A 450,462-nucleotide genomic window follows, 5' to 3' on the forward strand; every position below is an offset into this window, starting at 1 on the left:
AAGGGCCACCCGAGTGGGTGGCCCTTAACAGTGTGAATGTCCGGCGACGTCCTACTCTCCCACGACCTACCGGTCGCAGTACCATCGGCGCTGTCAGGCTTAACTTCCAGGTTCGGAATGGAGACTGGGTGTTTCCCTGACGCTATGGTCACCGTAACTCTATAGAAATATCAACCAACCACACACTCAGCCACTCCACCCCCGTGTGGGGTGGGTGTTGCTGGGGGTTGACCGTATTTCGGGAACCGTATAGCGGACGCGTACATCTTCGCAGCAGATTGTCTGTCGCCAACCGATGGTTGGTGTTGAGACAAGCCCTCGGCCTATTAGTACCAGTCAGCTCCACACCTTACGGTGCTTCCACTTCTGGCCTATCAACCCAGTGGTCTACTGGGGGCCTTACCCGATTAACTCGGTGGGAGACCTCATCTTGAAGCGTGCTTCCCGCTTAGATGCTTTCAGCGGTTATCACTCCCGAACGTAGCCAACCAGCCGTGCTCCTGGCGGAACAACTGGCACACCAGAGGTTCGTCCACCCCGGTCCTCTCGTACTAGGGGCAGCCCTTCTCAAGTCTCCTGCGCGCGCAGCGGATAGGGACCGAACTGTCTCACGACGTTCTAAACCCAGCTCGCGTGCCGCTTTAATGGGCGAACAGCCCAACCCTTGGGACCTACTCCAGCCCCAGGATGCGACGAGCCGACATCGAGGTGCCAAACCATCCCGTCGATATGGACTCTTGGGGAAGATCAGCCTGTTATCCCCGGGGTACCTTTTATCCGTTGAGCGACGGTGCTCCCACATGCCACCGCCGGATCACTAGTTCCGACTTTCGTCCCTGCTCGACATGTCTGTCTCACAGTCAAGCTCCCTTGTGCACTTACACTCGACACCTGATTGCCAACCAGGCTGAGGGAACCTTTGAGCGCCTCCGTTACCTTTTAGGAGGCGACCGCCCCAGTCAAACTACCCACCAGGCACTGTCCCTGATCCAGATAATGGACCTAAGTTAGACAGCCAGAACAACCAGAGTGGTATTTCAACGATGACTCCACCCGAACTGGCGTCCGAGTTTCACAGTCTCCCACCTATCCTACACAAGTTGTACCGACCACCAATACCAAGTTGTAGTAAAGGTCCCGGGGTCTTTCCGTCCTGCTGCGCGTAACGAGCATCTTTACTCGTAATGCAATTTCGCCGAGTCCATGGTTGAGACAGCGCCCAAGTCGTTACGCCATTCGTGCAGGTCGGAACTTACCCGACAAGGAATTTCGCTACCTTAGGATGGTTATAGTTACCACCGCCGTTTACTGGCGCTTAAGTTCAAAGCTTCGCCGGCCTAAACCAGCTAACCTGTCCCCTTAACGTTCCAGCACCGGGCAGGCGTCAGTCCGTATACATCGAATTACTTCTTCGCACGGACCTGTGTTTTTAGTAAACAGTCGCTTGGGCCTGGTCTCTGCGGCCATCAACGCTTCCACGGGCAAGCCGTGTAACGTATCCGGCCCCCCTTCTCCCGAAGTTACGGGGGCATTTTGCCGAGTTCCTTAACCATGGTTCACTCGATCGCCTTGGTATTCTCTACCTGATCACCTGTGTCGGTTTGGGGTACGGGCGGCTCTAACACTCACTACGAAGTTTTTCTCGGCAGCATGGGATCATCCACTTCCCCTGAACGGGTCCGCCTCGGTTCTCAGGCTATGAGAGACACGGATTTGCCTATGCCTCGCCCTACCACCTTGCCCGCGGATCAGCTTGCGCCTACCATCGCCGCGGATGGACTGCCCTCCTGCGTCACTCCTTAGTGCACCTAATACCAGTTCGGGTCAACAGCTCCGCCACTCCGTCCGAAGACATCATGGTTTCGCGGTTTTAGCATCACTAGGTTCGGTCGGGTCGTGTTAATGCCGGTACGGGAATATCAACCCGTTGTCCATCGACTACGCCTGTCGGCCTCGCCTTAGGTCCCGACTTACCCAGGGCAGATTAGCTTGACCCTGGAACCCTTGATCATTCGGCGGACGGGTTTCTCACCCGTCATTCGCTACTCATGCCTGCATTCTCACTCGTGCAGCATCCACAACTAGATCACTCTGCTGCTTCACACGCTGCACGACGCTCCCCTACCCATCCACACACCTGGACGCCCGAAGGCGCCGGGTACAAGTGTGAATGCCACAGCTTCGGCGGATTGCTTGAGCCCCGCTACATTGTCGGCGCGGAATCACTTGACCAGTGAGCTATTACGCACTCTTTCAAGGGTGGCTGCTTCTAAGCCAACCTCCTGGTTGTCTGGGCAACTCCACATCCTTTTCCACTTAGCAATCGCTTAGGGGCCTTAGCTGGTGATCTGGGCTGTTTCCCTCTCGACGACGGAGCTTATCCCCCGCCGTCTCACTGCCGCGCTCTCACTTACCGGCATTCGGAGTTTGGCTGATTTCGGTAAGCCGGTAAGCCCCCTAGACCATCCAGTGCTCTACCTCCGGTAAGAAACACGCGACGCTGCACCTATATGCATTTCGGGGAGAACCAGCTATCACGGAGTTTGATTGGCCTTTCACCCCTATCCACAGGTCATCCCCCAGGTTTTCAACCCTGGTGGGTTCGGTCCTCCACGCGGTCTTACCCGCGCTTCAACCTGCCCATGGATAGATCACTCCGCTTCGGGTCTAGAGCATGCGACTAAAGCGCCCTATTCAGACTCGCTTTCGCTACGGCTACCCCACACGGGTTAACCTCGCCACATACCACTAACTCGCAGGCTCATTCTTCAAAAGGCACGCCGTCACACCCACACAAGGTGAGCGCTCCGACGGATTGTAGGCAACCGGTTTCAGGTACTATTTCACTCCCCTCCCGGGGTACTTTTCATCTTTCCCTCACGGTACTAGTCCGCTATCGGTCACCAAGAAGTATTTAGGCTTAGCGGGTGGTCCCGCCAGATTCACACGGGATTTCAAGAGTCCCGTGCTACTTGGGAAAACACTCGGAAGTCACTGTCTTACGCCTACGGGGCTCTTACCCACTACGGCTCAACTTTCCAGAAAATTCGACTTCAACAGTGATTTATAACTCCCTGACCCCACGGCATTAAGGTCTGAATGCTCCCACAACCCCATATACGCAACGCACGCCGGCTATCACACGCACATGGTTTAGCCTCATCCGCTTTCGCTCGCCACTACTCACGGAATCACTATTGTTTTCTCTTCCTGCGGGTACTGAGATGTTTCACTTCCCCGCGTTCCCTCCAGAACCCTATGTGTTCAGGCACTGGTAACTGGCTTTAGAATGCCAGCTGGGTTTCCCCATTCGGACACCCCCGGATCACAGCTTGGTTGCCAACTCCCCGGGGCTTATCGCAGGCTCCTACGTCCTTCATCGGCTCTTGGTGCCTAGACATCCACCGATTGCCCTTAGTAGCTTGTCACAAAAACGACAAAAAATTACTACTGAAGATGCTCGCGTCCACTATACAGTTCTCAAAATACGGGCAGGAAAACCGCCTCTGAACACCACTTACATCGAATGACACTCAACCAGGGGATAAACACCCGATCGAATACCATCACCCGTAGTTTGGTGAGAGCCGGCCCCAGCCACACGACCACACCGATCAAGATCCGCAAAGATCCAACCGGTGTAGCAAGTGACCCAGAAAAACCGATCCAACCTGTTACCAGGATGGCCCGATTCCTCAGGACCCAACAGCGCGCCTCGACCTTTCACCCAACATCTTCTGTTTTCCACGCCCTCACGGGCAGTACTAACAGAGAACCGATGGGATCCCGGCCTAATGGTCAATGTTCCACATTCCGAAGCATCATCGCCCTAGAACGGACGTCTAGGAAACGACGAGTAGACAACCAGTCACTTACGTGGCCTGGCTGTCAATGCTCCTTAGAAAGGAGGTGATCCAGCCGCACCTTCCGGTACGGCTACCTTGTTACGACTTCGTCCTAATCGCCAGCCCCACCTTCGACGGCTCCCTCCACAAGGGTTAGGCCACCGGCTTCGGGTGTTGCCGACTTTCATGACGTGACGGGCGGTGTGTACAAGGCCCGGGAACGTATTCACCGCAGCGTTGCTGATCTGCGATTACTAGCGACTCCGACTTCATGGGGTCGAGTTGCAGACCCCAATCCGAACTGAGACCGGCTTTTTGGGATTCGCTCCACTTTGCAGTTTCGCAGCCCTTTGTACCGGCCATTGTAGCATGCGTGAAGCCCTGGACATAAGGGGCATGATGACTTGACGTCATCCCCACCTTCCTCCGAGTTGACCCCGGCAGTCTCCTATGAGTCCCCACCATAACGTGCTGGCAACATAGGACGAGGGTTGCGCTCGTTGCGGGACTTAACCCAACATCTCACGACACGAGCTGACGACAGCCATGCACCACCTGTATAGGACCCTTACGGACCCCCCATCTCTGGAGGATTTCCCTATATGTCAAACCCAGGTAAGGTTCTTCGCGTTGCATCGAATTAATCCGCATGCTCCGCCGCTTGTGCGGGCCCCCGTCAATTCCTTTGAGTTTTAGCCTTGCGGCCGTACTCCCCAGGCGGGGCGCTTAATGCGTTAGCTGCGGCACGGAGGACGTGGAATGTCCCCCACACCTAGCGCCCAACGTTTACGGCGTGGACTACCAGGGTATCTAATCCTGTTCGCTACCCACGCTTTCGCTCCTCAGCGTCAGGTAAGGCCCAGAGAGCCGCCTTCGCCACCGGTGTTCTTCCTGATATCTGCGCATTCCACCGCTACACCAGGAGTTCCGCTCTCCCCTGCCTACCTCTAGTCTGCCCGTATCGGAAGCAGGCTCGGAGTTGAGCTCCGAGTTTTCACTCCCGACGTGACGAACCGCCTACGAGCCCTTTACGCCCAATAATTCCGGACAACGCTCGGACCCTACGTATTACCGCGGCTGCTGGCACGTAGTTGGCCGGTCCTTCTTCTGCAGGTACCGTCACTCTCGCTTCGTCCCTGCTGAAAGAGGTTTACAACCCGAAGGCCGTCATCCCTCACGCGGCGTTGCTGCGTCAGACTTTCGTCCATTGCGCAATATTCCCCACTGCTGCCTCCCGTAGGAGTCTGGGCCGTGTCTCAGTCCCAGTGTGGCCGGTCGCCCTCTCAGGCCGGCTACCCGTCGACGCCTTGGTAGGCCATTACCCCACCAACAAGCTGATAGGCCGCGAGCCCATCCCCCACCGCCAGAACTTTCAACCCACCACCATGAAGTAGTGAGTGATATCCGGTATTAGACCCCGTTTCCGAGGCTTATCCCGAAGTGAAGGGTAGGTTGCTCACGTGTTACTCACCCGTTCGCCGCTCGTGTACCCCCGAAAGGGCCTTACCGCTCGACTTGCATGTGTTAAGCACGCCGCCAGCGTTCGTCCTGAGCCAGGATCAAACTCTCCGTTGAAATCTATATGTTGACTGACCGAAGTCAGTGAACAGACAAAACGAAAAACGATCCATTGCAATCAGAAACAAATCAAACTGACTTGAATCCAGAAAAATTACAAAGGAATCCAACACGAATCAACGATGAACCAGACCGGCCAACCTCGAAGAGGCAAGCAAGCCTACTTACACCGAGACCCGTGAAGGGGGTTAATGCTAAATTTCGGCATTGACTTTCGGCACGCTGTTGAGTTCTCAAGAATCGGGCGCACACCGCGTCCGCGACCTTTCAGCCAGGACTCCGGGGCAACCTGCGTTACTCTACCGGATCAGATCCACCGAGTCAACACCCAGTTTTTTCCGATCCGCACCCCGCATCTGAGCTACCGACCCGGATCAAAGACACGGTGCGGCTCAGCTAGCCTTGGGGGGTTCGGAGCGACCGGCCGCTTGCGCGTCCCGCACTCGCTCCAACAAGAAGAACAGTACGTGGCTGGCAGGTGGCCGGTCAAATCGGTTACCGGAGGCTTGAATCACACAGCTGTAATTTGCCTCCGGCACCGACCTCGTGCAAGGCGTCAGTCCGCGGCCGGCGAGGCCAGAACCCCTGCGAACGAACGCTTCCCGCGGCGCAGGACCAGCGCTCCCCCGGGCAGCAGATCCTCGCCGCTCGGGACGTACTCCGGGTCGCTGACCTTCTCGTTGTTCAGGTACGCGCCACCTTCGGCGATCGTCCGGCGCGCGGCGGACTTGCTGGCGACCAGCTCAGAGAGCACCAGCAGGTCGGTGATCGTCGGCATCTGTTCGTCCGGTTTGAGCTCGTAGTGCGGCGCCTCCCGCAACGCGGCGACCAGAGTCGACCCCTGCAGTGCCTGCAGCTCCGACTGGCCGAACAGCGCCTTGGCCGCGAGCTTCACCTGCTCGGTCTCCTCAGCACCGTGCACCAGGGTCGTGACGTCCTCCGCCAGCAACCGCTGCGCCTCACGCGCATGTGGGCGCTCAGTAGTCGCCAACTCGAGCGCAGCGATCTCCTCAGCCGTGCGGAACGTGTAGAACCGCACCAACTGCATCACGTCGCGGTCATCGGTGTTGAACCAGAACTGGTAGAACGCGTACGGCGACGTCAACTCCCGGTCCAGCCACACGGTCCCCGACTCGGTCTTGCCGAACTTGGTGCCGTCCGCCTTGGTCACCAGCGGAGTGGCCAGCGCATGCGCCTTCCCCGAGTCCGACCGCCGGATCAACTCGACCCCTGCGGTCAGGTTCCCCCACTGGTCGCTTCCACCGGTCTGCAGGGTGCACCCGTGGCGCCGGTACAGCTCCAGGTAGTCCAGCGACTGCAGCAGTACGTAGCTGAACTCCGTGTAGCTGATCCCCTGCTCCAGCCGGGCCTTCACCACTTCCCGGCCGAGCATCCGGTTCACCGGGAAGTGCTTGCCGATGTCCCGGAGGAAGTCGAGGGTGTTGAGGTCCTTGGTCCAGTCGTAGTTGTTGACCATTCGCGCCGGGTTCGGCAGCGACTCGTCGAAGTCGACGAACCGCTCCACCTGGCTGCGGACCTTCTCCACCCACTGCTGCACCAGGTCCTTGGGGTTCAGCACCCGCTCGGACGACTCCTTGGGGTCACCGATCAGACCGGTGGCCCCGCCGACCAGCCCGATCGGGTTGTGGCCGGCCAGTTGCAGCCGCCGCAGCGTCAGGAGCTGCAGCAGGTTGCCCATGTGCAGGCTCGGCGCGGTCGGGTCGAACCCGACGTACGAGGTGATCGGTCCGGCGGCCATCGACGCACGGAGCGCGTCCGGGTCGGTGGAGTGCGCGATCAGGCCACGGCTCTCCAGGTCGTCGAGCACCTGGGTGCGGCGTGCGGTCTCGCTGTCGGTCACTTGGTCTCTCCTCGAGTCACGTCAGATCACCACAAGTGTCCTGTACCTGCTCCAGCGGGCAGGCGTCGGGTCAGCTCGCCTCGGGGCGCGACAGTACTGCGCGCAGCTGCGCGACCAGCGCATGTCCATCGGGCCCGTGCACGGTTGCGGCCGTCGGGCGATGCGGGTCGTGAGCGCCAGGGTCAGGGTTCGGCACCGGGAGACCGTGGGACAGCACCTGCTCGGCAGGGGTCAACTGACGGATACCGATCGCCCGTACGTGATCTGGATGCGTCTGGGCGAAGTCGCCGTACAACTGCGGGTCGTGCTGGCCGTCATCCCCCACCAGCACCCACTTCACATTGGGGAACTCGACAGCCAGCCGACGCAGCGCAGTCCGCTTGTGCTCCTGCCCGCTGCGGAACCAGCCGGTGTTGGTCGGCCCCCAGTCGGTCATCAGCAGCGGTCCGGCGGGATAGCCGTGCCGGGCCAGGAACCGGGTCAGCGTGGGAGCCGTGTTCCAGGCACCCGTCGACAGGTAGAACATCGGCGCACCTGGGTGGTCTGCCAGCAGTTCGGCGTACATCTCCGCCATGCCCGGTACCACGCGCCGGGCCTGCTCCTCGCGGACGAAGGTGTTCCAGGCCGCGATCAGTGGTCGCGGCAGCATCGTCAGCATCACCGTGTCGTCGATGTCGCTGACCAGGCCGAAGGTGGAGTCCGGGTCGGGCACGTACACCTTCCCGCGCGCCTGCCGCTCGCCGTGCACGCCCAGGCCGATCTCATGCCAGCCGGGAGGCAGTGCGACGGGCACTGTCAGGTCGATGAAGCCGCCGCGGTCAGTGGTCGCCTCGAAGGTCTGGCCGGACACAGTGACGGAGACCTGTACTCCGGTGGCCGGCGCGGTGACGAATACCCGCCAACCGCGCACCACCTGGTCCTCGTCGTACCGGGGCTGGTTGCGCGGATCCCGGCTGAGCACGACGCGAGCCAGCACCCGGGTGAACTCCTGGGTGCCGTAGCCGACGTGCGGGATGATCCGCTCCCGCCAGCCGCGGCGGCGCAGGAGGACCCCGACGCCGACGTTGAACCAGTCCTCCAGACGGGAGGAGTAGTGCGGACGGGCCATGTCCGAAACCTACCCGCAGACAGGGCCCGCGCGCGCACCAGGCGGACTGTCCCCGGCGACCTTTACAGTCTCGATATGACCCAGACCTCCGCTGCTCTCGGAATGTGCTTCCCCCGGACCTTCCCAGCCGCCCTGGTGACCGACGTCGCCCGCCGTCTCGACGCCGGTGGCGCGGACGAGCTCTGGCTGATCGAGGACTGCTTCTACACCGCCGGGCCGTCCCTGGTCGCGGCCGCGCTGACGGCGACCGAGCGGCTCACCTGTGGGCTCGGCATCGTGCCGGCAGTGGCCCGTACTGCCGCCATGACCGCGATGGAGTTCGCCACGCTGGACGCTCTGGCGCCGGGGCGGTTCCTGCCTGGCATCGGGCACGGGGTGCAGGAGTGGATGGCGCAGATGGGCGTCCGGCCCAAGTCGCCGCTTACTGCGCTCGACGAGGTGACCACTGCGGTGACCCGGCTGCTGGCTGGGGAGAAGGTGACGATGGAGGGCCAGTACGTCGTACTGAAGGATGTGCAGCTGGATGCGCCGCCCACCACGCCGCCGCCGATTCTGCTCGGGGTGCGTGGGCCCAAGTCGATGGCGCTGGCTGGACGCGTCGCGGGCGGGGTAGTGCTCGCTGAGCCTGCTACGCCGTCGTATGTGCGGGCCGCTGTCGAGCAGGCCGGTTCACCTGAGGGCTTCGTGGTTGCTGTCTTCAGCGCGTTGTGTGTGCGGCCGGATCGCAAGGCGGCGTACGAGTGGACGGCGCCTTGGCTGGAGTGGCAGCTCAAGGACAAGAATCCGGCGCTCGCGACGATGCCGTTCTACGACGACCTGGTCAAGCTGCATGCCGAGAAGGGGGTCGAGGGGTTCGTCTCGATGCCGCAGGACTGGTGGGCCGAGATCGGACCGATCGGGACGCTGGACGACGCCGCCGCGCACATCGAGGCGCTGGAGGCGGCCGGCGTCCACCACATCGGGCTGTTCCCGGACCCCGAGGTCGAGCACGGGCTGCCCCAACTCGACTACGTCTTGGAGCTCGCTAACCGCTAACTGCGTTTTTTGGGAACGTGCGGCTTGTACGGCGAGACGGTGCGGTCGCCCGGGATCCAGAAGCGCCACGGCCAGTCGGCCGCCTCGCGGAGGCCGACCCGAGGACCGGTTGCGATCTCACCGTCGTAGCCGGAGCCGGGGAGCAGTTGAACGGCCGAGCCGCGGGCCAGCAGATCCACCCCGTTCTCGGCGCGGTCGATGCCGAGCGCAACGCAGAGGCGGGCCGGACCGCGAGCGAGATCGCGATCCGGGAGCACCTTGGTGGTGCCCGCCGATCGGCGGGCGCGGGCGAGGTCGATGCCTTCGATGACCTCACCCGCCCGGAACAACACCGCCGACGGCTGGCCGGGTGGGCCGACGGCAATGTTCATGCAGTAGTGCATGCCGTAGGTGAAGTAGACGTAGAGGTGGCCGGGTGGGCCGAACATCACCGCGTTGCGTGGGGTCTGGCCGCGGTAGGAGTGGGAGCCGGGGTCGTTCGGGCCGTCGTAGGCCTCTACCTCGGTCACCCGGACTGCGACAACGCCCTCGTCAGTCGTCCGGCGCAGCACCGTGCCGAGCAGCGTCGGTGCTACGTCCAGGACGGAGCGGGCCAGAGCAGTACGGCGTACAGGAGGCATCTAGGCGAGGCGGTCCGCGTGCTCGGCTACCCTGCCCCGCAGCTCGGCCAGTTGTTCGGTGACCCGCTCGCCTGCGGTACCGCCGCGGCCGTTGCGAGAAGCAACCGAGCCCTCGACGCTCAGCACCGTCCGGACCTCAGGAGTCAACGCAGGCGAGATCGCCGCGAGGTCTTCGTCGGAGAGGTCCCACAGCTCGATGCCGCGCTTCTCGCACTCCTGGACGCACGCGCCGGCCAGTTCGTGTGCGACCCGGAACGGCACCTTCTGCTTCACCAGCCACTCGGCGATGTCGGTCGCCAGCGAGAAGCCTTGCGGCGCCAGCTCCTCCAGCCGCTCGGTGTTGAAGCGCAGCGTCCGGATCATTCCGGTGAATGCGGGCAGCAGCACCTCGAGCGTGTCCACGGAGTCGAAGACCGGCTCCTTGTCCTCCTGCAGGTCGCGGTTGTACGCGAGCGGCTGAGCCTTCAGCGTCGCCAGCAACCCGGTCAGGTTGCCGATCAGCCGGCCGGACTTGCCCCGCGCGAGCTCGGCGATGTCCGGGTTCTTCTTCTGCGGCATGATGCTTGACCCGGTCGAGTACGCGTCGTCCAGCTGGACGAACCCGAACTCTTTCGTCGCCCAGATGATCACCTCTTCGGCCTGCCGGGACAGGTCGATGCCGATCTGCGCGCACACGAAGGCGAACTCCGCGACGAAGTCCCGCGCGGCCGTCCCGTCGATCGAGTTGGCCGACGAGTTCGTGAAACCCAACTCGGTAGCCACGAACTGCGGGTCCAGCCCGAGCGTGCTGCCGGCCAGCGCACCAGACCCGTACGGCGAATCGGCGGCGACCCGGCGATCCCAGTCGGCCAGCCGGTCGAGGTCGCGGATCAGCGGCCAGGCATGCGCCAGCAGGTGATGGGACAGCAGTACCGGCTGTGCGTGCTGGAAGTGGGTCCGGCCCGGCATCGCTACACCGAGGTGCTTCTCGGCCTGCTCGGCCAGAGTGTTCACCTGGTCGAGTACAAGCCCGCTGATGATCCGGCCGTGGTCGCGCAGGAAGCTCTTGAACAGCGTGGCGACCTGGTCGTTCCGCGACCGCCCTGCCCGCAGCCGGCCACCCAGCTCGGCGCCAAGCCGGTCCACCAGCCCGCGCTCGAGCGCAGTGTGCACGTCCTCGTCAGCCTCGGCCGCGACGAAAGCACCGGACAGTACGTCCGCCAGCAGCTCGTCGAGCCCGGCGAGCATCTTGGTGAGGTCCTCGTCGGTCAGCAGCCCCGCGCGGTGCAGCACCTTCGCGTGCGCCTTCGAGCCGGCGATGTCGTACGGCGCGAGCACCCAGTCGAACTGCGTCGACTTGCTCAGCGCCGCCAGCGCATCAGCCGGCCCACCCGCGAACCGGCCGCCCCACAGGGCCGCACTCTCACCAGAACTCACAACAACATCCTCTCAAGAAGACTATTTGGACTCGCTGCGGGCGGCGAGAGTCAGGAATCTTGCGGCCAGGGCCTCTCCCCCGGACGGATGGCGCGAGACGACCATCACGGTGTCGTCGCCGGCGATGGTGCCGAGTACGTCGTCCAGCCCCACGTGGTCGATCGCCGACGCGAAGTACTGGGCCGCACCCGGCGGGGTTCGCAGGATGACCAGGTTGGCGCTGCCCTCCGCGGAGACGAGCAACTCGGAGGCTACCCGGCCGAGCCGCTGCTCGAAGGCTGCGGCCTCCCCGGCTCGCGGCGTACGGTCGCCGCCTTCACCCGGTACGGCGTACACGAGCTGGCCGGCCGAGTCGCGAACCTTGACCGCGCCGATCTCCACCAGGTCGCGCGACAAGGTGGCCTGGCCGACGACGAGTCCGGCGTCGGCGAGCAGGTCGGCCAACTCGGTCTGGGACCTGACCGGCTGCCGGCCGAGCAGGTCGACGATCCGCTGCTGACGCGCGGTCTTGGTGGTCGGTACGGCGAGATTCATGAGCTGAAGTTCCTTGCCAGCAGCCACGACAGCAGCGCCTTCTGCGCGTGCAGCCGGTTCTCTGCCTCATCCCAGACGACAGATTGTGGCCCATCGAGCACCGCGGCCTCGATCTCCTTGCCCCGGTACGCCGGCAGGCAATGCAACACGATCGCGTTGTCGTCAGCCTTCGCGACCAGCTGCTCGGTCACCGAATACGGCACGAAAGGTGCCTCCCGCAACGCCGCCTCCGCCTCCTGACCCATCGACACCCAGGTGTCGGTGGCCAGGACATCGGCGCCGGCGACCGCCTCAGCCGGATCAGCAGTCCAAGACGCCGAACCACCAGTGACAGTCCCGATCTCCACCGCCTTGGCGAGGACCGCTGCATCAGGCTGGTACTCCGCCGGCGAGGCGATGACAACGTGCATCCCGGCGGTCACGCCACCGAGCAGGTAGGAGTTCGCCATGTTGTTCGCGCCGTCGCCGAGGTAGACGAGCTTCAGTCCTGCCGTACCGCCCTTGTGCTGCCGGACGGTCAACAGGTCGGCAAGAACCTGGCACGGGTGGAACTCGTCGGTCAGCGCGTTGATCACCGGCACCCGCGAGGCACCGGCCATCTCCTCGATCCGGACCTGTCCGGAGGTCCGCCAGACGATCGCGCCGACCTGCCGGTCGAGGATCCGCGCGGTGTCGGCGATCGGCTCGCCCCGCCCCATCTGCGAGGCCTGCGCGTCGATGATCAGCGGTACGCCGCCGAGCTCGGCGATCCCGACCGCGAACGAGATCCGGGTGCGGGTCGAGGACTTGTCGAAGATCACCGCGACGGTCTGCGGCCCGGTCAGCGGCTGGTGCCCGAACCGGTCCGTGGTGAGTTGCTGGGCCAGCGTCAGGACCTCGTCCTGCTCGGCCGGGCTGAGGTCGTCATCCCGCAGGAAGTGCCTTGTCATGGGGCCTCCACCTGGTCGAGGAGCGTGGACAGGGCTGCGACGAAGCTGTCGGCGTCAGCCTTGCTCAGGATGTACGGCGGCGCCAACCGCAACGCGTCGGGAATCGGGTTGTTGATGATGAACCCGGCCTCCAGCGCGAGCGCCGTGACCTGATCCGACACCGGCTTGGTCAGCTCGATCGCGAGCAGCAGCCCGCGGCCGCGCACCCCGGCGATCAGCGGATGCCCGAGCGCCTCGACCGACGACGCGAGATGGTTGCCGATGGCACTGACATTGGCGAGCAGCCCATCCCGCTCGATCACGGTCAGGACGGCCAGGCCGGCGATTGCGGCGACCGGATTGCCACCAAAAGTTGTGCCGTGATTGCCCGGCTGCAGCAAGTCGGCGGCGGCTCCGAAGCCGAGGCAGGCGCCGATCGGGATGCCCGCGCCGAGCCCCTTCGCGACGGTGACGATGTCGGGCGAGATTCCCTCGGCCTGGAACGCGAACCAGTCTCCCGTCCGGCCGACACCGGTCTGGATCTCGTCGATCCAGAGCAGGGCGCCGTGCTCCGAGGTGATCCGGCGCGCCTCGGCGAGGTACCCGGGGGGCGGTACGACGACGCCGTTCTCGCCCTGGATCGGTTCGAGCACCACGGCGGCGGTCTCGTCGTCTACAGCCGCGGCGAGCGCGGCCGCGTCGCCGTACGGGACGAAGGTGACGTCACCCGGCAGCGGTGCGAACTGCTCCCGGTACGCCGGTTTCCAGGTGATCGCGAGCGCGCCCATCGTCCGCCCGTGGAAGGCTCCGATGGTCGACACGATCTTGGTCCGGCCGGTCTTGCGGGTGATCTTGAAGGCCGCCTCGTTCGCTTCGGTGCCCGAGTTGGTGAAGAACACCTTGCCCTCAGCATCGAACAGCGACAGCAGCTTCTCGGCCAGCGCGACCTGTGGTGCGGACGCGAAGAAGTTGGAGACGTGACCGAGGGTCGCGAGCTGGCTGGTGACGGCCGAGACCACGAAGGGGTGCGCATGGCCGAGGCAGTTGACCGCGAGCCCGCCGAGCAGGTCGAGGTACTTCCTGCCGTCGGCGTCCCACAGATACGCGCCTTCGCCGCGGACGAGGACCCGCTTGGGGGCGCCGAAGGTGTTCATCATGGACTGCGAGTAGCGCTCGGCGAGGGCGCTCTGCGTGCCGTCCACTGCGAGTAGCTCGGTCATGGGGCCTCCCGGTCTGGACTGAGGAGCGAAGCGACGAGGGAAGACCGGGAGTTCAGCCCCATGACCCGCCGAGCCGAAGGCGAGGCCAAAAGCACGGTCATGAGGGGATCACCTGGGTTCCGCTTCCGGCGTCGGTGAAGATCTCGAGCAACAGCGAGTGCGGTACGCGGCCGTCGATCACGGTCGCCCGGGAGACGCCGGACTGCACCGCGCGCAGGCAGGCCTCCATCTTCGGCACCATCCCGGAGGCGAGCGACGGCAGCAGCTCGGCCAGCTCGGCGGCGTCGATCTGGGTGATGATCTCCTCGCTCTCCGGCCAGTTCCGGTAGAGACCGGCGACATCGGTCAGTACGACGAGCTTGGACGCGCCCAGGGCGACCGCCAGGGCCGAGGCGGCGGTGTCGGCGTTCACGTTGTGCGCCTGACCGTCCTCGTCCGGGGCGATCGTGGAGACGACCGGGATCCGGCCGGCGTCGATCAGGTCGACGACCGCCTCGGGCCGGACGCCGACGACATCGCCGACCAGGCCGATGTCGACCGATTCACCGTCGATGATCGCGCCCCGCCGTTCCGCGGTGAACAGCCCCGCGTCCTCGCCGGACATCCCGACCGCGAACGGTCCGTGCGCATTCAGCAGCCCGACCAGCTCGCGACCGACCTTGCCCACCAGGACCATGCCGACCACGTCCATCGCCTCGGGCGTCGTCACCCGCAGCCCGCCGCGGAACTCGCTGTCGATGCCGAGCCGCTGCAGCATGTCGCTGATCTGCGGGCCGCCGCCGTGCACGACGACCACCCGTACGCCGCAATGCCGAAGGAACACGATGTCGGAAGCGAACGCCTGCTTCAACTCGTCGTCGACCATGGCGTTGCCGCCGTACTTGACCACGATCGTCTTGCCGTGGAACTCCTTCAGCCAGGGCAGCGCTTCGGTGAGCACGGCGGCCTTCTCGACCGCGTTGGCCTGGCTGGTCTCGATCAAACGTGTCGTCATGGTCATGAGGAGTACGCCGAGTTCTCTTCTACGTACGCGTGCGACAAATCCGTCGTCAGCACCGTCGCCGAAGCCGACCCGGCATGCAGGTCGATCACCACGTCGATCTCCAGTCCGCTGATATCGGCCTCGGACCGGTCGACGCCCTTGCCGCCGGCGACGCAGATCGCCGCGCCGTTCAGGGTGATGTCGAGCAGTGCCGGGTCGAAGGCGGTCGGCGCGTTGCCGACGGCCATCGCGATCCGGCCCCAGTTCGGGTCGGAGGCGAAGAAGGCGGTCTTGCAGAGGTTGTCCTCGGCAACGATCTTGGCGGCCGCGACCGCCTCGGCCTCGGTGGCCGCGTTCAGGACCGTGATGCTGACGTGCTTGGTGACGCCCTCGGCATCGGCCTGCAACTGCTTGACCAGGTCGGCGGCGAGCGCAGTGAGGGCCGCCTCGAACTCATCGGCCGGCACCTTGACGCCGGAGGCGCCCGAGCTGAGGAGCAGGACGGTGTCGTTGGTGGACGTGCCGCCGTCGACGTCCAGCCGGTTGAAGGTCTTGCCGACCGCGTTCCGTAGTACGTGGTCGAGGTGTGGCTGGTCGACGATCGCGTCGGTGGTGATGACGGAGAGCATGGTCGCCATGTTCGGCGCGCACATGCCGGCGCCCTTGGCGAAGCCGCCGATGCTCCAGCCGTCGGCGTGCTTGAGGACGGCCTGCTTCGGGACGTTGTCGGTGGTCATCACCGCGGTCGCGGCGGAGAGGCTGTGCTCCGGGGTGTTGCCCAAGGCGTCGACCACGGTCTTGAGGCCGGGCAGCAGTTTGTCCATCGGCAGCCGCTCGCCGATCAGGCCGGTCGAGCAGACGCCGATCTCCCCGGCGCCGACTTCGAGGATCGCAGCCAGCTCCTCGGCGGTCTTGTGGGTGTCGTGGAAGCCTTCGGGGCCGGTGCACGCGTTGGCGCCGCCCGAGTTGAGGACGACGGCCTTCAGCTTGCCCGCGGTCAGCACCTGCTGGGACCAGAGGACCGGCGCGGCTTTCACTTTGTTCGTGGTGAAAACGCCCGCGGCAGCGTCGTACGGGCCGTCGTTGACGACGACGGTGAGGTCCGGTTTGCCGGCGGGCTTGATCCCCGCGATCACCCCGGCCGCGCGGAAGCCGGCCGGCGCGGTGACTCCGGCGCTCCGATCGACTTGGTGCTGCACGGTTGCGGTCACGGGGCTACTCCTACGAGGGGAAGGGCCAGCGTCTCGTCGAGACCGGCGGCCAGGTTCATGCACTGCACGGCGGCGCCGGCGGTGCCTTTGGTGAGGTTGTCCATCGCGGCCACGATCACCGCGCGGCCGGTCCGCTGGTCCAGCGTGACCTGCAGCTGCACGGTGTTCGCGCCGAGCGTCGCCTGCGTCTGCGGCCACTGGCCTTCCGGCATCAGGTAGATGAACGGCTCGTCCTTGTACGCCGCTTCGTAGGCTGCGCGCAGTTGCGCGGCCGTCGTGCCCGGGGTGACCGGCGCGCTGCAGGTGGCGAGGATTCCGCGAGCCATCGGCGCTAGTACCGGTGTGAAGGAAACGGAGACGACTGCGTCGGTGACGGCGCCGAGGTTCTGCTCGATCTCAGGTGTGTGCCGGTGGACGCCGCCGACGCCGTACGCCGCGGCCGAACCCATCACCTCCGCGCTATGCAGGTTGGGCTTCGGCGCCTTGCCCGCTCCCGACGTCCCGCTCACCGCGACCACCACCAGTTGGCCTGGGTCGACGAGACCGCCCTGTACTGCGGGGAGCAGGGCAAGGGTCGACACGGTGGGGTAACACCCCGGTACTGCGACCCGGTTCGTCCCGCGGAGCTTGTCCCGTTGACCGGGCAGCTCGGGCAGGCCGTAGGGCCAGTGACCGGCGTGCTTGCCACCGTAGAACTCCACCCACGCCTCCGCCTCGACCAGCCGGAAGTCCGCGCCGCAGTCGATCACGGTGACGTCCTCGCCGAGTTGCTCGGCGATTTCGGCGGACTGCCCGTGCGGAAGGGCCAGGAACACCACGTCGTGACCCGCGAGGGTTTCCGCGGAGGTCTCGACCAGGATGCGCCCGGCCAGGGGCAGGAGGTGTGGGTGGTGGACGCCCAGCGCAGTACCGGCGCTGCCGCCCGCGGTGAGTGCGCCGATCTCGACTTCTGGATGTACCGAGAGCAGCCTGAGCAGCTCTCCCCCGGCGTACCCACTGGCTCCAGCCACCGCGACCGTCAAACTCATGTGAATGAGTATGTCAGATGACGCATGATTATCCAACCCTGAAGATCGGTAGTTCCACTCAAGCGCACCGGGCAGCGGATGGCCAGGATCATCTGTATGAACGGTTATCGAGTGTTCCTCGGCTGGATCGGGGTCGAGCTGGCCGGCTATGCACTGCTGGTGTTGTTCGCCTCGGACGAACCCAACTCGGGCTGCGTCGGTCTCTGCTTCAGCGACCAGGGCATGCTCGTGCTGCTCGGGATGATGGTCGGCATCTTCGTCCTGATCGGGCAGGTGATCGTCGGCCTCCTCCTGGTCAAGGCCTACAACCGCCGCCGGATGACCCCGCTCGCCACCGGGAGCGCCGCCTTCTTCACCACTTTCGCGGTCGTCGTGCTCATCTTCGGAGCACTGGCGGTGGCGAACCTGTCCCACATGTGATCGGGGCCATGTCACGAACCATCCGCCGCCCCGTGTCCGGAGGGATGACACGGGAACGAGGAAGGATGGTCCGCGTGAATGCTGATGAGCAGCTGGCGGCGGAGTTCGACGAGCATCGGGGGGTGCTGGTCGGGGCGGCGTACCGGGTGGTGGGGAGCGTTGTCGACGCGGAGGATGTCGTCCAGGAGACGTGGTTGCGGTGGGCGGCCGCGGATCGGGAGGACGTGCGGGATGTTCGGGCGTACCTGATCCGGATCACGACTCGGCTGGCGCTCAACCGGTTGCGGCAGCAGAAGGCTCGACGGGAGCAGTACGTGGGGCCGTGGTTGCCTGAGCCGATCGTGTCGACGCGGGATGCGGATGATCCGGCGGTCGCGGCGGAGGTCGCCGACTCGGTGTCGATGGCGATGCTCGTCGTACTGGAGACGCTGTCGCCGTTGGAGCGGGCGGCGTTCGTACTGCGGGAAGTGTTCGACCTGCCGTTCGGGGAGATCGCGGGGACTCTTGGGCGGTCGGAGGCAGCGGTGCGGCAGCTCGCGCATCGGGCTCGGGAGCATGTGCACGCGCGGCAGCCTCGGCATCAGGTCGACAAGGCGCGGCATGTCGAGGTGACCAACCAGTTCCTCTCGGCGGCGTGGTCAGGTGATCTCGACGGGATGGTCTCGATGCTCGCGCCGGACGTCGAGCTGATCACCGACGGCGGTGGCAAGAAGAAGGCCGCGACCCGGCCGATGCACGGCCCGGACAAGATCTGCCGCTGGGCGATCGCGCTACTCGGCCCCGGTCAGGACGCCCGCAACTTCGAGGTCCGGCTGACGGAGCTGAACGGCGAGGACGCCTTCGTCTTCTACGACGGCGACGAGGTCGACAGCGCCGGCTTCTTCGAACTCGACGCCGAGGGCCGGATCAGCCAGATCTACGTTGTCCGCAACCCCGACAAACTCACCAACGTCCCCCGCCTCAGCGAACTCGGCTGATCTCCGGGGTTGACTTTCTGACTACGCAGACACATTCTGACTACGCAGTCAGAGAGGCTGCTCGGCGTAAGGTGAGGGCCCTATGAGCGAGGCGAAGCCGGCACCGGAAGGCAGTCGTTCGCGCCGTCCGGGCAGCACGGATGTCGCCCGGCTCGCAGGTGTCTCGCAGAAGACCGTCTCGCGGGTGCTCAACGACGAGCCGTACGTCAAAGAAGAAGTCCGGCTCCGGGTCCAGGCAGCCATGCGCGAGCTCGGGTACCGCCGCAATGACGCAGCCCGCGCGCTCAACTCCGGAAAGACCCGGCGGATCGGCGTGGTCAGCCTCGGTACGGCGTTGTTCGGCCCGTCGACCCAACTGGTGGCCGTCGAACGTGCACTGCGCAGTACCGGCTACTCGCTGAGCATGGTCAACACCTTCGAAGGCGACGCCGGGGGTGTCGCCGGCGCGATCGACGTGCTGCTCGCGCAGGGCGTGGACGGCATCATCCTCGCCGAGCCGATCGACGAGGGCGACGACCAGCGGATCGAGCTCGAAATGCCAGTACTCACCTTCGGGCGCTTCCCCGGACTCAGCGCCCGGCCGCTGATCTCCACGGGCGGCGATGGAGTTCGCGCGAGCCGGGACGCGACCGAGCATCTGCTCGGCCTCGGGCACCGGACCGTCTGGCACGTCGCCGGCCCGGAACGCTGGTGGGCCTCGCAGGACCGGCTCGAGGGTTGGCGGCAGGCGCTGGCCGCTGCCGGCGCCCCCGAACCACCTGTGCTGCGAGGCGACTGGCTACCTGCCTCCGGCTACGCGGCCGGCCGGGAACTGGCCGCCAATGACGAGGTGACCGCGATCTTCGTCGCCAACGACGACATGGCCATCGGCGTGCTGCGCGCGCTCACTGAGGCCGGCCGCGCGGTGCCTGACGACGTCAGCATCGTCGGCTTCGACGACATCCCCACCGCGGCGTTCCTGACGCCGCCGCTCACCACCATCCCGCAGGACTTCGACGTGCACGTCGCCCGCGGGATCACGAATCTCATCACGGAGATCGAGTCGCCCACCGGTGACCGCTCCCCCGCCCTGGAGCCACCATCGCTCCGGCTGGTCACCCGTCACTCCACCGGCCCCGCTCGTACGGCGTCCTGACCGTCCTGCACTGACCGCACCGCAGCAGACCACCACCCGCTGAGCCTTCGAAGCGCTGGGCCGATGCCCCGCGCCCAGGCACCGCCTTGCCATCTTCCGAGGAGTTGTTCGCAGTGATCCAGATTCCGAAAGTTCGGCGGCGCGCCGGCCTCGCCGTCACCCTCGCCGCCACCCTCGCCCTCGCCGCCTGTGGCGGTAGCGGTGGTTCGCCGGCCGGTAGTTCGAGCCAGGCGCAGGCCGTCAGCCAGGCCGATATCGACAAGGCGATGTCCACGCCCACCGAGCTCACCTTCTGGACCTGGGTGCCGGACATCAAGAAGGAGGTGGCGCTGTTCGAGCAGAAGTACCCCGCGATCAAGGTGAACGTCGTCAACGCGGGTCAGGGCGAGCCGCAGTACACGAAACTCCGGACCGCGCTGAAGGCCGGCACCGGCGCCCCCGACGCGGCCCAGATCGAGTTCCAGTACGTCCCCACCTTCTCGATCACGAAGAGCCTGGTGGATCTTCGTCCGTACGGCGGGGACGCGCTGAAGGACAAGTTCGTCGACTGGACCTGGAACCAGGTGACCGGTTCCGGCGGCGAGGTCTGGGCGATCCCGCAGGACACCGGACCGATGGGGATGCTGTACCGCAAGGACATCTTCGACAAGTACGGCATCACCCCGCCGAAGACCTGGGACGAGTTCGCGGCCGCGGCCCGCAAGCTGCACGCCGCCGATCCCAAGGTCAGCATGACGAACCTCGCCTCGAACCAGAACGGCGTCTGGATGGGTCTGCTCTGGCAGGCGGGCGTCAAGCCGTTCGAGGTCACCGGCCAGGACACGGTCAAGGTGAATCTGAACGACGACCAGTCCAAGAAGCTCGGCAGCTACTGGAGCGAGCTGATCAAGGACGGTTCGGTGTCCACCGACCCCGACTTCACCGACCAGTGGTACCAGGCCCTCAACCGTGGCCAGTACGCCACCTGGCTGACGGCCGCCTGGGGTCCGGTGTTCCTGTCCGGCTCGGCCAAGTCCACCAGTGGCAAGTGGCGGGCCGCGCCGCTGCCGCAATGGGAGGCCGGCCAGCAGAAGTCCGGCAACTGGGGTGGCTCGACCACCGCGGTCGTAGCCGGCACGAAGAACCCGATCGCGGCCGCCAAGCTGGCCGAGTTCATCAATACCGATCCCGCGTCGACGAAGCTGTTCGCCACCCAGCAGTTCCTGTTCCCGGCCACCAAGGCGCTGCTCGCGGACCCGGCGTTCGTGCAGCAGAAGCCGGACTTCTACGGCGGGCAGACGGTCAACCAGGTGTTCTCCGAGATCAGCGGCACGGTCGACGACAAGTTCCAGTGGCCGCCGTTCCTGGACCAGACGGTGAACGACTGGGACGAGACGGTCGGCAAGTCGTTCGCGGACAAGTCCGACACCGGCGCGGCCCTCGACCAGTGGCAGTCGCGGACCACGACGTACGCCAAGAACCAGGGCTTCAAGGTCAACCCATGAAGCGGCTCCGTCCCGGCACCGACACCGTGGGGCGTCCGCGGCGGAGTATCAACCCCGCCGGCAGCGGTTACCTGTTCGTCGCGCCGTTCATGCTGGTGTTCGTCGCCATGCTGGTACTGCCGTTGGCCTACGCGGCGTACCTGAGCCTGTTCCAGGACCGGCTCATCGGTGGCACCGTCTTCGCCGGCCTGGACAACTACGTCACCGCCCTGCATGACGACCGGCTACTGCGCGGCGTCGTGCGGGTGGCCGAGTTCTTCGCCTTCCAGGTACCGATCATGCTGGCCATCTCGCTGCTCGCGGCGCTGGCCATCGACAGCGGCCTGTTGCGGTTCGCGAAGGCCTTCCGGCTCGGCATCTTCCTGCCGTACGCCGTCCCAAGTGTGGTGGCCACGTTGATGTGGGGCTACCTGTACGGACCCGACTTCGGCCCGGTCGCCCAACTCGCGGACAAGGTCGGCCTGGCCGCACCCAAGTTCCTTACCGACGGCTGGATGCTCGGGTCGATGGCGAACATCGTCACCTGGGAGTTCACCGGCTACAACATGATCATCCTGTACGCCGCGCTGCGCGCCGTACCGCACGAGCTCTACGAAGCAGCGGCCGTCGACGGCGCCGGTCCGTGGCGGACCGCCTGGAGCATCAAGATCCCCGCGATCCGTCCCGCGCTGCTGCTCTGCGTGATCTTCTCCGTGATCGGCAGCTTCCAGCTGTTCGCCGAGCCGAACCTGTTGCAGCGGCTGGCGCCGAGCGTGATCGACAGCGCGTACACGCCGAACCTGTACGCCTACACGCTCGCGTTCACGGGCCAGCAGGTGAACTACGCCGCCGCGGTCTCGTTCCTGCTCGGTCTGGTGATCGTGGTCGCCTCCTACACCGTGCTGTTCCTGACCAGCCGAAGGAGCAGGCGATGAGTGAGCGACGCAGCAAACTGCTGATGATCGGCATGGTCGCGCTGTTCGTGTACTTCCTGCTGCCGCTGTTCTGGTTGTTCGTCGCGTCCACGAAGACCACCGGCGATCTGTTCTCCAGCTTCGGACTGTGGTTCAGCCATGACTTCTCGCTGTTCAGGAACATCCGCGAGACCGTCACCTACGACGGTGGCGTGTACGCCCGCTGGATGCTCAACACCGTCTTCTACTCGGTCGTCAGCGCGGGTGGCGCGGCCTTCCTCTGCGCGCTCGGTGGCTACGGGTTCGCGAAGTACCGGTTCCGCGGCAACGGCGCGATGTTCGCGCTCGTGCTCGGATCCATCATGGTGCCGACGACCGCGCTCGCGATCCCGACGTACCTGCTGTTCAGCAAGGTCGGCCTGGTGAACAGTCCGTGGGCGATCATCCTGCCGTCGCTGGTCAGCCCGTTCGGCCTGTACCTGATGCGGATCTACGCCCAGGACGCGATCCCGGACGGCATCATCGAGGCGGCCCGGATCGACGGTGCGAGCGAGTTCCGGATCTTCTTCCAGGTGGCACTGCGGATGCTCGCGCCCGGCCTGGTCACGGTGCTGCTGTTCACGCTGGTGGCCACCTGGAACAACTACTTCCTGCCGCTGATCATGCTCAACAACCCCAAGCTCTACCCGGTCACGGTCGGCTTGGCCGCGTGGTCGTCCCAGTCCGTCGGCGGTGGCGGCTCGACCGGGGCGCTGCTGTCCTCGGTCGTCACGGGCTCACTGCTGTCCGTCATTCCGTTGATCGCCGCGTTCTTGCTGCTGCAGCGGTACTGGCAGTCCGGCCTGTCGGCCGGCGGCGTCAAGGGCTGACTCCCTTCTACCATTGGAGAAACACTGTGCAGCAACGTGTGCTCTTCGGAGCTGCGTACTACCACGAGTACCAGCCGCACGACCGGCTCGAGCAGGATCTCGACCTGATGGCCGCGGCCCGGTTCTCGGTGATCCGGGTCGGTGAGTCGGTGTGGTCGACCTGGGAGCCGGAGAACGGGCGGTTCGACCTCGACTGGCTGCAGCCCGTCCTCGACGGGGCGCACGCTCGTGGCATCGGAGTGCTGCTGGGCACTCCGACGTACGCCGTACCGCCCTGGCTGGTGCGGCTCTACCCGGAGATCACGGGTGAGCGGAAGACGGGGCAGCGGATCGGCTGGGGTGCCCGGCAGGAGGTCGACTTCACCCACCCGGCCTTCCGATTCCACGCGGAGCGGGTGATCCGCCAGATCATCGGCCGGTACGCCGGCCATCCGGCGGTGCTCGGGTTCCAGGTCGACAACGAGCCAGGGAACGAGTTGCTCCACAACCACGGGGTGTTCCAGCGGTTCGTGGATTGGCTGCGGCACAAGTACGGCGACGTCCAGACCCTCAACGACGAGTGGGGGCTCGTCTACTGGTCACACCGGCTGTCGGACTGGGCCGACCTGTGGACACCGGACGGCAATATCCAGCCGCAGTACGACGTCGCGTGGCGGCAGTTCCAGGCGGACCAGACGACGGAGTTCATCGGCTGGCAGGCCGACATCGTCCGCGAGTACGCTCGCCCGGACCAGTTCGTCACCACCTGCATCTCCTATGACCGTCCTGCCGTGGCCGACGACGACCTGGTCCGCCGGCTCGACGTGACAGCGGGCAACCCGTACTACGCGATGCAGGACGGGCTCCTCCAACCCCCGGCGCCCTCGGCCCACCAGAGCTGGACCACCACCGGGACCTGGGCGCTCTACCTCAGCGCGGACCGGATGTACTCGTCACAGCAACGCCCGTTCCTCGTCACCGAGACGAACGCGAACTCCATCGGCGCCCCCTGGGACAACCGGCCGGCGTACGACGGTCAATGGAGGCAGGCGGCGTGGGCACTCATCTCACGCGGGGCGAAGATGATCGAGTACTGGCACTGGCACACCTTGCACTTCGGCGCAGAGACGTACTGGGGTGGTGTGCTCCCCCACAGCGGTGTGCCCGGCCGCACGTACCAGGAGGTCGCCCAACTGGGCGCCGAGCTCGAGGCGGCCGGCTCGCTGGTGGTCGACCTGACGCCTGACAGCGATGTGACGATGCTGTACTCGCTGCCGAGCAAGTGGCTCATGCAGAAGTACCCGCCGCTGTCGAAGGAGGACGGCAGCCCGGATGACCGCTCGTACCACGGTCTCTTCGATCCCTTCTATCGTGGAGCGTTCGAGGCGGGTCTGCAGGTGCGTGTGCTGCATGCCAGCCAGTTCACCGGCGCCGATTCGGTCGCACAGCACGCGGTGCTCGTCGTACCGGGGCTATATCTGGCCGACGACGCCTTGCTGGAGCAGTTGGTCGCGTACGCCGAAGCCGGGGGCCACCTGGTCGTCGGGCCGCGCACGGGTTACGCGGACGAGGAGGCACGGGCCCGGACCGCCACCATGCCCGCCGGACTCGCACAAGCGGCAGGAGTCGCGTACGACGAGTACAGCAACCTCAGTGCTGACGTGCCGGTCAACGGCGTAGGTCTGGACCTTGGCGATGACGCAGCGGCCACTCGGTGGGCGGACGGGCTACGTGTCGATGGCGCCGAGGTACTGGCGGGCTATGACCATCCCCACTTCGGACGGTGGCCGACGATCACCACTCGCGTGCATGGCTCCGGCCGGATCACGTATGTGGGCACGGTTCCCAATCCCGCACTGGCCGCTGCCCTGTTCCGGTGGATCCAGCCCGCGGCATGGACTGGGCTGCCGAGCAGTGTGAGCGTCACTTCCGCTACCGGTGCCGACGGGCAACGCCTCCGGTTCGTCCACAACTGGTCCTGGGACACCGTCACCATCGACCTGCCGCACGCCGTTCACGACGTACTGGCGGATGCCGCGACAGACGACAAACTGACTCTCGGTCCGTGGGACGTCCGGGTGCTGCTCGATCCACCCCAGTAACACCAACCGTCGGCACTGGCGCGGCTCAGAGCACCCGGGCTGCGATCGTCCGGGCGCAGTCGATCGACTCCGTCGTGCCAGTGTCGACCTCTACGTCGTAGACCACACCCTCATGCACGACCGAGGCCTGCAACTCAGCCATGCCGCCGGTACGGTCGCCGCGGGCAATCTCGCGGCCGGCCGCGATCTCCGGGGCGCAGCGGACGCCTACCCACAGCACTTCGAGGCCGTCCAACTGCGTGCGCACTCTGGCTTGTGAGGCGGCACCGCTCAGGAAAACGTCGTCGAAGATGATTCGGGCGCCGGCGCGGGCCATGGCGGCGACGCCGGCCATCCAGGCTGCTTCGATCTCGCGGAAGCCGGCGCCTACCTCGACCTCGCCACCCGAGCCGAACGCGATGCCGGACCCCGAATCCAGCAGGCCGGGCGGCAGCGCGTCGACCAGATCATCGACGCCGAGGCTGATCCACGGCTGCGGCAGCACCGCCTTCAAGCAGCGCGCGATGCCTGTCTTGCCGGAGCTCGATCCGCCGTTCAAGACGATCACTTGGGTAGCCACCGAGCCGATTCTGCCAGCTAAGCTATCTGCAAGTCAGTCGCATTTAGGGAGGCAGCGGTGGAGTACAGGGTGATCGACCCGGAGGCGGTTTCGGACCCGGAGTTGCGGGCGGATCTGCTGGACACCTGGATCGCTGCGACCGATGCGGGCGGCAGTGTCGGGTTCACCGCGCCGGCCCCGGTGAACCTGGTTGCCGAGACGCTCGATGCAGCGCTCGAGCGGGTTGCTGCGGGCAAGGATCTGCTCGGCGTCCTGCACAACGGCGACCGGTACGTCGGTATGGGGCTGCTGGTCAGCAGGGGCAGCGCGCTCAACCTTCACTGGCGGACAGTGCTCCGCGTCATGGTGCATCCGAAGTACCAGGGTGCGGGCGCCGGTGCTGTGTTGATGAACGGACTCAGGCAGTCCGCGGTAGAACTCGGGCTGGAGCAGCTGCAGCTGACCATCCGCGACGGGAACAGCCTGGAGGCGTTCTACGGCAAGCTCGGCTACCGGGTCGTCGGCAGCCACCCCCGCGCAGTACGGGTCGCACCGGACGACTACCGCGACGAACTGATGCTGGTCACGGACCTCTAGCGCGGCGCCGGGTCCCGCTTCCCAGTAGCAGGACCCGGCGGTTCCCCACTATTTTTGGCGGCCCCGGCGGGCTATGCCCAGCAAGGTGACGCCCAGACCGACCAGCAACAACGCCAGCGTGAGGAGCAGTACCGACGGGCCACCGGTGTCCGGTAGTGCGGTCCTGTCCAGGCTGGCCTGCGCGGCCGGCTGAGCCCCGATGGTCACCTTCACCTGCGAGTCCACTGTCACGCCATCCGTGTCAGTGACCCGGTACGACTGCTTCGCCGCACCGATGAAGCCCCGCTCCGGAACGAGCCTGATCGTCCCGTCGGTACCGACCGTCCAGACTCCGACGTCCGGTACATCCACCCGCTTCCCACAGGTGGCCGGCCCGGTGGCCAGGCAGACACTGCCCGGGTCCCAGGCCGCGCCCTGAGTCGCGGCGTCGTTCAGGAGGGGGTTGACGACCACCGGGTTGCCAGAGCTGCCGGTACCGCTGTCCGGGATGGCCTTCGACGCGCTGGGAGCACCGACGGTGATCTCCAGGCGTGCCGTGTCCGACGTCCCGTTCGCATCGGTCACCCGATAGGTGAGCGATCTGGTGGTACCGGCAAAGCCCTTCACCGGGGTGTATCCGACGGTGCTGTCCGGGCGGGCGGTGAAGCTGCCCTCGTCCTTGATCGTCACCGAAGTCTTGTCCTTGCCGTCGGCCGGGTCGCGCAACACGACCGAGGTGGGAACCAGGGGCGCCGACGGATCGCCGGCCTTGTCGTTGCCGAGCACCGGCACGCTGACAGCCTGCCCGTACTGCGTAGTCGCACTGTCGTCCGCGGCGACAGGCCGGACGGGAAGCACTGTCACCGATACCGTCGAGCGGGCCGCGTTGCGGTTGCTGTCCTTCACCTCGTACGCCGCCGGCCGCGCGCTGCCCACGAACGCCTTGACCGGGTTGAAGGTCAACTTGCCATCAGCAACCGTATAGGTGCCTTGGTCAAGGACCGTCACCTTGTCGACCAGGTTGCCCGAGGCATCGACCAGGAGGAGCGTGGCGGGGTCGAGGGTCGCGCCGGCTCCTGGCTTGTCGTTGGCCAGCGGGTCGACGGTGACCACGACGTGTTGCTTGGTCTTCGCGACATCGGGCAACGCGACCGGCTTCGCACTGACGGTCACCACGAGGGTCGCAGTACCGGCGCTGCCGTTCTTGTCGCTGACTTGGTAGGTCACGGGCGTCGTCGGGCCGACCCAGCCACCCCAGGGCAGCAGGCGGATCCCGCCGTCGGGCTGGACGGTGTAGGTGCCTTGGCCCTCGACGCGGAGGCTCGTCACCGGGTCGCCGGTCGCGAAGTCGATCAGCCGGACGCTGGCGGGGTCGAGCGGTGCGGTGGCGTCACCGGGCTTGTCGTTCGTCAGTACCGGCACGGTGATCGGGGTGTCGAAGGCGGTCGTGGCCGTGTCGTTGGTCGGGTCGGGGACGATCGGGGTGACCGTCACGGTGACTGTCGACATCGCCTTGTTCTTGGCCGTGTCCGCTACCTGATAGGCGATCGAGCTCGGCCCGCTGAAGGTCGGTACCGGGTCGAAGGTGATCTTGCCCGTCAGGGCGTCGACCTTGTAGGTGCCCTGGCCGGTGATCGTCGCGGTCTTGGCCCAGGCCTTGCCGTCGTACAACTGGACCGTGGTCTTGTCGAGTTCGGCCTCGGTGCCCGGCTCGTCGTTGGCGAGCGGATCGACTTGGGTGTTGAGGTTCTGCTTCGTCGTACCGGTGTCAGGCTTGGCCTCCGGGCCCTTGCCGACGGTGACGAAGAGCAGGCCGTCGGCCGGTGTGCCGTTGGTGTCGCTGACCCGGTACGTCGCCGGCGTGGTCATGCCCTGGAAGTCCTTGACCGGGGCGAAGGTGATCGAGCCGTCCGGCTTGGTGGTGTAGGTGCCCTCGCCGGGTTGCGTGATCGTCTGCTGGTACTTCGTCGCGTCGGCCGGGTCCTGCAGCAGCAGGCTCTTGGGAACCAGCGGGGCGCTCGGGTCGCCGGGCTTGTCGTTGGTCAGCACGTTCAGCGTGATCGGCTGGTTGAACGCTGTGATCGCCGAGTCGTCGACGGTGAACGGCTGGATCGCGGTGACCTCGACCCCGAGTGTCGACGACGCAGTGTTGTGCTGCGAGTCGGTCACCTTGTACTGGATCAGGCTGCCGTCTCCGTGGAAGGCCGGGAGCGGGTCGAACTGGATCGCGCCGCTCGTCTGCACTTCGTAGGTGCCCTGGCCGGGAACCGTCAGCTTCTTGGTGAAGACGGCCGGGGCCGCGGGCAGTTCGGGTGAGGCGATGACCACCGACGAGGGGTCGAGCTTGGCGCCGGTACCGGGTTCGTCGTTCTTCAGGACGTCAACGGTGGTGGTGATGTTCTGCAGGGTGGACGCGTTGTCGGGTTGCGCGGACGGCGGCAGTCCGACGGTGATCCAGACCGTGGCGGTCGCTGTCGTTCCGTTGTCATCGGCAACTTGGTACGTCAGCGCGGTACCGGGTCCGCTGAATCCCGCTGTTGGCTCGAAGGCGATGACGCCGGCTCGTGCGGTGTAGATGCCTTCTTCGGGGATCGTCACGACGGACTTGAACAGCCCGTCGGCGGGATCCTTCAGTTGGAGGCTGCCGATGACGAGCGGCGCGCTCAGGTCGCCGGGCTTGTCGTTGGCGAGCACCTTGACCGTCGCGGTCACGCCGTACGGCGAGGTGGCGGTGTCGTCCTCGGCCGTCGGAACGATCGGGGCCACCGCGATCGTGATGGTCGAGCGCGTCGCCTGGTCGAACCAGTCGGAGACCCGGTACTTCAGCGTCGTCGCCGTACCGGTGAAGGCCGGCAGCGGGTCGAAGCCGACGGTGCCGTCGGGGTTCACGTGGTAGGTGCCCTGGTCCGCGACCGTGACGACCTTCTTCAGCGAACCGTCGGCCGGATCGATCAGTACGACGCTCACTGGGTCGAGGCCGGTGCCTTCGCCGGGCTCGTCGTTGGCCAGCGGGTCGATGGTGACCGGGTTGTCCTGCTTGGTGGTCGCGGTGTCCGGCTTCGCGGTCGGTGGTGGCGGCTTCGCGACGGTGATCGTCAGCGTCGCCGTCGCTCGCGTGCCGTTGACGTCCGAGACTGTGTAGGTCAGCGGCGTCGCGACCCCGGTGTACGTCGGCAGCGGGTCGAACTGCACGTCGCCGTCGGCCACCACCTTGAAGGTCGCTTCACCGTCGACGACGACGGTCGACTTGGGCTGATGCGTCATCGGGTCGATCAGCTTGACGCTGCTCGGCACCAACGGGACGGCCGGATCACCTGCGGTGTCGTTCGAGAGCACGTGCACGGTCACGTTCTGGTCGTACGGCGTACTGGCGGTGTCGTCCGTCGCGTCCGGCTGCACCTTGGTGACCTCGAGGGTCAGCGTCGCCTTGCCGATCGCACCGTTGCCGTCGGCCACTTGATAGGTGATCGGCGTCGCGTGGCCGCTGAACGTGGGGACGGACTCGAACAGCACCCGGCCGTCCGGTTTCACCGTGTACTTGCCCTGGCCGGCGACGACGATGCTGGTGGCCGGGTCGCCGGCCGCTGTTGCTGCGGGCATCGGCAACGGGGTCGACGGCGTGGGTGACTTGGTGGCGGCTGTGATCGTCGCCGGGGTCGGCGGGATCAGCCGGAGGGTGCCCGGTACGAGCGCCGAGCCGGTCGGTCCGGGCTTGTCGTTGTCTAGTACCGGGACGAAGATCGAGCCGCCCTGCAGCAGGGTCGTCTTGTCCGGGTTGGCAACGGGCGGGCCGGGCTCGTCGACCGAGACGGTGAGCTGGGCGCGGGCGGCGGTGCCGTTCTTGTCGAGGACCTGATAGGTCAACGGAGTCGTGACGCCTTGGAAACCCTGGACCGGCTCGAAGGTCACCTTGCCGTCAGCAACCACATAGTCGCCCTGGCGCGCGACCGTCACCTGGTCGACGAGCTTGCCGTCCGCAGGGTCGACCAGCTTGAGAGTGGCCGGGTTCAGCGGCGCCTCGGGTGAGCCGGGCAGGTCGTTGTCGAGGACTGAGATGACGACGTTGGTGTCGAACGGGGTACTGACCGAGTCGCCGAGTGCCTTCGGCGTGATCGGGGTGACGGTGACCGCGATGGTCGACTCGGCGACCTGGCGGGTGCTATCGGTGACCCGGTAGCCGAGGGTCGTCGCGACGCCGGTGAACTGCGGCAGCGGCAGGAAGTCGACGGTGCCGTCGGGCTTCACGACGTAGGTGCCTTCGCCGGGGACGATCACCTTTTTCTTGAAGGTGTCGGCGGCTGCGGTGGTGAAGGCCTTGTCGGCCGGGTCGCGTAGTACGACGGAGGTGGGGTCGAGGGTGACGCCGGGGGCCGGGCGGTCGTTGGCTAGCGGGGTCAGGGCGATGCTGACGTTCTGTTGGGTGGATGCCTTGTCGGGGACGGCCACCGGCTTCGCGGGGAGCGCGACTGTGATGGTCAGCTTCGCGGTGGCGGTCGTGCCGTTGGTGTCGGCGATTCGGTAGGTGACGGGTTTGCCTGGGCCGACGAAACCGGGGACCGGCTCGAAGGTGATCTGGCCGTCGGGCTTGGCGACGTACTTGCCCTCGGCCACGACGTTGACCATGACGCCGCACTTGTTGGCGTCGACGAGGCAGAGGGAGCCGGGCTTCAGCGGGCTGGCCGGGTCGCCGGGGCGGTCGTTGCCCAGGACATCGGTCGTCAGGTCTTCGTTGTACGGCGTGGTCGCGGTGTCGTCGAGGGCGATCGGCGGGGGTGGGGGCGCGATGACGAGTGGATAGTCCTCGACCTCGCCGCTGTCCGTGGCGCCCGTTGGCTTCTCTACCTGGGTTGTCGCGGAGCCGGTGCGGACCCGGGCGTACGTAGTACCGGCGGTTAGTTTGGGGAGGGCTGACCAGGTGAGGGTGGCGGCGGCTTGGCCGGCGGTGAAGGTGGCGCAGGCTCGCTCTGCTGGGTCGAACTTGCCGTTCTGGTTCAGGTCGAGCCAGCCGCAGACTCGGCCGGGCTTACTTGCTCCGGTAAGGGCGACTGTGGCTGTGTAGTCCTTGGCCACGGTCGCGAGTGGCTTGAGGGTGACGCCGTCGTCGGCCTGGTCCTGGGTCGTGGGGCCGGCGGTGCCGTTGCCGATGGTTGCGTTGTCCTCGGTCGCGTCGTCGCCCAGGCGCAGGTCGCCGAGGACCGACCAGGCGGCGCCGTACGAGTTCGGCGCGTCGCCGAAGTCCTCGCCGATGGAGGCTACGAGGGAGAACGCGTCGGCGGAGGAGGGGGTGTTGAACGCGGGAAGTTTTGCGTTCTTGGTGAAGACGGCGGTGAGGTCGAAGGTGATCGACTTGGCGACACCGTTGACCTTGACCGAGCCGCAGGCCGCGGTGGCCGCCGAGTCGGGGCCTTCGCCGGTATCGGTGTTGATGCAGTTCGGGCCGGCGTCGGGGTTGAGGGCGGTGATCGTGTCGCTGCTGACGGCCAGGTTGTTGCCTTGGCCTACCTTCGTCAGGCTGAGCCCGGCGGTCGTGAGTTTGAGGACCGAGTGGAGCTCGGACTGGCCGCTGGTCCGGCCGTTGGTGGTTTCGGTGGCTGCGCCGCCGAGCCCGGCCAAGTGCAGGATCGGGTTGCGGACGGGCTGCGAGAAGGTGATCGTCAGCGAGCCACGGCTGCCGCAGGTGCCGATCGCGGCGCAGGTGCCGGTGTTGACGAGCAGGTCCTGGGCCGGCGTGGTGCGCGCGATGGCTGGGTCGTAGGTCTTCGCCGTACTGCCGCGGACGCCGGCGGTGGTTGCGTCGAGCAACTCGGTCTGGCCGGTGACGGTGATCGACTGAGTGAGGCCGGATCCCGGCATCGTCGCGGTCGCTGTGTTGCCCTGGGCAAAGGGGGCCGACGGCACCTGGTACGCCGAAGCCGTGCCGGAAGCCAGCACGGTGAGACTGAGAACAGTGACGACGGCGGGCAGCCGATGGCCGGACCTCGTCATTCCCACGCCCTCCCGAGCACTCACGTTTCCGCATGCGTCGGCCTCGGGGCGAGCGGGCCAGCGTAGAGCTAACGCGCTACGCCGGTCCGATGTTACGCGGGATCAGCCGGTGAGTTCGTAGATCCGGACGTGCTGCCAGCTGTGTCGGAGTACGGCGAGCTTGTCGAGGTCCGACGAGACGGGTCCACCGAACAGATCGGCGTACACCCAGCGGACGTGGTACTGGTCGCGCAGCTTGGCCAGTACCTCGGCAGTCGGCTCGTAGATTGCTTGATTCGTCAGCTCTACGCGGTCAGGCCAAGGCGACGGCTGCTGGTTGTAGCGCAGGCCGCCGACGCCGTGGTTGGCCATCGCCTGCGAGGTGTAACCCCAGCCTTCGAGGAAGGTCCGGCGGCCGGCGATGCCACTGACGATGTAGCCGCGAGCATCACAGCCCGGCCCTTGCTTACCGGCCGGCCGGCACCAGGTGTTGCTCACGACAACGTCTGTGTCTTTGGAGTTCTTCGCCAGCCAGAGCGCGGCGGCTTCCTCGTCCGGGTAGACCCACCAGGTTGCCGAGGTGAACGTCTGCGCCTGCTTGCCGCCGTTGAGATGCAGGTTCTGTTCGAAGGTCCTTGCCGACGGCACCGCCAATAACGTCAACAGCACCAGCAACCCACCGAGTCCCGCCACCCGAGGCACTCGCTTCACCAGCAACAACCACACGAACATCAGCGCCGCGGTAACTGCCACGACAACAAGCAACGGCCGGGCAACCAGCGCGATCCGGCGTAGGTGCGAGCCGCTGGGCAGGGCATCGGTAGTCAGAAGAATGAAGGCGAAGAGCGCGCCGAGGACGACCGCCGCAACGGCAAGCCACAAGAGCACCCCGCGCCGCCCTGCGGTCGGCGCGTAGGTTCTGGTGATTGTTGCGGCTAGCCAGCCGGCGGCGGCGAGGCTGAAGGGGACTGCGCTGTGGACGAAGTAGGCCTCGCTGATGGAGGGGTGATCTACCAGGAGGAAGCCGGCCCAGCCTGCGATCAATGCGCCGAGCAGGAACCAGGCGATGGGGTCGCGGCGGAGTCCGCGCTTCGCGAGTACGCCATAGCCGACGACTGCTAGCAGCTGACCCGTCAGCATCAGCAGTGCGATGACGAGCACGCCGGCGATGGACAGGAGGTGGCCGGAGGTCAGGGCGGGGAGGATCAGGCCGCCTTCGCCTGCCTGGGTGGTGTCGCGGGTGGCGGCTGCGTAGCCGCCTTGGGTTTTCAGGACGGCTAGGAACTGGAGGCCTGAGCCGCTCGTGCTGCCTGCAACGGTGACCATCGTGCCGACTGCCGCGGCGACCAGCAATGAGCCCGCGGCTAGGAATCGGGTCGGTAGGCGGCGGTCGCGGATGAGAAGGAAGAGCGCGGGCAGGCCCACTGCGCCCACCAGGATTGGGAGGGTGGTCGGCTTGGAGCCGCCGCCGACGACCGCGACGGTAAATGCCAGTAACCACAGGCCTTTGGTGGACTCGCCTTTGAACAGCAGGTGGATCAAGAAGACGGCTGCCGCAGTACCGGCCACCATGCCGAAGGTTTGCGACGGACTGAGCAGGCTCAACGGTGGCGACAGGTTCACCGCGGTGTCGATGAACAGGAACAACTGCGGCCCCGCCAACGCCAGAGCAGCCAGTACGCCGGTCCACCACGCGCGGCTGACCGTCCTGGCGAGAGTGGCGCACACCAGCAAGGCGACGAGCAGCTGCGGCAGCAACCACAGCCGGTAGAGCACGATGATCGGTGAGAGCTTGGTGATGTCCACGGCCGCCGCCATGTCGGCATTCGCGAACCAGTGGTACTCCAGCGACTCCCCCGACACCTGCGGCAGTTGCGGCGGTACGGAGCGCGTGAGCTCGTTCAGCATCGACAGGTGGTACAGCAGGTCTTGGTAGTACGACGTGCCGTCCGGTGGCGCCGGGTGGTACTTCATCGCCCCGAGCACTGCCCCACCGAGCAGCACAGTCGAGGCGATCACCATCCCCCACGTCCACAGCAGCGGCAGCGGCTTGGGGTCGTGGATCCGCCAGTACTTCCGGAGTCGCGGCACGGCGGCGAAGGCGACGAGCGCCAGCGCCGGCCAGATCACCAGCACCCGCTGCCAGCCGAGCGCGGTGAAGATCGCCCACCCCGCCAGCTGGTACGTCGCCCCGACGGCTGACCCGAGTCCGAAGTCCTCGGCCCAGTTGCCCGTACTCCGCCAGAGCGCGCGCAGGATCAGGATCCCCGGCAACGCGACCGCCAGAGCGAAGTACAGGGTGTACTTCGCGATCGGGCCGACCGGGACGTCGAGGGAGATCAGCGCGAGCACCGCAACGACGTACGGAAGCAACCACGGCAAGAGCCGCGGCAGGAAACGCGTCATCTAGCGGAGACCTCATCAAGGGTCTGATGTCCGGCGTCTTCGAGGCTGTCGTAGCCGACGAGGAACTGCGGGCGACGCTGGCTCGACTGGAACAAGCGGGCGACGTACTCCCCCAGCAACCCAAGGCACAGCAACTGGATCGCGCCGATGATGCTGACGGCCAGCACGGTCGAGGTCCAGCCGGGAACGCTGTTGCCGGACAGCTTGATCACCAGCGCGCCGACCGCGAACAGCCCGGACAGCAACCCACCGAGCAACCCGAACCACGTGGCCAGCCGCAGCGGCGCCGCCGAGAACGCGGTCACACTGTCGAACGCGAGCCGGAACATCTTCGACCAGTTGTACTTCGTGACGCCGGCTGCTCGCTCCGCCCGGACATAGGCAACCTCGGCGCTCGGGAACCCGAGCCACGGGATCACCAACCGGAAGACCCGGCCGTCCTCGGGCAGCGAGTTCACCGCATCGATGACCCGCCGCGAGACGAGCCGGAAGTCTGCCGCGTCGAACGGAATGTCCTTGCCGACCAGGCGACACATCAGCCGGTAATACATCCGAGCCGTCGTCCGCTTCGGCCAGGAGTCGCTCGAGCGATCGGAGCGCACGCCGTACACGACGTCGACATCCTTCTCCCGGGCAGTGGCGAGCAACTCGGCGATCACCTCAGGCGGATCCTGCAGATCGGCATCGATGGTGACCAGGTACTTCCCTCTGGCACGCCGGAATCCCGCCGACTGCGCGGCCTGGTGACCCGAGTTGCGGAGCAGGCGCACGACCCGGAGCTGATGCCAGTCGACGGCGGCTTCGAGCAGCATCGAGGCGGTCGCGTCGCGGCTGCCGTCGTCGACGACAAGCACCTCGTAGCTGATGCCGAGGCCGTCCAGCAGGGGGCGCATCCGCTCGAAGAAGATCGGCAGCACCTCTTCCTCGTCGTACATCGGCACGACGACGGAGAGTTCGGGATCCGGCATATCCGGTGGTCCTCCACGACTGATCTGGCTAAGCCCCGTTCAGGCGGATCGGGCGGCCGGGTGGAAAGTACAGGTGGCGAAACTAGCAGGCTCTGCGCCGACTCCCCACTTCGGACCGTGCCCGGTCAGCTGGGTGGGGAGACGGCGGTGGCGCCGGTGCGGCGAGGGTCGCCGACGGCCAGGAGGCCTTCGGTGGGGTCCCAGAAGGCTGCTGCCACGCCGCCGAAGTACATGGAATGGGGTGGCATCGGGCGGGTCGGGAGGTTGGTGGCGAAGCCCGAGACGGCGAGGTCGTCCTCGTAGTCGACGACCACGTCTTCGCGGACGCGGACGTGCAGGCGGGGGTACTCGACTGCTTCTTCGAGCGACAGGCCGCCGTGCGTGTAGAGCGCGTAGACCTGCGCGATCGCGGTCGGGATCCGGTCGGAACCGGGCGAGCTGATCGCCAGTACGGCGCCATCGCTGTCCCTGCGGGCGACGCTCGGCGCCATGTTGGAGGTGAGCCGGGTGCCAGGCGCGAGGCTGTGCGGGCCGCCGTGGACGAGCTCTTGTTCGCCGAGTGCGTTGTTGAGCCAGATGCCGGTACCGGGCGTCATCACGCCGGACCCGTAGCCGGACGAGACGGTGATCGCACAGGCGTCGCCTTCGTCGTCGACCACGGAGACTGTCGCCGTACTGGGTGAGCTCAGCGCGCGCAGATCGCCGGCGTTCGCCAGGTCGAGCAGCTTCTGACCTTCGAGCTGGCGGACATCCTCCTCATCCAGCTCGGCGAGTCGACGACCGAGCACAGCATGCTGTACTTCGATCAGCCGCTCCAGCTCGGATGGATTCCACGCTCCCTGGCCCGGTACTCCGTCGAGCAGCGCGAGGATCGCGGCCGCCGCGACCCCGCCGACGGCCGGTGGCGGGTTGGTCGCGAGGCGCCAGCCGTTCTGCCGGACGATGAGGGCTGGGCGAACGATCGCCTCGTACTGCGCGAGGTCCTGCGCGGTCAGGATGCCGTCGTTGTCGGCCATGTCACGGACGAGCATCTCCGCGAGCTCGCCGGTGTAGAGGGTCTCGGCGCCTTCGCTGGCGATCAGCTCGAGCGCCTCGGCCAGCTCGGGGATCACCACGGTGCTGCCGGCCTTGATCACCACGCCGTCGCCGTCATGCACCACGCCATGGCTCGGCTGATGCCAGCCGAAGATGATCTCGTGGGTGTAGCCGAGGTAGTACCCGGACGTACGGCTGAGCGGGAACCCGTTCCGCGCGACCTCGATCGCCGGACGGAACACCTCACTCCACGGCGCCTTGCCGGAGCGTTCATGGGCAAGCGCGAGCGCCTTCATCCCACCCGGCGTCGCGACCGACCCATGCCCGATGGTCGTCGTCGTGCCACCGCCGTACTCCGTACTGATGTCCCAAACGCCCTGCCCGAACTTGTGCTCCGGCAGCCCACGCCCAGGCATCTCCACCCAGCCGTCGATGGTGACCGCCTCGCCACCCTTCACCTGCAAGGTGACAAACCCACCCGAGGCCGGCGACACGACCCCGATCTCGTTCACCATCGTCACCAAGGTCGCAGCGATAGCAGCATCAACCGCATTGCCACCCTCACTGGCCAACCGCACACCCGCATCAGCCGCAGCCTTGTTAGGCGCCGCAACCGCAACCCGAGGACTACCCATGGTGCGGCCGCTCCACTCTCGTGTTGGGTGCGGCGACCGCGACCCTGGGGTTCGTCATCTGCGGACCTGACTCAGCCGACGCGCTGGACTGCGCCGAAGCGGTCAACGGTGACCTGGACGGCTGCCTGGCGGGCGGCGCTGACCTCGGTTTCGGTGAGGGTGCGGTCGTGGGCGCGGAAGCGGAGCGCGAAGGCGAGCGACTTCTTGCCCTCGCCGATCTGCTCGCCGGTGTAGAGGTCGAACAGCCGGATCGACTCCAGCAACTCCCCCGCACCTTCGACCAGCGCCGCCTCGACATCAGCCGCGGCCACCTCAGCTCCGACGATCAGCGCGACGTCTTCCTTCGCGACCGGGTACGACGAGAACGGGTGCGCCGTCACCGACGCCGGAGCCGCCGCCATCAACGCGTCGAGGTCCAGCTCGACTGCCCCCGACCGGGCCGGCAGCCCGAACGCCTGACACACCTTCGGATGCAGCTCACCGGCATGGCCGATGACCTTGCCACCGACGGACACTTCGGCACAGCGGCCCGGGTGCCATGGCGCCAGCTCGACGTTCCGTAGTACCGGCTTGACGCCGACGACAGCGGCAACAGATCGAGCAACCTGTACTGCGTCCGCCCAGCTCGTGGGCTGACCCTTGCCCCACCAGCCGGTCGGCGTGCGCGAACCGGTCAGCACGACCCCGAGGTGAAGGGGTTGGTCCGGGAGCGCGTCGTACAGCGCCTGGATCTCGGCGTCGCTCGGACGCTGCGCGACGGACGGCAGCGGCGCGGGCTTCGAGTCCGGGCGAGGCAGGAACACCAGCCCGGTCTGGAAGATCGCGAGATCGGTGGCACCACGACCGGCGTTGCGCTCGGCCGTCCGGAGCAAGGTCGGCAGCAGCGTCGTCTGCATCGACGGCTCCTCATCCGACAACGGGTTGGCCAGCTTCACCGTCGTACGCCGGAAGTCGTCCGCCGGCAGCCCCATCGCATCGAAGTCGGCGTCGCCCACGAACGGGTACGACACAACCTCGGTCAGCCCCGCCCCAACCAGCGCGGTCGCAATCCGCCGACGGCGCCGCTGCGAGCTGGTCAGCCCTTGCCCACCCGGCGCCTTCGGCAAGATCGAAGGCACGTTGTCGAACCCGAATAGCCGGATCGCTTCCTCGGCGAAGTCGTTGGGATCCCGCAGGTCGGGCCGCCACGACGGCGGCGTGACGGTCAGCAGGTCGGCTGCGGCAGCCGTGCTACCGCCGACCGCGAACGGCGCCGCCACGGCGGAACCGTTGCTTTGGGCAACCGTGCAGCCGACTGCATGCAGGTGCCTGGTCGACTCCTCGACCGAGATCGGCGCACCGGCCACCCGCGCCGCGTGATCGGCCCGGAAGGTGACCGGCGCCGGCGCCGGGTGCGTGTCGATGACGGTTTCGTCGGTTTGGATGGTGCCGCCGGCCAGTTCGGCCAGCAGGTCGGCGACGCGCTGGGCGGCGTACCGGGGAAGCTGCGGGTCGACCTCGCGCTCGAATCGGCGGGATGCCTCGGACGACAGCTTGTGACGGCGCGACGAACGCGCGATCACGATCGGGTGGAAGTGGGCCGCCTCGATCACCACCTCGGTGGTCGACGCGGAGATCTCGGTGGACGCGCCACCCATCACGCCGGCGATACCGATCGGGCCGGAGTCGTCGGTGATCAGCAGGTCCTCGGTGTCGAGCTCCCGGGTCTGGTCGTCCAGCGTCATCAGCTTCTCGCCGGCCGTTGCCCGGCGTACGACGATCTCGCCGCTCAACCGGGCCTTGTCGTACCCGTGGATCGGCTGCCCCAGCTCGAGCATCACGTAGTTGGTGATGTCGACGCCGATCGAGATCGGCCGCATCCCCGACATGACCAGCCTCTGCTGCAACCACCGCGGCGACGGCGCCGCCGGGTCTATCCCGGTGACCGTCCGCGTCACGAAGACGCTGCAAGCCTCGGCGTCATCGACCCGCACCGGGTAGCCACCCGTCTGCGTGCCGGTGACAGTCAACGCCGCCGGGTCCTTCAGCTCCACCCCGTACGCCGTGGCCGCCTCGCGCGCGACTCCACGGATCGACAGGCAGTACCCCCGGTCCGGGGTCACCGCGATGTCGAGCACGTCGTCGCGCAGCCCGAGCAGCTCGATCGCGTCGGTACCGACCTCGGCCTCGCCTGGCTCCAGTACGACGATGCCGTGCGTACCGTCATCGCCCAGACCGAGCTCCGAGGACGAGCAGATCATCCCGCTCGAGACGTGGCCGTAGGTCTTGCGCGCGGAGATCGCGAACCCGCCGGGCAGCACAGCGCCCGGGAGGACGACGACGACCAGGTCGCCGACCTCGAAGTTGCTCGCGCCGCAGACGACCCATTGCGGTTCGTCGTTGCCGATGTCGAGCGAGCACCAGCGGATGGTCTTGCCGTTCTTCTGCGGCTCCGGCTCGTAGCTGAGCACCTTGCCGACGACGAGCGGACCGGTCAGGCCGCCGCCCGCCTCGTCGACGGTCTCCACCTCGAGGCCGGCGCGGACCAGCTTCTCGCCGACCTCGCGACCGGTCACACCGGCCGGCAGCTCGACGTACTCACGAAGCCATGACAGTGGGACCCGCATCAGATCTCCATCCCGAACTGGCGGCTGAACCGCACATCACCCTCGACCATGTCCCGCATGTCCTCGACGCCGTTGCGGAACATCAACGTCCGCTCCAGCCCCATTCCGAACGCGAACCCGGAGTACCGGTCGGTGTCGATCCCGCAGGCCTGCAGCACGCGCGGGTTGACGACACCGCAGCCGCCCCACTCGATCCAGCCCTCGCTGCCACACGTCCGGCACGGGCGGTCGGGGTTGCCGACCGACTCGCCACGGCAGACGAAGCACTTGAGGTCGACCTCGGCCGACGGCTCGGTGAACGGGAAGAAGTTCGGCCGCAGGCGCGCTTCCAGACCCTCGCCGAACATCGAGACGACGAAGTGGTCGAGGGTGCCCTTGAGGTGCGCGAGCGTGATGCCCTCGTCCACGACCAGGCCCTCGACCTGGTAGAAGACCGGCGTGTGCGTCGCGTCCAGCTCGTCGGTGCGGAACACCCGGCCGGGGCAGATCACGTAGATCGGCGGCTTCCGGGTGAGCATCGATCGCGCTTGGACGGGCGACGTGTGCGTACGCAGTACGGTGCCGGAACCGGGCGGGTCGATGAAGAACGTGTCCTGCATCTGCCGCGCCGGGTGGTCGGGCTGGAAGTTCAGCGCGTCGAAGTTCAGCCACTCGGCCTCGACCTCGGGTCCCTCGGCGACGTCCCAGCCGAGCGCGGTGAACACGTCCGCGACCTGCTCCGAGATGAGGCTCAGCGGGTGCCGGGCGCCGAGCTCCGGGCTGTGCCACGGCAGCGTCACGTCGACGCGCTCGGTGGCGAGCATCCGCTCCTCGTGCTCGGCCTCCAGTACGGCGAGCCTGGCGGCGAACGCGTCGTTGATCGCCTTCCGCGCCGACCCGATCCGCTGCCCGGCCTCCTTGCGCCCCTGCGGCGGCAGCGCCCCGATCTCCCGGTTGGCCAGCGCGATCGGCGACCGCTCTCCCAGATGCGCGACCTTCGCCTCCTGCAACGCGCTCAGATCGCTCGCCTTGGCGAAGGCGTCCAGAGCCTCATCACGCGTCCGTTCGACCTCGTCGGCATGCAAAGGTGTGACCTCGACGGGGTCATAATTCTTGTTCGGACCGGACATGGCTCTCTTCCCGGGGTAGCTGATACCTGAAACTGCTCAAAGCAGTCTAGGAACCCCAGGCCCCAGACCGTGAATCGGTCGTCCACAACCCGTCCCCCACGCAGCCCCGCCACGCCCGCTCGTACCCCGCGTGCTGGTTCGACCGCTCCCGCCCAACCGGCGGTGAACGCTCCTCCGTTGCGCGAACGCGACCACAGTCCACCACCCAGGTCGGCAAGGTACTGGCGTTTCCCACCCGGGGCGCGGTCAATGGCGGTCAGGCGCGATCTGTTGCGCCGGGCGAGCGGCGAAACCGTCAGAGCTGCCTCAGCGAGCCGTTGCCGAAGTCAGTCTTGATCTTGGAGCGGCAGGACTCGATCCAGCCATCGACCCGGGTGCAGCCGGCCGTCCGGTTGTTCAAGGCCTGCCGCAGGATCGAGAAGGCCGCCCGAACTTCGCCCCGGATGCCCATGATCACCGCTCGACTTCCGGCGGTGAATGGTGGCCGACTCTGAGCGGTGGTCAGCTCTGAGCGCCAGCGCTCGGCGACCGCCATGCTCGTGCGGCGACGTCGGCACCACCTCGAGTCCGCTACCGACGAGGAGCCGGGCGTTGTGAGGTTGTCGCGCGTGGGAGCCGCGGCCAAGCAGCAGCGGCTCACCTCGGTCAATTCCGCTGGCGTCTGCTGGGCGGGCGTTGCTGGGTTGTGGTTCGCCCGGTCGGTGTTGCTGGGCCGGTGTTTGCCGGCCTGGCGTCGACGGGATGTACCAACCGGTGCCAGGTGCCCGGGCTGCGGGGCCGGGCGGGCTGTGGGTGCTGGTGGGCTGTGGGTGCTGGCGGGCTGTGAGTGCTGGCGAGGCGCGGGTAGGCGGTCGGGACGTGGGTCGGAGCGTCCAGCCGTTGGGCTGGGCGCTTGGTGTTGGGGGCGGCGGGGGCGCCGTGGCGGAGCTCGCTGCGTTCTACCCGAGCGTCGGGGCGGGCTACGGGCCCGCGGAGGGGGTGCCGGTTTCGCCCCAGGGGTTGAGATTGGCGGCGTATTCGGGGGTTAGCCAGGACAGGCCAGCTGCTGCTGGGGACATCGCCGAGGAGGCGGCTGGGGAGAAGGTCGTAGCGGCGTAGGGCGAGCGTGGGTGGTCGGGGTGGGGCGTAGTGCTGCCGGCGGGCCAGGCTGGTGCAGATCCTGTCGAGGCGGCCGTGGTCGCCCACGATGCGGTAGCAGTCGAGGGGGCGGCGTCGTTGAGGTTGGTCATGTTCAGCGGGAGTTGGGTTAGCCAGGGGTTGGGGTTGGTCGGGGTGGGGATGGTCCAGTCGGGCCGGGTGATGTGGACGACGCCTGCGGTGATGGTGACCGACCAGTGGCCGGCGTGGACGGCGCGGTGGTGGGCGCCACACAGCAAGACCAGGTTGGTGATCGAGGTGGGGCCGCCGTCGACCCAATGCACAACATGATGAGCGTGGCAATGCGACGGTGGGGCTTTACAGATGACGCAGCCTTTATCGCGGCGGTTCAAGGCCCGGCGGATGTAGCGGGTGACGAACCGGTACTCCATCCCCACATCCAACGGCTGAGAATCCGTACCCAGAACGATCGGCAACACCGCCGCGTCGCAAGCGAGGAGCCGCACGGCGGAGGCGGAAATGTTGTCACCGAAAACGAGTTCGCCCACAGCTGCCGAGGTGAGTGCCTTCAGGTCGGTGAAGTCGATAGTGACGGTCAGATGCGGGACGCCAGGGATACCAGTCGTTGGGTCGGCGCCGGTGGCGATGTCCAGAATCGTGGTTAACGCGTCGGCCTGACGCTTCTCGTGGGAGCGCGGGTCGAGTTCACCGTCCACTGTGCGGTGGGGTTTGGCCAGGTCATGGATCGCGGTCTTGAACAGTTCCGCGTTCGCGCCGGCCAGGTAGCCACCGAACTTCACGCCATGGTCGGCAGGACGGATCCACAGCTTCTCGTTCTGATACGCCTCTTCCTCAGCCGGTTCTGGGCCGTCGGTGTCGAGGCGGTCCAGGACCTGACGGCCGAAATCACGCAAACCACTCGGCGTGACGTGGCGCGCGGCCTCGATCATCTGTTCCTCGGCGACCCGCAGCGCCTCCAACGGCACGGTCGAGGGCGCCTTCTCCAACGTGTTCACGATGACTCTCGCGTGATCCGAGGTCAGACCGGTCGGATCGTCGCCGGCCACGGCGAGGGCTGCGGTGACGGCTTCGTAGTTGGGGAGGTTCTTGAGGAATTTGAGGTCGCTACGAATGTCGGCGGGGTCGCGGCGGTGGCGTAGTTCGAGGAGTTCGATGGTGTTGCGGGCGTCGAGTTCCTTGGCCAGGCCGCGGGACTCGACCTCGCCGAGGAGCTCGAGGCGGTAGGAGCCAAGAGTGTTCAGGGCAGCTTCGACCGTGTCCAGAGTGACGATCACTTCGCTGTCGCTCTGGAGGTACGCGGGTCGTAGCTGCGAGATCTCCATGGACACAACCCTAGACACCGCCACCGACAGTTTCCGAAGCCGGGAACCCCTTGTTTGTAAGGGATTCGTGAATGGCCGGATTCGGTCAGGTTGTCCACAGGGGAGGGAGATCTGTGGATGAAGGGAGGGGCGTAGGGATCTGCCCCGAGGTGCAACTGAGCTGCCCGGGAAATGGCCTGCTCTGGAGGGCCGGTCCTCTGCAGGGCGGTGGGCATGACGGGAGGAAGGCGGCGACCTAACCGACTGAGCGATCCCACTCGGTCAGTTCGCCGAAGCTGGTCGTGCGCAGCCTCGTCAAGCAGCGCGGCGGAAGGACGCACCCTCGGGTGGGTGGGGTATTACGTGGGCGGCCGAACCAGGGGCCCCTCTCTGCAGGGCAAGGCCTCTGGGGCGAAAGTCTTGTCCTAGCCGGCCGTTACGGGCGACGGGCGGGTATGCGCTGCCCCTCGGCCGGGACAAGGGGCCGAGGGGCGAGCTCATTGGTTGATCGCGCTAGAGGTGGTCGGGCGCAATGTTGTCGGGCAGCGCAACGGAGGGGTGTGGGGGTTATTCGAGCAGGCCGAACCAAGGGCCTTTGGCCATTTCGGTTTCGATTACTTGTCTGTCGCCGGGGTTGGCTACCAGGGCTGTCAGTTCGATGGCGCGGGTCCGCTCGAGGCGGGCGGCGGGTAGGGAGCCTGTGGCGGCTAGGGCTCGGGATAGGGCTTCTCGGGCGAAAGGCTCGTCCCAGTCGGACATCTGGTCGGGGTGGGTGAGGACCAGGTCCAGGCAGCGTTGGGCGTGGTGGAGGCCGAGAGGGCCGCGGCCGATTCGGAGGGCTGCTCGGGCTATCAACTGTTCGCCGCGGGCGTGGTTTGCCTCGTTGCCGGCTTCTAGCCAGTGGAGGCAAGCCGCGTAGGCGCCGTAGAGGAGTCGTTCCTGGTCGGCCAGCGGGCTGGTTTCGTCGATCTGGTCCATCAGGTCCCAGGTCTCGTTGTTGAGTTCGACGCCGAAGTAGCGGTGGAGTTCGCGGCCTTCTACGAGCTCGGTGGCGACCTTCTCCATCAGTTCGGGCCAGCTGGGCAGGCCGTGTTCGCGGGCGATCGTGAGTTGGGCGTCGCGCAGGGTGAAAGCAAGAGGGTCGACCGCGTTTCCCCGGTACTCCGGGTGGTGTGCCCGGACTCGCTCGATCGCGTCCGGGCGGGCCTTGGCGACGGCCTTGCGGAGGTCCTTGGCACGGGTGCGGAGCTGGCTGAGGCTCGCCTTGGCGGGTAGTTCGGTGGTCATCGACTGATCCTTCCGGGCAGCCCGCTCCGCTGAACCAGGCCGTCCCGAAGGGTTCGTCGGCCATCGCTCACAAATCGAAGAACCCAGGTGCACTCGGTGCTTGCCGCGGAGAAGAGGCGCCCTGGCGCGCGCTGCGCCTACGCTGACACGGCCCGCTCACTCTCGTCAATCTCGGCTTCAGCAGAAGGCCGGCGCGGCAGCACCAGGAATGCCACCACAGCACCACCAAGTGCACCGGCCAGACCGACTGTCATCGCGATCGACATCGCATCGGTGAAGGCGGCCCGTGCGACCTCGGAGAACTGCGGGCCGAGGGCAAGCGTCGAAGCGATCGAGTCGCGCCCAGCCAGAGGTACGGAGTCCGGCAGCGCAGCCGTATAGGCAGCGGCAAGCACACTCCCCAGTACGGCGACCGACAGCGCCGCGCCCGTCTGCTGCACGGTGTCGTTCATCGCCGACCCGACCCCGCGATGCTCAGCCGGTACCGCCTGCATGAGCAACGTGTACGCCGCTGGCCCGGCCAGCCCGCCGCCGACTCCCATCACCAGCAGGCCGGCGATCAACAGCCCGTACCCCGATGACGCGGACACCTGCGACAGGATCCCGAAGCTCACCGCGATGACGGTCAGCCCGACCACGATCAGCGTCCGATCGGCCAGCTTCTTGCCCAGCGTGGCGCCGAGACCGTTGAAGACCGTCGCGGCCACGGCGTACGGGATCAGCGCCAGGCCGGCCTTCAGGGGGCTGTACCCGAGTACGAACTGCAAGTACTGCGTCAACGCCAGCAGCAACCCACCCGCCGTGAACGACAGCAGCACGATCGACAAGCTCGTCCCACTGAAATTGCGATCCCGGAAGAGCCCCAGCGGCACCATCGGATGCGCGCTCCTCTTCTCCCACAAGGCAAAACCGGCCAGCGCCAAGACCCCGACCCCAAGTCCACCAAGCACCCGAGCCGACCCCAACCCGTCCGCAGGGATCGAGATGATCGCCCAGACGACAGCGCCCATGCCGATGATCGAGAGCACGGCGCCGACCGGATCGACAGCCCGCGCCGGACCGCGCGACTCGGGGATGAACGCGAGCGTCCCCACGAGAGCGACCATGGCGATCGGCACGTTCAGCCAGAAGATCGAACCCCACCAGAAGTGGTTCAGCAGCACCCCGCCGACCGTCGGCCCGACCACGACGCCGAGCATCGCGACCGCCGACCAACCGGCCATTGCCTTGCGCTGCTCTTCCGGCGGGAACACGGTGAACAGCAGCGACAGCGTGCTCGGCATCAGCAACGACCCACCGACGCCCATCAGCCCGCGGCAGGCGATCAGCTGCCAAGGGCTGGCGGCCAGAGTCGCGAGCAGCGACGCCGCGCCGAAGAGCACCAGCCCGAGCAGCAGCATCTTCCGCCGGCCGAACCGGTCAGACAGGCTGCCCGCCGTCAGCAGCAGCCCGGCGAAAGCCAGGATGTAGGCGTCGATCACCCATTGGATGTCCGCCGGAGTCGCGCCCAGATCGCGCATCAGCGACGGGATCGCCAGGTTGAGCACGGTGTTGTCGACCACCAGAACCAGCAGGCTCAGGCAGAGAATCAGCAGGATCCACCAGCGACGCGGGTGTCCTGTAGCGGTTGACTCGAACGCTGTACTAGTCACTCGCACACTGTACGACAGACTCGTACACCGTACCAGCGAAGGCTAGGATCAACCCATGGACTCGATCTGGACCCGCGAACGGCCGGCACCGGCGCGCGAGACGCTCAGCCGGACGCAGATCGTCCAAGCGGCGATCGAGCTCCTGGACACCGAAGGCCTGACCGGCCTGAGCATGCGCAAGCTCGCGGCCAGACTCGACTCCGGCGCGACCAGCCTCTACTGGCACGTCCAGACCAAGGACGACCTGATCGAACTGGTCATCGACGAGGTCTACGGCGAGGTCGACATGCCGGAGCCCGAGCTGGCCGGCTGGCGGCCCGGCGCGATCCTGTTCGCCCACAGTCTCCGGGCGGCGATCATGCGGCACACGTGGTTGCCGGAGGTCATCTACACCCGGCCGAGCCTCGGGCCGAAGGCGATGTCACTCGGCTCGCGCGGACGCGTGCTGTTCGGCGCCGCCGGGTTCGCCGACCGTGAGGTCGACTATGCGATGGGCGCGGTGATGTCGTATGTGATCGGCGCGGCCCGCCGGGCCGGCGACATGATGCAGAACGAAGCCTTCGCCTTCGGCCTCGACAGCCTGCTCGACGGCCTCAACGCCCGCCTCGGCAAGTGATTCAGTCCGTACGCCGCTGAGCCCGCGCCGACGCATAGAGGCAGACCGCCGCCGCTGTCGCCAGATTGAGTGACTCGGCGCGACCGTAGATCGGGACCTTCACCGAGCGGTCGACGATTGCGTCGAAGCCGTCAGGCAGCCCATGCGCCTCGTTGCCGAACAGCCAGACCGACGGCTTGGCGAGCGTGCCGTCGTCGATGCAGTCGTCGAGGTCGGAGGAGCCGTAACCGTCAGCGGCAAGGACCTGCAGACCCTGTTCCCGCCAGGACTTGGCGGCGGTGACGATATCGGCCTCGACCGTGATCGGCAGGTGGAAGAGGCTGCCGACGCTGGCGCGGACGGCCTTGGGGTTGTGTGGGTCGACCGACTCGGCCGACAGTACGACGGCATCCGCGCCGGCCGCGTCCGCAGTACGGATCAGGGTGCCGACGTTGCCGGGGTCGCGGACCTGGACGCCGACGGCAACGAGCCGAGCTGTCGGCAGTACGGCATCAGCCAGCGGTACGTCGACCAGCTGGCAGACCGCGACGACGCCTTGCGACGTGACCGTCTCGCTCAAGGCCTCGATCGCGGCGCGGTTCACGTCGTACCAGGGCACCTCGGCGATGTGCGCGAGATCGCGCAGGTCGCGGTGCCGGGTGGCGACGTCGGGCTCGGCGTAGACCTCGACCACCAGCTCGCGGTGTTCGAGGGCCTCGCGGACGGCCTGTGGTCCCTCGGCCAGGAAGCGCCCGGACTTGCGCCGGAACGCACGAGTGGCGAGCCTGCGGGCCTGCTTGATCCGCACGGATTGCGCGGTCAGCAGACCTGGGCTCGCCACTCGGGGTGCTATCGGAGAGATGCTGCGGCTCAGGCCGCGGCGTCGCTCTTGGCGTTGACATCGGCCGGCAGGGCCGCCTTCGCCAGCGCGACCAGCGCCGAGAACGCCGGAGCGTCGTTGACGGCCAGGTCGGCGAGGATCTTGCGGTCGACCTCGATCTCGGCCAGGCGAAGACCCTGGATGAGACGGTTGTAGGTCAGGCCTTCGGCGCGGGCCGCGGCGTTGATCCGCTGGATCCACAGCTTGCGGAAGTCGCCCTTGCGCGCCTTGCGGTCCCGGTAGGCGTAGACGAGCGAGTGGGTGACCTGCTCCTTGGCCTTGCGGTACAGCCGCGAGCGCTGGCCGCGGTAACCGCTGGCCTGCTCGAGGACGACGCGGCGCTTCTTGTGGGCGTTGACTGCCCGCTTCACGCGTGCCATGAGGTGTTACTCCTTGTATCTGCGCCGAGAAGGTGGTCCACCCGGCGGGGGTGTTCGGGGTGGGAAGGACTTCAGATGCCGAGAAGCTTCTTGGCCTTCTTGACGTGCGAGGAAGCGACCTCAACGGTGCCCGACAGGCGACGCTTGCGCTTGGTCGACTTCGCCTCGGCGAGGTGACGCTTGCCGGTCTGCTCGCGACGCAGCTTGCCCGAACCGGTCACCCGGACGCGCTTCTTCATCCCCGAGTGGGTCTTCATCTTCGGCATGGCTATGTACTCCTGGTTTTCTTCGTTGACTCGATCGGGTGATGGCTCCGGCCTCGCGACCGGAGCGTCACGTCACTCCGGGTCGAGGTTGTCTGCCGGACCCTTCGGCTTCTTGGTGGCGCCGGCGGCCTGCTCGGCCTCGTACTGCTTCAGCTGCGCAGCACGCTCCTGGCGCTCCGCCTCTTGCTCGGCCTCGTGCTCGGCGAGCTTCTTGGCCTTCTCGGCCTCGACGTCGACGCGCGCCTCGGACTTCTTCTTGTGCGGTCCGAGCACCATGATCATGTTCCGGCCGTCCTGACGCGGCGAGGACTCGACGAAGCCGAGCTCGCTGACATCTTCGGCCAGCCGCTGCAGCAGCCGGAACCCCAGCTCGGGGCGGGACTGCTCACGACCGCGGAACATGATGGTGATCTTGACCTTGTCACCGGCACGGAGGAAGCGGACGACGTGACCCTTCTTGGTCTCGTAGTCGTGCGGGTCGATCTTCGGCCGCAGCTTCATCTCTTTGATGACGGTGTTGGTCTGGTTCCGGCGAGACTCCCGCGCCTTCTGCGCGGTCTCGTACTTGTACTTGCCGAAATCCATCAGCTTGCAGACCGGCGGGCGTGCCGTGGCCGCAACCTCGACCAGGTCGAGATCGGCTTCCTGTGCCAACCGAAGTGCGTCCTCGATCCGGACGATGCCTACCTGCTCACCGTTCGGTCCGACCAGGCGCACCTCAGGAACGCGGATGCGCTCGTTGACGCGCAGTTCAATGGTGATGGGTCCTCCTGGGTTGTTCGTTTACTGGGTACCACCTTGAGTCCGCACCGGGGCCGGTCGGTCGTCGTAGAACGACAAAAGGCCCTCGTGCGTCCACACGAAGGCCCAATTCCCAGATCGACGGCTCCGCAACCCCGTTGCCGGGAACACGAGCCGTACAATTCGCCGAGCTTCGTCCGGCCGGAGCCTTGGAACCTCGACGTGACCGGGACCCGCCGACTCTTCGTCGACTGGGTGGGAGGTGGCCCTCCGCTTAGACCTGAACCTCTGGCGTCCTCTGAGTATTCCGCTCAGGGGTCACCGTCGGACCGGGTCGGTCGCCATGTAAGAGTAACAGCATGAGCGACCAAGTCTCCACTCCGCCTGACGCCACCCCTGTACCGCCCGCTGAAGAGCACTCTTCGGTGGACCCGTTGTCGACGGTATCGCGGGACATCGCCGAGGTACCGAGCGTGGAGATCATCTCGACCGCAGCGCTGCACCTGATGAGTGCGGCCGCGGTCCACCTCGGCCTGGCCGAGGACCTGCCCGAGCACCGCGACCTCGACGAGGCCCGCTCGCTGATCGACTCGCTGGCCGGCCTCCTCGACGCCGCCGCGCCGTCGCTGGGCCACCACCACGCCGCTCCCCTGCGCGACGGTCTCCGCTCGCTGCAACTGGCCTTCCAGGAAGCCTCGACCATCCCCGACGAGCCCGGCGCAGGCCCCGGCGAGAAGTACACCGGCGCGGTCCACCCAGCCGCCGCCTCCCGCCCGCAGTACACGCGCCCGCTCCCAGTCGCCGAATAGCCAGTACTACGCCCCCGCACCCTGGGCGGAATCGCGCGAAAGCGTCCGCAGTACCGCCTACTGCGGGCCCATCTGGGCGAAGAAGTCCAGCATGCCCTGAGGGCTGTCCGGTGCGAAGGAGATCACGAGGTTGTTGGCGGAGTCCTGGGCCGCCGACTCGCTCCGCGGGAACAGATCGGCCTCGTACTCCCCCAGCGCCGTCTCGCGATCGGCGTTGCGCGCGATCGCCTCGGCCAGCTCCGCACCGTCGAGCATCGCCAGGTTGGCGCCCTCACCGGCGAACGGCGACATCAGGTGAGCCGCGTCGCCGAGCAGGGTGACTCCCGGGACGCGCTCCCAGCGATGACCGACCGGCAAGGCGTGGATGGGCCTGCCGACCATCGGGGTGTCCGCCTCGGTGAACAGAGCGCGCAGGTCGTCGCTCCAGCCTTCGAACGCCTCCAGCAGCGTGGTCGTCACCTTCTCGGTGTCCGCGAAGTCGATCGAGGTCGACCAGTCGGCGGGCACCATCAAGGCGGTGTAGAAGTGCAGGGAACCGTCCGTCTCGCGGTGAGCGAGGAAGCCGCGGCTGTCGCCGAGCGCCATCATCATGCCCGCGCCGACCAGCCCGGCGGCCACCGGATGACGGGCGTCGGCCTCCTCGAGGCTGAACTCGACGAAGGACAGCCCGGTGTACTCCGGCTTGGCATCCGACACCAGCGGCCGCACTCGCGACCAAGCGCCGTCAGCGCCGATCAGCAGGTCCGCGGTGAAGCTGTTGCCATCGGCAAGCGTCACCTCGTGCCGTCCATCGCCGAGCGACCGCGCACCCGTCACCTTCGCGCCCCAATGCACGGTGTCAGCAGGAAGGGAGTAGAGCAGCAGGTCGCGCAGGTCGTGCCGGTTGATCTCAGGACGATCGCCCTCGTCGCCCTCGTCTGCGTCATCGTCTTCGGCGTGCCGCACGGTGCCGTGGCTGTCGAGGATGCGCATCGCCTGCCCGCCCTGGTGGACGAGTTTGCGGAACTCGTCGTACAGGCCGGCCGCGCGCAGTGCCGCCTGGCCGGACTCGGCGTGCATGTCGAGCATGCCGCCCTGGCCGCGGGCATCGGCTGAGGCGTCGAGATCGAAGACAGCGGACTCGATGCCGTTGACGTGCAGGACCCTGGCGAGCGTCAGGCCGCCGAGTCCCGCACCGATGATCGCAATCGGGTAATGAGTGTTCATGAGAGTTCTCCTTCGGGTCGCGGGGTACTCAGCACCCCGTTGATCAGTACGCGGAATCCCCAGCGCAGCCGCGCCTCACCCGGCCCGCTCAACAAGTCATCTCCATGGGCCGCCAACTGCGGCCTGTTCTCGGACGCCTGCAGCGCCCGCACCAGTGGCCCGGCGTCGGCCTCAGGGGTGGCCTGACGCGGATCGGTCGGTGCATGCTCGGCAGCCGACGAGGTCGCGAAGTGCAGCAGGATGTCCACACCCCAGGACGCCTGCTTCGCGGGTACACCGCCCTCTGCGAGCAGTGCGAGTACCCCCTCGAGCAGATCGAGGTAGTACTCACCTGCTGGCCGCGCCACCAACGCTGCCTGCGCCAGCCCCGGGTACTCGAAGAGCACGCCTGCGTACGACTTCAGCACCTGCTCCAACCGCTCCCGCCAGTCCCCCGCGGCCGTCACCGGCCCCAGATCGACAGCACCGAGCAGTTCATCCAGTACTGCGGCATGCAACGCCGCCGTATTGCGTACGTACACGTAAAGCGACGCAGCCCCCGTGTCGAGCTCCTGCGCCAACCGCCGCATCGTCACCCGCCCGAGCCCCTCGGCCCGGACCAGCTCCACAGCCGTGGCCACGATCCCGTCCCGCGTCAACGCCGGCTTGGCGGGTCGCTCGCGCCGGCTCCTCGTCTCGTCGCTCATGTCTCCGACCATACACGAACATGTTCGTTACGAACATGTTCGCCCCATCACAAGAGCAAAGCCCGCGCCGAGGAAAGGAGGCTCGGCGCGGGCTTGCTGGTCCCTAGCTCAGGCGAAGACCTTCACTTCGTAGATGCGGGCGGCGGGGTCGGTGCCCTGAGTGGGAGTGGTGATGTTGAGGCGGACATAGCGGGCGCTCACCCCGGCGACGGAGTGCGTGGTGACCGCCGCCGTGTTGTTGGTGACGGTGGCTCGCGTGGTCCAGGTGGTGCCGTTGGTGGAGGTCTGCACGGTGAAGGCGCGAGTGTTGTACGACGCGGACTCGCCCCCGGCCGACGCATGCGAGATCTCGACGGAGCCGAGCGCTTGGGAAGTACCGAGATCGACCTGCAGGTACTTGGTGGCGGCCAGCGAGCAGAACTTGTCCGAGTTGCCGCCGGAAACGCTGCCGTTGAAGGCCTTGGCCGGGCCTTCGGTGGAGGCGCAGGAAGCCGACCCGGTGGCCGGTTTGTTGAGCGCCAGGTTCGCCGGACCGCCGGTACCGCCCGACATCGCCGAGGTCATCTCGCGCGCCCACTGCCACGGCGCCGCGGTACCGCCCGGGTCAGAGTTGAAGTACTCCCACCCGTCGACGCCGCCGAAGGTCGGGTACTTCACGACGAGCGCCGCAAGGGTGCTCTTCAGCGTCGGCAACGCGACGTACCCGCCGCAGTTGGCCGAGTTCGTCACCACGCCCGCGACCACCTTCGACGCCGGGATCAGCCCGCGGTTGATGATGTTGTCGTAGCCGGTGGTGTTCGCCATCGAGCCCCAGCCGCAGTAGAACTGGGCGTTGTACCAGTCGATCTTGGTGCCACGATCGCGTTCCAGCGTCTCGTAGTTGAAGCCGGACAGGTTGCCGCCGCCGGTCAGCGCGGGAGCGACCGGCGCGAGCGTGATGATGAAGCCGGTGCCGAAGTCCGTGGTCAGCTGGTCGATCAGCCGGTTGATGCCGGCCTGCGACATGCTCTCCTCGACGTCCAGGTCGAGCCCGTCCAGCCCGTACGTCGTGACCAGGTTCTTCAGTCGCGGGTAGTACGTGGTGAAGTCGGTGTCGAGCCGCTGGAAGCTGCCCTGCGCCGCGCCGCCGACGAAGGCCGACACCTTGACGCCGGCCGCCTGCATCGCGTGCAGGTCGGCCCACATCTGGGTGAACTTCGCGGCGTCCGGCAGATCGTCGTTGAGGTGCACGACATCCGGGTCGAGGTGGATCGCGCCGACCAGTACGTTCGTGACGCCGGTGTTGTTGTCGGTCAGCGCCTTCGGCGAGACGTAGGCGCCGTTGACGTACTGGGTCTGGTAGTACACGACGACCCGCTTGCTGTCGGCCGTCGTACTGGCTCGAGCCGTGCCGACCGGTAGCAGCGCGGCGCCGAGTACGGCGGCGGCTGCGAAGGTCATTGCCTTGCGCAACATTTTGAGCTCCTTGCAATGGGCGGATTGCAAACAGTGGAACTAACCCTTCACGGCGCCCTCCTCGACGCCCTTGAAGAAGAAGCGCTGCAGGGTCGCGAACACGATCACGATCGGGATGAACGCGATCATCGTGCCCGCGGCGATCAGCCGGGGGTTGTTGCTGAAGGTGCCGGACAGGTACTGCAGCCCGACGGTCAGCGTGTACTTGTCCGGATCGGTCAGCACGATCAGCGGCCAGAGGAAGTCGTCCCAGGCGCCGATGAAGGAGAAGATCGCCACCACACTGAGGGTTCCGCGGACACTCGGCAGCGCGATGTAGACGAACCGCTGCCAGACGTTCGCGCCGTCCACCACCGCTGCCTGGTCGACCTCGAGCGGCAACGACCGGAAGGCGTTGTACATCAGCAGCACGTTGAGCGCGCCGATCATGCCCGGCAGCGCCACCCCGAACAGGGTGTTCGCCAGTCCGAGCTCCCGCACGGTGACGTACTGCGAAATGATCGTCACCTCGCCGGGCAGTACCAGCGTCGCCAGGAACAGGCCGAGCACGATCTTGCGGAACCGGAACTCCAGCCGGGACAACGCGAAGCCGGCCAGCGACGACCCGACGATGTTGCCGCCGATCACCAGGACCGCGACCTCGATCGAGTTCCGCATGTAGTTCCACACCGGGATGGTGTCGGCGACCTCGCCGTAGTGCGACAGGGTCGGCTGGGACGGCAGCAGCCGCGGGATCCGGGTGTAGATGTCCTCCCCCGACCCCTTCAGCGAGGTCGACAACTGCCACAGGAACGGACCGATCGTGATGATCAGCACGAACACCAGCAGCAGGTACCGAACGACCTTCTCGGTCGGCGACAACGAGTTGAAGCTGAAGGTCCCCCGCTTCCACTTCCGCGGCGGAGTACCGGAAGCATCCGGCAGTGCGACCGGCCGTACCGGGTCTGTCACCGTGCTCATGCGTCCGCCGCCTTCCTGTTCATCCGGGCCAACACCAGCATCGGTACGACGGTGACGAAGAACAGCACGATCGACAGCGCCGACGCATAGCCGAGGTTGCCTTCGAAGCCCTGGCTGTACTGCTGGATCAGCATCACCACCGAGTTGTCCCGGCCACCGGGACCACCCTTGCCGCCACTCAGGATGAACAGCTCGGAGAAGACCCGCAGGGCCGACACCGAGATCAGGATCGAGATCAGCACCATCGTTCCCCTGACTCCGGGGATCGTCACGTTGAGGAAGCGGCGGAAGGCCGACGCACCGTCGACCGCGGCGGCTTCGTGCAGCTCACGGCCGACGTTCCCGAGGGCGGCCAGGTAGATGATCATGTAGTACCCGAGCCCCTTCCAGATCGTCAGACTGATTGCGCTGAGCAACAAAAGCCATTGGTCGCTGAGGAACGGCAGCGGCCCGGAGATCACGCCGAGCTTCTCGGCCAGGCCGTTCACCAGGCCGCGATCGTCCAGGATCCACTGCCAGATCAGCGCCACCACCACCGCGGAGGCGACCACCGGGGTGTAGAAGGCGGTCCGGAAGAAGGTGATCCCGGGCAGCTTCTTCTCCACCAGCACGGCGAGCAGCAGCGGCAGGATGGTCAGGAACGGCAGGCAGACCACCATGTAGATGACGCTGTTCAGCAGCGCCCAGCGCAACTGCTCGTCGTGCAGCAGGGCCTCGAAGTTCTTCAGCCCGACGAAGGTGCCGCCGCCGATCGGCTTGGCGTTGGTGAACGACAAGATGACGGTGTTGATCGACGGCCAGAGGTTGAACACCAGCAACCAGGCGAGTGCCGGGATCACCAGCACCCACGGCGTGAACCAGCGGTGGTAGCGCATCGATCAGGAGGCGAGCAGCTGGTTGGCCTTGGCCACCGCAGCGTCGAGGGCCTGCTGGGACGTCACCTTGCCGGAGATCGCCAGCGAGATCTGCTGGTTGATGAAGTCGTTGGTCGCCCCGCTGATCACGGCCGGCTGCAGCGCCTTGGCCTTGGCCAGCGACTCGAACGCGAGCACCTTGGCGTCCGATTCCGGCGTACCGTCCGACTTGGAGAAGTACGGGTCGTTGGCCGAGGCCTTGGTGGACGGGAAGATGTTGACGATCTTCGCGAACGCGGCCTGGTTCTCGGCGTTGGTGACGAACCGGGCCAGCGCGATCGCGGCCGCCTGGTTCTTGGTCTTGGCCGAGACGGACAGGCCCTGGACGTACAGCGGCGGGGTGTCCAGCGCCGGCGACGCGACGATCTTGCCCTTCAGCGACGGGTTGTCCTTCTGCATGTCGACGATCGCGTTGCCGCCGCCGGTGGTCCAGGCGACCTTGTTCTGGGTGAAGAGCTTGGAGTTGCCCAGGTACTCCTGGGTCAGGATGTCGCGCGGCAGGTAGCCGGCCTTGTAGGCGGCGGCGTACTTGTCCAGCAGCGCGACGGCCTCCGGGGTGTTGAAGGTGAACTTCTTGCCGTCGTCCGACAGCACCTTGACGCCGGCGTTGGTGAAGTCGCCGATGCCGGGCAGCCGGCTCATCATGTACTCCTTGCCGCCCGACTTGTCGTGCATCACCTTGGCCGCGGCGAGCAGTTCGTCGAAGGTCTTCGGCGGGTTCTTCGCGTCCAGCCCGACGGCCGCGAACTTGGTCGCGTTCCAGTAGTCGATGTCGGTGTTCAGGTACCACGGGTAGCCGAAGGTGCCGGTCTGGCCCTGGTACTGGTACGCCTGCACGCCGCCCTCGACGTACTCCTCGTTGATCTTCGGGTCCGCCGCACCGACGTCGAGCAGCATGTTCTGCTTGGCCAGCGGCAGCGCGAAGTCCGGCGGCAGGTTGACGACGTCCGGCAGATCGCCGGCCGAGGCCTGGCTGAGCACCTTCTTGTCGTAGCCGTCACCCGGCTGGTCCAGCCAGGTCACCTTGGTGCCCGGGTACTTCGCCTCGAAGGCCTTGATCACGCCCTCGACGTACGAGGTGAACTTCGGCTTGAGGGCCCAGGTCTGGAAGCTGACGGCACCCGTCACCTGGGCGTTCGCGTCAACGGTCGGCTTGCTGCCGGACGACGTGTCGTCGGAGGAACCGAGGCCACAACCAGCAAGAGTGAGTGCCGCGGCGGCAAGAGCTGCCACTCCGGTCAGACGACGACTACGCATGGAATTCTCCTGAGGTGATAAACCGGTATAGCTCCTGCACTATCCACATCGTAGAATCCGATGTCAAGGCCTGTATCGATTGACACAGCTACACGTGAGGGAGGGCCTCCGATGGCACGACCGACCATTGCGGACATCGCTGACAAGGCGGGGGTCTCCAAGGGCGCGGTGTCCTTCGCGCTGAACGGGCGGCCCGGGGTGAGCGACGCGACCCGGGCGAGGATCCTGCAGATCGCCGAGCAGATGAGCTGGCGGCCGCACAGCGCCGCTCGCGCACTGGGCGCCTCGCGGGTGGACTCCGTCGGGCTGGTGATCGCCCGGCCGGCGCGCACGCTCGGCGTCGAACCGTTCTTCGCGCACCTGCTCTCCGGCCTGCAATCCGGGCTGTCCACGCACTCGATCTCGCTGCAGCTGCTGATCGTCGAGAACACCGAGGCGGAGATCGAGGTCTACAAGCGCTGGACCTCCGAACACCGCGTCGACGGCGTGATCCTGGTCGACCTCACCGTCCGTGACCCGCGGATCGACGCTCTCCGCGCGCTCGAACTGCCTGCAGTGGTGATCGGCGGCCGCGGCGGTAAAGGCGCGCTCGCCTCCGTCTGGGCCGACGACCGCGACGCGATGCTCTCGATCGTCGACTACCTCGCCGCACTCGGCCACCGCCGGATCGCCCACGTCGCCGGTACGCCGAACTTCCAGCACACCCAGCGCCGGATCCGTGCCGTCCGTGACGCCGCACCACGCCTCGGCCTGATCGATGCGCCGTCGCTGACCACCGACTTCAGCGACGCCGAAGGCGCTGCCACCACCCGCAAACTGCTCTCCCAGGCGGACCGCCCGACCGCGATCGTCTACGACAGCGACGTGATGGCCGTGGCCGGCCTGGGCGTCGCGATGGAGATGGGCGTCTCGGTCCCCGGCGACCTCTCGATCGTCGCCTTCGACGACTCGATCCTCACCCAGTTGATGCATCCCGCCCTCACGGCCCTGTCCCGCGACACCTTCGAGTTCGGCCGCCAGGCTGCCGAGGTGTTACTCGAAGTGATCGCCCATCCCGAGAACGTGATCAACCTGCGCACCGCCGATCCGGTCCTCACCGTCCGCGAGTCGACTGCCCCGCCCAGCTCCTGAGCAGGCGGCTGGCGGTTTTTGCTAAACCGATTTAGCATCCTTCTCATGCTCTCGGATCCCGCCACGCCCCGGTTCGGCGCGAACTACGTCCCGTCGTCGGGGTGGTTCTACAGCTGGCTCGACTACGACCCGGCGGCGGTCCGCCGGGACTTCGCCGATCTGGCCGGGCTCGGCCTGGACCACGTGCGCGTGTTCCCCATCTGGCCGTGGATCCAGCCGAACCGGGCGATCATCCGCGAGCGCGCGATCGACGACCTGCTCGACCTGATCGACGCGGCCGCCGAGCACGACCTGACCGTCGCGGTCGACCTGATCCAGGGTCACCTGTCGAGCTTCGACTTCCTGCCGTCGTGGGTGCTCACCTGGCACAAGAGCAGCCTCTTCGAGAGCGAGACGGTCCGCGACGGACTCACCGCGTATGTCGATGCGGTGGCGCGTGCGGTGGCCACCAAGCCCAACGTCTTCGCGATCACCCTGGGCAACGAGGTCAACAACCTCTGGCCGGACAGCTCGACCACCCCCGAGGCCTCCACCCGCTGGGCCCACGAGCTGCTGTTGACGCTGAAGAAGGCCGCGCCCGATGTGCTCGCGCTGCACTCGGTCTTCGACGACGCCTGGTACAAGTCCGACCACCCGTTCCTCCCGGCCGACGTGGTCGACCTGGGTGATCTGAGCACCGTCCACTCGTGGGTATTCAACGGGGTCTCACGGGTGGACGGCCCGCTCGGTCCGGCGACGCTGACGCATGCTGATTACCTGGTCGAGCTCGCGGCCGCCACCTCGCTGGACAGCTCGCGACCTGTCTGGCTGCAGGAGATCGGCGTACCGGGCCCTGACATCCCCGTCGACCTGCAGGCCGAGTTCACCCGTCGTACCGTCGAACTGGTCGTCCACAACCCCGCCCTCTGGGGCATCACCTGGTGGTCCTCCCACGACATCGACCGCCGGCTGCTCGACTTCCCCGACCGCGAGTACGACCTAGGCCTCTTCACCGTCGACCACCACCGCAAACCGGCTGCCCAAGCCCTGGCCGACATCATCACGGAGATCCGCACCAACGGCGTCCACCCCCAACCGGCCACCACCCTCCAATGCCCGGCCAACCCACGCACCCAGCCCGCCCACCGCGCAGAACTAGCCCCCGGCAGCGACTTCCACCGCACCTGGGTCGAAGCCCGCACGACCGGCCCAGTCCGCATCGTCTTCCCCACCTGACCCCGGTCAAGCCCACCACTGGTGGGCTTGAACACCAAGCGGTGACCTTGAACAAGTTATTTCATGTCCAAGGTCACCGCTTGGTGTTCAAGGACGCCGGTCGATGAGGGTCTGGATGCCGTCGAGGATGCGGTCGAGGCCGAAGTCGAGGTCGTCGCCGAGGGTGTCTTCGTATTCGTGGTTGGTGTACATGGCGAGGAGTTGGTCGTAGCCGGCTGACTGGAGGCGTGGGACCAGGAAGGCGCCTACTGCAGCTGACTCGACTGGGGCTGAGTCGCTGGCGGCTAGTTGGCGGGCCAGGCTCGCGTAGCTGCGGACGTAGCCGTCGAAGAGGACGGCGCAGCCGAGGGCGTCGTGCTGGCTCAGGCCGGTGTCGGCCATCACGCGCAGCAAGGTCTCGACCCAGTGCAGGAGGTTTGGCGTGACGGGGGCGCCGCGGATCGGTACGTCGAGCAACCAGGGGCGTTCGGCGTACCGGTCGACCTGTGCTTTGACCCAGGCGCGGGCTCCTTCACGCCAGCCGGGTGCTTGCAGGATGTACTCCGGTGGGCGGCCCCAGGCCTTCTCGGCGACGAGCACGATCAGCTCGTCCTTGGAGCTGATGTACCGGTAGAGCGCGTTGGTGCTGACGCCCAGGTGGGCCGCGATCTTCTGCAGCGAGATCGCCTCGAAGCCCTGGCTGTCGCCGAACTCGGTGCCGGTGGCCACGATCTGGTCGACCGTGAAGGCGGGCTTCGGGCCGCGGCGCTGGACCGGGTACACGCCCCAGGACAGGGCGAGGCCGGGCGGTAGCTGCGCCGGCTCGTCGGTCATCCCCCCATCCTTCCGCACGCGACCGCGTAGCGCAGGAAGGCCTGGCCCCCGGCGCGCAGGGGAGTTAGATCTACCCCTGAAACGGGTTCCAGGACCATCCAAGATGAAACTGTTCAACCCATACGCTATTTGCCATGAACACACTCAGCGCAACCCTCGGCCCGCTCGTCTCGCCCGACGAGCTGGAGCTCAGCTACACCGACAAGCAGGCGGCGCACGCCAAGATCGAGAGCGCCGCCCGGCAAGGAGTTCTGTCCGCCCAGCAGGCTGCCGATCGGCACCGGCTGCTCAACGAGTCCCACCGACGTGGCCAGCTGCGCGAAGTACTGGCTGGTCTGCACGACGCGGTACCGCCGACCGGGCTGACGCTCGCCTTGCGGATCGCGGCGGTCGGCTGGCTCGCGGTCTGCGTCATCCAGTTCGTGATCTGGGTCGTGCTGGCCGCCTTCGGTCACCTCGACTGGCCGTGGTGGCTGTGGTCCGACCTCGGGCTCGGGCTCGCGGTCGGCGTGCTCTGGTGGGCGAACGAGTCGTACCACCGCAAGTCGCAGCTCGACCCTCGGGTTGCGCGATGAATGCTCCGGTTGAGCTGAGCGAAGTACAGAAGGTGTACGGATCCGGGCCCAGCGCGGTCACCGCGCTGGGCGGGGTGAGCTACTCCTTTGCCCAAGGCACCTTCACGGCGGTGATGGGGCCGTCCGGTTCCGGCAAGAGCACGTTGCTGCATTGTGCCGCCGGGCTGGATGAGCCCAGCTCGGGTGAGGTCCACCTGGCCGGTACGCCGTTGCGTGGCCTTGACGAGACCGCGTTGACGGAACTCCGGCGTGAGCATGTCGCCTTCGTCTTCCAGGCGTTCAACCTGATGCCTGCGTTGACCGTCCGGCAGAACATCGTCCTGCCGCAGACGTTGGCCGGGCGGACGCCGGATGAGGCTTGGGTGACCGAGGTCATCCGGAGGGTCGGGCTGAGTGAGCGGACCAGGCACCGGCCGAGTGAGTTGTCGGGCGGTCAGCAGCAGCGGGTCGCGATCGCTCGCGCGCTGGCCGGGTCGGCGGCGATCACCTTCGCGGATGAGCCGACCGGAGCGCTGGACACGCAGACGGCGCTCGAGGTACTGACGCTGTTGCGGGACCAGGCCCGCGCCTCCGGCCAGACGATCGTGATGGTCACGCATGACCCGGTCGCGGCCTCGTACGCCGACAAGGTCGTCTTCCTCGTCGACGGCCAGATCGTGTCGGAGTCCCCCGCGCCGACTGCGGAAAGCGTCGCCGCGGAGCTCGCCAAACTCTCCCGTTTGACTTCCTCCAGAGCAGGTGTGACGAGATGATCCGGCTCGCGTTGTCCAGCTTGCGGTTCCGTACCGCGGCGTTCCTGGCGATCTTCGTCGCCGTGCTGCTTGGTAGCTCGCTGATGTCGGCCGCTGGCGGCTTGCTCGAGACGGGGCTGCGGTTGAATGCCGCACCGCAACGGCTCGCGGCTGCGCCGATCATCGTGATCGGGCGGCCCGCGTACCATCCGCCGAACGGCTCGGGGTCCGTCGCGTACCCCGAGCGCCACGGTGTCGACCCGGCGCTGGTCGCCAAGCTCGCTGGCGTCGGGGGCGTCGCGCAGGCGATCCCGGACGTCTCGTTCCCCGCAGCCCTCGCCTCCGGCGTCGCTCCCGGCGAGGAGGGCGTTGCTTCCGGCAAGGACAGCGATGGGTCCGGGAAGGACAGTGCTGGGTCCGGCAACGCGGTGCTGGCCGGCCATGCGTGGGCATCGGCTGCGCTTACGCCGTACAAGCTGATCTCCGGTACTGCGCCCGCGGCCGGTCAGGTCGTCCTCGATGGCCGGCTGGCGGGTAATGCCAAGCCGGGCGACAAGGTGACGGTCATCGTGAGTGGCACGGCTCGGGAGTTCGTGCTGGCTGGGGTGGCCTCGGCCCAGCGCGGGGTCGATGTGCCGTCGATCTTCTTCGCGGCGGCTGATACGCCTGCTCGCGTCGACGCGATCGGTGTTTTTCCAGCAGCTGGTGTTATTGCCGCCGACCTCGCCAAGCGACTCCAACTCCCCGAGGGTGTGACTGCGCTGACCGGGGACGATCGGGGCGCGGCTGAGTTTGCCGGGATCGCGACGAGTCTTCCGCTCATCATCCTGTCGGGCGTGTTCGGTGGCATGGTCGCTGTGGTGATGGCACTGGTCGTGTCCGCGACCATCGGGTTGTCCGTTCGGCAGCGGCGTCGGGAGCTCGCGTTGCTGCGGGCGAGCGGTGCGACGCCCGGTCAGGTCCGCAAGATGGTCGTCGCCGAAACGATGCTGGTGGCAATCATCGCGCTGGCTGCGGGGCTGCTGCTGGGTCGGACGATGGGTCACTGGATCTTCGGGATGCTGAGCGGCAATGGCGTAGTACCGGCTGCTCTGCGGTTCGATCAGGGGCCGCTGCCGTTTGCGGGGGCTGCTGTGCTGACGCTGGTGATTCTGCGGCTGACGGTCGGGTTCGCCGCTGGGCGTGCAGCGAAGATCAGGCCGATCCAGGCGTTGACGGAGGCTGCGGTACCGCCGGTTGTGATCGGTCGGGTGCGGCTGATCATCGGCGCGGTCTTCGCTGCGGCGACGGTCGGGGTGGGGGTGTCGACGATCTTCATGAGCCCGACGAATGCAGCTGCGATCGGTGGGCCGGCTGTGCTCACGGGGTCGATCGCGGTTGCCGTGCTCGGGCCGCTGGTGATTCGCGCGATGCTCACCAGCCGGGTCACGGGATTTCTGGAGCGGCGCGCGGGGACGAACGGCGTACTGGCTGTGATCAACCTGCGAGTCCGGGCTGTGCAGTTCGCGGCGATTCTGGTGCCGATCATGCTGGCCACGGCGATTGCGCTGGGCAACATCTACTCGCAGACGACGCAGCAGAAGGCGGCCGTCGAGGCGTACACGGACAATCTGATCGCCAATACCGTCATCACGAGCGAGACGGGTGGTATTCCGGCGGGGTTGTTCGATGAGGTTCGGAGTGCGCCGGGGGTAACGGCGGCTTCGGAGCTGGTTCGGAGCAAGGGCTGGATCGAGGAGCCGTACGACACCACGCACACGAGCGATCCGTGGCCGTTGCTCGGGCTGAATGGGCCTGTTTACAAGGGGAAAGTCCGCGCTGGGTCGCTGGATCAGCTCACCGGAGAGACCGTTGCGCTGCCGCCGGGTGCGGCCAAGCATCTGAAGGTCGGCGTCGGGGATCAGATCGGTGTCCGGCTGGGTGATGACGCACTGATCAAGGTGAAGATCGTGGCGCTGGTCGACGGCACTTCGGGGTACGAGTCGATCTTGTTGCCTTCGGCATTGTTGGCGGCGCATACGACGGCCGGGTTGCCTTCGCAGATCTTGTTGAAGACGTCCAAGCCGGTGGACCTGCAGAAGTGGCCGGGGACGACGGTTGGTGGGCGGTCGTTGCTCTCCGCGGAGTACGACGCGGGGCTCGGGATCGATGCTTGGATCGCGTACCTGCTGGCGGCGATCGCGATCGCCTATACCGCGATCGCCTCGATCAACACGATCGCTGTGGCGGTACTCGATCGGCGGCGCGAGTTCGGTTTGCAGCGGCTGACCGGGTCGACGCGCAAGCAGGTCTCGAAGATGCTCTACCTGGAGAATCTGGTGATCGCGGCCCTCGGGCTCGTACTCGGCCTGGTCGCCGCTTGTTTCAGCGTCTTCCCGATCGCGATCGCCACCCGGGGCTGGCCCCTGCCGTCCGGACCGATCTGGGTCCTGCTCGGCTGGATCGTGCTCGTCCTGCTGCTGGTCCTGCCGGTCACGGGCATCGCGGGCCGCCTGGCGATGCGCGCCAAGCCCATGGACGCCGTCAACTCTCCAGCTGGCTGAGTCACTCGCCGGTGGAGATCCAGCCGTAGCCGCCGTCTTCCAGTCTGACCACCTGGAGGCCGGCGGCTACCCGGCGTACGTCGTCGGTCTCGATCACCGCCGGAGCGGGGCCGGCCACGTCGAGGACGATCGCGGCGGCACCCTCCTGGATCGCGGCGGTCGCGACCAGCTGCGCCTGAGCGGGCATCGGCCGCGCCTCCGGGCTCCAGAGCTTCAGGCTCTCGGTGCTCGTGAACGCCAGCAGCGCGTTGCGCCCGTCCTGGCCCTTGAGCAGCGCCACAGCCATGTCCGACGTCTTGTCATGCGCCAGCCCGCGTTCGTCGTACTCGACCTCGCCAAGCATCGCCACCACCGGCACCAGCAGCCGCGCCTTGGTCAACGCCGCCAGAATCGCCCCGTGGTCCCGCTGAACCAACGCCGCGCCGAGGGCGGCATCAGCCGACCCGTCGTCGTCATCGAACCCGGTGAAGGCAAGCTTGCGTTCTGGTTGCACGGGTCTCATTGTCCGCTCAGCCTCCCCGGAGCCGGGTTTCAGGGTGGTGTCAGGGCTGTTCCCCCCTTGGATCGTGGCGTTCCTGTGCGAGCCTGGGTATGTGCCTGACTTCAACGATCTGACGCTGCTGCCGTTCTGTGTCGGCCTCACCCTGCTCGGCCTGATCGGTTCGTGGGCCGCCTGGCGGCGTCGCGGACTCGCTTCGGGCGTCCGCGGCGTGGCTTGGTCGCTGCTCCCGGTCTCCCTGTACCTGACCGGGCTGCTCGAGCTGATCTGGGACGTGGCGAAGTCCGTCAGCAGCTGGGTCGCGCACCTGATCTTCTCCCCCACCGTGTGGGCCGGCGTGGCGCTGTTCGGCGTCTCGGTCGTGCTCTACGTCGTCTCCGGTGTGGCCAAGGGCCGGGGTGGGAACCGGGAGAAGGCACCCAAGACCCAGTCGGCCACCCGGCCGGCCTCTGACGCGATCGGTGAACTGACCGCCGGCGGCCCCGCCCCCGCGAACGCCGGCCGGCCCGCCAAGACCCCGCAACCCGCCAAGGCCCCCAAGGCGGCGAAGGGTCAGGAATCGTCGGAGTTCGACGAGATCGAGGACATCCTGAAACGCCATGGAATCAACTAATCGCCTGACCAGCGACCCCCTGAACCCCCACCCAAAGCCCGGCAGCTCTCAGGCCGACCGGCCCTCTGACGGATGGCCGGTGACCATCGACAGCCTGCTCGACCACGTCCAGGCGGCTCCCGCCCGGCTCGGCAAGACCCGGCTGATCAGCATCGACGGCCCGGCCGGATCCGGCAAGAGCACCCTGGCCGACCGCTTCGCCGCGCGTGCGGAGGCGCGCGGCGTGCACACCCGGGTACTACACATGGACGACCTGTACGACGGTTGGGACGGCGCAGTACGGGGTTTCGCGCTCCTGCGTGACCACGTGCTGACCCGCCTGGCCGACGGCCGCGAGGGACGGTACCGGCGGTACGACTGGGCGGCCGGCGCGTACGCCGAGCTCCACCTGGTACCGGCGACCGTCGAGCTGCTGATCGTCGAGGGCGTCACCTCCTGCGACCGCGACGCCGACACCTGGCAGTCGCTGAAGATCTGGATCGAGACGACCAACGAGATCCGCCTCGACCGCGGCATCGAACGCGACGGCGAGGCGCTCCGCGACCACTGGCTCGAGTGGATGCGCTGGGAGCGCGACCACTTCGCCTCCGAGAACACCCGAACCCGAGCCAACCTGACAGTCGACGGCAACCCCACCCTCCCGCACGACCCGGCCCTGGAGCTCATCACCAAGTCCGTCAACCTCCCCCACGACTCCGCGGCCAGCTAACCCCCGCCGCCTCGGAGCGACCTCGGCGCACCTGCCTCCTCGCTGCCTCAGGCTCACTCGCTTGTAGTTCTGCCGAATGCCAACGCACGCACAACCGGCAAAACCCGGCCCACCTCACGCTCGTCGGACACCCCACAGCACGAGTTGTGCGTGCACAGCCGACCGCCTTTCACCCGGCCGGCGCCTTCGCCCGACTGCCATCGCCCCACGCTTCCATCGCCCCGCCTTTGCCTTTCTCTCGCCTCGCCACTACCGCCGCATGCCCGTGGCCGTGCGGGATGTGTCCCGCTCGACAGGTAGTACACCCCGAGACGTTGTACGCGAAAGCGCCGGCTGCGCTCAAGGTGCACTAGGTGGCGTGAACTACCTCCTGTCGAGCGGGACGTATCCCCTCGCGAACCTGGCGGGCAGCGTGGTGGCGGTCTGCGGGTGCGCGAGGATGGGGGCATGAGCGTCTTGCCGTCGGGTGACCAGTGGACTATTCGCGCCGGGGAGTACTCCGGAACCGTGGTGAGCGTGGGAGGTGGGTTGCGCGGGCTCTCGTACGCCGGACGCGAAGTCCTCCTCGGCTACCCCGAGGACCAACCCGCGCGCGCCGGGATCGGTCAGCACTTGTTTCCGTGGCCGAACCGGATCACGGATGGCAAGTACACGTTCCAAGGCGTCGACCAGCAGCTGTACCTGACTGAGCCGGCGCGGAACAACGCGATCCACGGGCTGACCCGCTGGGCCAACTGGGAGCGCCTCGACGACGGGAGCGACGAGTCATTCGTCGAGGTCGGCTATCGGTTGCACGGGCAGCCGGGGTATCCGCATCAGCTGGACCTGACCCTCACGTATCAGCTCGACGCGACCAACGGCCTCACCGTCGCTGCCCGCGCGGTCAACGTCGGGGCCGGCGACGCGCCATACGGGTATGGGACGCACCCGTACCTCACCGTCGGCCGCCAGATCGACGAGTGCGAGCTCGAGTTCACGGCCGCCGACTGGCTGGAGGTCACCCCGGACCGGCTGAGCCCTATCGGACTCGCACCGGTGGCCGGCTCGCAGTACGACTTCGGTCAGGCTCGCAAACTCCAGGATCTGGACATCGACAACGCCTTCACCAACTTGCCCGACGCCTGGGAGGTCCGCCTGACCGACCCCGCGACCGGCAACTCGGCGAGGCTCACCAGCGACACCAAGTGGATGCAGCTCTACACGGCCAACGCTCTCGGCCGGGTGGGACTGGCGGTCGAGCCCATGACCTGTCCGCCGGACGCGTTCATCAGCGGCGACGATCTCGTCGTACTGAAGCCCGGCGACGCACACACCACGAGCTTCAGGGTCAGTATCTAACCGGCGCCGTGCGAGCGGGCGACGGCTGCCAGCTCCTTGGCGGCTCGGCCCGCTCGCGCACCCTCCGAGGCTTGGACCGCGAGGATGCCGAGGCGGTTGCCTTCGGTATCGAAGAGCTGGAGCCAGGGATCGCCGGCGCGGAAACGCAACGCCTTCACGTCGTTCCACTGATAGCGGTAGGTACGGAAGACGTTGCGGACGCGCAGGCTGTCCTCGTACGCCGTGACGCGGACGGTCGCCATCCGGTACAGCAGGTACAGGACCGTGCCGAAGAACGCCAGCAGTGTCAGCCGCTGGAACAGGGTGAAGGTGTCGCGCGCGTCGGCCGACAGCCGGATCCAGATCACCCCGAAGACGGCGACGATCGACAGTCCCATCACGCCGGCCATCACCGCGATCGCCCACGGGTGGAACGTCCACAACGCCTTCGGGGTCATCGCAAGCAGCTCAGATCCGGCAGGCGTGGATGTCGGTGGTCAGGATCGCGCGCGCCCCGACCTCCCAGAGCTGGTCCATGATCCGCTGTGCGTCGGCTCGGAGCACCATCACCCGGACGGCGACCCAGCCTTCCCGATGAAGCGGCGAGACCGTCGGCGACTCGAGCCCGGGCGCGACCGCGTTGGCGGCCTCGACGGCTTCGGCGCGGATGTCGTAGTCCATCATCACGTAGTTGCGCGCGACCAGGACGCCTTCCAGCCGGCGTACCAGCTGCTCCAGCCCGGTCGGCTTGTCGACGCCGTGCCGGGTGATCAGCACGGCCTCGGACTTGAGGATCACGTCGCCGAACACCTCGAGGCCGGCCTGGCGGAGCGTAGTACCGGTCTCGACGACGTCGGCGATCACGTCGGCGACACCGAGCTGGACCGCGGACTCGACCGCGCCGTCCAGCCGGACCACGGACGCCTCGACGCCGTTCTCGGCCAGGTGGTCGCCGAGGATGCCGGCGAACGAGGTGGCGATCCGCTTGCCCTGCAGGTCCTTGACCGACTGCGCCACGCCCGGGCGGCCGGCGAACCGGAAGGTCGAGCCGCCGAAGCCGAGTTCGAGGATGGTGTCGGCGTCGGCGTGCGAGTCGAGCACCAGGTCGCGGCCGGAGATACCGACGTCGAGGGTTCCCTCACCGACGTACACGGCGATGTCGCGCGGGCGCAGGTAGTAGAACTCGACGCCGTTGTCCGGGTCGGTCAGCGACAGGTCCTTGGTGGTCCGGCGCTGCCGGTAGCCCGCCTCGGACAGGATGGAGGTGGCGGCTTCGCTCAGCGAGCCTTTGTTGGGTACTGCGACGCGCAGCATGACTTGGGCCAATCTGTGGGAGGTGAACCGGATCTGTGGGTGCTCCTACAGATGTCGGTACACGTCGTCGAGGCTCAGGCCGAGCGCGTGCATCATCACCTGCGCGTGGTAGAGCAGCTGGCTCAGCTCCTCCGCGGCCCGTTCCTTGCCCTCGTGCTCGGCGGCCATCCAGGACTCGGCGGCCTCCTCGACCAGCTTCTTGCCGATCGTGTGCACGCCGGCATCCAGCGCGGCCACGGTCCCGGAGCCCTCCGGTCGGGTCAGCGCCTTCTCGCCCAGCTCGGCGAAGAGTTCATCAAAGGTCTTCATCGCGCCCCCAGCCTAGAGGTCCCCACTCGTGAGGTTGCGATCAGGTCTCGTCCTCCGGACTTTCCTGTACTGCGCGACGCCGGTCTGCCCGACGATGGCGGGATGAGAATCCGCGCCCTGGGCGTCGTCCCCGGCACCCTGCCAACCGGCCGCTTGAACGCGATCACCGACGTGCCCGGGGTACTGGTCGGCCACACCACCCTCGCCACCGGTCCGATCAACACCGGGGTCACCGCGATCGTTCCGCCGGGGTATGCCGATGGGGCGGCCGGGTACGCCGGTGGGCTGCCGGCGGCGATTGCCGTCGGCAACGGGTACGGGAAGTTGGTCGGGTCGACGCAGGTGGATGAGCTTGGCGTGCTGGAGACGCCGGTGCTGCTGACCGGGACGCTGTCGGTGTTTCGGGTGGCTGACGCGCTGGTCAGCTGGTTGCTTGCCCGGGATCCGGATGCCATCAGTCTGAATCCCGTCGTCGGCGAGACCAACGACGGCTATCTGTCGGACATCCGGTCCCGTCCGATCACCCAGGAACACGTCTTCGCAGCACTCGACTCCGCCTCCGCGGAGCTGCCGGCGGAGGGCAATGTGGGGGCAGGCACCGGCACGGTGGCGCTCGGCTTCAAGGCCGGCATCGGCACAGCCTCCCGCGTGGTGGCATCAGCCGTCGCCCCCGACAAGAACACCCGCGCCATCGCCTCCGGCGACGGCGCGGGTGGGGTGGAGAGCGTCCGAGCCACCGAGGCGGACGGTGCGGGTGCGGGTGGCGCGGGTGCGGGTGGTGCGGTTGGGGTGCTGGTGCAGGCGAACTTCTCGGGGACTCTGACTGTGCTGGGGGCTCCGGTTCCGCCGCCGGTGGAGGTGCCTGTGCCGGAGGGGAATTCTTGTGTGATCGTCGTCGCCACCGACCTGCCGCTCGACGCTCGGCAGCTGGGTCGGGTTGCGCGCAGGGCTGTGTTTGCGATGGGGCGGGTTGGGTCGGACTTCTCGCCGGGGAGTGGGGATTATGCGATCGCGTTCAGTACCAGCAAGGCGGCGGCGATGCGGGAGTACGAGTTGAAGGAGGTGTTCCAGGCGACGATGGAGGCGGTGGAGGAGGCTCTACTCAACTCGCTCACGATGGCGACCACCGTGACCGGCTACAACGGCAACACGCAGTACGCCGTACCGCATGAGCTGATCAGTAGAGAGCCGCGACCGACTCCGCCAACTGCTTGAGTTCGGCGCGCAACTCGGGCGGCTCCAGGACCTCCAGAAGGTTGCCGTAGCGGATCAAACCCGTTGCCGCGTTGGGGATGGACTCGATCGGGACCGAGACGGTGATGCTGCCGTCGGAGGCCGGCTCCGCACCGGTATCGGCGATCGCCTTTAACAACAGTGTCGCCGACAGATCGGCAAGGCTCGCGACCAGGCGAGCGGAGATCCGTACCAGCGCCGAGCCGGTGAAGCGTTCGGTCTCGAAGCGGTCCAGGTGCTCCTGCCACCGCTTCGCCAGGTCGAAGCCAGCAGGCCGGGTGAAGACCTCGTCAGTCGGAGCGAGCTGCAGGATGTTGGAGACGCGGTAAGTCCGCACCCCACCGGGCGCCGCCGCGACGACGTACCAAGTGCCGTTCTTCAGCACCAGCCCGTACGGCTCGAGCGTCCGCGAGACCTCGCGCGGCGCCTCCCACCGCCGATACAGCACCTTGATCCGCCGATCCTCCATCACCGCCGACGCCACGGCGGACAGATACGGCGACTCCTCCGCATCCCGGTACCAAGCAGGCATGTCGAGGTGGAAGCGGTTCTTCAGCCGCCCAGCCCGATCCCGCTGATCCGGCGCCAGCGCTGCGAGCAACTTCAACTCCGCCGAGCTCGTCTGCTCGGTCAACCCAAGCGCTGCCGCCGGCCCAGGCATCCCCACCAGGAACAGCGCAGCCGCCTCCCCCTCGTTGAGCCCGGTGAGCTTGGTGCGATACCCGTCGACCAGCCGATACCCGCCCGCACGCCCCTGATCGGCATAAACCGGTACGCCGGCCGCCGCGAGCGCCTCCACATCCCGGTAGATCGTCCGCAGCGACACCTCCAGCTCCTCGGCCAGCTCGCGCGCAGTCAACTGCCGCCGCGTCTGCAGCAGCAGAAGGATCTGGAGAAGCCGGCTCGAGCGCATATCCGCAGGTTAGCTCTAATCACTGACACTCACTGGCAGGTATCAGCGAGAGGCTCTACCCCATGAGCACAATCACCAAGGTCACCGGCGACTTCGACTTCCTCAACGGCCACTTCGACGTCGCGCATCGCGTCCTCACGCCGACCGGCGCATGGGACGAGTACGCCGGCACCCACACCGGCCGGACCCATCACGCCGGCGCAGTGAGCGTCGACGAGGCACGGTTCCCCGGCAAAGCGGCGTACGGGATGTCACTTCGCCTGTACGACCCGGTCGAGCAGAACTGGACGGTCTACTGGGTCAGCAGCACGACCGGCAAGCTCCAGCCGCCGGTCCGCGGCGGCTGGTCGGACGGCGTTTGCACCCTGTACGGCGAGGACGACCTCGGCGACCGGATGATCCCCGTCCGGCTGCGCTGGTCCGACGTCACCGAGACGACCGCGCACTGGGAACAGGCGTACTCCGAGGACGGCGGCGAGACCTGGCAGACCAACTGGACGATGGACCTGACCCGGCGATCGACCGAACCGCCGGCCATCGACGCCCCGAAGGTCACCGGCGACTTCGACTTCTTCGTCGGCTCCTGGAACGTGCAACACCGCCAGCTGCTCGCCCCGCTGACCGGCAGCGACGAGTGGCGCGAGTACCCGGGCACGGCCGAGGCCTACACGCTCTTCGACGGCGCGGTCTCCATCGACGAGACCTTCTTCCCGACCGAGGACTTCGACGGGATGACGGTTCGCCTGTACGACGTGGAGGCGGGCGCGTGGGCGATCTACTGGATCAACAGCAAGCGCGGTGTACTGGAGCCACCCGTGTACGGCGGTTTCGGCGCGGACGAGGTCGGCATCCTGGAGGGCCCGGACACGCATGACGGGCAGCCCGTGGATGTCCGGTTCCGGTGGACGAAGGGCGAAGTACCGGTCTGGGAGCAGTTCTTCTCGGCCGACGGCGGCGCGACCTGGGAGAGCAACTGGTCGATGACCTTCACCCGGATGTTCCCCAAGGTGACCAGCGACTTCGACTTCCTCAACGGGTACTTCGATGTGCGGCACCGGACCCTGAACAAGGTGTTCGTCGGCAGCGACGACTGGCAGAGCTACGACGGCACGTGCACCGCTCGGACCCACTTCGACGGGGCGATCAGCATCGACGAGATGCAGTTCCCGGGCAAAGCGTCGTACGGGATGTCGGTGCGGCTCTTCGACCCGGTGTCGCGGGACTGGACCATCTACTGGATCAACAGCAAGTCGATGGAGCTCTATCCGCCGGTGAAGGGGCGCTGGGCCGAGGACGGGAAGTCTTGCTGGCTGACCGGCGAAGAGGAGCTCGACGGCAAGCCGATCCTGGTCAGCTACGCCTGGTCGGACGTCACCGAGACGACGGCGCACTGGGAGCAGTCGTTCTCCGAGGACGGCGGCGCGACCTGGGAGGTGAACTGGACGATGGACTTCACCCGGCGTTCGACCGAGCCACCGCGGGTCGACATCCCCAAGCCCAGCAGCGATTTCGACTTCCTGGTCGGTGAGTGGGACATGCACAACGAACGCCGCCGGCCGGCGTTGGGCGAGCCGTCGGAGTGGTACGAGCTGGCCTCGAAGATGAAGGTCTACTCGTACTTCGACGGCGCGATCAGCTTCGACGAGGGCTGGTACCCGACCGAGGGATTCCGTGGCGCGACACTACGGCTCTACAACCCGGCGGCCGAGACCTGGTCCATTCACTGGATCAACAGCCTGCGCGGCACCCTGGAGACCCCGGTGATCGGTGCCTTCGGCAACGATGGCGTGGGCGTCTTCGAGGGCCCGGACGAGTGGAACGGCCAACCGATCGACGTCCGCTTCGTCTGGACCCCCGGCACCACCCACGCCGCCTGGGAACAACTCTTCTCCACCGACAACGGCCAGACCTGGCTGAGCAACTGGAAAATGCGCCACACCCGCACGGCCTGACCCGCCAACTCTGGCGACCTTGAACATCAAGCGGCGACCTTGAACACGTTATTACTTGTTCAGGGTCGCCGCTTGGTGTTCAAGGTCGCGCCTCCGGGCTACAGGGCGCGGGTGGCGACGAGGGTCGCGAGGGCTGCTTGAGCCGACTCGTAGCCCTTGTCTTCGCGGCTGTCCGGCAGGCCCGCGCGATCGAGTGCCTGCGGGTCGTTGTCGCAGGTCAGCAGACCGAACCCGACCGGTACGCCGGTCTCGACAGCGACCCGCATGAGCCCATCGGTCGCCGCCTGGCAGACGTACTCGAAGTGTGGCGTGTCACCACGAATCACCACGCCGAGCGCGACAACAGCGTCGTACCCGGCCTTCGCCGCGTGCAGCGCCGCGACCGGCAACTCGAACGACCCGGGAACCCGGATCACCTTGAAATCGGTCACTCCCGAGTCGGCGAGCGCTCGCTCCGCGCCCGCGACCAGTGAGTCGGTGACCTTCGGGTGCCACTGTGCCGCGATGACCGCGACCCGGACTCCCTCAGCCTGCGGGATCTCGATGGTGGGTGCTCCACTGCCCGACATCAAACGGCTCCGTTCTCGTCAGTACCGGTGGGCAAGTGGTGGCCCATCCGGTCGCGCTTGGTCGTCAGGTACCGCAGGTTGTGCTCGGTCGGGTCGATCGTGATGCCGCGGCGCTCGACAACGTCGATGCCGTAGCCCTGCACACCGGACAGCTTGGCCGGGTTGTTCGTCAGCAGCTTGACGGAGGTGATCCCCAGATCGGCCAGAATCTGCGCGCCGGTGCCGTAGTCGCGAGCGTCCGCGGGCAACCCGAGATCCAGGTTGGCGTCAACCGTGTCGCGACCGGCGTCCTGCAACTCGTACGCCTGCAGCTTGTGCAGCAGCCCGATCCCCCGCCCTTCATGCCCGCGCAGGTACACGACCACGCCGCCCTCGGCCGCGACCTGGCGCATCGCCTCGTCGAGCTGCGGACCACAGTCACACCGCTGCGAACCGAACACGTCACCCGTCAGGCACTCCGAGTGCAGCCGCACCAGCACCGGTCCGTCACCGAGCTCGCCACGGACCAGCGCCAGTTGCTCGGTACCGTCGATCGTGTTCCGGTAGCCGTGGGCAACGAAATCGCCGTACTGCGTCGGCAGCGTCGTGGTCGCCACCCGCTGGATCTGGCTCTCGGTCCGTCGCCGGTACCGGATCAGGTCCTCGATCGAGACGAGCACCAGCCCGTGCTCGTCGGCGAAGGTCCGCAGGTCTCCCCCGCGCTTCATCGTCCCGTCGTCGTTGACCAGCTCGGCGATCACCGCTGCCGGCCGCAGCCCGGCCAGCCTGGTGAGGTCCAGCGACGCCTCGGTGTGCCCGGGACGTACCAGTACGCCGCCCTCGCGCGCCCGCAACGGGAAGATGTGGCCGGGCTGTACCAGGTCGTACGACTCGGACGCCGAATCCGCGAGCACCCGGATCGTCCGCGCCCGGTCCGCCGCCGAGATGCCGGTGGTGACGTTGTCGCGGGCATCCACCGAGATCGTGTACGCCGTGCGCAGCCGCTCACGGTTGTGCGGCGTCATCAACGGGATGCCTAGCCGGTCGAGCTCGGCCGCCTCCATCGGGACGCAGACCACGCCGGAGCTGTACCGGATCAGGAACGCCAGCAGCTCCGGGGTCGCCTTGGAGGCCGCGAAGATCAGGTCGCCCTCGTTCTCGCGGTCCTCGTCGTCGACCACGATCACCGGCCGTCCGGCCCGGATCTCGTCGATCGCATGCTCGATCGTGTCCAGCTTGAGTACTTCGCCCATCGGTCAGCCCACCGTCACTGGCTCAGGAGTGGCCGCGGCCGACTCACGGTTCTGGATCCGCCACCACGAGACGAATCCGATGACACAGAAGAGCCCGTAGACGACATACATCGTCGCGGACGGGTAGAACTTCGCCTGCACGAGCAGCGGTACGCCGACCACGTCGACCGCGATCCAGATCAGCCAGAACTCGACGAATCCGCGCGCCATCCCGTACGTCGCCAGGATCGACCCGGTCAGGATCCACGCATCCCACTGCGGTCCCCAGGACCCCAGCGCCTTCAGTACCGGGTAGGCGATCGCGTAAAGCACGACGGCCACGCCCAGCAGCTCGATCCGCTGACGGGTCGTCGCCCACTTCGGCTGCACACCCTTCGCGGCGCCTGCGTGGCGGGTTTGGTACCACCGGTACCAGCCGTAGAGGCTCACGAGTGCGAAGAACACCTGCCGCCCGGCCTGGCCCCAGAGGTCCTTGTCCTGCGGGGTATCGAACAGCCCGCCGACGAAAACCGTGAACAGCAAGACGTTGCCGACGATGCCCACCGGCCAGGCCGACACCAGTCGGCGCATGCCGAACAGCGCGCTGGCCAGCCCGAAGACGTTGCCGACGATCTCCCGGACCAGGACCGGCGAGCCGCCGATCGTCACCTGCGAGTGCAGCAACCAGTCGAAGAAGTTCATTCCTTGCCTCCAGCAAGCTCAGCCGCCGACTGCGGTGCCGTGGCGCGGCCGGTGGTGCCTGCGGTGAGCAGGCGCTCGACATACTTGGCGATCACGTCGACCTCGAGGTTGACGGTGTCGCCGATCTTGTTCGTCCCGAGCACGGTCAGCTCGAGGGTGGTGGGGATCAGGCTGATCCCGAACGTTCCGGTGCTGTCGTCCACATCGGTGACGGTGAGGGAGACACCGTCGACGGCGATCGAGCCCTTCTCCGCGACGTACCGGAGAATCTCTGGCCCAGCCGAGATCCGGACGACCTCCCAGTGCTCCGCGGGCTCGCGGCCGGCGATCGTACCGGTGCCGTCGACGTGGCCCTGGACGATGTGCCCGCCGAGCCTGGCGTGGGCGGTGACCGCGCGTTCGAGGTTGACCCGGGAGCCCTTCTCGGCGCCGCCGAGGCTGGTGCGCTGCAGGGTCTCGCGCATCACGTCGGCCGTGAAGGTGCCGTCGCCGTGCTCGATCACCGTGAGGCAACAGCCGTTCACCGAGATCGAGTCGCCGTGGCCGGCGTCCTCGGTCACCTTGGGCCCACGGATGGTCAGCCGGGCGGCGTCGCCGTCCAGCAGGTCGAGGGCTTCGACCGTACCGAGCTCTTCGATGATGCCGGTGAACATGGTTATTTCCCTCCCAGGGGAGTCAGGGTGAGCCGCACGTCGTCGCCGAGGCGAGTGACGTCCGCAAGGTTGAAGCGTTTTAGCTGGTCGATCGATTCCGCGCCCAGGTCGCCGATGGCTGAGAAGCCGGAGCCGAGCACCGCGGGCGCGACGTACGCGACGATCTGGTCGACCAGGCCGGCCCGCAGGAACGCGGCCGCCAGCGTCGGGCCGCCTTCGAGCCAGAGGTGCCTGATCTGGTGGTCGTCGAGCTGACGCAGTACTTCGGCGGGGTCGTGGGTGGGGAGCAGGAGGGTCTCGGCGCGGTCGTTGCGCACCTTGGCCGTCGCTGGGATCTCGCGGTCGCCGACGACGACGCGGAGCGGCTGCCGGGCGGCGGGCTTGTCGTGCTCGTCGCGGACGGTCAGTTCGGGGTCGTCGGTCAGTACCGTCTGGGTGCCGACCGCGATCGCGTCGCACTCGGCGCGCTTCTTGTGCACGTCGGCGCGGGCCAGCGGGCCGGTGATCCACTTGCTCGAACGGTCCTTGGCGGCTGATCGCCCATCGAGGGTTGTGGCGAACTTCCAGGTGACGAACGGGCGGCCCTGGCGGACGCTGTGCAGCCAGACGTGGTTCACGGCCTCGGCCTCGTCCTGGAGGACGCCTTGTACGACGCTGATGTTCTTCGACTGGAGCTTCTCGGCGCCGCCGGCGGCCTGCTTGTTCGGGTCCGGTACGGCGTACACGACTTTGGCGACGCCGGCCGCGATGAGTGCATCCGCGCACGGACCGGTGCGGCCGGTGTGGTTGCACGGCTCCAGCGTCACGTACGCGGTACCGCCGCGAGCGCGGTCGCCGGCCATCCGCAGCGCCTCGACCTCGGCATGCGGGCCACCCGGGTAGGCGTGGAAACCCTCGCCGACCGGATGTCCGTCCCGGCCGGTGATGACACAACCGACGACCGGGTTCGGATGCGTGCTGCCGACGCCGCGCGCGGCGAGCTCGACGGCACGGCGCATCCAAGCGATGTCGATCGGCGAAGCGTTCTTCACTGACGGGTCCCTCGTTGTCACGGACGCACACCGGGGCCATGACAACCGGCGCACGCGCGGACCCGTCGCTCGGGAGCAGCTGGACTTCAGCCGCGACCGGACGTCGGAGCGCACCCGCCGACCGCGTGCGCCTCCCATCCGGACTTTCACCGTCGGTCCTGGAATTCCACCAGGTCAACCGGCCGAGATAAAGCTTCGACCGGGTCGCGGACTATAACCGCCGGCTCGGAATTACACCGACCCCGGAGCACGCGAGTGGGTTCACTCGTACTACGAGTGTGCCACGCCCCCCAACCACCACCAGGATCTGGGTCACATCCTGATACCCGACATCGCACCAACCCCGACTCGTCATGCGGGCTGACGAATGGTGCCCGCCCGAACCACATGCGTGGCACCCTCACGGCGTACCGGACCCACCATCCACCCGCCACACCGCGCATGCCTCCACCCCGACTCGTCACCCGGGCCAGCGTCTTGTGCGCACCCGAACCACATGTGTGGCGGCTCTCAAGGCGTAGCGGACCCACGATCCACCCGCCCAACCGGGACATGCGCCCACCCCGACTCGCGCCCCGGGCTAGCGAATGGTGCCAACCCGAACCACAGGTGGGGCAGCCCCGATGTGTGCCCGCACGACGTTGCGGGTCGTCGGACTGGCGCTCGGTCACTCGGACCCGCGTCCCGGAGCCGACGCCCGGCCCCAGCCGCAACCCCCGAGCTGGAGGGTTGAGCCCCAAGCGGAGGGCGTCACGGCGGGCGGATCCACCACGCATTCGTTAGAGGCTCGCCTGATCCCACCCAAACCACAGGCGAGGCAGCTCGATGGGTGCCCGAGCCGGGTGCTATCCGTTGAACCGGCGCTCCGCGACCCACCCTCAAGTCCCGGAGTTCTACGCCTGGCCCTCATCCACAACCCCGGATGGAGTGGGTTGGTCCCCGGGCGGAGCCGCGGCGCCGGTCGCAACGAGCGCAAGCGACCGCGCCTGGGCGTGACGGCCGGCCGTGACCCGCAGGTCTGTCGTCGCCGCGACAACTCCCCGACTGCCCGGGGTTAGGCGCCGGGCAGTCCGGCTAGGCGGAAACTAGTTGCCGCTCGGTGCAAGTTAGTTACCACTCAGGCTCCAACGACTCCGCCGTACCGGCTGCGCCCGCGTGGATGGCTGATTTGCCCGCTCGCGCCGGGATCCAGGCGGCTTCTGTCGGTGGTTCGCCGGGGCAGTCTTGGTGGTCCTCGCTTGGCTGGCGCAATCGCCCGCGGTCAGAGGAAGACGCGGGCTATCTCTAGCCACTTGTTGGCGTCTTCGCCGATGGCGGTGAGGGTGGTTTCGGGGCGGGATCTGCGGTGGGTGGCTCGGAGGCAGAAGTCGAGGGCTGTGCGTTGGATGCGTTGGGCCGCGGATTCTGGGCCCCAGGTCCAGGTTTGGCCGTCGGGGGCGGTTAGTTCTACGCGGAATGGGTCTGGCGGGAGAGGTAGCTGGGCAGCGTAGAACGACAACTCCCGTCCGATTACTCCCAGAGAGTCGACGTGCTTGAGGCGGGTCGTCGGAGGGTGGACTGCGTCGAGGGTGTCGTAGATGTCCTGGCCGTGGGCCCAGGTTTCCATCAGGCGGAGGGGGGCCATCAAGGCTGGGGTCAGCTGTGCCCCGTACCAGGGGAACTCATGGTCCGGCGGTACTTCGCGGAGGGCTGCCCCCAGGTCGGCTCGGCCGGTGCGCCATTGGTGGAGGAGGGCTGATCGCGGTTGGGCGGCTCCGGCGGCGGCTTCGAGGTCGGCGTGTTGGGGGCCTGCAGCTTCTGTTTGCTTTAGGACGGCGTCGAATGCGTCTGGGGTTTGCAGGGCGATGAGTGCGTTTGCGTCGGCTGCGGCTAGGTGGGCGATCTGGTGGGCGATGGTCCAGCCGGGCGCCGGTGTGGGCTTGGTCCAGTCGGGTTGGGCTGATACGAGGGCGTCTAGGTCGTCGCCTTCGGCGATCAGGTCGGGCAGTACGAGGTCGGGCTCGGACCAGGACACGTCCAGGCCGTAGTTCAGCAATTTGGCCACCTCCATCATCCACCGACGCCTGGTACTGGGCAGAAGTTCGGATGGCCTTGGCACGTGGGCATGGGGGTGAGCGTCCGGGCCGATGGGCGGTGGACGCTGTGGGGTGCGGACGCCGGGGTTCGGGGGCGGCCGTGGTGCGGGGCGGGCTACGGGCCGGCGGAGGGGGTGCCGGATTCGCCCCAGGGGTTGAGGCTGGCGGCGTATTCGGGGGTTAGCCAGGACAGGCCCGCGGCTGCCGGGGACATCACCGAAGCGGCGGCTGGGGAGAAGGCCGTCGCGGTGTGGGGCGAGCGTGGGCGGTCGGGGTGAGGCGTAGTGCTGCCGGCAGACCGGGCTGGTGCTGATCCTGTGGACGAGGCGGTGGCCATCCATGCCTTGGCACTGGCGGAGGGGGCGTGGGCGGCGCGGGGATCGGTGGTGTTGAGGTTCGTGGTGTTCAGGGGGAGCTGGGTTAGCCACGGGTTGGGGTTGGCGGGGGTCGGGATGGTCCAGTCGGGGCGGGTGATGCGGACGACGCCTGCGGTGACGGTGACCGACCAGTGGCCGGCGTGGACGGCGCGGTGGTGGGCGCCGCACAGCAACACCAGGTTCTGGATCGAGGTCGGGCCGCCGTCGATCCAATGCACAACATGATGGGCGTGGCAATGCGACGGGGGCGCTTTGCAGATGACGCAGCCTTTGTCGCGGCGATTCAAGGCACGGCGGATGTAGCGGGTGACGAACCGGTACTCCATCCCCACATCCAACGGCTGAGAATCAGTACCGAGAACGATCGGCAACACCGCTGCGTCGCAGGCGAGCAGCCGCACGGCGGAGGCGGAAATGTTGTCACCGAAGACGAGTTCACCGACGGCGGCCGAGGTCAGTGCCTTCAGGTCGGTGAAGTCGATGGTGACGGTCAGATGCGGCACGCCGGGGACGCCAGTGGTGGGGTCGGCGCCGGTGGCGATGTCCAGGATTGTGGTTAACGCGTCGGCCTGACGCTTTTCGTGGGAGCGCGGGTCGAGTTCGCCGTCGACGGTGCGGTGGGGTTTGGCCAGGTCGTGGATCGCGGTCTTGAACAGTTCGGCGTTGGCGCCGGCCAGGTAGCCACCGAACTTCACGCCGTGGTCGACGGGACGGATCCACAGCTTCTCGTTGCGGTACGCCTCTTCCTCAGCCGGTTCCGGGCCGTCGGTGTCCAGGCGGTCCAGGACCTGACGGCCGAAATCCCGCAAACCACTGGGCGTGATGTGGCGGGCGGCTTCGATCATCTGTTCTTCGGCGACCCGCAGTGTCTCGGCGGGCACGGTCGAGGGTGCTTTCTCCAGGGTGGTGACGATGACTTTCGCGTGGTCCGGAGTGAGGCCGGTCGGGTCTTCGCCGGCCACGACCACAGCGAGGGCTGCGGTGACGGCCTGGTAGTTGGGGAGGTTCTTGAGGAATTTGAGGTCACTGCGGGTGTTGGCGGGGTCGCGGCGGTGGCGTAGTTCGAGGAGTTCGATGGTGTTGCGGGCGTCGAGTTCCTTGGCCAGGCCGCGGGACTCGACCTCGCCGAGGAGTTCGAGACGGTAGGAGCCAAGAGTGTTCAGGGCAGCCTCGACCGTGTCCAGAGTGACCAGTACTTCACTGTCGCTCTGGAGGTACGCGGGTCGTAGCTGCGAGATCTCCATGGACACAACACTAGACACCGCCACCGACAGTTTCGAAGCCGGGAAGCCTTTATCTATAAGGGATTCCTGAATGGCCGGATTCGGTCAGGTTGTCCACAGCGCGGGCCGGCCTGTGGACGGCGGCGCACGTGTTACCGGTTTGACTGGTAACATCCAAAATATGACGATCAAGGTGGCTGTGCTGGGTGCGGGTGGCGTAGGTGGGTACTTCGGCGGGCGGTTGGCGCAAGCCGGGCATGATGTGCGATTTGTTGCGCGTGGCGAGCACCTCGCGGCTCTGCGAAAGAGCGGCCTCACGGTTGAGAGTGTTGCGGGGGACTTCGCGCTGGAGACGGTGGTGGCGACGGACGATCCGGCGGAGATCGGGGAGGTCGACTATGTGTTGCTGGGGGTGAAGACCTGGCAGCTCCCGGCGGCGATCGCGCAGTTGGGGCCGCTGGTGGGGCCGAACACGGCCGTGGTCACCACGCAGAACGGGGTTGAGGCGCCTCAGCAGGTTGCGGATGTAACCGGGCGGGAGGCGGTGCTTCCGGGTGCGGTCGAGGTGGTCGCGTTTCTCGATGGGCCGGGGCGCGTGCGGCATATCGGTGGGCTGGGCAAGCTCACGTTCGGGGAGTGGGACAACCACGCGAGCGAGCGAGTCGATCGGCTGCGCGATGCGCTGCAGGAATCGGGGCTGACCGCGGTTGTGCCGGACGACGTCTGGGTTGCGCTCTGGAGCAAGTTTCTCGCGCTCGGGTCGTTCGGCGCCGTCGCGACGCTCGCCGATGCTCCGTACGGCGTACTGCGTAGCCGTCCGGGCATCCGCCAACTCATCGTCGACAGCATGAACGAGATCAAGCAGCTCGCGAAGGCAACCGGCGTCGAACTGCCGGCCGATACCGTCGACAACACCATCGCATTCCTCGACAGCTTGCCCGACGCGGGCACGACCTCATTGCAGCGCGACATCAACTCCGGCAAGCCGTCCGAGCTGGAGGCGTGGACCGGCGCGGTGGTCAGGCTCGGGCGGGCGTCGGGGACGCCGACGCCGATCAACAGCATCCTGTACGAATTGACGAGCGCGCGCACCCGGGCGAGCTGATGACCGCCGCGTTCCCCTTCGTCGGCGGGCGGGTCACGCTCAACTTCGTGAGCACCCTCGGCAAGCGGAGTACGGAGAAGCTCGAACGCCTCCGTACTCCGGAAGACCTCGCGCACTGGGTGGAGCTGGCCGGCCTGGGCTCGATCTCCACGGACGAGGCGGACCTGAAAGCAGCCCGGGTACTACGGGAAGCCCTGTACACGTTGACGATGGCGACCCTCAACCGAGGGCCCCTCCGTCGAGCGGACGTCAATCTAGTCAACGAATGGGCAGCCCGCGAAACCCCCGCTCCAGCCCTCGCGATCGGGCGCACTCAGGTCCGTGCCACTCCCCTGCGTCGGCGCGACCCCCAGCCGACCGCTTCCGAAGTACTGGCTGCTCTCGCTCGCGACGGGATCGAACTGCTGTCCGGTCCTGATGCAGGATCGATTCGTGAATGCGAGGACCCGGGCTGCACCCTGCTGTTCGTCGACACCAGTCGCAGTCACCGTCGCCGCTGGTGCTCGATGAACAGCTGCGGTGCTCGCGCCAAGATGCGCACCCTCCGCTCCACCCAGTGAGCCGCACGCCCGGTGTGATCTTGAGCACGGCAACAGCTACTAGTTGCCCACCGCAAGGGAATCGCAGCGGCCACATATACCATGACTCAGCTAGACATTCCGGACCCGTCTCATCCGGTGTCAGGGCGGAATTCGCCGGTCGCCAGCGGCGTTAGCGTCCTTCTGTGGGCCAACCCCACCGTTCCCGACCGTTCTAAGGAGACACCCGTGCGCGCCATCAGCGCCTTCCGCCGCCTCGCCGCCGTCGGTACAGCCATCACTTTGGCCGTTGCGCTCGCTGCCTGTGGCAGTGACGACAAGTCCGATGCCTCGGGCCCCGATCTGGGGCTGCTCCAGAAGGGCACGCTGCGGATCGGGACGCTCACCGACGCGCCGCCGAACGTGTACGTCAAGGACGGCAAGTTCACCGGCTTCGACAACGACCTGATCAGCGCGGTCGCGGAGAAGCTGAACCTGAAGCCCGAGTTCGTCGGGACCGACTTCTCCGCGCTGCTCTCGCAGGTCAACGGCGGCCAGTTCGACCTCGGCAGCTCGTCCATCACGATCACCGAGGCGCGCAAGAAGACGGTTGCCTTCAGCAATGGCTACGACTTCGGGTACCTCGGCCTGAACACCACCAAGGACTCCGGCATCACGAAGTTCGACCAGCTCGAGGGCAAGCGCGTGGTCGTCGTCCAGGGCACCGTCCAGGACGACTACGCGACCCAGAAGAACCTGAACCCGGTCCGCGTGCCGAACTACAACGCGGCCGTCGGCCAACTCAAGGCCGGTACTGCGGACGCGTGGATCTCCCCCGCCGAGATCGGCGAGAAGATGGCCAAGGAGCAGGGCGGCGGCGTGGTCATCCTGGCCGCCAAGGAGCTCAGCTCGGCGCCGACCGCGTTCGCCGTGGCCAAGAGCAACGACAAGCTGCGCGAGGCCGTCAACAAGGCCCTCGACGAGGTCATCGCCGACGGCACCTGGACCAAGCTCGTCGAGCAGTACTACCCCGGCCGCGCCGTACCGGCGACCTTCAAGCCTGGCAGCGGGACCGTGAAGTTCACCGCCCCCAAGGCAACCGCTCCCGCAGCTAGCTGATGGACATCTGGTCCACCCTGAACGACACCTTCCTCGACTGGGAGTCGATGAAGGCAGTCCTGCCCGAGATGCTCAAGGTAGGCCTGGTCAACACCCTCATCTTCGCGGCCGCCTCGGTCGTGCTGGGCACTGTGCTCGGCATGGTCGTGGCGGTCATGGGGCTGTCCCGCAGGTGGTGGCTGCGGTGGCCTGCGAAGGTCTACACGGACATCTTCCGCGGCCTGCCGGCGATCCTCACCATCCTGCTGATCGGCCAAGGGTTGTCGCCCATCACCAGGCACTGGTGGGGCCCGAACCCGTACCCGCTGGGCATTCTCGCGCTGTCGCTGATCGCGGCGGCGTACATCGGCGAGATCTTCCGCTCCGGGATCCAGAGCGTGGAGAAGGGCCAACTCGAGGCCGCACGGGCGCTCGGTTTCACGCACAGCTCCGGTATGTGGCTGGTCGTCATCCCGCAGGGCGTCCGCCGGGTGCTGCCCGCCCTGGTCAACCAGTTCATTGCCTTGATCAAGGAATCGAGCCTGGTGTACTTCCTGGGCCTGCTCGCCAGCCAGCGCGAGCTGTTCCGGATCGGCCAGGATGCCGCCGCGACCAACGGCAACCTGTCGCCGTTGCTGCTCGCGGGCATCTTCTACCTGATCATCACCGTGCCCCTGACCCACCTGGTCAACTACTTCGACAAGCGGCTGCGCGAAGGCCGTCCCGCCGATCTCGAGGTCGAGGAGCTCGCCCATGCCGACATTCGTTGAGGACGCGGCGAGCCTGGAGCTCACCGGTATCGAGCTTGCCTTCGGCAAGAACAAGGTACTGCGCGGCGTCGACCTCGCCGTACCGGCCGGCAAGACCGCTTGCGTGATCGGACCGTCCGGCTCCGGCAAGTCAACGTTGCTGCGAGCAACCAACCGACTGCTCGAACCGGCCGCCGGCGACATCAAGCTGGGCGGCGAGTCGGTACTGCGGAGCAACCCGGACGAGTTGCGGCGGCGGATCGGGATGGTGTTCCAGCACTTCAACCTGTTCCCGCACAAGACGGTACTGGAAAACATCACTCTCCCATTGCGCAAGATCAAGAAGCTGACCACCGAAGGCGCCGTCGCAGCGGCCCGGGAGCAGCTCGAACTGGTCGGACTGAAGGAGAAGGAGTCAGCGCGACCCGGCAACCTTTCCGGTGGCCAGCAGCAACGAGTCGCGATCGCCCGGGCGCTGGCGATGAAGCCCGAGGTGATGCTGTTCGACGAGGCCACGTCGGCACTCGACCCCGAATTGGTCAAGGGCGTGCTCGCGCTGATGGCCGACCTCGCCGGCGCCGGGATGACGATGATCGTGGTGACCCACGAGATGGGGTTCGCGCGCCAGGTGGCCGACCAGGTGGCGTTCATGGATCGCGGGGTCGTGGTGGAGTCCGGAGTACCGGAGAAGCTGTTCACCGCGGCTGAGTCGCCCCGGCTTCAGCAGTTCCTGTCGCAGGTGCTCTAGCCAAATCGGGCCGGGCGGCCGATGGTGGAGGTACACAACGCCTGGGGGTTCGGATGGCTGCCTGGCACGGTCGGATGACCAGATTGCTGCTGACGATCGCCCTGATCGCCCTGCCGGGGATCTCGACGGCCTGCCGGCCACAGGTCGCCAGCCAAACGACCGCGGCCGCTCCCGGGGGCGCGGTGGCGGCGAAGTACGTGTTCATCACCTTCGACGACGGGCCGGGGCCGACGTACACGGCCCAGATCCTCGCCATCCTGCGACGGTACGGGGTGAAGGCGACGTTCTTCGAGCTCGGGATGAACGTCCGGAAGTACCCGGCCGTCACCCGCAAGGTGCACCAGCAGGGCCACAGCGTCCAGAACCACACGTACTCGCATCCGGATCTGCGAAAGGTGTCGGCGGCAACCTTCCGGTCCCAGGTGCAGAGTGCGGACCGCTATATCCGGGCCCAGACCAAGTCGCAGCCGCGCTGCCTCAGGCCGCCGTACGGTGGAGTGAACACCACGGTCAGACGACGTGCGGCCGCCCTCGGCAAGACGATCCGGCTGTGGACCGTGGACCCGCGCGACTGGTCCCGGCCGGGCACCAAGGTGATCACTCAGCGCGTACTGGGGTCGGTCCGCAACGGCTCGACCATCCTGCTGCACGACGGCGGCGGCAACCGCAGTCAGACGGTCGCCGCGCTCCCGACGATCCTGCGGACCCTCAAGGCGCGCGGCTACGCGTTCCGGTTGGTGCCCTGCTCAGGACATTGAGGCGATCAGCGGTACGACGTCAGCGATCGACTCGACGATCCGGGTCGGGCGGTAGGGGAACCGCTCGACCTCGTGCTCGCCGGTCGAACCGGACAGCACCAGGATGCTGCGCAGCCCGGCTTCCAGCCCGCTGATGATGTCGGTGTCCATCCGGTCGCCGATCATCACCGAGGTCTCGGAGTGCGCCTCGATCCGGTTGAGCGCGCTGCGCATCATCAGCGGGTTCGGCTTGCCGACGAAGTACGGCGCGACGCCGGTCGCCCGCGTGATCAGCGCAGCCACGGACCCGGTGGCCGGCAGCGGGCCCTCGGTCGACGGGCCGGTCGGGTCGGGGTTGGTGGCGAGGAAGCGCGCACCATCGGCGATCAGCCGGATCGCCCGGGTGATGGCCTCGAACGAGTACGTCCGCGTCTCCCCCAGTACGACGTAGTCCGGCGCCCGCTCGGTCAGCACGTACCCGACCTCGTGCAGCGCCGTCGTCAACCCGGCTTCACCGATCACGTACGCCGTACCGCCCGGCCGCTGGTCATCCAGGAACTGGGCCGTGGCGAGCGCCGACGTCCAGATCGCCTGCTCCGGCACATCGATGCCCCCGGCAAGCAATCGCGCCCGCAGGTCCCGCGGCGTGAAGATCGAGTTGTTGGTCAGTACCAGGAACTTCTTGCCCGACTCCTGCAACGACCCGATGAACTCACTGGCCCCCGGGATCGCCCGCTCCTCATGAACCAGGACCCCGTCCATGTCGGTCAACCAGCTCTCAACCGGCTTGTGCTCAGTCATCGCTGCACTCCTTCGTCGAGCTTGCTCGCGTCGGCGGCCAGAGAGCGGAGCTGGTCGACCATCAGGTTGGGGTTGTCGGCGCTGTAGACGGCTGAGCCGGCCACGAAGACGTCGGCGCCGGCTTCGGCGCATTGTTCGATGGTGTCGGCGGAGATGCCGCCATCGATCTCGATCCACAGGTCGAGGCCGTGCTTGGCGATCAGGTCGCGGGTGCGGCGGATCTTCGGGACGCAGACGTCGAGGAACTTCTGGCCGCCGAAACCGGGCTCGACGGTCATGATCAGGATCATGTCGAACTCGGACAGGATGTCCTCGTACGGCTCGATCGGGGTGGCCGGCCTGAGCGCCATCGCCGCCCGGCCGCCCTTGGCGCGGATCTCGCGGGCGGTCCGGATCGGGGCACGGCAGGCCTCGATGTGGAACGTGACGCTCGACGCGCCCGCCTCGACGTACCCGGGAGCCCAGCGGTCCGGGTCCTCGATCATCAGGTGGCAGTCGATCGGCTGAGCCGCGGCCTTGGCGAGCGACTCGACGACGGGCATGCCCAGGGTCAGGTTCGGGACGAAATGGTTGTCCATCACGTCGACATGCAGCCAGTCGGCGTTCGACACCGCCGCTGCCTCATCGGCGAGCCTGGCGAAGTCAGCGGCCAGGATGCTGGGTGCGATCTGGATTCCCATGAAACGACAATCTACCGGCGGTACTCCGTCCGGCTGATCACCCGGTTGGCCAACCCACCGGCCGACCCCGGTTACCTGGCGAGCCAGGCCTGTACTTCGGCTGCCGTCTCCACCGTCGCGACACCTGCGGGGAGGGGCGGGCGCTCGATCAGTACGACCGGAATGCCCAGCTCGCGAGCCGCCGTCAGCTTGGCGGCAGTCATCTCGCCACCACTGTTCTTGGTGACCAGTACGTCGATCCGCCGCGCCCGCAGCAGCTCAAGCTCAGCACCCAGCTCATACGGCCCTCGATCCAGCAGTAGCTCGCACCAGGTGGGCACAGGCTCTGGCGGGTCAACACAGCGCGCCAGCGTCCACAGCCCGGTCCCGGCGAAGTCACCCAGGCCCTGCCTGCCAGTGGTGAGGAACACCCGCTCCCCGAGCCCAGGCAGCAAGCCAGCGGCCTCCACGGCGTCAGCAACCCAATGCCACCTGTCCCCTGGCTGCTCCTGCCAGCCCGCGCGACGTAGTACGAGCAGGGGAAGGCCCAGAGCGCTAGTGGCCGCCACTGCGTGCGCGGTCATGGTGGCGGCGAAGGGGTGAGTGGCATCGACGACTGCTTCGATCCCCTGCTCATCAAGCCACGCAGTGAGCCCGGCAACCCCACCGAACCCGCCCTGCCGCACCTCCCCCACCGGCAGCCGCGCCTCCCCCGTCCGCCCAGCCAACGACGACACCACGTCATGCTCCCCGGCCAGTACCTCCGCCAACCGCCGCGCCTCCCCGGTACCACCGAGCAGCAAGACCCTCACGCGGCCGTCAGCTCCCCAGCCCTCGGACCGCCACCACACACCAACCTCGCTCGCTCGCGCACCGCAGCGCCGACCCACCGCTCAATCGGCCAAGCTGGCGGGCGATTGACGCACGTTGGTGTGTGGTGGCGATCCGGGCCGTCGGCATCAGGACGGAAACTTCTCGTCGCTGGGTGCAGGTTTGTTACCGCCTTGAGCGCCCGGAGGTGGTCAGGCACGGTCTCGGGTGGTCGAGTACAGGTGGCTGTCGCGGAAGGCTGTTGCTGAGAGCACCTTTCCGACCAGGATGACGGCGGTGCGGCGGATGCCGGCGGTGTGGACCTGGGGGGCGATGTCGGCGAGGGTGCCACGGAGGATGAGTTCGTCGTCGCGGGAGGCGCGGGCTACTACGGCTACCGGGCAGTCGGGGCCGTAGTTGGGGGTCAGCTCCTCTACTACGCGATCGATCTGCTGGACGGCTAGGTGGAGGACGAGGGTGGCTTGACTGGCGCCGAGGGTGGCCAGGTCTTCGCCGGGAGGCATGGCGGTGGCTCGGCCGCCGATGCGGGTGAGGATGACGGTCTGGCCCAGCTCGGGGACGGTGAGTTCGCGGGCCAGGGAGGCGGCGGCTGCCGCGTACGCCGGTACGCCGGGCGTCACGTCGTACGGGATCTCCAGGGCGTCGAGCCGGCGCATCTGCTCGGCCATCGCGCTGAAGACGGAGGGGTCGCCGGAGTGGAGACGGGCGACGTCGGCGCCGGACTCGTGGGCGGTGGCGAGCTCGGCGATGATCTGGTCGAGGTTCAACTCGGCGGTGTCGACCTTGCGGGCTCCGACCGGGCAGTGGTCGAGGAGTTCGAGTGGGACGAGCGCACCGGCGTACAGGCAGACGGGTGAGGCGGCGATCAGGTCGCGGCCGCGCACGGTGATCAGGTCGGCGGCGCCCGGACCCGCGCCGATGAAATGCACGGTCATCCGATCACGCTCCAGAGGTGCACGGTCATTAGGTGATCGTCCAGCAGGTGCACGGTCATTTGGTGATGCTCCAGATGGTGACGGGCATGGCGGGGCGCCAGCCGGTCATTGTGCCTACGGCGGATGCTCGTTGGACGGCCAGGCGGACGAGGTCGCCGCCGAGTTCGGCGTACCAGCGGGCGATCAGCGCCTCGGTCTCCAGGGTCACGCCGTTGACGACGAGCCGGCCGCCCGGTCGCAACGCCTCCCAGCAGGTCTCGATCACGCCGGGGACGGTCGCGCCGCCGCCGACGAATACGGCGTCCGGCGACTCCAAGCCTTCCAACGCGACGGGCGCGGCGCCGACGACGGTACGGACGGCGACTCCGAGCGTCGCGGCGTTGCGGTCGAGGCGTTTGGCGCGGTCGGGGTCCTGCTCGATCGCGACCGCGCGGCAACTCGGGTGATGCCGCAGCCACTCGATCGCGATGCTGCCCGCGCCGCCGCCGACATCCCAGAGCAACTGCCCCGGTACCGGCGCCAGCCGCGACAACGTCACCGCGCGCACCTCGCGCTTGGTCAACTGCCCGTCACTCTCGTACGCCGAATCCGGCAACCCCGGCGCCGTCGACAACAAGGTCGCGCCGTCGTCCGCTCTGCAGTCGACCCCGATGACGTTGAGCGCGTCGACCTCGCCGCTCCATTCATCAGCCCTGGTACTACGTACGCGCTCATCCTCCGACCCCAACTGCTCGAGCACGGTGAACGCGCTTCCGGCGTACCCGCGCCCGACCAGCAACTCCGCGACCTCTGCCGGCGTCTGCGCACCCCAACTCAGGATGACGAGCCGCCGCCCCGGCTGCACGTGCGGCTGGACGAGCTCCAGCGGATGCCCCACCAGGCTGACCACCTGCACCTGATCCTGCGGCCACCCCAGCCGAGCACAAGCCAGCGAAACACTCGACGGATGCGGGATCACCCGCACCGCCTCCGCCCCCAGCATCCGCGTCAACGTCGTCCCGATCCCATGAAACGTCGGATCCCCACTGGCCAGCACACAGATCCGCCGCCCCCGATGAGTAGCCAGCAACCCAGTCAATGACTCCGACAACGGCGAACTCCAAGCAACCCGCACCTGCCCACCGCTCACATCGCCTTCGGCGCTGTTCGCGGGAAGAGCGGACGAGCCGGCGGGACCGGCGTGGTCGGCGGAGGCCGAGCCGACGTGGGCGGCGGAGGGCTCGCCCGGGTGTGTGGCGGAAGGCTTGCCCGGGTGGGCGGGTGGGGATGGCTCGGGTGGCGGGGTGGTGGGGATGAGGGCTAGTTGGCGGGTGCTGCCGAGGAGGACTTCGGCGGTGGTGATTGCTTGTTGGGCGGTGGGTGACAGGCCGGGCCAGCCGTCGGCGCCGAGGCCTATGACGGTGAGGGGGTCAGGCATTGCCGAGGATCCTGGTGACGGTGATTTCGATGGCTACGCGCAGGGGGTTTTCGCGGGGTTGTTTGTAGCGCTCGGTGTAGCGGCGTACGGCGTCGGCGACGGCTTCGGGGTCGTCGTTCACGACCGCCCGGCCTTCCAGGGTCGACCAGCGTCGACCATCGACCTGGGTGACTGCGACCGCGGCACCGGTGACACCGATCAGCCGCGCCTTCTGTGAGGTTCCGGAGCAGATCACTCGGGCGATCCCCGTCTTGAGGTCCAGCGTCACCCCAACTGGCGTCGCGTGCACCGTCCCGTTTCCGCGCACCGTGCTGAGGACACACAGATGCCGTTCGGTCCAGAAGTCCACGAACGACTCGGGCCGTTCACTCAGCGCCAGTTTCACCCCGTGATCGTAGACGCGCGAAGAAGGCCCGCCCCGGGGAGGACCCCAGGGCGGGCCGCTGGCGCTGAACCCCTCAGACCAGCGCCAAGCTTCTACCCGACCTCAGCCGATGTCTCGGCGGCGGAAGGTGGTGGCGCCGGTCAGCAGGAGTGCGGCGGCGATCGCGGCGACAACGATGACGGGAGTGGCCGAGAAGTCCCCGCCGGGAAGGCGAGGCGTGTGGGCGTACGGCGAGATGTCCATCAGGCCTTGGGGCAGGTCGAAGAGCGGACCGAACTGGCCGAGGAGGACGAACGCGCCGAAGAGGGCCCACGCTCCGGTGACCAGCCTGGGGGCCAGCCCGAAGAGCAGCACGACCAAGGCAGTGACGAGCCAGATCGCGGGGAGTTGCACGGCCGCCGCAGCAAGCATGCGCGGCACCTGGCGGCCCATGTTGTTCAGGGAGGCGCCGCTGGAGATGCCGGAGCCAAGGCCGCCGACGAGGATCAGTACGCCGGTACCAAGCACAGCCATCAGTACGTGGCTGGCCAACCACTGGTAGCGGCTGACCCCCGTTGCCAGCAAAGGCTCAGCACGCAAGGCCGTCTCCTCCGACCGGAGCCGCAGAGCCGCCTGTACTCCGAACGCCGAGGCAAGCAGCCCGAGAATCCCCATCTCGGTCGAGAGGAACGCGTCGGTGATCCCGTTCACCCCACCAAGCTTCTCCACCATGTCGCGAGCACTGTCGCTGGTGACAAAACCTTCGACGTTCGAGGCGATGTTGCCGACCACGAACCCAAGCAGCAGGAAGCCGAATCCCCACGCATACAGCGACCCGCGATGCAGCCGCCAAGCCAACGCGAGCGGCGAGCGCAACGACCGAGCACCAGTCGCAGGCCCCGGCCGCGGCCGCACCAGCCCGGCCCCGATGTCGCGACTACGCAGCAACGCGAAGGCGGCGGCGATCAGCAGCCCCAGCAAGGCCAGCGGAAGCAGCGCGACCAGCCACCGGTCACCGGCGTACGGGCGGATCTGTTGAGCCCACCCGATCGGCGACAACCAGGAGATCCAGCGCGTACCACCGTCAGCGGCCGAATCGCCCGCCGCGCGCAGGATGTAGCTGACGCCCAGCACAACAGCGGTGACGCCATTGGCCGTCCGGGCGCCCTCGGTCAGCTGAGCCGACAACGCCCCGACTCCCGCGAAGGCGAGCCCGGCAACGATCCAGGTGAGGCCGAAGGCGAAGGAGCCGGCGGTAGGCAGACCGGTACCGATCAGGCTCAGCGCGGTCAGCAGGCCGAGCACGATCACGGTGCCCGCCGAGATGATCAGCGCCGAGGTCAACGCGGCGTACCGGCCGAGCACTCCGGCGCTGAGCAGCTCGAGCCGGCCGCTCTCCTCCTCGGCGCGCGTGTGGCGGACCACCAGCATCGCCGCGAGCAGGCCGACCAGCAGCGCACCGAAGGCGGTCAGCTTGAACAGCGACACCTCTCCCAGCGAGGTGGGGTCGAAAATCCTTCCGTACAAGGAGACCAGGGCCGGTGACGAGTTGGTCGTGTTGGCCGCGGAGACGCGCGAGGCGACGTCCGGGTAGAGGTCGATCGACGCCTTGGCGGAGCCCGCGGCCATCGAGACGAAGACCAGGATCCACACCGGCAGCAGCACCCGGTCCCGCCGCAGGGCGAGTCGCACCAGGGTCGAAGTACCAGCGAAGTCGTTCATCGCGAGGCCGCCACTGGCTCGGGCGCCGCGTCGTCTTCGTAGTGCCGCAGGAACAGCTCCTCCAGCGTGGGCGGCTGGGCGACGAGGCTCTTGATCCCACTCGCCGCGAGTTGCTTCATCAGACCGTCGAGCTGCGCGGTATCGACCTCACAGCGCACCCGGTTTCCTTCGACATCCAAGCTGTGTACTCCGGGAAGCTGCGCCAGCCCATTGGGCGAACCGGCCAGCTCGGCCTGGATCGACGTACGAGTGAGGTGCCGCAGGTCGCCCAGCGTGCCGGTCTCGACCACCTTGCCGCGCCGGATGATGCTGATCCGGTCGCAGAGCGCCTCGACCTCCGACAGGATGTGGCTCGACAGCAGCACGGTGCGATCGCGGTGCCGCTCCTCCTCGATGCACTGCCGGAACACCTCCTCCATCAGCGGGTCGAGGCCGGAGGTGGGCTCGTCCAGGATCAGCAGCTCGACGTCCGAGGCGAGCGCCGCGACCAGCGCGACCTTCTGCCGGTTGCCCTTGGAGTAGGTCCGGCCCTTCTTGGTCGGGTCCAGATCGAACCGGCGCAGCAGGTCGTCGCGCTTCTTCGGGTCCAGCCCGCCGCGGAGCCGGCCGAGCAGGTCGATCACCTCGCCGCCGGTCAGGTTCGGCCACAGGTTCACATCACCGGGGACGTACGCGAGCCGCCGGTGCAGCTTCGCCGCGTCGTGCCACGGGTCGCCGCCGAGCAGCGAGACGTCGCCCTCGTCACCCTTCAGCAGGCCGAGCAGGACCCTGATGGTGGTGGACTTCCCGGCGCCGTTCGGGCCGAGGAAGCCATGCACCTCACCGGTCGCGACATCGAGGTCGAGACCGTCGAGGGCGTGCGTGCTGCCGTACGACTTGTGCAGTCCGGAGACCACTATGGCTGATGTCATGTTTCATAACGTACACTTCATTCAGAAGTTTGTGAATCTTACTAACGGATTTCTCACGCGCCAGGTTTTTCGGTGCCGGGAGGAGATGATGGGGCGGTGAGTGCAGCGATGGAACGAGATGACGAGGCCGTCCAGCGGTACGCCGAGCAGTTCGGCAATGTACTGGCCGAGATGGGCTGGCCGCGGATGTCTGCCCGGGCCTTCGCCGCCGTCCTGGTCAGCGAGGACGGTCGCCTGACCGCCGCCGAACTCTCCGAACTGCTCAAGGCGAGCCCGGCCGCCATCTCCGGGGCCGTGAACTACCTGCTGCAGCTGCGGCTGGTGACCCGGGAGCGCGAGCCCGGCAGCCGGCGCGACGTCTATGTGGTCCAGGACGACTTCTGGTTCCAGTCGATGGTGAGCCAGGATCGCGGCCTGGGTCGCTGGGAGGACATTCTCCGGCAGATGCTGCCGGTGACCGGTACCGCCACCGAGGCGAACCGGCGGATCCGCGCGTCCATCGGCTTCATCGAGTTCATCCAGGAAGAGGTCGAAGCCCTCACCGCGCGCTGGGTGATACGCAAGGCCGAGATCGACGCCAAGATCGCAGCCGACGACGGTCGGTGAACTGCCGGGCAACCCGTACTACGAGTTGCCCGGCAGTCAGTACTTCGTACTTATCGCAGCGTGTTGGCTGCGACCGTGTCCATCACCTGCTGGAGTAGCGGGTTCGCCTTCGGAGCGGCTGCCTTCGACTTCGGCAAGTGCACCGACTTGCCGTCGACCGGGCCCTTGACCGGGTAGACCGACAGGTCGCCCGGCAGCGGCGTAGTACCGCAGAACTGGTCCTTGGCCGGCAGCTCGCCGGTGAAGATGTACCGGTCGCCGATCTGCTCGGCACACGCCGAGCGCTGGCCGAGGATGTACTGCCCGTGCTGCCCCTCGTCATCGATCGCCACGAACCGCGTCGCGTTCTTGGTGTCGTTGTGCGTCCGCAGCGACCCCTCGTAAGCAGTCGCCGGATCCATCTCGCTCTGCACGATCAGGATCCGCGGCGAACCCGTCAGGTCGAGCTTGCGATCCTGCGGCGCGTACTTCCAGAACGCGCACATCGGGACGCCGTTGAGGTAGCCGAAGAAGTCGTACTTCTTCGCCATCTTGTCGGCTTCCTTGAGGTAGAAGTTCGTGTCCTTGCTCCACGCCGTGTCGTTGCAGCGAACCGTGGTGCTGATCGCTCCGACGTCGACCAGCTCGTCACCCGACTTGGCCTGCGCGGCCTCGACCTTGGCGTCCGCGATGATCGAGCGCAGCGAATCCACCTGCGTCGAGGCGACAGCACTCGCCGTGGGAGGCGCCGGCGTCACGCCGTACCGGGTCCGTAGCGCGGCCAGGGTGTCGAACTTCTGCAGCTCCGGCGAGAGCCGGGCCCACGCCGCGTCGACCTGCGCGAGCTCGATCTTGCCCGAGTCGGTCGGCGCCTTGGTGTACTCGTCGTGCACGAGGATGTCGAGCGTCGCCCGGATGAAGCGCGTGTCGTTGTAGATCGCGCTGTAGATCAGCCCGTCGAGGTCGTCGCCACGGACCGAGCTCTCCCCCGACTTCACCAGCGTGGTGAGCGCGGCGCGGATCCCGTTGTACTTCGCGGTGACCTGGGCCGGCGTCTTGCCCAGCCCACTGATCTGGTCGGCGTGCCGGGCGATCCACGGGAAGAACTGGGTGTCGCGGCGGCGCTGGCCCGAGAACGGGTCGAAGTTCACGTTGTCCCACTGGGTGTGGGTCCAGTCCATGTTCGAGTCGAGCACGAACCGGCCGACCTTCGCCGGGTAGGTGTCGGCGTACCAGCCGCCGAGCCAGGTGCCGTAGCTGTAGCCGATGAAGTTCAGCTGCCGGGCCTTGAACAGGGCCCGGAGGAAGTCCATGTCGTAGACGGTCTGCTGGCTGCTGACGAACTGGCCGAACTCGGTCGCGGAGCAGGCGTCGGCGTAGAACTTCGCCTCGGCGACCTCGACCTTGTGGGTCTGCTTGGTGCGCTCCTTGTAGTCAGGAGTCACCGGCAGGGCCGCGATGTCCTCGGCCGAGGCCAGGCACTGCAGCGGAGTGCTCGCACCGAAACCACGGGGGTCGAAGCCGAACAGGTCGAAGTCGCTGAACAGTTGCGGCTTCGAGACGCCCAGGCTGGCCGTCAGGTTGAGGCCGGCGCCACCAGGGCCGCCCGGGTTGCTGGTCAGCAGGCCTTTCGAAGTACCGGTGGCCTTGCTGTACGAGATGGCGACCTGGACGTCGGGGTGCGCGTCCGGGTGCGCCCAGTCCATCGGAACATTGACCTTGGCGCAGTTGGTGGTCGGCGCCTGCGGGTAGCCGCGCTTGATGGTGGCGTCGAACGCGCAGACCGACCAGTTGATCGGCTGGTCGAGATAGCGCTGCGGAATCGCTGGTACGGCGGGGTCTTTCGGCCCGGAGGCGGCGGTCGCGGAGGTCGTGGCCGTCAGCAACGGAACCAGTACTGCGACAGCGACGACGGCGGCGAATTTGCGAGGGCTTGGCACGCTCAGGTCTCCCTACGTCAGGCGGACGGGATGCCTCAACGTATTCGGCCGGCCGCCTCCGGCGACACCCATCGGCCCAACCTCAAGGGCAAACACTCACTTACCAGCACGAGAACGAGGTCGTGAGGTGGGAAGTTACAACTCATAGACAGTGAAGATCGTGCAGTAGACCGGCGGGGACTCCAGGCCCGGGTAGTAGAGTCGGCCGGCTTCGTCGGTGACCTTGAAATAAGCCGTGGACGCGCCGATCTGCGAGGGCGCCTGCAGTGTCATCCTGACCGTCACGACCTCACCCGGTAGCGCGTCGGGCAGTCGGGCGCGTGACGGCGAGCGGAGCCATCCCGGCGTACCGGCTGCTCCTTGTCTGGTGAGCCAGCGGTCGTGCCAACTGCTCTCGCCGCTGTTGAGGATCTCCCAGGTCTTCTCGAACTCCTCGTCGCGGATCACCCGGGTCCCGTCGGGCACGGTCTCGCCGACGAGCTCCGCCCGGTCCTCGGGGTGATGGTCGGCGGGCACCGAGCCGCCCAGCAGCGTCGGGTGCGGAAGCGAGTCGCGGCGGCGCATGTCCCGCATCGACATGTCCTTGCCGGCCCGTACGGCGGCGTCGAGCTCCATCAGCTGGTTCACCAGCGCACGACCGGCGCCGAAGGAATCGTCGTACCACTCGATCAGTTCCCGGCTGGGTTTGGTGTGCCCGCGCTCGACCCGGGACAGGTGGCCCTTGTCCCAGCCTGACAACGCCGCCGCGCGGGTGAGCGGCACCCCGGCAGCCTCTCGCAGCTCCCGCATCCGGCTGCCGATCACGTACCGCGCCTGCGCTGGCCTCACGGCGAACTCCCCAGTGTGACTTGTTCACGGAGACTACCTGTTTCCGGTTACTCGCTTTCGTTGCCTACTGCGACAACTCCGTGACGCTCTGATTCTGTGGGGTGTAGTGCCAGATCGCCAAGGATCCGCCCACTCCGAGCGACAGTTCACCCCCAGAAAGGCCACGACCATGCGGACCGCCCTCACCCGTACCTTCGCCAGGCTCACTGTTACCACCCTTCTCGGCGGTGTCGCCGTCCTCGGCGGCGCGGCGCTGCCGGCCAGCGCCGCCACCGGCACCGTCGTCACCGATTCCGGGGCCGGGGTGACGATCCGCTCCGGCAACGCGACCAACTTCGGCTCGGTCGGCACCCAGCCGAACGGCGCGGTCGAGATCGACTGCCAGATCTACGGCGAGCCGGTGACCGGCAAGTTCGGCCGCAGCCTCGTCTGGGACCACGTCCCCGGCAAGGGCTTCATCTCCGACTCCTACGTCAACACCGGCAGCGGCGGCCTGGTCGCCCCGCTGTGCGCGAGCAACCCGCGCGCCAACAACGCGATCAACTGGTACTCCGCCCGCAACGGCTCGACCGCCTTCCAGGGGTACTGCGAGATGGCCGCCGAGAACTCCTACGGCAAGACCGGCATCTGGGCCTCCGCCAAGGCCGACTGGAACGACGCCGTCGCCCGCGGCGTCGCCCACAAGGGTGACCTCAACCCACCCAAGGGCGCCCTGGTCTTCTGGGACCTGGCCGCTCCCTACGGCCACGTCGGCGTAGCCCGCGGCGACGGCTACTTCTGGGCCACCAGCGTCAACAGCAAGATCGGTCTGGCCAAACTCCCCTACTTCAACTCCTACCTCGGCTGGGCCTGGCCCAACTTCTGATCTCCCATCAGCCCTAGGCACGGGGGCTGAAGGGATACAAGCACCCAGGCGCGTCCGCCCCTCAAGCGCCTGGGTGCTTCGCCATGCGGCTCAGCCAGTCCCCCACCAGCGCTTGGTACAGGCCGTGATCATCGACAGGCAGATCATGGTCAGCCCGATCCAGTACTACGTACGTCGCGCGCGGGTAGTCGTCGAGCAGCCCCCAAGCATCGGCGTACCCGGTCATCACGTCCTGCCGCCCGGTGACGATCAACGTCGGCGCATCCAGCCTCGCGCGCGGGTCGACGCTCAGGCTGTACTTGGCGACGTCGCTCTGGATGCTGCCGAGGAACTCCAGGTCGGCCACGGCTTCCGCCACGTCGTAATAGAGGTGCTGCTTCCGTTGGCTGGCAGCTCTGTAGTCGTCGTCCCAGACGGACGGGTCGTCGATCGGGAGTGTGCGCTTGCTGCGGTCCACGATTACGCCTGGCACCCTCAGCAGGAGGCCGAGGATGCGGGCGGGGTCGCGGCGGACGATGCCCCGCGCATGCAGGCCGCCTGCTGACGTACCGGCCAGAGCGAAGGGCTCGGAGCCGACCACGTCGTCGATCACCCAAGCCAGGACATCCAGCATGTCGTCCTGATTCTTGATCCAGGGGCGGGATGGCGTCTGCCCGGTACCGGGTGGGTCGATGTAGACGCGGCGCCAGCCGGGATGGCTGGTGAAGGCGGGCTCGTGGACGTCGCGGCCTTCGCCATTGGCGTTGCCCCAGCCGGGGAGGAACACGATCGGGCGTCCCTCGCCGAAGGACTCGTAGTACACGGGCAGGTCGTCGACCAGGCTGATCACCTGATCGACGCTACCTACTGTCCGCCGCTGCGTCCCACCTATTTGCCGCTGGCAGAACGTTCGCCGGAGCCGCGCTGGATCAACTCGCACGGCAGGACGATGCGCTGGGGTGGGCGGGTGTCGGTCTTCGAGGCGCGGTCGAGGAGGAGGCGGGCGGCGATCCGGCCGAGTTCGGCGATGTCGGAGGCAACGACGGTGACCGGGGTCGGGAGCATGTCGGCCAGGCGGAAGTCGTCGAAGCCCACGACCGCGGGCTCGGCGTCGACCTCGCGCAGCGCCCGGAGTACGCCTTCGGTGAGGAAGTTGGTGGAGGCAAACAATGCGGTGGGCGGGTCGGGGCGATGCATCAGCTCCCGCGTCGCCTTCTCGGCGGCTTCGGCCGTACCTTCCGGGAGCTGGATGACGAGGCTCTCGTCGACCTCGACTCCGGCCGCTCGACAAGCCCGCCGATAGCCGCGTAGACGTCGGCCGGTCGTGTAGTACGACGGCGCTAGCAGGATCGCGATCCGCTCATGACCTTGCCCCAGAAGGTGATCCGTGGCGAGCTTGCCGCCGCCCTCGTTGTCGACCATCACGATGTCGGCCTCGATCCCGTGCGCCGGCCGGTCCACGAACACCACCGGTACGCCGGCCGTCGACAGGAACGAATGGTCGCCCTGGTCCGGCACGATCATCAACCCGGCGACCTGCCGGCCGACCAGCTCCTGGATCGCCCGCCGCTCCCCCTCCGGGTCCTCGTCCACCGACCCGAGTACGACCGCGAACCCGTCCTGCCCGGCGACCTCGAGCGACGCCTTGGCGATCGTCGCGTAGAACGGGTTGGTCAGGTCACCGAGTACCAACGCCAGGCTGGACGACTTCTTGCCCGGCCGCAGCGCCCGGGCGACCTCGTTGCGCTGGAAGCCCAGTTCGTCGATCGCGGCCCGGACCCGGCTCGCGGTCTCATCGCGCACACCGGCCCCGCCGTTGACCACCCGGGACACCGTGCCCAACCCGACACCGGCCCGCTTCGCCACGTCGATCATCGTCGGCCGGGCCGACTCGGTCTGTCTTGGAAACGTTTCGGACACAGGGTTGACTTCCCTCTCAGGGCACGGCATCGTCACCTCACAGTAAACTTTGGAAACGTTACCGTCCAGGAGGCAGGATGAATCGTGACGGACGGAGTCGCGGCGGGCGCGGTGGATTCAGCCGCAACGCCGGCTCGGACGTCAAAGCCGCCTACTTGTTCATCGCACCGGCGATCATCGGTTTCACCGTCTTCGTCGTCTATCCGCTGGTCCGCTCGTTCTATCTGTCGCTGACCAAGTACAACGGCCTGACCGACCCGGTCTTCGTGGGCCTGGGCAACTTCCGCCGGCTGTTCACGGTCGATCCGGCGTTCTGGCCGTCGCTGCGCGCAACGGGGTACCTGGTGGTCCTCTATGTGCCGTTGTCGCTGGCCCTCGGTCTGGCCCTCGCGATGTTCTGCAACCAGCGCTTCGCGGGCGTCCGGATCGTCCGGACCCTGGCGTACCTGCCGGTGGTACTGCCCGCGGTCGCGACCATCACGCTGTGGAAGTTCATCCTCAATCCCCAAGTGGGCTTGGCGAACACGATCCTCGACAAGCTGCACCTGCCGACCAGCCTCTGGTTGCAGAGCCCGTCGATGTCGATGCCGTCGATCGTGATCGTGATGCTGTGGGGCGTCGGCGGGACGATGATCATCTTCCTCGCCGCGCTCCAAGCGGTGCCGACCGAACTGTACGAGGCGGCCCGGGTCGACGGCGCCGGACCGTACGCGGTGTTCTTCCGGATCACGTTGCCGATGATCAGCCCGATCATGCTGCTGCAGGTGATCCTGCAGACCACGGCGGCGCTCCAGACGTTCAACCAGCCCAAGATCCTCACGGGCGGTGGGCCTGGCTTCAGTACCAACGTGCTGATGCTGTCGATCTACAACAACGGCTTCTCCAACCTGGGCAGGATTCCGCAGCTCGGCTACGCCTCGGCGCAGGTGTGGGTGCTGTTCATCGTCATCATCGCCGTGATCGCCCTGACCGCGAAGTTCTCCTCGCTCTGGACATACAGTGACAACACTCCCGACTGACCCCGCCGAGACCGTCGCCCCCGCGCTCACGCGCACCGTCGACCGGCCACGGCGTAGTACCGGCAAACGGCCGTTGCGCGTTACAACGTGGTACGCGACCGCGCTCTTCATCTGCGCGGTGATGATCGTCCCGCTGCTGTGGATGATCACGATCGGCCTGAAGAGCCGCAACGCCGTCTTCGAGGTGCCGCCCCGGTTGCTCCCACATGAGTTCCACTGGCAGAACTTCCTCGACGGGCCGAAGGCGATCCACTTCCCGCGGTTGTTGCTCAACTCAACGATCATCACGGTGCTGAGCGTGCTCGGCGGGGTGATGACCGCGATGATGGCCGGCTATGCGCTGGCCCGGTTGCGGTTCCCGGGTCGCAAGGTCTGGTTCTACCTGTTCGTCGGCAGCATGCTGCTGCCCGGCGTGGTCGGCCTGATCCCGCTGTTCCAGATGTACAAGAGCATCGGCTGGTACGACACCTGGCTGCCGCTGATCGTGCCGGCCTTCTTCGGCGGCAACCCACTCTTCATCTTCCTGGCCCGGCAGTACTTCCTGGCCATCCCGTACTCGATCGACGAGGCGGCCAAGATCGACGGCGCCGGGCACCTGCGGATCTTCGTCAGCGTGATGCTGCCGTTGACCCGGCCGGCCTGGATCACGATGGCGATCCTCGCCTTCCAGGCGTCCTGGAACGACTTCCTCAATCCACTGGTCTACCTGTACTCCGCCGGCAAGTGGCCGCTGTCGGTCGGCATGGCGCAGTTCGTCTCGCCGTTCGCCGGGCAGACGCCGAACTGGAGCTACTACATGGCCACCAACCTGCTCTACATGCTGCCGCCGCTGATCCTCTTCTTCGCCGCGCAGCGCTACTTCATCCAGGGCCTCGGCTCGCTGGGCAGCACGACGCAGAAGTGACTCACCCCCTGAGGAGCACAACAGTGAACAGGATCATCGGCACCACCCTCGCCTGCGCCGGGTTGCTGACGGCAACGGCTGCCTGCAGCGGCTCGGACTCGGGCGGCAAGTCCGACGGACCGGTCACCGTGACCGTGATGACGTGGGAGTCGCCCGAGACGAACACCGCCATCAAGAAGGCACTCGAAGGATTCAAGGACGACAACGTCAAGGTGCAGCTCGTCGACACCCCGAGCGGCGGGTACGGCGACAAGCTCGCGTCGCTGACCCAGGCGAAGAAGCTGCCCGATCTGTTCTGGTGCGGCAACGACACCGAGCAGCAGTACACCTCCCAGGGCCTGCTGGTCGACTGGTCGAAGCGGGTCGACAGCGGTGACGGCGGCCTCAAGGCGGACGACTTCGTCGGCTCGGCGATGAAGAACTGGAAGACGAGTGAGGGCCAGATGGGCGGCCTGCCGTCGCTGATGAACACGTACGGCGTCTGGTACAACGCCGATGCGTTCAAGGCGGCCGGCATCGCGGAGCCCAAGTCCGGCTGGACCTGGGACGACATGTACTCCGCGGCCGGCAAGCTCGCGGGGAAGAACGGAGCGAAGTACGGGCTGGTCGCGGATCAGCTCACCTCGGCGGACGCGCCGTTCACGATGTCGATGTACTCGGTGTCAGCTGGTGGCGCACCGTTCACCGACGACGTGAACCACCCGACCAAGGCGGAGATCGACGGCAAGTACACCGAGGGCGTGGAGAAGCTCGCCGCGGCGATCAAGTCCGGCGCGGTGGCGCCACCCGGGTACGACGCGTCGAACGTGCCGGCGCTGTTCTCCGGCGGCAAGGTGCCGATGATGTTCGGCGGGCAGTGGCTGGCGGCCGGGTTCCAGACGGACAAGCCGAAGATCAAGTACGGGTTCGCGCCGTTCCCGCAGGTGACGACGCCGGCGACGCTGTACGACTCGGTGGGGATCTGCACGCCGCAGTACACGGCCAACGAGGACGCGACGTACAAGGTGCTCGCGTACCTCAACACCAAGGTGTGGGACGCCGTACTTCCGGCCTCGCCGGTGGCGCCTCCGGCCTACACGCCGGCGCAGGAGAGCTACTTCAACGCGTTGACCAAGGCCGGCCAGGCCACGGTCGTGGACACGGTGAAGGCGGATCTCTCGGCTGAGAAGACGGTCGGCGTACGGTTCACAACCCAGTGGGCGTCGCAGGTCGGCGATCTGACGACGGCGATGTACCAGCCGATCCTCAGCGGGAAGAAGCCCGTCTCTGATCTGCAGGCCTATGCGGGCAAGATCAACGACTTGATCAAGTCGCAGGGCTAGACAGTCACCAGCGGAGGGGGCCCGGTGAGGAGGTGCAACTTCTCCCGGGTCTCCTCGTCAACGGGGGTGTAGGTGACCAGCCGCGGACGGTTGGTGCCGGGCTCGGTCCAGAGGCTGGTCGCCGACAGGCGCAGTACGCCGGCCAGCGGGTGGTGGTAGACCTTCAACTGGTTGCCGGGACGCAGTACCTCGTGGTCGTCCCAGTACTCGCTGAACTCCGGTGACTCGGTCTGGAGTCGCTTGAGCAACGCCTTCCAACTGGGGTCGCCGATGCTCTCCACCATCGACGCGCGGAACTTGGCGACCATCGCGCGTTGTGTCTCCGCCAGGTTGGGCAGGGTCGCCTTCCACTGCTCGTTCATGAAGCCGAGCCAGATCACGTTGCGATCCTCGGGCGGGACCGCGTCGAGGTCGCACATCAGCCGGCTGAACGGGCGGTTGTAGGCGAGCAGGTCGTACCGGCCGTTCTGCACGCAGGCGGGCAGCGGCTCGAGTTGGTCCAGCAGGTCCCGCAGAGCGTCGGTGACGGGCGTGAAGGCGCTGGCTGGGGTCGGGTCGATCGCTCCGGCGAGCGCGAACAGATGCTCCCGCTCACTCTGATCCAGTCGTAGCGTCCGGGCGATCGCGTCCAGCACCTCGGCGGAGACCTGGATATCCCGCCCTTGCTCGAGCCAGGTGTACCAAGTCGTGCCGATCGCCGCGAGCTGAGAGACCTCCTCCCGCCGCAACCCCGGAGTCCGTCGCCGTCGCCCGCGAGGCAGCCCGACGTCCTCCGGCGCGATCCGCTCCCGCCGGTTCCGCAGGAAGGTCGCCAACTCCTCCCGCCGCTGATCCGTCATGACTACCACGATGCCGCATCTGAAATCCTGGTACAAGGTAGTTCTTGTACCAGGATAAAGACGCTCTGGTACCACCCTGAGAACCCGGCGATCGTCATCTCATGACCGAAGTCGCCGAACGCCCAACCTCTACAACTCTCTCTGGTACTGGGCTGCTCGCCCTCCTGCTCTGTGCCGCTCTACCGATCCTCGACTTCTTCATCGTCAACGTCGCCCTGCCGTCGATGGGTCGGGAGCTTCGGGCTGGGCCGGCTCTGCTCGAACTGGTCGTCGCGGGGTACGGCGTGGCGTTCGCCGTCTTGCTGGTGCTCGGTGGACGGCTCGGCGACACCTTCGGGCGGCGGCGGTTGCTATTGATCGCGATGACCGCGTTTACGGTGAGCTCCATCGCCTGCGGACTAGCCCCGAACGCACCAGTGCTCGTCGCGGCCCGCATCCTGCAAGGAGCCTCAGCCGCCCTCCTCAATCCACAGGTCCTCGCAACCCTCCACGCCACCACCTCCGGCGACCGCCGCAACCGCGCCCTCAGCCTGTACGGCGCAATGGCCGGCCTCGCGATGGTCGCCGGTCAGATCCTCGGCGGCCTACTCGTCGCCGCCGACCTCGGTGGATCGGGCTGGCGAGCCGTCTTCCTCGTCAACGGCCCCGTCGGCCTGATCGCGTTCGTACTCGCCTGGCGCACAGTCCCCGCCACCCGCTCCGACCGCCCAGCCCCCGTCGACCTCGCCGGTACCGTCCTCCTCGCCGTCACCCTGACCGCTCTCCTCGTACCACTCAGCGAAGGTCGCGCAGCTGGCTGGCCCCTCTGGTCCTGGCTCTGTCTGGCCGTCTGCCCGATCGCCGCCATCACTCTGCTGCGAGTCGAGCGCCGACAGGAACGCGCCGGCCGGCTCCCGCTACTCCCACCGAGTCTGTTCAGCTTCAGCGGAGTACGGCTCGGCCTCGGACTGCTTGTGCCGTTCTCGATCAACTTCGGCGGCTTCATGTTCGTGATGGCGATCGCCTTGCAGCAGGCTTTGCGCTTCGGCCCGATCCAGGCCGGTCTCACCCTGGCGCCGCTCGCGGTCACCCACCTGCTCGCCTCGCTCATCAGCCCGCGTCTGATCGGCCGCTTCGGCAGCCGAGTCATCCAGGTCGCCTCGTCCATCCACCTGATCGCGTTGGTGGTGCTCGGCATCACCGTCCTGCGCGGCTGGCCGAACCTCACCGCTCTCGACTTCGCGCCGGCTCTCGCTTTGTGGGGTGTCGCCTCGGGTTCGCAGATCCCGGTGTTCTTCCGGATCGTGCTGGCCGACCTCCCTGGTGACCGGGCCGGCGTCGGCAGCGGCGTACTGGTCACCTTCCAGCAAGCCTCGTTGGCTCTCGGCGCGGCCGTGATCGGCACCCTGTTCCTGTCCCTCGAGACAGCACAGGGCGACCAGGGCAAAGCGCTGGCCGAAACCATCGCCGCCCTGGTCGCCCTGGTCATCCTGACCTTGACGATCAGCACCCGCCTGCCGAGGCGGTTGTGATCAGACCGCTTGCCACAACGAGAGGGCGAAGCGTTCCTCCGAGTCGGTCCACCAGGCGCCGTTGGTGAAGGCGGCCTTGTCGAGCTCCGCCTCGACGCCGTCGCGGTGGAACTTGGCGGAGACCTCGGTACTGAGCTCCTCGCCTTCGGCGAAGTCGACCTCGAGGCCGATCTCCGGGATCAGCACCCGCATCGCGCGGTCGGCGCGCAGGTGCATCTCGATCCACTCGTTCTCCGGGTCCCAGATCGCGCGGTGGCTGAACGCCTCCACGTCGAAGTCCGCGCCGAGCTGGCGGTTCAGCACTCGCAGTACGTTCCGGTTGAACTCGGCCGTCACGCCCGCGCTGTCGTCGTACGCCGCGACGAGGGTGGCCGGGTCTTTCACCAGATCCGTACCGAGCAGCAGCCACTCCCCTGGCTCGAGAACATCGCGGATGGACTGGTAGAAGTCGGCCCGCTCGTCGGGCAGCAGGTTGCCGATCGTCCCGCCGAGGAACGCGACCACCCGCGGCGCCTCACCGGGCAGCTTGTCGAGGTGCTCGGTGAAGTCGCCGACCACGCCGTGCACGGTGACGCTCGGGTAGTCGGTGTTGATCGCGGCGGCTGCCTCGCGCAGCGCTGACTCCGAGACGTCCAGCGGTACGAACGTCGTCAGCGTGCCGTGGTCGCGCAACCCGTCGAGCAGCAGCCGCGTCTTCTCCGACGATCCCGAACCGAGCTCGACCAGCGTGTGCGCGCCGGTCAGCTCGGCGATCTCACCGGACCGCGCGTCGAGGATCTCCCGCTCGGCGCGGGTCGGGTAGTACTCCGGCAGCCGGGTGATCTCCTCGAACAGCTCGCTGCCCCGCGCGTCATAGAACCATTTCGGCGCGAGCCACTTCGGCTCGGCCGTCAGACCGTCCCGGGCATCCTCGCGTAGTGCGCGGGCGGCGTAGTCCGGGGTCAGGTGGATATCGATTGAAGTCACTGTCGTCCTTCCAGCAATGGGGTGACGGCTAGCGTGTTTTTGGTTGCCAATAGCAAAGAACGGTCGGGGATCTCTTCCCAGCCTTCAGTCGTCCAGGGCTCGGAGCTAACGGCTACGGAGTCGGTGGTGCGGCGAACCCAGAGCGAATGCGTCCAGGTGGTGGCGACAATCTGCTCCCCATCGGTGAGCAGCAGGTTGAGCCTGCTGTCCTGCGCAACGGCGGCGACATCCCGTACTACCGAAGCCACCGCCTCAGGCGCACCCAGATGCAAGCGATCCTGAACCAGCGCCCACAGAAGCGCCGAGTCCATCGGCGCATCAAGAGTCAGAAGCTCAGATACCGGCAACGCCTCCGCCAGCTTGGACACCGACCCCGGCCAACCGCTGATCAGCCCGTTATGACTGAACAACCACTGGTCTTTGGTGTACGGCGCCACGGCGATCTCCGTGAGTGGCGCACCGACGGTCCCGTTCCGTACTGCCGCCAGCACCGCGGTCGAGTTGATGGACGCCGCCAGCGCAGGCAACGACTCGTCTGCCCAGATCGGCACACTCCGCCGATACCGGACCGCGGTGCCATCGGCGTACCAGCCCAGCCCAAAACCATCCGCGTTGACTGAGCCGCCGCCGCGCATGTCTGACGGGGCCCAACTCTGGCGGTACAGCGAGTGCGGTGGCTCCAGGACGAGTGAGGCGAGTGAAACGGCCGGGCCGAGGTAGGCCAGGTGGCGGCACATCAGCGGCCTCCCCGCCGGCTCCTCGGCACTACGCCAGCTCCTCGGCGCGGGGATCCCGGGCGCAGCGGAAGCCGGCGAAGATCTGGCGGCGGATCGGGTAATCCCAGTTGCGGAAGGTGCCGCGGGCCACGATCTCGTCGGTGCCGAACGAACCGCCGCGCAGCATCTTGTAGTCGTCTCCGAAGAAGACCAGCGAGTACTCGTCGTACGGGAACGCGCGGAACCCCGGGTACGGCGTGAAGCTACTGCTCGTCCACTCCCACACGTCGCCGATCAACTGCTCGACCCCGAGCGGCGACGCGCCAGCCGGGTACGCCCCGATCGGCGCCGGCCGCAGGTGCCGTTGACCGAGATTCGCATGTTGCGGGCCCGGGCTCTCGTCGCCCCAAGGGAAGCGCCGCGTCCGCCCGGTCGCCGGGTCGAAGCGGGCCGCGAACTCCCACTCCTCCTCGGTCGGCAGTCGCTTGCCCGCCCACTTCGCATAGGCCTCGGCCTCGTAGAAACTGACGTGCATCACCGGCTCGTCGAGCGGCAGCAACTCCCGATGCCCGAACCGCGTCCGCACCCAGTTGCCGTCCTCACGCTCCCAGAATCGCGGCGCCACGAGCGAGGCCTTCTGCACCTGCGCCCAACCGGCGTCAGACCACCACTGCGGATCCTGGTAGCCCCCACCGGTGACGAACTTGAGGTAGTCGCCGTTGCTCACCGGCGCGGTGTCGATCACGTACGGAGCGACGCGCACCGGATGGGCCGGCCGCTCGTTGTCGAGCGCCCACGGCTCGATCGAAGTACCCATCTCGAAGACACCACCCGGTACGAGCACCTCGGACTTGGCGAGCCGTCGACCGGGCGGCGGCGCCGGCGCGTCGAGGACCGGGGCGCCGGTGCGGAGCTGGTGCGTGGCGAGCATCGTCTCGTCGTGCTGCTGCTCGTGCTGCACGATCATGCCGAACGCGAATCCGTTGTCGATCAGCTCGCGATCGCCGCCGAACTTCACGTGGTCGAGCACGTCGAGGACCTTGTCGCGCACCTCGACGACGTACTGCCGGGTCTCGGCCGGGCCGAGCAGCGGCAGCGACGGGCGGTCGGCCCGGGCGTGCATGAACGCGTCGTACAGCTCGTCGATGTCCTGCCGGACCGGGTCGCGGCCGCCGACGTCGCGGACCAGCCAGAGCTCTTCCTGGTTGCCGATGTGCGCGTAGTCCCAGACCAGTGGCGACATCAGCTTCGAGTGCTGCCGGACCAGGTCGTCGGTGTCGACCGCGTCGGTCAGCTGGACGGTCCGGCCGCGCGAGCGCTCGAGCTGCTCGGCGACGAACGACCGCAGTCCCTCGGCGGTCAGATCTGACAACTGGTGGTTCATGAAGCTCGCCTTCTCTGGGTGTCGTCGACGATGTAGTGCAGTCGCTCGCCGGCCTCGGTGATCAGGTCTTGATCGACTCCGGTCCGGTAGAGGTTGGTGGTGGCCAGCTCGACCAGCTCGCGCGCGGCCTGCAGGACAGGCTTGTCGTCCAGCCCCTCCCGCGCCGCCGGGAACCATCGCCCAGCCGCCGGCGCCGAAGCCGCCAGTGCCTGGTCGGTAACGGCCGGGTCAGACATCAGTGCGGAGAGCAACAAGGTCGGCGCGATCCAGCCATCGCCCTCCTGCGCATCGAGATACCGCACCTCCAGGTAGCCGCGGGGCCGTACCGGTGGGAACAACGTGGACAGGTGGTACTCCAGATCCCCGTACGTCGGCCTGTCGGCCAGCGGATCACCAGCGCCCGGACTGCTCCCGGATCGAGCACCGCCGGCCAGGCCGGTGCCATCCGGCGCTCGGCTCGCCAGGCCCGTGCCGTCCAGGGCTCCATCGGCCCAGGCGCCGAACGTGAGGCCGGCGGGTGCGTCCCAGCTGTCTCCCCGTCGGAGACAGAGCACCGGCGCCTCCATCGCAGTACGGGCCCAGGCCTCGGCTGGATCACCGCCGTCGAGCGGCGGCGGCTCGGTGAACGGTGCACAGGTACCGAAAGTCGCCTCCGTCCGGGCGGAGGCCCAGCCGGTGTCGTTGCCTTCGCGGTGTCGCGAGTTGGCGAAGAGCGCGACCAGGGCCGGGCCGAGGTCGTGCAGTGCTCGCCAGCGCAGCGCTGTCTGGTCAGCTTCGCCTGCGTCGAGGCAGACCTGCAGACCGGCGGTGCTGCACATCATCCGGGGGCCGTGCGGACCGAGCTGCGCGAAGGCGCGCTCCATCGCGGCGTACCGGGGAACGGTCAGCAGGCGGCGGGGCGGGCGGTAGGCGTCGAGGCCGTGCCGCCCTGGCTCGAGGCCTTGGGCGGCGAGCAGTTGCCTGAGCTCGGCGGCGTCGGCCGTCGTGTCGTCGATCAACTGAGGGATGGAGGCCGCGGCCTGACCCGAGATCTCCACCTGGCCACCCGGCTCGACGGTGACCAGAGAACCCCGGCCGAGTGGCAGCTGTGGGCTGTCCGGGACCAGGGTCGGGGGCGCGTGCACGCCCAGGGCGTTGCTGAGTTGAGCGGCATCGAGAGGCCGGTGCGGATCATCCGCGTGGTGCACCGTCCACTCCAGCTCGACGCCGTGCAGCTGGGGAGGACCATGCTTGAAACACACCATCGCGACATAACCCTCTGCCTCCACGCGGGAGCCGATCGGGGTGGTCGCCGGAAACTCGCCGGGCGCGGTCACGTCAGCGAACCTAACCGCGCCCCTGGGCGCGTTCAACCGATAGTGGGTTACCCCTCGATGACGTGACAGCGGGGGTGTGAGCCGTCCAACACTGTGTCGAATTCATGATCGACATCGTGCCTGCGGCCACCGACAATATTGCTCCGTCACCCTCGGCCCCCTTTTGTAGCGCTTCGGTCGGTCCCGCCTGGACCGCGCGGTCAGTCGCCGGTGCCCGTTCCGCTTTGAGCGAAACGGCGATCGTGGTGCGCGGTATCCGGACGGGTAGGAAGGATGCATGCAGAGCTACGACGTGGTCGTGATCGGCGCCGGCGCGATGGGATCGGCTGCGGCCCGGGCCCTGGCGGTCGCCGGCCGTGAGGTGCTGGTGCTGGAGCAGTACGAGCTCGGGCACGACCGGGGCGGATCGCATGGCGGCACCAGGCTGTTCCGGCTGGCCATCGACGACGAGGGCGAACTGTTGCGTGCGGCACGTTCTCGAGAGCTCTGGCATGAGCTGGAGAGCGAGACGGGCGTGCAGATGCTCGACCTGGTCGGCGGGGTGGACCATGGCATGCCGGAGCGGCAGGTTTCGGAGTCTGCCGGGCTGCTTGGGCAACACGGGATTGAGCACGAGGTGTTGGCGCCGGAGGCTGCTGCTGAGCGCTGTCCGGGGATGCGGTTCGACGGGCAGGTGCTGTACCAACCTGGGTCGGGGCGGGCGTTGGCGTCGCAGGCGTTGGCGGCGATCCGGGAGTCGGCTGTCGCGTTGGGGGTTGAGTTCCGGACTGGGTGCGCGGCTACCGGCGTACGGGTTGTCGGGGATGGGGTTGAGGTGGAGACGGCGGCCGGCGTAGTGCGGGCTGGGCAGTTGGTGGTGACTGCTGGGCCTTGGACTGCGGACGTACTGGCTTGGGTTGTCGAGGTGCCGGCAATCTCGGCGTCGCAGGAGCAGCCGCGGTTCTTCGCGCCGCTGGATGAGTCTGCGCAGTGGCCGGTCTTCGTGCATCGGCGGGCGGCGACACCGGCGTACGGGGTGTTCGAAGAGGGACACGGGGTGAAGGTCGGTCTGCATGCGACCGGTCCGGTGATCTCGCTCGACCAGCGGGACTTCGCGATCGAGCCGACGCGGGATGCGGCGCTGATCGAGTACGTGCGGGAGTGGTTCCCCGGCGTGGACGTTTCGCGATCCGAGGCGATCAGCTGCCTCTACGACAACACCACCCGCGGCGACTTCGTGATCGACCGCCGCGGCCCGATCAGCCTGGCCACCGGCTTCCACGGCGAGGGCTTCAAGTTCGTCCCGCTAGTAGCCCACTACCTGACCAGCCTGGTGACCGGCGGCGACCCGGTCCCCGACGTCTTCAGAATTTGACCCGCGGACACCCGCCACATGCCTTCACGTTGGGCAGCGCGTAGACGAAGCAGCACGAAGTACGAAACTTCTGGTCCAGGTCGATGTGGAACGCCTCAGCCGCCGTGGCAGCCTGCACTGCTTCCTCCGGCAGTCGCAGAGCAGCCCGGAGCTCGTCATCCACCGCACCGCGCTTCTGACGAGACCCCATCTTCACGCCAGGCCGGTAGCTGTCAGTGAACGCCTCCGTATGCTCCCTGACCTGCCGCGCCGCCTCCTCGAGCGAGACCACCCGCTCCGACAGCAGCGCAACCTCCATCGGGTAATGCGCAGTCGGATGCTTCCTGAACGCCAGCCCCTCCGGCGAAACATCCGGCGATACCCCAGTCAACGCAGTAGCCAGCCCCGCAACAATCGACGGCACCGACACGTACCACATCAACACGAACATCGCCGCGACCTGCACCGGCGGCTCGATCGCATACTCCCGCCCGTAGTCATCCAGCAACGCCTCACGCCACCCGTACGTCGGATCGCCGCCAGCCTGCTGCTCCTTCAGCAACTCAGCGCAGGAAATCCACTCAGGCCCAGGCAATCCAGCCGCAGCACGAACGGACAGCCAGGAAACCTCCCCATCCAGCACGCCCGCGAGCCGCCCCACGGAATAAGTCACCCGCCCACCCTACGTTCCCACCCCCAGGTCCGGTGCGGCCTACTCGGGCCCTCGATCGCAGGACTCGCAGGAGGTAATGCGGACCGCCAGCACTCACCAACCAGCAGGACGGGTGACCTCGCGTGATCGGCTGAGCGTGGGATACGCGGCGCCGGTTCGGGTGGGAGGCGTTGGTGAGTGCTGGCGGTCCGGGCGCCCGGCTCGCGTGGGTAGGGTCGGGGGTATGGCGTTGGAGCGATGGCATGTGGGGCCTTGGACGGCTCGGGGGACGGGTATCGGGGAGGCGTTTGAGCCGGGGGTGAAGCGGACGCCGGATGAGTTGAACTTTGATGTTGTGGGGTTGTCGCGGATTCTTGGGCGGCGGCAGACGACTGCTGAAGAGATGTTGATGCGGCGGTGTCAGGGGGAACTGCGGCCGACCGATCCGCGGCTGGTTGGGGTGCAGACGATTCCTGATGCCGACGTCGCTCGGCAGCTGAGCGAGTTGGCAGAGGTGGCGTTCGCGTGGATTGCTGGGCAGGCGCCGGTTGGGTATGAGTTTGTTCGGGGAGACGCCGTTGAGTTGCGGCCATTGATGGATCTCGGCGCCGAGGTGGTGACGGTGGACGCTGTCGTTGAGGTGGCGGCTGGGCGCGGGGATGCGTTGGCGGCGGATCGGTTGGCGGCTTCGCAGGTACGGCGTTCTAGTACCGGCGACTGGTACGCCGGTGACGCCATCTGCAACTGGTCGGGCCCCTACCCGACCGCCGAGCAGGCCGCCGATGCCGTAAGGGCAGCTCGTGTCGAACTTGTCAGCCAGCTCGCCGAAGCGGGTCACGATGACCTTGCAGCCACCGCGACCCGCTGGCCAGACGTGGTCACGCAACAGCCCGAAGCGGTTACGCCACCGACCTGAAGCCGTGTTTGAGGCCGAGCCTCTTCAGCGAGTCCATCCCGGGGATGCCATCAGCGTCCTTGCCGGAAAAGCCGAGCCGGCGCTGGAACTGCGCATACGCCTTGATCGTGACCGTGCCGAACGACCCGTCCTTGGCGAAAGCCGGCGACAGCAAACCCTCAGCCACCAGCGCCGCCTCCACGACCCGCACCTCCGCCGGGAACGACGTCGCGCCATCAGCCCCCGGCGCGTCCTTCTTCGCAGCAGCGACAACCCTCGCCAGCGACACCGTCGGAACGCCCGGCCTGAGCGCGCTCCCACGACCAACCGCCTTGTAATCCGGACGCCCGAAACCCCGGATCATCGTCGCCCCACCGGTCCACCGCCGGCTGTGCCGGAACACTCCGACGCCGGTCCTGCTGCCGTCCAGATTCGTGTTGCCCTCGATCGTTTTGACGAAGTCGCCCTCGACCCGCTCGACGAAGAAGACATGCGCGATCCGGCCGAGCTTCTGGTCGAACAGGAAGCCGACGTCACCCGCCCGCGGGCTGTTGAACAGCCGGCCGGCGTTCTTGAAGCCGGTCTGCATCGACGGGGTGAACGCGGTGTCCGTCCCCGCCACCAGCGGCACCTTGTTGAGCTTCCAGCCCGCGACCAGGAACGTAGCGCACCAGGCCTGGCCGTTCGCGTGACCTGCCTTGGCCGCGTACGGGTTCTTGTTGGAGCCGAGCGGATTCTCCATCGTCCGCACCTGCGCCGCCGCCCAGGTGAGCAGGTCCCGCACCGTGCCGCTCATGAGTCGGACTCCAGCGTCGCACCGTCCACCAGGTCCTCGTCGTACTGCGGCAGCCGGGTCTGTACGACCTGGTCCTGCGCGCCGTCCTCCGGTAGCGGGTAGTTGCCCGTCTCAACCGGATTCTCCTTGTCAGACATCCTGTTCTCCCCCTTGGATCTGCAGGCGGGTCCGGTTCGGACCGGCCCTTATCCAACAGATTCCACCGGAGGCTTCAGAAACCCTTAAAGTGCCCAGCTCGCGACGAAGTAGCCGACGCCGTACGGCGCCGCGTGGTACCCGAGTTGCCCGTGTAGACCCGCCGTGGCAGTGGCCCCGGCTAGTACCTGGCATGGGGCCCGGCCGGCGGCGTGGAGTTCGGTGGCGAGGTCGGGATCGAGCGCGGCGAGTGTGTCGGTGTCGGCCAGTTCAAGGGCGGCGGCGACCGTACTGTCGAAGAGCTCGGCGCGTGGGTGGAGATGTACCGGGGCGTGGTCGCTGCGTCGCGCTGAGCCATCGCCCATCACCAGCAGGGCGATCCGTTCGTTGCCATGGGCAATCTCTTGTCCCAGGGCGAGACAAGCGGCCGGGGTTTCCGAGGCGGACACGGTGATGGAGGTACGCGGCAGGTCGGCTGCTTTGCTCTGCTCGACGAGCCAGGCGCCGACGGCGAGCGACAGCGGCAGTACCGGAGGACCGGGATCGCCGACGGTCACCTCCGGAGCGCCGTACGGGCCGAAACTGCCGGCGGCGGACGCGTCATACCGAGTGCCCGTGGCCGGGCCAGAACCAACGATCACCAAGGCGTCCGCATCGGCCAGTCGGTCGATTGCGGTGAAGCAAGCAGCGCGGAGAGGATCGAGTTCGAAGGCGGCGCCTGAGGCGAGTTCGGGGATCAGGAGGGGCGGATGCGGGCAGACCGCGGCGGCGACGACAGGCACCCTCAGTTCCTTCCGTACCGCAGGAAGAGGTAGCCGTCATCCCCGTTGAGCACATGCAACGGCGACAACCGGTGGACCTCCGTCGACGCGATCCCGTCCGTGATCCGCCGCGCCCCAGGCCCCGCCAGCAGCGGCGAGACCGTCAGGCACATCTCATCCACGAGATCCGCCGACGTCAGCGCCCCCAGCAAATGCGGCCCGCCCTCACACAGGATCTGCGGCAACCCACGCTCGACCAAACCCTCAACAGCCTTGCCCAGATCAACGACATCATCACCACAGACCAGTACGTCGGCAACCTCCGCCAACGCCTTCCGCTGATCCGCCGGCGCCGACTCGCAAGTGATCACGATCGGCCGCACCGGCGCCTCCGTGAACACCGAACTCTCAGCACTCAGATCCAACCGCGCCGAAACAACCGCGAGCACCGGATTCTCCGGCAACCCCTGCGCCGCACGCCACTCGCGACGCGCCTTGCCCAACCGCAACCCGTTGTACTGCTCGGCCCGGAGCGTCCCAGCACCAACCAGTACGACATCCGCGAGCTGCCGCAACAGCCCGAGCAGATTCTGGTCATCCTTCGACGACAGCCCACCGGACAACCCGTCCAGCGTCACCGCCCCGTCGATGCTCGTGACGAAGTTGGCCCTCAGCCGACGCGCCGACCGATCCGGTACGGCGTACGCGGCGATCAACTCCTCACCGGTCAACTCGTTGCCCTCAGCCGACCAGCGATGCATCACACCAGGCTCCTTCGCGAGTACGCGGGTTGTTTCGTCCGCTGCAGAACGGCGATCAGGTCGAGCGCCTGCCGGCTCCCGGCGACATCGTGTACCCGGAAGACCCGGGCGCCTAACCAGGCCATCACGCTGACCGCCGCCATCGTCGCCGGCCCCCGACGACCGGACGGCAGATCAAGGCTTTCGCCGAGGAAGTCCTTGTTGGACGGGGCGACGAGCACCGGCCAGCCGGTCGCGGCCAGCTCGTCGACCCGGCGGGTCACTTCTAGCGAGTGCCAGGTGTTCTTGCCGAAGTCGTGGGTCGGGTCGATCACGATCGCGTCCCGCCGGACGCCGGCCGCGACCGCGCGCTCGGCCAGGGCGGTCGTCGTGCGGATGACGTCTGCCACCACGTCGTCGTACGCCATCCGATGCGGATCGGTACGCGGCGCGAGTCCGCCGACATGACTGCAGACGAGTCCCGCGCCAACCTCCGCGGCCGCTCCGGCGAGCTCGGGGTCGGAGCCCGACCAGGTGTCGTTGATGAGGTTGGCACCGGCCTCGCCGACGCGTCGGGCGACTCCACTGCGATAGGTGTCCACGCTGATGATCAGTTCGGGGTGCCGCGAGCGGACATCGGCGACGAAGTCGGCGGTCCGGCGGAGCTCCTCGGTCTCGCTGACATGTTCGCCGTACCCGGCCTTGACTCCCCCGACGTCGACCACATCGGCGCCGTCCGCGACGGCCCGGTCGATCGCCTCGAGCGCCGCCTCGGTCGCGTAGGTCGCGCCGCCGTCGAAGAACGAGTCGGGCGTCCGGTTCACGATCGCCATCACGGCGAACTCCCCCGGCCCGAAACTCCGGCCACCGAGCCGCAGCACTCCATCGCCGGCTTCGCCCTCGGTCCTGCCGCCAGCCTCTTCGTCAGCCACGGGCCGACTCTATCCATTGCCCTTTCTTGAGCAGGTGAATTAAACGGGTCAACCAGTGCGCACTGACCCACATATCCTATAGGATCTACGGGACAGATCGGATCACTGCCAGAAACGGGTCTCTGCATGCCGCGCTTCTCCGAGGTCGAGACGTACGACGTCCGCTTCCCCACGTCGCTGGACCTGGACGGCTCCGACGCGATGAACGCCGACCCGGACTACTCCGCGGCGTACCTGATCGTCCGTACCGACGCCGGCGACGGGCTGGAGGGGCACGGCTTCGCCTTCACCATCGGCCGCGGCAACGACGTCCAGACCGGTGCGATCGAGGCGCTCCGCAACCACATCATCGGGCTCGACGTCGACGCGACGCTGAACGACCTCGGTGGGTTCTGGAAGTCGCTGGTCCACGACTCGCAGCTGCGCTGGCTCGGCCCCGAGAAGGGCGTCATGCACATGGCGATCGGCGCGGTCGTCAACGCTGTCTGGGACCTGGCCGCGAAGCGGGCCGGCGTACCGCTGTGGAAGCTGTTGTCGGACCTCTCCCCCGAGCAGATCGTCGACCTGGTCGACTTCCGGTACCTCACCGACGCGCTCACCCGCGACGAGGCGCTGGAGATCCTGTACGCCGCTCAGCCGGGCCGGGCCGAGCGCGAAACGCTGCTGCGCGAGCAGGGCTACCCGGCGTACACGACAACGCCCGGCTGGCTCGGGTACGACGACGCCAAGCTGGTCCGGCTCTGCCGCGAGGCCGTCGCCGAGGGGTTCACCCAGATCAAGCTCAAGGTCGGCGCGAACCTCGACGACGACATCCGCCGGATGCGGCTGGCTCGCGAGACGGTCGGCCCGGACATCCGGATCGCCATCGACGCGAACCAGCGCTGGGACGTCGGCGACGCGATCACCTGGATCGAGGCGCTGAAACCGTTCGACGTGTGGTGGGTCGAGGAGCCGACCAGCCCGGACGACATCCTCGGGCACGCTACGATCGCCCGCGCGGTCGCGCCGATCCGGGTCGCGACCGGCGAGCACGTGCAGAACCGGGTCGTGTTCAAGCAGTTGCTGCAGGCGCAGTCGCTGTCGTTCGTCCAGATCGACTCGGCCCGGGTGGCCGGCGTGAACGAGAACATCGCGATCCTGCTGCTGGCGGCTAAGTTCGGCGTACCGGTGTGTCCGCATGCGGGCGGGGTAGGTCTGTGTGAGCTGGTGCAGCACCTGTCGATGTTCGATCTGGTCGCGGTCAGCGGGAGTACGGAGAATCGGGTGATCGAGTTCGTCGACCACTTGCACGAGCACTTCCTGGAGCCTGTAGTGATCAAGGACGGGAACTACGTCGCGCCGCTGCGGCCGGGGTTCAGCGCCGAGATGGATGCCCGGACCTTGGCCGACTACCGGTACCCGAGTGGCAAGATCTGGACCGAGCTGACTAAGGAGAGCGATAAGTGACGGATTTCGCGGGCCTCAAGGCCGTCGTGACCGGAGGAGCATCGGGGATCGGACTGGCCGCGGCGACGCTGCTCGCGAGCCGTGGCGCCGAGGTGATCGTCTTCGACCTGAAGCCGGACGTGCCCGCGCCGCTGAGGGGGATCGCGGCGGACGTGAGCGATGACAGCTCTGTCCGGGACGCAGTGTCGGCCGCGGCGTTGCAGCTCGGTGGGATCGACATCCTGATCAACAACGCGGGCATTGGCGCGCAGGGGACGGTCGCGGGGAACGACGACGACGAGTGGCATCGGGTGTTTGATGTGAACGTTGTCGGAATCGCTCGGGTGACGCGCGCGACGCTGCCTTATCTGCGTCGGTCGTCGGCTGCGGCGATCGTCAACACCTGCTCGATCGCGGCGACGGCGGGGCTGCCGAATCGGGCGTTGTACAGCGCGAGCAAGGGCGCCGTACTGGCGTTGACGATGGCGATGGCCGCCGATCACGTGCGCGAGGGGATCCGCGTCAACTGCGTCAACCCTGGTACTGCGGACACGCCGTGGGTCGGGCGGCTGCTGGACGTGGCGACCGATCCCGCTGCGGAGCGGGCCGCGTTGGAGGCCCGGCAGCCGATGGGTCGACTGGTGACGGCCGATGAGGTCGCATTGGCGATTGCCTACCTCGCCAGCCCGTTGGCCGGCTCAACAACCGGTACCGCCCTGGCCGTCGACGGCGGCATGCAAAACCTCCGCCTCCCGGCGGCACCCCCGGCCGCCGCTTCGACATCGGCCCCGGAGGCTCGGTCGTGAGGCTATTCGCGGACGACAACCGGATCGGGCTTGGCGGAGCTCCCCTCGCTGGGCTCTTCTCCCCCGTGCCCGACGCCGAGGCTGTCGCCACCGTTCAGGCAGCGTGGGACGAGGGCTGGCGGTACTTCGACACCGCGCCGCACTACGGCCTCGGGCTGGCCGAGGAGCGGCTCGGCGCCGGACTCGCGGGCAAGCCGCGTTCGGAGTACGTGCTGTCCTCGAAGGTCGGCCGGATCATCTACGAGGCCGACACCCCTGCGCCTGATGACGAAGGCTTCGCCGTCGTCTCGAACCGTCGCCGGCGCTGGGACTTCAGCCGCGACGGCGTCCTGCAGAGCATCGAGGACTCCCTGCGCCGCCTCGACGTCGACCGCCTCGACGTCGTCTTCGTCCACGACCCGGACGACCACTACGAAGAAGCCGTCGCCACAGCGTTCCCCACGCTGATCGAACTCCGCGACCAGGGCGTGATCGGTGCCATCGGCTCAGGCATGAACCAGACCGCGATGCTCACCCGCTTCGTCGAGTCGGTCGACATCGACGTGATCATGCTGGCCGGCCGCTACACCCTGCTCGACCCCGACGGCCTCGACGACGTCCTCCCCGCCTGCGTCGCCAACAACGTCCAGGTAGTTGCCGTCGGCATCTTCAACTCCGGCCTCCTCTCCCAACCCCGCCCGGCACCCGACGCCACCTTCAACTACGCACCGGCCCCCGATGCCTTGATCGACAAGGCCAACAAGCTCGCAGACGTCTGCGAGTCCCACGGGGTCACGCTCCCCGCAGTCGCCCTCAAGTTCCCGCTGACCCACCCCGCCGTCGCCGGCATCGCAGTAGGCTGCCGCACCGCCGCCGAGGTCCACGCCAACGCAGCACTTGCGCGTACCGAAGTACCAGCCGCTGTCTGGTCGGACCTCAAATCAGCAGGCCTCCTCCGCAAGGACGCACCTACGCCGAGCTAGCCCCGTCGCGCTTCCGCGCCTCGACCCGGACGCCACCACACACCAACCACAAGCCCGCCACCGCCACACCCACCTGCCAACGCTCAGCAGGACATGTGGGCGACACCTTGATGTGTGGTGGCGGTCCGGCCCATTCGCAACCTTGGGCCAGCGGGGCGGGCGAACGCCCAGCCCATCAATGGCCGCGCAAAGCGCCGGTGCCCCGGCTGCGTTTGAGCGCGTGCTGGTCGCCCGATCCGGAGCATTGATGGGCTGGCGCTCCGGACCACCTAGCCCAGGACCGCGATCGCTTCGACCTCGACCAGGTGGTCCGGGACGTCCAGGGCGGCGACGCCGATGAGGGTGCCGGGAGGTACCGGGGTGGTGCCGGCCACGCCCTCCGCGCCACGGTCCACCAGATGTGTGACTGGACCCACCAGTACTTCACCCATATCGAAGCCTCCCGCCAAACCTTCGACGCGTGATCGCTAAGGTTTCGCCCTGAGATTCCAGTCCTGGGGAGGAAACACTGTGGGGTTCTTCGGCACTTACCTGTACGCCGGTAACCAGTGGACAGACCACGACCCGGACCAGCCGGTCGAGGCACCCGGGCCTTGGCTCCAGATCAACATCCACGACAGCGACTTCACCATCGTCAGCTACCACCCACCGTACGAGGGCACCGGCGTCGCCTACCTCGGCTACACCCCTCGCATGTACTTCGAATCCGAAACCGAACACCCCCGCACCAACACCACCCAAGAAGCCGCGGGCCTAGCCACCTGGTCCACCACCTACACCGCAACCACCCCCGCCGATCTCCTCCCCTACCTAGCCGAAGACCAAGACACCTTCGACCAAGAAGACGAGGACGAGGAAGACGACGAAGACCTCCCCGACTCCGAGATCTACGTCGAGGTCAAAACCGCCGACTTCCTAACCACGCTAGGACTTCCCCTCCCACCCGCCCTCGACCAACTCCTCGCGTGACGACCCGCCGGGCCTACGTCGCCGCCGCACTCCTCCTGCCACTCCTGCTGACCGGCTGCAAGAACACCTCGCCGACAGCGGTACCACCGCCACCGACTCCATCAAGCACGCCTTCGCCCACGCCTCCGAAGCTGCTCGACATCAAGCCGCCCAACACCCCGGAGCAGTTGCAGGCCGCGCTGCCAACGGCGTACGGGAAAGTGAAGTTCTCCTTGTCCTCCGCGCTGGTCAGCGACTGGACGCCGCGCGACGATCCGTTCGAGGGACACCGAGTCGAGCCCGAGTCCTGCCGTGCCGAGCTGTGGACCGGCGGCCGGACCCCGAAGACCTTCGCCAAGTTTCCCTACCTCCCGTACGCCGATGCGTTCCCGACGTCGAAGACGAACGGACTCCACGCCGGCCTCGTCTCAGTGCCGGCGCCGTTCGGGGACAAATACCTGGACGCGTACCCGCTGGCAGCTCCGCAGTGCGTGAAGATCCTGATCGACGGGCGCGACCAGGCCTCGATCGTCGAACGGCCCGTCCCCGGCCTCGGGACCCGTTCACGCTTCTACCTCCGCACCTACACCAAGGACGGGAAGGTACATCGCGAAGGCCAGATCTCCTTCATCACTCCCACGTACTACGCGACGGTCGCCAACTACGCCACCAGCTACGACGAAGCAACCCTCATCGCCTTCGCACATCACGTACAGGCGCTTGCCGACAGCAAACTCAAGAGGTGAGTTGAGCTCCCCCGGCTGGGTTAGAGCGGTTCTATTTCGGTTAGTTCGTTGTGGTCTAGGTGTAGCCAGCGGGTGATGCCGATTTCTCGGAGGAAGGGGACGTCGTGGCTGGCTATGACCAGGGCGCCGTTGTAGGAGGCTAGGGCGTCTTGGAGTTGGGTGACGCTGGCTAGGTCGAGGTTGTTGGTGGGTTCGTCGAGCATCAGGAGTTGGGGTGGGGGTTCCGCCAGGAGGAGGGCGGCGAGGGTTGCTCTGAAGCGTTCGCCGCCGGAGAGGGTGCTGACTGGTTGGTCTGCTGCTCGGCCTCGGAAGAGGAAGCGGGCTAGGCGGGAGCGGCGGTATTGGTTTTCCGTGCTGGGGGCTAGTAGGGCCAGGTTTTCTACTACAGACAAGGAATCCTGGAGCAGGTCTAGGCGCTGCGGTAGCAGGCGCCATGGGACCAATGGCTTGTCGTCGGAGGCGATGGCGTGGAGCAGGGTGCTCTTGCCGGCGCCGTTCGGGCCGGTCAGCGCGATCCGCTCGGGGCCGCGGATCTCCAGGTCGGCGTGCAGGCCGGTCCGGAGTACATAGTCTTCTAGCCGTACTACGATCCGCCCCGCCGGGACCGCAGTCTTCGGCAGGTCGACGCGGATCGTGTCGTCGTCGTGCACCTTCTCCTCAGCGTCGGCCAGGGCGCTGGCAGCAGTGTCGAGCCGGTCGCTGTGCATGCCGATGTGCTTGGCCGCCGACACCTGCGCGTTGCGTTTCAGGTTGCCGGCGACGATCTTCGGGATGCCGCCCTGCTCGAACGCGCGCTGGCCGGCCGCCCGCCGGCGGTCCATCTTCATCCGCGCCTCGGCCAGTTCGCGTTTCTGCTTCTTCAGGTCGGACTCGGCCGCCCGGACCATCCGTTCAGCCGCTTCCTGTTCGGCCGCGACGGCTTCCTCGTACGCCGTGAGGTTGCCCCCGTACCAGGTCAGCTCGCCCCTGCGCAGATCCCCGATCTGGTCGACCCGGTCGAGCAGCTCACGGTCATGGCTGACGATCAGCAACGCGCCGCGGAAGGCGTCGACCGCGTCGTACAGGTGTTTGCGGGCGCGCAGGTCGAGGTTGTTGGTGGGTTCGTCGAGCAGCAGTACGTCGGGACGCTTCAGCAACTCGGCAGCCAGCCCGAGCAGGATCGTCTCGCCACCGGACAGCTCGCCGACACTGCGGTCGAGCGTGATCGCCCCGAGGCCGAGCTTGCCGAGCATCGCGTCGGCGCGCTCCTCCACGTCCCAGCCGTCGCCGACGATGGCGAAGTTCTGCTCCGACGCGTCGCCGGCCTCGATCGCGGTGATCGCGGCCCGGATCCCGTCGATGCCGAGCGCCTGGTCGACCCGCAGCGCGGTGTCGAGGGTGAGGTCCTGCGGCAGGTACCCGAGCTCGCCGCTGACCCGGATCGTCCCGCGTTGCGGAGTGAGGCGTCCGGCGATCAGCCGCAGCAGGGTGGACTTGCCGGCACCGTTGCGGCCGACCAGCCCGGACCGCACGGGTCCCGCCACGAAGGTCAGCCCGTCGAACAGGACGTCGCCGTCCGGCCAGGCGAAAGAGAGGTCAGTACAGGTCAAAGAGTAAGACATGGGGTGCTCCGAGATCTCGAACGAGACCGTCCACCGATCGGTGGCGATCAACCGCTACTGAAGAGAGATCTCAGTTCGACAACCCGAACCCCTGACGCCGGCAATGTGACACCGACAAGAGTAGGCGCACCCCCGCCCGGCTTCAACTCCATTTACCGGATCAGTTGCTCCAAGCAACAGTTACTTGCGCCAGGGCATGTGCTGCAGCGTCCACGTGTTGCCGTCCGGGTCGGCGAACCACGCATAGAACACCCCACCCATGTCCTCGACCGGCGCAACGTCGACACCACGGTCGATCAGTTCGGCCCGGGCTGCCTCGATGTCGGCGACGACGAGGTGCAGGCCACGCAGAGATCCGATCGGCATGTCCATCTGCGCGATCCCGGTGCTCAGGGTGATCGAGCAGTACGACCCCGGCGGCGTGAGCTGCACGATCCGGACCCCCTCAGCCGGCGTCACGTCGACATCGACGGTGAACCCGAGCTGATCGGCGTAGAAGGCCTTGGACTTGTCGAGGTCACTGACCGGTACGAGCACAAGCTCCAGCAGGAATGATCCAGGGCGAACATCAGCGGTGGGGTTCTTCTCGGTCATCTGACTGTCCTTCTTCTCAGGGGTAGCTGCCTGTCACGCAGTACGTCGGAACCGATCTCGGATTCTCGACACGGTCACTCAGCGGGCCTTGCGGAGCCAGGTCTCTACGCCGGAGATGTGGGCCGTCATCCAGGCCCGGGCCGCGTCTGTGTCGCTGGCTTCGATGGCGTCGAGGATGGCGGTGTGTTCGGCGAGGGTGCGCTCGACCGCGCCGGCCTGGGTGACGCCCCGCCAGATCCGGGCCCGCTGGGTGGCGCCGGAGATGCCGTCGAGCAGCGAGCAGACGACGGCGTTGCCGCTGGCCTCGGCGATCCCCCGGTGGAAACGCAGATCATTGGCGACCAGCTCGTCGATCGGCGCGTCGGCGGTCAGGTCACTGGTCAGCAGCCGGAGCTCGGCCAGCTGTTCGCGGGTGATGCGGACGGCCGCCAACGCAGCGACGCCCGGCTCCAGCAACCGGCGTACCTCGAAGAACTGCAGCACCGAGTCGTCCTGGTGCAGGTCGACCATGAAGCTGAGCGCGTCGAGCAGGTGCGCGGAGTCGAGCGAGGTCACATACGTACCGTCGCCGTGCCGCACGTCGAGCACGTTGACCAGGGTGAGCGCCTTGACGGCCTCGCGCAGCGAGTTGCGCGACAGCCCGAGCCGGGCCGCGAGGTCCGCCTCCTTGGGCAGCCGGTCGCCCGGCCCCAACTCGCCCGAGGTGATCATGTCCTTGATCTTGACGATCGCCTCATCCGTCAACGCCATTCGGTCAGTATGCCGTCACAGCCGCCCGTCAGGGGCCAGAATCGGCGGTATGACACAGGGGTACTCCGGGAAGCCGCTTGCCGCGAAGCTCGGGATCAAGCCCGGGCACACGGTGGTGCTCGACAACGCCCCGCCCGGGTTCGCGATCGAGGGGCTGCCCGACGGCGCCAGGACGCTGAGCCGTCCCGGCAGGGCGGAGTACGACGTGATCCTTGCCTTCTGCCCCGATCGCGCCCGGCTGGCCGCCAGACTTCCCGTACTCCTGCCGAGAACCAGCACGGCCGGGATGATCTGGGTGGCCTGGCCGAAGCGCGCGTCCGGCGTACCGACCGACCTGGACGAGAACGGTGTCCGCGAGCTGGCCCTGCCGCTCGGGGTGGTGGACGTGAAGGTGTGTGCGATCGATGCCACCTGGTCCGGGCTCAAACTGGTCCGCCGACTGGCCAATCGGTGAGAACTGGACTGATCCGCTGAGTGACGTTGGCCACATCGGTATCCGCCGGCGTCCCTCACGACCAGCGATCGACCCGCTGCATACTGTGGCCAGCAACGCTCGCCGACCGGCCGCAGGTAGACCGGAATTACCGCTGGAACCCCACGCCTGCAACGTGTCCGGCAGCTAATCCGCCATCAGTCCAGTTCCCGGCGGCCAGGCCCGGCGACGCGCTCGCTGGAACACCTGCCACGGCAGTGTTTCAGCCCTCGATCGATCAACTGCGCGGATGCCAACCACTCGATCGACTGGTCCGGTGATCCCCGGCTGCGGAACTGTTGCGGCAGCTATTAGCCTTGGCTCGGGAAGTCCCTCATAACTTCCCTAGTCATAACTCTGACCCGATCGGAAGAGGCGAACTGCCCAGTGGCCACCGAGCCATCAGAACCTGACCCCTTTGCAGCCTTCGGTGCGAACGAATGGCTGGCCGACGAGATGTACGAGAGCTACCTCTCCGATCCGAAGTCGGTGGACCCGGCCTGGATCAAGTACTTCGAGTCCGACAGCTTCAAGGGGAACAGCCCGGGTGATGCGAAGCCGGTGACGTCCAGCCCGGCCGACGCTCCCCGTCCGGACGCCGTGTCAGACAACAAGACCCCCGAGGCGCCGAGCCGCGGCACGGCCGCAGCCGCCCCCGCCTCCAGCCAGCCGGCCGCCCAGGCCGCGGCACAGGCCCCCGCTCCAGCAGCGCCGGCTCCGGCTGCCGCCGGCCAGCAGCCCGCGGCGGCACAGCAGGCCAAGCAGCCCCAGACAGCAGCATCGACACAGAAGGCAGCGCCCGCCGGAGGCGGCGCCCCGACCGGAGGCACGGTGAACCAGCCGACCAGCGCGCAACCCAAGCCCGCGCCCGCGACCGCTGCGGACGCGGAGCGGCGGATCCTGCGCGGCGCGCCCGCACGGACCGCGCAGAACATGGAGACCAGCCTCACGGTCCCGACCGCGACCAGCGTTCGCGAGGTGCCGGTCAAGCTGCTGATCGACAACCGGATCGTCATCAACAACCACCTGCGCCGGGCGCGCGGTGGCAAGATCTCGTTCACCCACCTGGTCGGCTGGGCCCTGGTCCGGGCGCTCAAGACGCTGCCCGAGATGAACGCGTCGTACGACGTGACCGACGGCAAGCCGACGCTGGTCCAGCCCGAGCACATCAACCTCGGCCTGGCCATCGACATGCAGAAGCCCGACGGCACCCGGCAGCTGCTGGTGCCGTCGATCAAGGCCGCCGAGTCGATGACGTTCGCCCAGTTCTGGATGGCCTACGAGGACGTCGTCCGGCGGGCCCGGGACAACAAGCTCGCGCTGCCCGACTTCCAGGGCACCACGATCAGCCTGACCAACCCCGGCACGATCGGCACCCAGCACTCGGTGCCGCGGCTGATGAGCGGCCAGGGCTGCATCGTCGGCGTCGGCGCGATGGACTACCCCTCGGCGTACCAGGGCGCGGCCGAGGAGACGATGGCCAAGCTCGCGGTCAGCAAGGTGATGACGCTGACCTCGACCTACGACCACCGGATAATCCAGGGCGCCCAGTCGGGTGAGTTCCTGCGCCGGCTGCACCGGCTGCTGCTCGGCGACGAGGGCTTCTACGACGAGATCTTCCAGTCGCTGCGGATCCCGTACGAGCCGATCCGCTGGGCCGCCGACCTCCCGCACAGCCACGAGGAGGACATCAGCAAGCAGGCCCGCATCCTCGAGCTGATCCACGCGTACCGGGTGCGCGGCCACATCATGGCCGACACCGACCCGCTGGAGTACAAGCAGCGCAGCCACCCCGACCTGGACGTCGCCACCCACGGGCTGACCCTGTGGGACCTGGACCGCGAGTTCGCCACCGGCTCCTTCGGTGAGCAGAGCGACCGCCGGTTCATGAAGCTGCGCGACATCCTGGGCATCCTGCGCGACTCGTACTGCCGGACCACCGGGATCGAGTACATGCACATCCAGGACCCCGAGCAGCGCAAGTGGATCCAGGAGCGGGTCGAGCGGCCGCACACCAAGCCGCCGCGCGAGGAGCAGCTCCGGATCCTGGCCAAGCTGAACGAGGCCGAGGCGTTCGAGACCTTCCTGCAGACCAAGTACGTCGGCCAGAAGCGGTTCTCGCTGGAGGGTGGCGAGACCACCATCCCGCTGCTCGACGAGCTGTGCGAGGAAGCCGCCGGGGCCGGCCTCGACGAGGTCACCATCGGGATGGCCCACCGTGGCCGGCTGAACGTGCTGGCCAACATCGTCGGCAAGTCGTACGGGCAGATCTTCCGCGAGTTCGACGGCAACATCGACCCGCGGACCGTCCAGGGCTCCGGTGACGTCAAGTACCACCTGGGCGCCGAGGGCGAGTTCGTCTCCGAGTTCGGCGACAAGATCAAGGTGTCGGTGGCGGCGAACCCGTCCCACCTGGAGACCGTCGACCCGGTGCTCGAGGGCATCGTCCGGGCCAAGCAGGACATCCTCGACCAGGGCGCGGCCTTCCCGGTACTTCCGGTACTGGTCCACGGTGACGCGGCGTTCGCCGGTCAGGGCGTGGTGGCCGAGACGCTCAACCTGTCGCAGCTGCGCGGGTACCGGACCGGTGGCACGATCCACGTGATCGTCAACAACCAGGTCGGCTTCACCACCTCGCCGGCCTCGTCGCGCTCGTCGATGTACTGCACCGACGTGGCCCGGATGGTCCAGGCGCCGATCTTCCACGTGAACGGCGACGACCCCGAGGCCTGCATCCGGGTCGCGGACCTGGCCTTCGAGTACCGCCAGGCGTTCAACAAGGACGTCGTCATCGACCTGGTCTGCTACCGCCGTCGCGGTCACAACGAGGGCGACGACCCGTCGTTCACGCAGCCGCTGATGTACGACCTGATCGAGCAGAAGCGGTCGGTCCGCAAGCTGTACACCGAGGCCCTGATCGGTCGTGGCGACATCACGATCGAAGAGGCCGAGCAGGCGATGCGCGACTTCCAGCAGCGGCTCGAGCGGGTCTTCACCGAGGTACGGGAGGCGAAGAGCCAGCCGGACACGCCGGCGCCGTACGTCACCGTGCCGAGCTACCCGGACAAGCCGGAGGGCCCGGACGCGACCGCGACCACGCCCGAGGTGCTGAAGAAGATCGCCGACGCGTACACCACGCTGCCGGAGGGCTTCACCGCGCACCCGAAGGTGATGCCGCAGCTGCAGCGCCGGGCCGGCGCGATCACGCAGGGCCCGGTCGACTGGGCATCCGCGGAGATCACCGCCTTCGGTTCGCTGCTGCTGGCCGGCCGTCCGGTCCGGCTCGCCGGTCAGGACAGCCGCCGGGGCACGTTCGTCCAGCGGTTCGCCGCGGTCATCGACCGGGTGAACGGCCAGGACTACGTCCCGCTGCAGAACCTCGACGAGCAGCAGGCGAACTTCTACGTCTACGACTCGCTGCTCAGCGAGTACGCCGCACTCGGCTTCGAGTACGGCTACTCCGTGGCCCGGCCGGACGCGCTGGTGCTGTGGGAGGCGCAGTTCGGTGACTTCGTGAACGGCGCCCAGTCGATCATCGACGAGTACATCTCGGCCGGTGAGGCGAAGTGGGGCCAGAAGTCCGGCGTCGTGCTGCTGCTGCCGCACGGCTACGAGGGCCAGGGCCCCGACCACTCGTCGGCCCGGATCGAGCGCTTCATGGCGCTGTGCGCCGAGAACGCGATGACGGTGGCCCAGCCGTCGACGCCCGCGTCGTACTTCCACCTGCTGCGCCGGCACACGCTGCAGGAGGAGCACAACCCGCTGATCGTCTTCACGCCGAAGCAGCTGCTCCGGTTGAAGGCAGCGGTGTCGCAGCCGGAGGAGCTGACCAGCGGTACGTTCCACCCGGTACTGGGCGACGCGGAGGCCGAGCAGAACCCGGCCGCCGTCGAGCGGGTCATCCTGTCCTCGGGCCGGATCATCTACGACCTGCTGGCCGAGCGGAAGAAGGCCGAGCCGGACAAGATCAGCACGGCGGTCCTGCGGATCGAGCAGCTCTACCCGCTGCCGGCCGAGGAGATCAAGGCCGAGCTGGCGAAGTACCCGAACCTGCAGGAGATCCGCTGGGTGCAGGACGAGCCGGCCAACCAGGGTCCGTGGCCGTTCATGGCGCTGAACCTGACCGAGCACCTGGGCGGCAAGCCGTTCTACCGGGTGTCCCGGCCGGCCATGTCCGCCACGTCGGTCGGTTCGCACAGCGTGCACGTCGCCGAGAACTCGACGCTGATGAAGCAGGCGTTCAGCTGACGTGTACTTCACCGACAGAGGGATCGAGGAGCTCGAGGGCCGGCGGGGCGAGGAAGAAGTCCCGTTGGCCTGGATCGCCGAACGGCTGCGCGAGTTCGTCGACCTGAACCCCGAGTTCGAAACCCCGATCGAACGCTTCGCCACCTGGCTCGCCAGGCTGGACGACGAGGACGATTAGCCCTTCCCTGCTTTAGCTTGTACAGATGCCCTTCGCCAGTCATCCCGTACGCCGGGTTGCCGCGGCGGAGGGCATCAGCGTTTCCACGGACTGGCCGCACACCGTCCCCGCCGTGCGCCAACTACTCACCGACGGCCTCGACCTCGGCCCCGGCGTCACCTTCCTCGTCGGCGAGAACGGCGCCGGCAAGTCCACCCTCGTCGAGGCGATCGCCGTCGCCTACGGGATGTCACCCGAGGGCGGCTCGACAGGCGCCCGGCTCTCCACCCGCGTCACCGAGTCACCGCTGTGGGAGGAACTCCAGCTCACCCGCGGCGCCGGCGCCGCCAAGGCCGGCTATTTCCTGCGCGCCGAGACCATGCACGGCTTCTACAGCTACCTGGAAGACAACCCACGCCCCAGCGGCCCACCGGACCTGCCGTTCCACCGGATGAGCCACGGCGAGAGCTTCCTCAACCTGATCGACGATCGCTTCACCCGCCGCGGCTTCTACTGCCTCGACGAGCCGGAGTCCGCCCTGTCCTTCTCCTCCAGCCTCGCCGTGATCGGCGTACTCGACCGCCTGGCGAAGTCCGGCTCCCAGGTCCTCTGCGCCACCCACTCCCCCGTCATCGCGGCCCTCCCCGGCGCAACCATCCTCGAGGTCGGCGACTGGGGCATCCGCGAAGCGACCTGGGCAGACCTGCAGCTCGTACAGAACTGGAAGGCGTACCTGGAAGCCCCAGAGCGCTACCTACGCCACGTTCTCTAGTCCGTGTGCGGCGGACGCCTGCGCAGCGGTGGGTCCGGGGCCAGCGAGCCGTCGGGAGCGATGTGCTCGAAGATCTGGTCGACCATGTTCAGCACGTGCGGGTCGTCCACGGTGTAGATGTGCCGTCGGCCTTCGCGGCGGGCGGTGATGATGCCGGCCAGGCGGAGTTTGCCGAGGTGCTGGCTCGCGGTGGCGATACTGACGCCGACGCGGTCGGCGAGCGTGCCGACGTCGTACTCGCCCTGGGCCGCCAGGGACACCAGGTGCAGCCGGACCGGCGCCGAAAGCATCGCGAACGTGCTGGCGGCGGCGTCGAGCTGGGCTCGGGTGGGTTCAGGGGGTGTGCTCATCGCGGAGTCATTGTGACCTTTCCGGAGGTCCCCCGGTACTCGGCAGGCCGAGCGTGAGTACGGTCTCATACTTGCGCAATTGCGAAAGTATCGAAACGGTGGCAGGCTGGACATCGTGATCAGAGCTCTCCGCCCCGTACTTCTGCTGCTTCTCGCGGCTGTTCCGGCCATTGCGCTCCGGATCAGCGGGGTGCATCCGGCAGCTCCGTTGGCCATCGTTGTCTTCGGCCTCGGAGTGGTCGCGGCGTCGTTCGTCCTGGCCTGGGCGGCCGAAGCTGCCGAGGTCGACATCTCCGGCGGCCTCGCGATCGCGCTGCTCGCGGTCATCGCGGTGCTCCCGGAGTACGCGGTGGACCTGTACTTCGCCCACACGGCCGGCAGCCAGCCGGAGTACGTCGCCTACGCCGCCGCCAACATGACCGGCTCCAACCGGCTACTGCTCGGCCTCGGCTGGTCCAGCGTCGTACTGATCAGCCTGTACGTCGCCAGCAAGCGCAGTGGCCGCACCATCAAGGCCCTGGTGCTCGAATCCGGCTACCGCCGCGAGCTGGGCTTCCTGGCCGTCGCCAGCGTCGTCGCCTTCATCATCCCGATCACCGGGCAGATCCACTTGCTGCTGGGCATCGCACTGCTGGCCTTCTTCGCGTACTACCTCTGGCGCGCGGCCGCGAGTGACCACGACCACGAGCCGGACCTCATCGGACCGGCTGCCCGGATCGGCGGGCTCGACAAGGTGCAGCGGCGGATCGCTGTCGTGTCGATGTTCGTAGTGTCGGCCGGGATCATCCTGATGTCGGCAGAGCCATTCGCTGACTCGCTGGTCCAGGGTGGACGCGCACTGGGCATTGACCAGTTCCTCCTGGTGCAGTGGCTGGCTCCGCTGGCCTCTGAGGCGCCGGAGTTCATCGTGGCGATCCTGTTCGCCTGGCGGGGCAAGGGAGCGGCTGCACTCGGCCTGCTGATCTCCGCGAAGGTGAACCAGTGGACGCTGCTCATCGGCAGCCTCCCGATCGCCTATGGCATCGGTGGCGGCCCTGCTGCCCTGCCGCTGGACGGTCGCCAGGTTGAGGAGTTCCTGCTGACCGCTACGCAGACAGTGCTGGGGCTGGCGGTCCTGTTGAGTCTGCGCTTCCCCCGCTGGGCCGCCTGGACGCTGCTGGGGTTGTTCGCGGTGCAGTTCGCAGTACCGGGTCAGACCGGGCGGTACGTGCTCTCGGGTGTCTACCTGGTGCTGGCGATCTGGGCACTCAGCTACAACCGCCAGTACGTTGTACAGACCCTGACGTCACCGTTCCGCCGCACCCCGAAGGTCGCAGCGGAACAGGACAGGGAGTTGGTCGGGGTCTAGCTCGCCTGCTGCTCTTCGACCATCGGGGTCGGTCGGCGGCGCTCCTGCGGGCCGGGGCGGCCACGGCGGCGGCCGGAGAGGAACTTCTCGCCGGCGGCGGTACCGGTGAACTTGGTCCGGCGGGCCCACTCCCGGCACTCCTCGATCACCGGGCAGGCGGTCATACAGATCGCCTGTGCCTTGCGCTGCTCCCAGGCGCTCGCGGTCTCGTCGTACGCCGGCGCCTGGCCGATGCATGCCGCTCGCATCATCCAGCGGTCGGCGGGGTCGGCGATCACCGTCAAGGTCGGCCTCATGGGCACTCCTGCTCAGTACTCATCGATCGGGCGGATCGATCCGGGGGGGGTTTCCCGCGGTACGACCAGCGTGCGCCAGCCTCGTTGCCCCGGTGCGACGGCAATGTTTCAGCCATGAAACGTCACGGCCGGACAATGTCACACCCGAGCGCCCGCCAGCCTCCGATTCGCCGCCGCCGTGAGCAAACTCCGCACCGTCTCCTCAGCACAAGCCCGGTTGGCCCCGATCCCCCCACGAGCCCCCCGCTTGATCCACCCAGCCACAAACTGCCCCGGCCGCCCGACCACAGCACCCGCTTCATTGGGCACGACCCCGAGCGCCTCATCAAACGGCAACCCAGGAATCGGCCGCCCGACGAAGCCAATGGCCGTGAAGAGGTTGCCCGCCGGGATGACGCCCCGGCTGGTGCTGAGCCCGACAGCCGGATCCCACGCAGTCGGCGTGGTGTCGAAGCGCAGCACAATCCGCCGCCCAGGTTCGGGCGGGCCGTCGAGCTCGTCCTTCTGGACGACCTCGACACCCTCCATGGCATACAGGTCGCGCAGCGCCGAGGCGGAGTACGCGGCAGCATCCGGGCCGCGACGGCCGAGGATGACTACCTCGGTGATGCCGCTGGTCGCGAGGGCGGTGCGGACTGCGGGTGGCAGGTCGAGGGTGGCCAGGCGGTCGGCGTCGCTGGTGAGTAGGCGGGCCAGGTCGAGGGCTACGTTGCCGTTGCCGACGATTACTGCGCGGGGGCCACGTAAAGCTACCGGCAGCTGGGTGGCGCCGGGGCGGCCGTTGTACCAGGCAACTACTTCGGAGGCGGGGCAACTACCTGCAAGATCTTCGCCGGGGATGCCGAGGCGGCGGCTGGTGAAGGAGCCGGCCGCGTGGATGACGGCGTCGTAGTAGCCCTCGAGTTCTGAGACGACGAACTCGGTGGCAGGGCGCCAGGTGACTCGGGGGTGGTCGATGATTCGGGTGAAGGTATCGACGATCTGCTTGGTCATCGGGTGGTCGGGGGCCACACCGTAGCGGGCGAGGCCGCCGATCACGGGCAGCCGGTCATAGACAGTCACCTCGGCGGTACTACGCAACAGCAGCTCCCGGGTCGCGTACATCCCGGCCGGTCCGGCGCCAACGACGGCGACCCGGTTTGGGCCGCTGGTCCAGGACGAGAAGCTGGGCGGCTCCCACGTGTCCAGATCGAGCGCATCCAACGCCGGCGTCGACGCGAAGTACGAGCGATTCAGCTCCACCTCGACCGGCGTCGCCTGCTCGGCGGGTTTGGCCGCGCCGACCGGGCACACATCCGCGCAAGCCCCACAGTCGATACAGGTCCGCGGATCGATGAACAGCCCATCGAGACCACCCGACGGATGAATGCTGTTCATCGGGCACACCGCCACGCAACTCGCGTCGGAGCAGCAGTCCCCCGAGATGACGTAAGCCATCAGCGCAACCCAGTACGCCGATAAACCCGCGTAGCCGCCGGGGTCAGCAACCCCATCTCCCCGAGGAAGTCCATCAAATTGGCGCAACTGGACCGCAGCAACGCCCGGTGATGCTCATTGGCCCGCGCCTCGCGAACCGCCCGATCCGCATCGAGACCGGCATTCGCGTAGACCGCCCGCGTCACCATGCTGCTCACGATCATGTCCGCCGCGATCGCGATCACCAGCGCACTCACCCACCGACGGGCGCCACCCGCACCGGCCATCCGCTGCCGCGTCTCGTCCCGCGCGAACACCATGTGCCGCGACTCCTCGACGACATGGATGTGGTTCACCGTCCGGACCAGCGGCTCGACCCGGCGATCGCGCATCCAGTCCCGCTGCATCACGTCGAGCACTTCCTCCGCGACCAGGATCGCCGCGTACGCCGTCTCGCCGGTCGCCACCGTCTTGAACATCCGCCCGAGCTCCCGCGCCTGCGCCCGCGGCCGGTACTCCGCGTCGACCAGCCGGCCCGAGGCCTTCGCGAACATGATCGAGTGCCGGCACTCGTCCGCGATCTCGGTCAACGCCCACTGGAACTCCGCACTGGCCGGGTTCAGCGCGTAGACATCGCGAAGGATCAACTGCTGCAGGATCAACTCGAACCAGATCCCGGTCGACGCGGTCGAGGCCGCCTCATGCCGGGTCAGCACAACGCGCTGCGCCTCGGACAGCTCGTCCCAGTACGGCGTGCCGTAGAGCGTGCTCCACTCCGGACTCAGCCCGTACCCGTCCCCGAGCGGCGCCTCCCAGTCGATCTCCGTCTCCGGATCGCGGGACAGCCGCGCCGAAGAGTCGAGCAGTCGCTGTGCGGTCTCGTCCGTACCGTGCATGAAGCACCTCCGCTAATACAACACTGTCTATGTAACATAGATCGTGTCGCAAAGCGGAGCAAGCCCCCGGGTCACTGGGTGGGACGAACCATCCTGATCTCCGGGACGCCGAAGAACGGCTCGTCCACCTGGGTACCGTCCTCGACGAACCCCTGCCGCCGGTAGAACGCCTTCGCCCGCTCGTTCCCCTCCAGCACCCAGAGGCTGGCCGCCTCCTTGCCAATGGCAACATCCAGCAGCCGGTGCCCGAGCCCGCTCCCCCACCACTTCTCGCGCACATAGATGGCGTACAGCTCCAACGGCGTCGGCGCATCCTCATCCCGCGTCGGCCCCGGCGAGGAGAACCCGATCACCCGGTCCTGTACCGCGGCGGCCGGATCCGGGTTGACCGCGACCCAGCGCAGTACGCCGCCCTCGAGCCGCTCCGTCCAGCGCTCAACACGCAGATCCAGCTCGTTGGTTTTCTCGGCCAGCCGCTCCGGGTCGACGAGTCCGGCGTACGCCTCCTGCCAGCAGGTCAGGTGACACCAGGCCGCAGCCTCGGCATCCGCGACGACTGCGCGGCGGATCTCGATCTCCATTCAGACAGTGAAGACGATCTTGCCGAACACGTCACCCGCATTAAGTTTCGCGAATCCCTCGCGCGCATCAGCGAGCGCATAGGTGCTGTCGATGTGCGGCCGGATCCCCGCGTTCGCCATGAACTGGACCAGTTGGGCCAGCTCCGCCCGCGTCCCCATCGTCGAGCCCTGCACCCGCAGTTGCAGGAAGAAGATGCGGTTGAGCTCGGCGGACTTCGGCGCCTGCCCGCTCGTCGCGCCGGAGATCACCACCGTGCCGCCCTGCTTGAGCGACTTCAACGAGTGCGACCAGGTCGCCTGCCCAACGGTCTCCATCACCGCGTCCACCCGCTCGGGCATCCGCGCGCCCGACTCGAAGGCCTCGTGCGCCCCGATCTCAACCGCCTTCGCGCGCTTGCCTTCATCGCGACTCGTTGCCCAGACCCGCAACCCGGCCGCCCGCGCGAGCGTGATCAGCGATGACGCGACCCCACCACCCGCGCCTTGGATGAGTACCGTGTCGCCCGGCTTCAGGTCGGACTGCGTGAACAACATCCGGTACGCCGTGAGCCAGGCGGTCGGCAGGCAAGCAGCCTCTTCGAAACTCAACCCAGCAGGCTTCGGTACTACGTTGGCAGCCGGCACCGCGATCTTCTGCGCCAGCGTGCCCTGGTGGACCTCGCTCAGCAGCGACCGCTTGGGGTCGAGCGTCTCGTCGCCCTTCCACGAGGGATCCGAGATGACCGCGTGCACCACCACTTCGTTGCCGTCCGGATCGATCCCGGCCGCATCGCAGCCGAGGATCATCGGCAGGTTCTTCTCCGCCAGCCCGACGCCCTTCAAAGACCACAGGTCATGGTGATTGAGCGCGGTCGCCTTGACGTCGACCGTCACCCACCCGTCAGCCGGCACCGGCTCAGGCCGCTCCCCCACCTCCAGCGCAGAGATCGGGTCGTCCGCGTCGAACCTGGCAGCGTAAGCAGCAAGCATGTCGTCCACCTTAGGTCCAGATGCGAGTTGGAGTGGCCGGGGTGCTGTGGATCCACCGGGCAACTCAGGGGCGGGCTACTCCGTCGCGGTGGGCGGCGTCGGCGACGGCTGCTGCTACGGCTGGGGCGACGCGCGGGTCGAACGGGGATGGGATGATGTAGTCCGCGCGGAGTTCGCCGGCGGGGATCAAGTTGGCCAGCGCCTCGGCGGCGGCCAGCTTCATGCCCTCGGTGATCCGGCTGGCGTTGACGTCGAAGGCACCGCGGAAGATGCCGGGGAACGCCAGCACGTTGTTGATCTGGTTCGGGAAGTCCGAGCGGCCCGTGGCGACCACCGCGGCGTGCCGGTGGGCGATGTCGGGGTGGACCTCGGGGTTCGGGTTGGCCAGGGCGAAGATCATCGCGCCGGGCGCCATCCGGGCGATGGCTTCCTCCGGGACGGTGCCGCCGGAGACGCCGAGGAACACGTCGGCCCCATCGAGCGCGTCGACCAGCCGGCCGGAGATACCGCCCGTGTTGGTGTCCTGGGCCAGTGAAAGCTTGACCGCGTTAAGGTCCGGGCGGTCCTCGTGCAGGACGCCCTTGCTGTCCACCACTGCCAAGTCGCCGACTCCTGCTTGCAAGAGGATCCGTGCGCAAGCGACCCCGGCCGCGCCCGCACCAGAGATGACGACGCGGATGTCGGAGATGGACTTGCCGGTCAAGCGCAGTGCGTTGCGCAACGCGGCGAGCACGACTACCGCAGTACCGTGCTGGTCATCGTGGAAGACCGGGATGTCGAGGCGTTCCTTCAGCCGGCGCTCGATCTCGAAGCAGCGCGGCGCGGAGATGTCCTCGAGGTTGATGCCACCGAAGGTCGGCGCCATCCGGACGACCGTCTCGACGAACTCGTCCACGTCCGTGCAGTCCAGCGCGATCGGCACCGAGTCGACGCCGCCGAACTCCTTGAACAGCAGGGCTTTGCCCTCCATCACCGGCAACGACGCGGCCGGCCCGATGTCACCGAGCCCGAGCACCGCGGTGCCGTCGGTGACGACGGCGACCACGTTGGACTTCCAGGTGTACTTGCGGACCAGCGACGGGTCCTCGGCGATCGCGGTGCAGACCCGGGCGACCCCCGGCGTGTAGGCGCGGGACAACTCGTCGGCGTTGCTCACATGGACCGAGGACGTGACCTCGATCTTGCCGCCGAGATGCAGCTCGAAGACCGGATCACCGGCGTACCGATCGGGCTGCGGGGCGGACGGAATCACTTCGGCGACCATGAAAAAGGGACCCTTCACTTCGGAAAGCAGGCAGAAGAACAGCGAGCGTGAGCGTTCGATGAGGGTGCGTCGAACGGCGCCGTTGCCAGGGGGTCACCCGTCGCTACGAGTAAACCACAGGAGGCACTGGTCCTATCTGTGAGGGTTCCCACACGGCAGTACTCCGGGTGACGATCGAGTCTCGTCCGGGCAAAGCACCCCGCACGTGACTGCCTGCTGTGCCAGGATGCGGAGCATCCGGCCCGGTACCGTCCGGACCGGGGTTCCACACCCCGTCGAGGAGTCCTAGCGATGAATATCGTCCCCACCCTCCGCAAACCCCGCCTCGCGACCGCAGTCGCCTCGGTCGCCGTGCTCGCCCTCTCCCTGGCCGCCTGTGGCGGCGACGACTCCGGCAGCGGCGGTTCGAGCGACAAGGCCAAGGAGGCCGGGATCACGCTGGTCAAGCCCGGCAAACTGACCGTCTGCACACACCTGTCCTACAAGCCGTTCGAGTACAAGGACGGCACCAAGGTGGTCGGCTTCGACGTCGATCTGCTCGACCTGGTGGCCAAGGACCTCGGTCTGGAGCAGGAAGTGGTCAGCATCGAGTGGGCCCAGGTCACCTCCGGCGCCGCGTACCAGGCCAAGAAGTGCGACATGGGCATGGGCGCGATGACCATCAACGACTCCCGCAAGGCCGCGATCGGGATCACCGATCCCTACATGGATGCCACCCAGGTGCTGCTGGTCAAGAAGGGCGCGCCGTACAAGTCGCTCGAGGACCTGAAGGGCAAGAAGGTCGGCGTCCAGGCGGACACCACCGGCAAGGACTACGCCCTCGCGGCCTCCAAGAAGGTCGGCTTCGAGGTGGTGGTCTTCAACGACCTCGCGCTGCAGACCAACAACGTGAAGTCCGGCCGGGTCGACGCCGCGGTGAACGACAACGGCGCGCTGTACTCCTTCGTCAAGGAGAACCCCGACACCGAGGTGACGGCCGAGTTCGACACCGGCGAGCAGTACGGCTTCGCGGCCAAGAAGGACGACCCGAGCGGCACCAAGCTGATCGCCAAGTTCAACGAGCTGCTCGCCAAGGCCAAGACCGACGGCAGCTACAACGAGATCTTCAAGAAGTGGTTCGGGGTTGAGCCGAAGAAGTGACCTCCACCGACACCCTCCCGGAACGGCGTCGGGGCCTGAGTCCGCGGCAGCGGGCCCGGCGCTCCCGCGGGATCCAGTACGCCGTACTGATCGTCATCGTCGTGGTGGCCGCCTTCACGGCGGACTGGGGCCAGATCGTCGATGTCTTCTTCAGCCCGAAGTTCATCAAGGACTCCTTCACCTCCGGGCTGCCCGGCGCCTTCCTGAAGACGCTCGAGTACACGGCCGGCGCGTTCGTCATCGGCCTGCTCGGCGGGACCCTGCTGGCCCTGATGCGGCTCAGCCGGGTCGCGCCGTACCGCTGGCTCGCGACGGCGTACATCGAGTTCTTCCGCGGGCTGCCGGCGATCGTGGTCTTCGTCGCGTTCAGCCTGCTGCCGCTCGCCTTCGCGAACCTGGTCATCCCGTTCGACCCGTACGGCACGGTGTGGCTGGCGCTCGGGATCGTCGCCGCGGCGTACATGGCCGAGGTGATCCGGGCCGGGATCCAGGCCGTGCCGCGAGGTCAGGTCGAGGCGGCCCGCTCGCTCGGGATGCCGCCCGGCCTGGCGACCCGGAAGATCGTGCTGCCACAGGCGTTCCGGATCGTCCTGCCGCCGCTGGCCAACGACCTGATCCTGCTGGTCAAGGACTCGTCGCTGGTCTTCATCATCGGTACGACGGCAGCTGACTACGAGCTGACCGGCTTCGGCCGCGACCTGGCCAACACGGCGTCGAACCTGACCCCCCTGGTCACCGCCGGGTTCTGCTACCTGATCATCACCCTGCCACTGGGCCTGCTGGTCCGCTGGCTCGAAGCCAAGGCTGCGAGGGCGAACTGATGACCGCTGTGGTGGAGATCAAGAACCTGCACAAGTCGTTCGGCAGCAACCATGTCCTGCGCGGTATCGACTTCACCGTCGAGGAGGGCGAGGTCGTCTGCGTGATCGGGCCGTCCGGTTCGGGCAAGTCGACGCTGCTGCGGTGCGTCAACCTGCTCGAAGTACCGGAGCAAGGTCAGGTGCTCGTCAGCGGCGAGGACATCACCGACCAGGACTGCCACCTGGACGCCGCCCGGTCCCGGATCGGGATGGTGTTCCAGCAGTTCAACCTGTTCCCGCATTTGTCCGTACTGGCGAACTGCACCGTGGCGCAGACGACAGTACTGCGGCGCAACGCGTCGACGGCCGAGGAGATCGCGCGAGGCAACCTGGATCGCGTCGGGCTGAACGACAAGGTGACCGCCTACCCGATGCAACTGTCGGGCGGGCAGCAGCAGCGAGTGGCGATCGCTCGCGCGTTGTCGATGGACCCTGCCCTGATGCTCTTCGACGAGCCCACCTCGGCGCTCGACCCCGAGCTGGTCGGCGACGTCCTGACGGTGATGCGCAAGCTCGCCCTGGACGGGATGACGATGCTCGTCGTCACGCACGAGATGGCCTTCGCCCGCGAGGTCGCCGACCGGGTGGTCTTCATGGACGGCGGCGTGATCGTCGAACAGGGCCCGCCCGCCGAGGTGATCGGCAACCCGCAGCAGGAACGCACCCGGACCTTCCTGCGCCGGGTCCTCGACCCCACCCATGTGGAGCCGAGCTAGTTGTTGCCTAGCGCAACTTGATGTCACCGTGTGTGCGCGGTCGCCGACAGTCTGTGGTGGCCGCGCACGTACGGAATGTGACGATGACTACGATCAGGTCTCCAATCCGGTCCGATCAGTGCGCAACTGGTCGAGGGCTGTGCCAAGATGCGGAAAAAGCAGCCTTGGAGGGCCTAGAGATGTCAGTTCTGCGTATGACCCTTGCCGTGTGTGGGGTCGTCGTCCTGTCCGCGAGTGGATGCGGTTCGGACAGCCTGTCGGGTGATTCGCCGTCGACGAGTACCTCGTCGAGCCAGCCGACCGCCGGTGGATCCACGGACCCCTCGCTCGCGGCGGCCCTGCCGGCGAAGATCAAGACGGCCGGCAAGATCACCGTCGGCGTCGACGCGACCTACCCGCCGAACGAGTTCCTGCAGGGCGGCAAGACCGTGGCCGGGATGGACGTCGATGTGTTCGACGCCGTCGCCAAGAAGTTCGGCGTCACCGTCGACTGGCAGCCGGCCGGCTTCGACACCATCATCACCGGTGTGCAGAGCGGCAAGTACGACCTCGGTATCTCGTCGTTCACGATCAACGACAAGCGCAAGGCGCAGGTCAACATGGTCAGCTACTTCAACGCCGGTACCCAGTGGGCCACCGCCGCGGGCAACCCGAAAAAGGTCGACCCGGCCGACGCGTGCGGCAAGACGATCGCCGTCCAGAAGGGCACCACCCAGCTCGAGGACGACATCCCGGTCAAGCAGGCCGCCTGCAAGAAGGCCGGCAAGCCGGAGATCAAGCTCGTCATCCGGGAGAAGCAGGATGCCGCCACCGCCGACGTCGCCACCGGCAAGGCCGACGCGATGCTGGCCGACTCCCCCGTCGTGCTCTACGCGGCCAAGCAGTCGCAGGGCAAGATCGAGGCGCTCGGTGACATCTACGACGCCGCGCCGTACGGGTACGTCGTACCGAAGGCCGAGACCGAGTTCGCGACCGCGCTGGCCAAGGCGCTCAAGGCGATCGATGCCGACGGCACCTACAAGGCGGCCCTGAGCACCTGGGGCAACGAGTCGGGCGCCATCACCGACTTCGCCGTGAACCCCTGAGATGACATCAGGTACTGACGACCCGCGTCCGGTCGATCCGCCCGCCACTGCGGCGGCGGACCGGCCGGGTGCGATCGAAGCCGTCCCGGTCCGGCATCCGGGCCGCTGGGTCGCCATCGCCGTGCTCGCGGTGCTGTTCGCGATGTTCGTGCACCTGGTGGTGACCAACAAGGAGTTCGACTGGAAGTTCGTCTTCCAGGCGATGAACCAGTCGCCGGTGCTCGAGGGCCTGGTCAAGGGCACCTTGCTGGTCACCGTGCTGAGCATGGTGGTCGGGGTCGGCGGCGGGGTGATCCTGGCCGTGATGCGGCTGTCGGACAACCCGATCCTGTCCGGCGTGGCCTGGCTGTTCACCTGGTTCTTCCGCAGCGTGCCGCGGTACATCCTGCTGTTCACGATGGCCACCCTGGGCATCCTGTTCAAGGACGGGCTGTCGTTCGGCTTCCCGTTCGACTGGAAGATCATCGGCTGGCTGGGGATGTCGGGTGACTGGCGGTTCCTGACGCTGGACGCCAACCAGGTCTTCACCGGCATCGTGGCCGGCGTGCTCGGACTCGGCTTGTCCGAGGCGGCGTACATGGCCGAGATCGCCCGGGCCGGCATCATGAGCGTCGACAAGGGTCAGCTCGAGGCCGCCGAGGCGCTCGGGATGAACCGTGGCAAGGCGATGCGCCGGGTGGTGCTGCCGCAGGCGATGCGGGTGATCGTGCCGCCGACCGGCAACGAGACGATCGCCATGCTCAAGGACACTTCACTGCTGATCGCCGTACCGGTGACGACCGAGCTGTTCTACCAGCTGCAGTCGATCGGAAGCGTTTACTACAAGACATTCCCGGTCGCCGTCGCCGCGACGCTGTACTACCTGGCCGCCACCAGCGTGCTGATGGTCGGGCAGTACTTCCTCGAGCGGCACTTCGGCAAGGGCTTCGGGACCAAGGCCCCGCGAGCCGCCCGGCCGGCCGGGGCAGGAGGCGCCTGATGAGCGGACCACTGGTCCACGCGGTCAACGTGACCAAGTCGTTCCACAGCAACCAGGTGCTGAAGGGCATCGATCTCGACGTCGACGAGGGCCGGGTGGTCTGCCTGCTCGGCCCGTCGGGATCGGGCAAGACCACCTTCCTGCGCTGCATCAACCAGCTCGAGACGATCGACGGCGGCCGGATCTGGGTCGACGGCGACCTGATGGGGTACACCGAGCGCGAGGGCAAGCTGTACCGGCTGCCGAACAAGCAGATCGCGGCCCAGCGGCGCGAGATCGGGATGGTCTTCCAGCGGTTCAACCTGTTCCCGCACATGACCGCGGTGGAGAACGTCGCCGAGGCGCCGGTCCAGGTCAAGGGCGAGTCGAAGAAGGCGGCCCGCGGCCGAGCGGTGGAGTTGCTCGAACGCGTCGGGCTGGCCGACCGCTGCGCGGCGTACCCGGCGCAGTTGTCGGGCGGTCAGCAGCAGCGGGTGGCGATCGCGCGGGCACTGGCGATGCAGCCCAAGCTGATGCTGTTCGACGAGCCGACGTCGGCCCTCGACCCCGAGCTGGTCGGCGAGGTGCTGTCGGTGATGCGCGAGCTGGCGTCCGAGGGGATGACGATGATCGTCGTCACCCACGAGATGTCGTTCGCGCGCGAGGTCGCCGACACGGTCGTGTTCATGGACGGTGGCGTGGTGGTCGAGTCCGGTTCGCCGGCCGACGTGATCGGCAACCCGCAACACCAGCGCACCAAGACCTTCCTGACCCGCCTCCGTTCGGAACACGAGCACCCGTAACCACTCTCTTGTTCATTCGCCCCCTTTTCACCCTCCTGGCAGTCTGTCGGCGCCCGACAGACTGTGACGAGGGTGAAAAGGGGGCGAATGAACAAGAGGGTGGGCGTGCGTTGCCGGGGTGAAGAGTGGAAGATGTAAACCGATGGGCCAGGTGCCCATCGGTTCAGCCTGCCTGGGAGGCAATGCACTGTGAGCAGCACCGGACGACCCGCCGAGGTCCGCCTCAGCATCCCCGCGGACAGCGCCTACATCGCGGTTCCGCGGTCGGTGGTCGGCAACCTGGCGGCCCGCAACGACTTCACCGTGGACGCGATCGACGATCTGCGGATCGCGGTGGACGAGGCGTGCGCGCTGCTGCTCCCGCAGGCCTCGGACGGTGTGCTGGACCTGGTCTTCGAGATCGCCCCGCCGCAGTTGACGGTGAGCACGACGGCCACCGTGCCGAACGGCTGGAAGCCGGACACCACGTCGTTCGGCTGGACCGTACTGACCGCGCTGGTGGAGTACGCCGCCGCCGAGACCGTCGACGGGCGGCTGACCATCACGGTGTCGGCGTCGGCGACCGCGTCGGAGAAGGCGTGACAGAGGACAGAACCCTGGACAGCGAGCCCCAGGAACCCGACCTACGCACCCGGACCGCCACCTTCTTCGCCGCAATGGGCGGTTCGACCCCTGGGGAACCGGCGCACACGCTCGCCCGCGACGGCCTGGTCTCCTTGCACATGCCGCTGGTGGAGCACCTCGCCCGGCGCTTCCGCAATCGCGGCGAACCGTACGACGACCTGGTCCAGGTGGCCACGATCGGCCTGATCAAGGCGATCGACCGGTTCGACTCCGAGCGCGGGGTGGAGTTCTCGACCTACGCGACGCCGACGATCCTCGGTGAGATCAAGCGGTACTTCCGGGACAAGGGCTGGGCCATCCGGGTGCCGCGCCGGCTCCAGGAGCTCCGGCTCTCGCTGACCGCGGCGACCGCTGAGCTGACCCAGGAGCAGGGCCGCGCACCGACGGTCGGGGAGCTGTCCGAGCGGCTAGGGCTGCCGGCCGACCTGATCATCGAGGGCCTGGAGTCCGCGAACGCCTACAACACGCTCTCGCTGGACGCCCCGGACCAGAACGAGGCGGACGCCACGACCGTCCTGGACGGCCTGGGAGGCGAGGACGAGGCGCTGGAGAGCGTCGAGTACCGCGAGTCCCTCAAACCGCTGCTGGCCCAGCTGGACACCCGGGAGAAGCGGATCCTGACGCTGCGGTTCTTCCGCGGGATGACCCAGTCCCAGATCGCCGACGAGATCGGCATCTCCCAGATGCACGTCTCCCGGCTGCTCGCCCGTACCCTCACCGAGCTCCGGGCGGGACTGCTCAAGGAATAGTTAGAGGACTGGGTGGTCCTCGCCCGGCTCGCGGGTGAGGGCATCCATCGACGGCTTCTGGAAGAGGGCGACCAGGACCGCGATCGCCGCGACGGCCAGGATGACCGACACGAACTTGGTCGAGCCGCCCCAGAAGCTGTACGCCATGAACAGCTGGATCAGCTGGGCGAAGACGGCCGGGCCACGGCTCCACGGCGACGTCCGGTAGAGCCCACGGGCGACGAAGAGCAGGCCGGCGCCGTACAGGAGCAGGAAGCCGGCGGTCGTCAGACCGAGCACCAGACGGTCCCTGTCGATGGTTATTGCTTCGACAATTCCGAGAACAGCGAGCACCAGGCCTTCCGCTGCGACCACAGCCGCGGCTAACTTGAGCGGGCGCGGGGCGGTGGACGGCGTCGTTTCAGTCGGCACGGGCTCCAGCGTAGTGCTGGGTGCGGAGCGGTAGTGCGCCTGGCCGGAGAGCAACCGGGACGACGACCCTCCTCCCCCGGGAGCTCAAGGGTCGGAGAACGTCAGCCCCACAGGGATTGAAGTTTTGCGTAACCCCAGGGCTGTTGGATCGGTTACTTGCAGTGAACGGGTGATCGCACCAAGGTTCCCTCGTCCGGTTTCCGGACGCGGTAAACCGTTGTGCACCGGTACGTAGTGTTAAGAGAGTGTTGTGATCGGATCGACAAGTCCATAACCCTTGTTTCGATCACCCTAGATTGGGAACATGGAGTCGTTCGTGAAAACGTTCACAACGCTCCGCACCACCCCCGTGCGAGTACAGGCGCGCTGACTGGGCACAGACCAGGCCGTCAGCGTCACAAACTACTGAGAGAGATGGGATCCGCCATGGATTGGCGCCACCGGGCCATTTGCCTCGATGAGGACCCGGAACTATTTTTCCCCATCGGCAACACCGGGCCCGCGATCATGCAGATCGAGGAGGCCAAGCAGGTGTGCCGTCGCTGCGACGTGCGTGAACAGTGCCTCGCCTGGGCGCTGGAAGCCGGCCAGGACCACGGTGTCTGGGGCGGTCTGAGTGAGGACGAGCGACGCGCTCTGAAGCGCCGCAACGCCCGCGCTCGCATCCGCACCGCCTGACCCGATTTTCGACGCAGGCCCCGCGGGATCCGCGGGGCCTTTCGATTTCCCCGGCAGTACGGTAAAAAACTCGCGTTGTTTCTGAAGAACTGTGGACTTCTCGCCACGGCTGTTCAGAAATTACGACAGCTACTCCTTGACTGGAAAGTCAAGAACGACCGTCGTGCCGGGTCCGTCTGGTCGTGGGTGGAATTCGAGCACTCCGTCGAGTTCCCCGATCACCAGCGTGCGGACGATCGACAGCCCCAGGTTGCCGGACGTCTCGGAGTCGAAGTTCGCCGGAAGCCCCTTGCCGTCATCGGTCACCACCACCCGCAGCCGCCCCACGCTTCGCTGGGCGGCCAGCTCGATGGTGCCGGTCGGATGCTCCGTCGACCTGCTGCTGAAGGCGTGTTCGACCGAGTTCTGCATCAGCTCGGTGAGCACCATCGCCAGCGGGGTCGCGACCTCGGAGTCCAGCACGCCGAAGGTACCGGTCCGGCTGATCGTCACCTCGGCCGAGATCGTCGACACATCGGCGACCATCGCGGCGACCCGGTCGGCGACATCGTCGAAGTCCACGTGCTCGTCGAAGGACTCCGACAGCGTCTCGTGCACGATCGCGATCGATCCCACTCTGCGGACGGCTTCGGCCAACGCAGACTGGGCTTCTGGCACGGTGATGCGTCTTCCCTGCATTCGCAGTAACGCGGCGACGGTCTGCAAGTTGTTCTTGACGCGATGATGAATCTCCCGGATGGTCGCCTCCTTGGTGACCAGCTCCCGCTCCCGGCTCCGCAGCTCCGTGACGTCGCGGAGCAGGATCAGCGCGCCCACGTGTTCGCCGTCGGCGCGCAACGGGATCGCGCGCAGGAACAGGGTCGCGTCGGAGTTCTCGATCTCGATCTCCTTGGCGGCCCGCCCGGTGAGTACCGAGGCGAGCACGTCGTCCACCTTCTGGCCGCTGTGGATGAGTTCGCCGGTGATGTCCTTCAGCCGGCTGCCGACCAGGTCGGTGACGAGTCCCATCCGGCGGTACGCGGACAACGCGTTCGGGCTCGCGAACGTCACCATGCCGTGACGATCGACCCGGATACAGCCGTCCCCGACCCGTGGGGTGGTGGAGAGCAGTCGCTCACCGCCGTACGGGAAGATGCCGTCGGTGATCATCCGGGCCAGGTCGGTCGCGCTCTGCAGGTAGGCGATCTCGAGCCGGCTCGGGGTCCGTACGCCGAGCAGGTTGGTGTTGCGGGCGATCACCGCGATGACGCGGGCGCCCCGGCGTACCGGGATGGTCTCGACCCGGACGGGCACGTCGTCGCGCCATTCGGGGTCGCCCTCGCGGCAGATCCGGCCGGTGTCGTAGGCCTGGTCGAGCAGTGGGCGGCGGTCGCGCGGTACGAAGCTGCCGACGATGTCGTCCAGGTACGCCGTGGGGCCGGTGGTCGGCCGCATCTGCGCACCCGCCCAGAAGCCGAGCCCCTCGGTGTCGGGCAGCCAGAGCACCAGGTCCGCGAAGGACAGGTCGGCCAGCATCTGCCAGTCGGACACCAGCAACTGCAGCCGGTCCAGGTCCGCCTGGTCCAGCGTCGTGTGGTTCCGCGCCACATCGCTCAAGGACGGCACGGCCCTGAGCCTAGGGCATGGGCAGTGGCTGGTATGGCGGGCCGGTGGGGCTGGGCCTGGGGCGGCTGGGTACGGGGTGGTTGCCGATGTCGGGGCTGGGCAGGCTGCGGCTCGACAGGATGGGGTGGATGGGTGTTGATTGAGCAGGTTCAAATGAAAGGATGCCTTGGTGGAGTCGACGTACTGGCAGGACGTGATGGCCGCGGACTACGCGGTACCCCGCGATCGTGCGCTGACCGACCTCACCGAGGAGCTCGTCCGGGGCCTCGCCAGCACCAACCCGCAGGTGCGGGACGCGCTGGCCTACCCGACCCTGGCCACCTGGCTCGAGCGCGGGGTCTACGACGACCTGCTGCCCGGTTTCGGTGACGGTCTCTGCGCCGGACTCGCCTACGGGCTCGGCGAGGACGGTACCGACACGGTGTTCCGGCGCTCCTTCACCGCGCTGACGCTGGCGGAGGTGATCCATCGCGACAACGCCGAGTTCCTCGTCCACGACGAGGTGGTGATGCGCTGGGGCGACCGGCTGGCCACCTGGCTGCTGCGCGAGCGCGACCTCCGTGGGTATGTCGCCGACTGCGGCTGGGCGCATGCCGTCGCGCATGGGGCTGACGCCATCGGCGCACTGGCCCGCTCGCGGCACTGCGACGCGGGGGTGCTGCGGGCGCTGCTCGACGTACTGGCCGACCGGATCGTGAAGGAAACGCAGTACCGGTGGGTGCACGAGGAGCATGACCGGGTCGCGCATGCCGTGATGACGATCCTGCACCGCAACATGCTCACCAGCGACGAGCTCGAGCGCTGGCTGAAGCCGGTCGCGGCGACTGCGGCTCAGCAACCGCTGATGCACGAGACGTTGCCCGAGTGGCCGACCCCGAACGTCTTCAACGCCCGCAGCGTCCTGCATGTCCTCCTCAGCCAACTGGCAATCGGCGTCAAAGGCTTCCCCATCCCCGGCGACGACGAACTCTTCGGCCGCCCGATCGAAGCACGCGCCGACATGCTCCTGATGCTGACCGAGGCCGTCCGAGGCTCCCAGCCGTACATCTACCGACCTGCCGCCAGCAGTAGCTGAGGTACTCCCCCACGCCTGCTCCGCCGTCCGCTCCTACGTCGCGTCCGCGTTCGCTAGCTCCCACCCACCCAGAAGCGCGGCCTCCTCCGTCGGCCGCTTGTCGAGAGCGACGGATGCCAGCCCGGCGCAGCCCAGCTGTTGTGGTTGGCAACGGCTGGCCAGCCCTTCGCAACGGGGTGCTGGGGTTGGCCGACTGGTGAGGCTCAGCCCAGGGGGCGTGGTGGATGTGGATGGGTTGGCACCTTGCTCGCCGTGCAGCGTAGGAAATCCTCTACACCGGACCTGTCGGTGACTAGGATTTCCTACGCGCGCCACGCCATAGGCTGCGGCCGGTGAGTCGCGCTCCGACCGTCCGACTGTCGTAGAGAGTTGCATCTGATGACTGTCGCCGTGTCCTGGTCCCGGTTGGCCGGCTGGCTCGCTGCCCACCAGCCGGCCACGGCAGAGCTGATCAACTCACCCGCGACGGCGGTTGACCTCCGCTACCTTGAGGCCGCTGTCAACCGGCCGCTTCCGGGTGACTTGGTCGAACTGCTCGAGCTTGCCGACGGTACGGAGCATCGCGCGGTCCGGGGGTCGCTCATACCGACGCTCTACAACCTCGTACCGGTGAAGGACATGTTGTCGGCGCGGCAGATGCTGCAGGAGATCCAGCGTTCGATCTACGGGCCGGGACCTTGGTCTGGCGAGGGCGATCGCGCTGGGCGACCAGCGACCGATTGGCTCGACAGCTTTCTGCCGATCGCGCAGGCGGCTGATACCGGCTTCCTGTACGTCGATCTGCGCGACGGCGACCAGTTCGGATGCATCTGGGAGTGGTACCCGGAAGGTGGCGGGCAGTCGGCACCGCGGTGGGGCGGTGTCGGCGAGATGATCGAAGATGTTGCGGGTGCATTCGTCGACGGGCGTCCGGCCCTCCAGGCATACACAAGCGGAGCCGTCTGGCCGGAGAAGCGACTCCCGCCTCAGCTGGTGGAAGTGGACGATGGGCGCCTGCAGTGGTTCGCAGTACCCGACTGAGCGGCCGGCGAGGAGCACTACTGCCCCCTTGACGGTCGGTAGGTTGGGCTAGGTGGAGAGGCTATTGATTGCACCGACTGTTGGGCTGCATGTGGAGTGGTTGGAGGCGCATGCGGAGTGGGGGGCGGGGGTTCATGAGGATGGGTTTGGGGTGGGGCCGTCCGATGAGGTTGAGTCGGCTGAAGGGTTTGCTGCTTGGGTTGCTGGGTTGGCTGCTCGGGCGGATCGCGCGACTGTTCGATGGATTGTTGAGGACGGGCGGGTGCAGGGCGGGATCGCGCTGCGGCATCAGTTGAACGAGGTGACTGGGCATATCGGCTATGGGATTCGGCCGTCGGCGCGTGGGCGGGGGCTGGCTACGTGGGCGTTGGGCGAGATGCTCGATCACGCGAGCAGCTTGGGCATGGGTCGGGTGATGCTCGGCTGCCTCGGCGACAACGTGGCGTCGATCAAGACCATCGAGCACCAAGGCGGAGTTCTCGCAGAGGTCGTGGACAAAGGCGATCGGTCGGTACGCCGGTACTGGATCGGCCTCGTCGAGCGTGGAGATGGCAGGGGGACGCCGGTCAGTTGATCTCGAACTCGTTGCCTTCTGGATCGGCCTTGACGCGTTGCGTCTGATGGCGAGGGAAGAGCCGCGGCCGCCGCTCGCGTTGACGTCGATGTGGATGCGGTTCTTGATCGACTTCTCCTCGGGTACGACCTGGAACCAGATCCGCGGCCGCTCACCCTTCGGATCCGCGATGCTGTCGAACCCGACACCGAGCTCATCCTCGGGCACCCCGATCGACCGGTAGAAGTCGTCGCGCGCACTACAGTTTTCAGATGGTCGAGGTCGTGGTGCCGCTGAAGGATGACGTCCAGACTGCCGTGCCGCACGTTTGGCGAGACGCTCTTGCCGCGATCGTCGATTCCCTCGTTCAGGGAGACGCCCGCATCGGCCAGGGCATCGCGAACGTTGAGCCGGTCTCCGAGGAGCGCTCGAACCTCTGTCGCGAGATCGTCGCGAACTACGGATCGGCGACCTTGATCCGATTGCCGGAGGCAACCTGGAACAGCTCGGTCGCGAGGTGGCAGGGGGACCGCTGGGACTGTCTCGTTGACCTCTGGACCGCGGAGGACGGTCGCAGCGACCTCGTCCTCGAGCTCGCGGTGTTCGAGGATCGCGAGACGGGCTTTCACTATCGTCCGCAGCTCGTTTACGTCCCGTAGCCGAAGCTCCTGGCCAGCCCCGGCCGGTGAAGTCACCAGATCTGGTGACGACGTCGGTCGGTGGGGGCGGCGAGAGTGGAGGCATCAGCGGAGCCGCAGCACATCTGAGGAGAGAGACACCATGGGCAAGGTAGTAGCGCAGGCGAACATGTCGCTCGACGGGTATGTCGCCAAGCAGGACAACAGCATCGGGCGGTTGTTCGACTGGCTGCAGAACGGCGAAGTCGAAGTACCGACTCCTGCTGGAGATTTCGCCCTCCACCTGACGCCGACGAGCTCAGAACACCTGCGGCAGTGGGTGTCCTCGCTCGGCGCACTGGTTTGCGGGCGGACGCTGTTCGAGGTGGCCGAGGGGTGGCAAGGGCGCCACACCTTGGATGTTCCTGTCGTCGTGGTGACGCATGAGGTCCCTACCGACTGGGTCGAGGCGCACCCCGAGGCGCCGTTCACCTTCGTGACTGAGGGCGTCGCGGCTGCGATCGCTCATGCCCAGACGATCGCCGGCGACCGGGTTGTCGCGGTCACCGGTGGCACCATCGCCCGGCAGTGCCTGGAGCTTGGGCTGCTCGACGAGGTGGCCGTAGACCTCGTCCCGGTGGTCATGGGCGAGGGTAACCGCCCCTTCTTCGGCAAGCTCTCCGCTGAGGACGTACTGCTCGGCAACCCAACCACCTGCGTCCAGGGCGACCACGTCACCCACCTGGTCTTCCCAGTGGAGCGCTAGCAGCCGGTACCCCGTACGCGCCGCCGGTGGGCGCGTACTGGAGGGGATCAGCGGCCGAAGCGGGTTGCGAGGCCGTCGAGGATGCAGGTCAGGCCGAAGGTGAAGTCGACGTCGGGGTCGGGCTCCTCGGCCTCGTGGACGCGACGGGCGAGCATCGGGTGCTCACCCGCCGCGAGGACCTCGGTGATGTACGGGCCGTGGCTGTGCTGCCACTGCTCTTTAGTGAGGCCACTGCGCTGCTCGGCAAGCAGAGCGGCTTGCTCGCTGGCTACTGAGCCCAGCACGTACGCGCGCACAGTGCCAAGCGCCTGCGCTGCCCGGGTGATGTCAGGCGTGAGCGCAACAGCGGCCCGCAGCGCCGCTTCAGACCGCCGCAACGAGTTAGGGCCGAGCGACGGCCTGCCCGTCAGCTCCCCCGCCAGCCACGGATGCCGCAACAGTGTCGTCCGCAGCCCATACGCAACCGCAGCCAACCCCACCCGCCAGTCCCTGGAGTCCTCAGGAAGAGGGTCCTCGCCCTGGACTGCGTCGATCATCAGGTCGATCAGTTCGTCGCGGTTGGTGATGTAGCGGTAGAGGGTGGCTGTGCCGGAGCCCAGGTCGCCGGCGACGCGGCGCATGGAGACCGCCTCCAGGCCTTCTGTGTCGGCGACGGCCAGGGCGGCTGCGACGTACTGGTCGACGCCCGGTGCGCGTCGGCGCGGCTCGGGGCGTTGCCGGGTCCACACCAACGAGGGAACGGGTTCGGTCATCGGAGCTGGTTCCTTTCCTCGTTGACCGCCATCGTAGCTTATGGCTACGGTGTAGCCATGACGGAGACAATGTATCCAGAAGTACCGGTACTAGTCGTCGGCGGAGGTAGCGTCGGCCTGCTCACCGCGGCCCTCCTCGCCCACCACGGCGTCCCCGCGGTACTAGTCGAACGCCGGTCCGGCCCATCGATCCATCCACGCGCGACCGGCATCGGAGCCCGTACCGTCGAGATCCTCCGCGAACTCGGGCTCGACAAGGCCGCGGACGCCGTCGCGGTCGACCTCCAGGGCGCCGGCGCCGTGGGCAAAGCGGTGGCGCGGACCGTCGTCGAGATGGGTGCAGGCGACGTCGCGACCGTCCCCATGCCCACCTCGCCCGCCGGCGAACTGGACGTGACGCCCTTCAAGCTGCGTGGCGTCTGCGCTCAGGACCGGCTCGACACCGTGGTCGCGGCCGACCTCGTACGCCGGGGAGCCGACCTGCGCTGGTCGACCAACCTGGTCGCCATCAAGCAGGACTCCAACGGGGTCGACGTCGAACTGGAAGGCCCCGACGGCCGCTACTCGCTGCGGTGCCAGCGGGTCGTCGCCGCGGACGGCGGGCACAGCGCGGTACGGACCGCGCTCGGCATCGGTACCTCCGGAGCGGGCGACCTGGGCAAGTCGATGATCAATATCCTGTTCCGCGCCGACCTCCGACCACACCTGCAGGGAACGTCCTTCGGCACCTGCACGATCACCACGCCCGACGCGCCCGGCCTGCTGGTCACGGTGGACGGCGAGTCGACCTGGGTCTTCCACGTGGCCTGCGATGTCGACGCCGGCGAACGCCCCGAGGACTTCACGCACGAACGCTGCATCACGATCATCCGGGCGGCCGTGGGTGATCCCGGCCTCGGCGTCGAGATCCGCAGCGTACTTCCGTGGCGACCCCGGAGCTCGCTGGCCGATCGGTTCGCCGTCGGCCGGGTGTTCCTCGTCGGGGATGCCGCGCATACCGTGTCGCCGCTGGGCGCGTTCGGGCTCAACACCGGCGTCGCCGATGCCCACAACCTGGCGTGGAAGCTGGCCGCTGTGCACCACGGTGAGGCAGGCGCCGGTCTGCTCGACACCTACGCGCAGGAACGCGAGCCGGTCGCGGCGGCGACGCTGGACCAGGCAATGCGCAGAGTCGCCGACCCCCAACTGCATTGGGGCCGTGGACCCGAGGCCGACGCGGCGAGGGCGGCTGCGGGTGTTTGGGCGGCGCCAGTCGTGCACCTCGGCCAGCGGTACGACTCGGCCGCCATCGTCGATCCACGGCCGGAACTCCCTTCCACAGTTGACCTTGCGGCGGCTCTGGACGGTACGCCGGGCTCGCGGGTCCCCCATGCGTGGGTCGACGGGGTCTCGACGCTAGACCTCGTCGCGTCCCGGTGGACCCTGCTGGTTGGTCCCGCGGCCGACCAGTGGTTCGCAGCTGCGGCCGAGCTGGGCGTACCGGCGTACCGGGTCTCTGCGCCGTGGCTGACCGACGACGGCGCCCTGCTCGTACGACCGGACGCGATCGTCGCGATGCGGGTCACCGACCCAACCCCGGACCCAACACGCTTCCTCGCCACCGCCCTGAACCAACTACTAGCCAGGCCGATCACCTCAGAGTCCTTGCAGGTGGTCGATTTCGTTGAGAGACACGACCTGGTGACTGAAGTGAGTGTCGTTGCGCAGCAGAGTCGTAATACTCCCTGACTTGAGCGGGAAGAAGCCCCGATCGGTAGCCATCATCGGCATCCCGATCCAGGCCGCGATCAGATAGCTCGACGCGGATCCGTGGGACACCACGATCTGGTTGGCGACCGGCCGACGAATGATGTCATCGAGCGCCGGATACAACCGCTCAACCAACGCCAGCCGAGTCTCCGCACCAGCCGGCCCATCGTGATGCCCAAGCCGATCTCCGTACTCCGGCAACGGAACCCGCCGCTCCTCAAGCCAAGCCTGCGGCCGCCCATCAGCCTCCCCGTTAGACCTCTCCCGAAGCCGAGCATCAACCTGTACGCCGACCGAGAACCGGCAAGCAATCCGCTCCGCCGTCTGACTGGCCCGCCGCAAATCGGAAGAGTAAACCTCAACCGCCTCCGACCCGATCCTGCCCGCCAACACCGAGCCAATCCGCTCAGCCTGCAACAACCCACGACCCGTCAACTCCGAGTCGTACCAACCTCCGACCAGCCCGTCGACGTGATGCTGCGCCTCAGCATGCGTCACCAAGTAGATGCGTCTCACTTCGGTACTGCGATCGTCGTGATGACGGCCCGGTGGTCGGAGCCTTCCATCTCGTAGGTCTGGAACTTGCCGGGGAGGATTCCGTCGGAGATGACGACGTGGTCGATCTGGGTGCGGAACAGCACCGGGCGGTTGGCCGGCCAGGTGCCTTGGAAGCCTTCGCCTACCGACGGGCCGACGCTCTTGCAGTGGCGGCCGAGGGCGGCTCGGAAGTCCGCGTGGTCGACGGTTGCGTTGAAGTCGCCGGCCACCACAGTCGGGGAGTCCGCCGCGCACCAGTCCTTGACGACCTGCAGGTCCTGCTTCCAGATCGTCACGTCCTTCGGGAGCGGCGGATACCCGTGGTACGCGATCAGCCGGAGCTTCCCCAGGTTGCCGCCGGTGATGATGATGTGGCCGAACTGGGTCGTGGTCTGCTGAACCGGCCCGATCGTCGTCGCGCCGGGGTCGCCGGCGCCGGGTTTCGTCGTACTGGGTTGCTGGGAGTTGACCCGGCCGGTGTCGAGCTTCTCCGAGTCGAAGTGGACGTTGCCGAGCTCGGCCGAGACCAGCACGCTGGTGGCGCTCTCGACCTCGGCGTTGGCCTGCTGGGTGTAGCCGTAGTAATGCAGTCCCTTGAGCTGAGCCTCGATCTGCTGCCGTACGTCGACCTGTGCCTCGGGCAACGAAACGATGTCCGGCCGGTGCGCGGTGATCAGCTTGGCCACCTCGCCGGGATCCGCTCCTCCACCCAGCACATTGGCGACCATCACCGTCAGCGCCCGGGTACCGGCCGGCGGCGGCGTCGGATCGGAGAACTTCCGCGGCGCCAGCAGCCCGCCACCAACGAGGGCCAGCAGGATCACCAGGCCGGCCGCGATCCGCCAGTTCCAGCGGAACAGCATCGCCAACCCGAGTACCAGGACAAGTACCAGGAGCTGCGGACGGAACGCCACCACCTGCGTGAACGGCGTGACCTCGTCGAGCCCGTACAGCTCCGGATACAGCGGCAGGGCAACCACCAGCAGGAACAACACCGACAGCACGACCCGCCGCAGGTTCCAAGCCGCATCAGTATCCATACCCCACCCTGAAGGTCTAGTCGCTGTATGTCGCCGAGCGGTAGCGTTCACCGCGCCCTGTGTCCCGAGGAGGTTGCTGTGTCCAAACTTGCCGCGGTCAGACCCGCGTACTGGATCGCCGGCGTTCTGCTGGCGGTCTCGGTGGTCGTACCGCTTCTAGTCTCCACCTACGCCAAAGACGAACCCCGATTGTGGGGTTTTCCGTTCTTCTACTGGTACCAGCTGCTCTGGGTCTTCATCTCCGCGATCACGGTGAGCATCTCGTACCGGCTGGTGACGCGCGAGGAGCGTAGGCGACGGGCCGATGCAGGCCTCGACGCCGGGTCGAGCCGGAAGGAGGGCGACCGATGAACACCGAAGTCAACTGGGTCCAGCTGATCATCGTCGTCGTCATCTTCATCGCCGTCACCGTGATGGGCTTCATGGCCGCGCGCTGGCGCCGGTCGGGTGAGCTCGACAGCCTGGACGAGTGGGGTCTGGGTGGCCGTGGCTTCGGCACCTTCATCACCTGGTTCCTGCTCGGCGGGGACCTCTACACGGCGTACACGTTCGTCGCCGTACCGGCCGCGATGTACGCGACGGGTGCGATCAGCGGCTTCTTCGCGGTGCCGTACACAATCGTGGTTTACCCGATCATCTTCATCTTCATGTCGCGGCTGTGGTCGGTCGCGCATCGGAACGGGTACGTGACCCCGGCTGACTTCGTCGGCGGCCGGTACGGAAGCCGCGGTCTCTCGCTGGCCGTGGCAGTCACCGGCATCCTGGCGACGATGCCGTACATCGCGCTGCAGCTGGTCGGTATGCAGGCGGTCTTCGAGACGATGGGCCTGGGCGGCAGCAACACGCTCGCCAAGGACCTGCCGCTGCTGATCGCGTTCGCCGTCCTGGCGGCGTACACGTACTCGTCCGGCCTGCGCGCGCCGGCCATGATCGCGTTCGTCAAGGACGGCCTGATCTACCTGGTGATCGCCGTCGCGATCATCTACCTGCCGCACGCGCTCGGCGGCTGGGACACCATCTTCGACGCCGCCAAGACGAAGCTGGCGACGCCGAACCCGGCCACCGGAAAACCGACCGGCGCCTTCATTCCTGGTGAAGCCGGGTACTCGGCGTACTGGACGCTGGCCCTCGGCTCGGCGATGGCGCTGTTCATGTACCCGCATTCCGTGACGGCCGTACTGTCCACCAAGAACCGAAACGTCGTCCGCCGGAACGCGGCCATCCTGCCGGCCTATTCGCTGCTGCTCGGATTGCTCGCCCTGCTCGGATTCATGGCGATCACCGCAAAGGTCAACATCAAGGGCCTGGACGGGCTAGCGAACCCGCAACTCGCGATTCCGCGGTTGTTCGACCAGGAATTCCCGGCCTGGTTCGCCGGTATCGCCTTCGCGGCGATCGCGGTGGGCGCGCTGGTCCCGGCGGCGATCATGTCGATCGCGGCGGCCAACCTGTTCACCCGCAACATCTACCGGGACTTCCTGAAGAAGGATGCGACCCCGGCGCAGGAGGCCAAGGTCTCCAAGCTCGCCTCGCTGCTGGTGAAGTTCGGCGCGCTGATCTTCGTGCTCGGGATGGACAAGACCATCTCGCTCAACCTGCAGCTGCTCGGCGGGATCTGGATCCTGCAGACCTTCCCGGCGATCGTGGTCGGCCTGTTCACCCGGTGGTTCCACCGCTGGGCGCTGCTGGCCGGCTGGGCGGTGGCGATGGTGTTCGGCACCATCTCGGCGTACAACGTGGTCAACCCGGCGACGAAGAAGCACTTCGGCGGTTCGCTGGCGAACTTCCCGTTCACCGAGAAGCAGGTCTACATCGGGCTCACCGCTGTCTCGATCAACCTGGTGGTGACGGTCGTCCTGACGCTGATCCTGCGGGCGCTCAAGATTGCCGAGGGCGTGGACTCCACACACCCGACCGACTACCTGGCCGACGCGGGCGATCCCGGGGTGAAGGACCTGCCGGATCTGCTCGACGAGGGTGGCGCGGCGCCTGCCAAGGCGTAGTAGGTAGAACACAGAAAGTGTTTGCTCCGACACGCTAAGGAGTCGGGTACGCCGATTTGACGGGCCATGGCGGGCAGAATCACCAGGATGTTGCTGGTTCTGCTCGTCATGCTGCTCGCCGCGGGGGCAGCACTGCTGACAGGCGGGCATCTGAGCGATCTGGCCGACAACAGGCTCACTGGCCTGCACTGGCTCGCCGCAGCCGCCACAGGGCAGGTACTGGGCTCTCTGACCGGCGGTGTCGCCTACCCGATGGGCCTGGTCGGCTCGGCCGTCTGCATAGCCGTCTTCCTCCGCCTGAACCTCCGGCGCCCCGGTGTGGCCCTACTGGCCGCCGGCTTCACCTGCAACGCCCTAGTAGTCGCCCTGAACGGCGCCATGCCCGTCTCCCTGGCAACCCTCGCCCGAGCCGGTATCACCGGCTTCACCGAGGACCCGCGCCACGAGCTGGTCGATGCCTCTACCCGACTCCACTGGCTCGGGGACGTAGTACCAGTCGCCCTACCCGGCCTAGGCCAAGCAGTAAGCCCAGGCGACGTCCTGATAGCCGCCGGCGCCGGCCTCCTCCTGTACGCCGGAATGGGAGGCACCGGCCACATCCCGGTCGATCCGCCGCCCAGCTGGTCGGACCTAGAAGCGAAACCCCCGGCCGACCACCCGGCGAAGTGACTCGACCACGACCGGGTCGTACTCCGCGCCGATGCCCAGGCCGACGTTCTCCATCGCCTTGCCGGGAGTCTGACCGCTCCCCTCCCCCACCAACTGCTCATAGGCGAGAGCCACGTTGACGATCCCGCTCTCCACCGGGATGTCCGGGTTGCTGGCCCGCCCCTGCCGGTACGGATCGTTGGAGTGCCGCACAATCTCCGCGACGTGATCCAGCACCCCCGACCGCTCGATGATCGAAGCCCCGATCTCAGCAGCCTGCTGCCGCTCCTCCCGGCTCCGCAGCAACGACGCCCCACCCGGACTGGGATCCGCCAGCGCCAACTGCCCCACCCCCGACAGCAGCGCCGCGTACTCCAACGCCTCCATCCGAGCCGGCGTCAGCCCCAGATCGTTCCCGATCGCCACCGCCAGACTCGCAGTCCGCGCATTCTGCCCCGGACTACTGAACCCAGCGATCTCCGTACTACGAGCCATCGACCGAACAGTCGTCCGGTACGTCCGCTGAGCCGACGCAAACCGCCGAAACGCAAACTGAGTCAACAACAACGGCACCACCACCAGCGGTACCGCCCACAACCCGATCAACGATGCTCCGGCCGCCAGCAGCACCCCGCCCAAGCCCATCGCCATCCCGATCCGGCCCATGACCGCGAGCTCGTCCCTCAATGCGGCAGGAAAGGGCCTGTTGTACCGTTCCGTCGCCTGGCCTGCCCCTACCAGCGCGTCCATGACACCCGCGCTCAACACGGACAGCACCATCGCGAACACCAACGGGACACCTCGGTGCCAGGTCAGGTTCCAGACGAATCCGTTCGGTACCAACGCGGCGAACACCGCAGCGGCGCAGGCGACCGAGATCACCCGGCGACTGGAGACCACCAGGTCCCACCACAGCCCGGAGATCGCCCTTGGCAGGATCCCCGCCATGGTTGCGACCCAGACCACTGCGACGATCTGCGCGACATCCGGCGCGACCGCGACGTCCGACCCGCGCAGCATCGCGTAGCCCAAGGCCGCACTCGTCGCGATCGGCGCCCGGTTCCGGCTCCGATCCACCTTGAACTGCACCATCTCGCCGATGGCGACCAAAGCCCCCATCGTGGCCGCGAAAGGCCACTCCGTCACGCCGTGCCGCGCAGTGACCAGCAAAGCGACGAGCCCCAGGCCGCAGCCCGCCACGACGATCACCACGCCGCTGCCGAACCGTCGCAACTCGAGCCCTTCGCTGCCTGTGTTCGTCGTCATGCAGGTCCTGCCGCTGATCCGGATGCGCCGCCACCACTACCGAGACTGAGATCGTCGTGATCGATACCCGTGGACAGGTTCGCGTCCGGCGCGGGTTGCTCGGCTGCCGCGGCCTGCCAGCCCTGGGCCCGGATCACCGATACGAAGGCATCGACCAGGTCCGGGTCGAAGTGCGAGTAGCGGTCCTGGTTGAGGATCGCGAGCGTTTCGTCCACGCTCCGGGCGGCTCGGTAGGAACGCGTCGAGGTGAGGCAGTCGAAGGCGTCCACGATGCCGATGATCCGGGCGAAGTAGGGGATGTTGACCCCGCTCAACCCCGCCGGATAGCCGGTGCCGTCGAACTTCTCGTGATGGTGCAGGACCGCGGACTTCACTTCTTCCAGGAAGGGAATGTTGCCGATCAACTCGACCCCTCGCGCCGGATGCAGGCGGATCGCGTCCATCTCGGAGTCGTCCAGCCGCCCGGGCTTCCTGATGATGCTGGTCGGCACCCCGACCTTTCCGACGTCATGGAGCAGGCCGGCGTGCTCGAGGGCTTGTTGCCTGTCCTCCGGCAGCCCGAGCCTGCGGCCGAGCATGCCGACGCCTTCGCTGACCCGCTCGGAGTGACCACGGGTGTACAGGTCCTTGGTCTCGATGATCTGGATGAAGGCGCGCATGGTGGCTGCCTGGGCATCCCGCTCGACCTCGTACTGCCGCAGCGCCCAGCGGGCGAGAACCATCGGGACGAGCACCAGCAAGCTGGCCAGCGGCCCGAGCCCGCCCAGCCACGTGACCGCGAGCAGTAGCCCGAGGCATCCATAGCCGAGCATCGGCGCGAAGGTCGGTGCGACGACCTGGGTGATGAAGTCCAGCGGCCGTGACCTGCCGTCGATCCAGATGACCATGCAGACCAGCGCGGCGTTGACCAGCTGATGGGCAACGGTCGCAGCGACCGTTGCCACGACAACGTGCGGAACAGCCCGTAGTGCTGCGTCCCCCGTCGGAGCACCTACGAGACTGTAGGCGAGACCGCCGGCCGCAGCAGCCGGAACACGTTGAGCACCATTGAAGATCCTGCGGATCAGTGGAACCGGGTTACGCGCCTGGGCGGCATATCCAAAGATCGACGCGATGATCGCGACCCACGGACCAGCCAACACGTACACCGCGGTCAGAACGATCGAATCAAGCGAAAGGTAATGCTGACGGGACAACCCGAACTTGACGAAGCCGGCACCGAGCATGAGCGCGCAAAGCTCGGCGAGCAATGCTGCATTGTCGATCCGCCCCACCGAGACGGCGATCAACGCAATGGAGAGGATGGCCGTCGCGGAGACGGCGACACGAAGCATCCCTGCTCTCATGAACCATCCATCCAGCGCATGGCTCTCAGTATGCCGTTACCAGTCCCAAGTATCACCAGCCATGTTCAGCTCACCTCCCATCAGCTTCGCGGTCTTGCACCGGGGTAGCCGGCACAGGGGGCAGACAGCACATCGCTGACTCGTCAATATTTTGCTCATCAGGCGCGCGCCGAAACACTGTAAGCCAGACCGTGACCCGCCGCACTGTGGCGAACACACCGTCGTGGTATGAGAGACTGTGACTCTTTGCAGTTGTTACAAGGAGGCTTTCAAATGGGCAAGACCGGCCGCAAGCGTCGCGCACGCAAGAAGAAGGGCGCGAACCACGGCAAGCGCCCCAACGCCTGAGTCAGGCGGCTACTTACAGCGAGGACCCCGGTGAAAACCGGGGTCTTTGCAGTTTGGTCACATGTCACAACAAGACCATTGACCGCACTGGTTCCCTGTACTCAGTGTTCCCTCTTAGACACTCACCGCTATTCACCGGAATGCTTTTGTCACCAAACCTGTACCGATTGTTATGAACAGCGGCAATGGCACCGAATCCACGACCCTCTCGATCTCAACTGTGGATAACCACGGGCACACTGTCGGCGATCTTCCCTACAGTTGGCGAGCAGATGCTTCGCGCGGCCGGTCGACGGGGAGGTGGGCAGGATGGCAGTCGAGTTCAGCGAACTCCTCCGACGCCATCGCCTCGACGCCGCACTGACTCAAGCCGCACTCGCCGAACTGGCGGGCCTCAGCGAGCAGGCCGTGAGTCTGCTCGAGCGAGGCACCAGGCGACGTCCGCGCGCCGACACCATCCAGGCTCTCAGCACAGCCCTGAAACTCCCACCTGACGCAGAGCAGGAACTCCTGGCCTCGGTCCGGGCACCGGGTGCTGTGCCACCCAAGCCCGCCGTGCCCTCCCTGCCTGTTCCGTGGGAGCTTCCCCAGACCGTTGCCGACTTCACCGGCCGGCAGGGCGAGCTGGACAAAGTGCTGGGCGCTCTCGCTCACGCAGACATGGCAAGTGTGCTGCTCGTCGTCACCGGCATGGGAGGTGTCGGGAAAACGGCACTGGCCGTGCACGCCGGGCATCTCGTCGAGGAGCGTTTCCCGGATGGTCAGCTGTACGTCGCGCTGCGCGGCCATGATCCCGGATCGGCGTTGACCTCCATCGAGGCATTGGGACAGATACTCCGCTCCCTCGGTGTGCGGCACGATGCGATCCCGGACGGGATCGACGAGATGTCGAGGCTGTACCGCTCCAGGATGGCCGGCCGACGGATGCTGGTGCTGCTCGACGACGCCAGCTCGGTGGACCAGGTGACTCCCCTGCTGCCCGGTGGCAACGGATCGGCCGCCATCATCACCAGCCGGCACTTCCTGTCGACATTGCCCGGCAGCCGGATTGTCCGGCTGTCGACATTCACCACCCCCGAGTCGCTGCGGCTGCTCGCGAGTGTCGCCGGTGAACAACGAGTGAACTCTGAGGACGAGGCGGCCCGGGAGCTGTCAGAGCTGACCGGCGGCCTGCCCCTCGCGCTGCGGTTGATCGGCGCGCGGATGGTCGCCCGCCCCGGTTGGCAGCTGCGGCACTTCGTCGACCAGCTTCAGGACGAGCATCGCCGCCTGGACGAACTCGGCCTCGACCACTCCGGCGTCCGCGCGACCTTCGCCTCCAGCCTGAATGAGTTGCTCAGCAGTCCCCGGAGCGCGGATCGCGAGGCCGCCCTCGCGTTCGATCTGCTGAGCCTCGTCGAAGGTCCGGAGATCTCGGCGAATCTGGTCTCCCGACTCCTCGGCAAGGACCTTCGGACCGCTGAAGATCTCCTCGAACGCCTGGTCGACATGCATCTGCTGGATTCAGTGCGCCCGCAGCGCTATCGCATGCACGATCTGCTCCGCGCCTTCGCGGACGAACGCCTCTCGACCAGCGAGCGTGCTGCCGAGCGCCGGTCAGCGATCGAGCGAGGTCTCCGGTATTACGTGGCGGCTGCCTGGCAGGTACACCGCATCACCTACCCATCGAGCCCCAGGCAACCGCCGGAAGAACTCGACCTCACCGGCCTGCCGGCCTTCAGCAATCAAGTCGACGCGCTTTCCTGGCTCGATCACGAGTACGACTCGATCGTCGGCCTCTACAAGCTGGCTTCGGTACTGCCCGGGCTGGCTCTGCGGTTCGGGCCTTCTCTCGCGCTCGGTCTGTTCGGCTATCTGGAGATCCGCGCTCACTACCTGCGGATGCGCGGCATCTTCGACCTCGCACTGGCCTCGGGGAAACCGGCGGACGATCTGGTGACCTGGGGTTGGCTTGAGCACGATCGCGCCATCCCCGACGTAGAGCAAGGCCATCTCGAGTGGGCCCAGGTGCGGCTGCTGAGATCTCTGGATCACTTCGAGGCAGGTCAGCACGTCGCCGGGATCGCCCGCTGCTGCTCATCACTGAGTCACGTCTGTGAGCGGCTGGATCAGCTCGACGAAGCGATCGAGTGGGGTGAGCGCGGTCTGGAGCTGGCGCAAGAGGCCGGTGATCTTGCGGTCCTCGGTACCAACCACCTGGCACTCGGGGTTCTGTACAACCGGGTCGGGCGGACCACGGAGGCCGCCGCCGCGTTCAAGGCCAGCTTCGACTTGGCAGAAGCAGCCGGCAACTTCCGATCGCTGGCGCGGCGCCAACGGCTTGTTGCCACGAGCTACTTGGCTGTTGGATCACGTCACCAGGGGATTGAACACCTCAACGCGGCGATCCGGCTGTACTCCGATCTGGACGACCCGAGCGGGCTGGCCCTGACACACCTGTACCTCAGCCGAGCCGAGGTTGAAGGCGGCAACTACCAGCAGGCAGAACAGGCCGTCGAGGAAGGTCTCCGGCTGGCGGAGCTGCATGGCGATACCTACTGCCAAGGCTGGCTGCTCGTCAATCTGGCCGCGATCCAGGACGCCACCGCGCGGCCGGCCGCCGCCCGGCGGACTCGCCTCCAGGCCATCGACATCTTCGAAGCAGACGGCATGACTGCGGTGGCTGACGGCCTCCGCAGGGGTCAGATCGTGACCGAGAACGCGGTCGGCGGCCGCTGAGCATGGAGACGCTGGCGGGGCTGTTGCGGGAGTATCGGGCTGCGGCTGGGATGACGCAGGCGGGGTTGGCGGAGAAGGCTGGGTTGAGTGAGCAGGCGATCAGCTTGCTGGAGCGGGGCACGCGGAGGCGGCCGCGGGTCGACACGATCGAGGCGATCGGCGCTGCGCTTGGGCTGAGTGCTGATCAGGTCGAGCGGCTGTTGCTGGTGGCCAAGGCTCCGCGGGAGCAGGGTGGCGTGCCGGTCGCGCCGTTGACGCCTGAGGTGGTGCGGGTGCTTCCGCGGCAGTTGCCGCCGACGTTGTCGGACTTCGCTGGGCGAGCCGGCGAGGTCGCGGAGCTGGTGAAGGTGTTCCAGTCGGCTAAGCCGGACAAGGTTCAGTTGGCTGCTGTGACTGGGATGGGCGGGGTTGGCAAGACCGCGCTGGCCGTGCATGTGGCTCACCTCGTCGGCGACAGTTTCCCGGATGGTCAGCTGTACCTGGATCTGCGCGGCTACGGACCCGGTACTGCGCTCAGCCCGGCCGACGCACTGAGCCAGCTGATCCGTTCGCTCGGCCTTGAAGACGACCGGGGCGTTCCCTCGGGGATCAGCGAACTGGCCGGTCTCTACCGGTCACGACTGGCCGGCCAGCGGGTCCTCATCCTGCTGGACAACGCCAACAGCGCAAGCCAGGTACTCCCCTTGTTGCCCGGCGTTCCCGGCTCGGCCGTCATCGCGACCAGCCGACGGGCGCTGACCACGTTGCCAGGGTTCCGGCACATCGCGCTGGCGCCACTGTCCGAGGAGGACTCGGTCGAGTTGCTGGCCACGATCGCCGGCCACCATCGGGTGAGCGCCGAGGACGCCGCGGCCCGCTCGATCGCCGAGCTGACCGGCCGACTGCCGTTGGCGGTCCGGCTGATCGGTGCCCGGCTCGCCGCGCGTCCGAGCTGGCCGATCGAACACATGGTGCGGCAACTCAAGGACGAGCACCGGCGGCTGGACGAGTTCGGCACCGGTGAGTCGGGCGTCCGGGCCAACATCGCCGGTACCGCCGAATTCCTTGCGAACAGCAACCAGCGCCTCGATCGCCGGGCGGCTGCGGCGATCGGGTTGCTCGGACTGCCGGACGGCTCGGACTTGAGCGCGCTCACGGCAGCGCATCTGCTCGACGTCTCCGAAGATGAGGCCGAGCAGATCCTCGAGCGGCTGGTCGACCTCAACCTGCTCTCGTCCGGGGTGCCCGGCCGGTACCGGATGCACGACCTGATCCGCACCTATGCCCGCGAGCGCGCCACGCAGACGCTATCCGAAGACGCTCGCACCGACGCGTTGACCCGGGTGCTGCAGCACTACACCGCGGTGGCCTGGCGGAGTCAGCAGCTCACGCATCCCGAGAGCCGGCGGCATGCGCTGGCGAGTCCGCCCGTGCGTCCGGTCCCGCTGCTGCCCGACGTACCGACTGCTACGACTTTCCTCGACCATGAGCGGGACAACATCCTCGCGCTCGTGCAGCAAGCGAGTGCGTCGGCCGACTTGCGGGGGTTGGTGCCCGAGCTCGCGATCGCCTTGTTCGGGTACGTCGAGGTCCGGTCGCGTTGGATCGAGATGCGCACGATCGACCGGCTCGGCCGGGACATCGCGGGCGAGCTCGGGTACGAACGGCTGGCCGCCTGGCTCGAGCACGACCTGGCGATCCCCGATGCCGAGGGCGGCGAGCTCGAGCCGGCCCTCGACCATCTGCGCGCCGCCCTGCGGATGTTCCAGGCGATCGACGACCTGCCAGGCCAGGCACGCTCCTGTACTTCGCTGAGCTACGTGCTGGAGTTGATGGACCGACCGGACGAGGCGCTGGAGTGGGCCGAGGAGGCGCTCGCCCTGAGCCTGCGGATCGGCGACCAGACCGTCGTCGGGATCAGCCACCTCGCGCTCGGGCGGTTGCACAGCCGGCGGGGTGAGTACGAGCTGGCCCGGGAGTCGTTCGACCTCAGCCTCGTCTTGGCGAAGAAGTCGGGGAACCCTCGGTCGCTGGCCAAGCGGCTGCAGATCGCGGGGCAGGCGTACATGGAGGCGGGGCATCATCTGGCGGCGACGGAGATGGAGCGCAAGAGCTTTGACGTCTTCGGCCGGCTGGATGACGGCAACGCGCAGGCCGAGTGTCTGCAGCATCTCGCGACCAGCTATCTGGCGATGGGTCAGCCGACGGAAGCTGCTGAGCAGGCAGAGGCGGGGTTGAAGCTGGCCCGTGCCTACGGCAACCAGCAGCGGGAGGGGTTGCTGTTGATCGAGCTGGGCCGCATCCGGGCCGCCACTGGAGAGGTGGCCGCGGCCACCACTGCCTGGCGCCAGGCAGCAACGGCCCTGCAGGACTTCCCCCACGACGCCGCCATCGCCCAGGAACTGCTCGCCGAGCAACAGCACACCTGAGGCACAGACCGCCTACCCAACGCAGGCGGCAGGCGGCGGGCGGCGGGCGGCGGGCGGCGGGCGGCGGGCGGCCGGACAAACGACGAGGCCCGGTGGACAGGTGTCCGGCCGGGCCTCGGGAGGTCAGTCCGCGAGCGTTGTCGTCGTCTCGATCCGGATCTGGGTGAGCCGGAGCAGGATCTTCTGGCGGAGTGCCTCCGGAGCGTGGTCGTCGCCGCAGGAGCGGTGGACCAGCTTCTTCACGCAGCGCTCGATGTCGTACTGGTCGAGGCAGGGCGCGCACTCTTCCAGGTGTTGCTGGATCTCCTCGGTGCTGGCGCCTTCGAGTTCATTGTCGATGAACACGTAGACCCGCTCCAGGATCTCGCTGCAGTCCACGTCGTGGTCCTCGCCGCAGCTCATGACTTCTTCTCCTCGGCCGCCGCCGCGGAACCGTCCGCCGGCGCATCGTCTGATGCGGGAATCAGGCCCCGCTCGCGGGCATAGTCGGCCAGCAGCTCACGCAGCTGGCGCCGGCCACGGTGCAACCGCGACATCACGGTGCCGACCGGCGTCCCCATGATGTCGGCGATCTCCTTGTAGGCAAACCCCTCGACATCGGCCAGATACACCGCCAGCCGGAAATCCTCGGGGATCGACTGCAGCGCCGACTTCACGTCGGAGTCGGGCAGGTGCTCCAGCGCCACCGCCTCGGCCGACTTCAGGCCACCGGGAGTGTGCGACTCGGCGGCGGTGAGCTGCCAGTCCTCGATCTCCTCGGTCGGCGACTGCGTGGGCTGGCGCTGCCGCTTCCGGTAGCCGTTGATGAACGTGTTCGTCAGGATCCGGTACAGCCACGCCTTCAGGTTGGTACCGGGCGTGAACTGGTGGAACGAGCTGTACGCCTTCGCGAAGGTGTCCTGAACCAGGTCTTCGGCGTCGGACGGGTTACGCGTCATCCGCATCGCCGCGGCGTACATCTGGTCGAGGAAAGGCAGCGCCTCGCGCTCGAAGCGCTCGGTCCGCTGCTCGGGTGTCTCTGTGGTCGTGGGAGTCGGCATCGTGATCGAGAATACCGGTGTCTTCGCAGTCTTCCGCGCAGGAGCCAGACTCAGTGCCGTCATGCTCTTCACAACAAGCCCGCCCGGTGGGTCATTCCCGGGCGCGGCGGGGACTTCAGCCGGAGATCTCCCGGGTCACCCATTCGAACACAGCTTCGACCAGCAGCTCGAAACTCTCGTCCTGGGTCAGCTCGGCGCGCTTCGGCACCTTGAACGAGTGGTCACCGTCCGGCACGACGGCCATCTCGGTCAGCGGCGGGAACTCCTCCGGCGTACCGAACGGGTCCCGCTCCCCCTGTACTACGAACGTCGGCAGCCGCGATCCCTGCAACTCATCAACCCGCGACCGGTCCGGCTTACCCGGCGGATGCAACGGAAAAGACAGCGCCAGTACTCCGGAAGCCCCCAACCCAGCAGCCGTCCGGCAGGCCACCCGCGCGCCCGCGCTCCGCCCGCCCAGCACCAGCGGCGTCCGGATCCGCAACTGCCCGATGATCGCGATCCAAGCCTCGTCGAGCACCTTGGGCGCAGGCGCCAGCTTCTTCCCCGCCCGCCGCCAAGGCTGCTCGATCAAAAACACGTTCATGTCCTGCTTGGGCAACCGAGCCGCCAACGCAGCCAGATCCCCCGCCTCGATCCCGCCCCCAGCCCCATGACCGAGCGCCAGCGTCGCCACCGGCCGCCGAGCCCGATGCGCCACAATCCGAGCCTCACCATGCGGAGTAGCCACAATCCGTTCATCGGTCACGGACCCATCCTGTCATTCCCGGGCCACCCTGCGCGCCAGCTCACGCACTGGCTGCCCAGTACGACACTCACTGGGGGTACGCCGAGAGTCGGCAGCTGCGGCGACGGGTCAACTGCCAATGGGTCGCGGTCGGAGCGCTCCGGAACCCTCACGAATGACGCCGTCCGGACCGCCACCACACACCAACGACCACGAACCACCCCGACACACCCAAGCAAACGCATTCCCGGGCGCCTTTGATGTGCTGCCGACCCGACTGCGGCCGATCCAGCCGACATACCCGCTGGCAGTCCTTGCCGGTTGCTGGTGAGCGCCACTCGGCGTGTGCAGCTGATGCTTCAACTCCTGCCAAGCACGGGCATCGCCACCAGCCAATTTGAGGGGTTAACTGTGATGTTCAGGGAGGTTGGTCAGTCGGCTGATGGGTGGTTTGTTGCCGATTGCGGTGTGGAGTCGGTGGTGATTGTAGGTGTGGAGCCAGGTGGGTAGAGCAGCGCGTCGTTCGGCTTCGGTGGTGTAGAAGCGGGCGTAGGCCCAGCCGTCTGCGAGGGTGCGGTGGAAGCGTTCGATTTTGCCGTTGGTTTGGGGTCGGTAGGGCCTGGTTTTCTTGGGTGTGATGCCGAGTTCGGTGCAGGTGTCGCGCCACGCGTGGGCTTTGTAGGCTGATCCGTTGTCGGACAGGACTCGTTCGACGGTGACGCCGTGTTCGGCGTACCAGGCCACGGCCCGGCGCAGGACATCGATGGCGGTGGCTGCTTTCTCGTCGGCGCAGATTTCGGCGTAGGCGACGCGGGAGTGGTCGTCGATGACGGTGTGCAGGTAGGCCGTGCCGATGCGGACGTTGCGGTTGGCGGTGTAGCCGGTGCGCGTTCTGGCGGTGTGGCGGGAGTTGAGTTTGCCTTGTTGCTTGCCCAGGTAGCGTGCGCCGCCGCCGTCGGGAATGTTGCCGAACTTGGTGACGTCGACGTGGATCAGCGAGCCGGGGTAGGCGTGTTCGTAGCGGCGTAATGGTTCACCGGTGGCTCGGTCGATGCGTGACAACCGGTTGATCCGGCAGCGTACGAGCACGGCGTGCACGGTGGAGGCCGGCAGTCCGAGGCGCCCGGCGATCTGGACGGGGCCGAGCCGGTGACGCCAGCGCAGCCGTACGATCCGGCGTACTACCGCGGTGGGGGTCTTAGTCGGGCTGTGATGCGGACGCGAGCTGCGATCACACATCCCGGCCGGGCCTTCGGTCTGGTACCGATCAGCCCACTTGCGTGCTGTCTTCGACGCCACCATAAACATCTTGGCCGTGGTCGCGACCGGCCAGCCCTGGTCAACGATCAAACGCGCCAGCCGTAACCGTGCACGCGGGGTCAGTTGAGCGTTAACGTGGGACACGAAGGCCTCCTGTTGCTGAAGCGGTTACTCGACATCTCCACTTCACAACCGGAGGCCTTCGTCATGCCTCAACGACAGGCCGAGTCACCCACCAAATCCGGGACAACCTCCCTGAACATCACAGTTAACCCTTCAAACTGTGGGTTGCCACCCCGCATCCAGAGGTGACAACCCACAAGGTCGGGGGTTAACCCCCGACCTTGTCATGGCACGGCGGGGTGCTCGGGCGGCAGGTGCGGCTGCTAGTGGGTGGGGGAATGCCGGCGATCAGCCGGTCGCCCTCGAGTCGCCGGCCGGTACTACGAGCAGCCGCCTGGCATGCGGGATCAGTGAAGGACCCAGGCGACGTAATCCGCGACCAGCTCCGGCGGATTGCCGGCGATCGCCCAGTCGGCGTGGTGGGGCTGGTACTCCAACTCGTGCACGAGCACCGGTATCGGGCGGCCGAACACCTTCTCGATCACGCCTTCGTCATGTAGCCGCCGCCCGGCCCGGATGCACTCGGCCTCGAAGCGCCTGGCGATCGAGCTCCCGAGCGGCAGCGTCGCCTCGAAGTCGGACGCCTCCTGCTCGTCGGAGTACCAGAGCCCGGCCCGCTTGATCCACTCCCGCCCCAGCTCAAGCCCGGTCGGGTCCTGCGGACCACCGATTTCGACCGGCATGCCCTGCAGCCAGTACGCGTAGTTCCACCGCGCTTCGTCCGCCTCAGGGGCGTGCTTGGGCGCGGACAGCACCTGCTCGACCTGGGTGTCGGTGTTGTAGTCGACCGCCAGCGTCGGCCGGCGGGTGTCGTCCTCGTAGTACGAGCACCACAGCGAGATCGCGTAGATGTCGTCGACATCCAGCTCGGCGAAGCCGGTCACTGCCTCGGCGGTCCGCGCGTAGAGGTACTCCGGGAAGGTCAAAAGAGGGTGATCTCTTCGGGCTCTTCTGGCTTGTCGATCGGGTCCACGCCGTCGGGTGGTAGGGGGTCGATGAGGTGGGGGCCGTTGTTTTTGACGGAGCTGACTGCTTTGGAGACGGCGTAGGCCTCCAGGACGCCGGGGGCTGCGGGGACCAGGAGGTCGAGGAGCTCGTCGGGGTCTGAGGACAAGGGGTTGAGCCAGGCGTTGTAGCGGTCGGGCTCGACGAGCAGGGGCATGCGGTCGTGGATGCGGCCGAGGTCGTCGGTGGCTGTGGTGGTGAGGACGGTGCAGGTCCAGAGCCAGGCGTCGTCGCGGTCGGCGTCGGCTACTGCCTTGTTGCGCCAGATCTCGTACAGCCCGGCCATCGCGAGCACTCCACCGTCGGCGGGGCGGATGAAGTACGGCTGCTTGACCGGCTTGCCGTTGACCTTCTCCTCGGCCGTGTACCACTCGTAGTACCCGTCGGCCGGCAGGATGCAGCGGCGGACGGCGAAGGCCTTCTTGAACGCGGGCTTCTCCGCGACGGTCTCCATCCGGGCGTTGATCAGCCGGCTGCCGATCGAGGTGTCCTTCGCCCAGGACGGCACCAGCCCCCACTTCACCGTGGTCAGCTTGCGGACCGTCTCCTCGGGGTTCTCCCGGTTCTTCCGCTCGACGACCGCGATCACCTCGTCGGTCGGCGCGACGTTGTAGTTGTCCGGCAGCTCCTGCACGGACTCCTTCACATTGCCCGCGTCGATCTCGAACTCGACGACCAGATCGGCAGGATCACGACTCGATGCATAGCGCCCACACATACCGGCAGCCTAACCAGCAGTACCGACAAATTCCGGTACTACGGGATGCCACCGCCGGACAGGACGGCGGCGACGGATCGCCTACCCCGTGATAGGCGATCCGCCACCGGTTTGCTGCGTCCGGTCGTCCCCCTGTCGGCGGCCGGACGCAAGTCCTATGCGGGTCGTGCCAATTCGTCCAGCACCCGGCCGGCCCACTGCTCGGCCGCCGGAAGTCCTTCGATCCATACCCGGGCCAGCTGCGGCTCGTCGGTGTCCAGCCGCCACTGGGTGATCAGCGCTCGGACCGTCTCGACCTGGTCCGGCAGGTCCGGGTCGCGGCCGACGAGCGCCGCCGCGCGGCGTGTGCCGAGGCGGCCCAGTACGTCACCGCCCGCGAACACGATCCGGAGGCACTCCGCGATGTCGATGAGCCGGAGCTCGCGCTCGACGGGCGAGATTCCGCCCGGGTAGAGCGGCTCGACCACCACCAGTGCGTGGGTCGCCGGTACGGAAGTTCCACGGAGCTCAGCCTCCCGGTAGATCTCGCCGAGCCGGGACCGCAGGTGCGCCAGGCTGGACAGCCCGGTCAGCGGGTCCTCGCAGGACAGCGAGTGCAGATAGATGAGTGAAGCCTCGGCCCAGCTGGAACTGAGTGCGCGTACCGCATCGAAGGCAGGCTCGCCCCCGGCGATCGAGCGGTACAGCGCACCCAGCCCATCAAGTGCCTCGAGCAGCGAGACTCCGTCCTCCGCCAACTGGCGGCCGACCTCGTCACTCGGTGGCACTACATCGGCACCGTCCCGGAGCGCTTCTGCGATTGCCAGATACGCGCTCCGGTCGATACCAGCGGTGCCGTGCGGCTCCCTCCTTCCGCACGGTTGCTCTGTAGACGACGCCTCCGACCGGTCCCGGGCGAGCGACCCCGCCAGGTTCAGGGACCGGCTGGGACGCAGATCGAGCCGTCTGCGGATGTCCGCGAACAGCGACATGTCCCCTCCTCAATGGCCCCGTCGTCTCCCGACCGGGTGGCCGGAAGCGTCGTACTGGAGGTGAGACAGCCTGATGACGAGTTCATGACGCGGATTTCCGGATCTTTTTTCGCGTAACCTCACAGCTGTCGCTGTCGTCATGATTAGGTGCGCGGATCCGTCCCTCGTGGGAACCTTGATCCCGGCAACGAGCTGACAGACGGTGACGATGTAGTGACAAACCCAGGGGGACCACGGATGGAGACGCCGGAAGGGCCGAGCGACGCGGAGCTGATCTCGCGCGTCCGCACCGGCGACCTCGAGGCGTACGGCGAGCTGTTCGCCCGCCATCACCATGCCGCGGAGCGGATGGCCCGTCAGTTGGTACCGGCCAACGACGCCGACGACCTGGCCAGTGACGCCTTCGCGAAGGTGCTCGATGCCCTGCGCAACGGCGGCGGCCCGGACATCTCCTTCCGCGCGTACCTGCTGACCACCGTCCGGCGGGTGCACGTCGACCGGATCCGGTCGGGCCGCAAGGTCCAGACGACCGACGACATCGCGGCGTACGAGCGGGAGCCGCAGGGGTTCGACGACCCGAGCGTGACCGGGTTCGAGAGTGGCGCGGCAGCCAAGGCCTTCGCCTCCCTGCCCGAGCGCTGGCAGGCAGTGCTCTGGCACACCGAGGTGGAGGGCGAGAAGCCCGCCACCATCGCCCCCATGCTCGGCCTGACCGCCAACGGCGTCTCTGCCCTGGCCTACCGGGCCCGTGAGGGTCTACGGCAGGCCTATCTCCAGCAGCACCTGGCCGACGTCGCCGGTGACCGCTGCCGCTGGACCACTGAGCGCCTGGGCGCGTACGTGCGCGGCGGCCTCACCAAGCGGGAGAACAAGAACGTCCGCGAGCACCTGGACGACTGTGCCAAGTGCACTGCTGTCTACCTGGAGCTCGTCGAGGTCAACAGCGCCCTGCCAGCGCTGCTCGCACCTGCACTACTCGGTACTGCGGGCCTGGGCTACCTGGCCGCTGCCTCTGGGGTCAAGGTCGGCATCGTCGGCTTCTTGGCCACTGGATGGCAGAAGGTCACCGAGAACAGCACCCGTGCAGCCGTCGGCGGCGGCGCTGTCGTGGTGGTGGCCGTGGCCGCGGTGATCGCCGCCATGGCGCTCACCGGCAACGACACTCCCCAGGCAGCCATCAGCAAGCCACCGTCGGTGCAGCCGACCCAGGCGCCTCCGGTGAATCCGCCGGTCAACCCACCGCCATCGGCCAAGCCGCCGGCCGTGAAGCCCCCGGTGGTCGCACCGACCACCAAGCCTCAGCCCGAGCCGACCCAGCCCGTCGACTCGACCGACCCGACCCAGCCGACGGCGCCGACCAGCGCCCCCACGACTCCCGTACCGACACCGCCGGAGCCGACCACGCCGATCTTCGATGAGGGGCTGCTGACGATCAGCATGCCGCCCGGCGGCGGCGCACCGGGCGGAGTCCCGTACGGATCGAGCGGCGTACCGGACGCTTCGTACGAGTCCGGCGCCTCTGGCGTGAGCATCGAGTCGGCGAACTCCCCCTGGCTCATCACGATCAAGGTCCCGGCGAGCAACGCCAAGCCCGTCGTGGTCGGGATCAAGTACGGCTCCGGGCTGCACTGGCCGCTGAGCGGGAACCCGGCCGGCTGGACCTGCGTGAAGGCGACCGGCACTTGCACAGCCACCAACCCCGCCGCACCGGCGAAGCTGCCGATCTCGTTCGCGGACCCGACGGGCGGGACGACAGCGCAGCGCACGTTCACCGTGTCGGCGAAGACCGGCCGCCTGTACGACGACGACTCCGAAACCCTCGACGCGCCGCCGCCCGCACCCAAGCCGCACCTCGACGAGAACCTGCTGAAGCTGGTCGCCGGCAAGACCGACCTAGAGGGGTACCTCCGCACCATCGTCATCGCGCCCGGCACGCGGCCGAGCGTGACGGTCAAGATCCAGTACGGTTCCGCGCTGTCCTGGCCGATCATCGGCAACCCGGCCGGCTGGAAGTGCACGCCGTCGGCCCGCACTTGCACCGCCACCAACCCGTCGCGACCTGCTCCGCTGTACGGCTCGTTCGCAGTACCGGATGGTGGCTCGGCAGCACGGACGTACTCGGTATCGGCCACAGCCGGTCTGCTGTTCGACACCGACTCCGAAACGCTCGCCGGCCCTCAGGCGGACGAGTCGCTGCTCCAGATCATCACTCCGGATCCGCGGCATGACCCGAACCCCCTTGTTTACAACCGCTTCCTGACCATCAACGGCACGACCGGCCGGGTCACGCTGGAGATCTCGTGGGGCCGCAACCTGGCCCTGCTCCCCCGCTTCGACCGCGGCTGGACTTGCTCGCGCACCACGGACGTACGCCGCGCGACCTGCACCACCGCCAACTACAAGAAGCCCCTGAACACCGAGTGGGCCGCCTGGCCGGGCTCGGGCGCCGCCAACACGGTCACCGTGACTGCAACGACGCCTGCCCGCCACGACACCGACACCGTCGTGATCCCGCCGGGCAAGTCCAAGCGCTAATTGGTTTTGCGTGCGGCTCCAGGACCGAACTACTCTGGAGCCGTTCGTGGTGAAGGAACCGAGTAGCGGTCGTCACCTGCGCAGGAGAGAGTCGCCGGTAGCTGGGAAGGCGATGCGTGGGGCGGGCGTGAAGACACTCCTGAGCGAATGAAACGCAAGAGGCCGGGTCGGCGCAAGCACCGATCCGGTGAAGGTGTGGTGGCACCGCGAGTCCCCTTCGCCCACACCTCCGGGGTTCGAACCGACCTTCGGAGGTGAATTACAGCGATGCGCATTCTCAACCACGAGATCCCCTCAGCAGTAGGCCAGACCGTCACGGTGGCCGGCTGGGTCCATCGAAGACGACGGCTGGCGGCCGTCAGCTTCCTGGTACTGCGGGACCGCTCCGGCCTGAGCCAGATCGTCGTCAAGACGGCTGAAACCCAGGCCCAGCTGGACGAACTCGGCGAGGAGACCGTCGTCCAGGTGACCGGTACCGTCGCCGCCAACCCACAAGCACCGGGCGGGGCCGAGATCATCGACCCCGTCATCGAGGCGCTGACCGAGCCGGCCCAGACGCCACCCATCGAGCTCTGGCGCCCGACGGTCGGGGCCGGGCTTCCCGTAGTACTGGACAACGCGCCTGTTGCGTTGCGGCATCCGGCTGTCCGGGCTGGGTGGGAGGTCGCCGCGGCTGCCTTGCACGGGTACCGGCGCTCGCTCGACGGACAGGGATTCACGGAGATCCAGACCCCGAAGATCGTCGGTACTGCGACCGAGTCCGGCGCGAACGTCTTCGCGCTGGACTACTTCGGCGGACCGGCGTATCTGGCGCAGTCGCCGCAGTTCTACAAGCAGACGATGGTCGGCGTCTTCGAGCGCGTCTACGAGGTCGGCCCGGTGTTCCGCGCCGAGCCGCACGACACGGTCCGGCACCTGGCCGAGTACGTCTCGCTCGACGCCGAACTCGGCTTCATCCAGGACCACCGCGACGTTCTCGCCGTACTGCGTAGCGTCATCTCCGACATGCTCGCAGCCGTCGGCGAGCGGGCCGGTGGCGCGCTGGAACGGCTCGGCGTCAAGCTGCCCGAGATCCCTGTAGACGTACCCGTCCTGCACTTCAGCGAGGCGCTCAAGCTGGCCGGTGCGAACCCGGACGAGCCCGACCTGGCCCCGGCCGACGAGCGCGCGATCGGCGAGTGGGCGTTGCGCGAGCACGGCAGCGAGTTCGTCGCCGTCGAGGGCTACCCGATGGTGAAGCGGCCGTTCTACACCCACCCGCAGCCGTCGGACCCCCGCTGGTCCAACTCGTTCGACCTTCTTTTCAAGGGAGTTGAGCTGGTCACTGGTGGCCAGCGGTTGCATCGGTTCAGCGAGTACGTGGCGGCGCTGGAGGCGCGAGGTGAGTCGGCGGAGGCACCGGCGTACCGGTCGTATCTGCAGACGTTCAAGCACGGCATGCCACCGCATGGTGGGTTCGCGATCGGCCTCGAACGCTTCGTCGCCCGGTTGACGGGTGCGGAGAACGTCCGCGAGGTCACGCTGTTCCCGCGCGACCTGCACCGGCTCACACCCTGATCGCAGGCCTCACTCAGCTGCCGTCTGATGCAAGATGGGCGGCATGCTGAGTGAGGTCGAGCGGGACGTGCTGGCCGCGGTCGATGACGCGCGGATCGTGGCGGATCTGCGGGAGCTGGTGCAGATCCCGAGCGTCGACGGGACGGCGGTCGAGAACGAGATCCAGGGCTGGGTGGCCGAACGGCTGCGCGGTCTCGGTATGGACGTCGACCATTGGCAGTTCGACCTGCCCGTGATCACCGGGGACCCTGACTTTCCCGGCTCGGAGGTCGACCGCGCCGAGGCGTGGGGCTGCGTCGGCGTGCTCGGCGGCAGCGGCAGCGGTCGAGGCGGCCCGGGCGGCGTTCCTGGCCTGATCTTCAACGGGCATGTGGATGTGGTGCCGGTCGGGGATCTTGCGCTCTGGCCGGACGGCGATCCGTTCTCGGCGCGGGTGAGCGACGGCATCATGTGGGGGCGCGGTACCTGCGACATGAAGGGCGGCGTGGCGGCGATCATCGGCGCCGTCGCCGCGCTGTCGTCGGCCGGCGTCTCGCTGCGGAAGCCGCTGGCCGTACACACGGTGATCGGTGAGGAGGATGGCGGGCTGGGCGCGTTCGGAACGCTCAAGCGCGGGCATACCGGTGAGGCCTGCCTGATCGCCGAGCCGACCGCCGGTGGTGTCATCCCGGCGAACGCGGGCTCGCTCACCTTCCGCGTGGAGGTCCCTGGGCTGGCGACGCACGGCTCGACCCGTACTCGCGGGGTCAGCGCGATCGAGAAGTTCGCTGTCATCCAGCAGGCGCTCGTACGGCTGGAGGTCGAGCGCAACCGGGATCCGCACCCACTGCTCAAGCACCTCGACCTCGCCAACCCACTGTCCGTTGGCACGATCCAGGCGGGTGACTGGGCCAGCACTGTGCCCGACCTGCTCGTCGCAGAGGGCCGGTACGGCGTACGCCTGGGCGAGCCGGTCGCGGATGCCAGGCGAGCGTTTGAGCAGGCGCTGGCGGAGGCGTGTGCAGCTGACGACTGGTTGCGGGAGCACCCGGTCAAGGTGAGCTGGCCGGGTGGGGTGTTCGCGTCCGGGCTGCTGCCGGAAGGCGACCCACTGCTCGACGACACGTTGCAGGCGGCAACGGCTGCGGGAGCTGCTGAGGTACCGGAGGTCAAGGGCGGGCCGTATGGGTCCGACCTGCGGCAGTACGCGGCTGCGGGGATCCCGACGCTCCAGTACGGCCCCGGGGACGTTCGCTACGCCCATGCAACCGACGAGCACGTCCCCTTGGCTGAGGTGCTCCACTGCGCTCGCGCGTACGCTCTCCTCGCTTTGCAGCGGTGCGCGTAAAGCTTGGTGGTAGAAATTGGCCATGGGACCGCTGCGGGGACGCTCAGGTGAGCTGGGCCAGCTGCTGGAGGCTCTGCGGGCGGCTGAGGGTGGTACCTCCTCGCTGACCGTGGTGACAGGTGAGCCGGGGATCGGGAAGTCGGCGCTCGTGCGGGCTCTGGTGGAGCAGGCGGAGCGGCATGGGGTGCTGGTCGCGCAGGCGGCGGCTCACCAGACGGATGAGATCAGCCCGCTCGCTTCGCTGGCTCCTGCGCTCAGGACCGGCGCGGAGCCGCTCATCAGCACCGAGCACTTCTTGGAGCTCGCTGGGCTCAACGGGCAGCCGCTGTGGCTGGGTGAGCGGCTCGCGGACCTGATCGGCCGGCGGCTGGACGGCGTACCGGCTCTGGTTGTGCTCGACGACGCCCAGTGGGCCGACCCGCTGACCAACTTCGTCCTGCGGATCGTGATCGCGCGGCTGAGCCGGGCGAAGGTGATGTGGGTGCTGGCAACCCGTCCGGGGCCGGGTGCGCTGTTCGACCAGATGATCGACGCTGTGCGGGATCAGGTGCCGGTGCATGCGCTGCAGCTGGCTCCGCTGAGTACGGAGGCAGTACTGGAGCTTGCGGCTGACCGGCTGGGCGCACCTGTCGACCCGTCGCTCTCGGTGCGGCTGGGCGGAGTACAGGGGGTGCCGTTCCTGGCTGAGCAGCTGGTGGCCGGGCTGTACGTGGCAGACCTGCCGGACGGTTTGGTGGAGGGGGTGCGGCGTCGGGTCAGCAGTACTACGGAGTTGTGCCAGGCGTTGCTGCGTACGGCGGCTGTCTTCGGCAGTGAGTTCCAGCTGGACGATGTCGCTGTACTGATGGGTGAGCCGATCGCGAAGCTGGCTGGGGCGCTGGACGAGGCCATTCGCGCTGGGTTGCTGGCTGATGGGAGCTCTACGTTGAGCTTCCGGCATGAGTTGCTGCGGGCCGCAGTACTGGCCGAGGTGCCGCCGTCGGCGCAGCGGGCGCTGCACAAGGCGATTGCTGATCAGCTGCTCGCCAGCGGCCAGGGTGCGTCGGCTGCCGCACCGCACATCCTCGCTACAGCCGCCACTGGTGACATCGGCGCCATCAGTACCCTCCGGAAGGCAGCCCACGAGCTGCTGGAGACCATGTCGATCACGGCGATCAGCGTGATCCAGCAGACGTTCGAGCTCACACCTGTCGACGACGCCATTCGTGGTGACGTCGGCGAGGACGTTGTAGAGATACTGCTCAGTGGGCGCCAGTTCGCGGCCGCTGAGGCGTTCGCGGACGACCTGCTGGGCGGTACTGCGCTCTATCGAGGGCCAGTCTCCCCCGACCTGCGCGCGGCGATCTGGCTGCGACTGATGCCGCACATGTGGGCTACCGGGAGGTTAGGCCAGTGCGAGCTGGACGTGCCGGGAACCTCAGCGCCATTGGCCGACAGGATGAGGGCATATCGGGTGCTGGCTCGGCTGGAGGAGCCGTTCGAGACGACCGACCCGGTCGCGGCCGGGGTGCAGCAACTGGCCGAGGCGGAGCGGGCCCGGGCAGTCGGCCGATACATGGAGGCGCGTGACCTCTACCGCGCGGCACGGGCCGCGACCGGCGACGAGGTCGGAAGTCATCCGGCCATGCTCATCGAGCTCGCCGAACTGTTCTGCCAGGCGCAGCTCGACGACCTGGGCGATGCCCTCGACCGGCTGAAAGAGCTGATCGGGACGAGTGACTCCTGGCTCGCCCCTCAGCTGTCGGTGCTGCGCGCGCGACTGGAGCTTGCCACTGGCAACCTCTCCGCAGCCGCCGATGCCGCGAACGCCTGCCTCCGCTGGAGCCCAGAAGTCTTCGACCTGTCGTCGCAGACCCCCGCCCGCCAGATCCTCGCCCTGGTGGCCCTGCTCAAGGGCCGTCTCTCCGAGGCCCGCGAACAAGCCACCGACGACCAGATCCGCGCGCTCCTGGAAGTGGCCGACGGAGACACCTCGGCGGCGGCCAGGCTGCTGGAGGCCCCGCTCGACTACCCCGAGCGCCACACCCTCCTGCTCAATGCGGCCACTGGTACCTCGGACGTGAAGGTCGCCGCCCGGGCAGCTGAGCTCCTGGCAAGCCAGGCCGAGGCGAGCCCCACCGTCACCTTCCGGTCAACGGCCCAGCTGGCCGGCTGCTGGAACGAGCTGACCTTCCACGCCACGGCGGATGAGGACCTGGCTGCTGCCCGGGCCCGATTGGCTGACGTGGTCGCCGGCTTGCGGAACTCGCCGCGGCCGCTGTTGCTGGCCTACGCGGAGGCCCTGCACGGCGGAGTCGAGCTGGAGCACGGGGAGCGCGCGAAGGCTGTTGCCACCCTGGAGAGTGCACTCGCCACGTTCACCGAACTCGGCGCGGCCGCACCGGCGACCAGGGTGCAGGCGGTACTTCAGGCGGCTGGGGTGCGGCGGAGGAAGTGGGCTGCGGTGCAGCAGCGGCCGGAGTCGGGATGGGAGGCCTTGACGCCGATGGAGCGGCGGGTGGCGTTGCTGGTGGCGGAGGGGCATACGAACAAGTCGGCGGCTGATGAGTTGGTGTTGTCGGCCAGTACTGTCGGGACCCACCTACGGGCGGCTTTCGGCAAGCTCGGGGTCAATTCGCGGGTGCAGCTGACCCGCCTGGTGCTCGAGCGGTTCGCGTCTCCCCCAAACGCATGAGATTTGGGTGCAGCGGGTGAGCTGACCCGCCGCCAACGCCTCCTCGACTTCCGCTGTTCGGTCGATTCCCCGACGCAGCGATCCGGGGTCTTATTGGGGTGCTGGAAATCCCACCGCAAGAGATCGAGGAACTGAAGATGAGCGAGAAAGCCACCACCGTCGTCCTGGTCCACGGCGCGTTCGCCGACGCGTCCAGCTGGAACGAGGTCGTCACCGACCTCACCGCCCGCGGCATCCCCGCGCTGGCCGTCGCCAACGAGCTGAGCGGCATCGCCCGGGACGGCAGCCGCGTCGCCGCCCAGGTCCGCGAGATCGACGGCCCGGTACTCCTGGTAGGCCACTCGTACGGCGGCGCGGTCATCACCGCCGCGGCCAACGACGCCGACAACGTCACCGGCCTGGTCTACGTCGCGGCCTTCGCCCCGGACGAGGGCGAGACCCTCGGCGGCCTGAACGAGAGCTTCCCCGCCACCGACTTCGGCACCGGCCTCGCGCCGCACACCCTGCCGGCCACGGACGGCAGCGAAGAGACCTGGCTCAGCATCGCCACCGACAAGTTCCACGAGCTGTTCGCAGCCGACGTACCGGCCGCGCAGGCTGACGTGATGGGCCGCTCGCAGCGCCCGATCGCCGCCGCAGCGTTCGGTGAGCCGGCCCCAGCGGCGAGCTGGAAGCGGCTGCCCACCCACTTCCTGATCGCGACCGGCGACCAGGCCATCCACCCCGACGGCGAGCGCGAGATGGCCAAGCGCGCCGGCGGCACCACGATCGAGGTCGACGCCTCGCACGCCGTCTCGGTCTCCCAGCCGAAGACCGTCGCCGACTTCATCGCCTCCGCGCTCTGATCCCCACCCCAAAACTCGCCCCGACCCCAGACCTCTCACCAGAATCCGGAGTACCTGCAATGAATCCCCTTCGCCGTACCTTCGTAGCCGTCGCCAGCCTCGCCCTGCTGGCCACCGGCGCCACCGCAGCAACCGCCACCACCGACCAGCACCCCAGCAAGCCCAAGCCGACCATCGTCCTGGTCCACGGCGCCTTCGCCGACGGCGGCAGCTGGAACGAGGTCACCAAGAAGCTGCAGCGCGACGGCTACAAGGTCGTCGTCCCGGCCAACCCGCTCCGCGGTCCCGAGAGCGACACCAAGTACCTGACCGGCGTACTGGCCGGCATCCCCGGCCCGAAGGTCCTGGTCGGCCACTCCTACGGCGGCGCGATCATCACCGAGCTCGCCTCCACCCCGGACGTGAAGGCCCTCGTGTACGTCGCCGCCTTCATCCCGCAGGCCGGTGAGACCGTCGGCGGACTCAACGCCCAGTTCCCCGGCAGCGAGATCGGCCCCGACACCACCGATGTCATCTCGTACGCCGGTGGCGTCGACCTGGCGATGAAGCCCGAGTCGTTCCGGACCGTCTTCGCCGACGACCTCCCGTACCGCGAGCAGTCCCTGCTCGGCGCCTCCCAGCGTCCGATCGCGGCCTCCGCCTTCACCGAGGTCATCGCCAAGTCCGCACCGGCCAACCTGCCGAAGTACGCGATCCTGCCCTCCAAGGACCGCGCCATCGCCCCGGCCGCCGAGGCCTGGATGGCCCAGCGGGCTGGCGCCAAGACGGTCAAGGTCCAGGGCGCCTCGCACCTGGTGATGATCTCCGAGCCCACCCCGGTGACCAAGCTGATCGAGCAGGCCGCCACCAACCGCTGACCATCCTCCAGCCCAAGTCGCCCGGTCCCGGATCCTCGGGGCCGGGCGTTCTTGGGAATACCCGGCCAGTACTGACTGTTTTTCCTCTTCATGCGCATAGATATCTGGTCCGACGTCGTCTGCCCGTTCTGCTACATCGGGAAGCGGCACCTGGAACAGGCCCTGGCGGCGACCGGCGAGCAGGCCGAGATCGTCTGGCACAGCTTCCAGCTCGACCCGTCGTCGACCAACGACGACCCCCGCGACCTGGCCCTGCGACTCGGCGAGAAGTACGGCCGCGGCCGCGAGTGGGGCGAGCAGGCCAACGCACACGTGACCACGAGCGCCGCCGCGGTCGGGCTGGACTTCCACCTCGAGGACGCGAAGTCGGCGAACACGCTGGATGCCCACCGCGTCCTGCACCTCGCACTCGAGCTGGCCGAGGCAGGCGAAGTACCGGCTGACACCCAGGACCGGCTCAAGGAGCGGTACCTCAAGGCTTATTTCACCGACGGCCTCCCGGTCGGCGATCACGCGACCCTGACCAGGCTCGCGGTCGAGACCGGCCTCCCCGAGGACCAGGTCACCGAGGTGCTCGCCGGTACGACGTACGCCGATGACGTGGCCGCCGACCAGGCGCAGGCGCTCGCGTACGGCGCCAACGGGGTGCCCTTCTTCGTACTCGACCAGAAGTACGGCGTGAGCGGCGCCCAGCCGGTCGAGGTCTTCACCGAGGCGATCCGGCGGGCCGCGGCCGACCGTCCGGCGGTGACGCTGATCACGACTCCCGGCTCCTCCGACGACGCTGCGTGCGGGCCTGACGGCTGCGCGATCTGAGCGTAATCACTGGGCGTGATTCAGGCTGGGTACAAGACACACGGGCACCTGGTGCCCCACCGGGATTGTCGGACCAGGTAAGAAGGAGCCATGACTGTCGTGCGTGCACTGGCCAGGCCGTTGCTGTCCGCCATCTTCGTCGTCCAGGGTGCCCAGGCACTCCGGAACCCCGAACCGCACGTCGCGAAGGCCCAGCCGGTCGCCGACCGGTTCGTCCCGCTGATCCAGAAGGTCACCCCGCCGCAGGTCGGCGACCGGATCCCGGAGAGCACGGCCAACCTGGTCCGGCTCAACGGTGCCGCCCAGGTGATCGGCGGCCTCGCGCTCGCCTCAGGCAAGGGACGCCGCCTCGGCGCCCTTGTACTGGCCGGCTCGCTGGTGCCGACGACGCTCGCCGGGCACTCGTTCTGGCAGGAGACCGACAAGGCCGCGAAGGCCGCTCAGAAGATCCAGTTCATGAAGAACCTCGGCATCATGGGCGGGCTGCTGCTCGCCGCCGTCGACACCGAGGGCAAGCCGGGCGTCGCCTGGCGGGCCAGCCACGGCGCCAAGGCGGCCAAGCGGGAGACGAAGCGCGGCGCCAAGCTGGCGAAGCGTGAGACGAAGCAGTTCGCCCGTACCGCCCGCCGCGAGGCCAAGCTGGCCGCCCGGGTCGCCAAGGCAGAACTTCCCTTCGGCTGAGCGCTCATCCGCTCCGAACGTGACTTCGTAAGGTTCCACCGCGCACGACCGGCGTGCCCGACCGATAGGCTCGGGGCGGAATCTTCGGAGAGCTGGGAGTGAGATGACAGCGCAGCAGGGGTGGCCGGCACCGTCCGCGACGGTGGCGGTCCGGGGGCGAGTGACCGTGCCCGGGTCGAAGTCGATCAGCAACCGGGCACTCGTGCTCGCCGCGATCGCCGACGGTCCGTCCACGCTGTCCGGGCTGCTCGTGGCCCGCGACACCAACCTCATGCGCGAAGCCCTCATCTCCCTCGGCGTCGGTATCACCGAGCAGGACGGCCTCGTCACCGTGACGCCCGGCTCCCTCAAGGGCCCCGCGAGCGTCGACTGCGGTCTGGCCGGCACCGTCATGCGGTTCGTGCCGCCGGTGGCCGCGCTGGCTGACGGCGAGATCGCCTTCGACGGCGACGCCTACGCCCGCGAACGCCCGATGAACGTCATCCTCGGCGCGCTGCGCGCTCTCGGCGTGCAGATCGAGGACCACGGCACCGGCCGGATGCCGTACTCCGTGAGCGGTACCGGCTCCGTCCGTGGCGGCAAGGTCACCCTGGACGCCTCCGGCTCGAGCCAGTTCGTCTCCGCGCTCCTCCTCGCGGGCGCCCGGTACGACGAGGGCGTCGACATCCTGCACGACGGCAAACCGGTCCCGTCCCAGCCGCACCTCGACATGTCCGTCGCGATGCTGCGTGAGCGGGGTGTCCAGGTCGACGACAGCCAGCCCAACCGCTGGATCGTTGCCCCCGGCCCCATCCGCGCCCTCGACACCGCGATCGAGCCGGACCTGTCGAACGCGGCCCCGTTCCTCGCTGCCGCGGTCGTCACCGGCGGCGAGGTCACCGTGACCGGCTGGCCGACCGAGACGACTCAGCCCGGCGGCCAACTGCCCGACCTCTTCACCCGCCTCGGCGCCGACGTCACGCTCACCGACGGCGAGCTCACCGTCCGCGGGACCGGCCGGATCCAGGGCGCCGACCTCGACCTGAGCGAGGTCGGCGAGCTGACGCCGGTGCTCGCCGCGATCGCAGCGCTCGCCGACGGACCGTCGTACCTGCGCGGAATCGCCCATCTGCGCGGCCACGAGACGGATCGGCTGGCCGCCTTGGAGACCGAGTTCAACGCATTGGGCGGCGACGTCACGCAGACCGCGGACGGACTCGAGATCCGCCCGAAACCCTTGCACGGTGGACTTTTCGGCACGTACCACGATCACCGGATGGCGCATGCCGCCGCCGTCCTCGGGCTCACCGTCAACGGTCTGGAGATCGAGAACATCGCGACGACTGCGAAAACCCTGCCGGAGTTCCCCGATCTCTGGTCGGCGCTGGTGAGCTGATGTCGAAGTACGACGAGGAAGCCAAGTACGACCGGCCGAAGCGCCACACCCGGCCGCGGACCAAGGACCGGCCGACCTACGACAACGCCGTCATCGGCTTCGTGATCACCCGCGACCGCGGCCGCTACACCTGCTGGGTGGGCGAGTCGGACCGCGTCGTCACGGCGATGAAGGCCAGGCAGCTCGGCCGCAAGGGCGTCATCGTCGGCGACCTGGTCAAGCTCGACGGCGACTCGAGCGGCGACAAGGACACGCTGGCCCGGATCGTCGAGGTACTCCCCCGCAAGACGCTGCTGCGCCGGTCCGCCGATGACGACGACCCGATCGAGCGGCCGCTGGTCGCCAATGCGGACCAGCTCGTCATCGTCGTCGCGGTCGCCAACCCGGAACCGCGGACCCGCCTGATCGACCGCTTCCTGGTCGCGGCGTACGACGCCGGCATGCGCCCGCTGCTGTGCCTGACCAAGACCGACCTCGCCGACCCCGATCCGCTGCTCTCGATCTACCGGCCGCTCGGCGTCGAATCGGTTGCCACGCAGATCGACGGCGATCTCACCGAACTCCGAGAGCAGCTGCACGACCGGACGAGCATGATGGTCGGCCACTCAGGCGTCGGCAAGTCGACGCTGGTCAACGCGTTGGTGCCCGGTACGAACCGCGCGATCGGCGTCGTGAACGACAACACCGGTCGCGGCCGGCACACGTCGACCAGCGCGTTGCTGCTCCGGCTGCCCGAGGGCGGGTGGATCGTGGATACCCCGGGGATCCGGTCGTTCGGGCTGGCGCATGTGCAGCCGGATCAGCTGATCAACGCGTTCCCCGACCTGGCCGAGGAGACGCACGACTGCCCCCGCGGTTGCACGCACTCCGAGACCGAGCCGAACTGCGCCCTCGACGAAGCAGTCACCGCCGGCCGGGTCGACGCGGAACGAGTCGCCTCCTTCCGCCGCCTCCTCGCCAGCCGCGAAGGCCGCGACTTGGAGACGACTTAGCCCGTACTCCGAACAGCCGCGCGCCGGTGTACCGGCGTACGGGCTACTTCGGCGGGAGCTGCCCGTCCCAGACTGCCTTGGCGCCTGCGTCGCCGGTGCGGATCGTCTGGATGATCACGATCACGCCGATCACCACGATCGCCGCGCTCGTGACCAGCTCCAGCGGGCGGCTCTTGGTTGCCTTGGCACCCTTTCCGCTGGCGAGCGCGGACGGCCCGCTGAGCAGCAGGAAGGCAGCCACCGCGACCAGCGCGAAGATCAGTACGCACCAGAACAGCAGGTTGCCCCGCTCACGGTGGACCTTGACCAGCGGCTCGAGTTGCGGGATCGCGGCAACGAACGCCTCGCCGCTCTTCTTCGCCACGAACGCGCAGACGAGCGCCCCGACCCCGAGCACCAGGGTCGGCCAGCGGAGCAGCCAGCGCCACTTCGGCACCAGCGCGTAGACGATCGCGGTGATCGCGGCGACCGGCAGCACCAGCACCGTCAGGTGGATCACCAGCACGTGCAGCGGCAGATCCCCGAAGCGCTCGAACATGAAGCCTCCAGCTAGTCGATGTGTTCAGACACTAGCTGCACGTTCAACAAGTCCGATTGGTTCAACCCACGCCGAGACGAAGTTGCGACCTCGGACACCGAATGGTGACCTGGGACAGGTTATTTCATGTCCGAGGTCGCCGGTTGGTGTTCAAGGTGCCCACTTCTGGCTGGTCAGACGGCAGGCTAGCCTTCCGGTCATGCCCTCGCACACCGACGACTTGCGGCTCGCCCACATCCTGGCCGACGACGCCGACTCGACCACGATGGATCGCTACAAGGCGCTCGACCTGCACATCGCCACCAAGCCGGACCTGACGCCGGTCAGCGACGCCGACCGCAAGGTCGAGGACGTGATGCGCAAAACGCTGGCCCGGGCCCGGCCGCGAGACGCGTTCGTCGGCGAGGAGGAGGGCACCACCGGCTGGGGCATCCGCCGCTGGGTGGTCGACCCGATCGACGGCACCAAGAACTACATCCGCGGCGTCCCCGTCTGGGCCACCCTGATCAGCCTGATGATCGAGGACCAGGTCGTCGTCGGCGTCGTCTCCGCGCCGGCACTCGGCCGGCGCTGGTGGGCGTCGTACGGCGATGGCGCGTGGACCGGCCGCGCGCTGATGTCCGCGCAGCCGTGCCGGGTCAGCGACGTCTCGACGGTCGAGGACGCGTCGCTGTCCTACTCCTCGCTCAAGGGCTGGGACAAGCTCGGCAAGAAGGACCAGTTCGCCGACCTGATGGAGTCGACCTGGCGGACCCGCGCGTACGGCGACTTCTGGTCGTACATGCTGGTCGCCGAAGGCGCCGTCGACATCGCGGCCGAGCCCGAGCTCAACCTGTACGACATGGCAGCGCTGTCCATCATCGTCGACGAGGCCGGCGGCAAGTTCACCTCCGTCGAAGGCACTCCCGGCCCGAACGGTCCCAACGCGCTGGCGACCAACGGCCGCCTGCACGACGAGATCCTGCGCCGACTCGCGTAGATCGCCTAAAGTGTTCACTGTCGAACCAGCCGGATCGGAAGGACCTTCCCGCGATGGGCCAAGCAGGTAACGAAGGCGTCGTGATTCCGGGCGTCGACACGACCAAGCCGAGCATCGCGCGGACGTACGACTACCTGCTCGGCGGCAAGGACAACTTCGCCGTCGACCGGGCCCTCGGGGACAAGTTCATCACCGGTCTGCCCGGCTCGCAGGCGATCGCGTTCGACAACCGCGGTGCGCTGATCCGGGCCGTCCGCGAGATCGTCCGGAACACCTTGGTGCGGCAGTTCATCGACCTCGGCAGCGGCCTGCCGACGGCCGACAACGTGCACCAGGTCGCCCAGCGGCACGCGCCGGAGACCAAGGTCGTCTACGTCGACAACGACCCGGTGGTGCTAGCGCACGGCCGCGCGCTGCTCGCCGAGAACGAGAACACCGCCGTCTTCCAGGCCGACCTGCGCGACCCCAAGTCGATCTACGACAGCCCGGAGACGCGGGCGATGATCGACTTCGACAAGCCCGTCGCGATCATCCTCAGCGCGGTGCTGCACCACCTCAACGACGACGAGGACCCGGCCGCCGTGGTCCGGTTCTGGTACGACCGGGTGCCGTCCGGAAGTTACTTCTTCATCAGCCACTTCCGCAGTGAGAACGACCCACGCAGCGCCGAGATGCAGGAGCTGCTGCAGGGCTCGCTCGGCCGCGGCCGGTGGCGGACCGACGAGGAAATCCTCGCCCTGTTCGGTGACGGCCTGACCGTGCTCGCACCGGGCATCGTGCCGTCGATCGAGTGGCGCCCGGAGAAGCCGGTCGACGACCTCAGCGACTGGTCCCGGCTGATCGCCACGGCCCTCGCCGTCAAGCCCTGACGAACCAGGCCCGTACTAGACCGGCTGGACCGAGTCGGTGCTCTGGTGGCGTTGCAGTCGCCAGACCGACGGGACCAGCAGGGTGGCTGCCACGATCACCAGGTGCAGCCCGGCGCCGTACAGCTCGACCAGTTTGATGCTGGTGACGGCCGCGAGGTACCCGACCGTGAGCTGACCGACCGGCCCGGCGATGAACGAGCCGAGCATGTCGTACGACGAGACCCGGGACAGCTTGTCGAGCGGGATGTGCTGACCGAGCGCCGTCTCCCAGCCGATGCCGAACATCTCGAACCCGATCCCGACCACGAACGCCACCCCGGCCACGGCCAGCGTGTACGGCGCGAGCGCCAGGCACAGGTACATCGGAATCATCACCAGCATGCCGAACATCCCGATCCGGACCGGGTACTTCGGCTTGACCCGGATCATCACGATGCCCCCGGCAATCAATCCGGCGCCGAAGCAGGCGCTCACCGCACCCCAGCCGATCCGGCCGAAGGTGTCGTCGGCGATCACCGGCCCGAGCGTCGAGTAGCAGGCCGAGAAGATCATGTTCAGCACCAGGAAGGCCACCACGACCGTCCAGACCCACTGCCGGGAGACGAACTCGGTCCAGCCGACCCGCAGGTCGTGCAGGACCGACGTCTGCGACCGCTCGATCGGTGGCAGCCGCAGCCTGGACATCAGGAACGCGCCGAGACAGAAAGTTACCGCGTCCACGGCCAGCCCGACTCCGGGCCCGACCAGCCCCACGATCACGCCGGCCACCGCACCGCCGCCGATCAGGGCGGTCGAGCGGGCAAAACCGGAGACCGCGTTCGCCTGCGGCAGCTCCGCCCGGTCCACGATCGACGGCAGGATGCCGGTCATCGCAGGCATCACGAAGGCCGAGGCGATCCCATTCACCGCCTCGATCGCGGCCAGTTGCCAGATCTGCGCGTGCCCGGACAGAACCAGGCCGGCGGCGAGCGCCTGGGTCAGGCCGCTGACCGAGTTCGCGACGATGATCACCAGTTTGCGCGGCAGCCGGTCGGAGATCACCCCGCCGAGCAGCAGGAAGATCACGTTGGGGATGCTCCGGGCGGCCAGTACCAGGCCGACCGCGCTGGCCGCGTCCGAGACGTCCAGGACCGCGAAGACGAGCGCGATCGGGGCGATCGACGAGCCCAGCATCGAGATGAACCGGGCGCTGACGAAGATCCGGACGTCTCGATGCCGCAGAACGGCCAGGTCCTCACGCCAGGTCACTGACTGTATTGTGCCAGACCTGCCGCTCACTGGTTCTATTCGCTACCTTTGGGTATTGGGCTCACTCCATCACCAGGAGGCTCCGTGAAGATCAACGACGTACTGCGCGGTAAAGGCAACCAGGTCGTCACCATCTCCCCAGAAGCCACCGTCACCGAACTCCTCGCGCTACTGGCCGAGCACAACGTCGGCGCGCTGGTCGTCAGCGCCGACGGCAGCACGGTGGCCGGTATCGTCTCCGAGCGCGACATCGTCCGGCTGCTGAACCGGACGCCGGACGCCGGCGACGTCCGGGTCAGCGCGATCATGACCGAGCAGGTGCACACCTGTGGGCCGGAAGACCTGGTCGACAACCTGATGCGGCTGATGACGGACCGCAGGATCCGGCACGTCCCGGTGGTCACCGACGGCGCGCTGACCGGCATCGTCAGCATCGGCGACGTGGTCAAGACCCGGATCGGCGAGCTCGAGTTCGAGCGCGAGCAACTTTCCAACTACATCTCGGGCTAGCCGGGCGAAAGCTCCCCAATTTTGCTCCTGGCCGGGTCTACATTCCGTCCATGGAGCCGACACCACCCCCACCGACCCCGGAACAGCCCCCTGCGGGTGGCGGCGGCTACCCGCCACCTCCGCAGGGCGGCTACCTGCCTCCTCAGCCCAGTGGCTACCCGCCTCCACCCGGTGGCTATCCGCCGCCACCAGGCGGTTATCCGGGCTACCAGCCCTACACCGGGCGGAACGACCTGCCCCCGCCCGGCTCCGGCGGGCTGAGCACTCCGGCACTGATCGGGTTCATCCTCAGCATCTTCGGCATCGTGCTGATCAGCATCATCCTGTGCATCGTCGCGCTCACGAAGATCCCGAAGACCGGCCAGCGGGGCAAAGGCCTGGCGATCGCCGGCCTGGTGGTCAGCGGCCTCTGGGTCCTCCTCGGTGGGCTCCTCGTCATCGGCCTGATCGCCGGCAACAGCGAGCCCGACCGGGACGCGTCCGGTCAGGTGACGACGACGGTGAACACCCGGCCGGACAAGCTTCGGGTCGGCGACTGCGTCACCGGGATCGAGGAGGGTGTGGTCAAGGACATCAAGGTCCAGCCGTGCGACCAGCCCAACGGTGGCAAGGTGTTCGCCGTCTTCGAGCTCCCGGCCGGCAAGTGGCCCGGCCTCGCCGCCGTACAGGCTGCTGCCGAGAAGGGCTGCACGGACCGGTTCAAGGCGCTCAACGAACAGCCGGACAAGCCGTCGAGCGTCTACTTCCTGCACCCGAACGAGGATGGCTGGGGGCTGGGCGACCGCGGCACCACCTGTCTGCTCGTCCCCAAGTAAACGAACGACGGGCCCGGCACACGAGGTGTGCCGGGCCCGCGGTTTAGTTGCTCAGTACCTGGTCACCGCCGCGTAAGCGTCGACGATGCCGTTGCCGTAGAAGCCGTTGAGCGTCCGCGGCCCCTCACAGAGCGCGTCGAACTCGGTCGACCGCCCCTCGTTCACGTACGACTGAAGGCGCGGAGTCGGGCAGGCCCGCTTCTGCGCGCTGTCCAGCAGGATCTTCCGTGCCTTGTCCGGCGCCAGCCCGAACGAGTTGTGCGAGCCCTTCTTGCCGTACTCGCTGACGATCAGCGCGACGACACCCGTCACGTGCGGCGACGCCATCGAGGTGCCCTGCAGCCAGTTGTAGTAACCACACTTCGTGTAGTCCGTGACACCGGCCGGGCACTGCTTCTGTACTCCGCCCGCCACGCCGGCCTCCGTGATGTTGCCCGCCGCGTCGACGAGCGGCACGGCCGCGTTCTGCAGGACGTTGACCGGGTAGGTCGAGAGAATCAGGTTCTCGTTCGTCCGGTACTGCGGCGTCCCGAAGTAGTCACGGAACCAGCCACCCGGCGCCGCGACGTCGTTCTGCTCGAGCCCGTAGTTGGAGTAGTCCGCCTTCTTGGCCGACGGGCCGAGCGCGGCGACGCCGATCATGTGCGGGCCTTCGACCGGCAGGTCGACGCAGGTCGCGTTGTCGATCACTCGCTCGTACGGCGGCACGTCGCCGAAGTCCGGGCTGGAGATGTCGTTGCGCGGCTTGCCGAGGTCCTCGTGGTTGTTGCCGAGCGACCCGACCAGCGAGACGCCCTTGTTGTGCGCGTAGTCCAGGGCCCGGTTCATCGCCGCGATGGTGGCACGCTGCTCGGCCTGGGCCTCCGCGCTGTCGGCCGGGTTGTTGGTGCAGTTGTACAGCCACGGGTCGACGTAGAAGGACATGTTGACCACGTCGATCCCGACGTCACCGGCGTACGTGAGCGCGTCCAGCACCGGGCCGAGGAAGACGAAACCGCTGTCCTGGCCGCCGCGGATCTCCACCAGCGAGACGTTCGGCGCGACACCGGAGACACCGATGCCGTTGAGCGCGGCGCCGATCGTACCGGCGACGTGCGTACCGTGTCCGCTGTCGTCCCAGCCGACCGGGTCGACGCAGCCGCGGAACTCACACGGGCCGTCGATCTCGGGCAGGTCGGTGGCGAAGTTGCGGGACAGCTTCCAGTCGAAGTTCGGCGCGATGTCCGGGTTACGGGCGTCGATCCCGGAGTCGAGCACGCCGACCAGGACCTTCTTCTTGCCCGGGTGCTTCTCGTGTGCCAGGTCCGCGCGGATCATCTTCAGGCCCCAGAGCTGGGCGTCGAGCGGATCGGCGGTCTTGTTCTTCTTGGCGGCCTTCGCCGTCACGCTCTTGCCCTTGGCAACGGCGCCCAGGTGCTCCTGCTCGACCGTGCTCGGCCTTGCCTGCGGCAACTGCCCGATCGGGCGGCTGCGGGCCGCGCCCTGGATGGCCGACGAGGCGTCCACCCGGGTGACGAACCCGGTGGCGGCGGCCTGCACCGTCATCGTGCCCAGGTTCGTGTTCTCCTTGACCAGCTTGCCCCCGGCCGCCTGCACCGCGGCGAGCGCCTGGGCGTGGTTGGCCCCGGCCTCGAGCAGCACCGTGTACTCCGTGCTGCCACCTTCAACCGCCGTCGTACCGGCACCGGCGGTGACCGGAACTGCCAGCGCGCCGGCCAGCAGCACGAATGCACCAGTGGCCGCACACAACGATCTACGGACGTCTCTCACGAGCGGATCCCCTCCCTGAAGTGAGTCTGACCCGGCACACGCTAAATGTGCTGAGCCGACTCCACCAGGGTTCGGCGGGGTGCCGACGTTGTCAGGATCGGAAGCAAACGACTGACCGGATCGGTCCGGTCAGCCCGACGAGACGATCGCGATCACCAGCAGTAGCAGGCAGAACACGAGCCCGGCGATGAGCAGGATGCTGCCGATCATGCCGGTGATCCGGCCGGCCACCGCCATCGAACGGTTGCCGTAGACACCGGGATTCGCGTCGATCTCCGCGAGCGCCTGGTTGGCTTTCACCCAGGCCAACGGGGACAGGATCGCCAGTAAGGTGCCCAGCCCGAGGATGCCCAGCACCATCGAGGTCGTCGCGGCGGAGTTGTCCCGCAGCTTGCGATGCAACGGCTGCGGGTACACGTAGTTCGGCTGACCCGGCCGGCGCTCCGGCGGGTACTCCTCGTCATCCGGCATACCTGATGGTCTCCTCTGCCCGGGGTCAAGGCGTCAGCCTCGACCCCGGCAGCTGAGGTCAGCTCAGTTCGGTGATGTCGCCGATCCCCAGTCCGGCGAGCTGGGAGCGGACTTCCTTCGCCTCTCCCACGACGACGACCAGCAGGCCATTGGCTCCGACGTACCGGCGGTAGGCCTCGGTCGCCGTCTCGGCGGTGGTCGCGGCGATCTGGGCCAGGTAGGTGTCGGCGAAGTCGAGCGGTACGCCGGCGGCGATGTTGCTGCCGACCTGCTGCGCGATCGAGTCGGCCTGCTCGTAGCGCAGCGGTGCAGTACGGATCAGGCTGTCCTGCGCGTCCTGGACCTCCTGTGCGGTCAGTCCGTCCCGTGCGTCGAGCAGGATCTTCAGCGCATCGCCGATCGCCGCACCTGTCACCTCAGTGCGGACAGCGCCGCCCAGGCTGAAAGTGCCGCCCTTGCGCGGCGCGGTGAAGCTGGTCCGGGTGCCGTACGTGTAGCCCTTCTCCTCGCGCAGCACGGTGTCCACGCGGGAGGTGATCGTGCCGCCGACGACGTGGTTGGCGACCGCGGCCGCGCCCCAGATGTCCTCGCGGCGATCGGGCCCTGGGCAACCGATCAGCAGCTGGCTCTGCACCGAGCCGGGCCGGTCCACGAGCACCAGCTTGTTCCCGGCGATGTAGAGCGGCTCGGGCGTCTCCATCGCAGTACCGGCGTCAGAGGTCCACTCACCGAAGGCATCGTCGATCACCGCGGCTACGTCGACCCCGGTCGCGTCACCCGCGAACAGGATCTCGGCCCGCGCCGGACCGATGTTGGCGTGGTAGAACTCGGCCACCTGTACGTTCGTCAGCGGCCGGATGGTGTCCGGAGTACCGGCGGTCGGGCGAGACCTGCGCGACGACGGGTCGAACAGGTTGGCCGCGAACGCCTCCCGGGCTCGGTAGCCCGCGTTGGCCCGCTCCTGGTTGATCTCACCGAGCCGGATCGTCACGTGCCGCCCGACGTCAGCCTGGTTGAAGGCCGGCCGGGTAACCGCCTCGGCGAGCAGCTTGACCGCCGGTGCGAGCTGCGAGGTCGGGACCGAGATCTCCACGTGCAACGCGTCCGAGCTGACATCCACCCCGTACGCCGCGCCGTGCCGCTCAAGGGCCGCCGCGAACTCGTTGGCGGACTTGAGCTCGGTGCCCTCGTCCAGCGTGCGCGACATGATCGTCGCGACGCCCTCCAGCTCGCGTGGCTCGACGGCCAGCGGCATGGCGACGGTCACCCGCACAGTGGCGACGTACTGGCCCGGGCGGTCGAACACGTGCACCGGAGTACCGGAGCGGGTCGTAGTACTGGTCGCTAGCGGGAAGCGCCAAGGCCGCGGCGGTGCGACTGCCGGCGGTGTGGTCAGTGCCTGGCTGCTCATTCCTGCTCCCCTGCTTCCGTACCTGCTACTGCACTGTCTGTCTGGCGCCGGTACGTCACCTGTGCCCGTGAACCGGCGCGGACCCACTTGCTGGCCGCCGCCTGGACCTGGTCGGCCGTGACCGCGCGGAGCTCGTCGATCCTGGTGTTGATCCGGTTCGGGTCGCCGAACAGCAACGCGTGATGCGAGATCTCGTCGGCGCGACCGCCACAGGTGGCGAGCTGCTCCAGCCAGTCCCGCTCGGCCTGCGCTTGCACGGTCGCCAGCTCGTCCGCGGTGATGCCGTCCTTGGCGAGCTTCTCGACCTCCTCGACGAGCGCGTCCTCGACCTGCTGCAGGTCGACGCCCTCGGAGGCGATCCCGGTCAGCGTGCCGAACGAGACCCCACCGATCAGCGGCAGGGCGCCACCGGAGACCGACTGCGCGATCTGCTCGTCGCGGACCAGACGGCGGTTGAGCCGGCCGCTCTGCCCGCCGGCCAGGACATCGAGCGCCAAGGCGGCGGCGTCGAGTTCCGGCGTACCGTCGACCGGGAGCCGGAACATCATCGTGATCAGGTCCGACGGGACGTCGTCGACCACGTCGTCGCGGAACACCCCGTCGAGCGGGCCGAGCGTGCCGTCCGGAGCGGGCGGCGGCGTCGGGATGGCCGGCAGGTGCCCGAAGTACCGCTTGGCCGCGTCGAACGCGTCGTCGGCGGAGACGTCGCCGACGATGGTCAGGACGGCGTTGTTCGGGCCGTAGTACTTGCGGAAGAAGGCGTGCACGTCCTCGACCGCGGCCGCGTCCAGGTCGGCCATCGAGCCGATCGTCATGTGCGCGTACGGGTGGGTCTCGGGGAAGAGCAGCCCGACGAGCCGCTCGTACGAGTCGCCGTACGGCCGGTTGTCGTAGCTCTGCCGCTTCTCCTCCTTCACCACGTCGCGCTGGTTGTCGAGGTTCTCCTGGTTGACCGCGTCGAGCAGGTAGCCCATCCGGTCCGCCTCGAGCCACAGCGCGAGGTCCAGCCCGCCGCTCGGCAGCGACTCGAAGTAGTTCGTCCGGTCGAAGAAGGTGCTGGCGTTCAGGCTCGCGCCGACGCTCTCCAGCAGCGAGAAGTGCTGCCCCGACTCGACGTTGCGCGACCCCTGGAACATCAGGTGCTCGAACAGGTGGGCGAACCCGGTCAGCCCCGGCGGCTCGTGCCGCGACCCCACGTCGTACCAGAGGTTCACCGACACGATCGGCACGTTCCGGTCAGAACTGACGACGACCCGCAGACCGTTGTCCAACGTCTGCTCAGCAAGCGGATAGTTCAGCGGCATGGAGCCACCCTACGTGCTGAGCGGTGAAAGAAACTTCGGGCCGATTGTCGATCCGGGGCGGGTTCGCGCATCGATGTGATAGCGGTGGAGTTCCACCGGTCCGACGACGGAAGGTCGAAGCTGTGGGCAAGTACTTGGTGATGATCTACGACAACGAGGCGCTCTGGGACGCCGCCGACCCCTCGGTGGCGGAGAAGAACCACCTCAATCACGGCGCCTTCGCGCAGGCGAACCAGGCGGCGATCGTGGGCGGCGCCCAGCTCGATGGGAGCAACACCGCGACGTCGATCCGCGCGGACGGCGCCGGCGGCTTCGTGGTGACCGACGGGACGTTCGCGGAGACCAAGGAGGTGATGGGCGGGTACTACGTGATCGAGGCCGCGGACCTGGACGAGGCGCTGGAGATCGCCAAGCAGGTGCCGTCGCCGATGGGCGGCGTCGAGGTACGGCCGATCATCGACTGACATGGTCAGCAGCGAGGTCGCCGAGGCAGTGGAACTGGCCCACGCTCAGGAGTGGGCCCAGGTCTTGGCGACCACCGCTCGGGTGGCCGCCGATCTCGACCTGGCGGAGGACTGCGTCCAGGACGCGTACGCGAAGGCGCTCGTGCACTGGTCCGAGCAGGGCATCCCCCGCCGGCCCGGCGCCTGGCTGACCACGGTCGCCACCCGCCGGGCGCTCGAGCATCGCCGCCGGGCGGAGGTCTCGCAGCGCAAGCTACCGCTGCTCATCTCGGAGCCCGACCTCCAGGACGCCTTCCCCGACGACCGGCTGCGGCTGGTCTTCACCTGCTGCCACCCAGCGCTGGCGCAGGAGGCACGGATTGCGCTCACCCTGCGACTGGTCTGCGGCCTGTCGTCCGCTGAGATCGCGAAGGCCTTCCTGGTCAAGGAGACCGCCATGCAGGCCCGGATCACCCGCGCCAAGCAGAAGATCACCCAGTCACGCATCCCCTACCGGATCCCCCGGCTCACCGACCTGCCCGAGCGGATCGACGCGGTCCTCGACGTCATCCACCTGGTCTACTCAGCCGGCCACACCGCCAAGTTCGGCGACGACCTGATCCGCTACGACCTGACCCGCCGAGGCCTGGACCTGGCCCGGATGGTCCACCTCCTCCTACCCGACAGCGGCGAAGCAACCGCCCTCCTCGGACTACTGGTGCTCACCCACGCCCGAGAGCCCGCCCGGGTCTCCGGCGGCGCCCTGGTACTCCTGCCCGAGCAGGACCGATCGCTGTGGGACCGGGACCTGATCACCGAAGGCCTGGCCTTGGTCACCGCGTCCCTGCAATCACGTGCTGGCCGCTTCGCCTTGATGGCTGCCGTAGCCGCAGTACACAGCGAAGCCCGTACCTGGGAAGAGACCGACTGGCAGGAGATCCTCGGCCTGTACGACCTACTCCTCACCCGCTGGCCGTCACCGGTCGTGGCCCTCAACAGAGCGGTAGCCCTCAGCTACACCGACGGACCCGCCGCAGCGCTCGCAGTACTCGACACCCTGTCCGACGAGCCAGCTCTAGCCACCTACCCGTACTACGCCTCGACCCGCGCCGACCTGCTCCGGCGTACTGGCCAACTACAGGCAGCAACAGCGGCGTACGAGGAAGCCCTGGCCTTCACCGACAACACCACCGAGGCCGCCTTCTTGACTGCCCGCCTGGACGAACTGCGATCCTGACCGGATGCGGATCCTGTTCGTCGGCAACAGCTTCACGGCGCGCAACAACCTGCCCGCCCTGATCGCCACCCTGGCCGCGGAACGCGGTATCACCATCGACCACAAACTCATCTCGGCCGGCGGCGCCTCCCTCCGCCAGCACCTCAACGCCGGCAAGGCCTTGGCAGAGCTTGCCATTGGCAACTACGACACGGTCGTCCTGCAGGAGCAGAGCACCCTCCCGCTCAAGAACCCCGCCCGGATGCACGAGAACATCCGCGACTTCCACACCGCGATCACCGAGGTAGGCGCCCAGACCGCCCTGTACATGACCTGGTCCCGCAAGAACCAGCCGCAAGCCCCGTTCACCACCGCCTACGCGACCATCGCGGCGGAGCTCGGCTGCACCCTCGTCCCGGCCGGCCTGATCTGGGAACACTTCCAGTCGGCCCATCCGACGCCGTCCCTGCACGACGCCGACAACTCCCACCCAGCCCTCGCCGGCAGCTACCTCACCGCCTGCGTCTTCCTGATCTCCCTCCTCCAGGAAGACCCGACCGGCATCGACGTTCCGGTCAAAGGCCTCCCCGAACAGACGGCCGCCGTTCTGCGCGGCGCTGCCTGGACGATCAGCGAACTCATCGCCGGCGTTTAGGTATTTGAACGCTCAAACGAACCTTGGGCCCTAGGCGGACCGCGCCTCCACTACTTAGCGTTACGGCAGCTGGTGCACGCGGAGGGGTGTGCGCCACGTTGTTCACGGAGGGCCATTGATGTCAGAGCGCGTCTTCTTCACCCGGCACGCGTCGCTGGCGGCGGTCCTGACGGTGGCCGCCGTCGTGTTCGCCGGGATCATTCACGCCCATGACGGCGACCACGCGAGCGGCGCTGATGAGTACGGCCTGACGACGGTGGCCGGCCAATTGCCGGTCGGGAGGGATCTGCCGGTCCCGACCGGCCTGCCTGCCGATGCCGACGGCGACGAGGGCTCGCCGCTGACCACCCACGGATCGTTCACCGACGGCAACAACAAGCTGACCGTCACCCGGGTCAGCGGGGCGGGAAGGGTGACCGACCACGGTGACGGCACCTGGTCCTGGTCGTACACCAGCGCCGACGACGCGTCCGGCATCGTCGTGGTCCGGGCCACGGACGGTCGGCTCGCGACCGGGACCGAGGCGTTCGGCTGGACGGCGGCCAACGTCGCGCCCAGTTTCGACCACCCGCGCAGTACCCGGCTAGGCGCCCGCGCCGTTGCGGTGCGCGCGTCGTACCGCGATCCGGGAGCAGCCGACACGCACACCGCCTTCGTCCGCTGGGGTGACGGCAGCACGACGCTCGCCGCCTCGGCGCGCGGCGCGGTGACCGGAAGCCATGTCTATGCCGCGAACGGCAGCTACCGGATCGGCATCAGCATCATCGACGACAACGACGGCAGGGACTCGACGCAGGTCGGCCTGCGCAACTAAACGTTCGTGAGGGCGGCCAGGAGGGGGGAGGCCGCCCTCACGACCGATCGTCGTCGCTGAGCAGGTCGATCGCGGCCTGCCGGTCCTTGACCCGGAGCTTGCGAAGTACCGACGAGATGTGCACCCGCACGGTGGTCGGCGACAGGAACAGCCGCTTGGCCACCTCGTCGGTGCTCAGCCCGTCGGCCAGCAGCTCCATCACCTCCCACTCGCGGGAGGTGAGCCGGGCCGCCACCTTCGGCCGGCGACCGAACCGGGGCCGGCCGGGCGTCCGGAACTCGTTCAGGATGCGGGCCACCAGCGACCGCGGGATCGCCGCCTCGCCGGACAGCACCCCGCGCAACGCGGCGGGCAGCCGGACCGGGTCGGTGTCCTTGAGCAGGTAGCCCGACGCGCCGGCCCGGAGCGAGTCGAACAGGTCGGAGTCGTCGCGCGAGACAGTGAGCATCACGATCGCCACCTCGGGCCGCAACTGGGCGATCTCGGCCGCCGCCCGGATGCCGTTGCCCGGCATGTGCACGTCCAGCAGCACCACGTCCGGATCGTGCTCCTGAACCAGCCGCACTGCCGCCGGCCCGCTCGCCGCCTCGGCACAGACCTCGAAACCGCCTATCTCCAGGGCCGTCCGGATCTGGCTGCGCAGTTGCGGGTGGTCGTCGGCGATCACCACCCGGCGGGGTTCGGGGTTCACCATCTGACCTGCACCGTCGTACCGCCTCCCGGCGTCGACTCGATCCGGAACACCCCCGGCAGGGCCTCCGCGCGTTCCCGCATGCTGATCAACCCGAAACCCTGATGGCCGGGTGTCCGGCCGGCGGGCTCGAACCCCGTTCCGTCGTCGGTCACCTCCAGCAGCCGGCCCGCGCCGTCCTGCGCGAGCCGGACGCGGATCCGCTCCGCCCGGCCATGCCGTACGGCGTTCAGGACAGCCTCCCGAGCCACCCGGACCAGCGCATGCCGCTGGTCGGTATCGGCGGCGATCGAGGCGTCCAGTTCCAGCGCCAGCGCAACGCCGTACCGCTCGGCGATCTGCTCGAGCGCGCGTTCCAGGGCATCGGCGAGCGGCTCGTCACCGGCCCGGCCCAGCGCGACCAGCATCTGTCGCGCCTCGTCCAGCGCCCGGTCGCTCGAGGCGACGATCCGGCCGACGCGTTCCTCGTCCACCGAGGCGAAAGCGGCCAGCTCGGAGCGGATGTAGCCCAGCTCCTGCAGTACGCCGTCGTGCATCTCCCGTGCGACTCTCCGCCGGTCCTCGGCCACGGCTGCCTCGGCCTGCGCCCCCCAGTAGCGGCTGATCTCCCGGCCGGCACCGACCAGCAGCAGGAGGTAGCAGCCAGTTCGGAGTATGTCGCCGCTGTAGACCCAGTCCGGCCCGCTCGCCGGGAAGATCAGGTAATTCGCTCTGGCCAACGCACCCAGTGCGCAGGCTGGTCCGAGCCACCGCAGCAGTACGTCGTCCCGCTCGCGTGCCTCGACTGTGAACGCCACCGCCGCCGCGGCGAAGGCGACCAGCGTGACGACCTGCGCGATCAGGAGAACCGGATGACCATGACTGCTGACCGGCGGACGGAACCCGCCCTCCTCCTGCTCTGCCCCTGGCAGGTTGTCGCGCTGCCACAGCAGTACGAGAGCGATGACCAGTACTACGCCGAAGGGGGGCACAGCCAGCCATCGTTGCCACACTGACCGCACCGAGCGCCGTGGAAGCAGCGCGGCCGCGACGATCAGCAAGGTGCCCAGCACCCGGAGCGGAGGGGGCAGCCACAGCCCCAGCAGACCCACCCACTCCGTATGGGCCAAGGTCAGTGCCAGTCCGGCATTCGCTACGGCCAGCAAGGCGAATCCCTGCAGCAGTAACAGATCCTGCCGACTCCCACTGCGCCGGAACCGGCCGTACACGAGGTACGACAAGAGCACCGCCACACAGGCGTCGACCGTCTCCAGAACCAGGTGCGACGCAGGGCTCCGGTACTCCCACGCGCGTTGCCCTGCCGCGAACAGAGCGACCGTGATCACCACGCCGACCACGGCGATCAGCATGGTCACAGGAGACGCGCGACCCCCGGCCCTCGGCCGCGCCCTCGTCACGGCATTGCTCATGGTTACCGACCGTACGCCCTAGGCGCTGGTCCCTGCACCTCCACGACCCGCCGGGCCGGGGAGGTGCAGGGTTGGGCTCAGCCCTTGATGGCGCCGCCGAGAGCGAAGGCGCCGCCCAGCTTCCTGCTCAGCAGCAGGTAGAGCAGCAGGACGGGCATCGTGTAGATGAGGGAGTACGCGGCCAGCTGGCCGTAGTTCGGTTCGCCGTACTGGCCGAAGAAGGTGAAGATGCTCACCGAGGCCGGCAGACGTTCAGGCGACAGCAGCAGCATGAAGGGAACGAAGAAGTTGCCCCACATGCCGATGAAGGTGAAGATGCCGACCACCGCGATGCCCGGCCACATCAGCGGCAGGACGATCCGGCGGAGCGCCTGCATGTTGCTGGCGCCGTCGACCCAGGCCGCTTCCTCCAGCGAGATCGGCACGCCGTCCATGAACGTCTTGGTCAGCCAGATCGCGAACGGCAGCGACGAGGTCGCCATGAACAGGATCGTGCCGCCGAGCGTGTCGACCAGGTTGAGCTGCACGAACAGGCCGTAGACCGGCACCATCACCGCGGTGATCGGCAACCCCGTGCAGAACAGCACGGTCAGCAGGAACGGCCGGTTGAACTTGGTCTTGAACCGGGACAGCGGATACGCCGCCAGCACCGAGCACAACATCGTCAGCAACGCCGACCCGCCGCACAGCACGATCCCGTTCAGGACCGGCCGGTACGTCGTGGTGACGTTCAGGACCGCCTTGAAGTTCGCGAAGGTCGGGTCGGTCGGCAGCTCGACCCGCAGCCCCGCCGTCCGGTTGACCGACGCGAACAGCACCCACAGCAACGGCAGGATGAACAGCACGCCGAGGAAGAGCAGGACGAGGTTCTGGGTCAGTTTGCTGACCCGGTCCCGGGCGATCATGCGGCCTCCGAGTTCAGTCCACGTAGGTAGATCAGCGAGAAGACCGCACCGATCGCGAGCATCACCAGCGCGATCGCGGTGCCGTAGCCGATCTGCGAGAAGCTGAACGCCTGCTCGTACATGTAGAGCGGCAGCGTCTGGCTCTTGGTGCCAGGGCCACCACGGGTCATCGCGAAGATCAGGCCGAACACGCTCAGCGTCTGCAGCGTGATCAGCATCAGGTTGGTCATGATGGCGCGGCTGATCATCGGCAGCGTGACGAAGATCAGCCGCCGGAGACCGGTCGCGCCGTCCATCTCGGCCGACTCCTCGATCTCCTTCGGTACTTCGCTCAGCGCGGCCGAGTAGACCAGCATCGAGAACGCCGTACCCCGCCAGATGTTGGCGATCGACACCGCGATGATCGGTGCCGCGTACAACCAGTCCTGGCCGGGCAGCCCGACCTTGTGCAGGATCACGTTCAGCGTGCCGTCGGTGTTGAAGAAGGCGCTCAGCAGGTACGCCGCGACCACCTCCGGCAGCACCCACGCGCCGATCACGGCGGTACCGACGAAGCTACGGACGACCTTCGTGGACCGGCGCATCAGCAGCGCCAGCCCGAGTCCGAGCGTGTTCTGGCCGATGATCGCCGAGATCAGCGTGAAGACCAGGGTGAGCCAGATCGAGTTGGTGAAAGCGTGGCTGCCGAAGGCCTTGCGGAAGTTGTCCAGCCCGACGAACTGGACGTTCGCCGCCCCGGTACCGGTCAGCGCCATGTTGGTGAAGGCGGCGTAGACGCAGTACAGGATCGGGCCGGCCAGGAAGACCAGCATCAGCCCGATGGCCGGTGCCAACGGCAACATCTTGAACAGCTTGGCGCCGCGCGGCGGCCCGCTCTGATCGGCAGGCTTGCTGCCGATCGGAGCGGGCACGGCGGGAGCAGTCGTCGTCACAGGGGAATCCCTTTCGAGCTTCTGCTAGTTCCCAGCGGTCGTCTTGTCCTTGCCGACGATGCCTTCGACCGCCTCGTCGTAGTTCTTGGCGGCATCCTCCGGCGACGACTGGCCGGTCATGGTGGCCTCCATCGCGGTGATGATCTCGTTCGAGACCTTCGGGTACTCCGGCAGCGCCGGGCGGTAGACGGTCACGGCGACCAGGTCGGTGAAGAACTGGGTGCTCTTCGCCGAGGACTTGTAGCCGGTGTCGGAGGCGACGTCCTTGCGGACCGCGATCTGCGCGCCCTCGGTGGCGTACTTGGTCGCGTTCTTCTGCGTCTGCAGCGACTGGATGAACTTCCAGGCGGCATCAGGGGACTTCGACTTGGCCGGGATCGCCCAGGTCCAGCCACCGGAGAGGCTGACCTTGCCCTTGCCGCCGCCGTCCTGGGTCGGCATCGCGGTCTGGCCCATCACCTCGGTCCACTGCGGCCACGGCTTCGCGCCGGTCTTGGTCCAGTTGCCGTAGATCCACGAGCCGTCCAGCGCGATCGCGAGCTTGTTGCCCGGCAGCAGCTCGGTACCGACCTTGCTGCCCATGTTCGGGTCGAGCGCCTGCTTCGGCGACGGGCCGAGGCCCTCGGTGTAGACGGTCTTGACGAAGTTCAGCGAGTCCTTGAAGCCCTGGCTGCCGACGACCCACTTCTGCTGGTCGAAGTTGTACAGGGTGTCCTTGGTGCCGTAGAGCAGCATCTCGAAGCCCTGCATGGCCGAGGCCTCACCCATCGGCTTACCGGAGTACACGTTCATCGGGATCACGCCGGGCAGCTTCTGCTTCAGCGTCCGCGCGGTGTTCAGCACGTCGTCCCAGGTCTTCGGCTGCCAGTCGGTCGGCAGGCCGGCCTGCTTGAACAGGTTCTTGTTGTACCAGAGCGCGCGGGTGTCCGTGCCGTCCGGAATGCCGTAGGTCTTGCCGTCCTGACCCTTCGCGGCGCCCTTGGCGGTGTCCTCGAACTGGCTCCAGTCCGACCAGTTCTTGATGTAGTCGTCGAGCGGCTTCAGGTACCCCGCCGTGATGTCGGAGTTGATCAGGAACGTGTCCTCGTAGACGATGTCCGGCGCCGTGTTCGGCGAGCGCATCATCAGCTGGAGCTTCGTGTAGTAGTCGTTCTCACTCGCCACGATCGGGAGGATCTCGACCTTCGAGCCGGGGTTGGCCGCCTCGTACTCGGCCTTCGCGCCGGTGAGGAAGTTCTTCATCACCGTGCCGGGGCCCCACTGCTGGTAGGCGATCTTGATGTTCGCCGGGCCGGCACTCTGGCTACCGCCGGCATCCGGCGTTTTGGTCGTCGATCCCTGACTACAGGCCGACACCCCCAGCAGGAGCGCACCGACGGCAAGCACACCTGCGGTCTTCAAACCGTTCTTCATGGCCATCACGTCCACCTTCGGGCAATCGTTGTCATCCCGGTACCACCGCTCAAACCCCCTGGGCTTTCCGTGACCGTAGGAGGCCCAGACCAGTGAAGTCAATGGTTGAGAGACAACGTTGTCCTCGCCGTGACGCCGTTGCGCGGTGACCGGGTCGTAACGATCCGGTCACCGCGCCGTCATCTGTCAAACGGTAACCGGCGATGCCTCCCGCCGAGCCTGTACGACGCTCCGGCCACGACTCCGCAGCGCCGCGAATCCGCAGAGCACCAGCCCGGCGACCAGCCAGCAGCCGAGCACCACGAACGACCGCCCGGACCCGGCCCCGTCGAAGAAGCTCACGGAGCGCAACGCCGTACCGGCCGCTCCCGGCGGCAGGAACTGCCCGAGCGAACCCCAACCGGTCGGCAGCATCTCCGGCGCGCTCGCCAGCCCGGACAACGGGTTGCCGAGCAGCATCATCACAGCGCCACCGGCGGCCAGACCGACGAACCCGAACAAGCCCTCCAGGCCCAGGAGCGTCAGCGAGATGGCACCGATCGACAGGGCGATCACACTCGCGTTGGCGAGGTAGTTGCCCTCGAAAGAGCCCAGCCAGAACTGCAGCACCGCGGCGAGCGCCAGCGAACCGGTCACCGCGAAGGCCAGCGCGCCCGCGACCCGGCGACCGCCACCCCTGATCCGCTGGGTCAGCACAGACGCGGCGATGATGCCACCGAGCACCAACGGCAACGCACCGGCCGCCAGACCAGCCCCACGCGGGTCATCCTTGGGCAGCGGCACAACGTCCGTCACCTTCACCGGCACGCCGGGATTCTCGGCGCCCAGCCTGGTCGACAACTGCGTCAGAATCTGCGCCACCGCCGGGCCACCGGCGGATGCCGTCAGCACCTCGGGCGCCTGCGGGTCGAGCACGATCGCGCCGTACACATCGCGGTCCTTGATCGCCTGCTCGGCAGTCGCCCGATCGGCGACCGGGGTGATCTCGAACCCGCCCGGCATCGCCTGATCGAGGCCACCCCGCACCTGAGCGACAGCTTGGGCGGGACCCGCGACGGCGATCGGCAGGTCACGCGGTTCCGAGCGCGCGGCCGGCCAGGCGAACGCGATCAGCACGGCGGTCAGCATCGCGGTCAGCAGGGTGACGACCACCGCCACCGGAACGCGGCGGCCCTCCTCGACAGCTTGGTCCTCGGACATCTGGGTCAGCTCCTCATTAAAACCGAATGATCGTTCTTTATTAACTCCGAGCCTGACCGGGTCACGCTCAGTTGTCAAGAACGGACATTCGTTTTATGTTGGCGGTATGCCCAAGGTCACCGAGGAACATCGCGCCAATCGCCGCCGGGAGATCGTCCTGGCCGCGCGCACGTGCGTGATGGAGCAGGGCTTCCACAAGACGACGATGGCGGACGTGATCCGCGAGTCCGGACTCTCGGCCGGCGCGGTCTACGGCTACTTCAAGAGCAAGGAGGAGATCGTCGCGGCGATCGCGGACGACGCGCTCAGCACGATCGACCAGCTCTTCGAGGGCATCCTGGCGACCGAGGAGCCGCTCACTCCGGTCGCGGCCCTGCGGGCGGCGCTCGAGCACATCGTCCAGATCGCCGACCAGCCCGCCGGCGACGTGACCAGGGTGGCCATCCAGGCGTGGGCCGAGGCGCTGCACAACGAGACGATCATGGGGACCGCCTGCTCGAAGTACCGGATGCTGCGGGGGCACTTCGAGGCGGTCGCCCGGCGGGCGCAGGCCGATGGCACAGTCGACCCGGACGCCGATCCCAAGCTGATCGCCCAGGTCCTCTTCGGCATGATCCCCGGCTTCGTCCTCCAACGCCTGCTCCTCGGCGACGTCAGTCCCGAGGGCTACACCACCGGCCTGGCCGCGCTCCTCAACGCACCGGCGGCCGTACCGGACTAGCCCGGGAACGATCGGCGACTCCCCCACGTCCTTCGAGCGGAGGTGGGGACGATCGACGACATCTGGATTCTGCTGGTGAGTCTGGCCGCGGTGGCGGGGTTTCTCGGGCTGCTCGGCTGGGCCGCGGCACGCTCACGGCGGCGCGGAATCGGCGCCTCGATGATGGGCCCGTTCGAGGAGATGTGGCGGCCGACGGCGGCCGAGTCGCGGATCGAGGTCCAGCTCCAACAGGAGCGCAAGAAGCCGATCGGGTCCCCGGACGACCTTTGATCTTTCAAAAAATGAAGGCTTCTCCCACTTCGCGACTGTCTGCGACCGAGATGTGACGGAGGGCTTGAGACTCGCGACTTACCCGGTTAGGTTGTGCCGAGCCGCTTATTTCAGAGCTTGAACAAAGCGGTGGCAGGCAGGCACACAACGGCGCTGGGGAGTCGGAGGTGCAGTGCGTACAACCGTGGGGACAGCTCCGCCCAAAGCGGACTTCAACTGGTACTGGACCAGCCAGACTGCAAGCTTCGTCGGCGACCGCCTCACCGGCTTCGCCGTCCCCAGCATCGCCATCCTCACCCTCAACGCCACCAGCGCCCAGGTAGGCATCCTCTCCGCCATCGGCTGGCTCGCCTACCCCACCCTCGGCCTGGTAGCCGGCGCCGCCCTGGTCCACCTCCCCCGCCGCCGCGTCATGATCACCGGCGAACTGGCGCGCTTCACCCTCTTCGCCACAATCCCCCTGGCAGCCATCGCCGGCTGGACCACCATCCCCCAACTCCTCATAGTCGTAGCCCTAGCCGGCGTCGCCACAGTCTTCGTAGACATAGCCGGCCAGTCCTACCTGCCCGTAGTAGTCCCACCCGGCGCGCTGGTCTCTGCCAACGCCAACCTCCAATCCTCCGACAGCCTCTCCAAACTGATCGGCCCAGCCCTAGCCGGCCTCTTCCTCAAACTCACCGGCCCGTACACCAGCCTCCTCCTGAGCGCATTGCCGTTCCTCACCTCAGCCCTCAGCCGCACCCGAATCCAAACCCGCGAGCCCTCCACCCACTCAACCCACCACCAAATTCCCGCCCCCGCCCCCACCCCCGCCCCGCAATTTCAGGGGTTAACCCCCGAGATAGTGGGTTGCCACCCCGGAACCGCGGGTGGCAACCCACAAGGTGAGGGGTTAACCACCCAAATGGCGAAGGTGGGGCGGGGCGACACCCCGCCCCGCGAGCGAAGCGAAGCGGGAGACACCGGGCACGGCGCCACCTCGGCTATAGCTCGCGCCCCGGGCTCCGCCATCGAGCCGTGCGAAGCGGGGCAGCCCGGGCTCGGCGCCACCTCGGCAATAGCTCGCGCCCCGGGCTCCGCCCTCGAGCCGTGCGAAGCGGGGCAGCCCGGGCTCGGCGCCACCTCGCCTGAAACTGGCGGCACGCCGCCTGCTCTCCCCCTGCCCGGCACCCAACTCCCTGCGCTCGCCGACGCCACCTCCTCTCCCGCCGCAGCATCGCCGCAGGCGATGCTGCGGCGGATCAGGGTCGGGTTGCGGTTTGTGATGGATCACGCGGTCTTGAGGCCGTTGGTGATCGGTGCGGCCATCCGTAGCTTCGGCACCGGGATGGTTGATGCGGTGCTGCTGTTGTTTGCCTACCGAGTGCTTGGGTTGTCCAGCCTGCAAGGGGGACTGCTGATTGCGGCCGGCTCCATCGGCGGGTTGCTGGGTGCTTTCGCCGCCAATCGCCTCGTCGACCGCATCGGGACTCAGCGGACGTTGTGGCTGACTGGGCTGGAAGGTGTGTTCTGGTTGGCGATTCCGCTGTGCTTGTTGTTCGCGCCGGCGATCGTGCTCGTGGTGATCCGGGTCTGCGCGTCCATCTGGTCGCCGGTATGGAACGTCATCACCACCAGCGTTCGCCAAGACCTCACCCCGGTCGCGCTGCAGAGCACCGTGCACGCGACCGCTCGCACCGTCACCTCCTCCACCGTCCCGCTCGGTGCGCTCACCGGCGGGTTCGCCGGCGGCGTACTGGGTGATCAGCTCGGGACGTCCGCCGGTCTCGTCCTCGTCCTCGCGACGGGAGGTGTGATCGCCGGAGCCAGCGTGCTGTCGATCGGAAGAACGAGCCAAGTCTGAGGGAGATCGTATGCGCCCCACTACGACGCGAACCCTGAACACCAAGGAATTCGCGGACATCAAGCACACCGTGTCGATCCGTTCCAAGGCACGCAAGAACCTGCTGCTCGACCCCAGCTACGCCGCACCGTTGCCGCAGGAGGTCAGCCTGCAACTGACCTACCGCTGCAACCTGCGCTGCACGCACTGCTACCAGTGGAACGAGCAAGGCTTCTTCCGCGACTTCAGCGCCCAGAAGCAGAAGACCGAGCTGGACCTCGAGGTGATCGAGGACGTACTGCGCACCACAGCGCCCGTACGCTCCAAGCTCTTCCTCTGGGGCGGCGAGCCGTTGATGCACACCAAGTTCGACCAGGTCGCGGACCTCCTCGTGAAGTACCCGCGGACCGTCAACATGTGCACCAACGGCCTGCTGTTCAAGCGCAAGCTCGACGACCTGCTCAAGATCGGCGAGAACCTCAATCTGCTGGTCAGCCTGGACGGCCTCGGCGAGGACCACGAGGCGCTCCGCGGCCGCGGCACCTTCAAGCGCACGATGGAGAACATCCAGCTGATGCTGGACCTCAAGCGCAAGGGCGAGTGGGACGGCGAGCTGTCACTGTCCTGCATGGTCAGCCATGTCACCGTGCACAAGATGTACGAGTTCATGGAGTGGGCCGAGGAGCTCGGCGTGAACACGGTCTACTTCCAGTTCCCCTGGTACATCAGTCCCGAGGTCGCCAACTCGATGGACGCCCTGTACGAGAAGACCTTCTCCTGGCTCAACCCCAGCACAGACACCAAGAAGCCGACCTGGCACTCGTACACCTACCAGTTGCCCGAGGAAGAGTTGCCGGCCCTGAAGGACTCGATGGCCCGCCTCGCCTCCCGCGCCTGGAACGTACGCCTGCGCTACCAGCCGCAGCTCGAGGACGACGAAGTCACCGACTTCATCCTCGGTACTTCGCGCCCGGCCCAGCACCGCAGCAAGTGCCTCGCGGTGTCGAACCGGATGGAGGTGCACGCCGACGGCGCGGTCAGCTCCTGCAAGTTCTTCCCGGAGTTCGTGGTGGGCAACCTGTACGACCAGTCCGTCGACGAGTTGTGGCAGAGCCAGTCCTTCAAGGAAGTACGCCGGATCATGTCCGAGAACGGAATGATGCCGGTCTGCTCGAAGTGCATTCTCCTTTATCTGAACGGAGTCTGAGGTGGAGATCGAAGAACGCGTCAAGAACGTGCTGGCGACGGTCCTGGACAACGGCATCACCGCCGGCGAGATCGGTCCCGAGGCCGACCTGGTCGAGCAGTACGGTCTCGACTCCCTGCAGACCATCACCTTCCTGCTGGCGATCGAGGACGAGTTCGACCTCGAACTCGACTACCCGAACCTCCAGCTGGACGACCTCCGCTCGGTCCGTCAGTTCAGTACTTTCGTCGCCAACCTGGCGGCCCCGGTTCGATGACTGATCCACTCGTGGTGCGGCTAGGCACGTTCGACGCCGAGTCAAGATGGCGCCCGACCGACCTGGCCGCGCTCCCGGCGATCGGCGGCGGCAACGACCCCGCCGTCGACGCCATGGACGAGCTGCTCGCCGGTTTCTGCGACCCCGGCGACCTGCTGATCACCAGACGTCCGATGTCGACGGTGGTACAGGAAAGCCTTGCAGGTATGGGATTGCAGTTCGATCATCTGGCCCTCGGCGATCCCGGGCCGGGCCCGATCGAGCAGCACGTCCTGGCCGACCAGGCGATCATGAGCCAGATCCACGGCTCCACCATCGCCCCGTACGCCGTCCTGCCGGAGACCTGGACGCTGGCAGAACAGTTGCTGCCAGCACCGGAAGTAGTTGCCCAGGTCAACTCCAAGACATGGTCCGACGACCTGGTCCGGCGGCTCGGACTACCAGGCGCCGGCCAGGTCGTCCGCAGCACCGACGAACTCGTCGACGCCGTCATAGCCCTCGATTTCAAAGCCTTGATCAAGGACCCGTACGGCGTCTCCGGCCGGGCGTTGCTTGAGGCAAGCTCCCCCGGTGTGCTCAAGGCGATCGAGCGAGTCCTCCGTAAACAGGTCGACAACGGTCTGCGGGTCGAGCTCGTCGTCCAGGAGAAGTTCCGCAAGCAACACGATTTCTCCGGCCACTTCCACCTCGACCGCGACGGCAGCTGGGAGTTCCTCGGCGTCCAGCAGATGACGAACCGCGGCTTCCGTCACTTCGGCTCCAGTCCGGCCAGTCCGTCACTGATCGACCAGGGCTGGTACGCCGAAGCCGTGGCCGAGGTGATGCCCGCGCTCACCGAGGCGGGCTACTGGGGTCCGGTCGGGATCGACTCGATGCTGCTCGACGACGGCACCGTGATCCCCGTCCTGGAGATCAACGCCAGGCAGTCGCTCGGCATGCTCGCCATCCGCCTCGACCGCCAGGCCAGGGAGCACGGCCTCACCGGCCACCTCTGGCAACTCGAACTCAACCTCGCCCCCGGCGAGTCCGTCGAGAACCTGATCGGGGCCTTCGGCAACATCCGGTACGCCGGAACCGCACAACCCGGCGTCACGGTGCTCAACGGGAGCACCCTGGCGTCCCCCGGCGGGCGGGTCCACGTCGCCATCTTCTGTGCCGCCGGTGAGATCCACCGATGGCGGCAACGCCTGCTGACCGACGTGATCTCGGCCGGCCTGACACCACGAGGGATGACCGATGCCGCTTGAGATCGGCTTGATCGGAGCCACCGGGATCGCCGAACGCACTCTGCTGCGGCAGGGCGCCGGCGTCAGAGCAGTCGCCGCGAGCGATCCCGTCCGCGCCAAGGAATACGCCAGCCGGCACGAGATCCCGGTCGTGCACGAGAACTACTCGGCGCTGCTCGCCGATCCGTCGATCGATGCCGTCTACATCTCCCTGCACAACTCCGCCCACCACCGCTGGGCGGTCCGGGCCGCCGTGGCCGGCAAGCACGTGATCGTCGAGAAGCCGCTCTGCCTCACCGCCGAGGAGCTGGCCGAGCTGTCCTTCGCCGCCACGGACGTGAAGATCTTCGAGGCCGTCGCGACCATGGACCACCCGTGGCAGCAGACGGTCCACGACTTCATTCACGCCGAGACCTATGGTCCGTTGATCAAGGCGCACACCAGCGTCAGGTTCGCAGTACCGGCTGCTGGCGGGTATCGCGATCGGCCGGAGCTCGGCGGCGGCATCTTCTTCGACGCCGCGAGCTACTGGCTACAGGCCGTCCAGGCAACGATCGGACTGGACCCGACGAGCGTCGAGGGCAGGTCGAGTTTCGACGGCCCCAACGGCGTCGACCGCTCCTTCGAGGCTTCGTTGCGCTGGGCAACGGGTGTCGAGGCGACCCTGACCGCGGACCTCGGCGAGCAGCACATCTCCGACCACGTCTTCACCTTCGAACGCGCGACGGTCAAGCTGCGGAACTTCCTCCGCCCGGTCGCCGGCGCCGTACCGCTCAACCTGATCGTCACCCCCACCGACGGCGACCGCCAGGTGATCGGCTTCCCAGCAGTCTCGTACTACGAACGCCAGCTCACCCGTATCCTCGACAGCACCTCCGACGACCTGGACGCGGCCACCCCGCGGATCACGTTGATGGAGCAGCTCTACTCCGACGCCCTGCGCCGCAAGGACAACAGATGAGCAACAAGCGCCAACTCGACCGCGCGGCCATCACGCAGGTCCTGGAAGAAGCCGGCGTCGACCCCAGCGGCGAGGTCACCGAGCTGACCGAGGGGACGTACAACACCGTCTACCTGATCGGCTCCGACCTGATCCTGAAGGTCTCCCCCGACCCGGCCGCGCCGGTACTGAGCCACGAACACGACCTGATCCACACCGAGGCCCTGTTCTACCATGCAGCTCGCGGCAAGGCGCCGGTGCCCGAGGTCGTGCACATCGGCGAGGACTACCTGTTGATGACGGCACTCCCCGGTACGACGATGCAAGGCGTGCCGGCCAACGAGCGAGCCGCGCTTCAGCGGGAGCTGGGCCGCATCGTGTCGACGCTTCACGAGGTGACCGGTACGGCGTTCGGCTATCCCCAGAACGGTTTGGTGGCGACCTGGAGCGCGGCGTTCTTGTCGATGGTCGACGATGTCCTCGCCGATGCGAGCCGCTTCGCGGTGGAGCTGCCGCGGCCTGCCGAGCAGCTCCGGCAACTCGTCCTCAGCCGCCTCGAGTTGCTGGACGAGGTACGGACTCCGCGGTTGATCCACTTCGATCTGTGGGACGGCAACATCCTCGTCGAGGACGGGCGGATCACCGGGGTGATCGACGGGGAGCGCGCGTTCTGGGGTGATCCGGTCGCCGAGTTCGCCTCGCTGACCTTGTTCCGCTCCGCGCCGGATCCCGACCTGCTGGCCGGGTACGGCGAACTGGAGCTGGGCGAGACTCTCGTTCTTTACCGGGTCTACCTCTACCTGATCATGCTGATCGAGGGGACGCCTCGCGGCTACGCGGGACCGGACCGCGAAGCGATGGTGAAGTTGATCCTGCTGCACTTGAACAAGGACCTGGATCAGCTGTGATCGAGATCCTCACCTCCGGCGTCGCCCTCGGCGTCCACGTCCCCGGTCTGCTGCTCGCCGACCGCCTGAAGGAGCAGGGCCGTCCGGCGAACGTCTCCGTGCTCGAGCGCCTCATGCCACCCGAGACGCTCGCCACCACCGCCCGCTCGAAGCAGGCCTTCCACCGCGACTTCCGGATCGCACTGGCCGGCCAAAAGCTCGCCCGCGACGCCTCTGTCTCCACCGAAGAGGCCGCTGTCGCCGCACTGCTCGACGGCTGGCATGCGCGGGGTGTGACCCGCTTCGTGGTCTTCTCCGGCTTCTGGTTGCCACTGGTCGAGCGGTACGTCGCGCAGTACGGCGAAGTGCCAGTGGACGTGTGCCACGTGGATTCGGTCCAGTCGCCGTCGTTCGACAAGGCCGGGCCGACCACGCTGCCTGTGCAGCACATCTGGCTGGCCGACGCCGACAATCTGACCATCCCCTGCAGCATCCCGGTCAGCCGGGACAAGCCGGTGCCGTGGCGAGATAGGGACCAGCGGCTGCTCGTGCACGGCGGCGGCTGGGGCATGGGCACCTACCGCGAGCGGGCCGACGATCTACTCCAGGCAGGCTTCCAGCTGGACGTAGTCGCGTACGAGGACCGGGATCTCTCCACCACGGGCGTGCGCTACTTCATGATCGACCCGGAGTGGCACCCGTGGCTCGACGACGGCTATCCACCCTTCGGTGAGGTACTAGCCGGGCAACCGAGCACCTTCCACCAGCGAACCGGACATCACGGCTCCTTCGACCTGTGCCGCCAGGCGCTGGCGACAGTGAGCAAACCAGGTGGTGGCACGCTGCTCGACTCACTGTGGTCTGCGACGCCAACTGTCTTGCTGGAGCCGTTCGGCGCGCATGAGCAGCGCAATGCCGACCTGTGGATCGAGCTGGGCTTCGGCATCTCGTTCGAGCAGTGGCAGCAGAAGGGGTTCGCGGTGGAAGTACTGGAGGACCTGCACGAAGCACTGGTCGCAGCAGACGTCCCCGACTACTCCCAGGCGCTCCTGTGACTCACCCAACCTCGCTGTGGCAGACGTTCGCGCTGGAGATGGATGAGCGGCGTCCCGGCTTCGCCAAGGGTCCCTGGTTCACGATGAACGCAGTGCTGACGCTGGACGGCGAGCTAGACACCGGCCGCCTTGCTGATGCTTTCCACCAGTTGCAGCAACGCCATGAGGTACTGCGCACAGAGGTCTGCAGCGACCGGCTCCAACTCATCCACCCCGAGCCCCGCTCAGTGCTGGAGGTTGCAGACGAGGTCGGCTCGCATGCGCCGGTAGACATCGCCCGGCCAATCAGACTGCGCGTAGCCGGCAACCAACTCGCGCTGCACCTCCACCACATGGTCTCCGACCCAGTAACCCTGTGGGAAACACTGACCGAGCTAGCCGCCGTCTACACCCACCAAGAGCTACCGCCGCCAGCCGCGCAGTACGCCGACTACACAACAGCAGAAGCCGACCAGGTACGCCGTACCAGCACCGAAGCCGCCGCCTGGTGGCACTCACGAGTCCGAGACGCCAAGGTCTCACCCCAGCCGCAGCCGCAGCCGCCAGCCCCGCCCGCCTCCGCCCCGCCCGCCAGCGCCCTGGCCTTCCGCGACGACCTGCTGAGCACCCAAGAGGTTGCCGCCGTCGAAGCACTGACCAAGCAGCATCGAAGCACCCCGCTAGTCACCTACCTAGCCGCACTCGCCCACGGCATGGACCCCCACGTCGGCCCCGGCGACACCCTGGCCTTCACCACCCTCTTCGGCAAGCGAGACCGCCCCGCCTGGCAGCACCTACTCGGTCCCTGCATCGTCCCCTCATACCTAGCCATCCCCCGAGTCAGCGCCGACATTGCCGCAGTACGAGACGCCGTAGTTGGATGCAGCCGCTACGCCCGCTACCCAGCCTCAGCGATCTACGCAACGATCCCGGACGCACAGCGCACGCCCTTCTTCGAGTACGTCCCCCAGCAATGGCCCGCAGGCTTCACCTTCGGCACAGTCAGAGCAGAGGTGACCACAGCCGCCGGCCCCAAGGACACCGGCCTGGCTGACGCCCTGGCGATCCGTGTCCGCACTAGAACGGACGGCATCCTCACCGGCCACTTCAGCGCCGACGGCACCGACTGGACCGAGCCGCTCGTCCACCAACTGCAGGCAGGCTTCCGCGACTACCTCCTCCGCAAAGAGGGGACCTAGCACTACCCCCGGAGGCTGCCCAACTCCCTGGGGACGGCGTCCGCGTCTCCGTAGCGTCGATCTCGTCAGTCGGGACAGCTACAAGGGGTCAGCCATGAGGCGCAAGAAGGATCAAATCACCAGATCGAACCACTCGGTGGTACTGCAGGACGTCCGCCGGGTCTACGGCAAGGGCGGCAACGCCGTCACCGCGCTGGACGGTGTCACCATCAGCTTCGAGCGCGGCACCTTCACCGCCGTCATGGGCCCATCGGGCTCCGGCAAGAGTACCTTTCTGCACTGCGCGGCAGGACTCGACCGGCCGACCTCCGGCACGGTCGCGATCGACGACGTACCGCTGGCCGGCCTGAACGAGCGACAGCTCACCGAGCTGCGCCGCGAGCGGATCGGCTTCGTCTTCCAGTCCTTCAACCTGCTGCCGGCCCTGACGGTCTGGCAGAACGTCACGCTGCCGCAGGAACTCGACGGCCGCCGCACCAACAAGGCCGCCGTCCGCGAAGTACTGGACCGCGTAGGCCTCAGCGGCAAGCACAGGAGCCGCCCGGGTGAACTGTCCGGTGGACAGCAGCAACGCGTCGCCATCGCCCGCGCCCTGGTCGCCCGCCCCGCAGTGATCTTCGCCGACGAGCCGACCGGCGCACTGGACACCCAGACCGCCGCCGACGTCCTCGACCTGCTCCGCGAGCCGGTCCGCACCCAGGGCCAGACCGTCGTCATGGTCACCCACGACCCGGTCGCCGCCTCGTACGCCGACCAGGTGGTCTTCCTCGCCGACGGCGTACTGGCCGGCGGGCTGCTCTCGCCGACCGCCGAGCAGGTAGCCGACCGCCTCACCCACCTCGGCGCCCGCGCAGCCCGCGCCGCCCAAGCGGCCCGCACCTCCCACGAAGCAGCCGGGGTCGGACGATGATGCGCTTAGCCGTCCGCACCCTGCGCTACCGCAAGGGCGGCTTCATCGCGACCTTCGTCGCCGTCATCTTCGGTACGGCCATCGTGCTCGCCTGCGGTGGCCTGATGGAGACCGGCATCCGCTCCAACGTCGCCCCTGAGCGACTGGCCGCAGCGCCGATCGTTGTCACCGGCAAACTCACCCACCTGCGACCGGGCGAGGAAGACACCACTCACCTCACCGAACAGGTTGGCATCGACGACTCGGTCGCCGCCAAGATCCGTTCCCTGCAAGGCGTCACCGACGTCATCGGCGACCACACCTTCCCCGCCCCGGTCCCCCAAGGCCAAGGCTTCACCAAAGGCGAGGGCCACAACTGGTCAGCCGCCGCGCTGGCCCCCTTCCACCTCACCTCCGGTACTGCGCCTCGCACCGGCGGCGTCGTCCTAGACGCAACGACCGCGCGGGATCTGCACGCGAAGCTCGGCGGCAAGGTGAACCTGCTGGTCGGTGGCCAGCAAACCGCCTTCACCGTCGACGGCATCGCCTCCGGGCCGGCCGGCAACACCTTCTTCTCCGACGACGACGCGAGCCGTCTCGCCGGTCAGCCCGGTCAGTTCTCCTCCCTCGGCGTACTCGTTGCCCCTGGCACCGATCTCAAGGCCCTGCGCAAGCAGATCGAGAAGACCGCCGACGTCTCCGCGCTGTCCGGTCTCGACCGGGGTGAGGTCGAGCACCCGGACGCCGCGGCCAAAAAGGTCACGCTGATCTCGGTGGCCGGCTCGTTCGGCGGCATCGCCACGATGACGATGATGTTCGTCGTCGCCTCGACGCTGGCGCTGGCCGCCCAGCACCGGCAGCGCGAGTTCGCGTTGCTGCGCAGCATCGGGACGACTCCCGGTCAGGTCCGGCGGATGATCCTGGGCGAGGCGATGCTGGTGTCGCTGCCCGCAGTACTGGCCGGGGTGATTCCGGGTGCGTTACTCGGGCGCTTCCTCTTCGATCAGCTCTCGAAGAACGGGGTGGCGTCGCCTGATGTGACCTTCTACCAAGGGCTGATCCCCTTCGCTGCCGGCGCGGGAGCCGCAGTACTGGCTGCGGTTGGTGCGGCGTTGATGGCCTCTCGGCGGTCGGCCAAGATCCGGCCGGTCGAGGCGCTAGTCGAGTCGTCGCTGCAGACCAAGTGGTTCAGCTGGGTACGGCTGGTGATCGGCATGCTGTTCGTCGGCGGCGGTCTCGCGCTGATGATCGTGACGGCTTCCGTGATGAGCGGTCCGCTGGCCGGCGCGACTGCTGGGCCTGCCGTGCTGTGCTGGGCGATCGGCCTGGCAGTACTCGGCCCGCTGGTCACCAAGCTGATCCTCGCCATCCTCCGCTGGCCGCTCTACCTGGTGAGTCGGGTCAACGGCCGGCTCGCAATCCTCAACGTCACGGCGCGATCGGTCGCCATGTCAGCTGCGGTCATGCCGGTCATGCTCGCGGTTGGGATCGCCACCGCCAACATCTACATGCAGACCACCAACGTGGACGCGGCCGCGAAGGCCTTCACCAAGGACCTGCGCGCCGATGCGGTACTGGTCTCGACCGCGTCGGGCCTGTCGCCGTCTCTGCTCCCCAAAGTCCAAGCGCTGAAGGGTGTGGCGAGTGCTTCCGCGTACGTCACCAGCACCGGAGTCATCGACGAGCCGCGCCATGCTCCCTTCGACGAGGACGGCGCGCTCTTGCAAGGCGTCTCACCTCAGGGCTCGGACGGTACTGCGCCGGTACGCCTGACCACCGGCTCACTCGAGGGCCTCACCGGCAACACGGTCGCCCTCCCCGACCTGGTAGCCAACAAGATCCAGCGCCCGGTCGGCACGTCGATCAAGATGACGCTGGGCGACGGCACCCCCGTGGAACTCAAGGTGGTCGCGACCTTCGCCGCCGAACGAGGCTACGAAAGCATCGTCCTCCCGGCTGACCTCGTCGCCGCCCACACCACCAACCGCCTGGCCCCGCAGATCCTCATCCGCTCCGAGCCCGGCGCCTCAATCGGCCCGGCTCTGGCCAACCTCGCGGCCGCGACTCCCGGCGTACAGGTAGCTGATCGCGACGCCCTGATCGCCGGCAACAGCGAAGACCTGCAAACCCAAGCCTGGATCAACTATCTCCTGGTAGGCATGCTCATCGCCTACACCGCAGTCTCAGTAGTCAACACCCTGGCGTCCGCCACGGTCCGCCGCCGCCGCGAATTCGGCCTCCAACGCCTAACCGGTTCCACCCGCAACCAAGTCCTCAGAATGCTGGCCACAGAAGGCGTCCTGGTAGCCCTCTCCGGCATAGTCCTAGGCACCCTGGTAGCCCTAGCCACCCTCCTCCCCTACGCCTCAGCCGTCTCCACCTCGGCGACTCCCACAGGCCCCATCTGGATCTACCTCGTCATCATCGGAATCGCCTTCGCCCTGACAATGCTCTCCACCCTGATCCCAGCCACGAAAACCCTCACCACCCGACCTGCCGAGGCCGCCGCACGCGCCGACTGACCCCACGCGTCCCCCTCGGCCAGGAACTGGGGTCCCCAGACACACCGTCTGGGGCCCCAGTCGCCCCTCCCACCCAAGCCGCCACCATTTGAGTGGTTAACCCCTCAAGTTGTGGGTTGCCCCACCAGAACCCGGTGGGGTAACCCACAACCTCGGGGGTTAACCCCCGAAATGTTCACCGCCGCCGCGGCCTCGCGCCGCTCTCCCGCACCGCACCGCACCGCGCAGCGCGGTGCGGTGCGGGTGGGGTTATTTGGCGGGAGTCGGCTCGGCCACTGGCTGGAGAGCGATCGTGGTTGCTTGGACCAGACCAGCGTGACGGAGCCAGGCCGAAACCGGCAGCTGGAGGTCCTCGAAGTCCTTCTCCTCCAACGCGACCGGCGGCGTCGGCACACTGGCGCCGAGTTCGGCGAGGACCGGGCGGAGGTGCAGATCAGCCAGCAGCTTGTGGCTGGGTGCCGCCGACACAGTGACCGGCACGACGACCGACCCAGCCAGCGCCAGATGCGGCAGTACGTCGAGGAAGCTCTTCAACAACCCCGTATAGCTGCCCTTGTACACAGGAGTAGCCAGCACGATCACCGAAGCCGACGAGACCAGCTCGATCGCACTGTCCAGCGCCTCCCGATCCGCCTCCGCAGCGTTCTCCCCCTGGAAGATGGCCGGCGCGAACGTGACGAGGTCAACGAGCTCGTCGATCCGGTACGGCGTACCGAGCTCAGAAGCAAGCAACTCAGCCACAGACGCGGCAGCCGCCGCCGTCCGCGACCCCGCCTTCGGATTCCCCACCACGGTGACAACGGATTGCGGCCAGACCGGCGGGTCGGGCACGATCCGCGGCTCGAAGACGGTTGAGGGCATCGGGACCCAACTCCTGGAAGGTTCGGCAGTGAGATCTCGAGCCTAACCAAAGTCGAGCGAGCTACTTGACTTTCTCAACTGGTGAACGTTTGGCCCGCACCTTGACAACCACGAACCAAGTCACCGCCGCAGCAGCCCCAGCCAGTACGACGTATTGCAGCACCCCCACCGACGACTCCACGACATGCCATTTCTCGCCCAGCGCATACCCCGCGAGGATCAACGCCGAGTTCCACACCGCACTCCCGAGCGCCGTCAACGCGAGGAACAACGACACCCGCATCCGCTCCACCCCGGCCGGCACGGAGATCAGACTGCGTACCACCGGCACCAACCGCCCGATCAGCACCGCCTTGGCGCCATGCCGGTTGAACCACTCCTCCGCCTTGTCGACGTCCTCCACCTTGACCAGCGGAAGCCGCGCCGCCAGCCCGCGCGTCCGCTCCCGACCCAGCCCGGCGCCCACGCCGTACAGAGCGAGCGCCCCCACCACCGACCCAAGCGTGGTGAACAAGATCGCACTGACCAACCCGAGATCACCGCGATTGGCCGCAAACCCCGCCAACGGCAGGATCACCTCGCTCGGCAGTGGCGGGAACAGATTCTCCAGCGCCACCGCGAGCCCCGCGCCGGGAGCCCCCAGCTTCTCCATCAAATCCGTGGCCCACCCGGCCACACCACCGGTCGGCTCCTGCGCAAGCGCGCTCATCATCAACACCTGGTTCGTCGGGGTCATGGGGTCATTTCCTCGGCCCTTCCACCGTACAGAGCCAGAAAAACCCCACTCAGGCGCTGCCGCGAAGCTCCAGCCTGGTCTCGACGATGACCTGAGTCTCCGCAGGCTGGTCACCGCTCAGCTGAGCCAGCAGCAGCCGGGTCATCTCGCGGCCCATCTCCTCGGTCGGCTGGAACACAGAGGTGAGTGGCGGGTCGGAGTGCCGACCACCCGGCGAGCCATCGAACCCGATCACGGCCACGTCCTCCGGAATCCGCCGGCCGGCGGCCTTCAGCACCCGCATGGCCCCGAAGGCCATCGGGTCCGAGGCCGCGAAAACAGCGTCCAGCCCAGGCGCCCGATCCAGCAGGGCCACCATCGCCTTCGCGCCGCTCTCCTCACTGAAGTCTCCGTACTCGACCAAGTCCTCGCCGATGACCTGGCGGAACCCCAGCAGTCGCGCCACTCCGGCGGACATGTCCTGCGGACCTGCGATGCAAGCGACTCGCTGACGGCCCTGATCCACCAGGTACTGCGCGGCCTGCCGCCCGCCGGTCGCGTTGTCCGCGTCGACGAAGGGAATGTCGCCGACCGGGCGGTTGTCCGGGCCGGTGAGTGGCCGCCCGCACAGCACCAACGGCAGTCCACCGGCCCGGACCTGGGCCGGCAAGGGATCGTCCGCATGCTGCGAGAGCATCAGCACCCCGTCGACGTGTTCCCTGGTCAGGAAGCGGCCGGCGCGCTCACGCTCGGTCTCGCTCTGCACCATCGACAGCCACAACTGCAACTGGGTCTGGGCCATCGCCGAGCTGATCCCACGGACCACGCCGGCGAAGTACGGCTCGGTGAAGAGCCGCTCACCCGGTTCGGAGATCACCAGGGCCACACAATCGGTCCGCCTGGTGACCAGATTGCGAGCCGCCCGGTTCGGGACGTAGCCCAACTCGTCGATCGCCTTCAGCACCGCCGCCCGGGCCGCCGGGCTGACCTGGGACGACCCGTTGACCACGCGCGAAGCGGTCCCCCGCCCCACCCCCGCCCTTGCTGCGACGGTTTCGATGGTGGGACGGGGTTCGGTCATGTTGCTAGCCTGCCTCGGATCAGATCGCTGTACCAATACGCGCTGCTCTTCGGTGTCCGTGTCTGCGTCTCGTAGTCGACATGGACCAGGCCGAACCGCCGCGAGTATCCCCAGGACCACTCGAAGTTGTCGAACAGCGACCAGCAGAAGTAGCCCTGCAACGGGACTCCTGCGTCGATCGCCGCCCGGCAGGCCCGCAGATGGCCGTCCAGGTAGCCGATCCGGTCGGGATCGCGGACCAGACCGTCCGCATCGGGCGCGTCCGCGAACGCCGCACCGTTCTCGGTGACATAGAGCGGTACCGCCGGATACTCCCGGGCGACCCGTTCGAGGACGCTGGTGAGCCCCTCGGCGTGGATCTCCCATCCCATCGCGGTGACCGGCAGATCTCCCTTCAGGAAGCCCACCTGCGCACTGCCGGGCCAGGGCGAGCCGCTGGTGCCGTCCCCGCCCCCATGACCGTCGTCGCCATCGGTCGGCTCACCCGTCACCACATGGCGGGTGTAGTAGTTCACGCCCAGGAAGTCGAGCGGGGTGGAGATCACCGCCAGGTCCCCGTCCCGTACGTGCGCGAAGTCGGTCACCGGCGCGAGATCCGCGATCACATCCGCCGGATAGGACCCGCGCAGGACCGGGTCGAGGAAGAAGCGGTTCTGCAGTCCGTCGATCCGCCGGGCCGCGTCCAGGTCGATCGCCCGCTCACTGGCCGGTACTACGTCGTACAGGTTGATGGTCACGCCGACCTGATGCCCGGCGGACCGGAGCAGGCCGGCGGCCAGGCCGTGCCCGAGCATCAGGTGATGCCCGGCGCGAACAGCCGCGGCCGGATCCTGACGACCAGGTGCGTGCACGCCCGAGCCGTAGCCCAGGAAGGCCGAACACCAGGGTTCGTTCAGCGTCGTCCACTGCCGGACCCGGTCGCCCAGTACTGCGGCGATGGCGCCCGCGTAGTCCGCGAACCGCTCCGCCGTGTCCCGCTCGGGCCAGCCGCCTGCATCCTCCAGCGGTTGGGGCAGATCCCAGTGGTACAGGGTCGGCCAGGGCTCGATACCGGCGGCGAGCAGTTCGTCGACCAGCCGCGAGTAGAAGTCGACGCCCGCCTGGTTGAGTGCGCCGCGACCGCTCGGCTGGACCCTCGGCCAGGCGATCGAGAAGCGGTAGGCCTGCAGACCGAGGTCAGCCATCAAGGCGACGTCGTCGCGGTACCGGTGGTAGTGCTCGATCGCGACGTCGCCGGTCTCACCGCCCAGCACCCGGCCGGGCGTGTGCGAGAAGGTGTCCCAGATCGAGGGCCCACGCCCGTCAGCGGTCGCCGCGCCCTCCACCTGGTAGGCGGCGGTGGCGGCGCCGAACAGGAACCCGGTGGGGAACTCCAGTCCGGTACCGGGCTCGGTCTGGCTGTCAGTTGTCACGACTTGATCGAACCTTCCATGATGCCGCCGATGATCTGGCGGCCGAACAGGATGAACACCGCGAACAGGGGCAGCGTGGCCAGCGCCGTCGCCGCGAAGACCTGCGCGTAGTCGGTGTAGTACGCCGTCGCCAGCAGGCTGAGCGACAACTGAACGGTCGGGGTGTTCGCGTCGAGGACAGCGTACGGCCAGATGAACTCGTTCCAGGTCTGCATGAAGGTCAGCAGACCGAGGACGGCCGCGGCGGGCCGCAGTACGGGCAGCACGACGTTCCAGTAGATCCGGAAGGTCGAGCAGCCGTCCACCCGGGCGGCCTCCACCAACTCGTCGGAGATCGCCTCGGCGGCGTACTGGCGCATCATGAAGACGCCGAAACCACTCACCAGGAACGGCACGATCACCGCTTGCAGGTGACCGTTCCAGCCGATCTTCACCATCAGCATGTACAGCGGGATCAGGCCGAGCTGGACCGGCACCATCATCGTGCCGACGATCACCAGCAGCAGACCGTTGCGGCCGCGGAACCGCAATTTCGCGAACGCGAAACCGGCCAGGGTGGAGAAGAAGACCACCGAGACGGTCACCACGCTGGAGACCACCACCGAGTTCACCAGCCCGTAGGCGAACGCCGCGTGCTCGTTCGCGAACACCCGGCCGACGTTCGCGGCGAGCTCACCGCCCGGGAGCAGCGGTGGCGGTACATCGTTGATGACGTCGTTGGACCGGGTGGCCACGACGACCATCCAGTAGATCGGGAAGAGCGACAACGCGCAGGCGACGATCAGCGCCAGGTACGTCAACGGGCTGGTGCGCCACAGCCGGACCGACGCGGCTTTCATCGCGCTCACCGCGCGGCCCGCCGGACGATCAGCAGGTTGATCAGCGAGAACACCACGATCAGCCCGAACAGCGACCACGCGATGGCGGCGCCGTAGCCGTACTGGAAGCGCTGGAACGCCGTCTCGTACATGTACATGGTGACCGTCTGGAACTGGCCCAGCGTGCCGCCGAGCATCCTCCCGTTGCCGAAGATCACCGGCTCGGTGAACAACTGCAGGCCGCCGATCGTGGAGATGATGACGGTGAACACGAGCGTCGGGCGCAGCAACGGCACGGTGATCCGCCAGAACTGCTGCCAGGGTGCGGCGCCGTCCAGCGACGCCGACTCGTACAGGTCCTTGGGGATCGCCTGCATCGCCCCGAGCAGGATCAGCGTGTTGTAGCCGGTCCAGCGCCAGTCGACCATCACGGCGATCGCGATCCAGCTGGACCACCAGTTGGCCTGCCAGTCCACCGCGTCCAGGCCGAAGGCTGTGATCACGTAGTTGACCAGGCCGACGTCGCGGGCGAACAGCTGGCCGAAGACGATGCCGACCGCCGCCACCGAGGTGACGTTCGGGATCAACACCCCCATCCGGAAGAAGGTGCGCGCGCGGATCTTGCGGTTCAGCAGGTTGGCCACCGACAGCGCCATCAGCAGTTGCGGGACGGTCGCCAGCACGAAGATGCCGACCGTGTTCTTCAGCGCGTTCCAGAAGTCCGGATCCGAGAACAGCGCGGTGTAGTTGTCGAACCAGACGAAGGTGTGGTCACCGATCAGGTGCCAGTCGTGCAGCGACACCCAGCCGGTGTAGACCAGCGGGAACGCCCCGAAGACGAGGAACAGGACGAAGAACGGCGCGATGAAGAAGTACGGCGCGTACTTCATGTCCGCGCGGGTCAGCCGGGAGCGCCAGGGAACCCGGCCGTCGGCGGCACGCGCTGCCGCCGACGACCGGATGACGCTGGAAGAGGTCACTTCGCCTCTTTGACAGCGCTCTTCAGTGCTTGCTGCCAAGCCTTGTCGGGGGTGAGCTTGCCCTGTTCGACCGCCTGCATGGCCGGCTCGAAGGCCCGCTCCTTGACGGCCTGGTGCTTCGGGCCGAGGACGACCGGCTTCAGCGACTTGGCGCCCTCGCCGAAGATCTTGCCGACCGGGGCGTTGGAGAAGTAGTCGTTCGTCAGTGCCAGGAACGCGGGGTCGTCCAGCGCCTTCGGCGATGACGGCAGCGGACCAGCCTCCTTGAAGGCGGCGACCTGACCTTCCGGGCTGGTCAGGAACTTGGCCAGTTCGTAGGCCTCCTTGGGGTGCTTGCTCTGGGTGGGCACGGCCAGCCAGGAACCGCCCCAGTTGCCGCCCCCACCAGGTACCGCGGCCACGTCCCACTTGCCGGCGTTCGCGGCGCCGGAGTTGGTCTTGATGATCCCGAGCATCCACGACGGGCACATGGTGACCGCGAAGCTGCCGTTCTTGAAGCCGGCCTCCCAGTCCTTCGACCAGGTGGCGATCTTGGCGCTGACACCCTCCGAGACCATCTTCATCGAGGTGTCCCAGGCCTGCCGCACGACCGGGTTGGAGTCCGCGATCAGCTTGTTGTCACGGTCGTAGAAGTTGGTGTCGCCGGCCTGCGACAACATCGCGCTGAAGCTGGTGGTGACCGAGTCGACGAAGCCCTTGGCGCCGGTGTTGGCCGCGGTGAACTTCTTGCCGGTGGTGATGAACTCGTCCCAGGTCGGCCACAGCTTCGACACCGCCTCCCGGTCGGTCGGCAGCTTCGCCTTCGCGAACAGGTCCTTGCGGTAGCAGACGGCCAGCCCGCCGACGTCGGTACCGAGCCCGATCAGCGGCCCGTCGGCGCCGACCCTGCCCAGCTCCCACTTCCACGGCAGGAAGTTCGCCTGCTGGTCGGCCGCGCCCTGGTCGAGCAGGTTGACGAAGTTCTGCGGCTGGGTCTTGAACTCGTTGAGAATGCCCTCCTCGAGCGCCACCACGTCCCCGGCGCCGGTCCCGGCCGCGAGGTACTGGGTGAGCTTGGGCTTGTAGTCGTCGAGCTTCTGCACACTGCGCAGCTCGACCTTCACGTTCGGGTGGTCGGTCTGGTACTGCGCGACCAGCGCCTTGTAGCCGAAGTCCCCGAACGTGTCGACCACGAGATTGACCTGGCCGTCCGCCGCCGGCTTGGTGTCCGTGTTCTTGCTGCATGCCCCGACCATGCTCATGGCCGTCACGGCAGCCACCGTGACCGCCAGGAACCGCTTCGTCTGGCTCATCGCCTGACCCCTCCTAGTTGCTCAGGGCGCTCCATCTGGGAGCGCTCCCAAGAGCATCGGGGTGACGTAGACCACTGTCAATAGCTCGGTGGGAGCGTTCCCAAATCGAGTCCGAACTGTCGGTGCCCGATGATTGACTGTCCAGATGGCGCGCGCGAGGACTTCAGACGGACAGCCCGACGACCTGCTGGCAGCGGCTCGCGGCGAGCGGTGGTGGGTGCGCGGTCGCCGGGTGGGCTCGGTCGGCCGCGCAGGCAAGTTCGTCGACGACGTCGGCTTCGCCCTGCTCTTCCCCGCTCAGAAACCGCTCGGCCCATCCCTCTGGGAGGCCGTGGCGGGCGAGGACGAGGAGCCGTTCGCCGGCGGCATGAACGACAACGAGCAGAAGGTCTGGAGCTGGAAGGACGAACTCCCCCGCCGCGGCCTCGCCTGGTACGGCGCCTTCCTCAACGGCCGAGGCTCCTTCCTCTCCCCGAGCCTGCTCGCCGCCCTCTACCCAGGCGACGGCGAGCTGGACGACCACGAGCACCTGGACCTGTCACCCGCAGCCCACGAGCTAGCCGAGGCCCTGGCCGTCGAGCCGCTCTCCAGCGCCACCCTCCGCGCCCTGCTCGGCGACAAGAACAAGTACCAGCGCGCGATCGGCGAACTCCAGAAGAACCTGCTCGTCACCACCGCCGGCATCGAGGAGCAAGGCACCGGCTGGCCCGCCGCACTCCTCACCCTCACCTGCGAACAGTTCGACGTCGGCGGCCGCACCGACCACCGCGAGGCAGCCCGCCACTACCTCGACACCATGCTCGACACAGCCCCCGTCGACCTGGCCCGAGCCTTCCGCTGGCCAACCCCCAAGGCCCGAGCCCTCCTCAACGACCTGGTCGACCTGGATCAAGCCACTACCGACGGCCGCCGGTACCAACCGCTCGACTAGTCAGTTCACTTGGATTCGGCGAGGTCGAAGACGTTGCCTTCGGGGTCGGCGAGGGTGACCCAGTGGGCGCCGTACTCGTCGAACTCGCCGACCCGCTTGGCGCCGAGGCCGACGATGCGGTCGACCTCGTCGGCCCAGCCGGTGGTGGCGAAGTCGATGTGCAGGCGGTTCTTGCCGGCCCGGTCCTCGGGGACCTGGATGAACATCAGCGCCGGTCCGTCGGCCGCCTTGTTCACGGTCGCGAAGAATTCGTTGCCCTCAGCATCCACTGAGGAGTTGAGCACGCCGGCCCAGAAGCCGGCCAGTTCGGCGGCGTTCTTGCAGTCGAAGACGACGTGTTCGAGAGTGATGGACATGGTGGTTCAGCCTTTCGGAGTGGGGATCCGCTGGATCGGCCAGCAGATCTCGGTACGGAACTCGGTCTCGTCGACGCCGTCCCCCGGCCCGACGAGATACAGCTCGCGAATCGGCCCGGCAGCGACCTCGCAGTACTCCGCGACGTGGCTGCCGAGCGCGCCATAGGTCCGGTCGAAGTCCTTGAACGGCCCGTCGTGCCGGGTGATCGCGAAATAGCTCGCCGGCAAGTCGACCAGCGCGACGCGATCGATCGCCGGCTGATCCGGCGCTACCGGCAGGAAGCCGACCACCTCACCGACATCCTCGGTGAAGAACTCGTCCCCGTACGTCGCGCCGGCGGTCGCGTTGATGCCCTGCCGGCCAGCGATCTCCCCCAGCAGACCGAAGGTCGACGCACACCAGTCGTCGATCGAGTCGCGATCAACCCGATCAGTGACCGCGTACGCCCGGAACGCCGGTACGAACCGGTACTCGACCGCCAACTCGCCGACCGGCAGAGTCAGCATCGACCGCAGCGAGGCGACCACATCTCGCGTCTGGGCCAGCTCGCGCTCCATCTGATCCAGATGCAACCTCAACGTCTGGTCGCGGGTCTGGACGTCAGGCGCCTCGACCACGGCGCGCACCTGAGCCAGCGGCATCTGCAGATCGCGCAGCCGCCGGATCAACTGGGCCACCGGGACCTGCGTTGTCTCGTACCGCCGATAGCCCGACGATGCGTCGATCCGCGCGGGCGCCAGCAGGCCGATCTCGTGGTAGTGATGCAAGGTCTTCACGCTCAGATGCGTGAGCCTGGAGAACTCACCAATCGTCACCGACGCCGTCATGAGGCAACCCTCCACCCTCCGCCTACCGGAGAGTCAAGCACCCCGGAACGCAACGCGACCGCCACCGGGGGCGCGGTGGCGGTCGTGCTGCAGCAGGTGTCCCCGTGCGGACACCGCGTCGGTCGAGCCGGTGTCAGTGACTACCGGCTAGGAGATGGTCCACTTCTGGTTGGCCGCCCCGGTGCAGGACCAGATCTGCAATCGGGTCCCATTGGCCGAGCTGTTGCCGGTCACATCCAGGCACTTGTTCGCCTGTGGATTCGTCAGGTCGTTGTTCGCGTAGTTCCATTGCTGGGCGCCACTGCCGTTGCAGGTCCAGAGCTGTGTCTGGGCACCGTTGGCGGTCGAGCCGCTGGCGACGTCGAGGCACTTGCCGAGGGCGCGGAGGGTGCCGTCACCAGGCCGGCTCCACTGCTGGGCAGCGCTGCCGTTGCAGTCGTACAGGTTGACCGCAGTACCGTCCGCCGGGTTGGCGCCGGCCACGTCGATGCACTTGCCGGCCAGGCCGGTGATCTGGCCACCCGTACCGCCACCACCCTGCGTACCGGACCAGGTGAAGGTCGCCGAGGTCTTGGTGGGCAGTGTGTAGGTGAAGGACTGGCTGCCCCAGTTGACCCGGACCGACTGGTTGCCACCGGTGGTATTGAAGGCGATCAGCGACTTCGAGCCGTCGGGGTTCTTCCAGGCGACGTTCTTGACCGAGGCGTTCGCGGTCGAGTCGATCCGCAGCGCGCCCGGCTTCACGAACTTGGTCAGGTGGCCCATCGTGTAGTACTCGACCGTCTTGGTGACCTGGCCGGCCTGGCCGTCGTTGCGGTGCACGGTGACGAGGCCGGTGCAGACGTTGCAGCCGGAGCCCACGAACGGCAGGTGGTTCTCGTCCAGCGCGAGGCCCCACTTCACCCACGACTTGTCGTAGTTGCGGGTGTAGTCGATCAGGTTGTTCATGTCCTCGACCTGCTGGTTCGGGATCCAGGTACCACCCGAGTGCTCGGTCATATAGGCGTTCACGTTCGGGTACTGGTTGTGGATCTGGGTCTGCAGGTTCACGTCGCCGCCGTACCCGTGCCAGGCGATGCCGCCGAAGTTCGGGTCGTTGCGCAGCGTCGCGTCGGCCAGCGGTACCGAGCCGAGGTCGTTGTAGTTGCCCCAGTTGTAGTCGAGCACCAGCACCTTGGTGGACAGCCCGGCCGCGTGCAGCGCCGGGAACAGGTGGTTCTTGGTGAACTCGAGCAGGCCCGAGCCGTTCCAGTTCATCGACGCGTAGCCGGTGCTGTCGGTACCACAGCAGGTCGGCTCGTTCTGCACCGAGACGTAGTCGATGTGGTTGCCCTGGGCCTCGTTCTGCTGGATGTACTTGACGAAGTACTGGGCGTACATCGGGTAGTACTCGGCCTTCAGCCAGCCGCGGTGGACGAAGTCGTTGTTGTCCTTCATCCAGGCCGGCGCGCTCCACGGCGAGCCCATCACCTTGACCGCCGGGTTGAGCTGCTTGGCCTGCTTGGTCAGCGGCACCACGTCGGCCAGATCGTGGTTGATGGTGAAGTCGTTCAGGTTGCAGCAGGTGTCGTCGTAGGAGTAGTTGAACCGGGCCAGGTCGGAGGCGCCCATCGGGTTGCGGATGAAGGCCAGGCCGATCCCGTTGACCGGATCGAACAGGTCCTTCATCACCTGGTTGCGGGTCGCCGCCGAGATCGTGTTGCTGCTGTTCAGCAGCCAGGCGGAGCTATCCGCGAACGACGCCCCACCACCCTCGAAGGACTGGTACGTCGTGTTCTCGTTGACCGTGATCGTCTGGTTGGCGGTGCCACCGGCCGGGCCGAAGTTGACCGGCGTCTGCTGCTGCAGCCCGCGGGTGACGTTCTGGCCGGCCGAGTCGCTCGTGGTGGTCAGGTAGATGTTGACCTGTTCGCCGGCCGCGTGCGCGGGCTCGGGATTGCTGATCCCGATTCCGGTCGCGATCACGGACAGGGCCGCGAGCCCGGCAAGGGCCGGCAGCACCCGCCGGCGACGACCGCCGAGACGGAGGGTCCAGTTCGGAGACATGGGCGGATCTCCCTTTTGCTCAAGGGGTTTCTCAGGGGCGGGTAGGACCCCAGTGGTCTCCACCGGGGTTTCGTGCTTCAGCTCCGGTGTCCAGGTGCGTGCATCGCGGTGCTGGAGGGATGTCCTCGATGCGGAGCATCGTGGATGTCTCTCCAGTGCCGCGAGGTGCGTGCCTGGGCGCCGGAGATGTGCACGAAACCCCGGCGGAGACCACTTGTACCGGCGTCTGCCCGCGCCGCAACTGGTGGTCAGGTTGAGATAACCATCGGTGAATAGCCGTGTCAACGTCAGGGCACCACTTTTTTCACGCCTTATATTTATGTGTGGTCTTGACCTGAGAGCGTTCTCACAGCAAGCTGCCACCCAGCGAAACCCTGTCTCGCGACAGTCCGCCCCCGCCCCCCATCGGCCGGACGCCCCTCCGGCCGCGCGAGAAATGAGGCACGCATGAGGCTCACGCGTACCCGGTTCCGGTCAGCCGCCCTGCTCGCCGCAGGCGCCGCCCTGGTCGGCACCGCTCTGCTCCAGTCCCCCGCGACAGCCGGTACCTCCGCAGTCGACTCGGCGGCTTCGCCGATGGCGGCCAACGCGGTCGGGCCGGTCATCTGGGAGGACAACTTCGACGGCCCGTCCGGCCAGGCCCCCGACTCCAGCAAGTGGCGCTACGACATCGGCGGCTCCGGCTGGGGCAACGACGAACGCCAGTACTACACCAACAGCACCCGCAACTCCGCGAAGGACGGCGCCGGCAACCTGGTGATCACGGCCCGCCAGGAGAACGGCGGCTTCCAGTGCCACTACGGCCCGTGCCAGTACACGTCGGCCCGGCTGCTCACCGCGCAGACCTTCACCCAGACGTACGGGCGGTTCGAGGCGCGGATCAAGATCCCTGGCACCCAAGGGGTCTGGCCCGCGTTCTGGATGCTCGGCGCCCAGGGCGGCGGCTGGCCGAACAACGGTGAGATCGACATCATGGAGAACATCGGCCGCGAGCCGAACACCGTGCACGGCACCATCCACGGCCCGGGCTACTCCGGCGCCGAGGGCATCGGCGCGGCGTACAACTCCCCCAACGGCCAGGCCTTCCGCGACGGCTTCCACACCTACACGGTCGACTGGGAGCCGGGCGCGATCACCTGGTACGTCGACGGTGTCCAGTACCAGCGCCGCACCGCGGCCGACCTCGGTGGCGACACCTGGGTCTTCAACCACCCGTTCTTCCTGATCATGAACGTCGCGGTCGGCGGCTACTGGCCGGGCTACCCCGACGGCAGCACGCAGATGCCGCAGACGATGACGATCGACTACGTCCGCGTCAACCAGCTCACCTCCGGTGGCGGCGGTGGCGGCGGCGGCGCGATCAAGGCACTCGGCAAGTGCATGGACGTCGCGGCGGCCAACTCGGCCGACGGTACGCCGGTACAGCTCTACGACTGCAACGGATCGGCTGCCCAGCAGTGGACCCGCCCGGGTGACGGCACGATCCGTGCCCTCGGCAAGTGCCTGGACATCGCCGGCGGTGGTACCGCCGAGGGCACCAAACTCCAGATAGCCACCTGCAGCGGCAATCCGGCCCAGCAGTTCACGTACAGCGGCGCCCAAGACCTGGTCAATCCCCAGGCCAACAAGTGCGTCGACGTCCCATCAGCCAACCCAGCCAACGGCAACCGCCTCCAAATCTGGACCTGCAACGGCTCCGCAGCCCAGAAGTGGACCCTGTAACCACCGCACCAACCGCACCCAACCGCTCACATCTCGGGGGTTAACCCCCGAGATGGTGGGTTGCCCCACCAGATTCTGGTGGGGCAACCTTGCGTTTGAGGGGTTAACCCCCGAGATTGCGGTGGGTCTTGATGAGGTCGGTGTAGGTTTTGCCGCTGGTTTTCATGACGCGTTTGCCGGTTGGGTAGTCGACGTAGGACAGGCCGAAGCGAGGGGCGTAACCGTAGGCCCACTCGAAGTTGTCCATCAGGGACCAGGCGAAGTAGCCGGCCAGCGGAGCGCCCTGCTCGACCGCGCGGACGCAGGCGGCCAGATGGCCTTCCAGGTAAGCGGTCCGGTCGGTGTCGTCGACGTTGAAGTCCGCGTCAGGCTGGTCGACCCAGGCCGAACCGTTCTCGGTGATGTAGATCTTCTCGGCGCCGTACTCCTTGGCCAGCCGCAGGATCAGCTCCTCCAGCCCCGCCGGGTGGACCTCCCAGTCGAGCATCGTGTGCGCGACGTTCGGGCCCGGGACCTGGCTGAATCCCAGCACAGGAACGGATTCGTCCGCCTTCACGATCTGCCGGAAGTAGTAGTTCAGCCCGACGAAGTCCGTCGGCGCCGCGATGATCTCGGCATCACCAGGCCGCTCGGGAAGCTCGACGCCGTAGACCTCGACCATGTCCGCCGGGAAGCCGCGACCGAACAGCGGGTCGAGCCACCAGCGGTTGATGTGGCCGTCGGCAACCTGTGCCGCCCGGATGTCGGCGGCAGCGGTCGACGCCGGCTCGATCCCACTCAGGTTGACGACCAGACCGATCGACGGCGGCTTCGGCGCCGACTCGCGCAACGCCGCGACACCGAGGCCATGGGCAAGCATCAGGTTGTACGACGCGCGCACCGCGATCGCCGGATCCTTGATCCCGGGCGCCATCCGCCCTTCCCAGTGGCCGATCCAGGCCGAGCACAGCGGCTCGTTCAGCGTCACCCAGTCGGTCACCCGATCACCGAGCCGGGCGCCGACGACAGCCGCGTACTCCGCGAACCGGTACGCCGTCTCGCGGTTCTCCCAGCCGCCGAGATCCTGCAACGCCTGCGGCAGATCCCAGTGGTACAAGGTGACGAAGGGTTTGATGCCATTGGCAAGCAAATCGTCGACCAGCCGGTCGTAGTACGCCAGACCGGCCTCGTTGACCTCGCCGGAGCCGGTCGGGAAGATCCGCGGCCAGGCGATCGAGAACCGGTACGCGTCGACGCCGAGCTGCTTGATCAGGTCGAGGTCCTCGGGCCAGCGGTGGTACGAATCGCATGCGACGTCACCGGTGTCACCGTTGTCGATCGCGCCGGGCACACGGCAGAACGTGTCCCAGATCGACGGCAGCCGGCCATCGGCGTCGATCGCGCCTTCGATCTGGTACGCCGAGGTGGCGGTACCCCAGACGAAGTCCTGCCGGAGCGGGGAGAGCTCGACCATCGGTGACCCCCAAGGGGTAGTAGGCGGGTTTTTTCAAAGCATAGTTGAAGTCCTGAACCCGGAATAGCGAACGGGGCTCCGGAACCAGGAAGGCAGAAAAGGTGAAGTCAGCGAGCGCGTGCGGTGAGGTTCCGTGGAGCACGCGACGTGGTGCCGCCGTCGCGGAGCAGCCGGAGGATCGGAAGCGTCGCCGCCCCCATGGCGACCGCATCGCGACCGAGCTCGCACAACTCGATGGAGACCTGCGCATAAGGCTGGCGCAGTGCGTGCCGAGCAGTCGCCGCGCGCAGTTCGGGCAAGTAGCGCTCCCCCAACAACAGGCCGGACCAGCCGCCGAGCACGATCCGCTCGGGGTTGAACAGGTTGACCAGGTTGGCGAAACCCGCGCCCAGGTAGCCGATCGTGTCCTCGACCACCTTCGCCGCCGCCTCGGACGAGCCGACCGAGTCGAGCAGGCTGATGAAGGCGGCCTCCTCGTCAGCCCCGAACGAAACCTCAGTGCCACCAGCCAGTCGGTGTCGATCGAGTACACCTTCGGCACCGACGTACGCCTCGAGGCAGCCATCCGAGCCACAGCGACACTGCCGACCGCCGTACATGATCGTGGTGTGGCCCCACTCCCCCGCGCTGCTGCGGGTGCCGCGATAGCTGGTGCCACCCGTGACAAGCGCGGCCCCGACCCCGGACCCAACCAGCGCGACCACAGCATCGGTCGCGCCGCGGCCGGCCCCGAACCACATCTCGGCCTGGCCGAGTGTGTTGGCGCCGTTGTCCACCTGGATCGGGATGTCCGTCTTGGCCGCGAGCAACGCACCCAGCGGCACCGCATCCCAGCCAAGCGTCTGCGCATGCACGACAGCATCGGCCGGCCCCTCGACGACACCGGCGACCGCAACACCCAAGCCGAGCACGCGATCCGGAGCAATCCCAGCCTGAGCCAGTACTTCGGAAAGCCCAGCCAGCACGTACTTCACCACGAGCGCCGGATCCGGCTTGGGCGTCTCGATCGGATAGACCTTCGTGGCGAGCTGCTTCATCGCGAGGTCGAACAACTCGACCCGGACCCGCGTCTCGCCGACCTCCGCGCCGACGACGTACCCGAAGGTCGGGGCGACCCGAAGCAGCACGCGCGGCCGGCCGCCATCGGACTCGACTGAACCGGCCTCCTCGACCACGCCCTCGTCGAGCAGCTCGCCGACCAGGTTGCTCACGCTCGCGGCGCTCAGCGAGGTCTGGTGACCCAGCTCGAACCGGCTCAGCGGGCCGTCGCGGTAGATGCTGGTCAGCAGCACGGAGCGGTTGGACCGGCGCATGTCGCGCACAGTGGTCCGGCGTCCATCCATCGTTGTGTGATCCGCCCTCGGGGTCTGCGCCGGCCGGCGGCTGAAATCGATTGTTCGACCGACACTCCATCATGCACCAGACCCGGCCCGGAAGGCCCTGAAGCAGCTCTCGGGCGAAGACAACGAAGGACTTCTTACAAATCGTGAACTTAGTCCTGATTCGTTATCGCACCGTGATTGACGTGAGCTGACTCACTCGGCTTCACTCTACGGAACCGCTTCCGAAACCGGTTCCGAACATTCCGGACACGTCGCGGCAACATGAACCCCAACCGCCCGAGGGGAGCTGAAGTGTCGATCACCATCGCCGACGTCGCCGCCCGCGCGGGAGTCAGCAAGACCACCGTTTCCCGTGTCCTGAACGGCAAGGGCGAGCTCGACATGCGCACCGCCGAGCGGGTCCGCCAGGTCATCGCGGAGCTCGGTTACGTGCCGAGCGCCCGGGCCGTCGGACTGGCCCGCGGCCGGACCCGGATCGTCGGCATGCTGGTCCCTTCGCTCACCTGGCCCTGGATGGGCGAGGTACTGCAGGGCGCCGTGGACGTGGTCGAGTCCGAGGGCTACGGCCTGCTGCTGTTCACCTGCAACCGGGGTGAGGAATCCATGCAGCAGTTCGCCTCCCAGGTCTCGGCCCAGTCCTTCGACGGCCTGCTGGTGATCGAGCCGGAAGGCACGCTCGCCTATATCGAGCAACTGCACTCGCGCGGCCTACCCGTCGTACTGATCGACGACCGGGCCAAGCAACCTGTTTTCCCGTCCGTCGCCACCACCAACCGCGCCGGTGGCGCGGCCGCGGCCCAGCACCTGCTGGAGCTCGGCCGGCACCAGCCGCTGGTGATCACCGGCGTGGACTGGTTCGGCTGCACCCAGGAACGCCTGGACGGTTTCCGCGACACCTACGCGGCGGCCGGTATCGAGCTCGACCCGAGGCTCGTGTTCGAAGGCGACTTCACCCACGACTGCGGCCGCAAAGGCGTCCAGCAGGCGCTCGACGCCGGACTGCGGTTCGACTCGATCTTCGCGCACAACGACCTGTCCGCCGGCGGCGCCATCCAGGCCGTCCGGGAGACCGGGCGGAACGTGCCGAACGACGTGTCGGTGGTCGGCTTCGACGACATCCCCTACGCCCAGCACACCGAACCGCCGTTGACCACGGTGCATCAGCCGATGCGCCAGATGGGTCAGGCGGCGGCCCGGATGCTGATGGGCTACTTCGGCGGCAGTCCGATGCCGGAAGAGCCCCAAGTGCTGCCGACGACCCTCATCGTCCGCAGTTCAACCGCCCCCGTGACTGCTCGTCACACCGTGAATCGCTAGGCCAGGACTCCGGCGGCGGAGTGACTGCCCTCGCTCCGCCGCCGGTGAACGACCCCGATCCGTAGCAACACCGATACCGATCCGTTAGCGCCGCCGATATTCCCATGAGAGCGCTTTCACGGCACGATGCGAAGGCCCCCCAGGCTCCACCCGACAGTCATCCCACTGTCATCCGCCAACCAGTTGGACGAAACACAGGAGGAACGATGCGAGCTCGACGCTCAGTCGCGCTAGCCCTCACGGGCGTGCTCGCGGCAGCTCTGATGGCTGCCTGCAGTAACGGGGACGACAGCAAGAACACCGCCGGCACGGGCGGCAGCGCCACCACCGTGCTCAACGTGGGAATGCCGAACGGCCCGCAGACCGAGAACCACAACCCGTTCCTCGGCTCCTCGGCCGGTGCGTCGCTGGGTTACCGCTGGATGATCTTCGAGCCGCTGGTGATGATCAACGGCATCAAGCCCGCCGAGCCGGGCAAGCCGTGGCTGGCCACCGAGTGGAAGTGGGACGCCAACTTCACCAAGCTCTCGCTGACCATCCGCGACGGGGTCAAGTTCTCCGACGGCACCCCGATGACCGCCGACGACGTCGCCTACTCGTTCCAGCTGCGCAAGGACAACGAGGGCCTGAACACCGACGCGATCCCCTACGGGACGATCACCGCGTCGGGCAACAAGGTGGACCTGACCTTCACCCGGTCGCAGTTCACCAACCAGAACAAGGTACTGACCGTCTTCGTCGTCTCGAAGAAGCAGTGGTCGGCGATCAAGGACCCGAGCAAGGACACCCTGAAGAGCCCGATCGGCACCGGCCCGTACACGGTCAAGTCGTTCACCCCGCAGACCACGACGCTGACGGTCCGCGACTCGTACTGGCAGGACCTGCCGAAGATCAAGGAACTGCGCTACACCTCGTACAACGACAACAACGCGCAGACCACCGCGCTGGCCAACGGCGCCTCGGAGTGGAGCTTCGTCTTCGTCCCGAACGTGAAGGCGGTCTACCAGTCGAAGGACGAGAAGAACCACAAGCTGTTCTTCCCGGCCAACCTGGGCATCCACGGCCTGTGGATCAACACCACCCGCAAGCCGTTCGACGACCCGGCGCTGCGCCGCGCGATGGACAAGGTGATCAACCGCGACGACATCTTCCAGCAGGGCGAGGCCGGGTACTTCTACCCGAAGGTCGAGTCCGTCACGGGCATCCCGACCCCGGCCGGTGAGTCGTTCATCGCCCCGGAGTACAAGGACAAGAAGCACGTCGTCGACGTGGACGGCGCGAAGGCCGACCTGGCCGCCGCCGGTTACAAGCTCGAGGGCGACGTCCTGAAGGACAAGACCGGCAAGCCGGTCACGATCACGCTGACCGACCCGGCCGGCTGGTCCGACTACATCACCGACCTCGAGATCATCAAGGACAACCTGTCCACGATCGGGATCAAGGCGACCGTCGACAAGGCGAACCAGGACGCCTGGTTCAAGAAGATCGACGAGGGTGACTTCGACGCCGCGATGCACTGGACCAACGGTGGCGCGACGCCGTTCGACATCTACCAGAACATCATGGACGGCAAGATCCTCAAGCCGGTCGGCAAGGGCGGCGTGAGCGGCAACTACGGCCGGTTCAACTCGCCGGAGGCCACCAAGGCCCTCGACGCCTACGCGAACGCCGCCGACGAGGCTGCTCGCACCACCGCGCTGAACACGCTGCAGAAGATCATGGTCGAGCAGATGCCGATCATCCCGACCTCGGCGTCCAACGTCGGCGGTCTGTACAGCACCAAGAACTGGACCGGCTGGCCGGACGACGCGAACCCGTACGCGCCGGGTCAGCCCACCCAGCAGAACGCACTCCAGATCGTCCTGAACCTGAAGCCCGCGGGCGCCTAAGGAATCGCTGCGGCCGGATCCCACCACCTGGGGATCCGGCCGCAGTGCCACGATCTAGCTAGGAGTCGAGAAACGTCATGACGGCGACCGAGACAGAACCGGTGACCACGGGCGACGTGGTCCTCGAGGCCGAGGGCCTCACCAAACACTTCCCCGTCCGGCGGGGGCTGCGCGACCTGTTCACCAAGGAGCGCAAGGCGGTCCACGCGGTGGACGACATCCAGCTGACGCTTCGCCGGGGCCGGGTCACCGCGCTCGTCGGCGAATCCGGCTCGGGCAAGTCGACCGTGGCCCGGCTGATGGCCCAGCTGTACGGCCGCACCGCAGGCGACATCCGGCTGCACGGCGAGACGATCACCGTCCGCGGCGGCCGCGGCTTCCGGGCGTACTGCCGCCAGGTACAGATGATCTTCCAGGACCCGTTCGCCTCGCTGAACCCGGTCCACACCGTGCGGTACCACCTGACCCGTGCCCTGAAGATCCACGGCCGTGCGGGCAAGGGCTCCGCCGAGCTGGAGAAGAACCTCAGCGACCTGCTGCTGCGGGTGCAACTGACGCCGCCGGAACGCTACCTGGACAAGTTCCCGCACGAGCTGTCCGGCGGTCAGCGCCAGCGGGTGTCGATCGCCCGCGCGCTCGGCGCCAATCCGGAGGTACTGCTCGCCGACGAGCCGGTCTCGATGCTCGACGTCTCGATCCGCCTCGGCGTGCTGAACCTGCTGCGTGACCTGAAGGAACGCCTCAACCTGGCGATCCTCTACATCACCCACGACATCGCCTCGGCCCGGTACTTCGCCGACGAGACCCTGGTGATGTACGCCGGCCGGATGGTCGAGGGCGGCGACTCCGAGACCCTCACCCAGAACCCGGCGCACCCGTACACCCGGCTGCTGATCGAGAGCGCGCCCGACCCCGACCGGCTCGACCGGGTCGGCGATCCGAAGGACGCGCCCGAAGACACGGCAGGCGGTGAGCCGCCGAGCCTGATCGCACCGCCGACCGGTTGCCGGTTCCACCCGCGCTGCATCCACGCGATGCCGAAGTGCTCGACCGAACTGCCGCCCCGGTTCGAACTGCCGGTGGTCTCCGGTGAGGGCGAACACTGGGCCGCTTGCTGGCTCTACGAGGAAGGGGCCGCGAAGTGAAGTTCCTTCTGCAGCGGATCGCGTTCTACCTGTTCACGGCCTGGGCCGCGGTCACCATCAACTTCTTCATCCCCCGGCTGATCCCGGGTGACCCGGTCCAGTCGCTGATCAACAAGCAGCAGGGCAACATCAGCACCGAGGCGGTCCACTCGCTCTACGTGCTGTTCGGGCTGGACAAGAACGCCAGCATGCTCTCGCAGTACAAGGACTACTGGATCCAGATCTTCCACGGTGACCTCGGGACGTCGTTCACGTTCTTCCCGGCGCCGGTCTCGCAGATCCTGAGCCAGTCCCTGCCGTGGACCATCCTGCTGGTCGGCATCACCACCATCGTCAGCTTCGCCCTCGGCACCGCGCTCGGTGTGCTGGCCGGCTGGCGGCGCGGCTCCTGGATGGACGGGCTGTTGCCGGTGACAACGTTCATCTCGTCGATCCCGTACTTCTGGCTCGGACTGCTGGCGATCACCCTGCTGGCCGGCGCGGGCAGCTTCTTCCCGTCGTCCGGCGGGTACGAGCCCGGCCTGGTGCCGTCCTGGGACAGCGCGTTCATCGGCAGCGCGATCCAGCACAGCCTGCTGCCGGCGGGGACCATCCTGATCTCCTCGGTCAGCGGCTGGATCCTCAGCATGCGCAACATGATGGTCACCGTCGCCTCCGAGGACTACATCACCGTCGCGCATGCCAAGGGCCTGTCCGAGCGGCGGGTGATGGTCAGCTACGCCGCCCGCAACGCGCTGTTGCCGAACGTCTCCGGCTTCGCGCTCTCCCTCGGCTTCATCGTCGGTGGAACGCTGCTGGTGGAGATCGTCTTCTCCTATCCCGGCATCGGCTACAACCTGTTCCAGGCCGTCGGCTCCAAGGACTATCCGCTGCTGCAGGGCATCTTCTTGATCATCACGCTGTCGGTGCTGGTCGCCAACCTGCTGGCCGATGTCGCGTACCTGCTGCTCGATCCCCGCACCCGCAAGGAGGGCTGACCGATGTCCGCACCAGCCAGCACCATCACAGCGGTCACCCCCGGTGGGCCGGCCGCGGCGACCGCCCCGGCCAAGCGTCAGCGGCTGCGGTTCGTTGCCAACGGCAAGGCCGCTACCGGACTCGTCACGCTCGCCTTCTTCTGCCTGATCGCGATCATCGGGCCGTGGATCGCGCCGTTCGATCCGTCCAAGCGCAGCAGCGACATCCTGCAGAGCCCGTCCGGTAAGCACTGGTTCGGGACCACGCACCTCGGCCAGGACATCTTCAGCCAGATCCTGGTCGGCACCCGCGGGGTGATGTTCGTCGGTCTGCTGGCCGGCGTGATCGCGACCGCGCTGTCGGTCCTGATCGGGGTCAGCTCCGGCTTCCTCGGCGGCGCCGCGGACGAGACCCTGTCCGCACTGTCGAACGTCTTCCTGGTGATCCCGGCGCTGCCCCTCATCATCATCGTCGCCTCAACCATCCCCGGCGCCGGTGACCTGATGGTTGCCTTGGTCATCGGATTGACGTCGTGGGCGTGGGGTGCTCGGGTACTCCGGGCGCAGACCCTCTCGTTGCGACGGCGCGACTACGTCGAGGCCGCCCGAGCCACGGGTGAGAGCACCTGGCGGATCATCACGGTCGAGATCCTGCCGAACCTGACCGCGATCATCGCGTCGGGCTTCGTCGGTACCGTGATCTTCGCGGTCATGTCCGAGATCACCCTGGCCTTCATCGGTATCTCGACCATCTCCGAGTGGAACTGGGGCACCATCCTGTTCTGGGCGCAGAGCCAGCAGGCGCTGGCCCAGGGCGCATGGTGGTGGTTCGTCCCGGCCGGTCTCGCGATCGCGATCCTCGGTACGGCGCTGTCGCTGATCAACTTCGGCATCGACGAGTTCGTCAGCCCGCGGTTGCGCAGCGCCGGCCACACCAAGGTGAAGACCGCCGACGGCCACACGGTCAAGATGCGCGTCGGGTTCACCCCGGTCTTGTCCCAGAACGGCAAGAAGGACCCGGTCACGCCCGTGGTACGGAAGACCACTGACGAAGCGAAGGGCGCCGCATGAAGGCACCAGTGCTCGAGATCAAGAACTTCAACGTCGACTACGGTCTCGGCGACCAGGCCGTCCAGGCGGTCCGCGACGTCACGCTGACGCTGCACCGCGGTGAGGTGCTCGGGCTGGCCGGCGAGAGCGGCAGTGGCAAGTCGACGCTCGCGTACGGCGTCACCCGGCTGCTCCCGCCACCCGGCGTGATCAGCGGCGGCTCGGTCATCTACCACCCGCCGGGCGGCGAACCGTACGACGTGATGTCGCTCAGCAACTCCGAACTGCGGGCGTTCCGCTGGGCCGAGACCTCGATCGTGTTCCAGGGCGCGATGAACTCGCTCAACCCGGTGCACAAGGTCTCCACCCAGATGCTCGACGTGATCCGCGCGCACGAGCCGCAGCTCTCGCACGAGGCGCGGCTGGCCCGGGCCAAGGAGATGCTCAAGCTGGTCGGCATCTCCGCGGACCGGATGGACGCCTACCCGCACCAACTGTCCGGCGGTATGCGGCAGCGCGTGATGATCGGTATGGCGCTCGTCCTCGAGCCCCAGGTCGTCATCATGGACGAGCCGACCACCGCGCTCGACGTCGTCATGCAGCGCCAGATCCTGGCCCAGCTGGTCGAACTGCGCGAGCGGCTCGACTTCTCCGTTCTGTTCATCACCCACGACCTGTCGCTGCTGGTCGAGTTCTCCGACCGGATCGCGATCATGTACGGCGGTCGCATCGTCGAGCAGGCCAAGTCGGCCGACCTCTACAAGGACTCCCTCCACCCGTACAGCGAAGGGCTGCTCAAGTCCTTCCCGGCGCTGCGTGGTCCGCGCCGGGAGCTGGCCGGGATCCCCGGCTCGCCGCCTGACCTGCGCGGTATGCCCACCGGTTGCGCGTTCCACCCGCGGTGCCCGCACGCGTTCGACCGCTGCTCGACGGAGATCCCCGTCCTCGGCGTCCCCGAGGCCAGGAACGACCCGAACCGCGAGGTGGCCTGCTGGCTGCCCGGGCGCGTTCCGGTCGGCTGATCTCTCACCTCAACCTTCGAAGGGAGCCAGTACGGCGCTCGCCCACCGGCGGGCGCCGTACATACGCCTATGAACACCACAGCAGCCCCCACCTCCTCCGCAGTGTTCACCGCGCCGGCGGCCGAGCAGGCCTTGATCGACACGCTGCCGCCGGGCTTCCGCTGGGGCGTCGCGACCTCGGCGTACCAGATCGAGGGCGCCATCGACGTCGACGGGCGCACCCCGTCGATCTGGGACACCTTCTGCAAGGTGCCCGGCGCGATCGACAACGGCGACACCGGTGACATCGCCTGCGAGCACTACACCCGGATGCCGGCCGACGTTGCCCTGATCAAGGAGCTCGGGCTGGACACGTACCGGTTCTCGGTCTCCTGGCCGCGGGTGCAGCCGAGTGGTCGCGGGGGCGTGAACCCTGCCGGGATCGCGTTCTACGACCGGCTCGTTGACGAGTTGCTTGCTCAGGGCATCGATCCTTGGGTGACCCTGTACCACTGGGATCTGCCGCAGGAGCTCGAGGACGCGGGCGGCTGGCCGGTGCGTGATACGGCGTACCGGTTCGCGGACTACTCGATGCTGGTGTTCGACGCGCTGAGCGACCGGGTGGACACCTGGACGACGCTGAACGAGCCGTGGTGCTCGGCGATGCTCGGCTACGCATACGGAGTGCACGCGCCGGGACGTAAGGAATACCCTGCCGCCGTTGCGGCGGTGCACCACTTGCTGCTCGGTCATGGGCTCGCGACGGAGCGGATGCGGGAGGCGGCGCCGCGCAAGCTCGACATCGGCATCACGTTGAACGCGGCAACGGCGTACGCGGCGAGCGATTTGGAGCCGGACGTCGAGGCGGCCCGTCGCGCTGACGGGATGGGCGCGCGGCTTTACCTCGACCCGCTGATCCACGGCCACTACCCGGCGGACGTGGTCGCCGACCTGGCCGCGGAGGGTGTTGAGATCCCTGTCCAGGAAGGGGATCTGGCGACCATTTCGGCGCCTTTCGATGTGCTGGGCATCAACTACTACTTCAGCCAGAAGTTCACCGGCTTCGGTGAGAACGGCGAGACGGTCGGCGACGACGGCCTCCCGATCACCCGGTCGCTGCCGCTCAACCGGCCGCGGACCGCGATGGACTGGGAGATCGTCCCCGAAGGCTTCACCGACCTGCTCGTCCGGATCAGCAAGGACTACCCCGGCGTGCCGATGGTGATCACCGAGAACGGCTCCGCCTTCGACGACACCGCCGACGAAACCGGCTACGTCGCCGACGAGGGTCGTACCGCGTACTTCGCCTCCCACCTGGCCGCCGTTGCCACCGCGATCCAGCAAGGCGCCGACATCCGCGGCTACCTGGCCTGGTCCCTGCTGGACAACTTCGAATGGGCCTACGGCTACGAGAAGCGCTTCGGCATCGTCCGGGTCGACTACGACACTCAGAACCGCATCCCGAAGCAGAGCGCCCTGTACCTGAAGGATGTAGCTCAACAGCACCGCTCCAAGTAGTCCTGCTTTGAACGGCCCGGACGCCTCCCGTCCGGGCCGTTAGCATTCCCCCGTGCTGCCATCCGCTGCTGAACGGGCCATCCGCCACGTGACCGCACTCTCCTCAGGACCACCCGTAGACGGCATGCTCCGCGTCACCCTCAACTTCCACCCCGATCGTGCAGGCATCCTCGACACGCTGGCGGCCGATGGGGTCTACCTTTCCCAGTTCGCTACCGGCACGAGCAACGGCGGGCTCACCGCCCATCCCGCCGGAGACCGCTGGCGCTGGGAGAGCAGGATCTTCGGCGGCGCGTACGACGATGCTCCCGCGACCGAGCGACCCGTCTACGGCGCCCTCAACTTCCGCCGCCATCGGTTCGGAGCGGCGCCACGCTTCGGCTCCGCCCATCTCCGCCTGAGCGCCGGCGTCCTGGCGAGAACCACCTTCTGCTACCCCGACAGCAACTTCGAGCCGACTGACTTCGGAGTCGCTTCGAAGTTCGCCCTCACCGACCTCGCCAACGCCGCCGAAGTAGACAGCCTCGACGACTACATCGAAGCCCAGGTCCACGGCCCGGTCCGCCTCGCCCGCGACGTCGAGGCGTTAGTCCTCGACCCGAGCTACCGGGACACCCCGGTCGAGGAGGCGGCTGGGCGACTGCCCTGCCCAGTCGAGTGGCACGGCGGCTTCCAATTGACCGTCGACGAGTTGCGGCGCTACCCGGAGTACCGGGGTCAGCGGTTCGTGGATCTCGGGGTGAAGCTTGCTGTCGACGGCTGGCTGACGCCGCGGGTGCTCGGCGATGCGGCGGCGCTCGATCGGTACGACCTTCAAGACCTCAAGCGGGTCTGGCACTACCTGGCCCGCTTCGGAGCCAGGTAGTGCTCAGCTTCAACGCCAGGTGATTTCGGGGGCTCGGTAGAAGTTGATGCTGAGGGTGTCCCAGCGGGAGCCTTGGGCGCCTAGGCGGGTTTTGTAGGTGGTCCAGTCGAGGGCGGTGGAGGGGGACCAGCCGAGTTCGGCGATGCCTGGGAGGCGAGGGAAGGCCATGTATTCGAGCTTGTCGAGGTTGTCGAGGGTCTCGGTCCAGATGGGGGCCTCGACGCCGGCGACCGCGGTGGTCGGCAGGTTCGGGATGAGGGTCGACGGGTTCCAGCTGTAGGACTTCTGGATGCTGACGTAGCCGGCCCAGGACAGGCCATACGGAGTACTGGAGTTGTACTTCATGTCCAGGTACGCCCGGTTGGCCGGTGACAGGACGACCTTGGCGCCTTGGGCTGCTGCCTTGCGAGCCAGGTCGCGGGACTTGGTGTCGTCGGTGCCCCAGTACTGCGCGATGCTGTTGGCCGGGAGCGTCGTCTCGGCGATCTCCTGCCAGCCCATCACCCGCTTGTTCTGCTTGGTGACCAGAGCGGACGCCTTCGGTACGAAGGTCAGGTAGTCGGAGTGCGGCGTGGAGTGCGCCTCGTCCCCGCCGAGGTGGACGATGTCTCCCGGCGTCTGTTGAGCTACCTCACGAAACACGTCGTCGAGGAACGTGTAGGTGACGGGCTTCGCGACACAGAGCGAGCTGAAGCCGACGTCGGTGCCGGTGTAGAGCGGCGGGGCAACGTTGTTGCAGTTGAGCTGGGCATAGGAGGCGAGCGCGGCGTTGGTGTGGCCGGGGGTGTCTATCTCGGGGATGACCTGCAGGTAGTGCTCACCGGCGTACCGGACGAGTTCGGCGAAGTCCGCCTTGCTGTAGAAGCCTCCTGGCGTCCCACCGACCTCGAGGCTTCCCCCGTACGTCGTGAGCCGCGGCCAGGAGTCGACCTGGATTCGCCAGCCCTGGTCGTCGGACAGGTGCAGGTGGAGCTTGTTGAGCTTGTAGAGCGAGGCGAGGTCGATATAGCGCTTCACCTCGGCCAGGGAGAAGAAGTGGCGGGACACGTCGAGCATCGTGCCGCGGTAGGCGTACCGGGGAGAGTCGTCGATCGTCGTACCGGCCACTGTCCACGGACCAGCCTGCTGGGTCGCTGCGTCGGCCTTGGCGGGTAGTAGCTGCCTGAGGGTGGTGACACCGCGGTACAGGCCTTCAGGGGTAGCAGCGGTGACGGTGAGTGCGGTGCTGTCGGCGCGCAACTGGTAGCCCTCGGCACCGAGCGAGGCGGGCCCGTTCGTGGAGAGCTTGATGCTGGCCGTGCCTGGCACGATCGCCAGCGGATAGCCGGTGGAGACACGCAACCTGGCCGCGAACTGCTCTGCGACCTTGCCGGCTGCCTGGCTCTCGTCGGCGGTGGCGGCAACGTTGATCGCGCTCGATGAGGTCAGGTTGAAGGTCTGGCCCGTCAACGCGGTTTGGCTGACTGGCTTGGGGATGAGACCGGGTGCTGGATCTGCCTGTGGCGTGGCCACGGCAGTAGACGATGCGAAGAGGGGCGTCGCTAGCAGAGCGGCCGTGAGGACACCGGCGAGCGAGACCCGACCTGGGCGGCGGGCGAGTCGTTTCATAACCGAGAGTGTTCGGGCCCTCACTGGTCGAGTCAAGGCCCCGTCCGTGGGGTAGCTTTCCGGCAACCGGACATTGGGGAGCGCTATGGGTGAGTACGTGCAGCTGGGTGCCGTGAAGACCTGGTACGACGAGCAGGGATCGGGTGAGCCACTCGTCCTGATGCACGGTGGGCTGGTGGATGCGCGGTTCTTCGAGGCCAACACGCCTGCGCTGGCGTCGCATTTCCACGTCTACACGCCGGAGCGGCGCGGCCATGGCCACACGCCTGATGTCGAAGGGCCGATCAGCTACCAGCTCATGGCCGACGACACGATCGCGTTCCTGGAGACCGTGGTCGGCCAGCCGGCCGATCTGGTCGGCCACAGCGACGGCGCCTTCACCGCCATGCTCGTCGCGATGCAGCGGCCGGAACTGGTGAAGCGGCTGGTGTTGATCAGCGGCGGCTTCAACAAGTCCGGCGAGGCTGGCCCGGAGATGGAGTGGGACGTCCCGATGATCACGCAGTTCCTCGGTCCCGCGTACGGCGAGGTCTCCCCCGACGGCGAGGACCACTTCCCGGTCGTCGCCACCAAGATCGGCGAGATGGCCGCCAAGGAACCGAACCTGCAGGCCTCGGAACTGGCCGCCGTCACCGCCCGCACCCTGGTGATGTTCTCCGACGACGACCTGATGACGCTGGCCCACACGGTCGAGATGTACGACAACCTCCCGAACGCCGAACTCGCCATCGTTCCGGGTACTTCCCACTTCCTCCCCCAGGAAAAGCCGGCCCTGGTCAACACCCTGATCCTCGACTTCCTCACCAACGACCCGGTCCCCACGATCGCCGCCATCCGCCGAGCTCCAGCACCCGAGTAGCTCTTATCCACCCAGCCCATCCGCGAGCTGTGGCTGGCGACGGGGTGCGGACATCCCAGGCTCAACCATCGGCCCACTCGGCAAGCCGAGCCCCCAGCTTGGCGACCCGCTGCCGTAGCTCGGGCGGCTCCTCGATCACGAACGGCCGATCGAGCCCGGCGAGGAGTGCGGGGACCCAGTCGAGGCGCTCGGCGCGGAACTGGACCCGTACCTCGGTCTCGAGTGGGGTGACCAGGGCGAGGCCGAGGGGTAGGCGGCGTTGCACGTCATCCACCGAGCCCTCGACGCGTACCGAGATCTTGTGGGTCCACGGCGCGGTCGCCAGTGACTCGAGGACGGCGCCTGGCAAGTCGTTGCTGGGCGCATGTTCTGTTGTTGCTGTTAGCAACGAGGCCGAGGTGATGCGGTCCAGCCGAAAGGTGCGGTCGGCGGTGGCGACGTACCAATGGCCGGAGTGGCCGACCACGCCATCGGGCGCGATCGTGCGGGTGCTGCGTCGCCCGTCTCGATCTCTGTAACCGATCTCGACCAACCGGCGGTCCCGCGCCGCCTCGGCGATGGTCAGCAGGACTTCCGAATCGGTCGGTACGGTGGATCGCGGCGGAGCGGTGAACGACGAGGTGGCGAGCAGGGCGCCGAGGCGGTCGGCCAATCGGGTCGGGAGGACCCGGCGGAGTTTGGCCAGTGCGCTCTCGGAGGCGTGGGACTCCGGTACCAGGCCGGCCCGTCGACCGACCACGAGTCCGATCGCGACGGCGACCGCTTCATCGTCGGTGAGCATCAGGGGTGGCATTCGGTAGCCGGGTGCGAGGTGGTAGCCGCCGTAGCGTCCACGCACCGAGCGGACCGGGATGTCCAGCTCGACGAGATGTTCGGCGTACCGGCGTACCGTCCGCTCGTCGACGCCCAACCGCTCGGCCAGATCCCCGACGCGTCGCGTGCCGCCGCCCTGGAGCAACTCCAGCAGCGCCAGCACCCTCGAAGTCGGCCTCGTCACATCAACAAGGATACCGGGCGGATCTTGTCCGGTATCAGCTCTACCGTCGATGACATGACTACTTTCGCCTCAGTCCGCATCGTGACGGATGACCTCGACCGCCTGGTCGCCTTCTACGAGCACGTCACCGGCCTCACCGCGACCCGCCCGGTCCCGGTCTTCGCCGAGTTCCGGACGACCGCGGGCACCCTCGCGATCTCCAGCAGCGCGTTGACCGACAAGCTCTACGGCGCCGACGTGGTCCGCCCAGCCGACAACCACTCAGCTTTCCTGGAGTTCCAGGTCCCCGACGTCGACGCCGAGTTCGACCGCCTCCAAGACCTCGACTTCCTCCAGAAGCCGACCACCATGCCGTGGGGCAACCGCTCCCTCGTACTCCGCGACCCCGACGGCAACCTGGTCAACCTCTTCACCCCGCCCAACTCCGTCCCGACCGACAGGACATAGACCCTCGATCAGGCTCCACCGGCGCCTCCGTGAGCGTGGCCACCGAGCGGACCACCGACTATGTCCTGTCGATCGGGACGCCCCACCAGCACCGGAGGGGCAGACCGCGTCAGCGATCTGCCCCTGCCTGTACTTCAGCTTCAGCAGGTGGCTGTCGGGGCTGCCCAGTCGGCGCGGTCGTTGTAGCCGCCGTCGCCGGCGTCGCCGACCACCAGGTCGAGGACGCGGACGCCGGTGAGGTCGACGTCGACCGGCTTCGGGTGGTCACGGTCGACGACGCCGGAGTCGAACAGGACCTTGCCGTCACCGATCACCTGGAAGGTCGAGGTGCCACCCTCCGGGCCGACGTTGCGGACGGCGTCGTCGATGCCGACCGTCGCGGTGAACTTGGTGCACTGCTGGCCGACGTAGTACCGGACCAGAGACGGCGAGGCGACGCCGATGCCGGTCGGGTACGTCTGGCTGACCAGGCTGATCGGCGAACCGCCGCCGACACTCTCGTCGACCGTCGGCGACATCCAGCCACTGGTCGCGGTGATCCACGGGTGGTGCGAGAGCGCCGCGACCCCGTCCGGCGGCACCGGCGCGATGACCAGCGGCGACACCGTCACCTGCTTCTGGTTACCGTAGCCAAGAGTCTCATACTGCGTAGTCGCGGTCAGCGAAGCGTTGCCCTCAGCAGCCGCCGCGGGCAGCTTCACCTTGAAGGCCAAGGTGACCTTCTGACCGGGAGCCAGCAACAGCGGCGCCTTGCCAATCGGCGTGACAGTCCAGCCAGCGGCGGCCGTCAGGGCGACTGTCGGCTTGAAGACCGGGAGCACACCATCGTTGCGAACGGCAACCTCTGCGCGCAGTTCGTCGCCACCGGCAACGACCGGAACGCTACCCTCAGGGAGTACCTGCGTGCCCACCTGAGTCACCTGTGGGATGCCGGCGGTGACGTGCGGGATACCTGGCACACCACGCGCCGGGCCGACCCGGAACAGCGCAGTACCGTGGCCCGGTACGGCGGCGCTGATAGTGCCGGCGCTCTCGGTGACGGCGTTGGTCCAGGCGTTCTTCAGCGTGAAGCGAGCGCCTTGCAGACCGACGGCCGAGGCGGTGGTGGTGAGGGTCTTCGCGCTGTCGCCACGGTTGAGGAGTACGACCGCGCGACTTCCGTCGGCAAGGCGCTTCACCCACGTCTCCGTAGTACCGGCTGCGCCGACTCGGACGGCCTGTACTGCGGCCTTGTCCTGGTTGATCGCGATGACGTCGGGATCGGTCAGCATGCCGATCGTGGTGGCGCTCAGCTTGCGGATGTCACTGCCCACGACGAGCGGAGCGGCTGCGACCGACCACAGGGTCAGCTGCGTGCGGAACTCCTCGTCGGTCATGCCGAGCTCGGGCGCCAGGTAGTCCGGGTCGCTGAACGCGCCGGGCTTGACCACCTCGGGGTGCCGGGCGTTCGCGTCGTAGTTGCGCAGGACGTCCTTGAACTTGATGTCGCCCTGGAAGCCGACGTCTGTGTAGGTGCGCCACGCCTGCGCGATCCCCGGCGCGTACGACCAGGAGTTGATCGACTGCTGCGACTCGGGGTAGTTGCCCCAATCCGGCGAGGTGACCGGGTTGCAGAGGTTGAAGATCAGCGGGCGGTGGCTCGCGTTGTTGTGCAGAGCGTTGGCGAACTCGGTGAAGACCGTCTTCGGGTCGAGGTTCGCGGCGATACCGCAGAGGTAGTCGACCTTGACGGCGTCGAAACCCCAAGCAGCGAAGGTGTCCGCGTCGTGCTGGTAGTAGCCGCCGCTGCCGAGGCCGCATTTGCCCGGGATGTACGGGCCGGCGTCGGTGTAGATGCCCGCCTTCAGGCCCTTGCTGTGGATGTAGTCGACGAGCGGCTTGAGCCCGTTCGGGAACTTGGCGGGGTTGGGGACCAGGTCGCCGGCCGCGCTGCGTGACTCGTCGGCCTGCCAGCCGCCGTCGAGCCAGACGATGTCGTAGCCGGCCTTCTTGAGGCCGCGGCTGACCATGGAGTCGGCGACCGAGCGGATCGTCGTCTCGGTGAAGTCGCCGCCGAGGCCGTAGTAGGTGTTCCAGCCCATGTACGGGGTCGGGCTGAGCACTGCGGCCGTGCTGGTCGCGGTGGCCTTTGCCGGGGCTGCTTGGGTGGGTGCGCCGGTGGTCGTGGCTGCTGCGGTGGTGGCGAGCGTGGCGGTCACCAGGACCGCCGAGAGCGCGCCGCCGAGCAGGGCGGATAGTCGTTTCACGTCTTCATCCTTCGGTGGACGGGGTGATGACCAGGCAGTGCGAATCAGTCGAGTCGTCCCAGGGGACACCGACCTGCAGCAGGTAGCTGCCCGGGTGGACCTCAGTTCCCACCCGGTAGTTCTTCTCGGGATCCAGCTCGACCAGCGGGATCCGGCGGGGTCGCGTCGGCAGTGTGCCGCGGACGTTGCCGTCGCCCGTGTTCCACAAGAACACGACGCTCCGGTCTTCGGTCACGTACTGCGTGCCGTCGGCAAGCTGATAAACCTTGCCGCTGGCAACCACATCTCTGATTTCCTTGTACTGCGCAACGTGCCGCGCCGCCGTCGCCAGCAGCTCATCGGTCCAGCGCGACAGGTCGGCGCCGATCCCGAGCCCGCCGGCCATCGCGACATGGAACCGGAAGTCGAGCGAACGCTCCCGGCCGTCATGGGTGCCCTCGGCATCGGTCACCCACGAACTCATCAGGTGCGGCGAGTAGCCGGTGAGGAACCCGCGCTGGATGCTGAGCCGATCGAGCGGTGCAGTGTTGTCGCTCGGCCAGAGCGTGTCGACGCGCGCCGCCATACCGAGGTCGACCCGGGCGCCGCCGCCGGCGCAACCTTCGACGTACACCTGCGGGTGCTCGGTACGCAGTCGATCGAGGATCTTGTACAGGTTCTCGACCACCTTGCCGTCGAGATCACGCCGCTGATCCCCGGCGTCGAGCCGCGGCCGGTTCGCATCCCACTTGAGATAGCTGATCTCGTACGACGAGAGCAGCCGGTCGAGCGTCTCCCAGATCCACTCCGCGACATCGTCACGACTCAGATCGAGCAGCAGCTGGTTGCGGACCAGCAACGGCTCACGACCGGGCGTTTGGAGGATCCACTCGGGATGCTTGGCCGCCAGCTCTGATGACGGGCTGACCGACTCCGGCTCCACCCACAGGCCGAAGCCGAGACCGAGCTCCTTCAGGTCCGCGATGAAGTTCCCGAGCCCGTCGGGGAAGGCTGTTTGGTCGACCTCCCAATCTCCCAGCCCGCCGGTATCGTCCGACCGCCCGACAAACCATCCGTCGTCGACCACAAACGTCTCGACGCCAGCCCGCACCGCTCGCTTCGCCAACTCGAGCTGATGCCCAGCCCGTACGTCGAACTCGGTCGCGAACCAAGAGTTGTAAAGCACCTTCTGCGGCAGCCCTCGCGAGAAGCTCCGCTGGTACGCGTGAAAGGCCCGAGCCAGCCCATCCAGCCCATCGCTGCTGAAGCCGCCCACCGCGACCGGCGAAACCCAGCTCTCCCCCGGCCCGAGTGCCAACCCGAGACTCGATGCCAGCCGTCCTGCCTGGATCCGCGTTTGCCCGGTGGTGTCGACCTCCGCACTCATCTCCCACGAGCCGGACCACGCCAACTGCACTCCCCACGCGGGCCCACTCTGCTCTCCCACAGCCAGGAACGGCGAGTACGAATGCCCGGTGATCCCCTGCCTGCTGTCGACGCTGAACCGCCCACGCCGCAACTCGACAGAACCTCGCTGGAACTCGCTGTTCCACTCGCCCCACAGGTAGTTCACCACCGCGCCGTCGCTGGTCGGCACAACAAATCCAGCGGAGTCGTGCCGCTTCAGGCTGACCTCGTCGGCGCCCTCGTTGTGCACGGCAACCCACCGCTCAACAACATCCAACCCGGCGGGCATGCGGTAGTGCAGGACTACCCGCACTGACCGCTGCTCGTCGAGGAACGTCAGCTCAAGCGAGTCGTCGCCCTCAACCGAATCCACGAACAGCGGGCGGAGTTCGTCGGAGCCGTCAGGGCCGGTAACCACCAGGTCGGGCGCGGTGGTGTAGCGGACGCCTTTTACGCCGTACTCCAGCGGCTCGACGTCGGCGCGTGGGATGAAGTGTTCGGTGCCGATCGGGGCGAGCAGCGATGGGCCCTCGGCGATGGCATGTGGGCCCCAGGCAACCAACGCCGCCCACTGGCCATGCGTGGGTACCTCCACGACGTACGACGTGGTTGCTCCGCGCAACCTCCATTGGGTCACTTGACGGCTCCGATCGCGAGTCCGGAGACGAAGTGCTTCTGGAACTTCAAGAAGACCGCAAGGGTCGGGACGGCCGCAATGACGGTGCCGGCGGCAATCACATTCCAGGACGAGACGAAGAGACCCTGCAGCCCCAGCAGAGCGGGCGTGACGGGCATCTTCTCGCCGGAGCGGATCACCGTGATCGACCAGAGGAGGTCGTTGAAGATCCAGGTGAAGGAGAGGGCACCGAGCGCCGCCATCGCAGGACGGGTGAGCGGCAGGATCACACTCGCGTAGATCTTGCCGGGCCCGGCACCGTCGATCGTGGCGGCTTCCTGAATCTCGCGCGGAAGATCACGCATGAAGCCATGCAGCACGAAGGTGTAGAAGCCAAGCCCGAACCCGACGTGCACCGCGATCAGCGCATACAGCGTGTCGTAGTACCCGGTCAGCTCGACGAACCGCGAGATCGGGATCAGCAGGATCTGCGGCGGCAGCAGGTTGCCCATCAGCATCAGCAGCAACACCGTCCGCCGGAACGGGATGTTGTACCGCGCCAGCCCGTACGCCGCGATCGACGCCAGCCCAAGACTCAGGATCACCGCCGGAATCGTCACCGCCAGCGAGTTGATCAGCGCCCTGAACTCATCCGCGTCCTCCCACGCCGACTTGTACGTCGAGAAGGTGAACGAATGCGGCAACGACCCGAGCCCGTTCGCCGCGACGTCGTCGAAGCTGCGCAGCGAGATCACCACCACCCACAGGATCGGCGCGATCCACAGGAACGAGACGATGCTCATCGCCACGTGGTACCCACCGGTCTTGAAGCGGTTCGTCATGTCTCCTCCCGGAAGGCGCGGATCAGGTAGCCGAGGATGACGGCGAGCGCGAGGATGAAGATCACCACGGCGATCGCCGACGCGTAGCCCAGCTGGGTGGACTGGAACGCGGTCGAGTACATGTACGTACTGAGCAGCTCGGACGAGTGGTACGGCCCGCCCTTCGTCATCGACCAGACGATGTCGAAAGAGCGCAGCGAGTCGATCACGATCACCGACAGCACGACCGAGTTCACGCCCTTGAGCTGCGGGATCGTCACGTACCGGGTCCGTTGCCAGGCCGACGCGCCATCCACCCGAGCCGCCTCGTACAGAGCCGGGTCGACAGCCTTCAGGCCGGCCAGATAGAGCACCATGACGTACCCGATCTGCCTCCAGAGGGCCGGCAGGATTACGGCGTACAGGGCGGTGTCCGGATCGGCCAGCCAGGGGTGGATCCAGCTCTCGAGGCCGATGCCGCGGAGTACGGAATCAACCAGGCCGTCGGGCTGGTAGAAGACCCGCCAGATCAGCGCGGTCACCACCAGCGAGAAGACGACCGGGGTGAACAGCGCCGCGCGGTAGATGCCGACACCGCGACGCTCCTTCTGCAGGAGCATCGCCATGCCGAACCCACCGATGACGCTCAATCCACCGAACAGCACCAGCCAGATCGCCGTGTTCTTCAACGCCGTCTTGAAGATCGGATCCGAGAACATGTCCCCGAAGTTGCCGAACCCAACGAACTTCGGCGCCGACAACCCGTCCCAGTTGGTCAACGACAACCAGAACCCTTGCAGAGCAGGCCAGAACACCCACACCGCCTCAACCGCGAACGGAACAAAAACAAACGCGAGAATCAGCGGCGACACTCGCCAGGGGCGCCGCTCGCCAGACCTTGAGCGGGGCTGCGCGTCAGGCGGCGACTCCGGTTCCACAGTGGTTGCTGTCATGCCTTGAAGACCTTTTCGGCCGCCGCCTGCCAGTCCTTGAGGATCTTATCGATCTGGTCGGGCTTGTCCATGAACTTGGTGAGGGCGGCGTCGGCGGTCGGCTGGAGAGCATCGCTGGAGTCGCGGTTGAAGAACTGGGTCAGCTCCTTCGCGCTCTCGATCATCGCCTTGCCCTTCTTCACCAGCGCGGTGTCGGCGGACTTGCCCAGAGGATTCGCCGGGATCGCCGTACCGGAGGAGCTTTCGACGTAGATGTTCTGCGCCTCGGGCGTCGCCGCCCAGGTGAGGAACTTCTTCACGCCTTCGGGGTCCTTGGCCTTCTTCGAGGCGAAGTACCCGTCGGTCGGCGCCTCTTCGGCGACCGGTACCGCCGGATCGATGATCGGGAACTGGAAGAAGTCGATGTCGTCCAGCGCGTCCTTCGGGGCGGAGTCGGCGAAGAAGGTGCCGATCAGGAACATGCCCGTCTTGCCACCGAGCAGCGCCGAGGTCGCCTCCTGGAAGGGGAACGACTTGCCCTTCGGGTCGAAGTACGGGAGCGCCTCCTGCCACTTGGTGAAGACGGCCTTGACCTTCGGGTCGTCGAAACGGCCGCGGCCGGCCAGCAGGTCGCGGTGGAACGGCGCGCCATTGATCCGGATGTTCAGGTAGTCGAACCAGGCCGACGCGACCCACGGGGTGTCGCCGAGGCCGATACCGATCGGCGGTACACCCTTGGACTGGATCGTCTTGCAGACGGCGATGAACTCGTCCCAGGTCTTCGGCGGCGTCACGCCCCACTTGGCGAAGTTCGACTTGCGGTAGAACATGCCCCACCAGTAGTAGCTGGTCGGCACGAAGATCTTCTGCCCGTTGCTGCTGGTGGACAGCGTCTTCATCGACTCCGGGTAGTTGCCCATCGTGTCCCAGACGCTGGTGATGTCGAGCAGCAGGTCCTTCTTGGCGTAGGAGTCCGCGACCGATCCGGCGTACCAGGTGTAGACGTCCGGCGGGTTGGCCGAGGTCAGGTACGTCGGGAGCTGGGTGCGGTAGATCTCCGAGGCGACGGTGTTGAGCTTCACCGTGGCGCCGCCGGTCTTGTTGTAGGCCTCGACCAGCTTCTCCATCGCGGCCTTCGCCTGCTCCGCGGAGAGGTTCGACTGCAGCGAGAGACTGCCGGTCGCCCCGGTACTGGAACCCGAGCCCGGTGACGAGGTCGAGGTGGCGCAACCCGGGATCAGGGTAGCCGCCCCGAGTACTCCGAGCCCCTTGAGGAACGTCCGCCGATCAGCTGCCAGACCCGCCATGACTACTCCAGTCGATTGAGTGGTTCGTTCTGCGGAGGATCTTGCAGCCGCTCCCGCGGACGTGTCAATATTAATTCGTAAATTACGATGAAATCGCTTGACGTGGTTACCTGCTCACGGTCAACTAGTGGTCGTTCATCGTTGGAGAGTGTGGAGGCGTCTGTGCGGCTGGCTGAGCGGGTGATCGTGGTGACCGGTGCCGCGACGGGGATCGGCGCTGCCTGCGTGCAGCGGCTGCTCGACGAGGGTGCCTCGGTCGTCCAGGTCGATCTCCAACCGTGCAAGGAGATCCCGGGCCGTGCGCTGGCGGTCGTCGGCGACGTCTCATCGCCCGACACCTGGCACGAGGCCCGCTCGCGAGGCCGCGACGCGCTCGGCCCGATCGACGGATTCGTCAGCAACGCGTACACCGTCGACGTCCGGCCGGCGCACGAGTTGCCACCGGCGTCGTGGCAACGCCAACTCGACGTCAACCTGACCGCGGCCTTCCTCGGCTTCCAGATCCTGTACGCCGACCTCGCAGCCCGCGGCGGATCGGTGGTCCTCGTCTCGTCGGTGCACGCGGTCGCGGGCATCCCCGGGCATCCGGCGTACGCGGCATCCAAAGGCGCTCTGCTCGCGCTCAGCCGGCAACTCGCGGTCGAGTACGGCGGGTCGATCCGGGTCAACGCGGTTCTTCCGGGCCCGATCGACACCGCTGCATGGGACCGTGTCACCGCGGAAGGCAAGGCACAGAGCGCGAAAGCCACAGCCATCGGGCGGCTGGGTCGTCCCGACGAAGTCGCCCAGGCGGTCGCATTCCTGCTGTCCGACGAGGCATCGTTCATCACCGCTGCCGAGTTGCTGGTCGACGGCGGCTGGGCCGCGGCCAAGGACTCGGCATGACGAAGACGGCGGTACCGGAGTACGGCGCGGCGATGCCGGGAACCGGGACGACAGTGAGGTCCGGCGCGATGTGCGCGAGCAGCGGAATGGGGAGAGCGGCGTGACGGGGATTCAGCGCGGGGTTTCGCGGGGACTGCACGGGCAGATCGTGGAGGTGATGGCGCAGCGCATCCTGTCGGGGCAGATCCCCGAGGGGTCGACGATCAACGTGCCCGATCTGCAGGCCGACCTCGGGGTCAGCCTGACCGCGGTCCGCGAGGCGCTCAAGGTGCTGACCGCGAAGGGCCTGGTCGACGCGCGGCAGAAGCGCGGCACCTTCGTCCGGCCGCGCTCGGACTGGAACCTGCTCGACGCGGACATGATCCGCTGGCACTTCGATGACGACGAGGTCCGGCCCGAGCTGCTCGAGGAGCTCCACGAAGTACGTGGCATCGTCGAGCCTGCCGCCGCCCGACTGGCCGCAGTACGGGCCTCCGACGCGCAGATCGACCTGCTGGACAAGGCGTTGGCGTCGATGTCCTCGGCAACGAATGATCTCGACGCTGCCGAGGCGGATGTCGCTTTCCACAAGGCGTTGCTCGCTGCCACCGGCAACGAGTTGCTCACCAAGATGGAGGTCGTCATCGAGACCGGCCTGGCCGGCCGCGATCGGCTGGTGCACAAGGTCAAGTCGTCGGACGACCCCGTACCGAGCCACGCGCGCGTGGTTGACGCAGTACGGGCGCATGACCCCGAGGGCGCCGAGCTGGCGATGCGGGAGTTGCTCGCGAAGGCTGCTGAGGACCTGTCCGCAGTACGGAAGTCGGCCGCGCGGGGTGGCAAGTGAAGATCGAGCGGATCGAGACCTTCCTCGTCGCGCCGCGCTGGCTGTTCTGCCGGATCGAGACGAGTGATGGTGTCGTCGGGTGGGGCGAGCCGGTGGTCGAGGGGCGCGCCGAGGTGGTGCGTACTGCGATCGAGGTGCTGTCGGAGTACCTGATCGGCCAGGATCCGTTGCAGATCGAGCGGCATTGGCAGATCTTGGCCAAGGGCGGGTTCTATCGGGGTGGGCCGGTGTTGAGTAGTGCACTGGCTGGGATTGATCACGCGTTGTGGGATATCGCTGGGAAGGTCTATGGCGCGCCGGTTGCATCGTTGCTTGGCGGGCGGGTGCGGGATCGGGCTCGGGTTTATGCGTGGGTCGGCGGGGATGAGCCGGCTGAGATCGCAGATCAGGTCGCGGCGCAGGTCGAGGCCGGGATGACCGCGGTGAAGATGAACGCCAGTGGGCGGATCCAGCCGTCGCCTTCGCTGGCTGAGGTGCGGTCGGTCGTTGCGCGGTTGGAGGCGGCTCGGTCGGTACTGGGTGATTCGCGGGATGTGGCGATCGATCTGCATGGACGGGTCGGGGTGGCTGCTGCGCGACGGATCTTGCATGCGGTTGAGCCGTTGCACCCTTTATTTGTTGAGGAACCGGTGTTGCCTGAGCATCTGCATCACCTGGCGTCGGTGGTCGAGGCGTCGACGGTGCCAGTGGCTTTGGGTGAGCGGCTTTACGGGCGGTCGGATTTCATGCCGGCGTTGGAGGCGGGGGTGGCGGTGGTCCAGCCCGACGTTTCGCATGCTGGTGGGATCTCGGAGTTGCGGCGGATCGCAGCACTGGCTGAGGCGCACGGTGCCTTGCTGGCGCCGCATTGTCCATTGGGGCCGATCTCGCTGGCGGCCTCGTTGCAGGTGTCCTTTGCAACGCCCAACTTCTTGATCCAGGAGCAGAGCCGCGGCATCCACTACAACCTGGACAGCGACCTGACGTCCTATGTGACTGACCCGACGCCGTTCACGTGGGTGGACGGCCACGCGGAGTGGAATCCCTTGCCTGGCTTGGGAATCACGGTGGACGAGGCTGCCGTCCGCGCCGCGGACAAGAAGGGCCACACCTGGCGCAACCCGATCTGGACCCACGACGACGGATCCTTCGCAGAATGGTGACCGACAACCCCGACCCAGCGCTCGACCCGCCGAGCTCGACGGCTGACCTGCCCGCGAACGAGGTGGCGGTCGATCTGGACGACGGCGGCCGCTGGACCTCGCTGGTCCTCGGCGGCCGCGAGTGGCTGTGGACCGGCCCCGGCCTGATCTCCGGCCCACGTTCAGACCTGACGACGTACGTCGACGTCGGCGGCTTGGACGAATGCTTCCCCACCGTCCGCGGCACGCCCGACCACGGCGGCCTCTGGAACCAACCCTGGGGTTCCCTCGACGAAGACGAGGACTGGGACGCCGTCCAGTACGGCGAAGCCGTCCTCCTCCGCCGCTTCAACGGTGGCGACCCCCCTGCCGAGATGGACGAAACAGGCGCCATCTGGGTCGACTACCACCTGGTGGCACCAGCTGGCTTCCAATTCATCTGGGCCGCCCACGCCCTCCTCGACTGCGCCGTCGGCGCGAAGCTCGACATCCCGACCGGCACGGAGTGCCGCGCCTACGTCGACCCCCCGCCGGCGGCGAGCGCTAGCGAGCCCGCCGCCCAGTGCGGCGGATGGGCTGGCGCCTCCCGCGCCCTAACTTCAGCAACGAAGGAGCCCCGGACGTGGGTCGCCGGGGCGTGGCCGGCACCGGCGGGAACGGACCTCAGCAGCTACGGCCCGACCGACGGCACCGCCATCGGCGCAGTGCTCCTTGACTGCCCGTCGACCTCTGTCATCGACGGCGACAACGCCTTGACCTTCAGCTTGAGTTGTCCTGGGCAACCGGTGTCGACGGCGGTGTGGCGCAACCTGGGTGGGTATCCGGCGGAGGCGCCGTACCGGAGTTTGGGTGTGGAGCCGATGCTGGGCAGGGTTTTCGGGCTGGCCGAAGCCGGGCCGGGGGACGCGGCCGTAGTACCGGAGTCGGGTGAGCTGACCTGGCGACTCGTGGTGTCCGCCAGGTCAGTCTGATGTCTCGCCTACCCGAGCGGCAGATCGAGTACCGCGTTCGGGACCGTGGTGACGTTGCTGGTCCGGATGCTGTTGATCTCGGCGGCCGTGAGCGCCCGCTTGTAGATGCGAACCTCATCGAGCGAACCGTCGAAGTGATGAGCACCGTCAAGCCGCTGACCGACGAACATCTTGAACGGCCGCCCCGGACTGACCGACCCAGCCGGCGCCGCGACGCTGGCCGCCTGAACGCCATCGACCCAGATCGACAACGTGCCAGCCTTCCGCTGCAGCGCGACGTGATGCCAAGCGTTGTCGTTGTACGCCTTGGTAGTAGCGACCACCGCAGTGTTGCCACCAGTCGTGATCAGACCCCGGATCCGAGCATCCGCAGGCTCCGCGCGCAGCCAGAACTGCGAGAACTCGTTGATGTTGTACCCCCAGAAGATCGCCTGCGGCGTCGTCCGGGCCCCGTATTTTATCCAACTCATAACAGTAAAATCTCCAGCACCAACAGCAAGCGAGTCGGCGAACGGCAACTGGATCGCGTCATCCGTCCCATCCAGATCCCGCGCCTGCCCGAACTTGCCGGCGACAACGGTCGTACCACCGCGCAGGATCCCGTTGTTGCCCAGCCCGGAGACATCCGCCGTCGTCGGCCCCGCCGCTCCGTCCGGCAACCCGATGTCCGTCTCGGTGAACCGCGCGAACCTGATCTGATCCCGCGCATCGACCGTTCCACCCTCGTACAGCAACCCGATCTCGCCGGTGTCGAGCATCGTCATATCGGAGTACCCGGACCAGTCGCTGGTGATCCTGGTGCCATCGGCAACGGACTGCCAAGTCTTCCCTTCATCGAAGCTCGACCTGATCGTCATGTACCGCCGCCGCTCCGGATCGGCCGGCGACGCGAACAGGATCCGGTTGTACTTCGCCCCCTGATCCGTCGCCCGCAACCGCAGCAACGATCCCTGGACGGTCGGCGTCGTCAGCCCCGGAATGGGCGCGTACGGCGCGGCGTACGTCTCCCCACCATCGTTGCTGACGGCAAATGCCCGGCTGTTGCCGGCGCTGCCGTTGTTGTTGCGGGCACCCGCATAGATGCCACCGTCAACCTTCTCGACGACGCTGATTTCTTGCGGGAGGAGACCGGCGGCGCTGCGCAGGTCGGTCGCGCCCTTCTGCCAGGTGTCGCCGCCGTCATCGCTGTAGACGAGCTGGCCGCCGACCAAATTGTCATCGGGGTTGTTGGCATCGCCGGCGTCGTCGAAGTTCGTACCGGCCACCAAGCGACCCTTGTGAGCGCCTCGCGTCAGCTGGATGCCGTGCACAGGACCGGTCGCGTACCAGCCCCAGCCGGGGTCGTCGATCTGGGCGCCGATGTTCTTGGCCTTGGAGAAGGTCTTGCCGTCATCGTCGGAGTACTGGACGTACGGCGTACGGGGCTTGTTCGTGGTGCCGGGGTCCATCGTCGTGAGCAGGACGATCCGGCCGGTGTCCATGTCGACGATCGGGGTCGGGTTGCCGCGGGTTGCGACGGCGTTGGGGTCCGAGTCCGTACCGGACAGGACCGTCTGCTGGGCCGACCAGGTGCGGCCGTCGTCTTCGGACCGGCGGACGACGAGGTCGATCTCCTGCGAGTCGGCGCACCAGGTACGGCGTGCTTCGGCGAAGGCGAGCAGCGTGCCGAGCTTGGTTCGGACGATGGCCGGGATTCGGTAGCAGCCGTAGCCGGCACCGCCCTTGTCGAACAGGACGGTCTGAGTGACGGCGGCTTCGGCGGGCTGAGCCTGCTGGGGAACGGCGACGAGGCCGGCGGCCAGCAGGGCGAGAGAGATCATCAAGGGGCGGAATTTTGGCATGGGTACCTGGACCTGCCTTCCGGTGAACGGAAAGTAAACAACGGAGCGGGTTGTTCAGCTCGTAATTTATCTACATATCGCACGCCTGGGAACCCCGAACATCCCACGTCCTATGTCTAGAACGATCAAATACACGTCGAAGAGGTGTTGTCAGTGGAGTTGCTAGCGGAACTCAGCCAGCGCAAGGTGCTCGCGATCATCCGGGCCGACGGCCCCGACCGGGCCCTGGAGTGCGTCCGCACCCTGGTGACCGCCGGAATCACCATCCTCGAGGTCTCGCTGACCACGCCGGGCGGCGCGGAAGCGATCGCCAAGGCGCGTTCCGAGTTCGACCCCTCGGTCCTGATCGGCGCCGGCACGGTGATCACGGAGGTGCAGGCGGAGGAGGTCGCGGCCGCCGGCGCAGGTTTCATCGTCACCCCAGCCATCACCCAAGGAGCCCGCCGAAGCGTCGACCTCGGCCTGCCCCTGCTCTGCGGCGCCCTCACCCCGACCGAGATCATCACGGCGCTGGACCTCGGTGCCCTGGCCGTAAAGGTCTTCCCCGCCAAACTGCACGGGCCCGGCTACTTCCGCGAACTCCGCGCCCCACTCCCCGACGCCCCACTCATCGCCGTAGGCGGAGTCGACGCCACCACGACCCCGCAGTACCTGCAGGCGGGCGCCCTGGCCGTCGGCCTCGGCTCGCCCCTATTGGGCGACGCCGGCAAGGGCGGCCCCCAGTCCGCCCTCGCCGACCGTGCCGCCGCCTTCCTGGAGGCGGTCGCCAATGCATGAGCCCGCCATCGGCGAGATGCCCCCAACCTCCAGCCCATCAATGCCCGACGTACCGACCCCCGCCCGCGCTCACCACCACCGCGACCAACACCGATTGATGGGCTGGCGGTCGGCACTCAACCTGAGCCCAGCCCCGACCACCGCGCTCGCCGACGCGCGAGCCTGGCCAGCCCCTCATCCAGGAGCCCTCTATGCCTGACGTTCTGACCATCGGTGAGGCAATGGTCTCCTTGCGTTCCCCCAGAGCCCTCCGCCTAGGCGGCGACGTACACCTCTCCGTCGCCGGCTCCGAGAGCAACGTAGCGATCGGCCTGGCCAGACTCGGCCACGACGTCGCCTGGCTAGGTGCCGTAGGCAACGACGAACCCGGCCACCTGATCCAGCGCACCCTCCGCGCCGAAAACGTCGACACCCGCTACCTGCGCTTCTCGGACGACTCCTTCACCGGCTTCATCGCCTTCGACCAGCCGGCCCACGACATCACCCGAGTCAGCTACCACCGCCGCGGCTCAGCCGGCTCCACCCTCACCCCAGCCGAATGCGTGGCCGCCCTCACCGACCCCGGTACGCCGAGCAGCTCCACCCCACGCATCCTCCACGTCACCGGCATCACCCCGGCCCTGTCCGCCACAGCCCGCGAGGCGACCCTCGCCGCAGTACAAGCTGCTTCTGCTGCTGGCATCCAGGTCTCCCTAGACGTGAACTACCGAGCCCGCCTCTGGCCCCGCCCCGAAGCCGCCACCGCCCTCCGCGCCCTACTCCCCCACGTAACCACCATTTTCGCCTCAGACGACGAACTGGACATCCTCACCGACGCCCCCAACCCCACCGCCGACCTACTCACCTCCGCCACCGAGGTAGTAATCACCGCCGGCAGCAAAGGCGCCTGGACCCACACAACATCCGGCACCACCCACCACCCAGCCCTCCCCGTAACAGTCGTCGACTCCATCGGCGCCGGCGACGCCTTCGTCTCCGGCTACCTCTCCGCCACCCTCGACAACCTCCCCACCCCCGCCCGCCTAACCCGAGCCACCACCTCCGGCGCCTTCTGCGTAGGCGCCCACGGCGACTGGGAATCCCTCCCCACCCGCCAAGACCTAACCCTCCTAACCCACACCACCGGCACAGCCCTCCGCTAACCCTTATCCACAGATCCAACAAACCACCCCACAGCACCCCCGGTACTTCCTACCGTTGAGGAATGGGCGCGACTGGCAGGTCAAACCGGCTACCAGAGCCAACCGACCTCCATGCCGCATTCGCCGAGCGGCACCCGGTGAAGTGGGGCGACGACTTGCCAACGGCGGCACAGCTCGCCGCCGAGTACGGGCCGGATGCCGCCCGCCTCAGCCTCACCACCTTGCAAGGAAGACTCCAAACCGAGCACCTGACGATCGGAGACTTCCTCACCGCCGTACCCGACGACGCCACCGCCTACAACCTCGACTCCCGGGTGAAGTACGGGCCAGCGGATGGGCGGTGCAGTCCGCGATGCACTCCTACACCGCAGGCAGCCGATACAAGGGTCTGCACGCGGATCTGCTGACCCCTGCCGGTGACGTGGTCGAGGTCCAGTTCCACTCGATTGCCTCGACCAAGGTCAAGGAGGCGACCACCCGCCCGTACGAGATCGAGCGCAGCGCCGCTGCCAGCGACTCCGAACGCGCGGCCGCCCGGGCGCTCTGCATCAAACTCTCCGACACACTCGCCGTACCACCCGGGCTCGACGACCTGCGAACACTCGGCGGTGTTGCCGTGGACGTCAACAACTACAGTGATTCGCGCAACCGACGTACGCCGGCGGAAGCGCACACAGCGAGCACGACGACTGATCGGCAAGGCCACCGGCACCAGTTCGCGGGGCGCTTGAACGAGGGGACGGGCAGATGAGGCTGTATCTGGTCAAGGATGGGCAGCGCGAGGTCTGGGTTGCTGCGTTGGCGAATGAGCACATGTACAGCTACGTCGCCAACACCGGCTTCTTCCACGACAACAATGCCTTGCGCAACGACTTCTACATGGACTTCGACTACGACTACGAAGAGATCGATGTCATCCAGGCCAAGGCCTTGATCGCGGCCGGCATCGGCACACTCGACGAGGAAACCACAGCGGATGCCCTGGCAAAGTGGCGGTCCGATCCCCGCCCGCTCGCCCCGAACGACGTGTTCGCCGCGGTAGCCGGGCTCACTCCGTGACCAGCAGATGAGGCTCTACCTGGTCACCAAGGACGGCCGCCGGCTGTGGGTTGCGGCGTTGGCTCACGAGAATATGTATGGCTATGTGCAGAACACCGGGTTCTTTCACGACAACAACGCGCTGCGGAACGACTTCTACATCGACAATCGCTTCCAGTACGAAGCGATCGACATCCCCCGAGCCAAGACCCTGATCGCCGAAGGCGTCGGCCAAGCAGACGAAACCACCCAAGCCGACGCCGTCGCCACGTGGCGCTCCGATCCCCGCCCACTGACCCCGACCGACATCTACGCAGCCGTCACCGGCCTCGCCCGCTGAGCTGACAGGAGGCCCAGCCCGGCTTCAGCCCGTCGAGGGGTGGTCTTCGGCTGGGAAGAGGATGGGGCTTAGGAGGTAGCGCCTTCGGGTGGGGGTGGATTTGTTGGTGAGGTTGGGGACGATGGCGGCGCGGAGGGCTTCGATCATGGTGTGGAGTTCGGCGTCGGTTAGCCAGATTGCGTGTTGGAGGTAGCCGATGGGGTCTTTGGTGACGTCGGTTTCGTCGCGGTCCAGGTAGGCGTTGAACTCGGCTAGGAGGGCTGCGGTGGCGGCGGCGAAGCCTTGGCGGTGGTCGTCTGGGGTGAGGGTGCTGGCTACGGCGGGGTCGATCGAGGCGCGGTCCTGGCGGAGGCGGTAGTGGCGTTGGACGGCGCCGCGGACTCGCTCCTCTTCGGCGACCTCGAGGATGCCGCCGTCGGCGAGCAGGTCGACGTGGCGGTAGAGGGTTGCCTTCGAGACGTCGGGGATGAGCTCGGCTAGTTGTGTCGTGGTGAGCGTTCGGCCGCCGCGCAGGGCGTGGACGACTCGCAGGCGGACGGGGTGTCCCAGTAGTTCCAACGGACCCATTCAGCAACGGTCTCACGACATGCTACCTTTCTCAAATTATGAGAAAGGTGAGTTATGGGGACTCCGCTTGAGGTTGCGATGTACGTGGCGACGGCCGCTCGGGAGGGTCGCTTCGTTGCGATCGAGAAGCTCTTCGCGCCGCCGTTGCGAGCGGTGGTCTCGGCCGACGCCGTCGAAGCCGCGTGGACGGCCGAGGTCGGGCGGATCGGTTCGGTGACCTCGATCGGTGGGCCGGTCAGTGAGCCGATGGACGGTGGGCTCACGCGGGTCCGCGTGCCGGTGACCTGCGAACGCGGCAGCCTGACGCTGATCATGTCCGTCGACAGCGAGGGCTTGCTGAACGGATTGCGCCTTGATCCCGGCGCCACGGTCGAGTGGACTCCCCCGGCGTACGCCGATCCCGCCAGCTTCACCGAGTACGAGGTCACACTGGAGGGCGGAATCCATGCAGTACAAGGGACTCTGAGCCTGCCGGGCGATCGCAGTCCGGCGGTGATTCTGTTGAGCGGCGGCGGACCCTTCGATCGGGACGAGACGAGCGGGCCGAACAAACCGCTGAAGGATCTCGCCTGGGGCCTGGCCAGCAAGGGCATCGCAGTACTGCGCTTCGACAAGGTGACCGCCAGCCGCCCCGACCTGACCAGCCATGCGGGCTTCACCGCCACCGCCGAATACCTGCCGCACACGCTGGCCGCCATCGACGTACTGCGCCGGCACCCGACCGTGGATCCCGATCGGATCTTCCTCGTCGGCCACAGCATGGGCGGCAAACTCGCGCCACGCATCGCCGCCGTTTCCCCGTACGTCGCCGGCCTGGCGATCCTCGCCGGCGACACCCAGCCGATGCAGCAAGCCGCGATCCGAGTCGCGAAGTACCTAGCCTCCACGCAGCCCAGCAAGGCAGCCGACGCTTTCGTCGAAACGCTGATCCGCCAAGCCAAGAACGTCGAGAGCCCCGACCTGTCCGAGTCGACCCCGCCGGCCGACCTCCCATTCGGATTCTCAGGCTCGTACTGGCTAGATCTCCGCGAGTACGACCCAGTGGCGACCGCGGCCGCACTCGACCGCCCGATCCTCATCCTGCAAGGCGGCCGCGACTACCAGGTAACCACTACCGACGACCTCATCAACTGGCAGACCGGTCTCGCCCACCGGCCGGACGTCACGATCCACATCCACGAAGCAGACAACCACCTGTTCTTCGCCGGCGCCGCCCCTTCCACGATGGCCGACTACACAACCGCCCAACACGTCGATCCCGCCGTAGTCGACGACATCACCAGCTGGATCAACAGCACAGCAGAAGCTCAGGCGAAACAGGCGTAGATGCTACGCTTCTTGCATGGGTGAGGGTCCGTGGTTCTTGCAGAAGCTGGCGTCCGATGTGGTGATGGAAGGTGCGTTCCTGAACGGGAGCCGGCGAGGGCCCGAGGCGGTGACTCAACTGGTCGAGGCAGTCATCGGAGTACTGCGTGGCTACGCGCCGGTCTTCGAGATCGAGGCAGGTGACCGGCGGGTGCAGGAGTACACGGCGACTGTCGACGGTCAGCCGGTGAAGGGGGTGGCGACCTTCCGCCTGACCGAGGATGGGCTGGTCGACGAGTTCGTCGTCAACCATCGGCCGCTGTCGGCCGCGCTCACCATCTCGCGACTGGTCGGCGAAGCTCTCGGCCAGCAGGGCGACGAGTTCTACCGCCCCATCGGCCAGACCTACGACGACCTGGTCACCTTCCACCTCGAGCAAGGCGACAACTGAACGGTATAAACAGGTCGTGGCCAATTATCCGGACCTGATGCATACGGCGCTCGACACGACCGATGTCCGTGGCTTGGCGGAGTTCTATCGCCAGTTGCTCGGTCTGCAGTACAGACCGGGTGACGAGCAACCATCAGATGACGATGACTGGCTGGTACTTGTCGACGCCAACGGCAAGCGGAAGCTCGCGTTTCAGCAGGTCGACACGCTTCCCCGCTCGACCTGGCCGGCGGACGGCGTACCGATGCAGATGCATCTGGACTTCGCAGTACCGACGCTCGATGAGCTGGAGCGCCACAAACAAAGGGCAGAGGACCTCGGTGCGACCGTGTTGCTCGATCGCACCGAGGAGGAGGGTGAGCCGCTGTATGTCCTCGCGGACCCGGCGGGTCACCCCTTCTGCATCATGGTCGCCAAGGTCTAGGTCAGGTCGCCCTGCGCCTGGATCTCTGCCTCGGGGTTGAGCGGGAGGACGATCTTGAACCACGTCTCGCCGGGTTTGGAGTCGACCCGGAGGTCGCCGTGGTGTTTCTTGACCACGATCCGCCAGGAGATGTCGAGGCCGAGGCCGGTGCCCTCTCCGATCGGCTTGGTGGTGAAGAAGGGCTCGAAGATGCGGCTCTTGATCTCGGGCGGGATGCCTGGACCGGTGTCCCCGATCATCACCACGGCGTAGGCACCGTCGCGCTTGGTCCGGATCGTCAGCGTGCCGGAGCCGTTCATCGCGGAGACGGCGTTGTCGATGATGTTGGTCCAGACCTGGTTCAGCTCGGCCGCGTACGCCGGGATCGGCGGCAGCTCCGGATCGAGCTCCTTCACCACGGTCAGTCCCTCGAACTTGCCCGACATCATCACCATCGTCGACTTCAGCAGCTCGCGCAGATCGACCACCTGGTACGGCGCCCGGTCGATCTGGGAGTACTGCTTGGCCGCCCCGACCAGGGTCGAGATCCGGGTCACCGAGTCGTCGATCTCGTTCATCAGCGACTCGGTGTCGATCGTGTACATCAGCCAGCGAACAGCACCTTCCAGGTACTCCGGTCCGACGGCGGTCAGCACCTCTTCCATCCAGTCCACGCCCAGCCCGACTGCGGCCAGCACCGGCGCGACGTCCCAGCTGTTGCGTACGTCGTGATCGTCGAGCCAGTCGGTCAAGGAGTCCTCGGCGTCGCTCAGCTCGATCGGCGACAGCTCCCGCGCCTTCGCCACCCGCTCGACGGCGTCCTCCTGGATCGCGACGATCTTGTGCAGCTTGGTCGAGTCAAGGGTGCCGTCGGCAAGCATCGCGAGCTTGGACCGCATCCCGGCGACCCGTTGCCGCAGCGTCGCCGCGGCCCGAACCGCCGCAGCGGCAGGGTTGTTGAGCTCGTGCGTCAGGCCGGCCGACAGGGAGCCGAGGGCCAGCAGCCGCTCACGCTGGCCGATCGTCTCGTTGGTCCGGCGCGCTCCCATCACGAAGCCCTCGATCAGGTGCACCGCCATCGGGAACCAGGTGTTCATCATCGTCGCCATCGCGGCCGCGTCGACGACGAAGAACTCCGACGGCTCCAGGACGTACATCGAGGAGGTGTAGCCCTTGCGGTCGTCCGTACCGAAGAACGCGTTGAACGCGCCGGCGTAGACCCCGCGCTGGGACGACCGGTTGATCTCGACCTCTTCACCCTGCAGCAGCTTGCACATCCGCAGCCCGCCGGACATCAGGATGTAGCAGCAGGTGGCCTCGTCGCCCTCGGAGAAGACCTTGCCCTCTTCGACGGCCTGGACGTGACCCTCGCGGACCAGCCAGTCGAGCTGCTCGTCGGTCAGCGACTCGAACAGGAACAGCGTGCGCAACTCGTCGCGGGAGGCCGGGCGCGGTTCGTCGGTTGCCGGCCCGGAAGTCGCTGCCACAGAAGTCTCGGTCCCGGAAGTCTCAGTCACGGAAACAGGCTCGGTCATCAGAGCATCTCCAGGTATCGGTGCACCAAGGTCACGGCCATCGCGCCGTCACCGACTGCCGAGGCGACCCGCTTGACGGACTCGGCCCGGACGTCGCCCGCCGCGAAGACGCCCGGCATGCTCGTCTCCAGGTGGTACGGATCCCGGTCCAGCGCCCAGCCCGGCGGCCGGCCGCGCAGGTCCGGTCCGGTCAGTACGAAGCCCTTGTCGTCGCGCAACAGCTCACCCGGCAGCCAGTCGGTCCGGGGCGCCGCGCCGATGAACACGAACATCCACTCCGTGTCCACCTCCCAGCTCTCCCCGGTCGTGCTGTTGGTGAGCGTCACGCACTCCAAGTGTTCCGCACCCTTGCAGGACACCACCTGCGTACAGGTGTGCACCTCGATGTTGTCGATGCCGCCGATCTGATCGATCAGATACGACGACATGGTCGCCTCGAGCGAGGGACCTCTTACCAGCATATGCACGCGTTTCGCATGCCGGGAGAAATAGACCGCGGCCTGACCGGCGGAGTTCGCTCCGCCGATGATGTAGACCTCCTGGCCGGCGCAGGCCGGACCCTCGGTCGTCGCGGAGCCGTAGTAGATCCCGCGGCCGCTGAGGTCGTCCACGCCGGGCGCTGCGAGGGTCCGGTACGAGACGCCGGTCGCCAGGATCACCGAGTGCGCGGCGATCTCGCTGCCGTCGGAGAACTCCAGCCGCCGGGCGGATCCGTTCGTCTCCAGCTTGACCACCTCGCGAGCGGTCAGCAGCTCGGCACCGAAGCGGATGGCCTGTCGCCGGGCCCGGTCGGTCAGCTGTGCCCCGGACACCCCATCAGGGAAGCCCAGGTAGTTCTCGATCCGGCTCGACTGACCCGCTTGTCCACCAGTCGCCACCTGCTCGACCAGTACTGTCCTCAGGCCCTCACTAGCCCCGTACACGGCAGCACCGAGCCCCGCCGGCCCGCCACCGACCACCACGAGGTCGTAGAACTCCTCTGCGGGGTGGGTCGACAGCCCGACCTTGTCGGCAAGGTCGGCCTCGGTCGGCGCGACCAGGACCGTACCGTCCGGGGTGATGATGACCGGCAGCGTCGTACCGTCGATATCGGCGGCCGCGAGCAGCCGTTGGCTCTCCTCGTCGTCGACGCCCATCCAGCGGTACGGCACGGCGTTGCGAGCGAGGAAGTCGCGTGCGGCGAAGGACGGGGCCGACCAGCGGTGGCCGATCACCCGGGTCTCGTCGGCGGGCACGTCCGGAGTGGACTTCCACAGGTCGAGCATGGAGTCGACCACCGGGTAGAGCTTCTCCTCCGGCGGGTTCCACGGCTTGAGCAGGTAGTGGTCGAGGTCGACCACGTTGATCGCCTGGATGGCGGCGTCGGTGTCGGCGTACGCGGTCAGCAGGACTCGGCGGGCGAGCGGGAACAGGTCCATCGCCGCTTCGAGGAAGTCGATCCCGGACATCCCCGGCATCCGGTAGTCCGCGAGCAGCAGGGCGACGGGCTCGCCCCGCAGCTTGAGCTCCTTGAGCGCCTCAAGGGCTTGGTCCGGGGACTCGGCCCGGACGATCCGGTTGTCCTCGGCGTACCGGCGGCGCAGGTCGCGGGCGATCGACCGGGAGACTCCCGGATCGTCGTCCACGGTCAGGATCACCGGGCGGGTTGTTGACGTTGGCATGCCTCTTTTATACAAGCGCCCGGCCAATTCCGGGCGCCGTTCATCCACAGGCTGATTACGGCAGAGCTGCGAGGTACGGCGCGTGCGCGTTCTGGAACTCCCAGTTGTAGTACTTGTCCCAGTTGATCGACCACGTCATCAACCCGCGGAACGACGGGGAAGAACCGCCGCGAAGGCTGTAGCCACCGCAGTTCTGGCCCTTCACCAGACAGTCGAGCGCTTGGTGAACGGCTGCCGGGGCGGTGTAGCCGTTCCCTGCGCTGCTGGCCGCCGGGAGGCCGAAGGCGATCTGGTCCTCACGGAGCCCGGGGAAGGTCTGTCCGGTGGTACCGACGGGGAAGCCGGCCTTGATCATGTCGGTCATCGCGATGTGGAAATCGGCGCCGCCCATCGTGTGGTACTGGTTGTCGAGCCCCATCACGGGCCCGGAGTTGTAGTCCTGGACGTGCAGCACGGTGAGCGAATCGCGCAGCGCGTGGATCACCGGCAGGTACGAGCCGCGCCGGTTGTCGCCGCCGTTGCCGCCGTCGCCGTAGAACTGGTAGCCGATCTGCACGAAGAACGTCTCCGGCGCCATCGTCAGCACGAACTTCGTCCCGTACTTCGCCTTCAGCGTCTTGAGCGCGCTGATCAGGTTGACCACCACGGGCGTGGTCGGGTTGCGGAAGTCGGTGTCGCCGGGGTTCAGGTAGAGCGAGTGGCCCTCGAAGTCGACGTCGAGCCCGTCGAGTCCCCAGCGGTCGATGATCGCGCTGACCGAGTTGACGAAAGTGTCGCGGGCCGCCGCGGTGGTGAGTTGCACCTGGCCGTTCTGGCCGCCGATCGAGAGCAGGACCTTCTTGCCTTGGGCCTGCTTGGCCTTGATGGCGGCGAGGAAGTCCGCGTCGCTCTCCACGTTCGCGCACTCGCTGGCAGGGCAGCGGTTGAAGCGGATGTCGCCTGACGTGACAGAGGTCGGCTCGCCGAACGACAGGTTGATGATGTTCCACTGCGATGGGATGTCGGCCATCCGGACGTAGCCGGAGCCGTTGGCGAAGCTTGCGTGGAGGTAGCCGATCAGCGCGTGCTTCGGGAGGCCGGTACTGGTGCAGCCTGCGGTAGTACCGGAGGCTGCTGCGCTCTTGGCCGACTCACCGTTGCTGTTGTACGCCGCAACTGTGTAGCTGTGGCTAGTGCATGCCGCTAGTCCGTCGACACTGGTTGAGGTGCCAGTGACTGTCTTGACCGGGGTAGCCCCCTCGTAGACGCGGTAGCCGGTCACTGTTCCCGTGGAGGCTCCCCAGCTCAGAGAGATCGCGCTGCTCGTAGTACCGGTCACAGAAGGAGTCCCCGGTACTCCGGGAGCGCCACCGGCCGGCGGGGTGCCACCAGGGCCATCGAGGTTCACGTCATCGGCCTGGTACGCCGGTTGGCCGTACCACCCGTGGAGGTAGATCTGTGCCGACGTCTGACTCGCACCACTCGTGAAGGCGACCGTCAACTGCGTGTAGCCACTAGCGGAAGGCGTCCAGGTGGATGCACCGCCAGTGACGCCCAGGTAGACGTACGAGCCGCGCACCCAGGCAGACAGCGTGTACGCCGTATTGGGCTGCACCGCGACGGTCTGGCTGCACTGGGCGAAGTCTGAACCCGATACCGCCCCGTTGAGCGCGAACCCACCGCTGTGCGTCGGACTGGTGATCACCGAGCCGCCGGAGCAGCTCCAGCCGCTCAGCGAGCCCGCCTCGAAGCCGGGGTTGGTCAACAGGTTCGCGGCCTGCGCGGTCTGGGTGAAGCCGACCAGGCCGGCGATGACCAGCAGGAAACCGAGTAGAGCAGCAGAGCACCGTGAACGCATGGGCGGACCTCCAGCGGTGAGAGTGGATTAAGTAGAGAGCTTTCAAAACTCACCGTCAAGGCATCAGGCTGTCGGATCTCCGCCCTTGTGGGAAAGCCGCCGCCGGTCGCTTTCCGTGCTCGGTCCGCCAGCTGGCAGTTATTCGCCAGCGGCTAGTTGAAGCCAAAACGATGAACTTCACGCGACTTCTTTGGCACTGTCATCGTCGCCAGCCCCCACTGCCCTGGAGGAAATCGCGTGAACCATCTGTCCTTGCGCCGACGGACCGCGTTGATCGCGGCCGCTGTGCTCACCACCGCCGCCTTCACCGCATCCGCGGGCAACGCGGCACTCACTCTCGGCACGGCCCAGCCAGACAACCTGGCCGGCTCGCTGCAGCTCCCCCATTTCGCCCCCGGCCGGTACGTCGTGACGCTGGCCGACAAGCCGCTGGCGACGTACCAGGGTGGCGTGGCCGGGCTGAAGGCCACCAAGCCCGCCAAGGGCAAGAAGGTAGACACCACGGCCCCGGACTCCAAGCGCTACAGCAACTGGCTCGGCAGCCGCCAGAACACCGTCGCCGCCGCAGTCGGTGCCAAGGCGACCCGGCACTACTCGACGGCCGTCAACGCCTTCGCTGCCTCACTGACCAGCCAGCAGGTCTCTGCCTTGAGCAAGACCCCAGGTGTCGTCGCAGTGACGCCGGATCAGCTGCACCAGGCCCTGGACGACAAGAAGCCCACCGACTTCCTCAAGCTGTCCGGCAACTCCGGCGTCTGGAAGGCACTGGGCGGCAACGCCGAGGCAGGCAAGGGCGTCGTGGTCGGTGTGGTCGACACGGGCATCTGGCCGGAGAGTGCATCACTCTCCGGACCCAAGCTGGGCACTAAGGCCTCCGCCACCAGCCCGTACCGCGTCGGCGACAGCATCGTCATGCACAAGGCGGACGGGAACGACTTCACCGGCTCCTGCCAGGCAGGTGAGGACTTCACTGCCGACCTGTGCAACACCAAGCTCATCAGCGCCAAGTACTTCGGGGACGCCTGGCTCGGCGCCACCCCACCCGAGGCCCGCGCCGACTACGCCTCCCCGCGCGACGGTGAAGGCCATGGCACGCACACTGCGACCACTGCGGCCGGCCGTGCGGGTGTGGACGTCTCCGAGAGCGGCATCAACTTCGGCACGATCTCCGGTGTCGCCCCGGCGGCCAAGATCGCCGTCTACAAGGCGTTGTGGACCGGCAAGGACGGGGTCGGCTCGGGCGGCTACACGTCCGACATCCTCGCCGCGATCGACCAGGCAGTCGCGGACGGCGTCGACGTGATCAACTACTCCGTCGGCTCCATCTTCGAGTCCGCGCACACGGACCCGGTGCAGCTCGCCTTCCTGTCCGCTGCATCGGCGGGCATCTTCGTCTCGGCCGCTGGTGGCAACTCGGGCCCGGAGCCGTCGTCACTCGACAACACCTCGCCGTGGGTTACGACGGTCGGCGCGAGCACGGTGGCGCCGTACGAGGGAACAGTGGTCCTTGGCAACGGCGAGAAGTACGCCGGGCTGAGCACGTCGATCGCTACCAAGGTAGGCGCCAAGGCACTCGTCACCGGGGCGGCTGGTCGGGTGAGCAGCGCTACGGAGTACGACGGGTCGCAGTGCCTGCCCAACACGCTCGACTCGGCGCAGGTGGCCGGGAAGATCGTGGTGTGCGACCGGGGCGTGGGTGCCCGTGTCGACAAGTCTGCAGAGGTCAAGCGAGCCGGTGGCGTTGGCATGGTGCTGCTTAACCTCACCGATCAAGACATGGTGGCCGACTCTCACGCAGTACCGACTGTGCACCTCAACACCCCCGGATCGCTCTCAGTGAAGGCATACGCCGGTACTGCCGGTGCTACTGCGCAGCTAGTACCCGGCAACCTGACCTCGGCTGTTACGCCCTACCCGCAGATGGCCGACTTCTCGTCGCGTGGCCCGTCGCTGTCGAGCCATGGCGACCTGCTGAAGCCGGACCTCGCTGCGCCGGGTGTGAACGTTCTGGCCGCGGTAGCCCCGCCCAGCAACGCGGGGCACAGCTACGCCTTCTACTCCGGTACTTCGATGGCCGCACCGCACATCGCCGGCCTGGCTGCCCTCTACCTCGGCAAGCACCCCGACTGGACCCCCATGATGGTCAAGTCGGCGCTTATGACGACCACTAGTGACGTGAAGACCTCCACTGGTGCCGTCGACAATGACCCGTTCGCTAGGGGCGCCGGTGAGGTCCAGCCGTCGCGCATGCTCGACCCGGGGCTCGTGTACGACTCGGGTGACGCCGACTGGCTCGGGTACCTCGAGGGCAGCGGGGTTGACACCGGTACAGGAGTACCGGCGATCGACCCGAGCAACTACAACGCGCCGTCGATCGCTGTCGGGGAACTGGTCGGCACGCAGACCATCACCCGTCGGGTGACCGCCGTGACCGGCGGGCTCTACCGGGCCACGGTGTCCGTGCCTGGCATGAAGGCGGTCGTCACCCCGTCGATCCTGAACCTGCAGACCGGCCAGACGAAGTCCTTCACGGTCAAGCTCACTCAGGACACCGCACCGTCGCACGAGACGACCAGCGGCTGGCTGACCTGGCAGGGCGCCGGTACCTCGGTCCGCAGCCCGATCGTGATCGTCCCGACCTCGGTCATCGCTCCTACCAATGTCACAGGCTCGGGCGCATCCGGCTCGGTCTCTTTCGACGCCACGGTCGGCAAAGCTGGTGTGCCGATCAGGGCCTACGGGTTCACCTCTGCTCCGCTGGTGCCGGGTGAAGTACCGGCCGGTGCAGCTGACGCCGACCTGCCGGACTACCCGGTCACCGTGACTGCAGGCACCAAGGCAGTGCAGTGGAACATCAAGACGGTCGACCCAGCCGGCAGCATCTGGATGGTGCTCTACAAGGTCGTCAACGGCCAGATGCAGTTGCTGTCCTTCGAAGGCACCGGTGCCAACGAGGCCTCCGCAACCGTGGCGGCGCCGTCGCCGGGCGTGTGGGGCGTCCTAGCCATCACCCTCTCCAACCCGCCCGGCGCCGACACCACGAAGTACACGATGCAGACGAATGTCGTGACCGCTGGCAGCTCGCTGAAGGTCACGCCATCCTCCGCACCGGCCGCTGGCAAGCCCTTCCAGGTAACGGCTTCCTGGTCCGGCCTACCAACCGGCCAACGCTCCACCGGCTTCGTCGAGTTCCCCAACCGCGCAGGAACAGTAGTAACCGTCAACTGATCCGCCTAGATCCAGCGCCGGCGTGCGGCTTGTACGCCGGCCTGGAAGCGGGTCTGCGCGCCGAGGGACTCCATCAGCGCGCGGACCCGGCGTTGCGTAGTACGGGGGCTGATCCGGAGGTGGCGGCTGATCTTGTCGTCGGTGGCTCCTCCTGCGAGTAGAAGGAGGATGTCGCGGTCGGCTGGGCGCAGGCCGGCGATGTCGCCATTGAACGGCAGAGCCGGCATCGGGATCGCCAGTGCCCACAGCATCTCGAAGGTGGCGATCAGGCCGTCCAGTAGTCCGGACGAGCGGATCAGCAGGTGATAGTCACCCGCTGCCCGCTTGGTCAGCCCGATGAGCGCCGTGTCGTCGTCAGCGATCGCCATCTTCATCGGCACCTGCGCCAGCACGCGGCTGACCTCGCCCGCGGACTGCAGCTCCGGCAGCACCCCCATGATGTCCTGGCTCTCGAACACCTCCGTGCCATAGATCGCCCGGTAGCCCACGCCCGCGTGCAACCGATCCAGCTCCAACTGCTGCTGAGACGACGGCGGCGTCACGTACGGAGGCCGATCCAGCACCCGTACTTCGCGCTGCGCGTCCTCCTGCAGCCGCTCGTAGGTACGGAGCAGCGTCGGCCCGTCCTCGATCAACTCGACCTGGTCCCCCGCCAGCACCGGCTTACCCCGCGACCCCCGCAACTCGTCGGCGACGCTGCGTAGCCGGTTGAGCTGAGCATCCAACTCGTCCAGCGGATCGGTGAGGGTGGACTGGTGAACGGGGGACGGCCCGCTCTGGTCCTCAACTTCATCTGCCAACTGCAACCTCTTCGAACGTTCTATTCCAACGATGAACCACAGAGTAGACCGCGCACCGACCGGTTGACAGCGTTGTCTCGTCAGGGCCCGCAACTCAGGCACGGCCAGACGAGGCCGCAACTGACACATCTCCCATCTACCCCCGGCGCCGCCAGCCGCAACCCACCGACCGCTGCGAGGCTCGACTCGGGCGCCGGGGTGGACGTAGTACCGAGCGGTGGGGCAGCCGTAGTACTGGGTGATGGGGTGGAGAGCCAGCGGAGCTTGGTGGTGCCGTTCTGGCCGTGTACTGCCAGGACTGCGGCGATACCGCCCTCCCAGGCTGACGTCGCCGGCCATCGCCCCCGCCAGCGCAGCGTCACCGTGCCGTCGGACCACTCGACCCCCTCGGCGACTATGACCAGCCCCGCCGCACCTGCCACCGGCGAGGCGCCCGGCGGCCGGACCAGGTGGAAGAGCCTTGGCTCTGACTGCGGGGTATTCATGGTCCAAGGCTGCTTGGTGAGGGGGTGTGGTCACCAGGTGTGAGCTGTGGGCTCTCGAACAGCCCACAGCTGCAACGCCTTGCAGGGTTGGGCTTCGGAAGCGCTGCGGCGGGTTCTGTCGGTAGGGCCTTGTAGGTTCTCGCTACGCACCGCAACCACCAGGCGTGACCAGTGGCCGGCTAGACCGGCAGCTCGAACAGGGGAGGATCCTGTGGCTGAGTTCGGCGTGCAGTTGAGGCAATCCCGGCAGGCGGCTGCCCTGAGCTTGCGGCAGCTTGCCACCCGGGTTGGCTACGACCACAGCTACCTATCCCAGGTCGAGCGCGGCCGGCGCCCCGGCTCGGCCCACCTCGCCATCCTGTGCGACCGAGAGCTGGGCACCACCCCGGCCCTGTCGACCGCCTACGAGCAGTCGCACCCGACAGCACTCGCCGCCGTCGAGGACGACCACCACGTGCGGCCCCAAGCATCCGCCGCTCCCGGCGCCATGTGTGGGCCCTCCATCCCCGAGGCGACCGTTGCGGCGGCGGACGGAGTACAGGCCGCTCGAAGCGCTGGAAGGTTGCCCACCGGAGCCGATTCGCTAGAGGCGGTTCGGCATGAGCTGGCCGGGTACTTCGGTCCGGGCAAGGAGGTCTCGGAGTGGCGCGCGGTGGCAGCCAGCCATGCCCAGGAGTTCGCCACGACTCCCCCTGCCGAGCGCTTGCCCGAACTCACCGCGGATCTGCAGTTGCTGCGGTCCGGCGCTGCGGCCGGATCTGCTGCGCTGGCCCTTCCGGCGGCTGAACTGGCGGTGTTGATCGCGCTGACTCTCGCCGAGCTCGGCAGGCTTCGCGCCGCCGAGCGCTGGTGGCGTACAGCCCGGGCGACCGCCGACGGCTCTACCGAGCGCCGGATCGCCGGCCTGGCCCGCAGCTGGGAGGCGACGAGCGGGCTGGCCGAGCATCGCCCGCTGTCCGGGCTCCTCGAGCTCGCCGACGATGCATTGACGCTGGCCGACCGACCAGTTGGCGTCGCCCGCGCTCTGGCTGCGCGTGCCCGGGTGCTGGCCGCGCTGGGTGATGCAGATGGAGCACGGCAGGCAGTATGCGATCTCCACGCAGTGACGGCTGACCTGCCGAGCCGGCCGGTGGTGACTAGTTCGCCGTTTGAGTGGGCTGCGTTCGAGGCTGATGCGGTCGAGGGGCGAGTGTGTGCGGCACTTGGCGACACGGTCGGCGCTTATCTGGCTCTCGATCAGGCGTTGGGGGCTTGCTCGTCCGGGGCTGCCGAGCGGGCTGAGTTGGAGTTGGTGGTTGCGCAGTGTCTGGTGATGGATGGCGATACGACGGCTGGGCTGGCAGTGGCGATGCGGGTGTTGGTGGAGTTGCCTGATCGGTGGCATACGTACCACCTGTACGACACGGCCGGGCAGGTGCTGGCCGCAGTACGGGGTGGTGATCTGGCGCGGGGTGCAGTGTGGGACTACCGGGAGCTGCTGAAGCGCAGGCCGTATGACAACCGCACTGTGGGCATCGGGTCGAGTGCCGGCGGGTAGCAGCGGTAGCGTGCTGAGGGTGACAGGTGAGAGTAGGGCAGCGACAGTGACAGACGCGTGGGACTTCCAGGTCGAGCTCAGTGCCGAACCGGCGACGGCAGAGGCCCGTACTGCGGTGCTGGCCAAGCCTGGGTTTGGGCAGGCGTTCACCGATCACATGGTGCTCGCGTCGTGGACTAGTGAGCTTGGGTGGCATGACTCGAAGGTGACTGCGTATGCGCCGCTCAGGGTCAGTCCGGCGGCTGCGGTGCTGCACTACGCGCAGGAGATCTTCGAGGGGCTGAAGGCGTACCGGCATGAGGATGGGTCGGTGTGGGCCTTCCGGCCGGAGGTCAACGCAGCTCGGTTCAAGCGGAGCGCGCAGCGGCTTGCGCTGCCGGAGGTACCGGAGGAGGCGTTCCTTGCTGCGCTGCGTGCGCTGGTGACGGTGGACGAGGTCTGGGTGCCGCCGACGGGTAGTGGTGAGACCAGCTTGTACTTGCGGCCGTACATGATTGCCACTGAGGCTGCGCTGAGCGTGCGGCCCGCGCAGGAGGTTCTGTTCGGGGTCATCGCTTCGCCTGCTGGCGCGTACTTCGACACTGGGCCCAAGCCGGTCTCCATCTGGCTGTCGAGCACCTCGATCCGCGCTACCCCGGGTGGCACGGGTGCGGCCAAGTGCGGCGGCAACTACGCGGCTAGCTTGGCGGCACTAGCTGAGGCAGTGGCCAACGGGTGCGACCAGGTCGCCTACCTCGATGCAGTGGAGCGCCGCTGGATCGAGGAGAGCGGCAGTATGAACCTATTCTTCGTGTACTCCGACGGCCGCATCGCTACGCCTGAGTTGTCGGGGTCGATCCTCGAGGGCGTCACTCGCGCGTCCGTACTGGAGTTGGCAGCGGACCTGGGCCACAAGGTGGAGGAGCGCCGCATCTCCGCCGACGACTGGCGCGACGGCGTACGGTCCGGCGAGATCACTGAGGTCTTCGCCTCCGGTACCGCCGCTGTCATCACCCCGATCGGCCGGCTGGCCTGGGACGGCGGCGAGGTCACCATCGGCGACCACTCCGTCGACTACGGCGTAGGCCCGATTACCGCCACCCTCCGCAAGTCCCTCCTAGACCTCCAACACGGCCGCTCCCCCGACCCCCACCACTGGCTAACCCGCCTCGCCTAGCCCACACGTGGCCCGGTGCGCGACCACACACCAACTGGTTGGCAAGGTGGGTGGCGCGGCCTGGCTGAGCGGGGGACGGCCACCGCGGCGCTGTTGGTGTGTGGTGGCGCTCCGGCGTACCGGCTGCCTGGCCCGGTCCGGCTTGCCCCTGCCTGGCTTGCCCTCAACTGGCATCCCTGACCCGGCTGGCCGGAGCGCCATCACACACCAACTGGGCGGCAAGGCGAGTGGTGCTGCCCAGTTGAGCCTGCGCCGTCCACCGGCGGCGAGGTTGGTGTGTGGTGGCGGTCCGGCGTACCGGTTGCTTGGCCGGCCCGAGTGAAGGTCGGCGACTTAACGCTGCGGGAGGGGTTCTTGGCGGCCTACGCCCATTTCGCCGGACTCGTCGTCGGTGACGATCGCGTAGGCGCCGGGCGGGATGCCGGGCAGCCGGGCGACGTCCGCGGCGATCGACAGCAGGGTCTGCTCGTCGGCGCCGGTGAGGTAGAAGAGGTAGTCGCCGCCTAGCGACTCGCCGTCGTCGTAGACCTCGAACTCACCGGATTCCTCACGCTTGATCAGGTACTTCTCGACCGCGACGATCCAGTCGAACTCGACCTCGAGGCCGGGCTGAGGGCTCGCCGCGGCGGGCACGCTGCCGGCTTCGGGCTCGGTGTCGTCGAGCAGTTGCACGCGGGTTTCGACCAGTGGGATATGGATCTCGACGACGAGTTGAGCCATGGCGGTGGTCTCCTGGATGGATCGGGATCGAATACTTCTGACGATGATGATGCTGGATGTCCGTCGCGGCCGTTAGGTTGGGCGGTATGGCGGAGTCCAAAGCGGCTAAGGCGAAGACCCCGGCGGTCGAGTTGGAGGTCGGGGAGCGGACGGTGCGGATCTCGAATCCGGATCGGGTCTACTTTCCGGCGCGTGGGGAGACCAAGCTCGACCTGGTCAAGTACTACCTGTCCGTCGGCGACGGGATCGTGCGCGCGCTAAGGGAACGGCCGTGCATGATGCACCGGTTCCCGTCGGGCGTGGCCGGCGAGAAGGTGCACCAGAAGCGGTTGCCGCATGGCGCGCCGCCGTGGATGGAGACCGTCCAGGTCAAGTTCCCGCGGTACAACCGCACCGCCGACGAGCTGTGCGTCACCGAGCTCGCGCACGTGGCCTGGGCAGTGCAGATGTCGACGGTCGAGTTCCACCCGTGGAACTCCCGCCGCGCCGATACCGAGAAGCCCGACGAGTGGCGGATCGATCTCGACCCGATGCCTGACTGCCCGTTCGACCGGGTACGCCGGGTGGCGCACGTCGCGCACGAAGTACTCGATGATCTGGGCGCGACCGGTTACCCCAAGACGTCCGGCGGATCCGGCATCCACATCTACGTGCGGATCAAGCCCGAGCACGGCTTCTCGGATGTACGCCGGGCCGCGCTGGCCTTCGCCCGTGAGGTCGAGCGCCGCGCCCCCGACGAGGTCACCACCACCTGGTGGCGCAAGGACCGCGACCCGAAGAAGCTCTTCGTCGACTACAACCAGAACGCCCGCGACCACACGATCGCCAGCGCGTACTCCGTCCGCGGCAACCCCGAAGGCACCGTCTCCACCCCGATCCACTGGGACGAGATCGACGACGTCGACCCGAAGGCCTTCACCATCGCCACCGTCCCCGCCCGGTTTGCCGAACTCGGCGACCTCCACGCCACCATCGACGACAACGCCTACTCCCTGGACACCCTTCTGGAGTGGGCCGCCCGAGACGAGGCCGAAGGCGCCGAAGAACCGCCTCCCCCAGACGAGTAGGCGCCGGCATCTTCCGAGCACCTTGAACACCTAATGGCGACCTTGGACATGAAATTACTTGTTCAAGGTCGCCATTAGGTGTTCAAGGTCGCCAGTCAGCCGCTGGGTTGCGTGCCGAGCTCGATGGTCGCGGCGGTGCGGAAGGCGGCCAGGAGTGGGCGGAGCTCGTCCGCCGTCAGCGGTTGATCGCCGAAGACGTCCGGGTCGGGGCGGAAGTGGACGACCGTACCGGTGCGCCGGCCTGCTTCGACTTCGGTCAGGGCGGTTTCGGGGAGGCCGTGTTCGTAGCGACGGGTCCAGGCGCCGTCGAGGCGACGGTTCTCGTGGATGAGCCAAGTGCTCAGGGCGGCGACGACGGACATGCCGGTGCGCGGGAGGCCGTCGGGGAGGACCTCCGCGTCCGGGTTGTCGAAGAAGCGGACGTCGCGGGTGGCCATGATCGGCTTGACCATCGGCAGGCCGTGCTCGTCGAAGAAGACGTTCGTACCTCGGCCGTTGTCCTCGACCGAGATCGAGCCGTCGCCGTGCAGGGTGACGAGCACGCGGTCGGTCGTACCGGACTCGGCTTCGTCGACCGGGTAGGCGACGACCTCCAATACGAGATGGACGAGCCCACCCCGGGAGTACCGGGCAGGGTTGGATCGGATTGCCGCGATGTGGTCGGCATCAGGCAGATGGGTCCACTCGTGGGTGGTCACCGGTGGGAGGTCACTCATGCGCGACCCGCGAAGCCGTGGTGGAGGAGGTTGGTGAGGAGGTCGATGGCCGCCTCGTCGGTGATGGTGCGACCGGAGGGTGGGTTGGCGACCAGCCAGGTGTAGGCGAAGCCTTCCAGCAGGGAGTTCATCGCGGAGATCTGAAGTAGCGGATCCGGCTGCGGTTGAGGCAGGTACGAGAGGTGTCTGATCATGTGGGTGTCGTCGTCCGCCATGATCCGCTGGAGGCGTTGGCCGAGCTCCGGGTCGACCATCGCCGCCTGTTTGATGGCGATCATCTCCGGCAGATGCGCGTTGTAGAAGTTCCAGAACGCGGTCACGTGCCAGCGGACCGACGAGATCTTGCTGAAGTCCTCGTCGTGCGTCAGATCGCCCAGTACTGCGAGGTCGGCCGTCGCCAGCATGTCGACGAGCAGCGCCTCGAGCAACTCCTCCTTGCCGGCGAAGTGGTTGTAGAAGGAACCCGTCGCGCGCCCGGCCGCCGCGGTGATGTCGGTGATCTTGGTGTTCAGGTAGCCGCGCTCGGCGAACACCTCCCGGGCCGCCTGCTTCAGCGCCGCCTCGGTCCCAGCCGCCTGTTCCTTGCGTGTGCTCGTCACCCGACACCTCCTTGACAACGAACCCTAGTCAGGTTCATGCTGAATCGACATTCAGTGAATCATAATTCAGTGGAACGAGGAAGCATCATGACCGTTCTGATTGCCGGTGGCGGACCGACCGGACTGACCCTCGCGATCGAGCTCGCCCGCCGCGACATCGCCGTCCGGGTGATCGACAAGGCCGACGAGTTCTTCCAGGGCTCCCGCGGCGACGGGCTGCAGCCCCGGACGCTGGAGGTCTTCGAAGATCTCGGCGTACTCGACCAAGTGCTCGCCCAAGGCATCCCCATGCCGACGATGAAGATCAGCATCGGCGGCCGGTCCGTCGGTGAGCGCCGGATGGCCGACCCGATCGACCCGACTCCCGACCGCCCGTACCCGAACGCCTGGATGCTCGGCCAGTCCCGCACCGAGGCGATCCTCCGTGACCGCCTCGCCGATTTCGGAGTCAGCGTCGAGCTGAGCACCGAACTGGTCGGCTTCACCCAGTACGCCGATCGCGTGGTCGCGGAACTCTCGACCGGCGAGACGATCGAGGCGGACTGGCTGGTCGGCGCCGACGGCGGCAAGAGCGTCGTCCGCAAGCAACTCGGGATCGCCTTCGAAGGCACCACCGACGACTCGATCCGGATGCTGCTCGGCGACGTCTCCGCTGACGGGCTGGACCACGAGTACGGGTACTGGTTCGCCGGCCCGGACAACCCGATGGAGGGCATCGCCCTGACGCCGCTCTCCGGTGGCGACCAGTTCCAATTCGGTGCGCCGCTCGCATCCAGCGACGCCGACACAACTCTGGAAGGCCTGCAGGGCTTGGTCGACAGGTACGCCGGTGAGGGCGTGGCCAAGCTCCGCGACCTCACCTGGTCCACCGTCTGGCGGCCGAACATCCGGCTGGCCGAGCGCTTCCGGGTCGGCCGCGTGTTCATCGCCGGCGACGCGGCGCACGTCCACCCACCGACGGGCGGTCAGGGGCTGAACACCGGAGTACAGGACGCGTACAACCTCGGGTGGAAGCTGGCCGACGGGCGCGAGGCGGTGCTTGCGACGTACGAGACCGAGCGGCGCACCAACGCCCTGCGGGTGCTGGGGATCAGCGAAGACCTGATGCAGAAGCACATCGACGGCGACGAGTCCGCGATGGAACGCGGCGAGAACGTCCGCCAGCTCGACATCAGCTACCGCTCACCGACCGACACCGCCCCACTCGCCACCGGCGACCGTGCCCCCGACTCCCCGCTGACCGATGCCGACGGCAACAAGACCCGCCTGTTCACCCTCTTCCAGGGCCCCCACGAAACCCTGCTCCGCTTCAACCCCAGTACTCCGTCCACCCACCCCCACGCCGTGACCATCACCCACACCCCAACCCCCGGCGCCTACGCCTCCCCCGAGGCATTCACCCTCTACCACGCAGAAGACGGCACCGAGATCCTCATCCGCCCCGACGGCTACCTGGGCTAACTGCAACAACGGGCAATTCCGGCGCGTGGGCAGGGCGCACGTGATAGGCATGGGCGTTTGCTTCAGGGGCGGGGATCTACGGAGGCAGTGATGGGGCGGCGTGGGTGGCTGATGGCGGCCGGGGCCTTGGCCATCGTGGCCAGCGGGCTGACGGATGGAACGGCGGCGAGCAGCACTACGGCAGTACAGGTTGATCCTGCTGCGCAGGTTGCTGCCGTGGACGCGGTCCTGCAGCGCCGGGCGACTGCAGTGCTGCAACACGACAAGGACCAGTTCATCGCCGATGTCGATCCGTACAACAAGCAACTGCAGTCCAAGCAGAAGGTTTTGTTCGAGAACCTGGTGCAGTTCGGGTTCGGGAAGCTGACCTATCGGCAGGGCGATCCGCAGTTCGACCAGGCGCTGCTCGACAAGTACGGCCCGACGGCGTACCTGGTGAGCGGGGTGATGGAGTACCAGATCGACGGGATCGACGAACTGCCGGTGCAGACTCCGGTGGGGTACACGTTCGTCAGGCGTGACGGGCGGTACGTACTGACCGACGACACCTATCTGGATACCGGCCAATCTGACAGTCCGAACCAGGAGGCCTGGGACACCGGTCCGGTGCTGGTACGACGAGGCCCGCGGACGCTGGTGGTTGTCGAGCAAGGCCAGACGGAGCTCGCCAAGTCGATCCTGGCCGACGCGCAGGTCGCGGTGAAAGCCGTGAACCGATGGTGGCTGCCCGGTTGGCAGGGCGGTGCTCTGGTGATCGCACTCGACGACACGAAGGTGCGAGCAGCCGACTTCGACGCGCCCAGATGGAAGGACACCCCGGCGGTAGCGACACCCGTGTACCGAGCCGACACCGGCCTGGGTGGCTCGTACGTCGTGGTGAACCCGCGCGATCGCGGCCAACTGGATGCGCGGCTGCTAGCGCACGAGTTCACTCACGTCGCCACCGCGCCGGACGGATCCTCAGCCCCGCTCTGGCTGGTCGAGGGCATGGCCGAGTACGTCAGCCGGCTGCCGATGAAGGGCGAGACCGCCGTCGATCTCGCCAAGTACCGCGCCGAGGTCCGCTCGAAGTACCTGACCAAGGCGAAGGCGCTGCCGACCGACAAGCAGTTCTTCGGTCCGACGAAGGACGGCTCCTACGCGATCGGCTGGTACGCCGTCGACTATCTGGTCCACAAGTACGGTCTGATCCAGGTCGTCGGGCTCCATCAGGCAATGGCCTGGCAGGTGAATTCGCAGGGCAGGCGCGACTCCGTCCTGACCGCCCAGTTCGGTCGCACCGAGGCCCAGATCTTCGCCGACCTCAAGGCTGCCGGCGATTCGTGATACAGATAAGCGCTTGCTTTTAGCGTGGCCGGGGGGCCTGGGGAGGGGTTTTGATGGGTCGGCGTGGGTGGCTGGGGGCCGCGGGGGCGGTGATTGTCGCGGTCGCGGGTGCGGCTGGTGGGGTGGCGTTGCACCTGCACGGGGGCGGGGAGCCTGCTCCGGTGGCGGTGGCGAGTAGTCCTCGGCCTACCGCAGTACAGGTTGATGTGACTGCTCAGAGTGCTGCCGTGGATGCGATTCTGAAGCGGCGGGCGGCCGCTGTACTCACCAAGAACGAGGCGCAGTTCCTGGCCGATGTCGATCCGAAGAACGCGAAGCTGGTCGCGGCGCAGAAGGTCTTGTTCGAGAATCTGGTGCAGTTCGGGTTCGTGAAGCTGAACTACCTGCAGGACCGGCCGCAGTTCGAGCAGAAGCTGATCGACAAGTACGGGCCGACGACCTACCTGGTCAGCGTGGTGATGTCGTACCAGATCGGCGGCATCGACGATCAGCTGGTGAAGGCCCCGCTGGGCTACATGTTCGTGCAGCGCGGCGGCCGGTACCTGCTGATCAACGACACGTACATGGACAGTGCTCTGCCGATCGGGGCGCACAAGGAGGCCTGGGACGTCGGTCCCGTGCTGGTACGCCGGGGAGCCCGCGCCCTCGTGGTTGTCGAGCGGGGCAAGGCGGGGCTGGCCAAGTCGATCCTGGCCGACGCGGAGTCCGCAGTACGGGCGGTGAACAAGCTGTGGTCGGCCAATTGGCGCGGTGGCGGGCTGGTGATCGCGCTGGACGACAAGGTGGTCCGTACTGCCGACTACACCAAGCCGAAGGATGCCGAAGACTTCCTGGCCGTGGCGACCCACGTCTACCGGACGCTGCCCGGTGAGGTCCAGGCGGAGGGCGAGGACGGTGGCGCCTACGTGATCGTGAACCCGCGCTACCGCGACGAGCTGGATGCACGGGTGCTGGCGCACGAGTTCACGCACGTGGCGACCGCGCCGTACGGGCCCGACGCGCCGAGATGGCTGGTCGAGGGCACGGCGGAGTACGTCGAACAGCTGCCGATGGATGGCGAACGCGACCTGGATCTCGCTCGGTACCGCCGGATGATCCGCTCGAAGTACCTGAACAAGGTCAAGGCGCTGCCGGCCGACCCGGTGTTCTACGCCTCGATGGACAGCTCGTACCCGATCGGCTGGTACGCCGTCGACTACCTGGTCGACAAGTACGGCGCGACCAAGCTCGCCAAGCTCTACCAGGAGCTGGCCCGGCAGGGGTTCAGCCAGAACCAGCGCGACCTGATCATGACCGCCCAGCTCGGCCGCACCGAGGCCCAGCTCTTCGCCGACCTCAAGAAGCGTTAACAGTCGAATTCGAAGACCAGCAAAGCCTTCCCGGTCGGCGAGGTCCAGCGGTACGCAACCAGGCAGGCGTCGGTACCGGCCGGTGGCGAGCCGTCGTCGAGGATGTAGTTAGCCAGCACGAACGGCCGCCACACCCGGCTCCGGCCGTCGAACCGATGGGCGCCGACGCCCCGGTCCTCGAACCGGCCGATCAGGACCGGCTGTACTTCGGGATCGCGCAGCAACCCCTCGACGACGGTGCGGTCGAGCCACTCCCCGTCGTCCTCGGTGAAAGGCTGCCCGCGCAGGACGATCTCGTCTCCGTTCGGACGGATCGAGAACTCCGGCGCGGGGATGAGCAAGTTGGCGAGTTCTTGCAACATCCGATCGACAGTAGCCGAGATTTCACCGCCTGGGGATGGCTCAGCGCGATCAATCAACCACACTGTGCAATGCGGTCCTCGACGGTGAATTCGAGGCCGTTCGCCGCCGCCAGGTAGACGTCCTGGTCGACGAGGTTTCCGTCCAGCCGCATGAGCCCGCGGGGGCTGTCGTAGAAGTGGCCGGTCGGCAGTGCGGAGACCGCGTCGATGGCGATCGAACCGGCCATTTCGCCCAGCCTGGCAAGGAAACGGATGGCTTCGTAGCACGATTCGCCGACCGCATTGAGGGCCGGCGCCCAGGTGCCGAAGCGGGCGTAATAGTCGCGGGCGAATTCGCCGCTCTCGGTGGTGGCGAGGCCGTCGAAGTACGCGGCGGCGGCATACAAGCCCTTGTTTGCCGTGGGTCCGGCGGCCAGCAGGGTGTTCTCCTCGATGGCCGGGCTGAGGCGGAGCAAGCGTTCGCTCAAGCCTGCCTTGGCGAATTGCCTGTTGAAGTGGACCGCGTCCTGACCCATCAGGAGCATGATCACGCCTTCGACATCAGCGCGCTCGAGGCTTTGGATCACGCTGCCGAAGTCGGAGGTACCGAGTGGGACGAAGTCCGACTGCACGATCGAGGAAGCTGAACCCTGTAAGGATTTCGTCGCGGTGGTCGCCGTCACTCGCGGGTAGATGTAGTCGTTGCCGACCACGGCCCAGCGGCGTACGCCGTGCTGCGCGCCGATCCAATGTGTTGCCGGGAGCAACTGATTGACCGGCCGTTCGCCGAGCATGAAGACGCCAGGGGTGTCATCACCGCCTTCATGCATCGCGGCGAACGCGTAGACGACCTTGCCGCCGATCCGCCGGGTGAGGGCGACCCGTACGGCGGAGATGTGCCAGCCCGCGACCGCGTCGACGCGACCGCTGTCCACCAGCCGGCCGACCTCCTCGGCCACCACTGCCGGTTGCCGGCCCGCGTCGACCTGGACCAGCTCGACCTGGCGGCCGGCGATCCCACGGCTGGCGTTGAGTTGCTCGATCGCGAGCTGGGCGCAGGCCAGGCAAGACGGGCCGTAGATGCCGGTCGTTCCTTGCATGGGCACGACGAGGGCGATCGACAGCTGCTCGCGCACGCCGGACCTCCTTCAGCCTTTCGGACAGTGTGGCTCAGTCCTGCTCACTACTCCGAGCTCTGAGCTATATTCACCAGAACGTGAGACACGGGGAGGCAGGATGACCGCCAGTCTGCTCCTGCTGTTGAAGCAGGCCGAACGCCGGATCGAGCACCAGTTGCGGCCGATCCTGGCCGAGTTCGACCTGTCCCTGGAGCAGTGGCGGGTGATGTCGGCGCTGGCGGATGAGCCCGGTCTGCCGATGTCCACGCTCGCCGCGCAGGCGGTACTTCCGAACGCCAGCCTCACCCGTCACGTCGACAAGCTGGTTGAGCGCGGCCTCGTCGTACGCCGGATTCACCCGTCCGATCGCCGCCGGGTGGTCACGGCGTTGTCGCCGGTCGGTACTACGGTCGCCGAGCGCCTGCGAGCCGAGGAACGCCGGGTCGAATCCGCCATCGCGGACGAGCTCGGCGACGACCGCCTGCAGGGTCTTGCCGGTGGGTTGAGGCAGCTTCAGCGCTCGATCTAGGTACTTCCAGATGGAAATACACGACCTTAGCGGTTTGGAAACACCGGTGTAACGCGGCGTTCCTAGGTTCCTTCCATTCGGGTGCATCAGTTCCGGCAGTGTCGCCGGGCGCCTTGCACCGTCCCCGCCCGAAGGTGCCGCAGGAGTTCGCCATGACCGTTGAACCCTCCATCGACCACCGCACCACTCCCCCGTCGGAGCCCACCGCCGCCACCCGCGAGACGCTCGAGGACTACACACTGCGGTTCGCGCCGCGGTCCTACCGCAAGTGGTCGACCGGCGTCGTCGCCGTCTCCGCGCTCGGCGGTATCGCCTACCTGGCCGACTTCGCGATCGGCGCGAACATCGGCATCTCGTACGGCACCACGAACGCCTTGTGGGGCATCGGGATCTTCGCCGTCGTCATCTTCGCGACCGGCCTGCCACTCGCGTACTACGCCGCGCGGTACAACATCGACCTCGACCTGATCACCCGCGGCAGCGGCTTCGGGTACTACGGGTCGGTGGTGACCAACGTGATCTTCGCGTCCTTCACCTTCATCTTCTTCGCGCTCGAAGGCTCGATCATGGCGCAGGGGTTGAAGCTGGGGCTGCATGTCCCACTCGCACTCGGGTACGCCGTCTCGACGCTGGTGATCTTCCCGCTGGTCATCTACGGCATGAAAGTACTGTCCACGCTGCAGGTCTGGACGACGCCGCTGTGGTTGCTGCTGATGGTGCTGCCGTTCGTCTACCTCGTCGTCTCGCACCCGGAGTCGGTGTCGTCGTTCTTCGACTACCAGGGCGAGGACGGCAAGGGCGCGACGGATGTCGGCTCGATGCTGCTCGCGGCCGGCGTCTGTCTCTCGCTCATCGCGCAGATCGCCGAGCAGATCGACTACCTGCGATTCATGCCGCCGAAGACGCCCGAGAACTCGCGGCGCTGGTGGACGCACATGCTGCTGGCCGGCCCGGGCTGGGTGATCTTCGGTGCGATCAAGCAGGTGATCGGGCTGTTCCTGGCCGTCTACATCATCGCGTCCGTGACTGATGGTGCTGGAGTCGCGAACGAGCCAGTGCATCAGTTCCTCGAGATCTACCGTGGGTTCCTGCCGGGGTGGCTCGCGATGACGCTGGCCGTAGTACTGGTGGTGATCAGTCAGGTGAAGATCAACGTGACGAACGCGTACTCCGGTTCGCTGGCGTGGACCAACTCGTACACCCGGCTGACCAAGCACTACCCCGGGCGGCTCGTGTTCCTCGGCTTCAACCTGGTGATCGCGCTGGTGCTGATGGAAGCCAACATGTTCGACTTCCTCAACACCATCCTCGGCTTCTACGCCAACTGCGGGATGGCGTGGATCGTGGTCGTTGCCTCGGACATCGTCTTCAACAAGTACCTGCTGAAGCTGTCGCCGAAGGTGCCGGAGTTCCGGCGCGGCATGCTTTATGCGATCAACCCGGTCGGCTTCGTGTCGATGGCGGTCGCCGCTGGTGTGTCGATCCTAGTCTTCTTCGGCGGGCTCGGCGACGGGATCAAGCCGTACTCGCCGCTGGTCGCGATCGTGCTTGCACTGGTTTTGCCGCCGGTGCTGGCTATCGTCACTCGTGGGAAGTACTACCTCCGGCGCACGAGTGATGGGATTGAGCTGCCGATGTTCGATGACCACGGGAACCCGTCAGGCGCAGTACTGACCTGCCATGTGTGCCGGCAGGACTACGAGCGCCCCGACATGACGGCCTGCGAAACCCACAGCGCCTTCGTCTGCTCGCTGTGCCTGAGTACAGACAAGGTCGCCGACCACGTACTGGCGGCCCAGGCGTGAACTTCACCCCGTCCGAGATCGAGAAACTGCTTCTCTCCGTGGCCGGGATGGTCGCCCGCGACCGCCTGGCCCGGGGAGTCCGCCTCAACCACCCCGAGTCGGTAGCCCTCCTCAGCACCTGGGTCATCGAACGAGCCCGCGAAGGCGCCCTCGTCGCCGACCTGATGGAACAAGGCCGCACAGTCCTCACCAGAGACCAGGTCATGAACGGCGTCGCCGAACTCCTCACGGACGTACAGGTAGAAGCAACCTTCCCCGACGGCCGGAAACTGGTCACTATCCACAGCCCCATAATCTGAACGGGGATCTGATGAGCAACAAGATTAGACTTAGCAATGAAGGACAGGGGGCGGGCAACTGGGGCCCCGGCGCAGTACGAGTCGCCCCCGGCACGATCGAACTGAACGCGGGCCGCCAGAAGTTGACGCTGGTGATCGTCAACACCGGCGACCGCCCGGTCCAGATCGGCTCCCACCTCCACCTCCCCGACGCCAACACCGCCCTGGCGTTCGATCGCGAAGCCGCCCACGGCTTCCGCCTAGACATCCCCTCCGGTACGTCGCAACGCTTCGAGCCCGGCGCCTCCCGCGAGGTCGTCGCGGTCGCACTGGCCGGCCGCCGGCTGGTACCCGGCATCCAGATCAAGCCGGCCTCGGACGAGGCAACCCCACAGGCGGCGGACCATGGCTGAGATCTCGCGCGCCGCCTATGCCGCGCTTTACGGGCCGACGGTTGGGGATCAGGTTCGGTTGGGGGATACGGATCTGTGGATTGAGGTGGAAGAGGATCGGACTGTTGGGGGTGAGGAGGCGATCTTCGGGGGTGGGAAGTCGATTCGGGAGTCGATGGCTCAGGGGACGACTACTCGGGGCGAAGGGGCGCCGGACACTGTCATCACCAACGTGTTGGTGCTCGATTGGTGGGGTGTGGTTCGGGCTGATGTGGGGATTCGGGATGGGTTGATCGTCGCGCTGGGGAAGGCGGGTAATCCGGATATCGCGGATGGGGTGCATCCGGACCTGCGGATCGGGCCGTCGACGGATGTCATCGCCGGGGAGGGGCGGATTCTGACGGCGGGGGCTATCGACTCGCATGTGCATTTGCTGTCGCCGTCGCAGTTGCACGAGGCCTCGGCGACGGGGATCACAACGATCGTGGGTGGTGGTACAGGGCCGAGTGAGGGGTCGAAGGCGACGACTGTCACGCCGGGGGCTTGGCATCTGGCGAAGATGCATCGGAGTCTCGATGCTTTGCCGCTCAACATTTTGCTGCTGGGTAAGGGGAACACGGTCAGCGCCGAGGGTTTGGCCGAGCAGGCGCTCGCGGGAGCGGCCGGGTACAAGGTGCACGAGGACTGGGGTTCGACGCCGGCGGTGATCGATGCGTCGTTGAAGGCTGCGGATGCGTGGGGACTCCAGGTCGCGCTGCACGCGGACAGCTTGAACGAGGCCGGGTTCGTGGAGTCGACGTTGCGAGCGATCGACGGCCGATCGATCCACGCGTTCCACGTCGAGGGCGCCGGCGGCGGGCATGCGCCGGACATCCTCTCGATCGCGAGTCATCCGCACGTCATCCCCGGCTCGACCAACCCGACCTTGCCGCACACGGTCAACACCGTCGCCGAGCATCTCGACATGCTGATGGTCTGCCATCACCTGAGCCCGGACGTACCGGAGGATCTGGCGTTCGCCGAGTCGCGGATCCGCGCGACCACGATCGCCGCCGAGGACGTCCTCCACGACATGGGCGCGCTGTCGGTCACGTCGTCGGATGCCCAGGCGATGGGCCGAATCGGCGAGGTCATCACCCGTACCTGGCAGGTCGCGCACGTGATGAAGGCCCGCCGCGGGACGCTGGGCGCGAGCCTCCCGGCCGACAACGAACGCGCTCGCCGATACGTCGCGAAGTACACGATCAACCCGGCAGTTGCCCACGGCATCGATCACTTGGTGGGCTCGGTCGAAGTCGGCAAGCTGGCCGACCTCGCACTCTGGGATCCCGCGTACTTCGGTGTACGCCCCCGCCTGGTGATCAAAGGCGGCGCCATCGCCTGGGCCGCACTCGGCGACCCGAACGCCTCCATCCCGACGCCCCAACCGGTCCTCATGCGCCCGGCGTTCGGCAACGCGATCGGCGCGGACCTGTCCATCACCTTCGTCTCCCCCGCGGCCCTCGACGACGGCCTCGCCGACCGGTTGCAGCTCCGCAGGCGCCTCGAAGGCGTCCGCCCGACCCGCGACGTCGGCAAAGCCCAGATGAAGAACAACAACGCCCTGCCAACCATCGACATCGACCCGGAAACCTTCGCCATCAAAGTCGACGGCGACCTCATCGAACCCTCCCCCGCCACCGAACTCCCCCTGGCCCAGCTCTACAACCTCTTCTGATGAACACCTCCGAAGAGGCGACCGGCGACCAGTCGCGGCGACCTCGAACACCTAGTGGCGACCTTGGACATGAAATAACGTGTTCAAGGTCGCCAGAAGGCGTTCACGCCCACCAGATGTTGTCGCCGTCACGCAGGCAGAACGCTGCTGCGGAAGGCGCGGAGGCAGTTGCGGCCGCCGGAGCCGGTACGGCGCGGGCTGGCACGGCGGGAGCTGGTGCGGCGGGAGCCGGTACCGCGGGAGCTGGTGCGGCGGGAGCCGGTACCGCGGGAGCCGGTACCGCGGGAGCCGGTACCGCGGGAGCCGGTACCGCGGGAGCCAGTACCGCGGGAGCTGGTGCGGAGGCTGCAGCTGGAGCGGACGCGGGGGCTGGTGCGATGGCCGGGGCCGAGGTCGGAGCTGTGGCGGCTGGAGTCGCCGTGGGGTCGCCGGAGTTGGTGGCGATGACGTTGGCTGATGCGCGGTTGCCTACTGGCGGGCATACGCAGTCGGGTGGGTTGGAGGCTGGTGTTCGGGCGGGGCTTGGGGCGGAGGGGGCTCGGCTCGGTGACGTTGCGAGTTATGCGGCGGATCGGTTGCGGACGATTGTCCGTGTCGAGGCGGCGACCGCGGTGGTGGCGCGACAACTCGCTCTCGATGGGGAGTTGGTTGAGCAGGTTGAGGCTGCCTGGGCGGCGCGGACTCCTAGTCAGGCGTTGCGGGCTGCGTCGCGCAGGCAGGGGCGTGCTTATCTGCGGTTGGCGGCGCGGGTTTGGCCTAGGACTACTGAGTATTTGAAGGCTGATGCGGAGATCGCGCGACCAGTGGTGGTTGGGGTGGTCGCGGCTGTGACGGGGCTGTCGGCGGAGCAGACCGCGCGGCTGATCGGGTACGACGATGCGCAGACCGTCGTGGCCGCATCGCTCAAGTTGTTGCCGGTGGATCCGGCCGACGCGGCGAGCTGGTTGCTCAGGCTCCATCCCGCGATCGAGGAACTCGTCGCTGCCGTTAGCCAGACGACTTCACCCGCCGAGATTCCGGCGTACGGCGCTCCGTTGGTGGACGTGTTCGCGCAAGCTCATGCTGTCGAGAGAATGAGGTTATTCCATGCCTAGTACCAGCCGTTCGTTCCGTCTCGGCGTCGCCGGCCCGGTCGGTACCGGCAAGAGCTCGCTGATCGCGATGGTCTGCCGCGAGCTCGCCTCCGAACTCCAGCTCGGCGTCATCACCAACGACATCTACACCGACGAGGACGCGCGGCTGCTGCGCGCGGCCGGCGTACTCGATCCAGAGCGGATCCGCGCCGTCGAGACCGGCGCCTGCCCGCACACGGCGATCCGCGACGACGTCACCCCGAACCTGATCGCGGTCGAGGATCTCGAACGCGACTTCGCCCCACTCGACGTCGTACTGGTCGAGTCCGGCGGCGACAACCTCACCGCAACCTTCTCCCCCGCGCTCGTCGACGCGCAGATCTTCGTACTGGACGTCGCCGGCGGTGGTGACGTCGCCCGCAAAGGCGGCCCCGGCATCGCCCGCGCCGACCTGCTCATCGTCAACAAGACCGACCTCGCCCCGTACGTCGGTGTCGATGTCCCCCAAATGGTCGCCGACGCCGAGGCCGCCCGCGCCGGCAAGCCGGTACTCGCGTTGTCCCGCACAGACGCTGAGTCCGTACGCCGCCTGAAGGAATGGGTACTCGCCATGACCCAAAAGGTCCGCAGCGGCTCCCACACCCCAGTCGACCCCGGCCCGATGGCCCCCCACTCCCACGTCGGCGACAACGGCGAACTCATCTCCCACACCCATGCCCACTCCCACTAACCACCCCCAACACCCCACCCCCGAGGTGCTCGCCCCTCCCCTGGCGCACCCGGCTGCCGACGCGCGTTCGATCACCCGGATCGAGGTTGTTGCGGATCCTGTTCGCGATCGGTGTTTGCTGACCACCGGGCTGCTGTCGCCGCGTCGTCTGCGGGCGCCTGACGGGGTGGTCCGCATCGCGCTCGTGGCCGCGTCGGCTCTCTTGCTGGCCGGTGACCATGTCGAGATCCAGGTCGTGGTGTCCGGGCCGGTGAAGCTGGACATCATCGAGACGGCGGGCACTGTCGCCTACGCGATGCGGGGTGGCTCGGCCCGCTGGGACGTTACCGTCGAGCTCACCGATGGTGCTCAGCTCACTTGGCATGGAGAGCCCTTTGTCGTCTCGGAAGGGGCTGACGTCACCAGGTCGATGACGGTCGACCTCGAGTCCGGCTGCACGATGGCATTCCGGGAGTCGCTCGTGTTCGGGCGCCACGGTGAGACCGGCGGCACGCTGCGTTCATCTCAGCGAGCGCGCCTCGACGGCGAACTGCTCCTGGCCGAAGACCTAGACCTCTCACCCACAGCAAGACCCGGCTGGGCGATCCTCGGTGATGCTCGCTGCCTCGACTCCGTGACCGCCCTCGGCCGCCGCCTCCCAGACGACCCCACCACCCTGCAATTAGAAGGCCCGGGCTCGATCATCAGACGGTTGGTCCACGACCAGCACCAAAGCGATCTTGCGCAAAGCTGGGCAGCCTTGAGCAAGCCTGACAAGATCTCCGGGTGCAGCTGAATCGAGAGAGCGCCTTCAACCGAGCCGTCGCGCTGGCAACCCAGGAACGCCGCGCGATCCTCGGCATCACCGGCGCCCCCGCCGCCGGCAAGTCGACGTACGCCGAACAGCTCACCGCAGGCTTGATTGCCAACGGCCACAAAGTCGCACTCGTCCCGATGGACGGCTACCACCTCGCCCAGTCGGCACTCGAAGAACGCGGACTAGCCGCCGTCAAAGGCGCACCCCAAACCTTCGACGGCTACGGCTTCGTCGCCCTGCTCAAGCGCCTCAAGGACTCCCCGGACGAAACCATCTGGGCCCCGAGATTCGACCGCTCCATCGAGGACTCCATCGCCGCCACCATCGCCGTACCACCAGAAACAACCCTGGTACTGACCGAAGGCAACTACCTGCTCTTCGATCAGGAGCCCTGGGCAACAGGCCGCCGGCTACTCGACGAGTGCTGGTACATCGACCTGGACGACGACCTGAGACACGAACGACTCGAAGCCCGCCACCAACGCTTCGGCCGTTCACCCCAGGAAGCCCACGACCGCACCTACGGCTCCGACGAAACCAACGCCAACCTCATCGCCGCGACAAAGCCCAACGCGCACGCGGTCATCACCCTGACGTGAGGCGTCACGGCTCAACCGACAGCGATCGCCAGCCGCCCGCAAGGCCGGTCGCGGGTGACTTGTCCCGCTCGACAGGAGGTAGTCGCCGACCTGGACCATCCCCACGCTCAGCCGGCAACCGAAACCCGCGCCACCACCGACTACCTCCTGTCGAGCGGGACACAGCCGACTCCAGAACATGAGTAAGGAAGGTCAGGCGCGATCGATGAACCCCGCCACGCCGACGAGGCCGACCGCCTGGCCGACCGGATCGTGCTGCTCGACGACGGCGGGTCACCGCGTCCGGCACGGCCGACTCACTCAAGACCCAGGTCGGCGGCAAGCGCATCGAGCTGTACTTCAACTACGTCGTGTCCGGCATCCTGCTGCTGACCACCGGGTACGGCGCCGCCAGTACTGCGAGTGTCGTCCGCAATGCGGTGTCCACCACGATCGCCATCCTCGCCTCCCTCGCGATGGAGTTCCGGCCGAACGCCAGCCCGGTCGACTGGCTCGCGGCCATTGGTCTGCTGCTGCTCTACGTAGTCGCGTTGTTCTGGCTGGCCGCTGCGTTGGGCGTGATCGCGAAGTCGGTCGAGTCGGCCAGTGCGTTGAGTTTCGCCATGCTGTTCTTGCCGTACCTGAGCAGCGCGTTCGTTCGTACCGAGACGATGCCGCGCTTCCTCCAACCGATCAGCAAGCACCCAGCCGATCACGCCGGTGATCGAAGCCGTCCGCAGCTTTCTGACCGGTACTGCGTTAGGCTCGAACGGCTGGCTCGCACTCGCCTGGTGTGGCGGCCTGCTCGTCTTCTCGACAGCTCTCGCGACGGCGCTTTACCGCCGCAAAACCACTCGACGACGAGCCCCAGAACCCGACCGTTGGGCGCATGGTTCGAACCGCTCAGCTTTTGGTGTTTCGAGAATCGCCGTGAACCTGCGACCCTGACCCCCGATCAGGGATAAATTCGAAGTCCCCCCACGTGTGGAGGTCCCACTCCCCCCGGGACCCGCACGGACGAATGCCCCGGTCATCGACCGGGGCGTTCGTTTTTACCGGCCCTTTACTCATCCCACCGTGACCGGCAAAAAATCTCTGCGCGGATGTCGAAATCGGCGATCTGGATCCGACGTATCAGTGAGAGCGGGAAGCGCTCAGTAAGAGCAGGAAGCACGGATCGAGGAGAGGGTCAGGATGTCCGAGAACAGCGCGCAGCAGATGATCGTCACCATGCTGGCCGAGGGGAACCCGGTCTGGTACGTCGCCGCGATGGTCAACATGCGCAGTCATGACGTGTACATGATCGGCCGGGCCGCCGGCTATCCCGACAAGGCCAAGCTGCGTCGCGCGGTGTGGGCCCGCAGGAACGCACAGCAGCTCGCCGCCTGACAGTCCCGGCAGGCCGTACAGGAGAGTCAGCCGGTACTACCGAGCAGCCGGTCCGGTGCTGTCGCGGATCACTAGCGAGGTGCGTAACAGTTGCGCCGAGTTGACCGGCTGGGTGCGCTCGTCGATGGCACGCAGGAGCAACGCGGTCGCCTGCCGAGCCATCTCGCGGCTGGGGATCGCGACCGCGGTGAGCGCCGGATGCGTCAACGCCACCGGCGCCGTGTCGTCGAAACCGATCACCGAGACATCGCCCGGTACCGACCGCCCCGACTCCTTCACCGCCTCCAGCACCCCCAGCGCGAGCAGATCGTGCGAAGCGAAGATCGCCGTGAGCTCCGGATCCGCCGCCAACGCAGCCTGGGCCGCCGCGAACCCACCCGCAGGCGTCGGCTGAGTCGGCACGAACACCCTCTCATCGCCGATCGTCAGCTCGTCCTGAGCAAACGCACGCCGAAGGCCGGCCAGCCGTAGCTCATGCGTCGGCAGCTCGACCACAGCCGCCACCCGCTGATGCCCAAGGCTCCGCAGATGCTCCCCCGCCAGGAACCCCGCGTGCTCGTAGTCGATCGTCACGACCGGCAGCGAGTCGGGGATCTGCGTCTCCCAAGCACACAACGCGATCGGGAACCGTGCATCCGGTAGCAGCGCCAGCGGATCAGTCAGATCCCGATCGCCCGCGATCAGCAGCGCATCGACCAGCCGACTCGACAGTCCGGCCAGCTGCCGCTTGGCCCGATCGCCGTCAGCTCGGGTCGTACAGAGCACGAGGTGGTACCCGTGCTGATCCAGCACGTTCTCGACCTCCTCGACGATCTCGGAGTAGAACGGGCTGGCAACTGTCGGCACGATCAGCCCGACAGTCATCGTCGAACCGGTCGCCAGCGAACGCGCCACCAAGTTCGGTTCGTACCCGAGGTCAGCGATCGCAGCCCGGACCCGCGCCTCGGTATCCGGGCGGACAGCAGCCCGGCCGTTGACCACGTTCGACACGGTCTGCTTGGTGACGCCCGCTCGGGTCGCCACGTCCTGCATCGTCACCACGGGCGACCCCAAAGTTGATGGACCGGTCAACTACATGTCTGAGTATTGGGCGATCCCCCCGCCACGTCAATGCCGTAGTTCTGTGGATCGAAGTCTTGTTTACCGGTCAAATGAATTCTATGGTGCAGCGATGTCGACCCCGCTGAGAGTCTCCGTTGCGATCATGACCGCCGCCGCGCTCGCCGGCAGCAGCCTGCAGGCGTCCGCCGCGCCTCCCATCCCGCCAGCGACGACGTACACGGTGTCGGTCGGCGCCACGACCAAGCCGTACCAGTTCCCCGACGACGCACCGGCCACGCCGTACATCGACAAGGACGGGACGTTCTACTTCCAGCAGTCCCACGCCCTGTACGAAGCGACCGCCTCGCGCCAGTGGAACTTCTACACCGGCAGCAACTTCGACACTGCCACGAAGTCGGCAACCATCAGCGGCGCGGTCAACCCGGCCGACAGCCGCGACAAGAACAGCGACACGACCTGGCGCTGCAACAACAGCCCGACCGGCCTGGAGTCGACCTACGTCAACAACGGCGCGGGCTCGTACTCGCAACGCAACTACTGCGACCTGATCGGCACCTGGGTCGATCCGGACACGGGCAACTGGATCGGCCTGGTCCACAACGAGTTCACGCCCCAGCCGTTCGGCGACGGCCTGCACTACGACTCGATCGACTACGCCGTCTCGACCAACCAGGGCAAGGTCTGGACCATCAAGGGCCACGTCATCACCTCGCCGTACAGCACCAAACGCGGCGACGCGACCGCCTTCCCCAACCAGACCTACAACTACGGCGATGGCGACCAGCGCCTCTTCGTCGACACCGCGTCCGGCTACTTCTACGTGTACTACGGATCGCGAGTGATCCCGAAGGGCGGGGCCGGTGGCGGCAACGGCGGGCTCGCCCACGTCGCCCGGGCGCCGCTGTCCGGCAAGATGGCGACCGGCACCTGGTCGAAGTGGTACAACGGCGGCTGGACCCAGCCCGGTGTCGGCGGCCTCGAGAGCAACATGGTCCCGGTGACCGCGTCGAACCAGAACGGCTACACGCCGACGGCCGACGACTACGACCCAGCCAACACCGGCAACGCAGACCAGCAGATCGCGGCCGGGCAACTCCCGGCCAAGTCGGATCTCTTCATCATGAACATCACCTACAACGCCTATCTGGGCTTGTATCTGGGCGAACCCGAGGTCGTCTCGGGAGTCCAGACCCAGCGCTTCTACGTGACGGACAACCTCGCCACCCAGAAGTGGTACCTGATCGGTGACTCAGGCAACTACAAGTCCGGCTCCTGGTACCGCTGGTTCCTCGACCCGGCGAACAAGACGAGCTCCACCATCGTCGGCCGCTCCTTCCGCTCGTACTGTTCGATCGCCTGCGCCACCTCCGACGGCGAGTACGCCGACCTCAGCATCGACTCGACCTCCCCGGCCGCGCCGGTGCTCGATCCCACCAAGACCTACCGAGTTGCCAATGGCAACGGTCGGGTGCTGGCCCAGGTGTCCGGCAGCACGTCGACGACGTCACTCGCCACGGCCACCGGCTCTACCCTCGAGGCCTGGTCCTTCGCTCCCAACGGCGACGGCTCGTACCGGATCGCGAACGCCTCGACCGGCCGGCTGCTCGGTGCCGACTCGTCCGGCAACGCAGGACGTGCATGGGGCGCAGCCTTGTCCGTCACCGCTCCCGGCACGACGGGTCCGACGGCTGGGCAGCAGTGGTTCGTGGTCCCCAACACCTCCTCATCGACGGGGACGGCCAGCGGTGGCTATCGACTCGTCAATCGGTACAGCGGGCTCGTACTCGGGATGTCTTCGCAATCCGGACGGCTGACCGAGTCGACGCCGGTTCGGCACTGGACCAACAGCACGGGTGATGCCGTCGGTGGGTCGCGGACGGCTGCCGAGCAGGCGATGACCATGACAGCGGTGGGTGTCGCGGCGAACCTCAACGGCGTACACACTGTGACGGCCAACGGGAAGGCGCTCGACGATCCCGACTGGTCGAAGGCGACCGGCACCCAGTTCATCACCTGGTCACCGTCCGGACAGCAGAACCAGTCCTGGAACTTCGCCCAGCAGACCGATGGCACGTACACGATCAGCAACGGCTACTCGCAACTGTGCGCCGATGCCGAAGGCGGGTCCACCGCGGCCGGTACGAAGGTGATCCAGTGGACGTGCACAGGCCGGTCGAACCAGCGCTGGATCGTCACGCCGACCAGTTCGGGTTACTTGATCGTCAATGCTCACAGCGGATTGCCGATGACCACTGCCTCCGGTACAGATGGCAGCAAGGTCACGCAGGAGACCACGACCGGCTCAGCCGGTCAGCAGTGGTCTGTCAGTTGAACGCCCCGTCATCTGTCACCCCTGTCCAGGAGGACCGCGATGAAGCGCAGAGACCTGCTCAAAGGAGCAGCCGCAGTCGCAGGGTTCAGCATGTTGCCGATCAACCTTCAACGGGCGCTGGCGCTGCCGGCTCCGACCGGTGGGCTCGAGCTGATCGAACACGTCGTCGTGTTCATGCAGGAGAACCGTTCGTTCGACCACTACTTCGGTAGCCTCCGCGGCGTCCGCGGCTTCAACGATCCGACCGCCCTCGAATCGGTGTTCCGCCAGGCGAACGGAAGTGGGTACGTCTTGCCGTACCCGGTCGACGACCAGTTCATGGCCGGTACTTCGCACGGCTGGCAGGACGGCCACAACGCGTGGAACCGCGGCCGCAACGACCAGTGGGTGCCCAACAAGGGCGTGCGGACGATGACGCATCTGCGGCGGAGCGCGTTGCCGTTCTACTACGCGCTCGCCGATGCGTTCACGATCTGCGACGACTACCACTGCTCCGAGATGGGTCCGACGAATCCCAACCGGATGTACATGTTCACCGGCAAGATCGGGTTCGAGCCCGGGACCAGCAACCGTGCCATCGGCAACGATTCGTGGGACAACGCGAGTCATACCGGCTACACCTGGACGACGTACGCCGAACGCTTGCAGGCAGCCGGGAAGAGCTACCGGGTCTACCAGGAGTGGGACAACTACGGCGACAACTCGCTGGAGTACTTCACGTCATACATGGCCGTCGCGAAGAAGGCACTCGCCTTCACCGGGTACCAGAAGCTCTACGCCTTCTACTACGCGCTGGAAGCCGCCAACTCCTCGCAGCAGCAGACGATGCTTGCCAATCTGGCGAAGGGCGTGGCGACCCTGACTGCGGCCGAGCGCACGAGCTACGACGGTGCGCTTCGACGGGAACGGCCGGGCCAACTGGCGGCAGCGTTCAAGGCCGACGTCGATGCCGACCGACTCCCGGCGGTCTCCTGGCTGGTCGCGCCGGAGAGTGAGAGCGAGCACCCCGACTGGGGACCGAACACCGGCGCCAACCTGGTCAAGCGGGTCCTCGACGCGGTCGCCGCCAAGCCGGACGTGTGGAACAAGACGCTCGTACTGATCAACTACGACGAGAACGACGGGTTCTTCGACCACCTGCCCGCGCCGGCGCCGCCGCTGTCCACCGACGATGGGCTGAGCAACGCCGATCTCGGCGACGAGGCGTACCTCGGGTTGCCGATCGGTCTGGGTGCGCGCGTCCCTCTCCTGGTGGTGTCGCCATGGAGTCGCGGCGGCAATGTCTGCTCGCAGGTGTTCGACCACACCTCGGTACTGCAGTTCATGGAACGCTGGAGCGGCGTCGCGGAACCCAACATCTCGCCCTGGCGTCGAGCGGTCTGCGGCGACCTGACATCAGCCCTCGATCTGACCACCGCCAACGTCACGTACCCGACCTTGCCGGTACCTGTGCCGACCAGCGGATCGCATGGCACCAATCCACAACCACCGGCGACTCAGGTCGTACCGGTTCAAGAAGGCGGCACCAAACCAGCTCGCCCACTGCCGTACGCCCTCACTGCTTCGGGCCGGGTGGCTGCGGATGCGTTCTGGATCGACATGACCAACGACGGGCAGGCCGGTGCGCATTTCTACGTCACGGCTTCGGTAGTCCGCACCGACGGGCCATGGCGTTACACGGTCAAAGCCGGTACCACGCTCTCGGACTACTGGAAGACCGGTACGCCGAACGGCGCCTACAACCTGACGTTGCGCGGACCCAACGGCTTCCTCCGAAGCTTCGTCGGCAACCGGATCATTGTGGCGGGTGCTGCCAACCCCGAGGCGGTACTTCGGTACGCCCCCGCCGAGGATCGCGTCTACGTCACCATGCGCAACTCCGGCAGCAAGGCGTGCACCTTCACCATCACGGTCAACAACCGCACCAGCGGACCGTGGACCTACACCGTCGCGCCGGGTGCATCGGCGGAGGACTGGTTCTCCACTGCGAACGGCATAAACGGCTGGTACGACCTCACCGTCACCGCCGACACCACCGACGGTTTCACCCGCCGCTTCGCCGGCCACCAGGAGACCGGCCGACTCTCTAGTACAGACCCTGTGATGGGTTCCAGCCCGCTGCCCTGCACAGTCCGGTCGGTCGACAGCCAGGAGACGGCCAGCCCCGCGACGAACGCGATCGACGGCAAGCCCACGACGTACTGGCACACCCGCTGGTCCGGTACTGCAGACCCGCTCCCCCACGAAATCCAGCTCGACCTAGGCTCCGCCCGCACCGTCACCGGCCTGTCCTACCTGCCCCGCCAGGACGGCAGCGCCAACGGCCGGATCGGCGCCTACGAGGTCTACCTCAGCAACGACCCCTCCGCCTGGGGCAGCCCGATCCGAACAGCAACCTTCGCCGACAACGCGCTGGTCAAGAGGGTGTCGTGGCTCCCCACCACCGCCCGGTACCTCCGCCTCCGCGCCCTCACCGAGGCCGGCAACCGAGGCCCCTGGACCTCAGCCGCCGAGCTGACTCCCCTCGGCTGGTAAGCCGACGCCCGCCCCGGCGACCTCGGGGCGGGCTGTCTCGTTTTGACACCTCAAGCCACGCCACCCGCCGATACGATCGGCAAATGATCTTCATCACCGCAAAGTTCAAGGTCCTCCCCGAACACGCCGACAACTGGCCGACCATCACCGCCGCCTTCACCGAAGCCACCCGCTCCGAACCCGGCAACCTCTGGTTCGACTGGTCCCGAAGCCTCGACGACCCGACCGAATACGTCCTCATCGAGGCTTTCGCCGACGACGAAGCCGCCGGCGCCCACGTCAACTCAGCCCACTTCAAGTCGGCCCAATCCACCCTCCCACCCCACCTGGTCGAGACCCCTCGCATCATCAACTTCAAACTCGACCAATCCGACTGGTCCGAACTAGGCGAACTAGCCGTCAACCGCGACTAGGAGGCTCGTCTCCGAGGGCACGAACGGCCGCCACCACGTGCTCGAGCGCCGCGATGATCGAAGCCTTGGCGCGAGGAACGATCGCCGGCTCGAACATGTAGGCATCGAGCTTGGACGGCACCGGCTTCGCACCCGGAATCTGCGACACCTCTTGGACGAAGGCCTCAATTGCAGGCTGAACACTGTGCACCTGTGCCAGCGTTTCGCGATCGACGCCCAGGCTGAGATGCCGGGCGGAGAACCACTGGTCGCCTTCGAGGAACGCCCACGCAATGGACACCGGCTCGGCCCGATCCGGTGTCCGGACCCGAAGCGATGCGCCCTTGGCACCCCAGTACGTGACCAAGCCGAGCGCGCTCGCCCCGGCGAGGACCTCCTTCATCGCGTCGCGGTATTCGTCGTCGGCGATGCCTGCGAGGAAGTTGGCCTCGTTGGTCCGCCCGGTACCGACGGATGACGCGGTCTGGCCGGAACGCGCAGTACCGGAGACCACCTGAGCGGAGTACGCGGAGAGCTGACTCCCCTCCATTCGGATCACCTGCACCAGCGAGTACTGGCCGTACCGGGCGGTGGCGTTCAGGTACTGGAGACTCTTGATCATCGCGGGGGTGAATCGCTGGGCTGCCACCACGAATCTGAAGTCCCCGTTCGCCAGTACGTCGGTCAGACGGGCGTTCAGCGTGCCGAGCTCCTCCTCGCCGAGCTCCCAGTTCGTCTTACTGACTGCCTCCGCCAGGCTGCCCAGGCCCTTGAAAGCCTCAGAGACGTGCCCTCCACTCAGGTAGCGCTGGACGACGCCGTTGTCGAAGTCGGTCAGCGTCATCCCCCAAAGATCCGACCCGTAGTCGATCAACTGAGCGAGGGCGGCGCGAAAGTCTGGGTTCTGAGGTCCGGTCTTGAATTCGATCAGGACCAGATCACCTGAGCGGGCCAGACACAGCAAGTCGATCGCACCGGAGGCGAGGCTGGTCTCCCGGCCGACGACGAGCAGGTCGCCGTCGAGGCCGAGGTCATCGGAAGGAATCAGCTGCGGGTTGAGTTTCACGATCTCCTGCAGCGCCTTCTCGCTCTCCGCGGGGACTTCCACCAGGTCGAAGCTGCCGTCGGGTCCCTGGGCCAGGACTCTTCTGGGCATCAGTTCTCGCAGCCGACGCCGTCGCCATCTCGGTCGAGCTTGCTCGAGTAGCCGGGGTCGCCGCGATGGATGGGAGCCTTGCCCGCGGCGCGGACTGCTGAGCAGTTGGCGTAGTACGCGCTCTCGGTGGTCTTGGTGGCCGTTGGCCTGGGTTTGGGCTTTGGTTTGGTGGTTCGGTGGGTGGTCGGCTTCTTGGTCGGTTTGGGGACGGAGATCTTCTTCGGTGGTTTGACCGTTGGTACGACGGTGGCCGCGGTGGTCGGCTTCTTGGCTGGGATCGAGGCCAGCGGGACCGGCTTGGCGACTGTGGTCGTGGCTGTGGCTGTCGGCGAGGTGGTGACGGTGGTGGTGACTGTGGTTTCGGATGCTGCTTGGTTCTTGGTGGTGGTGGCGCCGCAAGCGGTGGCTAGGGCGGTGGCCGCGATGAGGCCTGCGAAGGCTTTCAGGGCAGGCTGAAGTCTGGTCATTACTCCCCCAACCCGTCCTCGGTTCCCCCCGGGACGGGATCGTTGTCGCTCAGGCCTGACGGCCGAGCGACCCCATGCCTACCAGTCGTTCATCACCCTCCGCGACGGCCGAACGGCCATTACCGGCGAGTTGTCCCCGTGTTGTTACCTAGCGCGATCAAGACTCCGGTACTACGACAGTGTTCTGCGCGGCCGCGATCCGCCACTCGCCGTCGTCCTTGGCGAGGAAGTAGACGGGGCTGCCGGTCTCCACTGGTAGCTCGGCGGTGGAGCCAGGGCGTTGGGCGTACCGCTGGTTGACGTTGACTACTGCGATGTCGGGGCGGACGAAGAGCAGATGGTCGGGCGTGTACGTCGCGTAGGAGTCCGTTGTCGCGCCGGGTAGTACGCGGCGGGTGAACTCGGCGATGGTGTCGAGTCCGTAGAGGCGTTTGCCGTGGCCGGTCACCCACAACGCGTCCTCACGGAACAGAGCAAGGAAGGTATCCGCGTCCTCCTTGCTCTGCGCTTCCTCGACGGTTGCCACCAAGGCGATGATCGCGTCCACGTCGGCTTGGCTGGGGATCTGACCGGAGATGTCCATGCCGGAGATCGTCCTAGTTGAAGCTGACTTGAGGTCAAGGCTGTCTGAAGTGCTTGACGATTTGGCCTAGGTCTTCGTTGGATGCTTCGGGGTGGGCGGTTAGGCGGTCGTGTACTGCCTGGGCCACGGGGAGGTCGGCGGCTGCGGTGGCTAGGGCTACGTCTTTGGCTGCGAGGCGGACGGGGAAGTAGACGCCTTCGGCGAAGGCGCGTCCTGCCAGGCCGGCCAAGGGAGAGGTTGCGAGGGCGGCTTTGACCTGAGCCTCGGGGAGGCCGAGGGAGTCGGCCAGGGCCATCGCTTCGGCGACTACTGCTACGCCGTTGATGACGGCGTTGATGAGGACGAGCTTCAGGGCGGCGCCACTGCCGACGGCTCCGGTGCGGTTGACCGTGCCGAAGAGTTCGAGCAACGGAAGTACCGGGTCTGCGTCGCCGCCGACCATCAGGAGGAGTTCGCCGCTGGCCGCGCGGTCCACGCTGCCCATGACCGGGGCGTCGATCAGCGTGATGTCGGCCGGCAGCAGCTTGGCCAGTTCACCGACGACCTCCGGGCCGACCGTGGACGCGTCGATCAGCACGGCACCGGGCCTCAGCGAGCTCGCGAAGGCTCCCACAACCTCGCGAACCGCCGCCGGATCGGCCAGCATCGTGATCACCACATCGGCATCCCGCACCGCGTCAGCCGGCGAGTCCACAACCTTCACCGTCGCACCGCCATCGCCCCACCCTGCTGCCACAACCCCGGCGTCTCGCGCGGTGTCCGTTCCGGAGCCGACTGCTGCTCCGGCGAAGGCGAGTGCGCGGGTGGTTGAGCGGTTCCAGACGGTCAGCGGGTAGCCGGCTGCCAGGACGCGGCGGGCCATCGGGGCGCCCATCGAGCCGAGGCCGAGGAAGGCGATCTTCGTGTTCTTGTCCATGCCCCAACGCTAGCCACCGTCGAGCAATGTGAGTAGCGAATGTCTAGCATGGAACCCATGCCGCCGACGCATGACTTCTCCACCCCGCTCCTCCGCGTTTTCGTCGCGGTCGCCGCCCGCGGCTCCTTCACCGCGGCCGCCCCACTCCTCGGCTACACCCAGTCCGCCGTCTCCCGACAGATCTCCACTCTCGAAGACGAAGCCGGTACTGCGCTCTTCGACCGCCTCCCCCGAGGCGTCCGACTCACGGAGCCCGGCCGCCGCCTGCTCCCCCACGCCCAAGCGGTCCTCGACCGCCTCGACGCGGCCCGCCAAGAACTCACCGACCTCAGCGAACTAGCCACCGGCCGACTCAGAGTCGCCGCCTTCGCCACCGCCGACGCAGCGCTGGTCCCGCAAGCCATCGCGACCTTCCAACGCCGGTACCCCGACGTGCGCATCACTCTCCGCGAAGGCTTCACCTCCGGCCTCCTCGAATTACTCGGCGCCGGCGAAGCGGACATCGCCGTCGTCAGCTACCCGACCGTGCAGCACCTCGACGGCTTCGATCTCCGCAAGCTCCGGGACGATTTCATGTACGTCGCTCTGCCACCGACCCACCGCTTGGCGCGCCGACGCCAAGTCCGCTTGACCGATCTGCAGGACGAGCAGTGGATAGCAGGCAGCTCCCGCCCCGAGGACACCCTGATCAGCGCCTGCCTGCGAACCGGCTTCCAGCCACACATCGGATTCGTCGCCCGCGATTGGATGGCCAAACAAGGTTTCGTTGCCGCAGGCACCGGAATCACCCTGGTCCCGTCCCTCGCCGCCGAGGCAGTCCGCCCCGACATCAAGCTGGTCCGCATCCACCCCGACGACATGCCACCCCGCCAGATCTACACCGCCACCATCAGCGGCCTCACCCCGTCGCCTGCCACCCGCGCCTTCCTGGAGGTCCTGCATACCTGAGACATTTGCTAGCTGTGGGCAGGCGTACCGGCGTACGCTCGGAGCCGTGCCCGGTCGGTGGAGTGTTCTTGAGTGGCTCCGCGCCAAGGATGCGGGGTTGTCCGCGACTCGGCGGGCGGGGCGGGCCGCGGTGGTGATGCCGTTGGCGTTCGCTTTCGCTTATCTGGTGCTCGACAATCCGGTGATCGCGATCTTCGCGTCGTTCGGGTCGATGTCGACCGTACTGTTCGTCGACTTCAGCGGTACCAAACTCGAACGGCTGCAGGCCCAGGCAAGCCTGATCGCCGCCGGCCTGATCCTGATCTCGATCGGCACCGTTGCCTCAGGCTCCGTATGGTTCGCCGCCGCGGCGACCCTGATCGTTGCCTTCATCATCTTGTTCGTCGGCGTGATCAGCTCCGTTCTCGCCAGCGCGACGACGGCCCTCCTCGCCAGCTTCATCCTCCCGGTCAGCCTGCCCGGCGGAATGACCACGCTGCCCGACCGCCTCATCGGCTGGCTGCTCGCCGGCGCCGCCTCCCTCATCGCCATCACCTTCCTCTGGCCCGCCCCCACCCGGGAAGCCCTCCGCGGCCCAACCGCCCACGCCTGCACCCTGCTCGCCAGACGCCTCCAAGCCGGCCTCGACTGCCTCCGCAACCCACCCGACACCGAACTAACCGCCGCGCTGATCTACCAAGCTGGCGAGGCCTCCGCAGCAGTAGCCGAACTCCGCAAGGCCTTCTTCGGTACTCCGTACCGCCCCACCGGCCTCTCAACCTCCGCCCGCACCCTGGTACGAGTCGTAGATGAAGTCATCTGGCTCAACTCCGTCCTCGAACCCCACCCCCGGATGCCGAGACCCGGCCCCGCCGCTCCCTACCTGATCGCCGTCTACGAGGCAGCCGCCGACCTCCTCGACCGAGCCGCGAACGTGCTCGACAACGACGACGGCAACCTCACCGGATTCGACGAAACCCTCAACCGTCTCCACCAGGCCCGGCTCGCCCTGGAACAAGCCGTCACCGAGCTCCCGCCGTCCCATACCTCCGAGCACACAAACACTGACGGCGACACCATGGTCAAGACCTTCGTCAGCTCACTCGAACCAACGTTCAGAGCCCAGGAGATGAGCTTCGCCGTCGCTGCCATCGCGGAGAACATCGAGCTCGCAGTAGCAGCCCGCGGCCGCAGCTGGTGGGGTCACCTCCTCGGCCGCGGGCCCGCCGGCCCCGGCTCACCCCTGTCGTCAGTCAAAGAGCGTGCGGGCGCGCATCTGGAGCTCCACTCGGTCTGGCTCCACAACAGCATCCGGGGAGCGGTCGGCCTTGCCCTCGCCGTCCTGATCGCAGACCTCACCGGCGTACAGCACTCGTTCTGGGTCGTCTTCGGCACCCTCGCCGTACTGCGCTCGAACGCCTTGAGCACCGGCCAGAACGCACTCCGCGGACTCGCCGGGACAGTGGCCGGCATCATCATCGGCGGCGCCGTAGTACTGGCCATCGGCTCCAACACCACCGTCGCCTGGTTCCTGCTGCCGGTAGCAGTACTACTCGCAGGACTTGCACCTGCCGCGTTCTCCTTCGCAGCAGGCCAGGCCGCCTTCACCGGCGTACTGCTGATCCTGTTCGACATCATCTCGCCAGCAGGCTGGGAGATCGGGCTAGTCCGCATCGAGGACGTCGCGATCGGGTCTGCGGTGAGTCTGCTCGTTGGATTGCTCCTCTGGCCGCGTGGTGCAACAGCAGCTCTCCAGCAGGCGCTAGCCGAGGGGTACTCCGACAGTGCTCACTACCTGCGCCAGGCAATCGCCTATGCGGTGACCCGATGCGACGGACGAACCGCGCCAGCCGCAGTACCGGATGAAGCGTCCAGGAAGGCTGCTGCGGCCGCACGCCGACTTGACGACGCCTTCCGGACGTACCTGGCCGAGCGAGGCAGCAAGCACCTCCCCCTGGCCAATGTGACGACACTGGTGACGGGCGTCGCGGTACTGCGCATCACTGTCGACGCCATCCTCGAGCTGTGGAGTCGCGGCGACAGCCCCACCGGCGACCGCACAGCTGCCCGGATGGAGCTCATCGACTCCACCGGCGTGCTCGTCGACTGGTACCAGGAGACAGCGATCGCATTGGCCGGCGCAGGCGAGGTGCCGACGCCGATCGAGCGTGACGACGACGCGGACGACCGGCTGGTCACCGCGGTGCGCGCAGACCTCACCGCAGATGACGGACGGTGGACCGCGACCGCAGTACGGATGCTGTGGACTGCCGATCACCTCGACGGATTGCGCCGTCTACAACGCGCTCTCGAGGTGTGACCGCACTGTACGAATACGGCAGCCGCAAAAGATCTGCCCGCCGCCCTGAAGCAGGCGGCGGGCAGATCGACAACGACATCGCTCAACGAAATGCTGGGTCAGCGGCGGCGACCCCACTTGGCGGAGGCGCCGATGCCGGCCAGGTGCAGGGCGATGCAGAGCAGACCTGCCATCAATAGGGTCTGCGGAGTGAAGGCGTCACTGACGGACGCGTTGGCCCAGTCGAGGATGAGTGCCAGTCCGAAGATGACTGCGGCAATGATGGCGAACATGATGGTTCTCCTGTCGAGATCCGGGCGGGGATGGGCAGGGCGAACTAGTACCCGGCGCGGGCGCTCAGCTAACTCCCTACCGACCGCCCGCACAAGGGGTCACGGCCATCACGAAACCGAATGAGGATCGGCGCATGCGAGCAACCCCCGACGGGCACCACGAACAGTTTGTCGTCGCCTCTCTCAACACCCGCGGAACGCCGATCGGAGGGTCGCGACTGACGGCCCGGTACGCCGAGATCGCGCGGGCCTTCGAGGCGTCGCCGGTGCAGGTCGTGAACTTCCAAGAGGTCTTGACCTACTACCATCTGCGCCGACTCGCAGCAGGTCTGCCGTCGTTCCGAGCGGCCTATCGTCCGTCGCTCGCCGGGCCGGCCGGTGGTGTGGTGACGTTCTCACGGCTGCCGGTGGAGTCGGTCCGCTATCGGCGGTTGCCGGCGCCTCGGAGTACGGAGTTGTCGTTGCGCTTGCGGGGGTTCCTGAAGGGCGCGTTGGTGACTCGGGTCGCCGGACTGTCGGTCGTGAACGTGCACCTGCTCGCCAACACCGACGGGACCTGGTCGGCCTCCAACAGGTTTCATCCGATCCATCAACAGCAATTGACAGAGCTCGCCGCGCTCGTCGGCAGCCTCGCGTTGCCCTGCGTCGTGACCGGCGATTTCAACATCCCTCGCCATAAGCCGTTGGTGCAGGATTTCCTCAACACCACAAGGCTTGTCGACGCGTTCGGGGGCGAGTGTCCGCCGACGTTCCAGCAGGCGTATCTGCCGGCCGGGATGAAGTCCCAGTGCATCGACTTCATCCTGACCGCGGGGCTGACGGCCGAGTCGGCCGATGTGGTCTTCGAGGAGGAGCTGCCGTCAATCGGCTACGTCTCCGACCACATCGGCCTCCTGACTCAGCTGATCAGGGTCTAGAGGCTGAAGGCGACCGCCCGCACGATCAGCGCCGCCACGAAGACGATCGTGAACGCCAGATCGAACGCGATCCCACCCGCGCGCACCGGCCGCACCCGCCGCCGTACCGGCTCGAGCACCGGCTCCGTCCACGCGTGCGTCAACGTCCGCGCCTTCACAGCCCAGGCCGGACCGCGCCCGACCACGCCGCCCCAGTCCAGCAACATCCGGGCAATCAGTACCAACAGGAACGCCGACAACGCGTACCCGACAAGCGCTCCAAGCAAGCTCATGACCAACTCCTTTGCTCCATCTTGCCAGGAACAACGAGCCAGCCAACCTGGAAATGTCCTGTCACCAGACTTCTTAGCTGACTATCAGTTACAGAATGGCTCTCATGACCGACCTACCGCAGGGCCTTCTGAAGCTGCTCCACCAGCCAAGCCCTTGCTTCATCGCCACCCTCCAGCCCGACGGCTCTCCGCACCTGACCCAGGTCTGGGTCGACACCGACGGCGAGCACATCGTGATCAACACCGTCGACGGCCACCAGAAACTCCGCAACATCCACCGCGATCCCCGGGTGGCTGTCACCGTCTCCGACCCTGACGACACCGCGCGCTACTACTCCGTCCGCGGCCGGGTCATCAACACCACGACCGATGGCGGCGTCGAAGGCATCGAAGCCCTCTCCCAGAAGTACTCCAACGGCCCCTACTCCTGGCATGGCGGCCGCGATCAGGTCCGGGTCGTTCTCACCATCGCCGTCGACAAAGTCATCCACGCCCCCTGGAGCTGAGTGCGTACTGATTAGCAGGCTTAGCAATTGTCGTGCTAATGTTGCAAACACGACACCACGACTACCAAGGAGACCCTCATGGTCACGAACACCGAGAGCACGAGCAGCACGCCGGACTTCAGCACCGACCTTCCGTCGATGGAGGAGGCGGCTCAGCGGATCCGCGACCTCAACGAGCGGTTGATCGAGTCCACCAAGAGCGCGGGCATCGTCGCCCTCGACGCCTACGAGAAGGGCCTGCAGAGCCTGGTGGACTTCGAGACGAAGGTCGCCTCGGCCAGCCAGCTCGAGTGGGTGTCGGCAGTGGCCACCACTCACGCCAAGTTCGTCACCGACATGAGCGCCTCCTACAGCAAGGCAGCGCGCGACCTCCTGAACTGACAGCGCGAACCGGAGGAGCCCACACGCTCGCCCTGCTGACGAAAGGGCGAGCGTTCGGTTGCCGGCGAAAGTAGCGTCGGCCTGTAGTTGCTGCTGGCAACGTTGAGCCATCGGCCGGAACCGATTCCCCGCACGCTCAGCAGTGAGGAAACTGCCATGCCCAGATCGCAACGCCGTGCAGCCATCGTCACCGGCGCCGCCGGGGGCATCGGTTCGGCCATCGCCGCCCGGCTCGACAAGGACGGCGTGGATGTTCTGGCCGTCGACCTGGCGAGCGCCGCGGCGACGTACTCCGGTCCCGGGGTCTCCCACGCCGCGGATCTCACGACGCGAGAGGGAAACCGGGACACGGTTCGTGCCGCGGTCGAGACGTTCGGCCGGCTCGACATCATCGTCGCCAACGCCGGCTTCCAGCACGTGGCGCCTGTCGCAGACTTCCCGGAAGACCGTTGGGACGCTCTTCTCGCGCTCATGCTGACCAGTCCCTTCCTGCTGGCGAAGTACGGCTGGCCCGCTCTTCTGGAGGCACCACAAGGTGGCCGCTTCCTGGTGATCGCCTCCGCGCACGCCTTGGTCGCCTCCCCGTTCAAGGCCGGCTACGTCGCCGCCAAGCACGGTGCCCTCGGCCTCGTGAAGACGCTGGCCCTCGAAGGCGCCGACCACGGGATCTCGGCCTGCGCCATCTGTCCCGGCTATGTCCGCACCCGTCTTGTGCAGCAGCAGATCGCCACCCAGGCCAAGGCACACGGTCTGTCGGAGGACCGGGTGCTCGATGACGTGATCCTGACCGCCCAGCCGGTCAAACGGCTGATCGAGCCCGAAGAGGTCGCGGAGCTGGCGGCGTTCCTGCTCGGCCCGCATGGCAGGTCGTTCACCGGAACCCCTGTCTCGATCGACCAAGGATGGACAGCCCGATGAGAGCCACCACCTGCCCGCCCGGCATCGTCGACGCAACAGTCGACCAGGCATTCGGCCAGTTCGAGACGCTCGTACGAGGCGCGAGTGACTACTTCACCGACGTCGTCTCCGGTCGCACCACTCCGCTCCGCCTAGGTCTCGACCTCGTTTCCTGGGCGAAGACCGTCGCGCGCCGCGAGCCGCCACGATGGGCCACTGAGAACACCGTCCTCGCCGAGTGGCCGATCGCCCGGCTGCGCGACTTCACGAGGTCCAGCGCCAACACCGCGGTCCCCATGCTGCTGCTGCCTCCGCAGGCCGGCCACGACTCGTGCATCGTCGACTACGACCCGCTCCAGAGCCAGATCAGGACCGCTCTCGACTCCGGGCTCACCCGCGTGCTGTCACTGGACTGGATCGGGGCCACCGCCGAGACCAAGAACGCCTCCATCGAGGACTACATCGCGGTCGTCGATGAGGCCGTCGCGCTGGTGGGTGGCCGAGTCCATCTTGTCGGTGACTGCCAGGGCGGCTGGCTGGCGGTCATCTACGCCGCACTGCATCCCGAGACGATCGAGACCCTGACCATCGCCGGCGCACCCGTCGACTTCCACGCCGGGGAGCCGCTGATCCACAACTGGATGCAGGTGTTGTCACCGCTGGGCGACCTGGCCTTCTACCGGGCTGTCGTCGAGGCCAACGGGGGCGTCCTTCCTGGCAGGTTCCTGCTGGCGGGCTTCGTCGCGATGCAGCCGGCCAACGAGCTGGACCGCCAACTGCAGTTGCTCCTCCATATCGGCGAGCCTCGTCACGTGAGCCGGTACCGGACGTTCGAGAACTGGTTCCAGCACACGCAGCCCATCCCGGGAGCGTTCTACCTCTGGATCGTCGAGAAGCTGTTCCAGAACAACGAGCTGGTCGCGGGAACACTCCAGGTCGCAGGGAACACCGTCGACCTGGCTCGCATCACCTGCCCCGTCTACCTGCTGGCCGGCGCGACCGATCACATCACGCCGCCTCCGCAGGTCTTCGCGCTCGCCGACTACGTCGGTACCGGGCCTGCTGACATCCATCGGCGCCAGACCACCGGTGGGCACCTCGGCCTCTTCATGGGCCACCAGGCGCTCCGCGAACACTGGCGGCCCCTGTTCGCGGAGCTCGCCGCGCGGTCGTAGGCCGCTGTCTACGGTTTGGTGCGGGTCGCGCGCGCCCGCCGGACGGCGTTGGCGTCGACGAATCCGCGGTAGACCTCGAGCAATGCCCGGCGCTGGGTCGCGGTGAGCTCGTTGGCGGCCTCGATCTGCGCGGGGAGGCCGGTGGCCGGGTCGTCCTCGTCCTCGGACAGGGGTTCGACGAACCCGGCGTCGGCGTAGAGCCGCTGCACCGAGGTCTCCAGGGAGTCGGCGATCGCGTTCAGCACCGCCTCCGACGGCGCCCGCAGGCCGCGTTCGATCTGGGAGAGGTACGGGTTGGAAATGCCGACGGCTGCGGCCAGCTCGCGCATCGGAAGTGCCGCAAGCTCACGCTGTGCACGGATGATCCGGCCGAGCATGAGATGCGGCACCTGCTGGTCGGTCATGGCTCCATTCTAGCCGCCGGCCTGGCGATCCTCGCGTTCTAAGCCGAACGCCTGAACGGGAAGACCGGGAGGAGCGTGCGACCCCACGTGGGGTTCACAACGCCTGCCGCGGATCCGTACCAGGCGAGAGCCGCGACCAGCAGACCGACATAGCCACCCGCATGCAGCAGGAAGGTGCTCTCGGCGAACTCTCCGAGGGTAAGCAGGGCGAAGGTGACCAGCGCGGTGCCGAAGACGGCCAGGAGCACAGTGTTGGTCTTGGCCGCGGCCAGCGTCATGTACGCCGTGAAGATCGTCCACATCAGCAGGAAGATGCCGGTGGCAACATGCGCGCTCTCCGGCGGCAGTCCGCCGGCGACGTATTTCGCGTAGTAGAAGTAGGAGATCCAGAACGCGCCGTACGACGTGAAGGCCACCGCGCCGAACGTGTTGTCGTTGCGGAACTCCCACATCCCGGCCAGGATCTGCACGATTCCGCCGTAGAGAAGGGCGAGCGGCAGGACGACCGCCGTCAGCTCAGCTGAGCCGAGGCCGGAATTGAAGATGCTCAGCACGAAGGTGGCGCCGGCGAACGCGGCCAGACCGAGCGGTGCGGGGTCGGCGATCGGGACGCCCGGGTCGGCCGGCGGGAGCAACCGTTCGGCACCACGTCCGTCCACGATGCCATCGGCCAGCACATGCGTCGGTGGCGGGACCGGTGGGTCCAGGGTGGTTGTCATCGCACTCTCCTTGCTGTGGTGGTGCAGGTCCCGGCGTCGGCCGGGTCGGTGTACGTGGTGATGCCGCAGTCGGACGCCGCGTCGTCAGGAGATGGCGCTGACACCGGTGATGTCGCGCCCTACGATCAGCGTCTGGATGTGCTCGGTGCCCTCGTAGGTGTAGATCGACTCGATGTCGGTCATGTGCCGGATGACGTGGTAATCGAGCAGGATGCCGTTTCCTCCGAGCAGGTCCCGCGCCTCGGCGATCACCTGCCGGGCCTTCAGCGTGTTGTTCATCTTCGCCAGGGCGGCGATCGTGTCGGTGAGCTTTCCCTGCTCCTCGAGGCGACTCACGCGCAGGCAGTACAGCTGCATGGCCGTGACCTCGGCGAGCATCTTGACCAGTTGGTCCTGCACCATCTGGAAGCTGACCAGCGGCTTGCCGAACTGGCGGCGGCGCCGGGTGTAGCTCAACGCGGCCTCGTACGCCGCCACCGCGTGTCCCAGGGCGCCCCAGGCGACGGCGATCCGGGTCGAGGCCAGCACGCGCGCGGCGTCCTTGAAGCTGAGTGCTCCGGGGAGCACGTTCGCGTCCGGGACGAAGACGTCGGTGAGGGTGATGTCGGCCTGCCAGACGGCCCGGACCGAGCCCTTGCCCTCGATCAGGCTGGCGACGTACCCGGGTGCGTCCTTCTCGACGAGGAAGCCTTTGACCTTGCCATCGAGGGTGTCGCGGGCCCAGACGACGATGACGTCGGCGATGGTGCCGTTGCCGATCCAGCGCTTCTCGCCGTTCAGCCGATAGCCCTCGCCGTCCCGCGTGGCCGCCGTCTCCAGGGCGACGGCATCCGAGCCGTGCTCCGGCTCGGTCAGCGCGAAGGCGCCCAGTTTGTCCAAGGTCGCCATCTCCGGCAGCCAGCGTTGCTTCTGCTCCTCGGAGCCGAGCATCCAGATCGACCGCATGGCCAGCCCTGCCTGGACGGCCTGGAAGGTTCCGAGGCTGCCGTCGCCGCGGTTGAGCTCCATGTTGATCAGCCCCGCCGCGACCGAACTCATCGGCGGGCAGCCATAGCCCACGATCCCGTCGCCGACGATGCCGAGCGCCCCCATCTTCTTCACCAGCGCCCACGGAAACTCGGCCCGTTCCCAGTAGCCGTTGATGACCGGGAGCACCTCGGTGTCCACGAACTCTCTGGTGCGATCCAGGTACTCCTGCTCGGCGCCGGTCAGTTCGTCGCGCAACCCGAAGTAGTCGGTGCCCAGCGACTTGCCGATGTCGGTGGTGGTCAAGGTGGTCTCGTCGTAGGTCTGGTCAGCCAGCATGGTGTTCCTCATCCCTGGATCCGGCTCACGTGGCCGACCCATTCCTTTTCGCGGAGCTCGAACTTCTGGATCTTGCCCGTGGAGGTGCGCGGAAGGTGCTCGACGAACTCGACCGCCTTCGGCACCTTGTACCTGGCGATGTGCGCCTGCAGGTGAGCGATCAGCTCCGCCTCGTCGACGGTGGATCCGGGCTGCCGGACCACGAAGGCCTTCGGCCGCTCGCCCCACTTCTCGTCCGGAATGCCGATCACGGCCACCTCGCGCACCGACTCGTGCGCCTCGAGGGCGTGCTCGATCCCGACGGTCGAGATGTTCTCGCCGCCCGAGATGACGATGTCCTTCGCCCGGTCCCTCAGCTCGACATAGCCGTCCGAGTGCTGCACGCCGAGGTCGCCGGAGTGCAGCCACCCACCACGGAACGCGAGCTCGGTGGCTTCGGTGTCGTCGAAGTAGCCCGCCATCACATTGTTGCCGCGCATCACGATCTCGCCCATGGTCCGGCCGTCGCGGGGAACGTCGACCATGTTCTCGTCCACGACGCGGATGGGGTCCGCCTGGATCATGGCCACGCCCTGGCGGGCCTGGCGCCGGGCCTGGTCGGCCGGCGATAGTGCCGCCCAGCCGGCCTGCCACTCATTCAGGGAGTACGGACCGTAGAGCTCGGTCATCCCGTAGACGTGAACGATCCGCGCCCCGAGTTCGCGCATCCTCGCGATCACCGTCGGACTCGGCGCGGCTCCCGCGACGGTGGCCACGAGCTCCCGGTCCAGTACATGGGCCTCGGGTGCGCCGGCGATCGTCGTCAGCACGGTGGGAGCGCCGTCGAGGTGGGTCACGCCCTCCTGGTCGATGAGGTGCCAGATCACGTTGGCCCGGACTGCTCGCAGGCAGACGTGGGTGGCGCCGATCCCGGTCACGGCCCAGGGTGTGCACCAGCCGTTGCAATGGAACATCGGCAGCGTCCAGAGGTACACGCTCTCCGGGTCGAACCGCTGATGGACGATCTCGCCGAGGGCGTTGAGGTAGGCGCCCCGATGGGTGTACATCGCGCCCTTCGGCTGGCCTGTCGTCCCCGAGCTGTAGTTGATGGAGATCAAGCTGTTCTCGTCCTCGATCGTCCAGGGCAGCGGTTCACCCGTGCCACCCTTGAGGAACTCGTCATAGAGCACGTAGGCCGGGTCGACAGCCTCGTGTGCCACCGGGCCGTGCAGGTCGCTGACCGCGACGATCTTGCTCACCGTCCGGAAGGACTCGATGACCGGGCCCAGTGCGGGCAGGTACTCCGTGTCGACCACGAGGATCTTCGCGCCGGAATGGTCACAGACGTACCGGACCTCCTCGGGCGAGAGGCGCGTGTTCACCGCGACGAGCACTGCGCCCGCCAACGGAACACCGAAGTTGGCCACCAGCATCTCGGGGATGTTCGGAACCATGTACGCCACCCGATCGCCGGGTTGGATCCCCGCTGATCGCAACGCGTCCGCCAGCCGGGTGGCCTCCACACCGAACTCGCTGTAGCTGAGCCGGCGCTCGCCATAGGCAATCGCCGTCTTGTCGGCGAACACGTCGGCAGCACGTTGCAGGAAGGAAAGGGGAGTCAGAGCGGTGAACGAGTGGGCGGGCATGGGGAACCTCCGGTGGAACGGTGAGTCGGTGCAATCTGGATGGGGTTGGTCGCGCTACGAGCGGATGTACTCGCCAGGGGCGTCGCAGAGGGGCGGGTGCTCGACCGAGCGATCCGGCGGGGCGACCATCGGTCCCGCCCGCTCAGCGGCCCAGGCGTCCCAGTCGGTCCACCAGGTCCCCGGGTGCTGCTTCGCTGCTGCTCGCCAGTCCCCGGCATCGGCCGGGTTCTCGGCGGCAGCCTCGAACCAGGCCTTCGGTCCGGGTGGGTTGACGATGCCGGCGATATGACCGCCGCTGGAGAGCACGTACCGGACATCCCCACCAAGCAACTGGGTGGCTTCGTACGAGGCTGTCCACGGCACGATGTGGTCGTTGACGGCGCCAACGACATACGCGTCGTTCGTGACGTCGCCCAGGTTCAGGCGGCACCCGCCGAGTTCGAGCTGACCGGACGCCAGCAGGTTGTCGACGTACAGGGAGCGCAGGTACGACGAATGGAGAGTGGCGGGGATCCGGGTGGTGTCGGCGTTCCAGACGAGGATGTCGAACGCGGGCGGCGTTTCCCCGAGCAGCCAGTTCGAGACCACATAGTTGAAGATCAGCTGGTTCGGTCGCAACACATCGAAGGTGCCGGCCATCTTCTCGCCGTCGAGGAAGCCCGAGCGCGCCATCTGCTCCTCGAGCCGGGCTACCGACGCCTCGTCGGTGAAGACACCGAGAGCGCCGGGGTCCCGATAGTCCAGCAGCGTGTTGAGCAACGTCACCGTGCCGACCCGGTCGGGCTCCGACTGCGCCAGGTACGCCGCCGTCATCGCCGTCATCGCCCCGCCGATGCAGAGTCCGGCGAGGTCCACCGTCGACGAACCGGTGATCTCGGTGATCACGTCGAGGGCGGCGCACGGCCCGCGGGACAGGTAGTCGTCCATAGTCACGCCGTTCATGGACGCGTCGGCGTTGCGATAGCTCATCACGAACACGGTCCGCTCGTGCTGAACCGCCCATTCCAGGAAGCTCCGCCCGGGCGCGAGGTCCATCACGTAGTACTTGTTGATCCACGGAGGGATGGCCAGCAGCGGCACCGCACGGACCGACTCTGTCTGGGGTGCGTACTGGATGAGCTCCATCAGGTCGTTGCGGAACACCACCTTGCCCGGGGTGGCGGCGAGATTCCTGCCCACTTCGAAGGAGCTCGAGTCGACCTGGCGGGGTTTCCCGCCGTTGGTGAGCAGGTCGCCGACGAAGTTGGTAGCCCCCTTGACGAGGCTCAAACCGCCCGTCTCCGCGGCTCGGCGCAAGGCTGCGGGATTCGTCAGGAGGAAGTTCGTGGGGGCGAGCGCATCGGCCAGGACCTGTCCGGCCAGGGCGGCCTTGGCCTCGACCACGGGATCGTCCGACCCGACTGCCAAGACGTCCTCTCCCCATTGGCAGGCGGCCTGATAGACCCCGCGGAGAGCGAAGAACGCCGGATTGGAACTCCAGGCCGCATCGGCGAACCGGCGGTCGGTTGCACGGGTATCCTTCCCCGCGCCATTGGCAAGGAGGACGGCTGCGGTGGCCGGCCCCAGCTTCGACATGCTGCCGGCGAAGGTGAGGGCGGCCGCGGCGAGCCCGGCCGGCCGGGTCGCTGACCGGGAAAGGGTGGCGACCAACGCCTTGCCGAAGCCGGTCGGGTCTCCTGGGGCGGGTGCCTCAGACCTGGGTTTTGTGACGGTCATGAAGACACCAGTTCGGGCCGGACGTAGTAGCGGAGCAGGACGTCGGCGACACAGCAGGGCTTCTCTTGGTCGGCTACTTCGTAAACCAGATGGAGGGTCGCCTGGACCCCGCCGGGAAAGTCGCGAATTGCACTCAAGCCGACCTCGGCGCGCACCTGTGCACCCAAGGGCAGCGGTGCTGGGAAACGCACCCGGTCCACGCCGTAGTTGACGACCATCACGGCGTCGCTGACATCAAGCACCTCGTCGACCAGCGCGGTGGCCAGGGACAGGGTCAGGTACCCGTGGGCGATGGTTCGGCCGAACGGCCCCTGCGCTGCCCGGATCGGGTCGGTGTGGATCCACTGCTCATCGTGGGTCGCCGCACCGAAGGCGTTCGCGTCCGCCTGTTCGATCGCACGCCACTCGCTGTGACCGATCACCCCGCCGAGACGGGCCTTCAGCTCCGAGGTGGTGAGCTGGAGCGGGCCGGTGCGCGTGCGCAGGTTCATGGAGTGCCTCCAGGGAAGCAGTGGCCGTAAGGGCCGCTGCTGGAGGGTAAACAGACTCGACCTGTGGCGGCCTCGATCTGGCACGAGGGAAGGGAGTTCGAAGTCCGGACATCTCCTGGCGTGCTCAGACTCCCACTGTCACACAGGCGAGCGCGCCGCACGGGCGCCAGAAGCCATGCCTTCTAGGGACCAACGACTCTGACAGCCACTAGGCGCCTCGCGGGTTTCTCATCACCGGCCGGCCGTACGACGTCCGCATCAAGTGCTGTCGCGACCCGGCAGCTAGCGAGTCCGGTTCTTGCGATAGTCGATCAGGCAGGCGGCAGAGGTGCAGAGGCCCGCCAGGACTGCCAGCCAGCCGAACCAAACGGGTTCCAGGATCGTGGAAACCAACAGGACAAGGGTCAGTACGAGAGCGCTGACGCCGACCACCAGCCGCCGACGCTGACCAGGAACACCTCCGCTGCCAGGCTCCATCCGGCGACCCTACTTCTCGACTGCCCCGGTGTCAGCACCTTCGACGCCAGCCGAACCAATCCGATCGGCCGCCGCGGTAAACCGTTTGAGGGGTCTCGCCCGACTGTGCCCATGGTTCGGCGTCCCGCTCGACAGGTAGTGCACGCCGATACGGCGTACGCGGATCCGCTGTTCACGCTCAAGAGCACTAGGCGCCACCCACTACTACCTGTCCAACGGCACGCGACCACTCCAACGATCGCCGAAACAAAGGCCAGCTGCAGACGACGCAGGAGTCTGGGCTGCGTGGCCAAGCGTGGGGATGCGTTCGTTGCCGCATCATCCAGTTGGCTAGTGACTTGAGGCACTCGGCAGCCAGGTACTCGGCGCGGATGCGGGCGACGGAGTTACTCGCGAACCGAGGGTAGTGGGCGCGCTGGCGGGGAGTAAACGATGCGTGGGTGAACCTGGTGCAAGCGTCGGACGGTCGCCCGGCGGCGAGGGCGGGGCTGGGCCATTGGAGTTGGGTTGTGAGCTACGGCACTCGCCGACCCCGGGGCTCTCGCATAAGCGCGACGGAGGAGAGAGCGTGCAGCTGGCGTGGGGGTACCACGGTTGCTTTGGACAAGACGAAGGCCCGGACCAATGGTCCGGGCCTTCCAAAGTAGCGGGGGCAGGATTTGAACCTGCGACCTCTGGGTTATGAGCCCAGCGAGCTACCGAGCTGCTCCACCCCGCGCCGCCTTGATGTCTTTAGTTTAGGGGATGTGGGCTGAGAGTCCAAATCGAGGGCGGGGAGGGAAAAGGTGTGTCGCGGGTGAGCGGGGGCGGCGTAGCTTTTGGGGATGGGTGATGGGGTGATTCGGGAGTTCACAGGTGGGGATCTGTGGGCGGCTGCGCTGCTGCTGGCGGAGCGGCAGGTGCGGCATCGGGGTAGGCATCCGTTGTTGCCGGCTGAGTACGAGGATCCGCAGGTGGCGTTGGGTGAGGTGACTGCCGCTTGGGAGACCGAAGGGGCTTCGGGGGCTGTGCTCCTGGAGGGCGGGGAGGTTACGGGGTATTTGCTGGGGGCCCCTAAGAGTTCGCTGACCTGGGGCAACAACGTCTGGGTTGAGCGGGCGGGGCATGCGGTGAGGGAGCCGGAGAAGGTTCGGGATCTTTATGCTGTCGCGGCAACCAAGTGGGTAGCGGATGGAAAGACGGCGCAGTACGCGTTGGTGCCTGATGATGCAGAGTTGCTGGATGCCTGGTTCCGGTTGGGGTTTGGGAGTCAGCACGCGCATGCGGTGATGCCGATTCCGGCCGAGCCGTTGCCGCCGCGGCCGGGGGTGACGGTGCGGCGGGCAGGGCGTGGGGATATTCAGATGCTGGCTGAGTTGGATCTTGTTTTGCCGCAGCATCAAAGGTTGGCGCCGACGTTCAGTTCCGGGGAGCTGCCGACGCTCGAGGAGGCGCTCACGGACTGGGAAGAGTCGATCGATGATCAGGAGTACGCCACTTTTGTTGCTGAGAGCAACGGAAAGGTGATCGGGTCGTCGATCGGGTGCTCGGTGGAGAAGTCGAGTGCGCACAGCGGGCTGGCGCAGCCTGACAACGCCGGCCTTCTTGCCTTTGCGGCGGTGTTCCCACAGGCACGTGGCGCGGGGGCCGGAAGGGCTCTCGGCGAGGCGGTGATCAACTGGGCTGCGGGAGTCGGGTACACCTCCGTGGTGACGGATTGGCGGGTGACGAATCTGCTCTCGTCGAGGGCCTGGCCGCGGCTCGGATTCGTGCAGACATTCCATCGTTTGCACCGGGTGATCGGGCACTGATCAAGCCATCGTTTGCATCGCGCAACGACAGCCAGGTCAATCAAACGCTCTGTATACAAGGGCTTACGCTGAGCTATTGCCAATCGCTGAGCGCGCATGCTTGCATTCCCCCAGTAATCGTTCCTAAGGATCGTTTCTTTATAAGGGGGGAATCCGATGCCACGACCGTCTTTGCTTGCCCGCCTCCTAGCATGTCTGTTGATGCTGGCGGCGGCCCTCACGATCATCCAGCCCGCGAACGCCGCCGTCCCGGACCGCAAGGCCTGGGTGCTGTGGAACCAGACCGCGGGCACCATCGTCCCGACCGGCACCTGGCCGGCGCCCAGCAGCGTGATCCCGCTGGCCCCGGCCGGCCGGTACCAGCTCAAGTTCCCCGGACAAGGTGCGCCCGGTGGGGTCGTGCACGTCACGGCCATCAACAACGCGCCGCATTGGTGCCAGGCCGAGAACTGGTTCCAGTCCGGGCCGGACGAGATCGTCAACATTCGCTGCTATCGCGTCGGTGGCGCACTCGATGTGACGAACTTCAGCGCATTCTTCGTCAGCGCGTCCGGCGGTCCGGCGCCCGGTCTGTTCGGGTACGTCGATTCGCAACCGAACGGCGCACTCGTCAGCCAGTACAACTCAGCCGGCGCCCCGAACACGTCGACGCCGCTCGGTGTCGGTCAGTGGCAGGTGAAGTTTCCCGGGCTGGTCGCCGGCGGGACTCTTGACGGCAGTCTGCAAGCCACCGCCGTCAACCCGCAGCAAGGCGCCCGCTGCAAGGTCCGCGCCTGGAGCTCCAGCGGTGCAGGTCAGGACGTGAGGGTGCTCTGCTTCGACGCGGCCGGCGCCTTGCTGAACACGCGATTCACGCTCACCTACCAGTACAAGGCCTCCCTGTACGGGGCTGCCATCCCGCCGAAGTACTTCGGCTTCTTCCTCAACCAGCCGCCCGCCGGACCGCCGAGCACCAACATGAACTCGGTCCTCGGGCTCGGCGCGAACACGATCACGCCGGCCGGTCTCGGGCTGTCGATGGTGATCTTCCCGAAGATCGCCTTCACGCAGAACACGGTGCAGGTGACCGCGTACGGGTCCAACTCGAACTTCTGCGGGCTGAACACGTTCTGGACCAACAGCACGTCGGGTCCGGATCTGATCGTGCGGGACGTCAACTGCTTCACCAACGCCGGCGCAGCCGTCAACACCGGCTTCACGGTCAGCGCGAACTCGATTCTCTGACCCAGGACCGCCACCGCCGGGGCCCACACCGACAACGCTCGGTGTGGGCCCCGTGCCAGGTCAGGCAGTGTCCTCCGGGTGGAAGCCCATCGCGGTGGTCAGCAGGTCGTCCTCGCTGAACCGGGTGCGGTCGATCGACACCTCGGCGGCGATTCCGGGCGAGATGAAGAAGAACACCTGGTCGTCGGCGCGGTAGCCGCCGTAGCCGGCGACATCGACGGCGGTCAGCTCCCAGGTTGCCGGGTCCTGCTCGTGGTACTCGGTCAGGAAGGTGCGCAGGGCCTCGAGGTCGATCACCTTCTCGCCCCGGATGGTCTTGACGGTCAGGTCGACCTTGGTCGCACCCTCGGGGTCCGGGCCGGTCTCCCAGACCCGGCTGTGGAAGACGACGTCCTCCCACTCGTACTCGAAGTCGCTCGGCGTGCCGATGCCGCCGGGCAGGTGGTCGATGGCGAATCCGTCCAAGATGCACGCCCTCTGCTGGGTCGATGGGGACGTCCGGTGCTGGCCGGACGGTGACGCTGGTACCACTGCGTTGGCCGCCGCGGCGGTCGGTAGCAGAACGGTCAATGCGGTCGCGCCGCCGATCACGATACGGCGGGTGGCGGGGCGGATCGCGGACCAGGACGAAGAAAACGACATAACTGCCTCCTCAGGCGAAGCACCCGGTGGGTGAAGGGTTCCTTGCCAAAGAAGGTGCAGCAGGTTCGGCCGAGATCGCGGATGAGTTCAGGAGCTGTGGAAAAGAACCGGGCGGTGGCACCTATGAGGTGCCACCGCCCGGTTCAGGAGTGCTTTGTCAGCCCGTTGGGGAGGTTGGTGGGCTGGTTGGGGTTGTTGGAGTTGAGGGGGTGCCAGACGGTGGAGTCGTTGGGTTGGTGACCGGGGCGTTGCCGGCGGCAACTGCTCGGTCGAGGGCGGCCTTTACCAGGTCGAGTTGCTTCTGGTACTCGCCCAGGTTGCCGGTCTTCAGGGCTGCTTGGGCCGCGTTCCACGCGGTTTGGGCCTCCGCCAGTGCCTGCTTCACCGTCTGGTTGGCCGGTGGGGTCGTCGGGGTCTCGCCCGGCGGTTTCTCGCCGGTGTCGACGTTGGCGTTGAAGACCTTGTCGAGGGCTTCCTTCAGAGTCGTGCCGTAGGCGACGCGATCTCCGAATCCGACCAGCACGTACCGGAGTACCGGATAGCTACCCTGGCCGCTCGTCCGTACCGAGTAGACCGGTTGCACGTAGAGCAGACCACCGCCCAAGGGCAGCGTCAGCAGGTTGCCGAACTGGGCTCTGGCGCCGCTGGATGGCTGGTTGATCGGTAGCAGCGCCAGCCGGATGCTCTCGTCGGTCTGGAACTTGTTCGAGACCTGCCCAGGACCAGGTATCTGCACGTTGCCCGGCAATTTCAGAATTCTGAACTGGCCGTAGTCCGGCGACGAGGCCTCGGAATCGACCGCCAGGAAGCCGGTCAGGTTCTCCCGCTGGGCGTTCGGCACGTAGACCGAGGTCAGCGAGAACTTCGTGTCGGTCTGGTCCGGCATCCGCAGCGACAGGTAGAACGGCGGCTGGTCCGGCGTCGGCGAGTCCGAACCGCCAGGGCTGACGGTCGGGTCGGCCGGGACGCGCCACAGGTCGCTGTTCTGGTACCAGGTGGTCGAGTCGGTGACGTGGTACTTCGCGAGCAGGTCGCGCTGCACCTTGAACATGTCCTCGGGGTAGCGCAGGTGCTGCATCAGCGCGGGCGAGATGTCCGAGCGCGGCTTGACCGTGTTCGGGAACGCCTTCATCCAGGTCTTCAGCAGCGGGTCGCTCTCGTCCCACGCGTACAGGTCGACCGAACCGTCGAAGGCGTTCACGACCGCCTTGACCGAGTTGCGGATGTAGTTGATCTCCTCGCTCGGCTGCGAGGCGACCGTACCGCGGCCCGTGGTGGTGTCCCGGGTGCTGTCGTCCAGCGCGACCTTCTGCGAGTACGGGTAGTTGCCCGACGTGGTGTAACCGTCGACGATCCAGACCACCTGGCCGTCGACGACGGCCGGGTACGGGTCGCCGTCCAGGGTCAGCCACGGAGCGGCCTTCTGGACCCGCTCGCGCGGGGTGCGGTCGTACAGGATCTTCGAGTCGCTGTTCACCCGGCTGGACAGCAGGATGTTCGCGTCCCGGAACTTGGTGGCGTAGAGCAACTTGTTGCCGAACGAGCCGAGCGAGACGCCGCCCTTGCCGGTGTAGGTGTTCAGCGTGGGCGGGCCGCCGTCCTTGCCCTCCGGCGTGTCCAGCTCGACCGCCGAGGAGCCCTTCGCGCCACCGACGATCGAGTAGTTCGGGGACTGCTCGCCGAAGTAGATCCGCGGCTCGTAGTCGCCCAGCTGGCCGACCGGCGGCAGGTCCTGCTCCGACCAGACCGGCGTACCGTCCGTCTTGCGCTGGTTGCCGTTCGCGGCGACGACGCCGTAGCCGTGGGTGTAGACGGTGTGGTCGTTGTTCCAGTTGCGCTGACCGGCCGGCAGCCGGTCGATCTCGACCTCGCGGACCGCGATCACGGTGTCGCGGGTCTCCTTGCCGATCTTGTACCGGTCGACGTCCAGGTCGGTCGGGAAGGCGTAGAAGCCGCGGACCTGCTGCAACTGCTCGAAGGTCGGGCCGACGACGCTCGGGTCGATCAGCCGGATGCCCGGCAGCACACCGGCGTCCGCGACGAGCTGCTCCGAGGTGGCCTGCGTCTTCGCCTCGTAGTTGATGACCTTGGTCTTCTCCAGACCGTAGGCCTGGCGGGTCGCCTCGATGTTCTTGGTGATGTACGAAGCTTCCTTCACCGGCTCGCTCGGGCGGACCCGCAACTGCTGCAGAGCAGCCGGCCACAGGGCGCCGAGCAGGATCGCCGACAACACCAGTACTACGGTGCCGACGCCCGGCAGGAGCCACGTCTTCCGCACCACGTTGGCGAAGAAGAGGCCGGCACAGATCACCGCGATGACGGCCAAGATCTCCTTGCTGGGCAGGACCGCGTTGTCTCCGGTGTAGGAGATACCGGTGAAGAGCCTGCTGTCGGAGGTGGCCAGCCCGAAGCGGTCGAGCCAGTAGCTGAACGCCTTCAGCAGGACCAGCAGTCCGAGCAGCACCGAGAACTGCACCTGTGCGGCGCCGGAAGCCTTCTGCCCCTTCGCCGACGGGCGGAAGCCGCCGTACAGGTAGTGCGTGATGATCGCGGCGACGAGCGAGAGCAGGACGATCGAGTAGCCGAAGCCGAGCAGGACGCGCAGCCACGGGTAGTCGAAGACGAAGAACGAGATGTCCTTGCCGAAGTGCTTGTCGGCGACACCGAACGGGGTCCGGTTCTTCCAGGCCAGGAAGACCTTCCACTCCCCCGACGCGGCCGAGCCGCCGAAGACGAGCATCAGGGTGGCGAGCACGCCGACGGCGATCTTGCCGCGCTGTTGCAGCAGGTCGCCGTACCGCTCGAAGCCCGGGCTGGGCGACGGCGCGAGGGCGACCCGTGGCCGGGTCCGGAAGGCGACGATCACGTTCGCCACGACGGCGCCGGCCATCAGCAGGCCGACCACGAAGAACAACAGCACCCTGGTACCGAGCACGGTGCTGAACACCGAACCGAGGTCGAGGGACCGGAACCAGAGTCGCTGGGTCCACACGTCGGTGAAGACGCTGAACAGGATGAGCAGCACGATCAAGGTGGCGATCGTGGGCAGCAGAGCCCGCGGGCGCTGGCCGGGCGTTCGCCGCGACCGCCTCGGCTCCTCCGGCATGTCGTAGACGCCGTCACTCATGGCAGCTTCTCCTCGTTGTCACTCGTACCGCCGAGCACAGAGCCAGGACTACCCGCAGTCGTCGGCTCGAATGTCAATGACAGTACTTGGCAAAGCGTAGGGACCAAGTCGACGCCGGTGAGTACCGCGCTGTCCTCGTCGTGCGTGCGCAACCGGACGGCGCCGAACCGGTCCCCGTCCCGCAGGACAGCGGCCACCATCCGTACTTCGTGACGCCGCGGATCCGAACCCGCCAACCGGGCGAGTTCCGCGTCGGACTCGGCATCGGCCAGGCCGGTCTCGACCGACGCCGGGAGCACGATCCGCTCGACCGCGACCGCGCAGCCGCTCACCCCGTCCGGCCACTCGATCCGGGCCAGCGCGTCGGCCAGGTGCTCGTCGTCGCCACCGGGCAACTCGCCCTGCGCGACCGGAGTGAGCGGCTGGGACGCGTCGTCCGCGCCCAACTCAGCGGCCAGTTGCGGCTCGGCGGCGAGCAGGTCCTCGGTCGGAACCAAGGCGAACAGCTGCGCCGGCTGATCCCAGCCCGCGCTGCTGACGTGCCGCTCGATCTCGATCACCGCCCGGCCGAGCGCGTCTGAAGGGATGCTGCTGTCAGGACCTACTTCGTGCATGCCGGGACGTCTCCAGTTCCACTGGCCAGTGCTTTCAATGCGCCGATCGCCTCGTGCAGGGTGGTGATCTTCACCAGGCGGATGCCGTCCACGTCGGCGTGCAGGGCGGCTTCGCAGTTCGGTTCCGGGACCAGGAAGACGGTCGCGCCGTCGTTCTTGGCGCCCGCGATCTTCTGCTGGATGCCGCCGATCGCGCCGACCTGGCCGAGTGCGTCGATGGTGCCGGTACCGGCGATGTGCTTACCGGCCAGCAGGTCGCCGTCGGTCAGCTTGTCGTAGATGGCCAGCGCGAAGGCGGTACCGGCGCTCGGCCCGCCGATGTCCTGGCCGAGGTTCACCGTGACCTTGACCGGCGACTCGACGCCGATCGTGATGCCGACCATCGGGCGGGTCTTGTCGCTCGGGGTGGCGGCGGTCTTCAGGACGACGGTCTGCTCTTTGCCGCCGCGGCTGATCAGGAAGCTGACGTCCTCGCCGACCTTGTGCTTGCGGACCAGCTCGCCGACCTGCGGCACCTGCGTCGGCGTGGTGCCGTCGACCTTCAGCACGATGTCGCCGGGCTTGAGCTTGCCGTCGGCCGGGCTCTTCTCCGCGACTGTCGAGACCTTCGGCTTGAACGGCACGCCGGCCTCTTGCAGCGCGGCCGCGACGGCGCTGTCCTGCGAGCCGGTCATCTCGGCGGTGTTCTGCTGCTCGACCTCGTCGGCGCTCTGCTCCGGCGGATAGATGATGTCGCGCGGGAACAGGTCGTGGTGCGGGTCGAGCCAGTTGCGCATCGCCTGCGGCAGGGTCAGCTCACGGTCCGGCGAGGTGACGCTCACCGTGGTGAGGTCCAGCTCGCCGGTGGTCGGGAAGGTCTCGTGGCCGGTGATCTCGATCACCGGCTTGCCCTTCGCCTCGCCCAGGGTGTTCTTCACCGGGCCGGGGCTGAACGAGACGAACGGCACCGGGAAGACGGTGACCAGTCCGAGGGTGAGGAGGAGCACGACGATCGAGGTGACCAGCGTGGCGGTACGACGTGTCACGAACCCTGCCCTGCGATCTTGAGTTTCCGGAAGAGACCGCGCAGCCCACGGCGCGGCTCTGGGGTGGATCGAGGACTGGGTGCTGCCACCGCCTCGTTGAACCGGCGGAAGTCCTCCACCGACGCGAAGGCGCCAGAGGACCGGCGGGGACCGCGACTCCGCCCGCGCCATGCCGCCCAGCACATCGCCAGGGCGGTGGCGACCAGCGGGAACGCCAGCCACGCCAAGACCTTCATCCGGCCACCTTCATGCGCCCAGCGTACGGGTCAACAACTACCGACCCACTCGCTCGCACCGTCGGCGAAGCGTTGCTGTTTCCAAATCGGGACCTCCGCCTTCAGCTCGTCGATCAGCTGACGGCAGGCGGCGAAGGCGACATCGCGGTGCGCGGCGGCCACGGCGACGATGACAGCGATGTCTCCGACGGCCAGTACGCCGGTACGGTGCACGGCCGCCAGGGCGGTCACGGCGGGGTTCTCGCAGACCCGCTCGGCCACCACGCGGAGATGCTTGAGCGCCTCCGGGTGAGCCTCGTAGGTGAGCTCGTCGACCGAGAGGTTGTGGTCGTGGTTGCGGACGGTACCGAGGAACAGCGCCGTACCGCCGGCTGTGGGGTCGGCGATCGCGGCCAGCACCTCGTCGCTGGACAGCGCGGTCTCGCGGATGTCCAGCAGCCTGATGGTCTCGGTCATGATCGGTCCTTACTCTCTGCGCGCACCATACTGTCTACACGGTCGCACCAGCGCTGGCGTACGCCTGACTACGGTAATCCGTTCGCCTCTGGAGGAACGGAACCGGGGAACCAGTACGTTGGAGTAGTACGCCCCACCTGCACAGGAAGGCCCACTCCGATGAGCGACGAACCGGACAACCCGTTCAAGGGAACTCCGTTCGAGGCCATGTTCCAGCAGTTCTCCGGCGCGGCCGGCCCGGGTGGCGCTGACGGCATGGACCTCAACGCGATCTTCGCGCAGGTCCAGCAGCTGCTCAGCGGTTCGGGCGACGGCAAGCCGGTGAACTGGGACCTGGCCAAGGACATCGCCCGCAAGACCGTCTCGGCTGCCGGGGACCGCTCCGTCACCCCGACGGACAACGAGCGGGTCGCGGACGCAGTACGGCTGGCAGAGCACTGGCTGGACCCTGCGACCACCCTGCCCGAGGCATCGGCCACGTCAGCGGCCTGGAGCCGGGCGGAGTGGGTCGAGAACACCCTGCCGGTCTGGCAGACCGTCGTCGACCCGGTCGCGGAGCACGTCGCCGGGGCGATGGGCGGCGCCCTGCCCGCGGAGGCGCAGCAGATGGCCGGACCGATGGGCGGCATGCTCCGCCAGCTCGGCGGCTCGATCTTCGGCGCCCAGGTCGGTCAGGCACTGGGTGAGCTCGCCGGTGAGGTGGTCAGCTCGTCCGACATCGGCCTGCCGCTAGGCCCAGCCGGCCAGGCTGTACTGATCCCGGACAACGTGGCGAAGTTCGCCGAGGGCCTGGGGCTCACCGACGAGGACGTCCGCCTGTACCTCGCCCTGCGCGAGTGCGCGCACCAGCGGCTGTTCGCCGGGGTGCCGTGGCTGCGCCAGCACCTGTTCGCCGCGGTGGCCGACTACGCGTCGGGGATCGAGGTCGACAGCGGCAAGATCGAGCGGGCGATGTCCGAGATCGACCCGCAGAACCCGGAGGCGATCCAGGAGGCTCTCCAGGGCGGCCTGTTCGAGCCCGAGGACTCCGAGGCGCAGAAGGCGGCGCTGGTCCGGCTCGAGACGGCACTCGCGCTGGTCGAGGGCTGGGTCGACGACGTCGTCCGCGAGGCGACCAAGGACCGGATGCCGTCGGCAGTACAGCTCGCAGAGACCGTACGCCGGCGTCGCGCGGCCGGTGGTCCGGCGGAGCAGACCTTCGCCACCCTGGTCGGGCTGCAGCTCCGGCCCCGGCGACTGCGCGATGCGGCGAACCTGTGGGCCGCAGTGCGGGATGCCCGTGGGACCGATGGACGCGACGAGCTGTGGTCGCACCCGGATCTGCTGCCGAGCGCGTCTGACCTGGACGACCCGATCGGGTTCGCTCAGCACGCGGGCGAGCTGGCCGACATCGACATCACCGACTTCCTGGGTGAGGACGACGGCGGGGCTCCCGAGGACAAGGGCTCTGGTTCAGACGACAAGTGAGCTTGCACGCTGATGCGACCGCAGTACTGACTGGCTGGGATCCACCGGATGCCGCGCAGGCGGAACTGCGGGAGCACTATCTGAAGTACCTGGCCGGGCACGAGGACGGGATGTGGCGGTCCTCGCGCCCGGAACATCTGACAGCCAGTGCCCTGGTGGTGGATCCGTCCGCGCCGAGGGTGCTGCTGACCCTGCATGGAGTCGTCAACCGATGGCTGCAGCTCGGTGGGCACTGCGAGCCGGGCGACACGACGTTGTCGACCGCCGCGCTACGGGAGGCGACCGAGGAGTCCGGGCTGACCGGGTTGCGGATCGATCCGCAGCCACTGCAGCTGTCGCGCCATGAGATCACGGCCGGCGGCTGCCGAGGGACCTTTCACCTGGACGTCCAGTTCCGGGTGACGGCCGCGGCGGGAACGACGTACGTGGTGAGCGAGGAGTCGCACGATCTGGCGTGGTTCGGTGTCGAGGACCTACCTGCGGATCTCGACCACGCTGTCTCCGACCTGGTGCGCCGGGCCTACGCCTGAAGTCAGGGTGTGCGGGCCGGTCCCTGTAGGCCGGCCCGCACACGTCTGTCTGGGTGTGGGCCGTCGTCGCTCCCCCCTTCCCCGACTGCCGGTAGCACCGCCCCTGAACGGCACCGACAGCCGGTTACGACGACGGCCCCCTTGGTCCCCGTGGAAATTCCCCCATGTCCCCGCTGCCTGGGAAAACGAGCCACTTGCAAGAAGGTGACGGCTCAAGCACCACGAAGTAGGGATCTGGTCGCATCCCAGCCTTCGAGGCCCGGATCCAGTCGCGCCAAGTCAGCATTCGATCGCAGCCGGTGCCAACCAGGGCCGATTCCGATCGCGTGACGGCGGGGCTTGAGACTCTCGAGTTCCGCCAGCGGAGTGTCGAAGGCCGGAGCGGCATCCGCGATCCAGGACGCCACGGGGAGCTTGATGCCGATGGCGGCGAGGGAGCCGTCCTCGGCAGGCGTGACGGCCAGGTCGGCCGAACCGAGTGCGCGGAACAGCTTGCCGATCAGGAGCCCAGGCAGATCCGGTACGTCGAAACTGACGGCTACAACCGCCGCAGCGGTGCCGGCCTGATCGACTGCGTCCAGCACCGGCCGCGCGGGGTCAACCGAGTACACGGGAGTACCAGGCCAGGTAAGAGCAGCAACCGCAGCCAGTGCAGCGTCATCTCCGCCCACGACGGCTACTGCGACGTCCACGCGATCAAGAGAAGCCAGTACTTCGTATGTGTCCTCCGCCAGCGCCAACCGCCAAGCGTCGGCCGTACGCCCCGGCGGAGCCCAGGTACCGGCTGCCGGAACGACTAGTACGACTACTCGGCGGTCAGTCACCGGCTGAGAGTAGCTCTCCGGGACCTACAACGACTCGAGCAGGCCGAGCTTCAGGGCATGCATGATCGCCTGGGCACGGTTGGAGGCTCCGAGCTTCTCGTAGAGCCGGGCCACGTAGGTCTTGGCCGTCGAGAGGCTGACGCAGAGCGAGGTGGCTATCGCGCGTACCGAGAGCCCCTGGCCGAGCAACGAGAGCACCTCGGCCTCGCGGGGGCTCAGTAGCGGCTGTGCTTGGGGTTGGTCGCGCCTGGCCATCGCGGGAGCCAGGCCGGTCGCGGTGAAGCTGGTGGCGGCTACTGCTGCATGCCGGATCGCCGCGAGCACCTCCTCGATCGGTGCCGTGTTGGTGACGAAGGCCGAGACCCCTGATTCGAGCGCTTGGAAGAGAACGTCGTCCCTGCCGTCCGAGGCCAACAGCACGATGCCCAGATCGGGGTACTTGTACCGGAACTCGCGAGCCATCTCCAGGCCGTCCAGGTCCGGCAGGACGGCGTCCAGGACCAGGACGTCCGGCTTGCTGGTCGCCACGATCGCCAGCGCGTCCGCGCCCAGCCCTGTCTCGCCGACGATCTCCAGGTCCGCTTCCTGCACGACAAGTTCGACCAGGCCGAACCTGACCAGTGTGTGGCCGTCCACGACGACGACCTTGACCTGATCACTCATTGCTTCTTCTCCCCCGACCACCGAGTGCACCCACGAGCGTGTCAGAACCCCCATCAGCCAGGCCGCCACCAGCCGAGCACGGTCACCTTCCGCCGCCCGGCATCGGGCGACGACGGATCGGCGTCGACGAGGCCGATCTTGGCTTGCAGTGCCGGTCGTCCGCCAGGCCCGCAGAGCAGCGCGCCCGGGCAGAGATAGACGGACAGGTGCAGCCCGAAGGTGAACCCGGGTGAAACGTCCGGCAAATCGATCGCCACACCACTGAGACTTCCCGTTATCGAAACCCGCAAAGCACGAATCACCACACCAGCTTCGACCAAAGGGCGATTTCCGCCGGCCGAGGTGAGATCCAGCGCGGCTTCCGGGGCGTAAACGGTGCCGTTGACGGCAACGTTGCCGGAGATCAGGGCACAGCCGTTCGTCGGATACGGGCCGTCCGTCACGCAGCCGTTTCCCTTACGGAATGAGGGTTCCCGGTAGTTGAGCTCGATCTGAATGGCATCGATGTCTTCGGTGTCGTCCTTGGTGGTGAGGCCGGCGGTGAGCGCGATCGAGGCGCTGGTGAACGTTCCGCCGTACACCGCGCGGGCCAGATCGCCGGTGCGGGAGGCGTCGAGTGGAATCGTTGTCACCCCGTACGCCGGTCCGCCCGGCCGACCGGTGACCGAGGCGGTGATCGGCGTGCCGGGGCCGATGTCGACCGAGAGGTCGAGCTTGTCGGTCGTGAGCGGGTCGCTGTGCCGGTGGGTGATCTTCAGGTCGGCGGATTCGAGCACGGAGCCGACTGGGATCGCACCGGCCTGGTTGTAGCCGCTCAAAGTGACACCGGCGCTCTCGTTCGCCACCGTGCTCTTCCAGCTGGCCGCGACACCATCCACTGCCCCCAGACGCGCTGGTGTCGCCGACAACCCAAACTTGCTGAGCAAGCTGACCGCCGTCGGCTTGAGCACATCGCTGCTGACAGTCTCCGCCCCACTGGTGAGCCCGTAGACGGCAACCGGCGGCTTGCTAGCTGAGTAGGTGCCGCAAAGCTCGGCCTTGCCACCGTCAACCGCCAGTCGACTATCCCCACCGAAGATGAACTGCACGCCCCCTCCAGCGGCCGCGCCGCCCGTCGGGGAGGCGCAGGCGCCGGGGATGGGAGCGGGGACCGGTGGGGCGGGGATGGCCGCCCCGGCTGGGTTTGTGGGGGTGCCTGCTACGAGGGTGCCCGCTGCCATCGTCCACGTGTCGGTGCCGGACAGGAGTGGGTTGGCGGTGTTGTGGAAGTCGAAGTAGTAGGCGCCTGGCTTGAACCACCAGGTGCTGTGGTGGCACGGGCTGGTGGTGGCCATCATCTTGCTCAGGGCGTCTGCGTCGTCGTAGTAGCCGGGGGTGAAGGTGACTAGGGAGTTGGGGGTGGTGCAAGGCGGTAGAGAGCGGTGGGCGGGGACGGTGGTGACCGCGGGGTCGTAGGCGGGTGCTGACTGGGTGGTGCCGCCTAGGCCGCAGAGGGGGGCCAGGACGCCGGCGGAGCACAGGCCTCGGGCTGAGAGGGTGCCGCTGGCTGACAGCGTGCCTGCGGTGACGTCGATGCTGGAGTTCGAGAAGACCTTGCCATGGATGCGGAAGGTCGAGCCGGCCGGCTGAGCCACGGAGATCGCTGCCTCCCCAGGGATGGTGCTGAGGGCGAGGATGGCGTTGTCCGGGCGGTTGCAGGCGGATGCCGTCTGGCACTGGACCACTGCTTGCTTGGGATCCGGCTGGCACGTCACAGCGACCGGGTTGAGGCCGTCGAAGGCCAGTAGCGACAGGGTGTCCGAGAGGCCGAAGCAGTGCTGGCCGGGCTCGCCGTTGTAGGTGCTGTTGCGGAGGTTGTTGATCGCCGCCTGCATGGCTCCGTCCGCCACGTACGACGAGGCTGCATCCTTCCGCAGGCTGTCGGTCACCTTCTGCGCCGCATCCGACCTCGTCAGGAGTGCGGACAACGCCAGTGCCACCACAGTGATCACGACGAGCACCATCAACAGCGACGACCCACGCTCGTCCCGAGCCCGGCTCATGACTGCCTCCGCAGGCCGCTCAACACGACCTGCTGTTCGCCACTGGACGGCTTGGTCGCTACGTACCGCAGCGTCACGGACAGCGGCGCGACTTCCGCAGTACACGGTGTTGAGCAGGTCACGGACACGCTGCCGGGTTTGACGCTCCCGGACAGCCGGACATCCGACGACGGGGTGCTAGAGCCGACACACCTCGCTCGGTGCAGCTCGAGCACCCCGTCGACGGGCTTGAGGTAGTACGCGACCACAGCGGTACGGCGTACTGGCGGGACGACTGACAGGTCCCAGTTGTCCGAGAGCAGGCGCAGGACCGAGACGGGGACCGGACCGCAGGTCGTGCCGCCGGCGTCGTCGGCCGCATCGAGCTGGATCGACGGCTTGAACGGCAGCGAACCCCCGCCGACCGCCGCACCGTAGTCCCGCAGGCCGTACGCCGCGACGTCCCGGGAGAAGTAGACCGCGCCGAGCTGCTCGTCCTGCGACACGTCGAGCCGATCGGACGTCGCGCTCATCTCCTTGAGCGCGCTGATGACCAGGTCGGACAGCGCGAGCCCGACCACGCCCATCAGCGCGATCGTGATCAGCAGCTCGACCAGGGTGAAGCCTCGCTCGTCACGCTTCAGGTGCACGGCGGATCATCCACCCCACAAGGCTTCCGGAGTACGACGTCCAGGTACTCCGACGCCCGTCCGTCCGTGCTGTCCACCTTGACTCGTAGCTTCTGGACGCCGCGATCGGGGAGGCAGAGGGGTAGCCACAAGGCGCCGGTCCAGTACAGGACGGATCCGGGGACGACCCGCGCGGTGAAGCCAGTCGGCGGCGCGAAGCCCGGTACCACGTACGACCCCGCGTTGGCGCAGGCAACATAGTGGCCATCAGCAACAAACTGCTGGAGCGCCTCGGCGTAGTTGCGCACCGTCGAAGCCGCGGTCGCCTCCTTGCGCTGGACGTCGGAGAGCAACACCGTCGTGGTCAGCCCGGACATCACCGCCACGATCGCCACCCCCATCAAGGCGATCGCCACCACCAACTCGAGCAGGCTCTCGCCCCGCTGCGAACGCATCAGCCCTGCACCTGCCGGAAGACGCCGTACATCGCCGAGACCAGGGCGATCGCGACGAACCCGACGACCAGGCCCATCACGATGATCACCAACGGCTCGAACAACCCGATCAGCTTCTTCAGCTTGTAGTCGAGCTCGCCCTCGTAGTACTGCGCAGTCACCTCCAACTGCCGATCCAGCGTCCCCGTCTCCTCCCCCACTCGCAGCATCTGAGCAGCGGTACCAGGGAACAACCCCGTCGACGCCAACGGCCGAGCCAGCCCTTCGCCGGCGAGCATCGATGCCATCACCCCGGCCAGCGCCCGCCGGAACACCCGGTTGGGCAGGGACCCGGTGGCGATCCGCAAAGCCTGCGGCAGCTGAACCCCAGCGGCCACCATCGACGAGAGAATGCGGCAGAACCGTTCCACCAAAGCGAAGCGAACCGTCGCCCCTACCACCGGCAACGCGAGGAACAGCCGATCGCGCAGATACCGGCCAGGCGGTGTGCTCAGCACGTAGACAAGAGTCAGGATGATCAACCCGGCGCCGATCATCAGCACCCACCAGAACTGGGTGAGAAAGTCCGTGATCCCCAGCAGGATCCGCGTCGGCAGCGGCAGCTCAGCACCCAGGCTGTTGAAGAACTCCTTGAACCGCGGCAGCACGAAGCCGGCCAGCACCACCATCGTCACCAGCGACATCCCGGCGACGACGGACGGATAGATCATCGCTTGCTTGATCCGCCGGCGCGCCTCCAGATCACGCTCGAGATACCGGGCGAGCTGCGCCAGTACGGTGTCGAGCCGGCCGCTCAGCTCGGCCGAGCGCAGAATCCCGCGGTAGTACTCCGGGAAGATCCGCGGATGCCGGTCGAAGCAGTCCGACAGCTTCTCGCCGTCGCGCAGCCCGTCCTCGACCTCGTACATCATCCGCCGGACGGTCAGGTTGCCCGACTCGCGCCCGAGCGTGTGCACCGACTCCGTCAACGGCATCCCGGCCGACACGAACGCGCCGAGCTGCCGGGTCAGGTGCATCACCTCCTCGCGTTTGACCCGCTTGGCGGTGAGCTCGATCTTCAGCAGCCCGGGCTTCTCGGTCAGCCGGATGTTGCGCAGTTCACGCTCGTAGAGGGCCAGCTCGGCGTCCTCCCGGGTGTCGGCGCGGGTCGTACCGCGCTTGGTCTTGCCGCTGGGTTCCATCGCGACGTAGGAGTACCGCGTCATTGCATCCCCACCGTGTAGATCGAGCGGACCACTTCGGCGACGGTCGTGACGCCGGCCTGGACCAGTCGCGCGCCCTCCTCCTGAAGTGTCCGCATCCCTTCGTAGCAAGCGGTTTTGCGGATCTCGGCGAGTGGCGCGCGCTCGACGACGAGCTCGCGGATCGTGTCGCTGACCGGCATCAGCTCGTACACCCCGGTACGTTCCAAGTAGCCGGTACCGGCGCACTGCTCGCACCCGGCGCCACGGACGAGCCCGCCGACCGGCACCCCGATCCCGGTACTCCGGAGAAACGCGACCTCGGGCGCGGGCGGTTCGTAGTACTCGCGGCAGTTGAGGCAGATCCGCCGAATCAGCCGCTGCGAAATCACCGCGCTCACCGACGACGCGACCAGGAACGTCTCGATCCCCATGTCCAGCAGGCGATGCAGCGCCGTCGCGGTATCGGTCGCGTGCACCGACGACAGCACGAAGTGCCCGGTCAGCGCGGACTGCACCGCGATCCGGGCCGTCTCGGCATCGCGCATCTCGCCGACCAGGATCACGTCGGGGTCCTGCCGCAGGATCGACTTCAGCCCGGCCGCGAAGGTGATCCCGGCGGCCTCGTTGATCTGGATCTGGTTGATCGAGGCGTAGGAGTATTCGACCGGATCCTCGATCGTCATGATGTTGCGCTCGGGGGTGTCGATCTCGCTCAGCGAGCCGTACAGCGTCGTCGTTTTGCCGCTCCCGGTCGGCCCGGCACAGATGACCATCCCGTACGGCGTACGCAGCAGCGTCGAGTACCGCTCGGCCAGATCCGGCGGCATCCCCAGCTGCTCCAGCCGGAACAGCGGCCGGCTCTTGTCGAGCAGACGCAGTACCGCCTTCTCACCACCGACCACGGCCGTGGTGGAGACGCGGATGTCGACGTCGCGCTCCTCGATCCGCATCCGGATCTGGCCGTCCTGGGAGCGGCGGCGCTCGATGATGTTGAGATCGGCAAGCACCTTGATCCGGCTGATGACGGCGGGCCCGATCGCGCCCGGCAGCTCGATCTTGTCCCGCAGCGCGCCGTCCACCCGGTACCTCACCCGCACCCGGTCGTCGTGCGGCTCGATGTGGATGTCGGAGGCGCGATCGCGCAGGCCCTGCGTGATGATCAGCTGGACCACTTGGACGACCGGCGCGTCCTCGTTCTCGACGGTGACGTCGTCCGGCGTCAGATGCCTTGCCTGGAACGCTTTCACCCGCTCGGCGATACCGGCGAGCGCACTGTCCTTCGGGTACTGGTTGTCTGCGGCCTGCTGCGCCAGTGGCGCGGTTCCCCGTCCGCGATGCTTCATGGTTTGAGTCCCACTCCTGTCCTCGGCCGGACTTCGAGTTCTTTGGGATACGCGCAGCGCGAGACGGCATCGGCGTACGAGATCTCGCCGGACTGGAGCAGCGCCGACAGCGACTGCTCGAGCGTGATCATGCCTTCGCGGCGCCCGGTGACGAGCGCGTTGCGCAGCTGGTGCGTCTTGCCCTCCTTGATCAGGTTGCGGATACCCGCGTTGGCGATCATCAGCTCGAACGCGGCGACCATGCCGCCACCCGTCCGCGGGATCAGGCGTTGGTACACGACCCCGCTCAGCGCGGCACTCAACTGCACCCGGACCTGGGACTGCTGCTCGGCCGGGAAGACGTCGATGATGCGGGCCAGCGACTGCGCGGTGTCGTTGGTGTGCAGGGTGGCGAAGACGAGGTGGCCGGTCTCGGCGATCGTCAGCGCGAACCGGATCGACTCCAGGTCGCGCATCTCGCCCACCAGCAGGACATCGGGGTCCTCGCGCAGGGCGGCGCGCAGGGCGTCTGGGAACGATGCCGTGTCACTACCCACTTCGCGCTGGTTGACCGCCGAGCGGCGGTGTTCGTGCACGTACTCGATCGGGTCCTCGATGGTGATGATGTGACAGGCCCGGTCGGTGTTGATCTGGTGGATCACCGCGGCGAGCGTCGTCGACTTGCCCGAACCGGTCGGGCCGGTGACCAGGACGAGCCCCTGGTGCAGCTGGGCGAACTTGCCGATCGCGGCCGGCAGGCCGAGCTCCGACATGGTCGGGATGCTGCGCGGAATGATGCGCAGGGCAAGGGCTGTGTCGCCGCGCTGGGTGAACGCGTTCGCGCGGATCCGGGCACTCTGCCGCCAGGAGAACGAGAAGTCGTGCTCGTACGTGGTCTGCCAGACGTTCGACCGGTGCGGGTTGAGCATCTCGGCCAGCAGGTTGTCGGTGTCGGTCCGGGTCAACGGGGTGCGGTCGGCGACCGGGCGCAGTACGCCGTGGACGCGCAACTGCGGCGCCATCCCCACTGTCAGAAGCAGGTCGGTGCCGCCGGCGTTCCAGAGTTCTTCGAGCAGCAGGTCCACCCGGCTGCCCGGCACGGGAACTTTCATCGGATCCCTTCAAATCGATACCGTCAGATCGATGGGGACCGCCCCTTCGAGAGATGCCTACCGGTTGCGAGGACAACCGGTAGGCCGATGGCGACCCGGTACGACGGGCCGTGTCGCCAGCTCTTCTCGGTGGTGCTGCTCGAGCTGCAGCTCGGGCCTGGGCGGTACTGCGGTAGCCCTCAGCGGATGGACCGGCCCTCCTCCGAGCCGGTCCACCCGCCGCCGCGCCGTGAGGTGCGCGGGAGGGGCGGAATATCGATCAGGTACAGGCGCCGGTCGCGGTGACGAGGCCGTTCACGCCAAGGGTGATCGCGTAGCCGGTGCCGGTCGGTTTGTCGCGAAGCAACTGGTCGACCCCGACCGTGAGCTGGAGCCAGCCGGGATCGCCGGCGGCCGGATAGACGCCGTTCTTGGCGTAGAACGCCTCGACGGCGACCTGCACGGTCTTCTTGTCGGTCTTGCATGCGGCAGCGTTGCCACGATCCTGGATCCCGCTGACGGCGAACACCACGATGCCGGACAGCACACCGAGGATGACGATCACGATCAGCAGCTCGATCAGGGTGAAGCCGGACTCGTTCTTCTTCCGTTGCGTCAGCTCTCGGGCACGGCGGTGGACGCGGCGGGTGGCTCGGTGGTTCGAGGCGCGGTGGACTGTTCGGGCGGCCGGGACGGCGGCCCGAAGGCGGTGTTCCATGGTGCTTTCCTTTGCAGATGCTCCGGCAGGCGACGGAGACAGGGTCTTCCAGGCGCGGCAACGCGCGACAGATCGACCGGCGTACCGAGAGTCCGACCCCTGGACCCTGGCGCGCGAAACCGACGCTGTTTCCCCCAGATGCCGTTTGCTGCCGCGTCAAACAATCGTCTCTGCGAGGCCCGCGTCACAGCGGGTGAACGCCCGACTTTCCTGGCCACTCACCCGACAGCGTGTCGGCCTTTCGGCCGACAGATAGAGGTCAGGCGAGCACCGACAAGCTCTGCTCGATCAGGCCGAGCCGCAGCGCGGACCTGATCGCCTGGGCACGATTGCAGACGCCGAGCTTCTCGTAGAGCCGCGCCAGCCCGTACCGGGTTAGCGTGTGCCCGTCGATGACGGCGAGGTCGGGAGAGGTGCTTTCAACCGCTCACCGGCCGCTCGTGTGACCCGCTGGCGAGGAGGTGGACCGGTGATGATCGTCGTGCTCGCCCTGCTGCTGGGGGTCGCCGTGGGCTCGTTCCTGAACGTCGTGATCCATCGGGTGCCACGCCACGAATCCATCGTCCGGCCGGCCTCACGCTGTCCGCACTGCGGTACTCCGATCCGCTCCCGGCACAACCTCCCGGTCGTCGGCTGGCTGATCCTGCGCGGCCGCTGCGCGGACTGCGGTACGCCGATCAGCGTCCGGTATCCCCTGGTGGAACTCGGTACCGGATTACTGTTCGCCGCGCTGGCCTGGCTTGGTACCCGGTGATCGTGAGGCCGGCGGTCAGGGCCTGTCCTGGGCGATTCGGATCATCCAGGCCGCGACCAGCTGCTAGGTGGGGTTGGGGAGGGTGGCTAGGAGGTGGAGGGCTACTTGGACGTTTAGGGCTTGGTCGGGGGCTTGCCAGCTTTGGGCTAGGAGGACTGTTACTCGGTCTAGGCGTTGCTGGACTGTGTTGGGGTGGACGTGGAGGGCTTCGGCGGCGCGGGTGGGGCTTTGGCCTGCGGCGAAGTATGCGCGGAGGGTGCCGATTAGGTCGGTACCGCGCTGTTGGTCGTACTCGATGACTTTGCCTAGTACGTGATTCACGTGAGTCGCCACGTCTACCTGGGCGGCACCGACTAGGCCTGCTAGGCCGAGGTCGTCGGGGGTTGCGGCCTGCCGGGTCCTGCCTAGGCGCAGCATCGTGGCGACTAGCCGAGCCGCCTCGCGGTGCACAGTGATGACGTCGCTTCCCCAGGCTGCGGGGCCGGTCACTGCGATGGTGACGCCCGTACGCCGGGCCGCCTCGTTCAACTCCTGCGCCACCTTCACGGCGTCGGAGTCGGCGATGAGTAGGACGAGGTCCCCGGCGTACGGGCCGACCAGTGCGAGCCGTTCCTCCAGTGGTGCTGTCAGGCGGGCCAGTACTCCGGAATGGTCGCCTCTGCAGACTGCGACGATCACCTGCTTCGGGAGCTCTTTTTGCTTGCCCAGCAGGCGAAAGCGGTCGGCTAGTGCTCGCGGGTCGGTGGCACCGCTGAGGGTGTCTGCGAGGATGTCTGCTTGAGCACGCTGGGACTGCTCGGCTGCCTGTCGACGGAAGAGTAGGACGAGTGCTGTGACCACCGCGGCACGCTCGACGATCCGCTGGTCGGCACCGGAGAGTTCGTCGACTCCCCCGATCACCAAGGCGCCCAGGCGCTCGCCTTTGGCAGTGGCAGCAACCACCCAGCAGTCGCCGGTCCGGGTCAGCCGCCCCGAAGCCGGCGACTCAGCCCAAGGCATCGGCCCACGCTTTAGCTGGCCACCAGCCAGAGGATCGCCGTCCAGCTTGCCGGCCCGGGCCAGTTCGTTGCCGGTGGCATCTACTAGGACGACCCAGACGGCCAGCAGTTCGGCTAGTGCGGCTGCGATGGCGTCGACGTCGCCGCCGGAGAGGACGATCTCGGCGAAGCGGTCGTGTGCGGCGGCTGCGTGCTCGACACCGGCGTGGGCGACCGAGAGCTGCTTGAGCGCGGCGGCGGTCTCCGCGGTGGCTCGGACCTGTACCAGCGTGACTGCGGCCAGGGCGGCGAGTGAGCCGAGCAGCGAGACCTCTTCGCGGCTGAACGGGCGGCGGGTGCGGTTGGACGCGAACAGTACGCCGACAAAGGCGCCGTCCACCGTCAGCGGCGTACCGAGGATGGCCACCAGCCCCTCCTCGCCGACCGCGTCATCGATCCGGGAGGTGTGCCTGAAGCGCTGGTCACCGGGGTAGTCCGCCGTCCAGTACGGCTTGTGCGTCTCCGCGACCAGCCCGCCGAGCCCCGCGCCGAGCGGCACCCGGAGCTGCTGGAAGGCGGCGGAGACAGACCCGTCGGTGGCTCGCATGTAGGTGTCGCCTTGCGCAGCGTCGTACAGGGTCAGGTACGCGACGTCGGTGCCGATCAGCGTACGCGCGCGGTGGACGATCGTGTCGAGTACGCCGCCGGGGTCGCGGGCGGAGGCGAGTTCGCGGGCGACGTCGACCAGCGCCGACAACTCCGTCTCGCGCTTCTTGCTCGCGTCCATCCCGGCACGGATCCGGAGCGCGAGATCGCGGGCGGCCTGGTTGGACCCAGCCGCCCGCGCGAGCTCGCTTCCCGGCGCATCATCGGCCAGCAGTCGTAGCAACTCCTCCATCAACGGATCATGTCACCGTCGGCTAGAGCGTGGTCAGATCGCGTTCGCGGGTCTCGCCGTAGCTGAGGACCGCGACGATCGAGATCACCGCGCAGACCGCGACGTACACGGAGATGGCGAAGCCGGAGTCGTAGGCCTTCAGCAGCGCGATCGCGATGAACGGCGCCAGCCCACCGGCGATGATGGAGGCCAGTTGGTAGCCGACCGACACCCCGGAGTACCGGACCCTGGTACCGAACAGCTCGGTGAAGAACGATGCCTGCGGCCCGTACATCGCGCCGTGCAGCACCAGCCCGATGGTGACCGCGAGGACCGCGAGCCCGAAGTTCTTCGTGTCCACCAGGGCGATGAAGACGAATCCCCAGACGCCGACCCCGATCGCGCCGAACAGGTAGACCGGCTTACGCCCGACCCGGTCCGAGAGCGCGCCCCACAACGGGATCGCGCAGAAGTGCACCGCGGCGGCGATCAGGACGGCGTTCAGCGCGAACGACTTGCCCAGGTGGAGATGCTCCTTCGCGTACGTCGCGATCACGATGGTGAAGATGTAGTAGCTGACGTTCTCCGCCATCCGCGCGCCCATCGCGGTCAGCACCTCGCGCGGGTACTTCGTGATCACCTCGACGAACGGCAGCTTGTCGGCCGGCTCCTGCTTGGTCCGCGCCTCCCGGAACACCGGGGACTCCTCGATCCGCAGCCGCACCCAGAGTCCGACCAGGACCAGTACCGCCGACAGCAGGAACGGGATCCGCCAGCCCCACTTGTCGAACGCAGCGTCGCTCTGGAAAGCCGCCAGCCCCGCCAGCACACCGTTGGCGATCAGCTGACCGGCCGGGGCACCCGCCTGCGGCCACGACGACCAGAACCCGCGCCGCTTGGGATCACCATGTTCGGAGACGATCAGTACCGCGCCACCCCACTCGCCGCCGAGCGCGAAGCCCTGGATGAGCCGCAGGACGGTGAGCAGCACCGGCGCCAGCGCTCCGACCTGCGCGTACGTCGGCAGCAGGCTGATCGCGAACGTCGCCGCACCCATCATCAGCAGCGACAGCACCAGCAGGTTCTTGCGGCCCAGCCGGTCGCCGAAGTGGCCGAACACGACGCCACCGATCGGCCGGGCGAAGAAGCCGACGGCGAAGGTGGCGAAGCTGAGCAGCGTACCGGTGAGCTGTTCGCCCTTGGGGAAGAACAGGTCGCCGAAGACGACGGACGCGGCGACGCCGTACAGGAAGAAGTCGTACCACTCCACGGTGGTACCGATCAGGCTGGCGCCGACGACCCGGGCGATAGGAGTCCTGGTCCTCGTAGGTTCGGTTGATGTTGCCATTGGGCGGGCTCCTTGTTTAGTGGGCGGTCCAGCCGCCGTCGAGGACCAGCGAGCTCCCCGTGAGTGAGGCCGAGGCGGGTCCACACAGGAGTGCGACCAGTTCAGCCACCTCTTCCGGCTCGATCAGGCGCTTCACGGCGACCGGTTCGAGCAGGACCTTGTCGAGTACTTCGGCCTCGGTCAGGCCATGGACGAGCGCCTGGTCGGCCAGTTGGGCGGTCACGAGTGGCGTACGGACGTACGCCGGATTGACGCAGTTGCTGGTGACGCCGTGCGGGGCGCCTTCGAGGGCGACCACCTTGCTGAGGCCTTCGAGCCCGTGCTTGGCCGCGACGTACGCCGCCTTGAACGGGCTGCCGCGGAGGCCGTGCACGGAGGAGATGTTGACGATCCGGCCCCAGCCGCGGCCGTACATGTGCGGCAGGGTCTGCCGGATCAGGCGGAACGGGGACTCCAGCATCAGGCGCAGCAGGTACCCGAATCGCTCGGGCGGGAACTGCTCGAGCGGCGCCACCTGCTGGATGCCGGCGCTGTTCACCAGGATGTCGATGTCGGTCGGCAGGCCTACCAGCCCGTCGAGGTCGGTCAGATCGGCGGTGATCGTCTCGATGCCTTCGGCGGCCAGTTTGCTCAGCGCCTCGGCGTCGTGGTCGACCGCGACGACCTGTACGCCGTCCGCGGCGAGGCGGTGGACGCAGGCGGCGCCGATGCCGGACGCGGCTCCGGTGACGAGGGCTCGACGGGTCTCCATGGCCGAGGACTCTAGAAATCCGCGCCGCCGCGCACTATGGCGTGACGTCACACAGTGCGGCGTTGGTTCATGGGGCCGGGCACCACCCAGCCACACCGAGAGCTATCAAACCTGCTCGTGGTGATAGGACGATTTACAGTTGAACCATGGTCGACATCGAACAGCCGAAGAAGAAGGCCGCCGGCGTCCCCGCCGTGCTCTCGTCGTTCAAGTTCGGTTTGCGGGAGATGGGGCCGGCGCGGACCGGCAAGGTGTTCCTGAAGATGAACCAGGACCGCGGCTTCGACTGCCCGTCCTGCGCCTGGCCGGACCCCGACAGCAAGCGCAAACACGCTGCCGAGTTCTGCGAGAACGGCGCCAAGGCGGTTGCCTGGGAGGCGACCCGCAAGCGGGTGCCGCGGGCCTTCTTCGCCGAGCACTCGATCGACGACCTGGGCAAGATCTCCGAGTTCGAACTCGGCAAGCTCGGCCGGGTGACCGAGCCGATGCTGCTGCGGGCGGGCGCGACCCACTACGAGCCGGTCGGCTGGGACGAGGCGTTCCACGTGGTGGCCCGGCACCTCAAGGCCCTCGTCGACCCGAACGACGCGGTCTTCTACACCTCCGGCCGGACCAGCAACGAGGCCGCCTTCCTCTACCAGACCTTCGTCCGCGCGTACGGAACGAACAACCTGCCCGACTGCTCCAACATGTGCCACGAATCATCCGGTACTGCGCTGTCGCGGGTGATCGGCAGCGGCAAGGGCGCGGTGACGCTGGACATGCTCGAGGAGGCCGAGCTGATCGTCGTGGTCGGCCAGAACCCGGGCACCAACGCGCCCCGGATGCTCAGCCATCTGGAGATCGCGAAGAAGAACGGCGCCGACATCGTCTCGGTGAACCCGCTGCCCGAGCCGGGGCTGATGAACTTCAAGAACCCGCAGCGGCCGTCCGGCTGGGTGGGCAAGGGAACGGCATTGGCCGACCAGCACCTGCAGATCCGGATCGGTGGCGACCAGGCCCTGTTCCTTGCTGTCGGCCACTTGTTGCTGGAGGCCGAGGCGGCGGCGCCGGGGACCGTACTGGACAAGTCCTTCATCGAGAGTCACACCAGCGGGTACGAGTCGTACGCGAAGCACAATGCGGAGCTGGACTGGGCTGCCGTTGAGCAGGCGAGTGGGCTGACCCGGGCTGAGATCGAGGAATTCACGCAGCGGTTCATCAAGTCGAAGGCGACGGTGATCTGCTGGGCGATGGGGCTGACGCAGCATCGCGAGGCGGTGGCCACGATCACCGAGATCGTGAACGTGCTGCTGCTGCAGGGAAACATCGGCAAGCCGGGCGCGGGGCCTTGCCCGGTACGGGGGCATTCGAACGTACAGGGTGATCGATCGATGGGCATCTGGGAGCGGATGCCGGACGCGTTCCTGGATCGGCTGGATCATGAGTTCTCGTTCACGTCGCCGCGGGAGCACGGGATCGATGCGGCGGAGACCGTGCATCGGTTGCGTGAGGGTGCTGTGCGGGTGTTCTTTGCGATGGGCGGGAACTTTGCTTCGGCGACGCCGGACACCGAGGTTGTGGCCGAGGGGCTGCGGCGGTGTGACCTGACCGTGCATGTGTCGACGAAGCTGAACCGGTCTCACACGGTGGTTGGGCGCGAGGCGTTGATCCTGCCGACGCTCGGACGTACGGATCATGACCACACTCCGGCTGGGCCGCAGTCGGTGACGGTCGAGGACTCGCAGGGTGCCGTGCATCTGTCGACGGGGAACTTGACGCCGCCGGCGCCCGAGCTGAAGTCGGAGGTGGCGATCGTCTGCGGTCTGGCTTCATTGGTCGTTCCCGAGATCGGGGAGATCCCGTGGGCGGACTTCGCGGACGACTACAGCCTGATCCGGCAGCGGATCGGCCGGGTCTGCGATGGGTACGAAGACTTCGAGCAGCGGCTGCAGGCGACGGGTGGGTTCTTGCTGGCTCATGCTGCGCGGGACAAGCGCGTCTTCAAAACGTCGGACGCCAAGGCACAGTTCAGCGCGAACGAGCTGTCCTGGTTGCCGACCGAGCCGGGTCGTCTGTTGTTGCAGACCATGCGCAGCCATGACCAGTTCAACACCACGATCTATGGGATGGAGGACCGGTACCGCGGCGTCCACGGCACCCGCGAGGTCGTTTTCGTCAACCCTTCGGATCTTGCTGCGCTTGGTCTTGAGGACGGGCAACGGGTCGACATCGTCAGCGAGTTCCAAGGCGTCGAACGCCGGGCTGCGGGTTTCCGCCTGGTCTCCTACCCCACGGCTCGCGGTTGCGTAGCGGCGTACTACCCCGAAACCAATGTCCTCATGTCAGCCGACGACCTGGCCAAAGGCAGCAACACCCCAGTAGCCAAGGGCCTGACGGTCCGCCTGGAGCCCACGGTCTAAGCCTGCCAGTCGCCGACGCCGTTCCAGGTGCTTTGCAGCGTGTGGACTTCCTGCGGGATCCAGTCGGCGACCAGCTCGTACGCGTCACGCATCGCCCCGATCCCGCCTGCCTCGTTGAGAATCCCCCCGATCTCCCGAGCCCGGCGGTGACCCGCCGTACCTTCCCTGAAGGCAGTCGCCTGCCCCAACCCCACCAACTCACGAACCAACGGCGGCAAATCCTCCAACGGAGCACGCCGAGCCCGTCGAGCCTGCTCTTCCTTCTCGTTGTACGCCCGCAGGTGCTTGAGGTCCCGGAGATCCTTCTTACTCAACCCCGGCCCACGCCGCCACCGCTCGAACATAAACCCTCCAGCTCACCCGGCCCGCACCGCTCGGATAACCAGCATCCCGCACCCCGACGCTTCCCGCCTCAACCAACCCACCCCTCTCAACACGCCCACGCCTCCTCCCGCCGCTAGCACCTTGTTGTACCGCTGGCAGGAAGCATCACGTCAGCGGCGCAATAAGCCGATAGCCAGCCGAGCGAACCCTCGCTCCGCACGGGCTCAGCCGCTGCAGCCGGGACCATCTGTTGCTGATGGCAAGAGGTCCCGCTCGCGGGTTCGCGAGCGGGACCTCTTGGGGTGGGGGTTTAGCCGACGGGGGTTAGTTCCCGTTCGGGTTCGGGGGTGGGGATGGTGGCGTGCTTGGCCTGCTTGCCTCGGAGCCACTTGGGGGCCCACCAGTTGGCGTCGCCCAGGAGGGTCATGATGCTGGGGAGGACTACGGCTCGGATGATGGTGGCGTCGATGAGGATTGCCACCGCCAGGCCTACGCCCAGCTGCTTCATGTCCAGGGTGCTCAGGGTGGCGAAGACTGCGAAGACGCCGATCATGACGGCGGCCGCGCTGGTCACCACGCCTGCGGAGCCGGTGATGCCATCGGCAACTGCTTGCTTGGTGGGGACTCCCCGGAGTACCGACTCGCGGATTCGGCTGACTACGAAGACGTGGTAGTCCATGGAGAGGCCGAAGAGGACCACGAAGAGGAACAGCGGCAGCCAGGAGACGACTGCTCCGTTGGAGCGGAAGTCCAACAGGCCCTCGGCCCAGGTGTTCTGGAAGACGGCTGTTACTACGCCGTATGCCGCGCCGGCGCTCAGCAGGTTGAGACCGATGGCGGTGATGGCGACGACCACAGACCGGAAGGTGATCATCATGACGATCATCGTCAGCAGCAGGACGAAGCCGATCACCAGTGGGAGTTTCGCCCGGGTGTGCGCGGCGTAGTCGACATCAGCCGCCACGAACCCGCCGACCGCGTACTCGACGCCCGGCACCTTGCCGAAGGTCTCCGGCATCAGTTCCTTGCGCAGCTTGGTCAGCGAATCACGCGCCTGCTGACTTCCACCCTCGTACGGCGTAGCGACCTCGAAGACCGTCACCCTGCCGTCGGCCGAGACCTTCGGCTCTTCCAGACCGTCCTGCGCGAACAGCTTGTCCGACTGCGTCCGCTTGATCAGATCGGCGAAGGCTGCCTTCACCGCGGGCTGCTGGTTGGCAGGCGCCCGTACTGCGACCTCGTGGCTGGTCCCCGTGCTCGGGAAGGCCACCGTCAGCCGGTCGTACGCCTTCATCACCGCCGTGTCGCGCGGCAGATCCTCCGTACCAGGGAACTTCAGCGTCATACCGAGTGCAGGCGAGGCCACCGCGAGCAGAGCGGTCACAGCAACCAGAAGCGTGGCGATCGGGTGCTTCAGGGCCGGCTTGAGCACGGTCGGCCAGAAGCGCGGCTGCGACTTGTTCGCGGTCAGGCGCCACAGCAGCGGGATGCGCGGGCGGTCCACCCAGCGGCCGAGCTTCGCGAGGATCGCGGGGAGCACGGTCAGCGAGCCGACCACCGCGACGGCGACCACGAGGATCGAGCCGACGGCGAAGGACGAGAAGACGGCGTCGCGAGCCAGGAACAGCCCGGCCATCGAGATGATGACGGCGGTACCGGAGACCACGACCGCGTGACCGGAGGTCGCTGCCGCGATCTCGACCGCGTCGACGTGACCGCGGCCCTTGGCGCGTTCTTCTCGTTCGCGGCGGAGGTAGAAGAGTGAGTAGTCGACGCCGACCGCCATACCGATCAGCAGGATGACGCTGTTGACCGCGTCGACCGCAGGTACGAGCTGTGACGCGGCCGCGGCTAATCCGATCGCGGCGGCGACGGCTGACAGCGCGAGCAGCAGCGGTACCGCAGCGGCGATCAGTGCGCCGAACGCGATCAGCAGGATGATCAGGGTCACCGGCAGGCTGAAGATCTCGGCCCGCTGGAAGTCCTTGCCGAGCGTCTCGTTCAGCGCCTTGTCGATGGACTCGCCGCCGACCTCCTCGACCCGCAGGCCCGGGAAGTCCTGCTGGACCTTGGCGGTCGTGTCGAGCAGCGGCTGGACCCGGTTGTCGTCGTCGCCGTCCTTCAGCGTGACCTGGACGATCAGCGCGTCCTTCTTCGGCGACAGGGTGGGCTTGGCGACCTCCGCGACCCCACCGAGGGCGCGCATTCGCTCAGTCACCACGCCGGCGACCTTGTTCGCCTCCGCCTGGTCGAGTTGTCCCGAGTGCGGCGTGATCAGCACGCTCTCGACGTCGTGGTCAGGGAAGTTGCCGGACTTGACGATGTTGTCGGCGCGGGTGACCTCGCCGATGTCGCCCTCGTTGCTCGACTCCTTGGTCCCGGTCAGATTGCCGAGCGCGAAACACGCCACGACTACGACCACCCACATGGCGATCGCGCGCCACGGATGGGTGGCACTCCAGCGTGCGGCCCGCACCGTGAGTTGTCCCCTGGAAGTGGACATGGTGGTTCCTACCCCTCTGCGCCCGCCTCTGGACGCACCCTCCCAGCCCGGCCCGACGCCGTCTGCTGGCTACGCCTCTCAGCATTCGTTAAGCCGGGCACCCGCCACCATGCAGGAAGCCACCGACTCCACCCTGGTGCCAGCCCCACCCCACCCTGGGCTCAGGACGTTCCCGTACTAAGTACGAGTGGCGGGCTATGTCGTACCACCTGACGGAACGTGGTGGTAACCAGACCCAGCGTGCGACCACCCGCTCAAGCGGTCGGTCGGCGAGCCGTTCTACCCCCGGCTCACCCCTGGGGGTGATCCCTCAGTACTACCGAACGCGGAGCGCCTGGCGTACCGGCGTACGGGGTGGTCAGAAGTCCTCTAGGTCGAGGGTGGAGGCGGCGGAGATGCCCTCTAGGTAGCCCTCGGCGCGTTCGGCTTTGGGGTAGCGGTGGACCAGCTCCCAGAACGCTGCGTTGTGGGACGGCTCCACCAGGTGGGCGAGCTCGTGGACCAGGACGTAGTCCACGACCCAGGCCGGCATCGACTGCAAACGGGTCGACAAACGGATGGATCGGTCGGCCGGAGTGCAGGATCCCCACCGTCGATTTTGGTTCGAAACCCACCTCACGGACGCAGGTTCGGGCACTTCTGGGAGGTGCCGACACGCGAGATCGTGTGCTCTGGCCAACAATTTTTCGTCCGACACGCGGGATTTGCTGCGCTGCTTCTCGAGCCGCTGGAGCATGGTTTCGACCCAGCGCGCCTCCTCGGCGGCGGACAGCCGATCGGGCATCAGGACGATCACCCGCTCGCCGTCCCGGTAGGCGCTGACGGTCCGCTTGCGCCGCTTGCTGCGACGGATGTCCACATAGGGCGGGATCGGGCGCGGTGGAGAGTCGGCCATGACTCAGACCGTACCGCCTGAATCCCCCAACTTTCTTCTGTCCACATCCTGTGAATTGACGTTTCCGCAGGTCAGACCCCAGTTGGCGAATCGGTGGACGCTGGTTGTTCACATCCTGTTCCCCCGCTCGTCCACAGTGTCGACCGGCGCGCCCCACAGCTTGCACACAGGTTTATCCACAGGGGTGGACAACCCGGACTTGTCAGCGCGGCCGGCACCTCCTAGCGTCAGGTCCAACAGGCTCCCGGACCGCCTCCGGGGCCACTCGGAGGGGAAGCCGAGTGGTTCCGAAGGCGGACAACCGGGAGCCTGTTCCGCGTCGCCGAAGACCACGGAAAGCGATTTCCAAGCGGCACGCGGAGCGGGAGATGGACTTGAGCCACTCTCAGCCTGCCGTAGGGTGAATCCCGATTGGGCCGAACGGCCTACGGCAGGACGGTCTGCCGAAAGCATCCACGACGGCCGGGCAAAGCCTCGGCTGGTATCAAGCAAGGAGAGGGCCCTCATGGCAGAGACCTGGAGCGGCGAGTTCTACTGCGTCAAGTGCAAGGCCAAGCGCACCGCCGACGGCGAGGTCAAGGTCAACGACAAGGGCACGCGCATGGCCAAGGCCAAGTGCCCCGAGTGCGGTACGAACCTGAACCGGATCCTCGGCAAGGCCTGACGCACCAAGTCGTGGGGGCGGCGGTGCGACCTTCGGGTCCACCTCCGCCCCTCCGTCGTTAGTCAACCTTCACGTCCTGTGATCCGACTCGCGGTGCCCCCGCTGGGGTTCCGCTTGGGTGACCGGACAGAATGGGGAGCGTGTCCGACCTCCCCCGCAAAGCCCTCAGCCGCACCGCCAAGCTGGCCAGCCTGCCACTGGGTGCCGCCGGGCGCGCGACCGTCGGGCTGGGCAAGCGGATCGGCGGCGCGCCGGCCGAGACGGTGATGGCCGAGTTCCAGCGCCGGACTGCCGACCAGCTGTTCTCCGTCCTGGGTGAGCTCAAGGGCGGCGCGATGAAGTTCGGGCAGATGCTGAGCCTGATGGAGTCGGCGATGCCCGAGGAGTTCGCGGCGCCGTACCGGGCCGCGCTGACCAAGCTGCAGGACTCCGCGCCACCGATGCCGGCCTCGACCGTGCACACGATCCTGTCCCGCGAGCTGGGTAAACGCTGGCGCGACCGGTTCCAGGAGTTCGACGACTTGCCCGCGGCGGCCGCGTCGATCGGCCAGGTGCATCGCGGCATCCTGAAGGACGGCCGCGAGGTCGCGGTCAAACTCCAGTACCCGGGCGCCGCCGAGGCGTTGCGGGCGGACCTCAAGCAACTCGGCCGCTTCGCCCGTACGTTCGGTGCACTCGTCCCCGGCGTCGACATGAAGCCGCTCGTCGCGGAGCTGCAGGAGCGGATCGGCGAGGAGCTCGACTACGACCGCGAGGCGCAGGCCCAGCAGCAGTACGCCGATGCCTTCAAGGACCATGACGAGTTCGTCGTGCCACGCGTCATCAAGCACTCCCCCACGGTCATCGTGTCCGAGTGGATCGAGGGCAAGCCGCTCTCGAAGGTGATCACCGACGGTACGAAGGAAGAGCGGGACGAGATCGGGCTGAAGTACGTCCGGTTCATGTTCAGCGGGCCGCGACTGGCCGGGCTGCTGCACTCGGACCCGCATCCCGGCAACTTCCGGGTGATGCCCGACGGGCGGCTCGGGGTGGTCGACTTCGGGCTCTGCGCGCGACTGCCTGACGGGCTGCCGCCGGCGATCGGGCGGCTGTTGCGGATCTCGCTCCAGGGCGACGGCAACGCCGTGCTGGAGGGGTTGCGCGCGGAGGGCTTCATCAAGCCGCGGATGGACATCGACCCGGACCAGCTGATGGATTACCTGGCGCCGTTCGCCGAGCCGGCCCGCGAGGAGTACTTCCAGTTCAACCGGGCGTGGATGCGGGCGCAGGCGAACCGGACGAGCGACTTCCGCTCCCCGAACGCGACGATGGGGCTCAAGATCAACCTGCCGCCGTCGTACCTGCTGATCCACCGGGTCTGGATCGGGGGCATCGCGGTGCTCTCCCAGCTGGACACCGAGGCGCCGTTCCGGTCGGTGCTCGAGGAGTTCCTGCCGGGCTTCAGCGAGGCCGACGCGCTCTAGCTTCAGCGGTCGGCGCCGGCCGTCACCACGCCGGCCGTCACCACCAGGCGCTGTCGAGCTTCCCCTCGATGCTGCGGACGTTCTCGCGCGCGCAGCGGTCGCAGTACAGGAGCTTGCGGCCGTTCTCGACCGAGGTCACCCAGGTCAGCGGCAGGTCCTCGGTCGGTGCTTGCGTGCCGCACAACGCGCAGCTCGGGTTGGTCATAGGACCAATTCTGCACCCGTAGGCTCGCGGTCATGCGATGGCATATCCATGGAGAGACCGAGGCCTGGGGGAACCCGTGGCTGAGCGTTCGCAAGCTCGATGTCGAGCAGCCGGACGGAGAGCGGATCGATTACCACGCGGTCCGGTTGAAGCACGTCGCGGCGGCGGTCGTCACCGATGACGAGGGCCGTGTGCTGTTGATGTGGCGGCACCGGTTTCTCACCGATCGGTGGGCGTGGGAGCTACCGATGGGGTTGATCGAGCCGGATGAGTCACCGGCCGAGGCGGCTGCTCGCGAGGTCGAGGAGGAGACCGGGTGGCGGGTCAGCGGGTTGGAGGAGCTCGTGTACTCCGAACCCGCCGCCGGAATCATGGATTCGGCGCATCACGTCTTCCGCGCCACGTCAGCGGTACGAATCGGTGAGCCCACCGAGCGGAACGAGTCGGACCGGATCGAGTGGATCCCGCTGACCGACGTACCGGCGATGATCGCCCGGCGCGAAATCGTCAGTGGGATCACTCTGGTGGGCCTACAACAAGCTTTGTTGCAGAGAACTGCTTCTGCAGGAGACTGAGCGTGCCACGATCCGTGCGCTTCGGCGCACCTGGCCTAGAAAGCCGCTTGGACGTGCCGAGAGGCGGCATCCGCTAGATGCCGCCTCTCGGGGTGTCAGCTTCGGTGGTGCAGTTCGGGGCCGGCGCGCTGTGCTGGAGATTGGCTCCTAGCGCGCCGGCGACCGGGGGTGGATCAGACCATACGGGCGAGGGTGAGGCGTGCCTTTGCACTGGCCCTCTCCGCGCGCCGCGTGGCCCGCTCGGCCTGCTTCTGCGCCTTGGCGAGCTGGGTCGCCAGACGGAAGCGCCGGTTCTGCTCGGCGTCGATCAGGATCGATCGACAATGAGCACGGGCGAGATCTTCTTGAAGTAAATGCATTTCAACTCTCCTGGGTGAAGTCTGGGTCTTCATAGCTGTGAGTCTCGATTCGGGATGGATGGAGTCGTCTGGCAGGAGTTGTCAGGCTGCGGTCACGGTGTCGCACTTGCGTGGACGTCCGCGGGGCCGCTTGCGAGCGACCACCACACCCTGGACGAACAGCTGGCCTCCCCACACTCCCCACGGCTCGGAGCGCTCGAGCGCTCCGGCCAGGCACTCGGCCTGGAGCGGGCAGGTGTTGCACAGAGACTTTGCGTACTCGACGTCCGCCGGCGATTCGGCGAAGAAGAGTTCTGGCGCGTAGGACCGACAGGGCAGGTCCTGCGACGTTGCAACCTCGGTGAAGGCATCGAGGAAGCTAACGCTCATTCCGGTCACCTCCTAGTGACTGTCTTGCTGTAGTTCTCTTGCTGTCTTCGACGGCCACCGGTTGGTGCCGCCAAACTCTTGGGACAAACAAAAGGGCCGCGGGACCCTGGTTAGGGTTCCGCGGCCTTGGAGGTGCCGGCTGACATTTGGTGTCAGACCGGTGGACTCCATGCTCGAGAACCCTGACCGCCGTACTTCGCATCGCCGACAGCTCCGCCCTTGATCGCGGTGTTGTCATTGGCGAGCACCACAACGGTCTCGACGTGCAGACGCGACGACAGGGCGGCACCCTGGATCTGGGCGCACGGCAGCGCGACGCTGACGCCGTTCGGCTTCATCGTGATGTTGACCATTTCCAAGGCACCTCCTCTCGTTGTGGCGAAGTGAGCGGCAAGCTCATCGCTATGGTTTGAAGTTTTCGGCCAGCCCTCGACCGCAGAAAGAACAGTACGCCGACCTCACCGGAGGCCGCAAACTATTTAATCCAGGTTTTCGAAGTTGGCCGGAAGTTGCCGCCTGTCCGGCGGAAACTCGCTGCCCAGCCACCGGTCCGGCACGCTCCGGCGCACTCCTGACACCCTCCGAGATCGTTGCCCGTGGCCACTAGATGCCACCTGCCGATCCGTCGTCTGCCAGCAGCAGAAAAACCTGCTCCTCGAGTGTCGCCGCGCGCGGCCAACCCTGCAACGGCTTTTCCACTTGTGGCAGTCCGCGCTGCCCCGAAGGCCAGGTAGTTGAAGGCTGGACAGTCAGCGGGTGCAGATGTTGAGGACGGACTCGCCGTACTTCATCGCCTTGGTGCGGCCGACGCCGGTGATCCGGAGCAGCTCGCGCTCGTCCGTCGGCCGGGCCTCGGCGATCGCGGTCAGGGTGGCGTCGGTGAAGATGACGAAGGCCGGCATCGACTCCTCGGCCGCCTTGTCGGCGCGCCATTCGAAGAGGGCGTCGTACAGCGCCTGGTCCATCGTCGACGGGCAGTCCTCGCAGCGGCCGAGCTTGCGGGCGGCCGGCTCGGTCAGCCCGCGACCGCAGACGCGGCACTTCGGGATCGGTACGTCGGAGCGCTCGGTGCGCGGAGTACGGGCTCGGGGTGACGGATCACGCTCGCCAGAGCGCGGAGTACGGACGCCGATCGGGTCCAGGAAACGGGTCGGGCCGCGGCTGGCGCGGCCGCCGGGTGAGCGGGAGGTCGACCAGCTGACCGCGAGCTGACCCTTCGCCCGGGTCACGCCGACATAGAACAGCCGCCGCTCTTCCTCGACCTGGGCCGGCGTCTGGGCGTACGTGATCGGGAGCGTGCCCTCGTGGGCGCCGACGATGAAGACACAGCCCCACTCCAGGCCCTTCGCCGCGTGCAGGGTCGCCAGCGTGACCCCCTCGGCCAGCGGCGCGTGCTGGATCGACGCGCGCCGGTCGAGCTCGGCGACCAGCTCCACGATCCCCGCCTCCGGGTGGGTGGCCTTGTAGTCGGAGGCCATCGTGACGAGGGCGGCCAGCGACTCCCAGCGGTCCCGGACCGCGCCGGCCCCGGACGGCGGCTCCGGCTTCCAGCCCGCTCCGCCGAGGATGGCGCGGACGGTGTCCACGAGGTCTCCCCCGCTGTCGCCGGCCTTGGCCTGGCCACGGAGCAGTACCGCGGCCTGGCGGATCTCGGCGCGCTCGAAGAACCGCTCGGCGCCCTTGAGCATCGCGGGGATCTTGCGCTCGGCGAGGGCCTGCTCGAAATTCTCCGACTGCGCGTTGGTACGGAACAGGATCGCGATGTCGCGCAGCGCAGTACCGGCGTCTTGGAGGCGGCTGACCGCTCGGGCGACCGCGTCGGCCTCGGCGACCTCGTCTGGGTACTCGCGGTAGGTCGGCGTCAGGCCGGGGTCGCGCTGGGAGCGGAGGGTGACGCGGCCGGGTAGGCCGGACGGGCCGGCGGCGTCGAGGACCTTGTTGGCGACCTCGACGATCTGCGGGGTCGAGCGGTAGTCGCGGACGAGCTTGATCACCTGGGCTTTGGGGTGGCGCTGGGCGAAGTGGACGAGGTTGGCCGGGTCGGCGCCTGCCCAGGAGTAGATGGTCTGGGCCGGGTCGCCGACCACGCAGACGTCCTCGCGGCCGCCGAGCCACAGGTCGAGCAGGCTCTGCTGCAGCGGGCTGACATCTTGGTACTCATCTACTACGAAGGTGCGGTACTGCCGGCGGATCTCGGCTGCCACCCGCTCGTCCTCGGCGAGGATGGCGACCGCGCAGAGCAGTACGTCCTCCAGGTCGATCCGGCCGCGCTCGAGCTTCACGTCCTCGTACGCCGCGAAGACGCGGGCGATCGTGGCGGGGTCGAAGGCAGCGAGGGCGCGGGCGGATTGCGGGGCGAGCTTGGCGTAGTCGTCGGGGCGGACGTTGCTGACCTTGGCCCACTCGACCTCGCCGGCCAGGTCGCGCAGGGCTGGGGTGTCGACGCGGACGCGGCAGCGTGAGGCCGCCTCGGTCAGCAGCGGGAACTTGCGGTCGATGATCGGCGGCAGCTCACCGCCGTACACCTTCGGCCAGAAGTACCTCGCCTGACGGAGCGCGGCCGAGTGGAAGGTCCTGGCCTGGACGCCGTTGGTGCCGAGCTGAGCGAGCCGGCCGCGCATCTCGCCTGCAGCGCGCTGGGTGAAGGTCACCGCGAGCACACGGGCTGGGTCGTAGGTGCCGGTGCGGACCCCGTACGCGATCCGGTGGGTGATCGCGCGGGTCTTGCCGGTGCCTGCTCCGGCCATCACCACGACCGACCCGTGCAGGGCGGTCGCGACGGCACGCTGCTCGGGGTCGAGGGCCTCGAGCAGTTCGTCGGCGGACTTGCCGGCGACGGCCTGCGTGATGTTGCTCACGGACTGAGACATGCGGGAACAGCACTCCGACCGACGGGGTTGGGCTACAAGGTAGAGCCACCTTATGCGGGCGCCCGGACAGTTTTCCGGCGCCCGTCCCCACGCAGAGACGGAGCAAGCCACGATGGCGGCATTCACGATGTACTCGACCCCTTGGTGCGGTTACTGCCACCGCCTGAAGGGCCAGCTGAAGCGAGCCGGCATCGAGTTCACCGAGGTCGACATCGAGCAGGTCCCGGACGCCGCCAAGATCGTCGAGAAGGTCAACCACGGCAACCAGACCGTCCCCACCATCGTCTTCCCCGACGGCACCGCGATGACCAACCCGAGCATCGCCCAGATCGCCGACAAGCTCGTCGCCTGAACTGATTCCCCACGCGACTCGCGGGGGTGGCCGGTGGCTGGTGAGTAGCCCGGGCGCCGTGGGACCTTGGGGCGTGGAATTCGAGTTGGGGGCGGTGGAGAGTTTTGTCGTGGTGACGGCGCAGCGGCATTTTGGGCGGGCTGCTGCTGAGTTGGGGATTTCGGTGTCGGCTGTCACCAAGCGGATTCAGCGATTGGAGGCAGTGCTCGGGGTGCCGTTGATCGAGCGGGACTCGGGTGGGTTTCTGGGGTTGACGCCTGCTGGGCGGAGGTTCGTGCAGGTGGCGCCGGAGTTGTTGCGGACTGCGCAGACAGCCCGGTTTGCCGCAGCGGGTGAGCCCGACAGCACGTTGAGGTTGGCAGTACCGGCCGGGGTGGGAGTGGTGGCGCCGTTGTTGCCTGCGGCGTTGGCGACGTTGGAGTTGGCTCTGCGGCACACGCATCCTGGGGTCGCTATCGAGTCGGTACCGACTGCCTTTCCGAGGCTGACGCCGGATCTGCTCGGCTCTGAGGTGGATCTGGTGCTGACCTTCGGGGCCTCGGCGGAGCCTCAGGTGCAGTCGACTCGGCTGTCTCAGACCTACCGGGTCGGTCTGATCAGCGCGCGGCATCCGCTGGCTCGGCGGCACGCGGTCGCCGTTGAGGAGTTCGCCCGGCTGCCGATGTTGCTCAGCCCTGGGCTGCCCGACGACTACATGCTTCCGTTCGTACTGGCCGACGTCCGGCCGCTCGACGAGGCGACCCTCGTCCCCATCGACGCGTCGAACACCGCGCATGTCGCCCAGCGGATCCTGCTCGGGCGCGAGGTGACGGTCGTACCGGTGGCGCTGACCGCGAACCTTCCGCCCGAGCTCAAGCGGATCGGGCTCACCGGCGTACCGCCGACGTACTACTACAGCCAGCATCGCCGCGACGATCTCCGCCCGGAACTCCGGACCGCGATCGAGCTGATGGCCGACTTCACCGACTCCATCTCGCGGGCGGCACTGGCCTTCGAGAACTGAACCGTTTCCTGCGCGGAAACAGATCAACACCGCCGTACGCCGCTCGCTACCTTCGAATCATCGGGCTCGGGGGAAGGGGTGGAGTCATGCGCAAATGGATTCTGGTCATGATCGGGGCGGTGCTCCCGTTGCTGGGAGGCGCCTCGCTCGGCAGCATCACGACGGACGAGGGATCGCACACGTGGTCTCATCCGGTCCAGCCGACGGCGTTCCTGTGGATGTCGGTCGGCCTGATGGTCTCGCACCTGTTGATCGTCGTCGGCTACCTCGAGGTAGCTCGACGCACGACCGGCCCGGCATCGACGCTCGCCAAGGTCGCCGCGGTGGGAACGGTCGCGGTCGCCGCCTGCGAGTTGTGGTCCGGTCTGGTGGCCCGGACGGATCTGGACGCGCCGGTGCTCACGGCGCTCAACGCCGGCTATGCCATCAGCGGCATACTCATCGCCGTCGGCACAGTCGGCAGCGGACTGGCCCTCCGGAGTACCGGATCCCGCTTCGCACTGCCGCTGCTGGTCAATGGAACGTTCTTTGTCATCGCCCTGTTGCTGCGGTCCTTCGCGGGCGACGGGGTGGGCATCGCGGCGCTCACCGTGTGGAGCCTGCTCTACTGCTGGCTCGCGCTGAGTCTGCGAGCCGCTGCCAACGAGACTCGCCCGGCCGTCGTGCTACCAGCTGCCGGTTAGTTCTTTGCCGTACCAGCCTTCGATGAGGCGGCGGGAGATGGAGATGTTGCCGGGGAGGGCCATGGTGCCGGCTTCGACCAGGGCGGCCAGGTCTTCGCGGCTGAACCATTTGGCTTCGGCGATCTCGTCCTGGTCGACGTTGATGGCGTAGCCGGTGGCTTTGGCGTAGAAGCCGAGCATGAGGCTGGACGGGAGCGGCCAGGGCTGGCTGCCGGCGTACTCGATCTCCTCGCCGATGACCACGCCGGTTTCTTCGAAGACCTCTCGGCGGACGGCGGCCTCCAGGGATTCGCCGGGCTCTACGAAGCCGGCGAGGGTGGAGTAGCGGCCCTCGGGCCACGCCTCGTTGCGGCCTAGTAGTGCTCGGTCCTGGTCGTCGGTAACGAGCACGATGATCGCCGGGTCGCTGCGTGGGAAGTGGTTGAGGCCGCAGGTTGGGCAGTGCCGTACGTGGCCTGCGTCGACCACCTCGGTATGGGCTCCGCAGTTGGCGCAGTGGGTGTGTACTGCGTGCCAGTTGCCCAGCCCGACCACATTGACCGCGATCCCGGCCTCCCGGTCGTCCAGTACTCCGCCAACCTCGCGCAGGCCGGCGTACGAGTCGTCTGGCTCTTCACTGACCAGTACTGCGAACACGGCGCGCCCGTCGGCCGTCATCCCGGCTCCTGCGACACGGTCGATGCCCAGGAAGATGCGGATGCCGTCAGGGGCGGCAGCGGGCGGTACCAGGCGGAGCGCCGTACGGTCCTCGACTACTGCCAACTTGTCGCCGGCCACCAGCGCCACCTGGGTGTCTGCAGCGGCCCACGCCTTCTCCAGCCACTCCACGTCTCGCCGTCGGTCAGCAGCTCGGTCCAGCACGGAGCGGGACAGCGACAGGGAACCAGGAACGATCGAATAAGCCACGGCTTCAACGTATCTCGACTGGCCACCATGAGAGCATCCCGGCATGAGTATTCACATCGCCGCCGAGAAGGGGCAGATCGCGCCACGCGTGCTCTTCCCCGGGGATCCACTGAGGGCCAAGTGGATCGCTGAGACCTACCTGTCCGACGTCACCTGCTACACCGAGATCCGGAACATGTTCGGGTTCACCGGCACCTACAAGGGTGAGCGGATCTCCGTGCAGGGTTCCGGCATGGGTCAGCCGTCGGCCTCCATCTACGCGAACGAGCTGTTCGCCGAGTACGACGTACAGACCCTGATCCGGGTCGGTACCTGTGGTGCGCTGACCGAGGCCGTCCGGGTCCGCGACGTGATCGTGGCGATGTCGGCGAGCACCGACTCGCAGATGAACCGCCTGCGCTTCCACGGCATCGACTACGCGCCGACCGCCGACTACCAGCTGCTGCGCGCTGCGGTGGACGCGGCCGAGGCGGCCGGACTGAACGTGCATGTCGGCCAGGTGTTCTCGGGCGACCTGTTCTACAACGACCGGCCCGACCTGGTGTCGCGCACGGCGGAGTACGGCGTACTGGGGATCGAGATGGAGGCGTCGGCGCTGTACACGCTGGCCGCCAAGTTCGGCCGCCGGGCGCTCGGCATCATGACCGTGTCGGACCACCTGATCACCAAGGAGGAGACGACCGCCGAGGAGCGGCAGACGACCTTCTCGGAGATGATCACGATCGCCCTCGATGCTGCGATCGAGGTGCCGGTCTGAAGCGGGTCGCCGTCGCACTGGTGAGCACTGCCCTGCTCATCGGTACTACGGCCTGCTCCGGATCGGACGACAAGAAGACCTCCGATTCCCCTCAGCCGAGCTCGGGAGAGACCTCCGCAGGCTCCACCACCGAGCCTGCGTCCCAGCCCAGCGACAAGCCTTCCGACCCGGTACTCGCTGACCTCACCGCGACTCAGGTGGTCGCGGGGCTGGCCAAGGGCGGGTACAAGTGTGGGGCGGACGGCACGTACGCGATCTGTACTTCGGGCACAGTGGCCGTCTGGGTGCTGACCGGGGCCCACCCGCGGCCGCCGGTGGTGTCGCTGCACGCGACGGGCAAGAACCTCACCGCGATCCGGGACGAGGTCGGCAAGCAGTTGCCGAAGGTGCTGGAGATCGCGCACATCAACCCGCGGACCCCGTTCACGGACTGGTTCGGCAACCTGGGCACCGTCGAGCGGTCGACGACGATCGGCGATTGGCAGATCGACTGGTCCACCGAGACCACCGACACCGAAGACCCTGGTGCCCACCTGACCCTGGTGGACAAAACCTGCAAGGTGAACTGCCAGGCGGAGTAATTCTTCTGAAGAACCGCCGTCGAGGCTTCCTCGACGGCGGTTCTTCGTCTTTCAGGTCAGGAGCTGCCTGCGGCGCCGGCAGAGCTGGCTACGACGATGGCTGCGGTTACTGCTGCTTGCATTTCCTGGACGGCCTTGCGGACAGCGGCAGCGGCCCAGTCCGACTCGGAGATCTCCTTGGCGCGTTGCTTGAGGGCCCTCTTGTCCACGGCGCCGGTGACGATCTTCGGGACTACGTTCAGGGCGCTGAGCAGGGCGATCAGTGCTGCGGTGCGCTCGTCAGGCTGGGTGCCCAGCTTCAGGACGTTGTCCAGGCCGGTACGGACCTCTGCCTCATGCCGTGCGTCTTTGGCCGGCCAGCGGGTGACCGGGAACAGGCCGAGCACCTTGCCCTTGTCCTGCTCCAGCACGCCGCGCTCCGCCAGCCTGGCGAGCACCTGGTAGCGCAGGTTGTTGGACAGCTTCTTCATCAGGTCCTTCGGCCGGGCACCCGGCTTGGTCGCCAGCAGAGCGAGCCGCTCGTCCAGTACGGCGTCCCCGGTCGGCGTGGTGTCCAGTACCTTCAACCGCCCGGCCTTGACCGTGTCACCGGCCTCGGCGATGTCTACCTTGCCCAGCAGCGTCAACTCGATCAGCACGGCTCCACCGAGCGCATAGTCGAGCCCGGGCGACCCGGTGACGGGCTTCCCGCTCTCGTCGTCGTACAGGAGCAGCGCGAGGTCCTCTGCGATCAACATGTCACCAACGTAGGACGCCTCCACCCGCCCCGACATCCGCCGCGCGGACTACCTGCGGCATCCGCCCTCAGTAGTGGTGACCGTTGAGCAGTACGGGTTCGTCCAGCGTCTCCGCCAGCTCGGTGAGGAAGTTCGGCGAGAAGTAGTACCAGCGGATGCTCCGTACCTTCCCGTCCTCGGTAGTGAGCCGCATGAGGTCGTTGACCACCGCCACACCGTCCTCCACTCTCCGGATGACCAGCACGGCCTCACCCCACACCTCCTCCACAGTCGCCGCGTACCGGTACGGCGTACTCGGGTCCAGCGTGTGCTCGATCGACCCGCTCCTGATCTGCTCCGCCCCGTCCTCCGTGAGCATGCCGAGGATCTCGCTGTCCGCATCCGCCAGTAGCAGCGCAGTGAGCCTCGGTACGTCGTACGCGGTGAACGCCTCAGCTACTGCGTCCAGCAGTCGCCTATCCGGCTCAGCCCGCACCTTGAGCGCAGTACTGCGATCAGGCGCCTCCAGCCGTCCTCTCCCCCGGTGTAGTGCGGCCTTGACCGCGCCAGGCGTAGTACGGAGTACGTCGGCCGTCTCCGCGAGCGTGAACCCGAACAGGTCCTTCAACGCCAAGGCAGCCCGCTCCTGCGGCGGCAGCAAGGTCACCAACTCCTTCCATGCGTCCCGGACCTCGACCGGGTCAGCAGTAGCCGGTGCTGCTGAGTCCGGGAGCTCTGCCGGCACCGGGTGGCGCCTGCGGTAGCTGTCGACGTACGTGTTGGTGGCAACCCGGAACAGCCAGGCCCGTGGCTTCTCGATCGGGCTGTGCGCCTGCGCTGCCTGGGTGAAGGCTCTAGTGAGCGACTCCTGGACCAGGTCCTCGGCATCGAAGGCATTGCCGGTCAGGTGGCGACAGTAGGCGTACAGGTCGCGACGGAGCGGCTCCAACCGGTCCAGGAACTCCTTGCGCGCCTGCCGGGCCGCCTTGATCGCGGGGAGGTCGAGTGCGTCGGTCACACCTACATCCTGAATCGTCATACCCCTTCCGACGGGGTGGCGCGGCTCTGGGATACGGGTCACTTTCAGTGGACTGTCGGGCAGTTGGTAAGGTTAGCCTTAGCTAATCAACCGCCCTCTGATGTAGCGACTGGAGTTTCTCCGTGCCCACCTTCCGCCGTTTCGCCGCTGGGATCGGCACTCTGAGCCTGCGGCCACTCGACCTCGCCACGGACGTGCCTACGCTGCACAGCTGGGTCACCCAGCCTTATGCGCAGTACTGGGGACTGCTGACCGCCACTGTCGACGACGTACGCACGGAGTACGAGCGAATCGAGCGCACTGGCTATCACCAGGCATTACTGGGTATGCACGACGGGCGGCCGGCGTTCCTGATGGAGCGGTACCTGCCTGCCCACGACCCGGTCGGCGAGCTGTACCAGCTGGCGCCGGGTGACATCGGCATGCACGTCTTGGTCGCGCCGCCCGAGCAGCGCGTGCCCGGCTTCACCACCGCCATCTTCGAGACGATCCTCGACTACCTGTTCAGCGATCCGCAGGTCGATCGCGTCGTGGTCGAGCCCGACGTCCGCAACACCAAGATCCAGGCCCTGAACCAGCGGATGGGGTTCCGCAAGCACAGCATCGTGACGCTGCCCGACAAGCAGGCCTGGCTGAGCTTCTGCACCCGCGACCAGTACGCCGAGGCGACCCGGATGAACGAGGCAGGCTGACCATGACCACCACACATCTCCAACCGGACACCTGGGCGGTTGCGAACCGCGCGCTGGTCCGCAAGGCGCTCGCCGAGTTCACCCACGAGCGGCTCTTCGAACCTACGGTGTCGGGCGAGGGCTACACGGTCGCGAACGAGACGAGCGAGTACTTCTTCAAGGCCGACCTTTATCCCTTGAATCATTGGGAAGTCGACGCGTCGAGCATCACCCGGACGCGCGATGGCGTCGACGCGGCGGTCGACGCGCTGGACTTCATCACGGAGTTCCACTCACAGTTGGGCATCGGCGCCGAGATGCTCCCGGTCTACCTCGAGGAGATCAGCAGTACGCTCGCCAGTTCGGCGTACAAGCTGGCCAAGGACGACCTGACCGCGGCCGAGCTGGTCACCGCGGATTTCCAGACGATCGAGTCCGCGATGACCGAGGGACACCCTTGTTTTGTTGCGAACAACGGGCGGCTCGGGTTCGGCGTCGAGGACTATCGCGCCTTTGCTCCTGAGGCCGGTGCTGCGGTCCAGCTGGTGTGGATCGCGGTGCGGCGGGATCGCTCGACGGTGTCGCACAGCAAGACGATCAGCTATGACGAAATGCTGCGTGACGAGCTCGGAACGCCCGTCCTGCAACGGTTCAGCGAACGCATTCGGGAGGTCGGCGGCGATCCGGCCGACTATCACCTGATGCCGATGCATCCTTGGCAGTGGGAGAACAAGACGACGATCACGTTCGCCGCGGATATCGCTCAGCGGCATATCGTCTATCTCGGCACGAGCGATGACGAGTACCAGGCACAGCAGTCGATCCGGACCTTCTTCAATCGGACTCAGCCGTCACGGAATTACGTGAAGACGGCATTGTCGGTGCTCAACATGGGCTTCATGCGCGGCCTGTCCCCGGCGTACATGGCGAAGACGCCGGCGATCAACGACTGGGTGCACGACCTGGTCGAGAACGACGCGATCCTCAAGCGTTATGGCTTCTCCGTGCTGCGCGAGATCGCGGCCGTCGGGTATCACAACCGGTACTACGAAGCGGCGACCAGCCCGACTTCGGCGTACCGGAAGATGCTGTCCGCCCTGTGGCGCGAGAGCCCGGTGCCGACACTGGCTCCGGGCGAGCGGCTGGCGACGATGGCGTCGCTGCTGCATGTCGATCGGCACGGCTCGGCGTTTGCCGGGGCGTTGATCAAGTCGTCGGGGTTGAGCGCTCGCGAGTGGCTGCGGTCGTATCTTGATGCGTATCTTGTGCCGTTGCTGCATTGCTTCTACGCGTACGAGTTGGTGTTCATGCCGCATGGCGAGAACCTGATTCTGGTACTGCGTGACGGCGTGCCGGTACGCGTGCTGATGAAGGACATCGCGGAGGAGATCGCAGTACTGAGCACGGCGACCGCGCTGCCGTCCGAGATCGAACGGGTTCGCGTCACCAACGTGCCGGATGACGAGAAGCTGTTGAGCATCTTCACCGATGTTTTCGACTGCATCTTCCGGTTCCTGTCGCCGCTGCTGGCAGGCGAAGGGTTGTCGCCTGAGGAATTCTGGGCGGTCGTCGCATCGTCGGTGCGGGATTACCAGGAGGCGACGCCGGAGTTGGCGGCGGCGTTTGCGAAGTACGACCTGTTCAGTCCTGAATTCGTCTTGTCCTGCTTGAACCGGCTGCAGCTGAAGAACAACCAGAGCATGGTCGATCTGGCGGACATGGCCGGGTCACTGCAGTTCGTCGGCACGCTGCAGAATCCGTTGGCCTTCGACTGATCAGCTACGGGTGGGGTCGGGGTCCAGGCGGATCAGGTCGGCGGGGGTGCAGTCGAGGGCGTCGCAGATGGCGGTGAGGGTGCTGAACCGGACCGCTCGGGCGTGACCGTTCTTGAGGATGGAGAGGTTGGCGACCGTGACGCCGACCCGCGCGGCCAGTTCGACCAGGGTCACGTTGCGGTCGGCGAGCACTTCGTCCAGATGGATGGTGATCCGGTGCTCGGCCTCGGGTTCGGATTGGCCGGGGTCGGGCCGACCGGAGCGTTTTGTTGCCTTGGGCATCAGATGACGGTGTCCAGCTCGGCGCGCAGGGCGACACCGCGGGCGATCAGCTGGGCGAGCGCGGCGAAGATGAAGCCGACCGCGAGCCAGCCGACCGGTGAGTCGTAGGGCTCGATCGCCTTGCCGGACTCCAGGACGGTCTTGGCGAGGATCGAGGTCGCGACACTGCTGAGCACCCAGGCGCCGGTACCGCCGAAGGCCGTGAGCTTGGCGAGGAAGGTCAGCTCACGCACCGTACGAGTGGTGAACGGGTCGCTGCCTTCGGCGCCCCGCAGGAGCGCCGCCAGCCGACGGGCGATCTCGGCGATCAGGAGAACACTCGGGAGAACCGTGGCGAGATAGAGCAGGCGCTGGCCGAGCTCCGGGTGAACCACCCGCAACGGGATCCTGCCCGCCGGGTCGGCGATGACATCGCTCACCACACCGCGGATGCCGTCGAGCGCCGCCGTCAACTGTGGATAACTTCTGCGGCGGTTGGTGGGTTTCCGCGATGCTGGTCAGATGATCGAAGGACTGACTGCTGGTTGTGCCACGGTTCGGGCGCCGGACGCGCGGCGGTACGAGGTGATCGACGGGCGGCTGGTGGTGACGGGCGTGCAACCACCGGCCCACCAGGCGGCCGTCGTCGCCCTGATGGTGATGCTCAAACAAGCCTGTACTCCGGACCTGCTGGTCTCCGTCGGCTCCCTCGACTTCCGCCCGACGCGCCGGCTCTCACTCCGCCCCGACATCCTCATCACCCCGCGCGCTGACGCCGGCCCGCACTACGTCCAGCAGGCAGTCCTGGCCGTCGAGGTCCTCTCCCCCACCACGAGAGTCACCGACGTGGTGACGAAACGCGAGCTCTATGCGCAGCACGGCGTACCGGCGTACTGGCTCCTGGACCCAGACCGCCAAGAACTGACCATCCTCCACCTAACCCCCACCGGCTACACCTGCCAAGCAGTCCTCCAAGGCGAAGAAACCTTCCACACCACAACCCCCTTCCCCATCACCCTCTCCCCCGCCACCGTCCTGGGATGACCGGCCAGATCGGGGGCAGACAAAGGGCAGTTGCGGGCAGATCTCCCGAACCGGCCGAACCACCAGCCGACAACCACCATGCTGGTCAGGTGACACCGAAGGAGGCAATGGAACTCGTGCAGCACATCGAGCCCAACAACTTCACCCTGGCCGATCTCGACGCCCTTCCTGACGACGGCAGCCAGTACGAACTCGTCGACGGGATCTATCTGGTGACGCCGTCACCCACCCTGCTGCATCAGGTGGCGGTAGCTGAGCTGAGTTATTTACTACGACAGAAGTGCCCGGCGGGTTATCGCGTCATTCAGGCTCCGATGGATTACCGACCCACGGCGGGCCGCTCGCTGCAGCCCGATGTGATCGTGGCGACCCGTGACGATCCGGGGCCTGACGCGCTTCGCCTTCCGCTGCTACTGGCGGTCGAGGTGCTCTCCCCGGCAACCCGTTCCAAGGACTTGGTCCTCAAGCGGAATCTCTATGAAGAAGCAGGGGTCGCTGCCTACTGGATGTTCGACCCTGAGGCCGAGATCCTGACCGTGCTGGAGTTGGAGGACGGGCGGTATGCCGAGCGGGCCGTGGTGAAGGCCGAGGAGGCATTCGAAGCTGAGTTGCCGTTTGCCGTGCGGGTGGTTCCGGCGGAACTCGTCGGATAGGCCCGCCGGCCGGGGTGGCCGGCGGGCGCATTGGGGCCCGGCTAGTTGCAGGTGGTGTTGAGGCTGAAGCTTTCCATGTCGTTGTCGAAGGTCAGGGCGGCGATCGACTGGTTGGGGGCTACACAGCCGAAGAAGCCGGTGGCGTCGTCGTTGGCGTACATCCGGACCCAGTAGCCGGTGCGGTTGTTGACGCTGCTGATCTCGTTGTCGCCTTCCCACCAGTCGATGTCGATGAAGCCGGGCTGGCCGACGACGTCGACGTACTTCGTTCCGTTGAAGCCCGGGTCCTCCCACATGCAGACGAAGTTGGCGCCGCAGGTGCCCGACGTGGTGGTGGCCTGCGCGGGGCCGGTCGCGGCGGCGGTCAGCGCGGTCGCGGTCAGGGCGGTGCCGAGGGCAAGTTTCAGGAACGCTCGCACGAAGAACTCTCCTTCAATCGTTTGTTTGACGCTCCAAACGTAGAAGACCCGGCGAGTGCGACAAACCCTTTCGAGACTGCTGGAAATGCTGTCCCGGAAGGTTCAGCCGTTGAGGAGGGTGATCAGGGCGGCGCGGTCCGGCAGGTCTTCGGGGCGGACGACCTCGCCGGTACGCACGTAGTAGAACGCGGCGCCCACCTGCTCGACGGGGATGCCGAGGAGCTCGGCCCAGGCGACTCGGTAGATGGCCAACTGGAGCGGGTCGGCGGTTTCGGAGCGGCTGGTCTTCCAGTCGACCACGTCGTAGCCGCGGGAGCCGTCGGGGCGGATCACCTGGTAGACGGCGTCGATCCGGCCGCGGACCATCCGGCCGCCGATCGCGAGGGCGAAGGGCGCCTCGATCTCGTGCGGCATCTGCTCGCCGTACGGACCGACGCGGAACGCATCCATCAGCTCGGTCAGATAGGTATCGTCGACGATGTCCTCGTCAGCCGCACCCGGCAGATCATCCGGATCCAGCAGGAACTGCTGACCGAAGTAGCTCTCCACCCACGCATGGAACCGGGTGCCGAATCGCGCCGCCCGGTTGGGTTTCCGCGGCATCGGCCGGGCAAGATCCGCCGCCAGACCGTCCGGGTCCTTCGCCAGCCGCATCACCTGGGTCGCCGACAGGGATGGCGGCAGCGCGACGTCGTACGCCTTCCGGCTCCGGCTTTCCCTTGCCTCTGACAACAATCGCTCGAGCTCGGAGTCCCAGCGCGCGACCGTCGCCTGCTCGTCCAGCAGCAGCGAATCCTCGGCCTCCTGCGACGGGCCTTCCGCGCGTGACTGCTCGACCAGCGCCACCGATTCGAGCCGGCGCTGGTACGCCGCTGCGTCGTACGGCGCAGGCCAGGCCGCGAGCGTCTGCTCGGCCAGTTCCGGGTTCTCCTCGTTCAGCTCAGGCTGCGGCGCCCAGTCGATGACCCGCTCTCCCGCGTGCTGCTTGAGCGTCTCCAGGTACGACGAGGGTCCACGCGGCCGCTTCTGCGTCGGCCCCCACCAATGCCCGGTGGCGACCAGGATCTCCTTGGCGCGCGTGAAAGCGACGTACCCGAGCCGCCTCTCCTCCAGCGCGTTGACGTCCTTGCACTCGTCGGCGAACGCCTTCAGCCCCGCGTTCGACAGGTCGTGGAAGTCCGGCAACGTGTCGGCGTCACCGCGCAACGGCCACGGCAGCACCTTCGCGTTGGTCGTCCACTTGTCGCGGCCGCGGTCCGACGGGAACACCTTGTTCACCAGCGTCGGTACGAACACGATCGGCCACTCGAGCCCCTTCGACCGGTGCGTGGTCAGCAACTTCACCGAGTCCGCTTCACTCGGTACTGCGAGGTCGAGCCCCGCCGCGTACTCCTCTTCCGCCGCCAGATACGCGAGCAACCCGTCCAGCGAACCACTCGACTCCGTCGACACGAAGTTGCCCACGGCATCCAAGAAGGCGGCCAGGTGATCCCGCCGGCCGGAGTCGACGTGATCAGGCGTCGCGGTCAGCTCGACGTCGAGACCGATGGTGCTGATCACCCGGCGTACCAGGTCGAGCAGCGGCTCGCTCGCGTGCGCGCGCAGCTCACGCAACTCGGTCGACAACTCCCTGAACCGCTCCAATGCCTCAGCTGAATAACCCCAGCCTGCCGGCCCCGGATCATCAACGGCTTCGGCCAGCGAGATGACCTCGGTGGAGTCCATCCCAGCCACCGCGGCGTCGAGCGCGGCGACCAGGTCGTCCGCGGCCGGGCGGTCGCCTGAATCGGCGAGCGCACGGGAACGGTTGGCCAGCAACGCAAGGTCGCGGTGGCCGATCCGGTAGCGCGGGCCGGTGAGGATGCGGAGCATCGCCGCGTTCGCGGTGAGATCGTTCACGGCTTGCAGGGTGGCAACGACGTCGACGACCTCGGGCAGCGCGAGCAGCCCGCCGAGGCCGACCACCTCAACCGGGACCTTGCGTGCAATCAACGCCTCATGGACCGCGCTGAGGTCGACGTTCGTGCGCATCAGGATGCCGATGTCCTTCCATCGGCGGTTCGGCATCTTGTGCGCTGCGACGATCGCGTCCGCGACCCACTCGATCTCCTTCGAGCGCGTCTCGAACAGGCCGACCGTGATCGAGCCCTCAGGTGCCTCGGGCGGCGCCTCCAGCGGGATCACGCCGGGGTGTTGCTGGTAGAGCTCGGCCGCATGCTGATTGGCCGCGGCGAGGATCCTGCTGCCGCAACGCCGATTCACGCTCAAGACGTACCGCTGGGCCGGCGTACCGTCTGCGTTCTTGAAGTGTTCGGGGAACTCGTCGAGGTTCGCGACGGAGGCACCGCGCCAGCCGTAGATCGCCTGGCACGGGTCGCCAACGGCAGTGACAGGGTGACCGTCGACGCCGAACAACGCGGTCAGCATCCGGCGCTGTGAGACCGAGGTGTCCTGGTACTCGTCGAGCAAAACGACCTTGTACCGCCCTCGCTCGATCACCGGGACCTCGGGACACTCCTCGGCCAGCCGGGCACCGAGCGCCATCTGATCGGCGAAGTCGACGACACCGCGCTCACCCTTGTATGCCTGGTACTCCTCGACAAGCTGCAGGATCTCGCCACGTTTCAGCGCCGTCTCGGCAAGCTTCTTCACCTCGACCGTCTGCTTGCGCGCGGCAGCGACCTCAGCCCGCACAGCCTCATCATGAGCCCGTACTTCGTTCGCGCCGAGCAGGTGATCGGCGAGCTCACCGTCGAGGGCGAGCAGGCTGTTGACGAGCGTCGGCACGTGATGGGACGCGAACCGGATCGGCCCGTTGGACCGACGTACGACCCGGCCGGCCAGCTGGAACCGGGTCGCGTCGGCAAGTACCCGGACGTCGGGTTCGAGACCGAGTCGCAGGCCGTGCTCGGCGATGAGAGTGCCGGCGAAGGCGTGGTATGTCGAAACGACAGGCTCGCCCGGCTCCTCGGGCTCCCAGTTGGGGACGTTGCTGCGGAGGTGAGCGGCGAGGATCGGGTGCTGGTCGCGCGGGAGGGTGGAGCCGAGCACGCCCGCCTTGGTGAGGTCGTCGCGGATTCGTACGTCGAGCTCGTTGGCCGCCTTCTTCGTAAAGGTGAGGCCCAGGACCTCCTCCGGCTGGACCTGGCCGGTGCAGATCAGCCAGACCACCCGAGCCGCCATCGCCGTCGTCTTACCCGACCCGGCACCCGCCACGATCACGCCCGGCGCGAGCGGCGCCGTGATCGCCTGCAGTTGCTGATCGCTGAACGGAATCCCGAGCAGCTCGCACAACTCCGCGGTCGTCTCCAACTTGGCCCGCATCAGGCGACCCTCCGGCCTTCGGTGTCGGCGCTCATCAGACGATCTCCCGGCCTTCGGGCTGGATGGGGCAGAGGGCTCGGACGTCGCACCGATCGCAACCCGGGTTCCGCTTGGCGATGAACTCCTCCGACCGAACCATCGACTCCGCATCCTCGACGGCGTCGTCCAGCCAGGTACGACCGTCCTCGTCGGGCTCCAACGGCGCCTGGCCCTGGACCTTCGGCAGGCCGATGTCGTCATGCCGGAGCTGCACCAGCTCGGCCCCACCACTTCGCGGCTCCTCGCCCAGCTTCTTCATCTGCCGGGACTCGATCGCGCGCTGATAGATGGCCAGCTGGACGTGCCGCTCCAACGCCGGCTTGGTCGGCATGTTGCGGCCGGTCTTCAGGTCGATCACCCGGATCCCGCCGTCACCGTCCTGCTCCAGCCGGTCCATCCGGCCCTTCACCCGCACGCCGGGTTTGTCCTCGTCCGGCAGCAATACGTCGAACTCCACCTCAGTACCGAGCAGCGTCCGATCCGGCCGGCCTTGATGCCAGGCGACGAACCGCCGCAACGCCTGCTCGGCCTCCACCCGCTCGCGATCGGAGATCCAGGACGACTCGAACTCGAGCTGCGTCCACACCTTGTCGAGCCAGCCGTTCAGCTCGTCGATGTCCGGCGGCAGCGTCCCGGTCGCGACGGCGTCGGCGAGTGTATGGAGCACCATGCCGAAGCCGATGGCCGAAGTACTGGGGGTCTCCCCACCCGCGCGACGCTGCAGGAACCAGCGCAGCGGGCAGTCGACGATCGTCGTCAGCGCGCTCCCGGACAGCGGCACCGGCAGCTCGGGATCGGTGATCGGGCGCTCCGACTTGGTCCGCTCGCGCACACCCCACCAGCGTTGCGGGTCGGCCGTCGGGACCAGCGCGTACTCACGGTCGTCGATCGCGTCGGCGAGCTGGGCCAACCGGTCGGCCGCGACCCGCCTCAGGGCAGGCGACGACGCCGGATCGGCCAGTACGCAGCGAAGGTCGGCCACCAGGCCGGGCAGCGACAACGGGCGACGCGGCCGTCCGGCCACCAACTTCAAAGGAATGTCCAGCTCAGCAAGTAATCGGGAAGGCTGATCGCCGTCGGCCTCGGGTGCTTGCACCGCTGTCACGATCAGCCGCTCCCGGGCTCTGGTGATCGCGACGTAGAAGAGCCGTCTCTCCTCGGCCAGCAACGCGCCGGCCGACAGCGGCTCCACCAGTCCATCCGGCCCGAGTCGATCCGGCTCCAGCAATGACCCGCGTCGGCGCAGGTCCGGCCACTGCCCTTCCTGCACACTCGCCACGACGACCAGCCGCCACTGCAGCCCCTTCGACCGGTGCGCGGTCATCAGCTGCACCCCGGCCTCCCGGTACGTCCCGTCGAACCGGTTGTCGCCGGCGATGTCGAGCGCCTCCAGCTCGGCGAGGAACGTCGACACGCCCTTGAACCCGATCTGCTCCTCGGCCCGGCTCGCGGTGTCGAAGAGGGCGCACAGTGAGTCAAGGTCGCGGTTCGCAGTACGGGCTACTTCGCCGCCGCTGTTCGCCTGGCCGCGGAGTCGTCGCAACCAGGGTGACTCCGACCAGAGGGACCACATCACCTCGTCGGGCGCGGCGCCCGCCATCACGATGTTCCTTGCCTTGAGCAACCTCTCGCCTAGCGCGACGAAACGCGCTTCGGCGGGTGAGGCCTGCTCGTCGAGCAGCAACGGGTTCATCAACGCTTCGCGCAGCAGCTCATCGGACGAGCGCGGCAGCCGCTGGCCACCGGCTGCCTCGCGATCGCGCTTGCGGAGTACGCGGGCAAGGCGGCGCAACTGGCCGGCATCCATCGCGCCCAGCGGCGACAACGCCAGCGCCCGCACGACATCCACGGTCAGCGTCGCGGGATCGGCGACGGCTCGCAACGCCAGCAACATCGGCCGTACTGCGGGTTCGCGCGACAGCGGCAACTCGTCACCCGCGACGTCGACGGGGATGCCCGCGGCGGCCAGGGCGCGACGCAGCGGCGGGATCGACCAGCTGCCCGATCTGACCAGCACCGCCATCTCATGCCAGCCGACGCCGTCTTGCACGTGGGCGCGACGGAGGATGTCGGCGATGTGCTCCAATTCGGCGCCGCTGGTCGAGTACAGGTTGGCCTCGACCTTGCCAGGGCCGTAGACGCAGGAGCTCGCGTCGGGGTTGCGGAAGCGCTCGAAGGTGTCGCGGTCGAGCGTGCCGGGGACGCCGAGGCGGTTGACGACGTTACGCGAGATGCGTTGCAGGGTGGTGCCGAATCGGCGTGTGGTGGCCAGCGCGATCTGGGCGGCTTCGGCGCCTCCCGTAGTACGGAACTCGTCGGTGAAGCGGAGCAAGCCGCGGACATCGGCGCCGCGGAACGTGTAGATGGACTGGTCCGGATCGCCGACCACGACGAGGTCGCGGCCGTCGCCGGCGATCGCCTGTAGCAGCTTGGTCTGGCCGGGGTCGGTGTCCTGGTACTCGTCGACGAAGACGGCCTTGAACTCCTCGCGAAGCCGCGCCTTCACGTGCGGCTGCTCGGCCAGGATGACCGCGCGGTGGATCAGCTCGGAGTAGTCCAGCACCTGCTCGGCGTCGAGGATCTGCAGGTACTCCTCGAAGAAGTCGCCGACCGCGACCCACTCGGGCCGGCTGGCCGAATGCCCGATCGCGGACAGGTCCTCCGGGTCGAGCCCGAGCTGCCGCGCCTTGCCGATCACGGCCTGTACTTCGTCAGTGAACCCGCGCGTCTTGAGCGCCGGATGCAGGCTGGCCGGCCACTTGGTCACCCCGACCTCGCGACTGCCCTCGAGCGACTCGCTCAGCCGGACCGTCTGCTCGGGACCGGACGGCAGCCGAAGCGGTACGTCGAAAGCGTCGGCCGGCGTGAACCTTCTCAGCAACGCATAACAGAACGAGTGAAAAGTCATCGACGGCATCGCCCGCGTCGTCCGCCCGAGCCGCGCCGTGATCCGGTCCCTGAGCTCCGTCGCCGCCTTCCGCCCGAAGGTCAGCACCAACACCTCATCAGGCTTCAGCCCACGGTTCCCCACCCGATCGACAACGGCCTCGACCAACGTCGTCGTCTTCCCCGTCCCCGGCCCCGCCAGCACCAGCAACGGCCCACCCGGATGATCCACCACAGCCTGCTGATCAGCATCCAGCACCGGCGCCTCGGTGACCCGAGCCTGATGCCCGTCACCCCGCACCAGTCGATACCTGGACCCAGTTCTACTGACCATCCCCCCATCCCACCAGACCCCACCGACAAATCCGAGTCGGCCCTCAAAGGTACCGCGATCGACGCGGCTCGATTGTTTCGGCTGTTTCAGATGTTTCGGATACAATTTTCGGCGAGAGGAGCACATCATGCCCATCAGCAAGAGCGGAAAGCTCAACTCCGGGTCCACCCCCAAGGCGAAGACGGCAGCGGCACGCAAGCACGCCGCGTCCCCCGACCAGCCGAACCGCACCAGGAGAACCACAGGCGGTACGGCGAAGGCCGTTGCCGGCAGGTCGTCGACCGCCGGGAAGAAGGCCACCAGCAAGCCGGTCCACAGGCCGGCGCCCCTGGCAGGCCGGCCGCCTTCCGAGCGGGAGCAGTCGGTGATGTCAGTGAACAGGCCGAGTCTTGGTCAGCTGGGCGATGTGGAGTCGATCATCCACCGGGGCAACGAGATCACGATCACTCAGGGAAAGACCAGCGTGAAGGTGAGCGGCACGATGCTGACCGCGATGCGCCAGTTCGTCACCGCGCTAGGTACCGGCCCGCTCAGCCTGCTCATCGAGAATCCGGACACCGAAATCACCAGCCAGGAGGCCGCCGATCTACTCAATGTGTCGCGTCCTTATGTCGTCAAGCTTGCCCGCGAGGGCCAACTTGCCCACAGACTGGTCGGGAACCGGCACCGGTTCCGGCTGTCCGACGTGCGTGCTCTCGAACGAGCTCAGTACCACGAACGCGACAGGTTGCTGGCTGAGATGATGCCCGAAGGTGGCTACGTGGACGGGGACTTCTGACCGATGTCCACGGTCTGTTCAGGTCGCCCGATCGGCGTCCTCGATGCATGTGTACTGATTCCGCCCAGCCTCCGTGACGTGCTGCTCTCCTGCGCGAACGAGTCTGCGTTCCACCCCATCTGGCAGGACGAGATCCTCGACGAAGTCCTGCGCAACTCGGTACGGCTGCTGAGGGATCGCGCCGGCTTGACAGACGACGACGCCATCGCCGCCGCGACCCGGCTGCTCGGTCAGATGCGCAGAACGTTCCCGGCCGCCTGCCGGCCCGGCGCGGAGTGGATTCCGTTGGTACCGGGCCTCACCTGTGACGAGAAGGACCGCCATGTGCTCGCCGTCGCGATCGGCGCCAAGGCCACCCATCTGGTGACGAGCAATGCGCGCGACTTTCCCCCGAGATCTGTACCGGCCGGGCTCGCCGTAGTACCGCCCGACAGATTTCTGCTGGATCTGCTGACCGCAGTCCCCGAGCAGGTCGTGGACGCGGTGGAGCGGATGGCGAGCCGCTTCCGGCAGCCGAAGACGACGGTCGTAGAACTGGCGGAGCAGATGGCGAAGGGCCGGTACGTTCCCGGGTTCGGTGATGAGCTGGGCAGGATCCTCTCGGACGGGATGCCCTAGCTACAGCTGCTCTTCGGGGTTCCAGCGGACTTCGCGGAGGTTGACCTTGCCGTTGGTGACTCGGATGCCGTCGCCGCGGAGGAGTTGGATTTGCTGGTCGAGTACCTCGTCGGCGGGGATGCCGCTGGCTCGGATGACGCGCCACCAGCCGACAGCTCCGCCGTACTCGCGCATCACGGCACCCACCTGGCGGGGCCCGCCCTGGCCGACGTACTCGGCGATGTCCCCGTACGTCGCAACCCGCCCAGCCGGAATCGACTCGACCGCCACCAGCACGGCCTCCACATACTCCTCCCGATCCACCAGGCCACGCTATCCGCCGTCGCCGACAAAGTCGCACTCCACAGCCGGCCGACACCCCACGCCGAGCTTGCGGTCTGAGGTCCGCATGGGTGGCTCGGGGTCGACTGGCGGGTTATTGGACCACTGGCGTCAAGCATCACGCCAGCGGTGGAAAAACCCGCCAGCGGCCAAGCAACAGACAGCCCGGGCGACGCGATCCGCAGCGGCTCCGGGAGCGTCTGTTGCTCAGGCGAGGGCTTTGGCTAGGGGGTCGAGGATTGTGGGTGGGGTGTCTAGGGGGAGGTTGAGGACTACCAGGTCTACGCCGGCTTCGGCGTAGGAGGTGGCGGTGGTGATCGCCGTGTCGATGGCTTGGTTGAGGGGGACGTCGGGGTCTATGCGGACGTTGACCGAGCAGGTGATTTCGGTGACGTCTCGGCCGAGGGTTTCGCAGTGGGTGATGAGGACGTCTTTGAGGGGCTTCCATTCGTCGGGGGTAGCGACGATGACGTTCCAGTGCTGGGCCCAGCGGGCGACCGCGCGGAGCGTGCGTTTGGGGCCTTTGCCGCCGATGGTGATCGGCGGGTGCGGGGTCTGGACGGGCTTCGGTTCGCAGTAGGCGTCGGTGAGTTTGACGTACTTGCCGTCGAAGTTGGCGACCTTCTCGGTGAGGAGGGCGATCAGCGCCTGGGTGCCTTCGTCGAAGCGGTCGAAGCGTTCCTTCAGTGGGGGTAGCTCGATGCCGTAGGCGTCGCACTCCATCTGGTTCCAGCCGGCGCCGATGCCGAGCTCGAGGCGGCCGCCGGAGATGATGTCGGTGGTCGCCGCCATGTTCGCCAGTACTGCGGGATGCCGGTAGATCATCCCCGTGACCTGGCAGCCCACCCGGATCCGCTTGGTCGCCTGAGCGAGGGCAGCGAGTGTCGTCCAGGCCTCGAGGTTCGGGCCGGCCATGTCGCCGCTCAGCGGGTAGAAGTGGTCCCAGTGCCAGGCCGACTCGAAGACCTCGTACTCGTCGGCCGCGATCCACACGTCGCGCAACTGTTCCCAGCTCGTGTGCTCAGGCCTGGTCTTGATCGCGAACCGCATCCGCTGCCTCCTCGGTAAGGGTTTTCCAATCCGGAATCTACCCCAGCGGCAACCGGCAGATCGAGGAAACCGGCGCCGACTGCTGGACCGCCGCGATCAGCGCGAACACCTCGAAGACCACCCCAGCCACCGCCGTGGCGAACAGCACGATGGTGATCACCTGCCGACTGGACCAGCGGATCAGGAGCAGCAACGCGACCACTCCGAGCAGCAAACCGATGGAGCCCAGAACAAAAGCACTCGGCGGCATCGCGAGCGAGCCGTCGCAGGCCGCACGGCGACGGCGCTCGAGTTCCGCGCCGGCGTTCAGGCAGGTCAGGGTCAGCACCACCCCGACGACCGTCAGGCCGAAGACCACCCCCTGCCGGCGCCAGTCAGCCATGCCACCGAGCATCGGGCCACCATCTGTTCGCGAGCCCCCCACCGGGCTGTCAGTCCAGGCCGAGACGAGCCCGTACTTCGGGCCTGCGCAACGGCGGCACGGTTTGCGGCGGCACCCGGCGCTCCGGCATCTCCTCCAGCAGGGCCTCGGTGATCTTGGCGACCTCGGCGGCGGCACGCTCGATCGGGCCGCGGGTGGTCGCACTGAGCGAGCCGACGCCGGTCACCTTGCGCACGTACTGCAGCGCCGCCGCGTAGATCTCTTCGGAGGTCGCCGCCGGCTCAAGTCCACGAAGAACGGTGATGTTTCTGCACATACGAAAACAGTACGTGCCACCGGGGACAGCGAAGAGAAACTCTACGAGCTGTTGACTTACCTACGACCATTAGGTTTTCCTCAACCTATGAGCACAGCAGCCGCCCCGGACCGCCGGTCCCGGCGCCGCCAGCAGACCATCGACGAGATCCTCGACGTCTCCGTCGCGTTGATGGAGACCGAGGGCGTCGCCGCGCTGAGCCTGTCCGCGGTGGCCCGGCAGCTCGGGATGCAGCCGCCGTCGCTCTATCAGTACTTCCCGTCGAAGCTCGCCATCTACGACGCCCTCTTCCAGCGCGGCGCCGAGCAGGTCCGCGACGCCCAACGCGCAGCACGAGCGGCCGCCGCACCCAAGGACCAGCTCAAAGCCGGTATGACCGCCTTCAGCCGCTGGTGCATGGCCAACCAGGTGCTCACCCAGTTGCTCTTCTGGCGCACCATCCCGGGCTTCGAGCCGTCACCCGAGGCCTTCGCGCCCGCGGTGGAGGGCCTGCAGGACGTGAAGACCTTCTTCCAGCAGGAGGTCGAGGCCGGACAACTCCACCCGGATGCCGCCGGCGAGGAAGGCATCGCCCTGTTCACCGCGATGACCGCCGGCGTGCTCTCGCAGCAGATGGCGAACGAACCACAGGCGACCTTCGAGGACGGCCGGTTCATGAAGCTGCTGCCGATCGTGCTCGAGATGTTCTATCAGCGCTACCAACCGACCAGGGGGAAAGAGAAATGACCACCACCGCGATAGCCGCGCGGGAGATCGCCCGCGCCGACCGAGCCGCCGCAAGGCGTCACCGCGACGCCGAGCTCGAGGCCTGGTACCACCTGATGACGACCCTCGACGGCACCGACTGGAAGCACCGGACGGTCTGCGACGAGTGGGACGTCGCCGACATCGTCGGGCATCTGTGCGGACAGGCCGAGGACGTCAACAAACCCTGGTCCTTCCCACTGCGCGATCGCCGCGCCCGCCGCACCTACCCGACCACCCCGTTGCTCGACGCGCACATGATGATCCAGGCCGACGACCACCGCGGTACGCCGTACGACGTCCTGCAGAACCGCTTCGGCAACCTCTGGGCGAAGGCCACCAAGACCATCAGCCGCAACCCGGCGCTGATCCGCAAGATGACGGTCAAGATCGAGGGCATGCCCGGCTTCGACAAGCTCGACCTCGGCTACATCCAGGACATCCTGCTCGCCCGCGACCTCTGGATGCACCGCGACGATGTCTGCCAGGCGCTCGGCCGCGAGTTCGACACCGGCCCGTACGCCGGTGAGCTGGTCGCCCAGGTCATGCTCGACATCGAAGACGGCCCCTTCTGGTCCGGTACGCCGGTACTCCTGACCCTCACCGGCCAAGGCGGAGCCACCTACCGCCTCGGCCACGGCGACCCGATCGCCACCGTCAGCACCGACGCGGTCGGCTACATGCGCACCCTCTCCGGCCGTGACGACCAGCCGACCGTCGTACTGGTCGACGGCGATCCAGCAGGCGCCGAAGCCGTCGCCACCTGCCGCATGCCCTTCTGAACCAGCACGATGGGGGCATGACTGAACTCCCGACCGGGCTCACGGTCCGCCCGCCGAAACTCACCGATGCCGAGGCGATTCACCGACTCGCCGCGAGCTACTTCCAGCGGATCGTGGGCCGCCCGATGGTCACCCTGTCGGAGATCGTCGAGGGCCTCACCGCCCCGACGATCACCCTCGAGCGCGACGGCTGGCTGATCCTCGGCAACGAGGACAATGAGGGCAATGAGGTCAACGACAGCCAGCCGGCCGGGTACGGCTTCGTGCTGCTCGGCGGGGATCGCCGGTTCGTACAACTGAGCGTCGTGAAGGAAGACCCGGCGATCGCGACCTGGCTACTGACCAAGGGAAGCGAGCGGGCCCAGGAGCTCGGTGCCGAGAACGGCTATCAGGAAGTGATCGTCGAGGTCGGCATGTTCCGCGCGGACGACACACTGCGCGAGGTCGTCGCCGGCCAAGGCTTCGAGTTCGCCACCTCGTACCAGCAAATGCGGATCGACCACGAAGGACCACTCCCCCTCCCCGAGCCACCAACCGGTACGACGATCCGCACCGGTGCCCACGATGACCCGACCCGGCGGGCTTTCCACACGATGATGTCGGCGGCGTTCGCCGGACAGGACAGCGCCGCGCTGGCGCCGTACGACGAATGGCTGGAGACCCACGAGAAGCGCGACGGGTTCGACTGGTCGCAGCTGACGATGGTCGAACGCGACGGCCGGATCATCGCCGCCAGCGACTGCAACCACGCCTTCGTGGAGACCGACAACTGTGGCTATATCGGCCGGCTCGGCGTCCTCCCCGAAGGCCGCGGACTCGGCCTGGCGAAGTACCTCCTCCGCCGCGCCTTCGCCCAAGACGCAAACGCAGGGCTGGCCGGCACGCTCCTCCACGTCGACACGAGCAACCCGACTCCGGCCCTCGGCCTCTACGAGTCGGTCGGCATGCGTACCGTCGAGATCGCCGACGGCTGGCAGCGCAAGCTGCCGGTTTTGCAACAACCTGCAACCTGACCCCGACGCTGTAACGTGCGCGTGCCGGTGCCGATGAGGACAGCGCGACCGGCTTTCGTGTCGCTCTGACTTCCTAGGGGTTCTCTTGCGTGCGTTATCGCGCTTCACCATGCCGATGGCTCTGTCTGCCGTCATCTTCACCGCGACCGTCCCGGCAACGGCGGCCGGCAGTTCCATTGCCGCCGAACCGGCCGATTCCATCACTGTCGCGCACACTGTGACGACCGAGGGGGTCAGCCGGACGTTCCTGGGGCGGATTCCCGTCCAGGGCGCGACCCAGGTCGAGCCGATCGCGGCCTCGGGCCCGACCCAGCAGGTCGACAAGGCCATCGCGGCTTCGGCAGATGGCCGGCAGGTCGTCTTCTCGCAGGCAGGGACGAGCCTGTGGACGGTCTGGATCGTGCCGTCCGCGCAGCCGGTGAAGATCCTTGACGGCGCGACCGGGATCGCCGCGAAGTCCTGGTCACCTGACGGCACCCGGATCGCCTTCGAATCCGGGCAGAACGGCACCTCCTGCGTCGACCTCGTCGCTGCGACCGGTGGCGCGACGGTCCGCGTCGGCTGCAACCTGGCGGCGCCGTCCTGGCTGCCCGACAACCAGACGCTGATCGTCAAGGACCAGCTGACCGGCAAGCTGCAGCGCGTCCAGGCGAAGGCGGCCGGCACGGTCCTGACCACGTACGCCGGTACCGAGCTGGCGCAGCACCCGGTCGCATCCCCGGACGGCCTGTGGATCGCTTACTTCAAGAACACCTCCGTGAACGTGCTCCCGGTGGCCGGCGGCACGCCCGTACCCGCTCCGGCCGTCGGCACGAGCGGTGAGTCGATCAGCTGGGCGAAGTCCAACCTCCTGCTCGTCACCCGCCGGACCGCGACGGGAAGCACCCTCCAGCAGATCCCGGTCAACGACGGACGGCCGCAGACGAACGCCGAGCTGTTCGAGCCGGCGGCCGGGGAACTGGTCGAGTCTGCCGTCCTGCAGGGTCCGCGTCTCACCATCAAGCCGACCACGGCCGCCGTCGGCGCGAACCTGTCGGTGCCCTTCGACACCACCGGGCTCGTCAGCCCCTCCGTGACGTGTGAGTTCGACGGAGTGAAGACGGCGCCTTGCCCGGCATCGCCCTTCACAAAGTCCGGCGTCGCGGCCGGCCAGCACGTGCTGCGGATCTTTGCGGTCGAGCAGGGCGGACGCGGTACGGAGGCAGTTCGCTGGCTCAACGTCGACACCGCGCTGCCGACCGTCAAGCTCACCGGTACCGCGTTCGACGTGACCAAGGCAGCCACCGCCACGGTCACCTACGCGGGGACGGACAACACCGGCATCGGCTCGTACGACGTCCGCTACCGGATCGCACCGACCGCGGGAGCCTTCGGCGCCTACGCAACGATCAAGTCCGGTACGACGGCCACCTCCGTCGCGATCGGCCTCGCCGCAGGCTACGAGTACTGCGTCTCGGTCCGGACCCGCGACATCGCCGGCAACCTGTCCGCGTGGACCGCTGACCGCTGCTTCTCCAGGCCGTCGGACGACCGCCTGATGGCAGCGGCCAAGGGCTGGGTCCGGGCGAGCAATAGCGCGTACTACCTCGGAACCGCGACCACCACCAAGGCGGCGGGCATCTCCGTCTCCCGCAGCGTGCAGGCGAAGCGCCTGTTCCTGATCGCGACCAAGTGCGCGACGTGCGGCAGCCTGAACGTCTTCTACAACGGCAAGTCCGTCGGCTCGGTCAACCTCTACAAGGCCACCACCGAGTACCAGGCCATCGTGCCGATGCCGGTACCGGCGACCTTCCTCACCGGATCGGTCCTGCTGACCACCCGGGTAGCCGGCAAGGTCTACCAGGTCGACGGCCTCGCCGTCCGTCGTACCTGAGCAACCAATGCGAAGGCCCGCCCCCAGCACTTAGGGGGCGGGCCTTCGCATGAAGATCAGTAAGCGGGCTGCGACGGATCGATCTGGTCGACCCACGCCACCACACCGCCGCCGACGTGCACCGCGTTGGCGAAGCCGGCGGCCTTGACGATGGCGAGCACCTCAGCGGAGCGGACGCCGGACTTGCAGTGGAAGACCAGCTGCTTGTCCTGCGGGAGCTTCTCGAGGGCGACCCCGGTCTGGAAGTCGGCCTTCGGGATCAGCACCGAGCCCGGGATCCGGTTGATCTCGTACTCGTTCGGCTCCCGGACGTCGATCAGCTGGAAGTCCTTCTCGCCGTTGTCCTTGAGCTTGATCCACTCGCTCAGCGTCTTCACCGAGATGGTCGAGCCGACGGCCGCGTCGGCCGCCTCCTCGGTCAGCGCGCCGCAGAAGTTCTCGTAGTCGATCAGCTCGGTGACGGTCGGGTTCTCGCCGCAGATCGCGCAGTTCGGGTCCTTGCGGACCTTCAGCGCGCGCCAGTTCAGGTCGAGCGCCTCGTAGATGTTCAGCCGGCCGAGCGACACGTCGCCGATCCCGGTGAGCAGCTTGATCGCCTCGGTCACCTGAGCAGCGCCGACGGACGCGCACAGCACGCCCAGTACGCCGCCTTCGGCGCAGGACGGAACCATGCCGGGTGGCGGCGGCTCGGGGTACAGGCAGCGGTAGCAGGGACCGTGCTCGGCCCAGAAGACGCTGATCTGGCCGTCGAAGCGGAAGATCGAGCCCCAGACGTAGGGCTTGCCGAGCAGTACCGCGGCGTCGTTCACCAGGTACCGGGTGGCGAAGTTGTCGGTGCCGTCGACGATCAGGTCGTACTGCTCGAAGATCTCGAAGACGTTGTCGTTGTCCAGCCGGGTCTCGTGCAGGACGACGTTCGTGTTCGGGTTGGTCTCGAGGATCGACTCCTTGGCCGACTGCGCCTTGGACTTCCCGACGTCGGACTGGCCGTGGATGATCTGACGCTGCAGGTTCGACTCGTCGACGGTGTCGAACTCGACGATGCCGAGCGTGCCGACCCCGGCCGCGGCCAGGTACAGCAGCGCGGGGCTGCCCAGGCCGCCGGCGCCGATCACCAGCACCTTGGCGTTCTTCAGCCGCTTCTGGCCGGCCATCCCGACCTCGGGAATGATCAGGTGCCGTGAATACCGGCGGACCTCGTCGATGGTCAGCTCGTCGGCCGGCTCGACCAGCGGTGGCAGCTGTGGCACGTGACACTCCTCGTCAGCGGGAAACTTCGCGGAACTCCGGATACAACCCTTCGTTCCTCCTCCATGTTCCCGCACCGCCCCAAGGCAGGCCCGCAGGGTCCGCATGCCGGACCCTGCGTCTCAAACTCAGTCGTCGTCCGTGATCGTGCCGGTCGCGGTGGCCGGCACCCCGAGATCGGCGCCGATGACCTCCAGCAGGGTGACGGTGAAGGTCTCGGTGGGTTCCTTCACCTTGTCGTCGACCAGCTCGGCCACCAGCTCACCAGTGATCTCACCTGGCTCGAGCGCGCCGTAGACGTCCCGGAACGGCTGGCCCGAGCTCTCGTCGCCAGGTGCCCGGTAGTCCTTCCGGGCCAGCGCCGCACCGTCCTTCAACTCACCCCGCAGATAGATGTACTTGTCGCTCGGCGCGGACAGCTTCAGCCGGAACGCCAACTGCCCCGCGTTCTCGGCCGCCGTCACCGGCAGCACGGTCAGCGCCGGGGCCGGATCGTCGTCGAGCACCTCGATGTTGCCGAACGAGCTGCCCAGCTGCGCCTCGGTCGGCACCGACAGGACCAGGCTGACGAAGTGGTCATAGCTGTCCCGGGTGTTGCCCGTGACAGTCACCTTCAGCTGTTTCCTGGTCTGGCCCGGCTTGAAGACGAGGTCGTGCGCAACAGGCGCCTCGTCGCCGTTCGACTCTGCGTGCACCGTCACCGGCCGCACGCTCGGCCTCGACAGCGTCACCGCGATGTCGTAGGTCTTGACCTTGTCACCTTCCACCACCTTGCCAACGCTGGACGCCGACAGTTGCGGGAGCCGGGTCGGCGCCGACCTGCCGAGCCCCGGAGTGGAGAACGCCAGATCGCTGAGGAACACCGAGCCCTTCGCGACCTTGTCGGTGCGCAGCTCGATCGAGCGGACGTCGCGCAGGTCGATCCCCTTCAGCAGACTGGTCGGGATCCGTACCGTCCGCAGCAAGTTCTTCGGCAACCCAGCGGTACCGGCCGCGCCCGGCAGTCGCACCAGCGCATCGCTGACCGCCGACACAGGTACGTCGACCTTCCGCCCACGCCCATCGACCATCCGCACGGTCAGATCCAGCTTGGACGCGCTCGCCGGGTCAGGAGCAGCCCGGAAGGTCAGCGCGGAGTACTTGCGCACATCCCGCTGAGCAGCGGTGAGGCCGACCTCGAGCACACCGTTCGTCCCCGTCCAGTCCAGCTTGGTGACCGCCGTGGTCTGTGCGGTGGACGCGAACCAGGCCTCGACCCAGTGCGGCGAATCGGACGGTGTCTGAGTCTCCACGCACGTGGCAGGGGCCTTCTCAGCGTCTGGCCTGCGCGTCCCCGCACAGACCGAGGCCGTGGCTTTGCCCGTCACGGGCAGCGCCTTGTCGAGGCGGTTCACATCGAGCCGGCCGGCCGCCTGCGACACAACCCGTACTACGGCCCGCCCGGCCGACGCCGGATGCGCATTGGACCCGTCGAGCAGCGGCAGCAGCTTGGTCTCATGACCGAGCTGCAACCGGAAGAACCCCGCGATGTACGCCGTACCGACCGCCTGCTGCTCCTTCGCGGTCAACCGGCCCGCGTACTCGCTTCCGCAGGGCCGGCCCTTCGGGTTCTCGGGATCCGTGTACTCCCAGTCGTCGATCGACGGCGCGACCGACTGACCCGGAGTCCACTCGGTGTTGAAGAAGTTGTGGTTGGCGCCCATTACCAACACGGTCGAGCGGGCGGCGGGGTCGCCCGTCACGGAGTACCGGGTGTCGTCGTAGAACTTCTGGCCCTGCAGGTCGGAGACGTCGCCGTCGCAGTACGGCAGGATGACGCTCATCGCGACGCCGGGCACCGTGGCGCGGGCGAAGTCGGTCGGGGCGAGCGGCAGGACCGCACGGATCCCGTACTTCCCACCACGATCGGCGTTGAGCACAGCCGCCCGAGCGACACCTTCGCCGCCGCGGGAGTGGCCCATCAGGCCGATGTTCGTGAAGTCGATCCGGCCGACGAACTTGCGGCCGAACGGTCCGCTACCGACGGTCGCCCACTTCTTCCACAGGTGGAGGTGATCGAGGATCAGTTCGGCGCGCGCCTGCGCACCCTGGTCGAAGCTCCGGCTGTCCCAGCCGTTGATCGCGTTCGAGCTGATCGAGACGACCTGGTAGCCATGGCCGGCGAGCGCCTCAGCCGGACCGTCGTACCCGCGATAGCTAGGGACCGGTTTCTGCCCCTTCGCGCACGGCCAAGGAATTTCGGGGTCGCCCGCATCGCCATAGCAGGACTCGTGCCGGCCATGCAGGAAGATCACCAGCGGCCTGGTACCGATCGCGCCCCGAGGTGAGTAGACCTTGCCTGCGATCTCGGACTTGTGCCCCAGCCCCGGCAGGTACACAGCCTCATCACCGAGGTTGTACTCCGCGGTGTCCACCTGGTACTTCCCAGCCGCACCCGGATCGACCGCCAGCTTCGGGCCGAGCGGCGCGTTCAGCCAGTACTTGTCCGTCGCCCCACCGGCCAGACTCTTGCTCTGCTTGCCGAGTTGGTCACCCGACCAGGCCAGCCGGACGTCCTGGGCGTTGCGCAGCGCCGGATCGGGGCTGGTCAGCCAGAGCGTGCGCTGGTCGGGCGACAGCTTCGCCGGCCCGACCGGTACACCGTCCACAGCGATCAGCGGCAGCGCGTCGCGCTTCGGCGCCGGCGCATCGAGATGCAGCGTCACCCGGTAGCCGCCGGCCACCGGAAGCACCTGCCAGTTCTTGCCTTGGGCAACTGAATTGCCGGGCGACGGCGGCGCGGCCTGCGCCGTACCCGCCGGGACGAGCAGCGCCCCCGCGATCAGCGTCGCCGCGAGTACCAACCCCGAACTTCTGAATCCGCGCACAGTGCACCCCTCCGTCGGCAGCCCCAGATCTCAGCCAAGGGCATCCTGGCAAATCCGAAGGGTCATCGCGCCCGGTGGCCTCAACCGGCCGGAAGAAGGCCCGCATACCGGAAGGCGGCGCCCACCCTTTGGGAGGTGGTGGACGCCGCCGGTTCGGTGGGGTCGGTCAGTCGTTGTCGGTGATGGTTCCGGTCAGGGTGACCGGGACCTTGTAGTCGACGCCCTCGACCGAGACCACGGTGACGCCGAAGGTCTCGGTGGGTTCCTTGACCTTGTCGTCGATCAGCTTGACCTCGATGTCGGCGGCCGTCTGGCCGGGCTCGATCTGGCCGTAGACGGAGGTGATCGGGTCCTGGGTGCCGTCATCGTCCGGCGCGCTGAAGTCCTTGCGGATCACCGCGGTGCCGCTCTTCAGGTCAGCACCGATCCAGACGAACTTGTCGCTCGGCGCGGACAGCTTGAGCGGGAACTTGATCGTGCCCGCGTTCTCGGCCGCCGTCGCCGAACCGATCGTCAAGGTCGGCGTCGGGTCGTCGTCGATCACCTCGGCGTTGCCGATGGACTGCCCGAGCAGTGCGTCGTGCGGCACCGACAGCACCAGGCCGAAGGGGGTGTCGTAGCTGTCCCGGGTGTTGCCCGTGACCGCTACGGTCACCTTCTGCTTGGTCTGACCAGGCTTGAAGACCAGGTGCTTGGCGATCGACGTGACCGCCGGGGAGTCGCTGTTCGCCTCGGCGTACACGGTGATCGGGCGGATGCTCGGCCGTGACAGCGTCACCCAGAAGTCGACGTTCTTGACGCCCGAGTTGCCCTCCTGGATCTTGCCCACGTTGGAGGCCGACACCTGCGGCAGCGTCGACGGCGCCGACAGGCCGAGCCCGGCGGTGGCGAACGCCAGGTCGCTGACGAACACCGAGCCGCTCGCGACCTTGTCGGTCGCCAGCTCGATCGCCCGGACGTCGCGCAGGTCGATCCCCTTCAGCGAGCTGGTCGGGATCCGTACGGTCCGCAGCAGGTTCTTCGGCAGACCGCTGTCATGGGCTCCCGGCATCCGCAGCAGCGCATCACTGACCGCCGACACCGGTACTACGGCCTTGCGGCCATGCCCGTCGACCACCCGGACGCTCAGATCCGTCTTGGGTGCACCCGACGGGTCGGGAGTCGCCCGGAAGGTCAGCGCGGAGTACCGGCGAACGTCCCGCTGGTAGGCGCTGAGCTTGATCCGTACGACGCCGTTCTTGCCGGTCCAGGTGACCTTGGTGACCGCCGTGGTCGGCGTCTTCGAGGCGAGGTACGCCGTGACCCAGTGCGGCGAGTCCGAACCGTTGTCCGTCTTGAGGCAAGCGGGAACAGCAGCAGCACGTTGCGTGGCCTCGTCGACCCCGCCACACACAACCGCCTTGGCGCTGCCCGTGACCGAGCCCTTCGGCAACGCTGCGTCGAGCTTGTTCACGTCACGCCGCGACGCCACCGGAGCCTGCGAAACGACCCGCACGACGGCCTTGCCGGCCGAAGCGGGGTGCGCGTTCGACCCGTCGAGCAGCGGGAGAAGCTTGGTCTCGTGTCCCAGCTGCAGCCGGAAGAAGCCGGCCACATAGGCAGTACCGACAGCCTGTTGCTGCTTCGGCGTCAACCGGCCCGCGTACTTCGCACCACACGGCGCGGCCTTGTCGTTGTCGCTGAACCAGTCGTCGTTCGACGGCGCGACCGACTGGCCCGGAGTCCATTCGGTGTTGAAGAAGTTGTGGTTCGCCCCGAGGACCGTGACGGTCGAGCGGGTCGCGGCGTCGCCGGTCACGGAGTACCGGGTGTCGTCGTAGAACTTCTGCCCCTGCAGATCGGAGACGTCGCCGTCGCAGTACGGCAGGATGACGCTCATCGCGACACCGGGCACAGTGGCCCGGGCGAAGTCGGTCGGGGCGAGCGGCAGGACCGCGCGGATCCCGTACTTCCCTCCGCGATCCGCGTTGAGCACCGCCGCACGCGCGACACCCTCGCCACCGCGCGAGTGACCCATCAGGCCGATGTTGTTGAGGTCGACCTTGCCGACGAACTTCTTGCCGAACGGGCCGCCGCCGACCGTGGACCACTTCTTCCACAGGTCGAGGTGGTCGAGGATCAGCTCGGCCCGAGCCTGCGCGCCGGTGTCGAAGACGCCGCCGTCGTAGGCGTTGATCGCGTTGGCGCTGATCGAGACGACCTGGTAGCCGTTACTGGCGAGCGCCTTCGCCGGACCGTCGTACCCCTTGTAGCTGGGGATCGGCTTCTCACCCTTGGCACAAGGCCACGGCTTGGTGGGCTCTTCGGTCGCGTCGCCGTAACAGACCGAGTGACGGCCGTGCAGGAAGATCACCAGCGGCCGCTTGCCGGCCGCGCCCTTCGGCGAGTAGACCTTGCCGACGACCTCTGACTTCTCGCCGAGCCCGGGCAGGTAGACCGCCTGGTCGCCCAGGTTGTACTCCGCCGTCTCGACCGCATATTTGCCGGTGGCACCGGGATCGACGGCCAGCTTCGGGCCGAGTGGTGCCTTCAGCCAGTCCTTGTCGGTGGTCGCGCCACCGGCCAGGCTCTTGCTCTTCTTCCCGTCGTTCCGGCCCAGATCCCCCGACCAGACCAGCTCGACGTTCTTTGCCTGGAGCAACGACGGGTCGGCGCTGACCAGCGAGACGGTGCGCTGGTCCGCGGACTGCGTCGCCACCCCCACCGGCTCACCGTTCACCGCGATCAGCGGCAGCGCGTTGCGCATCGGCGCCGGCGCGTCCAGCCGCAACGTCACCTGATAGCCGTCGGCTACCGGGCGTACCGTCCAATTCTTGCCTTGGGCAACTGATTGCCCTGGCTCCGGCGGCGCGGCGTGCGCCGGCCCCACCGGGGAAAGCAGCGCTCCACCGAGCAGCGCGACAGCCATCCCCGCTCTTCCGAATACCCGCACAGCGGTCCTCTCGTCAGCAGACAGATCACCTCGACTGACTCCCGGCTTTGGCGGCAGGTTGTCGAGTTCGGCGAAATCGGCAGAAGATCATCCCTGGGGATGATCTTCTGGCCCCCGGCCTGCTACCTGAGTCGGTACCCCCGGCCGTGCCGAACTGTTCGTACGTCAGTCGTCGACTGCCAATAGTGCGGGCTGATCGCCCTGCGAATGTGAGGATCTGATGGCAGGTTGATTGCAGTTATGCGATCAACTGACGGAACGCCCGCGCGACCAGGTCCGGGTGCTCCATCTGCGCGACGTGTCCCGAGTTCGGCAGGTAGAGCAACCGTGCGTTCGGGAAGGTCCGCTGGGCCTTGGTCCGGATCTTCGAGTCGACCAGCCGGTCCTTGCCGCCGTAGATCAGCAGCACCGGGCAAGTCACCTTCGCGGCGTCGGCCCACAACGACCGGCGCGGCGGCGTGAACTGCGAGGCGAGGATGCTACGGGCGGCCTCCAGGGTCGCCTCGGTCCCCCACGTCTGCGTGTCACGGGCGCGCAACTCGGCCTCGTACGCTTCGAGCACCTCCGGTGGCAGCAGCCGCGGCTCACCGAAGATCACCGACAGCGAGGCCTTGAGCCGCCGCTCGAACGGGATCCGCCGGGTCCGCTCCAGTACGGCCTTGCCGAGGCGTGGCGTGGAGATCGCGGTGAACCAGAGCGCGCTGGCCGAGACGCGCGGATGCGGCAGCGCCGGCGACACCAGGGTCAGCGAGGCCACATCGCCCGGTCGCCGCGCCGCGAGTGCCACCGCGGCGGCACCGCCCATCGAATTGCCGAACAGATGCACCGGCTCGTCGAACTCCTTCGTCATCAGCTCGCTGAGCAGGTCCGCCTGCTCGCTGATCCCGCCCATCCCCGCCAGCGGCGGGGTCTGACCGAAGCCCGGCAGGTCCGGCGCGATGCCGCGGATGGTGTCGTTCAGCAGCAGACCGAGCGTCGTCCAGTTCAGCGACGATCCGCCCAGGCCGTGCGCGAAGAGGGCGGGCGGGAGCTTCTCGTCCGCCCCCGGGACGTCTCTGACCAGCAGATCCACACCCGAGACCGGCACTGTCCGTGCAGGCCATTCCTGCGCTCCCCGCGACGCCGAAGCGCCGGTTACTGCCCCGTAACTCTCCATTAGTGCATGGTAGGACGCATGGCGCCGGGACCGAAGCAGCTGACCACTGAGGTTGATGGGCAGACGATGAAGCTCACCAACCTGGACAAGGTGCTGTATCCGCAGACCGGGTTCACCAAGGCCGAGGTGATCGACTTCTACCACCAGGTCGCGCCGCTGCTGCTCCCCCACCTGTCGGACCGCCCGCTGACCCGCAAGCGCTGGCCGGACGGCACCGGAGCGGCGTACTTCTTCGAGAAGAACGCACCCCGCGGTACGCCGGACTGGGTCCGCACGGTGACACTCCCCACCCCAGGTAGTTCCACCGGGCGGGACGAGGCGGAGTTCGTGATCGCCGACGACATCCAGACGATCGTCTGGCTCGCCAACCTGGCCGCCCTCGAGCTCCATGTCCCGCAATGGCGGATCGGGCTGTCCGACACCGGCAAGCACCCGATGGCCGACCTGATCGTCTTCGACCTCGACCCAGGCCCCGGTACGACGATCGTCGAGTGCTGCGACGTCGCACTGGCCCTGCGCGAACTGCTGAACCACTTCGGCCTCGAAGGCTGGCCCAAGACCTCCGGCAACAAGGGCATGCACCTGTACGTCCCGATCGAACCCGCCTCGTCCCGCTCCACCAGCGCCTTCGCCAAGCAATTGGCCGAGCAACTCGCCGAGGCCCTGCCGGAGAACGTCACCGCCAACATGACCAAGGCGCTCCGCCCTGGCAAGGTGTTCATCGACTGGAGCCAGAACGCCAGCGCGAAGACCACGCTGGCGCCGTACTCGCTGCGCGGTGCCGAGGAGCCGCGGGTCTCCACCCCGATCGACTGGGACGAGGTGGCCGGCGCCACCGAGCCGGCCGATCTGACCTTCCTGCCGCACGATGTGCTGGCCCGGATCGACGAGTACGGCGACGTGCTCGAGGGCCTGTACGACGACCCGAAGCCGCTACCGTCGTAGTGGTCAGTACCGGTAGGTAAGATTCGCTTCAACTATTCGGGGGATGTTTGCTCCCGAGCCGCACCACCGAAGGAGCCCGACGTGTCGACGACACCGGAGACCGCGCCCAAGCGTGGCAGCCGCCTGCCGCGGTTGGCCCGCCGCGCGCAGCTGCTCGAGGCGGCCCAGGAAGTGTTTGTCGCGAACGGCTACCACGCCGCCGCGATGGACGACATCGCCGACCGTGCCGGCGTCTCCAAACCCGTGCTCTACCAGCACTTCCCCGGCAAACTCGAGCTGTACCTGGCCCTGCTGGACTCGTCCTGCGAGGCGATCGTCGCCTCGGTCCGCGGCGCGCTGCGCTCGACCGAGGACAACAAGGAGCGGGTCGGCGCGACGATCCACGCCTTCTACGACTACGTCGCCAACGCCCAGGGCGCCTTCCGGCTGGTGTTCGAGTCGGACCTGACCAACGAGCCCGCGGTCCGCGAACGGGTCGACCGGGTCACCCACGCGTGCGCCGAGGCCTGTTCCGAGGTGATCAGCGCGGACGCCGGGCTGAACAAGGAGCAGTCGATGGTGCTCGCGGTCAGCCTGGTCGGGATGGCGCAGGTCAGCGCGCGTTACTGGCTCGCCTCGGACAACCCGACGCTGATGCAGCAGCAGGCCGCCGATCTGGTCGCCAGCCTCGCCTGGCGTGGCATCCGCGGCTTCCCTCGTACCGAAGGCTGAGTTCTGCTCTAGGCGGACGGGTGAGAACCCGGGGTCGGTACCGGATAGGCTCGAATCGGGTACCGGCGAGAGCCGCCGGTCGGAACGTGCCCGGGAGGGTTTCGTGGAGGTCAAGATCGGCGTACAGCACGCCAATCGCGAGTTGGTGCTCGAGAGCGAGCAGAGCCCCGAAGAGGTCGAGAAGGCCGTCGCGGACGCACTGGGTGGCAAGACCGGTCTGTTGCAGCTGACGGACGAGAAGGGCCGCCGGGTGCTCATCCCGGCCGAGAAGCTGGCGTACGTGGAGATCGGCGAGGTCGCGATCCGCAAGGTCGGTTTCGGCGCGATCTGAGAACGTCCGCGTGTCCTGGTTGCGCAGTGCCACGAACCGAGGACGATGAGTCGTAGACCTGTATGACCGGTGGTCCGGTGCGGTGGGTTTAGTACTGGGCACCAGTCGACGGCAGGTCAGTCATCGCTCAAGGAGGAATCGTGGGTTTCTGGGTCTGGATGATCATCGTGAGCCTCATCGCCGGAATCATCTTCGGGCCGCTCGCGCGACTCGTACTTCCGGGCAAGCAGAACATCAGCCTTGGCTGGACCATTCTCGGCGGCGGGATCGGCGCCTTCATCGGCGGTGTGATCGCCTACGCGCTTGGCGTGAAGGACACCAGCGGACCGGACTGGATCCAGTACCTGATCCAGATCATCTGTGCCGCGGTCGTCGTCGCGATCATCTCGTCGCGGAACAGCGGTAAAGCCAGAGTCTGAGCAGGATCGTCACAGCGGCCGCCACCCCGATCAGGGGCAGGCGGCCGCTCTGCGTTTCAGGGGTTTTCAGGCTTGCAGGCCCAGGGCCGTCATCCGAGCGGTGTGGGCTTCGGTCAGGCGGGTGAACATCCGGCCGATCGCGGCCAGGTCGAGGCCGGGGCGATCGACGCTGCCGGCCAGCAGGGCGGCGAGCGGGTCACGGTCGGCTGCGATCCGCTGGGCCTGGCTGAGCGCCTCGCCCACCAGGCGGCGTCCCCACAGAGCGAGCCGGCCACCCAGCTTCGGGTCCTCCTCGATCGCGGCCCGGACCCGGTCCACGACGAACTCGGCCTGGCCGGAGTCGGCGAAGACCTCCAGCACCAGCGCCCGCGTCTCGGCATCGACGTACGCCGCGACCTCACGATAGAAGTCGTTCGCGAGTCCGTCGCCGACGTACGCCTTGACCAGCCCCTCGAGCCAGTCCGACGGCGCGGTGTGGTCGTGGAAGGCGTCCAACGGCGTCACGAACGGCTGCATCGCGTCCATCGGGTCCACCCCGAGGGTGACGAGCCGGTCCCGCAACTGGACGAAGTGGCCGAACTCGGTGGTCGCCAGCTGGGCCAGCTGGGCTTTGTCGTCCAGGGTCGGGGCGAGCTTGGCATCCTCGGCGATCCGCTCGAACGCGGTCAGTTCGCCGTACGCCAGAACTCCCAGCAGATCCACCGCCGCGGCCCGGTAGGCGGGATCATCGAAGGCCGTCATCTCGGTCATGCTGCGCACACTATCGGGCCCGGGCTCGCGGCGGCGGAAAAGCGGCGAAGCGGCCGTGGCGGGTATTCCGGCTACACTGGACCGTGTTTCGCCGGTGACGCGCCCAGATGGGCAGCTGGTGCGAGCCGCTTGCACAGTGTCCCGCGCCGTGAAAAGTAGGGCATTCCACGCCCACCCGGCCACTGATGCAACTGTCCGTACAAGCATGTGAGAGGCGATCAGCCTGACCACCTTCCGAGAGCTCGGCGTCCTGCCCGAGATCTGCGACGCGCTCGACCGCGTCAACATCAAAGAGCCTTTCCCGATCCAGGAGATGACGCTTCCGGTCGCCCTGATGGGCACCGACCTGATCGGCCAGGCTCGTACCGGTACCGGTAAGACCCTCGGGTTCGGTATCCCGCTGCTGCAGCGCACCATCTCCCCCGGCGAAGCCGACTACGAGGAGCTGGCCGCGCCCGGCAAGCCCCAGGCTCTGGTGGTCACCCCGACCCGTGAGCTGACCATCCAGGTGGCCAAAGACCTGGTGACCGCGTCGACCGTCCGTTCGGTCCGCATCCTGACCATCTACGGCGGTGTCGCCTACGACCCGCAGCTCGACCAGCTGAAGGCGGGCGTCGACGTCGTCGTCGGTACGCCGGGCCGGCTGCTCGACCTCGCCAACCGCGGCGTGCTCGACCTGAGCCACATCAAGGTGCTCGTCCTGGACGAGGCCGACGAGATGCTGGACCTCGGCTTCCTGCCCGATGTCGAGCGGATCCTGCGCAAGACCCCCGAGCTGCGGCAGACCATGTTGTTCTCGGCAACGATGCCGTCGGCCGTGATCGGCCTGGCGCGCACCCACATGCGGCACCCGCTGAACATCCGGGCCGAGTCGCACGAGGACACCCAGATGGTCCCGACGACGGCGCAGTTCGTCTACCGGGCGCACGATCTGGACAAGCCCGAGGTGGTCGCCCGGATCCTGCAGGCCGAGGACCGCGGCCGGGTGATGATCTTCTGCCGGACCAAGCGCGAGGCGTCCCGGCTCACCGACGACCTGATCGACCGGGGCTTCCGGGCCGCCGCGATCCACGGTGACCTGAACCAGCAGGCCCGCGAGCGGGCGCTGACCCGCTTCCGCGGCGACAAGATCGACGTGCTGATCTGTACCGACGTCGCGGCCCGGGGTATCGATGTCGAGGGCGTCACGCACGTCATCAACAACACCTGCCCCGAGGACGAGAAGGCCTACATCCACCGGATCGGCCGGACCGGCCGCGCCGGTGCGAGCGGCATCGCGGTCACCTTCGTCGACTGGCCGGACCTGGTCCGCTGGAAGACGATCAACAAGGCGCTCGACCTGCCGTACGACGAGCCGCAGGAGATCTACTCGACGTCGCCCGAGCTGTACCACGACCTCGGCATCCCGACCGAGGCGAAGGGGCGGATCAAGCCGCCGCGCGAAGCCGTCGAGCGGCAGGAGCGCACCGACCGTCCGGCGCGCGGCGACAAGCCGTCCGGGCGACGCGGTGAGCAGGACCGGAACCGGGTCCGCAGCCACGACGGCGACTCCAAGCCGGCGGGCGACGGAGCTGCCGCGCACGGTGGATCGGACCGTCCGGCCCGCAAGCGGCCGAACCGGAACCGTCGCCGCCTGCGTGCGGGTCAGCCTCTCGAGGGTGGCGAGTCGACCGAGCAGAAGCCGGCCGAGCGCAAGACCGACGCCGACGTCACCGCCAAGACCGTGGTGCCGCCGACTGTCGAGTCGTCGACCGAGGCTGCCGAGGGTTCGGCGGTCGAGCGTAAGCCGCGGTCGCGGACCCGGCGTCGTCGTGGGGCCGAGGCTGAGACCGTGACGGCTGAGGCGCCGGTTGTGGCTGAGTCCGCGCCGGTCGAGGCAGCGGCTGAGGCTCCGGCTGAGGTTGCTGAGGCTCCGGCCAAGCGGACGCGGAGCCGTCGGCGTGCGACCGAGCGGTCGGCCGAGTCGAGCGAGACCCAGGCTGTGGTCGAGGCACCTGCCGCGCAGCCCGTGGTTGAGGCACCTGCTGCGGCACCTGTTGACGAGGCGCCGGTGAAGAAGGCGGCTCGGAAGCGGACTGCCAAGAAGGTTGCAGAGCCGGTTGCTGAGCAAGCTGCTGAGCCGGCGGGCGAAGTACAGGCTGAGAAGCCGGTCAAGAAGGCTGCGGCGAAGAAGGCTGCCGCCAAGAAGACCGCGGTCAAGAAGGCGGTGGCCGAAGACGAGGCCGCGCCGAAGAAGTCGACGGCCAAGAAGACCGTGAAGAAAGCTGCGGTGAAGAAGGCCGCGGTGAAGAAGAGCGCGGCCGGTGTGGTCGTGCCGACCTTCACCGCACCTGAGTAGGTTGTGACCGGCGCGTCACCTTCTCGTTCCTGAACGGTGACCGCCGGAGCGCAACGCCCGGCATTTCGCTCCCGTCCCTTCCACGACGGTAACCATCGTGGAGGGAAGGGTGTGGCGATGACGAGGACGCGTACGTCGGCCGCGGTCGCAGGAGTGATCCTGACCGCGGCCGTGCTGTTGTCCGGGTGCGGGGCGAGCGGCAACGACGAGTCGAGCAGCAGTTCGGGGGCAGCGGCCCCGCAACAGGCCGACGGCGCCAGCGACTCCAAGGTCCCGGCCAAGCCCGATGCCGGCGGCAAGGCGGCTCCGGCGGCTCCGGGCAGCGGCGCGGCCCAGCCGAGCGTCACCCGGGCGATCATCAAGACCGGCGCGCTCACCATCGAGACCGATGCCGATGTGAACGGCCAGCGCCAGAAGGCGATCGGCATCATCGCCAGCCTGCGCGGCCAGGTCGCCTCCGAGGACTCCACCAGCAACGAGGACGGCCGGATCACCCAGTCGAACCTCGTCGTGAAGGTGCCGACGGGGTCGTACGAGACCGCGATCGACCGCCTCTCTGACCTGGGCAAGCGGACCGCGATCCATCAGGAATCCAGCGATGTGACCGAGCAGGTGGTCGACGTCGACAGCCGGATCTCATCCCAGCGCGCGAGCCTCGACCGGATGCGCGCACTGCTCACCAAGGCGACCACAATCGGCGAGATCGTCTCCGTCGAGAGCGAACTGACCCGCCGCGAGGCCGATCTCGAGGCGCTGCTCGCCAAGCAGAAGAACCTCTCGTTGCAGACCGAGCTCGCGACTCTCAACCTGACTCTGGCGGAGAAGGGCAAAGCGCCCGAGCCGGCCAAGGCAGAGTCCCACGGCTTCCTGTCCGGCCTGCGCGGCGGCTGGAACGCGTTCACGGCGACCTTCTCCGCGCTGGCGACGGCGGTCGGCGCGCTGCTCCCGTTCCTGATCGCCCTGGCCTTGATCGGCTACCCGATCTGGCGATTCCGCGGCCGCTTCCGCCGTACGCCGGTACCGGCCATCGCCACCGCTGGTACCCCGGCCGGCGGTCCGCCGCTACCGAAACACCCGGACACCCCTTAGCCGGTTTGCCGCTTCGCCGCTTAGAGCAGGGCGCTCGCCACGGCTCGGTAGGCCTTTGCGCCTGCCGAGCGGGGGGCGGTGGTGAGGATCGTCTGGCCGATCGCGGGGGCCTCGGCGAAGCGGATCGACTTCGGGATGGGCGGAGTCAGGACGGTCAGCGCATAGGTTTCGGCGATCGTGTCCAGGACGGCCCGGGCATGGGTGGTGCGGCCGTCGTACAGGGTCGGCAGGACACCCAGTACTTCGAGACCTGGATTGGTCAGCCGCTGGACATCGTGGACCGTGTCCAGCAGTTGGCCGACCCCGCGATGCGCGAGCGTCTCGCATTGCAGCGGGATCAGCACGTCGGTTGCCGCGGACAACCCGTTGACCGTCAGCAGCCCGAGGGTCGGCGGACAGTCGATCAGGATCCAGTCGTACGCCGCTTCGACCGGGCGCAGCGCAGTACGGACCAAGTGCTGTGGATTGCTCTCGGCCGCCAGACTCAGCTCGGCCGCGGCCAGCTCGATCGTCGCGGGCAACAAGTCGGGGCCTTCGTCGGACGGCACGATCACGTCCCGCGCCTTCACCCCGCCGAGCAGGACGTGATGGATGGACTTGTCGAGGTCCTCGGGGTCGAGCCCGACCGAGAACGTCAAGCAGGCTTGGGGGTCCAGATCGACCAGCAGGACCCGCTGGCCGAGCTCGGCCAGGGCAGCGCCGAGCGAGGCAACCGTGGTCGTCTTGGCCACGCCGCCCTTCTGGTTGGCTACCGCAATCGTGCGAGGCACCCGGCCATTGTGCCGCACTGCGGAACGCCCGGCTCTCCGGGGCGAGCCAGAACTTCAATCATTGTTGAGGTCTCAGGGTGATCCGGCCGACCGGATACCGTGGTGCCGTGAGTACGCCACGGACGATGACACTGCCCGACGGGGTTCACCCCGCGACTCTGGAGACCGATCGCGGCTCGTTCGCGACGCTCCAGGCCCAGCCGGATGTCGGCATCCCGCTGGGGACGGTCTTGCTCGTTCCCGGCTGGACCGGGAGCAAAGAGGACTTCACGCCGCTGGTGCACCACTTGGCCCGGTACGGGTGGCGGACGGTGGCCGTGGACCAGCGCGGGCAGTACGAAACGCCGGGCCCGGACGACCCGTCGGCGTACACGCTGGCTGAGTTCGGGGCCGATGTGGTGGCGATGAGCAAGGCGCTGGGTGGCTACAGCCAGTTGGTGGGGCACTCGTTCGGCGGGCTGGTCGCGCGCGAGGCGGTACTGACCGATCCGAGCGTTTTCTCGACGATCACGCTGCTGTGCTCCGGGCCGGGCGCCTTCAGCGACGAGGCGAAGCTGAAGGGTCTGCAGATGCTCGCGTTCGGGCTGGACAGCCTGCCGATCGAGCAGGTGTACGACCTCAAGCTCGAGCACGACGTCAAGGAACCCCGCTTCGTACAGCCTGCCGAGGATGTCGCCGCTTTCCTGCGCAAGCGGTTCATCGGCAACTCCCCGGTGGGGCTGGCGGCGGTCACCCGGCGGCTGATGGACTCCGACGATCGGACCGAGAAGCTGGCCAAGGCGGGCGTTCGCACCCAGGTTGTGTACGGCGAGACGGATGACGGCTGGCCGCTGGCGGTGCAGGACGAGATGGCGAAGCGGCTCGGAGTACGGGCTCAGGTCGTGCCGGACGCCGGTCACTCCCCCGCGATCGATCAGCCTGCGGCGACGGCCCGGTTACTGGTGGACTTCTTCCACAAGCACTGAGGGGATTTTTTAACGACGCGCCGGGCAGAATGGGAGCTGCTGCCCGGCGCGTCCTCAGATCGCCGGCCTGGTGCAACAGGCCTGGCGATGGTCTGGGCGCCAGGGCTGTCTCAACCCGCTGAAAAGATAACCCAGCCGTGAGGTCATCGGGGTTGTCACTCTCAGTCGTTGCTCTCAGTCGTTGCTACTGGCAAACGCTCCCCGGAGAGATTTTCAGCGGACCGGGCGGACGTCGACGGTGAACTCGAAGTTGGCCAAGCCGAGTGGGGCGAAGGCGTCTCTCGCCTTCTCGTCGAGCACCAGCAGGGTCATCGGCACCGTGCCGTCGTCCGGCCCCTGTCCGCCGCCGGCGGTGATGCCGAGATCGTCCCGGCCGGCCAGCAGGTTGTTGACGGAATCGGTGATCCGGTAGTTGTCGGTCAGGCTGACCTTGCCCCGGTAGATACAGAGATTGCCCCGGTAGATCGTCTCGAACGTCTTCCGGAAGGCGTCGAGGTCACCGTGCGCGACGCCGATCGCGAACACCACCGGCGCCTTCCGGCTCCGCCCCTCGGGGTACTTGAGCCGGGTCCCGGAGATCACGTTCTGCTTGGCGTCGAGGAAGTCCTGCACCGCCTTGGCCGAGAAGTTGCTCGGCTTCGACTGCCACCCGCCGGCCGGTGCCGGGCAAGCGATCGCGTCGAGGTTCGACGCCGGCGGCGTCCGGTACGCCGTCTGTTCCTCGACCGTGATCGTCCTGTCCTTCCAGACCCCGACTACGTGCGCGTCACCGACACTGACCCCCTTGATGATCTTCGCGCCGGTCAGCCGGGCCGCGTCGAACCCGATCAGCCTGACCCCGTCCTCGTCGCAGCTCGGCGCTCGCTCGGCGCCCGGGGCGATGACGGGCAGGGTCGTCGCCATGACCTGGCAGTACATCGCGTCCTTGCCGGGCGCGATCACGATCTGACCGTTGACCTCGACTTTGTCGCCGTTGCGCACCAGCAGGTCGTCGGCGGTCGGCTTGCCTGTCGCGGCGGTGCCCTGGGCAATCTGTGGCGTCGCTTGGCTCGCAGGTGGGGCGACGGTCGGCTCGTTGTGGTCCGGAAGGATGGTCAGGGCGGCGGTGGCGATCGCGGCGACGCTGGCCGCGGCCAGGGTCGGTACCAGCCAGCGGCGCTTGGGCTTGGTGCTCATGATCCGGTCGAGGTCCGGTTCGGGGGCGGACGGCTGACTCGCGCGCCACTGGGCGCCGGCCTCCGCCAGCAGGTCGTCGACCTTGTCGGTCGGGTTCATTCGCTGACCTCCAGCAGTGAGCGCAGGCGGGCCCGCGCATCGGAAAGAGTTGATTTGACGGTGCCTTCGGAGCAATCCATCACCGCTGCGGTGTCAGCGATCGACAGGTCGGCGAAGTAGAAGCAGTCCACCGCCAGCCGCTGCCGGGCGGACAAGGTGCCGAGCGCCTGGCCGACATCGACCCGCCCCTCGACATCCGGCCGGGCCACGGCCTCGTCGTGCTCCACCAGCTCCGCGACCGGGCGCACCCGGCGGAGTGCCTTGCGAGCCTGGTCCGCGGTGATCGCGAGCAGCCAGGACGAGGCGGTGCCGCGCGTACCGTCGTACTGGTCGCGTTTGATCCATGCCCGGGTGAGGGCCTCCTGGACGATGTCGTCGCGGTCGGCGCCGACCGCGAGCCGCGCGGCCAGCCTGGCCATCGCGGGCAGGTGCGGCCGCACCCACTCGACGAACCCGGCCCCGTCCGCGGGCGGGGCCTGCGCCGGTACCGGCTCGTTCGTCATCGTCGGCATACCTTGTCTACCCCGGGAACAGCCGTCCGGTTGGGTTGGGGCCCTCCGGCAAGGTCAACGAGAGCGGCCTTGCCAAGTCATGGCCTTGCTTCGTCACAGCCGTGGCTCAATTGAGTTGACCGTACCGCGCGGATCGGCGTACCGTCCGATTCCTTGCCTTGACAATCGGTGCGCTTCGGCGTGCCTGCACAGTGGTGTCCGACCCCCCACCCTTTCCGGATCGGGGGCGGTTCTGCGTGCCACTGGGCCTTCTTCGGACATCGCTGCGACTTGTTTTTCGAAGGAGGTTTCGTGGGCGTTTACTGGGCGATCGCAGTGCGGTCGTTCCGCCGGTTCTCGACGTACCGGATCGCCACCTTGTCCGGCGCCTTCACCAATACGGTGTTCGGCTTCATCTTCTGCGGCGTCTATCTGACGCTGTGGCACACGCGCCCCGGCCTGGGCGGGTACGACACGGCCGACGCGCTCACCTTCGTCTGGCTCCAGCAGGGGCTGCTGCTGCCGGTCGGCATCTTCGGCGCGACCACCACGATCGAGCTCGGCGAGCGGGTCCGCTCGGGTGAGATCGCGGTCGATCTGTACCGGCCGACGCGGCTGATGATCTGGTGGATGTCGGTCGACGCGGGACGGGCTGCGTTCCAGCTGATCGCGCGGGGCGGGCTGCCGCTGCTGGTGGGGGCTCTGGTGTTCGATCTGAGCTGGCCGACTTCGGTGGTGCAGTGGCTGGCGGTTGCTGTGTCGCTGGTGTTTGCGGTGCTGGTGAGTTTTGGGGTCAGGTACCTGGTTGCGCTGTCTGGGTTCTGGATTACTGACTCGCGGGGTGCGGAGGCGGCGGCGCTGGTGCTGTCGCTGTTCTTCTCGGGGGCGACTCTGCCGCTGGTGGTGTTTCCGGGGTGGATCGGCTCGGTTGCTCGGGCGACTCCTTGGGCCGCGACGCTGCAGGTGCCGATCGATGTCTGGCTCGGGCGGAATCCGGGTGGATTGCTTTCTGCGTTGGGATTCCAGTTGCTGTGGATCGTCTTGCTGGGGATGGCTGGATGGGTAGCTACTTCGTTCGCGACGCGGAAGGTGGTGATCGCCGGTGGATGAGTCGTTGCTCAGGTCGTTGCTCGGGTCGTTGCGTAGGGCCCCGGGCCAGTACTGGATGCTGGTGACGATGTGGATCAGATCCTCGATGGTCTATCCGATGTCGTTCCTGTTGAACCTGGCCAGCACGGCGCTGATCACCGCGGGCGATTTCGGCGCGGTACTGCTGATGTTCAGCCACATCGAGTCCTTCGGCGGCTTCAGCCTGGCCGAGATGGCGCTGCTCTACGGTACGACGTCCGCTGCCCTCGGGCTGGCCGATCTACTCACCGGGTCGATCGAGCGAATCGGGCAGCGGATCCGCACCGGCGAGCTGGACGTCTGGCTGGTCCGGCCGGCGCCGGCCTTCATCCAGGCGATCGCCGACAACTTCGCGCTGCGGCGGCTCGGTCGTCCCTTGCAGGCCCTCATCATTTTGGTGCTTGCCATCGGCCACTTGTCGCTCGACTGGACCGTTGCCAAGGGCATCGTTTTGGTGGTGTCGATACTGACCGGGACGATCATCTTCGCCACCATCTTCGTGCTCGGCGCGGCGTTCCAGTTCATCTCGATCGACTCGGCCGAGCTGGCCAACTCGTTCACCTACGGCGGGCAGCAGCTCACGCAGTACCCGCTGTCGATCTTCGGCAAGAACATCGTCCGGGCCGTCACCTTCGTCGTCCCGCTGGCCTTCGTGAACTACTACCCGGTGCTCTACGTGCTGGGCAAACCCGCCCCGCTGGGGCTGCCGTCCTGGATCGGCCTGCTCGCGCCGCTGGTCGCCGCCGTGATGATCACGGTCGCGTCGCTGGCCTGGCGAGGCGGGCTCCGTCGCTACCGCAGTACAGGGAGCTAATCGTGTCAGTGATCGAACTCTCCAATGTGTCCAGGGCTTTTACCGTGTCGAGCCGGGTGGGGCTTCGGCGTACCAAGCGGGAGGTGCGCGCGGTCGACGGGCTGAGCTTCACCGTCGAACCGGGCGAGGTGATGGGCTACATCGGTCCGAACGGCGCCGGCAAGTCCACCACGATCAAGATGCTCACCGGCATCCTGGTCCCAACCGGCGGCTCGATCCGGGTGGCCGGTGTCGACCCGTCACGCAACCGCCTGCGCCTGGCCAAGCGCATCGGCGTCGTCTTCGGCCAACGCACCACCCTGTGGTGGGACCTACCTCTGAAGGACTCCTTCGCCGTACTCCAGAAGATGTACGGTGTCCCCCGCGACCGACACCGCGAGAACCTGGCCACCTTCGTAGAGCTCCTGGACCTAGGCGACCTACTGGACGTCCCCGTCCGCCAACTCTCCCTAGGCCAACGCATGCGAGGCGACATAGCCGCCGCCCTCCTACACGACCCCGAGATCGTCTACCTGGACGAGCCGACCATCGGCCTGGACATCATCAGCAAGTCCCGCCTCCGGGAATTCCTGGCCCAGGTCAACAAAGAACGCGGCACCACCATCATCCTCACCACCCACGACCTGGACGACATCGAAGCCCTCTGCTCCCGAGTCATGGTCATAGACCACGGCCATCAAGTGTTCGACGGCACCCTAGACGTCCTCCGCTCCAGCCAATCCGCCCCCCGCACCCTGATCGTCGACCTGGCCACCTCCCTGCCGCCCATCAACATCCCAGGCACCACAGTCACCAAAACCGAAGGCCCCCGCCAACACCTAACCTTTCCCCCCACCACCAGCGCCGCTCCCCTGGTAGCCCAGATCGCCGCCACCTACCCCCTGGTAGACCTCTCCATCTCCGACCCCACCATCGAATCCATCATCGCCCGCCTCTACGCCACCACCCCCTAACCACCTGCCCACCTGACTACCGCAAATCCGCCACCACACTCGCAAAAACCTGCTCGGGGTCGAATTGCTCAGGGTCGGATCGCCACCGAGCCAGGGAGTCCGCCATCAACTCTTCGTCAACGGGGTCAAGTCCGGCGTCGATCATCGCCTTGGCCTTGGCGACAGTGATCTGCTCGTACTGAAGATCCTGCGCCATGAAGAAGTCGTCGCGCAGACCGTCGTTCAGGTGGAACTTGCCGGTGTTCGGCACATAGCTATAGATGTCCTCGGCAAGCAAAGCCGCGACCCACACGAACCGCTCACCATCCCGGACGATATAGAGACTCATCGTTCCATCGTGTCCTTCCTGAGGTTCTGTTGACGTTCGGGGCGTGTCACCCGACCGTCCTGGGGTCCGGCATCGGCGATCGGTGTGGCCACGCGACCGAGGCCGTACCCGCGTACCTCCACCTTGCACTCTCCCAGCGTGTTCAGGTCGGCCAGTCCGTCAGGTGGCGCAAGGCTCGCCGACAGTCGGACGCACTCGGCCCTGGCGATGTCACGCTCCTGAGGAGAACGCCTTCGATCACGCTCGGTCTCGTACAGCTTCGTGGTCGACTCCTTGACCGCCACGGACCGAGGGGTATGGACCTGAACCTCGACGCGCTGCCCACCCGGGGTGCGCCAATCGAGATGCAGCCCTTTGTACCGGCTGCGTTCGACGTAGGAGTTCCGGACTCTCGTCAGCTGCCAACCTTTGGCTTGCAACTCCTGCGTCACGCTCTCGGCCAGTTCGACGAATCGCGCGGCTTCGGTCAGGTACGTGTACCTCAGCAAGTCCTCCACCTCCGGCGCTTGCCCCTCCTTGTCCACCCGTCCAGCCAGCTTCCTGGCAAGGGATTGCGGCGACTTGAGTCGATGCTCCAACTGATACATCGAACCTCCTTTCGGCGCCGCCGCCACCAGATCCCCCGTGGCCAGATCCACACTCCGCCCAAGTTCATCCAGCTGCCTCAACGCCGCCCGAGTCGCCACCACCCCGAACTCCCGAGCAATCTGCTCCGCCGTAGGAAGCCTCTCCCCCCAATCCAACGGATACTCCGCCGAGTACCTAGCATGCAACTCCCAAGGCTCCGGAAGCCCTTCCAGACTGGGTGGAGTGGGCGGCATCTCTTCCCCCTGACTAGATCGACACTTCGACCGTAGTCAGCGCGGAGACAGCCGTGGGGGTGGAGATTTGGATCTGTGGATAACCCGTCAGGGATTGAACCCAGCAGCCATGGAGAGGACTTCGACGGGATCAAGGGGCTTCGGGTCGGCGCGCCATCTGGCCAGTGCGTCGGCGTAGTCGTCCTCATCCATCGGGGTGATCTCGTTGTCGATCAGGCGCCGCGCCTCGGCGCTGCCGATCGGCTCGTAGCTGAAGTACCGCTCCATGTAGAAGTCATTGCGCAAGGCGTTGTTGTTGTGGAACTTCCCGGTGTTCGGGACATACCCGTACATGATCTCGTGGGCCAAGGCCGCCACCCAGACGGGCCCGTCATCGCCCGTGACCAGATAGAGCTTCATCGGCCAAACCCATCTCGTGTCGTCATTGTCATCGCGACAACCCGCTCAGGGGTTGAAGCCGGCGGCCATGGAGAGGACTTCGGTGGGGTCAAGGGGCTTCGGGTCGGCGCGCCATTCGGTCAGGGCTTCGGCGTAGGTGGATTCGTCGAGGCGGCCGAGGTCATCGTTGATCAGACGTTGGGCCTGGGCCGTTCCGATCTCGGTGTAGCTGAAGTGGCGTTCCATGTAGAAGTCGTTGCGTAGGGCATTGTTGTCGTGGAACTTGCCGGTGTTGGCGACGTAGCTGTACATGACTTCGTTGGCCAGGGCAGCCACCCAGACCATCCGATCGCGTTCCTTCACCAGGTAGAGCTTCATCGCTGGATCCCGTCGCTTCTGGTCGCTGTCGGCCTCTGGCTTGCGTCCGGATGACCGGCGTCCACAGCCTTCCCCGACGAGTTCGACTTCGTCTGTTGCCGGGAGTCACTGTAGTTGTTCACCTCGACAGGCTGCCCGCCCAGCGCCTGGAGGTTGTCGATGCCGCGCGGAGCCACAAGGGTCGCCGACAGCCGGACGCACTCCTGGCGCGCCACGGCCCGCTGCCCGAGGGTTGCGTCGGCGCTGCGCTCGATCTCGTAGTACGGGGTGGTCGCTTCCTTGATCTTCGCCGACGCGAGCGAATGGAACTGCACCTCGACCAGGTCTCTCGACCGAGCCACGAAGTAGGTGTGGATTCCTTTGTACCGTGAGCCTTCGGTGTACGAATGCATCGCATAGGTCATCCGCCACCCGGCTCTGTCCAGCTCGTCGGTGGTCTGCCGAGTCGTCGTGACCAGCGGATCGGGGTGTTCGGTGAGCACGGTGTAGCGGAGAAGGTCATCAGGTGGCAGCTCCCGGCCGGACCGCTGGGCGTCCCGGAGCTTTCGAGCCAGCGATTGTGGTGACTTGATCCTGGACTGGAGTTGGTACGCAGCGCCGTCAGGACCGATGGCGGCGCAGAACTCAGCCGTTACCAGTGGCTCGGTGGCAACGGCGTGCTCCAGCAATCGCAGGCTCCGCTCCGTGGCGGCGGCGCCGTACCGAGCTGCGATCTCAGCAGTGGTCGGCAGATCAGTACCCCAATCGACTGGTCCGTGCCTCGCGAAGGCGCGCAGTAGGTCGCGTGGTTCGGGTGGCATGCGGTCCCCCTGATTCGGTCGATGGTTCGACCGTAGTCAGAGGGGAGGGAGCTGTGGGGTGTGTTTTCGGATCTGTGGATAACTCGTGCCGGATTCCACACCGCGGCCCGAGCGCGCGGCACCTCGTCAACCACAGGCCGAAGGAGCGCACTGTTCTTTGTTCTTTGTTCTTTGTTCTTTGTTCTTTGTTCTTTGTTCCTTGTTCCTTGTTCCTTGCTCTTTGTTCCTTGCTCTTTGCTCTACGTGAGTTCGGCTTCTAGGACTTGGGTTAGGAGGGTGGCGAAGGGGGTGGGGTGGCTGGCGTAGCCGGTGTGGGGGCCGGGGAAAGTTACTACTGGCCAGCCTAGGTGGGTGGAGAGGGTGGCTATGGGGCGGGCGGGGAGGTGGGCGGCGGCTTGGCGGCCGGCGGCGGGGACGATTTTGTTGGTGTGCGGGAGGAGGGCTGGGAGGTTGGGGCGGTAGGTGGTGAAGGGGAGGAGGTTGTGGGCGAAGAAGGTCTCGGTGTTTGTTTGGGTGCGGTCCAGGAGGTCGCGGTATTCGGGGCGTAGGTCTTCGGGGGCGGGGAGGTCGTCCTCGTCCAGGCCGGTGCCCCCGGCGTACAGGAGTTGGGCCATGGGGGCGCCTTCTCGGAGGTACGTTTCGTGGACGTCTTCGAAGAAGGCTCGGGCGTCGGTTGCGTCTGGCAACAGTTCTACGCACGGGGGTTCGTGGGCTACGAGCATGCGGACGCGGTTTGGGTGGTGGGTGATCAGGTCGAGGCCGGTGATCGCGCCGGTGCCCGTACCGAAGACGAAGGCGGGGGCATTTGGAGACAGCAGGTTGATTAGGGCTAGGGCGTCTGCTGTTCCTGCGGCTACTACGTCACCTGTCGGCTTACCGGCGTACTGGCTGCGGGAGTTGCCTCGGGGGTCGTAGGCGACGACTGTGTAATTGGTCGCCAGCAGGTCGATCATGCTGTCGAAGGCGCCTGCGTCGCTGTCGCCGTCGGCGATCAGGAGGAGCATCGGGCCTGTGCCGGTGACCTCGTAGTGGAGGGTCGCGCCGGGGACGGGGAGCAGGTTCAGGGTGCGGGCGGTCATCGCAGGGCTCCTGTCAGTACGCGCTGCAGCAGCGTGGCGAACTCGAACGGGTCGCTCGTATAACCGCCATGCCCACCAGGGAATGCGATGACATCCCAGCCGACGCGTTCGGCCAGCGCAAGGATCGGTTCGGCAGGCAGTACCTTCGACGACTCGCTGCCGACGGCCGGTACGAACTTGTCCTCCAGCTCGACCAGCGCGGCGACGTCCGGCACATAGCTCGTGAACGGCAACAGCTTGTGCGCATAGAAGATCTCGCCGTTGGCATCCATCCGCTCGACCACCTCGCGGAACTCCGGCGGCAGCTCCTCGGCCGGCGGCGGCTGGTCGTCCCCGTCCATCCCGATCCCGCCGAGGAACAACTTGTCCGCGGCCACTCGCCCGTCCCGCCGGTACGTGTCGTAGACCGACCGGAAGAACGCGCGCGCCTCAGTTGCATCTGGCAACAGTTCGACGGCGGGCGGCTCGTGGGCGATCAACAAGCGGATCCGGTCCGGGTGGCGGATCAGCAACTCCATCGCAGTGATCGCTCCGGACGAGCTTCCGAACACGTACGCCGACTCGCCACCGGCGACCGCGTCGAGCACGGCCAGCGCATCCTCGGCGGCCACATCGACACGCTCGTCGGCCGGCTCACCGTCGTACGGGCTGCGTGAGTTGCCGCGCGGGTCGTAGGCGACGACCGTGTACTGCGCGGCGAGCTGCGGCACGATGCCGTCGAACACCGCCGTATCGGTACCGCCCCCGGCGATCAGCAACAGGACCGGCCCACTGCCGGTCATTTCGTAGTACAGCGCAGCACCGGGCACTGCCACCCGGCCAACGGTCTTCACAGTCATCCAGTCACCCCTCAGCTCCAGCCACCCTCACTTCGAAAAGGTGGTGACTACAGACTGCTGAAGAGCGCTGGTACGCCGCGCACATCCGGCTGGCATGACCACACCAGCCGTGACAGCGGGGTCAGCCGACCTCGGCGACCGGTACTTCGGAGTCGGTGTCCTCGAGCGCGGCCCACGGGTCCCGCGGCGGCGCGACCCGGCGACCCTGAGGGCAGATCCGGGCGAAGTCGCACCAGCCGCACAACGCGGAAGGCTCCGGTGGGAAGTACTCGTCCGCCTCGGCAGGCGTGAGCCCGGAATGCCAACGCCCCTCCGCGGCCGCAGCGTCGTCCGCGATCGACTCGGCGCGACGCTGGTGCCGGGCCAGCGAGGCATCGTCATGGTCGGCCGCGGCGACGGTATTGGTCGGCAGGTGATGCAGCTCGACCCGCGTCGACGGCCGACGCAGCACACGCCGGGCGCCCAGGACATAGAGCGCCATGGCGAGAGACGATCGCGCATCCGTGCTGGTCAGCGGATGGCGGCCGGTCTTGTAGTCGACGATGACCAGCTCGGTCCCGCCGCTGCCGTCGCGGGCCGGGCGCTCGTCGATGCGGTCGACGCGTCCGCGCAGGCTGGCGCGCTCCGTGGTGAAGCCGACGGTGCGCTCGACCCCGAGCGGTTCGTAGTACGGGTCGCTGTCGGTGAGGTAGCCGAGGACCATCTCGGTCGCGCGTTCGCGCCAGGTGAGCGCCTGCTGCTCGTCGCGGAATCCCTCCTGCCGCCAGCTCGAGCGGATCTTGGCGACGACTTCATCCGGCGTACGCCGGGACGCCGGCCACCGTCCGAAGAACTCGGCGAGCACCTCATGCACGATCCCGCCGACCGTGTTGTGCGCCCACGGCGGACCCTTCGGCGGGCGCGGCGTCTCGAGGTAGGTGTACCGGTACTTCCGCTTGCAGTCGGCGAAGTTGAGCAGCTTCGTCGGGGTCGCGACGAACAGCTTCGCCGGCATCCCGGGCAGCGTGTCGTTCACCAGACCGTCAGCTCGCCTTGATGAAGTCCGTCACCGCATCTGCCACCAGTTGCACGGCGATCGCGCTCAGCAGCAGCCCCGCGATCCGGGTGACGAGCAGAACCCCGTTCTCCCCCAGCACCCGCATGATCAGCCCGGAGAACCGTAGCGTCAGCCACATCACCAGGTGGATCAGGATGATCCCGACCGAGATCGCGACCACATCCGGCAGCGAACCGTCGGCCCGCTGGACGAACACCATGGTCGCGACGATCGCGCCCGGCCCGGCCAGGAGCGGTGTGCCGAGCGGGACGAAGGCGATGTTCACGTTCTTCGTCTGGACCGGGTCCTCGGCGGTGTCGGTCAGCAACTGCAACGCGATCAGCAGGAGCAGCAGCCCGCCCGCGCATTGCAGCGCCGGCAGCGTGATGTGGAGACGAGTCAGGATCTGTTGCCCGAAGGCCGCGAACGCGACGATCACGCCGAATGCGACAAGTACCGCCTGCCAGGCGGCCTTCTTCCGTACCGCGCGTGACTGGCCCGCCGTCAGCGAGATGAACACCGGCACGGTGCCCGGCGGGTCCATGATCACGAACAGCGTGACGAAGACCGAGCTGAGCAGCGAGAGGTTGATGATGCTGTTCACGGCAGGTAGGCCTCGGGCACCGTCGCGTCGGGGGCGGCGGCCGCGTTCGACTTGGCGACGTCGAGCAGCCGCTGGAACTGCTCCGGTTCGGTCGTGTTCACACCTAGGTCGTGGTCGATCTTGCCGACGCCGTGGTGGTCGCTCGAGCCGGTGTAGATGATGCCGAGGTCGTTGGCGATCGCGCGTAACGCAGTACGGGACTCCGGCGAGTGGTCCTGGTGGTCCACCTCGATGCCGGCCAGGCCGTGCTCCGCGACGAGCTGGGCGATCCGCTCCGCGTCCATCACCTTGTAGCTGGAGCGGCCCCACGGATGGGCGATCACCGGTACGCCGCCGGCGCCGCGGACCAGGTCGATCGCGTGGCCGGGCTCGATCGCGTAGTGCGAGACGTGGCCCGGACGCCCGTCGGCCAGGAACCGGTCGAACGCCTCACTCCGGTTGGCGACCGTACCGTTGGCGACCAGCGCGTCGGCGACATGCGGGCGGCCGACGGACGGCGTCCCGGTCGCCTGGGCGAGCACCTCGTCGACGGTCAGTGCGACGCCCAGACCGTTGAGCCGGGCCACGATCGACGGCAGCCGGTCGGTACGCCCCTCGCGGACCGTGGCCAGCTCGCGGGCCAGCGGTACGTACGACGGATCGGGCAGGTACCCGAGCAGGTGCACGCTGATGCCGTCCAGCTTGCAGGAGATCTCGATGCCCGGTACGAAACCGATCCCGAGATCCTCGGCGGCACGGCGGCCCTCGCCCCAGCCGTCGGCCGTGTCGTGATCGGTCAGCGCGATCACGTCCAGGCCGTCCCGCTTCGCGTGTGCGATCAGGACGTCGACCGGGTCGGTGCCGTCCGAGCGGTTCGAATGGGTGTGCAGGTCGATGCGCACGAGTGATCGGGATCCCTTCTCTGGACAACTGTCAGCAGTGATGCTATCGGTGCTTGCCCTCCGCTCTATCGTTTTCCACATGGAACTGCCGCCGGATGGCGAACGGGTCGAGTGTGTCGGGGCTCTTGTGTATGACGAACAGCACCGGTTGCTCGTCATTCAGCGCGCCAACGAGCCTGGTCGCGGACTGTGGTCGTTGCCGGGTGGGCGGGTCGAGCCGGGTGAGGACGATCCGACCGCGGTGGCCCGGGAGGTCGCCGAGGAGACCGGGCTGACGGTCGAGGTCGGTGAGTTCGTCGGCGAGGTCGAGCGGGACGCCCCGAACGGCAAGCTGTACGTGATCCGCGACTACCAGGCGGAGTCGGTCGGTGGCACGCTGACGGCCGGCGACGACGCGCTGGACGCCCGCTTCGTGAACCGCGAGGAGTTCGAGAACCTCCCCACATCGACGCTGCTCGCCTCCACCCTGGCCCAATGGAACGCCCTGCCGGGGTAAATAGGTCGAACACCCTCGACTGGTTGGCCGACACTGGCAAGCATGGATGACGCGGAGCTGGTCCGGGCGATCGAGGAGAACGCGGCCGAACTGCTGCTGGCGATGGGCACAGCCGGCGGCGGACGCCAGCGGCCTGGCGGTGGGCAGGAGCCGGGTGGCGGCGCTGCTCGGCGGGAGCCGGGTGGTGGGGAGTCGCTGGCTGGCGATGGGGTGCGGTGGAGTATTGGTGGGTCGCCGCTCGACTATCACAACGCGGTGGTCGGTTGCTCGGTCGAGGACGGTGCTGCGGCGGACCTTGTGATCGCGGAATCCCTGCAGGAGTTGAGGGATTTCGGCGTACCGGGGTGTTGGCATGTCGGGCCGTCTATGCGGCCGTTGGATCTTGGGGAGCGGCTACTCGCCGCTGGCTTCTCCTATGGCGGGCCTGAGCCCGGTATGGCGCTCCGGCTCGCTGAATTGCGTGAGGCGGAGGCGGCCGGGTTGCGGGTCGAGCGGCTGACGGAGGTCGATGGGCTGACGGTCTGGGCTCAGACTCTGGGTCGCGGCTTCGGTGAAGGCGTGAAGGAAGCCGAGTGGGTGGCTTCGGTCTATCGCCGGCTCGGGGTTGCCGATCCGTGGCGGCACTACGTCGGCTATCTCGCCGATGAGCCGGTGGCCACGGCGACCGTGTTCCTGGCGGCCGGTGTCGCCGGGGTGTACTTCGTGATGACGGTGCCCGAGGCCCGGCGGCGCGGGATCGGCGCAGCGATCACGGCCGCCGTACTACGGGAAGCGCGGGACTCAGGTCTGGAGTACGCCGTGCTGGGGTCCTCACCAGCCGGGCACTCAGTTTATGCGGGCCTCGGATTTCGGGAGCTCTGCGCCGTCCACCTGTACGAACGGGCGCTCCCGGAGGAGTAGGACGGCGACGGCCGCGACGATGACGGCGGTCAGGCCGTGGATGCCGAGCGCGGTGGCGACCGAGCCGCCGTGGGTGAGGACGGCGATCATGTCGACCACTGGGACGAGCGTGACGAGGGCCATCGCGATGCCGGTGGCGCGGCGCTGGCCGAGCGCTAGCAGGACCAGCAGGTTGAGACCCATGAAGAGGTCGCGACCCGCCTTGACCATGTAGTAGCCGCCCGCATTGCCGGTCGGCCAGGGGTGGATCCCGAATCCGCTCGCGGCGCCCAGCGGGTTGAACAGGAAGTTCAGACCGAAGCTGATCGGCGCCAGCGCGAGGACGACGGTGAGGATGGTGGTGATGCGGCGAAGGGTCATCTCAAGCTCCAATTTCTAGCGCTGCTAACTTTCATAGCGACGCTAGCATTGCAGTCGCTAGAATGTCTAGCAGTGCTAGGATCGGCACATGCCAGCTGAGCAGAGGAAAGCGAAGGCGCGCCAGGAGCGCGGCCGTCTGATCGTCGCGGCCGCCCGGGAGCTCGCCGAGGCGGAGGGCTGGGAGGCGGTCACCACCCGCAAACTCGCCGACAAGGTCGAGTACAGCCAGCCGGTGCTCTACAGCCACTTCAAGAACATGGACGCGATCGCCGCCGCGGTCGCCCTCGAAGGCATCGAAGAACTCGGCACCCTGTTGTCAAGGGCGCAGGGGCTGCGCGGTCTGGCAGATGCCTACCTGTCCTTCGCCGCCGAGCATCCCGCGCTCTACCAGGCGATGTTCGTCCGCCCCACCAACCTGACTTTCGCCACCGGCGACATCCCACCCAGCCTCCGAGCGGCCTTCGCGACCCTGCGCGCAGGCGTCACCCCCTATGCCAAGGACGACGCCGAAACCCTCACCGAACTCTTCTGGAGCTCTCTCCACGGCCTGGCCACCCTGCAAGCCGGCTCCCGCCTCCGCCCCGACCACCAACACCACCGAGTCAGCCGCCTGATCGCCCTCATCACCGGCTGACTGATCTGCCCCCATCGGCTGACAGCTCTGGTCCATCGGCCGACGGGCTGCCCATCGGCTGATCAGCGTGGAACGTCGACCCGGCTGAGCACGCCGCCGGCGGGAGCCAGCCGGATCGACTCGCCACAGTCACAGTCCTTGCCGCTCGGCCGGCGCAGACTGACCGAGCCGCTGAACGAGTCCGTCCGCCGCGCACCCCGATACACGTCCAGCCGAACCGACTTCGCGTCGTAGATCGCGCCCCCGATCCACACCGTCGGTGTTTTGCCCGCTGCCGCTGCCTCCCCCGTCAGCGGGACCGGATCCGCACAGACGTCGTCGAGGCAGACCCGCACCGAGGTGGAGCCTGCCCGCAACGCCGACACCTCGATCTGCCCCGACGGCCCACACGGACTGCAACTGATGCGGTTGTCGCAGGCGGCAAGCGCGAGGGTCACGGCTACCAGTCCGAGCAGCTTGCGGCGCATACCTCCAGTGTGGGGCGACTGGAGCTCACTCCACGGCGTCGCCACCGTACAAGCCGAGCTTCGGTCAACGCGTCGGACCGCTGCATTCCGATCCTTTGCAGGTGATCAGCGCACCGCCCGCGCCCGGAGCCAGCGACCGCTGTTCGCCACAGTCACAGCTCTTCCTGTCCCCGTCCGGGGGCCGCAGCGAGAGCACGGTCTGGTAGGTGTCGGTGACCTTGCTTCCGCGATAGACCAGCAGCTTCACCAGAGTGGGCTCGTCGACGGGCTGCCTGACCGGCACCGAGGGGAGGCCATCCGCGATCGGGCGAACCTCGCTGCAGCCGAAGCCGACGCAGACCTGGAAAGCAGTGCTGCCCGTCCTGAGGGAGCTCAGATAGATCTCCAACTGACTGCCGCCGCACGGGCCACAAGATATGCGGTTGTCGCAGGCGGTGACGGCGAGAGTCAGGGCTATCAGTCCGAGCAGCTTGCGGGGCATGGCTTCAGTGTGGGCGTCAGGCGTTCCACTGGTGGATGGCCGGCGAGCCTCTTTCCCAGCCGAGGATGGAGATGGTGGCCGTGTTGAGGACGAAGTGGCGGCCTTCGGTGACTTCCAGTTCCAGCCAGCGCGCGGTCAGGGCCCGGAGGGCGTGGGAATGACCGAAGACCAGGACGTCGCCATCGACCGCGGCGATGCGGGCATTGACCCGGTCCAGGCGGGCTGAGACCTGCGCGGGGGTTTCGCCGTTGGGCACCGGATCATCCCAGACTGTCCAGCCAGGGACCGTCTTGCGGATCTGCGCGGTGGTGATGCCTTCGTAGTCGCCGTAATCCCACTCGACCAGGTCGTCGTCGACCTCGGCCTTCGGGAAGCCTGCGAGCTCCGCCGTACGCCGGGCCCGCTGGCGCGGGCTGGTGAGGACGAGGTCGAAGTCGTGGCCGGCCAGCCGCTCGGTCAGCGAGGCCGCGATCCGCTCGCCCTCCTCGGTCAGCGGAAGGTCGGTCGTCGACGTGTGCCGGCCCGACTTGCTCCACTCGGTCTCACCGTGCCGAACCAGCCAGAGCCGGTCCTTCCGCTCCGCTGACTCTGCGTGTGTGCTCACCGGAACATAGTCGCAGAACCGCGATCCACCCACCGCGAGCCCTTGACCAACAGCACCGAACCAGGGCAAGGTCGGAAACTGTAAGCGCTTCCACTTTGCCGTACGACCGACGTGAGGAGACCGACGGATGGCGTCCGGACCGACCGCCAAGCCGGCCACGATCTACGACGTCGCGGCGCTGGCGAAGCTGTCGATCGCGACCGTTTCGCGTGTCCTGCAAGGGACCGGGCCGGTATCGGCGAAGGCGAGGGCCCGGGTCGACCAGGCGGCGCACGAGCTGAACTACGTGCCACTGCGAGCCGCCCGAAGTCTCGCGGTGCAACGTCATGAGGCGCACGGGCTCGTGCTGCCCGACCTGGCCGGCCCGTTCTACGGCGATCTGCTGATGGGGTACGAGCGCTGGGCCGGCGAACACGGCCAGAGCGTCATCCTGACCGTCACCCACGGCAACCCGGATCCCCTGCGAAGCCTGCGGGACCTCGCCGGACGCGTGGATGGAATAGTTGTGCACGGCAACGCGCTCGACCGGCCGGCGGTACAGGATCTGCGGCGGGCCAACGTACCGATCGTGCTGGCCGCCCATCCGCCCGTCACCGGCTGCGATTCGGTTCGCACCGAGAGCGCCTCCAGCGCAGAGCAACTGACCAGCCGGTTGCTCGATCACGGGCGGAAGCAGTTGCTGTTCGTCGGCGATCCGGCCAGCTCGTATGACGTGTCCGAGCGGTACGCCGGCTTCTCGGCGGCCCTGCGCGCCCACGGGCTGGAGGTGCCGAAGCCGGAGCAGATGCCGTTGACGGAGGAGGCCGGAGCGGCCTTCGCCACAACGTTGCTGGCCGCAACGGGTAGCCGGGTCGACGGATTGGTGTGCGCCAACGACGAGTTGGCGTTGGCGATTCTCAAGACTCTGGGCGACGGGGGCGTCGCCGTACCGGGCGAGGTTGTCGTGACGGGGTGGGACGACGTGATGGCGGCTCGGTACGTGTCGCCGGGGTTGACGACCGTACGGCAGCCGATGGCTGAACTGGGGCGGTTGGCGGCTCAGCGGTTGCACGAGCGGATCACTGGGGAGCGGACGCGCGCGCGGAACGACGTACTGCTGACTGAACTTGTGCTGCGGGGCAGCTGCGGCACAGGACCGGGGGAAACACAGGCAACACGATCAACCGGTTGAGGAGAAACAACTGATGTTCACCCACACCACCCGCCGCCGACTGGTGATCGGCGGTGCGGCACTGACCGCGACCGCGCTGGCACTGACGGGCTGTGGTCGCTCCGCGGACAGCGGCGATTCGGCGCCCAAGGCAACGACGAGCATCGGCGACGGTCCCGCCACCGGCGAGCTGTCCGTGTGGGCGATGGGCACCGAGGGTGAGAACCTGCCCAAGCTGACCGCCGCCTTCGAACAGGCCAACCCGGGCGTCAAGGTGAAGGTCACCCCGATCCCGTGGGACGCCGCGCACAGCAAGTTCACCACCGCGATCACCGCGCAGACGGTGCCGGACGCCGCGATGGTCGGCACCACCTGGATGGGTGAGTTCGCCGACCTCGACGCGCTCGACCCGACCCCGGCCAGCATCGACACGAGCGGCTTCTTCGAGGGCGCCAACGAGACCACCAAGGTCGGCGAAACCAGCTACGGCGTGCCCTGGTACGTCGAGACGCGGCTGGTCTACTACCGCAAGGATCTCGCCGCCAAGGCCGGCATCACCACTCCCCCGACCGACTGGGACGGGCTCAAGGCGATGGCCAAGGCGATGAAGGAGAAGGCGGGCGCGAAGTACGGGATCAACCTGCAGCCTGGTGGTACCGGGTCGTGGCAGACCGTGATGCCGTTCGCGTGGTCGGCGGGTGCGGCCATCACCGGGGACGACCAGAAGGAGTTCACCTTCGACACCCCGGAGATGCAGGAGGGGCTCAAGTACTACCAGAGCTTCTTCACCGACAAGCTGGCCGGGACCGACCTGCCGCCGAACCAGACCGAGGCGCAGTTCGTCAGCGGCCAGGTGCCGATGTTCATCTCCGGTCCGTGGATGGCGGGCTCGGTCGCCAAGCTCGGTGGCGAGAAGATCAAGCCGAACATCGGTGTCTTCCAGCTGCCGAAGAACAAGACCGCGACGTCGTTCGTCGGTGGTAGCAACTTCGTCGTCTTCAAGAACAGCAAGAACAAGGACAGCGCCTGGAAGCTGGTGAAGTGGCTGTCCGATGCCAAGACGCAGGCGCAGTGGTTCAAGTTGTCGACCGATCTGCCGGCCGTGAAGAGCGCGTGGGAGGACCCGAGCATCGCGAGCGATCCGTTGCTGCCGGTGTTCGGCAAGCAGCTCGAGGACGCCAAGGCGCCGCCGGCGATCGTGAACTGGGAGCAGGTCGCCACCGCGTTCGACGCCGAGGTGGAGAAGATGGCCAAGTCCGGCCAGTCCCCCGCCGACACCGCGAAGGCGATCCAGACCAAGGCCGCGTCGATCGGCACCGGTAGCTGATCGACGATGAGTTCAGCAACGCTGCAAGCTCCTGAAGTACCGCAACGAAAGAGCTCTGGACCGGCGGCGCGCTCGCGCCGGTCCGGAGCGCGGGGCCGGCAGACGGCGGCTGCGTGGATTCTGACGTTGCCGTTCGTCGTGCTCTTCCTCGCTTTCACCGCCGGACCTGTGCTCGGGTCGCTCGGGATGAGCTTCACCGATCTCAAGCAGCGCGATCTGCGGACGCCGTTCGCGGTGAACGGGGTTGGGTTCAGCAACTACGTCAAGGCTTTGCAGGATGAGACGTTTCGTAAGGCTGCACTCAACACGGCGTACTTCGTGTTGGTGGGTGTGCCGTTGACGCTGGCGCTCGCGCTGGCGGCGGCGGTCCTGCTGGATCGTGGCGTCAAGCGGTTCCAGAGTCTGTTCAAGGTGGCTTACTACCTGCCGGTGATCACCTCGATCGTCGCGATCGCGGTGATCTGGCGGTTCGTGCTGGCGCCGGAGTCCGGGCTGCTCAACACGGTGCTGTCCTGGGTCGGGATCGACGGGCCGAACTGGCTCGCGTCGAAGACCTGGGCGATGCCGTCGCTGATCATGATGGCCGTCTGGCGCAACTTCGGTTCCGCGATGATCATCTTCCTGGCCGGCCTGCAGGGCATCCCGGCCACCGTCGAGGAGGCCGGCCAGCTCGACGGTGCGGGCTCCTGGCAACGGTTCCGGTACCTGATCGTGCCGTTGCTCAGGCCAACGATCCTGTTCACCAGCGTGACCACCGGGATCGGCTACCTGCAGTTCTTCGAGGAGCCTTTCGTGATGACCCAGGGCGGTCCGCTCAACAGCACCGTGAGTGTGTCGATGTACACCTACCAGCAGTTCGGCTTCGGCAACTACGGCGTCGCGACCGCGATGAGCTACATCCTGTTCGTCGTGATCGCCGTGATCACCTTCATCCAGTTCCGGCTGCTGAGGGAGAAGTGATGAGACGCACCTGGTGGATCTACCTGATCGCGGTCCTCGGACTGATCGCGGTGGCCGCGCCGTTCGTCTGGATGCTGCTCGGCAGCTTCAAGACCCAGGGCGAACTGCTCCGGGTCCCGCCGACCTGGTTGCCCGAGGCACCGACCACGCAGAACTACGACGACCTGTTCAGCAAGGCGAACTTCCCCCGGTACTTCCTCAACTCCACGATCGTCGCGCTCGCCGTGACGGCCGGCAACCTGTTGTTCTGCTCGATGGTCGGCTACGCCCTGGCGAAGCTGAACTTCCACGGCCGGAACGCGCTGTTCGTCGTCGTGCTCGGCACCCTGATGATCCCGGGCGTGGTCACCTTCGTACCGCTGTTCGTGCTCGTCACCAACGCCGGGCTGGCGAACAGCTACCCCGGCCTGATCCTGCCGTTCCTGGTCTCGCCGTTCGGCGTGTTCCTGATGCGGCAGTTCTTCCAGGGCCTGCCCGACGACCTGATGGACGCCGCCCGGGTGGACGGCAGCAGCGAGCTCGGCATCTTCGCCCGGATCATGCTCCCGTTGACCAGGCCCGCCCTGGCCACCCTCGGGATCCTCACCTTCCTCGGTTCCTGGAACAACTTCCTCTGGCCGCTCGTGGTGGCCCAGACCGAAGAGAAGTACACCCTGCCGGTCGCGCTGGCGCTGTACTCGACCGGACAGAACGCGCAGAACTTCGGCCTGCTGATGGCCGGCGCGGTCGTCGTCGTACTCCCCGTACTGGTGATCTTCCTGGCCTTCCAGCGCCACGTCACCAAGGGCATCGCCATCACCGGCATCAAATAATCTCTGGAGGCTCGGATGACCGCCAACATCGGCCGACGCACGTTGCTAGCAGCAACAACCACCGCCGCCATCGCCGGATCCACCGGCATCACGACCAGCTCGTACGCCGGTACGCCGGCAGCTCTAGATCCTGGAAAACTATTGCGCGGCAACTGGCAGCCAAGTCGCCACGACCGTGCACTGGTCGGGCGCTGGGCCAGGGACACCTGGCGCAGCCTGGTCGCGATGACCGACGAGAAGACCGGCCTGCCTGCCGACAACATCGGGGACTCGGTGACGAGCCCGGTGCGCAGCAAGTACACGTCGCCGACCAACATCGGCGGCTACCTGTGGAGCGTCGTCGTCGCTCGCCACCTCGGCATCATCTCGCCGCAGGAGTCGCTCCGCCGGATCACCCAGACGCTCACCACCATGAAGAACGCCGACCACCACGAGCCCAGCGGCATGTTCTTCAACTGGTACGACGAATCGACCGGCGAGGTCCGCTACGTCGACCCGGACGGCACGAAGCCGATCACGCCGTTCGTGTCGAGCGTCGACAACGGCTGGTTCGCCTGCGCGCTGATGGTGGTCCGCAACGCCGAGCCGCGCGCCCGGGCCCTCGCGGACTCCCTGCTGGACAAGATGAACTTCGCCTACTACTACAACCCAGCGGCCCGCCCGGGCGGACTGATGCGCGGCGGCTTCTTCGAGACGCCGCCGCCGGATGAAGAGACCGACAAGGGCAACCACGCCGGTACCGGTCCGGACGTGTACTACCGCAAGTTCCACTACGACACCCTCAACACTGAGGCACGGATCGCGGGGTACGTCGGGTTCGTACTCGGCCAGGTGCCGCACACCCAGTACTTCGCGACGTACCGGACCTTCCCGGAGAGCTGCGACTGGTCGTGGGTGGAGCAGCAGCCGGTCGGCGTGCACCGCACGTATCTCGGGCTCGACGTCTTCGAGGGCACCTACTCCTATCGCGGGATGCGGCTCGTCCCGTCGTGGGGCGGCGACCTGTTCGAGTCGTTGATGCCTGACCTGTTCGTGCCGGAGTCGACCTGGGCGCCGCGCAGTTGGGGGGTCAACCACCCGCTCACCGTCCGGGCGCAGATCGAGCACGGGCTCGACGAGGCGAAGTACGGGTACTGGGGCTTCTCCCCCGCGTCGAACCCGAAGGGCGGCTACTCCGTCTACGGTGTCGAGCCGATCGGGATGGATCCGGGCGGCTACCCGTCCGACCTCGAGGGCACCAACTTCGACAGCGGATTCGGGGACTGTCGCGCGGGGGTCAACCCGAACCCGACGTACGGCGATGGCGTGGTCACCCCGCATGCGGCGTTCCTGGCGATGTCGTACGCGCCGCGGCAGGCGATCGAGAACCTGAGCAAGATCGAGCGCAACCTGCATGCCTACGGCAAGGGCGGGTTCTACGACTCGGTGGCAGTGAAGTCGGGGCTGATCGCCAAGCGCTATCTGGCGCTCGACCAGGCGATGGTGATGGGTGCCATCGGCAACGTGTTCGGCAACAACCTGATCCGGCGCAACTTCGCCGACCGGCGGGCCGAGCGCGGGATCCGGCCACTGATCGCGATGGAGCAGTTCGGGTCCGGCATCGAGTGACGGGGAGCGGCCGTATGCAGAGCAACGCAAAAGCTGACTGGGACGAGCGGATCGCGGTCCGCAGTGACACAGACGGTACTTTGGAACTGCCGGAGCTGGAGCCGCCGAAGTGGGTGACCGCTGTCGGCGGGGTCGGGCAGGTGACGATCGACTGGGCGACGGTGGCAGGCGCGGTCGGATACGTCATCATGCGCGGGACCGGTTCGCAGGAGCTCGAACCGGTCGACCACCACAGCGGTGACCTCTTGTCGGTACCGTCGCCGCCGTACGTCGATACGACCTGCACTCCCGGTACGGCCTACAGGTACGCGGTGGCGAGTGTGCCGGAGGTGACTGTGCACGGCCGGCCGGGCGCAACGGTCGAAGCGACTCCATTGATTGCTGATGGCAACCCGCCGGTCGTGCACCTGACGGTCGATGCCGTTGCCGAGGGCACCGAGTTGCAGCGGCCGTGGGTGCCGATGATCGGAAGTGAACGACTCAGTCAGTTGCTCTGCAAGGACCTCACCGGTGGGCGGGAGATCGGCGGCGAACTCGAGGACGCCCTGCGCCGGATGCGCGACGAGATCGGGGTGCGGACCGTTCGGGCGCATGCGATCTTCCATGACGACACCCATGTGTTCGGTGCTGAGGGCTACGACTTCAGTGTCGTGGACGCGATCTACGACAAGCTGCTCGGGATGGGGCTGCGGCCGGTGGTGGAGCTCGGGTTCATGCCTCGGGAGCTCGCCTCGGATCCGTCGAAGACGGTCTTCGAGTACGGCGCGATCATCTCGCCGCCCAGGTCGTACGAGGAGTGGTACGACCTGGTGCGCGCGCTGGTCGGGCATCTCGTGGAGCGGTACGGGCTGGACGAAGTACTGAGCTGGGACTTCGAGGTGTGGAACGAGGCGAACCTCGAGGTCTTCTGGTCCGGCACCAAGGCCGAATGGATGCACCTGTACGACGTGAGCGCGGCTGCGGTGAAGTCTGTGGACGAGCGACTGGCCGTTGGTGGGCCGTCGTCGGCGGCTGCTGGGTGGGTTGATGATCTGCTCGCCCACTGTGCCGAGAGTGGTTCTCCGGTGGATTTCGTGACGACGCATACGTACGGGAGCCCGCCGCTCGATGTGCAGGCGTCGCTCGATCGGCATGGGTTCAGTGAGGCGCGGATTCTGTGGACCGAGTGGGGGGTGACGCCGCGGCACTTCAACCCGATCAATGACTCGGTGTTCTCTGGGGTGTTCCTGCTGCGCGGGATGCGGTCGGCTGCCGGGCGGGTGGAGGCGCTGTCGTACTGGGTCGCGTCGGACCACTTCGAGGAGCTGGGGCGGCCGCCGCGGTTCCTGCATGGTGGGTTCGGGTTGCAGACCGTCGGTGGGCTGGCGAAGCCGCGGTTCCATGCCATGTCGTTGCTGAGCCGGCTCGGGCCGGCTGAGCTGCCGGTTGCCTTCGAGGGTGATGGTGGCGGGAGCCTGGTGGAGGCGTGGGCTTCTAGGGATCGCGACCGGATCGCCGTACTGGTGTGGAACCTGACACTCGACCAGTCGAAGGCGGAGGGCGCGGCGGAGCTGACCCGCGAGGTCACGCTGTCGTTCCCCGGCGTCGACCCGAGCTGGCAAGTAAGCGCCACCTGGCTGGCACCCGGCGTCGGCGCTGGCTCAGGAGATCTGGCGGCTGAGGCAGCTGCGCTCGGAGTCGGCGAGTGGCCGACCGACGAGCAATGGGTCCAGCTCGCCGAGCGCAGTCAGCTCCGAACGGCACCGGTGGAACGCACCGGCGAGGATCTCACCATCGCTCTGCAGATGCCTTCGGCAGTCCTGATCGAACTCCGCCCGGCAGTCTGACCCGACTACTCCGCCCGCTCGCCGCTCCGCGGCGAGCGGGCGGAGGTAAAGCGGGGGGCGCTCAAGCGCTTGGGGTGGGGCGGCCGGGTTGTTCGCCGCCTCGTGCCTCGAGGTAGGAGTTCTTCGGGACCATCACCTTGCGAGTGAAGAGGCAGACGACTGTGCCGTCCTGTTTGTAGCCCTTGGTTTGGACCTGGACGATGCCGCGGTCGTCCTTGGAGGTGGATTCCCACTTGTCCAGGACGACGGTCTCGCCGTAGATGGTGTCGCCGTGGAAGGTCGGGGCGACGTGCCGCAGGGACTCGATCTCCAGGTTGGCGATCGCCTTGCCGCTCACGTCCGGGACCGACATGCCGAGCAGGATCGAGTAGATGTAGTTGCCAACCACAACGTTCTTGCCGAATTGGGTGGTCTGCTCGGCGTAGTTGGCGTCCAGGTGCAGCGGATGGTGGTTCATCGTGAGCAGGCAGAACAGATGGTCGTCGGACTCGGTGACCGTCTTACCGGGCCAGTGCTTGTAGACCGCGCCGACCTCGAACTCCTCGTAACTGCGACCGAACTGCATCCCTGCTCCTTCCGATGTCCCCGTCCGAGGCCCATGCTGCCCAAAACCGGGCGCCGGCGGCAGTGCCGCGCCGCGTGGCCTACCTCTCAGTAGGGTTGCGGCGGGGCGAGAGATGCGTCACGCGGTGAGCCATCGGGCAGTAAGCCATCGGTAAGGGGCAGATGTTTCTCTGACCCCATGCTGCGGATCCATTTCACGGCCGACGACCTTGCCCGTACTACGCTCGCCGCCGAGCCGGACCCGCTCTGGGAGGTACTGCTCAGCCTGCACATGCTGCAGGTCGACGACGACCCGGTGGCCTACGGCACCTGGCGGCAGCGAATGCGCCGGACACTGCCGCGGGAGACTGTGGGTCCGCTGGCCGCCCTTGCTCCGCCGGTGGGCTACTCCCCCGACTTCCTGACACCCTCGGCCCAGTCGAGCGGGCTCGACCACGCCGTCGACCTCATGCTGTCCGTACCGCGTCGCCAACTGCGCAGCGACCTCTCCCGGCTGTCCACCCGCCGTACTGCGGCCACGTGGATCCGGCAGCTGGCCGAGGCCCGTCCGGAGACCCTGCACCGGCTGGGCCACTCAGTACGCGTCTACCACCGCGAGGCCCTGGCGCCGTACTGGTCGTCGCTGCGGTCGGCCGTGCAGCTGGACTACCGGCGACGCATGCAGCAACTGTCGACCGATGGTGTCGCTTCAATGCTTGAGGCAATCCACCCAGAGGCCCGTTGGCAGGGCGAGACTCTGGAGATCGCAGCCTTCGCCGACGAGGAGCTGCGACTCAACGGCCGGGGACTGCGGCTGCAGCCGTCGTACTTCTGCTGGCGGGACCCAACGAAGCTCCTGGACGCCGACCTGCCGCCAGTACTCGTGTTCCCCATCCGGCACGCCAATGGGCTGCTGCAGCGGGCCCACGCGGACGCCGACTCCCAGGAACGGCTGTCCGCCCTGGTGGGCAAGACCCGGGCGACGGTGCTGGCGCTGACCATCGATGGCGCGACCACGACCCAGTTGGCTCGCTCCTGCGGCATCACCCTCGCGACGGCCAGCCACCAGACCGCAGTACTACGGGATGCCGGCCTGATCATGTCCCGCCGGCACGGAAAGTCAGTGATCCACCAGGCGACCACCCTCGGCATCGCCCTGCTGGACGGCACCGCGCCCTAGCGCGAGCTAGTTGGTCTGCTCCGGCAGGCGGGGAGCCACCTCGCCCTTGAGCGCCAGCTTGGCCAGGTGGTTGCGGGCCTCTTCAGCGAACTTGAAGTCGCACAGTACGTCGTACGTCGTCGCCACCACCGCGGTGCGCGAGGTGAAGTCGCGCCGACCGGCCGACTGCGCGTAACCGATCGCGCCGAACGCCATCCCGAAGACGGCGCCGAGCACCACACCGGTGATGAGTGCGGCCAGCCACCCGCCGTTGCCGTTGGTGAACAACCCGAGCAGCACTCCGACGAACAGACCGAACCAGGCACCACTGGCCAGACCGGCGGTCAGTGCCCGGCCCCAGGTCAGGCGGCCGGTGATCTTCTCCACCTGGCGCAGGTTGTTGCCGACGATGGTGGTGTGCTCGACCGGGAACTTCTCGTCGGAGAGGTAGTCGACCGCTCGCTGTGCCTCCCGGTAGGTGTCGTAGGTCCCGATCGTCAGGCCGGTCGGCCGGGGGTCTATCGAACCCATGCCCTGCGTGGTCATCGTCGTTCCTCTCGCTTGCGTCCAACTCCATCATTGCCGACGACTGGTGACGGCACATTGATAGCCTCGCCTCGATGGCCGGGCGGAAGTGGGACATGGGCGCGACACGCCGGGTAGGACGCGTCTTCGCGAGGCGTCCCCCGGGTACTGACGCACCCCTCGATCTGGTCGGCAGCGGCAAGCTGGACGGCGCCCTGGTCGACTGGGCCTACTACCGCGGCGGCCGTCGCGACACCAGGACCGGATCGTATGTCGACGCGCTCAGCCGGGCCAGGCGCGGCGACGGCTTCGTCTGGATCGGACTGTTCGAGCCGAACGAGCATCAGCTGGCCGTGATCGGCGGCCAGTTCGGGCTGCACAAGCTAGCTCTGGAGGACGCCACCGAGGCGCACCAGCGGCCCAAGCTGGAGCGGTACGACGACACGTTGTTCGCAGTACTGAAGACCGTCCGGTACGTCCCGCACGACGACCTGACCGCCACCAGCGAGGTGGTGGAGTCCGGTGAGGTGATGGTGTTCTGCGGTCCCGGCTTCGTGATCACCGTGCGGCACGGGGACCATGGCGAGCTGACCGGGCTACGGCAGGAGCTGGAGAAGGTGCCCGAGCGACTGGCCGCCGGACCGGGAGCTGTTCTGCACGCGATCGCGGACCACGTGGTGGACAGCTACCTGGCCGTGGCAGAGGCGGTACAGGGCGATATCGACCTGATCGAGATCGAGATGTTCAGCCCGCGCGGCTGGCGCAACATCGACCGGGTCTACCAGCTCAAGCGCGAGGTACTGGAACTGAAGCGGGCAGTGGCGCCGCTGACCGGCCCGATGCGGCTGCTGTCGACGCTGCCGCACCCGTTGATCGGCGACGACATCAGGAACTACTTCCGCGACGTCGACGACCACCTGCTGCAGGTGAAGGAGCAGGTGATCTCGTTCGACGAGCTGCTCAGCTCGATCCTGCAGGCCGGGCTGGCCCAGGTACAGGTGTCTGAGAACGACGACATGCGGCGGATCTCGGCCTGGGTCGCGATCATCGCGGTGCCGACGCTGGTGGCCGGCGTCTACGGGATGAACTTCGAGAACATGCCCGAGCTGACCTGGCACTACGGGTACTACGGAGCGCTCGCGCTGATGCTCGGCGCTTGCACCGTGCTCTACCTGCTCTTCAAGCGGAACAGATGGCTCTGAAATTCCACTGTCACCCATTCACCGCCTCTACAGGTTCGACGGTCAGTTGGCAACCTCGTGCCATGGCCGCCACTGCCCTGCCGGAGTGAGACTCATCCGGTTGTTTGTGCACCGGTCCGCCTGATTCAATCGTTGAGTCGCTTTCGGTCAGCGATCCGCCACATTCTGCGACCGACGGCATCTGGGGGATGTCGTGATGCTCAGGATCAGGGAGGGCCCCATGCTCCGCATACATTTCACGCCGCGCGATCTCGCCCGGACGACGGTGTCGACCAAGCCCGCACCGTCATGGGAGATCCTGCTCAGCCTGCACATGCTGCAGCACTCCGAGGGCCGGCTGATCTTCGAGGACTGGCGCCGCTCGATCCGGACCAAGGTGACCCCGGACCAGATGCGGCTGCTGCTCGAGCTGACCCCGCCGAAGGGCTACTCACCGGACTTCCTCACCCCGGCCGAGTCCGCGCCGGACTTCGAGACCGGGCTGGACCTGATGCTGTCGACGCCGAAAGTACAGCTGCGCAGCCAGTTGGAGCTGCTGAGCAAGTACCGGCCGGTCTCGCCGTGGACCCGTGAGCTCGCCCATGGCGACAGCAACTCGCTGCACAAGCTCGGCCGGGCCATCCGGTCGTACCACGACGCCGCGATCGCGCCGTACTGGAAGTCGATCGGCACGCATATCTCCGCCGACCACTCGCATCGCGGTGAGGCACTGGCCACGCATGGTGTGGACCGGCTGCTGTCGACGCTGCACCCGCGGGTCCGCTGGGTTGCGCCGGTGCTGCAGGTGCTGGACATGAACGACCGGGACCTCTACCTGGACGGGCGTGGCATCGAGCTGCAGCCGTCCGCCTTCTGCTGGCAGGTGCCCACCAAGCTGCGGGACCCGGGGCTCAAGCCGATCCTCGTCTACCCGATCCAGCACGCACCGGGCATCCTGCGCCAGTCGTCACACGACGGTGGCGAGTCCTCCGACGCCCTCGGCTCTCTGCTCGGCTCCACCCGGGCAGCCGCCTTGGAAGCCACAGTGAGCGGCTGTACTACGACCGAGCTGGCCCGCCGTTGCAAGATCTCCCCGGCAGCGGCCAGCCACCAGGCGACCGTCCTGCGCGAGGCAGGGCTGATCACCACCCGGCGGGTGGGGGCCTCGGTGCGGCATGAGGTCACCCAACTGGGGATCTGGCTGCTGTCCGGCCACGGCTCGGGCGGTGTCCGGCCGCGTACCGCAGTACCGGTGGATGCCTTGGTGCGTTAGGGCTTCACAGCTTGTAGTCCTCGAGGAGGCGGCGGCCGATGATCATCCGCTGGATGTCGGCCGTGCCTTCGCCGATCAGCAGCATCGGCGCCTCCCGGTACAGCCGCTCGATCTCGTACTCCTTCGAGAACCCGTAGCCGCCGTGGATCCGGAACGAGTCCTCGACCACCTGTGAGCAGTACTCGCTGGCCAGGTACTTCGCGACGCCGGCCTCGAAGTCGTTGCGCGAACCGGAGTCCTTCTTCCGGGCCGCCTTGACCATCAACTCGTGCGCGGCCTCGACCTTGACCGCCATGTCGGCCAGCCGGAACAGCACCGCCTGGTGCTCGGCGATCTTCTTGCCGAACGTCTCGCGCTGCTGGGCGTACGAGATGCCGAGCTCGAACGCGCGCCGGGCGACTCCGCAGCCGCGGGCGGCGACGTTGACGCGGCCGACCTCGACGCCGTCCATCATCTGGTAGAAGCCCTTGCCCGGGACGCCGCCGAGAATCTGGTCGGCGGCGATCTGGTAGCCGTCGAAGATCAGCTCGGTCGTGTCGACGCCCTTGTAGCCCATCTTCTCGATCTTGCCCGGCACGGTGAGGCCCTTGTCGACCTCGCCGAAGCCCGGCTCCTTCTCGACCAGGAAGGTGGTCATGTTCTTGTAGACCGAGTCGTTGCCCTCATCGGTCTTGACCAGCACCGCGACCAGGTTGGCCGAGCCGCCGTTGGTCAGCCACATCTTCTGGCCGTTGATCGTGTAGAGGTCGCCGTCTTTGACAGCCTTGGTCTTGATCGCGGCGACGTCGGAGCCGCAGCCGGGCTCGGACATCGAGAACGCGCCGCGGACCTCGCCGGTGGCCATCCGCGGCAGGTACTTCTGCTTCTGCTCGTCGGTGCCGTGCTGGATCAGCATGTACGCGACGATGAAGTGCGTGTTGATGATGCCGGACACGCTCATCCAGCCGCGCGCGATCTCCTCGACGCAGAGCGCGTAGGTGAGCAGCGACTCGCCAAGGCCGCCGTACTCCTCGGGGATCATCAGCCCGAACAGGCCGAGCTCCTTGAGGCCCTCGACGATCTGGGTCGGGTACTCGTCCTTGTGCTCCAACTCGGTCGCCACCGGGAGGATCTCGGACTCGACGAAGGCACGTACCGTCTTCAGGATCTCTTCCTGGATGTCGGTGAGTCCCTCGGTCTGCTGCAACCTGCTCATCAGCGGCGCTCCTTCGGTCGGCCCACGTCGACACTACTCGCGAGTATCGCGGGTCCTCCAGCATCGCGGCCAGCACCGACACCCGCTGTGACACCGACCACGCCCCAACCGTCGCCTGCCTCACGCCGCCACGATCTGGTACTACGAAGCGCAAGGTGCTGGCTAGTTGCGGTTCCAGCCGTTGCCGGGGTCGCCGTTGTCGCCGTCGTTCTCGGCCCGTAGTGCAGCGCCAACTGCTGCGAACATGCCGGAGATCTGCGGTGTCGACTGCCACCTGCCCTGCTGCTGAGCTTGGATCAGCCGCTGCCTGGCCTGCTGGTACTGCTGCACGGCCTCGTCGGAGTCGCCCTGGTCCAGCGCCTTGGCGGCCTGCTCCAGGTCCTTGGCGGCCTCTTGCACGGTCCGCTTGGCGTGCTCCTGCTTGTGGTCCCGCACCATCTGGGCCAGCGTCCGCAGTGCCGCGGAGGTGTTGTTCTGCGGCTGCGAAGGCTTCTTCGTAGGCGTCTTGCTCGGCGTCGGCTTCTTGCTGGGCGTCTTGCTCGGAGTAGGCGTGGGTGTCGGCTTCGGCTTGGCGACTGCCTTCACCGTGGTCGACGGGGTGGTCGACGGCACTCCCCCGGCCTCAGCCGGCGTATCCGAGGACACGCCTTCCCGCAGCAGCGCCGCAATCATCACTCCAACCACCAGCACTGCAGCCCCCACCAACACCTTGGTGAAGGTCATCCGACGCTTGCTGGGCTCATCCCGCTCCGGATGCTCATCAAACGCTCCGACCGGCAAGACCTCGGCAGCCGCGGGTACCTCAACAGGAATTGGGGTAGCTGCCGCCGGGAGCGGGAGTACCCGGGTGCTGTTGTCGTCCACTGGCGGGGGCGGAGCAGTTGGCTTTAGGTAGGCGGCGAGGGCGGAGGTGGAGGAGGGGCGGGCTGCTGGGTCTTTGGCGAGTAGGTGCATGACCAGGTCGGCTAGACCCGGAACTGTGTCGGTACGGCGTACCGGAGCCGGGATGGCGTCCAGGTGCTGGTGCATGACGTCCATGACGTCTGTGCCGACGAAGGGGGTGGTGCCTTCGAGTAGTTCGTAGAGGACGCAGCCGAGGGCGTACCAGTCGCTGGCGGGCGTCGCGCGTTCGCCACGGACCTGCTCGGGCGAGACGTACCCCGCAGTACCGAGGAGGATCGGGCCGGTGGCGCCGTCTGCGCCGCTTGCCTGCGCGATGCCGAAGTCGGTGATCTTGAGCGTGCCGTCGGGGGCCAGCAGGAAGTTGGCCGGCTTGACGTCGCGGTGCACGATCCCGGCCGCGTGGGCCGCGTCGAGGGCGCGGGCGCCCTGCATGGCGATGTCGGCGACGAAGCGCTCGGACGGCAGACCCTTGGTACGCAGCAGTTGCGACAGGTCGGGGCCGTCGACGAGTTCCATCACCAGGAACACCTGGCCGTTCGCAGTACCGACGTCGTACGTCGCGACCACGTTGGGGTGGGTCAGCCGGGCCGCGGCCTGAGCCTCGGTGCGGAACCGCTCGACAGCGTCCATCTGGTCGCCTTCGAGCCGGCGCAGCAGTTTCACCGCCACCGGCCGGGCCAGGACCGAGTCCTCGCCCCGCCACACCTCGCCCGCGCCGCCGTGCCCCAACGGAGCCAGCAATCGATAGCGCCCCGCGAGTACCTCGCCGTTCACACCCAACACCTCACTGTCGGCTCTGTTCGCCGCCCTACCCTAGGCGGCCGACCCGGCAGGAGCGAGTCCGCAGCGAAATCCTTCAGCTAGCTCTGAGGTCCACCGAACGTTTGAAGCAGTTGATGCCCGCTTTCCGGTGACAGTGCCGTCATGTCAGGACTAGGTTGGCGAACATGTTGCGCAGACTGAGTTTGCTGGTCGTGGCCGGCCTTGCCGCCGCGACCCTCACGTCCACCGCCGCGAGTGCGGCGCCTGCAGTACCGGCTGGGCACAAGCCGCCGACCGTGCGGTGCGAGTTCACGCCCACGCCGGAGAACCCGGCCGCCAAGCCGGTCACCGTGCCGAAGGCCAAGGCGCTCGCGAAGGGCACAGTCGATGTGTTCTTCGTGACGAACTACGGGCCGTTCGTAGTGCGGATGGACCGGGCCAACGCGCCGTGCGGGGTGTCCAGCTTCGTCCACCTGGTCAACAGCCGCTTCTACGACCGGACGCAGTGCTTCCGGCTGACGAACTCGGCCCGGCTAGGCGTCCTGCAGTGCGGTGACATCTACCGCCAGGAGGAGGGCGGCCCGGGGTACAAGTTCCCCGACGAGGTGACCGGCAAGGAGACCTACCCCCGCGGCACCGTTGCCATGGGCAACCAAGGCCCGGGGACGAACGGCAGCGAGTTCTTCGTCGTGCACTCGTTCGCCAACATCCCGCCGAACTACACCGTGCTCGGCCACGTCGTCTTCGGCATGTCCACCTTCGACCGGATGGTCAAGGCCGGCATCGCCGACCCCGACCAGGACGGCCCGCCGGTCCGCCCGATCCGCATCCTCAAGGTCCTCACCCTGCGCTGATCCTTGGCTGAGCCCAGGGTTTCGACGCTCTGGGCTCAGTCTTCGGGCTTCCACACGTCGGTGCGGGTCATCCCGGCGGCGCGGCCCTTGGCGGAGATGACGAGGGCCATTTTGCGGGAGGCCTCGTCGATCATCTCGTCGCCGAGCATCACCGCGCCGCGGGCGCCGCCGGCGGCGGAGGTGTAGTGGTCGTAAGCGTCGAGGATGTTCTCGGAGTGGTCGTAGTCCTCCTGCCGCGGCGAGAAGACCTCGTTGGCGGCGGCGATCTGGTCCGGGTGCAGCACCCACTTGCCGTCGAAGCCGAGGGCGGCGGCGCGGCCGGCCACCCGGCGGAAGCCGTCGACGTCCTTGATCTGCAGATACGGGCCGTCGATCGCCTGCTTGCCGTAGGCGCGGGCCGCCATCAGGATCTGCATCAGGATGTAGTGGTAGGCGTCGCCGACGTCGTAGCCGGGCGGCTGCTCGCCGACCACCAGCGACTTCATGTTGATCGAGGCCATGAAGTCGGCGGGCCCGAAGATGATGGTCTCGACCCGCGGCGAGGCGGCCGCGATCGCGTTCACGTTGGTCAGGCCGAGCGCGTTCTCGATCTGCGCCTCGATCCCGATCCGGCCCGGCTCGTAGCCGTGCACCTTCTCCAGCTGGGTCAGCAGCAGGTCGAGCGCAACCACCTGCTCGGCGGTCTGCACCTTCGGCAGCATGATGCAGTCTAGGTTGGCCCCGGCCCCGGCGACCACCTCGATCACGTCGCCGTAGGTCCACTCGGTGGTCCAGTCGTTCACCCGGACCACGCGGATCTTGTTGCCCCAGCCGCCTTCGTTCAGCGCGGCGACGACGCTCTTGCGCGCGTCCACCTTCGCGATCGGCGCGACCGAGTCCTCCAGGTCGAGGAACACCTGGTCGGCGTCGAGGCCCTTGGCCTTCTCCAGGAAACGCGGGTTCGAGCCCGGTGTGGCCAGGCAGGAACGCCTGCTCCGGAGCGCCTTGGTGGTGGTCGTCTCGTCAGCCATCGCCGCATCCTTCAGTCCGGTTACCCGTCGGTCACTCGCAGCGTACGGCGAAACCGCGGGCTGCACGTCGGTGACATCCCTCACGCCCGAAGGGGATGTGTCCGGGGTCACCGGCTCCCGAACGACCCCGGGCGTGAGCGATGATCGGTGCTGTGCTGGAGCCTCTCGGACTAACTCGTGCTGAGCAGGACCTCTACGAAGACCTGGTGTCCCGGCTGCCGGTGACCGAGGCGGAGGTCACTGACCCGGCTGCCGCGAAACGCCTGGTCGAGCTCGGCCTCATCTCGCTGATGCCCTCCAACCCGCCCCGCTACCTGGTACTCCCCCCAGACATCGCCATGGAGCTCCTGCTCCGCGATCGCGAGCTGGAGTTGGCCAAGGCGCGCCAGGAGACGGTGCTGCTCGCCACCAGCTTCCACACCAGTACTACGCGCAGTGAGCCCGCCGAGCTGATCGAAGTACTCCGGGGTGAGCCTGAGATCGCCGCTGGCATCGAGCGGCTGGTCCGGAGCGCCAGGACCGAGGTGTGCTTCTCGGATGCGCCACCGTTCATGGCCGACCCGAGCCAGGTCCACCAGAACGAGCTGGAGCACCTCCGCGAGGGCATCACCTTCCGGATCCTCTACGACCGGAAGGGGTCCGTCGACCGGCCCGGCCGGCTCGCCTCGCGGGTCAGCGGCGTCAACGACGGCGAGCGGGCCCGGGTGGGCGAAGTACCGCTCAAGCTGATCCTGACCGACGGCCCGATGGCCTTCGTACCGATCGACATCGGCGCCAGCCAGTACTCCGCTGCGCTGCTGATCCACGATCCGACGCTGGTAGCCACCCTGCAGGCGCTGTTCGAGCTGCTGTGGAGCCGGGCGGTCCCCCTGGCCACATACGCCGGGCAGTCGGGCCGTACGGACCGTCCCACCGAGCAGGAGCGGGAGCTGCTCGCCCTGCTGATGTCAGGGCTCACGGACAGCGAGACGGCGACCCAGCTGGGCTGGACCGAGCGCAATGTCCGCTCACGGATCGAGCGGATGCGTCAGCGGCTAGGGGCCGACACCAGGTTCCAGGCGGGCTACCAGGCCGTACTCCGGGGATGGCTGGACTCACATGACGGATGACCTCGCAGTACTCGGCCTGACTCCGGCCGAGCAGGTGGCGTACCGGGCACTGGTTGCGCACCAGCCTGTGCCGGCCGGTGACGCGTTGACGGCCCTGGTGGACAAGGGGCTGGCTACACCCGTCGATGGCGGGTATGAGGCAGTGGCTCCGGACATTGCGCTAGAGGTGCTCATCCTCGACCGCGAGCGACAGCTGCGGGAGGCCCGGGAACACATCTCCTCGCTCATGGTTGCCTATCGCAAGCATGTGACCGCGCCGAGGCCGACGCTGCTCGAGTACGTCGGTGACGCCGCTGCTGTGCGGCAGCGGATCGTGCAGGTTCAGCAGGCTGGCAGGCTCGAGGTACGGCGGCTGATCCGATCGCCGCAGGTGCCTCTCGAGGTGCATGTCGAATGCCGGACCATCTATGAGGCGGCCGCTCTGCAGCCGGATCCGTGTGGCGAGGTGCGGGTGGTACCGACCCTGCCGGTGGAGCTCTACCTCGTCGACGATCGCATGGCGCTGATCATGCTCGGTGAGGACCGCGCTGCGATCCTGCAGCCGTGTGGGCTGCTCGATGCCTACCAGGAGCTCTTCGAGCGGCTGTGGGAGCGGGCACTGCCTGCTGTGCCGGATGAGGAGGCGGAGGCGCGACTGCTGACCTCGCTGCTGCTGTCGGGGCTCTCGGACGGGCAGATCGCTCGTGAGCTCGGGGTGAGCCCTCGGACGGCTCAGCGGAAGCTGGCTGCGCTGATGCAGGAGTTGGGCGCGCAGACGCGGTTCCAGGCCGGAGCACAGGCTGCACTGCGCGACCTGTGACAGTCTTGGCTGGTGACGACTGACGAGGCTGTTGCGGAGATCGCCGGGGTGATGAAGAAGGCCGGGCTCGTCTGGTTGTCCTGGAACGGCGGGCGGCCGGCGCCGGCTTGGTTTGCCACGGTGGACGGGGCGTACGTAGTACTGGCTGACAAGGCCGGGAGTGCTGAGCAGCCGCTGCCCGGGTTGGCTGAGGCGGGGACGGCTGAGGTCGTAGTACCGGCCAAGCCTGCTACTAATCGGCTAGCCGGCTGGAAGGCGTCGGTACGACGTCTGGATCCCGCTAGCGAGGAGTGGACGGCCGCTGCGCTGGTACTGCGTACTGAGCGGCTCAATGCGGACGGACTGGACACCCAGCTCGACCGCTGGCGGATGGAGGCTGACCTGCTCGTCCTGGAGCCCACTGGTGAGATCACCGAGGCTGTTGGCCGGTTCGACGGGCAGTCCCGGCTGGAGACGCCTGCTGGGAGCACTGCGACCACCCGGGGCAAGCGGCCGATCACCTTCCATCGGCGCTCCAAACGCCGTCCCAAGCTGACCTGAATCGCTCCAAACGGCGTCCCGGGCTGACCTGAATCATGTCTTGGGCAGGGTGAACCTGTTCGGGGCATTAGCCTTCGAGTTATGAGCGGCCCTCCTACGCGCGTCTACGTGGCCCGGTTGGCTGGTCTTCCCGTGTACGACCCGAACGGGGACCAGGTCGGCAAGGTCCGCGACGTCGTCGTCATGCTCCGGCAGGGGACGCAGCCACCGCGGGTGCTCGGGCTAGTGGTCGAGGTGTTCACCCGTCGGCGGATCTTCCTGCCGATGACCCGGGTGACCTCGGTGGACGTCGGGCACGTGATCACCACCGGGCTGGTGAACATGCGGCGGTTCGAGCAGCGCAGTACCGAGGTACTGGTGCTCGGTGAGCTGCTGGACCGGACGGTGACGATCAAGGAGTCCGGTACCCAGGCGACTGTGTTCGACCTGGCGATGGAGCAGTGGCGGACGCGCGACTGGGTGCTGACGAAGGTGGCCGTCACCGAGGGCGGCAAGCGGTTCCGGCGGCGCCGGGGGCAGTCGCATGTCCTCGACTGGGCCGACGTGAGTGGGTTCGCGTCGGTGGAGGAGGGCCAAGGCGCTACCCACATCCTGGCGGCCTTCGACTCGATGAAGGCGGCCGACCTGGCCGGCGTACTGCATGAGTTGTCGCCCAAGCGGCGCAAGGAGATCGCTGCGGCGCTGGATGATGAGCGGCTGGCCGACGTACTGGAGGAGCTGCCCGAGGACGTCCAGGTGGAGATCCTGGCCGGTCTGGACACTGAGCGGGCTGCCGACGTGCTGGAGGAGATGTCGCCGGACGATGCGGCCGACCTGATCGCTGAGCTGCCGACGGAGACAGCTGAGGCGCTGCTCACGTTGATGGAGCCGGACGAGGCTGAGGACGTCCGGCGGCTGCTGACGTACGAGGAGCGGACCGCTGGTGGCCTGATGACCTCGGAGCCGGTGATCCTGCCAGCGGACGCCACTGTCGCCGATGCTCTGGCACACGTGCGGAATGCCGAGCTGAGCCCGGCACTGGCCGCGATGATCTACGTCTGCCGGCCGCCGCTGGAGACGCCCACCGGCCGGTTCATAGGTATCGGCCACATCCAGCGGCTGCTGCGCGAGCCACCGTCCGCGCTGGTGTCCGGAGTACTGGACACCGACCTCGACGGGCTCCGTCCGGACGACAGTTTGCATGCCGTGAGCAAGTACCTGGCGACCTACAACCTGGTGGCGGCGCCGGTGCTCGACGACGAGGGCAGGCTGCTCGGTGCGGTCACCGTCGACGACGTACTGGACCACCTGCTCCCCGACGACTGGCGCGAACCCGATCAGCAGGAGGTGGACGGCCATGCCCCGTGACGACCGCAGTACCGACGAGCGCCGGTTGACCCGGCCCGCCGTCGATCGGCTGGACATCCCCCGCGAGCTGCGCCGGACCATCGTGCGGCGGCGCGCGTACGACGCGGACGCGTTCGGCCGGCTGTCGGAGCGGATCGCGCGCTTCCTCGGCACCGGGCAGTTCCTGGTCTACATGACCCTGACGATCCTGGTATGGGTGGCTTGGAACATCTTCGCGCCGGAAGGCATGCGCTGGGACCAGTACCCGTTCATCTTCCTGACCCTCGCGCTCAGCCTGCAGGCGTCGTACGCCGCGCCGCTGATCCTGCTCGCGCAGAACCGGCAGGAGGCTCGCGACCGGGTCCAGTACGAACGCGACCGCGACGTCGACGCCCGGACCCGCGCCGACATGGAGTTCCTGGCCCGCGAGATGGCCGCGCTCCGGATGTCCGTGGGCGAGGTGGCTACCCGCGACTTCCTTCGCTCGGAGCTGCGTTCCCTGCTCGCCGAGCTGGATCTCAAGGATCGCGAGGACGACCGCGTCTGACGACTCTTGGTGGCGAGCTAGGCTCGATTCCACGGTGTGAAGGGATGTCGGATGAAGAGTCGTTTCAAGCCCGATCGTGGGCTGACCAGGCGGATGGTGGTGACCAGCTTCCTGCTGGGGCTGCTGTACGTGGCGTTCGTCGCGGCGTTGATCGCCTTGACGAAGAGCGCGGTACTGGCGGTCGTGATCGCGGGCGGGATGCTGTTCGCGCAGTACTGGTTCTCCGACCGGATCGCGCTCTACGCGATGCACGGGCGGATCGTCACCGCGGAGGAGGCGCCGCAGTTGCACGGCGTGATCGACCGGCTGTGCGCGCTGGCCGACATGCCGAAGCCGCGGGTCGCGATCGCGGACGTCGACCTGCCGAACGCGTTCGCCACCGGACGTAATCCGAACAACGCCGTCATCTGCGTGACGACCGGGATCATGCGCCGGCTGGACGCCGACGAGCTCGAAGGCGTGCTCGCCCACGAGTTGTCCCATGTGGCCCATCGCGACGTGGCCGTGATGACGATCGCGTCGTTCCTCGGCGTCCTGGCCGGGCTGATCACCCGCTTCGGCCTCTACAGCGGCATGGGCGGCGGCCGGCGCGACCAGAACACCGCCGTGATCGTGCTGACGGTCGTCGCGGTGTCGGCCGTGGTCTACGCGATCTCGTTCCTGCTGACCCGGGCGCTGTCGCGCTATCGCGAGCTGGCCGCGGACCGGGCCGGCGCGATGCTGACCGGCCGGCCGTCGTCACTGGCCTCGGCATTGACCAAGATCAGCGGGGACATCGCCCGGATACCGGCGCGCGACCTGCGCCAGGCGGAGGCGTTCAACGCGTTCTTCTTCGCTCCGGCCATCTCCGGCAAGGGCCTCAGCCTGTCGTCGCTGTTCTCCACCCACCCGCCACTGGAGACCCGCCTCGACCGCCTCGGTGTGTTGTCCCGCGAGCTGGGCGAGCAAGCTTAGCCACATGGGTCTCCTCGACATCCTGCTCGGCAGGAGCAAAGCCGTCCCCCCGAACCTCGATCAGCTGTTCCAGCTTCCGTCGGCCGCGATCACCCTGGAGACCGCGGCCGGTTACCGCGCGACCGGCAGCGGTTCGGTCTGCTTCAAGCCGGCCGAGGGCGGCGGCTTCTCGACGATGCGCGACGAGGTCGACAAGCTGCTCGCGCTCGACAACGGCAAATTCACCAGTACTACGGACTCGTACGGCTTCACCTGGCTGGTCCGCGAGACCACCCCGGACGACCTGGAAGGGCTCGTCACCGATCTGCACGGCGTGAACTCGTCGCTGGTCGACGCCGGCTTCGGCAACGCCCTGCTTTGTACCCTTGTCTCCTTCACGAACGGGACTCGGTCGCTGGGTCTCGTGTACCTCTACAAGCGGGGTTCCTGGTACCCGTTCGTCCCGGTCGGCGCGGACCGTCGCGACAACGCGACTGAGCTCCAGGTGAAGTCGCTGATCGGCGCGGACCTCAACTTCGAAGCGGACCTGGGGCGCTGGCTCGCCGTCTACGGAGCTCCCGGCCTCTAGGGGCGTCTCCTGGGCGTCTCTTTGGCGTCTCTTGGCCGTCTCTGAGGGCGTGGCTGAGGTTAGGCTTGCCTTGCGGGGGCCAGGTCACAGTGGACTGGGGTCAGGCGGGGGTTGTCCAGCACGTAGCCTTGTGGACATGGCCCCAACTGCTGACCAAGTGACCGCCGCGCTGGGTGGCGTCATCGACCCGGAGATCAAGAAGCCGATCACTGAACTCGGCATGGTCGAATCCGTCGTGGTGAAAACCGACGGCGTGGTCGCGGTGAAGATCCTGCTGACCGTCGCCGGCTGCCCGATGAAGGACACCCTGCGCCGCGACACCAACGCCGCCGTCAGCGCGCTCGACGGCGTGACCGGGGTGGAGATCGAGCTCGGCGTGATGTCGACCGAGCAGCGCGCCGCCCTGCAGACGCAGTTGCGCGGTGGAGTCGCCGAGAAGGAGATCCCGTTCGCGCGGGCCGACTCGCTGACCAAGGTGTTCGCGATCGCCTCCGGCAAGGGCGGCGTCGGCAAGTCCTCGGTAACGGTGAACCTGGCCGTCGCGATGGCGGCCAAGGGCCTGTCGGTCGGCGTACTGGACGCCGACATCTACGGCCACTCGATCCCCGCCATGTTCGGCGTCGCCGACGAGCGGCCGACCGCCGTGGACGACATGATCATGCCGGTGCCCGCGCACGGCGTGAAGGTGATCTCGATCGGCATGCTCAAGCCCAAGCGCGACCAGGTCGTCGCCTGGCGCGGGCCGATCCTGGACCGGGCGCTGGTGCAGATGCTGGCCGACGTCTACTGGGGCGACCTCGACGTCCTGCTCCTTGACCTGCCGCCCGGTACGGGTGACATCGCGATCTCTGTCGGCCAGCGGCTGACGAGCGCTGAGGTCATCGTGGTGACGACTCCGCAGGAGGCTGCTGCCGAGGTGGCGGAGCGCGCCGGCACGATGGCGCAGATGGTGCACCAGCGGGTGGCTGGTGTCATCGAAAACATGTCCTTCCTGCCTTGCCCGCACTGTGGTCCTTCGCACCGGATCGAGATCTTCGGCTCGGGTGGTGGGGCGCGGGTGGCTTCGACTTTGTCGCAGCGGCTTGGGTATGAGATTCCCTTGCTGGGCGAGGTCCCGCTCGACGAGCGCCTCCGCAGCGGCGGCGACATTGGTCAGCCGCTGGTGATGGCCGATCCCGAAACCCCTGCCGCGCTGGTGCTTTCGGAGATTGCTGAGCGATTGGGCGGCAAGCCGCGCGGACTGCTCGGCCGGCAACTCGGGCTCTCCCCGGTCGGCCGCTGACTCTGGTCCACCCACGCAGTCTGGCGACGCAGCCTCCTCCGTCGCCAGCTGCGCAGACCGCTCCCACCCATGGGCGCGTGCTGTGCCCGCTTACTCGACAGCGCCCTGGCTCACCGGTCGCGGAGTTACCGCTGGGGCCTGGTCATAGCTCAATGTCTCTCGTCCTGCTGGCTCCCATGGCAGGGCACCCAAGTCGGCCTATCCCACCGTGGAAACGTGCCGACGAACAGGACGTAGTAGCCAGCGCCTAGTGCACCTGAGCGCGTCGACCATCTCCGCGTACACCGTATTAAGGTGCACTACCTGTCCATCGGCACACCCTCCCGCACCTCAGGACCGAAACAGGGCCACCCCAGAGCCTGCGAACTCGGCATAGGCGAGCACCTCGCGCCGGACGGCAACCCGGAAGTACTAAGTAGATTCGGGGTCGAAGGGGGCTCGGGTGCCGGCGGGGAGGCGTTCGGGGGTGGCGTAGCCGTTGGAGACGGGCTTGTCGTCGAGGTCGTCGTCCATGCCGTCGAGGAGGTGTTTGCGGACGAAGCTGCGCGGGTTCAGGTCGCGGACGTCCAGGTCGGCGAACTCCGGGCCGAGCTCCTCGCGGAGGTCGTTCTGGGCGTTGTTGACCATCGTCCGGACCTGGCGCAGCAGCTTGCCGGCGGTGCGGGCGAACTCCGGCAGCCGATCGGGGCCGAAGACGAGTACGGCGACGATCGCGATCACACCCAGCTCGAGCGGCCCGATGCCGAACATGTCCCCACCCCTTCAGTATTTCGTTGCGCCGCGGACAGCCTAGCCCGCGGCTGGTCGACGACGAGTCCGGGTCTCAGCCCTCCTGGGCGGTGAGCTTGAGCGTCACCTCGCGCGGTTTGCCGCCACGCTCGAAGAGGAGCTTGACGTTCTCGCCGGGCTGGTGCGTACGGATCGCCACGATCAGCGCCTCGGCGGTGTCCACCGATTGACCGTTGATCTGGGTGATCACGTCACCGGTCCGCAGTCCGGCCCGCTGCGCCGCGCTCTTCGGCTGGATCTCGCTGACCCGCGCGCCGCCCTCGAACTGCATGTCCACGTTCGCGCCGATCACCGGGTACGACGCGTGGCCGGAGGCGATCAACTGCTGGGCAGTACGCCGGGCCTGGTCGATCGGGATCGCGAATCCGAGCCCGATGTTGCCGCTGGAGCCCGGTTCCGCGCCGCGGACGGTCGCGATCGCGGAGTTCACGCCGATCACGTGCGCGTCCATGTCGACCAGCGGCCCGCCTGAGTTGCCCGGGTTGATGGCCGCGTCGGTCTGCAGCGCGTTGATGTAGGAGATCTCGCCCTCGCCGCCGGCGGTGACCGGGCGGTTCTTGGCCGAGACGATGCCGGAGGTGACGGTCCCGGCCAGGCCGAGCGGCGAACCGATCGCCACCACGTCCTGCCCGACGATCGCCTTCGCGGACTCGCCGAACTGCACCGACGGCGCGTCGATCCCGAACACCTGGACCACCGCCAGGTCGTACGCCGGTGAGCGGCCGACCAGGCGAGCCGTGGCGACCTTGCCCTTCTCCGTCACCACCTGGATCGAACCGCCGGTCGCCGCGGCCGCGACGACGTGGTTGTTGGTCAGGATGTGCCCGGAGCCGTCGATCACGAAGCCGGAGCCGGTCGCGCTGGAGTCGTCGGCGCCTTCCACCTTGAGCTGGACGACACTCGGCAGCAGCGTCTGGGCGACGGCCGAGACGGAGCCGGTCTTGATCTTCGGGTCGGCGCCGGTACCGATCTCCGGTCCGGAGTTGTCGACGCTGGTGTTGTCCAGCGCGACTACCGCCACGGCCGCACCTCCGCCTGCGACCAGACCGACGAGCAGGGCGACCACGGCCGCCAGGCTGATGATCTTGTTGCGCTTCTCCGGCGGTGCCGGCGTGTACGCCCGCGCCTGCTGCTGATGCCAGTCCAGCGGCGGCGGGGGCACGTACGACGGCTGCGCGGTCGGCCAGGCCTGCCCGGAGTACGTGGGCCGGAACCCGTTGTCCTGCACCTCGGGCCGCCCGAAGCTCCGCTGGGTCGTGGACCGCCCGTTGCTCTGCCGGTACGCCGAACTGCTGCTACCCGGAGCCGCCAGGGGCTGCGACCCCGCCATGGTGTTCGGCGGAGTCAGCGCGGAGACCGCGGGACTCCCCGCGTACCCGTTGGCCGAAGGAGCCGCCCCGAAGCCCCCAGGAGGCGGCGCAGGTGCAGGCGCCGGGCCAGGTGCCGGAGTCACCGGCGTAGGCGCAGTGAGACCCGCGGCCGCGTCGGCGAGGGTCGGGTCGCCTACAGGCTCCCCACTGTCCGGATTTGAAGGGTTCCGGGGCGTCGGTTCGGCGTCATCCCAGCTCACGGTGCCCGCCTCACGTCGTCGTCATCTTGGAGTCGGGAGCCGCCCGCACCGGGGTGCCGGCAGGTACTCCCACAATTCATTATCCCAGCTTGTGGGAAAGCGCACCCATCGGTGTGAGCCAAGACGCGATTTTAGCCAGTCCGGTCCCCATCCGCTGGACCGCCGTGACCTTCGGCGGCGGAATGTGCGGGAAGGCCGCCACCACCTTCCCGAGCGTCTCGAAGGGCAGGTCGCCGACCATCGTGTACACGATCCCCCCGGACGACCAGACGACGTATGAGGGCATCCCGTACCGCTGGTAGACCCGAGCCCCCTCAGGCGTCGTCGAGGCCGTGTAGCCCGCCACCGCCGCCGGGTCGAGCTCCCCGCGCTGTTCGAAGAGCGACACGTTGAACAGCCCGTCGGAGTACGAGAACTGCAGTGACTTGGTCGCCTCGTCCTGATGTACGTCGTACAGCTGCAGAGACGCCGGGAGCGACGGCGAGCACGTCCAGCCCTGCGACCGCAGCCCGTCGACGCTGCCCATCCCGACCGACTCCACACTGCCCGGAGCCATCGGCGGCAGGTGCCCGATGAACTCGGACTCCTCGATCTCCAGGTCGGTGAACACGGTGGCCCGGACCATCGTCTTGCCGTCGTCGCTGAACAGCTGCCGCTGCAGCAACAACCCGGTCGCCTGGTCGATCCAGAACCGCGCAGCGAGCGTCCGGTCGCCCCGCAGCGCCTCGATCAGTACCGCCGCCCGCCCGATCGTGTCCGTGCAGCACTTGTAGACCAGCTCGTACGTCGCCTTGAGCAGTGAGAGCGGCCCACCGTCGACAGTCGGCCCCACCGCGTGGCTGGCGCGCTGCACGAAGGCCTTGGCGCCCGGCGACGCGGCCGGGCCGACCACGCTGATCTCCGACCCCTGCGAGGCGGCATGGACGATGTCGAGCATCGCGGAGCTCGCCCCCTGCGTTCCCCAGGAGGTGATGATCTGGGTGCCCTGGTACGAGACGTGATCCGGCGCCGCCGCCGCACGCTCCAGCCAGGCGACAGCGTTCGGGTTGTCCTCGCGCTGCGCGACCGGAACAGGCGAAGCGACAGCAGGCATGGGCAGGCCGAAACCGATCAGCGCAGTGCCGACCAGTACGGCGAGCCTGGAGAGGCTCATCGGTCAGCGCCCCGTCAAGGCCACCGGCTGCAGCGTCGGGCTGAGCCCGGCGTATCCAGCCCCGTTGAAGGAGTTCATCAGCGCTACCGGGTCAGCGAAAGGAGCACTGGCAGTCGCGGCCGCGTGGTCGGCGGTGTAGCTGGTCAGCGGGGGTTGCAGCGACGGTGGTTGCTCCGACCGAGCCGGGTCGCCCAGCACGAACGCAGTACCGAGTAGTGAGGCCATGGCGGCTGCAGAGCCCGCTGCGCCCAGTACGCCGGTACGCCGGCGGCTGCGCGTCGCAGTACGGGTCCCTGGTCGCGTTGCGTCGCTGCGCGCAGCCGGGAAGGCCGACCGTTGCGGCATGAGTGAAAAGGCGGCCGGTGTGAGCACCGGGCGGATCTCCTCGCGCGGCTCGGTGCCGAACGACGAGACACCCATCAGACGCTGCATCAGGTCCATCGAGGGGTCCGGAGCGGCCGACGCGGCCAGCCCGGCCTTGAGCCGCCGCTGGGCGTCCACCTCGGAGCGGCAGGTGTCGCAGCCGACCAGGTGGCTCAGCACCCTGTCGCGCGAGTCGTGGTCGAGCTCACCGTCGACGACAGCGCTCAGCTTGTCCAAGGGATGTTGCACGGTCACCGGTCGTCACCTCCGGCAGCGAGCGGCCCGTCCGCGGGCGGGCCACTGATACGGGTCTGGCCGGACCGTGGCGCGCGGTGCTCGAGGTGCTTGCGCAGCATCGAGCGGCCGCGGTGGATCCGGCTGCGGACGGTGCCGAGCTTCACATCCAGTACGTCGGCGATCTCGTCATACGTCATGCCCTCGATGTCGCAGAGCACCACCGCCGCCCGGAAGTCCTCGGGCAGCGCGTCGAGCGCGTACTGCACATCGTGGTCGAACAGGTCCTGGTCGAGCTTCTCGGCCGGGCCGGAGCCCTTGGCCGGCAGCCGGTCGTGCGCGTCGTCGGGCAGCCCGTCGAAGCGGATCCGCTGCTTGCGGCGGGCGCCGTCCAGGAACAGGTTGGTGGTGATCCGGTAGAGCCAGCCCTCGAAGGTGCCCGGCGTGTAGGACGACAGCGACCGGAAGACCCGGACGAAGACCTCTTGGGTCAGGTCCTCGGCGTCGTGCTTGTTGCCGGTCAGCCGGTACGCGAGCCGGTAGACGCGGGCCGAGTGGGCCCGGACGATCTCGTCCCAGGACGGCAGCGCCTCGATCTCCGGCTGGACCTTCGGGGTGCTCGCAGCGGGCACCACGGGGGTGTCGACCGGTTTCACGACAACGCCTCCCTGGGTCCGCTCGGCAACGAGTGAGAACACCATGGTGCCGCGTTCACCGTCCTCTTCGCACGTCGGGTACACCCTGGTTCGACCCTGGGATGCCAGTACGACGAGTCAACGGCCCCCGCTGACGGGAAGTTCCCCGCCTCGCCAGCTCTCATGGAACTCTCATCTACCAGACGCGCGAGGGCGCATAAAGGTTGAACGCTACTTCTCTTCGATCACGGCGATCGGGTCGCCGTCGCGGACCACTTCACCCTCGGAGACCTTCATCTCGGTGATCGTGCCGGCCACCTCGGCGAGCACCGGGATCTCCATCTTCATCGACTCGAGGATGACGAGGGTGTCCTCCGGCCCCACCGTGTCCCCGGCCTTGGCGATGATCGTCTGGACGTTCGCCACCAGCTCTGCCACCACGGTGTGACTCACGCGCACTCCTCTTGTTGCCGGTTTCCTCGCGTCGATCCTATGCGCCGGCTGCCTTCGAGCGGGCCCGGTACGACGCAACGCGGGTCCGGCTGGAGCAGGTCGGCGTACAGAACCGCCGTGGCCGCCGCTCGGCCGCGTTGACGAAGACCCGCTCGCAATCCGCCGCGGCGCAGGTGTCGATCGCCTCGAACCCGTGGCCCGCCGCGAATCCCGACAGCCCGAGCGCCGCCCCGGCCGCGATCCACTCGGCCCACGTCGCCTCGGGCTTGGCCACGTGCAGATGCCACGGCGACCCGTCGTGATCGGACAGATAGGGCCGTACCGCGTACTCGCTCAGCAACTCGTTGAGGATGCGCGCGGCCTCCCGCGGCTCGGCGTGGAACACCGGCCGAATGCGCTCACGCACCGCCTTCACCGCAGCCAGATCACCCTCGTCGACCGTCGCCGTCGGCTCGCCGTGCTCGAGCAGGAACTCCCGCAAGGCGGCCACCGAGGTCAACCGCTCCGGATCGAGGGACTTGGTGTTCACCAGGTCCACCGCGATCCGGATCATCCGGTCCGGCGTCGTCAGGCTCTCCACTCGACCGATCGTAACGCCTTTGTTAGCGTAACGCGTAACTGCTATCCATGCGTTACAGGGAGAAGCCGATGCTGGCCCGCTACCTCACCGCCGCGACGCTCGCGCGAGTCGGCGACGAGATGGTCGCGTTCACCCTCGTCCTGCTCGTCCTCGATCGCACCGACAGCGCAGCTCTGGCCGGCCTCACCGGAGCCGCCTACGCCCTCCCGGCGATCGTGACCGGCCCACTGCTCGGCGCCTGGCTCGACAGAACCCAGTACCGCCGTACTGCGCTAGCCCTCAACCAAGCCGTCCTAGGCGCTGTCATGGTCGCCATGCTCGCCGTCGTCGGCCATAGCCCTCACTGGGTGACTCCCGCGCTCGCAGCACTCGCCGGTACGACCCTGCCGCTGGTCAGCGGAGGATTCACCAGCATGCTCCCGAGCCTGGTCCCAGCGGAGCGTCTACCGCGGGCCAACTCGTTGGAGGCAGCCAGCTTCGGCGCAGCCACCATCACCGGCCCAGCGGCCGCCGCCACGATCGCTGCAGCCGTATCCGTGGAAGCAGCCGTCGTGGTCATCGCCATGACCGCAACCCTCAGCATCCTGGCCATCGGCCGCCTACCCGCACTGCCCGCGGCCCGCGGCTCCCAGGAGCCCTTCCTGGCTTCAGTAATAGCCGGACTCACCCACCTAGCCCGCACTCCCCGCCTGCGAGCCTCCACAGTGACCACGACTCTCCTCATGGGCGTCATCGGCATGCTGCTCATCACCCTGCCGCTCCACATGGCCTCACTCGGCATGCCCCGCTCAACCGCCGGGTACCTCTGGACAGCCCTAGAGCTGGGCAGCGTCACGACAGCCCTTCTCCTAGGTCGTTTCCAGACCCGTTGGCGTCCCGAGCACGTCGTGATGCTGTCGGTAGCCGCGTACGGCCTTGCCTTCACCGCTTGGCCCCTAGCGAGCAGCTTCGCGGTCCTTGTCGTGCTCGCCGCCGCCACCGGCCTCCTAGAGGGTCCGATGCTCCCGGCCATGTTCGCCGCGCGCCAGGTCTACAGCCCGCTAGCTCTACAAGGCCGAGTCAGCACTACAGCCGCCAGCCTCCGAGTAGGCGCCGCAGCCCTCGGCCAGGCGGCGGCCGGCCTCCTAGTCCCAGCCATAGGCACCCACACCGCGCTCCTACTGATCGCAGCCGGCCTGGTTGCAGCCTCAGCCCTCGGCTACGCCTCGAGCCACAGCAGGGAGGTCGCCCATGCTGGTTAAAGCCTGGGGCTGGGCTGGGCGCTGAACAGCGCAGTCACTGCTGCTCGACTGTGCGGGCCAGAATGCCCAGGGTCGCGCGCAGACCTGCCTCGGGGATGATCGGGAAGTTGACCTTGCCCCGGTAGCGGTCCTCGATCTGGCTCCAGTCGTAGTACGTGGTCACCAGGGTGCCCGTGGCGCTTGGCTGGAGCTGGTAGCCGTACAGATGCTTGATGGGCGGCTGGATCGCGCCGGAGATGGTCCACTCGATCTCCGCGTTCTCGGTGAAGCTGGTGATGATCACCGTGACGTCGTACTTGCCCATCGGCAGGTCGTTGAGCGCCTCCCGGTCCATGTGGACGACGAACTCGTCCCCCACCGCCTCGACGGTCTTGCCCTCGGCGGACTGGAGCATGCCGGAGCTGTCGATCGCCACGTGGCCGCTGGGCTCCCGTAGTACGGCGAAGATCTCCGCGGGTGAGGCAGCGATCTGTCGCCGTACTTCGAACCGCTCGTCGTTGGTCATTCGCCGAGGATGCCAGAGCCGGTGAAACGAGTTCGGCCGGCTTGTGACTTTCGGGCCGGGTCGCGCATCGAAAGGGGTAAGCCGACCGAGGAGAACGATGCCGATCACCGGTGCGACAAGTCATCAGCGGGAGTTCGAGGAGTTCGCCCATGCGCGAGCCGCTCAGCTCTACCGCTCGGCCTGGCTGCTCTGCGGCAGCCATCACCAGGCGGAGGACCTCGTCCAGGAGACCCTCGCCAAGGTCTACGCCCGCTGGCGCCGGCCGTACAGCCGGATCGACAACCCCGCCGCCTACGCCCAGACGACGCTCACCCGCACGTTCCTGGGCGGGAAGCGCCGCCGGAGCAGCGGCGAGCAGCCGTACGCCGACGTGCCGGACCAGACGATGCCCGACCCGGCGGTGCGCGCCGACATCCGGCTCGCGCTCTTCCAGCTGCTGGCCGAGCTGTCCCCACCCGACCGCGTGGTGCTGGTACTGCGCTATCTCGAGGACCTCAGCGTCGACGAGGTCGCCGACCGGATGGGCGTCTCGCCCGGAGCGGTCCGCACCCGCAGCCTGCGCGCCCTGCAACGGGTCCGCGGTCTGGTCGGCGACTCACTGACGATCGGAAAGGACTGACCATGCACGACGAAGACACCATCGACGAGCAGGTCGCCGCGCTCTTCCACGACACCGTCGCACAGCTCCGGCCCGACGTCTCCGCGCTGGTCAAGGGCAGCGTCGAGCGGGGCGGGGCGATCCGGCGCAGGCGCGCCATCAGCACGGTGGCCGCCGCGGCCGTTGCCGCGATCGCGGTCGCCGCGGTCACCACCGGCGTCGCCACGAACCTGCACGGCGCCTGGGGCGAACCAGCCGTCACCGGCCCGACCGCCACGCCATCGACTACCACGTCGGGCGGCACGCCGTCAGCCTCCGCACCGGCGATGGCACACCCGAACGGCCTGCCGAGCGAGAGCTCGTCGAAGCCCGCACAACCCCCTATCCCGACCGCCCAGTTCCCGGTCAAGGCGGCCGAGCTGCCCGGCCTGTTCGCACGGATCCAGCCTGGCAAGATCACCCCCGCCGAGGCGTCGAGCGGCCGGATCATCGACGACGGCAAGGCAGGTCAATACGCCCACTTCCGCTGGAACGGCTTCGTCACCACCGTCGGCTTCCGCGCCTTCCCCGGTACTCCGGCCCAACGGTGCCAGCAGTTCCAGCAAGAGGGCGGGCCACCCGTCACCTGCCAGCAGCGCTCGGACGGGACCGTGCTCGTGGTGGGCCCGGATGACGTGGCTCCTGATGTCGACGGCGGCGTCACCGCGCGAGGCGCCTGGCTGTTCACCAAGCACGGCTACGAGATCTCCGTCATCTCCTACAACGCCGCCAGCATGAAGGGAACGCCCCGGGCCGCCCATCCGCCCTTCACCGCCGCCCAACTGGCGCAAACCGTCACCAGTCCCCTCTGGAGCTCCAAGTGACCGTACGCCGACAGCTCATCGCAGCCACGCTGGCACTAGTGCTAGTGGCCACCACTGGTACGACCGGAGCGGCCGCAGATCCCACCGCTCACCCGACGAAGGGCAGCACACCTACTGAGACGATCACCCTGATCACCGGCGACCGCATCGACCTGCCGGCCACCGGCCGGCCAGTCCCCCACCCAGGACCAGGCCGCGCAGGCATCCAGTTCCTCACCACCAAGGACGGCACCAACACCTTCGTACTCCCGTACGACGCCCTCCCCCTGGTCGCCGCCGGCCGACTCGACCGCCGCCTCTTCAACATCACCAAGCTGGCTGCCCTCGGCTACTCCGACCAGGCCCGCCGCGACATCCCCCTCATCATCACCGGGACCAACGCAAAGCTCAGCGCAGCCGGCACCCACGAACTCAAGAGCCTCAGCGCCGTCGCCCTGCACCAGCCCAAGACCCAGGCAGCCGAGTTCTGGAAGAGCGTCAAAGGCGCCGCGAAGACCACTCTGGTCGCCGGAGTGAACAAGATCTGGCTCGACGGCAAGGTGAAGGCCACCCTCGACCGGAGCGTTCCCCAGATCGGCGCACCGACCGCCTGGCAAGCCGGCTACACCGGCGCCGACACGACGGTCGCCGTGCTCGACACCGGCATCGACACCGCCCATGCAGACCTCTCTGATGCCGTCGCCCGGTCGGAGGACTTCACCGGCAGCGAGTTCGGCGCCGACGACCACTTCGGCCACGGCACGCACGTCGCCTCGACCATCACCGGCAGCGGCGCGGCGTCCGGCGGCAAGTACAAGGGCGTCGCGCCCGACACCAAGCTGCTCAACGGCAAGGTGCTCGACGACCACGGCAACGGCGACGAGTCCTGGGCACTGGCCGGGATGGAATGGGCCGTCGCGCAAGGCGCCGACGTGGTGAACCTGAGTCTCGGCTCGGAGTTCCCCACCGACGGGACCAGCCCGATGGACCAGGCGGTCAACCGGCTCACCGCCGAGTCCGGCACCCTGTTTGTCGTTGCCGCTGGCAACGATGGGCCGGGCAGCCAGACCGTTTCCAGCCCGGCCGCCGCCGATGCCGCCCTGGCCGTCGGTGCGGTCGACAAGTCCGACCGGCTGGCGGACTTCTCGTCCCGTGGCCCGCGCCAGGGAGACGCCGGGATCAAACCCGACATCACCGCACCGGGCGTCGGCATCGTGGCGGCCCGGGCGAAGTACGCAACCGTCGGTACGCCGGCCGGTCCGGAGTACCTGCAACTGGACGGGACGTCGATGGCGGCGCCGCACGTCGCGGGCGCGGCCGCGATTCTGGCTGGTCAGCACCCCGGCTGGAAAGCGGGCGAGCTGAAGGCCGCGCTGATGGACAGCGCCGAACCCAACGGAGCGCTCACGATCTACCAGGAAGGCGCCGGGCGGGTCGATGTGGCCAGGGCAACCGCCCAGCAGGTCCGTACGGACGCCGGCAGCATCGACCTGGGCGAGGCGCTCTGGCCGCACAACGACGACAAGCCCGTCCAGCGGACCGTGACCTACCGCAACGACGGCGACCAGCCGGTCAGTCTGGCCCTGTCCACCGACGCCATCAGGAACCCCCAGGGCGAGCCGTCGCCGGCCGGGATGTTCACGGTCTCGGCCGAGCGACTGACCGTGCCCGCGCACGGATCGGCAGCGGTCCGGCTGACCGCGAACCCCGCGATCGACGGCCCGGCCGGGACGTACAAGGGTGCCCTCGTCGCCGCTGCGGGCGCGACCCGGGTGCGGACGATCATCGCCCTCTACCGCGAGGTCGAGAGCTACGACGTGACCGTGAAGACGCTCGGCCGGGACGGCAAGCCGGCTCCGCTGGGCCACTTCATGATCGTCAACGTCGAGCAGCCCGGGTTCAAGGTGCGGGACGGGGCGCCGGAGAGCTTCGTCGTCCGGCTGCCGAAGAGCCGGTACTACTACGAGGGTTTCCAGGAGCGGGTCGTCAGCGAGGAGCCGTACAGCAGCCGCCTGGACTACTTCTTCGAGCCGGACTTCGCAGTCACCAAGGACACGGTTGTCACCCTCGACGCCCGCGACACCGTGCCGCTCGTCCTCCGCACCGACCATCCGGAGGCGGACCGGGCCGGACTGCAGATCGAGAGCTGGCGGGACACACCGTGGGCGGGCAAGGCGGCGGTCGGCTCCGGGTCGGACGGTATCGAGTTGTTCCCGCACGACGACGACAGGCGGGTCCGGCCGTCGCGGACCTCAGCACTGAGCGCGTACAAGTTCAGTGCCGGGGCGCTGCTCGCCAAGCTGGACGGACATGGCGGGTGGACGGGCAGTCCGTACCAGTACCACCTGAAGTGGGCCCAGGACGGGATGGTGCCCGGCACTCTGGACCGGCTGTTCAGGGATCGGGAGCTTGCCGAGCTGCGGACCACAGTGGCCGCGCAGACGCCAGGCGAGGTGATCCAAAAGGATGTCGCCGGTGTGACGACGCCGGGCAAGGTCACCGACTGGTACTCGCCTGGCTTCGAGTTCGCGCCCGGCACCCTCACCCAGTGGAGCGACGACGGTCAGCTCCTGAGCCAGTCCGCGGTCGCGCCCAAGTACTTCGAGAAGCCAGGCCCCGCGGGGACGGAGCGGTGGAACGTCGGGCCGTTCATGCCAGCGCTGAACCCGGACGACGGCAGCCGGCGCGAGGGTGACCGGCTGACAGTCGACCTCTGGATGTACTCCGACCAGAAGCTCGATCACGTCGGGGACTCGGCCACTGACTCGAGCAGCGCCAGGCTGCTGCGGGATGGCGTGGAGGTGGCCTCGTCGGAGTCCGCGGGGTATCTCGATGCGGGGGTGCCCGCTGATGCCTCGACGTACCGGCTGGAGAGCACGGCTGCTCGGAGCAACTCGCCTTACACGACCCGGCAGTCGGGGGCTTGGACCTTCCGGTCCGGTAGGACGGCTGGGGAGACGCGGTTGCCGCTGATGATGCTCCGGTTCGCGCCGAAGCTGGATGAGCTCAACCAGGCGCCGGCTGGCTGCACATACGCCGTGCCGGTTGCTGTGCAGCTGCAGAGGGGGGCGGCGTACGGGAAGTTGGCCTCGCTGACGGTTGACGTCTCATACGACGACGGTGCGACCTGGAAGCCGGCGAAGGTGAAGGGGAGGACGGCGCTGCTGGAGCACCCGCGGCAGGCTGGGTTTGTCTCGCTGCGGGCGACTGCACTCGACTCGGCCGGGAACAAGGCCGAGCAGACCGTCATCCGCGCCTACAGGCTCCACCGCTGACTGCCTGCTGCCGCGACTCTCGTCGGGCCCGGTCGCTGCTGCGGCCGGGCCCGGCTACCCACCTGGCGGGCGCGGCGTCAGCTCAAGATGACCGAGCGGGACAGGCTGCGGGGCTGGTCGGGGTTGAGGCCGAGGGCGAGGGACTTGGCGACCGCTACCCGCTGGGCGACCACCAGGGACGCCATCGGGTCGAGGTCG

At 67.3% G+C, this 450,462-nt stretch carries 431 protein-coding genes, 1 tRNA gene, 3 rRNA genes and 1 riboswitch (1 of these 436 only partly in view); of the genes, 208 read left to right on the forward strand and 227 right to left on the reverse strand.

Going from position 1 to position 450,462, the window contains the following annotated elements; genetic code table 11:
• Positions 1-38: 38 nt before the first annotated feature.
• The 5 genes from rrf to OHA70_RS00025 all read right to left on the reverse strand — a co-directional run bounded on the left by rrf (position 39) and on the right by OHA70_RS00025 (position 8,392).
• Positions 39-156: ribosomal RNA gene (rrf, locus tag OHA70_RS00005) — 5S ribosomal RNA — on the reverse strand.
• A 150-nt stretch (positions 157-306) separates the two neighbouring features.
• A 23S ribosomal RNA gene (locus tag OHA70_RS00010) occupies positions 307-3,428 on the reverse strand.
• Positions 3,429-3,902: 474 nt separating this feature from the next.
• Positions 3,903-5,420, reverse strand: a 16S ribosomal RNA gene (locus tag OHA70_RS00015).
• Together the 16S, 23S and 5S rRNA genes form the textbook arrangement of a ribosomal RNA operon.
• Before the next feature lie 559 nt (positions 5,421-5,979).
• Positions 5,980-7,284, reverse strand: a complete 1,305-nt coding sequence (gene tyrS, locus OHA70_RS00020; protein ID WP_328327074.1) for a tyrosine--tRNA ligase — start codon at positions 7,282-7,284, stop codon at positions 5,980-5,982.
• Between the two features lie 70 nt (positions 7,285-7,354).
• The gene (locus OHA70_RS00025; RefSeq protein WP_328327076.1) at positions 7,355-8,392 is read right to left on the reverse strand and encodes an App1 family protein; all 1,038 of its coding nucleotides are present in this window, start codon (positions 8,390-8,392) and stop codon (positions 7,355-7,357) included.
• A 75-nt stretch (positions 8,393-8,467) separates the two neighbouring features.
• Between OHA70_RS00025 and OHA70_RS00030 the strand changes: the two genes are divergently transcribed.
• Entirely contained in the window at positions 8,468-9,427 is a 960-nt protein-coding gene (locus tag OHA70_RS00030) for an LLM class flavin-dependent oxidoreductase (protein WP_328327078.1), read from the forward strand.
• On the opposite strand, the gene OHA70_RS00035 is transcribed toward OHA70_RS00030, so the two are convergent.
• The 8 genes from OHA70_RS00035 to argC form a co-directional block, all read right to left on the reverse strand.
• Complete coding sequence (locus OHA70_RS00035) at positions 9,424-10,047, reverse strand: DNA-3-methyladenine glycosylase (RefSeq protein ID WP_328327080.1); 624 nt, start codon at positions 10,045-10,047, stop codon at positions 9,424-9,426. The two genes, OHA70_RS00030 and OHA70_RS00035, sit on opposite strands and share 4 nt — an antisense overlap.
• Positions 10,048-11,463, reverse strand: coding sequence for an argininosuccinate lyase (gene argH, locus OHA70_RS00040; protein ID WP_328327082.1), 1,416 nt, complete (start codon positions 11,461-11,463; stop codon positions 10,048-10,050). It abuts the gene before it with no gap.
• 21 nt (positions 11,464-11,484) lie between these two features.
• Positions 11,485-11,997 (reverse strand): arginine repressor, encoded by a 513-nt coding sequence (locus tag OHA70_RS00045; RefSeq protein WP_328327084.1) that lies wholly within the window; start codon positions 11,995-11,997, stop codon positions 11,485-11,487.
• Positions 11,994-12,926, reverse strand: coding sequence for an ornithine carbamoyltransferase (gene argF / locus OHA70_RS00050; RefSeq protein WP_328327086.1), 933 nt, complete (start codon positions 12,924-12,926; stop codon positions 11,994-11,996). Before argF ends, OHA70_RS00045 begins: the two co-directional genes overlap by 4 nt.
• The gene (locus tag OHA70_RS00055) at positions 12,923-14,125 is read right to left on the reverse strand and encodes an acetylornithine transaminase (RefSeq protein ID WP_328327088.1); all 1,203 of its coding nucleotides are present in this window, start codon (positions 14,123-14,125) and stop codon (positions 12,923-12,925) included. Before OHA70_RS00055 ends, argF begins: the two co-directional genes overlap by 4 nt.
• Positions 14,126-14,222: 97 nt before the next feature.
• A complete protein-coding gene (gene argB, locus OHA70_RS00060; RefSeq protein ID WP_328327090.1) occupies positions 14,223-15,125 on the reverse strand; it encodes an acetylglutamate kinase in 903 nt (300 codons plus the stop codon).
• A complete protein-coding gene (gene argJ, locus OHA70_RS00065) occupies positions 15,122-16,318 on the reverse strand; it encodes a bifunctional glutamate N-acetyltransferase/amino-acid acetyltransferase ArgJ (RefSeq protein ID WP_328327093.1) in 1,197 nt (398 codons plus the stop codon). The genes argB and argJ overlap by 4 nt, the downstream gene beginning before the upstream one ends.
• Positions 16,315-17,346 carry an N-acetyl-gamma-glutamyl-phosphate reductase gene (argC, locus tag OHA70_RS00070; RefSeq protein ID WP_328327095.1) on the reverse strand — a complete coding sequence of 344 codons (1,032 nt, stop codon included), beginning with the start codon at positions 17,344-17,346 and terminating at the stop codon, positions 16,315-16,317. The genes argJ and argC overlap by 4 nt, the downstream gene beginning before the upstream one ends.
• 96 nt (positions 17,347-17,442) lie before the next feature.
• On the opposite strand from argC, the gene OHA70_RS00075 reads away from it, so the two are divergent.
• The 7 genes from OHA70_RS00075 (at position 17,443) to OHA70_RS00105 (ending at position 25,205) form a co-directional block, all read left to right on the forward strand.
• The gene (locus tag OHA70_RS00075; RefSeq protein ID WP_328327097.1) at positions 17,443-17,766 is read left to right on the forward strand and encodes a hypothetical protein; all 324 of its coding nucleotides are present in this window, start codon (positions 17,443-17,445) and stop codon (positions 17,764-17,766) included.
• Positions 17,767-17,831: 65 nt separating this feature from the next.
• A complete protein-coding gene (sigJ, locus tag OHA70_RS00080) occupies positions 17,832-18,743 on the forward strand; it encodes an RNA polymerase sigma factor SigJ (RefSeq protein ID WP_442913862.1) in 912 nt (303 codons plus the stop codon).
• Positions 18,744-18,825: 82 nt separating this feature from the next.
• Positions 18,826-19,878 (forward strand): LacI family DNA-binding transcriptional regulator, encoded by a 1,053-nt coding sequence (locus OHA70_RS00085; RefSeq protein ID WP_328327101.1) that lies wholly within the window; start codon positions 18,826-18,828, stop codon positions 19,876-19,878.
• Between the two features lie 113 nt (positions 19,879-19,991).
• The gene (locus OHA70_RS00090; RefSeq protein ID WP_328327103.1) at positions 19,992-21,362 is read left to right on the forward strand and encodes an ABC transporter substrate-binding protein; all 1,371 of its coding nucleotides are present in this window, start codon (positions 19,992-19,994) and stop codon (positions 21,360-21,362) included.
• Positions 21,359-22,276, forward strand: coding sequence for a carbohydrate ABC transporter permease (locus tag OHA70_RS00095; protein ID WP_328327105.1), 918 nt, complete (start codon positions 21,359-21,361; stop codon positions 22,274-22,276). The genes OHA70_RS00090 and OHA70_RS00095 overlap by 4 nt, the downstream gene beginning before the upstream one ends.
• Positions 22,273-23,124 carry a carbohydrate ABC transporter permease gene (locus tag OHA70_RS00100; RefSeq protein WP_328327107.1) on the forward strand — a complete coding sequence of 284 codons (852 nt, stop codon included), beginning with the start codon at positions 22,273-22,275 and terminating at the stop codon, positions 23,122-23,124. Before OHA70_RS00095 ends, OHA70_RS00100 begins: the two co-directional genes overlap by 4 nt.
• Before the next feature lie 26 nt (positions 23,125-23,150).
• Complete coding sequence (locus OHA70_RS00105; RefSeq protein ID WP_328327109.1) at positions 23,151-25,205, forward strand: beta-galactosidase; 2,055 nt, start codon at positions 23,151-23,153, stop codon at positions 25,203-25,205.
• Positions 25,206-25,230: 25 nt separating this feature from the next.
• Here the strand turns inward: OHA70_RS00105 and cpt are convergent, their stop codons facing one another.
• On the reverse strand, positions 25,231-25,764 hold the full coding sequence (gene cpt / locus OHA70_RS00110) for a chloramphenicol phosphotransferase CPT (RefSeq protein ID WP_328327111.1): 534 nt from the start codon (positions 25,762-25,764) through the stop codon (positions 25,231-25,233).
• 57 nt (positions 25,765-25,821) lie between these two features.
• Here cpt and OHA70_RS00115 point away from each other — a divergent pair, with 57 nt between their 5' ends.
• A complete protein-coding gene (locus OHA70_RS00115; RefSeq protein WP_328327113.1) occupies positions 25,822-26,340 on the forward strand; it encodes a GNAT family N-acetyltransferase in 519 nt (172 codons plus the stop codon).
• Positions 26,341-26,388: 48 nt separating this feature from the next.
• Here OHA70_RS00115 and OHA70_RS00120 read toward each other — a convergent pair whose 3' ends face one another.
• From OHA70_RS00120 to OHA70_RS00165, 10 genes are all read right to left on the reverse strand, one after another.
• Positions 26,389-32,304, reverse strand: coding sequence for an Ig-like domain-containing protein (locus OHA70_RS00120; RefSeq protein WP_328327114.1), 5,916 nt, complete (start codon positions 32,302-32,304; stop codon positions 26,389-26,391).
• Positions 32,305-32,406: 102 nt separating this feature from the next.
• Positions 32,407-34,689 (reverse strand): hypothetical protein, encoded by a 2,283-nt coding sequence (locus OHA70_RS00125; RefSeq protein ID WP_328327116.1) that lies wholly within the window; start codon positions 34,687-34,689, stop codon positions 32,407-32,409.
• Positions 34,686-35,657: a glycosyltransferase family 2 protein gene (locus OHA70_RS00130; protein ID WP_328327118.1), complete on the reverse strand. Its 972-nt coding sequence runs from the start codon at positions 35,655-35,657 to the stop codon at positions 34,686-34,688. The genes OHA70_RS00125 and OHA70_RS00130 overlap by 4 nt, the downstream gene beginning before the upstream one ends.
• Positions 35,658-35,782: 125 nt before the next feature.
• Entirely contained in the window at positions 35,783-37,327 is a 1,545-nt protein-coding gene (locus OHA70_RS00135) for a gamma-glutamyltransferase (RefSeq protein WP_328327120.1), read from the reverse strand.
• Positions 37,328-37,398: 71 nt separating this feature from the next.
• Positions 37,399-39,933, reverse strand: a complete 2,535-nt coding sequence (pheT, locus tag OHA70_RS00140) for a phenylalanine--tRNA ligase subunit beta (protein WP_328327122.1) — start codon at positions 39,931-39,933, stop codon at positions 37,399-37,401.
• Positions 39,933-41,042, reverse strand: a complete 1,110-nt coding sequence (gene pheS, locus OHA70_RS00145) for a phenylalanine--tRNA ligase subunit alpha (protein WP_328327124.1) — start codon at positions 41,040-41,042, stop codon at positions 39,933-39,935. Before pheS ends, pheT begins: the two co-directional genes overlap by 1 nt.
• A 295-nt stretch (positions 41,043-41,337) precedes the next feature.
• Positions 41,338-41,493 carry a hypothetical protein gene (locus OHA70_RS00150; protein ID WP_328327126.1) on the reverse strand — a complete coding sequence of 52 codons (156 nt, stop codon included), beginning with the start codon at positions 41,491-41,493 and terminating at the stop codon, positions 41,338-41,340.
• Between the two features lie 508 nt (positions 41,494-42,001).
• On the reverse strand, positions 42,002-43,483 hold the full coding sequence (locus OHA70_RS00155) for an HNH endonuclease signature motif containing protein (RefSeq protein WP_328327128.1): 1,482 nt from the start codon (positions 43,481-43,483) through the stop codon (positions 42,002-42,004).
• Between the two features lie 546 nt (positions 43,484-44,029).
• Positions 44,030-44,749 carry a hypothetical protein gene (locus OHA70_RS00160; RefSeq protein WP_328327130.1) on the reverse strand — a complete coding sequence of 240 codons (720 nt, stop codon included), beginning with the start codon at positions 44,747-44,749 and terminating at the stop codon, positions 44,030-44,032.
• Positions 44,750-44,886: 137 nt separating this feature from the next.
• Positions 44,887-46,401, reverse strand: coding sequence for an MFS transporter (locus OHA70_RS00165; protein ID WP_328327132.1), 1,515 nt, complete (start codon positions 46,399-46,401; stop codon positions 44,887-44,889).
• A gap of 55 nt (positions 46,402-46,456) precedes the next feature.
• On the opposite strand from OHA70_RS00165, the gene OHA70_RS00170 reads away from it, so the two are divergent.
• Positions 46,457-47,017, forward strand: coding sequence for a TetR/AcrR family transcriptional regulator C-terminal domain-containing protein (locus tag OHA70_RS00170; RefSeq protein WP_328327134.1), 561 nt, complete (start codon positions 46,457-46,459; stop codon positions 47,015-47,017).
• Between the two features lies 1 nt (position 47,018).
• Here the strand turns inward: OHA70_RS00170 and OHA70_RS00175 are convergent, their stop codons facing one another.
• From OHA70_RS00175 to infC, 4 genes are all read right to left on the reverse strand, one after another.
• Positions 47,019-47,837, reverse strand: a complete 819-nt coding sequence (locus OHA70_RS00175; protein WP_328327136.1) for a TrmH family RNA methyltransferase — start codon at positions 47,835-47,837, stop codon at positions 47,019-47,021.
• A gap of 29 nt (positions 47,838-47,866) precedes the next feature.
• Entirely contained in the window at positions 47,867-48,256 is a 390-nt protein-coding gene (gene rplT, locus OHA70_RS00180; RefSeq protein WP_328327138.1) for a 50S ribosomal protein L20, read from the reverse strand.
• A gap of 71 nt (positions 48,257-48,327) precedes the next feature.
• Positions 48,328-48,522 (reverse strand): 50S ribosomal protein L35, encoded by a 195-nt coding sequence (rpmI, locus tag OHA70_RS00185; protein ID WP_328327140.1) that lies wholly within the window; start codon positions 48,520-48,522, stop codon positions 48,328-48,330.
• 72 nt (positions 48,523-48,594) lie between these two features.
• The gene (gene infC / locus OHA70_RS00190; RefSeq protein ID WP_328335009.1) at positions 48,595-49,284 is read right to left on the reverse strand and encodes a translation initiation factor IF-3; all 690 of its coding nucleotides are present in this window, start codon (positions 49,282-49,284) and stop codon (positions 48,595-48,597) included.
• A 338-nt stretch (positions 49,285-49,622) separates the two neighbouring features.
• Between infC and OHA70_RS00195 the strand changes: the two genes are divergently transcribed.
• Positions 49,623-50,072: a DUF1844 domain-containing protein gene (locus OHA70_RS00195; RefSeq protein WP_328327142.1), complete on the forward strand. Its 450-nt coding sequence runs from the start codon at positions 49,623-49,625 to the stop codon at positions 50,070-50,072.
• 57 nt (positions 50,073-50,129) lie between these two features.
• On the opposite strand, the gene OHA70_RS00200 is transcribed toward OHA70_RS00195, so the two are convergent.
• The 6 genes from OHA70_RS00200 to OHA70_RS00225 form a co-directional block, all read right to left on the reverse strand.
• Complete coding sequence (locus OHA70_RS00200; RefSeq protein ID WP_328327144.1) at positions 50,130-51,278, reverse strand: FAD-dependent oxidoreductase; 1,149 nt, start codon at positions 51,276-51,278, stop codon at positions 50,130-50,132.
• Positions 51,275-51,964: a TetR/AcrR family transcriptional regulator gene (locus OHA70_RS00205; protein WP_328327146.1), complete on the reverse strand. Its 690-nt coding sequence runs from the start codon at positions 51,962-51,964 to the stop codon at positions 51,275-51,277. Before OHA70_RS00205 ends, OHA70_RS00200 begins: the two co-directional genes overlap by 4 nt.
• 108 nt (positions 51,965-52,072) lie before the next feature.
• The gene (locus OHA70_RS00210; RefSeq protein ID WP_328327148.1) at positions 52,073-53,419 is read right to left on the reverse strand and encodes a galactose-binding domain-containing protein; all 1,347 of its coding nucleotides are present in this window, start codon (positions 53,417-53,419) and stop codon (positions 52,073-52,075) included.
• A 39-nt stretch (positions 53,420-53,458) separates the two neighbouring features.
• Positions 53,459-54,343, reverse strand: a complete 885-nt coding sequence (locus tag OHA70_RS00215) for a carbohydrate ABC transporter permease (RefSeq protein WP_442913898.1) — start codon at positions 54,341-54,343, stop codon at positions 53,459-53,461.
• 32 nt (positions 54,344-54,375) lie between these two features.
• The gene (locus OHA70_RS00220; protein WP_328327152.1) at positions 54,376-55,254 is read right to left on the reverse strand and encodes a carbohydrate ABC transporter permease; all 879 of its coding nucleotides are present in this window, start codon (positions 55,252-55,254) and stop codon (positions 54,376-54,378) included.
• A gap of 3 nt (positions 55,255-55,257) precedes the next feature.
• Complete coding sequence (locus tag OHA70_RS00225; protein WP_328327154.1) at positions 55,258-56,550, reverse strand: ABC transporter substrate-binding protein; 1,293 nt, start codon at positions 56,548-56,550, stop codon at positions 55,258-55,260.
• Positions 56,551-56,661: 111 nt separating this feature from the next.
• Here OHA70_RS00225 and OHA70_RS00230 point away from each other — a divergent pair, with 111 nt between their 5' ends.
• On the forward strand, positions 56,662-57,681 hold the full coding sequence (locus tag OHA70_RS00230) for a LacI family DNA-binding transcriptional regulator (protein WP_328327156.1): 1,020 nt from the start codon (positions 56,662-56,664) through the stop codon (positions 57,679-57,681).
• A gap of 45 nt (positions 57,682-57,726) precedes the next feature.
• Positions 57,727-58,896: a glycoside hydrolase 5 family protein gene (locus OHA70_RS00235; protein WP_328327158.1), complete on the forward strand. Its 1,170-nt coding sequence runs from the start codon at positions 57,727-57,729 to the stop codon at positions 58,894-58,896.
• 87 nt (positions 58,897-58,983) lie between these two features.
• On the opposite strand, the gene OHA70_RS00240 is transcribed toward OHA70_RS00235, so the two are convergent.
• Complete coding sequence (locus OHA70_RS00240; protein WP_328327160.1) at positions 58,984-59,709, reverse strand: TetR/AcrR family transcriptional regulator; 726 nt, start codon at positions 59,707-59,709, stop codon at positions 58,984-58,986.
• A gap of 134 nt (positions 59,710-59,843) precedes the next feature.
• On the opposite strand from OHA70_RS00240, the gene OHA70_RS00245 reads away from it, so the two are divergent.
• Genes OHA70_RS00245 through OHA70_RS00255 form a run of 3 tightly spaced genes read left to right on the forward strand, consistent with a single transcriptional unit; the run spans position 59,844 to position 63,558 of the window.
• Positions 59,844-60,284 (forward strand): hypothetical protein, encoded by a 441-nt coding sequence (locus tag OHA70_RS00245; RefSeq protein WP_328327161.1) that lies wholly within the window; start codon positions 59,844-59,846, stop codon positions 60,282-60,284.
• A complete protein-coding gene (locus OHA70_RS00250) occupies positions 60,281-61,036 on the forward strand; it encodes an ABC transporter ATP-binding protein (RefSeq protein WP_328327163.1) in 756 nt (251 codons plus the stop codon). Before OHA70_RS00245 ends, OHA70_RS00250 begins: the two co-directional genes overlap by 4 nt.
• The gene (locus OHA70_RS00255; protein ID WP_328327165.1) at positions 61,033-63,558 is read left to right on the forward strand and encodes an ABC transporter permease; all 2,526 of its coding nucleotides are present in this window, start codon (positions 61,033-61,035) and stop codon (positions 63,556-63,558) included. The genes OHA70_RS00250 and OHA70_RS00255 overlap by 4 nt, the downstream gene beginning before the upstream one ends.
• A 1-nt stretch (position 63,559) precedes the next feature.
• Here the strand turns inward: OHA70_RS00255 and OHA70_RS00260 are convergent, their stop codons facing one another.
• The gene (locus OHA70_RS00260; protein ID WP_328327167.1) at positions 63,560-64,051 is read right to left on the reverse strand and encodes an SseB family protein; all 492 of its coding nucleotides are present in this window, start codon (positions 64,049-64,051) and stop codon (positions 63,560-63,562) included.
• A gap of 100 nt (positions 64,052-64,151) precedes the next feature.
• Between OHA70_RS00260 and OHA70_RS00265 the strand changes: the two genes are divergently transcribed.
• From OHA70_RS00265 to OHA70_RS00275, 3 genes are all read left to right on the forward strand, one after another.
• Positions 64,152-64,670 carry a hypothetical protein gene (locus OHA70_RS00265; protein WP_328327169.1) on the forward strand — a complete coding sequence of 173 codons (519 nt, stop codon included), beginning with the start codon at positions 64,152-64,154 and terminating at the stop codon, positions 64,668-64,670.
• 79 nt (positions 64,671-64,749) lie between these two features.
• Positions 64,750-65,379 carry a uridine kinase family protein gene (locus OHA70_RS00270; RefSeq protein ID WP_328327171.1) on the forward strand — a complete coding sequence of 210 codons (630 nt, stop codon included), beginning with the start codon at positions 64,750-64,752 and terminating at the stop codon, positions 65,377-65,379.
• Between the two features lie 447 nt (positions 65,380-65,826).
• Positions 65,827-66,717, forward strand: coding sequence for an aldose 1-epimerase family protein (locus OHA70_RS00275; RefSeq protein WP_328327173.1), 891 nt, complete (start codon positions 65,827-65,829; stop codon positions 66,715-66,717).
• On the opposite strand, the gene OHA70_RS00280 is transcribed toward OHA70_RS00275, so the two are convergent.
• From OHA70_RS00280 to OHA70_RS00290, 3 genes are read right to left on the reverse strand one after another with little or no spacing between them, the layout of a single operon-like run.
• Positions 66,714-67,154 (reverse strand): PH domain-containing protein, encoded by a 441-nt coding sequence (locus OHA70_RS00280; protein ID WP_328327175.1) that lies wholly within the window; start codon positions 67,152-67,154, stop codon positions 66,714-66,716. The two genes, OHA70_RS00275 and OHA70_RS00280, sit on opposite strands and share 4 nt — an antisense overlap.
• Positions 67,155-67,164: 10 nt before the next feature.
• The gene (gene hisG / locus OHA70_RS00285) at positions 67,165-68,010 is read right to left on the reverse strand and encodes an ATP phosphoribosyltransferase (RefSeq protein ID WP_328327177.1); all 846 of its coding nucleotides are present in this window, start codon (positions 68,008-68,010) and stop codon (positions 67,165-67,167) included.
• A 45-nt stretch (positions 68,011-68,055) separates the two neighbouring features.
• Entirely contained in the window at positions 68,056-68,319 is a 264-nt protein-coding gene (locus OHA70_RS00290) for a phosphoribosyl-ATP diphosphatase (protein ID WP_020390973.1), read from the reverse strand.
• 102 nt (positions 68,320-68,421) lie between these two features.
• Between OHA70_RS00290 and OHA70_RS00295 the strand changes: the two genes are divergently transcribed.
• Entirely contained in the window at positions 68,422-69,534 is a 1,113-nt protein-coding gene (locus tag OHA70_RS00295; protein WP_328327182.1) for a P1 family peptidase, read from the forward strand.
• On the opposite strand, the gene OHA70_RS00300 is transcribed toward OHA70_RS00295, so the two are convergent.
• Positions 69,497-70,465 (reverse strand): helix-turn-helix transcriptional regulator, encoded by a 969-nt coding sequence (locus OHA70_RS00300; protein ID WP_328327184.1) that lies wholly within the window; start codon positions 70,463-70,465, stop codon positions 69,497-69,499. The two genes, OHA70_RS00295 and OHA70_RS00300, sit on opposite strands and share 38 nt — an antisense overlap.
• A gap of 62 nt (positions 70,466-70,527) precedes the next feature.
• On the opposite strand from OHA70_RS00300, the gene OHA70_RS00305 reads away from it, so the two are divergent.
• Positions 70,528-72,417 carry a hypothetical protein gene (locus OHA70_RS00305; protein ID WP_328327186.1) on the forward strand — a complete coding sequence of 630 codons (1,890 nt, stop codon included), beginning with the start codon at positions 70,528-70,530 and terminating at the stop codon, positions 72,415-72,417.
• 98 nt (positions 72,418-72,515) lie between these two features.
• Here OHA70_RS00305 and ribH read toward each other — a convergent pair whose 3' ends face one another.
• From ribH to OHA70_RS00340, 7 genes are all read right to left on the reverse strand, one after another.
• The gene (gene ribH, locus OHA70_RS00310; protein ID WP_328327188.1) at positions 72,516-72,986 is read right to left on the reverse strand and encodes a 6,7-dimethyl-8-ribityllumazine synthase; all 471 of its coding nucleotides are present in this window, start codon (positions 72,984-72,986) and stop codon (positions 72,516-72,518) included.
• Positions 72,986-74,218, reverse strand: coding sequence for a bifunctional 3,4-dihydroxy-2-butanone-4-phosphate synthase/GTP cyclohydrolase II (locus OHA70_RS00315; protein WP_328327190.1), 1,233 nt, complete (start codon positions 74,216-74,218; stop codon positions 72,986-72,988). Before OHA70_RS00315 ends, ribH begins: the two co-directional genes overlap by 1 nt.
• Positions 74,219-74,221: 3 nt before the next feature.
• On the reverse strand, positions 74,222-74,899 hold the full coding sequence (gene pnuC / locus OHA70_RS00320) for a nicotinamide riboside transporter PnuC (RefSeq protein WP_328327192.1): 678 nt from the start codon (positions 74,897-74,899) through the stop codon (positions 74,222-74,224).
• Positions 74,896-75,552 (reverse strand): riboflavin synthase, encoded by a 657-nt coding sequence (locus OHA70_RS00325; RefSeq protein ID WP_328327194.1) that lies wholly within the window; start codon positions 75,550-75,552, stop codon positions 74,896-74,898. Before OHA70_RS00325 ends, pnuC begins: the two co-directional genes overlap by 4 nt.
• Before the next feature lie 2 nt (positions 75,553-75,554).
• Positions 75,555-76,583: a bifunctional diaminohydroxyphosphoribosylaminopyrimidine deaminase/5-amino-6-(5-phosphoribosylamino)uracil reductase RibD gene (gene ribD, locus OHA70_RS00330; RefSeq protein ID WP_328327196.1), complete on the reverse strand. Its 1,029-nt coding sequence runs from the start codon at positions 76,581-76,583 to the stop codon at positions 75,555-75,557.
• A gap of 122 nt (positions 76,584-76,705) precedes the next feature.
• A riboswitch (FMN riboswitch) is annotated at positions 76,706-76,837 on the reverse strand.
• A 1,007-nt stretch (positions 76,838-77,844) separates the two neighbouring features.
• Positions 77,845-78,627: a TIGR03084 family metal-binding protein gene (locus tag OHA70_RS00335; RefSeq protein ID WP_328327197.1), complete on the reverse strand. Its 783-nt coding sequence runs from the start codon at positions 78,625-78,627 to the stop codon at positions 77,845-77,847.
• Between the two features lie 146 nt (positions 78,628-78,773).
• Positions 78,774-80,279: an HNH endonuclease signature motif containing protein gene (locus OHA70_RS00340; protein ID WP_328327199.1), complete on the reverse strand. Its 1,506-nt coding sequence runs from the start codon at positions 80,277-80,279 to the stop codon at positions 78,774-78,776.
• Positions 80,280-80,439: 160 nt separating this feature from the next.
• On the opposite strand from OHA70_RS00340, the gene OHA70_RS00345 reads away from it, so the two are divergent.
• The 6 genes from OHA70_RS00345 to OHA70_RS00370 all read left to right on the forward strand — a co-directional run bounded on the left by OHA70_RS00345 (position 80,440) and on the right by OHA70_RS00370 (position 85,234).
• Positions 80,440-81,363, forward strand: a complete 924-nt coding sequence (locus tag OHA70_RS00345) for a 2-dehydropantoate 2-reductase (protein ID WP_328327201.1) — start codon at positions 80,440-80,442, stop codon at positions 81,361-81,363.
• On the forward strand, positions 81,363-81,923 hold the full coding sequence (locus OHA70_RS00350) for a CGNR zinc finger domain-containing protein (protein WP_328327204.1): 561 nt from the start codon (positions 81,363-81,365) through the stop codon (positions 81,921-81,923). Before OHA70_RS00345 ends, OHA70_RS00350 begins: the two co-directional genes overlap by 1 nt.
• Before the next feature lie 207 nt (positions 81,924-82,130).
• Complete coding sequence (locus OHA70_RS00355; protein WP_328327206.1) at positions 82,131-83,000, forward strand: ABC transporter substrate-binding protein; 870 nt, start codon at positions 82,131-82,133, stop codon at positions 82,998-83,000.
• Positions 83,000-83,749, forward strand: a complete 750-nt coding sequence (locus OHA70_RS00360) for an amino acid ABC transporter permease (RefSeq protein WP_328327208.1) — start codon at positions 83,000-83,002, stop codon at positions 83,747-83,749. The genes OHA70_RS00355 and OHA70_RS00360 overlap by 1 nt, the downstream gene beginning before the upstream one ends.
• A complete protein-coding gene (locus OHA70_RS00365) occupies positions 83,733-84,476 on the forward strand; it encodes an amino acid ABC transporter ATP-binding protein (RefSeq protein ID WP_328327210.1) in 744 nt (247 codons plus the stop codon). Before OHA70_RS00360 ends, OHA70_RS00365 begins: the two co-directional genes overlap by 17 nt.
• A gap of 74 nt (positions 84,477-84,550) precedes the next feature.
• Positions 84,551-85,234, forward strand: a complete 684-nt coding sequence (locus OHA70_RS00370) for a polysaccharide deacetylase family protein (RefSeq protein WP_328327212.1) — start codon at positions 84,551-84,553, stop codon at positions 85,232-85,234.
• Here OHA70_RS00370 and OHA70_RS00375 read toward each other — a convergent pair.
• The 8 genes from OHA70_RS00375 to OHA70_RS00410 all read right to left on the reverse strand — a co-directional run bounded on the left by OHA70_RS00375 (position 85,223) and on the right by OHA70_RS00410 (position 92,853).
• Positions 85,223-86,014 (reverse strand): HAD-IIA family hydrolase, encoded by a 792-nt coding sequence (locus OHA70_RS00375; protein WP_328327214.1) that lies wholly within the window; start codon positions 86,012-86,014, stop codon positions 85,223-85,225. The genes OHA70_RS00370 and OHA70_RS00375 overlap by 12 nt on opposite strands.
• A complete protein-coding gene (gene rpe, locus OHA70_RS00380) occupies positions 86,011-86,694 on the reverse strand; it encodes a ribulose-phosphate 3-epimerase (protein ID WP_328327216.1) in 684 nt (227 codons plus the stop codon). Before rpe ends, OHA70_RS00375 begins: the two co-directional genes overlap by 4 nt.
• A gap of 71 nt (positions 86,695-86,765) precedes the next feature.
• Positions 86,766-87,485 carry a cobalt-precorrin-6A reductase gene (locus tag OHA70_RS00385; RefSeq protein WP_328327218.1) on the reverse strand — a complete coding sequence of 240 codons (720 nt, stop codon included), beginning with the start codon at positions 87,483-87,485 and terminating at the stop codon, positions 86,766-86,768.
• Between the two features lie 210 nt (positions 87,486-87,695).
• The gene (cobM, locus tag OHA70_RS00390; protein WP_328327220.1) at positions 87,696-88,439 is read right to left on the reverse strand and encodes a precorrin-4 C(11)-methyltransferase; all 744 of its coding nucleotides are present in this window, start codon (positions 88,437-88,439) and stop codon (positions 87,696-87,698) included.
• A gap of 55 nt (positions 88,440-88,494) precedes the next feature.
• Positions 88,495-89,856: a precorrin-6y C5,15-methyltransferase (decarboxylating) subunit CbiE gene (cbiE, locus tag OHA70_RS00395; RefSeq protein WP_328327222.1), complete on the reverse strand. Its 1,362-nt coding sequence runs from the start codon at positions 89,854-89,856 to the stop codon at positions 88,495-88,497.
• Positions 89,849-90,241, reverse strand: a complete 393-nt coding sequence (locus tag OHA70_RS00400; RefSeq protein WP_328327224.1) for a pyridoxamine 5'-phosphate oxidase family protein — start codon at positions 90,239-90,241, stop codon at positions 89,849-89,851. Before OHA70_RS00400 ends, cbiE begins: the two co-directional genes overlap by 8 nt.
• 102 nt (positions 90,242-90,343) lie before the next feature.
• Entirely contained in the window at positions 90,344-91,942 is a 1,599-nt protein-coding gene (locus OHA70_RS00405; protein WP_328327226.1) for an ABC transporter permease, read from the reverse strand.
• Positions 91,939-92,853 (reverse strand): ABC transporter ATP-binding protein, encoded by a 915-nt coding sequence (locus OHA70_RS00410; protein ID WP_328327228.1) that lies wholly within the window; start codon positions 92,851-92,853, stop codon positions 91,939-91,941. The genes OHA70_RS00405 and OHA70_RS00410 overlap by 4 nt, the downstream gene beginning before the upstream one ends.
• A 96-nt stretch (positions 92,854-92,949) precedes the next feature.
• On the opposite strand from OHA70_RS00410, the gene OHA70_RS00415 reads away from it, so the two are divergent.
• Positions 92,950-93,459: a GbsR/MarR family transcriptional regulator gene (locus tag OHA70_RS00415; protein WP_328327230.1), complete on the forward strand. Its 510-nt coding sequence runs from the start codon at positions 92,950-92,952 to the stop codon at positions 93,457-93,459.
• Positions 93,460-93,509: 50 nt separating this feature from the next.
• Here OHA70_RS00415 and OHA70_RS00420 read toward each other — a convergent pair whose 3' ends face one another.
• Complete coding sequence (locus OHA70_RS00420; RefSeq protein ID WP_328327233.1) at positions 93,510-95,378, reverse strand: alpha/beta fold hydrolase; 1,869 nt, start codon at positions 95,376-95,378, stop codon at positions 93,510-93,512.
• A gap of 135 nt (positions 95,379-95,513) precedes the next feature.
• Positions 95,514-96,206, reverse strand: coding sequence for an NBR1-Ig-like domain-containing protein (locus OHA70_RS00425; RefSeq protein WP_328327235.1), 693 nt, complete (start codon positions 96,204-96,206; stop codon positions 95,514-95,516).
• 169 nt (positions 96,207-96,375) lie between these two features.
• On the opposite strand from OHA70_RS00425, the gene OHA70_RS00430 reads away from it, so the two are divergent.
• On the forward strand, positions 96,376-97,071 hold the full coding sequence (locus tag OHA70_RS00430) for a CHAP domain-containing protein (RefSeq protein WP_328327236.1): 696 nt from the start codon (positions 96,376-96,378) through the stop codon (positions 97,069-97,071).
• A gap of 61 nt (positions 97,072-97,132) precedes the next feature.
• Here OHA70_RS00430 and OHA70_RS00435 read toward each other — a convergent pair whose 3' ends face one another.
• Entirely contained in the window at positions 97,133-97,900 is a 768-nt protein-coding gene (locus tag OHA70_RS00435) for an alpha/beta fold hydrolase (protein ID WP_328327237.1), read from the reverse strand.
• 38 nt (positions 97,901-97,938) lie between these two features.
• Positions 97,939-98,970, reverse strand: coding sequence for a LacI family DNA-binding transcriptional regulator (locus OHA70_RS00440; protein ID WP_328327238.1), 1,032 nt, complete (start codon positions 98,968-98,970; stop codon positions 97,939-97,941).
• Between the two features lie 77 nt (positions 98,971-99,047).
• Here OHA70_RS00440 and OHA70_RS00445 point away from each other — a divergent pair, with 77 nt between their 5' ends.
• The 3 genes from OHA70_RS00445 to OHA70_RS00455 are packed head-to-tail and all read left to right on the forward strand — an operon-like array spanning position 99,048 to position 102,215.
• Positions 99,048-99,989: a carbohydrate ABC transporter permease gene (locus tag OHA70_RS00445; RefSeq protein WP_328327240.1), complete on the forward strand. Its 942-nt coding sequence runs from the start codon at positions 99,048-99,050 to the stop codon at positions 99,987-99,989.
• Positions 99,970-100,893: a carbohydrate ABC transporter permease gene (locus OHA70_RS00450; protein ID WP_328327242.1), complete on the forward strand. Its 924-nt coding sequence runs from the start codon at positions 99,970-99,972 to the stop codon at positions 100,891-100,893. The genes OHA70_RS00445 and OHA70_RS00450 overlap by 20 nt, the downstream gene beginning before the upstream one ends.
• 23 nt (positions 100,894-100,916) lie before the next feature.
• On the forward strand, positions 100,917-102,215 hold the full coding sequence (locus OHA70_RS00455) for an ABC transporter substrate-binding protein (protein WP_328327244.1): 1,299 nt from the start codon (positions 100,917-100,919) through the stop codon (positions 102,213-102,215).
• Here the strand turns inward: OHA70_RS00455 and OHA70_RS00460 are convergent.
• Complete coding sequence (locus tag OHA70_RS00460; RefSeq protein ID WP_328327246.1) at positions 102,212-103,054, reverse strand: helix-turn-helix transcriptional regulator; 843 nt, start codon at positions 103,052-103,054, stop codon at positions 102,212-102,214. The two genes, OHA70_RS00455 and OHA70_RS00460, sit on opposite strands and share 4 nt — an antisense overlap.
• A gap of 101 nt (positions 103,055-103,155) precedes the next feature.
• Between OHA70_RS00460 and OHA70_RS00465 the strand changes: the two genes are divergently transcribed.
• Complete coding sequence (locus OHA70_RS00465; RefSeq protein ID WP_328327248.1) at positions 103,156-104,565, forward strand: MFS transporter; 1,410 nt, start codon at positions 103,156-103,158, stop codon at positions 104,563-104,565.
• On the opposite strand, the gene egtD is transcribed toward OHA70_RS00465, so the two are convergent.
• Genes egtD through OHA70_RS00485 form a run of 4 tightly spaced genes read right to left on the reverse strand, consistent with a single transcriptional unit; the run spans position 104,566 to position 108,947 of the window.
• On the reverse strand, positions 104,566-105,531 hold the full coding sequence (egtD, locus tag OHA70_RS00470) for an L-histidine N(alpha)-methyltransferase (protein ID WP_328327250.1): 966 nt from the start codon (positions 105,529-105,531) through the stop codon (positions 104,566-104,568). It abuts the gene before it with no gap.
• The gene (gene egtC / locus OHA70_RS00475) at positions 105,528-106,268 is read right to left on the reverse strand and encodes an ergothioneine biosynthesis protein EgtC (RefSeq protein ID WP_328327252.1); all 741 of its coding nucleotides are present in this window, start codon (positions 106,266-106,268) and stop codon (positions 105,528-105,530) included. The genes egtD and egtC overlap by 4 nt, the downstream gene beginning before the upstream one ends.
• A gap of 28 nt (positions 106,269-106,296) precedes the next feature.
• Entirely contained in the window at positions 106,297-107,631 is a 1,335-nt protein-coding gene (egtB, locus tag OHA70_RS00480) for an ergothioneine biosynthesis protein EgtB (RefSeq protein WP_328327254.1), read from the reverse strand.
• Complete coding sequence (locus tag OHA70_RS00485) at positions 107,628-108,947, reverse strand: glutamate-cysteine ligase family protein (protein WP_328327256.1); 1,320 nt, start codon at positions 108,945-108,947, stop codon at positions 107,628-107,630. The genes egtB and OHA70_RS00485 overlap by 4 nt, the downstream gene beginning before the upstream one ends.
• 277 nt (positions 108,948-109,224) lie before the next feature.
• On the opposite strand from OHA70_RS00485, the gene OHA70_RS00490 reads away from it, so the two are divergent.
• Positions 109,225-110,301 carry an FAD-dependent oxidoreductase gene (locus OHA70_RS00490; RefSeq protein WP_328327258.1) on the forward strand — a complete coding sequence of 359 codons (1,077 nt, stop codon included), beginning with the start codon at positions 109,225-109,227 and terminating at the stop codon, positions 110,299-110,301.
• On the opposite strand, the gene OHA70_RS00495 is transcribed toward OHA70_RS00490, so the two are convergent.
• Positions 110,291-110,953, reverse strand: coding sequence for a (2Fe-2S)-binding protein (locus OHA70_RS00495; protein ID WP_328327260.1), 663 nt, complete (start codon positions 110,951-110,953; stop codon positions 110,291-110,293). The genes OHA70_RS00490 and OHA70_RS00495 overlap by 11 nt on opposite strands.
• A gap of 223 nt (positions 110,954-111,176) precedes the next feature.
• On the opposite strand from OHA70_RS00495, the gene OHA70_RS00500 reads away from it, so the two are divergent.
• The gene (locus tag OHA70_RS00500; protein ID WP_328327262.1) at positions 111,177-111,848 is read left to right on the forward strand and encodes a hypothetical protein; all 672 of its coding nucleotides are present in this window, start codon (positions 111,177-111,179) and stop codon (positions 111,846-111,848) included.
• Here OHA70_RS00500 and OHA70_RS00505 read toward each other — a convergent pair.
• The 5 genes from OHA70_RS00505 to folP form a co-directional block, all read right to left on the reverse strand.
• Positions 111,832-112,623, reverse strand: coding sequence for a hypothetical protein (locus tag OHA70_RS00505; protein ID WP_328327264.1), 792 nt, complete (start codon positions 112,621-112,623; stop codon positions 111,832-111,834). The two genes, OHA70_RS00500 and OHA70_RS00505, sit on opposite strands and share 17 nt — an antisense overlap.
• Positions 112,620-112,760, reverse strand: a complete 141-nt coding sequence (locus tag OHA70_RS00510) for a hypothetical protein (protein ID WP_328327266.1) — start codon at positions 112,758-112,760, stop codon at positions 112,620-112,622. Before OHA70_RS00510 ends, OHA70_RS00505 begins: the two co-directional genes overlap by 4 nt.
• 84 nt (positions 112,761-112,844) lie before the next feature.
• Positions 112,845-113,540: a class III extradiol dioxygenase subunit B-like domain-containing protein gene (locus tag OHA70_RS00515; protein WP_328327268.1), complete on the reverse strand. Its 696-nt coding sequence runs from the start codon at positions 113,538-113,540 to the stop codon at positions 112,845-112,847.
• 2 nt (positions 113,541-113,542) lie between these two features.
• A complete protein-coding gene (locus OHA70_RS00520; RefSeq protein ID WP_328335011.1) occupies positions 113,543-114,280 on the reverse strand; it encodes a pyrimidine reductase family protein in 738 nt (245 codons plus the stop codon).
• Complete coding sequence (gene folP / locus OHA70_RS00525) at positions 114,280-115,191, reverse strand: dihydropteroate synthase (protein WP_442913863.1); 912 nt, start codon at positions 115,189-115,191, stop codon at positions 114,280-114,282. Before folP ends, OHA70_RS00520 begins: the two co-directional genes overlap by 1 nt.
• Before the next feature lie 126 nt (positions 115,192-115,317).
• On the opposite strand from folP, the gene OHA70_RS00530 reads away from it, so the two are divergent.
• Genes OHA70_RS00530 through OHA70_RS00540 form a run of 3 tightly spaced genes read left to right on the forward strand, consistent with a single transcriptional unit; the run spans position 115,318 to position 118,384 of the window.
• The gene (locus tag OHA70_RS00530; protein ID WP_328327270.1) at positions 115,318-116,637 is read left to right on the forward strand and encodes an L-fuconate dehydratase; all 1,320 of its coding nucleotides are present in this window, start codon (positions 115,318-115,320) and stop codon (positions 116,635-116,637) included.
• Complete coding sequence (locus tag OHA70_RS00535) at positions 116,634-117,422, forward strand: SDR family NAD(P)-dependent oxidoreductase (protein WP_328327273.1); 789 nt, start codon at positions 116,634-116,636, stop codon at positions 117,420-117,422. Before OHA70_RS00530 ends, OHA70_RS00535 begins: the two co-directional genes overlap by 4 nt.
• Positions 117,419-118,384: an aldo/keto reductase gene (locus OHA70_RS00540; RefSeq protein ID WP_328327275.1), complete on the forward strand. Its 966-nt coding sequence runs from the start codon at positions 117,419-117,421 to the stop codon at positions 118,382-118,384. Before OHA70_RS00535 ends, OHA70_RS00540 begins: the two co-directional genes overlap by 4 nt.
• A 269-nt stretch (positions 118,385-118,653) precedes the next feature.
• Here the strand turns inward: OHA70_RS00540 and OHA70_RS00545 are convergent, their stop codons facing one another.
• Entirely contained in the window at positions 118,654-118,800 is a 147-nt protein-coding gene (locus tag OHA70_RS00545; RefSeq protein ID WP_328327277.1) for a hypothetical protein, read from the reverse strand.
• Between the two features lie 94 nt (positions 118,801-118,894).
• Here OHA70_RS00545 and OHA70_RS00550 point away from each other — a divergent pair, with 94 nt between their 5' ends.
• Entirely contained in the window at positions 118,895-119,353 is a 459-nt protein-coding gene (locus tag OHA70_RS00550) for a hypothetical protein (RefSeq protein ID WP_328327279.1), read from the forward strand.
• Positions 119,350-120,078 carry a hypothetical protein gene (locus OHA70_RS00555; RefSeq protein ID WP_328327281.1) on the forward strand — a complete coding sequence of 243 codons (729 nt, stop codon included), beginning with the start codon at positions 119,350-119,352 and terminating at the stop codon, positions 120,076-120,078. The genes OHA70_RS00550 and OHA70_RS00555 overlap by 4 nt, the downstream gene beginning before the upstream one ends.
• 20 nt (positions 120,079-120,098) lie before the next feature.
• On the opposite strand, the gene OHA70_RS00560 is transcribed toward OHA70_RS00555, so the two are convergent.
• The 3 genes from OHA70_RS00560 to OHA70_RS00570 form a co-directional block, all read right to left on the reverse strand.
• Positions 120,099-121,679 (reverse strand): ABC-F family ATP-binding cassette domain-containing protein, encoded by a 1,581-nt coding sequence (locus tag OHA70_RS00560; protein ID WP_328327283.1) that lies wholly within the window; start codon positions 121,677-121,679, stop codon positions 120,099-120,101.
• Positions 121,680-121,859: 180 nt separating this feature from the next.
• Complete coding sequence (locus OHA70_RS00565) at positions 121,860-122,273, reverse strand: VOC family protein (RefSeq protein WP_328327285.1); 414 nt, start codon at positions 122,271-122,273, stop codon at positions 121,860-121,862.
• A 78-nt stretch (positions 122,274-122,351) separates the two neighbouring features.
• On the reverse strand, positions 122,352-123,023 hold the full coding sequence (locus OHA70_RS00570; RefSeq protein ID WP_328327287.1) for a FadR/GntR family transcriptional regulator: 672 nt from the start codon (positions 123,021-123,023) through the stop codon (positions 122,352-122,354).
• A gap of 49 nt (positions 123,024-123,072) precedes the next feature.
• On the opposite strand from OHA70_RS00570, the gene OHA70_RS00575 reads away from it, so the two are divergent.
• The 4 genes from OHA70_RS00575 (at position 123,073) to OHA70_RS00590 (ending at position 128,672) form a co-directional block, all read left to right on the forward strand.
• Positions 123,073-123,477 carry a DUF3052 domain-containing protein gene (locus tag OHA70_RS00575; protein WP_328327290.1) on the forward strand — a complete coding sequence of 135 codons (405 nt, stop codon included), beginning with the start codon at positions 123,073-123,075 and terminating at the stop codon, positions 123,475-123,477.
• A gap of 405 nt (positions 123,478-123,882) precedes the next feature.
• On the forward strand, positions 123,883-127,743 hold the full coding sequence (locus OHA70_RS00580) for a multifunctional oxoglutarate decarboxylase/oxoglutarate dehydrogenase thiamine pyrophosphate-binding subunit/dihydrolipoyllysine-residue succinyltransferase subunit (RefSeq protein ID WP_328327292.1): 3,861 nt from the start codon (positions 123,883-123,885) through the stop codon (positions 127,741-127,743).
• A gap of 1 nt (position 127,744) precedes the next feature.
• Complete coding sequence (locus OHA70_RS00585; protein ID WP_328327294.1) at positions 127,745-127,921, forward strand: DUF6104 family protein; 177 nt, start codon at positions 127,745-127,747, stop codon at positions 127,919-127,921.
• 25 nt (positions 127,922-127,946) lie between these two features.
• Positions 127,947-128,672 (forward strand): AAA family ATPase, encoded by a 726-nt coding sequence (locus tag OHA70_RS00590; RefSeq protein WP_328327296.1) that lies wholly within the window; start codon positions 127,947-127,949, stop codon positions 128,670-128,672.
• Here OHA70_RS00590 and OHA70_RS00595 read toward each other — a convergent pair.
• Entirely contained in the window at positions 128,669-129,022 is a 354-nt protein-coding gene (locus tag OHA70_RS00595; RefSeq protein ID WP_328327299.1) for an ArsR/SmtB family transcription factor, read from the reverse strand. The genes OHA70_RS00590 and OHA70_RS00595 overlap by 4 nt on opposite strands.
• 79 nt (positions 129,023-129,101) lie before the next feature.
• Here OHA70_RS00595 and OHA70_RS00600 point away from each other — a divergent pair, with 79 nt between their 5' ends.
• Positions 129,102-130,370, forward strand: coding sequence for a sodium:proton exchanger (locus OHA70_RS00600; protein ID WP_328327301.1), 1,269 nt, complete (start codon positions 129,102-129,104; stop codon positions 130,368-130,370).
• Here the strand turns inward: OHA70_RS00600 and OHA70_RS00605 are convergent.
• The 6 genes from OHA70_RS00605 to OHA70_RS00630 form a co-directional block, all read right to left on the reverse strand.
• Positions 130,367-130,666, reverse strand: coding sequence for a WhiB family transcriptional regulator (locus tag OHA70_RS00605; protein WP_328327303.1), 300 nt, complete (start codon positions 130,664-130,666; stop codon positions 130,367-130,369). The two genes, OHA70_RS00600 and OHA70_RS00605, sit on opposite strands and share 4 nt — an antisense overlap.
• Before the next feature lie 138 nt (positions 130,667-130,804).
• Positions 130,805-132,103: an FAD-dependent oxidoreductase gene (locus OHA70_RS00610; protein ID WP_328327305.1), complete on the reverse strand. Its 1,299-nt coding sequence runs from the start codon at positions 132,101-132,103 to the stop codon at positions 130,805-130,807.
• Positions 132,103-132,978: an AurF N-oxygenase family protein gene (locus OHA70_RS00615; RefSeq protein WP_328327307.1), complete on the reverse strand. Its 876-nt coding sequence runs from the start codon at positions 132,976-132,978 to the stop codon at positions 132,103-132,105. The genes OHA70_RS00610 and OHA70_RS00615 overlap by 1 nt, the downstream gene beginning before the upstream one ends.
• A 71-nt stretch (positions 132,979-133,049) precedes the next feature.
• Positions 133,050-133,559: a GNAT family N-acetyltransferase gene (locus tag OHA70_RS00620; RefSeq protein ID WP_328327309.1), complete on the reverse strand. Its 510-nt coding sequence runs from the start codon at positions 133,557-133,559 to the stop codon at positions 133,050-133,052.
• Positions 133,560-134,528, reverse strand: a complete 969-nt coding sequence (locus OHA70_RS00625) for a zinc-binding dehydrogenase (protein ID WP_328327310.1) — start codon at positions 134,526-134,528, stop codon at positions 133,560-133,562.
• 64 nt (positions 134,529-134,592) lie between these two features.
• Entirely contained in the window at positions 134,593-135,792 is a 1,200-nt protein-coding gene (locus OHA70_RS00630) for an NAD(P)-dependent malic enzyme (RefSeq protein WP_328327311.1), read from the reverse strand.
• Between the two features lie 291 nt (positions 135,793-136,083).
• Here OHA70_RS00630 and OHA70_RS00635 point away from each other — a divergent pair, with 291 nt between their 5' ends.
• From OHA70_RS00635 to OHA70_RS00670, 8 genes are all read left to right on the forward strand, one after another.
• A complete protein-coding gene (locus tag OHA70_RS00635; RefSeq protein ID WP_328327313.1) occupies positions 136,084-136,932 on the forward strand; it encodes a transporter substrate-binding domain-containing protein in 849 nt (282 codons plus the stop codon).
• The gene (locus OHA70_RS00640) at positions 136,929-137,753 is read left to right on the forward strand and encodes an amino acid ABC transporter permease (RefSeq protein WP_328327315.1); all 825 of its coding nucleotides are present in this window, start codon (positions 136,929-136,931) and stop codon (positions 137,751-137,753) included. Before OHA70_RS00635 ends, OHA70_RS00640 begins: the two co-directional genes overlap by 4 nt.
• Complete coding sequence (locus tag OHA70_RS00645; protein ID WP_328327317.1) at positions 137,753-138,508, forward strand: amino acid ABC transporter ATP-binding protein; 756 nt, start codon at positions 137,753-137,755, stop codon at positions 138,506-138,508. Before OHA70_RS00640 ends, OHA70_RS00645 begins: the two co-directional genes overlap by 1 nt.
• A 179-nt stretch (positions 138,509-138,687) precedes the next feature.
• Complete coding sequence (locus tag OHA70_RS00650; RefSeq protein ID WP_328327319.1) at positions 138,688-139,593, forward strand: ABC transporter substrate-binding protein; 906 nt, start codon at positions 138,688-138,690, stop codon at positions 139,591-139,593.
• A 1-nt stretch (position 139,594) separates the two neighbouring features.
• Entirely contained in the window at positions 139,595-140,572 is a 978-nt protein-coding gene (locus OHA70_RS00655; protein WP_328327321.1) for an amino acid ABC transporter permease, read from the forward strand.
• Positions 140,573-140,583: 11 nt separating this feature from the next.
• A complete protein-coding gene (locus OHA70_RS00660) occupies positions 140,584-141,354 on the forward strand; it encodes an amino acid ABC transporter ATP-binding protein (RefSeq protein ID WP_442913899.1) in 771 nt (256 codons plus the stop codon).
• Between the two features lie 189 nt (positions 141,355-141,543).
• Positions 141,544-141,936: an anti-sigma regulatory factor gene (locus tag OHA70_RS00665; protein WP_328327325.1), complete on the forward strand. Its 393-nt coding sequence runs from the start codon at positions 141,544-141,546 to the stop codon at positions 141,934-141,936.
• Positions 141,933-142,727: an RNA polymerase sigma factor SigF gene (locus OHA70_RS00670; protein ID WP_328327327.1), complete on the forward strand. Its 795-nt coding sequence runs from the start codon at positions 141,933-141,935 to the stop codon at positions 142,725-142,727. The genes OHA70_RS00665 and OHA70_RS00670 overlap by 4 nt, the downstream gene beginning before the upstream one ends.
• Here OHA70_RS00670 and OHA70_RS00675 read toward each other — a convergent pair whose 3' ends face one another.
• Positions 142,728-143,138 (reverse strand): hypothetical protein, encoded by a 411-nt coding sequence (locus tag OHA70_RS00675; protein WP_328327329.1) that lies wholly within the window; start codon positions 143,136-143,138, stop codon positions 142,728-142,730.
• A 426-nt stretch (positions 143,139-143,564) separates the two neighbouring features.
• Between OHA70_RS00675 and OHA70_RS00680 the strand changes: the two genes are divergently transcribed.
• Positions 143,565-143,816, forward strand: a complete 252-nt coding sequence (locus OHA70_RS00680; RefSeq protein ID WP_270137079.1) for a WhiB family transcriptional regulator — start codon at positions 143,565-143,567, stop codon at positions 143,814-143,816.
• Between the two features lie 129 nt (positions 143,817-143,945).
• Here OHA70_RS00680 and OHA70_RS00685 read toward each other — a convergent pair whose 3' ends face one another.
• Complete coding sequence (locus OHA70_RS00685; protein ID WP_328327337.1) at positions 143,946-145,421, reverse strand: sensor histidine kinase; 1,476 nt, start codon at positions 145,419-145,421, stop codon at positions 143,946-143,948.
• Between the two features lie 169 nt (positions 145,422-145,590).
• Between OHA70_RS00685 and OHA70_RS00690 the strand changes: the two genes are divergently transcribed.
• The 6 genes from OHA70_RS00690 to OHA70_RS00715 all read left to right on the forward strand — a co-directional run bounded on the left by OHA70_RS00690 (position 145,591) and on the right by OHA70_RS00715 (position 149,452).
• Positions 145,591-146,496, forward strand: a complete 906-nt coding sequence (locus OHA70_RS00690) for a DUF2785 domain-containing protein (RefSeq protein ID WP_328327339.1) — start codon at positions 145,591-145,593, stop codon at positions 146,494-146,496.
• Positions 146,497-146,874: 378 nt separating this feature from the next.
• The gene (locus OHA70_RS00695; protein ID WP_328327341.1) at positions 146,875-147,516 is read left to right on the forward strand and encodes an SMI1/KNR4 family protein; all 642 of its coding nucleotides are present in this window, start codon (positions 146,875-146,877) and stop codon (positions 147,514-147,516) included.
• A 52-nt stretch (positions 147,517-147,568) separates the two neighbouring features.
• Positions 147,569-148,090, forward strand: a complete 522-nt coding sequence (locus OHA70_RS00700; protein WP_328327343.1) for a GNAT family N-acetyltransferase — start codon at positions 147,569-147,571, stop codon at positions 148,088-148,090.
• 46 nt (positions 148,091-148,136) lie between these two features.
• Positions 148,137-148,313, forward strand: a complete 177-nt coding sequence (locus tag OHA70_RS00705; protein ID WP_328327345.1) for a hypothetical protein — start codon at positions 148,137-148,139, stop codon at positions 148,311-148,313.
• A 28-nt stretch (positions 148,314-148,341) separates the two neighbouring features.
• On the forward strand, positions 148,342-148,728 hold the full coding sequence (locus tag OHA70_RS00710) for a DUF7668 domain-containing protein (protein WP_328327347.1): 387 nt from the start codon (positions 148,342-148,344) through the stop codon (positions 148,726-148,728).
• A 121-nt stretch (positions 148,729-148,849) separates the two neighbouring features.
• Positions 148,850-149,452: a dihydrofolate reductase family protein gene (locus OHA70_RS00715; protein ID WP_328327349.1), complete on the forward strand. Its 603-nt coding sequence runs from the start codon at positions 148,850-148,852 to the stop codon at positions 149,450-149,452.
• 47 nt (positions 149,453-149,499) lie between these two features.
• Here the strand turns inward: OHA70_RS00715 and OHA70_RS00720 are convergent, their stop codons facing one another.
• A complete protein-coding gene (locus OHA70_RS00720; RefSeq protein ID WP_328327351.1) occupies positions 149,500-150,204 on the reverse strand; it encodes a TetR/AcrR family transcriptional regulator C-terminal domain-containing protein in 705 nt (234 codons plus the stop codon).
• 57 nt (positions 150,205-150,261) lie between these two features.
• On the opposite strand from OHA70_RS00720, the gene OHA70_RS00725 reads away from it, so the two are divergent.
• Positions 150,262-151,932, forward strand: a complete 1,671-nt coding sequence (locus OHA70_RS00725) for an FAD-dependent monooxygenase (protein ID WP_328327353.1) — start codon at positions 150,262-150,264, stop codon at positions 151,930-151,932.
• Here the strand turns inward: OHA70_RS00725 and OHA70_RS00730 are convergent.
• A complete protein-coding gene (locus OHA70_RS00730; protein WP_328327355.1) occupies positions 151,840-152,469 on the reverse strand; it encodes a histidine phosphatase family protein in 630 nt (209 codons plus the stop codon). The two genes, OHA70_RS00725 and OHA70_RS00730, sit on opposite strands and share 93 nt — an antisense overlap.
• The gene (locus OHA70_RS00735) at positions 152,466-153,530 is read right to left on the reverse strand and encodes an endonuclease/exonuclease/phosphatase family protein (RefSeq protein ID WP_328327357.1); all 1,065 of its coding nucleotides are present in this window, start codon (positions 153,528-153,530) and stop codon (positions 152,466-152,468) included. Before OHA70_RS00735 ends, OHA70_RS00730 begins: the two co-directional genes overlap by 4 nt.
• Positions 153,531-153,608: 78 nt before the next feature.
• On the opposite strand from OHA70_RS00735, the gene OHA70_RS00740 reads away from it, so the two are divergent.
• From OHA70_RS00740 to OHA70_RS00750, 3 genes are all read left to right on the forward strand, one after another.
• The gene (locus OHA70_RS00740; RefSeq protein ID WP_328327359.1) at positions 153,609-153,881 is read left to right on the forward strand and encodes a DUF3311 domain-containing protein; all 273 of its coding nucleotides are present in this window, start codon (positions 153,609-153,611) and stop codon (positions 153,879-153,881) included.
• The gene (gene mctP / locus OHA70_RS00745) at positions 153,878-155,533 is read left to right on the forward strand and encodes a monocarboxylate uptake permease MctP (protein WP_328327361.1); all 1,656 of its coding nucleotides are present in this window, start codon (positions 153,878-153,880) and stop codon (positions 155,531-155,533) included. The genes OHA70_RS00740 and mctP overlap by 4 nt, the downstream gene beginning before the upstream one ends.
• Before the next feature lie 87 nt (positions 155,534-155,620).
• A complete protein-coding gene (locus tag OHA70_RS00750; RefSeq protein ID WP_328327363.1) occupies positions 155,621-156,202 on the forward strand; it encodes a DUF5317 domain-containing protein in 582 nt (193 codons plus the stop codon).
• Here the strand turns inward: OHA70_RS00750 and OHA70_RS00755 are convergent.
• On the reverse strand, positions 156,164-157,447 hold the full coding sequence (locus OHA70_RS00755; protein WP_328327365.1) for an HD-GYP domain-containing protein: 1,284 nt from the start codon (positions 157,445-157,447) through the stop codon (positions 156,164-156,166). The genes OHA70_RS00750 and OHA70_RS00755 overlap by 39 nt on opposite strands.
• Positions 157,444-158,793: an HD-GYP domain-containing protein gene (locus OHA70_RS00760; protein WP_328327367.1), complete on the reverse strand. Its 1,350-nt coding sequence runs from the start codon at positions 158,791-158,793 to the stop codon at positions 157,444-157,446. Before OHA70_RS00760 ends, OHA70_RS00755 begins: the two co-directional genes overlap by 4 nt.
• Positions 158,794-159,066: 273 nt before the next feature.
• On the opposite strand from OHA70_RS00760, the gene OHA70_RS39745 reads away from it, so the two are divergent.
• From OHA70_RS39745 to OHA70_RS00770, 3 genes are all read left to right on the forward strand, one after another.
• On the forward strand, positions 159,067-159,141 hold the full coding sequence (locus tag OHA70_RS39745) for a 50S ribosomal protein bL37 (protein WP_369759046.1): 75 nt from the start codon (positions 159,067-159,069) through the stop codon (positions 159,139-159,141).
• Between the two features lie 309 nt (positions 159,142-159,450).
• On the forward strand, positions 159,451-161,859 hold the full coding sequence (locus tag OHA70_RS00765; RefSeq protein ID WP_328327369.1) for an ATP-binding protein: 2,409 nt from the start codon (positions 159,451-159,453) through the stop codon (positions 161,857-161,859).
• Between the two features lie 2 nt (positions 161,860-161,861).
• The gene (locus OHA70_RS00770) at positions 161,862-164,267 is read left to right on the forward strand and encodes an ATP-binding protein (RefSeq protein ID WP_328327371.1); all 2,406 of its coding nucleotides are present in this window, start codon (positions 161,862-161,864) and stop codon (positions 164,265-164,267) included.
• Between the two features lie 123 nt (positions 164,268-164,390).
• Here OHA70_RS00770 and rsrA read toward each other — a convergent pair whose 3' ends face one another.
• From rsrA to OHA70_RS00805, 7 genes are all read right to left on the reverse strand, one after another.
• On the reverse strand, positions 164,391-164,669 hold the full coding sequence (rsrA, locus tag OHA70_RS00775) for a mycothiol system anti-sigma-R factor (protein WP_328327373.1): 279 nt from the start codon (positions 164,667-164,669) through the stop codon (positions 164,391-164,393).
• Positions 164,666-165,307 carry a sigma-70 family RNA polymerase sigma factor gene (locus OHA70_RS00780; protein WP_328327375.1) on the reverse strand — a complete coding sequence of 214 codons (642 nt, stop codon included), beginning with the start codon at positions 165,305-165,307 and terminating at the stop codon, positions 164,666-164,668. The genes rsrA and OHA70_RS00780 overlap by 4 nt, the downstream gene beginning before the upstream one ends.
• A gap of 115 nt (positions 165,308-165,422) precedes the next feature.
• Positions 165,423-166,055 (reverse strand): alpha/beta hydrolase family protein, encoded by a 633-nt coding sequence (locus tag OHA70_RS00785; RefSeq protein ID WP_328327377.1) that lies wholly within the window; start codon positions 166,053-166,055, stop codon positions 165,423-165,425.
• 384 nt (positions 166,056-166,439) lie between these two features.
• Positions 166,440-167,438, reverse strand: coding sequence for an IS481 family transposase (locus OHA70_RS00790; protein ID WP_328325348.1), 999 nt, complete (start codon positions 167,436-167,438; stop codon positions 166,440-166,442).
• A gap of 326 nt (positions 167,439-167,764) precedes the next feature.
• Positions 167,765-168,343 (reverse strand): hypothetical protein, encoded by a 579-nt coding sequence (locus OHA70_RS00795; protein WP_328327379.1) that lies wholly within the window; start codon positions 168,341-168,343, stop codon positions 167,765-167,767.
• Positions 168,340-169,140 carry an SOS response-associated peptidase gene (locus tag OHA70_RS00800; RefSeq protein WP_328327381.1) on the reverse strand — a complete coding sequence of 267 codons (801 nt, stop codon included), beginning with the start codon at positions 169,138-169,140 and terminating at the stop codon, positions 168,340-168,342. Before OHA70_RS00800 ends, OHA70_RS00795 begins: the two co-directional genes overlap by 4 nt.
• A gap of 155 nt (positions 169,141-169,295) precedes the next feature.
• Positions 169,296-170,111, reverse strand: a complete 816-nt coding sequence (locus OHA70_RS00805; RefSeq protein ID WP_328327383.1) for a hypothetical protein — start codon at positions 170,109-170,111, stop codon at positions 169,296-169,298.
• A gap of 237 nt (positions 170,112-170,348) precedes the next feature.
• Here OHA70_RS00805 and OHA70_RS00810 point away from each other — a divergent pair, with 237 nt between their 5' ends.
• From OHA70_RS00810 to rsgA, 10 genes are all read left to right on the forward strand, one after another.
• Positions 170,349-172,646, forward strand: coding sequence for a sigma-70 family RNA polymerase sigma factor (locus OHA70_RS00810; RefSeq protein WP_328327385.1), 2,298 nt, complete (start codon positions 170,349-170,351; stop codon positions 172,644-172,646).
• A 267-nt stretch (positions 172,647-172,913) separates the two neighbouring features.
• Positions 172,914-174,203, forward strand: coding sequence for an aspartate--tRNA(Asn) ligase (aspS, locus tag OHA70_RS00815; RefSeq protein ID WP_328327387.1), 1,290 nt, complete (start codon positions 172,914-172,916; stop codon positions 174,201-174,203).
• Positions 174,204-174,246: 43 nt separating this feature from the next.
• Positions 174,247-175,530, forward strand: coding sequence for an ArgE/DapE family deacylase (locus OHA70_RS00820; RefSeq protein WP_328327389.1), 1,284 nt, complete (start codon positions 174,247-174,249; stop codon positions 175,528-175,530).
• A 22-nt stretch (positions 175,531-175,552) separates the two neighbouring features.
• Positions 175,553-178,204: an ATP-binding protein gene (locus tag OHA70_RS00825; RefSeq protein ID WP_328327391.1), complete on the forward strand. Its 2,652-nt coding sequence runs from the start codon at positions 175,553-175,555 to the stop codon at positions 178,202-178,204.
• Positions 178,205-178,341: 137 nt separating this feature from the next.
• Positions 178,342-179,049 carry an alpha/beta fold hydrolase gene (locus tag OHA70_RS00830; RefSeq protein WP_328327393.1) on the forward strand — a complete coding sequence of 236 codons (708 nt, stop codon included), beginning with the start codon at positions 178,342-178,344 and terminating at the stop codon, positions 179,047-179,049.
• A gap of 59 nt (positions 179,050-179,108) precedes the next feature.
• Complete coding sequence (locus OHA70_RS00835) at positions 179,109-179,906, forward strand: alpha/beta hydrolase (RefSeq protein ID WP_328327395.1); 798 nt, start codon at positions 179,109-179,111, stop codon at positions 179,904-179,906.
• Positions 179,907-179,996: 90 nt separating this feature from the next.
• Positions 179,997-180,722 carry a DsbA family oxidoreductase gene (locus tag OHA70_RS00840; protein WP_328327397.1) on the forward strand — a complete coding sequence of 242 codons (726 nt, stop codon included), beginning with the start codon at positions 179,997-179,999 and terminating at the stop codon, positions 180,720-180,722.
• Positions 180,723-180,812: 90 nt separating this feature from the next.
• The gene (locus tag OHA70_RS00845) at positions 180,813-181,403 is read left to right on the forward strand and encodes a DoxX family protein (RefSeq protein WP_328327399.1); all 591 of its coding nucleotides are present in this window, start codon (positions 180,813-180,815) and stop codon (positions 181,401-181,403) included.
• A gap of 103 nt (positions 181,404-181,506) precedes the next feature.
• Positions 181,507-182,778, forward strand: a complete 1,272-nt coding sequence (aroA, locus tag OHA70_RS00850; RefSeq protein WP_328327401.1) for a 3-phosphoshikimate 1-carboxyvinyltransferase — start codon at positions 181,507-181,509, stop codon at positions 182,776-182,778.
• Positions 182,778-183,770 carry a ribosome small subunit-dependent GTPase A gene (gene rsgA / locus OHA70_RS00855; RefSeq protein ID WP_328327403.1) on the forward strand — a complete coding sequence of 331 codons (993 nt, stop codon included), beginning with the start codon at positions 182,778-182,780 and terminating at the stop codon, positions 183,768-183,770. The genes aroA and rsgA overlap by 1 nt, the downstream gene beginning before the upstream one ends.
• Before the next feature lie 43 nt (positions 183,771-183,813).
• Here rsgA and OHA70_RS00860 read toward each other — a convergent pair whose 3' ends face one another.
• Positions 183,814-184,308 (reverse strand): DUF2231 domain-containing protein, encoded by a 495-nt coding sequence (locus OHA70_RS00860; RefSeq protein WP_328327405.1) that lies wholly within the window; start codon positions 184,306-184,308, stop codon positions 183,814-183,816.
• A gap of 199 nt (positions 184,309-184,507) precedes the next feature.
• Here OHA70_RS00860 and hisN point away from each other — a divergent pair, with 199 nt between their 5' ends.
• On the forward strand, positions 184,508-185,287 hold the full coding sequence (gene hisN, locus OHA70_RS00865; RefSeq protein WP_328327408.1) for a histidinol-phosphatase: 780 nt from the start codon (positions 184,508-184,510) through the stop codon (positions 185,285-185,287).
• Between the two features lie 53 nt (positions 185,288-185,340).
• A complete protein-coding gene (locus OHA70_RS00870) occupies positions 185,341-186,156 on the forward strand; it encodes an SAM-dependent methyltransferase (protein WP_328327410.1) in 816 nt (271 codons plus the stop codon).
• Positions 186,157-186,171: 15 nt separating this feature from the next.
• Here OHA70_RS00870 and OHA70_RS00875 read toward each other — a convergent pair whose 3' ends face one another.
• On the reverse strand, positions 186,172-187,404 hold the full coding sequence (locus OHA70_RS00875; RefSeq protein ID WP_328327412.1) for an MFS transporter: 1,233 nt from the start codon (positions 187,402-187,404) through the stop codon (positions 186,172-186,174).
• 84 nt (positions 187,405-187,488) lie between these two features.
• Between OHA70_RS00875 and OHA70_RS00880 the strand changes: the two genes are divergently transcribed.
• Positions 187,489-187,914 carry a CBS domain-containing protein gene (locus OHA70_RS00880; protein ID WP_328327415.1) on the forward strand — a complete coding sequence of 142 codons (426 nt, stop codon included), beginning with the start codon at positions 187,489-187,491 and terminating at the stop codon, positions 187,912-187,914.
• Positions 187,915-187,964: 50 nt separating this feature from the next.
• Entirely contained in the window at positions 187,965-188,729 is a 765-nt protein-coding gene (locus OHA70_RS00885; protein ID WP_328327417.1) for a DUF4190 domain-containing protein, read from the forward strand.
• A gap of 51 nt (positions 188,730-188,780) precedes the next feature.
• Here OHA70_RS00885 and OHA70_RS00890 read toward each other — a convergent pair whose 3' ends face one another.
• The 4 genes from OHA70_RS00890 to OHA70_RS00905 form a co-directional block, all read right to left on the reverse strand.
• The gene (locus OHA70_RS00890; protein WP_328327419.1) at positions 188,781-190,499 is read right to left on the reverse strand and encodes a S8 family serine peptidase; all 1,719 of its coding nucleotides are present in this window, start codon (positions 190,497-190,499) and stop codon (positions 188,781-188,783) included.
• 129 nt (positions 190,500-190,628) lie between these two features.
• On the reverse strand, positions 190,629-190,970 hold the full coding sequence (locus tag OHA70_RS00895; protein ID WP_328327421.1) for a DUF4190 domain-containing protein: 342 nt from the start codon (positions 190,968-190,970) through the stop codon (positions 190,629-190,631).
• A 58-nt stretch (positions 190,971-191,028) separates the two neighbouring features.
• A complete protein-coding gene (locus OHA70_RS00900; protein ID WP_328327423.1) occupies positions 191,029-192,381 on the reverse strand; it encodes a M16 family metallopeptidase in 1,353 nt (450 codons plus the stop codon).
• Positions 192,378-193,685 carry a M16 family metallopeptidase gene (locus OHA70_RS00905; RefSeq protein ID WP_328327425.1) on the reverse strand — a complete coding sequence of 436 codons (1,308 nt, stop codon included), beginning with the start codon at positions 193,683-193,685 and terminating at the stop codon, positions 192,378-192,380. The genes OHA70_RS00900 and OHA70_RS00905 overlap by 4 nt, the downstream gene beginning before the upstream one ends.
• A 122-nt stretch (positions 193,686-193,807) precedes the next feature.
• Here OHA70_RS00905 and OHA70_RS00910 point away from each other — a divergent pair, with 122 nt between their 5' ends.
• From OHA70_RS00910 to OHA70_RS00925, 4 genes are all read left to right on the forward strand, one after another.
• The gene (locus OHA70_RS00910) at positions 193,808-194,149 is read left to right on the forward strand and encodes a YciI family protein (RefSeq protein ID WP_328327427.1); all 342 of its coding nucleotides are present in this window, start codon (positions 193,808-193,810) and stop codon (positions 194,147-194,149) included.
• A 1-nt stretch (position 194,150) separates the two neighbouring features.
• A complete protein-coding gene (locus OHA70_RS00915; RefSeq protein WP_328327429.1) occupies positions 194,151-195,365 on the forward strand; it encodes an RNA polymerase sigma factor in 1,215 nt (404 codons plus the stop codon).
• Positions 195,366-195,369: 4 nt separating this feature from the next.
• On the forward strand, positions 195,370-195,999 hold the full coding sequence (locus OHA70_RS00920; protein WP_328327431.1) for an SGNH/GDSL hydrolase family protein: 630 nt from the start codon (positions 195,370-195,372) through the stop codon (positions 195,997-195,999).
• A 118-nt stretch (positions 196,000-196,117) separates the two neighbouring features.
• A complete protein-coding gene (locus tag OHA70_RS00925) occupies positions 196,118-196,813 on the forward strand; it encodes a PKD domain-containing protein (protein WP_328327433.1) in 696 nt (231 codons plus the stop codon).
• Between the two features lie 37 nt (positions 196,814-196,850).
• Here the strand turns inward: OHA70_RS00925 and OHA70_RS00930 are convergent, their stop codons facing one another.
• The 6 genes from OHA70_RS00930 to OHA70_RS00955 form a co-directional block, all read right to left on the reverse strand.
• Positions 196,851-197,507 (reverse strand): response regulator transcription factor, encoded by a 657-nt coding sequence (locus tag OHA70_RS00930; protein ID WP_328327434.1) that lies wholly within the window; start codon positions 197,505-197,507, stop codon positions 196,851-196,853.
• Positions 197,501-198,853: a sensor histidine kinase gene (locus tag OHA70_RS00935; protein ID WP_328327436.1), complete on the reverse strand. Its 1,353-nt coding sequence runs from the start codon at positions 198,851-198,853 to the stop codon at positions 197,501-197,503. Before OHA70_RS00935 ends, OHA70_RS00930 begins: the two co-directional genes overlap by 7 nt.
• A 137-nt stretch (positions 198,854-198,990) precedes the next feature.
• Positions 198,991-199,818, reverse strand: coding sequence for a carbohydrate ABC transporter permease (locus OHA70_RS00940; protein ID WP_328327438.1), 828 nt, complete (start codon positions 199,816-199,818; stop codon positions 198,991-198,993).
• Positions 199,815-200,750 (reverse strand): carbohydrate ABC transporter permease, encoded by a 936-nt coding sequence (locus tag OHA70_RS00945; RefSeq protein ID WP_328327440.1) that lies wholly within the window; start codon positions 200,748-200,750, stop codon positions 199,815-199,817. The genes OHA70_RS00940 and OHA70_RS00945 overlap by 4 nt, the downstream gene beginning before the upstream one ends.
• A gap of 24 nt (positions 200,751-200,774) precedes the next feature.
• Positions 200,775-202,169 (reverse strand): extracellular solute-binding protein, encoded by a 1,395-nt coding sequence (locus OHA70_RS00950; RefSeq protein WP_328327442.1) that lies wholly within the window; start codon positions 202,167-202,169, stop codon positions 200,775-200,777.
• Between the two features lie 180 nt (positions 202,170-202,349).
• Positions 202,350-203,363 carry an ABC transporter permease gene (locus OHA70_RS00955; RefSeq protein ID WP_328327444.1) on the reverse strand — a complete coding sequence of 338 codons (1,014 nt, stop codon included), beginning with the start codon at positions 203,361-203,363 and terminating at the stop codon, positions 202,350-202,352.
• 106 nt (positions 203,364-203,469) lie between these two features.
• On the opposite strand from OHA70_RS00955, the gene OHA70_RS00960 reads away from it, so the two are divergent.
• From OHA70_RS00960 to OHA70_RS01015, 12 genes are all read left to right on the forward strand, one after another.
• The gene (locus tag OHA70_RS00960; RefSeq protein WP_328327446.1) at positions 203,470-204,084 is read left to right on the forward strand and encodes a TetR/AcrR family transcriptional regulator; all 615 of its coding nucleotides are present in this window, start codon (positions 203,470-203,472) and stop codon (positions 204,082-204,084) included.
• A 42-nt stretch (positions 204,085-204,126) separates the two neighbouring features.
• Positions 204,127-204,354 carry a hypothetical protein gene (locus tag OHA70_RS00965; protein ID WP_328327448.1) on the forward strand — a complete coding sequence of 76 codons (228 nt, stop codon included), beginning with the start codon at positions 204,127-204,129 and terminating at the stop codon, positions 204,352-204,354.
• A gap of 172 nt (positions 204,355-204,526) precedes the next feature.
• Positions 204,527-206,197 (forward strand): MFS transporter, encoded by a 1,671-nt coding sequence (locus OHA70_RS00970; RefSeq protein WP_328327450.1) that lies wholly within the window; start codon positions 204,527-204,529, stop codon positions 206,195-206,197.
• Positions 206,198-206,207: 10 nt separating this feature from the next.
• Positions 206,208-207,383 carry a radical SAM protein gene (locus OHA70_RS00975; protein WP_328327451.1) on the forward strand — a complete coding sequence of 392 codons (1,176 nt, stop codon included), beginning with the start codon at positions 206,208-206,210 and terminating at the stop codon, positions 207,381-207,383.
• A 1-nt stretch (position 207,384) separates the two neighbouring features.
• Entirely contained in the window at positions 207,385-207,639 is a 255-nt protein-coding gene (locus OHA70_RS00980; protein ID WP_328327453.1) for an acyl carrier protein, read from the forward strand.
• A complete protein-coding gene (locus OHA70_RS00985; RefSeq protein WP_328327455.1) occupies positions 207,636-208,886 on the forward strand; it encodes a hypothetical protein in 1,251 nt (416 codons plus the stop codon). Before OHA70_RS00980 ends, OHA70_RS00985 begins: the two co-directional genes overlap by 4 nt.
• Positions 208,876-209,826, forward strand: a complete 951-nt coding sequence (locus OHA70_RS00990) for a Gfo/Idh/MocA family protein (RefSeq protein WP_328327457.1) — start codon at positions 208,876-208,878, stop codon at positions 209,824-209,826. The genes OHA70_RS00985 and OHA70_RS00990 overlap by 11 nt, the downstream gene beginning before the upstream one ends.
• The gene (locus OHA70_RS00995; RefSeq protein ID WP_328327459.1) at positions 209,823-210,713 is read left to right on the forward strand and encodes a phosphotransferase family protein; all 891 of its coding nucleotides are present in this window, start codon (positions 209,823-209,825) and stop codon (positions 210,711-210,713) included. The genes OHA70_RS00990 and OHA70_RS00995 overlap by 4 nt, the downstream gene beginning before the upstream one ends.
• Complete coding sequence (locus OHA70_RS01000) at positions 210,710-211,747, forward strand: hypothetical protein (protein WP_328327461.1); 1,038 nt, start codon at positions 210,710-210,712, stop codon at positions 211,745-211,747. Before OHA70_RS00995 ends, OHA70_RS01000 begins: the two co-directional genes overlap by 4 nt.
• Positions 211,744-212,925 (forward strand): hypothetical protein, encoded by a 1,182-nt coding sequence (locus tag OHA70_RS01005; RefSeq protein ID WP_328327463.1) that lies wholly within the window; start codon positions 211,744-211,746, stop codon positions 212,923-212,925. The genes OHA70_RS01000 and OHA70_RS01005 overlap by 4 nt, the downstream gene beginning before the upstream one ends.
• A gap of 94 nt (positions 212,926-213,019) precedes the next feature.
• On the forward strand, positions 213,020-213,835 hold the full coding sequence (locus OHA70_RS01010) for an ABC transporter ATP-binding protein (RefSeq protein WP_328327465.1): 816 nt from the start codon (positions 213,020-213,022) through the stop codon (positions 213,833-213,835).
• Positions 213,832-216,336 (forward strand): ABC transporter permease, encoded by a 2,505-nt coding sequence (locus OHA70_RS01015; protein WP_328327467.1) that lies wholly within the window; start codon positions 213,832-213,834, stop codon positions 216,334-216,336. The genes OHA70_RS01010 and OHA70_RS01015 overlap by 4 nt, the downstream gene beginning before the upstream one ends.
• A gap of 249 nt (positions 216,337-216,585) precedes the next feature.
• On the opposite strand, the gene OHA70_RS01020 is transcribed toward OHA70_RS01015, so the two are convergent.
• From OHA70_RS01020 to OHA70_RS01050, 7 genes are all read right to left on the reverse strand, one after another.
• A complete protein-coding gene (locus tag OHA70_RS01020) occupies positions 216,586-217,197 on the reverse strand; it encodes an NADPH-dependent FMN reductase (protein ID WP_328327469.1) in 612 nt (203 codons plus the stop codon).
• A 61-nt stretch (positions 217,198-217,258) separates the two neighbouring features.
• On the reverse strand, positions 217,259-217,933 hold the full coding sequence (locus tag OHA70_RS01025; RefSeq protein ID WP_328327471.1) for a DedA family protein: 675 nt from the start codon (positions 217,931-217,933) through the stop codon (positions 217,259-217,261).
• A 49-nt stretch (positions 217,934-217,982) separates the two neighbouring features.
• Positions 217,983-218,993: a LacI family DNA-binding transcriptional regulator gene (locus OHA70_RS01030; RefSeq protein ID WP_328327472.1), complete on the reverse strand. Its 1,011-nt coding sequence runs from the start codon at positions 218,991-218,993 to the stop codon at positions 217,983-217,985.
• Positions 218,990-220,405, reverse strand: coding sequence for a GH1 family beta-glucosidase (locus tag OHA70_RS01035; RefSeq protein ID WP_328327474.1), 1,416 nt, complete (start codon positions 220,403-220,405; stop codon positions 218,990-218,992). The genes OHA70_RS01030 and OHA70_RS01035 overlap by 4 nt, the downstream gene beginning before the upstream one ends.
• Positions 220,402-221,244 carry a carbohydrate ABC transporter permease gene (locus tag OHA70_RS01040; RefSeq protein ID WP_328327476.1) on the reverse strand — a complete coding sequence of 281 codons (843 nt, stop codon included), beginning with the start codon at positions 221,242-221,244 and terminating at the stop codon, positions 220,402-220,404. The genes OHA70_RS01035 and OHA70_RS01040 overlap by 4 nt, the downstream gene beginning before the upstream one ends.
• Before the next feature lie 5 nt (positions 221,245-221,249).
• Positions 221,250-222,203 (reverse strand): carbohydrate ABC transporter permease, encoded by a 954-nt coding sequence (locus OHA70_RS01045; RefSeq protein WP_328327478.1) that lies wholly within the window; start codon positions 222,201-222,203, stop codon positions 221,250-221,252.
• A complete protein-coding gene (locus OHA70_RS01050) occupies positions 222,200-223,495 on the reverse strand; it encodes an ABC transporter substrate-binding protein (protein ID WP_328327480.1) in 1,296 nt (431 codons plus the stop codon). Before OHA70_RS01050 ends, OHA70_RS01045 begins: the two co-directional genes overlap by 4 nt.
• Before the next feature lie 145 nt (positions 223,496-223,640).
• Between OHA70_RS01050 and OHA70_RS01055 the strand changes: the two genes are divergently transcribed.
• On the forward strand, positions 223,641-224,426 hold the full coding sequence (locus OHA70_RS01055; RefSeq protein ID WP_328327482.1) for an AlkZ-related protein: 786 nt from the start codon (positions 223,641-223,643) through the stop codon (positions 224,424-224,426).
• 5 nt (positions 224,427-224,431) lie between these two features.
• Here OHA70_RS01055 and OHA70_RS01060 read toward each other — a convergent pair whose 3' ends face one another.
• From OHA70_RS01060 to OHA70_RS01070, 3 genes are all read right to left on the reverse strand, one after another.
• A complete protein-coding gene (locus OHA70_RS01060) occupies positions 224,432-224,782 on the reverse strand; it encodes a VOC family protein (protein ID WP_328327484.1) in 351 nt (116 codons plus the stop codon).
• Positions 224,783-224,788: 6 nt separating this feature from the next.
• The gene (locus tag OHA70_RS01065) at positions 224,789-225,610 is read right to left on the reverse strand and encodes a MerR family transcriptional regulator (protein ID WP_328327486.1); all 822 of its coding nucleotides are present in this window, start codon (positions 225,608-225,610) and stop codon (positions 224,789-224,791) included.
• 147 nt (positions 225,611-225,757) lie between these two features.
• Entirely contained in the window at positions 225,758-227,656 is a 1,899-nt protein-coding gene (locus tag OHA70_RS01070) for a ricin-type beta-trefoil lectin domain protein (protein WP_328327487.1), read from the reverse strand.
• A 447-nt stretch (positions 227,657-228,103) separates the two neighbouring features.
• On the opposite strand from OHA70_RS01070, the gene OHA70_RS01075 reads away from it, so the two are divergent.
• Positions 228,104-229,378 carry a family 16 glycosylhydrolase gene (locus tag OHA70_RS01075; RefSeq protein WP_328327489.1) on the forward strand — a complete coding sequence of 425 codons (1,275 nt, stop codon included), beginning with the start codon at positions 228,104-228,106 and terminating at the stop codon, positions 229,376-229,378.
• Between the two features lie 103 nt (positions 229,379-229,481).
• Here the strand turns inward: OHA70_RS01075 and OHA70_RS01080 are convergent, their stop codons facing one another.
• The gene (locus OHA70_RS01080; RefSeq protein ID WP_328327492.1) at positions 229,482-230,831 is read right to left on the reverse strand and encodes a GH1 family beta-glucosidase; all 1,350 of its coding nucleotides are present in this window, start codon (positions 230,829-230,831) and stop codon (positions 229,482-229,484) included.
• A 107-nt stretch (positions 230,832-230,938) separates the two neighbouring features.
• Positions 230,939-232,144 carry an ROK family protein gene (locus tag OHA70_RS01085; RefSeq protein WP_328327494.1) on the reverse strand — a complete coding sequence of 402 codons (1,206 nt, stop codon included), beginning with the start codon at positions 232,142-232,144 and terminating at the stop codon, positions 230,939-230,941.
• A gap of 321 nt (positions 232,145-232,465) precedes the next feature.
• On the opposite strand from OHA70_RS01085, the gene OHA70_RS01090 reads away from it, so the two are divergent.
• The 8 genes from OHA70_RS01090 (at position 232,466) to OHA70_RS01125 (ending at position 241,915) form a co-directional block, all read left to right on the forward strand.
• Entirely contained in the window at positions 232,466-233,491 is a 1,026-nt protein-coding gene (locus OHA70_RS01090) for a LacI family DNA-binding transcriptional regulator (RefSeq protein ID WP_328327496.1), read from the forward strand.
• Positions 233,492-233,697: 206 nt separating this feature from the next.
• On the forward strand, positions 233,698-235,380 hold the full coding sequence (locus tag OHA70_RS01095; RefSeq protein WP_328327498.1) for an ABC transporter substrate-binding protein: 1,683 nt from the start codon (positions 233,698-233,700) through the stop codon (positions 235,378-235,380).
• A gap of 77 nt (positions 235,381-235,457) precedes the next feature.
• Entirely contained in the window at positions 235,458-236,525 is a 1,068-nt protein-coding gene (locus OHA70_RS01100; RefSeq protein WP_328327500.1) for an ABC transporter ATP-binding protein, read from the forward strand.
• Complete coding sequence (locus tag OHA70_RS01105; protein ID WP_328327502.1) at positions 236,522-237,502, forward strand: ABC transporter permease; 981 nt, start codon at positions 236,522-236,524, stop codon at positions 237,500-237,502. The genes OHA70_RS01100 and OHA70_RS01105 overlap by 4 nt, the downstream gene beginning before the upstream one ends.
• A gap of 3 nt (positions 237,503-237,505) precedes the next feature.
• Complete coding sequence (locus tag OHA70_RS01110) at positions 237,506-238,552, forward strand: ABC transporter permease (protein ID WP_328327504.1); 1,047 nt, start codon at positions 237,506-237,508, stop codon at positions 238,550-238,552.
• The gene (locus OHA70_RS01115; protein ID WP_328327506.1) at positions 238,549-239,553 is read left to right on the forward strand and encodes an ABC transporter ATP-binding protein; all 1,005 of its coding nucleotides are present in this window, start codon (positions 238,549-238,551) and stop codon (positions 239,551-239,553) included. Before OHA70_RS01110 ends, OHA70_RS01115 begins: the two co-directional genes overlap by 4 nt.
• Positions 239,554-239,622: 69 nt before the next feature.
• A complete protein-coding gene (locus tag OHA70_RS01120) occupies positions 239,623-241,050 on the forward strand; it encodes a GH1 family beta-glucosidase (RefSeq protein ID WP_328327508.1) in 1,428 nt (475 codons plus the stop codon).
• 52 nt (positions 241,051-241,102) lie between these two features.
• The gene (locus tag OHA70_RS01125; RefSeq protein ID WP_328327510.1) at positions 241,103-241,915 is read left to right on the forward strand and encodes a DUF3626 domain-containing protein; all 813 of its coding nucleotides are present in this window, start codon (positions 241,103-241,105) and stop codon (positions 241,913-241,915) included.
• A gap of 9 nt (positions 241,916-241,924) precedes the next feature.
• On the opposite strand, the gene OHA70_RS01130 is transcribed toward OHA70_RS01125, so the two are convergent.
• Positions 241,925-243,523, reverse strand: a complete 1,599-nt coding sequence (locus OHA70_RS01130) for a beta-N-acetylhexosaminidase (RefSeq protein ID WP_328327512.1) — start codon at positions 243,521-243,523, stop codon at positions 241,925-241,927.
• Positions 243,524-243,608: 85 nt separating this feature from the next.
• Here OHA70_RS01130 and OHA70_RS01135 point away from each other — a divergent pair, with 85 nt between their 5' ends.
• Positions 243,609-244,382: an alpha/beta fold hydrolase gene (locus OHA70_RS01135; RefSeq protein WP_328327514.1), complete on the forward strand. Its 774-nt coding sequence runs from the start codon at positions 243,609-243,611 to the stop codon at positions 244,380-244,382.
• Between the two features lie 61 nt (positions 244,383-244,443).
• On the opposite strand, the gene OHA70_RS01140 is transcribed toward OHA70_RS01135, so the two are convergent.
• Positions 244,444-245,379: a helix-turn-helix transcriptional regulator gene (locus OHA70_RS01140; protein WP_328327516.1), complete on the reverse strand. Its 936-nt coding sequence runs from the start codon at positions 245,377-245,379 to the stop codon at positions 244,444-244,446.
• 54 nt (positions 245,380-245,433) lie between these two features.
• Here OHA70_RS01140 and OHA70_RS01145 point away from each other — a divergent pair, with 54 nt between their 5' ends.
• Positions 245,434-245,826 (forward strand): VOC family protein, encoded by a 393-nt coding sequence (locus OHA70_RS01145; RefSeq protein WP_328327518.1) that lies wholly within the window; start codon positions 245,434-245,436, stop codon positions 245,824-245,826.
• A 140-nt stretch (positions 245,827-245,966) separates the two neighbouring features.
• Here OHA70_RS01145 and OHA70_RS01150 read toward each other — a convergent pair whose 3' ends face one another.
• From OHA70_RS01150 to OHA70_RS01170, 5 genes are read right to left on the reverse strand one after another with little or no spacing between them, the layout of a single operon-like run.
• Positions 245,967-248,072, reverse strand: a complete 2,106-nt coding sequence (locus OHA70_RS01150; RefSeq protein ID WP_328327520.1) for an NPCBM/NEW2 domain-containing protein — start codon at positions 248,070-248,072, stop codon at positions 245,967-245,969.
• Between the two features lie 4 nt (positions 248,073-248,076).
• Positions 248,077-250,095, reverse strand: coding sequence for an alpha-galactosidase (locus OHA70_RS01155; protein ID WP_328327522.1), 2,019 nt, complete (start codon positions 250,093-250,095; stop codon positions 248,077-248,079).
• Positions 250,092-250,916 carry a carbohydrate ABC transporter permease gene (locus tag OHA70_RS01160; RefSeq protein ID WP_328327524.1) on the reverse strand — a complete coding sequence of 275 codons (825 nt, stop codon included), beginning with the start codon at positions 250,914-250,916 and terminating at the stop codon, positions 250,092-250,094. Before OHA70_RS01160 ends, OHA70_RS01155 begins: the two co-directional genes overlap by 4 nt.
• Positions 250,913-251,848 carry a carbohydrate ABC transporter permease gene (locus OHA70_RS01165; protein ID WP_328327526.1) on the reverse strand — a complete coding sequence of 312 codons (936 nt, stop codon included), beginning with the start codon at positions 251,846-251,848 and terminating at the stop codon, positions 250,913-250,915. The genes OHA70_RS01160 and OHA70_RS01165 overlap by 4 nt, the downstream gene beginning before the upstream one ends.
• A complete protein-coding gene (locus tag OHA70_RS01170; protein WP_328327528.1) occupies positions 251,845-253,134 on the reverse strand; it encodes an ABC transporter substrate-binding protein in 1,290 nt (429 codons plus the stop codon). Before OHA70_RS01170 ends, OHA70_RS01165 begins: the two co-directional genes overlap by 4 nt.
• A 150-nt stretch (positions 253,135-253,284) precedes the next feature.
• Here OHA70_RS01170 and OHA70_RS01175 point away from each other — a divergent pair, with 150 nt between their 5' ends.
• The 4 genes from OHA70_RS01175 (at position 253,285) to OHA70_RS01190 (ending at position 256,937) form a co-directional block, all read left to right on the forward strand.
• The gene (locus OHA70_RS01175; RefSeq protein WP_328327530.1) at positions 253,285-254,019 is read left to right on the forward strand and encodes an SDR family NAD(P)-dependent oxidoreductase; all 735 of its coding nucleotides are present in this window, start codon (positions 253,285-253,287) and stop codon (positions 254,017-254,019) included.
• A 100-nt stretch (positions 254,020-254,119) separates the two neighbouring features.
• A complete protein-coding gene (locus OHA70_RS01180; RefSeq protein WP_328327532.1) occupies positions 254,120-254,845 on the forward strand; it encodes a FadR/GntR family transcriptional regulator in 726 nt (241 codons plus the stop codon).
• Positions 254,842-255,987: a galactonate dehydratase gene (gene dgoD / locus OHA70_RS01185; protein WP_328327534.1), complete on the forward strand. Its 1,146-nt coding sequence runs from the start codon at positions 254,842-254,844 to the stop codon at positions 255,985-255,987. Before OHA70_RS01180 ends, dgoD begins: the two co-directional genes overlap by 4 nt.
• The gene (locus tag OHA70_RS01190) at positions 255,981-256,937 is read left to right on the forward strand and encodes a hypothetical protein (protein WP_328327536.1); all 957 of its coding nucleotides are present in this window, start codon (positions 255,981-255,983) and stop codon (positions 256,935-256,937) included. Before dgoD ends, OHA70_RS01190 begins: the two co-directional genes overlap by 7 nt.
• An 8-nt stretch (positions 256,938-256,945) precedes the next feature.
• On the opposite strand, the gene OHA70_RS01195 is transcribed toward OHA70_RS01190, so the two are convergent.
• The gene (locus OHA70_RS01195; RefSeq protein WP_328327538.1) at positions 256,946-258,757 is read right to left on the reverse strand and encodes a sialidase family protein; all 1,812 of its coding nucleotides are present in this window, start codon (positions 258,755-258,757) and stop codon (positions 256,946-256,948) included.
• 174 nt (positions 258,758-258,931) lie between these two features.
• On the opposite strand from OHA70_RS01195, the gene OHA70_RS01200 reads away from it, so the two are divergent.
• The 5 genes from OHA70_RS01200 to OHA70_RS01220 all read left to right on the forward strand — a co-directional run bounded on the left by OHA70_RS01200 (position 258,932) and on the right by OHA70_RS01220 (position 262,075).
• Positions 258,932-259,555 carry a bifunctional 4-hydroxy-2-oxoglutarate aldolase/2-dehydro-3-deoxy-phosphogluconate aldolase gene (locus OHA70_RS01200; RefSeq protein WP_328327540.1) on the forward strand — a complete coding sequence of 208 codons (624 nt, stop codon included), beginning with the start codon at positions 258,932-258,934 and terminating at the stop codon, positions 259,553-259,555.
• A gap of 191 nt (positions 259,556-259,746) precedes the next feature.
• Positions 259,747-260,697, forward strand: a complete 951-nt coding sequence (locus OHA70_RS01205; protein WP_328327542.1) for a sugar kinase — start codon at positions 259,747-259,749, stop codon at positions 260,695-260,697.
• Between the two features lie 340 nt (positions 260,698-261,037).
• A complete protein-coding gene (locus OHA70_RS01210) occupies positions 261,038-261,448 on the forward strand; it encodes a hypothetical protein (protein ID WP_328327544.1) in 411 nt (136 codons plus the stop codon).
• Entirely contained in the window at positions 261,445-261,756 is a 312-nt protein-coding gene (locus tag OHA70_RS01215) for a hypothetical protein (RefSeq protein WP_328327546.1), read from the forward strand. Before OHA70_RS01210 ends, OHA70_RS01215 begins: the two co-directional genes overlap by 4 nt.
• A gap of 7 nt (positions 261,757-261,763) precedes the next feature.
• Positions 261,764-262,075: a hypothetical protein gene (locus OHA70_RS01220; RefSeq protein ID WP_328327548.1), complete on the forward strand. Its 312-nt coding sequence runs from the start codon at positions 261,764-261,766 to the stop codon at positions 262,073-262,075.
• A gap of 24 nt (positions 262,076-262,099) precedes the next feature.
• On the opposite strand, the gene OHA70_RS01225 is transcribed toward OHA70_RS01220, so the two are convergent.
• Entirely contained in the window at positions 262,100-262,642 is a 543-nt protein-coding gene (locus OHA70_RS01225) for a helix-turn-helix domain-containing protein (protein WP_328327550.1), read from the reverse strand.
• A 54-nt stretch (positions 262,643-262,696) separates the two neighbouring features.
• Here OHA70_RS01225 and OHA70_RS01230 point away from each other — a divergent pair, with 54 nt between their 5' ends.
• From OHA70_RS01230 to OHA70_RS01240, 3 genes are read left to right on the forward strand one after another with little or no spacing between them, the layout of a single operon-like run.
• Positions 262,697-263,968, forward strand: a complete 1,272-nt coding sequence (locus OHA70_RS01230) for an alpha/beta hydrolase (protein WP_328327552.1) — start codon at positions 262,697-262,699, stop codon at positions 263,966-263,968.
• A gap of 16 nt (positions 263,969-263,984) precedes the next feature.
• Entirely contained in the window at positions 263,985-264,398 is a 414-nt protein-coding gene (locus OHA70_RS01235) for a hypothetical protein (protein ID WP_328327555.1), read from the forward strand.
• A 16-nt stretch (positions 264,399-264,414) separates the two neighbouring features.
• Complete coding sequence (locus tag OHA70_RS01240; protein WP_328327557.1) at positions 264,415-264,822, forward strand: VOC family protein; 408 nt, start codon at positions 264,415-264,417, stop codon at positions 264,820-264,822.
• On the opposite strand, the gene OHA70_RS01245 is transcribed toward OHA70_RS01240, so the two are convergent.
• The 3 genes from OHA70_RS01245 to OHA70_RS01255 are packed head-to-tail and all read right to left on the reverse strand — an operon-like array spanning position 264,819 to position 269,834.
• On the reverse strand, positions 264,819-266,318 hold the full coding sequence (locus tag OHA70_RS01245; RefSeq protein ID WP_328327559.1) for an ATP-binding protein: 1,500 nt from the start codon (positions 266,316-266,318) through the stop codon (positions 264,819-264,821). The two genes, OHA70_RS01240 and OHA70_RS01245, sit on opposite strands and share 4 nt — an antisense overlap.
• Positions 266,319-266,335: 17 nt before the next feature.
• Positions 266,336-267,997 carry an FAD-dependent oxidoreductase gene (locus OHA70_RS01250; protein ID WP_328327561.1) on the reverse strand — a complete coding sequence of 554 codons (1,662 nt, stop codon included), beginning with the start codon at positions 267,995-267,997 and terminating at the stop codon, positions 266,336-266,338.
• A gap of 55 nt (positions 267,998-268,052) precedes the next feature.
• Positions 268,053-269,834: a chitinase gene (locus tag OHA70_RS01255; protein WP_328327563.1), complete on the reverse strand. Its 1,782-nt coding sequence runs from the start codon at positions 269,832-269,834 to the stop codon at positions 268,053-268,055.
• 237 nt (positions 269,835-270,071) lie between these two features.
• On the opposite strand from OHA70_RS01255, the gene OHA70_RS01260 reads away from it, so the two are divergent.
• Positions 270,072-273,062: a S8 family peptidase gene (locus OHA70_RS01260; protein ID WP_328327565.1), complete on the forward strand. Its 2,991-nt coding sequence runs from the start codon at positions 270,072-270,074 to the stop codon at positions 273,060-273,062.
• A 5-nt stretch (positions 273,063-273,067) separates the two neighbouring features.
• On the opposite strand, the gene OHA70_RS01265 is transcribed toward OHA70_RS01260, so the two are convergent.
• A complete protein-coding gene (locus OHA70_RS01265; RefSeq protein ID WP_328327567.1) occupies positions 273,068-273,862 on the reverse strand; it encodes a helix-turn-helix transcriptional regulator in 795 nt (264 codons plus the stop codon).
• 80 nt (positions 273,863-273,942) lie between these two features.
• Positions 273,943-274,347: a hypothetical protein gene (locus OHA70_RS01270; RefSeq protein WP_328327569.1), complete on the reverse strand. Its 405-nt coding sequence runs from the start codon at positions 274,345-274,347 to the stop codon at positions 273,943-273,945.
• 211 nt (positions 274,348-274,558) lie between these two features.
• Here OHA70_RS01270 and OHA70_RS01275 point away from each other — a divergent pair, with 211 nt between their 5' ends.
• A complete protein-coding gene (locus tag OHA70_RS01275) occupies positions 274,559-275,884 on the forward strand; it encodes a helix-turn-helix domain-containing protein (protein ID WP_328327571.1) in 1,326 nt (441 codons plus the stop codon).
• A gap of 46 nt (positions 275,885-275,930) precedes the next feature.
• A complete protein-coding gene (locus OHA70_RS01280; RefSeq protein ID WP_328327573.1) occupies positions 275,931-277,040 on the forward strand; it encodes a branched-chain amino acid aminotransferase in 1,110 nt (369 codons plus the stop codon).
• 333 nt (positions 277,041-277,373) lie between these two features.
• Here the strand turns inward: OHA70_RS01280 and OHA70_RS01285 are convergent, their stop codons facing one another.
• On the reverse strand, positions 277,374-277,760 hold the full coding sequence (locus OHA70_RS01285) for a hypothetical protein (protein WP_328327575.1): 387 nt from the start codon (positions 277,758-277,760) through the stop codon (positions 277,374-277,376).
• Between the two features lie 86 nt (positions 277,761-277,846).
• Here OHA70_RS01285 and ligD (OHA70_RS01290) point away from each other — a divergent pair, with 86 nt between their 5' ends.
• Positions 277,847-278,827, forward strand: coding sequence for a non-homologous end-joining DNA ligase (gene ligD / locus OHA70_RS01290; protein WP_328327576.1), 981 nt, complete (start codon positions 277,847-277,849; stop codon positions 278,825-278,827).
• A gap of 95 nt (positions 278,828-278,922) precedes the next feature.
• On the opposite strand, the gene OHA70_RS01295 is transcribed toward ligD (OHA70_RS01290), so the two are convergent.
• Entirely contained in the window at positions 278,923-279,543 is a 621-nt protein-coding gene (locus tag OHA70_RS01295) for a hypothetical protein (protein WP_328327578.1), read from the reverse strand.
• Positions 279,540-280,142, reverse strand: a complete 603-nt coding sequence (locus tag OHA70_RS01300) for a TetR/AcrR family transcriptional regulator (protein ID WP_328327580.1) — start codon at positions 280,140-280,142, stop codon at positions 279,540-279,542. Before OHA70_RS01300 ends, OHA70_RS01295 begins: the two co-directional genes overlap by 4 nt.
• 87 nt (positions 280,143-280,229) lie before the next feature.
• Between OHA70_RS01300 and OHA70_RS01305 the strand changes: the two genes are divergently transcribed.
• The 3 genes from OHA70_RS01305 (at position 280,230) to OHA70_RS01315 (ending at position 284,278) form a co-directional block, all read left to right on the forward strand.
• Positions 280,230-281,603, forward strand: coding sequence for an FAD-dependent monooxygenase (locus OHA70_RS01305; protein WP_328327582.1), 1,374 nt, complete (start codon positions 280,230-280,232; stop codon positions 281,601-281,603).
• Between the two features lie 90 nt (positions 281,604-281,693).
• A complete protein-coding gene (locus OHA70_RS01310) occupies positions 281,694-282,929 on the forward strand; it encodes a hypothetical protein (RefSeq protein WP_328327584.1) in 1,236 nt (411 codons plus the stop codon).
• Between the two features lie 227 nt (positions 282,930-283,156).
• Positions 283,157-284,278 (forward strand): hypothetical protein, encoded by a 1,122-nt coding sequence (locus OHA70_RS01315; RefSeq protein ID WP_328327586.1) that lies wholly within the window; start codon positions 283,157-283,159, stop codon positions 284,276-284,278.
• On the opposite strand, the gene OHA70_RS01320 is transcribed toward OHA70_RS01315, so the two are convergent.
• Positions 284,275-284,640: a hypothetical protein gene (locus OHA70_RS01320; protein ID WP_328327588.1), complete on the reverse strand. Its 366-nt coding sequence runs from the start codon at positions 284,638-284,640 to the stop codon at positions 284,275-284,277. The genes OHA70_RS01315 and OHA70_RS01320 overlap by 4 nt on opposite strands.
• Before the next feature lie 53 nt (positions 284,641-284,693).
• Positions 284,694-285,755, reverse strand: coding sequence for a substrate-binding domain-containing protein (locus tag OHA70_RS01325; RefSeq protein WP_328327590.1), 1,062 nt, complete (start codon positions 285,753-285,755; stop codon positions 284,694-284,696).
• Positions 285,756-285,855: 100 nt separating this feature from the next.
• Here OHA70_RS01325 and OHA70_RS01330 point away from each other — a divergent pair, with 100 nt between their 5' ends.
• The 11 genes from OHA70_RS01330 to OHA70_RS01380 all read left to right on the forward strand — a co-directional run bounded on the left by OHA70_RS01330 (position 285,856) and on the right by OHA70_RS01380 (position 295,024).
• A complete protein-coding gene (locus tag OHA70_RS01330; RefSeq protein WP_328327592.1) occupies positions 285,856-286,266 on the forward strand; it encodes a MarR family winged helix-turn-helix transcriptional regulator in 411 nt (136 codons plus the stop codon).
• A 152-nt stretch (positions 286,267-286,418) separates the two neighbouring features.
• Positions 286,419-288,071, forward strand: a complete 1,653-nt coding sequence (locus tag OHA70_RS01335; protein ID WP_328327594.1) for a purine-cytosine permease family protein — start codon at positions 286,419-286,421, stop codon at positions 288,069-288,071.
• Positions 288,068-288,370, forward strand: a complete 303-nt coding sequence (locus tag OHA70_RS01340) for an urease subunit gamma (RefSeq protein WP_328327596.1) — start codon at positions 288,068-288,070, stop codon at positions 288,368-288,370. The genes OHA70_RS01335 and OHA70_RS01340 overlap by 4 nt, the downstream gene beginning before the upstream one ends.
• A gap of 11 nt (positions 288,371-288,381) precedes the next feature.
• Positions 288,382-288,762 (forward strand): urease subunit beta, encoded by a 381-nt coding sequence (gene ureB, locus OHA70_RS01345; protein WP_328327598.1) that lies wholly within the window; start codon positions 288,382-288,384, stop codon positions 288,760-288,762.
• On the forward strand, positions 288,755-290,458 hold the full coding sequence (locus OHA70_RS01350; protein WP_328327600.1) for an urease subunit alpha: 1,704 nt from the start codon (positions 288,755-288,757) through the stop codon (positions 290,456-290,458). The genes ureB and OHA70_RS01350 overlap by 8 nt, the downstream gene beginning before the upstream one ends.
• A gap of 116 nt (positions 290,459-290,574) precedes the next feature.
• On the forward strand, positions 290,575-291,552 hold the full coding sequence (locus tag OHA70_RS01355) for an urease accessory protein UreF (RefSeq protein WP_328327602.1): 978 nt from the start codon (positions 290,575-290,577) through the stop codon (positions 291,550-291,552).
• Positions 291,545-292,261, forward strand: a complete 717-nt coding sequence (gene ureG / locus OHA70_RS01360) for an urease accessory protein UreG (protein WP_328327604.1) — start codon at positions 291,545-291,547, stop codon at positions 292,259-292,261. Before OHA70_RS01355 ends, ureG begins: the two co-directional genes overlap by 8 nt.
• Positions 292,245-293,036: an urease accessory protein UreD gene (locus OHA70_RS01365; protein ID WP_328327606.1), complete on the forward strand. Its 792-nt coding sequence runs from the start codon at positions 292,245-292,247 to the stop codon at positions 293,034-293,036. Before ureG ends, OHA70_RS01365 begins: the two co-directional genes overlap by 17 nt.
• Positions 293,027-293,656, forward strand: a complete 630-nt coding sequence (locus OHA70_RS01370) for a nucleoside/nucleotide kinase family protein (RefSeq protein WP_328327609.1) — start codon at positions 293,027-293,029, stop codon at positions 293,654-293,656. The genes OHA70_RS01365 and OHA70_RS01370 overlap by 10 nt, the downstream gene beginning before the upstream one ends.
• 455 nt (positions 293,657-294,111) lie before the next feature.
• Positions 294,112-294,600 carry an ABC transporter permease gene (locus OHA70_RS01375; protein ID WP_442913864.1) on the forward strand — a complete coding sequence of 163 codons (489 nt, stop codon included), beginning with the start codon at positions 294,112-294,114 and terminating at the stop codon, positions 294,598-294,600.
• Between the two features lie 229 nt (positions 294,601-294,829).
• Positions 294,830-295,024, forward strand: a complete 195-nt coding sequence (locus tag OHA70_RS01380; RefSeq protein WP_328327611.1) for a hypothetical protein — start codon at positions 294,830-294,832, stop codon at positions 295,022-295,024.
• Positions 295,025-295,060: 36 nt separating this feature from the next.
• Here the strand turns inward: OHA70_RS01380 and OHA70_RS01385 are convergent, their stop codons facing one another.
• Entirely contained in the window at positions 295,061-296,047 is a 987-nt protein-coding gene (locus OHA70_RS01385) for a LacI family DNA-binding transcriptional regulator (RefSeq protein WP_328327613.1), read from the reverse strand.
• Between the two features lie 148 nt (positions 296,048-296,195).
• On the opposite strand from OHA70_RS01385, the gene OHA70_RS01390 reads away from it, so the two are divergent.
• The 3 genes from OHA70_RS01390 to OHA70_RS01400 all read left to right on the forward strand — a co-directional run bounded on the left by OHA70_RS01390 (position 296,196) and on the right by OHA70_RS01400 (position 301,366).
• Positions 296,196-298,418, forward strand: coding sequence for an RICIN domain-containing protein (locus tag OHA70_RS01390; RefSeq protein WP_328327615.1), 2,223 nt, complete (start codon positions 296,196-296,198; stop codon positions 298,416-298,418).
• A gap of 39 nt (positions 298,419-298,457) precedes the next feature.
• Positions 298,458-300,953, forward strand: a complete 2,496-nt coding sequence (locus OHA70_RS01395; protein ID WP_328327617.1) for a phosphocholine-specific phospholipase C — start codon at positions 298,458-298,460, stop codon at positions 300,951-300,953.
• An 83-nt stretch (positions 300,954-301,036) separates the two neighbouring features.
• Positions 301,037-301,366: a putative quinol monooxygenase gene (locus OHA70_RS01400; RefSeq protein WP_328327619.1), complete on the forward strand. Its 330-nt coding sequence runs from the start codon at positions 301,037-301,039 to the stop codon at positions 301,364-301,366.
• Here the strand turns inward: OHA70_RS01400 and OHA70_RS01405 are convergent.
• The 4 genes from OHA70_RS01405 to OHA70_RS01420 all read right to left on the reverse strand — a co-directional run bounded on the left by OHA70_RS01405 (position 301,353) and on the right by OHA70_RS01420 (position 304,467).
• Complete coding sequence (locus OHA70_RS01405; RefSeq protein ID WP_328327621.1) at positions 301,353-302,501, reverse strand: hypothetical protein; 1,149 nt, start codon at positions 302,499-302,501, stop codon at positions 301,353-301,355. The two genes, OHA70_RS01400 and OHA70_RS01405, sit on opposite strands and share 14 nt — an antisense overlap.
• A complete protein-coding gene (locus OHA70_RS01410) occupies positions 302,501-302,968 on the reverse strand; it encodes an excalibur calcium-binding domain-containing protein (RefSeq protein ID WP_328327623.1) in 468 nt (155 codons plus the stop codon). The genes OHA70_RS01405 and OHA70_RS01410 overlap by 1 nt, the downstream gene beginning before the upstream one ends.
• A gap of 157 nt (positions 302,969-303,125) precedes the next feature.
• Positions 303,126-303,551, reverse strand: coding sequence for an SgcJ/EcaC family oxidoreductase (locus OHA70_RS01415; protein WP_328327625.1), 426 nt, complete (start codon positions 303,549-303,551; stop codon positions 303,126-303,128).
• 34 nt (positions 303,552-303,585) lie between these two features.
• Positions 303,586-304,467, reverse strand: coding sequence for an NAD(P)-dependent oxidoreductase (locus OHA70_RS01420; RefSeq protein ID WP_328327627.1), 882 nt, complete (start codon positions 304,465-304,467; stop codon positions 303,586-303,588).
• Between the two features lie 57 nt (positions 304,468-304,524).
• Between OHA70_RS01420 and OHA70_RS01425 the strand changes: the two genes are divergently transcribed.
• Both OHA70_RS01425 and OHA70_RS01430 read left to right on the forward strand, forming a co-directional pair.
• Entirely contained in the window at positions 304,525-305,415 is an 891-nt protein-coding gene (locus tag OHA70_RS01425; protein WP_328327629.1) for a LysR family transcriptional regulator, read from the forward strand.
• A 46-nt stretch (positions 305,416-305,461) separates the two neighbouring features.
• Positions 305,462-307,714 carry an FUSC family protein gene (locus OHA70_RS01430; protein WP_328327631.1) on the forward strand — a complete coding sequence of 751 codons (2,253 nt, stop codon included), beginning with the start codon at positions 305,462-305,464 and terminating at the stop codon, positions 307,712-307,714.
• 98 nt (positions 307,715-307,812) lie between these two features.
• On the opposite strand, the gene OHA70_RS01435 is transcribed toward OHA70_RS01430, so the two are convergent.
• Positions 307,813-307,986, reverse strand: a complete 174-nt coding sequence (locus tag OHA70_RS01435) for a hypothetical protein (RefSeq protein ID WP_328327633.1) — start codon at positions 307,984-307,986, stop codon at positions 307,813-307,815.
• A 134-nt stretch (positions 307,987-308,120) separates the two neighbouring features.
• Between OHA70_RS01435 and OHA70_RS01440 the strand changes: the two genes are divergently transcribed.
• On the forward strand, positions 308,121-308,903 hold the full coding sequence (locus OHA70_RS01440) for an endonuclease/exonuclease/phosphatase family protein (protein WP_328327635.1): 783 nt from the start codon (positions 308,121-308,123) through the stop codon (positions 308,901-308,903).
• Here OHA70_RS01440 and OHA70_RS01445 read toward each other — a convergent pair.
• A complete protein-coding gene (locus tag OHA70_RS01445) occupies positions 308,900-309,175 on the reverse strand; it encodes a YggT family protein (protein WP_328327637.1) in 276 nt (91 codons plus the stop codon). The two genes, OHA70_RS01440 and OHA70_RS01445, sit on opposite strands and share 4 nt — an antisense overlap.
• A gap of 104 nt (positions 309,176-309,279) precedes the next feature.
• On the opposite strand from OHA70_RS01445, the gene OHA70_RS01450 reads away from it, so the two are divergent.
• The 4 genes from OHA70_RS01450 (at position 309,280) to OHA70_RS01465 (ending at position 312,134) form a co-directional block, all read left to right on the forward strand.
• Entirely contained in the window at positions 309,280-309,681 is a 402-nt protein-coding gene (locus OHA70_RS01450) for a PPOX class F420-dependent oxidoreductase (RefSeq protein ID WP_328327639.1), read from the forward strand.
• Between the two features lie 78 nt (positions 309,682-309,759).
• Complete coding sequence (locus OHA70_RS01455) at positions 309,760-310,062, forward strand: hypothetical protein (protein ID WP_328327641.1); 303 nt, start codon at positions 309,760-309,762, stop codon at positions 310,060-310,062.
• 156 nt (positions 310,063-310,218) lie between these two features.
• On the forward strand, positions 310,219-310,980 hold the full coding sequence (locus OHA70_RS01460) for a 3-hydroxybutyrate dehydrogenase (protein ID WP_328327643.1): 762 nt from the start codon (positions 310,219-310,221) through the stop codon (positions 310,978-310,980).
• The gene (locus OHA70_RS01465) at positions 310,977-312,134 is read left to right on the forward strand and encodes an alpha/beta fold hydrolase (RefSeq protein WP_328327644.1); all 1,158 of its coding nucleotides are present in this window, start codon (positions 310,977-310,979) and stop codon (positions 312,132-312,134) included. Before OHA70_RS01460 ends, OHA70_RS01465 begins: the two co-directional genes overlap by 4 nt.
• 8 nt (positions 312,135-312,142) lie before the next feature.
• Here the strand turns inward: OHA70_RS01465 and OHA70_RS01470 are convergent, their stop codons facing one another.
• From OHA70_RS01470 to OHA70_RS01505, 8 genes are all read right to left on the reverse strand, one after another.
• Positions 312,143-312,538 carry a helix-turn-helix domain-containing protein gene (locus tag OHA70_RS01470; RefSeq protein WP_328327645.1) on the reverse strand — a complete coding sequence of 132 codons (396 nt, stop codon included), beginning with the start codon at positions 312,536-312,538 and terminating at the stop codon, positions 312,143-312,145.
• 38 nt (positions 312,539-312,576) lie between these two features.
• On the reverse strand, positions 312,577-313,257 hold the full coding sequence (locus OHA70_RS01475; protein ID WP_328327647.1) for an acetate uptake transporter: 681 nt from the start codon (positions 313,255-313,257) through the stop codon (positions 312,577-312,579).
• An 84-nt stretch (positions 313,258-313,341) separates the two neighbouring features.
• Positions 313,342-314,574 (reverse strand): acyl-CoA dehydrogenase family protein, encoded by a 1,233-nt coding sequence (locus OHA70_RS01480; RefSeq protein WP_328327649.1) that lies wholly within the window; start codon positions 314,572-314,574, stop codon positions 313,342-313,344.
• Positions 314,571-316,187, reverse strand: coding sequence for a long-chain-fatty-acid--CoA ligase (locus OHA70_RS01485; RefSeq protein ID WP_328327651.1), 1,617 nt, complete (start codon positions 316,185-316,187; stop codon positions 314,571-314,573). Before OHA70_RS01485 ends, OHA70_RS01480 begins: the two co-directional genes overlap by 4 nt.
• A 54-nt stretch (positions 316,188-316,241) precedes the next feature.
• Positions 316,242-317,903: a PHA/PHB synthase family protein gene (locus tag OHA70_RS01490; protein WP_328327652.1), complete on the reverse strand. Its 1,662-nt coding sequence runs from the start codon at positions 317,901-317,903 to the stop codon at positions 316,242-316,244.
• A complete protein-coding gene (locus OHA70_RS01495) occupies positions 317,900-318,394 on the reverse strand; it encodes a MaoC family dehydratase (protein WP_328327653.1) in 495 nt (164 codons plus the stop codon). The genes OHA70_RS01490 and OHA70_RS01495 overlap by 4 nt, the downstream gene beginning before the upstream one ends.
• Positions 318,395-318,676: 282 nt before the next feature.
• Entirely contained in the window at positions 318,677-318,871 is a 195-nt protein-coding gene (locus OHA70_RS01500; protein ID WP_328327654.1) for a hypothetical protein, read from the reverse strand.
• A 644-nt stretch (positions 318,872-319,515) separates the two neighbouring features.
• Positions 319,516-319,589 (reverse strand) — tRNA-Met (locus OHA70_RS01505).
• A 106-nt stretch (positions 319,590-319,695) separates the two neighbouring features.
• Between OHA70_RS01505 and OHA70_RS01510 the strand changes: the two genes are divergently transcribed.
• Positions 319,696-320,661, forward strand: coding sequence for a GNAT family N-acetyltransferase (locus OHA70_RS01510; protein WP_328327656.1), 966 nt, complete (start codon positions 319,696-319,698; stop codon positions 320,659-320,661).
• Between the two features lie 201 nt (positions 320,662-320,862).
• Entirely contained in the window at positions 320,863-321,885 is a 1,023-nt protein-coding gene (locus OHA70_RS01515) for a hypothetical protein (protein WP_328327658.1), read from the forward strand.
• 60 nt (positions 321,886-321,945) lie between these two features.
• Here OHA70_RS01515 and OHA70_RS01520 read toward each other — a convergent pair whose 3' ends face one another.
• The 6 genes from OHA70_RS01520 to OHA70_RS01545 form a co-directional block, all read right to left on the reverse strand.
• Positions 321,946-322,527, reverse strand: coding sequence for a hypothetical protein (locus OHA70_RS01520; protein WP_328327660.1), 582 nt, complete (start codon positions 322,525-322,527; stop codon positions 321,946-321,948).
• A 157-nt stretch (positions 322,528-322,684) separates the two neighbouring features.
• On the reverse strand, positions 322,685-325,654 hold the full coding sequence (locus tag OHA70_RS01525) for a UPF0182 family membrane protein (RefSeq protein ID WP_328327661.1): 2,970 nt from the start codon (positions 325,652-325,654) through the stop codon (positions 322,685-322,687).
• The gene (locus tag OHA70_RS01530) at positions 325,651-326,268 is read right to left on the reverse strand and encodes a PPA1309 family protein (RefSeq protein ID WP_328327663.1); all 618 of its coding nucleotides are present in this window, start codon (positions 326,266-326,268) and stop codon (positions 325,651-325,653) included. Before OHA70_RS01530 ends, OHA70_RS01525 begins: the two co-directional genes overlap by 4 nt.
• A complete protein-coding gene (locus OHA70_RS01535) occupies positions 326,256-327,293 on the reverse strand; it encodes a YlbL family protein (RefSeq protein WP_328327665.1) in 1,038 nt (345 codons plus the stop codon). Before OHA70_RS01535 ends, OHA70_RS01530 begins: the two co-directional genes overlap by 13 nt.
• Positions 327,290-327,529 carry a hypothetical protein gene (locus OHA70_RS01540; RefSeq protein WP_328327667.1) on the reverse strand — a complete coding sequence of 80 codons (240 nt, stop codon included), beginning with the start codon at positions 327,527-327,529 and terminating at the stop codon, positions 327,290-327,292. The genes OHA70_RS01535 and OHA70_RS01540 overlap by 4 nt, the downstream gene beginning before the upstream one ends.
• Positions 327,530-327,559: 30 nt before the next feature.
• Positions 327,560-327,985 carry a molybdenum cofactor biosynthesis protein MoaE gene (locus OHA70_RS01545; protein WP_328327669.1) on the reverse strand — a complete coding sequence of 142 codons (426 nt, stop codon included), beginning with the start codon at positions 327,983-327,985 and terminating at the stop codon, positions 327,560-327,562.
• A gap of 159 nt (positions 327,986-328,144) precedes the next feature.
• On the opposite strand from OHA70_RS01545, the gene OHA70_RS01550 reads away from it, so the two are divergent.
• Together OHA70_RS01550 and OHA70_RS01555 are read left to right on the forward strand one after the other, a co-directional pair.
• Positions 328,145-329,452, forward strand: a complete 1,308-nt coding sequence (locus OHA70_RS01550; protein WP_328327671.1) for a zinc-dependent metalloprotease — start codon at positions 328,145-328,147, stop codon at positions 329,450-329,452.
• Entirely contained in the window at positions 329,449-329,982 is a 534-nt protein-coding gene (locus tag OHA70_RS01555) for an NUDIX hydrolase (RefSeq protein WP_328327673.1), read from the forward strand. The genes OHA70_RS01550 and OHA70_RS01555 overlap by 4 nt, the downstream gene beginning before the upstream one ends.
• Before the next feature lie 212 nt (positions 329,983-330,194).
• On the opposite strand, the gene OHA70_RS01560 is transcribed toward OHA70_RS01555, so the two are convergent.
• The 9 genes from OHA70_RS01560 to OHA70_RS01600 all read right to left on the reverse strand — a co-directional run bounded on the left by OHA70_RS01560 (position 330,195) and on the right by OHA70_RS01600 (position 338,889).
• The gene (locus tag OHA70_RS01560) at positions 330,195-330,806 is read right to left on the reverse strand and encodes a DUF2064 domain-containing protein (RefSeq protein WP_328327675.1); all 612 of its coding nucleotides are present in this window, start codon (positions 330,804-330,806) and stop codon (positions 330,195-330,197) included.
• A gap of 24 nt (positions 330,807-330,830) precedes the next feature.
• Entirely contained in the window at positions 330,831-331,469 is a 639-nt protein-coding gene (locus OHA70_RS01565; protein WP_328327677.1) for a response regulator transcription factor, read from the reverse strand.
• 53 nt (positions 331,470-331,522) lie between these two features.
• A complete protein-coding gene (locus OHA70_RS01570) occupies positions 331,523-333,511 on the reverse strand; it encodes a hypothetical protein (RefSeq protein WP_328327679.1) in 1,989 nt (662 codons plus the stop codon).
• Positions 333,508-334,140: a PulJ/GspJ family protein gene (locus tag OHA70_RS01575; protein ID WP_328327681.1), complete on the reverse strand. Its 633-nt coding sequence runs from the start codon at positions 334,138-334,140 to the stop codon at positions 333,508-333,510. The genes OHA70_RS01570 and OHA70_RS01575 overlap by 4 nt, the downstream gene beginning before the upstream one ends.
• Positions 334,131-334,574 carry a type II secretion system protein gene (locus OHA70_RS01580; RefSeq protein WP_328327683.1) on the reverse strand — a complete coding sequence of 148 codons (444 nt, stop codon included), beginning with the start codon at positions 334,572-334,574 and terminating at the stop codon, positions 334,131-334,133. The genes OHA70_RS01575 and OHA70_RS01580 overlap by 10 nt, the downstream gene beginning before the upstream one ends.
• Positions 334,574-335,779, reverse strand: a complete 1,206-nt coding sequence (locus OHA70_RS01585; RefSeq protein ID WP_328327685.1) for a type II secretion system F family protein — start codon at positions 335,777-335,779, stop codon at positions 334,574-334,576. The genes OHA70_RS01580 and OHA70_RS01585 overlap by 1 nt, the downstream gene beginning before the upstream one ends.
• Positions 335,776-337,101 carry a GspE/PulE family protein gene (locus tag OHA70_RS01590; RefSeq protein ID WP_328327687.1) on the reverse strand — a complete coding sequence of 442 codons (1,326 nt, stop codon included), beginning with the start codon at positions 337,099-337,101 and terminating at the stop codon, positions 335,776-335,778. The genes OHA70_RS01585 and OHA70_RS01590 overlap by 4 nt, the downstream gene beginning before the upstream one ends.
• A complete protein-coding gene (locus OHA70_RS01595; protein ID WP_328327689.1) occupies positions 337,098-338,192 on the reverse strand; it encodes a type IV pilus twitching motility protein PilT in 1,095 nt (364 codons plus the stop codon). The genes OHA70_RS01590 and OHA70_RS01595 overlap by 4 nt, the downstream gene beginning before the upstream one ends.
• 259 nt (positions 338,193-338,451) lie before the next feature.
• Positions 338,452-338,889, reverse strand: a complete 438-nt coding sequence (locus OHA70_RS01600; protein ID WP_328327691.1) for a type II secretion system protein — start codon at positions 338,887-338,889, stop codon at positions 338,452-338,454.
• A 472-nt stretch (positions 338,890-339,361) separates the two neighbouring features.
• Here OHA70_RS01600 and OHA70_RS01605 point away from each other — a divergent pair, with 472 nt between their 5' ends.
• Positions 339,362-339,643: a prepilin peptidase gene (locus OHA70_RS01605; protein ID WP_328335017.1), complete on the forward strand. Its 282-nt coding sequence runs from the start codon at positions 339,362-339,364 to the stop codon at positions 339,641-339,643.
• Positions 339,644-339,706: 63 nt separating this feature from the next.
• Here the strand turns inward: OHA70_RS01605 and OHA70_RS01610 are convergent, their stop codons facing one another.
• From OHA70_RS01610 to OHA70_RS01620, 3 genes are read right to left on the reverse strand one after another with little or no spacing between them, the layout of a single operon-like run.
• Positions 339,707-341,518 (reverse strand): helix-turn-helix domain-containing protein, encoded by a 1,812-nt coding sequence (locus tag OHA70_RS01610; protein ID WP_328327693.1) that lies wholly within the window; start codon positions 341,516-341,518, stop codon positions 339,707-339,709.
• Positions 341,519-341,540: 22 nt separating this feature from the next.
• Entirely contained in the window at positions 341,541-342,845 is a 1,305-nt protein-coding gene (locus tag OHA70_RS01615) for an MFS transporter (RefSeq protein ID WP_328327695.1), read from the reverse strand.
• 16 nt (positions 342,846-342,861) lie between these two features.
• The gene (locus OHA70_RS01620; protein ID WP_328327697.1) at positions 342,862-343,596 is read right to left on the reverse strand and encodes an SDR family NAD(P)-dependent oxidoreductase; all 735 of its coding nucleotides are present in this window, start codon (positions 343,594-343,596) and stop codon (positions 342,862-342,864) included.
• 146 nt (positions 343,597-343,742) lie between these two features.
• On the opposite strand from OHA70_RS01620, the gene OHA70_RS01625 reads away from it, so the two are divergent.
• Positions 343,743-345,998, forward strand: coding sequence for an FdhF/YdeP family oxidoreductase (locus OHA70_RS01625; protein WP_328327698.1), 2,256 nt, complete (start codon positions 343,743-343,745; stop codon positions 345,996-345,998).
• On the opposite strand, the gene OHA70_RS01630 is transcribed toward OHA70_RS01625, so the two are convergent.
• The 3 genes from OHA70_RS01630 to OHA70_RS01640 all read right to left on the reverse strand — a co-directional run bounded on the left by OHA70_RS01630 (position 345,995) and on the right by OHA70_RS01640 (position 349,720).
• Complete coding sequence (locus OHA70_RS01630; RefSeq protein ID WP_328327700.1) at positions 345,995-346,342, reverse strand: hypothetical protein; 348 nt, start codon at positions 346,340-346,342, stop codon at positions 345,995-345,997. The two genes, OHA70_RS01625 and OHA70_RS01630, sit on opposite strands and share 4 nt — an antisense overlap.
• A gap of 290 nt (positions 346,343-346,632) precedes the next feature.
• The gene (locus OHA70_RS01635; protein ID WP_328327702.1) at positions 346,633-348,825 is read right to left on the reverse strand and encodes an MMPL family transporter; all 2,193 of its coding nucleotides are present in this window, start codon (positions 348,823-348,825) and stop codon (positions 346,633-346,635) included.
• A gap of 358 nt (positions 348,826-349,183) precedes the next feature.
• Entirely contained in the window at positions 349,184-349,720 is a 537-nt protein-coding gene (locus OHA70_RS01640) for a M48 family metallopeptidase (protein ID WP_328327704.1), read from the reverse strand.
• Positions 349,721-350,225: 505 nt separating this feature from the next.
• On the opposite strand from OHA70_RS01640, the gene OHA70_RS01645 reads away from it, so the two are divergent.
• On the forward strand, positions 350,226-350,384 hold the full coding sequence (locus OHA70_RS01645; protein WP_012922897.1) for a DUF5679 domain-containing protein: 159 nt from the start codon (positions 350,226-350,228) through the stop codon (positions 350,382-350,384).
• A gap of 131 nt (positions 350,385-350,515) precedes the next feature.
• A complete protein-coding gene (locus tag OHA70_RS01650) occupies positions 350,516-351,847 on the forward strand; it encodes an ABC1 kinase family protein (protein ID WP_442913865.1) in 1,332 nt (443 codons plus the stop codon).
• A 37-nt stretch (positions 351,848-351,884) separates the two neighbouring features.
• On the opposite strand, the gene OHA70_RS01655 is transcribed toward OHA70_RS01650, so the two are convergent.
• Positions 351,885-352,052 (reverse strand): hypothetical protein, encoded by a 168-nt coding sequence (locus OHA70_RS01655; RefSeq protein ID WP_328327708.1) that lies wholly within the window; start codon positions 352,050-352,052, stop codon positions 351,885-351,887.
• A 32-nt stretch (positions 352,053-352,084) separates the two neighbouring features.
• On the opposite strand from OHA70_RS01655, the gene OHA70_RS01660 reads away from it, so the two are divergent.
• A complete protein-coding gene (locus tag OHA70_RS01660; protein ID WP_328327711.1) occupies positions 352,085-352,627 on the forward strand; it encodes an NUDIX hydrolase in 543 nt (180 codons plus the stop codon).
• A gap of 173 nt (positions 352,628-352,800) precedes the next feature.
• Here the strand turns inward: OHA70_RS01660 and OHA70_RS01665 are convergent, their stop codons facing one another.
• The 4 genes from OHA70_RS01665 to OHA70_RS01680 form a co-directional block, all read right to left on the reverse strand.
• Positions 352,801-353,019, reverse strand: coding sequence for a hypothetical protein (locus OHA70_RS01665; RefSeq protein WP_328327714.1), 219 nt, complete (start codon positions 353,017-353,019; stop codon positions 352,801-352,803).
• 48 nt (positions 353,020-353,067) lie between these two features.
• Entirely contained in the window at positions 353,068-353,355 is a 288-nt protein-coding gene (locus tag OHA70_RS01670) for a WhiB family transcriptional regulator (protein ID WP_328327716.1), read from the reverse strand.
• A gap of 152 nt (positions 353,356-353,507) precedes the next feature.
• Positions 353,508-353,708 carry a hypothetical protein gene (locus OHA70_RS01675; RefSeq protein ID WP_328327718.1) on the reverse strand — a complete coding sequence of 67 codons (201 nt, stop codon included), beginning with the start codon at positions 353,706-353,708 and terminating at the stop codon, positions 353,508-353,510.
• A 396-nt stretch (positions 353,709-354,104) separates the two neighbouring features.
• Positions 354,105-356,225 carry an ATP-dependent DNA helicase UvrD2 gene (locus OHA70_RS01680; protein ID WP_328327719.1) on the reverse strand — a complete coding sequence of 707 codons (2,121 nt, stop codon included), beginning with the start codon at positions 356,223-356,225 and terminating at the stop codon, positions 354,105-354,107.
• Between the two features lie 112 nt (positions 356,226-356,337).
• Between OHA70_RS01680 and OHA70_RS01685 the strand changes: the two genes are divergently transcribed.
• The 3 genes from OHA70_RS01685 (at position 356,338) to OHA70_RS01695 (ending at position 358,263) form a co-directional block, all read left to right on the forward strand.
• Positions 356,338-356,577, forward strand: a complete 240-nt coding sequence (locus OHA70_RS01685) for a mycoredoxin (RefSeq protein WP_328327721.1) — start codon at positions 356,338-356,340, stop codon at positions 356,575-356,577.
• A 73-nt stretch (positions 356,578-356,650) separates the two neighbouring features.
• Complete coding sequence (locus OHA70_RS01690) at positions 356,651-357,580, forward strand: LysR family transcriptional regulator (protein ID WP_328327723.1); 930 nt, start codon at positions 356,651-356,653, stop codon at positions 357,578-357,580.
• An 86-nt stretch (positions 357,581-357,666) separates the two neighbouring features.
• On the forward strand, positions 357,667-358,263 hold the full coding sequence (locus OHA70_RS01695) for a hypothetical protein (protein ID WP_328327725.1): 597 nt from the start codon (positions 357,667-357,669) through the stop codon (positions 358,261-358,263).
• Here the strand turns inward: OHA70_RS01695 and nudC are convergent.
• Complete coding sequence (gene nudC, locus OHA70_RS01700; RefSeq protein WP_328327726.1) at positions 358,246-359,169, reverse strand: NAD(+) diphosphatase; 924 nt, start codon at positions 359,167-359,169, stop codon at positions 358,246-358,248. The genes OHA70_RS01695 and nudC overlap by 18 nt on opposite strands.
• Before the next feature lie 43 nt (positions 359,170-359,212).
• Between nudC and deoD the strand changes: the two genes are divergently transcribed.
• Both deoD and OHA70_RS01710 read left to right on the forward strand, forming a co-directional pair.
• A complete protein-coding gene (gene deoD / locus OHA70_RS01705; RefSeq protein ID WP_328327728.1) occupies positions 359,213-359,926 on the forward strand; it encodes a purine-nucleoside phosphorylase in 714 nt (237 codons plus the stop codon).
• A 20-nt stretch (positions 359,927-359,946) separates the two neighbouring features.
• Positions 359,947-360,507, forward strand: a complete 561-nt coding sequence (locus OHA70_RS01710) for a hypothetical protein (RefSeq protein ID WP_328327730.1) — start codon at positions 359,947-359,949, stop codon at positions 360,505-360,507.
• 56 nt (positions 360,508-360,563) lie between these two features.
• On the opposite strand, the gene OHA70_RS01715 is transcribed toward OHA70_RS01710, so the two are convergent.
• Both OHA70_RS01715 and OHA70_RS01720 read right to left on the reverse strand, forming a co-directional pair.
• Positions 360,564-361,244, reverse strand: a complete 681-nt coding sequence (locus OHA70_RS01715) for a GOLPH3/VPS74 family protein (RefSeq protein ID WP_328327732.1) — start codon at positions 361,242-361,244, stop codon at positions 360,564-360,566.
• 67 nt (positions 361,245-361,311) lie between these two features.
• Positions 361,312-362,241 carry a sigma-70 family RNA polymerase sigma factor gene (locus tag OHA70_RS01720; RefSeq protein ID WP_328327734.1) on the reverse strand — a complete coding sequence of 310 codons (930 nt, stop codon included), beginning with the start codon at positions 362,239-362,241 and terminating at the stop codon, positions 361,312-361,314.
• Positions 362,242-362,384: 143 nt separating this feature from the next.
• Here OHA70_RS01720 and OHA70_RS01725 point away from each other — a divergent pair, with 143 nt between their 5' ends.
• Both OHA70_RS01725 and OHA70_RS01730 read left to right on the forward strand, forming a co-directional pair.
• A complete protein-coding gene (locus OHA70_RS01725; RefSeq protein ID WP_328327736.1) occupies positions 362,385-362,954 on the forward strand; it encodes a GNAT family N-acetyltransferase in 570 nt (189 codons plus the stop codon).
• 2 nt (positions 362,955-362,956) lie between these two features.
• On the forward strand, positions 362,957-364,708 hold the full coding sequence (locus OHA70_RS01730) for an IucA/IucC family protein (protein ID WP_328327738.1): 1,752 nt from the start codon (positions 362,957-362,959) through the stop codon (positions 364,706-364,708).
• Here OHA70_RS01730 and OHA70_RS01735 read toward each other — a convergent pair whose 3' ends face one another.
• Together OHA70_RS01735 and OHA70_RS01740 are read right to left on the reverse strand one after the other, a co-directional pair.
• Positions 364,709-364,990, reverse strand: a complete 282-nt coding sequence (locus OHA70_RS01735) for a helix-turn-helix domain-containing protein (protein WP_328327740.1) — start codon at positions 364,988-364,990, stop codon at positions 364,709-364,711.
• A complete protein-coding gene (locus OHA70_RS01740) occupies positions 364,990-365,442 on the reverse strand; it encodes a DUF2975 domain-containing protein (RefSeq protein WP_328327742.1) in 453 nt (150 codons plus the stop codon). The genes OHA70_RS01735 and OHA70_RS01740 overlap by 1 nt, the downstream gene beginning before the upstream one ends.
• Positions 365,443-365,491: 49 nt before the next feature.
• Here OHA70_RS01740 and OHA70_RS01745 point away from each other — a divergent pair, with 49 nt between their 5' ends.
• Together OHA70_RS01745 and OHA70_RS01750 are read left to right on the forward strand one after the other, a co-directional pair.
• Positions 365,492-366,013, forward strand: a complete 522-nt coding sequence (locus tag OHA70_RS01745) for a Uma2 family endonuclease (protein ID WP_328327744.1) — start codon at positions 365,492-365,494, stop codon at positions 366,011-366,013.
• Positions 366,010-366,666 carry a Uma2 family endonuclease gene (locus tag OHA70_RS01750; RefSeq protein ID WP_328327746.1) on the forward strand — a complete coding sequence of 219 codons (657 nt, stop codon included), beginning with the start codon at positions 366,010-366,012 and terminating at the stop codon, positions 366,664-366,666. Before OHA70_RS01745 ends, OHA70_RS01750 begins: the two co-directional genes overlap by 4 nt.
• Before the next feature lie 41 nt (positions 366,667-366,707).
• Here the strand turns inward: OHA70_RS01750 and OHA70_RS01755 are convergent, their stop codons facing one another.
• From OHA70_RS01755 to OHA70_RS01765, 3 genes are all read right to left on the reverse strand, one after another.
• Positions 366,708-367,085: a peptidase inhibitor family I36 protein gene (locus tag OHA70_RS01755; RefSeq protein ID WP_328327748.1), complete on the reverse strand. Its 378-nt coding sequence runs from the start codon at positions 367,083-367,085 to the stop codon at positions 366,708-366,710.
• Positions 367,086-367,187: 102 nt separating this feature from the next.
• Positions 367,188-370,409 carry an ATP-dependent DNA helicase gene (locus OHA70_RS01760; RefSeq protein WP_328327750.1) on the reverse strand — a complete coding sequence of 1,074 codons (3,222 nt, stop codon included), beginning with the start codon at positions 370,407-370,409 and terminating at the stop codon, positions 367,188-367,190.
• A 34-nt stretch (positions 370,410-370,443) separates the two neighbouring features.
• The gene (locus OHA70_RS01765) at positions 370,444-373,635 is read right to left on the reverse strand and encodes an ATP-dependent helicase (RefSeq protein ID WP_328327752.1); all 3,192 of its coding nucleotides are present in this window, start codon (positions 373,633-373,635) and stop codon (positions 370,444-370,446) included.
• A gap of 160 nt (positions 373,636-373,795) precedes the next feature.
• Here OHA70_RS01765 and OHA70_RS01770 point away from each other — a divergent pair, with 160 nt between their 5' ends.
• Entirely contained in the window at positions 373,796-374,446 is a 651-nt protein-coding gene (locus OHA70_RS01770; RefSeq protein WP_328327754.1) for a helix-turn-helix domain-containing protein, read from the forward strand.
• A gap of 3 nt (positions 374,447-374,449) precedes the next feature.
• Complete coding sequence (locus OHA70_RS01775) at positions 374,450-375,064, forward strand: PIN domain-containing protein (protein ID WP_328327756.1); 615 nt, start codon at positions 374,450-374,452, stop codon at positions 375,062-375,064.
• Here OHA70_RS01775 and OHA70_RS01780 read toward each other — a convergent pair whose 3' ends face one another.
• The 4 genes from OHA70_RS01780 to OHA70_RS01795 form a co-directional block, all read right to left on the reverse strand.
• Positions 375,065-375,367, reverse strand: a complete 303-nt coding sequence (locus tag OHA70_RS01780; RefSeq protein ID WP_328327758.1) for an MGMT family protein — start codon at positions 375,365-375,367, stop codon at positions 375,065-375,067.
• 225 nt (positions 375,368-375,592) lie between these two features.
• Positions 375,593-376,435 carry an LLM class F420-dependent oxidoreductase gene (locus OHA70_RS01785; RefSeq protein WP_328327760.1) on the reverse strand — a complete coding sequence of 281 codons (843 nt, stop codon included), beginning with the start codon at positions 376,433-376,435 and terminating at the stop codon, positions 375,593-375,595.
• A gap of 37 nt (positions 376,436-376,472) precedes the next feature.
• On the reverse strand, positions 376,473-376,817 hold the full coding sequence (locus tag OHA70_RS01790) for a hypothetical protein (RefSeq protein WP_328327762.1): 345 nt from the start codon (positions 376,815-376,817) through the stop codon (positions 376,473-376,475).
• A gap of 49 nt (positions 376,818-376,866) precedes the next feature.
• Complete coding sequence (locus OHA70_RS01795) at positions 376,867-377,133, reverse strand: DUF2277 domain-containing protein (RefSeq protein ID WP_020385754.1); 267 nt, start codon at positions 377,131-377,133, stop codon at positions 376,867-376,869.
• An 87-nt stretch (positions 377,134-377,220) separates the two neighbouring features.
• On the opposite strand from OHA70_RS01795, the gene OHA70_RS01800 reads away from it, so the two are divergent.
• The 4 genes from OHA70_RS01800 (at position 377,221) to OHA70_RS01815 (ending at position 381,545) form a co-directional block, all read left to right on the forward strand.
• Positions 377,221-377,859, forward strand: a complete 639-nt coding sequence (locus OHA70_RS01800) for a TetR/AcrR family transcriptional regulator (protein WP_328327767.1) — start codon at positions 377,221-377,223, stop codon at positions 377,857-377,859.
• Positions 377,856-378,659, forward strand: coding sequence for a maleylpyruvate isomerase family mycothiol-dependent enzyme (locus tag OHA70_RS01805; RefSeq protein WP_328327769.1), 804 nt, complete (start codon positions 377,856-377,858; stop codon positions 378,657-378,659). Before OHA70_RS01800 ends, OHA70_RS01805 begins: the two co-directional genes overlap by 4 nt.
• Positions 378,660-378,676: 17 nt before the next feature.
• On the forward strand, positions 378,677-379,672 hold the full coding sequence (locus OHA70_RS01810; RefSeq protein WP_328327771.1) for a GNAT family N-acetyltransferase: 996 nt from the start codon (positions 378,677-378,679) through the stop codon (positions 379,670-379,672).
• A gap of 115 nt (positions 379,673-379,787) precedes the next feature.
• Positions 379,788-381,545 carry a TolB family protein gene (locus OHA70_RS01815; RefSeq protein WP_328327773.1) on the forward strand — a complete coding sequence of 586 codons (1,758 nt, stop codon included), beginning with the start codon at positions 379,788-379,790 and terminating at the stop codon, positions 381,543-381,545.
• A 56-nt stretch (positions 381,546-381,601) separates the two neighbouring features.
• Here OHA70_RS01815 and moeZ read toward each other — a convergent pair whose 3' ends face one another.
• From moeZ to OHA70_RS01835, 4 genes are all read right to left on the reverse strand, one after another.
• The gene (gene moeZ, locus OHA70_RS01820) at positions 381,602-382,795 is read right to left on the reverse strand and encodes an adenylyltransferase/sulfurtransferase MoeZ (protein ID WP_328327775.1); all 1,194 of its coding nucleotides are present in this window, start codon (positions 382,793-382,795) and stop codon (positions 381,602-381,604) included.
• A gap of 126 nt (positions 382,796-382,921) precedes the next feature.
• Entirely contained in the window at positions 382,922-385,660 is a 2,739-nt protein-coding gene (locus OHA70_RS01825; protein WP_328327777.1) for a Calx-beta domain-containing protein, read from the reverse strand.
• A 166-nt stretch (positions 385,661-385,826) separates the two neighbouring features.
• Positions 385,827-388,568 carry a Calx-beta domain-containing protein gene (locus tag OHA70_RS01830; RefSeq protein ID WP_328327779.1) on the reverse strand — a complete coding sequence of 914 codons (2,742 nt, stop codon included), beginning with the start codon at positions 388,566-388,568 and terminating at the stop codon, positions 385,827-385,829.
• Positions 388,569-388,830: 262 nt separating this feature from the next.
• Positions 388,831-389,748 (reverse strand): alpha/beta fold hydrolase, encoded by a 918-nt coding sequence (locus tag OHA70_RS01835; protein ID WP_328327781.1) that lies wholly within the window; start codon positions 389,746-389,748, stop codon positions 388,831-388,833.
• A gap of 18 nt (positions 389,749-389,766) precedes the next feature.
• Here OHA70_RS01835 and ligD (OHA70_RS01840) point away from each other — a divergent pair, with 18 nt between their 5' ends.
• The 4 genes from ligD (OHA70_RS01840) to OHA70_RS01855 all read left to right on the forward strand — a co-directional run bounded on the left by ligD (OHA70_RS01840) (position 389,767) and on the right by OHA70_RS01855 (position 392,154).
• Positions 389,767-390,693, forward strand: coding sequence for a non-homologous end-joining DNA ligase (gene ligD / locus OHA70_RS01840; protein WP_328327783.1), 927 nt, complete (start codon positions 389,767-389,769; stop codon positions 390,691-390,693).
• An 81-nt stretch (positions 390,694-390,774) separates the two neighbouring features.
• Complete coding sequence (locus tag OHA70_RS01845) at positions 390,775-391,404, forward strand: TetR/AcrR family transcriptional regulator (RefSeq protein WP_328327785.1); 630 nt, start codon at positions 390,775-390,777, stop codon at positions 391,402-391,404.
• 103 nt (positions 391,405-391,507) lie between these two features.
• The gene (locus OHA70_RS01850) at positions 391,508-391,735 is read left to right on the forward strand and encodes a DUF3107 domain-containing protein (protein ID WP_328327787.1); all 228 of its coding nucleotides are present in this window, start codon (positions 391,508-391,510) and stop codon (positions 391,733-391,735) included.
• A 140-nt stretch (positions 391,736-391,875) separates the two neighbouring features.
• Positions 391,876-392,154, forward strand: coding sequence for a GlsB/YeaQ/YmgE family stress response membrane protein (locus OHA70_RS01855; RefSeq protein WP_328327789.1), 279 nt, complete (start codon positions 391,876-391,878; stop codon positions 392,152-392,154).
• Between the two features lie 66 nt (positions 392,155-392,220).
• Here OHA70_RS01855 and OHA70_RS01860 read toward each other — a convergent pair whose 3' ends face one another.
• Positions 392,221-392,895, reverse strand: a complete 675-nt coding sequence (locus OHA70_RS01860) for a ferritin-like fold-containing protein (RefSeq protein WP_328335020.1) — start codon at positions 392,893-392,895, stop codon at positions 392,221-392,223.
• Positions 392,896-393,217: 322 nt separating this feature from the next.
• On the opposite strand from OHA70_RS01860, the gene OHA70_RS01865 reads away from it, so the two are divergent.
• Together OHA70_RS01865 and OHA70_RS01870 are read left to right on the forward strand one after the other, a co-directional pair.
• On the forward strand, positions 393,218-395,242 hold the full coding sequence (locus OHA70_RS01865; protein WP_328327791.1) for a DEAD/DEAH box helicase: 2,025 nt from the start codon (positions 393,218-393,220) through the stop codon (positions 395,240-395,242).
• A 117-nt stretch (positions 395,243-395,359) separates the two neighbouring features.
• Positions 395,360-396,331, forward strand: coding sequence for a DUF4349 domain-containing protein (locus tag OHA70_RS01870; RefSeq protein ID WP_328327793.1), 972 nt, complete (start codon positions 395,360-395,362; stop codon positions 396,329-396,331).
• A gap of 20 nt (positions 396,332-396,351) precedes the next feature.
• Here OHA70_RS01870 and OHA70_RS01875 read toward each other — a convergent pair whose 3' ends face one another.
• The gene (locus OHA70_RS01875) at positions 396,352-397,101 is read right to left on the reverse strand and encodes a ParA family protein (protein WP_328327795.1); all 750 of its coding nucleotides are present in this window, start codon (positions 397,099-397,101) and stop codon (positions 396,352-396,354) included.
• 107 nt (positions 397,102-397,208) lie between these two features.
• On the opposite strand from OHA70_RS01875, the gene OHA70_RS01880 reads away from it, so the two are divergent.
• The gene (locus tag OHA70_RS01880; protein ID WP_328327797.1) at positions 397,209-398,066 is read left to right on the forward strand and encodes an alpha/beta fold hydrolase; all 858 of its coding nucleotides are present in this window, start codon (positions 397,209-397,211) and stop codon (positions 398,064-398,066) included.
• Between the two features lie 213 nt (positions 398,067-398,279).
• Here the strand turns inward: OHA70_RS01880 and OHA70_RS01885 are convergent, their stop codons facing one another.
• Positions 398,280-399,341 (reverse strand): hypothetical protein, encoded by a 1,062-nt coding sequence (locus tag OHA70_RS01885; RefSeq protein WP_328327799.1) that lies wholly within the window; start codon positions 399,339-399,341, stop codon positions 398,280-398,282.
• Positions 399,338-399,844 carry an RNA polymerase sigma factor gene (locus OHA70_RS01890; RefSeq protein ID WP_328327801.1) on the reverse strand — a complete coding sequence of 169 codons (507 nt, stop codon included), beginning with the start codon at positions 399,842-399,844 and terminating at the stop codon, positions 399,338-399,340. The genes OHA70_RS01885 and OHA70_RS01890 overlap by 4 nt, the downstream gene beginning before the upstream one ends.
• Before the next feature lie 300 nt (positions 399,845-400,144).
• Between OHA70_RS01890 and OHA70_RS01895 the strand changes: the two genes are divergently transcribed.
• From OHA70_RS01895 to OHA70_RS01905, 3 genes are read left to right on the forward strand one after another with little or no spacing between them, the layout of a single operon-like run.
• Complete coding sequence (locus OHA70_RS01895; protein WP_328327803.1) at positions 400,145-400,942, forward strand: ABC transporter permease; 798 nt, start codon at positions 400,145-400,147, stop codon at positions 400,940-400,942.
• Positions 400,935-401,774, forward strand: a complete 840-nt coding sequence (locus OHA70_RS01900) for an ABC transporter permease (RefSeq protein ID WP_328327805.1) — start codon at positions 400,935-400,937, stop codon at positions 401,772-401,774. Before OHA70_RS01895 ends, OHA70_RS01900 begins: the two co-directional genes overlap by 8 nt.
• A 2-nt stretch (positions 401,775-401,776) precedes the next feature.
• Complete coding sequence (locus OHA70_RS01905; protein ID WP_328327807.1) at positions 401,777-402,727, forward strand: ABC transporter ATP-binding protein; 951 nt, start codon at positions 401,777-401,779, stop codon at positions 402,725-402,727.
• A 16-nt stretch (positions 402,728-402,743) separates the two neighbouring features.
• Here OHA70_RS01905 and OHA70_RS01910 read toward each other — a convergent pair whose 3' ends face one another.
• The 10 genes from OHA70_RS01910 to OHA70_RS01955 all read right to left on the reverse strand — a co-directional run bounded on the left by OHA70_RS01910 (position 402,744) and on the right by OHA70_RS01955 (position 409,871).
• Positions 402,744-403,055, reverse strand: a complete 312-nt coding sequence (locus OHA70_RS01910) for a hypothetical protein (protein ID WP_328327809.1) — start codon at positions 403,053-403,055, stop codon at positions 402,744-402,746.
• Positions 403,052-403,669, reverse strand: coding sequence for a hypothetical protein (locus OHA70_RS01915; protein ID WP_328327811.1), 618 nt, complete (start codon positions 403,667-403,669; stop codon positions 403,052-403,054). Before OHA70_RS01915 ends, OHA70_RS01910 begins: the two co-directional genes overlap by 4 nt.
• A gap of 294 nt (positions 403,670-403,963) precedes the next feature.
• Entirely contained in the window at positions 403,964-404,275 is a 312-nt protein-coding gene (locus tag OHA70_RS01920; RefSeq protein ID WP_328327813.1) for a hypothetical protein, read from the reverse strand.
• A 45-nt stretch (positions 404,276-404,320) separates the two neighbouring features.
• Positions 404,321-404,632, reverse strand: a complete 312-nt coding sequence (locus OHA70_RS01925; protein ID WP_328327815.1) for a hypothetical protein — start codon at positions 404,630-404,632, stop codon at positions 404,321-404,323.
• Positions 404,629-405,432, reverse strand: coding sequence for a hypothetical protein (locus OHA70_RS01930; protein ID WP_328327817.1), 804 nt, complete (start codon positions 405,430-405,432; stop codon positions 404,629-404,631). Before OHA70_RS01930 ends, OHA70_RS01925 begins: the two co-directional genes overlap by 4 nt.
• A gap of 239 nt (positions 405,433-405,671) precedes the next feature.
• On the reverse strand, positions 405,672-406,511 hold the full coding sequence (locus OHA70_RS01935) for an alpha/beta hydrolase (protein WP_328327819.1): 840 nt from the start codon (positions 406,509-406,511) through the stop codon (positions 405,672-405,674).
• Complete coding sequence (locus OHA70_RS01940; protein WP_328327821.1) at positions 406,508-407,350, reverse strand: alpha/beta fold hydrolase; 843 nt, start codon at positions 407,348-407,350, stop codon at positions 406,508-406,510. The genes OHA70_RS01935 and OHA70_RS01940 overlap by 4 nt, the downstream gene beginning before the upstream one ends.
• A gap of 121 nt (positions 407,351-407,471) precedes the next feature.
• The gene (locus OHA70_RS01945; protein ID WP_328327823.1) at positions 407,472-408,365 is read right to left on the reverse strand and encodes a RecB family exonuclease; all 894 of its coding nucleotides are present in this window, start codon (positions 408,363-408,365) and stop codon (positions 407,472-407,474) included.
• A gap of 7 nt (positions 408,366-408,372) precedes the next feature.
• A complete protein-coding gene (locus tag OHA70_RS01950) occupies positions 408,373-408,990 on the reverse strand; it encodes a MarC family protein (RefSeq protein ID WP_328327825.1) in 618 nt (205 codons plus the stop codon).
• Positions 408,987-409,871 (reverse strand): PHP domain-containing protein, encoded by an 885-nt coding sequence (locus tag OHA70_RS01955; RefSeq protein ID WP_328327827.1) that lies wholly within the window; start codon positions 409,869-409,871, stop codon positions 408,987-408,989. The genes OHA70_RS01950 and OHA70_RS01955 overlap by 4 nt, the downstream gene beginning before the upstream one ends.
• Before the next feature lie 79 nt (positions 409,872-409,950).
• On the opposite strand from OHA70_RS01955, the gene OHA70_RS01960 reads away from it, so the two are divergent.
• Together OHA70_RS01960 and OHA70_RS01965 are read left to right on the forward strand one after the other, a co-directional pair.
• A complete protein-coding gene (locus OHA70_RS01960) occupies positions 409,951-410,367 on the forward strand; it encodes an NUDIX hydrolase (RefSeq protein WP_328327829.1) in 417 nt (138 codons plus the stop codon).
• Positions 410,368-410,409: 42 nt separating this feature from the next.
• Positions 410,410-411,267 (forward strand): GNAT family N-acetyltransferase, encoded by an 858-nt coding sequence (locus tag OHA70_RS01965; protein ID WP_328327831.1) that lies wholly within the window; start codon positions 410,410-410,412, stop codon positions 411,265-411,267.
• Here the strand turns inward: OHA70_RS01965 and OHA70_RS01970 are convergent.
• Positions 411,193-411,627 carry a DUF4267 domain-containing protein gene (locus OHA70_RS01970; protein WP_328327833.1) on the reverse strand — a complete coding sequence of 145 codons (435 nt, stop codon included), beginning with the start codon at positions 411,625-411,627 and terminating at the stop codon, positions 411,193-411,195. The two genes, OHA70_RS01965 and OHA70_RS01970, sit on opposite strands and share 75 nt — an antisense overlap.
• An 88-nt stretch (positions 411,628-411,715) precedes the next feature.
• Between OHA70_RS01970 and OHA70_RS01975 the strand changes: the two genes are divergently transcribed.
• Positions 411,716-412,261, forward strand: coding sequence for a TetR/AcrR family transcriptional regulator (locus tag OHA70_RS01975; protein WP_328327835.1), 546 nt, complete (start codon positions 411,716-411,718; stop codon positions 412,259-412,261).
• 62 nt (positions 412,262-412,323) lie between these two features.
• Here the strand turns inward: OHA70_RS01975 and OHA70_RS01980 are convergent, their stop codons facing one another.
• From OHA70_RS01980 to OHA70_RS01990, 3 genes are all read right to left on the reverse strand, one after another.
• Positions 412,324-412,728, reverse strand: coding sequence for a hypothetical protein (locus OHA70_RS01980; protein ID WP_328327837.1), 405 nt, complete (start codon positions 412,726-412,728; stop codon positions 412,324-412,326).
• A 64-nt stretch (positions 412,729-412,792) separates the two neighbouring features.
• A complete protein-coding gene (locus tag OHA70_RS01985; RefSeq protein ID WP_328327839.1) occupies positions 412,793-413,209 on the reverse strand; it encodes a hypothetical protein in 417 nt (138 codons plus the stop codon).
• A gap of 16 nt (positions 413,210-413,225) precedes the next feature.
• Positions 413,226-413,813 (reverse strand): histidine phosphatase family protein, encoded by a 588-nt coding sequence (locus OHA70_RS01990; protein WP_328327841.1) that lies wholly within the window; start codon positions 413,811-413,813, stop codon positions 413,226-413,228.
• Positions 413,814-413,940: 127 nt separating this feature from the next.
• Between OHA70_RS01990 and OHA70_RS01995 the strand changes: the two genes are divergently transcribed.
• Genes OHA70_RS01995 through OHA70_RS02020 form a run of 6 tightly spaced genes read left to right on the forward strand, consistent with a single transcriptional unit; the run spans position 413,941 to position 421,496 of the window.
• On the forward strand, positions 413,941-414,984 hold the full coding sequence (locus OHA70_RS01995) for a LacI family DNA-binding transcriptional regulator (protein WP_328327843.1): 1,044 nt from the start codon (positions 413,941-413,943) through the stop codon (positions 414,982-414,984).
• Positions 414,985-414,997: 13 nt separating this feature from the next.
• On the forward strand, positions 414,998-416,290 hold the full coding sequence (locus OHA70_RS02000) for a sugar ABC transporter substrate-binding protein (RefSeq protein ID WP_328327845.1): 1,293 nt from the start codon (positions 414,998-415,000) through the stop codon (positions 416,288-416,290).
• A gap of 6 nt (positions 416,291-416,296) precedes the next feature.
• The gene (locus OHA70_RS02005) at positions 416,297-417,250 is read left to right on the forward strand and encodes a carbohydrate ABC transporter permease (protein WP_328327847.1); all 954 of its coding nucleotides are present in this window, start codon (positions 416,297-416,299) and stop codon (positions 417,248-417,250) included.
• Positions 417,250-418,062 carry a carbohydrate ABC transporter permease gene (locus tag OHA70_RS02010; protein ID WP_328327849.1) on the forward strand — a complete coding sequence of 271 codons (813 nt, stop codon included), beginning with the start codon at positions 417,250-417,252 and terminating at the stop codon, positions 418,060-418,062. The genes OHA70_RS02005 and OHA70_RS02010 overlap by 1 nt, the downstream gene beginning before the upstream one ends.
• Before the next feature lie 15 nt (positions 418,063-418,077).
• Positions 418,078-419,670 (forward strand): glucoamylase family protein, encoded by a 1,593-nt coding sequence (locus tag OHA70_RS02015; RefSeq protein ID WP_328327851.1) that lies wholly within the window; start codon positions 418,078-418,080, stop codon positions 419,668-419,670.
• Between the two features lie 14 nt (positions 419,671-419,684).
• Positions 419,685-421,496 (forward strand): GH39 family glycosyl hydrolase, encoded by a 1,812-nt coding sequence (locus OHA70_RS02020; RefSeq protein ID WP_328327853.1) that lies wholly within the window; start codon positions 419,685-419,687, stop codon positions 421,494-421,496.
• A gap of 61 nt (positions 421,497-421,557) precedes the next feature.
• Here the strand turns inward: OHA70_RS02020 and OHA70_RS02025 are convergent, their stop codons facing one another.
• Complete coding sequence (locus OHA70_RS02025) at positions 421,558-422,061, reverse strand: MaoC family dehydratase (RefSeq protein WP_328327855.1); 504 nt, start codon at positions 422,059-422,061, stop codon at positions 421,558-421,560.
• 177 nt (positions 422,062-422,238) lie between these two features.
• Here OHA70_RS02025 and OHA70_RS02030 point away from each other — a divergent pair, with 177 nt between their 5' ends.
• Positions 422,239-423,219 carry an ArsR/SmtB family transcription factor gene (locus OHA70_RS02030; protein WP_328327857.1) on the forward strand — a complete coding sequence of 327 codons (981 nt, stop codon included), beginning with the start codon at positions 422,239-422,241 and terminating at the stop codon, positions 423,217-423,219.
• A 6-nt stretch (positions 423,220-423,225) separates the two neighbouring features.
• Here OHA70_RS02030 and OHA70_RS02035 read toward each other — a convergent pair whose 3' ends face one another.
• Positions 423,226-423,744 carry a general stress protein gene (locus tag OHA70_RS02035; RefSeq protein WP_328327859.1) on the reverse strand — a complete coding sequence of 173 codons (519 nt, stop codon included), beginning with the start codon at positions 423,742-423,744 and terminating at the stop codon, positions 423,226-423,228.
• A 74-nt stretch (positions 423,745-423,818) separates the two neighbouring features.
• Here OHA70_RS02035 and OHA70_RS02040 point away from each other — a divergent pair, with 74 nt between their 5' ends.
• Together OHA70_RS02040 and OHA70_RS02045 are read left to right on the forward strand one after the other, a co-directional pair.
• Positions 423,819-424,925, forward strand: a complete 1,107-nt coding sequence (locus OHA70_RS02040; protein WP_328327861.1) for a magnesium and cobalt transport protein CorA — start codon at positions 423,819-423,821, stop codon at positions 424,923-424,925.
• Between the two features lie 220 nt (positions 424,926-425,145).
• Positions 425,146-426,177 carry an ArsR/SmtB family transcription factor gene (locus OHA70_RS02045; protein WP_328327863.1) on the forward strand — a complete coding sequence of 344 codons (1,032 nt, stop codon included), beginning with the start codon at positions 425,146-425,148 and terminating at the stop codon, positions 426,175-426,177.
• Positions 426,178-426,181: 4 nt separating this feature from the next.
• On the opposite strand, the gene OHA70_RS02050 is transcribed toward OHA70_RS02045, so the two are convergent.
• Positions 426,182-427,372, reverse strand: coding sequence for an acyl-CoA dehydrogenase family protein (locus OHA70_RS02050; protein ID WP_328327865.1), 1,191 nt, complete (start codon positions 427,370-427,372; stop codon positions 426,182-426,184).
• 162 nt (positions 427,373-427,534) lie between these two features.
• Positions 427,535-429,049, reverse strand: coding sequence for a serine/threonine-protein kinase (locus OHA70_RS02055; RefSeq protein WP_328327867.1), 1,515 nt, complete (start codon positions 429,047-429,049; stop codon positions 427,535-427,537).
• Between the two features lie 173 nt (positions 429,050-429,222).
• On the opposite strand from OHA70_RS02055, the gene OHA70_RS02060 reads away from it, so the two are divergent.
• Positions 429,223-429,891 (forward strand): peptidylprolyl isomerase, encoded by a 669-nt coding sequence (locus OHA70_RS02060; RefSeq protein ID WP_328327869.1) that lies wholly within the window; start codon positions 429,223-429,225, stop codon positions 429,889-429,891.
• A 35-nt stretch (positions 429,892-429,926) separates the two neighbouring features.
• Here OHA70_RS02060 and OHA70_RS02065 read toward each other — a convergent pair whose 3' ends face one another.
• Positions 429,927-430,901, reverse strand: a complete 975-nt coding sequence (locus OHA70_RS02065) for an HpcH/HpaI aldolase/citrate lyase family protein (RefSeq protein WP_328327871.1) — start codon at positions 430,899-430,901, stop codon at positions 429,927-429,929.
• A gap of 152 nt (positions 430,902-431,053) precedes the next feature.
• Here OHA70_RS02065 and OHA70_RS02070 point away from each other — a divergent pair, with 152 nt between their 5' ends.
• The 8 genes from OHA70_RS02070 (at position 431,054) to OHA70_RS02105 (ending at position 438,026) form a co-directional block, all read left to right on the forward strand.
• Entirely contained in the window at positions 431,054-432,010 is a 957-nt protein-coding gene (locus OHA70_RS02070) for a LuxR C-terminal-related transcriptional regulator (protein ID WP_328327873.1), read from the forward strand.
• Complete coding sequence (locus OHA70_RS02075; RefSeq protein WP_328327875.1) at positions 432,000-432,809, forward strand: hypothetical protein; 810 nt, start codon at positions 432,000-432,002, stop codon at positions 432,807-432,809. The genes OHA70_RS02070 and OHA70_RS02075 overlap by 11 nt, the downstream gene beginning before the upstream one ends.
• 12 nt (positions 432,810-432,821) lie before the next feature.
• A complete protein-coding gene (locus tag OHA70_RS02080) occupies positions 432,822-433,349 on the forward strand; it encodes a hypothetical protein (RefSeq protein ID WP_328327877.1) in 528 nt (175 codons plus the stop codon).
• Positions 433,350-433,430: 81 nt separating this feature from the next.
• Positions 433,431-434,696, forward strand: a complete 1,266-nt coding sequence (locus tag OHA70_RS02085; protein ID WP_328327879.1) for a magnesium transporter MgtE N-terminal domain-containing protein — start codon at positions 433,431-433,433, stop codon at positions 434,694-434,696.
• Positions 434,686-435,222 carry a DUF1003 domain-containing protein gene (locus tag OHA70_RS02090; RefSeq protein ID WP_328327881.1) on the forward strand — a complete coding sequence of 179 codons (537 nt, stop codon included), beginning with the start codon at positions 434,686-434,688 and terminating at the stop codon, positions 435,220-435,222. The genes OHA70_RS02085 and OHA70_RS02090 overlap by 11 nt, the downstream gene beginning before the upstream one ends.
• 51 nt (positions 435,223-435,273) lie before the next feature.
• Positions 435,274-436,176 (forward strand): zinc metalloprotease HtpX, encoded by a 903-nt coding sequence (htpX, locus tag OHA70_RS02095; protein ID WP_328327883.1) that lies wholly within the window; start codon positions 435,274-435,276, stop codon positions 436,174-436,176.
• 4 nt (positions 436,177-436,180) lie between these two features.
• Positions 436,181-436,744: a PspA-associated protein PspAB gene (gene pspAB / locus OHA70_RS02100; protein WP_328327885.1), complete on the forward strand. Its 564-nt coding sequence runs from the start codon at positions 436,181-436,183 to the stop codon at positions 436,742-436,744.
• Between the two features lie 136 nt (positions 436,745-436,880).
• Positions 436,881-438,026 (forward strand): Mrp/NBP35 family ATP-binding protein, encoded by a 1,146-nt coding sequence (locus OHA70_RS02105; RefSeq protein ID WP_328327887.1) that lies wholly within the window; start codon positions 436,881-436,883, stop codon positions 438,024-438,026.
• Between the two features lie 411 nt (positions 438,027-438,437).
• Here the strand turns inward: OHA70_RS02105 and OHA70_RS02110 are convergent, their stop codons facing one another.
• The 7 genes from OHA70_RS02110 to OHA70_RS02140 form a co-directional block, all read right to left on the reverse strand.
• Positions 438,438-438,776, reverse strand: a complete 339-nt coding sequence (locus tag OHA70_RS02110) for a sec-independent translocase (RefSeq protein WP_328327889.1) — start codon at positions 438,774-438,776, stop codon at positions 438,438-438,440.
• 73 nt (positions 438,777-438,849) lie between these two features.
• Positions 438,850-440,385 carry a S1C family serine protease gene (locus tag OHA70_RS02115; RefSeq protein WP_328327892.1) on the reverse strand — a complete coding sequence of 512 codons (1,536 nt, stop codon included), beginning with the start codon at positions 440,383-440,385 and terminating at the stop codon, positions 438,850-438,852.
• A 79-nt stretch (positions 440,386-440,464) separates the two neighbouring features.
• Positions 440,465-441,538 (reverse strand): transcriptional regulator, encoded by a 1,074-nt coding sequence (locus OHA70_RS02120; RefSeq protein ID WP_328327894.1) that lies wholly within the window; start codon positions 441,536-441,538, stop codon positions 440,465-440,467.
• 3 nt (positions 441,539-441,541) lie between these two features.
• The gene (locus OHA70_RS02125) at positions 441,542-442,156 is read right to left on the reverse strand and encodes an anti-sigma factor family protein (protein WP_328327896.1); all 615 of its coding nucleotides are present in this window, start codon (positions 442,154-442,156) and stop codon (positions 441,542-441,544) included.
• Positions 442,153-442,836, reverse strand: coding sequence for an RNA polymerase sigma factor SigE (sigE, locus tag OHA70_RS02130; protein ID WP_328327898.1), 684 nt, complete (start codon positions 442,834-442,836; stop codon positions 442,153-442,155). The genes OHA70_RS02125 and sigE overlap by 4 nt, the downstream gene beginning before the upstream one ends.
• Before the next feature lie 165 nt (positions 442,837-443,001).
• A complete protein-coding gene (locus OHA70_RS02135; RefSeq protein WP_328327900.1) occupies positions 443,002-443,223 on the reverse strand; it encodes a biotin/lipoyl-binding carrier protein in 222 nt (73 codons plus the stop codon).
• A gap of 37 nt (positions 443,224-443,260) precedes the next feature.
• On the reverse strand, positions 443,261-443,803 hold the full coding sequence (locus OHA70_RS02140) for a CGNR zinc finger domain-containing protein (RefSeq protein ID WP_328327902.1): 543 nt from the start codon (positions 443,801-443,803) through the stop codon (positions 443,261-443,263).
• Positions 443,804-443,850: 47 nt separating this feature from the next.
• Between OHA70_RS02140 and OHA70_RS02145 the strand changes: the two genes are divergently transcribed.
• Positions 443,851-445,044 carry an MFS transporter gene (locus tag OHA70_RS02145; RefSeq protein ID WP_328327903.1) on the forward strand — a complete coding sequence of 398 codons (1,194 nt, stop codon included), beginning with the start codon at positions 443,851-443,853 and terminating at the stop codon, positions 445,042-445,044.
• 34 nt (positions 445,045-445,078) lie between these two features.
• On the opposite strand, the gene OHA70_RS02150 is transcribed toward OHA70_RS02145, so the two are convergent.
• Entirely contained in the window at positions 445,079-445,549 is a 471-nt protein-coding gene (locus OHA70_RS02150; RefSeq protein WP_328327905.1) for a polyketide cyclase, read from the reverse strand.
• Between the two features lie 97 nt (positions 445,550-445,646).
• Between OHA70_RS02150 and OHA70_RS02155 the strand changes: the two genes are divergently transcribed.
• From OHA70_RS02155 to OHA70_RS02165, 3 genes are read left to right on the forward strand one after another with little or no spacing between them, the layout of a single operon-like run.
• On the forward strand, positions 445,647-446,168 hold the full coding sequence (locus tag OHA70_RS02155) for a SigE family RNA polymerase sigma factor (protein ID WP_328327907.1): 522 nt from the start codon (positions 445,647-445,649) through the stop codon (positions 446,166-446,168).
• Positions 446,169-446,170: 2 nt separating this feature from the next.
• Positions 446,171-447,010: a hypothetical protein gene (locus OHA70_RS02160; protein WP_328327909.1), complete on the forward strand. Its 840-nt coding sequence runs from the start codon at positions 446,171-446,173 to the stop codon at positions 447,008-447,010.
• Positions 447,007-450,264, forward strand: coding sequence for a S8 family serine peptidase (locus tag OHA70_RS02165; protein WP_328327911.1), 3,258 nt, complete (start codon positions 447,007-447,009; stop codon positions 450,262-450,264). The genes OHA70_RS02160 and OHA70_RS02165 overlap by 4 nt, the downstream gene beginning before the upstream one ends.
• Before the next feature lie 77 nt (positions 450,265-450,341).
• Here OHA70_RS02165 and OHA70_RS02170 read toward each other — a convergent pair whose 3' ends face one another.
• A protein-coding gene (locus tag OHA70_RS02170) for an SIS domain-containing protein (protein WP_328327913.1) crosses the window boundary here: on the reverse strand, positions 450,342-450,462 show its 3' end. The gene runs 761 nt beyond the window's last position; the window shows 121 of its 882 coding nt (coding positions 762-882); the start codon falls outside the window, past its right edge; its stop codon occupies positions 450,342-450,344.

This window comes from Kribbella sp. NBC_00382 (assembly GCF_036067295.1).
In the GTDB taxonomy this organism is placed as follows: domain Bacteria; phylum Actinomycetota; class Actinomycetes; order Propionibacteriales; family Kribbellaceae; genus Kribbella.

Excerpts from the sequence above, each read along its gene's own strand:
- OHA70_RS00025 (WP_328327076.1), bottom strand. The coding sequence starts at position 8,392 with ATGGCCCGTCCGCACTACTCCTCCCGTCTGGAGGACTGGTTCAACGTC.
- OHA70_RS00030 (WP_328327078.1), top strand. The coding sequence starts at position 8,468 with ATGACCCAGACCTCCGCTGCTCTCGGAATGTGCTTCCCCCGGACCTTC.
- OHA70_RS00035 (WP_328327080.1), bottom strand. The coding sequence starts at position 10,047 with ATGCCTCCTGTACGCCGTACTGCTCTGGCCCGCTCCGTCCTGGACGTA.
- OHA70_RS00045 (WP_328327084.1), bottom strand. The coding sequence starts at position 11,997 with ATGAATCTCGCCGTACCGACCACCAAGACCGCGCGTCAGCAGCGGATC.
- argF (WP_328327086.1), bottom strand. The coding sequence starts at position 12,926 with ATGACAAGGCACTTCCTGCGGGATGACGACCTCAGCCCGGCCGAGCAG.
- OHA70_RS00055 (WP_328327088.1), bottom strand. The coding sequence starts at position 14,125 with ATGACCGAGCTACTCGCAGTGGACGGCACGCAGAGCGCCCTCGCCGAG.
- argB (WP_328327090.1), bottom strand. The coding sequence starts at position 15,125 with ATGACCATGACGACACGTTTGATCGAGACCAGCCAGGCCAACGCGGTC.
- argC (WP_328327095.1), bottom strand. The coding sequence starts at position 17,346 with ATGAGTTTGACGGTCGCGGTGGCTGGAGCCAGTGGGTACGCCGGGGGA.
- OHA70_RS00075 (WP_328327097.1), top strand. The coding sequence starts at position 17,443 with ATGAACGGTTATCGAGTGTTCCTCGGCTGGATCGGGGTCGAGCTGGCC.
- sigJ (WP_442913862.1), top strand. The coding sequence starts at position 17,832 with ATGGTCCGCGTGAATGCTGATGAGCAGCTGGCGGCGGAGTTCGACGAG.
- OHA70_RS00085 (WP_328327101.1), top strand. The coding sequence starts at position 18,826 with ATGAGCGAGGCGAAGCCGGCACCGGAAGGCAGTCGTTCGCGCCGTCCG.
- OHA70_RS00095 (WP_328327105.1), top strand. The coding sequence starts at position 21,359 with ATGAAGCGGCTCCGTCCCGGCACCGACACCGTGGGGCGTCCGCGGCGG.
- OHA70_RS00100 (WP_328327107.1), top strand. The coding sequence starts at position 22,273 with ATGAGTGAGCGACGCAGCAAACTGCTGATGATCGGCATGGTCGCGCTG.
- OHA70_RS00120 (WP_328327114.1), bottom strand. The coding sequence starts at position 32,304 with ATGACGAGGTCCGGCCATCGGCTGCCCGCCGTCGTCACTGTTCTCAGT.
- OHA70_RS00125 (WP_328327116.1), bottom strand. The coding sequence starts at position 34,689 with ATGACGCGTTTCCTGCCGCGGCTCTTGCCGTGGTTGCTTCCGTACGTC.
- OHA70_RS00130 (WP_328327118.1), bottom strand. The coding sequence starts at position 35,657 with ATGCCGGATCCCGAACTCTCCGTCGTCGTGCCGATGTACGACGAGGAA.
- OHA70_RS00135 (WP_328327120.1), bottom strand. The coding sequence starts at position 37,327 with ATGGGTAGTCCTCGGGTTGCGGTTGCGGCGCCTAACAAGGCTGCGGCT.
- pheT (WP_328327122.1), bottom strand. The coding sequence starts at position 39,933 with ATGCGGGTCCCACTGTCATGGCTTCGTGAGTACGTCGAGCTGCCGGCC.
- pheS (WP_328327124.1), bottom strand. The coding sequence starts at position 41,042 with ATGTCCGGTCCGAACAAGAATTATGACCCCGTCGAGGTCACACCTTTG.
- OHA70_RS00150 (WP_328327126.1), bottom strand. The coding sequence starts at position 41,493 with ATGGGCATCCGGGGCGAAGTTCGGGCGGCCTTCTCGATCCTGCGGCAG.
- OHA70_RS00155 (WP_328327128.1), bottom strand. The coding sequence starts at position 43,483 with ATGGAGATCTCGCAGCTACGACCCGCGTACCTCCAGAGCGACAGCGAA.
- OHA70_RS00160 (WP_328327130.1), bottom strand. The coding sequence starts at position 44,749 with ATGACCACCGAACTACCCGCCAAGGCGAGCCTCAGCCAGCTCCGCACC.
- OHA70_RS00170 (WP_328327134.1), top strand. The coding sequence starts at position 46,457 with ATGGACTCGATCTGGACCCGCGAACGGCCGGCACCGGCGCGCGAGACG.
- rplT (WP_328327138.1), bottom strand. The coding sequence starts at position 48,256 with ATGGCACGCGTGAAGCGGGCAGTCAACGCCCACAAGAAGCGCCGCGTC.
- rpmI (WP_328327140.1), bottom strand. The coding sequence starts at position 48,522 with ATGCCGAAGATGAAGACCCACTCGGGGATGAAGAAGCGCGTCCGGGTG.
- OHA70_RS00195 (WP_328327142.1), top strand. The coding sequence starts at position 49,623 with ATGAGCGACCAAGTCTCCACTCCGCCTGACGCCACCCCTGTACCGCCC.
- OHA70_RS00200 (WP_328327144.1), bottom strand. The coding sequence starts at position 51,278 with ATGAACACTCATTACCCGATTGCGATCATCGGTGCGGGACTCGGCGGC.
- OHA70_RS00205 (WP_328327146.1), bottom strand. The coding sequence starts at position 51,964 with ATGAGCGACGAGACGAGGAGCCGGCGCGAGCGACCCGCCAAGCCGGCG.
- OHA70_RS00210 (WP_328327148.1), bottom strand. The coding sequence starts at position 53,419 with ATGTTGCGCAAGGCAATGACCTTCGCAGCCGCCGCCGTACTCGGCGCC.
- OHA70_RS00220 (WP_328327152.1), bottom strand. The coding sequence starts at position 55,254 with ATGCGCTACCACCGCTGGTTCACGCCGTGGGTGCTGGTGATCCCGGCA.
- OHA70_RS00225 (WP_328327154.1), bottom strand. The coding sequence starts at position 56,550 with ATGCGTAGTCGTCGTCTGACCGGAGTGGCAGCTCTTGCCGCCGCGGCA.
- OHA70_RS00230 (WP_328327156.1), top strand. The coding sequence starts at position 56,662 with ATGGCACGACCGACCATTGCGGACATCGCTGACAAGGCGGGGGTCTCC.
- OHA70_RS00235 (WP_328327158.1), top strand. The coding sequence starts at position 57,727 with ATGCTCTCGGATCCCGCCACGCCCCGGTTCGGCGCGAACTACGTCCCG.
- OHA70_RS00240 (WP_328327160.1), bottom strand. The coding sequence starts at position 59,709 with ATGACCGACGAGCCGGCGCAGCTACCGCCCGGCCTCGCCCTGTCCTGG.
- OHA70_RS00245 (WP_328327161.1), top strand. The coding sequence starts at position 59,844 with ATGAACACACTCAGCGCAACCCTCGGCCCGCTCGTCTCGCCCGACGAG.
- OHA70_RS00250 (WP_328327163.1), top strand. The coding sequence starts at position 60,281 with ATGAATGCTCCGGTTGAGCTGAGCGAAGTACAGAAGGTGTACGGATCC.
- OHA70_RS00255 (WP_328327165.1), top strand. The coding sequence starts at position 61,033 with ATGATCCGGCTCGCGTTGTCCAGCTTGCGGTTCCGTACCGCGGCGTTC.
- OHA70_RS00275 (WP_328327173.1), top strand. The coding sequence starts at position 65,827 with ATGAGCGTCTTGCCGTCGGGTGACCAGTGGACTATTCGCGCCGGGGAG.
- OHA70_RS00280 (WP_328327175.1), bottom strand. The coding sequence starts at position 67,154 with ATGACCCCGAAGGCGTTGTGGACGTTCCACCCGTGGGCGATCGCGGTG.
- hisG (WP_328327177.1), bottom strand. The coding sequence starts at position 68,010 with ATGCTGCGCGTCGCAGTACCCAACAAAGGCTCGCTGAGCGAAGCCGCC.
- OHA70_RS00290 (WP_020390973.1), bottom strand. The coding sequence starts at position 68,319 with ATGAAGACCTTTGATGAACTCTTCGCCGAGCTGGGCGAGAAGGCGCTG.
- OHA70_RS00295 (WP_328327182.1), top strand. The coding sequence starts at position 68,422 with ATGAGAATCCGCGCCCTGGGCGTCGTCCCCGGCACCCTGCCAACCGGC.
- OHA70_RS00300 (WP_328327184.1), bottom strand. The coding sequence starts at position 70,465 with ATGCGCTCGAGCCGGCTTCTCCAGATCCTTCTGCTGCTGCAGACGCGG.
- OHA70_RS00305 (WP_328327186.1), top strand. The coding sequence starts at position 70,528 with ATGAGCACAATCACCAAGGTCACCGGCGACTTCGACTTCCTCAACGGC.
- ribH (WP_328327188.1), bottom strand. The coding sequence starts at position 72,986 with ATGTCGGGCAGTGGAGCACCCACCATCGAGATCCCGCAGGCTGAGGGA.
- OHA70_RS00315 (WP_328327190.1), bottom strand. The coding sequence starts at position 74,218 with ATGGGCGAAGTACTCAAGCTGGACACGATCGAGCATGCGATCGACGAG.
- pnuC (WP_328327192.1), bottom strand. The coding sequence starts at position 74,899 with ATGAACTTCTTCGACTGGTTGCTGCACTCGCAGGTGACGATCGGCGGC.
- OHA70_RS00325 (WP_328327194.1), bottom strand. The coding sequence starts at position 75,552 with ATGTTCACCGGCATCATCGAAGAGCTCGGTACGGTCGAAGCCCTCGAC.
- OHA70_RS00340 (WP_328327199.1), bottom strand. The coding sequence starts at position 80,279 with ATGGAGATCTCGCAGCTACGACCCGCGTACCTCCAGAGCGACAGTGAA.
- OHA70_RS00345 (WP_328327201.1), top strand. The coding sequence starts at position 80,440 with ATGACGATCAAGGTGGCTGTGCTGGGTGCGGGTGGCGTAGGTGGGTAC.
- OHA70_RS00350 (WP_328327204.1), top strand. The coding sequence starts at position 81,363 with ATGACCGCCGCGTTCCCCTTCGTCGGCGGGCGGGTCACGCTCAACTTC.
- OHA70_RS00360 (WP_328327208.1), top strand. The coding sequence starts at position 83,000 with ATGGACATCTGGTCCACCCTGAACGACACCTTCCTCGACTGGGAGTCG.
- OHA70_RS00365 (WP_328327210.1), top strand. The coding sequence starts at position 83,733 with ATGCCGACATTCGTTGAGGACGCGGCGAGCCTGGAGCTCACCGGTATC.
- OHA70_RS00370 (WP_328327212.1), top strand. The coding sequence starts at position 84,551 with ATGACCAGATTGCTGCTGACGATCGCCCTGATCGCCCTGCCGGGGATC.
- OHA70_RS00375 (WP_328327214.1), bottom strand. The coding sequence starts at position 86,014 with ATGACTGAGCACAAGCCGGTTGAGAGCTGGTTGACCGACATGGACGGG.
- rpe (WP_328327216.1), bottom strand. The coding sequence starts at position 86,694 with ATGGGAATCCAGATCGCACCCAGCATCCTGGCCGCTGACTTCGCCAGG.
- cobM (WP_328327220.1), bottom strand. The coding sequence starts at position 88,439 with ATGACCGTGCATTTCATCGGCGCGGGTCCGGGCGCCGCCGACCTGATC.
- cbiE (WP_328327222.1), bottom strand. The coding sequence starts at position 89,856 with ATGCCTGACCCCCTCACCGTCATAGGCCTCGGCGCCGACGGCTGGCCC.
- OHA70_RS00405 (WP_328327226.1), bottom strand. The coding sequence starts at position 91,942 with ATGAACGACTTCGCTGGTACTTCGACCCTGGTGCGACTCGCCCTGCGG.
- OHA70_RS00410 (WP_328327228.1), bottom strand. The coding sequence starts at position 92,853 with ATGACATCAGCCATAGTGGTCTCCGGACTGCACAAGTCGTACGGCAGC.
- OHA70_RS00430 (WP_328327236.1), top strand. The coding sequence starts at position 96,376 with ATGCGGACCGCCCTCACCCGTACCTTCGCCAGGCTCACTGTTACCACC.
- OHA70_RS00445 (WP_328327240.1), top strand. The coding sequence starts at position 99,048 with ATGAATCGTGACGGACGGAGTCGCGGCGGGCGCGGTGGATTCAGCCGC.
- OHA70_RS00460 (WP_328327246.1), bottom strand. The coding sequence starts at position 103,054 with ATGACGGATCAGCGGCGGGAGGAGTTGGCGACCTTCCTGCGGAACCGG.
- OHA70_RS00465 (WP_328327248.1), top strand. The coding sequence starts at position 103,156 with ATGACCGAAGTCGCCGAACGCCCAACCTCTACAACTCTCTCTGGTACT.
- egtC (WP_328327252.1), bottom strand. The coding sequence starts at position 106,268 with ATGTGCCGCCACCTGGCCTACCTCGGCCCGGCCGTTTCACTCGCCTCA.
- egtB (WP_328327254.1), bottom strand. The coding sequence starts at position 107,631 with ATGAACCACCAGTTGTCAGATCTGACCGCCGAGGGACTGCGGTCGTTC.
- OHA70_RS00490 (WP_328327258.1), top strand. The coding sequence starts at position 109,225 with ATGCAGAGCTACGACGTGGTCGTGATCGGCGCCGGCGCGATGGGATCG.
- OHA70_RS00500 (WP_328327262.1), top strand. The coding sequence starts at position 111,177 with ATGGCGTTGGAGCGATGGCATGTGGGGCCTTGGACGGCTCGGGGGACG.
- OHA70_RS00505 (WP_328327264.1), bottom strand. The coding sequence starts at position 112,623 with ATGAGCGGCACGGTGCGGGACCTGCTCACCTGGGCGGCGGCGCAGGTG.
- OHA70_RS00510 (WP_328327266.1), bottom strand. The coding sequence starts at position 112,760 with ATGTCTGACAAGGAGAATCCGGTTGAGACGGGCAACTACCCGCTACCG.
- OHA70_RS00520 (WP_328335011.1), bottom strand. The coding sequence starts at position 114,280 with ATGCATCGCTGGTCGGCTGAGGGCAACGAGTTGACCGGTGAGGAGTTG.
- OHA70_RS00530 (WP_328327270.1), top strand. The coding sequence starts at position 115,318 with ATGCCGCGCTTCTCCGAGGTCGAGACGTACGACGTCCGCTTCCCCACG.
- OHA70_RS00560 (WP_328327283.1), bottom strand. The coding sequence starts at position 121,679 with ATGTCTTACTCTTTGACCTGTACTGACCTCTCTTTCGCCTGGCCGGAC.
- OHA70_RS00565 (WP_328327285.1), bottom strand. The coding sequence starts at position 122,273 with ATGACCGAGAAGAACCCCACCGCTGATGTTCGCCCTGGATCATTCCTG.
- OHA70_RS00570 (WP_328327287.1), bottom strand. The coding sequence starts at position 123,023 with ATGGCGTTGACGGATGAGGCGATCGTCAAGATCAAGGACATGATCACC.
- OHA70_RS00575 (WP_328327290.1), top strand. The coding sequence starts at position 123,073 with ATGACACAGGGGTACTCCGGGAAGCCGCTTGCCGCGAAGCTCGGGATC.
- OHA70_RS00590 (WP_328327296.1), top strand. The coding sequence starts at position 127,947 with ATGCCCTTCGCCAGTCATCCCGTACGCCGGGTTGCCGCGGCGGAGGGC.
- OHA70_RS00595 (WP_328327299.1), bottom strand. The coding sequence starts at position 129,022 with ATGAGCACACCCCCTGAACCCACCCGAGCCCAGCTCGACGCCGCCGCC.
- OHA70_RS00605 (WP_328327303.1), bottom strand. The coding sequence starts at position 130,666 with ATGAGGCCGACCTTGACGGTGATCGCCGACCCCGCCGACCGCTGGATG.
- OHA70_RS00610 (WP_328327305.1), bottom strand. The coding sequence starts at position 132,103 with ATGGCTTACGTCATCTCGGGGGACTGCTGCTCCGACGCGAGTTGCGTG.
- OHA70_RS00615 (WP_328327307.1), bottom strand. The coding sequence starts at position 132,978 with ATGCACGGTACGGACGAGACCGCACAGCGACTGCTCGACTCTTCGGCG.
- OHA70_RS00620 (WP_328327309.1), bottom strand. The coding sequence starts at position 133,559 with ATGGAGATCGAGATCCGCCGCGCAGTCGTCGCGGATGCCGAGGCTGCG.
- OHA70_RS00625 (WP_328327310.1), bottom strand. The coding sequence starts at position 134,528 with ATGCTTGCTGCTTACGCTGCCAGGTTCGACGCGGACGACCCGATCTCT.
- OHA70_RS00630 (WP_328327311.1), bottom strand. The coding sequence starts at position 135,792 with ATGGTCGCCGAAGTGATTCCGTCCGCCCCGCAGCCCGATCGGTACGCC.
- OHA70_RS00635 (WP_328327313.1), top strand. The coding sequence starts at position 136,084 with ATGAATATCGTCCCCACCCTCCGCAAACCCCGCCTCGCGACCGCAGTC.
- OHA70_RS00645 (WP_328327317.1), top strand. The coding sequence starts at position 137,753 with ATGACCGCTGTGGTGGAGATCAAGAACCTGCACAAGTCGTTCGGCAGC.
- OHA70_RS00650 (WP_328327319.1), top strand. The coding sequence starts at position 138,688 with ATGTCAGTTCTGCGTATGACCCTTGCCGTGTGTGGGGTCGTCGTCCTG.
- OHA70_RS00655 (WP_328327321.1), top strand. The coding sequence starts at position 139,595 with ATGACATCAGGTACTGACGACCCGCGTCCGGTCGATCCGCCCGCCACT.
- OHA70_RS00680 (WP_270137079.1), top strand. The coding sequence starts at position 143,565 with ATGGATTGGCGCCACCGGGCCATTTGCCTCGATGAGGACCCGGAACTA.
- OHA70_RS00695 (WP_328327341.1), top strand. The coding sequence starts at position 146,875 with ATGACTGTCGCCGTGTCCTGGTCCCGGTTGGCCGGCTGGCTCGCTGCC.
- OHA70_RS00705 (WP_328327345.1), top strand. The coding sequence starts at position 148,137 with ATGGCGAGGGAAGAGCCGCGGCCGCCGCTCGCGTTGACGTCGATGTGG.
- OHA70_RS00710 (WP_328327347.1), top strand. The coding sequence starts at position 148,342 with ATGGTCGAGGTCGTGGTGCCGCTGAAGGATGACGTCCAGACTGCCGTG.
- OHA70_RS00715 (WP_328327349.1), top strand. The coding sequence starts at position 148,850 with ATGGGCAAGGTAGTAGCGCAGGCGAACATGTCGCTCGACGGGTATGTC.
- OHA70_RS00720 (WP_328327351.1), bottom strand. The coding sequence starts at position 150,204 with ATGACCGAACCCGTTCCCTCGTTGGTGTGGACCCGGCAACGCCCCGAG.
- OHA70_RS00725 (WP_328327353.1), top strand. The coding sequence starts at position 150,262 with ATGACGGAGACAATGTATCCAGAAGTACCGGTACTAGTCGTCGGCGGA.
- OHA70_RS00735 (WP_328327357.1), bottom strand. The coding sequence starts at position 153,530 with ATGGATACTGATGCGGCTTGGAACCTGCGGCGGGTCGTGCTGTCGGTG.
- mctP (WP_328327361.1), top strand. The coding sequence starts at position 153,878 with ATGAACACCGAAGTCAACTGGGTCCAGCTGATCATCGTCGTCGTCATC.
- OHA70_RS00750 (WP_328327363.1), top strand. The coding sequence starts at position 155,621 with ATGTTGCTGGTTCTGCTCGTCATGCTGCTCGCCGCGGGGGCAGCACTG.
- OHA70_RS00755 (WP_328327365.1), bottom strand. The coding sequence starts at position 157,447 with ATGACGACGAACACAGGCAGCGAAGGGCTCGAGTTGCGACGGTTCGGC.
- OHA70_RS00760 (WP_328327367.1), bottom strand. The coding sequence starts at position 158,793 with ATGAGAGCAGGGATGCTTCGTGTCGCCGTCTCCGCGACGGCCATCCTC.
- OHA70_RS00765 (WP_328327369.1), top strand. The coding sequence starts at position 159,451 with ATGGCAGTCGAGTTCAGCGAACTCCTCCGACGCCATCGCCTCGACGCC.
- OHA70_RS00770 (WP_328327371.1), top strand. The coding sequence starts at position 161,862 with ATGGAGACGCTGGCGGGGCTGTTGCGGGAGTATCGGGCTGCGGCTGGG.
- rsrA (WP_328327373.1), bottom strand. The coding sequence starts at position 164,669 with ATGAGCTGCGGCGAGGACCACGACGTGGACTGCAGCGAGATCCTGGAG.
- OHA70_RS00780 (WP_328327375.1), bottom strand. The coding sequence starts at position 165,307 with ATGCCGACTCCCACGACCACAGAGACACCCGAGCAGCGGACCGAGCGC.
- OHA70_RS00800 (WP_328327381.1), bottom strand. The coding sequence starts at position 169,140 with ATGTGTGGGCGCTATGCATCGAGTCGTGATCCTGCCGATCTGGTCGTC.
- OHA70_RS00805 (WP_328327383.1), bottom strand. The coding sequence starts at position 170,111 with ATGTCGCTGTTCGCGGACATCCGCAGACGGCTCGATCTGCGTCCCAGC.
- OHA70_RS00810 (WP_328327385.1), top strand. The coding sequence starts at position 170,349 with ATGGAGACGCCGGAAGGGCCGAGCGACGCGGAGCTGATCTCGCGCGTC.
- aspS (WP_328327387.1), top strand. The coding sequence starts at position 172,914 with ATGCGCATTCTCAACCACGAGATCCCCTCAGCAGTAGGCCAGACCGTC.
- OHA70_RS00820 (WP_328327389.1), top strand. The coding sequence starts at position 174,247 with ATGCTGAGTGAGGTCGAGCGGGACGTGCTGGCCGCGGTCGATGACGCG.
- OHA70_RS00825 (WP_328327391.1), top strand. The coding sequence starts at position 175,553 with ATGGGACCGCTGCGGGGACGCTCAGGTGAGCTGGGCCAGCTGCTGGAG.
- OHA70_RS00830 (WP_328327393.1), top strand. The coding sequence starts at position 178,342 with ATGAGCGAGAAAGCCACCACCGTCGTCCTGGTCCACGGCGCGTTCGCC.
- OHA70_RS00835 (WP_328327395.1), top strand. The coding sequence starts at position 179,109 with ATGAATCCCCTTCGCCGTACCTTCGTAGCCGTCGCCAGCCTCGCCCTG.
- OHA70_RS00840 (WP_328327397.1), top strand. The coding sequence starts at position 179,997 with ATGCGCATAGATATCTGGTCCGACGTCGTCTGCCCGTTCTGCTACATC.
- OHA70_RS00845 (WP_328327399.1), top strand. The coding sequence starts at position 180,813 with ATGACTGTCGTGCGTGCACTGGCCAGGCCGTTGCTGTCCGCCATCTTC.
- aroA (WP_328327401.1), top strand. The coding sequence starts at position 181,507 with ATGACAGCGCAGCAGGGGTGGCCGGCACCGTCCGCGACGGTGGCGGTC.
- rsgA (WP_328327403.1), top strand. The coding sequence starts at position 182,778 with ATGTCGAAGTACGACGAGGAAGCCAAGTACGACCGGCCGAAGCGCCAC.
- OHA70_RS00860 (WP_328327405.1), bottom strand. The coding sequence starts at position 184,308 with ATGTTCGAGCGCTTCGGGGATCTGCCGCTGCACGTGCTGGTGATCCAC.
- hisN (WP_328327408.1), top strand. The coding sequence starts at position 184,508 with ATGCCCTCGCACACCGACGACTTGCGGCTCGCCCACATCCTGGCCGAC.
- OHA70_RS00870 (WP_328327410.1), top strand. The coding sequence starts at position 185,341 with ATGGGCCAAGCAGGTAACGAAGGCGTCGTGATTCCGGGCGTCGACACG.
- OHA70_RS00885 (WP_328327417.1), top strand. The coding sequence starts at position 187,965 with ATGGAGCCGACACCACCCCCACCGACCCCGGAACAGCCCCCTGCGGGT.
- OHA70_RS00895 (WP_328327421.1), bottom strand. The coding sequence starts at position 190,970 with ATGCCGGATGACGAGGAGTACCCGCCGGAGCGCCGGCCGGGTCAGCCG.
- OHA70_RS00900 (WP_328327423.1), bottom strand. The coding sequence starts at position 192,381 with ATGAGCAGCCAGGCACTGACCACACCGCCGGCAGTCGCACCGCCGCGG.
- OHA70_RS00905 (WP_328327425.1), bottom strand. The coding sequence starts at position 193,685 with ATGCCGCTGAACTATCCGCTTGCTGAGCAGACGTTGGACAACGGTCTG.
- OHA70_RS00915 (WP_328327429.1), top strand. The coding sequence starts at position 194,151 with ATGGTCAGCAGCGAGGTCGCCGAGGCAGTGGAACTGGCCCACGCTCAG.
- OHA70_RS00920 (WP_328327431.1), top strand. The coding sequence starts at position 195,370 with ATGCGGATCCTGTTCGTCGGCAACAGCTTCACGGCGCGCAACAACCTG.
- OHA70_RS00925 (WP_328327433.1), top strand. The coding sequence starts at position 196,118 with ATGTCAGAGCGCGTCTTCTTCACCCGGCACGCGTCGCTGGCGGCGGTC.
- OHA70_RS00930 (WP_328327434.1), bottom strand. The coding sequence starts at position 197,507 with ATGGTGAACCCCGAACCCCGCCGGGTGGTGATCGCCGACGACCACCCG.
- OHA70_RS00935 (WP_328327436.1), bottom strand. The coding sequence starts at position 198,853 with ATGCTGATCGCCGTGGTCGGCGTGGTGATCACGGTCGCTCTGTTCGCG.
- OHA70_RS00940 (WP_328327438.1), bottom strand. The coding sequence starts at position 199,818 with ATGATCGCCCGGGACCGGGTCAGCAAACTGACCCAGAACCTCGTCCTG.
- OHA70_RS00950 (WP_328327442.1), bottom strand. The coding sequence starts at position 202,169 with ATGGCCATGAAGAACGGTTTGAAGACCGCAGGTGTGCTTGCCGTCGGT.
- OHA70_RS00955 (WP_328327444.1), bottom strand. The coding sequence starts at position 203,363 with ATGTCCGAGGACCAAGCTGTCGAGGAGGGCCGCCGCGTTCCGGTGGCG.
- OHA70_RS00960 (WP_328327446.1), top strand. The coding sequence starts at position 203,470 with ATGCCCAAGGTCACCGAGGAACATCGCGCCAATCGCCGCCGGGAGATC.
- OHA70_RS00975 (WP_328327451.1), top strand. The coding sequence starts at position 206,208 with ATGCGCCCCACTACGACGCGAACCCTGAACACCAAGGAATTCGCGGAC.
- OHA70_RS00985 (WP_328327455.1), top strand. The coding sequence starts at position 207,636 with ATGACTGATCCACTCGTGGTGCGGCTAGGCACGTTCGACGCCGAGTCA.
- OHA70_RS00990 (WP_328327457.1), top strand. The coding sequence starts at position 208,876 with ATGCCGCTTGAGATCGGCTTGATCGGAGCCACCGGGATCGCCGAACGC.
- OHA70_RS00995 (WP_328327459.1), top strand. The coding sequence starts at position 209,823 with ATGAGCAACAAGCGCCAACTCGACCGCGCGGCCATCACGCAGGTCCTG.
- OHA70_RS01010 (WP_328327465.1), top strand. The coding sequence starts at position 213,020 with ATGAGGCGCAAGAAGGATCAAATCACCAGATCGAACCACTCGGTGGTA.
- OHA70_RS01015 (WP_328327467.1), top strand. The coding sequence starts at position 213,832 with ATGATGCGCTTAGCCGTCCGCACCCTGCGCTACCGCAAGGGCGGCTTC.
- OHA70_RS01020 (WP_328327469.1), bottom strand. The coding sequence starts at position 217,197 with ATGCCCTCAACCGTCTTCGAGCCGCGGATCGTGCCCGACCCGCCGGTC.
- OHA70_RS01025 (WP_328327471.1), bottom strand. The coding sequence starts at position 217,933 with ATGACCCCGACGAACCAGGTGTTGATGATGAGCGCGCTTGCGCAGGAG.
- OHA70_RS01030 (WP_328327472.1), bottom strand. The coding sequence starts at position 218,993 with ATGACCGAACCCCGTCCCACCATCGAAACCGTCGCAGCAAGGGCGGGG.
- OHA70_RS01040 (WP_328327476.1), bottom strand. The coding sequence starts at position 221,244 with ATGAAAGCCGCGTCGGTCCGGCTGTGGCGCACCAGCCCGTTGACGTAC.
- OHA70_RS01050 (WP_328327480.1), bottom strand. The coding sequence starts at position 223,495 with ATGAGCCAGACGAAGCGGTTCCTGGCGGTCACGGTGGCTGCCGTGACG.
- OHA70_RS01055 (WP_328327482.1), top strand. The coding sequence starts at position 223,641 with ATGGCGCGCGCGAGGACTTCAGACGGACAGCCCGACGACCTGCTGGCA.
- OHA70_RS01060 (WP_328327484.1), bottom strand. The coding sequence starts at position 224,782 with ATGTCCATCACTCTCGAACACGTCGTCTTCGACTGCAAGAACGCCGCC.
- OHA70_RS01065 (WP_328327486.1), bottom strand. The coding sequence starts at position 225,610 with ATGACGGCGTCGGTGACGATTGGTGAGTTCTCCAGGCTCACGCATCTG.
- OHA70_RS01070 (WP_328327487.1), bottom strand. The coding sequence starts at position 227,656 with ATGTCTCCGAACTGGACCCTCCGTCTCGGCGGTCGTCGCCGGCGGGTG.
- OHA70_RS01075 (WP_328327489.1), top strand. The coding sequence starts at position 228,104 with ATGAGGCTCACGCGTACCCGGTTCCGGTCAGCCGCCCTGCTCGCCGCA.
- OHA70_RS01080 (WP_328327492.1), bottom strand. The coding sequence starts at position 230,831 with ATGGTCGAGCTCTCCCCGCTCCGGCAGGACTTCGTCTGGGGTACCGCC.
- OHA70_RS01085 (WP_328327494.1), bottom strand. The coding sequence starts at position 232,144 with ATGCGCCGGTCCAACCGCTCCGTGCTGCTGACCAGCATCTACCGCGAC.
- OHA70_RS01095 (WP_328327498.1), top strand. The coding sequence starts at position 233,698 with ATGCGAGCTCGACGCTCAGTCGCGCTAGCCCTCACGGGCGTGCTCGCG.
- OHA70_RS01100 (WP_328327500.1), top strand. The coding sequence starts at position 235,458 with ATGACGGCGACCGAGACAGAACCGGTGACCACGGGCGACGTGGTCCTC.
- OHA70_RS01110 (WP_328327504.1), top strand. The coding sequence starts at position 237,506 with ATGTCCGCACCAGCCAGCACCATCACAGCGGTCACCCCCGGTGGGCCG.
- OHA70_RS01115 (WP_328327506.1), top strand. The coding sequence starts at position 238,549 with ATGAAGGCACCAGTGCTCGAGATCAAGAACTTCAACGTCGACTACGGT.
- OHA70_RS01120 (WP_328327508.1), top strand. The coding sequence starts at position 239,623 with ATGAACACCACAGCAGCCCCCACCTCCTCCGCAGTGTTCACCGCGCCG.
- OHA70_RS01130 (WP_328327512.1), bottom strand. The coding sequence starts at position 243,523 with ATGAAACGACTCGCCCGCCGCCCAGGTCGGGTCTCGCTCGCCGGTGTC.
- OHA70_RS01135 (WP_328327514.1), top strand. The coding sequence starts at position 243,609 with ATGGGTGAGTACGTGCAGCTGGGTGCCGTGAAGACCTGGTACGACGAG.
- OHA70_RS01145 (WP_328327518.1), top strand. The coding sequence starts at position 245,434 with ATGACTACTTTCGCCTCAGTCCGCATCGTGACGGATGACCTCGACCGC.
- OHA70_RS01160 (WP_328327524.1), bottom strand. The coding sequence starts at position 250,916 with ATGACGAACCGCTTCAAGACCGGTGGGTACCACGTGGCGATGAGCATC.
- OHA70_RS01165 (WP_328327526.1), bottom strand. The coding sequence starts at position 251,848 with ATGACAGCAACCACTGTGGAACCGGAGTCGCCGCCTGACGCGCAGCCC.
- OHA70_RS01170 (WP_328327528.1), bottom strand. The coding sequence starts at position 253,134 with ATGGCGGGTCTGGCAGCTGATCGGCGGACGTTCCTCAAGGGGCTCGGA.
- OHA70_RS01190 (WP_328327536.1), top strand. The coding sequence starts at position 255,981 with ATGGTGACCGACAACCCCGACCCAGCGCTCGACCCGCCGAGCTCGACG.
- OHA70_RS01195 (WP_328327538.1), bottom strand. The coding sequence starts at position 258,757 with ATGATCTCTCTCGCCCTGCTGGCCGCCGGCCTCGTCGCCGTTCCCCAG.
- OHA70_RS01205 (WP_328327542.1), top strand. The coding sequence starts at position 259,747 with ATGCCTGACGTTCTGACCATCGGTGAGGCAATGGTCTCCTTGCGTTCC.
- OHA70_RS01215 (WP_328327546.1), top strand. The coding sequence starts at position 261,445 with ATGAGGCTGTATCTGGTCAAGGATGGGCAGCGCGAGGTCTGGGTTGCT.
- OHA70_RS01220 (WP_328327548.1), top strand. The coding sequence starts at position 261,764 with ATGAGGCTCTACCTGGTCACCAAGGACGGCCGCCGGCTGTGGGTTGCG.
- OHA70_RS01225 (WP_328327550.1), bottom strand. The coding sequence starts at position 262,642 with ATGGGTCCGTTGGAACTACTGGGACACCCCGTCCGCCTGCGAGTCGTC.
- OHA70_RS01230 (WP_328327552.1), top strand. The coding sequence starts at position 262,697 with ATGGGGACTCCGCTTGAGGTTGCGATGTACGTGGCGACGGCCGCTCGG.
- OHA70_RS01235 (WP_328327555.1), top strand. The coding sequence starts at position 263,985 with ATGGGTGAGGGTCCGTGGTTCTTGCAGAAGCTGGCGTCCGATGTGGTG.
- OHA70_RS01250 (WP_328327561.1), bottom strand. The coding sequence starts at position 267,997 with ATGCCAACGTCAACAACCCGCCCGGTGATCCTGACCGTGGACGACGAT.
- OHA70_RS01255 (WP_328327563.1), bottom strand. The coding sequence starts at position 269,834 with ATGCGTTCACGGTGCTCTGCTGCTCTACTCGGTTTCCTGCTGGTCATC.
- OHA70_RS01270 (WP_328327569.1), bottom strand. The coding sequence starts at position 274,347 with ATGAATACCCCGCAGTCAGAGCCAAGGCTCTTCCACCTGGTCCGGCCG.
- OHA70_RS01285 (WP_328327575.1), bottom strand. The coding sequence starts at position 277,760 with ATGGCTCAACTCGTCGTCGAGATCCATATCCCACTGGTCGAAACCCGC.
- ligD (WP_328327576.1), top strand. The coding sequence starts at position 277,847 with ATGGCGGAGTCCAAAGCGGCTAAGGCGAAGACCCCGGCGGTCGAGTTG.
- OHA70_RS01295 (WP_328327578.1), bottom strand. The coding sequence starts at position 279,543 with ATGAGTGACCTCCCACCGGTGACCACCCACGAGTGGACCCATCTGCCT.
- OHA70_RS01305 (WP_328327582.1), top strand. The coding sequence starts at position 280,230 with ATGACCGTTCTGATTGCCGGTGGCGGACCGACCGGACTGACCCTCGCG.
- OHA70_RS01310 (WP_328327584.1), top strand. The coding sequence starts at position 281,694 with ATGGGGCGGCGTGGGTGGCTGATGGCGGCCGGGGCCTTGGCCATCGTG.
- OHA70_RS01320 (WP_328327588.1), bottom strand. The coding sequence starts at position 284,640 with ATGTTGCAAGAACTCGCCAACTTGCTCATCCCCGCGCCGGAGTTCTCG.
- OHA70_RS01330 (WP_328327592.1), top strand. The coding sequence starts at position 285,856 with ATGACCGCCAGTCTGCTCCTGCTGTTGAAGCAGGCCGAACGCCGGATC.
- OHA70_RS01335 (WP_328327594.1), top strand. The coding sequence starts at position 286,419 with ATGACCGTTGAACCCTCCATCGACCACCGCACCACTCCCCCGTCGGAG.
- ureB (WP_328327598.1), top strand. The coding sequence starts at position 288,382 with ATGAGCAACAAGATTAGACTTAGCAATGAAGGACAGGGGGCGGGCAAC.
- OHA70_RS01350 (WP_328327600.1), top strand. The coding sequence starts at position 288,755 with ATGGCTGAGATCTCGCGCGCCGCCTATGCCGCGCTTTACGGGCCGACG.
- OHA70_RS01355 (WP_328327602.1), top strand. The coding sequence starts at position 290,575 with ATGTTGTCGCCGTCACGCAGGCAGAACGCTGCTGCGGAAGGCGCGGAG.
- ureG (WP_328327604.1), top strand. The coding sequence starts at position 291,545 with ATGCCTAGTACCAGCCGTTCGTTCCGTCTCGGCGTCGCCGGCCCGGTC.
- OHA70_RS01365 (WP_328327606.1), top strand. The coding sequence starts at position 292,245 with ATGCCCACTCCCACTAACCACCCCCAACACCCCACCCCCGAGGTGCTC.
- OHA70_RS01375 (WP_442913864.1), top strand. The coding sequence starts at position 294,112 with ATGGAGTTCCGGCCGAACGCCAGCCCGGTCGACTGGCTCGCGGCCATT.
- OHA70_RS01380 (WP_328327611.1), top strand. The coding sequence starts at position 294,830 with ATGTCCGAGAACAGCGCGCAGCAGATGATCGTCACCATGCTGGCCGAG.
- OHA70_RS01390 (WP_328327615.1), top strand. The coding sequence starts at position 296,196 with ATGTCGACCCCGCTGAGAGTCTCCGTTGCGATCATGACCGCCGCCGCG.
- OHA70_RS01395 (WP_328327617.1), top strand. The coding sequence starts at position 298,458 with ATGAAGCGCAGAGACCTGCTCAAAGGAGCAGCCGCAGTCGCAGGGTTC.
- OHA70_RS01400 (WP_328327619.1), top strand. The coding sequence starts at position 301,037 with ATGATCTTCATCACCGCAAAGTTCAAGGTCCTCCCCGAACACGCCGAC.
- OHA70_RS01405 (WP_328327621.1), bottom strand. The coding sequence starts at position 302,501 with ATGCCCAGAAGAGTCCTGGCCCAGGGACCCGACGGCAGCTTCGACCTG.
- OHA70_RS01410 (WP_328327623.1), bottom strand. The coding sequence starts at position 302,968 with ATGACCAGACTTCAGCCTGCCCTGAAAGCCTTCGCAGGCCTCATCGCG.
- OHA70_RS01415 (WP_328327625.1), bottom strand. The coding sequence starts at position 303,551 with ATGGACATCTCCGGTCAGATCCCCAGCCAAGCCGACGTGGACGCGATC.
- OHA70_RS01420 (WP_328327627.1), bottom strand. The coding sequence starts at position 304,467 with ATGGACAAGAACACGAAGATCGCCTTCCTCGGCCTCGGCTCGATGGGC.
- OHA70_RS01425 (WP_328327629.1), top strand. The coding sequence starts at position 304,525 with ATGCCGCCGACGCATGACTTCTCCACCCCGCTCCTCCGCGTTTTCGTC.
- OHA70_RS01435 (WP_328327633.1), bottom strand. The coding sequence starts at position 307,986 with ATGTTCGCCATCATTGCCGCAGTCATCTTCGGACTGGCACTCATCCTC.
- OHA70_RS01440 (WP_328327635.1), top strand. The coding sequence starts at position 308,121 with ATGCGAGCAACCCCCGACGGGCACCACGAACAGTTTGTCGTCGCCTCT.
- OHA70_RS01445 (WP_328327637.1), bottom strand. The coding sequence starts at position 309,175 with ATGAGCTTGCTTGGAGCGCTTGTCGGGTACGCGTTGTCGGCGTTCCTG.
- OHA70_RS01450 (WP_328327639.1), top strand. The coding sequence starts at position 309,280 with ATGACCGACCTACCGCAGGGCCTTCTGAAGCTGCTCCACCAGCCAAGC.
- OHA70_RS01455 (WP_328327641.1), top strand. The coding sequence starts at position 309,760 with ATGGTCACGAACACCGAGAGCACGAGCAGCACGCCGGACTTCAGCACC.
- OHA70_RS01460 (WP_328327643.1), top strand. The coding sequence starts at position 310,219 with ATGCCCAGATCGCAACGCCGTGCAGCCATCGTCACCGGCGCCGCCGGG.
- OHA70_RS01465 (WP_328327644.1), top strand. The coding sequence starts at position 310,977 with ATGAGAGCCACCACCTGCCCGCCCGGCATCGTCGACGCAACAGTCGAC.
- OHA70_RS01470 (WP_328327645.1), bottom strand. The coding sequence starts at position 312,538 with ATGACCGACCAGCAGGTGCCGCATCTCATGCTCGGCCGGATCATCCGT.
- OHA70_RS01475 (WP_328327647.1), bottom strand. The coding sequence starts at position 313,257 with ATGACAACCACCCTGGACCCACCGGTCCCGCCACCGACGCATGTGCTG.
- OHA70_RS01480 (WP_328327649.1), bottom strand. The coding sequence starts at position 314,574 with ATGAGGAACACCATGCTGGCTGACCAGACCTACGACGAGACCACCTTG.
- OHA70_RS01485 (WP_328327651.1), bottom strand. The coding sequence starts at position 316,187 with ATGCCCGCCCACTCGTTCACCGCTCTGACTCCCCTTTCCTTCCTGCAA.
- OHA70_RS01490 (WP_328327652.1), bottom strand. The coding sequence starts at position 317,903 with ATGACCGTCACAAAACCCAGGTCTGAGGCACCCGCCCCAGGAGACCCG.
- OHA70_RS01495 (WP_328327653.1), bottom strand. The coding sequence starts at position 318,394 with ATGAACCTGCGCACGCGCACCGGCCCGCTCCAGCTCACCACCTCGGAG.
- OHA70_RS01500 (WP_328327654.1), bottom strand. The coding sequence starts at position 318,871 with ATGGAGCCTGGCAGCGGAGGTGTTCCTGGTCAGCGTCGGCGGCTGGTG.
- OHA70_RS01510 (WP_328327656.1), top strand. The coding sequence starts at position 319,696 with ATGGGTGATGGGGTGATTCGGGAGTTCACAGGTGGGGATCTGTGGGCG.
- OHA70_RS01515 (WP_328327658.1), top strand. The coding sequence starts at position 320,863 with ATGCTGGCGGCGGCCCTCACGATCATCCAGCCCGCGAACGCCGCCGTC.
- OHA70_RS01520 (WP_328327660.1), bottom strand. The coding sequence starts at position 322,527 with ATGTCGTTTTCTTCGTCCTGGTCCGCGATCCGCCCCGCCACCCGCCGT.
- OHA70_RS01525 (WP_328327661.1), bottom strand. The coding sequence starts at position 325,654 with ATGAGTGACGGCGTCTACGACATGCCGGAGGAGCCGAGGCGGTCGCGG.
- OHA70_RS01530 (WP_328327663.1), bottom strand. The coding sequence starts at position 326,268 with ATGCACGAAGTAGGTCCTGACAGCAGCATCCCTTCAGACGCGCTCGGC.
- OHA70_RS01540 (WP_328327667.1), bottom strand. The coding sequence starts at position 327,529 with ATGAAGGTCTTGGCGTGGCTGGCGTTCCCGCTGGTCGCCACCGCCCTG.
- OHA70_RS01545 (WP_328327669.1), bottom strand. The coding sequence starts at position 327,985 with ATGACCGAGACCATCAGGCTGCTGGACATCCGCGAGACCGCGCTGTCC.
- OHA70_RS01550 (WP_328327671.1), top strand. The coding sequence starts at position 328,145 with ATGAGCGACGAACCGGACAACCCGTTCAAGGGAACTCCGTTCGAGGCC.
- OHA70_RS01565 (WP_328327677.1), bottom strand. The coding sequence starts at position 331,469 with ATGAGTGATCAGGTCAAGGTCGTCGTCGTGGACGGCCACACACTGGTC.
- OHA70_RS01570 (WP_328327679.1), bottom strand. The coding sequence starts at position 333,511 with ATGAGCCGGGCTCGGGACGAGCGTGGGTCGTCGCTGTTGATGGTGCTC.
- OHA70_RS01580 (WP_328327683.1), bottom strand. The coding sequence starts at position 334,574 with ATGCGTTCGCAGCGGGGCGAGAGCCTGCTCGAGTTGGTGGTGGCGATC.
- OHA70_RS01585 (WP_328327685.1), bottom strand. The coding sequence starts at position 335,779 with ATGACGCGGTACTCCTACGTCGCGATGGAACCCAGCGGCAAGACCAAG.
- OHA70_RS01590 (WP_328327687.1), bottom strand. The coding sequence starts at position 337,101 with ATGAAGCATCGCGGACGGGGAACCGCGCCACTGGCGCAGCAGGCCGCA.
- OHA70_RS01595 (WP_328327689.1), bottom strand. The coding sequence starts at position 338,192 with ATGAAAGTTCCCGTGCCGGGCAGCCGGGTGGACCTGCTGCTCGAAGAA.
- OHA70_RS01600 (WP_328327691.1), bottom strand. The coding sequence starts at position 338,889 with ATGGAACACCGCCTTCGGGCCGCCGTCCCGGCCGCCCGAACAGTCCAC.
- OHA70_RS01605 (WP_328335017.1), top strand. The coding sequence starts at position 339,362 with ATGATCGTCGTGCTCGCCCTGCTGCTGGGGGTCGCCGTGGGCTCGTTC.
- OHA70_RS01610 (WP_328327693.1), bottom strand. The coding sequence starts at position 341,518 with ATGGAGGAGTTGCTACGACTGCTGGCCGATGATGCGCCGGGAAGCGAG.
- OHA70_RS01615 (WP_328327695.1), bottom strand. The coding sequence starts at position 342,845 with ATGGCAACATCAACCGAACCTACGAGGACCAGGACTCCTATCGCCCGG.
- OHA70_RS01620 (WP_328327697.1), bottom strand. The coding sequence starts at position 343,596 with ATGGAGACCCGTCGAGCCCTCGTCACCGGAGCCGCGTCCGGCATCGGC.
- OHA70_RS01625 (WP_328327698.1), top strand. The coding sequence starts at position 343,743 with ATGGTCGACATCGAACAGCCGAAGAAGAAGGCCGCCGGCGTCCCCGCC.
- OHA70_RS01630 (WP_328327700.1), bottom strand. The coding sequence starts at position 346,342 with ATGTTCGAGCGGTGGCGGCGTGGGCCGGGGTTGAGTAAGAAGGATCTC.
- OHA70_RS01635 (WP_328327702.1), bottom strand. The coding sequence starts at position 348,825 with ATGTCCACTTCCAGGGGACAACTCACGGTGCGGGCCGCACGCTGGAGT.
- OHA70_RS01640 (WP_328327704.1), bottom strand. The coding sequence starts at position 349,720 with ATGGCCGACTCTCCACCGCGCCCGATCCCGCCCTATGTGGACATCCGT.
- OHA70_RS01645 (WP_012922897.1), top strand. The coding sequence starts at position 350,226 with ATGGCAGAGACCTGGAGCGGCGAGTTCTACTGCGTCAAGTGCAAGGCC.
- OHA70_RS01650 (WP_442913865.1), top strand. The coding sequence starts at position 350,516 with ATGGGGAGCGTGTCCGACCTCCCCCGCAAAGCCCTCAGCCGCACCGCC.
- OHA70_RS01655 (WP_328327708.1), bottom strand. The coding sequence starts at position 352,052 with ATGACCAACCCGAGCTGCGCGTTGTGCGGCACGCAAGCACCGACCGAG.
- OHA70_RS01660 (WP_328327711.1), top strand. The coding sequence starts at position 352,085 with ATGCGATGGCATATCCATGGAGAGACCGAGGCCTGGGGGAACCCGTGG.
- OHA70_RS01665 (WP_328327714.1), bottom strand. The coding sequence starts at position 353,019 with ATGAAGACCCAGACTTCACCCAGGAGAGTTGAAATGCATTTACTTCAA.
- OHA70_RS01670 (WP_328327716.1), bottom strand. The coding sequence starts at position 353,355 with ATGAGCGTTAGCTTCCTCGATGCCTTCACCGAGGTTGCAACGTCGCAG.
- OHA70_RS01675 (WP_328327718.1), bottom strand. The coding sequence starts at position 353,708 with ATGGTCAACATCACGATGAAGCCGAACGGCGTCAGCGTCGCGCTGCCG.
- OHA70_RS01680 (WP_328327719.1), bottom strand. The coding sequence starts at position 356,225 with ATGTCTCAGTCCGTGAGCAACATCACGCAGGCCGTCGCCGGCAAGTCC.
- OHA70_RS01685 (WP_328327721.1), top strand. The coding sequence starts at position 356,338 with ATGGCGGCATTCACGATGTACTCGACCCCTTGGTGCGGTTACTGCCAC.
- OHA70_RS01695 (WP_328327725.1), top strand. The coding sequence starts at position 357,667 with ATGCGCAAATGGATTCTGGTCATGATCGGGGCGGTGCTCCCGTTGCTG.
- deoD (WP_328327728.1), top strand. The coding sequence starts at position 359,213 with ATGAGTATTCACATCGCCGCCGAGAAGGGGCAGATCGCGCCACGCGTG.
- OHA70_RS01715 (WP_328327732.1), bottom strand. The coding sequence starts at position 361,244 with ATGTTGATCGCAGAGGACCTCGCGCTGCTCCTGTACGACGACGAGAGC.
- OHA70_RS01730 (WP_328327738.1), top strand. The coding sequence starts at position 362,957 with ATGACCACCACACATCTCCAACCGGACACCTGGGCGGTTGCGAACCGC.
- OHA70_RS01735 (WP_328327740.1), bottom strand. The coding sequence starts at position 364,990 with ATGCCCAAGGCAACAAAACGCTCCGGTCGGCCCGACCCCGGCCAATCC.
- OHA70_RS01745 (WP_328327744.1), top strand. The coding sequence starts at position 365,492 with ATGATCGAAGGACTGACTGCTGGTTGTGCCACGGTTCGGGCGCCGGAC.
- OHA70_RS01750 (WP_328327746.1), top strand. The coding sequence starts at position 366,010 with ATGACCGGCCAGATCGGGGGCAGACAAAGGGCAGTTGCGGGCAGATCT.
- OHA70_RS01760 (WP_328327750.1), bottom strand. The coding sequence starts at position 370,409 with ATGCGGGCCAAGTTGGAGACGACCGCGGAGTTGTGCGAGCTGCTCGGG.
- OHA70_RS01770 (WP_328327754.1), top strand. The coding sequence starts at position 373,796 with ATGCCCATCAGCAAGAGCGGAAAGCTCAACTCCGGGTCCACCCCCAAG.
- OHA70_RS01775 (WP_328327756.1), top strand. The coding sequence starts at position 374,450 with ATGTCCACGGTCTGTTCAGGTCGCCCGATCGGCGTCCTCGATGCATGT.
- OHA70_RS01785 (WP_328327760.1), bottom strand. The coding sequence starts at position 376,435 with ATGCGGTTCGCGATCAAGACCAGGCCTGAGCACACGAGCTGGGAACAG.
- OHA70_RS01790 (WP_328327762.1), bottom strand. The coding sequence starts at position 376,817 with ATGGCTGACTGGCGCCGGCAGGGGGTGGTCTTCGGCCTGACGGTCGTC.
- OHA70_RS01795 (WP_020385754.1), bottom strand. The coding sequence starts at position 377,133 with ATGTGCAGAAACATCACCGTTCTTCGTGGACTTGAGCCGGCGGCGACC.
- OHA70_RS01800 (WP_328327767.1), top strand. The coding sequence starts at position 377,221 with ATGAGCACAGCAGCCGCCCCGGACCGCCGGTCCCGGCGCCGCCAGCAG.
- OHA70_RS01805 (WP_328327769.1), top strand. The coding sequence starts at position 377,856 with ATGACCACCACCGCGATAGCCGCGCGGGAGATCGCCCGCGCCGACCGA.
- OHA70_RS01810 (WP_328327771.1), top strand. The coding sequence starts at position 378,677 with ATGACTGAACTCCCGACCGGGCTCACGGTCCGCCCGCCGAAACTCACC.
- OHA70_RS01815 (WP_328327773.1), top strand. The coding sequence starts at position 379,788 with ATGGCTCTGTCTGCCGTCATCTTCACCGCGACCGTCCCGGCAACGGCG.
- OHA70_RS01830 (WP_328327779.1), bottom strand. The coding sequence starts at position 388,568 with ATGGCTGTCGCGCTGCTCGGTGGAGCGCTGCTTTCCCCGGTGGGGCCG.
- OHA70_RS01835 (WP_328327781.1), bottom strand. The coding sequence starts at position 389,748 with ATGGAGAGTTACGGGGCAGTAACCGGCGCTTCGGCGTCGCGGGGAGCG.
- ligD (WP_328327783.1), top strand. The coding sequence starts at position 389,767 with ATGGCGCCGGGACCGAAGCAGCTGACCACTGAGGTTGATGGGCAGACG.
- OHA70_RS01860 (WP_328335020.1), bottom strand. The coding sequence starts at position 392,895 with ATGACGGCCTTCGATGATCCCGCCTACCGGGCCGCGGCGGTGGATCTG.
- OHA70_RS01865 (WP_328327791.1), top strand. The coding sequence starts at position 393,218 with ATGACGCTTCCGGTCGCCCTGATGGGCACCGACCTGATCGGCCAGGCT.
- OHA70_RS01870 (WP_328327793.1), top strand. The coding sequence starts at position 395,360 with ATGACGAGGACGCGTACGTCGGCCGCGGTCGCAGGAGTGATCCTGACC.
- OHA70_RS01885 (WP_328327799.1), bottom strand. The coding sequence starts at position 399,341 with ATGAACCCGACCGACAAGGTCGACGACCTGCTGGCGGAGGCCGGCGCC.
- OHA70_RS01890 (WP_328327801.1), bottom strand. The coding sequence starts at position 399,844 with ATGACGAACGAGCCGGTACCGGCGCAGGCCCCGCCCGCGGACGGGGCC.
- OHA70_RS01910 (WP_328327809.1), bottom strand. The coding sequence starts at position 403,055 with ATGAGTCTCTATATCGTCCGGGATGGTGAGCGGTTCGTGTGGGTCGCG.
- OHA70_RS01920 (WP_328327813.1), bottom strand. The coding sequence starts at position 404,275 with ATGAAGCTCTATCTGGTCACGGGCGATGACGGGCCCGTCTGGGTGGCG.
- OHA70_RS01925 (WP_328327815.1), bottom strand. The coding sequence starts at position 404,632 with ATGAAGCTCTACCTGGTGAAGGAACGCGATCGGATGGTCTGGGTGGCT.
- OHA70_RS01930 (WP_328327817.1), bottom strand. The coding sequence starts at position 405,432 with ATGCCACCCGAACCACGCGACCTACTGCGCGCCTTCGCGAGGCACGGA.
- OHA70_RS01935 (WP_328327819.1), bottom strand. The coding sequence starts at position 406,511 with ATGACCGCCCGCACCCTGAACCTGCTCCCCGTCCCCGGCGCGACCCTC.
- OHA70_RS01940 (WP_328327821.1), bottom strand. The coding sequence starts at position 407,350 with ATGACTGTGAAGACCGTTGGCCGGGTGGCAGTGCCCGGTGCTGCGCTG.
- OHA70_RS01960 (WP_328327829.1), top strand. The coding sequence starts at position 409,951 with ATGGAACTGCCGCCGGATGGCGAACGGGTCGAGTGTGTCGGGGCTCTT.
- OHA70_RS01965 (WP_328327831.1), top strand. The coding sequence starts at position 410,410 with ATGGATGACGCGGAGCTGGTCCGGGCGATCGAGGAGAACGCGGCCGAA.
- OHA70_RS01970 (WP_328327833.1), bottom strand. The coding sequence starts at position 411,627 with ATGACCCTTCGCCGCATCACCACCATCCTCACCGTCGTCCTCGCGCTG.
- OHA70_RS01975 (WP_328327835.1), top strand. The coding sequence starts at position 411,716 with ATGCCAGCTGAGCAGAGGAAAGCGAAGGCGCGCCAGGAGCGCGGCCGT.
- OHA70_RS01980 (WP_328327837.1), bottom strand. The coding sequence starts at position 412,728 with ATGCGCCGCAAGCTGCTCGGACTGGTAGCCGTGACCCTCGCGCTTGCC.
- OHA70_RS01985 (WP_328327839.1), bottom strand. The coding sequence starts at position 413,209 with ATGCCCCGCAAGCTGCTCGGACTGATAGCCCTGACTCTCGCCGTCACC.
- OHA70_RS01995 (WP_328327843.1), top strand. The coding sequence starts at position 413,941 with ATGGCGTCCGGACCGACCGCCAAGCCGGCCACGATCTACGACGTCGCG.
- OHA70_RS02000 (WP_328327845.1), top strand. The coding sequence starts at position 414,998 with ATGTTCACCCACACCACCCGCCGCCGACTGGTGATCGGCGGTGCGGCA.
- OHA70_RS02005 (WP_328327847.1), top strand. The coding sequence starts at position 416,297 with ATGAGTTCAGCAACGCTGCAAGCTCCTGAAGTACCGCAACGAAAGAGC.
- OHA70_RS02010 (WP_328327849.1), top strand. The coding sequence starts at position 417,250 with ATGAGACGCACCTGGTGGATCTACCTGATCGCGGTCCTCGGACTGATC.
- OHA70_RS02015 (WP_328327851.1), top strand. The coding sequence starts at position 418,078 with ATGACCGCCAACATCGGCCGACGCACGTTGCTAGCAGCAACAACCACC.
- OHA70_RS02020 (WP_328327853.1), top strand. The coding sequence starts at position 419,685 with ATGCAGAGCAACGCAAAAGCTGACTGGGACGAGCGGATCGCGGTCCGC.
- OHA70_RS02025 (WP_328327855.1), bottom strand. The coding sequence starts at position 422,061 with ATGCAGTTCGGTCGCAGTTACGAGGAGTTCGAGGTCGGCGCGGTCTAC.
- OHA70_RS02030 (WP_328327857.1), top strand. The coding sequence starts at position 422,239 with ATGCTGCGGATCCATTTCACGGCCGACGACCTTGCCCGTACTACGCTC.
- OHA70_RS02035 (WP_328327859.1), bottom strand. The coding sequence starts at position 423,744 with ATGACCACGCAGGGCATGGGTTCGATAGACCCCCGGCCGACCGGCCTG.
- OHA70_RS02040 (WP_328327861.1), top strand. The coding sequence starts at position 423,819 with ATGGCCGGGCGGAAGTGGGACATGGGCGCGACACGCCGGGTAGGACGC.
- OHA70_RS02045 (WP_328327863.1), top strand. The coding sequence starts at position 425,146 with ATGCTCCGCATACATTTCACGCCGCGCGATCTCGCCCGGACGACGGTG.
- OHA70_RS02050 (WP_328327865.1), bottom strand. The coding sequence starts at position 427,372 with ATGAGCAGGTTGCAGCAGACCGAGGGACTCACCGACATCCAGGAAGAG.
- OHA70_RS02060 (WP_328327869.1), top strand. The coding sequence starts at position 429,223 with ATGTTGCGCAGACTGAGTTTGCTGGTCGTGGCCGGCCTTGCCGCCGCG.
- OHA70_RS02065 (WP_328327871.1), bottom strand. The coding sequence starts at position 430,901 with ATGGCTGACGAGACGACCACCACCAAGGCGCTCCGGAGCAGGCGTTCC.
- OHA70_RS02075 (WP_328327875.1), top strand. The coding sequence starts at position 432,000 with ATGACGGATGACCTCGCAGTACTCGGCCTGACTCCGGCCGAGCAGGTG.
- OHA70_RS02085 (WP_328327879.1), top strand. The coding sequence starts at position 433,431 with ATGAGCGGCCCTCCTACGCGCGTCTACGTGGCCCGGTTGGCTGGTCTT.
- OHA70_RS02090 (WP_328327881.1), top strand. The coding sequence starts at position 434,686 with ATGCCCCGTGACGACCGCAGTACCGACGAGCGCCGGTTGACCCGGCCC.
- htpX (WP_328327883.1), top strand. The coding sequence starts at position 435,274 with ATGAAGAGTCGTTTCAAGCCCGATCGTGGGCTGACCAGGCGGATGGTG.
- pspAB (WP_328327885.1), top strand. The coding sequence starts at position 436,181 with ATGGGTCTCCTCGACATCCTGCTCGGCAGGAGCAAAGCCGTCCCCCCG.
- OHA70_RS02105 (WP_328327887.1), top strand. The coding sequence starts at position 436,881 with ATGGCCCCAACTGCTGACCAAGTGACCGCCGCGCTGGGTGGCGTCATC.
- OHA70_RS02110 (WP_328327889.1), bottom strand. The coding sequence starts at position 438,776 with ATGTTCGGCATCGGGCCGCTCGAGCTGGGTGTGATCGCGATCGTCGCC.
- OHA70_RS02120 (WP_328327894.1), bottom strand. The coding sequence starts at position 441,538 with ATGAGCCTCTCCAGGCTCGCCGTACTGGTCGGCACTGCGCTGATCGGT.
- sigE (WP_328327898.1), bottom strand. The coding sequence starts at position 442,836 with ATGGTGTTCTCACTCGTTGCCGAGCGGACCCAGGGAGGCGTTGTCGTG.
- OHA70_RS02145 (WP_328327903.1), top strand. The coding sequence starts at position 443,851 with ATGCGTTACAGGGAGAAGCCGATGCTGGCCCGCTACCTCACCGCCGCG.
- OHA70_RS02150 (WP_328327905.1), bottom strand. The coding sequence starts at position 445,549 with ATGACCAACGACGAGCGGTTCGAAGTACGGCGACAGATCGCTGCCTCA.
- OHA70_RS02155 (WP_328327907.1), top strand. The coding sequence starts at position 445,647 with ATGCCGATCACCGGTGCGACAAGTCATCAGCGGGAGTTCGAGGAGTTC.
- OHA70_RS02160 (WP_328327909.1), top strand. The coding sequence starts at position 446,171 with ATGCACGACGAAGACACCATCGACGAGCAGGTCGCCGCGCTCTTCCAC.